Origin of the sequence: Mesorhizobium sp. J428 (assembly GCF_024699925.1) — a bacterium.
Lineage (GTDB): Bacteria > Pseudomonadota > Alphaproteobacteria > Rhizobiales > Rhizobiaceae > Mesorhizobium_A.
On sequence record NZ_JAJOMX010000001.1, the window covers coordinates 1,395,582 to 1,842,663 of the forward strand.

Below are 447,082 nucleotides of genomic sequence, written 5' to 3' on the forward strand. Positions count from 1 at the left end.
CTCAGCGCCTCGATGCCGTTGGAGGCGAACACCGCAGCGGCGATCACGGAGACTGTCAGGAAATCGCCGCGCTGGACGGTGAGCACGTTGCGCACCTCCTTGGCGATCGGTTCGGCGATCTGCGGCGGCCAGGTGTCGAAGACGAGATGCACCGCCGTGTCGGCGAAGGCGTCCGCGCCGAGAAAGCTCGCAAGCGCGGTAGCGAAGATCAGGAACGGAAACAGCGCCATCAGCGCGGAAATCGCCAGATGGCTGGACATCGACCAGCCGTCGTCCGTGTTGAAGTGACCCATCGCGTCGGACAGAATCCGTTTCGCGGCGACGATGTTTCGCATGGCTCTCCGCCGATTGTCTCCCAAGGTTGAATATGGGAAGGGTTTTCTGGAAACAACCCGCGTGGGGCCTTCCCGTCGCCGCCTTTGCACCCGAAATGTGCTTTCACGGGGCGCGGCAAGCGCCACGCGACGTGCGCCGGCACGTGCCGGCAAGAGGAAAGAGCAATGTCCACGGTCTTCAACATCTTCGCGATCGTCGCCATGGTCGCGGTCGTCATCGTGCTTCTGCGCGGGCTCTGGAACATGATGAAGGGCGGCGACGCGAACACGTCGAACAAGCTGATGCAGGCGCGCGTCTTCCTTCAGTTCGTCGCGCTGTGTCTAGTTCTGCTCGCGGTCTACTTCACGCGCAAATGAGCGGCTTCCCGGGGGGATCATGGTCAAGCTGAACAAGATCTACACACGCACCGGCGACGACGGCACCACGGGACTGGCCGCCGGCGGCCGGCGGCTCAAATACGACCGGCGCGTCGAGGCCTACGGCACGGTAGACGAGGCGAATTCGACGATCGGCATGGCGCGGCTGCACACCGCCGAACAGCATCCCGAGATCGACGCCATGCTGTTCCGGATGCAGAACGACCTCTTCGACCTTGGCGCCGACCTCGCCACGCCCGAGACGGACAAGCCGCTAGGCTACGAGCCGCTGCGCATCGTGGCGGCGCAGGTGGTGCGCGTCGAAGGCGATATCGATACGCTCAACGTTCGCCTGCAGCCGCTCCGCTCTTTCGTGCTGCCGGGCGGCTCGCCGGCTTCCGCGCATCTCCACCTCGCCCGCACGGTCGTGCGCCGCGCCGAGAGGATCGCCGTCGAACTCGCACGGATGCCGGGCGAAAGCGTCAATCCGGAGGTCGTGAGATATCTCAATCGCGCTTCGGATTTCCTGTTCGTCGCCGCCCGCGTGGTCAATGACAACGGCGCGTCCGACGTGTTATGGGTGCCCGGACAGAACCGGTGACGGTGGGGGCCGTGGGGGCGCACTGAATGTTCATTCCGCTGCACGACGCCAACAGCCTGAAATACATCAAGATGCAATATGTGACGATCGGGCTGATCGTCGCCAATGTTGTTGTCTGGCTGATGACGACCTTTTCCAGCGAGAATTTCGCGCAGGCGGCGGCGATCGGGCTAGGCTACATCCCCTCGACCATCTACGACCTCGCCGAGCGCGGTCCGGACCAGATCATCGTTCCCGACATCCTCACCTACATCACTTACGCCTTCCTGCACGGCGACTTCATGCATCTTGCCGGCAACATGCTGTTCCTGTGGGTGTTCGGTGACAATGTCGAGGATGCGCTCGGCCATGTCCGCTTCCTGATCTTCTACCTGCTCTGCGCCATCGCCGGCGCCTGGCTGCACGGCATCGTCGACGTGAATTCGCAGGTGCCGCTGATCGGCGCGTCGGGCGCGATCGCAGGTGTGGTCTCAGCCTATCTCCTGCTGCATCCGCGGGTGAAGGTCTGGGTGCTTGTGCTGATGCGCCTGCCGCTGCGCATTCCCGCCTGGATCCCGATCGTGCTCTGGATTGCCTTCCAGTTCCTCATGTTCGCAGCTGCCGGCAAGGAGCAGGTATCGTGGGCCGCGCATATCGGCGGCATCATTGCCGGCGCGGTGCTGATCGTGTTCATGCGGCGCAAGGGCGTGCCGCTCCTCGACAGGGACATCGTCACGCCGCGCGGCGCCGAAGTCGCCCTGCCGCCGCCGGCCACCGCGCCGGTTTCCCCGAGCGGCCCCTGGGGCCGGCAGTAGGACCATTGTCCAGCGGCCGTCGACCCGCGACGCGCACATGCGCTGTGTCGAACAGCACCGGGCTGACGTCGCCCGATCTTCGACAGGGCGCCGGGACCCTACCGGCCCCCAGGCAGCCCGCGGGATCGGCGACGCCGACACAGCCGCTTCGCGGCCATCGTTTGCTTATTGACGCGACTGGCCCCCACGACTAGAGCAACAAGCGTTTTTCGGGTCTTTGAGGCCCGATGTCCGTTTTCTAGTGCCGCCACGTCGGCAATTGGCAAGCCGGCAAGCCATCTGCGTGATAGCAGCGCCGGATACGCATCAGAGAGGAAATCGACGCATGAAAGTACTTGTGCCTGTGAAGCGGGTTGTGGACGCGAATGTGAAGATCCGCGTTAAAGGCGACGGGTCCGGTGTCGAGCTTGCCAATGTGAAGATGGCAATGAACCCGTTCGACGAGATCAGCGTCGAGGAAGCGATCCGCCTCAAGGAAGCCGGTAAGGTCGAGGAGATCGTGGTCGTGTCGGTCGGCCCGGCGCAGGCACAGGAGACGATCCGCACGGCGCTCGCAATGGGTGCTGACCGCGGCATCCTGGTCAAGGTCGACGAGACGGTCGAACCGCTGACGGTTGCCAAGATCCTGAAGGGCATCGCGGACGCCGAGAAGCCGGAACTGATCATCCTTGGCAAGCAGGCGATCGACGACGACGCCAACCAGACCGGCCAGATGCTGGCTGCACTGCTGGGCTGGTCGCAGGCAACGTTCGCCTCGAAGGTCGAGCTTGCCGACGGCAAGGCCAAGGTGACGCGCGAGGTCGACGGCGGCCTGCAGGTGATCGAGGTGAAGCTGCCTGCGATCGTGACGACCGACCTGCGCCTCAACCAGCCGCGCTATGCCTCGCTGCCGAACATCATGAAGGCGAAGAAGAAGCCGCTGGACGAAAAGACGGCCGGCGACTTCGGCGTCGAAGTGAAGGCGCGGCTGAAAGTGCTGAAGACCGAAGAGCCGGGCGGCCGCAAGGCGGGCGTGAAGGTCAAGACCGTCCAAGAACTCGTGTCGGCCCTCAAGGGCGCCGGCGTTATCTGAGGCGATCAGGAAAGGATCAGAACAATGGCAATTCTCCTCGTCGCCGAACATGACAACGCCTCGCTGTCGGACCAGACATCGAAGGCCCTCTCCGCTGCGCTGAAGATTGGCTCGGACGTCCACATCCTCGTCGCCGGCAAGGGCGCCAAGGCGGCCGCCGACGCGGCCTCCAAGCTCAAGGGCGCAACCAAGGTGCTGCTCGTCGAGAGCGACGCGCTGGCCGAGCGCCTGGCCGAACCGGTCGCTGCCACCGTGGTGGCGCTCGCGGGCGGCTACGACACGATCATCGCGCCGGCGACCACCATGGGTAAGAACGTGCTGCCGCGCGTCGCCGCCCTGCTCGACGTGATGCAGATCTCCGAGATCATCGAGGTCGTCTCGGCCGACACCTTCAAGCGCCCGATCTATGCCGGCAACGCCATCCAGACGGTGCAGTCGACCGATCCGAAGAAAGTGATCACCGTGCGCACCGCCTCGTTCCAGGCGGCGGGCGAAGGCGGCTCGGCTCCGGTCGAGAGCGTCAACGCGGCGGCCGATCCGGGCCTGTCCTCCTTCGTGGAGAACCGGCTGTCCGAGAGCGACCGTCCGGAGCTGACCTCGGCCAAGATCATCATCTCGGGCGGCCGCGCACTCGGTTCCTCGGAGAAGTTCCAGGAGGTCATCCTGCCGGTGGCCGACAAGCTGGGTGCCGCCGTGGGTGCCTCGCGCGCCGCGGTCGACGCGGGCTACGCGCCGAACGACTGGCAGGTCGGCCAGACCGGCAAGGTCGTCGCCCCGCAGCTCTACATCGCGGTCGGCATCTCCGGCGCGATCCAGCACCTCGCAGGCATGAAGGACTCGAAGGTCATCGTCGCCATCAACAAGGACGAGGAGGCCCCGATCTTCCAGGTCGCCGACTACGGCCTCGTCGGCGATCTCTTCACCATCCTGCCGGAGCTTGAAAAGGCTCTTTGACAGCCGGCCTGCAAAGGTATGAAATCTCCGGGGCGGGGTAGACGAAGTCTCCCCGCCCTTTTAGTTTGCACTGCACAAAGACCTGGGGCACTCGGGTCCGGGTGGAGACAGGGCGAGGAACATGGGCAAGATCGGAACCGTCGGCATCATTGGTGCCGGGCAGATGGGCGGCGGCATCGCCCATGTCGCGGCACTCGCCGGCTACGACGTCCTCCTCTACGACATCTCCAAAGACCGTATCGAGAAAGGCATCGCCACCGTCAGCGGCAACATGGCCCGCCAGGTTGCCTCCGGGAAGATGCCTGAACAGGCCCGCAACGCCGCCGTCGGCCGCATCCGCCCGGCCGAGACGATGCAGGATCTCGCTGGCGCCGACCTCGTGATCGAGGCAGCGACGGAGGACGAGACGGTCAAGCGTAAGATCTTCCAGCAGCTTTGCCCGGTGCTGAATCCGGAGGCGCTCATCGCCACCAACACCTCGTCGATCTCGATCACCCGCATGGCGGCGAGCACGGATCGGCCCGAGCGTTTCATCGGCATCCACTTCATGAACCCCGTGCCGGTGATGAAGCTGGTGGAACTGGTGCGCGGCATCGCCACTGTCGACCAGACCTTCGAGGCAGCGAAGGCCTTTGTCCATTCGCTTGACAAGACGATTACGGTGGCCGAGGACTTCCCGGCCTTCATCGTCAACCGCATCCTCCTGCCGATGATCAACGAGGCGATCTACGTGCTTTATGAGGGCGTCGGCACGGTGGAGGGCATCGACACGGCGATGAAGCTCGGCGCCAACCATCCGATGGGACCGCTGCAGCTCGCCGACTTCATCGGTCTCGACACCTGCCTGTCGATCATGCAGGTGCTGCATGACGGCCTGTCGGATACGAAATACCGTCCCTGCCCGCTCTTGGTAAAATATGTCGAGGCCGGCTGGCTCGGCCGCAAGACCGGCCGCGGCTTTTACGACTATCGCGGCGAAACGCCCATCCCGACGCGGTAGGGCATTTCTAGAACACGTCCTTACGCTTCCTGATTTCGGCGAAGATCGCCTCGTCGGACGCCGTTTCCATGCCGAGGTTCCTGCGGATCACCGGGTCGTGCCAGCGCAGGAAAGGGTTGGTCGACATCTCGGCCATCAGCGTGGTCGGCAGCGTCGGCTTGTCGGCGGCGCGCAGCGCCTCGATCTCCTTCGCACGCTCCTTCAGCGCCGAGTTGGTCGGGTCGACCGACAGCGCAAAGCGGGCGTTGGACAGGGTGTATTCGTGGCCGCAATAGACGACCGTCTCCAGCGGCAGTTCGGCGAGCTTCTTCAGCGACCGATACATGTCGGTCGGCCCGCGCTCGAACAGCCGCCCGCAGCCGAGCGCGAAGAGCGTGTCGCCGGCAAAGAGCAGTCCGTCCTTCGGCAGGTGGTAGCAGACGTGGCCGGCCGTGTGTCCGGGCGTTTCGATGACATGGACCGGATGGCCGGAGAAGTCGAAGCTCTCGCCGTCGACCACCGTCCTGTCGATCCCGGGAATCTTCGCGGCCTCCGCCTTCGGCCCGATGATCGTCAGGCCGAAGCGTTCCTTCAGCGCGAGATTGGCCTCGACATGGTCGGGATGGTGGTGCGTGGTCAGGATGACCGTCGGCCGCCAGCCAGTGCGCTCCACCGCCTCAAGGATCGGCCGCTCCTCGGGCGCGTCGATCACTGCCGTCTGCCCGGTCGAGGCGTCGTGCAGCAGGACGCCGAAATTGTCGCTTCGGCACATGAATTGTTCGACCATCAGGGGCATGAGCGGCTTCTCCGGGAGATGGCCGGAAGATAGGGCGGCCATCGGCCGATGTCATCCCGCGTTCCTTGAACAATTACCAACACATGGGTACGGTCGAGGCCATGTATGCCGACATTGTCGATCTTCGCGCCTTCTATTCGTCCCTGCTCGGCAGGCTGGCGGAGAAGTCGATCGCGGCCGCGATGGAGCCTGTATGGGCTGCCGTCCCCAACGAACGGCTGGTCGGCCTCGGCTACGCCCTGCCCTGGCTGGAGCGGTTCGGCACCGATGCCGAGCGTGTCTTCGCCTTCATGCCCGCGACGCAAGGGGCCGTGAACTGGCCGCCGCAGGGGCCGTCCGCCACCGCTCTTGTGTTCGACGAGGAGCTGCCACTGCCCGATTCCTCGATCGACCGGATATTGATGGTGCATGCGCTCGAGCACTCCGAGGACCCGCACGAGACGCTGAAGGAGATGTGGCGGGTGCTGGCCCCGAACGGACGCCTGGTCGTGGTCGTGCCGAACCGCCGCGGAGTCTGGGCCCGCCTCGAACACACGCCCTTCGGCACAGGCCGGCCCTATTCGCGCGGCCAGCTCATCAAGACGCTGCGCGAATCAAACTTCACCCCCGGTCCCTTCTCGGAGGCGCTGTTCTTTCCGCCGAGCCATCGCCGGGCGGTCCTGCGTCTGCATCACTATCTCGAGCGGGCCGGACGGCGCTTTTGGCCGATGTTTTCCGGCGTGATCGTCGTCGAGGCGCAGAAGCGGCTCTATCAGGGCATCCCCGTCAGCCGGCGCGCCTCGCGCCGTGTTTTCGTGCCGGTGCTCAGTCCGCAGGGCGCCGGACGCAGTTCGTTAACCGATCGGTAACCATCTTGTCGCAGCATTCTCCCGGGCAAATCGGGGAATAGCATGCAGATCACCCGCTTCGACGACCGGCGCGTCATAGGTGCCATCATCGCACAGCTTTCGGAGCTGGGCTGGGAGCTCGACGACCTCGACATGCATCTGAGCCTTCACGGCCCGGTCGATCTCGACTTGCTGCAGGAATGCATCCGGGAAGCCAACGAGGCTCGGACGGATGCATCGCTGCCCTTCGCCCGGGCCGCCTGATTGGATCCTGCGTTCTGCTTCCGCGCGACGGTTGTCGCACGGAGGCAAAAGTTACGCCGTCACGAGCGCCGGGCGCTGACCGATCTTGTCCAGCTCGAACGATGTCGTCTGGTAGACCTGGTTGATCCAGTTGCCGAACAGAAGATGGGCGTGCGAACGCCAGCGGTTGAGCGGCGGCCGGCTCGGATCGTCGTCCGGATAGTATTCGTGCGGTATCGCGATCGGCGTGCCCGCGGCGACGTCACGATCATATTCTTCCTTCAGCGACGTCGAGTCGTATTCGATGTGGTTGAACATATAGAGCCGGTTGCCGGTCCGTTCGGCAACGAGGCATGGGCCGGTCGCATCTGATTCCATCAGCAGTTCCAGGCTCGGCGCGGCGGACACGTCGGCACTCTTCACCTCCGTCCAGCGCGAGACCGGAATGGCGAAATCGTCCGAGAAGCCGGCGAGGTAAGGCGACGCCGGGGCGTTGTTGGTGTGCCTGAAGACCCCGAAGGCCTTCTGGTCCAGCGGATATTTCGGGACGCGATGGAAGTGCCAGGCGGCCGCCATGGCGCCCCAGCAGATGAAGAAGGACGAGTGCACGTTCGACTTCGTCCAGTCGAGAATACGGGTCAGTTCGTTCCAGTAGGACACCTGTTCGAACGGCAGCAACTCGATGGGCGCCCCAGTGATGATGAAGCCATCGAACTTGCGCTCCGCGACCTCCTCCCAGGTCTGGTAGAAGGAAATCAGGTGCTCCTCGGACGTGTTACGAGCCTTGTGGCCGCCGATGCGCACGAGCGACAGCTCGACCTGCAGCGGAGACGCTCCGATCAGGCGCGCGAACTGTGTTTCGGTGCGGATCTTGTTGGGCATCAGGTTCAGGAGCCCGATCTGCAGCGGACGGATGTCCTGGCGCAGCGCCGTCCGCTCGTCCATCACGGACACACCCTCACGGACGAGGATTTCCCGGGCGGGAAGCTGATCGGGTATCTTGATCGGCATCGCAAACTCCAAACAAAAACCGGCCTGCGGGTCGCGCAAAGCCGGTTGCAATCTGCGACGGCCCTTTAGCGACTTGTTTAACGTGGCTGCAAGCCGACCGGCCAAATCACCACGGGTTCACGCACCACATAGTCCCGCCCGGAGCGGGCGTCAATGGGACGGCGAACCGGCACAGCCGGCCCGCCGCGTCCCATCTCATGCATCGATGTCGACGTTCCTCGTCTCCTTGCCGACCAGCAACGCGCCCAGGGTGATGAGCGCCATGACCGACAGGTAGACGCCCACCCAGAAGGGACTGCCCCCGCCCGCGCTCCAGAGCGCCACCGCCACGAAGGGAGCGACGGCAGCACCCAGGATGGAGGAGACGTTGTAGGAGACGCCCGAGCCCGTATAGCGCACATTGGCCGGGAACAGCTCCGGCAGCAGCGCGCCCATCGGACCGAAGGTCATGCCCATCAGCGTGAAGCCGAGGATCAGCCAGGCCAGCACGCCGGGCGTGCCGAGCGAAAGGAGCGGCACCCAGCACAGGCCGAACAGGGCGATGCCCGTCGTGACCCAGATGAGTGTCTTGCGGCGGCCCCAGCGATCGGCCCAGGGGCCGGACACCAGCGTGAAGATGCCGAAGAAGACGACGCCCACGATCATCATCAGCACGAAGGTCCGGTAGTCGTAGCCGAGGCCCGGCACCGCCGCTGTAGTGGCCGCGCGACCGTAGCTGAGCGAGAAAGTCGTCATCAGGTAGAACAGCACGTAGGTCGCAAGCATGTAGAGCGTGCCGAGGATCAGCTCCTTCCAATGGTCGCGGAACGCGGCCGCGAGCGGCAGCTTCTGCACCTTGCCCTTCTTCACGGTGTTCTCGAAGGCCGAGCTCTCGACGAGGTTGAGCCGCACCCACAGGCCCACGGCGACCATAACGATCGAGAACAGGAAGGGAATACGCCAACCCCAGTTTAGGAAGGCTTCGGAAGGCCGCGAGGGATCGTCCGACGGCATCAGCGCCGCGATAATCAGGAACAGCCCATTGGCGATGATGAAGCCGATCGGCGCGCCGAGCTGCGGGAAGGTACCGAACACCGCCCGCTTGCCGGCCGGCGCGTTCTCGGTTGCAACCAGCGCTGCGCCGCTCCACTCGCCGCCGAGCGCGAAGCCCTGTGCGAGGCGCATGATCACCAGCAGCGCGGTGGCAAGCCACCCGGCGGTCTCGTAGGTCGGCAGCGCTCCGATCAGGAAGGTGGCGATGCCCATGGTGAGCAGCGCGCCGACAAGCGTGATCTTGCGGCCGCGCCGATCGCCGAGATGGCCAAAGAAGATCGCCCCAAGCGGGCGCGCCACCATGGCGGCGCCGAACACCGCGAAGGAGGCGAGCAGCGCAGTCGTCTCGTTGCCCGCCGGGAAGAAGAGGTGCGGGAACACGAGCACGGCGGCCGTGGCGTAGACGTAGAAATCGTAGAACTCGATCGTCGTGCCGACCAGGCTTGCGAGAATGACGCGCGAGCGCGGATTGGCTGGCGCTGCGTGTCCGGCATTGGCCGTCGCGATGGTCGACATGGATATGCTCCTTGGGAGGTCGGCAGAATCTGGCCTGGAGCGCCGCTTGCGCTCCGCTGCTGCCGCACGTCATGGTCCGGGATTGCGGCTGCGCTATCAAAATGACGGCCTCTCTTGAAGGTCCGATCCTGCATAGCCGCCATGCATGGTCGCCCGGGCGCGACAGGCGCATCCGCCGAAGAAGGCGGCCTCTGCAACAAGATTTCCCTCAAGAGGGAAGTCCGACACACGCGCCGTTCAAAATCGGTTGTCTGATTTTGACATACACCCTTGTGGGGAGGCAGGGGATGACACGCAGGTATGGAGCTAAGCGGCGTTATGTCGTCCTGCCCGGCGCGGGCGTGACGAGCGAAACCATGCCGTCCTCGGTGGCCGGCATGCGGGCGGGGATCGTCAAAGTCGCTGCGGACAACATCGGCCGCTACGGGCATTTCAGCGCCAACGCCATGGTGGCGGCCGCCCGCTCGGTCAGCGACGAGCTCGGCGAGGCAGTCGGCAGCAACGACTTCGAAGTCGTGTCGCAGCGATTTCCCGACGGCCCCGCCGTGGTCGCGATGACGCATGCGGGCAGACTCGCGCTGGAGGCGGCCAATCCCGACCTTCGCGTGCTGCCGATCACCAAATACTACCTGCCAGGCCGCAAGCCGCGGCGCGTGCGGCCGGCGCCATGCCGAGCGGCATCAGCGCTGTCGACGGTACTGGCACGATCTTTTCCGCCGACGCCAAGCAGCATTTCCTGGCTGGAGAGGTCAACGGGCACCAGAACGGCAAGGGCGTGACCGTGGGCATTGTCCATCGCCATAGGCCCGCAGGGAGGCGAAGGAGCGTCCGATCGCCCCGCCCGGTCGCGCCCCCCCTTCCCCCACCCCACCAAAATCCGCTAAAGGCACGCGTCTTCTCGAACAGGAACCGCCCGCCATGTCCGCAACCCTTCGTCCCGAGCCCAAACCCGGCGTGATGGACATCGCGGCCTACGTACCGGGCAAAAGCGCGGCCCCTGCCGGCGTGAAGCTTCACAAGCTCTCCTCCAACGAAAACCCGCTCGGCGCTTCGCCCGCTGCCAAGGAGGCGGTGAAGGCGCTGGCTGAAAAAATGGAGTTCTATCCCGACGGCGCCGCGACGAAGCTGCGCGAGGCAATCGGCGAGGTACACGGGCTGAACCCTGCCAACATCGTCTGCTCGAACGGATCGGACGAGATACTCGGCCTGCTGGCGCAGACCTATCTCACGGCGGGCGACGAGGCGATCATCACCGAGCACGGCTTCCTCGTCTACAAGATCTACACCCAAGCCGCGGGCGCTGTGCCCGTGACCGTCCGGGAGAAGGACGCGACCACCGACGTCGACGCGATCCTCGCCGCCGTGACGGACCGAACCCGCATCGTCTTCCTCGCCAATCCGAACAACCCGACCGGCACCTATATCCCATTCGACGAGGTGCGCCGCCTGCATGCCGCCCTGCCGAAGAACGTGCTGCTGGTGCTGGACGCGGCCTATGCCGAATTCGTGCGCCGTAACGACTATGAGTCCGGCATCGAGCTGGTCTCCTCGACCGAGAACGTCGTGATGACCCGGACCTTCTCCAAGGTGCACGGGCTGGGCGGCATCCGCCTCGGCTGGGCCTACTGTCCGGCCCACATCGCCGATGCGATGAACCGCATGCGCGGCCCCTTCAACGTCAACGCCGCCGCGATCGAGGCCGGCATCGCCGCGATCCGCGACCGTTCGCACGTCGAGCGTTCTGTCGCGCACAACGAGCAGTGGCTGGCCTGGACGACGGAAGAACTGACGAAGCTCGGCCTGACGGTGACGCCGTCGGTCGGCAACTTCATCCTGATCCACTTCCCGGCCGGCGAGGCGCATTCGGCCGCGAAGGCCGACGATTATCTCACCGCCCGCGGCTATGTGCTGCGCCGGGTCGCGGCCTACGGCTTCCCCAATGCGTTGCGCATGACGATCGGCACCGAGGAGGCCAACCGCGGCGTCGTCGCGGCGCTGAAGGACTTCCTCAAATGACCGAGCCGCAGTTCGAGAAGATCGCGCTGGTCGGCATCGGCCTGATCGGCTCGTCGCTGGCGCGCGTCATCCGCCGCGAGGGGCTGGCGAAGCATATCGCCATCTCCACGCGCAGCGCCGCGACGCTGAGGCGCGCGGAGGAGCTCGGCCTCGGCGACAGCTATTCGACCGATGCGAAGGAAGCGGTGCGCGACGCGGACTTGGTCATCGTCTCGGTTCCCGTCGGCTCGTCGGGCGCGGTGGCCGAGGAGATCGCGCCGGCCCTGAGGCAGGGCGCGATCCTGACGGACGTCGGCTCGACCAAGGGCTCTGTCATCGCACAGATGGCGCCGCACGTGCCGGCCGGCGTCCACTTCATCCCGGGGCATCCGCTGGCGGGCACGGAGAAGTCGGGACCGGACGCGGGATTTGCCGACCTGTTCGAGAACCGCTGGTGCATCTTCACGCCTCTGCCCGGCACCGACCCGGCAGCGCTGGAGAAGCTGTCCTTCTTCTGGCGCGCCTGCGGATCGAATGTCGACGTGATGGACGCCGAGCACCACGACCGCGTGCTGGCGATCGTCTCGCACCTGCCACATATCATCGCCTACAACATCGTCGGCACGGCGAGCGATCTCGAAGAGGTGGCGGAAGGCGAAGTGATCAAATACGCCGCCTCCGGCTTCCGCGACTTTACCCGCCTCGCCGCGTCCGACCCGACCATGTGGCGGGACGTGTGCCTGCACAACAGGGACGCGATCCTCGAAATGCTGGCGCGCTTCTCCGAAGACCTTGCCTATCTGCAGAAGGCGGTGCGATGGGGCGACGGGGAGAAACTGTTCGACCTATTCACCCGCACGCGTGCCGTCCGGCGTTCGATCATCGAAGCCGGCCAGGAAGTGGACGTGCCCGACTTCGGCCGCCAGGTCGTGGCGCATCCGCCGAAATCCTAGTGCCCCTCTGCCCTTCGCGCGAGAAGGGCAGAGCTAAGCTCTCATCTTCTCCAGCCAATCCTTTCCACATCCGCGATCGTGGATAATCGCCAGCGGGTCCTGGTGGTCGAGGCGGGAGCAGAGCCGGTAGACCTCCAGTGTCTCGGCGTTCATCAGTCCGCGCTTGTAGAGGGCCATCGCTGCCGCATAGCGCGCCCGGCCGGACCACGTCTCGCCGAGCGGCGTGCGGACCAGCGCCCAGTTCTCCGCGAGTTCGGCATCGTCGTCCGACATCAGAAATCACCTGGCGGCGTCAGCGTGCGTCGCGCGAGCTTGACGAAGGGGCGTTCGACGATCTTCGCGCGCTTCATCAGCTTCTGGTAGCGCAGCTCGCGCATGGCGTAGATCTCGACCCAGAGATCGTCGACGATCTTCGTGCCGTAGGGCCGTTCCAGACTGGCAATCGCAATATTGCGCTTGCCCGTCGGCGACCAGACGCCGGCCGTGACGATCCCCGCCTCCTTCGTCTTCCGATGATAGACGATCACGTGTTCGGCCGGGACATTGCCCTCGATCTCCAGGCCGACCAGCACATGCTTCAGCGTACCATCGCGCCGCGCGCGCTCAATGGCGCGACGGCCATTGAAATGCGGCTTGTCGAAATCGACCATCCAGTCGAGCCCGATCTCATCGGGCATCCTGACGCGGTCGGCGCGGACGGCGTGCTCGGCCGTGGTGAAATCGGTATTGGCGACGATGAATCCGGTCTCGATGCGGGCGCGGTTGAGCGCGGTGTAGCCAATGGCGCGGATGCCGCGCAGCTTTCCCGCGACGAACAGGTGATCCCACAGTGGCAGCGCAAGATTCGCGTCGACAAAGAGCTCGTAACCGAGATCACCGGTGAAGCCGGTGCGTGAGATGGTCACCTCGCCTGCGGGGAAGTGAAAGACGCGGATGTCGAACGGCTTCATCGTCTCGATACCGACGAAGCCCGCATCCTTGAGCGCCGCGCACGACATCGGCCCCTGCACCGCAAGCCCTGCGATTTCCTCGGTCTCCTCGCGCACGCTCACATCGAAGCCGATAGCGCTATCGAGCAGCCATGGCAGGTGGCGCTCCTGGCAGCAGAGGCGGAAGCGGGTGGCGGAGAGGCGGAACAGTGTGCCGTCGTCGAGGACGTGGCCCTCGTCGTCGCACCAGGCGGTACTGCACCTTGCCGGGCTTGAGCTTTGTCACATTGCGCAGTGTAAGCCGGTTGCAGAACACCTCCGCATCCGGCCCCTCGATGCGGTATTTCACCATCGGCGAGATGTCGAACACCGCCGTCTGCGAGCGGATGGCGAAATACTCCATCTCCTCGTCCCACAACGAATGCGGCGCCTTGTAGCCGGCCCAGGAATACCAGTCGTTCTGCTGCGACAGGGCGGCGAGGCGGGGATGGAACGGGGATTCGAGGCGCAGGTTCTCGATGTGGGATTGCGCGGCGCGGCGAGTGGCGAGAGCGTTCGTCATGGCGATGTAGAGCTCCTTCGCGCTGATGACGCCCCCTCCACCACTTCGTGGTCCCCCTCCCCCGTAAACGGGGGAGGATCCAGGTCACACCGGCGGTGCTGCCGCGGATCCTCCCCTGCGAAGCGGGGGAGGGGGACCGCCGAAGGCGGTGGAGGGGGCGCGAGGTCGACCTGTTGAAACACGGCCATCACCCCCTCCCCTTCAGCAAAGCCCGCGCCGCATTCAGCCCCGGCACGCCCGAAATGCCGCCGCCCGGATGCGAACCCGCAGACGCCAGCCATAGCCCGTCAACCGGCGCCGCATAACGCTCCGCCCCATAGAAGGGGCGGTTGACTAGCATCTGGTCGACCTGGAGTTCGCCGTGGTGCCAGTGACCGCCGGGCATGCGGTAGCGGGCCTCGATGTCGGCGGGGGTGAGCAGTTCTGCATGCTCGACCAGCCCGCCGATGCCCGGCGCATGGCGCTCCAGCACCGCCATGATCGCGGCAAGGAATGCCGGCCTTCCGGCCTCCCAGCCGCCCTTGAGCGCGTAGGGGGCGAACTGGACGTTGGCCGAGAGCACGCAGCCGCCGGAGGGCGCGAGCGACGGGTCAGACAGGCTCGGCAGCACGATCTCCATCACCGGCTCGGGCGACAGCTCGCCGTATTTTGCCGGGTTGAAGGCACGTTCCACCGACTGCGACGACGGCGCGATCACCAGCCGGCCTGCCAGCGCCTCGCGTGGCGCGCGGAAAGCTGGGATGCCGGACAGTGCAAGGTGGAGCTTCGCGACGTTGCCCTTCATGCGGATAGCCTGCGCCTTGCGCACCACCCCCGTGTCGAGTTCGGCCGGGCCGACCAGATCGACCAGCGTCGTGCGCGGGTTGATCGCCGAGACGACCGCGCCCGCGCGGATTTCCTCGCCGCCTTCGAGGCGAATGCCAACCACGCGACCTTTCTCTACTAGGATGCGCGAGACGGGTGCACCGCAACGGATGGTCACGCCCGCAGCCTCCGCTGCTTTGCGCATGGCCGCGACCACCGCGCCCATGCCGCCCCTCGGCATCACCTGCCCGCCCGCCTCGCCTGCAGTCTCCCCGGTCAGGCGATAGTAGAGGCCGAGCATCGAGGTCGGCGAGCGTGGGCCGAGATGGCTGCCGAGCACGGCCTCGAAGCCCACAAAGCCTTTCAGCCGGTCATCCGAAAGATGCTCGTCGGCGACGTCGTGGACATTCATCAGCATCATGCGCAGGAAATCGCGCATGTCCTCCTTGCCGAGTCGCTTCAGCGCAAGCGCGGCACCACCGTAGCCGAGGGCTTCGGTAAGCGGCATGCCGTGGAGGGAGGGCGGGAGTTTGGTGAGGAACGGTTTGAGGATGGCGGCGTAGCGCACGAGTTGTGCACGCATGGCGAGCCAGGCCTGCCTTTCGGAGACAGACACGTCGCCGCCGATTGTTTCACCCCAGCCGCCGGAGAGGAGGATGGGGTCGCGGTCGGGGGATATGAGCGCTGTCGGCGCAAGGCTGGGACGGGCGAAGGCGAGACCCTGCCCGGCAAGATCGAGTTCTTTGATCACCTCTGGATGCAGGCGGTTGAGGAGATGCGCGGTCGAGGCACGGTAGCCGGGGAAAAACTCTTCCGTCCGCGCCGGCCCGCCCAGTTCCGTATCGGCTTCCACCAGCAGCACCTTGCGCTCGGCCTTTCCCAGCACGGCCGCCGCCACCAGCCCGTTGTGGCCGCCGCCGACGACGATGACGTCCCAGCTTTTCTCAGATGACGTCATGGGCGTCGCTCATCTGGCGGTTGGGGCGCTTGAGGTCGCGCAGGATCTCGGCCGCGGCATTCCTGCCCGGCGCACCCATGACGCCGCCGCCGGGGTGGGTGGACGAGCCGCACATGTATAGGCCGCCGACCGGCGAGCGGTATTGCGCATAGCCCGGCACCGGGCGGTTGAAGAGGAGTTGGTCGAAGGTCAGCTCACCCTGGAAGATGTTGCCCTCGGTGAGGCCGACCTCGGCCTCGATCTCGCGCGGCGTGCGCACCTCCATGTGGACGATGCGGTCGCGGAAGCCGGGCGAATAATCGGCGATCTGGGAGATCACCGTCTCGGCGAAGGCGTCGCGGTCGGCGTCGGTCCAGTCGCGTCCGTCGATCTTCGGCGGTGCGTATTGCACGAAGCAGGACATGAAGTGCTTGCCGGCGGACGCCATCGTCGGGTCAAGCGTGGTGGGCAGCACCATGTCGAGGAAGGGGTCGCGCGAGAAGCGGCCCTCCTTCCAGTCGTCGTAGCCGCGCTCCATCCGCTCCACCGTGTCGGTAAAGTGCATGTCGCCCTTGAGGCAGGGCGAATCCTTCGGCAGCGCCGGGAACTCCGGCATCGAGTCGAGCGCGATGTTCACCTTGCCGGACGAACCGCGGATCTTGAAGTTCTTGACCCGCCGCAGGAACAGCTCGGGCAGTTCCTTCTCCTCGACCAGCTTGAGAAAGGTGCGCTTCACGTCGGCGTTGGAGATAACGATTTTTGCGCTCACCTCCTCACCGTTCGCCAGCACCACGCCGGTGGTGCGGCCGCTGCGCACGAGGACGTGGTCGACGCCGGCGCCGGTGCGGATGGTGCCGCCCGAGGCCTTGAAGGAGTCCGCCAGCGCTTTCGTCACTGCGCCCATGCCGCCCCGCGCGTAGCCCCAGGCGCCGATGGAACCGTCGACCTCACCCATATAGTGGTGGAGGAGCACATAGGCGGTGCCGGGCGACATCGGCCCGAGCGCGGTGCCGATGATGCCGGACAGCGCGAGATTGGCCTTGATCACCGGCGTCTCGAAATACTCGTCGAGAAAGTCGGAGATCGACATCGTCCAGAATCGCAGCGTCAGCGCCATCTCGGCCGGTGTCAGCCCGCCGAACTTCTTGCCGAGATAGAGCAACTCGCCGAGGTCGCGGGGCCGCAGACTCGTCGGGTCGGGCGCGGTGCGCATCAAGAGCGGCTGGATGAAGCGGCACTGCCGCGTCACGTCGCGGGCATAGCGGTCATAGGCTTCCGCATCGCGCGGCGACCAGCGGGCGAACTCGCGGCGGTGCGCGTCGTGGTCGCGGTAGGAGGCGAGATAATCGCCGTCCTGCGTGAACACCGCGCCACCCTCATAGGGGATGACCTGCAGGCCGAAGCGCGGCAGCTCGAGGTCACGCATGATCTCAGGCCGGAACAGCGAGCAGACATAGGAGCAGTTGGAATAGAGCCAGCCGGGCGTGAGTTCACGACTGGTGGCGGCACCGCCAACCCAGTCGTTCTTCTCGACCACCAGCACGTCGAGGCCGGCCCGCTGCAAGTAGCAGGCGTTGACGAGGCCGTTGTGGCCCGCGCCGATCACGATGGCGTCCCAGGTCTTCAAGCCGTCTCCCCTCGCGGTCTTTCGCAAGGCTGCCACGGAAAATCCCCACCTGTCCAGCCATATTGAATGAACGTTCAACAAGAGTGCTTGCGATTTCCTCCAACTGCGCTAGGGTTTCACGACTGTCGACCTATCCGCGCGGGAGAGCTGCGGGCCATGCACGACCAGCCCGAATATGACGACACCGCGATCCGCTTCCTCGAAGCGCTGTGGGGCGACGGCTGGCTGTCGCCGGGCGGGCCGGAAGAGGTCGACCGGGTGCTCGACGGCGTCGACGTCAAGGGTAAGCGGGTGCTCGACATCGGCTGCGGCTCGGGCGGCATCGCGGTCCACATCTTCAGGAACCACGGCGCGGCCCACGTCACCGGCTTCGACATCGAGGAGCCGGTGATCCGCCACGCCATCGACCGCGCCGCGACGTGCGGGCTCGCCAACGTCGTCGAGTTCGTGCAGGCCCCGCCGGGTGCCCTGCCCTTTGCCAACGAGAGCTTCGACGTCGTCTTCTCCAAGGACGCGCTGCTGCACGTGCCGGACAAGGACGCGATATTCGCCGAGATCTTCCGCGTGCTGAAGCCCGGCGGCACAATCGCCGCGTCCAACTGGATGATCAGCCACGACGGCGAGCCGTCGGACGACATGAAGGCCTATATCGCGGCGGAGGGGCTGAGCTTCGCGATGGCCTCGCCGGCGCGCTACGCCAAAGCGATGGAGCGCGCCGGCTTCCGCGATGTCGTGATGGTCGACCGCAATCCCTGGTACCGCGAGGTCGCGCGCGGCGAGTTGGAGAAGCTCAAAGGCCCGATGTTCGAGAAGGCCTCGAACGCGGTCGGCGAGGACTACGTGCGCAAGAACATCAGGACGTGGGAAGCGATGCAGAAGGTGCTTGACTCCGGTGAGCACCGGCCCACCCATCTGCGCGGACAGAAGCCGGAATAATCAGACAGATGCTCAAGACCGCCGAACGTCCGAAATCGGAACAGCCCAAGGAGCCGGAGGCGGAACGCAAGGGCCGCAAGGCCTCGAAGGAGACGCGGCGGCTGCAGCTGATCGAGGCGACGATCGATTCGCTGGCGAAGCGCGGCTATTCCGAGACGACGATGGCCGACGTGGCCGATGGCGCCGGCCTTTCGCGCGGCATCGTCAACTTCCATTTCGAATCCAAGGAAAAGCTGCTGGTGGCGACCCTCCAGCACATGTCCGAGGAATATGCCGCCCACTGGCGCGGCGCGCTGGACAAGGCGGGCGACGATCCGGCGAAGCGGTTGGCGGCGGTCGTCGCGGCCGACTTCGACCGCGCGGTCTGTTCGCGCCGCAAGCTCGCCGCCTGGTGCGCCTTCTGGGGTGAGGCGAAGTCGCGGCCGACCTACCAGGCGCTGTGCGGATCGCGCGACCTCGCCTACCAGAACACGATGGTGGAGCTGTGCGCGGCGCTTGCGAAGGACGGCGGCTACGCCTTCGATCCGGAGAAGGTCGCGCTTGGCCTCGCGGCGATGCTGGAAGGCGTGTGGCTGCGGCTGATGATGGGCGGCGAGGAGATCAACCGCGAAAAGGCGCATGAGGCGGCACTCGAACATCTGGCGGTGGTGTTTCCGAAGCACTTCGCGCAGGCCGGCGCGCGCCGGGCGTAGTCCGGGAAAAGGGGCGCCCAGATCAAGCATACGGGAACGAAAACGGGACAGGAGAACCCCATCATGACAGCATTCGGCAGACGGACATTGCTCACCGCATCCCTTGCCGCCGCGCTCGCCGCGTCGGTGTCGACCGTGTCGCTCGCGGAGGACAGCGAACTCACCGTGTTCGACTGGTCGGGCTACGAGGACCCGGCCTTCCATCCGAAATATGTCGAGAAATACGGCGACTCGCCGACCTTCACCTTCTTCGGCGACGAGGACGAGGCCTTTGAGAAGATCCGCGCCGGCTTCAAGACCGACCTCGCACACCCCTGCTCGCAGAGCGTGGTGAAGTGGCGCGAGGCGGGCATCCTGCAGCCGCTCGACACGTCGAAGATCCGCGGCTGGAACGACCTGAACCCCGGCATCATGGCGATGAAGAACCTCGCCACGGACGCCGAGGGCAAGGCCTGGTTCATGCCCTGGGACTGGGGCAACACGGCGCTGACCTACAACACCGAGAAGATCAAGGCGGAGGAGGTGACCTCGCTGAAAGCCTTCGCCGACCCGAAGTTCAAGGGCCGCGTCTCGATCGGCGACAATGTCGACGACGCCTATGCGCTGGCGAGCCTCGTCATCGGGCTGAAGGACTGGACGGCGATGACTGACGAGCAGTTCAAGCAGGCGTCCGATTTCCTGCGCGAGGTGCACAAGAACGTGCGGCTCTACTGGACCGATTCCACCGAGATCGTGCAGGCGCTGGGCGGCGGCGAGGTCGATCTCGCCTGGGCGTGGAACGACGCCGGCACGCAGCTCGCCAACGAAGGCAAGCCCTTCGCCATCAACCGCGACACGGCCGAGGGCCTGACCACCTGGGTCTGCGGCTACGTGATGCTGAAGGACGCGCCCGGCAACACGGACAAGGCCTACGAATTCCTGTCCGACGTCAACGACGACCCGGAGGTCGCCAAATACATCGTGAACGACTGGGGCTACGGCCACGCCAACGCCAAGGCGATGGAGGCGGTCGATCCCGAAGTGCTGAAGGCCAAGGGCTATGCCGACGTGGCGAAATTCGTCGACAAGACGCTGTTCCAGTCGCCCGTGCCGGCCGAGCTCAAGGGCAAGATGATCGCCGAGTTCGAGAAGATCAAATCGGGGTATTGAAGGGCGGTTGAGCGGCGGCGCGGCCCTTTCCTTCTCCCCGTTCACGGGGAGAAGGTGCCCGAAGGGCGGATGAGGGGCATGGTGACAGCTTTCGGGAGTTGACGCCGCCCCTCACTGTCCTGCCGGACATCTCTCCCCGTGAACGGGGAGAGAGACGCTGCTCTTCGGCCGCGCGAAGTCGCCGACCGCAGCGCATTTTTCGCGGAAGCAAGCAGAATCGGTCTGGAGCACTCACCTGTCCTGCAAGGGTGCAGAACAAGTGCCTCTCAGGACGTGTCGTGCAGCTCGACCGGGATGGAGGCGGCTATGGCAAGTCTCTCGATGAAGGCGTCGAGGCCGTGGATCGCGTTGCCCTCGTTGCCGGCCTCGTCGGAGGCCTGCCCTTGGTGCAGGAACGACAGGCGGCAGAGCTGTGCCGCGATGGCCTGCATGTAGAGCCCGAATGCTCTGAGCAGAATCGGCAATGTCCTCCGCATCGAAGGGATTGCTGCCGAAGCCGGCCGGCATCAGGACGGGCGTCCAGGGCCTGCGGGCGGAACTGCGCAGCGTGCCCTCGACATAGGCGCTAAGCAGCGCATTGGCCTGCCAGGCGGCCCACAGCACGCACCAGCGGACCCAGAACGAGCGGCTGGCGGCCTGTTCGGCCATGTCGGCGATCGAGAACAGGCGCATGACGATCCTCGCCTTTAACGCCTGTTCCCTCCCCGCCTTCGCCCTCCAGCCCATCGCCGGCTCCCGTTTGACCGGGCACAAGTGTGGTGCCTTCTCGAAGGGCGGGGATAGAAAAAGTTGGCGGTTGTGAGAATCTCGAAGCCGGGCAAGAGGTTGGCGACGGAAGGGGCGGAAATCGATCAACGGGGTGCAGGCAACCGCGCTCAATCTCTCCCCTTGAGGGAGAGAAAGCGATTTCAAGACCTTAGCCGCAGGCTAAGTCTTAGAAATCGCAAGTGAGGGGGTTACCGCCACGCTGGCAACTGCCCCCTCTCTTGCAAATTCCAAGGACTTGGCTTCGCCAAGCCCAGGAATTTGCTTTCTCCCCCTCCAGGGGGGAGATAGCCTGAGCCGCCGGGCCGATCCTCTGTATTCTGGGTTCAGCTGCGCGCCAGGAGTGACGACCGCACCGGACGAGCGATACAAGTATCTCGTCCCGGCGAGGAGCATGCGCGGCATGGGGGAGGGCAGCGCGAGAGGGCGCTGAGAGATGCCCGCCATCCCCACTCTCGCCCGCACCTCCGAACCGGTGTAGACGGACGGCGAGGGACGATCTTCAATGCATGATGTCATCATCATCGGCGCCGGCTTCACCGGTCTTTCCGCGGCGCTCGAGCTCGCGCGGCAGGGCAAGGATGTCGTTGTGCTGGAGGCGCGGGACAGGGTGGGCGGGCGGGTTGAATCGCAGGTGAATGCGCTTGGCGAGCGTGTCGACACCGGCGGGCAGTTCGCCTGCGACGACATGGTGAACGTGATGGCGCTGCTGCGTGAGCACGGGCACAGACTGGTCAGCCCCGCCTTCGAGGGACGGGACGTGTCGGTGCCGCCGCTGCCGTCAGACAGCCTCGACCGGGCGCGACAGGGCGCGATGGAGCTGCGTGACCGCTACGTCGCAATGGACCCGGACGATCCCGCGATCGCCGGCCTCACCGTCGCCGCCTGGCTGGCGCGCCAACCGGAGGATGCGAACCAGAAGGCCGCCTTCCGCTCGATGCTGGAGGGCCTGTGGTGCCAGCCGATCGACGACGTGCCGCTGTGGTACATGATCGACAACGACCGGCGCATCACCAACGAAGAGTTCGAGCTGCAGCATTTTCCCGCGCGCACGATGCATGCGCTGGCGGAGGATCTCGCGGCGGAGCTCGGCGATCGCGTGCGGCTCTCGACGCCAGCGCGCGGGATCGTCTGGAGCGAAGGCGACGTGAGCGTCGCCACGCCCTCCGGAACGATCGAGGCCCTCGCGGCGATCGTGGCCCTGCCGCCCTCGATGGCCGCGCGAATCGACTACGCCCCTGCCCTGCCGGCACCTCTGGCGCATGCGCTGTCGGTGTGGCGCAGCGGTTTCGTGATCAAGCTGTTCATCCGCTACAGCCGCGCCTTCTGGCTCGACAAAGGGCTGTCGGGCGTCGTGATGTTCCGCGAACCCGCTGGACTGTTCGCCTGCGACACCGGCACGCCCGAGAGGCCGGCGCTGACCGGCTTCATCGGCGGGCCGAGCGCGCTCGCATGGCGAGAGCGGGGAGAAAGCGGCATCCGCGAGGATTTCCTCGCTTTTCTCACCGACGCGCTGGGACCCGAAGCCGCCGCGCCGCTGGATATGCTGGTGCGCGACTGGTCCTACGACCAATGGTCGGGCGGCGCCTACAGCGACCTGATCATGGACATGAATGCCCGGGACGCGGAGGCGGTGATCAGCGCCGGCATCGGGCCGCTGCATTTCGCCTGCTCGGAGATTTCGCCAGAGTATCCGGGATATGTGGAGGGGGCGATCGTGGCGGGGCGGCGGGCGGCGGGTGCCGCCCGAGACATAGGCTGATTTTCCGCTGACGCCGTATCGACAGCCTCAAGGCGGGAACTGCCCTCGCAGGGCTTATCGGCTCTTGTGAATATATATGCAACCTATCATTGCAATATTTCCTCAATTCTGCAATTCTCGATAGCAAGACGGACGCAACCGGCGGAGGAGACGATGACCACGGAAAAAGTGCTTGGTACTGCTGAATACAGGGCGGTTCGCTCGCCGCTCGAGGGGACGGTCACGTTAACCGCTGCCGGAATTCTTCCCTGCATGAACTATTCCGCGCAGCTGGAGATGAGGCCGGAGCGGATCATGCCGCCGATGTGGGACATGGTGTTCTTCGTCCAGCCACTCTGTCTCACGGCTATGAAGCCGTTCGAGATTTCGGTGGTGATCGCGGGCAACGCCGCCAAGTTCGACGTCATCCGCGTAATGGATGCGACGGGGTGGGTCGAGGTTCCCGTGGTCGACCCGTTCGTTCCGGTCAATTTCGCGGAAGCCCAGGCGGAAGCGGCCAGGTTCCTGGTCTACGCCCGGCTACCCTTCCCGCCCGGGTCCACCCACAGCGGCTGCATCGTGGTTCCCGAAGGGACCCTTGTGCCGGCGATCTACTATCGCGCATTCGGCCCCGCCTCGCGGCAGGAATGCGACGCTTGGCTGTTGAAGAACTGCGGCGCGTTCAAGGCCGCGCCGGCCGGGACGCCGGGGGGTGACGTTCCCTGGCCGCGGGCGCCGCAGCCTGCCGAGTGATCGGCAGGGGCGGATTGGAGTCTCAAACAGGCTTCAATCCGCCAGCGCCACCAGCGCGTCTGGATCATATCCCAGCCTGATCTTCGCCCCCAGCGGCAGGTCGTCGGCGCCGAAATCGTTGGTCTCGGTGACGGAGAGCGGCTTCTCCATGCCCGGGACGTCGACGACGAGATGGGTGATCTCGCCGAAATAGTGCCGCTCGACCACCGTGCCGGCGATCTCGTGCTTCGCGGTTGCGTCGTCCCACAGGACGCGCAGGCGCTCGGGGCGGATGCCGAGGGTGGCCTCGCGGCCGGTGGCGACGAAGGCGCGCGGCTTGTCCGTCTTGACCCGGCCGAAGGCTGCGGTGTCGACGACGATGCTGTCGCCGGTCTCCTCGACCAACTCGGCCCGGATAAAATTCATGCCGCCGAGGAAGTCGGCGACCTGGCGGTTGACGGGTTTCTGGTAGATTTCCTTCGGCGTCGAGACCTGGGCGATGCGGCCGCCGAACATGACGGCGATGCGGTCGGACATGGCGAGCGCCTCGTACTGGTCGTGCGTGACCAGGATGAAGGTGATGCCGACGGCCTGCTGCAGCTTGCGCAGCTCAACCTGCATCTGCTCGCGCAGCTTCTTGTCGAGGGCCGACAGCGGCTCGTCGAGCAAGAGCACCTTCGGCCGCATGACCAGCGCACGCGCCAGCGCCACGCGCTGGCGCTGGCCGCCCGAAAGCTCGGTCGCGCCGCGGTTCTGCAGACCGGCGAGCGAGACCATGGCGAGCGCCTCGTCCACCCGGCGCTTCTCCTCCGCCGCACCAAGCTTCATCTTCTTCAGGCCGTAGGCAACGTTCTCGCCCACCTTGAGATGCGGGAAGATGGCGTAGGACTGGAACACCATGTTGGTCGGCCGCGCATTTGCCGGGATGCCGGCCATCGGCTGGCCGTCGATAGCGATCGTGCCGGAAGTCGGCTGGTCGAAGCCGGCGATGAGCCGGAGCAGCGTGGTCTTGCCGCAGCCGGAGGGGCCGAGCAGCGAGAAGAACTCGCCCTCGCGGATGGTCAGCGTCGCGCGGTCGAGGGCGTGAAAGTCGGCATAGCTGCGCGTCACCGTATCGATCTGGATCATTGGGCGTGTCGCGCGTTCAGGCAAGCAGGCCTCCGGTCGTCTGGGTGCGCTCCTGCGCGCGGCGGCGCATGAGTTCGGCGATGGTGAGAAGAAGGATGGACGCGACCAGCAGCAGCGTGCCGAGCGCCAGCACGCCCGGCAGCCGCGCGGCGAAGCGAAGCTGGCCCCAGATGTAGACCGGCAGCGTCACGTCGTTGCCGCCGAGGAAGAAGGCCATCATGAAATCGTCGAGCGAGATGGTGAAGCCGACCAGCAGGCTGGAGATGATCGCCGGCGTCATCATCGGCAGGGTCACGCGTCGGAACGTGCCGAACGCGGTCTCGCCGAGATCGGCCGAGGCCTCCTCCAGGCTGCGATCGAAGCCCTCGAAGCCGGAGATCAGCACCGAGATCGAATAGGGCAGGCAGACGAGCACGTGGCCGAGCGTGACGGTGAAGAGCGTCAGCGGCATGCCGAGCGCGAGCACGATGATCAGGATCGACACGGCGACGATGATCTCGGGCATGACCAGCGGCGCCATGATCAGCCCCTGCATGGCGCGCTGGCCGCGGAAGCGGTAGCGGGTGAGCGCACGCGCGGCGCAGATGCCAAGCACCGTGGAGAGAAGGGCGGCCGCCACGCCGACCAGAAGGCTGTTCCAGGCGGCGTCGAGGAGTGCCGGGGTTCGCGGCAGGCCGGCATACCATTTGAGCGTGAAGCCGGAGAGCGGAAACTGCGGCGACGGCGAAGCGTTGAGCGAGAAGACCGGCAGCAGCAGCACGGGCAGGTAGAGGAACAGGATGAACAGCACCGCATAGGCCGGCAGCCAGCTTCCGGCGAAACGGCGCAACGGGTTCATCGCATCGCCCTCACCGCCGCGCGCAGCGCCAGCACCGCGCCGCCGGCCATCAGGCAGACGGCGATCATGGTGGTGACCGAGAGCGCCGCGCCGAGCGGCTTGTTCATCGCCCGGCCGAACTGGGCCTGGATGGCGTTGGCGATCATCACCCCGTCGGTGCCGCCGACCATCTTCGGCGTGACATAGTCGCCGACGGTCGGGATCATGACGATCAGCAGCGCCGAGATGACGCCCGGCAGCGACAGCGGCAGCGTGACGCGCAGGAAGGAGCGGATCGGTCCGTCGCCGAGATCGGTCGCCGCCTCGATCAGGGTGCGGTCGACCTTCTCCAGCGAGACGAAGATCGGCAGGATGGCGAAGGCCACCCAGGCATGGGTGAGCGTGATCAGCACGGCGGTCGAATTGTAGAGGAAGGCGTCTGACGGTTCAGCCGTGATGCCGAGACCCATCAGCGCGGAGTTGATGACGCCGTTGTAGCCGAGCACGACCTTCCAGGCCATGACGCGCAAAAGATAGCTAGTCCAGAACGGCACGGTGATGACGAACAGCCAGATGTTCTTGTGCCTGCCGCCGTGGAACGAGATGAAATAGGCCACCGGATAGGCGAGCGCGACGGTGAGCACGCTGACGGTGAGCGAGATCCAGAGCGAGCGGAACAGGAGGTCCTGGTAGATCGGCTCGAAGATCGCCTGCCGGTAGTTCTCCAGCGTGAAGGTGCGGTCGACGGTGAGATAGGTCTGCGTCCAGAAGGAATGCGCGATGACGACGACCACCGGCAGACCGAGCATGGCCAGCGCATAGAGGAACGGCGCGGAGATGAGCGTGTAGCCCTTGGCTTCGTCGGACTGCAGATAGGATCCGGTTCGCGTGCGCGGCGCAGGCCCTGCCGAAACCCCTTCCGCAGCCGCAGCCATCATCTGGCTCCGTACCTACTGATGGGTCGCAAGAGGGGCGTGGGTGCCATTCGCTCTTCCCGACGCGGATCGGTTCCGCGTGCGTATCAACCGGCTTTCCGGCATCATGCGCAAGTCCCAATTGAAATCAAGCGCTATTTCTGCGATATTGACTGAACGGATATTCAAAACAGGACGAATTTCCTTTTGATTTCCGTTGTTTTGGCTTTCATATGCCGTGACTGACGGCATCGATCGGTGGGAGCAGCAGATGGCCGCACTCGAAAAGCTCGACGCCATGGACGGGGCCGGTGACCGGACCACGGAGCGTGCGGCGCGGCATCTCGTCCAGCCCTGGCCGACGGCGGGCCAGATCGGTGCGGAGGCGCGCACCTATATCGCCTCGGGCGACGGCATCTACATCACCGGCGCGGACGGCGAGCGGCTGATCGACGGCCCGGCCGGCATGTGGTGCGTCAATGTCGGGCACCGCCGCGCCGAACTGGCCGACGTGATGCGCGACCAGGCGATGGAGCTGTCCTACAACACGCCCTGGTACACGATGAACGAGCCGTCTGTGGCGCTGTCCGAGCGGCTGGCCGCACATGCTCCCGGCGACCTCAACCACGTCTTTTACACGACCGGCGGCTCGTCGGCGGTGGAGACGGCGCTGCGCTTCATGCAGTTCTACAACAATGTGCGCGGCCGGCCGGAGAAGAAGATGGTCCTGTCGCGCCAGGGCGCCTATCACGGCTCGACCTATCTCTCCGGCTCGCTCAACGGTCGCCCGCGCGACCGCGACTGGATGGACGGCGCCGACGGCATGGTGGTCAAGCTCTCCTCGCCCAATCCGTTCCGGCGGCCGGCGGGCACGAGCGTCGCGGCGTTTTCGGACTTTCTCGTCGAGGAGTTCCGCGAGACGGTCGCGCGCATTGGCGCGGAGCGGATCGGCGCATTTATCGCCGAGCCGATCCAGGCCTCGGGCGGCGTGATCGTGCCGCCGGACGACTACCTGCCGCGCATCGCGCAAATCTGCCGCGACAACGACATCCTCTACATCTCGGACGAAGTGGTGACGGCGTTCGGACGCGTCGGCGAAGTGTTCGCCTCGCAGGACGTGTTCGGCGTCGAGCCGGACATGATCACCTTCGCTAAGGGCGTGACCTCAGGCTACTTCCCGCTCGGCGGCGTGATGATGTCGGACCGGCTGTTCGAGACGCTGCGTCGCTCGAACCATCCCGACGCGATGTTCGCGCACGGGCTGACCTATTCCAGCCATCCGGTCGGCTGCGCCGTGGCGCTGAAGAACCTCGACCTGCTGGAAGGCGGCATTCTCGATCATGCGCGTGAGGTCGGACCCTACTTCCAGCAGCGGCTGAAGACGCTGGAGGAGCTGCCGCTGGTGGGCGAGGTGCGCGGGCTCGGCCTGATGGCCTGCATCGAATGCGTCGCGGACCGCGACAGCATGAACCCGCTGAAGCTCGACAACGAGGTCGGCAAGCGCATCGACCGGCACTGCCAGGAGCTCGGCCTGCTGGTGCGGCCGCTGATCAACATGTGCGTGATGTCGCCGCCGCTGGTGATCAGCCGGGAGCAGATCGACGACATGGTCGTGATCCTGCGCGAAGGCATCTCGCGCACCATGGACGACCTGCGCCGCGAAGGGCTATGGAAGGGGTGAGAACCCTTCACCTGCGCGATTGCCGCACCGTCAGTCCGCCGACAATCACGATAACTTGACTGACGAACTCTAGAAATCTAAGAGCGGGCTGTTTGGAAGCCAGCCTCCCGCATAGCCACCGAACAGCAGAGTCACAGTTCGGGGGCGTGCATGCTGTCAGAAAAGTCGTTCATCCGCATCGCAATCCTGAGCACGGCGCTCGTTCCGGCGGCCGTGCAGCAGGCGAATGCGCAGGCTACCCAACTCGAGAGGCTGGAGCTGGAAGCCGAAAGCGACGACATCCTCGTCCAGGACGGGTACGTCGCCAAGCAGGATCGCATCGGCACGAAGGTCGACACGCCGATCTCCGAGATACCGCAGGCGATCTCGGTCGTCACACAGGACCAGATCGAGGACCAGAAGCCACGCACGCTCAACGAGACGCTCGGCTATACGGCGAGCGCCAATCCGAACAGTTTCGGTTTCGATGCACGCTATGACGCCTTCTACCTGCGCGGCTTTCCGGCCTTTTACACCGGCTTCTTCCGTGACGGCCTGAGGCAGTACAACGGCCCGTCGGCCTGGTTCAAGACGGAGCCCTACGGCATCGAAGGCCTGACGGTCCTGAAGGGGCCGGCTTCGTCGCTATATGGCATCAGCGGCCCCGGCGGCATGGTGAATCTTGTCACCAAGCGGCCCAAGGACGAAACCTATCGCGAGGTCGAGGTGCTGGGCGGCACGCATGACCGCGTTCAGGCGGCATTCGATCTGTCGGGCCCAGCCAATGAGGACGGCACGCTGCTCTACCGTATGACGGGCCTCGGCCGCATCGCCGATACCGAATTGCCCGGCTTCCCGGACGACAAGTTCTATTTCGCTCCCGCCGTCACCTACAAGCCGGACGAGGACACCAAGCTGACCGTGCTGGCCGAGGTCTCGCGCGCGGTCAACGGTGGGACAGCCTTCTTCTACAATCCGTCCTACGGCGAAGTGTCGGACATCTACAGCGGCGACCCCGACTGGAACGACTTTGTCAGCCTGCAGGGCCGCATCGGCTACGAGTTCGAGCACCGGTTCAGCGATCTCCTGACCGTTCGCCAAAACGTGCGGCTGAACGGCGTGGACGCCGACCTGCAGTACAGCGGCCTCTACAACACTGGTGCACCGGATCTCGCCCGCTACTGGGGCCACTACACCGAGACGATGAAGAGCTTCGTCGCCGACAACATGGCGCAGTTCGAGTTCGACACGGGCCCGGTCAAACATGTCGCGGTTGCCGGCGTCGACTACGGCTGGACCGACTACGACGCCTACAACGCGACCTCCTACGTCTCGATCGAGGACATCGCCGGCATGACGCCGTCCTTCTCCGGCAGCCAGCAGATGCATCAGGTCGGCGCCTATATCCATGACCAGATGCAGTGGAACGGCTTCACGCTGTTTGCGAGCGGGCGGCACGACTGGGTGTCGAGCCGCAGCAAGGACTACACCTCGACGGAAACCAGCCAGGACGACCAAGCCTTCTCCGGGCGGATCGGCCTCTCCTACCGCACGGATTGGGGGATTATCCCCTACGCGAACTATTCGACATCCTTCGCACCCAATCTCGGCTTCGTCTACGACTACGGCACGAACACGCGCCGCGTCGCGCGCCCGACCAAGGGCGAACAGGTCGAAGTCGGCGTCAAATACGAAGTTCCCGACCGGAACATCACCCTGGGCGCGGCCTTCTTCAACATCGATCAGACCGACGGCGTGGTCTATGACGGCACGTTCGACGACGCCGGCAACCAGATTCAGCGACAGCTCGATCTCAATTCCCGCGGGCTCGAACTGGAGGCGGCCGCCTCCTTCGACAACGGCTTCGACCTGCTCGCCTCCTACACCTACATGCGCATGGAAATCGTCAAGGGCGTGGCCGGCACCGAGGGCAACGAACTCTCTTCGTCGCCAAATCACGTCTTCTCGATCTGGGGCAACTACACGTTCAACTCCGGCGCCTTGCAAGGGCTGGGGCTCGGCGCGGGCTTGCGCTATGTCGGCGAGAGCTTCGGCGACGACGCCAACACGTTCAAGAACGACGACCGCGCCTTTGTCGATCTCGCAATGTCCTACGATTTCGGCGCTCGCAGCCCGAAGCTCGACGGAGTGAAGTTCCAGGTCAACGTCAAGAACCTCTTCGACGAGCGCAAGCCGGTCTGCACCGCCGCCAACTGCTACTGGGACGAGGGCCGCTCGATCATGGGCAGCCTGCGCCGCAGGTTCTGATGACTGCCGAGGCGAGGGCCGAAACGCTGCCGACCCACCGCGTCGTGCTCGCGGTGGGCGGGCTCTATGTCGCCCAGAGCGTGATTGGCGGCATCACCTGGACCGGCCTGCCGGCCGTGATGCGCGATCAAGGCGTGTCGCTGGAACATGTCGGCCTGCTGTCCCTCATCGCCCTGCCCTGGGCGCTCAAGTTCCTCTGGTCCCCGTGGATCGAGCGCTACCGTCTGCCTTTGTCCGGCGGAAACCGGTCCGCCTCGCTTGCAGTCGCGGGCAGTCTCGTCTGCCTTGCCGGCCTCGCGGCTGTTGCCGTCGCCGGCGTGCAATCGTTGCCCTTCGTTCTTGCCTGCCTGACATTGGTGGCCTTCGCCGCTTCGACTGTCGACATCGTCTGCGACGGTTATGCCGTGGAGAGCTTCGCTCCTAAGGAGCAGGGCTGGGGCAATGCCGCCCAGGTCGGCGGCGCCTATCTCGGATCGGCGATCGGCGGCGGAATCTTCCTCGTCATCGTCGCGATGACGGGCTGGAGCATCGGCGTCTGGTCGATGATCGCGCTTCTGGTCGCGCTCGGCCTGCCCTTCGCCTTCATTGCCTCCTCGACCCGCCGTGGCGCGGAACGCACACATGTTCCCTCGCTCCGTTCCGCCCTGGCGCGGCCCGAGCTTCGCCGCGGCCTGCTCGTCGCGGCCCTCTATGTCGTGGCGCAGAAGATGGGGCTTGCGATGCTCGCTCCCTTCCTCGTCGACGCCGGCATGGACCTCGGCACGATCGGACTTGTGAACGGCGCCGGCAGCCTTCTTATCGGCTTCGCGGCGGCGATCGCGGGTGGCGCCCTCGTCAGGCGTTACGGCACAACAACGGTGATGATCGCAGCGGTGGTGCTCCAGGCCGGCGCACTCGCCTTCTTCGCGGCCAGCCACTATCTCCCGCCGGTGCCGATGCCGCTGCTGGCCGCGGTAGCGATCGCCAGTTCCTCCGGCATCCTCGCGCTCGGCTTCGTCGCGCTCTACGCGCAGTTCATGCGCTGGTCGGACCCGCGCCAGGGGGGCGTCGACTTCACCCTGTTCCAGTCGATGGACGCACTGGTGAGCATCATCGGCGGCGTGGTCGCAGGCCAGGTGGCCGGCAAGCTCGGCTATGGCATCTTCTTCGGGGCCGCTGCGCTCATTGCCGTGGCGACGATCCCGGCGATCATCGCGACGGTCGAAAAGCGAAGCCCCGCCATGCGCGCAGCCAGCCCCACCCGCCAGGAGGCCTGACATGCCGATCGCCGATACCGTCATACGCCTGCAGTCGCCGCAGACGGTCATGGCCGCGCTGCTCGACCATCTCGGCGAACATGGTTCCGTCACGGGCAGCGAGGCAGCATGGTCGGTGGCCTTCGAGATCGGCACGGCGTCCGCCCGTCTCCTCGACGGATCCATCGCCTTCCGTGTCGAGGCGCCCGACGACACGTCTCTGTCCTTCCTTCAGTGGGGCGTGGTCGAGCATGTGCACGAGTTCGCGCCGGCAGAGCGCCCCGAAGTCTCATGGCGCGGCGGGTTGGCGGCAGGAACGCGCCCACCCTATTTCCGCGAGATGCAGGTGGTATCGGCGCGGAACATCACGCCGCGCATGAGGCGGCTGACGCTCGCGGGCGACAATCTCGAACGTTTCGCGCAGCACGGCATACATATCCGCCTGCTGCTGCGTCCGCGGCACGACGCTCCGGTCGTGTGGCCGGTGATGGCCGCCGACGGACGCCAGGCATGGCCGGAGGGCGAACGCCCCGTGATGCGTATCTATACAATCCGCAGCATCGATGTTGCGGCCGGCACGATGGATGTCGATTTCGTCCTGCACGAGGGCGACGACATGCCTGGCGCGCGATTCGGCGCAGAGGCGAAACCGGGGGACCTTGTCGGCATGACAGGACCGGGCGGCGGCACCCTGAAGGTCGCGCCGAGCTACCTCTTCCTCGGCGACGAGACCGCCTTGCCGGCGATCGGGCGGCTGCTCGAGGAACTGCCGGACGACGCGAAGGCCAAGGCGTATGTGGAGATCGCGGACGACGCCGAGCGGCAGGACATCGCCGTGAAGCCGGGGGTGGATCTCGTATGGCTATCCCGTGGCGGCAAGCCCGCCGGCAGCACCGATGGTCTTTTGCAGGCGCTGCGCGACGTCCCGGGCGCGTTCTGGGGGGACGACCCCTATGTCTGGGCGGGATGCGAGCAGAGCACCGCACGAGCGATCAAGGCCCATCTGGCGGACACTGTCCGGCTCAAGAAGGGCCGCAGCGTCGTCGGCAGCTACTGGAAGCTGGGTGCGGCTGGCGAGGTGGACGAGTAGCGAGGCGGGTTGGCGTTTGGCAGCGTCACAGTCACAGACAGGCCGCCGAGGTCCGAGCGGCCGAGGCTGACCGAGCCGCCATAGGCTTCGGCTATATCGCGGACGATCGCGAGGCCAAGGCCGGTGCCGCCGCTGCGGTCCAGCCTGCCGCCGCGCGCGAGCGCGACCGCGCGTTCGTCTTCCGCAAGGCCCGGGCCGTCGTCCTCGACCAGCAGCGAGACCGTCCCGGCAGCACTCTCCCATCCGACCCGGATGCGGGAGCGCGCATGGCGCGCGGCATTGTCGAGCAGGTTGCCGAGCATCTCGTTGAGATCATCGCCGTCGACGGGAAAGACGATGTTGTCCGGGACGTCCACCGCGATGGCCTTGCCCTCCGCCGCCGGAATGCGCTCGACCACGCGCGCGATGCGTCGCGCTGCGTCCGCAAGCGGCGTCGCGGCACGGCTGGTGCCGTGGCGCAGCCGGGTGCGGGCGAGCTCGCGGTCGACATGCCGGCGCATCGAATCGGCCAGCGCTTCGAGATTGTCCGCGATCTCGCGGTCGCCGCGCTCTCGCAGCCTGCGTATGTCGGCGGCGATCGCGGTAAGCGGCGTCTTGAGGCCGTGCGCGAGATCCGCGGCGCGATCGCGCGCGCGGACGAGCTCGCGCTCCTGCGTATCGAGAAGCGAGTTCATCTCGGTGACCAGCGGCTCGACCTCGCGCGGCACCTGGGTCGAGAGCCTGCGCACCCTGCCGGCGCGCACCTCGCCGACGGCTTCAGCGACGGCGGCGAGCGGCCGCAGGCCCGAAACGATCTGGATCCATATCCCGGCGGCGAGCACCAGTCCGAGGGCGGCCAGCACATAACCGGTATCGCGTGCAAAGCCGCTCCGCAGCTCGGCAAGCTGGGACCGGTCGATGCCGACCGTCACGCGCAGGCGATGGTCGACGCCGCCGACCGACACGACCAGGCTGCGCTCGTGCAGAAGCAGGACGGCATCCTGCGGACCCGCCGCGTCGCGGGTCAGCTCCGCACCTGGAGCGATCTCCGCCCCGCGGGGGATGACGAAATCCCAGAGCGAACGCGAGGCGAGCCGCTCCGCGGACGTCTCGTCCTCGACCTGCCAGTAGAACCCGCCGAACGGGCGCGAGAAACGGGGATCGGCAGGCTCGCGGGCGAGGCTGAGCGTGCCTGCCGGATCGATCCGGAGCGTGCCGGCGATCGACTGGAGATGGGTGTCGAGCTCCTGCCCGACGCGGCGGTCGAGGTGACGCGAGAACAGGGCGGACAGGCCGATGCCCGTGACGACGAGCGCGACCGCCAGCAGGCCGAGGCCGAGCGCGAAGAAGCGCAGCCGGAGCGAACGGGCCGACGTCACTATGGCACCGCCTCGTCCCGAACGAGGTAGCCGAAGCCGCGACGGGTCTCGATCATTGCCGCCGGCAGCTTGCGCCGCACGCGCCCGACCAGCACCTCGACGGCGTTGGATTCGCGCTCGAAATGCTGCGCCTGCAGATGCTCCGCGAGCTCCTGCTGCGGCACGACCCGCCCGCGGTTGAGCATCAGATAGGCGACCAGCCGATACTCCTGCGGCGACAGCGCGACGGGCACGCCGCGCACCGTCAGCCGCATCTGGCGCGTGTCGAGTTCGGCCTCGCCGATGCGGATGAGCGCGGAGGAATGGCCGGCGGAGCGGCGGATAATCGCCCTCAGCCGCGCGAGAAGCTCCTCCATGCGGAAGGGCTTGGGCAGGTAGTCGTCGGCGCCGGCATCGATGCCCTCGACGCGCTCGCTCCAGGTTCCGCGCGCGGTCAGCACCAGCACGGGAAAGTCACGGCCGGCCTCGCGCCATCGCTTGAGGATGGCAAGCCCGTCCATGCCCGGCAGGCCGAGGTCGAGGACACAGGCGCCGTAGGATTCGGTGTCGCCCTGGAACCAGCCGTCCTCGCCATCAGCCACCGCGTCGACGACGAAGCCGCTGGCCTCCAACGCGGCGGCGACGTCTTCACGGATGCGCCGGTCGTCTTCGATGAGCAGCACGCGCATCTCAGTCCTCGTCCACGGACAGGATCCGCCCGGTTGCAGGATCCACCGTGAGCTCCCGGCGCCGGCCGTCGGAGCCGAGCACGTAGATCTCGTAGACGAAGCCCTCGTCTTCGTCCTCGAGCTCCACCTCCAGGACGTCGCCCGCGACGCCCTGCGCACGCAGCAGCTCGAGGATGCGCGCAAGCGGCAGGACCTCCCCGCGCTCGCGGGCGCGTTCGAGCGTTCGGCGGTCGTCGTGATCCTCCCGCCCGCCCTTGTCGGCGGATGCGGGCGCCGCGGCGGCAAGCAGGGCCGCAAGGAGGACGGGAACGAGGGCGCGCATCGTTTTCTCCTAGCACATCCGAAGATGACAATTCGCTGACATCTCCACTCAGCGGCCTGTCATGCGGAACCTGCGAAGACCGCTCCGTCCAAGGGCGACAGCCCGAACCAGAAGGAGACAGACATGAACCGCATCGCATTCATCCTCACCCTCGCCGCAGCTCCGTTCGTCGCCTCCGCCGCGATGGCCTCGCCGTCGTGCGGAAACCAGCCGCAGTCGAGCTGGAAAAGCCTCGCCGAGATCGAGGCGAAGGCGACCGAGATGGGCTACAAGGTGCGCGAGATCGACATCGAGGACGGCTGCTACGAGATCTATGCGATCGACAAGGACGGCAAGCGCGTCGAGGCCTATCTCAATCCGGTGACCGCCGAGGTCGTCGAAGCCAAGATCGACGACTGATGAGCGCGGAACCGGTCAGACCGGATGCCGGCGGCGCGATGCCGCCGGCCACGGTCAAGGTGTGGGACCCGTTCGTGCGGGTCTTCCACTGGTCTCTGGTCGCCCTGTTCGTCTTCGCCTTCCTGACCGGAGACGAGTGGCAGGGCCCACACGAAATCGCCGGCTACGTCATTGCCGGCCTCGTCGCCGCGCGCGTGATCTGGGGGCTTGTCGGCAGCCGCAATGCCCGGTTCGCCAGCTTCGTGCGCAGCCCCGCGGAGGTGATCCGCTTCCTCGGCAAGACGGCCCGCTTCTCGGCGCCGCGCCATCTCGGCCATAACCCGGCCGGCGGGGCAATGATCCTGGTGCTGCTGGTCGCGATCGGCGCCATTGCGACGACCGGATACATGATGACGACCGACGCCTATTGGGGCGTGCGGTGGGTCAAGGAAGCGCATGAGGCGGTGGTCTATTCGACGCTCGGCCTCGTGGCGCTGCACGTCGCGGGCGTGGTGCTGGCGAGCGTCGAGCATCGCGAGAACCTCGTGCGGGCGATGTTCACCGGGCGCAAGCGGGCTCCGGGACCCGACGATCTGGCCTGACGAGGGCGGTTGTGCCGGCGGGCGAACTGCGACCGCCGGTGCTCACCGGCAGTGGGTCGCGGATGGCGTGGTCCCTGGAGCGGGGCGTCTCCCCGTCACGTCACGCTCAGTCCGGTCGTCACAACCATCGGTGCGCGCTCCGGCACGCGGTCGTAGAGGTCGATGATATCCTGGTGCATCAGCCGCACGCATCCCGACGACACGGACTTGCCGATCGACGCCCATTCCGGCGAGCCGTGCAGACGGTAGAGCGTGTCCTCACCATTCTGGAAGATGTAAAGCGCGCGCGCCCCGAGCGGGTTGCTGACGCCCGCCTCCATGCCGCCTTCCCACTCATTCGTGCCCGGAATCTGCCGGGCACGGTATTTCTCCAGCTCTGGCTGGCGGGCGATCATCTCCTCAGGCGGAAACCAGCGCGGCCATTTCTGCTTCCACTCGATCACCCCACGGCCCGACCACTCGAAGCCCTGGCGGCCGAGACCGACGCCGTAGCGAAGCGCTGCGCCGCTGTGGACGACGAGATAGAGGAAGTGGTTCGCCGTATCGACGACGACGGTGCCCGGCGCCTCGCCTGTCGGATCCGGAACGATCTGGCGGTAGAATCTCGGATCAATCTTCTCGATCGGAACGGCCGGGATAGCATGGCCTTCATCGAAGGCGGCAGCATACATCACGCGAGGGTCGCCGACGGCCGGAGTGGGCATCGGGAGGGGGAGCGGTTCGGGCACAGCGGCGGCCGCCCCCGCCGCTCGCTCACGGCCGCCTGCGCAGGCCGACAGGCCGGCTGATGCGACGCTCGCGGCGGCCCCTGCAAGGAGCCCACGGCGGCTGAGTTTCGACATCGGACTCCGAATCAGTTCCACACGGGCTCCCAACACGCGGAGAGCCTGCGCGTTCCTCCTGTATCTGCCGGGCCGCGTGCCTGCAACCCATGAACAAACAGGCCGTTCATCGGGATGATCGCTCCGTCTTGTCGCGATGCGCATCCAAAGGCCCTGCGCAGTGTGTGCGGCACGATTTACTTGCGGCTCGCCAGCGCCTCGTTCAGGCCGGCGACGTCCTTCTCCTCGGGCGCGGATTCGAGGTTGACCACCGGCAGCACAGCACGGATGTGGTCGTGATGCGTGCGCACGCCGTATTCGAGGTCTGAGAGGTAGAAACCTTCGAAGCCGTTCGACGTCATCGACTCGTTCGACCACTCGGACAGCTGCACGTCCTCCGCCATCGTGTCGCGGTCGATGCGGAAGGCGAGATAGCGCGCGGCGGCCTGCTCGCGGCTCTCGTCGGCATAGCGATAGATCGCGCCGCGCAGCAGCGTCTGGCCGGTGGAGAGAGGAAATTCCTGGTAGAACTGGACCGTCTCCGGCGTCATCGCGATCACCGCATTCGGGAACAGCCCGTAATAGATCCAGGCACGACGAAGCGGTTGCGGCAGGCGCTCCGGCTGCGGCGCGATTTTGACGTAGTTGCGCACGCTCCAGCGCCGGCCGGCATGCGGGTTGTAGGTGGCGAAGGAACGCGAGACGCCGTTGACGAAGGGCTCGTCGTAATAGGTCGAGCCATAGAGATCCTGCAGCGCAGGGTGCGCCATCGCGACGTGGTAGCCTTCGTTGTCGACGTCACGCACCGACTTCCAGTTGACATTCGACACGCTCGACCAGATGCCCCAGGAAGGCACCATCTCCTCGATGCGGTAGGGCGCGATCTCGGCCTCGTGCGGCTGCATCAGCTCGGCCACGGAGGGCTGCGGACCGGGGCGGAAGCGGATGAAGATGAACCCCATCCAGATTTCGAGGTCGAGCTGCTTCAGGCCGAACTCGACCTTGTCGAGATCCGGAAACGAGCGCGGCCGCGCGGCCCCGCGCAGCGTGCCGTCGAGATTGTAGACCCAGCCGTGGAACGGGCAGACCAGCGCATTGCGGCAATTGCCCTGGTTGTCGGCGACAACGCGCGAGCCCCGATGGCGGCACATGTTGAGGAAGGCGCGCACGACGCCATCCTTGCCGCGCACGGCGAGCGCCCGCTCGCCCACCACGTCCATCGCCAGGTAGTCGCCCGGATTCGGCACGTCGGACACGTGGCCGACGATCTGCCAGTGGGTGCGGAACAGGTGCTCCTTCTCCAGTTCGAGGAGCGCCGGACTGTGATAGGTCCAGCCCGGAAGGCCACTGCGATCCCAGTCGTTCGGAATAGCCACATTGCCCGCGCGGCGGTTCATGAAAGCCCCCGTTCTTATTGAATGTTCATTCAATAAAATCACATTTATCATTATAATGCAATGGTTTGCTGGATTAAGGCTAAATTCTGCCTTTCGAAGGCGCCTAGTTTTCGAACAGATCGGAGAGCTGCGCCGCCGGATTTCCTTCGAGAAAACGGGACGTTAATCGCGGATAGCCCGTACGCACCCGCAACGCCTGCTGGGGGCTGTTGAAAAGCCTGGAAACCGGTGAGGGATTTGACCGCCGGCCGTGCGGCTGATGCCAGCCTATTCGACTGATTTCACACGCAGGCGCATGATGCGGTTCCTCTCGCGCTTCAGCACCACGAAGCGCTTGCCGTGGAACGTGAAGGCCTGCTTCTCGTCGGGGATGGTCTGCGCCTCGTGGATAACGAGGCCGGCGATCGTCACCGCCTCGTCGTCCGGCAAGGCCCAGTCGAGCGCGCGGTTCAGGTCGCGGATCGGCACCGAGCCGTCGACCAGCACCGAGCCGTCCGCCTGCTGGCGCACGCCCTGGATGTCGATGTCGTGCTCGTCAGCGATGTCGCCGACGATCTCCTCGATGATGTCTTCCAGCGTGACGAGGCCCTCGACCTCGCCGTACTCGTCCACGACGATCGCGATATGCGCCTTGCGGCGCAGGAAGGCGTTGAGCTGGTCGCGCAGGCTGGTCGTGTCGGGCACGAACCAGGGCCTGGAGGCGACCTGGGCGATGTCGACCTTGGAAGGATCGTTGCCCGCCTCGTTGAGCGCGCGCAGCAAGTCCTTGGCGTGGATGACGCCGACGATGTTGTCGGTCGTTCCGCGCCAGACCGGCATGCGGGTGTAGGGGCTCTGGAGGATGTCGCGCACCACCGCCTCCGGCGCGCCGCCGGCGTCGACCATGCGCATGGCGGTGCGGTGGACCATGATGTCGGAGACTTCGAGGTCGGCGAGGTCGAGCAGGCCGCCGACCCGGTCGCCGTCGGCCTTGACCAGATCGCCCTGGCGCCGCAGCGCCTCCAGCGTCTCGCGCAGCTCCTCCTCCGGGCTTCTCTGAGGGACGATCCGCGAGACGGTGAAGCCGAACAGGCCGAGGATGCGCTGGCCGAAGATCGCCGCGACGACGCCGGCCGCAAGCAGCGTCGCAAGCGCGACCAGGGGCCAGGGCGCGGTCGTCATCCCGGGTGGTTCTCGCGCAAAAAGGCCAGCACTTCCGAGGCCGGCACGTCTTTGGCGATGAAGGACTGGCCGATGCCGCGCGTGAGGATGAAGGTGAGCGCGCCGCGCGACACCTTCTTGTCCTGCGAGATGTATTCGAGCAGCCGCTCGGCGCCGGGCAGCTCGCCTGGGATGTCCGACATGCGCCACGGCAGGCCGACGTCGCGCAGGTGCCGCTCGACGCGCTCGGCGTCGTCGGGGCTGGCGAGGTTCATCCGCGCGGAAAAGCGGTGCGCCAGCGCCATGCCGATCGCGACGCCTTCGCCATGGACGAGCCGGGCGGAATCGTAGGCGGTGGCGGCTTCGAGCGCGTGGCCGAAGGTGTGGCCGAGATTGAGGAGCGCCCGATCGCCGGTCTCGAACTCGTCGCGGGCGACCACGTCGGCCTTGGCCTGGCAGGACACGGCGATCGCGCGGGTGCGGGCGGGTCCGCCGGAGAAGACTTCCTGCCAATTGGCCTCCAGCCAGGCAAAGAAGTCGGGCCGGTCGATCAGGCCGTATTTCGCCACCTCGGCATAGCCGGCGCGGAACTCGCGCGCGGAGAGCGTGTCAAGCGTGCCCGTGTCGGCGATCACCAGCTTCGGCTGCATGAACACGCCGACGAGGTTCTTGCCGCGCGGCGTGTTGATGCCGGTCTTGCCGCCGACGGAGGAATCGACCTGCGCCAGAAGCGAGGTCGGCACCTGGACGAAATTCATGCCGCGGCGGACGATGCCTGCCGCGAAGCCGGTGAGGTCGCCGATCACGCCGCCGCCCAGCGCGATAACCGCGTCGCGCCGCTCGAGCCTGGCGCCGAGCACGCCGTCGACCACCTGTTCGAGATGGTCGAAGCTCTTGGTCTTTTCGCCCGGGGGAAGCGTGATCGCCACCGTCTCGATGCCGGCCTTCGACAGGCTGTCAGTCAGCGCAGGAAGCCAGGCGGCGGCGACGTTGCCGTCCGTGACGATGGCCGCCCTGACGCCGGGCAGCCGCGCCGCGATCTCGGCGCCAGCGCGCTCGATCAGGCCGCTGCCGATGAGGATGTGGTAGCTGCGCTCGCCGAGGCCGACGGTGACGACCTCGGGCGCGCCGGTCGCGCCCATCGCATTCATGCAGCACCCTCCTTCGACCGCTCCTCGCGGTCCAGCCAGGACGACAGGGCTTCGAGCACTTCGGCCATGATCTCCTCGCGCCGCACGTCGCGGGTGGTGACCGTGATGTCGGCGAGCCCGTAGACGGGATAGCGCTCGGCCATCAGCTTCTCCATCACCGCGCGCGGGTCGGATGCCTTGAGCAGCGGCCGGTTGGGCTTCTTGGCGACGCGGGTCATCAGCGTATCGAGATCGGCCTTGAGCCAGATGGAAATGCCGTCGCGGGCGATCGCCTCGCGGGTATGTGCGTTCATGAAGGCGCCGCCGCCGGTCGAAACCACCTGCGGGCCGTCCTTGACGAGGCGGCCGACGACGCGCTCCTCCAGCGCGCGGAACTCCGGCTCGCCGTAGCGCTCGAACAGTTCCGGGATCGTCATGCGCGACACGGTCTCGATCTCATGGTCGCTGTCGACGAAGGCAAGGCCGAGCGCCTGCGCCAGCTTGCGCCCGATCGCCGTCTTGCCGGCGCCCATCAGCCCGACGAAGACGACCGAGCGTCCGCCGAGCCTGTCCTTCAGCCCGGCATGCGCGGGATCCACCGTCTCCATTTCCTGAATCATCGGATTTCCGGGCGATTGCCAGTGTCGGGGCGTATCGACATCAAAAGGCCTATCGCGTCAAGCATGGCCGGTCCTGCGCCGGCGTCTTGAATTGACACAGGCGCCGCCCCATAACGGACGGGGGCGGGCGACAGGACAATCAAGGCAGATCGGGGTAATGCCGACACTCTTCAGGCTTCTGACGATCATCGCGGTCATCGTCGGGATCGTCTACGGCGCGATGCATGCCCTGGTCTTCTTCGTCAGGCCGAACAAGGGCGAGATGACCGAGCGCGTGCCGGTCGAGCGCCTGATGCGCGACAAATGACGGGCGAAAGCGGATGAACAGCGCATCGCTGGTCGAGTCCTTCCTGGAAATGATGAGCGCCGAGCGCGGCGCGGCCGAGAACACGCTCGCCTCCTACCGCCGCGACCTCGACGACGCGCGCGAGCAGCTGTCGGGCGAGCCAGGCGGTCTGGCCGGCGCTTCGTCGGCGGCGATCCGCGGCTATCTCGACAGCATCGCGCAACGTGGCTTCGCGGCGTCGAGCCAGGCGCGCAAGCTGTCGACGCTGCGGCAGTTCTACAAGTTCCTCTATTCGGAAGGGCTGCGGGCCGACGATCCCTCGGGCCCCGTGGACAGTCCGCGCAAGGCACGCCCGCTGCCGAAGGTGCTGAACGAGGCGGAGACGGGGCGGCTGCTCGACCGGGCGGCGGAGGCGGCCGCGACGCGCGAGACCGGCGCCGTGCGCATGCTGGCACTGGTGGAGGTGCTCTACGCCACCGGGCTTCGCGTCTCCGAGCTCGTCTCGCTGCCGGTCGGCGTCGCCACGCGCGACGAGCGCTTCTTCATCATCCGTGGCAAGGGCGGCAAGGAGCGCATGGTGCCGCTGTCGCCGAAGGCGCGCGCGGCGATGCGCGACTGGCTGGCGCTACGCAACGCCGAGCCGAAATTCGCCGACAGCCCCTGGCTCTTCCCGTCCCATTCCGAGCAGGGTTACCTGCCCCGGCAGGTCTTCGCCCGCGACCTGAAAACCCTCGCGGCCGGCGCGGGGATCGGCGCCAACCGCGTCTCGCCGCATGTCATCCGCCATGCCTTCGCCAGCCACCTGCTGCAGAACGGCGCCGATCTGCGCGCGGTGCAGGAATTGCTCGGCCATTCAGACATATCCACGACGCAAATCTATACGCATGTGCTGGAGGAAAGGCTCGTGCGTCTCGTCCACGACCATCACCCGCTTGCCGATTAGCATGCGTGACGGTATGTGGAGGCTCGATTTCGCGCGCCGCAGACCCCATCTGGGGGCGATGCGCCGCCTATCCTACCTGTTACCGGCGCGTGGTTCGCGAACGTATGTTTAATTACCTCGATTTCGAAAAGCAGCTTGCCGACATCGAAGCGAAGATCGCCGAGTTGCGTAAGCTTTCCGCCGACGGCAGCGTCGACTTCGCCGACGAGATCGCCCGGCTGGAGAAGCGGTCGCAGGATCTGCTGCGCGATCTCTATAAGGCGCTGACGCCCTGGCAGAAGGCGCAGGTCGCCCGCCATCCCGACCGGCCGCACTGCCTGGACTATGTGCGCGCGCTGTTCACCGATTTCACGCCGCTGGCCGGCGACCGCAGCTTCGGCGACGACCACGCCATCATCGGTGGCTTCGCCCGCTTCCGCGGCGAGCCGGTCGCGATCCTCGGCCAGGAGAAGGGCGCCGACACCAAGTCGCGCCTGAAGCACAATTTCGGCATGGCCCGGCCCGAGGGCTACCGCAAGGCCGTGCGCATCATGGAACTCGCCGACCGGTTCAAGGTGCCGGTGGTGACGCTGGTCGACACGGCCGGCGCCTATCCCGGCATCAACGCGGAGGAGCGCGGCCAGGCCGAGGCGATTGCGCGCTCGACCGCCGCCTGCCTGAACCTGCGCAGCCCGAGCGTCTCGATCGTCATCGGCGAAGGCGGGTCGGGCGGGGCGATCGCGATCGCCACCGCCAACCGCGTCTACATGCTGGAGCACTCGATCTATTCGGTCATCTCGCCTGAGGGCGCGGCCTCTATCCTGTGGCACGATTCGACCCGGGCGAAGGATGCTGCGACCAACATGAAGATCACCGCCCAGGACCTCCTGGAGATGAAGGTGATCGACGGCATCATCGCCGAGCCGCTGGGCGGCGCACATCGCGCACCTGAGGCGGTGATCAACGCCACGGGCGAGCGGATCGAGACCGCTCTTGCCGAACTGCGGCAATCCAACGCGGACTACCGCGAACAGCGCCGCGAGAAGTTTCTGGCGATCGGCCGCAATCTCTGACGGCGGTTTCAGTCGGCGCGCGCCACAAATTCGCCGCTCGGTTGCGCTGAATGAACTCTGCGTGACTTAAGGGGTCACGGGGACGCGCAACCCTTGCGGTAATGATTTTTCAAGGTTAACCGGACTAGCGTCAGGGTGATCCGACAGAAGACATCCGCAAGCCGGTCGTCGTCGGGGATGATCAGCGGGACGAAAGACAGCGCCGAGTGATGAGTTCTAGCCTATTCCGCGCAGGTGCGCTCATTGCCTTGCTCGCAGTGGCGGGTTGCAACGGTTCGCTCGAGGAGATCGCGCCGAAATCCGAGCGCGCCCTCTCTGCGAAGATGACCGAACTCGTCCGGTCAAAGGGCATGCAGAAGAACTCGCCGATCATGGTGCGGATCTTCAAGGAAGAGAACGTCCTCGAGGTCTGGAAGCAGAAGTCGAACGGCCGCTACGACCTCGTCACCAGCTATAATATCTGCAAATGGTCCGGAAAGCTCGGCCCGAAGTTCACCGAAGGCGACCGCCAGGCGCCGGAGGGCTTCTATGCCGTCGGTCCGGGGCAGATGAACCCGAATTCCAATTATTACCTCGCCTTCAACACCGGCTATCCGAACGCCTATGACCGCGCGCAGGGCCGCACCGGCACGCACCTGATGGTGCATGGCGCCTGCTCGTCGTCGGGCTGCTACTCGCTGACCGATGCGCAGATGCAGGAGGTCTATGCCTTCGCCCGCGACGCCTTCGCCGGCGGCCAGACGGCGTTCCAGCTCCAGGCGTTTCCCTTCCGCATGACGGGCGCCAACATGGCCCGCTACAAGGACGACCCGAACTTCGCATTCTGGAAGATGCTGAAGGAAGGCTACGACCACTTCGAGATCACCAAGGTGCCGCCGAAGGTCGACGTCTGCGAAAAGCGCTATGTCTTCAACCGCGCCACCGACGGGCAGACGCCCTTCTCGCCCACCGGCGCGTGCCCGGCTGCAACCATGCCCGACACGCTGGCGACGGCGTTCCAGTCGCACCAGTCGAAGGAGACGGCCGCGTTCTCGGCAGCGCTCAGCAAGTCCGCGCCGCCGCCGAAGGCCTCCATCCTGGGCATCAAGGAGGCGAGCCTTGTCGCCGACTGGAGCAAGAAGCGGTCGCGCGGCGAGCGCGTGCCGATGGAGCCGCCGTCGATGCAGAAGGATGGCAGCGTCGTAGCATCCTCGACCATGGGTCGCATCGATTCGCCGCTCGGCCGCAAGATGGCGGCAATCGAGGCGGCCGAAGCCGCCAAGAAACGCGCCGAGGAAGAAAAGAAGCTTGCCGCCGAACGCGCCAAGGCGGACGCCGAAGCCAAGCGCATTGCGCTGGAAGAGGCCAGGAAGGCGCCGAAGCCGGAAACAACCGCCGAAGCCAAGGTCGAGCAGGCCGCGGCCGAGCCGGAGAGCAGCGTCACCGCGGTTCGCAAGCGCATCCGGAACCTGTTCGGCGGTTGATGAGCCGTCCGATCGCGGTCTATGACCTCAGGGGGCTGAACTGCCCCCTCCCCGTGCTCAAGGCCCGCAAGCGGCTGTCGAAGATGCGCCCCGGCGCGCGCATCTGGCTGGAGACCACCGACCCGCTGGCCGCGATCGACATCCCGGCCTTCTGCAACGAAACGGGCCACGAGCTGATCGAGACGCAGAAGGCGGACTACGGGCACCGTTTCCTGGTGAGCCGGCGACCGGCTCGCCCGGTCAGGCCTTGAAGCCCGCGATCGCCAGCGGATTATCCTCGATCGCCGCGCGGTCGGGCACGCCGACGGCGACCTGGCCGGTGATGGCCGTGAACAGCCGCCGGACATAGTCTTCCGGCAGGCCGTCGCCGATGACAACGAGACGCACGCCGCGCGGACCTTCCGGCCAGAAAGGCAGCCTCGCCGGCGGATGCAGCATCGACTGCACGCCGTGGATGACCAGCGGGCGCGACGGGTCCTCCGCCAGCTCGATCACGCCCTTCATGCGCAGCAGGCGCTCGCCCTGGGTGGAGCGGAGCAGGTCGAGGAAGGTCTCGATGGCAGAGTAAGGCACCGGCCGGTCGTGGACGAGCGAAAAGCTGCGGATATGGTCGTGGCGGTGGTGATCGTGATCATGGTGATGATCGTGGTCGTGGTCGTGATGCTCGGCCTGGTGGATTGCCTCGTCGCGCAGCCAACGGCCGACATCGGCGGTCTTGGTGGCGGGATCGTAGAGACCGCAGTTGAACAGGTCCGACACGCTTGCCGTCGCCGCCGACGGCACGATCGGCGCGCCGGGGTTGAGGCGCCTGATCGTCGCGAGCAGGTCGGCCGGAGGCTCGGCCATGTCCGTCTTGGTCAGCACGATGCGGTCGGCCACGGCGATCTGGCGGGCGGCCTCGGCATGGCGGTCGATCGTGGCAAGGCCGTTGACGGCATCGACCGTGGCGATCACGCCGTCGAGCCGGAACGCCTGCATGAGCGCCGGATGCCCCATCAGCGAGAGCAGCACTGGGACCGGGTCGGCGAGCCCTGTGGTCTCGATGATCACGCGCTTGAGCGAGGGCGTGCGCCCGGTCTGGATGCTGTCGACGATGCCCGCCAGCGTGTCGACTAGGTCGCCGCGCACCGTGCAGCAGATACAGCCGCCGGAGAGCTCGATCACCCCGTCGCTCGAGCTCTCGACCAGGAGATGGTCGATCGCCACCTCGCCGAACTCGTTGACGATGACGGCGGTATCGGAGAGTGCCGGATCCTTGAGAAGCCGGTTGAGCAGGGTCGTCTTGCCGGATCCGAGGAAGCCGGTGAGCACGGAAACGGGGAGTGGCAGGTTCATATGCGCTCTACTGCGTCACGCCGTTGGACGGCGCCTGCGCGCTTTCCTCGACCGGGGGCGTGTAGTCCGGGCGCGGCAGCGGCACCGGGATGTTGCCGACCATCGCCGGGCGCTCGAACTTCGGCATGAAGGGCGAGGCGGGGCCGGTCGCGTTGCCGATCGAGATGGCGGTGACCCGCGGCGTCGGCAGCTCGCCGCCGGTCAGATGCGCGGAATGGAAGACGAGCTGGCCCTTCTCGTCCAGCGCGTCGAGGCGCTCCTTCGCAGCGGCCTTGGTGCAGACCGTGTCGCGCATGTTGATCGCCGGAGCGGTCTCCTCGCCTGGATTGGCCTTCACCTCCCAGAGCTTCGGGCTCCGGGCCGCGGGCAGCGAGAAGCCCTTGGCGAGAAGGTCGGCGGCCTTGTCGGCGCGGGTGGCAACGGAAGTGGCGCCGATTACCACCGCGAGCATCGTGCGGCCATTGCGCGTCGCCGAGGCGACGAGGTTGTAGCCAGCCGGGCAGGTGTAGCCCGTCTTCATGCCGTCGGCCCCGGTGAAGCGGCCGATCAGCGTATTGTGGTTCTCGATCACGTCCTTGCCCGAGCCCAGCGCCTCGATGGTGAAGTAGGAGGCGTATTGCGGGAACTGGGCGCGTAGCGCGAGCGCGAGCACGGCGAGGTCGTGCGCCGTGGTGTACTGGCGGTCGTCGTGCAGGCCGTGCGGATTGACGAAATTGGAGTTCGTCATGCCGAGCCGCTTCGCCTCGCTGTTCATGCGCGCGGCGAACGCCTCCTGCGAGCCACCGAGGCTCTCGCCAATCGCGGTGGCGACGTCGTTGGCCGACTTGACCATGATGATCTTGAGCGCGGCATCGAGGGTGAGGACCGTGCCGGCGGGGTAGCCCATCTTGCTGGGCGGCTCCTTGGTCGCCCTCTCGCTGATTCGTACCGGCGATTCGAGCGTCACCTCGCCGAGCTGGATCGCGCGGAACGCCACATAGGCGGTCATCAGCTTGGTCAGCGATGCGGGATACCAGTGCTGGAACGCCTGCTCGCTGTCGAGCACGGCGCCGGTGTTCGCGTCGAGCAGCAGCGAGGGACCGGCGGCGGCCGGCATTGCAGCGCCGAAAACGATCGACGCCACTGTCGCTGCCCACAGGAATCCGTTCGGTCTTCTCATTCGCGGAACTCGCCCCTTGCAGGTTCTTACCTGGTGTCCTTAAGCTTTGGCGGCAATGGGACGCGCCGCCCGGATCAGGGTGTCAGTGCGGACTAGTTAGCCTATGTGACGCCAAGATGGCAAAGGGCCGCCTGGCCGCAGCGATGTCAATCGCTTGCGCCAGGACGCCATGCCGCCGGAGACGAAGTCGATATGCCGATCCTCAACCGTGCCGCCGAACTCCAGGATGAGGTCGCCGCCTGGCGGCAGGAGATCCATCGAAACCCTGAACTGCAATTCGACGTCTTCAAGACGGCGGCATTCGTGAAGCAGAGGCTGGAGGAATTCGGCTGCGACGAGATCGTGACCGGGCTTGGCAAGACGGGCGTCGTGGGCATCATTCAGGGCCGGCTCGGCCCGGGCGAGACGATCGGGCTGCGCGCCGACATGGACGCCCTGCCGCTCAACGAGATCACCGGCAAGCCCTATGCCTCGACCACGCCGGGCAAGATGCACGCCTGCGGCCATGACGGCCACACCGCTATGCTGCTGGGCGCGGCGAAATATCTCGCCGAGACGCGCAATTTCGCCGGGCGGGTCGCTGTCATCTTCCAGCCGGCCGAGGAAGGCGGCGGCGGCGGCAACGAGATGGTCAAGGAAGGGATGATGGATCGTTTCGGCATCTCCCGCGTCTTCGGCATGCACAACATGCCCGGCATGCCGGTGGGCAGGTTCGCGATCCGGCCGGGCCCGATCATGGCCGCGACGGCCGAGTTCACCATCACGGTGTCGGGACGCGGCGGACATGCGGCGATGCCGCACGTCTCGGTCGACCCGATCGTGGCCGGGGCGGCGATGGTCGGCGCGCTGCAGACCATCGTCTCGCGCACCGCCGATCCGATCGAGGCGCTGGTCGTTTCGGTGACCAAGTTCCACGCCGGCGACGCCTACAACATCATCCCGGAAAAGGTCGAGATCGCCGGCACGGTGCGGACGCTGAAGAAGGAGATGGCGGCGATTGCCGAACGGCGCATTCGCGAGATCTGCGAGGGCGTGGCGGCCGCGCACGGGGCGAAGGTCCACATCGACTACGATTCCAACTATCCCGTCACCGTCAACGATCCGCAGCAGGCCGCCTTCGCAACCGAAGTGGCACGCGAGGTTGCCGGCGAACCGAACGTCGAGGCGGCGACGCCGCCGGTGATGGGCGGCGAGGATTTCTCCTACATGCTGGAAGCCCGGCCGGGCGCCTTCATCTTCATCGGCAACGGCAACTCCGCCGGCCTGCACCATCCGGCCTACGACTTCAACGACGAAGCCATCCCGCATGGCATCAGCTACTGGGTGCGGCTGACCGAGCAGGCGCTGGCGCGCTGAGGCGCAGATCCGGACGACGGGTCAGAGATTGAAATTTCCCTGATCGACTTCACATCCAATGAACCCCGTGGCGAAATTCGACGCGACGTTGTCGACGCAGATATGGGAAACCCCGTTTGCGAAGATGCCGGCGTCACCTGGGCTCGAGTTGCCGATCGCATTGTCCTGAAGGATGACATCCGGTGAGGTCTGGACGCTTATTCCGAACGAGGAATTGGCGGAGATGTCGTGAACCTGATTGCCTCGGACGATCGCTCCAGGCGCGGTGGAGAGGAGGATACCCGCCGCCTCGCCGGTCTCGGTCACCCCGGACACGACGTTTCCGGTGACCGTATGTCCCGGGCCGGATTGGACAAAGATGCCGCGCGCAATCGCGAACGATCCGTTCCCTGTATCGAACACGAAATTGTTCCTGACGATCGAGTGCCGTCCCTCGATGTGGATGCCGTGGCTTCGCGCCGCTTCGATGCGCATGTCCTCGACGATATGCCCCTTGCTTGCGCCGCTGCTTCCGTCGCCCGTTGCATCGAGGTAGACGTTTTCGCCGAACCCGCGCACCGAGCCGTTGCGGACCGTGATGTTCTGACGGTCCAGGGTATAGATCCCGATGGCTGTCGTCGCGGTCCCTCCGGCCAATCCCCCCAGCTTGTAACCGTTCATCTCGATGATGACGTTGTGCGCGTTGATGGTGATCGCATTGCCGGTCGTGATGTTGGTCGACAGGTCCTTCTTGAAGCAATGGACCCCCTGCTGGGTGATGACGGTCGGGACCGCGACGATCTCGATGCAGTCCTGCACCTCGGCGCGGGCGGCCGAAGATAGAAGCGCGCAGGCGAGGCCTGCGAAAGCGAGCATGCACTTCATGACGTTCCCCCACGATGAATTGACGCAAGGGAAAGGAGAACACCGGCTTTTGCCCGCTGTCCATGAAATTCGTCACACGCGACCGGACAATGCCGCCGACTCCGACGCGGCGCCTGGACCGCGGACGTTTCGGCGAGCGCTTGTCCCCGCGAGGCAAACATGCCGTCGCGGACCTTGGCGCACGCGTCGGAAGCGGCTATGTGTCTCTCCGCGTGGTCCCGTAGCTCAGTAGGATAGAGCATCAGATTCCTAATCTGAGGGTCACAGGTTCGAATCCTGTCGGGATCACCATATCGCCGTTGCGAGACAAGACCGGGGGAATGATCGATGCCGCGGTATCTGGCCGGTGCCCTCGCCCTCCTCGCGCTGACGATTCTGCCCGGCGCATCCGGCGCGCAGACGGGTCCGGGAGAGACGAGGCCCGACCTGCCGCCCAAGGTGGTGAAGTCCGCGCCTGTCAACCTCGTCTTCCACCGAGAATCCGGCGCCTACGAGCTTTCCTACAGCATGGTTCCGCGCGAGCAGGTGTTCGGCCGCGTCTTCACCGAGGCCGGCGTCTCGGTCGAGTGGCGCGACCGCTCGGCCGCAGCGGAAGTGATCTCCGGCAGGCACAGGGGTTCGCTCGATGCCATCGCCGGCGAACTGCTCTCCGGCCGTAACTTCGTGGCGACCTACCAGCCGGCGAATCCGGTTCCGCGCATGGAGCATCTCGTCGTGCTGGGACGCTCCGGCGCGGGCGGCCAGGCGACCGAGGTGGGCGTCGGCGCGGCCGCGCCGATCACCGCCGAGGAACCGGGAAAACAACAGCCCGCCGCACGGCAGGACAGTTGCCAGCCGCCCGCGGCGACGTCGGAAGACATGCCCGAGCCTTTCATCTCCGCCGCGGCCGCGTCCGGGGCCAGCGGCGCCGGCCTGAGCGAGCGCGGGCAGATCGTGCTGAAAGACAACAGGATCCTGCTCGCCGGCGGGTTCGACGATTGCACCGGCCGTCCGTCCGACCAGGCCGACCTCCTCGACCAAGCCACGGGCAAGATCACGCCAACCGGACGCATGCGCACCGCGCGCGCCGGCGCATCGCTTCAGCTGCTGCCGTCGGGCGACGTGCTGGCCATCGGCGGAGACACGGGCGGCGGCATGGCCGGCGCGACCGACAAGATCGAACGCTACGAGGTGGCGAGCGGCCAATGGAAGGCGGCGGGCCTCTTGTCGATGCGCAAGGACGGCATCGTGACCTGCGGGCTGAAGGACGGCTCCGTGCTGATCGTCGGGGGAAAGCCCGTCGCCGGAAACCCGGACCTTGCGCGCCAGGCGGAAATCTACGACCCGGCAGCCCAGAAGGCACAATCGCTGCCGGCCAAGGCAACCCATGCGCACAGCGCCGGCGCAAAGACGCTCACGCTGGAAGACGGCCGGTGCCTGATCGCCAGCGACGGGCCGGGGGCCAATCTGGAAATCTACGATCCCGCTCAGCGGGCGTTCACGTCCGTCACGGTGCCGGCGGAGATCGCGGAAAACCTCGTCGGCGCCGTTCAGCTGGGATTGCTGCCGGACGCGACTGTCCTGCTCGTCTCCGACCGGTCCTACGTCTTCAATCCGAAGACCGGGCGCTTCAGATCGATCCCCTGAACGCTCAGTGCAGTGACGGCCAAATCCCGTAGAGGGATACGCAAACCCGCATCGTCAGGTAGGGATCCTGAGCTTCAACGGGAAGGCTGTTGCCGGTCAGTCCGAGCATCCCTGATTTCATCAGCTTGTTGGCCGCACTCTCGCTGTATCGGTATTGACCAGTGTTGCCGGAAGCCAGGATTTTGCCGCCGGGGCCGCCCATGCCACCTAAAGTGTTGGTTGCCAGCACTTGGTGATTGTGAGGCGGAAGATTGCCGATGGTGAGGGTGAACGATTCGGCCCCGCCGGTCTGGCCCACCAGCTTGTTCTGCAATCCCGGTCCTGCGCCCGCGTGGATAGGCAGTCGCCCCCGAAAATCTGGGAGGCCAAAGGTGTTCTCGCCATCGCCGCCGAATGTCGTGCCGCATAAGGTGAACAGCGCCTCGTTCTCACTGATCGACCGCAAGGCGCCATTCGCCTCCGCCCAGCCCAACGGACAGAAATTGTAAGGAACAATGATCACTTCCCCGATGTAAGGGCTGCCATCTGCAAAAGCCTGTCGCGGAGCGGCCATCAAAGCGAATGCTCCTACTGCAAGCGCCGAAACGGCGGCCCCGAAGAAACGAAATCCCGACATCTCAACCCCCTACCGATCGCGAGCCCCCCATCCATAGATGGCAGCTGAACGCCAACCAAACCATCAATCGCGCGGCGGATAAATGCCCAGGAGCGCGATGCACCATGTCATTGTGAGATAGGGCCCACGATGACCGACCGGCTGCCCGCTGCCGGTCATTCCAATCATGGCGGAGTTCATGGTGCGGTTGGGAGCCGCGTCGGAATACGGTCTGAGCTCGCTGGCCGCCAGGAGCTTGTCGCCTGGGCCGCCCTTGTCCGCAATGACGTTCGTCGCATTCACGACGTGATTGTGCGCAGGCATCTGGGCCGTGGTGAGCGTGAAGCTCTCCTGCCCGCCCGTCTGACCGAGAAAGTAGTTCGAGAGCCCCGGCCCCTGACCCTGGCCGATGGGAGCACGGCCCCTCAGATCGGGAAGAGCAAACGTCGTCTGGCCGTTGCCGCCGAACGTTGTTCCAAGAAGCGAGAAAAGCGCGGTATTCTGCGCGATTGGAAGGAGTTGGCCGTTCGCTTGGGCGAAAGAGCGCGGACAGAAGTTGTAGCCTGTCAGCATCAACTCGCCGATGAACGGCTCGGACCCCGCATGGGCCGGCGCGGCGGCGCCGACGGCGGTTCCGGCAATGCCGGCAGCGGCTGCAATGCGCACCAGGCGCGATGAAACGGACATTCTGGACCCCACCTTTGAAATGCCAACCAAAAGACTGACGTTACGTTACCTTAGTGGCTCGCTCCACTTTCGAGAAGCAATTTTTTCTATCGGTGGAGAACCTCCGACACAATCCCGTGTTCAGTCGACCGCCCCGGCAAATCCAGGATCGCTCACCATCTGGGACGCTGGGCCATTCTCTGACCCGGCCGGCGCCTCACAGCGTCCGCAGCGCGGCGACCAGAGCCTGCATGTCGGCGGGCAGCGGCGCCTCGAACTCCATCACCTCGCCGCTGACCGGATGGGCGAAAGCAAGCAGGCCGGCATGCAGGGCCTGGCGCGGAAAGGCGTCGACCACCTGGCGGACGACATCGGGGAGGCGATTGGATTTTGTCCGGAAGCCCGCGCCGTAGTCGCGATCGCCGACCAGCGGATGGCCGATATGGGCCATATGCACGCGGATCTGGTGGGTGCGCCCCGTCTCCAGCCGGCACTCCACCAGGCTCGCGACCGGACCGTCGGGCCGCTTCGCGCCGAATGTCTCCAGGACCTCGAAATGGGTGATTGCGTGGCGCGCATCGGGCCGCCTCTCCGGCACGACGGCCTGGCGGGTGCGATCCTTGGTCGAGCGGCCGAGATGCGCGTCGATCATGCCCGACTTGCGCGGCGGCGCGCCCCAGACGACGGCGAGGTAGGCCCGCTCGAGCTCGCCCTCGTGTCCGTGGTCGGCAAAGGCCTCCGACAGTTCGCGGTGCGCGAGATCGGTCTTGGCGGCGACCATCACGCCGCTGGTGTCCTTGTCGAGACGGTGCACGATGCCTGGCCGCGCCACCCCGCCGATGCCCGACAGCGAGGCGCCGCAATGATGGATCAGCGCGTTGACCAGCGTACCGGTCCAGTTGCCTGCGCCCTGGTGGACAACGAGACCGGCCGGCTTGTCGATGACGATGAGCTGGTCGTCTTCAAAGAGGATGTCGAGGGCGATGTCCTCGCCCTGCGGCTCGGCCGGCGCGGGTGCGGGCATGTCGATCACGACGTCCTCGCCGCCGGCCAGCTTGTGCTTCGGTTCGCCGACGGCAGCGCCCGAGACGGTGACGGCGCCGGCCTTGATCAGCGCCTGGACGCGGCTACGCGACAGGTCAGGCCCGGCGACGCCGGCCAGCCACTGGTCGAGCCGCTGGCCCGCGGCGTCCGGCCCGGCGTGATACGCTTTCCTTGCCGGGCCGCCTTCGCTATCAGGGGCGTTCATCATCGACGGGACCAGGCTGGGCAGGACATGGCGGGACGCAATACCGATCTAGAGCAGGACGAGAAGCCGCTCGACCCGGCCGCCGAGCGCGTGCGGCAAAAGCTCGTGCGCTTCATGGCGATCAATCTCGGCATCCTGTTCTTCGCGGTTATGGTGGTGATCGCCGCCGTTGTCTACAGAAACTGGACCACCACCGAAACGCCGGCGGAAGCGTCGGCCCCGCCGATCGGCGAGACGACCAAGGCGCCGCTGGTCATTCCGGCGGGCGCCCGCGTCATCTCGCAAAGCCTCTCGGCAGGCCGCCTGTCGCTCCATGTCGCGCTCGACCCGCAGGGCGAGGCGATCCTGATCTACGACCTGCCCGCCGGCCGGCTGATCGGCCAATACGACATCGTGCGGCCATGAGCGGCAGGCGGATCGGCGCGGTTACTTTCCTCGTCCGCGACTATGACGAGGCGATCGCATGGTTCCGCGACGCGCTCAGCTTCCGGTTGTCCGAAGACACGCCGCTCGGCGACGGCAAGCGCTGGGTGCTGGTCGCGCCCGGCGCGGATGCGACCCCTCTCCTCCTGGCGGAGGCCTCGACGGATGAGCAACGGGCGCGGATCGGCGACCAGACCGGCGGCCGCGTCGGCTTCTTCCTGCATACAGACGACTTCGCCCGCGACCATGCGCGGATGACCGCCGCTGGCGTGCGTTTCCACGAAGAGCCGCGCCATGAGGCCTACGGGACGGTGGCGGTCTTCGAGGATCTCTACGGCAATCTCTGGGATTTGATCGAGCAGAAGGCTAGTTCGTGACAATCGTGCGTCAGTTTTGTCTGCTGCAAAACTTGACGCTCCCGCGAAATGCCACTATGGGAACGCCGACTTTCCAAGAGGCCGCCTGACATCGACCGCGCGCCGCCCCGATTTGGTGCGCTCATGTCGATATGGCCCGGATGAAGAACAAGGGTAAGAACGATGTCCCGCGAATGCGAACTCACCGGCAAGGGCGTGCAGTACGGCAATAATGTCAGCCACGCCAACAACAAGACCAAGCGCCGCTTCCTGCCGAACCTGGTGCGCGTGTCGCTGATCTCCGAGGCGCTGAACCAGACCGTTCGCCTGCGCATCTCGGCGAATGCGCTGCGCTCGGTCGAGCACCGCGGCGGCCTCGACGCCTTCCTGGTCAAGTCGTCTGCGGACGATCTGTCGCAGCGCGCGCGCCTGTTGAAGAAGCAGGTTGCCAAGAAGCTCGCGGAGCAGGCCTCCGAAGCGGCCTGATTTCCGCTTTACCGGGCCGCTTTCGGGCGGCCTTTTCGCTGGTGCCATCACCCAGGATAAAAAAATGGTTCCGTTCTCAAGATACCTGCCTTTCGTGGCCGCGATGGCGATCGTCGTCGTAGCATCCAACGTGCTCGTCCAGTTTCCCGTCCAGGGACATCTCGGCCCGGTCTCGCTCGCCGACATCCTGACCTGGGGCGCGTTCACCTATCCCTTCGCCTTCCTGGTCACCGATCTCGCCAACCGCCGCTATGGACCGGCGATGGCGCGGCGCGTCGTCTTCTTCGGCTTCGTGGTCGCCGTGACCTGCTCGATCATCTTTCCGCCGCTGCTGTTCCGCTGGGGCCTGATCGAATTCGAGACGGCCGCCGACCGGCTGGTGCGGATCGCGACGGCCTCCGGCCTCGCCTTCCTTGCCGCGCAGCTGCTGGACGTCACGGTGTTCAACTGGCTGCGCCGCCAGTCCTGGTGGCGGGCGCCGATCATCGGCACGCTCGCCGGCTCGATCGTCGACACGGCGGTGTTCTTCTCGGTCGCCTTCGCAAGCGTCTTTGCCTTCATCGGCCCGGACGACGGCTTCGCGCTCGAGGCAGCCCCCCTGCTCGGCGTCGGCAGCATGGAAGTCGCCCGCTGGATGTCCTGGGCGCTCGGCGACCTGTCGGTGAAGCTGCTGATCGCCGTCTTCGCGCTGATCCCTTACCGGATGATCGCGTGGCGCTGGGCCCAGCCGGCAGCCGCCTGAACGCAACGTCTTCGCAAGCACAAGCGTTGGGCAATCCGAACGCACTGCTGAAGCTTTCGGCAGAGCGCCTAAATCATATGCAAAATCAACGTATTGGTTTATTTAGAACTTTATGAGACCGTGCCGCTCGGATTTAAGAGGCAGATAGCCTATCCGGGGCATCGGGCGGCAGATGGACACAAGGCAAGACAGGCTCGGCGGCGGTCTGGGAGCAGCCGTAGACGACGATTTCCGCACGCTCTTCGTCACCCATCCCACACCCATGTGGGTCTACGATCCCGAGACACTGCGTTTCCTGACCGTCAACGAATCGGCGATACGGCTCTACGGCTATAGCCGCGAAGACTATGCCCGCATGACGGTGCTCGACATCCGTCCCGAAAGCGAGCGGGAGCGGATGCGCGCCGCGGTAAAGTCGCGCTCGGATCTCGGCAGGCCGGAACGCTGGCAGCACCTCAAGGCGAGCGGCGAGGTAATGGAGGTGCTGACCTACGGCCGCCACGTCCGTTTCGAGGGGCGCGACGCGATCCTCGCCATCGTCACCGACCGCACCGAGGTCAACCGCGCCTACAGACAGGCCAGCGATACGCGATCCCTGCTCGACAGCATCGTGTCCAGCCTGCCCATCGGCGTGTTCGTGAAGGACATGGAGGATGGCGGCCGCTACATCCTCTATAACGCGGCCTGCGGCGAGATCGTCGGCTTCGACCCGGCCTTCATCGTCGGCAAGAGCGACGAATATGTCTTCGCGCCCGAGCAGGCGGAGGTGTTCCGCAACCAGGACCATCGGGCCATGGAAACCGGAGGCGTCTATGCCTTCGAGGAAGCGGTCGAGCGCTCCGACCTGACGAGGCGCACCATCCGGACGGTGAAGCGGGCCATACCCACCATAGACGGCAGCCCCTCGCGCTATCTCGTCGGCATCTCACAGGACATCACCGAGCGCCGTACTATGAGGAACGCATCGCCCACATCGCGATGCACGACGCCCTGACCGGCCTGCCGAACCGCAGCTATTTCACGCAGCACATCACCCTGCTGCTCTCCGATCCGCATGTCGCGCGTCCGTTTGCGCTGATGTATATCGACATCGACCACTTCAAGCACGTCAACGACAGCATGGGCCATCCGGCCGGCGACGCGCTGCTGGTGGAGGTGGCCAAGCGGCTGAAGCTCATCCTGCGGCCATGCGACATGGTCGCCCGGCTCGGGGGCGACGAATTCGCGCTGATCCTCATGCTGGACGAGGTCGGGCGGGCGGACCTTTCGAAGCTTGCCGGCGACGTGATGCAGGCATTCTCGGACCCGTTCCATCTCGAAGGCGTGCAGGAGCATGTCGATTGCAGCGTCGGCATCGCTCTTGCGCCGCACGACGGCGACGACGTCAACACCCTGCTGCGCAATGCCGACCTCGCGCTCTACGCCGCCAAGGGCGACGGGCGCTCGACCTTCCGGTTCTACGAGAGCGCCATGCGGCTGCATGCCGAGCGCCGGCACGACCTGACGCTTGAACTGCGCCAAGGGCTGGCGGCCGACGAATTCGAGCTGCATTTCCAGCCGCTGCTCTCGCTGACGGACGATCGCATCTCCGGCTTCGAGGCTCTGGTTCGGTGGCGCCATCCGCAGCGCGGCCTGCTCGGCCCGGCCGAGTTCATCCCCGTCGCGGAGGAGACCGGACTGATCGGCGCGCTTGGCGAGTGGGTGCTGCGCGAAGCCTGCCGCATCGCCGCCGGCTGGCCGAGCGAGATCAAGGTCGCGGTCAACCTGTCGCCGTGCCAGTTCCGGCAGGTGGGCCTGCTGGCGACGGTGGTCGCCGCCCTCGACGATGCGGGGCTGCATCCGAGCAGGCTGGAGCTCGAGATCACCGAGTCTGTGCTGCTCGCCGAGAGCGGCCAGAACCTGCAATTGCTGCATGCGCTGCGGAATCTCGGCGTGCGCATCGCCATGGACGATTTCGGCACCGGCTATTCCTCGCTCAGCTACCTGCGCTCCTTCCCCTTCGACAAGATCAAGATGGACCGCAGCTTCGTCTCGGGCATAGGCACCGACCCGGGCAGCCTCGCCATCGTCAAGGCCGTCACCGGCCTCGGCTCCGGCTTCAACCTGACCACGACGGCCGAAGGGGTCGAGACGCCCGAGCAGCTCGCACGGCTGCGCCGGGAAGGGTTCGGCGAGATCCAAGGATATCTGTTCGCCAAGCCGATGCCGGCCGACGAGGCGCTCGCCTTCATCGAAATCCATCAGCGCGACGACGATGCGAGGCCGCTGGCGAAGGCGTCGTAGCCGCAGCCGCTGCGCCTCACTCCCCGCGCAGGACGAATTCCAAGTAGACGTTGCGCTGCAGGATCGAGTGGTTGTCGTCGGACATCAGCGACACGATCAGCGCGCCGTCGTCGCGCCGCCAGACGTCGATGCCTTCCATATTGTCGATCTGGTAGCTCATGTCGGCTTCCAGGAGCACCGGCCCGTCGGCGAGCGCGCCCTTGCGCACCGACTCACCATAGATGCGCCGCAGGCGCATGGCGACGCCGCGCGCGATCGAGAACGAACGCTCCAGCAGGAGGAGATCGCCATTGGGCAGGAACGCGCCGTCGGTGACGTCGAACTCTCCGTTGCGCTTGACCTTGAAGATGCCCTTGTCCGGTCCCTCGATGATCGCAGCGAAGATGTTGCCGTCCTTGTCGAGGCTCTTTTCCGAGACCACCACGCGCCCGCCCTCATGGATGCCGTGCGGATGGGCATGCGCGATCGTCTCCATGCCGCGGTTCTGGCGCAGTTCCTGGGACGGGATCACGAAATCGAGGTCGCGCAGCGCGACGCGCATATTATCCGGATCGATGCGGAACTCGGAGACGCGGTGGCCGCGCTCGAAGCTGACGGTCGCGATGTCGCCCTTGATGGCGAGGCCCTCGGCATCGGTGTGCCACTTCTCGCGGATCGGCTTGCCGTCGGCATCGACCATCTCGATCATGCGGAAATCGGAGACGCCCGACGGCCGCCCTTCGCCGTCATGCTCCATCCGTCCGAAGAACCAGAAACCGGTATCGGCGACGCCGATGAAATCGGAACCGGGCTTGCGGAAGCGGAACGCCGACATCGACCCGAAATTGCGGCCGCGCGAGGTCATCTCCAGCCCGCCGACGAACTCTAGCGCGCCGAAGCGCCTTTCCGACGCCCCGATGCGGAACTGGGTGATCTGCCGCGTGCGGATCTCCATCCGCTCGACATTGGCGTCGGCGCCGAGAGAAGATGGCGCGAGCAGCGTCGCCAGCGTCAACGCCAGCGCCGAGGCGAGCCGTGCGATCGGGCGCAAGCCGTTCACGCGGCGCGACCGCGCCGGTGCGGCGCGCCCGGCATGCGGCGGACCTCGCGGACCGTCTCTTCGGAGAACAGCGAGGCGAGCTGCTCTGTCATCGCACCCGCGAGCTCCTCGGCATCGACGATGGTCACGGCGCGGCGATAATAGCGGGTCACGTCATGGCCGATGCCGATGGCGAGCAGCTCGACCGGCGAGCGCGTCTCGATCAGGTCGATGACGGCGCGCAGGTGGCGCTCCAGGTAATTGCCCGGATTGACGGACAGCGTCGAGTCGTCGACCGGCGCGCCGTCCGAGATCATCATCAGGATCTTGCGCTGCTCGGGCCGGCCGATCAGCCGCTGATGCGCCCACAGCAGCGCTTCGCCGTCGATGTTCTCCTTGAGCAGGCCCTCGCGCATCATCAGGCCGAGATTGCGCCGCGCGCGCCGCCAGGGCGCGTCCGCCGACTTGTAGACGATGTGGCGCAGGTCGTTGAGGCGGCCGGGCGACGGCGGCTTGCCGTCCTTCAGCCACTTCTCGCGCGCCTGGCCGCCCTTCCATGCCTTGGTGGTGAAACCGAGGATTTCGACCGAGACGCCGCAGCGCTCCAGCGTGCGCGCAAGAATGTCGGCGCAGGTGGCGGCGACCGTGATCGGCCGGCCGCGCATCGAGCCGGAATTGTCGAGCAGCAGCGTGACGACCGTGTCGCGGAACTTGGTGTCGCGCTCCTGCTTGAAGGAGAGCGGCTGCATCGGATCGATGACGACGCGCACGAGCCGCGCCGGATCGAGATAGCCCTCTTCCAGGTCAAAGTCCCAGGAGCGGTTCTGCTGCGCCATCAGGCGGCGCTGCAGCCGGTTGGCGAGGCGGCCGACGACGCCGGACAGGTTTGCGAGCTGCTTGTCGAGGAAGGCGCGCAACCGGTCGAGCTCCTCCTCGTCACAGAGGTCTTCCGCGCCGACGGTCTCGTCGAACTGCGTGGTGAAGACCTTGTAGTCGAAGTCGGGTGGCAGATTGGTGAGCGAAGGATCAGGCCGGCGCGATTCGCCCGGCGTTTCCGATTCGGTGTCGTCGTCGGATTGATCCTCTGAGGTCGCGTCGGCGGCCTCCATCTCGCCGGCTTCCTGTTCCTCGCCGGAGGATTCGGTCTCTTCGCTCTGCGACTGCTCGCCGCCGGAATCGTCCTCGCCGCCTTCCTCGCTCTGGTCCTCGCCCTCGGGCTGGTCCTCGTCGTCCTGGCTGTCCTCGGACTGCTGGTCCTCTCCCAGCTCGTCGGCCATCTCCATGGAGACGAGCATGTCGCGCACGACACGGGCGAAGGCGTTCTGGTCCTCCAGCGCCGCTTCCAGCCCCTCGAAATCCGCACCCGCCTTCTCGGTGATCCAGTCGCGCCACAGCGAGACGACCTTCTCGCCGCTGTTCGGGACCGGCCGGCCGGTGAGCCGCTCGCGCACCATGAGCGCGATGGCGTCCTCCAGCGGCGCGTCGGCGCGGTCGGTGACGCCGGCGAGATTGGCCTTCAGGAACCGGTCCTCGAGCATATAGGCAAGGTTGTCGCCGACGCCGGTCATGGCGCGGGCGCCGATCGCCTCGACGCGCGCCTGCTCGACCGCGTCGAACACCGCGCGAGCCTGCTTGCCGTCGGGCGCGAGCCGCGCATGCATCGCAGTGTCGTGGCAGGCGCGGCGCAGCGCCATCGAATCGCCGAGGCCGCGCGTGACCGCGATGTCGGCCCTGGACGGCTTCTTGCCGATCTCCGGGAGTCTCGCCCGGTTCGCCGCCAGCGCCGGCTTGTCCTTGGCGAAGCTGACTTCCAGCGTCGGGTCGCCGGAGATCGCGCGCATGCATACCGAGATGGCGCGCTTCATCACCTCGCCGTCATTGGCGGCCTTGGGTTTGCCCCTCGTATTGTCGCCGGGTCCGGCCATGTCGCTCCGTCAGCCCAGCACCACGTTGACCGCGCTTTCCTTCAGCTCCTCGCCGAAGGCGCGCTGGTAGAACTCGGCGACCACGGTGCGCTCCAATTCGTCGCACTTGTTGAGGAAGGTGAGCCTGAACGCCATGCCGACATTGCCGAAGATCTCGGCATTTTCCGCCCAGGTGATGACCGTGCGGGGGCTCATCACGGTCGACAGGTCGCCGTTGATGAAGGCCTGACGCGTCATGTCGGCGACGCGGACCATCTTGTTGACGGTGTCGCGGCCCTTGTCGGTGCGGAAGTGCTTCGCCTTGGCGAGCACGATAGCAACCTCGTTGTCGTGCGGCAGGTAGTTAAGCGTCGTGACGATCGACCAGCGGTCCATCTGGGCCTGGTTGATCTGCTGCGTGCCGTGGTAGAGGCCGGTCGTGTCGCCGAGGCCGACCGTGTTGGCGGTGGCGAACAGGCGGAAGGCCGGATGCGGGCGGATGACCCTCGACTGGTCGAGCAGCGTCAGGCGGCCTGAGGATTCAAGCACGCGCTGGATGACGAACATCACGTCCGGACGTCCGGCATCGTATTCGTCGAAGACGAGCGCGACATTGTGCTGGTAGGCCCAGGGCAGGATGCCGTCGCGGAATTCGGTGACTTGCATGCCTTCCTTGACCACGATCGCGTCCTTGCCGACGAGATCGATACGGCTGACATGGCTGTCGAGGTTGACGCGCACGCAGGGCCAGTTGAGACGGGCGGCGACCTGCTCGATGTGAGTCGACTTGCCGGTGCCGTGATAGCCGGAGACCATGACGCGGCGGTTGAAGGCGAAGCCGGCGAGGATGGCCAGCGTCGTCGCCTCGTCGAAGATGTAGTCGGGATCGACGTCCGGCACGTGCTCGGTGGCGATCGAGTAGGCCGGCACGACCATCTTGGAATCGAAGCCGAATGTCTGTTGGACCGGCACCGTTGTGTCCGGCAGGTTGGCAATGTCGCGATCGACCCTGTTCATCATGCCTCCAGCGCGAGCGGCGAGACGCCCCGCGCAGCCTTTTAAACCGAATTTTCGGGCTGTCTTTAGACCAAATCGGGACCCGGTGGAAACACCGGAGTCCAAAATGTTGCCCGGCTTCGGAACAGGCAATCCGTGGTCAGCAGAAGCCCGACTGTTTCAAGAGCCGATATGCCTGGATCACGTCCCGAAATCGATCTTCAGAACCCCGGTTGCCGCCATTGGCGTCCGGATGGTGCTGCTTCACAAGCTGTTTATATCGCGCCTTTATGGCTTCGCCAGTCGCATTTGCGGCAAGTCCAAGCGTTTCAAGCGCCTTGGCCTCAAGCGGGCGCGCCTTGCGCGAGCGCTCGGGCGGCTGATATCCGCCGGTGCCGCCGAACAGATTGAAGGGATCGCGCATCCGGTTGTAGTAGCCGGCACGGCCGGACCGCTTCGCCGCGAACTCCGGGACCGACCGAGCGCTCGCATTGACGCCCATCGTCCAGGTCGGCCTGTGGCCCGTCAGCGCCTCCTTCTGGAAGCGCGCGATGTCGGTGTCGCGCAGGCCGGAGAAGTAGTTGTAGCCCTTGTTGTATTCCCGCACGTGATCGATGCAGAAGCGGAAATACTCGCCCTCGCGCATTCGCCCGACCGGCGCCTTGTGCGTGCCCGCCTCGCTGCACCCGTCCCACTGGCACGTCGGCGCATGGGTAGCCGTCTCCGCCCCGTCCTTGGAGTCGGGTCGGACCTTGATGCGTTCGAAATATTTCGAATAGGCGGTCATTCGCGGATTATGGGTGCTTCGCGGATGGATACAAGAATTGACTTTCGCGCGGCGTTGGACCTATCGCGTGAATCGGACCTTAATGTCGGGGCTTCGCTCCCTATATGGTCCCGGAGGTGCGAGATGTCCATGCAGAAGACGATCGAAACGAAGCTCAACGCAGCCTTTGCGCCGGAGCGGCTGTCCGTCCTCAACGAGAGCCACCTGCACGCGGGCCATCACCACACAGCCTCGGGCCACCACGAGACCTTCGACGGGACCGGCGAGACCCATTTCCGCGTCCGGATCGTCGCCCCGGCCTTCGCGACGATGAGCCGGGTCGAACGCCATCGTGCGGTCAACACGCTCCTGGCGGACGAGCTGGCGGGTAGCGTGCACGCGCTGGCGATCGAGCCCGCCGCGCCGGGCGAAAAGACGCGGTGGTGACACCTCCCGCTCGCGGAAACCGGCGTCCGGTTACGTCATTGTTCACTTGTGTGTGACAGTGAGTAGGTTTCTAAAAGAGACCATGTATTTGCCTTGATCGTTCCTATATAAGGGTGACGTCCGCAGGGCGCGTTTTGGCTCGCGGAGGGAGCGCCTGCCTAGATCAGGGGGCGCCATTCTTAGAGAGGGAGGGCGCTACATGGCCCAGACACTACCAAGCATCGTTTCCGGCGAAGGCGGTCTTTCGCGGTATCTCGAGGAGATCCGCCGCTTTCCGATGCTGCTGCCGGAAGAAGAATATATGCTCGCCAAGCGCTATGCCGAGCACGGCGACACCAACGCCGCGCACAAGCTGGTGACGAGCCACCTGCGTCTCGTCGCGAAGATCGCGATGGGCTATCGCGGCTATGGTCTGCCGATCGGCGAAGTGATCTCGGAAGGCAATGTCGGCCTGATGCAGGCCGTAAAGAAATTCGAGCCGGAACGCGGCTTCCGCCTGGCGACCTACGCCATGTGGTGGATCAAGGCGTCGATCCAGGAATATATTCTGCGCTCGTGGAGCCTCGTGAAGATGGGCACCACCGCGAACCAGAAACGGCTGTTCTTCAACCTGCGCAAGGTGAAGAGCAAGATCCAGGCTCTGGACGACGGTGACCTCAATCCCGAGCAGGTCCAGGAGATCGCCACCCGCCTCAACGTGTCCCAGGAAGAGGTGGTGTCGATGAACCGCCGCCTCTCCGGCGACGCGTCGCTCAACGCGCCGATCCGGGCTTCGGAAGGCGAATCGGGCGAATGGCAGGACTGGCTGGTCGACGACCATGCCAACCAGGAAGAGATGCTGGTCGAGCAGGACGAGCTGGACAATCGCCGGTCGATGCTGGCGGGAGCCCTGTCGGTTCTCAACGACCGCGAGCGCCGTATCTTCGAGGCGCGCCGCCTTGCCGACGAGCCGATGACTCTCGAGGAGCTGTCGGCCGAGTTCGACATCAGCCGCGAGCGCGTTCGCCAGATCGAAGTGCGCGCCTTCGAGAAGGTGCAGGATGCGGTCAAGGCCGCCGCCAAGCGGCAGATGCAGGCGCTGCGCACCGTCGAGGCGGCTCCCGCGCACTGACGGGACGATGTTTTGAAAAGCAAACGGCGCGGAGTTTCCACTCCGCGCCGTTTTTCCATCCGGATTACTGCGGGGATCAGCCGTTCGGCTGGCTCCACGCCTTAAGCGCCTCCTCGAAGACCTTGTCGCCCGGCACGCCGCGCTCCAGCGTCATCAGCGCCCGGCGGCCCGAACGGTAGACGATCGGGATGTCGACCCACTTCATGCGGCGGAAGAGCTGCATGTTCGCGTCAGTCTCCGCCTTGCCGTCCGACAGCGCGATCAGGAAGAAGCCGTCGCCGATCTTCGCCGGCACGCCGAGCAGCGGATTGCCGGTCGCCTCCTCGGTCTCCTTCATCGTCATGCGCAGGAGATTGTCGATCGTCCCGCCCTCGAAATTGTCCGGGGTGAGGAAGATCAGCTCGACGATATGGCTGGCTGGCAACGTCTTGTCGCCGTTGCGGCGGATCGTCAGCCGAAGCTGGACGTCCTTGCCGGGGATCGTCGCATCGGCGCGGATCGCGGGCTCGGCGGGCAGACCGTCGCCCGGAGACTCCTGCACGAGCGACCAGACCGTGTTTCCGGCCTCGGCCGAGCCGCCGCTTGCGCTGGTGCGCTCTTCATAGAAGATCGCGCGCTGGCCGACGGGAACGGCGGCAGGCTGCTCTGCCTGCGGCGCCTCGGCCGGCGGCGGGGTCGTCGCCTGCGCGGTCTCGGCGCCGGCAGGCGTCTCGGGAGCCGCGGGGGTCTGATCGGCCGCGGGCGGCGCGGCAGGCACCGTGGCCGGGGGCTGGACGGTGAGCGCCGCGACCGACGTGCCCTCGCCCACACCCGGCGCGCCGCCAGCGGGGCCCTGGTCAGTCTCGGTCCCATCCGCATTCAGCTTCTGGGTGAATTTCTGGACGGCAGGCTGCTCCGCCGCAGGCGCCGGCGCTTCCGGCTCAGCCTTGGCAACGTCCTGCGCGGGCTCCGGCGTGGCGGGGGTGGTAGGCGCTGACGCCTCGCCCTGCGGAGCAGGTTGCGACGCCGGCGTTGCAAGGCCCAGCATCTGCGAGACCTCGGTGCGGTTGAGCCAGACGGCATATCCGGCAGCACCTGCGAAGACGAGCACGATCAGCCCGGCGACTGCCAGGCCCAGCCGGCCGCGCGACGCCTTGCGCGGCGGCATGCCGGCAAGCGGCTCCGACGCCAGGCGATCCTCGGCGCGTGAAGGCGATGCCGACGCGATCTCGTCCTCGGCGTCCGGAGCCGGCGCTGCCACCGAAGCGGACGCCAGAGGGCTCGCCTTCGGCGGCTCCCGGGAGACGGCCGGCGCAGCGGGCTGCGGCTTCGAGGGCGGAGGAGGCGCGACCTTGACCGTCGCTTCGAGGGTCTTCATGACCTCGTCGAGATCGTCCACGGGCGGCGGAGGAGGAGCGGCATATTCCGCCTCCACGGTCTTGATGGCCTGTTCGAGAGCTGCCTTCTGCCGCTCGACGACCGTGGGCGCAGGCGGCGGCGTGATGGCGGCAAGCTTCGCGGAAATCGTCGCACGGGCCTTGTCGTAGACACGCGCGCGCATCTCCGGGCTGTTGTCACCCAGGCCGTCGAGCGTCTTCTTCAGAACCGCGACGAAATCTGCCATTCAGGATACTTCCACTTTGCCGAGCGTGGCCCCTCTGGCCCCTCTTTTTGTCCAGATGATGGTGCGCACGGCGATGATTGTCACAAATGCTCTAATCTTCAAACGGATCTGTCACAAGAATTGTGTCGTCACGTTCCGGACTTGTTGACAGCAAGGCGACCGGCGCGCCGATCAGTTCTTCGATCCGGCGAACATACTTGATCGCCTGAGCCGGCAGTTCGGACCACGTCCGCGCGCCGGCCGTGGTCTCGGCCCATCCCTCGAACGTCTCATAGATCGGGGTGACCGCGGCCTGCGCGCGCATGGATGCGGGCAGATAATCGACTCTGCGCCCGTCGAGCTCGTAGGCGACGCAAATCTTGATCTCCTTGAGGCCGTCCAGCACATCGAGCTTCGTCAGCGCGATGCCCGTGATGCCCGACGTCTTGACGGTCTGGCGCACCAGCACGGCGTCGAACCAGCCGCAGCGGCGTGGCCGCCCGGTGTTGACGCCGACCTCGCGACCGACAGTCGCCAGATGGCGGCCCACTTCGTCGTCGAGCTCGCACGGGAACGGCCCCTCGCCGACGCGCGTCGTGTAGGCCTTGGTGATGCCGAGGACATAGCCGATCGCCGTCGGCCCGAGCCCCGAACCAGCAGCGGCCTGCCCCGCAACCGTGTTCGACGAGGTGACAAAGGGATAGGTGCCGTGGTCGTTGTCGAGCAGGGCACCCTGCGCACCTTCGAACAGGATGCGGGCGCCGGCGCGGCGCTTTTCGTCCAGAACACGCCAGACCTGGTCCATGTAGGGCAGGATCTCGCCTGCGATAGAGGTCAGCTCCTCGTGGATCGCGTCGGCGGAAATCTCCTCCAGGCCCATGCCGCGACGCAATGCGTTGTGGTGGGTCAGCAGGCGCTCGATCTTGAGCATGAGCGTCTCGGGCTCCGCCAGATCGACCAGACGGATCGACCTGCGGCCGACCTTGTCCTCGTAGGCGGGGCCGATGCCGCGCCGCGTCGTGCCGATCTTGAGGCCGGAATTGGAATCTTCGCGGATGCCGTCGAGTTCGCGGTGCAGCGACAGGATCAGCGGGGCATTGTCGGCAATGCGCAGGATCTCGGGCGTGATCGCCACGCCCTGGGCGCGGAGCTTCTCCACCTCCTGGACGAAGTGATGCGGGTCGACCACGACGCCATTGCCGATGACCGACAGCTTGCCCTGGACGAGGCCGGACGGCAGCAGCGCCAGCTTGTAGCTGACACCGTCGATCACCAGAGTGTGGCCGGCATTGTGACCGCCGTGAAAGCGCACGACCACATCCGCCCTGTCCGCGAGCCAGTCGACGATCTTGCCCTTGCCCTCGTCGCCCCACTGAGAGCCGACGACCACCACGTTTGCCATGTTGCCTTCCCCGGATGCACTCGCCTGACGAGGCGTTTTTCGTCGCCTCTATAACGACAAGTCCGCCGTCGCGCGACCCTTGATTGCGAGATTACTGGCCCAAGCACGAGACCGCGCTTGCGATTGCCGGACAGGGCCCGGGCGTCGTAACCCCGTCCGTCGCATCCTTCCGACGCGACGGGCCGCACTACGAGACGCAAGCATGCAAAGACAGGCCTATCTCCTGCTGATCCTGACCGCGCTTTTCTGGGCCGGCAACGCCATCGGCGGCAAGCTCGCCGTCGGCCATGTCTCCCCGATGCTCCTGTCGGCGCTGCGCTGGCTGATCGCCTGCGCGATTTTGCTTGCCGTCGGGCACCGGCACGTCCGCGCGGACTGGCTCGTCATACGCCGCAACGCCATGCTGCTGACCTTCCTCGGCTTCTTCGGCTTCACCCTGTTCAGCGTCGCCCTCTATTCGGCGCTGATGTTCACGACGGCGATCAACGCCTCGGTGCTGCAGGCCGGAATGCCGGCGATCATCTTCGTCGCGAATTTCTGGCTGTTTCGCCTGCGCACGACCACCGGCCAGGTGTTCGGCTTCCTGCTCTCGCTGGTCGGCGTGGCGATCGCCGCGACGCAGGGCGAGCCGTCACGGCTGCTGGCGCTCGACGTCAATATCGGCGACGCGCTGGTCCTCGTCGCAGCGATCGTCTACGCGCTCTACACGACGGTGCTGAGACGCAAGCCGGACATGCACTGGATCAGCTTCATGGTGGCGCTGACCGCGGCGGGATTCGTCACGTCCGTGCCCTTCGCACTCGCCGAATATGCGCACGGCACCATGATCGCGCCCGACGCGACGGGTTGGGCGATCATCGCCTACACGGCGCTGTTCCCTTCGACGCTGGCGCAGGCGTTCTACATCAGGGGCGTCAACCTGATCGGCGGCAACCGCGCCGGGCTATTCATTAATCTCGTGCCGATCTTCGGGACACTGCTGTCGATCGCACTGCTCGGCGAGGAGGTGCACGTCTACCACGCCGCCGCACTCGCCCTCGTGCTGGGCGGCATCGCTATTGCGGAGTGGAGTGGTCGGAATGCCGGCGGATAGACCGCCGACATTCCAGTCTTTAGCGATTGTCTGATCGGCCTTCAGGCAGCCGCGACGTCGAACTTGAGCGGCTTGGCCGAGGCGATCTTGGGGTTGGCCCTGAGTTCTGCCAGCACCTTCTCGGGGAAAGGCGCGTCGAGATAGAGCAGCGCGATCGCGTCGCCGCCCGGCTTGTTGCGGCCGAGCTGGAAGTTGGCGATGTTGACGCCATTCTGGCCGCAGATCGTGCCGAGCAGGCCGATGATGCCGGGCGCATCCGGATTGGTGGTGTAGAGCATGTGCTGCCCCACCTCGGCGTCGAGATTGATGCCCTTGATCTGGATGAAGCGCGGCTTGCCGTCCGAGAAGACGGTGCCGGCGATGGAGCGGGTCTGCTTCTCCGTCTTCACCGTCAGCTTGATGTAGCCGTCGAACACGCCCGACTTGTCGCGCTTGACCTCGGAGAGCACGATGCCGCGCTCCTTCACCATGATCGGCGCCGACACCATGTTGACGTCGGACACCTGCGGCCGGATGAGGCCGGCGAGCGCGGCGGAGATCAGCGCGCGGGTATTCATCGAGGCGGTGACGCCGTCGAACAGGATCTCGACCTCCTTGATCGGCTCCTCGGTCACCTGGCCGACGAAGGCGCCGAGCACTTCCGCCAGCTTGACGAACGGCTTCAGCTTCGGCGCTTCCTCGGCCGTGATCGACGGCATGTTGATGGCATTCGAGACCGCGCCCTTGATCAGGTAGTCCGACATCTGCTCGGCGACCTGCAGCGCGACGTTCTCCTGCGCCTCGCTGGTGGACGCGCCGAGATGCGGCGTGGCGATGACGTTCTCCAGGCCGAAGAACGGGCTCTCGGTGGCCGGCTCGACCTCGAACACGTCGAGCGCGGCACCCGCGACCTTGCCACTCTTCAGGCCTTCGAGCAGGTCCTGCTCCACGATGAGGCCGCCGCGGGCGCAGTTGATGATGCGCACGCCCTTCTTCATCTTGGCGATCGCCTCTGCGTTGATCATGCCCCTGGTCTTGTCGGTCATCGGCGTATGCAGCGTGATGAAATCGGCCCGGGCGAGCAGTTCGTCGAGTTCCACCTTCTCCACGCCGAGCTCCTGGGCGCGGCTGTCGGAGAGGAACGGATCGAAGGCGATGACATGCATCTTGAGGCCGACGCCGCGCGTGGCGACGATGGAGCCGATGTTGCCGCAACCGACGACGCCGAGCGTCTTGCCGGTGATCTCGACGCCCATGAAGCGGTTCTTCTCCCACTTGCCGGCCTTGGTCGAGGCGCTGGCCTCCGGCAGCTCGCGGGCGAGCGCGAACATCATCGCGATGGCGTGCTCGGCCGTCGTGATCGAATTGCCGAAGGGCGTGTTCATCACGATGATGCCCTTGCGGCTCGCAGCCGGGATGTCGACATTGTCGACGCCGATGCCGGCGCGGCCGATGACCTTCAGATTGGTCGCGGCGTTGATCAGCTTCTCGGTGACCTTGGTGGCCGAGCGGATGGCGAGGCCGTCATACTGGCCGATCACCTCGAGCAGCTTGTCCTTGTCCTTGCCGAGATCGGGCAGGTAGTCGACCTCGACGCCGCGATCCTTGAAGATCTGCACGGCTGTGGGGGAGAGTTTGTCGGAAACGAGAACGCGGGGCATGAAAGTGCCTCCTGGATAGGGTCGATCGGGATGGGGATGAGCGGCGCAGCGAACTGCGCCGCGAAACGGATCAGGCCGCGGCCTTCAGCGCCGCTTTCTGCTGCGCGAACGCCCAGTCGAGCCAAGGCATCAGCGCTTCAAGATCGGGGGTCTCGACGGTGGCACCGCACCAGATGCGGAAGCCGACCGGCGCGTCGCGGTAGTGGCCGATGTCGTAGGCGACGCCCGCCTTGTCGAGCGAAGACACGATCGCCTTGGCGAAGGCCTCCTGTGCCTTGGCGTCGAGCGCGGTGACGTCGGGATCGGTGATCGTCAGGCAGACCGAGGTGTTGGAGCGGCTCGCCGGATCGGTCGCGAGGTGGCCGAGCCAGGGAGACGACTGGACGAAGCGGTCGATGACCGCCGCGTTGGCGTCGGCGCGTGCAACCAGCGCGTCGAGCCCGCCGATGCCCTTCGCCCAGGCAAGCGCATCAAGATAGTCCTCGACGCAGAGCATGGACGGCGTGTTGATCGTCTCGCCCTTGAAGACGCCCTCGATCAGCTTGCCGCCCGAGGTGAGGCGGAAGATCTTCGGCAGCGGCCAGGCCGGCTTGTAGCTTTCCAGACGCTCGACGGCGCGCGGGCTGAGGATCAGCATGCCGTGTGCGCCCTCGCCGCCCAGAACCTTCTGCCAGGAGAAGGTGACGACATCGAGCTTGGCGAAGTCGAGGCGCTGCGCGAAGGCGGCCGAGGTGGCGTCGCAGATGGTCAGGCCCTGGCGGTCGGCCGGGATGAAGTCACCGTTCGGCACCCGCACGCCCGAGGTCGTGCCGTTCCAGGTGAAGACCACGTCGCGGTCGAAATCGATCTGCGTGAGGTCGGGCAGCTTGCCATAGCCGGCCTCGATGGTGCGCACGTCGGCGAGCTTGAGCTGCTTGACCACGTCGGTGACCCAGCCCGAACCGAAGCTCTCCCAGGCGACCATGTCGACGCCGCGCTGGCCGAGAAGCGACCAGAGCGCCATCTCGACCGCGCCGGTGTCGGAGGCGGGAACGATGCCGATGCGGTAGTCGGCGGGAACCTGCAGGACTTCGCGGGTGAGCTCGATCGCGAGCGCCAGCTTGTCCTTGCCTATCTTGGCGCGGTGCGAACGGCCGAGCGCGGCGTTCACAAGCGCTTCGAGCGACCAGCCGGGTCGCTTCGCACAGGGTCCGGAGGAGAAATTGGGGTTTGCCGGGCGCACTGCCGGCGTGGGGACGGTCGTCGTCATCGTGGTCTATCCTTCCAGATAGTAAGCCCGCTCGTTGGGGAGGGGTGGCCCGCTGCGGCGAATACGCCAACGTCGGGAAAACCGCAAGCCCCTCGGAAACTTATGATGCAGGTGCCTGCTCGATCGTGCAGAACGAAGTTCGAACGCACGTGGAGAAGTGGCACAAATCTGACACGCGCTGTTCCGCGTTGGTTCCTGCGCCCATCCAGAGTGCGGCTGACTGGCTGACTGCCAATCGGGGCATTGAGGAGAAAGGATTTGGTCGCCCGCGAGTGAGAAAACTCAGCCGTCTTCCCCGCACCCCCTATGGGAGGCGCTGAGATGAATTCGCCAGATCGACCCATCGACGGCAATCCGCGCATCGATATGAATTGGAAGATTGCGCTCGTCGCAGAGGCGCGACAGATCTTCGGGAGACAGGCAGCGAAGCGTCTATGGGTCTCACTCGGCTTGCCGTCCACGGCAGGGCTGGCGCGCGCCGCGCGGGTCTCGAAGAGCCTGGCCGATAGTGATGTCGATCGCTTTTTGAGAGATTGTTGTGTGAGAGATCGGCATGCGAAGGTCGCTTCTCACCAGCTCTATGAGGCATACATCCAATGGTCATTGGCGGCCGATGCAGAAACGTTGACCTTGAACACCTTCGGGAAGCGGATGGCGCAGTCTGATGTTGTGCGTCGGAAGATCGGCACCACATATTTCGTCGGTATTCGGCTGAAGGGGGTCGGTATTGCCGCCCCCCCTTTGCGACCGATGACATCGGTAGTGCCGAGGTCTTCTCGCCGATTGCCCAACGGGGTCGGTAGTGCCGAACCCGTTCGAAAAGGGGTGGGTGCGCTATACCCACCCCTCGCGGAGAACAGCGTGTTTGGGTCGCAGATCGCCCCATCCCGGTTTTCCGTCCCAAGCGCAGACGTTGCATTTCCAACATGTCTAGCCGGTAGGGAGGATAGGGAGGATAGCTGCGGGGTAACGCATGCGCGCGTGCTAAGAAGGGGATAGGGGCCGTCACCTTCTCTATACGTAGCGCGGGATTACCCTCCCTATCCTCCCTACGCTTCCAAGCTTTCTCTGTATGCCAGCGAAAACAAAGACTTAGAAGAAACAGAATTGGGAATGAAAACTCAAAGTTGGGACGGAAACCTCAAAGTTGGGTCGATGTCCTCGGTTTGAGGCGGAGAGGGGGGGGGTGGTCTAAGACTTCCGCCCCTTACTGGGGACCGGCGTGGGGAGGTTCGTGCTGGATATTTCTCAATTGAGAGTTTTTTGTTTCATATCAATCACTTACGCATAACCGCAGCTTGCTCCCGCGCCTAAAAAGATAATAAAATCAATAGGCCGGCATGTCCTCAATGTCCTCAGTTGTCCAATTTTCGCGAACGCGGCCTGCAGGCATAAACTTGGCATGCGCTTCCGCTGGCCTTTCCTTCGCACAGAGACCAAGTCACTTTCCTCGCCGACCGACGAGGAGCTGCTGATCTTTACGGGCGCGGTGCCGAGCGCCGGGCTGATCAGCCGCACCGAGGCCATGACGGTGCCCGCCATCCAGCGCGCCATCGCCCTGATCTCAGGCTCAATTGCCAGCTTCGACGTGCTGGTCGAGAAGCTCGACGGCGCGACCTGGTCGCGGGACACGGATCATCCGACCGCGAAGCTCCTGGCCGGCGCGCCGAACGACTGGCAGTCGACACACGAGTTGCTTCGCGACCTCATCGCAACCGCGCTGACCGTCGACCGCGGCGGAATCGCCTTGGCGAACCGTGTCGACGGCAAGGTGGTCGAGCTGATCCGCTATGAGCCGACGCACACGGCGGTCGACTACTCGACGGATGGCCGGCTGGAGCCCAGCTTCAAGATCAACAACAGTCCGATCTCCGCCGACGACATCGTTCATCTGCGCGGCCCGTTCTCGCGCTGCCCACTATCTCTGGCGCTGGAGAGCGCCACGCTCCTCAAGGCCTTGGAGACGCAGTCACGCAACCTGATGCGGCGCGGTGCGCGACCGGGGGGAGTTATCTCGACACAGAAGTCGGTGGGCGACACGGGCGCCGGCAAGATGCTCGCCGGCTGGCGCGCAGCGCACGAGGGACCGGACGCCGCAGGCCGCACGGCAATCTTGTGGGACGGCGCGACATGGTCGCAACTCTCGCTCTCCGCCGTCGATGCGCAGTTCATCGAGACCTGGAAATTCGCCATCCTGGAGGTCGCCCGGCACTTCGGCGTGCCGCCGCAGATGCTGTTCGACTTCGACCGGGCGACTTGGTCGAACGCGGAGCAGGCCGGCAAGGAATGGCTGGCCTCGCTCGAGCTGTGGATGCGCCCGCTCGAAGCATCGCTCCGGCGGGCGCTGTTCAGTGACGAGGATCGCGCCACCTATCGCATCCGCTTCGATCGCGACGACTTTACCGCCGTCGACCTGACCGCGCGCGCCACCGCGATCTCCTCCCTGATCTCCTCCCGCGTCCTCAACCCGAACGAAGGCCGGGACTGGCTCGGCATGCCGCCGCGCACCGGGGGCGAGGTGTTCGCCAACCCGAATACCGGCAGCAACCAACCCGGCACAGCGCCGCCGAAGAGCGATGACGAGGACCCGACCGATGACGCTTGACGAGATTCTGTCCAACGTCGCGGATCAGGACCGCGGCGCAATTCTGGAGCTGGTTGATCCGGTCAGCCGCGTGCCGACGGGAATCAAGCTCTGGGTGGTCGGGCCGGACAGCGACACGGCGCACCGCGCCCGCATCGCGCTCGCCGACGAGCTCGCCGAGATGGCGGACATCGACGGCCACGTGACCGCTGAGCAGCGCGAGAAAGCACGGCTCAACTGCCTCGCCCGCCACGTGCTGCGCTGGGAAATCGTCGAGGACGGCCAGCCCGTGCCGTTCAACACGAAGAACCTACTTCGGCTCCTTCGCGTCCAGTGGGTCGAGGCACAGGTCGACGCCTTCGCCGCCGATCGCCGCGTGCACCGTGGGGGTGCGTGATGGAACGGCTCTTCCTCGAAACCAAGATCCTCGCCGACGATGCCGGCACGATCTCAGGTATCGCCTGGAAATATGACGTTGCCGACCGTGTCGGCGATATGATCGAGCCCGGCGCCTTCGCCAAGGCCGCATTCCCGCTTCCCATGCTGTTCGGCCACGACGGCAACGATCCGGTCGGGACATGGACCGAGGGCACGGACAAGGCGGGCGCCTGGCACCTGAAAGGCCGCCTCCTGGTCGAAGACGTGTCACGTGCCCGCGAGGTGTCCGCGCTGGTCAAGTCCGGAGCGGTGCGCGGCCTGTCGATCGGATTCCGCACCGTGAAGTCCGCGACCCGTGCCGGCGGCGGCAGGATCATCAAGGCGCTGGAGATGTTCGAAGTCTCACTCGTCACCATCCCAATGCATCCCGGCGCGCGCGTCACCAGCGCGAAGTCGGCTGTCCAGGCGCTCGCAATCGCGGACGTCATCAACCGGGCCGCGGCCCAGATCGCAGCGAGGTAATCATGCGACATGTCACTCAGGCGCTGCTTGCCGGCGCTGGAATTCTGGAAACCAAGGGCGATGACGACGATCCCGTTGCCGTCGTCACCAAGGCGCTCGGCGACCTGACGAAGTCGGTCGGCGATCAGACCAAGTCGCTCGACGACCGGCTGAAGGCGATCGAGACCAAGGCGGCTGACGACGGCAAGAAGCTGACCGACCGTCTCGACAAGATCGAGGCCAAGGCCAAGCGCCCCGGTGGCAGCGACAAGCAGGACGATCCCGACGCCGAGGTCGTGCGCAAGTCGTTCGGCACCTACCTCCGCCTCGGCAACCAGACGCCTGTCGAGGACATCAAGGCGCTGACCGTCTCCAGCGATCCGCAGGCCGGCTATCTGGCGCCGGCGGAGATGAGCACCGAGTTCATCAAGGATCTGGTCGAGTTCTCGCCGATCCGCTCCTACGCATCGGTGCGCACCACGGGCGCCACGTCGGTCAAGTATCCGAAGCGCACCGGTATCACCAATGCGCAATGGGAAGGCGAGCTGGAGGAGAGCGAGGAGAGCGATATCTCCTTCGGCCTGACTGAGGTCGAGATTCACAAACTGACGACCTTCGTCGACATCTCGAACGAGCTGCTCGCCGACAGTGCCGGCCAGGCCGAGCAGGAAGTGCGTCTCGCGCTCGCCGAGGACTTCGGCCAGAAAGAGGCCGTCGCCTTCGTCAACGGCTCCGGCGTGAAGCAGCCCGCCGGCCTGATGTCCGACACAGGCATCCTGCACACCGTGAACGGGCATGCCACGAACCTCAGTGCCGACAAGCTGATCGACCTGATGTATGCGCTGCCGGCCGCGTATCGCAATGCATCGGGTGCGGCCTGGGCCTTGAACGGCACCACGCTCGCCGCGGTGCGCAAGTTGAAGGACGGCCAGAACAACTATCTGTGGCAGCCGTCCTATCAAGTCGGCCAGCCCGAAACGATCCTCGGCAAGCCGGTGATCGAGATGGTCGACATGCCGGACATCGCCGACGGCGCGTTCCCGATCATCTATGGCGACTTCTCTGCCTACCGCATCGTCGACCGGCTGGCCCTGTCGGTCCTCTCCGATCCCTACACCCAGGCTCGCAAGGGCGTGACCCGTATCCATGCGACCCGCCGCACCGGCGGCCGTGTGCTCCAGACCGCGCGCTTCCGCAAGCTGAAAACCGCAACCTCCTAGGCCCGGCGCAGAAAGGAACCATCACAATGATGCGCGACCTCTACAGCAACATCAGCGCCGTCCAGGCCATCACCCCTGCGGTGAAGGCGGCGGCGGCCGATGGCATCACCATCGACCTCGCGGGATCGAAGGCGGTGGCGTTTATCGTCAACACCGGGGCAATCGTTTCGTCGGGCGACTTCGGCGTCGCCATTCAGGAGAGCGATGCATCGGGGTTCGGCTTTGCCGCACCCGATGCCGCCTTCGTCGACAGCAACGCTCCGGCGACGCTGGCGGCGGACAGCACCTATCGCCTCGGCTATCGCGGCGCCAAGCGCTACGTCCGCCTTTCTCTGACCAAGGCCGGCGGCACGTCGATCGCGCTTGGCGCCGTGGCGGTGCTCGACCCGTTCGACAAGCCGGTGGCCTGACCATGCCGACCCGTGCTCCCCGCGCATGCGGCCTCTGCGGTGGTGTTCACCAGTCCGGTGAGCGCTGCCCGGTGTCCGCTGCGCGGGACCGGGAACGCAAGGCCAGGGCCGACGCCAAGCGCCCCAACGCCAGGGCACGCGGATACGACAGGGAATGGGAGCAGGCCCGTTCCGACTATCTCGCCGCCTATCCGTCGTGCCAGCGCTGCGGCGCCCGCGCCACGCTGGTCGACCACAAAACCAGCATCCGTAAAGCACCTCACCGCCGGCTCGACCGGACCAACTTCATGGCGCTCTGCACCCCATGCCATTCGAGCTGGAAGCAGGCGCAGGAAAGGAACTGATCATGTCCAAGCTCTTCGCAACGGCCGGCGCCAAGCTTCATATCGGTGCCATCAAAACCTTCGCCGGAACCGACTTCGTCGCGACCGATTTCACGACCGGCTCGCCCACCTGGACCGAGATCGGCGGCACGACCAATCTTGGCTCGGTTGGCGACGTGTCCGAACTGATCACGTCGAACCAGATCGGTGCGGCACGCACTCGCAAGGCCAAGGGCACCCGCAACGGCGGTAGCATGCAGGTCGTGTGCGATCTCGACTATGCTGATGCAGGCCAGCTCGCCGTGGTCGCGGCCGAGAAAACCCACGACAGCTATGCGTTCCGTCTCACCTTCAACGATGCACCGGCAGGCGGCACGCCTTCGATCCGCTATTTCACCGCGTTCGTGATGTCGGCCGCCGAGCAGTTCGACGAGGCCAACAGCGTGATGAAGCTCAACTCCACCCTCGAGGTTGACAGCAATATCGTCCGTGTCGCCGCCGCCGAAGCGTAACGATCATCCGCCCGCGCTTGTCGCGGGAACTATCGTATGTCCGGAGATCCCGAATGGCACTCGACCTGGCCGGCATGAAGGCCCACTGCAACGTCACCGGCACGACCGATGACGCCGTGCTCACGCGGCTGCTGGCGGCGGCGCAGAAGCACGTCGAGCGGTTGCTGGGCTATGCCCTAAGCGACACGGTCGCGTTGCCGGGCGGGGCACCGGAAGACCTGGAGCATGCCATCTACATGCTCGCAGCCGACTGGTATTCGAACCGGGAGGCCACGTTGGTCGGCGTCACGGCTCAGCCGATCCCGTTCGGCGTCGCGTCGATCGTCGCCGAGCACCGCCGCTACACCTTCGGCCTGACCGACGAGGTGGCCGACAATGGCTGATGACGGCGGTATCGGGCGGCTGACGAAGCGGCTGAACAACCTCCCCAACGTGGTGAAGGCGGCTGTGCGGCCAACGCTGTTAAAGCAGGCGAACGAGATGGCGAGCACCATGCGCCAACTCGTGGCGGTCGACAGCGGAGATCTGCGCGACAGTATCGAGATCACCGGGCCGGACCAGAGCACGCCACCCTATTCGCAGCCCGGTGGCTCGATGGTCGTGCCTGCTCTGTCGGCAGCGGTCACGGCTGGCAATGAGGATGTCCGCTACGCCCACCTGGTCGAATACGGGCACAAGGCCAGCGGCTTCAGCTCGCACGACGTGCCGGCACAACCGTTCTTCTGGCCCGCCGTCCGACTGCACAACAAGAAGGCGAGGAAGGCCATAAAGGCGGCCGTGGGGCGCGCGGTGCGGAAGAACTGGGGGAAAGGCTCATGAGCGCCTCCCTCGCCGTCCAGACCGCTATCCGCACCCGCCTAGTTGCCACCTCGGCAGTCACTGCCCTCGTGCCGGCCGATAGCATTGTCGACAGCCATGCCGAGCGCCCCGACCCGTGTATCGTCCTCGGCGAAGATCAGGAGGTCGACGAAGGCCGCATCGCGCGCGACGTGGTGACGGTCTACTCCACCCTGCACCTGTGGAAAGAGGAGCCGTCGCTGGAGGGCGTGAAGGCCATCGCAGGGGCGATCCGCACCGCGATCAACGCCGGCCGTCTGGCTGTCACGGGATGGCACTTTGGCGGCGCGCATGTGTCCTCGACCCGCTACCTGCGCGATCCCGATGGCGTGACCAGCCATGGCGTGCTGACGATCGAGACCATCGTGAGCGAGGTGCCCTGATGCGCGCCGGCCAGCTCGATCGCGAGATCACCATCCAGGCGCAGACCCGCACCGGCACGACGCCTGCCGGCACGCCGCAATTCGCATGGACGACGTTCGCCACGGTGCGGGCGCAGATCGTCCAGGCCAGCACACAGGAGTATCTCAGGGGCTACGGCGAGACCGACAATCTCGGCGTTGTGTTCCGCATCTGGTGGCTCGACGGCGTCACCACCGAGCACCGCGTCCATTACGCCGGAAAGACCCTGAACATCCGCGAGACGAAGGAAATCGACCGGCGCAAGGGCTTGGAGCTGCGCTGCGAAGAGGTGCGGACATGAAGGGGCGCAAGGCCGAACTCAGGGTGATCGAGGGCGGGCTGGATCATGTTCCGGACGTGCCGGCACATATCCCGGCCGCCGTGGTCGAAGAGTGGCGCGGCATCATCATAGAGCTGACCGAACGCAAGGTGCTGACGGATGCGATGCGCGGCAGCGTCGACGCCTATGTGATGGCGCTGCACAATGCACGCGAGGCACAGAAGGCAATCGAGACGCACGGCCTTCTCGTGGCCTCCGGCAAGGACGGCGTGCTGAAGCAGAATCCGGCAGTCAGCCTGCTCGGCAAAGCCACTCAGACAATCATGCGATTGGCAGTCGAGCTGGGCCTGACTCCTGTTGCCAGGTCCAAAGCGGTGTTTCGTCCGCCTGCAGGGGAGGAAGATGACCTCTTCAGCAAGCTCCTATCCTGAGTGGATCTTCGACGGGTCGACTATCGACGATCCGTTTGGCTATGGCCAGCGTGCGATCGACTTCCTCGGGCTGCTGCGTCATCCCAAGTCGCGGTTGCCCGGTCAAGCATTTGAAGTGCCGGACTGGCACGAACGCATCGTCCGCAGGATCTACGGTCCCTGCCATCCTGACGGCCGGCGCATCGTCCGCACTGTCGTGATCTTGCTGCCACGTGGCAACCGAAAGACCTCGCTCGGCGCCGCCTTGGGTCTCCTCCACACGATTGGACCGGAGAAGCAACCGGGAAGCGAGGCGATCTTCGCAGCGTCGGATCGGAAGCAGGCACGTATCGCCTATGACGAAGCGATGGGCATCGTGCAGGCGCATCCCAAGATTGAGGAGCTCATGCGGCTCGTCGATTCGAAGAACAGGTTCGTTCACAAGAAATCCGGTGCCTTCATGGAGGCGATCTCAGCGGATGCGGGCACTCAGCACGGACGCACGCCCATCTTCGCTCTGATCGACGAGTTGCATGCCTGGAAGAAGCGCGACCTTTACGACGTGATCTCGACCGGCATGGTGAAGGTGCCGGGCTCGCTGAAGATCATCATCACGACGGCGGGTCGCGGACAGGAGAACGTGGCCTACGAGATCGTCGACTATGCGCGCAAGGTCGCCCGCGGCGAGATCAACGACCCGACCTTGCTGCCGATCCTGTTCGAGACCTCGGCGAATGCCGACTGGCGCGATGAGGAGGTGTGGCGCAGGGTCAATCCCGGACTTGCCAACGGCTTCCCGGACATCGAGGGGCTTCGCGCCCTGGCGCGTGAAGCCGAGCATCGGCCAGGCGATCGCGAGGCCTTCAGACAGCTCCATCTCAACATATGGCTCGACCATTCATCTGATCCGTTCGTCGATATGTCGGTTTACGACGAAGGGGCGGGCATGGTCGACGTGGATGATCTAGAGCAGGAACCTTGCTGGCTTGCCGTCGACCTATCCACGGTGAACGATCTGACGGTGATCGTCGCCGCCTGGCGCTGGGGCGAAGACGGCTACATCGTGCATCCGTGGTTCTTCTGCCCTGCCGACAACCTGCGCGGCCGGGCCGACCGCGACGGGGTGCCCTATCCGCAGTGGGCGGAGGAAGGGAATATCACCGCCACGCCCGGCAACGTGGTCGATTATCGCTCCGTCGAAGACCAGATCCGGGAGCTGTGCGCCCGCTTCGACGTGCGCGAGATCGCCTTCGACCCGCACATGGCCCGCAACATGATCGCCAACCTGGCCGACGATGGCCTGCCGGTCGTGGAGATGCGGCAGGGATGGGTAACCATGGCGCCTGCGATCCGCGAGCTGGAGCGTGCGATCGTTGGCCGGCGCTTCCGCCACGGCGGACATCCGGTGTTGCGCTGGAACTTCCAGAACATCGCCGTCGAAACCGATAAGGCCGGCAACAAGAGCTTTCACAAGGGCAAGTCGACCGACCGTATTGACGGCGCGGTTGCCGCCGCCATGGCAGTAGCGCGCTGCGCCGCTGGCGACAATGGCCGGTCGAGCTACGACAGCGCGCCGGAAAACGTGGACGAATGGGCATTCGCATAGGAGGGACATATGGCCGGTGAAGCAGACGCGGAACGTCTTGTCGTTCTCCTCGAGGCACGGCTGACCGATTTCGAGCGCAACATGCTCAAGGCGTCCGGCATCTCGCAGAAGAACTTCAACGCTATCCGGAAGGCCAGCAAGAGCGCCACGCGTGACATGGAGCAGGACATGATCCGCTCCACGTCGCGCATCAACCAGGCGCTCGCCACATCGGCGGCAAAGGTCGGCTCCTACGGCAAGGCGTTCGTGGGCGGCTTCGTCGGTGGCATCGTGGGCGGCGGCCTCGCCGGCATCGTGGCACAGGTCGGCAAGATCGCCGAGGGCGTCGCCGAGGTCGGACGCCAAGCCAAGATGGCGGGTGTCGGCGTGAAGTCCTTCTCGGAACTCAGCTTCGTCGTGGAGCAGGCGCGCATCCCGGTCGACACGCTCGCCGACGGGCTGAAGGAACTCAACCTTCGCGCCGACGAGTTCATCACCACCGGAAAGGGCAGTGCTGCCGAGGCGTTCGGCCGGCTGGGCTACAGCGCCGAGGATCTGGCGAAGAAGCTGGAAGACCCGACCGAGCTGTTCACCGAGATCATCGGCAAGCTGCAGCAGTTCGATAAGGCGGCGCAGATCCGCATCAGCGACGAGCTGTTCGGCGGTCAGGCCGGCGAGCGCTTCGTTGAGCTGATCGACCTGGGCGCGGACGGCATCCGCAAGCAGATCAGCTTCGCCCGCGAGATGGGCCTTGTCATGGACAAGGAGATGGTCGCCAAGGCCGCGGAGGTCGACCGCAAGTTCAACCTCATCGCCAAGACCATCGGCACTGCGGTCAAATCGGCGATCGTCGACGCAGTGTCGGCATGGTTCGAGTTCCTGGACAGCTACCGCGACTTCCAGAACCAGGGCGACCAGACGCTGGTCAACAGGGCGAAGGATCTCGACGCGCAGCGGTTGGAGATCGAGAACCGCATCCTGGAGGCGCAGAACCGCAGCGGCATGACCGACCGCGCCCGCGCCAAGACGCTGAACACCCTTCGCATCGAACTGGAGAAGATCGACGCACAGCGGGCACAGGTCGAGGCTGAGCTACAGCGCCGGGCGCCAGAGACGCCGTCGGCCGCGCCGCAGACCATCGCGCCGCGCGACAACTCTGCCGACTACATCGCGGCCTATCGCAAGGAACTGGAGCTGACGAACCGCGAACGCGCAATCGCTGCCGAGCAGGAGCGCATCCTTGCCGATGCGGTGGGGCGTGGCATCACCGTGACACAGGATCAGGCCCGGGCGCTGGCCGAGGAGAAGGTCGCCCGCGACGAGGCGGAGCAGGCCGCGAGCAAGGCCGCTGCGAACCAGGAACGGGCACAGGAGACCACCGATCGGGAACGCGCCGCGGTTCGGGAACTCATCGCCGAGCTGGAGCAGGAATTGCAACTGGTCGGCGCATCTGAGGAGACGAAGCGGGCGGCGAACGCGCTGCGCATGGCAGGGGCGGCCGCAACTGAGGAAGAGCGGAATCGCATCGTCGCCTTGAACGAGGAACTGTATCGGTCGCAGGAGCAGCACGAGCGGCTTGCCGAAGCTTCCGAGTTCTTCAATGACACGCTCGGCGATGCCATGATGGATCTGATCCCTCAGATCGAGACCGGTAACGCAGCGCTCGACCGGTTCCTCAATACGCTGCTGGAGGCTGTGGCGCAGGCGGTGTTGCTCGGCAAGGGGCCACTGGCCGGCCTGTTCGGCGATCTGTTCGGCGGAGGCAAGGGAGGATCATCGGGCAAGGGTGGTGGCTTCCTGTCCTCGATATCCTCTGCCAGCGACAAGGCTCCGTCCGTGGCCCCAGCCTCCGATGTCATGCAGAGCTATCGCGACGCCATCGCCTCGATCGAGAGCGCCGGCAGCGGCGATTACAATGCTCTCGGTCCGTGGACCAAGGGAGACCGCGCCTACGGCCGATACCAGGTCATGGGGCAGAACGTTCCGTCGTGGACCAAGGATGCGCTCGGCCGAGAGATGACGCCGGCACAGTTCCTTGCCGATCCCTCGGCACAGGATGCCGTGTTCGATCACCGGTTCGGCTCCTACCTCACCAAATACGGCAACCCGCAGGACGCCGCGTCGGCATGGTTCACCGGCGGCCCGTTGAAGAACGGCGCCGGCGCGTCGGATGTTCTCGGCACGACCGGCTCTGCCTATGTCGAAAAGTTCAACACGCAACTTAAGCTGCTCGGCGACACGGCGGCCAGCTCTGTTGACGGTCTCAAGACCTTCGATACCAGTCTCGTCGACATGGCCGGGAAGCTAACGAGCAAGGATGGTCCGCTCGGCGGGCTGTTCGGCACCGGTCTCGACAACTTCGGCAACTTCATGGACGGCCGTAACGGCGGCCTCGGCGCGCTGCTGGGCTATGGCGGCGGATCTGGCGGCGGCGGTGGCGGCCTATTCGGCATGCTGTTAAGCTTCCTGCCCAAGCTTTTGGGCTTCGCCAACGGGACACACTCTGCGCCCGGTGGCCTGTCCCGCATCAACGAACGTGGCGGAGAGATCATCGACCTGCCGAAGGGTTCCCGCGTCATCCCGCATGATGTGTCGATGCGCATGGCGGACCAAGCTCGGAGCCAGCCCGGCAAGGTTGATCTGAACGTCAACATCACCGGTGCCAGCGGCGACGACCATGTCCGCAAGCTCGCTGCACAGGGAGCCCGACAGGCGATCTGGGAATACAACGAGGGCCTGGCGAATGGCGGCTTCGGGGACGTCCAGCGCCGATACATTTCTCAGAAGGCGTAAACCGATGCGCTGGTCCCGCTTCACCGATCTGATGGTCTCGCAGGTCAAGGCGAACCTGTCCGGCAACCGCCCGCGCCTGCCGGAGGGCGGCGTCCTGCTCTGGCAGTGGTTCGGGGAACTGTGCGAGAGCCGGACCTATCACCCCGGCGGCCCGAACGCGCTCCAGCCCACCGAGATCGAGGCATGGGCCAGGCTTCGCCGCCACCCGCTCCAGCCCCGCCACGTCGATGCGCTCCTAGCCATGGACCGGGCATGGCTCGACCATTCCTACGGCGCAATCAAGCAGGCCAGGGGCATCGCAAGTGGCGCTCCCACCGGCAGGGAGGCGGCCGTCAGCCCGGCGGCATTCGACGCGGTGTTCGGATAATGGCCAAGGGCAGAGGCAACAAGAAGTTCAAGCATGGTCAGTTCGCCGGCTGGGACGAATATCGCTACGGCTCCGGAAAGTCTGTCACTGTTGCCCCTATTTTTCGAGGCGAGAAGCGAACGCATGTGATCGGCCTCGTGATGGACGCGATGCGCGATTGGCGTCAAACCCCGTTCGAGAGTGAAGGTCCGGTGCGTGCCGCCATCCGATCCTCGCTCTGTCTCAAAGGCTACGGCTGGGCACGCTCAGACGCACAATCTGCCGAAGTCGTGACCACTGCCTTGCATCTGCTCGGCGCCGAGCGACCCGGCTGGGAGGAGGGGCAGCGGCACTATGCCGAGCCTCGCGAGAATTGCCGTTGGTGCTATGTTCTTCTGAGCCTTGAAGACCAGCGATACGGCTTCTGTTCAAGGGAACATGCTCGCTTCGCACTCGAGCGGTGGGCGTTCGAGGAACGCTCTCGCGACAATGAGAGCTATACCAGCGTGCACCGTGCTATGGCGGGACTGAGGCAAGATCCCCGCATCTGCGCGAACCCGGCATGCGCAGTGACCTTCCGTCCACGCGAAATGAATGGAAGATTCTGCAGCGAGGCATGCCAGCGACAGGCCAAGCGCAAGTATCAGCCGCGGAAATGCGCCAGGGAAGGTTGCGGACGCACGTTCTATCCGAAGTCTCGATCCTCGAAGGACAGAGAGACGAGGGGCCTATATTGCTCGATGGTCTGCCACCGCGCCGATCGCTGGGAAAATACGCGCGGCAATGTCGAGGCAGTATGCAAATTTTGCGGATGCAGATTTGCAGCTAGCACCTCAAGAGCACTTTATTGCAGCAACGCCCATTCGATCATCGCGCGGCGGATAGACACGGGAGTGAACGCGCCGCAGCGCATTTCGCCGCCTGTGTTCGACTATGTGTTCAGTATCGCAGCCTAAGCCCCGGCAAGCCCACGGCTCTCATAGATTGATGGCTGCAGGGCTTCTTCATCAGCGATCGCCTTGTCGATTGCTTCGATGATGATCTGTATCTCCCGAACCTTGGCGCCCCAAAGGCCGCCTTCACCGTTCGTCTTTCTCAACTCCAACGCGGTCCGGACCTCGCGCCGTCGTTCTTCGACGTAAATATCTCTAAATGTTCGAAGGTTCGTCAGGGGGTTCGAAAAATCCGTCATCCTCTACTCCTGCGCCTCAGTGTGGCAGCTCCGCTAAAGTCCCATGCCGCGAACGACGCGGCGTCGCGGCTTCGTTTGCGGCTTCTGATCTGCCTCCTGAGGAGGATCAGTGATCGACTTAAACGGGATGGTTAGTTTCACGCCTTTTCCGTTCTCGGCAACGTTACGGCCGTCATATGTCCAGATCTCGATGATGAGATTCTCGGTCGATCGAAGCCTGACGCCAGCCAAGCTTTCCTGAAGCTCAAAGAGCATCTCTCTGATGGTTTGCATGTGGCCCTCCCTACCTGCCGAACCATCATGTCTTTCAACGCGGGCGCCTGCAAGATCCTGCATTTTCCCGACGTAGCCTTTTCGGGCGCTAGTGAGCGGGCCTAGCACGCTGTGGAAAGCGGGGACTTCGATCGGACGTTCATTGGCGTGTCCGCGAACGGCCGCTTTGATAGGCGGATGTCGCATCGCAACCACATGCAGGGCGCGAGAGCCTCGCAGAGACTGCGCGAGCGGATGGCGCGCACTGGCAACACCGCGGCAGGGCAGCCGCTCTGGACCGACGACGAGTTGAATGTCTGCCGGGAGCTCTTTCCGGACAGGAAGGCGATCTACGCGCGCCTGCAGCGGCGCAGCCCAAAAGCCATTCAGCATAAATGCGAGGAACTGGGGCTTGCCGCGAAGCGCGTCCCGTGGATGGCCGCAGATATAGTCCGTCTGCGAAAGCTGTTCCGGTCTGCAAGCTGGGATGAACTGCTGGCGGCCTTTCCCGGCCGCACGGAGTTGGCCATCCGCCTGGCGGCGGGCAGGCGAGGAATCAGACGGGCGAAAAAGCCGTATAAATTGACGGGCTATGCGCTTCTCGACCAGCTGCGCGCCCACTGTTTCGAGAAAGGCATCAGCATGCCGGATCTCGACTTGTTCGCCCGGTCGGGAACATACTTCCAAAAATCAGGGTGGCATCATTGTTGGTATAGCGTGCGGTTCGTGACTCGCGCGGTCGAGCAGCTCGACGGCATCATCAAGGCCGAGTGGCGCGATGCCCCGTGAAGGGGAAGCTTGACGAATTCGGCAAATCAGCGGAACTTAAGCGCGGGTGTGACAACCTGACCGCGATAAGCAGGAACCTCGATTGGCGTCGAAGGTGCTGCTGAGGCTGCGGAGCCTTGGCGGGCTCCTAGGGCCATCGGACACGCCTTAGCGGGCGTTCCAACTCGGCTTTTATGGCCGGGGGCGAACGCTATGTCCAGAGGGGAGACCCTTAAAATCGTTCGACCTGTCTCGCGGCAGGTGTCACCCCCCGGCTTCGGGCCGATCCCGAATGACGCGATTGCGTCACCGGCTGTGACGGCCGGCTTCAAACCGCGAGTAAGACGATGAATATCACCCGGCGTTTGGCCCTTGGCGGCATGGCCGCCTTGCCGGCTACGATTGCAATACCTGCCTCGGCGAGGCCGCAGCACCCGCTGGAGCGCCTGCGCGCACTCCACGACGAAGCCTCAGCCCTGATGGCCGACTACGACGCCCACATGGATGGGAGATGGGAGCTCAACATCCGGGCGCCGAGCGACCCGGTTCCCGTGCGATATACCAGCCTCTGTCTCTCGCCCCAGTGCCGCGTCGCCATGGCGCAGGCCGAGCTGATCGCCGCGACCAAGGCGCTGCACACCCACATTCGAAATTGGAGGGTCATACGCCCGGAAGACGTCGACGGGGACGGCTCCGATATCGTCGGCATGTTCATGATCTGCGGCCATCCGGATCGGGGGTGGGCATGAACACGAGCGTCGCCGCTATACTGTTAAGCGAACTGGATGATGTCGCCGGTGAGGCGCATGAGATGCTGTGCATGGCGCATCTTCTGTCCGACACAGCAAATGCCTTGCTTGCAAGAGCAACTGCCGAAGTGAATACGGTTACGATCACGAGCATGGATCGAGAAGTTACTATGTTCGGCATCGGCGAGTTGATCGCTCGCTCGGCGCGACTCAGTGCCAAAGCCGACAAGGCGCTCGCCGCAGTGCAGGCATCTATCTGACGCGTCGCATTGCCGCCCGCAGCCTAATAGCTGCGGGCGTTTCTCATGAAACCCCTGTGAAACATACATCTTTTTATCATCTGTTATTTTCACGATTGACACCCATACATGCTCATGTATCTTCCGTAAAAATCACGTATGGAAGGTGATCATGCGCTCAACCGCATTTCAGATGCACTTGGCGGAACTTCTCGATCGCCAACCGGGAGAAGTCGATCAGCGTTGCAGAAAGCTCCGCGAGACCGGCATTGTTTACGCTGGCGGCCGAGGTAACTCCGCGCCCCATCTGACGATTGAGGAGGGGGCGTCCCAGATCCTTGCCATGGTGTCGCGTAGAGCAACCGATGCGTATGAGGTCGCAGCGCGCCTGATTTTCGACTGCGCGTTGGCGGACCCGACCGACACTATGCTGCACACCATGTTGTTTGGCTACCCAAACACAGCTGATCTACTGCTTTGCGACAGTCTTCCGGAAATCACCGTTGGTATGCTGGTCGCGGTGCTGATGAATCCGCTGCCATCGCCTGGACATGTCGACATCAACAAGAAATTCTTCCGCCTTGAGATCGACCATCGCGGCGTGCGAGCCAAGCTTAACATCATGGATAGGCGTCTCGCCGAAAATGGCGAAGAGGGCGGGTCGTGGGGTGTGGACTTCGTGACACCGGACCTGCTGACAGATTTTCCGATCAACCTAAACAACGTTGAGGCCGGTTCGACTTCCAGACCACGCACCGATTTTATGGAGATCGGGCACAAGTTCGTGGTTACCGGAGACCGGCTCGCCCACTTGGGGGCGATGATCAAGCCTGATGCGCCGGACCGCCACGGACCACTGGTCAGAAGTGTTCCAGGTGGCGGGCCGCTACGCTTGTCCAAGCGTGCCACGCCGGCCGATGGAGGTCGCGATGGCGAGTAACCGCGTGCTGCAGACGAAGCAGATCGCAGATGCGATCGGATGCTCGACGAAGACCGTGCGACGCTATTACCATGCTGGCAAGCTGCCCGGCGCGACTAAATTCGGCCAGAGCACCTCGCCGATCAAGATTCACGAAAAGGATCTCCAGAAGCTGCTGCGGAAGAAGCGGAGGTGAGCATGTCGGGCGTTCCCCTGCCGCGGTTCACCACACCCGAGGAATTGGCGCAGCACCTCGGTGTTCCGGAACGCACGCTGCGCGAGTTGGCGCGCTCGATCGGAGCCTGCTTCATTATCGGCAAGCGCATGTTCCACACAGAGAGCGACGTGCAGCTCATCACGGAGGCGACCAGGCCATGCCCCTCAAGCTCTACAGGCGCGGCGAAATCTGGCACTATCGCGGCACGGTTGCCGGAAGGCGGCTACGAGGCACTACTGAAACATCGGACAAAGGAAGAGCGCAACGCATCGCAGCCGAAGCGGAAGCGCGCGCCTGGCAACGTCGTCTCGATGGACCGGGCTCGACGCTGACCTTTGCGGACGGCGCCCTCTCCTACCGGCAGTCGGGCAAGTCGACACGCTTTCTGAACAAGGTAGAGGATCACTGGAAGAACACGTTGATTGCCGACATCAAGGGCACTGACGTGCTTAAGGCGGCCATCAAGGTATACCCAACGGCAGGCCCTTCAACCCGCAATCGGCAGTTCGTCGTGCCGACGCAGGCCATCATCAACCATTGCGCCGGCCTCGATTTGTGTCCCTACCTGAAGGTCAAGCGGTTCAAGGTTCAAACGAAGATCAAGGAACCGGCAACGCTGGAGTGGTGCGAGGCTTTCGCAGCGAATGCGTCCCCTCACCTCGGCGCGCTCTGCTTGTTCATGTTCGGCACCGGCGCCCGGATCGGCGAAGCGGTGGCGCTGGTGTGGGGCGATGTCGACCTGACGCGGCGCACGGCCAAGATCAGGCAGACGAAGGTCGGCGACGAGCGGATCGCGCACCTTCCTCCTCGGCTCGTGGCGGCAATCGCCAACATCCCGTCGAACCGCAACCCGCAGGACCAGGTGTTCCGCTACGTCGACCGCGAGAGCGTGCGGCAGGTGTGGGACGGCGCAATCAAGCGGGCGAAGATCAAGAAGTTGTCGCCTCACTCGTGCCGCCACGGCTTCGCGACGACGATGCTGCACAACAAGATCGACGTGAAGACGGTGGCGAAACTCGGCGGCTGGAAGGACGTGGCGACCCTCGTCCGCACCTATGCCCACGCGATGGGCGATCCGACCGTCACGGACGTGGTTTTTGGCACAAATCTGGCACAGGACGCCAAGGACGAGGCGTCAACAGCTTGAAAAGAAAGGGAAATATTATGTCTCGCACCAACTCTCGTTGGGGAGGGGTGGCCCACGCGTGGCGATATTGGGATCGCCTCCCGCCGTCAAGACGAAAATATCGCCCTGCCGACTTTTCCTGTCCTCGCTGCGCCATCCGCGCCACATGAGGCGCAAACGCAAAGGGCGGGCCGAAGCCCGCCCTGTTCCATGAAAACCCTGCCGTCGCCTACCAGAGGTCGTAGCGCAGGCCGAGCTTGATCTGGTGATAGTCGATGCCGCTGTTGATCGCATAGGTGGTGGGGGTCACCATCGTCACATATTCAGCGCTCGGCGCCGAGAAATACTCGTATCCCACGTCGACCGAGAGATTCCTCGTCAACTTGTAGTTGACACCAGCGCCAAGCGAATAAGCGAAGACATATTGAAGCGAGTTGTCGGCGTAGGCGACGTCGACGATCGCCCCATCGACGAAATTTTCCGAGAAGCCGTAGTTGCGCTTTGTGGCAGCAACGCCGACGCCAGCGCCGATATAGGGCGTGAACCCGACGAATGTGCCAAGGTCGGCATAGGCATTGACCATGCCGGTCCATATCTCATTCTCGGTCGAGACGTTCACGCTCGAGACGACGGTGCCCATCCCGTCCGCCGTGAGGTAGTTCAGGCTCGACGAATCGGTGGTCAGGAGACCGACATTAGCCTCCATGCGAAGGAAGTCGGTGAAACGGTAACCGAAGCCGATGCTGCCGGTGAGTGGCAGCTTGCTCTCTTCATACGAAAAGATCGGGCTCGGACCGAACACGGAGTCCCGATAGGGCGTGTTGAACTTGTAGCCGATGTCGCCGCGCAGGTACCATCCATTGCCCACCTCGACCGGCACATATTCCTCCGGCGTGTCGATCACCATCGGCGGGTCGTAGTCCGCGGCCAGCGCGGCAGGGAAAGGGGCCAATCCGACGAGCACGATCGGCAAGGCGGCGCGCAGGAACAGTCGCATGGGATCCAACTCCGGGATTCAGGCCGATCCGTCACGGCCTTCTGTGTTGGCCCACTGTTAACCATCTTGGTTAAATGCCGGTTAACCATGGACATAAACCAATCGGGCGACGCGGCCGGGACAAAAGAACCGCCCGGAGTGACCCGGGCGGCGCGAGGACGGAGTGGAGGAGGCTTACTTGTAGACCGGCGGTTCCACCGGCGGCTCGTAGGCGACCGGCTCGGGCTCGTAGCAGGAGCTGCGGCCGCCGAACTGGTAGCGCAGGCCCACGCGGCCCTCGTGGATATGGAAGCCCTTGTCGAAGCCGGGGGCGACGCCGCCGGCATATTCGAACATGCGGCCGCCGCCGATATTGGCGTAGCGATAGCCGACGTCGAGCTTGAGGTCGTTGGTCAGGCAGTAGGACGCGCCGGCCATGAGCGCCCATGCGAAGCGCCAGTTGGCTGACCCATCGTGTTCGGTGGTGATGCCGCCGGCCGTGTTGCGCAGCGTATCCCACTTCACATAGGCGCCACCGATACCGGCGCCGACATACGGCGTGATGCCGTGCCAGGTGCCGAATTCCGCGTAGGCATTGGCGAGAAGCAGGAGCGCACTGTAGGACGAGGTGTCGACCGACACGCAGGGCACGTCGCCGCAGACGCCCGAGGTCTGGCCGTTGAAGTCGGCCTTGCCCATCCAGTCGAGGGTGAGGTCGGTGCGCAGATATCTGTTCACCTGATAGCCGACGCCGCCGCCGACGGACCAGGAAGAATCGATGTCGCCGAAGTCGAACGCGCCAGTGCCGGGAGGCGGGCCGTAGGTGATGTAGTTGCCGCCGCGGAACTTCGTGGCGTGATAGTCGAGGTCGCCGCGGATATACCAGCCGCCGTAGTCGACCGGCTCGGGTTCGGGCTGCGTGTAGACTGGCTCCGGCGTGTAGACCGGAGGCTCATAGATATCGGCTGCCAATGCCGGCACGACGCCAGCCGCCATGACCGCGGCGCCGAACAGCGTCTTCTTCACCTGTGTGAGCATAACCTTCACCCTCTCGATCCAAGGCGCGACGCCAGCGGATAGACCTAGTCCCGGGTTTGGATAATGAAGTGGAAAGGTTAAGGGCGGATTAACCCTGCGGCTTAACCATGATTCCGGACGCGATGATTACGGAATCGAGCAAGCAAGACGCCCGCGCGAAGGGCACGGGCGTCCAAAACTTTCGACGTCGTGAGGAAAATCAGGCGGCGGTGCGGATTGACGAGATCGCCCCGACGATGTCGTTGACCACCGTCTCGACCAGGCCCCGGTCGTCCGCCTCCGCCATGACGCGGATCAGCGGCTCGGTGCCGGACGGACGGATCACGAGGCGGCCGGACTTGCCGAGGCGCACGCGCGCGTCCTCGATCATCGCCTTGACCGGGTCGCTTTCGAGCGGCTTGCCGCCGTTGAAGCGGACATTCTTCAAGACCTGCGGCACCGGCTCGAACTTGCGGCAGACCTCGCTTGCCGGCTTGCCGGCGCGCTTGATGCAGGCGAGCACCTGGAGGGCGGAGACGAGGCCGTCGCCGGTGGTGGCGAAGTCGGAGAGCACGATGTGGCCCGACTGCTCGCCGCCGACATTGAAGCCGTGCGCGCGCATGTGCTCGACCACGTAGCGGTCGCCAACCTTGGTGCGATGGAGCGAAAGACCGAGGTCGCCGAGATAACGCTCCAGCCCGAGATTGGACATGACGGTGGCGACCACGCCGCCGCCGGCCAGCCGCCCACTCTGGTGCCAGGCCTCGGCAATCAGCGCCATGATCTGGTCGCCGTCGATCAGCGTGCCGTTCTCGTCGACGATGACCATCCGGTCGGCGTCGCCGTCGAGCGCGATGCCGATGTCGGCGCGCACCTCGTGCACCTTCTTCGACAGGCCCATCGGATGGGTCGAGCCGCATTCGTGGTTGATGTTCATGCCGTTCGGCTCGGCATTGATGGTGACGACTTCCGCGCCGAGCTCCCACAGGGCAGCCGGCGCGACCTTGTAAGCGGCGCCGTTGGCGCAGTCGATCACGACGCGCATACCGGCCAGCGACATGGAACGCGGCAGGGTGCGCTTGGCGAACTCGATGTAGCGGTCGTGCACGCCGTCGATGCGCTTGGCGCGGCCAATCGTGTCGGAATCGGCGAGCGAGGCGGTAAGGTCCGTCTCGATGAGGGACTCGATGCGAAGCTCGATCTCGTCCGACAGCTTGTAACCGTCCGGGCCGAACAGCTTGATGCCGTTGTCGTGGTAAGCGTTGTGCGAGGCCGAGATCATGACGCCGAGATCAGCGCGCAGCGAGCGTGACAGCATGGCGACAGCCGGGGTCGGCACGGGCCCGAGCAGGAAAACGTCCATGCCGGCGGCGCAGAAGCCAGCGACCATCGCGTTCTCGAGCATGTAGCCGGACAGCCGCGTGTCCTTCCCGATCACGACGCGATGGCGATGCGATCCTCGCTGGAACGACGTGCCTGCCGCCATCCCGACCTTCATGGCGACTTCCGCCGTCATCGGAAAACTATTGGCCCGTCCCCGGATCCCGTCCGTCCCGAAATACCGCCTGGTCATGCTCGTCGACTACCCCGCCGCGATTCCCGCTTTTGACATCGTTGTGCCATACATGGGTCTTTCCCTGGCATCACATTGTGTGAGCCCGTGTTACGCTTTCATGACGCGGAAAGCGCAACCCCGGCAGCCTAGCAGCCAGGAGTTAACGCATTTCTTCGATCCATTTGCGTAGGAGCGCGACGGCCTCCGGATCCGTTTGGGTGCGCCCGAGTTCCGGCATCATCACGCCGGCCTCGGTGCTTTCGACCCGGTAGAGCAGGATCGAATTGTCGGGATGGCCGGGATCGATGTCGAAGGCGCGGTCGCCGCTGCCGCGCCCGGCCGCCACCGGCCGCTTGCGCACCCCCAACGCCACGCGATCCGACTCGCCCCAGGTGAGATAGAGACCGGAATTCGAGGCCGGCCCCTCGCGGCGGTGGCAGTGGGCGCAATTGGTGTCGAGCCAGGCGCGGGCGCGGGCCTCGGTCGGGGCAGCCGCATCTCCCCAGACGGGAACCGACGGCACATCGGCGGGCGCCGGCGCGCCCGACAGGATGCCGGCGGATGTCCAGTGCGCGAGCTGGTTTTCGGCGCCGGATGCATAGGGGTGCTCGACGTTGAGGTTGCGCGCCTTGGGGCCGAGCGGCGCGACTTCGCCATTCAAGGCATGACAGCCTTTGCACTGGTTCTTGTTGGGCACGGCATAGGTGAAGGACAGAGGCGCGCCGTCCCTGTCCGTGACTGCGATATCCACCTTCGCCCCGGCGATCTTGAGCTCGGCTTCGGTCTGCTCGGCGTTCCAGACATAGGCCCAGGCTTGCCATCCGCCCTCCTGCCGCACCAGCACGCGCGTTTCGATCAGCCGCACGTCCTTGTCGGGCGCGCGCAGGTCCGCGGGAAAGGCGAAGGTCTTGATCAGCGCCGCGCCCACCGGGAAGTCGAACGCCTCGTCTGGATTGTAGGTCGCCGACTGACCCGCGGGCACGTGGACGAAGCGATACTTCTCGGCGAAGTCGGAAAAAAGTGGCGTGGCGAGATGAAAGGGGATCACGCCTTCCGCAGGCACCTGTTTCGCGCCGTCGGCAAAGAAGCCGAATTCGGAGAGCAGCTTCGGTGGCTTGGCGGCGAGGATGGCGTCGGGGGAGAAGGCGCGGGCGGAGGTCGCGGCGAAGAGATGAAGCAGCGTGAGAAACGCGATCAGTGTGGCTTGAAAGACCCCCCTCTGCCCTGCCGGGCATCTCCCCCTCAAGGGGGGAGATTGGCTATCAGAACGGCTTTCGCGGAACATGGCTGCAGCGGAATGATCGGCGTCGCCGAAGCTGCCAATCTCCCCCTTGAGGGGGAGATGCCCGGCAGGGCAGAGGGGGTGTGACAGAACGCAAGCCGATAGCCTAGTCTCTTACGACCCGCTGTCCTGCGGCAGCTTTACCGGCGCGGGCTCCGGGAGCGAGCCCTTGTAGCCGGCGATGTCGGTGTCGGGCGAGGTGCTCCACGGCAGCAGCATCTGCGAGATCATCTTGAGATTGGCGAAGGTCGTGCCCTCGGCCTCGTCGATATAGATCTGGTCCTCCGCGTTCACCCAGGAGAAATATTCCGGGATGCGGGTCACGCCGTCCCAGACGATGTCGGGAACCGGCGTGCCGGAGACATCGGTGATGATTTTGCCGACCTCGCCGTCCGGCGCGAAGCCGCCCTCGCCATAGGTATTGCCGTGGACGAACACCCCGCGCGGCACGAACATGTAATTGTCGTCGTCATATTCGTTCGGATAGGCGGCGATAAGCACGTGCGTCGTGCCGTTCTTGTCGAAGCGGTTGCCGAAGACGTGCACGTTGCGGTTGGCCATCACCATCACGCCCATGCCCTTCGGCACGATGCCGACGATGTTGCCCTTGGGGGCGAAGTTCGGCGTGTCGTTCTCGACCACGTCGTTGTCGAAGACCCGCACGTCCTGCCCGCCCTGAACGGGAAGGTTCGGCAGGTCGAAGACGAGGATACCGCCGGTGTTGTGGGTGACGGTGTTCTTGAACACGTCGGCGCGCTTGGAGTTCTCGATCTCGATGCCGGCGACATTGTATTCGGCGCGGCTGTTGCGGACGATGATGTCCTCGCTCTGGCCGACATAGATGCCGGCGTCGGACGCGCCGGACACGAACACGCCGTCGATCAGCACGTTCTTGGAGGAGACGGGGTAGACGCCGTAGGCGCCGTTCTCGGCCTTCGGCCCGCCGGTCCAGACGACGGAGATATTGCGGAAGGTGATCTGATCGGAGCCCTTGGACTTCACGCCGTCGCCCTTGGTGTCCTCGACGGCGAAGTCTTCCAGCACCACGCGGTCGGAGGTGACGAGCAGGCCCTCGCCGGCGCCGGTCTGGCCCTTGAAGGACAGGACCGTCTGTCCGGCTCCGGCGCCCTGCACCTTCACATCGTCCACGTCGAGCGAGAGCCCCTCCGTCAGCTCGAACATGCCGGGCCCGATCTTCACCACGTCGCCCGGCTGGGCCGAGATCAGCGCCTCGATCAGGCGCTCGTTGGCGCCTTCGCCGGCTTCGACGACGATGTCGGCGGCGATCGCGGTCGAGGCGGAAAGCGCGAGGGCAAAAGAGGCAAGTGTAAGAAGGCGTTGCATGACAATCACTCCCGGCAATGCGGGAACGATGCGCCAGAGGCGCGCCGGGTGTCAATCGACGGACGAAAGCGCCGAAAACCCGCCGCTTGCCTTGACTCACGCGGTACCTTCGGGTAACCGACCCCCGCATCCGGCGTGGGGGCTTCCCGCGCCGGTTGGCTTTTGGACCCCGCAGACTGACAAAAAGACGGACCGGGCGTTAGCGCTCGAGAGCCGACCGAACAAGCGAAAGGCATCAAAATGTTCGCAGTCATCAAAACGGGCGGCAAGCAGTATCGCGTCGCCGCCAATGATGTGTTGAAGATCGAGAAGGTCGCCGGCGAAGTCGGCGACATCGTTGAAATCGGCTTCGTGCTGGCGCACGGCGAAGGCGAAAACGTGACGATCGGCGCTCCCTTCGTGGACGGCGCTGTCGTGGCGGCCGAGGTCCTGGAGCAGGGCCACGCCAAGACCGTCATCGCGTTCAAGAAGCGCCGCCGCCAGAACTCGCGCCGCAAGCACGGCCATCGCCAGCTGCTGACCACGGTCAAGATCACCGAGATCCTGACGGGTGGCGCGAAGCCGGCGAAGAAGGCCGCAGCGAAGGCCGAGACCAAGGCGGAAGCCGCTGCTCCGGTCGCGACTTTGTTCACCGCGCCGAAGGGCAAGGCGGACGACCTGACTGTGATCGTTGGCATCGGCCCGGTGGCTGCCGGCCAGCTCAACGAGCAGGGCATCACGACCTTCAAGCAGATCGCGAAGCTGAGCGACGCCGACATCGAGAAGATCGATGCGAACATGCCGTTCTCGGCCGACCAGATCCGCGATTGGCGCGATCAGGCGAAGGAACTGGCGAAGTAAGCCAAATCAATGTATGAGGGGCGCAACGAAGCCCCTCCAAGGGTTTGAGACGTCCTTCGGGACGCTAAGGAGACTAAGATGGCACACAAGAAAGCTGGCGGTTCGTCGCGCAACGGTCGCGACTCCGAATCGAAGCGTCTGGGCGTGAAGAAGTTCGGCGGCGAGGCAGTTCTCGCCGGCAACATCATCGTTCGTCAGCGCGGCACCAAGATGCACCCCGGCGTCAACGTCGGCATGGGCACGGACCATACCCTGTTTGCTACGCAAGCCGGCGCCGTCGCCTTCCAGAAAAAAGCCAATGGCCGAACCTACGTGTCGGTAAACCCGATTCAGGACGCAGCGGAGTAGCCGGTTCCGCGACACACCACACCGGCGACCCCTCCCGGGGACCGGTGTCTGGATAGTCCAGAAGCGAGAACAGGGGAGATGGGTCGCCATCTCCCCTTTTTCTTTGCCTGGAGATCCATCATGCACATCCTCGTCACCAAGCGCCTGACGCTCCGCAAGCCGACCATGCTCGACGCCGAGCAGATCGCCGCCGGCCTGTCGAACTGGAACGTGGCCCGCATGCTGACCCAGGTGCCCTACCCCTACTTCGTCAAAGACGCCGAGGAATGGATCGAGCACGTGTCGGCGGCCTCCGAAAGCCACGTCTACACGATCCATCGCGAGCAACTCGTCGGCGTCGTCGCGATCGAGGGCGGCGGGCCGCAGCCGCGGCTTGGCTACTGGCTCGCCGAACACGCACACGGCCACGGCTACATGACCGAGGCCGCGGGCGCGTTGATCGCGCACGCCTTCGACACGACGCCGATCTGGGCGATCGAGTCGGCGGTGCTGACCGACAACCCGGCCTCGCTGCGCGTGCAAGAGAAGCTCGGCTTCGCCGTGTCCGGCCTGAGGGACGTCTATTCGCGTTCCAGGGGCGATGGCGCCCAGGTCGTGACCACCCGCCTGTCGGCCGCCTCCTGGCGTGCCGGCCTTGGCCGGGTCGAGAAGAGCGCGGCCTGAGCCGGCATCGGATGGAGAGGGAACGATGGTCATGGAACTTACCGGAGAAGAACCGGAAACGCCGATAGACTGTCCGGTGCTCGTCACGGAGCGGCTGGTCATGCGCCCGCCGCACGTCGACGACGTGCCGGACCTGGCAGGCCTCGCCAACAATCGCAGGGTCGCGGAGATGCTCGCCCGCATGCCGCACCCCTATGGCGAGGCGGAGGCCCGCGCCTTCATCGCGGCCGCAGCCGAGCGCCGCTTCGGCTGCGTCCATGCGCTGACGCTCGCCGACAATGGCGCCTTCGTCGGCTGCGCCGGGCTCAACCCCACCGACAGGGGATTGGAACTCGGCTACTGGATCGGCGAGCCCTTCTGGGGGCGCGGCTACGCCACCGAGGCCGCGCAGGCGCTGGTGGACCTCGCCTTCCGGACGACGGTCATCGACGCGCTCAACGTCTCCTGCCGCGTGATCAATCCGGCCTCGCGCCGGGTGATTCACAAATGTGGCTTCCAGTATGCCGGCCAGGGCATGCTGAACTCGATCGTCGCCGGCCAGGTGCCGGTGGAGCGCTACCGGCTCGACCGGCGCACATGGATCGGGCTGAGGGCCTGGAGCCCCGGAACGACGCGCCTGATGAGCGCCTGAGGGAGCCGCATGGTTCCCTTTACCGACGAAACCAACTAGGAGAGGCGCAACCGCGCCTTTCCCGACAGATTGAAGCAAGATGAAGTTCCTCGACCAGGCGAAAGTCTACATAAGATCCGGCGACGGTGGCGCCGGATCGGTGTCGTTCCGTCGCGAGAAGTTCATCGAGTTCGGCGGGCCGGACGGCGGCGACGGCGGCCGGGGCGGCGACGTCTGGATCGAGGCCGTCGACGGGCTCAATACGCTGATCGACTACCGCTACCAGCAGCATTTCCGTGCCAAGACCGGCATGCACGGCATGGGCCGCAACATGGCCGGCGGCAAGGGCGCCGACGTGATCCTCAAGGTGCCCGCGGGAACGCAGGTCTATGAAGAGGACAACGAGACGCTGATCGCCGACCTGACCGAGGTCGGCCAGCGCTTCAAGATCGCCGAAGGCGGCAATGGCGGCTTCGGCAATACGCATTTCAAGACCTCGACCAACCAGGCGCCGCGCCGCGCCAATCCCGGCCTGCCCGGCCAGGAGATGACGATCTGGCTGCGCCTGAAGCTGATCGCTGACGCAGGCATCGTCGGCCTGCCGAACGCCGGCAAGTCGACCTTCCTCGCCTCGGTGACGGCTGCGAAGCCCAAGATCGCGGACTATCCCTTCACGACGCTGCATCCCGGCCTCGGCGTGGCGCGGGTCGATGCGCGCGAATTCGTCATCGCCGACATTCCGGGCCTCATCGAAGGCGCGCATGAAGGCGTGGGCATCGGCGACCGTTTCCTCGGCCATGTCGAGCGCACCCGCGTTCTCCTCCACCTCGTCTCCGCGCAGGAGGAAAGCCCCGCCAAGGCCTACAAGACCGTCCGCGGCGAGCTGGAGGCCTATGGCCACGGGCTCGACGAGAAGCCGGAGGTCGTGGTGCTGTCGCAGGTCGACACGCTGGACGCCGATGCGCGCAAGAAGAAGGTGGCGAGCCTGAAGCGCGCCATCGGGCATGCGCCCCTGCTGATGTCCGCCGTCACCCGGGAGGGTGTCGAAGAGGTGCTGCGGGCGCTGATGGTGCATGTCGAGGATGCAAGGCGGGCGGAGGAGCCACCGGCGCCGGACGACCGCTGGTCGCTCTGACCGCTCCACGCTTCCGACACTGCTTCATCTTCCGGCCGCTTCCATGATCCGCCCCCTCGCCTCGCACCGCCGCATCACCGTCAAGATCGGCTCCGCCCTGCTTGTCGACCGGTCGAAGGGCCTGAAGGCCGATTGGCTGGCTTCGCTGGTCGCCGACATCGCCGGCCTATGGGCGCAGGGAACGGAGGTGCTGGTCGTCTCGTCCGGCGCGATCGCGCTCGGCCGCACGATCCTGGGACTCGGCAAGCGAGTGCTGAAGCTGGAGGAGAGCCAGGCGGCGGCGGCCGTCGGCCAGATCGCGCTGGCGCGGGCTTGGTCGGAGGAACTCGCCCGGCGCGGACTGAAGTCCGGCCAGGTGCTGGTGACGCTCGGCGACACCGAGGAGCGCCGGCGCTATCTCAATGCACGTGCCACCATCGGCACGCTGCTGAAGCTCAAGGCGGTGCCTGTGATCAACGAGAACGACACGGTCGCAACGAGCGAGATCCGCTACGGCGACAACGATCGCCTCGCCGCGCGCGTCGCCACGATGATGGGCGGTGACTTGCTTGTGCTGCTCTCCGACATCGACGGGCTCTACACCGCCCCGCCGGCCCTCAATCCGGACGCGAAGCATATCCCGCTCGTTGAGAGGATAACGCCGGAGATCGACGCGATGGCCGGGGGCGCAGCCTCGGAACTGTCGCGCGGGGGCATGCGCACGAAAATCGATGCCGGCAAGATCGCGACCGGCGCCGGCACCGCGATGATCATCACGCAGGGCGACCGCATGAACCCGCTTTCGGCGATCGATCGTGGCGAGACATGCACCTGGTTCGCGCCGTCCCAGAACCCGGTGCGCGGCTACAAGAGCTGGATCGCCGGGCAGCTCGAACCGGCCGGCCGGCTGACTGTCGACGCGGGCGCGATCACGGCACTTCTGTCGGGCAAGTCGCTGCTGCCGGCTGGTGTGAAGCTCGTCTCCGGCGACTTCGCGCGCGGCGACACGGTAGCGATCCTGGACCCCGAGGGCCACGAGGTTGCGCGCGGACTTGTTGCCTATGACGCGGCGGATGCCGTAAGGATCGCCGGGCTGAAGACGGCGGAGATCGCCGACGCGCTCGGCTACGAACCGCGCTCGGCGATGGTACACCGCGACGACCTTGTCGTCTCCCGCACGGTCGCCCAGAAGATGGAGGGCTGAATGCTGACGAAAGCAGAGACGTCCGGACAGGACATCGCCCGGCTCATGGCCCAGATCGGCCGCGACGCCCTCGCCGCCGCGCGGCCGCTGGCCATCGCCAGCACCGAACGAAAGAACGCAGCACTCCGCGCCATGGCTGATGCCATCGTGGCGAACGAGAAGACGATCCTCGAGGCGAACGCGATCGACCTGGCGAACGGCGTGGAATCGAAGCTGTCGCCTGCGATGATGGACCGGCTCAAGCTCGATCCGGCGCGCATCGCCGCGATCGTCACGGGCATCCGCGAGATCGCCGAATTGAAGGATCCCGTCGGCGAGGTCATCGCCGCCTGGGACCGCCCGAACGGGCTGAAGATCGAGCGCGTGCGCACGCCGCTCGGCGTCGTTGGCGTCATCTTCGAGAGCCGGCCGAACGTGACGGCGGATGCCGGCGCGCTGTGCTTCAAGGCGGGCAATCCGGTGATCCTGCGCGCTGGCTCGGATTCGGCGAATTCTTCCGCTGCGATCCACGCCTGCCTGGTCGAGGGGCTGAAAGCACAAGACCTGCCCGAGGCGGCGATCCAGCTTGTGCCGGTGACGGACCGCGCCGCGGTGGGCGAGATGCTGAAGGGCCTCGACGGCAATCTCGACGTGATCGTGCCGCGCGGGGGGAAGAGCCTGGTCGCACGCGTCCAGAGTGAGGCGCGCGTGCCGGTCTTCGCGCATCTCGAAGGTATCTGCCATCTCTACATCGACAAGTCGGCCGATCTCGACATGGCGGTGAAGATCGCCGTCAACGCCAAGATGCGGCGCACCGGGATCTGCGGCTCGGCCGAGACGCTGCTGGTCGACCGCGCCGCGGCGAAGACGCATGTCGTGCCGATCCTGGACGCCCTCGCCAAGGCCGGCTGCGCCATCCGCGCCAGCGCCGAGGTGTTGGCGCTTTACCCTGACGCGGAGGCGGCGACCGACGCCGACTGGACGACGGAATATCTCGACGCGATCATCTCCGTGACGCTGGTCGACGGCGTCGGCGGCGCGATCGACCATATCGAGACCTATTCCTCGCACCATACCGAGGCGATCGTCGCGGAGGACCCGGCGGCGGTGGAGCGGTTCTTCAACGAAATCGATTCCGCCATCCTGCTGCACAACGCCTCGACGCAGTTCGCCGACGGCGGCGAGTTCGGCATGGGGGCGGAGATCGGCATCGCCACGGGCAAGATGCACGCGCGCGGCCCTGTCGGCGTCGAGCAGCTCACCTCGTTCAAATACCGCGTCCGCGGCTCGGGCCAGGTGCGGGCGTGACATCGGACTGGGCCGTCCCAGCCCGCTATCTTCGCATGCCGCATGTCGAGAAGGGCATGGCGGTGGGGCTGTTCGGCGGGTCGTTCAACCCGCCGCATGCCGGGCATGTCCTGGTCGCCGAGATCGCCATGCGGCGGCTGGAGCTGGACCAGCTCTGGTGGATCGTGACTCCCGGCAACCCGCTCAAGAACGGACGCGAGTTGAAGCCGCTCGACGAACGCATCGAGCTTTCCGAGAAGATCACCGACGATCCGAAGATCAAGGTCACCGCCTTCGAGGCGAGCTACCACGTGCGCTATACGGCGGACACGCTCGCACTGGTGAAGGCGCGCAATCCCGGCGTGAACTTCGTCTGGATCATGGGCGCGGATTCACTGCGCGACTTCCACCGCTGGCAGCGCTGGCAGGCGATCGCGATGACCTTCCCGATCGCGGTCATCGACCGGCCGGGCGCCACGCTCGCCTTCCTGTCGTCGAAGATGGCGAAGACCTTCGACTACGCCCGCCGCGACGAGGACGATGCGCCGCTGCTCGCCCGTACGCCGGCGCCGGCCTGGACCTTCATCCACGGCCCGCGCTCCACCCTTTCCTCCACCGCGATCCGCGACGGCCTTGTGAAGGCTTGAACCAGGGCGGAACTTCCGCCGGTCCAGCCGCGCGCCACCGGACGATGTCGTTTTTGGCGCGGCGCAGGCGCGGGCCAGCCGCCAGAGTGTCGCCATGAACACGCGCGCCGACATCGACGTAAGGGCCGGCACGCCCGTCGCCGGGGTGGCCGGCGTGATCCTTGCCATGGCGCTCGCTGCCATCGGCAACGGGCTGATGTTCGCCTACATCCCGGTCCGGCTCGGCGCGGAGGGATATGCGCCGACATGGGCCGGCCTGATCCTCACCGGCCTCTCGGCCGGCGGCATCGCCGGCTGCCTGCTGACGGCATGGCTGGTGAGGCGGGTCGGCCATGCGCGCGCCTATATGGTGTTCTCGGCGCTGATCGTGCTGTCCAACGCGCTGGTCGGCATGGCGGTCGACCCGGTCGTCTGGATTGTCGCCCGCGCCCTCTACGGCTTTGCCATCTGCGGCATGTTCGTCGTTGCGCAGAGCTGGCTCAACGACGCGGTCGGCAATACGATCCGTGGCCGCGTGATGGCGATCTTCTACGTCTGCTATATCGTCGGCCTCGGCGTCGGCTCCTACCTGATGGGGTTCCTCGACATCACGACGCCGATGGCGCCGATCGCCGGCATCGCCTTCACGGCCGCGTCGATCCTGCCGGTCGGCCTGACACAGTTGCGCCAGCCGCCCCCGCCGCAGGGCGCGGCGGTGGCCGTGCGGGAAGCCTGGCGCATCTCGCCGGTCGGCGTCGCCGGCATGCTGGCAGTCGGCGGCCTGTCGATGATGATCGCCGGCTTCGCGCCGATCCACGCCACGGCCAGCGGCTACTCACAACAGCAGGTGGCGGCGCTGATGTTCGCGATGCCGCTCGGTACGCTCGTGTTCCAGATCCCGTTCGGCTGGATCTCCGACCGCACCGACCGGCGCTACGTGCTGATCGCCGCCGCCGCCCTCGTCGTCGTTGCGGGTCTCGCGGCGAGCCGGTTCGATGGCGGCTCGCTCGGCCTGATGATCGCGATCTATCTGATCTGGAGCGGCGCCAGCGAGTCGATCTATTCGCTCTCCTCGGCCCATGCCAACGACCGTGCCTCGAAGGAGGAGCTGGTCCGGCTGTCGGGCACGATGCTGTTCCTCTGGTCGGTGTCGGGTTTCATCGTGCCGGGCCTCGGCACGGCGCTGACGGCCGCGTTCGGCACGGCCTCGTTCATGATCGTCGCGATCGTCGTCGCAGCCCTGTTCTGCGCCTTCACGATATGGCGGGTGATCCGCTCGCCGCGCGTTCCGGCCGACGAGACCGGCGCGTTCACACCGCTTTCCGCCCAGACGCCTTTGCCGGTGCCTCCGACGAAGGATTAGCGTCGGGCTCATCGGGTGCATCCTGCCGCTGGAAGGCTTCCTTGGCGGCGCGGCGCAGCGATGTCTCAGCGCCCTGCACATCCCTGTCCGACGTCCAGTAGCGCAGCGTGAGAGTCACCGAATCCTCGCCCAGCGCCGAGACGAAGGCTTCGGGCGCCGGGTTCTCGAGTACCCGCCGATCCCGGCGTGCCAGGTCGACCAGCGTCTTCTGCGCCAGGGCAATGTCCTGGCCGTCGCCTATGCTGACCTCGATGTCGCGCCGGCGCACCTTGTTGCGGTTGTAGTTGCGGATCGGCTTGTTCCAGAGCGTCGAGTTCGGCGCCAGGATGTAGACACCGTCCGGCGCGCGCAGCCGCGAGGCGAAGAGCCCTATCTCCTCGACCGTGCCTGCGATCGTGTCGACCTCGACAAATTCGCCGATGCGCAGCGGTCGCAGCACGAGAAGCATGACACCCGCGGCTATGTTCTGCAGCGTGCCCTGCAGGGCAAGACCTATGGCAAGGCCGATCGCGCCCATCGCCGCGATGATCGAGGCGGTCTGAACGCCGAACTGGCCGAGCACCATGACCAGGACGAGCCCGAGGATCGCGTAGCGGGCGATCTTGGAGAAGAACGTGATGAGTGTCTGGTCCATGCCCCGGATTCCGCCGAGCGCGGCCGCGAGGGATCGTTCCGCCAGCCCCGCCGCAAGATAGCCGGCGACAAGCAGGATGACCGCGCCGATGGCCGACAGGGAATAAGACACGACGAGCGCGGAAAGTGCTGCGAACCCCGCCTGCATCGTGCTGACGGCTCCGGCGGCGTCGAATTGCATGATCTTGCTCCCTTGTTCTGGACAGACGAGGGCCGAATGCCCGGAAGCCGGCATGGTTCCCTGCCGCTTTCGAGGCCCCGTCTTGAAACCGTCAAGGGACTCTGCCTATCTTCATGATGTTCGCGCGGGACGAACGCTGATTTGCAATCCCGCTGGGAAAGGAACGAAACTGAGAACAGAACTGCGGAAGAAGGCTGAGACATTGCCTTCGACGGTCGGGAACAGCGGCTCCATCGCCTCCCCGGCCTTGCGGACAGTCCTTGACAGTCTCGATGACTCCAAGGCCGAAAACATCGTCTCCATCGACATCCAAGGCAAGTCCAGTCTGGGCGATTACATGGTGATCGCGTCCGGCCGGTCGAACCGTCATGTCGCGGCTGTCGCCGACCACCTCCTGAAAGCATTGAAGGAAGGCGGGTTCGGCACTGCGCGCGTCGAGGGACTGCCGGGCGCCGACTGGGTGCTGATCGATGCGGGCGACATCATCGTCCACGTCTTCAGGCCCGAGGTGCGCGAGTTCTACAACCTCGAAAAGATGTGGATGGCGCCGGACCTGGAGGAAGAGACGGTTCACTGAACCGTAGCTTCGGCTGTCCATGCGGATTGGAGTTCATGCCGTCGGCCGCATGAAGGCGGGCCCGGAGCGGGATCTCGCCGCCCGCTATTTCGACCGATTCGCAAAGACAGGGCCGGCCATCGGGCTCGAATGGGCCGGCGTCGCCGAGATCGCGGAAAGCCGCGCCCAGACCGCGGCGCTGCGCAAGGAGGAAGAAGCCCGCGCGCTCGGCGCGGCATCCCAGGGCTCGGCCCTGATCCTCCTGGACGAAACCGGAAAATCGATCGGCTCCGAAGCCTTTGCGACCCGCATCGGCGAAATGCGCGACGGTGGCGCGCGATCGCTGCTCTTCGCGATCGGCGGAGCCGACGGGCACGATCCGGATCTCAGGAAGACCGCTGCCCTCGTCCTCTCCTTCGGCGCCATGACCTGGCCGCATCAGATCGTGCGCGTCATGCTCGCCGAACAGCTTTATCGCGCAGCGACCATCCTGTCGGGACATCCCTACCACCGCGCCTGAGCGCGGGTCAGAGCCTCCTCAGCCGCGCGGCGAAGAAGCCGTCGAGGCCGGAGAGCTGCGGCGTCTCCATCCGCAGTCCTGCTGGCGTGGTGCGCAGGACGCCGTCGGGCGTCACGAAGGCGGCGATGCCGGGGATCTCGTCGGGCCGGATCGGGTCGAGCGACATGCCGGGCGTCTCGGCGAGGAAGCCGCGCACAAGCTGCTCGCCCTCCAGCGGATCGAGCGAACAGTTGGAGAAGACGAGAGTGCCCCCGTGCTTCAAGAGACGCGCGGCATGGCCGAGCAGGGTGCGCTGGACGTCGGCGAGCTTAGCGACGTCGGCTTCCGTCTTGGTCCACAGCACATCCGGATGACGCCTGACCGTGCCGGTCGAGGAGCATGGCGCGTCGAGCAGGATCGCATCGAACTGTTCCGCCGGTTCGAAGGTGGTGAGGTCGGCCGACACGAGCTCGGCTTCGAGCCCCAGGCGGGCGAGATTCGTTGCCAGTCGCTTCAGTCGGTTGGCCGAGATCTCCACCGCCGTGACCTTCGCGCCCGCGGCCGCGAGCTGCGCCGTCTTGCCGCCAGGCGCGGCGCAGAGGTCGGCGACGCGCTTGCCGGCGACGTTGCCCATCAGCTGCGCCGGCAGGGCCGCGGCGGCGTCCTGCACCCACCAGGCGCCGTCGGCATAGCCCGGCAGGTCCGAGACGGCGCGGTCGAGCGTGGCGAGACGGACAGAGCCCGTGGGCAGGACGATGCCGCCGAACCGCTCAGCCCAGCCGGCGGCGTCATCTTTCACCGTGAAGTCGATTGGCGGTTCGAGACGGTGCGCGGCGAGGATCGCGTCGGTCTCGGCAGCACCGTAGGCAGCCTCCATCCGTCTTACGAACCAGTCGGGCGCGTCGCGCGTGGCGGCCAGCAGACGCGGCAGCGCGCGTTCCTTGTCGCGCCCGATGCCGCGCAGGACGGCGTTGACCAGCGAGGCGAAGCGCTGCGTGCGCGGATCGGCCTTGGCCTGCTCCACCGCGAGATCGACCGCGGCGCTGTCGGGCACGTCGAGGAACAGCATCTGCGCCAAAGCGACGTGCAGGATGTGCGAGAGCGTATGTGCGTTGGCCGGCAGCGGCCGGTCCAGGCGCTCGGCGATCATCGCCTCGATCGTGTTGCGGTGGCGTAGCGCCGAGACGAGAATCGCCCGCACCAGCCCGCGATCGCGCTCGTCGAGCGCGCGGTACTGCGGGTGGCCGTGCTGGCCGTCCGTCATGCCGTCGAGCGGCGTCCTGGCCTCGACCACGGCGGCCAGAAGCCGCGTCGCGGCCTGGCGCGCGGCAAGGCCGGGAGCGGATGCCGGCGGTATCGCCCTGCCCGGCTTCGAAGGGGCCTTTCGCTTCGCCCGCGCGGGCGACGTCACGACCAGGGGCCCTTGCGCGGCCCGGTCGGGTTGCGGCCCCAGGGATTCGACTTCGGCGCTTCAGGCGGCGTCTGCGCCTCGGGCTGCTTCGGCTCCTGCTGCGAGGGCGCTCCCCACGGGCCGGACGTGGGACGGGCAGCCTTCGGTTCCTCGGCCGTCGGCGGGTCGGCAGGCGCCCGGCTGGTCGGCGCGGGCCGCCCGGCGCGCGCCTGAGGCTGCGGCGCCGGCTGGGCCTCGAACTCGGCCGCCATCTGCCGGAGCGCTGCGATGCGATTCTCCGTATTCGGATGGGTGGAGAAGAGACTGTCCATCCGCTCGCCCGACAGCGGATTGATGATGAACATATGCGCGGTCGCCGGCGCACGCTCGGCGTCGGGATTGTGGATGCGCTGCGCGGCACCCGCGATCTTCCCGAGCGCCGAGGCAAGCCACAGCGGATGCTCGCAAATCTCCGCGCCGCGCCGGTCAGCGGAATATTCCCGCGTACGGCTGATCGCCATCTGCACGACGGCCGCAGCCAGCGGTGCCACGATCATCGCGATGAGCACGCCGATGCCACCGAGCGGGTTGTTGTTGTCGCGGTTGCCGCCAAAGAAGAAGGCGAAATTGCCGAGCATCGAAATCGCGCCGGCGAGCGTCGCGGTGATGGTCATGGTCAGCGTGTCGCGGTTCTGGATATGCGCCAGCTCGTGCGCCATCACGCCCGCAACCTCCTCGTAGGAAAGGCGCTGCAGCAGGCCGGTCGTGGCCGCCACCGCCGCGTTCTGCGGGTTGCGTCCGGTAGCGAAGGCGTTGGGTTGGTCGTTCTGGATAAGATAGACCTTCGGCATCGGCAGGCCGGCATTCTGTGACAGGCCGCGCACGATCTCGAACAGTTCCGGCGCGCTGCGCTCGTCGATCTCGACGGCATGGTGCATCCTGAGCACCATCTTGTCCGAGTTCCAGTAGCTGAACAGGTTCATGCCGGCCGCGATCAGGAAGGCGATCATCATGCCGCCCGAGCCGCCAATCATGTAGCCGACGCCCATGAAGAGCGCGGTCATTGCGGCGAGCAGCATCGCGGTGCGGATTACGTTCATCAAGGTCTCCGGTGGCCGGCGACGACACTGTCTCCGGCGCTGATAACGCTATATATGATGGTGGAGGCACTGAGCCACTTCAATATCGGGAGCACAGGATGGCCGACGAAGCCGAGACACCGTCGACCCAGCCGCGCGAGCTTTCGCCCGCGGCCCAGCGCGCGCTGGCCGAGGCGGAGGCGCGCAGGAAGGCCGCGCGCCGCAAGCCTGCGCCGCCGAAGGAAATCGGCGGCCGCGGCGGCGAGGAGCCGGTGCGCTACGGCGACTGGGAAGTGAAGGGCATCGCCACCGACTTCTAAACCGGCGCCGGAACCGATTCCGGGGTCGGGCGTTGACGAACACCCAGTTCCTTCTAGACATCGGTGCCGCCAATGCTCATTCGTCTCGGCTACGAACTAGCCCTCGATCTGCCGCAGGACACGCCTGTCGTGACTGCGCTGGAAATTCACTCGGATCGCAGGCAGGACATCCGCTGGGAGTCCGGCTTCCTGCCCACGCCGATGGTCAAAACGCAGACCTATGTCGACGCCTATGGCAATCGCTGTCGCAGGTTCGTCGCGCCCGCCGGCCGATTCACAATGCGATACGACGCGGTCGTCGAGGACAGTGGCCTTCTGGATCCCGTGGCGCCGAAGGCGCAGGAAACGCCGGTGGCCGAGCTTCCGACCGAATGCATCGGCTACCTGCTCGGCAGCCGTTATTGCGAGACCGACCATCTCTCGACGCTGGCGTGGAACCTGTTCGGCCAGACCAGGCCCGGCTGGGAACGCGTGCAGGCGATCATGGATTATGTGCACGACCGGCTGTCCTTCGGCTACGGCTATGCCCGCTCGACCCGCACGGCCGCCCAGGCGCATGAGGAGCGCGTGGGCGTGTGCCGCGACTTCGCCCATCTGGCGATCGCCTTCTGCCGCGCGATGAATATCCCGGCCCGCTACGTCAACGGCTATCTCGGCGACATCAACGTGCCGGCGGACCCCGCTCCGATGGACTTCAGCGCCTGGGTAGAGGCCTATGTCGGCGGCCGGTGGTATACGTTCGACCCTCGCCACAACAAGCCGCGCACGGGCCGGGTGGTCGTCGCGCGCGGCCGCGACGCGACCGATGTGCCGCTCGTCCACACTTTCGGCGCGCACGTGCTCAGCAAGTTCGAGGTCTGGACCTATGAGGAGACATCCCAACCCGCCGCCGGCCGCAAAGCCGACGGAGACGAAGGGAACGGCTTTCGCATAAGCGCCGCCGCCTGAACTCGGTCCGCTCAACGCAAAAGAAAAGGCCTCCCGCGAGGGAGGCCTTTCCGTGTTTCGTCCGCGGGCGCGACCCTGGCGGTGACACCGTCACCGGCCGCGCATCATGCGCCAGTTCAGGAAGGCTGCTTCCCGAAAGGGCAATCCGCCGAGGCCACGCGCTTGGAAACGACAACACTCGACATCGGATCACCTCCTTCCAGTTCGTTGAACACGCCGCCAATGTGGGGCCATCGCATTCGTCGTGCAAGTAAAATTCACCCGCCTATCTGGCCAGGTGACGGAACGCCGACACGACCTGTTCGTAGATCGCCCGCTTGAACGGGACAATCAGGTCGGGAAGCTCCTCCATCGGCTTCCATTCCCAGCGGTCGAATTCGGCCGTGTGGCCGCCCGGCGGCGGATCGATCTCGATCTCGCTTTCGTCGCCCTCAAAGCGGAAGGCGAACCATTTCTGCGTCTGGCCGCGATACTTGCCCTTGAGCGCGATGCCGAGGACCTCGCGCGGCAGGTCGTAGTTGAACCAGCCTGGCGCCTCGCCCAGCAGCGAGACCGACTTCATGCCGGTCTCCTCGTAGAGCTCCCGGATCGCGGCCGGCAGCGGATCCTCGCCCTTGTCGATGCCGCCCTGCGGCATCTGCCAGAGCTTGACCGCGCCCGACATCTCGCTGTCCGGCTCGGCGATGCGCCGCCCCGCCCAGACCAGGCCCTCCCGGTTCAGCACCATGATGCCCACGCAGGGCCGGGTACGGCAGCGTTTCCGGATCGATCTTCTTCGCCATCTCAGCGTCCACCTTCGGGATCGTTCGCCAGCGCCGAGACCGGGACGATCTCGATGCCCCGTTTCCTCGCCTCGGCCACCCAGGTCGTGACCGCCTCGACCGTCACGTCGAAGGCGGAGCCGATGCCGATCGCCGACCCTTTCGCTCGCGCCGTCGCCTCGAGCTGGTCGAGCTTCTTCAGGATGTCACCGCGCGCGCGCACGCCGTCGATCGTCGCATCGCCGGCCGCGAACGGCACGCCGCTGCCGAGCGCGAGCTCGGGCGCAACGCTGCGGGCGCTGGAGCCGTCGTCGAGATACATCAGCCCGCGCTTGCCGAGTTCCTGGATGACAGGCGACATTGCCTCGCGCTCGGTGACGAAACGCCCGCCCATGTAGTTCATGATGCCGGTGTAGTTCGTGGTGCGCGACAGGGCACGGTGGAGGTGATCGATGTTCTCCTCCGGATCGGCGTCGACGGTGAGCGGATCACGCCCCGGATCGACCGACGGATAGTCGAACGGCTCCATCGGCACCTGCATGACGATCTCGTGGCCGCGCTGCCGCGCCGTTTGCATCCAGCGCGAGAGGCTGTTGCCGGCCGAGGCGAAACCGAGCGTGACCTCGGGAGGCAAGGCGTTGATCGCCGCCTGCGTTCCCGTCTGCGACAGGCCCATGCCGCCGATGACGATCGCCACTTTGGCGCCCCGCGATCCGGACCAGGCTCCGGCATAGACGTCGAAGGGCCGCCGCCCGTCGATCGCACGGACTGGCAGAGGGCCGGTCGGGCTCTCCTCGATCAGGTCGCGGTCGGGCAGGTGCGCCGTGCGCAGATTGCGTTCGAGCGCGGCCGGATCGCGGATGACGATCGTTCCGCCCGAAGGGGAGGCCTCCGGCTGGACCTTGATGATCGCCGGGCCGTCGGTCCGTGGCTTCGGTGGGGGCGTCGTCTTTGCCGGCGCCGGCTCGACGGGCGCCACGGCAACCTCCGGCACGGATACCGTCTCGTGCACGGGCATCCTGAGCCCGCTGCCCTGCATCGCGATGAAGGTGGAGGCTGCCAGCGCGGCGACGCCGAGCGTCAGTGCCCCGAGCGGCAGGCGGCGAGCGCCGAATCCGCCCTTGCGGGCCGGACCGGTCTGGCCAAGCGGCTGCTCGATGCTGCTGTTCAGGGGACGCTCCAGCGGATGTCTCGATGATATGCCGAGAAACGCCGGCGACACGCAGTGAAAGGCCGGCCGGCGGATCGCTCCGCCGGCCGGACCGTATTACTGGTTCATCACCGCCTTGGCGGGATTGGCCGGGAAGGCCGCGTCGGTCTTGGTGCCGCGGATCAGGTCCAGCGCGTAGTTGAGCTGGATGTCGTCCTTCGGATCCGGAGGGACATAGGCGGCTGAGCCCGAACCTTCCTCGCCCTCCTGGTTGCCCTTGATGTGGCCGGGCAGGTCCGATTCGCCGCGGGACAGATCCTTGCCCTGCAGTTCCTCGGGCAGAGGCTGCTCGACCTTCACGTCGGGCGTGATGCCCTTGCCCTGGATCGAGGATCCGGACGGCGTGTAGTAGAGCGCCGTCGTGAGCTTCAGCGCGCCGTTCTCGGGCAGCGGGATGACGCTCTGCACGGAGCCCTTGCCGAAGGTCTGGGTGCCGAGGATGGTCGCGCGGCGATGATCCTGCAGCGCGCCGGCGACGATCTCGGAGGCCGAGGCCGATCCGCCGTTCACCAGCACGATCAGCGGCTTGCCGTCGATCAGGTCGCCCGGCCGGCTGTCGTAGCGCTCGGTCTTCTCCGGGTCGCGACCGCGCGTCGAGACGATCTCGCCCTTGTCGAGGAAGGCGTCCGACACGCTGATCGCCTGGTCGAGCAGGCCGCCCGGATTGAGGCGCAGGTCGAGCACATAGCCCTTCACGCCGGCGGACGGAGCCTTCTCCCGGATCGACTGGATCGCGGCCTGGAGGTCGCCGAAGGTCTTCTCGGTGAAGGAATTGATCTTGATGTAGCCGACGTCGTTCTCGACACGGTAGCGCACCGCGCGGACCTTGATCGTCTCGCGGATGATCGTGACCTTGATCGGCTCTGTAGCGCCCTCGCGTACGATCGTCAGATCGATCGGTGTGTTGACCTGGCCGCGCATCTTGTCGACCGCTTCCTCAAGCGTCAGGCCGCGGACTTCCTGGCCGTCGATCTGCGAGATCAGGTCGCCCGACAGCACGCCAGCGCGCGCGGCCGGCGTGTCCTCGATCGGCGAGATGACCTTCACCAGCTCGTTCTCCATCGTGACCTCGATGCCGAGGCCGCCGAACTCGCCGCGCGTCTGGACGCGCATGTCCTTGGCGGCGTCCGGATTGAGGTAGGACGAATGCGGATCGAGCGAGGAGAGCATGCCATTGATGGCGCTCTCGACCAGCTTCTTCTCCTCGGGCGGCGTCACATACTGCGCGCGCACCCGCTCGAAGATGTCGCCGAAGATGGCGAGCTGGCGATAGGTCTCGGAGGAACCGGCGGCATTCGCGCTGGAGCCGGGTGCGCCATAGACCAGGCTCATGGCGGACGCGCCCATCAGCGCACCCGCGAACAGAAGCGACACCTTACGAATCATTGCCTGCCCTTCCAGATCATCTGCGAGCCTGCCACCACGGGGCGGGATCGACGGGTTTTTGGTCCTTGCGGAACTCAATATAGAGTTCCGGCTGCGCATTCACACTGCCTTCCGCGGACATGCTTGCGACCCGCGTCTCGCCCATTGCGCCCACAGGCTCTCCCGCCAGTACCGGTTGACCCTGCGAAACGCTGATTCTGCCCAGCCCCGCCAGAACGACATGATAGCCGCCGCCGGCATCGAGGATCAAGAGTTGGCCATAGGAACGGAACGGACCGGCATACAGAACCGTGGCGTCGGACGGCGCAGTGACGATTGCGCCCGATTGTGTCCTTACCGTGTCGCCGAATGCGGTGACTCCAGCCTCGTCGACATGCCCGAAGGTCCGGATCTTCTTGCCGGCGACCGGCAGGGCGAGCGTGCCCTGCAAGGCAGGGAATGGTGCCGCCTCCACCAGGCGATTCCGCTCGGGAACGCGGCGTTCGGCGTCTCTCGCCTCTTCGCGCGCCCTCTTTTCCTCCGCAAGCCTCGCCTCTTCCTCGGCCTTGCGGGCGGCTTCGATGCCCGCCTCCAGCGAGGCGATCAGGTCCTTCAGGTTGCCGGCCTTGGCCGCGAGATCGGCGGCGCGAAGCTGCTCGTTCCGAAGCGTCTGCTCCGAGCCCTCCTGCAGCTTCCGCTTCTCTTCAAGCAAAAGTGACAGCCGCGTGCGACTCTCGGCCTGCTCCGCAATGGTCGCGACGAGGCGCTCGCGCTCGGTGGCGACGGTCTCGCCGAGCCGCGCCAGCTCGGTGAGATCGGCGAGAAGCGCGGTCGTCTGCTCGCGCAGTTCCGGCACCACCGCGCCGAGAAGGATCGAGCTACGCACGGAGGACAGCGCGTCCTCCGGGCGGACGAGGATTGCGGGCGGCGGGTTCAGCCCCATCCGCTGCAAGGCGCCCAGCACCTCGGCCAGCACCTCGCGGCGCTCGGACAGCGAGGCGCGGATCGCGGCCTGCTGGTCCTTCAGCTCGCCCAGCCTGTCTTCCATCGCCGCCACGTCTTCGGAGAGCTTCTTTTCCGTCTTGGCGGCCTGGATCAGGGCGGAGGTGATCGAGGCGTTGTCTTTCCGCAGCCGCGCGATCTCGTCCGACAACGTCTTCTGCCGGCTGTCGGAAAGGCTGAGTTCGCTGGTGATGCGCTCGTATTCGCCGCGCGTCTGCGCCTGCCGCACCTCGAGTTCCGCCGGCGCCTCGGCCTGCGCCGCAAGCGGGCCGGCGGCCGACAGCGCGGCAAGAACGGCAATGAGGATCGGGCGTTTCACACTATGCTCGCACCGGTGAACCAACAGGATAAGGCAGCCTATCGCCTTGATCCTTAAGGAACCATCAACCATAAGACCCGGCCGCCAGCCGTGCTGGCACGATGCAACTTCTGCTACCGAGCCGGGTTGTCCATCGCTTTTTGAGCGTTACGGCTCGCACAAAGTATTGAATCAGGTATTTTCGCCCAGCGGGACGGTGAGGAAGGCATACATATTGGCGCTCGAAAGGGGACAGAGTCCGGCCCTTTGGGCTTACGTCGCCCGTGCGTACTGGCGGCGATTCGGTCGGAGGCTCGCTGCGGGGCCGGCCTATCGCTGGCGTTTTTCCGGCCGCACGCCCGAGCGTATCCTCGTCGCGCCGCCCGACCTGCGCCTCCCCGACCCGCAGATCGCCGACGACATCTATCACGGCCGCTACCCGCTTGCCGGGCAGATGATCGAAACGGGCGGCGCCTCGCCGTTCCAGGTCGTCGGCGCCTCGCGCGAGTGGCAGCGGTCACTGCACGGCTTCCGCTGGCTGCGCCACATGCGCGAGGCGGGCACCGAGCTCGCCTCCGCGAATGCGCGCGCGCTCGTCGCCGACTGGATCGCCATGCATGGCGGCCGCATCACAGAGCCGGCCTGGGACCCGGCGGTGACGGCCCGGCGAATCATCTCATGGCTGCAGCATTCGACGGTCGTGCTGGAAGGGGCGGAATTCGCCTTCTACCGCTCTTATCTCAAGTCGCTCGCCGTTCAGGTGCGCTATCTGAGATTCGTCGCCCGCTACATGGCAGACGGCGAGGAGCTGCTGCGCGCCCGCATCGCGCTCACTTTCGCCGCCCTGTCCCTGCCGGTTCCGGGCTCCGTGCTGCGCAGCGCGACCCGCCACCTGGCGGAAGAGCTCGACCGGCAGATCCTGCCGGACGGCGGGCATATCTCACGCAATCCGATGGCGCTGCTCGAACTGCTCGCGGACCTTCTGCCACTGCGCCAGACCTATGCCAATCAGGCCGAGGCCCCGCCGGCGGCGCTGATGGGCGCGATCGACCGCATGCTGCCGGCGCTGCGTTTCTTCCGACACAGCGACGGCGGGCTGGCCCGCTTCAACGGCATGGGACCGACCATCGCCGACAGGCTGGCTGCGATCCTGCGCCACGACGACACGGCGGGCGCGCCACTGCTGCATGCCCCCTATTCCGGCTACGAGCGGCTTACGATGGGCGGAACGACCGTCATCGCCGACACCGGCATCGCGCCCCCCTTCGAGGTCTCGCACCTGGCGCATGCCGGCTGCCTGTCGTTCGAACTGTCGTCGGCGCGGCAGCAATACATCGTCAATTCCGGCGTCGACGCCTACGGCCCCGACGACTACCGGCCGCTGGCACGCGCAACGGCGGCCCACTCGACCGCCACCATCAACGACACCTCCTCGGCGCGCTTCAGTTTCCCGCCGGAGGTCCACCGCCAGATCGGCACGCCGCTGATCGGCGGGCCGACCAAGGTGCCGTGCGAGCGGCGCGACACGGCGGAGGCCCAGGCCTTCGTCGCAAGCCACAACGGCTACGTCACCCGCTTCGGCATCCTCCACGAGCGCGAGCTCCAGCTGTCGCGCAGCGGCTCCGTCCTCGACGGCACGGACCGTTTCTTCCGGCAGGGGGGACGCCGGTGCGCGGCGACCGCGACACGGTCGCGATCCGCTTCCATATCCATCCGGACACGGAACTCTACCGCGACTCGGCGGACCGCTTCGTGCTGGGCGGGGAACGATCGGACTTCTGGGTCTTCTCCTGCGAGGAGGTCGTGCCGACGGTCGAGGAATCGCTGTTCTTCGCCGGCATCGCCGGACCGCGCCGTTCGCGCCAGATCGTGCTGACCTTCAAGCCGTCGGAATTCGGCCTCGTCCGCTGGCGGTTCACCCGGACCCAACTCGCCAGCAACGCCTGATCAGCGCTCCGTCAGCTTCAGCTCGATGCGCCGGTTGCGGTCGCGCGCTTCCTGGGTGTCGGCGGCGTCGAGCGGCTGGAACTCGCCGAAGCCGGCCGCCACGAGCCGGTTCGCCGGCACGCCGTTGGCGATCAGATATTTGACGACGGAGGTCGCACGCGCGCTCGACAGTTCCCAGTTGTCGCGGAAGCGGCCGGTACCTGAGAGCTGGACGTTGTCGGTATGCCCATCGACCCTGAGCACCCAGTTGATCTCAGGGGGGATCTCGCGCTGCAGCTCGATGATTGCATCGGCGAGCTTCTTCATCTCGTCCTGCCCCGCCGGATTGATCACGTCAGAACCCGACGCGAAGAGCACTTCCGACTGGAAGACGAAGCGGTCGCCGACGATGCGGATGTTCTCGCGGTCGGACAGAATCTCGCGCAGGCGCCCGAAGAAATCCGAGCGATAGCGATTGAGCTCCTTGACGCGCTGCGCCAGCGCAACATTCAGGCGGCGGCCGAGATCGGCGATCTTGGTGTTGGATTCGCGGTCGCGCTGCTCCGACACGTCAAGCGCGGCTTCAAGCGCCCCGATCTGCTTGCGCAGCGCTGCGATCTGCTGGTTGAGCAGCTCGACCTGCGACAGCGCCCGCTGGCTCATCTGCTTCTCGCTTTCCAGCTGCCCCGACAGTTCGTCGATCTTCTGGTCGGCCACCGCGCCCGCTCCGGCGCCGCGGTCGAGCAGTTGCTGCAACCGGTCGCGCTCGCTCTCGACGCTTTCGAGCGAAGCGCGCAGCCCCGCGAGCGAATCCTCCGCGTCCTGCGTGTTCGAGCGTTCGAGCGCCAGGAGCTGGGTCAGTTCGTTGATCTGCGAATTGAGCCGGTCGAGCACCTCGTCCTTGCCGCTGATCTCTCGGCTGAGCAGGAACTGCGCCAGCACGAAGACCGACAGCAGGAACATGATCGCGAGCAGCAGCGTCGAGAGCGCGTCGACGAAGCCCGGCCAGTAGTCGATCGTCCGCCGCTCGCGGCGGCCGCGCGCCAGCGCCATCTCAGTTGACTTTCTGCTTGTCGAGTCCGGCGGCGACGCGCTCCAGCGTCTCGCGCAGGCGCTTCTGCTCGTCGGACTGGGCTTCGATCCAGTCGCGCATCATCTGCTGCTCGTTGCGCATGTTCTTGACGAGGCCGGAGATGCCCTCGGCGAGGCTCGCCATGGCGGTTGCCACACGCTGGTTCGACCCGCCGGATTCCTGAATCATCCGCAGCCGTTCGGACAGCGCCTTGATCTCGTCCGACGTGCCGGCCTTGGACGGATCGATGGCGAAGTCGGAGCCGAGGTCGGTGACCGTGGAGAGCCAGTTCTCGAGTTCGGTGTAGAAACGTGTCTGCGCGCGGCCGGCCTGCAGGTCGAGGAAACCCAGCACGAGCGAGCCGGCGAGGCCGAACAGCGAGGACGAGAAGGCGGTGCCCATGCCCGACAGCGGCGCCGACAGCCCCGACTTCAGCGAATTGAGCACGTCGTTGGCATCGCCCGAGCCCGGGTCCAGCGACTGGATCGTCTGGCTGATCGAGCCGATCGTGCCGAGCAGGCCCCAGAACGTGCCGAGCAGGCCGAGGAACACCAGGAGGCCGATCAGGTAGCGCGAGATGTCGCGGCTCTCGTCGAGCCGGGTCGCGATGGAATCGAGGATCGAGCGCATCGAGTTGGTGGTGAGCGTCATCGCCGACGAGCGGCTCAGGAGCGCCTTCATCGGCGCCAGCAGCACCGGCTCGGTGGTCTCGCTGCCGGCGCGGAACGAATTCACCCACTTCACTTCGCGGAACAGCCGACCGACTTGCACGAAGGCGAGCAGGATGCCGACGGTCAGCACGCCGAGGATGAGGCCGTTCAGGCCGGGATTGGTGACGAAGGCGGCCGAGATCTGCCGGTAGAGGATCGCGGCGACGAAACCGGCGATCGCCAGGAACACCAGCATCGACAAGAGGAAGACCTGGGGAGAGGAAAGTTTCTGGGGATCGTATGCACTGCCCAAACCGTCAATATCGGCAGATTTGAACAATGCCATCGCCGCGCCTCTGCGTTTCCCGAGATCCGATCATGATCACGAATCTAACCGGAATTGTGACAGAATTGAAAGGCGGGGAACGCCGGCGTGAATGTCCAGGGCCAGGTTTTCCCGCTTTCAGACCCGCGTCACCACCATGAAATCAGTCATCGCGGCCAGATGCAGCGTGGCGCCGGTGACGACGAAGGCATGCCAGACAGCGCTCTGGAAGCGCAGGTTACGCCAGACGAAGAAGATGACGCCGCAGGAATAGGCGGCACCCCCGGCGGCGATCAGCCAGATCGTGGTCGTCGGCAAAATGTCGGCCAGCGAGCGCAGCATGATCGCGCCGCTCCAGCCGATGGCGAGGTAGAAGACGATCGCGAGCCCGTCGAATCGACCCGGCAGGAAAAGCTTGACCGCAATGCCGATCGCGGCCCCTCCCCAGACGATTCCCATCATCGTGCCCGACACGAGCGGATCGGAGACGTTCATCAGGAAGGGCGTGTAGGTTCCGGCGATCAGGAGGTAGATCCCCGCATGGTCCGCGCGCCGCAGAACCCATTTCACCGGCGAGTGCGGCCAGAGATTGTAGGCGCAGGAGACGCCGAGCATGGTGAGCAGCGAGGCGAGATAGAAGATCAGCGAGACGTATTCGCCCGTTCCCGTGCGGCCGGCGGAGAGCGCAAGCAGCGCCGCCCCGACCGCGATCGCGATCAGAATACCGACGGCATGGACGACGCCGTCCGCGATCAGTTCGGCCCTCGAAGGAACCCTGAAATTCATGAAATGCGGGCGCGAGAGATCACTCATGCTATCAAGCATGGCATGCCAACATGACGGATTGGTTGCAGGATCCGCCGGTGCGCCGATGTGAAGCAGGTCAGATCGAGCGCGGCAGCGGCTTGCGGATCGTCTGCAGCAGCGCCTTGTGGATGACCTCGTTGCCGGCGACAATCGAGCCCCTGCCCAGCATGTCGGTGCCGCCGTCGCCGTCGGAGACGAAGCCGCCGGCCTCGCGGATCATCAGGATGCCGGCCGCCATGTCCCACGGCTGCAGGCCCGTCTCCCAGAAGCCGTCGAGCCGGCCGGCCGCCACATAGGCAAGGTCGAGCGCCGCAGCGCCCATCCGCCGCACGCCCGCGACCTCGCCCATCACGTGGCGCATCTCAATCAGGAAATTGCCGTGATGGCCGCGGCCGAGATGCGGGATGCCGGTGCCGATGACACTGTCGGCAAGCTTGCGCCGCGCGCCGACGCGCAGGCGCCGGTCATTCAGGAATGCGCCGCCGCCGCGCTCGGCGGTGTAGAGCTCGTCCATCGCGGGATTGTAGATCACGCCGGCGACGATCTGGCCCTGCCGTTCAAGCCCGATCGAGACGGCGAAGATCGGGATGCCATGCAGGAAGTTGGTGGTGCCGTCGAGCGGATCGATGATGAAGCGGTGCTGGCTGTCGGAGCCGACGACCTCGCCGCTCTCCTCCATCAGGAACGAATAGTCAGGGCGCGAGCGCGACAGCTCGGTGTGGATGATCTCCTCGGCGCGCTTGTCGGCCTGGCTGACGAAGTCGCCCGGTCCCTTCAGCGAGACCTGCAGGTTCTGCACCTCGCCGAAATCGCGCGAAAGCGAGCGGCCGGCCTTCGTGGCGGCCTGAACCATGACGTTGATGATCGCCGAACGCGGCATAGTCTGCTCCGTTGTCCGCCGTCCCGCGCAAGGCGGAAGGCTGGCCCGACGCTAGTCGGCCCTGCGCATGTAGCTGATTTCGTTGGTGTCGACGAGTATCCGTTCGCCCGCCTCGATGAAGGGCGGAACGAGCACGCGGATGCCGTTCTCCAGCACCGCGGGCTTGTAGGACGAGGCGGCCGTCTGGCCCCGCACCACCGGATCGGCCTCGGTGACCGTCAGCGTCACGTGGTCGGGCAGCGCGATGCCGATCGGCCTCTCCTCGTAGAGCTGCACCGTCACCATCATCCCGTCCTGCAGGAAGGCGGCGCGATCGCCGACGAAATCCTTGGCGAGTTCGAGCTGCTCGTAGGACTCGGTGTCCATGAACACCAGCGCGTCGCCCTCTTCGTAGAGGAAGGAGAAGTCCTTCAGTTCGAGCTGCACCTGCTCGACAGTCTCGGCCGAGCGGAAGCGCTCGTTGAGCTTGGTGCCGTTGATGAGGTTCTTGAGCTCGACCTGGTTGTAGGCGCCACCCTTGCCGGGCTTGACGGTGTTGGACTTGACCGCGGCCCAGAGCCCGCCGTCGTGCTCGATCACCGTGCCTGGACGGATTTCGCTGCCGCTGATCTTGGCCATGAAAAGTGTTCCGGATGTTCGGGAAGGGCGGGAACCGCCTGTTTCGGCGCCCCAAGACCACAAATCGGCACGACAGGCAAGCTATCTGAGGCGGTTCGCCCGCTCGATCGCCTTCTTCTGCTCCTCGTCGGTCAGGCCGTTCATCACGTCGTCCATGTAATAATCGGAGAGGCCGGCGCGGCGGGCACGGATATACCAGGCGGTTCCTTCGATGATGTCCGGCGCGACGCCGAGGCCTTCGACATAGAGCTTGGCGAGCCGGTTCTGCGCCGCGACGTTGCCGCCTTGGGCCGCGCGGTGCATCCAGCCGAAGCCGGCTTTCATGTCGCGCGCACCGCCCTTGCCCTCGACCAGCCAGGTCGCGAGATCCACCTGCGCGGTGTCGAAGCCCTGCCGTGCGGCAAGTATCAGCCACCTGCGCGCTTCCGGCAGGTCCTGTGTGATGCCGCCGGCGCCGTTGGCGTAGATCTGTGCGACGGCATATTGCGCGTCGGCCAGCCCCGCCTCGGCCGCCTTCATGTAATATTCCACGGCCTTGAGTTGGCCTGCCGGGCCGGGCTCGCGGTCGATGATGATCTGCGCCAGGTTGAACTGCGCCAACCGGTTGCCGTCGTCGGCCGCCGCCTGCATCAGTTCCCGTGCCCGCGGCACGTCGCGCTTGACCAGCCTCCCGTCGAGCAGGATCAGCGCATACTGGAACTTCGCCTCGGATACGCCCGCGTGCGCCGCCTTCTCATACCACTCGACCGCCTTCTTCTCATCCTTCGGCACGCCGAGCCCGCGCGCATAGATCTCGGCGACCAGCGTCATGGCCGCCGGATCGCCGGCCTGCGCGCGCGGCAGCGCCAGGTTGAAAGCGGTGATGTACTCGCCGCGCTGGAACGCCCCGAACACATTGTCCGGCAGCCGCTCGCCGAAACGGTTCGGATCGATACCAGGCCCCGCGGCTTCCGACGGCGCGGAGGGAGCAGGCTGGGGTAACGCCTGAGGCGACGGCTCCGTCGGCTCGGGCGTCGGCGTGACCGGCGCCACCGGCGCGACGGCATTCGCGGCCAGCGCGGGCTCGTCCGGCTTGGCGGGCGCGGTGATTGCGCCGGTGGGCTCCTGCGACGGTTTCGGCTCCTGGGCGGCCGCCGACAGCGGCGACGCGATCAGCGCGGCAAGAAGCAGGGCGGGCGTCGTTAGTCTCATTCGTCCTCGAACCTCGGAGCGGTGCGGTCGAGCAGTTCGTTCACCGCGGCGACCGCCTCAGAGGGCTTCATCGTTCCGTTGAAGATCGCCGACGACAGGGCGACGAACTCCGCACCGGTCGCAGCCACGGCCTCGGCGGAGGCGATCTCAGATCCGCCCTGCGCGATGCACGGCACGTTGACGATCTCGGCCCACCACCGCGCCAGATCGAGATTGCGCGGATGCGGCGCGGGATCGGCGTCGAAGCCGAAGCGGCCGAAGAAAATGTAGTCCGGCTGGGCCTCGCCGAGCTCCAGCGCGTCGTGGCGGGTCTTGGCACCGCCTGCGCCGACAATCAGCCGGCCGTCATGCTTGCGCACCGCGGCGTCGATGTCCGCCTTGCCGGTCTCCAGGTGGATGCCGTCGGCGCCGACGCGGCCGACGATGCGGCTGTCGCCGGAAATCACCACGGCCACTCCCCTCGCCTGCGCATCGGGAACGATCGCCTCGCAATATTTCTGGAACTCCGCATCCTCGACGGCTCCGCCGACCAGGATCAACGAGGCGACATCGCCGCCGGACAGCGCGTCGAGAACGCGCGGTGCCTCCATCGCGCCGCCTTTCTTCGGGTCGGCGACAAGCACGAGGCGGCAGCGGTTTGGCAGTTCGTCGTTCATGCGGGCTCCGGATGTGCGCCCGCTATGGGCGGCGATCATGTTTGGATTTTGGCATAGACGAGAGCGCGCGCGTTGGACAGCATCTCTCGCCAAAGGCCGCGCCCATGGTTATTGCGGGACTCTGACCCGGACCGCACGATGATTCCCCTGATCTCCGACCCGATCTTCTACGCCGTCGCCATCCCGGCCGTCATCCTCGTCGGGCTGTCCAAGGGCGGCCTGGGCGGCGCGGCCGGCTTCATCGGCGTGCCGATGATGGCGCTGGCGACGTCGCCGGTCCAGGCGGCGGCGATACTGCTGCCGATCCTCCTCCTGATGGACGCCGTGTCGCTCTGGACCTGGCGCGGCGGCTACGACCGGACGATCCTCGCCCAGACCATTCCCGGCTCGCTGGTGGGCATCGGGCTCGGCTGGCTGACGGCCGCGATCGTCTCCGCCGGCATCGTGCGTCTCATGCTCGGTATCGTCGCGATCGTCTTCGTCGGCCGCTGGCTCTACACGCTGGTGCGCCGCACCGGGCACATCCGTCAGCAGCCGAACGCGGCGAAGGCCGCATTCTGGAGCGTCGTCTCCGGCTATACGAGCTTCGTGGCGCATGCGGGTGGGCCGCCCTTCCAGGTCTACACGCTGCCGCTTCGGCTCGACCCGCGCGTCTTCACCAGCACCGGCGTCTACTTCTTCGCCTTCATGAACGTCGTGAAGCTCGTGCCCTATTTCGCGCTCGGCCAGTTCGACCGGACCAACCTCGCGACCTCGCTGCTGCTGATGCCGCTGGCGCCGCTCGCGACGCTGGCGGGAGCCTGGGTCGTGCGCCGGATGCGGCCGGACGTGTTCTATCCCTTCACCTACGGCGTGATGGCGCTGATCGCGGCCAAGCTCGTATGGGACGGCGTATCGGCAATTCTACCATGATGACGGCCGGCGGACTTTGTGCTTTAGCCTGAGCAAAGACTGCGGGAGGATAACATGGCGAACCCCTACGAGCAGGGCCTCGATCGCAACCAGGCGAACCATCAGCCGCTGACGCCCCTGACCTATCTGGAACGCGCGGCGCGAACCTATCCCGACCACGTCGCTATCATCCACGGCGGCGCCCGCACGACCTATCTCGACTTCTGGCGGCGCTCGCTGAAGCTGGCGGACGCGCTTGCGAGACGAGGCATCGGCAAGGGCGACACGGTGACGGTGATGCTGTCCAACACGCCGCCGATGCTCGAATGCCATTTCGGCGTGCCGATGGTGAAGGCGGTGCTGCACTCGCTCAACACCCGCCTCGACGCCGCGATCGTCGCCTTCCAGCTCGACCACGCCGAGACGAAGATCCTGATTGTCGACCGCGAATTCTCTGGAATCGTCGCCGAGGCGCTAAAGCTCGCCAAGGTGAAGCCGCTGGTCATCGATTACGACGACCCCGAATACGCGGCGGATGCCCCCTACCCGAAGGGCGACCGGATCGGGTCGATCGACTACGAAGACTTCGTAGCCGAAGGCAGCGAGGATTTCGCCTGGTCGATGCCTGACGACGAATGGGACGCGATCGCGCTCAACTATACGTCGGGAACGACCGGCAACCCGAAAGGCGTCTGTACCATCACCGCGGCGCGGCGCTGATGGCCTATGCGAACACAATCCATGCCGCGATGGCCAGGCACTGCGTCTATCTCTGGACGCTGCCGATGTTCCACTGCAACGGCTGGTGCTTTCCCTGGACGCTGGCGGTGACGGCCGGAACGCATGTGTGCCTGCGCTGGGTGCGCGCCAAGGCAATGTACGACGCCATCGCCGATCATGGCGTGACGCATCTGTGCGGTGCGCCGATCGTCATGTCGACGCTGATCAACGCGCCCGAAGACCAGAAGCGCTCCTTCCCGCAGACCGTCACCTTCAACACGGCCGCGGCTCCGCCGCCGGAGGCCGTGCTGGCGGGCATGGCGGACGCCGGCTTCGCGGTGACGCATCTCTACGGCCTGACCGAGACCTACGGCCCAGCGGTGGTAAACGAATGGCATTCGGAATGGGACGCGCTCGACAAGAACGGCCGCGCGGCGAAGAAGGCCCGCCAGGCGCATGCGTTATGCCGCGCTCGAAGGCCTGACCGTGCTCGACCCCGAGACCATGCAGCCGACGCCCGCCGACGGCGAGACGATCGGCGAGGTGATGTTCCGCGGCAACATCGTCATGAAGGGCTATCTCAAGAACAGGCCGGCAACGGACGAGGCCTTCGCCGGCGGTTGGTTCCACTCCGGTGACCTCGGCGTCATGCATCCGGACGGCTACATCCAGCTCAAGGACCGCTCAAAGGACATCATAATCTCCGGCGGCGAGAACATCTCCTCGATCGAGGTCGAGGACGCGCTCTACAAGCACCCGGCCGTCGCCTCCTGCGGCGTCGTGGCCCGCCACGACGACAAGTGGGGCGAGGTGCCGGTGGCCTATGTCGAGCTGAAGCCGGGCAGGACGGCCACGGAGGCCGAGATCATCGAGCACTGCCGCGGCCTGCTCGCCCGTTTCAAGGTGCCGAAGGCGGTGATCTTCTCGGAGATCCCCAAGACGTCGACCGGCAAGATCCAGAAGTTCCGCCTGCGCGACATGGCGAAGGCGGGGTGACGCCGGCCCGCACGGGCCGGCGCCGGACGATCGATCAGGCTTCCGACGGCGCTGTCTCGCTCCGGGCGACGAAGGCGACCGCCGCCCCCGCCAGCAGCACGGCGGCCATGGCCGTCAGCAGGACCGTGTCGCCGAAGGTCGGCTTCAGCACCATATCGGCGACCACCACGATCATGACCGCATAGTCGAACCGCGCGACCCTGAGCATTGCCTTGCCGTCGGCCAGCGCGGCGGGCGTGATGCCGTCGCGCTCGACCATCGCCGCGACGCGCTCCGATGTCGGCTTGAAGTAGAACAGCCCGATGAGGAAGGTCGCAGCGTAGCCGGCAAGGCCGATAACGATCCACAGGTCGGTGAAGCCGACCCAGAACCAGCACAGGACCAGGCCGAAGACGAGGGTCAGCATCGAGGCCGGAACCATGAGCCGGCCGCCAAGGTCCGATGACAGGCGGATGGCGCTCATGGTGCCCTCCGCATCCCCTGCCCTAACGGCGAACACGCCGTTGAGCATCATCGCGAAGCCGCCGCCGACCCAGATAAGCGCGCAGATCACATGTCCCAATTTGACGATCGAATACCAGTCCATCTCATTACCTCGAGAAACGTTGCATGGTCCGTCGCCGGTCATTGCCGGCGCTCCGGAGCGGCGGCGACCTACCACCGGGCAGGTATCGGCCGCTTGTCGGCGCCGCGACGCGCGCGGTTACACGGGTGATACTTCAGGATGCAGGCGCGAACGTTTCGCGCAGAAATGCGGCGCGTTAACCGTCCATTAGGCTTTACGGATGTTTACTATGTTCATCCAGTGATCTGGATTCTTGCCGGGTGGTTGGAGCCACCCTGTTTGACGCCTCCCTGTTAACTCCTGAGAGCCGCCTTACCGCGGCTCTTTTTTTGCCGTCCGACCACGCGTTAACCGTTTGTTAAACATGCGCTTGCGTTCGCGGCGCGGCCGGAGCATCTTCCGCGCCGGTGCCGTATAGGGGTGGGTACGCGGATCCTGTCGTCGAGTCGCCGGGTCCCGTCAGGGTGTGCAGGGGTGCGTGACTATGAATGACGCTGGCGCGGAGGGAGCCAAGACCATCAGGCTCGCGGAGCGCAGGATTTTCTCGCCATCCTTCAAGCCGCTCTACAATGAAGGCATGGGGCTGGTCGAACAGGCGGCCGAGTATCTCGACGGCCAGGGCCGGGTCGAGGCGAAGCGCCTGTCGCGCATCGCCGCGACGCTCTATGCCGCCGAGTCGATGCGGCTCACCACGCGGCTGATGCAGATCGCCTCCTGGCTGCTGCTGCAGCGGGCAGCCAATTCCGGCGAGATGACGCGCGACCAGGTCGCCTCCGAAAAATCCAAGGTGCGCCTGGACACGGCCTCCGCTCAGGACAATGCGCCGGGTTGGCCAGAGCTTCCTGACGCCTTCGTGGCGCTCGTCCATCGCTCGCTGAAGCTCCAGTCACTCATCCGCCGCATGGACGAGGAAATCTACGGCGGCACCGCGGCCGTGATCGCCCAGCCGCCGCGCACGTCGAACCCGGTTTCCGACCAGATCATGCTGCTGAACACCGCCTTCGCGCGCGGCTGAACGCTCAAAGTCCGGCAGCCGACGCAATATCCGACCAGGGCAGCGCGAGGAGCGCCGAGAGGACCACGAGCGACAGCGTGATCTGCCTGTAGTGCGCATCGCTCGTGCGGCCGTGCGCGGCCCAGCCGGCAAGCAGCCCGACGAAATAGACCGGCGTTGCCGCCAGCGCGATGGCGACAACGGGGGCCTCGAACAGGCCGGATGTCCAGGCAGTCGCCAAGGACATCAGCTCCGAGATGAAGAAAAGCGACAGCAGGTTGGCGCGAATGATCGCCGACGGCAAAGGCGACGCCAGCCAGTAGACCAGCACCGGCGGACCCGGAATCTGGGCGACCCCGGACAGCACGCCGGCCATCGCGCCGACACCGAAAGACTTCGGCGGCGTGCGCTCGCCCTGATAGCGCCAGCCGCGCCACAACGCCGCGGCGCACAGGAGGATTGCGACGCAGATGAACCAACGCAAGGCAACCGGGTCGGCGATGGTGAGGATGTAGACACCCACCGGGATGAACAGCATCAGCCCCACGACCGCCGGCAGGACGTCGCGCCAGACGGCGATCCGCAGCGCGGGGATCGTGACCGGGATCGTCGGCAGAGAATCGATGATGACGAGAATTACGAAGGCTGCCTTCGGCCCGTAAAGAGCCCCCGCAACCGGCGCGACGATGAGACCCGTGCCGAAGCCTGACAGGCCGCGAGCGAAGCCGGCGACGAGCACCGTCACGGCAAGGATCAGAAACAGGCCGTCAAACGATGGCAATTGCATGGGCGCCTCTGTTGCCGGCAACCTGTAGACGGCGCGGGCGCGAGACGCACGCGCCACCTCGCCGAAGTCCTTTGACACAGGATGGATGTTTCCCGTTTGTTCACTTTCCGCTGGCATGACGCCGCTGCAGCGGTAAGGATGGATACATGGCAGAGGCGATTCGCATCATCGGGCTGGACCCCGGGCTTCGGCGCACAGGCTGGGGCGTCGTCGAGAGCCAGGGCAATGCGCTGCGGTTCGTCGCCTCCGGCACCGTCACGTCCGACGACAGGGAAGACCTCGCGGCCCGGCTGTGCCAGCTCCATGACGGCATCTACGCGATCATCGGCCAGTATGCGCCCGAGGAAGCCGCGGTCGAGCAGACCTTCGTCAACGCCAATCCTTCCTCGACGCTGAAGCTCGGCCAGGCGCGGGGCATCGCCATGCTGGTGCCGGCGCGCGCCGGGTTGCGGGTGGCCGAATACGCGCCGAACGCGGTCAAGAAATCGGTGATCGGCGTCGGCCACGGCGACAAGGCGCAGATTCGCATGATGGTGCGCGTGCTCCTGCCGAAGGCAACCTTCGAGAGCGACGACGCCGCCGACGCGCTGGCCATCGCGATCTGCCACGCGCATCACCGCCAGAGCGTCGCCTATCGCATGGCGGCCTTGACCTGAGACGACGTCAGTCCGGCGACCGCTTGACCGGAACCGCCTGACGCCGGTTCACCACCCAGACGACCACACCGCTGGTTATGTAGGCGATCAACCCGTAGGCAGCGGGCGGTATGGCCATCTCCGGATTGTCGAGCATCTGCTCCGAAAGGGCGATCGCGATCACCAGCGCGGCATTGTGCACGCCGATCGACATGGCCAGCGCGATTGCCTGGCGATACTCGATCCGGAACAGCCGCGGGACAAGATAGCCGACTGCCAGGCTCATCAGATTGAAAGGCAGGACCACCGTGAGGATCGTGACACCCCAGGTCGCGACAAGGCCCCACTGGCTGACCAGCGCAAAGATGACGATGACTGCGAGGAACAGCGTCGCAAGCAATTTGACCGGGCGATCGAGGCGCTGTGCAAGGACCGGATAGCGGCTCTGGACAAGCACGCCGATCATGGCCGGAACCACCGCGATGACGAAGATCTGCGCCACCAGGCTCAGTTCCAGGTACACCGCCGACGCTTCGCCATAGAACCGGGCGAGCGCGAAGTTGGCAATGAACGGCACCGTGACGATGGACAGGACGGATGTCAGGGCAGTCAATGTGATGCTGAGCGCCACGTCGCCTCGCGCAAGATGCGTATAGAGCGTCGCGGACGTGCCGCCGGGACTGGCGGCCAGCAGCATCATTCCCACCGCGATCGCCGGCGGAAGTCCGGATGCGGAGGTCAGGCCGTAGCAGATGATCGGCAGAATGACGATCTGGCAGAACAGTCCGATCAGCACCGCCTGCGGCCGCTGCAGGACGCGGCGGAAATCGTCGAGCTTCAGCGAAAGCCCCAGGCCCAGCATGACGATGCACAGGACCACCGGCAACCCAATGCTCAACGCCGCGCTTGATTGCATGTCCAGTCCTCGAGAATCTGCAGCACAATAGCGTCGACTCGTTGAGAAACCCTCTCTCGAACAAGCGGCCTTCGATCACCTGCGTTCTTGACTTGTTCCAGACCTCGTGCAAGGCGATGGGGCCTCCGCCGGCGGCGGGAATCGTCCATGCGTGAAACGGGAGCACCTGACGTGATCGGCAAGCTCAAGGGCGTGGTGGACGAGATCGGCGAAGACCACTGCATCGTCGACGTGCACGGCGTCGGCTACGTCGCCTACTGCTCGACGCGCACGCTGGCCACGCTCCCCTCGCCGGGAGAAGCCGTCACGCTGCACATCGAGACCTATGTGCGCGAGGACATGATCCGGCTTTACGGTTTCGGTTCGGCGCTGGAACGCGAATGGTTCCTGTTGCTGCTCAACAACGTGCAGGGCGTCGGCGCCAAGGTGGCGCTGGCGATCCTGTCGACGCTCTCGCCGTCTGACCTCGCCAATGCGATCGCGCTGAAGGACATCGCGATGGTCTCGCGCGCGCCGGGCGTGGGGAAAAAGGTCGCCGAGCGCATCGTCATCGAACTGAAGAACAAGGCGCCCGCCTTCTCCGGCGCGCCCAGCGGCACGATCGGCCTGATGCAGGAACTCGGCGAAGGCGTTGCAGCGGCACCCGTCGCCGACGCCGTGTCCGCGCTGGTCAACCTCGGCTACTCGCGCGACGTGGCCGCGACGGCCGTGGCGAACGCGGTCAAGTCGGCCGGCGAGGGAGCGGATTCGGCCAAGCTGATCCGGCTGGGGCTGAAGGAGCTGGCGCGATGATCATTGCTTCCGAATGATTTCCTTACTATCTTGGCTTTGTAAGGAGAAATTTCTTATGGCTGCTAAATCCTGCGAGTCCCGGATAACCGCCAAAGGGCAGACGACGATTCCGACCGAGGTCCGCGAGAGGCTTGGCATCGGCCCGGGGGACGTAATTCAGTATGCTGATCGATGGGCACTACGAGATCATTCCTCGCAACAGACCTGCCGAGAGCCTGTTCGGACTCCTGAAGGACTATGCAATTCCAGACACCAGCGTGGAGGATTATCGCGACGCGGTGGAGGAGCATTTCGCCAAGAAAGACGATAGATCTGGGAGCAAGGATGAAGCGGCGTGATGCGCATCGGCGTGGATGCGAACATACTCCTGCGCGTGCTGCTGAACGATGATCTGCAGCAGTCCGTGCAGGCACGTGACCTGCTTGCCTCTCTTCGTGAGGAGCGTCGCGGTTACATCGGGATTTCGGCTGTCCTCGAAATCTTCTGGGTGCTTCGCAGCCGTTACAGGGTTCCCAAGCAGACCCTCTATGAGATGATGCGACAACTTCTCTCCATAAGGCACGTCGATGTCGAAAGCTCCGAAGCTGTTGCGCAGGCGCTCTCTGCCTATCGGCAGGGGCGAGCCGAATTCGCGGACGCGCTCCTTGCCGGACGGAACGTCGAAGCCGGCTGCAGCCTCACCTACACATTTGACCGGGACGCCGTGAAAGGCGTCGAATCGATGAAAGACCTGGGGGCGGCTTCATCGCTTTCCGGCAGTGGACCAAGCGCATGACCCTTTCCCCCCGCCTCGTGTCCGGCGACAAGCGCGGTGAGGACGCGGATGGGACGCTGCGGCCGCAGACGCTGGACGAGTTCGTCGGCCAGGCCGCGGCGCGCGCCAATCTCAAGGTGTTCGTGGAGGCCGCCAAGGGCCGTGGCGAGGCGCTGGACCATGTGCTCTTCGTCGGCCCGCCGGGGCTCGGCAAGACGACGCTGGCGCAGATCATGGCGCGCGAGATGGGCGTCAACTTCCGCTCGACCTCCGGCCCGGTGATCGCCAAGGCGGGCGATCTCGCGGCGCTGCTCACCAATCTGGAAGACCGCGACGTCCTGTTCATCGACGAGATCCACCGGCTGAACCCGGCGGTGGAGGAGATCCTCTATCCGGCGATGGAGGACTACCAGCTCGACCTGATCATCGGCGAAGGCCCGGCGGCGCGCTCGGTGAAGATCGACCTGGCGAAGTTCACGCTGGTCGCAGCGACCACCCGCCTCGGCCTGATCACCAACCCGTTGCGCGACAGGTTCGGCATCCCGGTCAGGCTCAATTTCTATACGGTCGAGGAACTGGAGCTGATCGTGCGGCGCGGGGCGCGCATCCTGGGGCTGCCGATGAGCGACGACGGCGCGCTGGAGATCGCCCGCCGCGCCCGCGGCACGCCGCGCATCGCCGGCCGGCTGCTGAGGCGCGTGCGCGACTTCGCCACCGTGGCGGGCGCCGGCGAGGTGACGCGGCGGATCGCCGACGAGGCGCTGACCCGGCTCGAAGTGGACAGCCTCGGCCTCGACGCGCTCGACCGGCGCTACCTCAGCATGATCGCCCGCAATTTCGGCGGCGGGCCGGTCGGCGTCGAGACGATCGCGGCGGGCCTCTCCGAGCCGCGCGATGCGATCGAGGACATCATCGAGCCGACCTCATCCAGCAGGGCTTCCTGCAGCGCACGCCGCGCGGGCGGGTGCTGACCGCGATCGCCTGGCGGCATCTGGGGCTGGAGGCGCCGCGGGAGACGTTTGTCCAGTCGACGCTGTTCGAGGACGAGTGATGGGGTTTCGACGGATCCTGTTGCTGAGCGCAACCGGACTTGCGATCGCCGTCCTATCAGCAGTTATCTGGATGACCGCCCGTCCGGAGCTTCTCGCAAACTCTCTCACTCGGCGGATAATTTCTCAGTCGACCGTCTGGGGAACGCCAGTGCCGTTGACGCCCGAGCCGCTTCAGAACAACGCCGATCGACAGAGCGTCGAACGTTCGATTATGAAGGCCGGATTCGAGCGGGCGACAGAGACAACTGCCTGGCGCTATCGCAGCGAGCTCGAGCTCGGAAAGGACGTCTACGTTCGCGAAGCCGATCGCTTTCCCTGCCAGATCAAGCACTACGTCGTCGTAGCCTTCGACTCCGCTGACACCTTGTCGGAAGCAACCGGCTTCGAGCACGAGCACGGCTGCCTGTAGCGGTATATGTCCTCGCTGCTGCCAGTCAAACTTGAACCAGGAACAGACCGCCTCAGCCGCCGCGGCCGAGGCCGCGGATCATGTCCATCACGTCCGGCTCGGCCTTGCGGCCGTCGAATTCCTCGACGATGCCGAAGGCGCCGCCGTAGCCCCACATCGACCAGGCGTAGCCGCGCTTCTCGGCCAGCGAGATCATGTCGTGCAGGTAGGCCGCGCGGTAGCGGGCAGGCATGATGGTCTGGGTGCCGTATTCCTGACGGATCATGCCGAACTCGCCGAGGATGATTTCGGCGGGCGGCACGCCGTTCTTCGCGGCCCATCGCTCGACAAGGTCGAAGGGCTGCGCAAGCGCGGCCGCGAGCTTGTCCGGCGTGTCGAGGGCGGCGATCTGCTCGTCGAGATAGGCGAGCATGCCGGGCCGGCGCGCCCAGGGCGCGTCGCGGCGGATGGCGGCGCGGACATTTTCGATCGCCGCGTCGAGATCGGCCTTCGGCACGGCGTCGAGCGGATAGGGAAGCCCGGTGACGTGGGGGATGAAGTCGCCCGCCCAGGTCGCGCCCTGATGCGTCAGGAGAAACGGCGCGTAGGAGTGGAAGCTCCAGATCACATTGGCGTCGGGCACGATCTTCGGGTCGAGCGCGGAAAGGCCCTCGGCCGTGCCCCAGCAGCTTCCCGACAGGACGAGCGTCAGGCGGGTGGCCGACGCCCGCGCGGCGGCGAAGATGCGCGTCAGCCGGTCCTCCCAGTCCCGCTGCTCCGCGCCCTGGCAGGCAAGCGTCGGCTCGTTCATCAGCTCGAAGGCAAGACGCGACGGGTCTTCCTTCGCCAGCAGGCGGCCCATCTGGCGGACCAGCTCGACATAGCGGTCGAACAGGGCCGGATCCTGCATTACCTGGCCCATGCCGATGGAGCGGTTGGAGCCGGCCGGCATCAGGTGCAGGTCGACGATCACCTTGAGGCCGGCGGCGTTGGCCATGCGGGCAGAAGAGAGCACCGAGGCGAACAGGTCGTCCCGCAGCCCCTCCGTCTCAGGCGACAGGAACGGCGAGGGATCGACCGGCATGCGCACGAAGTCGAGGCCCGCCGCCTTCAGCGCCGCGAGGTCGGCCTCGGTGACGGACTTGCGCCATTCCGGAAAGGGCAGGATCGCGTCGCGCTCGCTCCAGCGGCTCTCGTCGGGCCAGGTCGTCCAGATGTCGAGGTTGATGCCGCGATGGGCCTCGAAGGTGGCAGCGGCGGCGGGCACGGCAAATGCCAGCGCCACGGCCGCCGCCGTCAGCGCCCGCTTGATCGTCCGAACGAGAAATGGCATCCGGTCCGCCTCCGGTTCGCTCCGTCTTTGTCAGGCGGCGCAGGGAAAGGAAAGTCGAATGGCCGATCATGGTGAATCGGGCGCGCCCGACGCAATCCCCCTCGCAGGGGTGCTGACGTCCACGGGCCACCGCCACGTGGTGCGGGTCTATTATGCCGACACGGATTTCTCCGGCGTGGTCTACCATGCGCGCTATCTCGAATTCTTCGAGCGCGGCCGCTCCGATTTCCTGCGGCTGGCCGGCGTGCACCACACCGAGCTCGCCGACGGCAAGCACGGCGAGAAGCTGGTCTGGGTGGTGCGCCGCATGGAGATCGACTTCAAGGGCTCGGCCAGGATCGACGACGTGCTGACGATCGACACGATCACCGAAAACGTCTCCGGCGCGCGCATCTTCATGGCGCAGAAACTGTCGCGCGACGGCCAGGTGCTGGTCGAGGCCAAGGTCGAGGCGGCGATCGTCTCGGAGAGCGGCCGGCCGCGGCGGTTTCCGAAGGAATGGGTCGAGGCGTTCATGCCGCAGGGCTGAGGGCCTGCGTTCGGGCGTGCGAAGGCGTCGCCCGTGCAGGGTTTGCGCGGGCGGAAACAGGGCAGGCTACGCTGGAGTTGCTCAGGACGTGTCGCGCAGCTCGACCGGCACGGCGGCGGCGAGTGCAAGCCTCTCGATGAATGCGTCGAGGCCGTGGATCGCGTTGCCCTCATTGCCAGCCTCGTCGGAGGCCAGCCCACGGTGCAGGAACGACAGGCGGCACAGATGTGCCGCGACGGCCTGCATGTAGTGCCCGAATGCCCTGAGTGAATCGGCAATGTCCTCGGCATCGAAGGGATTGCTGCCGAAGCCGGCCGGCATTGGGACGGGCGTCCAGGTCCCGCGTGCGGAGTTCCGGAGCGTGCCTTCGACATAGGCCCTGAGTAGCTCATTCGCCTGCCAGGCGGCCCACAGCACGCACCAGCGGACCCAGAACGACCGGCCGGCGGCCTGTTCGGCCATGTCGGCGATCGAGAAGAGGCGCATGACGATCCTCGCCTTTAACGCCTGTTCCCTCCCCGCCTTCGCCCTCCAGCCCATCGCCGGCTCCCCGTTTCACCGGCCGTAGTGTGGGGCATGTTTGGAAGGCGTGGATGAAAAGATTTCGGACGCTAACGGGAACAAGGGGTTAGGTGAGAACGGGCGGAAATCGATGCATCGCGGAGAGGCGCTGTGCCGCTCGCGGGGGAGGTAGACGCAGGATGACAGGGATGGGGTGGATTGCGGAAGGTCCGCTTCTGGGAGCGTAGTCGCGCAAGCGGCCGTTCAGACAGCCGCCGCGCTTCGGCAGCGGACGGCACGTATCTCCTTCCCTCGCGCCAGGGCGATCCTCGAAGCAGGCACTAGGCCATCTCGGACTTGGCCTCCTTTAATCGCCAGACCAGCGGATTGCGCTCCTGCCGGGCGAGCTCCTCGATACCCAGTAGGGACGCCGCATCCTTGATGTCACGTTGCCTCTTGATGTCTCGATACTCGCCGAGGAAGGCCCCTACCAAGCCAGCCATTTTTGCATCGATTCGGCCAAACAGTGCATCATCGTTACAGAAGCGGTAGTGCTTGCCCCACCCGCGAATTATGCTGTCTGTCCGATTGAGGGTCGCTACGAGTGAATGTTTTCGCGGGATGGCCTCACCTCTTTTTGTCTCCCGCATACCCTTAGCGCTTTCGTTGAAGCGCTTCTTTACATTCAACTCCAGTTTCGAAATCGCCTTCGATGAGGGACGGATAAAGCCATTATTAAACTCGATTCCAAGCCAGTCGAACTTGTTCGAAACTCTAAGTGGTGCCGTCGAAGACTTTTCCTCGGAGAGGGTCATCCCGAACTCGGCTAGGATGGTGATGGCCAGCCGCATACGAGCTTTGGCGGCCGCTCCTGAAGGCGCGAGAATGATAAAGTCGTCGATATACCGAACGCACACGCAGTCGCCTTCGTTCATGCGACGATCAAAGTCGTGAAGCAGGATGTTGCCCAGCAGAGGCGACAAAGAATTGCCCTGGGCGACCCCAATAGCCTCTATGGGGAAGGCCTGTGCTTTCTCCTTAAGCTCGGCCATATTTGATAGTTCGAGCCTAATTGCATCCTTAAACAGCGCCACGAACGTTGGATCTTCTGTGACTTTCGCAATAATGTCTGTCACGAGAGGTTTAGGTATCTTGGTGAAGAAGGCGCGTATGTCGGCAAACGCTACGTGGGTGCCGCCATTGCCGATTGCTGTGAGCACAGCTTGGACAGCGGCGGGGACCGCTGCAAGCCCATTCTTCTGCTTCTTGATACCGCCGAAGCTGTTGGGATTGTGAAAATACGGCTTGAGTCCGGGAACCGTCTCCAGCGCCTCAAGTACCGCGCGCTGGACGATACGCGAACGTAGCGGGGCCAGCACGAGCGGACGGAACTTGGCGCTTTTGCTACCGTCTGCGTTCTTCTTGGCTACTGGAATTCCCTTGGCTTCGGGAAATCGGAAGCTGCCGGCAGACAGCTGACCACTTAGAACGTTGATGTTCTTCTGTGGATCGGCCGCGAACTCATCAACCTCAGCGCGGACGTCGAGCGAAGTGGAGGTCTGCGCATTCTCTTGGATGACGCGCCATGCTTTGTGCAGCGTTGCCTTGCTCTGCACCAATTTCATGAGAGGCGATGGCGATCTCAAAAGTCCTTAGGGTCCTGTTTGTGAGCCCTACCCGTCCGACAGGCGCTGACCACTGCAGAGGTACGTTGCCGCCCATTCTGCGCGGATGAGACCGTGACCTGCGCCACCGCCTCGCCGCCGCACTCCACCTCGAACGCCCTGGATAATCCAGCCGCCGACATGAAGGCGAATGCCAACCCGATGAACCAGCGCGTCAGGCGACGCGGACGGCTCCCGGCCCGTGCTGACTTGGCACGTTTTTGCTTGCAGCGCGCATAAGTTGCACCTCCTACCTGACCTTAGCCTTTTTGGGACTTGGGGCAAGGGCGCCGCTCGCTCGCGCGGCGGGACCGCCCGGCCCGTGAAATAAATGGGTCCAGCCGCCAAACAGGAACCTGAAACAGAGAGGGTTACGGCTAGCTTCATCTCATCGGAACGGTCGGGTCTGACCACTGCAGAGGTACGTTGCCGCCCATTCTGCGCGGATGAGACCGTGACCTGCGCCACCGCCTCGCCGCCGCACTCCACCTCGAACGCCCTGGATATTCCAGCCGCCGACATGAAGGCGAATGTTCAGATGCAAATTATGCACAAGCCGCAGATGTTCTTCAAGTGTTCTCTCGAAGACATCAGCCATTATTCACACCCAGAAGCTAACTCAGCCTGGACACGCTACTTGGCGTTTCACTCGGGGACCCCACGCCCTCTGCGCCTTTGTCGTCCCAGCACGGTTGACCCGCTTGGGGGCGCCAACGACCCTCGGTATGACAGGTAAGCGGTCGTTCCTGGACGTTGGCTCTCTCTACGTTAGCCGAACATTTCTCAGCAGCGGGGTTGGGAGATAGGCCATTCAGTTAGCCGCTGCACCCCGCGGGTCAAAGCTCATCAAGGGAGGTTAGGAGCCGTGTACCATAAGTCTTGCCGAGCCGGGCCTGTAGGGCAAGATTGACGAACGTCTTCTCCCCGATGACGATATCGGCGAGCGGCAAGACTGTGGCAAAGGCCGACATGTCGCGTAGGTCGTTCTCCGCGATCGGCCTTATCTGATCCTCGAGTCTGACAGCGAGTTCCCTCTCCGTAGCGAGGATCGGTACGTCAGCAGGGATACTACGGACCAACGAAGGTTCAATGTCGCGTACATCATTCCAGTTCAGCCCAAGCCGTCGGCCAGTTGCAAGAATGAAGTCAAGCTCATCGACAATCAAGCGCGCGGCGTAAGCGCGTTTGCGCAACGCCAACGTTTCGGAGGCGACGATAGCCCGGCGTGCTTCGATCCCGGCGACGAGATCGGCCGAGCCAGCACTGAATCGCCTAACACCTTCGCGCCTCACATCCTCATCACTGGCGGTTAGATAGTCGAAAAGCGCCCTTGCGGGGTCTGAGCGCATGTATTCGAGGACCGCGTCTGATAGCGCGATGCCGAACACCCCGGGCGAATAATCGGCGGCCGCTTCGAACCATAGATTGGACAGGAACCAGTGCGACTCTGGCGATGCTCGCCTGATCGCAAATTTGTCGGCCAGATATGCTGCGAGCGTCTCATCCAATATACGACGGCGGCCGCGAAAGACCCGGCCCCCGCTGATCGTCACTTGGACTCGCGCCATATTGGCCCGGCGGACCGGGTCATTAATCTTCAAGGTTTCGTAAATATTTGCGAAGCTTAGTGGGACGATAAAGCGCTGCTGCTGAAGCGCTTCGACCACTTTTACCAGCCTTACGTGATCCTGCGGATAGCTGGTCTTGTCCCAAGCGCCACGTGCCATCGACACCCATGCATTTTGATCGAGATATAGAATTTTTTCCACGGTTTCAGAAGTATCGCTAGCAATAGGCTTCGGCAACAATGGCGTCGCTTCCTGTCGGAGACTTTCATGCTGTAACGGACCTGCTTCAGGCGGACAGTCTGCTGCTTCGCCGGTGCATCACTCGTCCCTCCGCTCTACGGTTGTAGTGTTCCTCGCACCACGCGGGTCGGGCACCTCCATCTCACTTCCACACCCTGCCGATGATCCACCGGATCATCGGCTCGCCGCTCGCGGCGACCGGGCGTTCACGCCTCCTTAACCATAACGGTCCATTAAGAACCAAAGGGAAATCGTAGTGAATCCACTGCGCCTTCCTTTGACCAAAATTGCTCACGAAAAGGCGCCATCTGGCGCATTCGGGGCATTTCCGGCGGTCGGGGGACGAAAGACCCGGCAACCGGTGCGGAACGATTTGGGACGGTGCGCGTGGGCTAGCCGCTGCAAGGCCCGTCTTTCTGGGACAGTCACTTCATGGAAACTTTGCCTCTCGCAACCACCGGCGGCGAACTCTCGATCTGGGAACTCTTCTGGCAGGCCGGCTGGGTCGTCAAACTGGTGATGATCGGCCTGCTCGCCGCCTCGATCTGGACCTGGGCCATCATCATCGACAAGACCATCGCCTACGGCCGCATGCGCGCGGCGCTGAACCGCTTCGAGCAGGTGTTCTGGTCGGGTCAGTCGCTGGAGGAGCTCTACCGCACCCTCTCCGACCGCAAGACGACCGGCATGGGCTCGATCTTCGTCGCCGCGATGCGCGAGTGGAAGAAGAGCTTCGAGAAGGGCGCGCGCACGCCGATGGGCCTGCAGATGCGCATCGACAAGGCGATGGACCTGGCGCTGTCGCGCGAGATGGAGCGGCTGGAAAGCCGCCTCGGCTTCCTCGCCTCGGTCGGCTCGGCCGGCCCGTTCATCGGCCTGTTCGGCACGGTCGTCGGCATCATGACCTCGTTCCAGGCGATCGCCGGCTCGAAGTCGACCTCGCTCGCGGTCGTCGCGCCCGGCATCGCCGAGGCGCTTCTGGCCACCGCCATCGGCCTGCTGGCCGCCATTCCGGCCGTCATCGCCTACAACAAGCTGACGGCCGACGCCGGCAAGATCGGCGCGCGCATGGAAGGGTTCGCGGACGAGTTCTCCGCCATACTCTCGCGACAGATCGATGAGAAGGTCGGCCAGAAGGCGGCCTGACGCAACGGCTGACAGGAGACGACCATGGGAATGTCAGCTGGAGCCGCGAACGGCGGAGGCGGTAGACGCGGGGGACGCAGGCGCGGTTCGCGCGCGCCGGTGTCGGAAATCAACGTCACGCCGCTGGTGGACGTCATGCTGGTGCTGCTGATCATCTTCATGGTCGCGGCGCCGATGATGACCGTCGGCGTGCCGATCGACCTGCCGGAGACGCAGGCCAAGCCGCTGAACGCGGAGACGCAGCCGATCACGGTCTCCGTCAACGACAAGGGCCAGATCTACCTGCAGGAGACCGAGATCCCGATCGAGGAAGTCGTGCCGAAGCTCGAGGCGATCTCGAAGACCGGCTACGAGGAGCGCATCTACGTGCGCGCCGACAAGGCCTCGCAATACGGCACCGTGATGCAGGTGATGGCCCGCATCTCCGCGGCCGGGTTCAAGAACCTCGGCCTGATCACCCTCCAGGAACAGGAATAGTCCCCACCGATGAAGGCAGGGCTGTCCACATCGCTGGTCATGCATGCGGCGCTGATCGCATTCGGCCTCGTCACGCTGTCGGCCCCGCCGGCACATGACGTCGGCGACGTGCAGGCCGTGCCGGTGGACCTGATTCCGATGGAGGAGCTGACCCAGCTCCAGCAGGGCGACAAGACCGCGAAACAGGCCGAGAAGCCGGCGCCGAAGCAGACCGAGCGTCCGCACACCGTGCCGGACGCCAAGACGATCGGCAACAACGACATCGACCTCGACGACGTGCCGAAGCCCGAGGCCTCGCCGCGCAAGATCGACACGGCCTCCGCGCCCAAGCCGGAACCGGCCCCGAAGCCCGAGCCGAAGCCTGTCGAAGCGAAGCCCGAGCCGAAGCCAGAGCCCAAGCCCGCCGAGGCGAAGCCGGAACCGAAGCCCGCGCCGCAGCCTGTCGAGGCAAAGCCGGAGCCCAAGCCTGCGCCGCAGCCGGAGAAGGTCGCGGAACTGCCGCAGCCGAAGCCCGAACCGACGCCGACGCCCGCTCCGGCACCCGAGACGACCGCCTCCACCGAGACGGCCCCGGCCATGGAGTTTCCCGACCAGCTGCCGCGGCCGGAGGCCCGTCCGCAGCCGCTGGCGCGCGAAGTCGCGAAGGCGGAAGAGAAGAAGCCGACCAAGCCGACACAGGACAAGACCGCCTCCACCGACCAGGACCTGGAATCGATCCTCGACCAGGCAAAGGCGCTGGTGACCAAGGAAAAGCCCGCCGGCGGCGGCGCGAAGCGCTCGGAACAGACCGCGTCCCTCGGCGCCGACCGGCCGAGCAGCGCGCAGAAGCTGTCGGCGAGCGAGATGGACGCGCTGCGCCAGCGCCTCGCCAGCTGCTGGAGCATCCCGGCCGGCGTCGACGACGCCGAGCTGTTGAAGGTGTCGGTGCGCTTCCGCCTCGACCGGGCGGGCGAGCTCGAGGCGCGTCCGGAAGTCATCCGCGGCGGCGCCTCCTCGGGTCCGGGCCGGACCGCCGCCGAATCCGCCGTGCGCGCCGTCTCCAAATGCGCGCCCTTCAACCTCCCCGCCGACAAATACGAGACGTGGGCCGAAGTCGTCGTGAACTTCGATCCCAGCGACATGTTCTGATCGGACAGCAGAAGCGAGAGAAGATGAACTCTATCCTCAAGCCACTGATCGTTGCGATGGCGCTTGCCGCCGCCACCCTGCCCGCCATGGTGACGGGCGCCAGCGCGCAGCTCGAGATCGACGTCAACAAGGGCACGATCGAGCCGCTGCCGATCGCAGTGACGGACTTCCTGTCCGCGGACGCGCTCGGCGCCGAGATCTCCGGCATCGTCGCCGCCGACCTGCGGCGTTCGGGCCTGTTCGCGCCGATCGACAAGGCCGCCTTCATCGAGAAGATCTCCAACCCGGACGCGGCCCCGCGCTTCGAGGACTGGAAGGTGATCAACGCCCAGGCGCTGGTGACCGGCCGCGTCACCGAGGAGGCGGACGGGCGCCTGCGCGCCGAGTTCCGGCTGTGGGACACGTTCGGCGGCCAGCAGCTCGCCGGCGAGCAGTTCTTCGCCACCAAGAGCAATTCGCGCCGCGTGGCGCACATCATCGCCGACGCGATCTACGAGCGGCTGACCGGCGAAAAGGGCTATTTCGACACCCGCGTTGTGTTCGTCGACGAGTCCGGCCCGCGCAATGCGCGCAAGAAGCGGCTGGCGATCATGGACCAGGACGGCGCCAACCTGCGCTACCTGTCCGACGGCCGCGAGATCGAGCTGACGCCGCGCTTCTCGCCGATCCGGCAGGAAATCACCTACATGTCCTATCCGAACTCAGGAGCGCAGCCGAGCGTCTACCTGCTGCAGATCGAGACGGGGCAGCGCGAGGCGCTGGGCGGCTCGAACGGGATGAGCTTCTCGCCGCGCTTCTCGCCCGACGGCCAGCGCGTGATCCTGAGCCTCGAGATGAACGGCGTGTCGAACCTGTTCACCATGGACCTGCGCAACCGCCAGATGACGCGGCTGACGACCTCGAACGCGATCGACACCTCGCCGTCCTATTCGCCCGACGGATCGCAGATCGTCTTCACCTCCGACCGCGCGGGCTCCGAGCAGCTCTACGTGATGGGCTCCGACGGCTCGAACCCGAACCGCATCTCCTTCGGCGGCGGCAAGTATTCGACCCCGGTCTGGTCGCCGCGCGGCGACCTGATCGCCTTCACCAAGCAGACCGGCGGCGAGTTCCAGATCGGCGTGATGCGCCCCGACGGCTCGGGCGAGCGCATCCTGTCGAGCGGCAACCTGCAGGAAGGCCCGACCTGGGCGCCGAACGGCCGCGTCGTGATGTTCTTCCGCCAGGCGGCGGGCTCAGGCGGGCCGAAGCTCTTCTCCGTCGACCTGACCGGCCGCAACGAACAGCAGATCCCGACGCCGAACTTCGCCTCGGATCCCGCCTGGTCGCCGCTGCGCGAGTAGCGGCAAGGCTGAAAAGCCGCGGTTTCGCCGCATTGCGGCCACCGCGGCGCGCCAATCCCGTCATACCAGCATCGAGCCGATCGAGGGGGCCGGGTGACGTTTCATTAACCATGTTCGTTGAGCGGCGGTTAACCCAGATGTGGTTACTCAGGGATCAACGAAAACAGTAAAATTGCGAAGGAGCCGCGCGGATGCGCCGTATCGCAGCACTCACCACGAACCCCGTCGCCATCGCGCTGATCGCGGCTCTCGCCGTTACCGGCTGCGCCTCGAAGAAGGCGCCGAACTCTGCCGCCGACCTCGGCCTCAACGCCGGCAACAATGCCGCTCCCGGCTCCTCGCAGGACTTCACGCTGAACGTCGGCGACCGCATCTTCTTCGACACCGATTCCTCGGTGATCCGCGCCGACGCGCAGCAGACGCTGGCCAAGCAGGCGCAGTGGCTGAACCGCTACTCCAACTACAAGATCACGGTCGAAGGCCATGCCGACGAGCGCGGCACGCGCGAATACAACATCGCGCTCGGCGCCCGCCGCGCCGCCGCCACCCGCGACTACCTCGCGGCCCAGGGCGTGTCGGCGAGCCGCATGCGCACCATCTCCTACGGCAAGGAAAAGCCGGTGGCGCTGTGCGACGACGCCTCGTGCCAGACGCAGAACCGCCGCGCCGTGACCGTTCTGGGCGGCCAGGGAAGCTGACTTCCGCGCAACACCGGCGCAAATTCCCGACTGGCGGCCCTCGTGGCCGCTTTTCGCATTCAAGCGGGCACTGTAAACAAAATTTGGCCGAACTCTGCCGGCCATTTATCCGCCGAACGAAGGGGAGCGCTCGCGTTCTCCTTCACAAGTCCAGACACGCCCAGGTCAGACCGCCCATGAGATTGCTTTCCCTTGTCCTTGGCGCGCTTGCGCTGCCGCTTGCGGCCCTGACGCCGGCCGATGCGGCCGACGACGACGCAACCGCCACCGAGATCGTCGACGATTCGCCCTTCGATGTGTTCCCGGCCGCCGTCAGCAGCCTCCTGCCGCTGCGCTCCAGCGAGACGCCTGCCGAGCCGGTCTACCAGCTCGCCCAGGCGAGCGACCCGCGCGTGGTCGGCCTCGAGGAGCAGATCCGCCAGCTCAACGGCCGGGTCGAGGAGATGAACTTCCAGATCCTCCAGATGCAGGAGCAGATGCGCAAGATGCAGGAGGACGTCGACTTCCGCCTGCAGGAGCTGGAGCAGAAGAAGTCCGACGCCGGCAATACGGCCCCGTCAGCCGAGCCGCGCAAGAGTGTCGCCGAGGTCCAGGAAGGCGCCCTGCCGCCGCCGTCACAGCCGTCGCCTTCGATCACGCAGGCGCCCGCCGCCGGCCCCGGCGCGCCGGAGAAGCCGCTCGGCTCGATCGTCTTCGACAAGGACGGCAATGTGGTCGGCGGCACGCTCGACCCGGACGCGGTAAACGAGGCGCAGGCCAACACCGACGGCGCCACCGTCGCCGCCGTCTCGCCCTCCTCCAGCGATCCTCAGGAGCTCTACCGCAACTCCTACGAGGCGATCCTGTCCGGCGACTACGGCACGGCGGAAGCGGGCTTCCGCCAGCACATCGAAAGGTTCCCTTCCGACTCGCAGACCGCCGACGCCCGCTACTGGCTGGGCGAGTCCCTGCTCGGCCAGCAGCGCTACCGCGACGCGGCCGAGGTGTTCGTCGACGCCAACCGCTCCTTCCCCAATGCCCGCAAGTCGCCCGACATGCTGCTCAAACTCGGCGTATCGCTTTCCGCGCTCAACCAGCGCGACGTCGCCTGCGCCACCTTCACCAAGATCAACCAGCGCTATCCGAACAGCTCGAGCTCCTTCAAGGAGCGGGTGAAGCAGGAACGCGCGCTCGCCGGGTGCTGACCGCCGCTTCCGGACAAGATCCGGCCGGCCTCGCCCCGGACCGCCTGTTCGCAGGCATCGACTTCACAACATCGCCAGCCGTCGTGGTCGCCGTTTCCGGCGGCGGGGATTCGATTGCGCTGCTGCATCTCCTGTCGCGGCATCTCGTCCGCACGCGCATCGTCGCGGTGACCGTCGACCATGCGTTGCGGCCAGATTCGGCGCGGGAGGCCGAGGATGTCGGCGCGTTCTGCGCGACGCTCGGCGTAAGCCACCTGATCCGCGCATGGCACGGCGACAAGCCCGCCACCGGCCTGTCGGCAGCGGCAAGGGACGCGCGCTACCGCCTGCTGGCGGAGGCGGCGGACGATGTCGGCGCGACGCTGCTTCTCACCGGCCACACCGAGGACGACCAGGCCGAGACGGTGGCGATGCGCGCCGAGCGCGGCGAGGGCCGCGGGCTCGCCGGCATGGCGCCCGACACACTGCTCGACGGCCGGCTGTGGCTGGTGCGGCCGCTGCTGGCGACGCGCCGGGCAGCACTCAGGGACTATCTGCGCGCCGAGGGCATCGGCTGGGTCGACGACCCGACCAACGAGGATGCGGCCTATGAGCGCGTGCGCGCACGGCGCAGGCTTGCAGACCCGGCCGCGTTCGCGCGGGCGATCGAGACGGCGCGAGAGGGCGCGCGGGAACGCGAGCGGCTGGGCGAAGCGGCCGCGGCGCTGATCGCGACCTGCGCCCTCCCCGCCCCCGGCCTGGTCCGCCTCGCGGCCAATGTTTTCCGCGCCGCGCCGCGTGACGCGGCGACCTATGCGCTCAGGCTGCTGCTGGCGACGGCCGGCGGCGGCGGGCATCTGCCGGACGACCCCAGGACGGCCGCCCTGCTCGACCGCTTCGGCGAACCTGCCTTCCGCGCCTCGCTGGCGCGCGCGACGGTCGAGCGGCGGGGCGACGCGATTTTCCTCTATCGCGAGGCGCGCGGCCTGCCGGAACCAGGGCCCGCCCTCAACGGACAGATCTGGGACGGACGGTTCCGGCTCGGCAATGTCGAGGGCGAGACGATCGGACCGGCCGGACGCTTCGGCGGCGGGCGCGCGGACGAGGCGTCAGGCGTGCCGCCGGCGCTGGCCCGCGCCGCGGCGGCGGCCCGCCCGGCCCTCTTCCGCAGCGCGGAATGCCTCGGACCGCTCGACGGGCGATCGGATGCGGATTCATCCCCCTTACCCACCCAGCCGTTCGCGGTGCCGCTGGCAGCCCCCTTCGCGCGTATCCTGCCCGCCTTCGACCTCGCGCCCGCGCGGGCGCTGATGAAGCTCGTCGGCGGCGAATTGCCGCCCCCGCCGCCTTATGCCGGCCACACTGCACCGGAAGCTTAACCCAATGGTAGCGGCGTGCTTGGCAAGGTGTGCGGGTCTACCTATGTTAGGCAGCAACACCCACTCTGACGGGCGTCGGCCTCTGCGACGCCAGCGGGACAAGAGATGAATCCGAATTATCGCAACCTCGCGCTCTGGGCGATCATCGCCGTGCTCCTGATCGCGCTGTTCAACCTGTTCCAGCAGAACCCACAGCAGCGCGGCGTTTCGCGCGAGGTGGCCTATTCCGAATTCCTCCAGGACGTCGATTCGGGCCGCGTGAAATCGGTGACGATCGCGGGCGACCGCATCAGCGGCACCTATTCCGACAGCTCCACCGGCTTCCAGACCTATTCCCCCGGCGACACGACGCTGGTCTCGCGCCTTGAAGGCAAGAACGTCACCATCAATGCGCGTCCCGAGAACGACGGCTCCGGCTCGATCTTCTCGATGCTGATCGGCTGGCTGCCGATGCTGCTCATCCTCGGCGTCTGGATCTTCTTCATGCGCCAGATGCAGTCCGGCTCCGGCCGCGCCATGGGCTTCGGCAAGTCCAAGGCCAAGCTTCTGACCGAGGCGCATGGCCGCGTCACCTTCCAGGACGTCGCCGGCGTGGACGAGGCCAAGCAGGACCTCGAGGAGATCGTCGAGTTCCTGCGCGACCCGCAGAAGTTCCAGCGCCTGGGCGGCAAGATCCCGCGCGGCGTGCTGCTCGTCGGCCCTCCCGGCACGGGTAAGACGCTCATCGCCCGCGCCGTCGCCGGCGAGGCGAACGTGCCCTTCTTCACCATTTCGGGCTCCGACTTCGTCGAGATGTTCGTCGGCGTCGGCGCAAGCCGCGTGCGCGACATGTTCGAGCAGGCGAAGAAGAACGCGCCCTGCATCATCTTCATCGACGAGATCGACGCGGTCGGCCGCCATCGCGGCGCCGGCCTCGGCGGCGGCAACGACGAGCGCGAGCAGACGCTGAACCAGCTGCTGGTCGAGATGGACGGCTTCGAGGCGAACGAGGGCATCATCCTCATCGCCGCCACCAACCGCCCCGACGTCCTGGACCCCGCGCTGCTGCGCCCGGGCCGCTTCGACCGCCAGGTCGTGGTGCCGAACCCGGACATCATCGGCCGCGAGAAGATCCTCAAGGTTCACGTCCGCAACGTGCCGCTGGCGCCGAATGTCGACCTCAAGGTGCTCGCCCGCGGCACGCCCGGCTTCTCCGGCGCCGACCTGATGAACCTCGTCAACGAGGCCGCCCTGATGGCCGCCCGCCGCAACAAGCGGCTGGTTACCATGGCCGAGTTCGAGGACGCCAAGGACAAGATCATGATGGGCGCGGAGCGCCGCTCCAACGCCATGACGCAGGCCGAGAAGGAGCTGACCGCCTATCACGAGGCCGGCCACGCCATCACCGCGCTGCACGTGCCGGTGGCCGACCCGCTGCACAAGGCGACCATCATCCCGCGCGGCCGCGCGCTCGGCATGGTCATGCAGCTGCCCGAGGGCGACCGCTACTCGATGAGCTACAAGTGGATGATCTCGCGCCTCGTCATCATGATGGGCGGCCGCGTCGCCGAGGAGATCAAGTTCGGCAAGGAGAACATCACCTCGGGCGCCTCGTCCGACATCGAGCAGGCGACCAAGCTGGCGCGCGCCATGGTCACCCGCTGGGGCTTCTCCGACAAGCTCGGCCACGTCGCCTATGGCGAGAACCAGGAAGAGGTCTTCCTCGGCCATTCGGTGGCGCGCACGCAGAACGTCTCGGAGGAGACGGCGCAGATCATCGACGCCGAGGTGCGCCGCCTGATCGACGACGCCTATGTCGAGGCCAAGCGCATCCTGACCAAGCACAAGAAGGAATGGATCGCGATCGCCGAGGGCCTGCTCGAATACGAGACGCTATCGGGCGACGAGATCCGCCAGCTGATCAAGGGCGAGAAGCCGGCGCGCGACCTCGGCGACGACACCCCGCCCTCGCGCGGCTCTGCCGTGCCCAAGGCCGGTGCGACCGGCGGCGGCCGCCGCAAGAAGGGCCCCGAGCCCGAAGGCGGCATGGAGCCGCAGCCGCAGTAGAGGCTGCGGAACAGACATCGAAAGGGCGCCCACCGGCGCCCTTTCCTGTTTTGTCACCGGCTGCGAGCCGCAGCCGGGCCGCCGCGCCGATCCTGCGCCGGCGCGGCCGTTCGCCTCGCCAGCCGCGTGCAGGGCCTTCCGGCGCGAGAGCAAGGACGCCCCGCTCCCCCGTGCTCGCCGCCAGGCAGCGGTGGCCGCTCGGCGGCCCGCACAGCGCTCCCACAGCCTCCCGCCCTGCGACCAGCGCTTGCTTAACGGCCCTGCGGCCACCCCTGCGGCGGCCGGGGTCCATCGACCTCGGCGCACGTTGCGAAAATGCGCGATTTGCGTCTTGTTTCGGCGGCGCTGCTTAGCTATGTGTCTGCCGCGCCTTCTGGCGCGACCACGCGATCCGGAGAGGTGGCAGAGTGGTCGAATGCACCGCACTCGAAATGCGGCATGGGTGCAAGCCCATCGGGGGTTCGAATCCCTCCCTCTCCGCCATTCGCCGCCGATTGCCGCGCACTCCAGGAAATAGCTTCACCGGCGCTATATTGCCGGCAATCGAAGCGGGTGTAGGTGGCCTTCGCGTGGGGCGATCCGGGGCGGACAGGGGTGATCGTGGAGCGCGAAGGGTGGACGGCCGCCTAGACGTTCTGGCTACAGCTGAAGAACCAGAGGACAGTGATCCGAGACTTCCGGGTCGTGAATGACGTCGAACGACTTCACGGCCTCTTCGCGATTCACGAGCATATAGTCCGCGAACCGACCCGGCTTCCCGTATTGGGCGCTTCGGGTGGTTTCGATGCCGCGCCCTGTCACCAGTTCGTACAGTCCGGCATTGGCGAGGATCGCGAGCGTTTCGCTGCCTGGTTCGACGTTGAAGTCACCGCAGACCACCACCACGTCACCCGGCTCTGAAATCTGCCGGGAAAGATCGAGCAACCTTCGTGCCTGCGCAGCACGTTCGGGGGTGTCCAACTTGCCGTTCAGATCGCGCAGTCCGTGCATATGCGTGATGCTGACGGCCCGCTCGGCAGCGTAGTCATAGACCCTGACGCCATGGGCGCTGCGGGATCGCGGATGATCGCCGTAGCCAACCGGCGAAAAGCCCTTGTGAACAAAGCCCTGAATCTGGCCGACGATGGGGAAGGATCGCCGCACGAACGTGGCCAGCCCCCATTGCGACGGGACCGGTTGGTCCCCGTCCCAGAGAACGCCCTGCGCCGCAGGACAGAAGATTGCGACGTGACCGGGCAAGGCATTCGATACATCGCGAAAGAAGTTGGCGCGCTGGGGCAGCACGTGATCGCCATCACGATAGGTCAGCCAGTCCTTCTCGGACTCAGGGCTGTGAATGACTTCCTGAAGGCACAGGACGTCGGGATCGCTGATTTCGACATAGGGCAACAGCTTTCCGTGCAGCTTTCCACCCCAGCCGTTCAGGCACATTATTTTCACGGATCTGTCCCTCGGAGTCTCGCGAACCCGACTTTCACGGCATTGGAGAACGCCCGCAAGTCGTTCGGACCCTTGCTGCAAATCTCGGGAATGTCCGGCTTTTCAATGGCGGTGAGAGAGCATGCCCCTGGATCCGATCAAGCGTTTCGAGGCCTACCGACCATGCATCCGCCTTGTCGGCTCGGCAATACTTAGCAAAGCGGCAAACTTTTCCTTGTGCGTCGGATGCCGCGATGTTAGTTAGCAACATGACTAAGCATCAGCCGGAACTTTCGCTGCTCTTCCATGCTCTGGCCGATCCCACCCGCCGGTCGATCCTGACCCGGCTGGGCGAAAGGCCGGCGCGGGTCACGGACCTGTCCGGACCGACGGGCCTGCGCCTGCCTACCGTGATGCGGCACCTTTCGGTGCTGGAGGAGGCGGGGCTGATCGCCACGTCCAAGGACGGGCGGGTGCGCACCTGCGCCATCGTGCCGGAGGCGCTGAATCCGGTGCGGACATGGCTCGACGAGCAGCGGGCGATCTGGGAAGGCCGGCTCGACCGGCTGGAAGCACTTGCGATCAAGGCAATGAAGGAGCGCACGGAATGACATCGAAACCGAACCCGCAGCGCATGCCTGCGGCCCGCGACCAGGCGGACGGCCGCTTTGCGACGCTGACCTTCGAGCGGGACGTGGCCGCGCCCTTGTCGGCGCTGTGGCAGGTCTGGACGGCGCCAGCCGCGCGGGCGGTCTGGTCCTCTCCCTCGCCTTCGGTCGTGGTGGAGTTCCTCGAGGCCGACACCAGGGTGGGCGGGCGCGAAGTCTCGCTCTGCAAGGTCGCAGGCGAGCCCGACACGCGCTGCGAATGCGGCTGGCTCGCCTTGCAGCCGGCACGGCGCAGCGTGAACTACGAGGTGATCTCCTCAGAAGGCGTGACGCAATCGGCGGCGCTGGTGACGGCGGATTTCTCCGGCACCGACGAGCGCAGCCGGGTGGTCGTGACGGTGCAGCTTTCCTCGCTGGCCCAGGATATGGAGGCCGGCTACCGGCAGGGATTCGACGCGGGGCTGGACAATCTCGGCGGCGTCGCCGAGCGCACCATGGTGCTCCAGCGCGTCATACGGGCGCCGCGCTCGATCGTTTGGAACACCTGGGTGAACGCCAAGACGCTGCCGCAATGGTGGGGTCCGGACGGGTTTTCCTGCCGGACGAAGCGGATCGACCTGCGCACGGGCGGCGAATGGGTGTTCGACATGATCGGGCCCGACGGCACGGTGTTCCCGAACCACCACCGCTACATCGAAATCCGCCCCGAGGAGAGGCTCGCCTACACGCTGCTGTGGGGCGAGAACGGACCGAAGCATGCCGATGCATGGGCCTCGTTCGAGACCGAGGGCGAAGCGACGAAGGTGACGCTGGGCATGGTGATGAGCACGAAGGCCGAGTTCGAGGCGGCAAAGGGTTTCGGCGCGATCGAACTGGGCCTGCAGACGCTGGGCAAGCTGGAGCGTCTCGTCACATCGCAATAGACGCCGCAGCTCGGCAACCGATCTCCAACGCGGTTATGAGGCCGCGTTGGCTGAGCAGTCGGGCTACTTGCTGCTGAACGCCAGGCGGCAGGGGCCGATCGCCGTGTCGACCGAAGCCAGCCATCGGCGCGCGGCGGGGATGTTCCTGACGTGGGCGTCGAGGAAGGCGAGGGTGAGCTGGCGCAGGGCCGCCTGCTGGGCGGGGACCTGGGGCTGGACGCCGTTGTCGGCGAAGCCGCCGAGGTAATGGTCGGCCTCGTCCAGGACGGCGAGGTATTTGTCGCCAGCGGGGGCGAGGTCGTAGGGTTCCGACTTCCAGTGCCAGTCGCCGCCCTTGGCGCCGCGGTCGAGCGTGCCGGTGACGGTGAGGACGGGACCGTCCATGCGGTCCCACGAGCCGTCGCGCAGACCCTGCTGGTCGCGTCCCTGGCCGCTGAGCAGCATGGCCGCGGCGAAGCGGTCGTCTCGGAAGCGGCGCGCCTGGCCGTCCGGCAGGTCGATCTCCGCGCCGGCAAGGAGTTGCGCGGTGTAGGCGCCGAAGGAATGGCCGGCGATGGCGCCACGGACCGGCCGGTCCGGCCGGCCGCTCGTGACCTCGAACACGCTGTCGAGACTGTCCATCACGCGACCGGCGACGGCCGCCCTGTCCAGCCAGCGCTCCGGTGCGTGCAGGATCTCGTGCATACGCGACCGGATGTCGGTCATCTGCCACCAGCGGGAGAGATCGGCGTCCGGGTCGAGGCCGAGCGCCGGCTCGGCGCGCGCCACGCGCCCGATCGCATCGGAAAAGGTCGGCTGGATCACCAGATAGCCGTGGCGGGCCCAGTGGTGCGCGAGAGCGGCATATTCGCGGCCGTTCGAGCCAAGGCCGTGGCAGAACAGGACGAAGCCCAGCGGCGCGCGGCCGGACGGCCAGCGGCAGGTGAGGCCCGGCCCAATGCCGGGCGCGCCGGCGATCACATCGTCGGCCTCGCGAACGTCTCCCGCGGGGATGTCGCTGACGTAGACGCCGCTCATGCCGGCATGCCCTGGCTTGCGGTGGTGCCTGGCATCGCGGAGCGGTCGAGAAGGAAGCAGGCCGCCGTGCCGCCGCCGTCGACAGGATAGGCCGGCGGCATATCCTCGGCGCAGCGCGGCATCACGAAGGGACATCGGTTGCGGTAGGGACAGCCCTGCGTCGCCACGCGCGGAGCCTCCTTCACCGGCGCTGCCCGGCGCGTCGCCCTTCGCCTGCGCTGGGCCTCGGGATCGAGCAGCGGCACCGCGTCGAGCAGCGCCTTTGTGTAGGGGTGGGCGGGAGAGCGGTAGACCCGGTCCGACGGACCTTCCTCGACGATGTGCCCGAGATACATCACCGCGATCCGGTCCGAGATGTGGTGGACCAGCGCCAGATCGTGGGCGATCAGCAGATAGGCGATGCCGAGCGCATCGCGGCGCTCGTAGAGCAGGTTGATGATCTGGTTCTGGGTGGAGACATCCAGCGCGCTGACCGGCTCGTCGAGCACGATGAGCTTCGGCGTCAGCGCCAGCGCGGAGGCGATGGCGATGCGCTGGCGCTGACCGCCGGAGAACTGGTGCGGATGGCGCTCGAGATGCTCCTCGGACAGCGACACCAGCCTGAGCAACTCGATGGCGCGGGCCCGCCGCTCGGCCCTGCTCATCGTCGTGTGGACGCGCAGCGGCTCGGTGACGATATCCTCGACGGTCATCGACGGGTTGAGCGAGGAATAGGGATCCTGGAACACCGCCTGGATCTGCCCGCGCACGGCGGGCGGATAGCGCGTTTTCATCGAGGTGAGCTCGACGTCGCCGAAGCGGATCGATCCGCCATTGGCCGGAACGAGGCCGAGCACCGTATTGGCGATGGAGGACTTGCCGGAGCCGGACTCGCCGACGAGGCCGAGAGTCTCGCCGGCGCGGATCGACAGGTTCGCGCCCTTGACGGCCTGGAACGCCCTGCCCTTGAACCCGAGCAGGGAACGCCGCCAATAGGTGACGTCGAGGTCGCGGATTTCCAGCAGCGCTTCCTCGCTCACGACGCGGCCTCCAGGACGAGCTCCTCGGCGCGGATGCAGCGGACCAGCCGGTCGGCGCCCGTAAGCGGGATATGCCGGTCGCAGGCGGCGATCCTGAAGTCGCACCGGTTTGAGAAGCGGCAGCCCACCGGCCAGGCGCCGGGGCGCGGCACGCTGCCGCGAATGGTGGGCAGCGGCGGATTGCGGTCGGAGGCGTGCGGCATCGCCGTCAGGAGGCCGCGCGTATAGGGGTGGCGCGGCCTGGCGAACAGCCGGCCGACCTCGGCCATCTCGACCATCTCGCCGGCATACATGACGCTGATGCGGTCGCAGATGTCGGCGGCGACGGCGAGGTCGTGCGTGACGAAGAGGATCGCCATGCCGAACTCCTCCTGCAGGTCGCGGAAGAGATCGAGGATTTCCTGCTGCACGGTTACGTCGAGCGCGGTGGTGGGCTCGTCGGCGATCAGCAGCGAGGGGTTGCAGCTCAGCGCCCGGGCGATCGCGATGCGCTGCGCCATGCCGCCGGAAAGCTCGTGCGGGAAGGCGCGTGCACGCTCCTGCGGCCGCGGGATGCCGACGCGGTGGATCAGCGCGACCGTCTGCTCCCACGCCTCCTTCTGCGACAGTCCCTTCTTGGCGCGCAGTACCTCGGCGATTTGGCTGCCGACAGTGAAGGCCGGGTTGAGGCTGGTCGTCGGGTCCTGGAACACCATCGCGACCTCGTTGCCGCGGACCTCCTCCATCTGGCGCGGCGGCAGCGCGCGCAGGTCCCTGCCGTTCAGGACGATCGAGCCGCGCGTCGTGCGCAGCGCAACGCTCGTCAGCCCGAGGATGGCCAGCCCGGTCAGGGTCTTGCCGCTGCCGGATTCGCCGACGAGTCCCAGCGTCTCGCCCTTCGCGATGGAGAGGGAGAGGTTGGAGATGAGCGGCAGCCCCTCTCCGTCGGCCGAAGACAGCGCCACCTGAAGACCCTCGACACGCAGCACCTCGTTGGCGCGCGGGGGCGGAAGCGGACTGTCCGGCACGGAGGCGGCGACCGCCGCCTCGACGCGCGGCGACGCGGCCCGGGGCTTCGCCGCCACCGCGACGCCGCGGCCGATCGAATCACGGATCACGTCGCCGATCAGGTTGACCGACAGCACCGTCGCGATGATGGCGATGCCGGGCGGAATGGCGAGGAACCAGTGCAGGTCCATGTACGCGGCGGCGGTGCTGAGCATCGTGCCCCAGCTCGCGTCCGGCGGCTGCACGCCGAGCCCGATGAAGGAGAGCCCGGCCTCGGCCAGCAGCACGGCGCCGACGGTCAGCGTGATCTGCACGATCAGCGGCGGGGCGATGTTCGGGAAGATGTGACGCAGAAGGATGCGGCCGTCCGATGCGCCGATGACGCGCGCCGAGCGTACATAGACCTCTTCGCGCTCGGCCAGCACCACGCCGCGCGCGAGCCGCAGGAAGGACGTCGAGAACAGGATGCCGAGCGCCACCATCGCCTTGTGCAGCCCCGTGCCGAGGAGGGCGAGGATGACGATCGCGACCATGATGCCGGGGATCGAGACGATCGCCTCGACGATGCGCATGACGATCCAGTCCCACCAGCCGCCGCGGTAGCCGATGAAGAGGCCGAGCGGCACGCCGATGAGCACGGCGATCGAGGTGCCCTCGGCGGCGGCGATGACCGCGATCCGGCAGCCATAGATGAGGCGCGACAAGACATCGCGACCGAGGTCGTCCGTGCCGAGCCAGTGCTGCGCCGAGGGGCCCTGCAACGACTGGATCAGGTTCTGCTTGAGCGGATCGTAAGGGACGATCACATCGGCGAAGATCGCAAGGAACACGAGCAAGGCGAGGATCGCGCCCGCGACTGCGATGATGGCAAAGGAGCCGCCAGCCAGCCGTCGCGACCGCCGCGGACGCGTCGCCGGGGTTTGGGTGGACAGGGTGCTCAAGACGGACGGGCCTTGGGATTGAGGAAGCCGTAGACGATGTCAGTGGCGAGCTGAACCAGCACGACGAGGCCGACCATGACCAGGACGAGCCCCTGGATCATCGGGATGTCCTGCTGGCGCACCGCCGTGATGGCGAGCGTGCCGAGGCCGTTGATGGCGAAGACCTGCTCCACGATCAGCGCGCCGCCGAGCAGCACGGTGATCTGGAAGGACAGAATGGCGACGACCGGCACCATGGCATTGGTGAGCGCGTGCCGCAGGATCACCCGCCGCGACGACAGGCCCTGTGCGCGGGCCGCGCGGATGTAGTCCTGCTGCAGCACGCCGACCATCGCCGAACGGACCTGGCGCGCGATGGCCGCGCTGGACGACAGACCCAGCGCCAGCGCCGGCAGGGTCACGCTGCGCAGCCATTCCCAGGGCGAGGTTGAGATCGGCGTGAAGCCCGTCGCAGGAAAGAGGCGCAGGTTCACCGCGAAGATCGCGACGAGCAGGAGGCCGAACCAGAAGTTCGGGATCGCCTGTCCGATGGTCGCCCCGACCGTGGCCAGCCTGTCGACCCACGAGCGGGGCCTCAGTGCCGCGGCCACCCCCGCCGCGATGCCGACCATGACGGCGATCAGGGCGGAGACGGCGGTCAGCGAGAGCGTCACGGGAAGCCGCTGCATCACGGCCGACGAGACGCTGACGCTGTTGAAGAAGGAGGTGCCCAGGTCGCCCTGGACGGCGCGGCCCAGCCACTGGAAATAGCGCACGACCACGGGCTCGTTGAGCCCGAGCCGCTCGCGCACCATCTCATACTGCTCCTGGGTGCCGGTGTCGCCGATGATCAGATCCACCGGATCGCTCGGCAGCATGGACGTGAACGAGAACGTCAGCACCGAGACGATGAACAGGAGCGGCACCAGCGCAGCCAGCCGCTGTAGAACGAGTCTGAACACGAAGCCTCTTTGTCAGTTGGCTTTGAGGCCGCGCAGATTGATCGAATCCTCGCCGTAGCGATAGACCACTGTCGGATTGCTCGCGGTCTTTTCGCTGACGCCGATCAGGATCGGCGCATTGGTGACGAAGATCAGGAAGGCCTCCTCCGCGAGCTGCTGCGCCATCTTCCGGTAGACCGGCGCCCGCACGTCGGTCTCGACGGAGCTCAGCCCTTCCTTGGCGAGCGTCAGCAGCGTGTCGCTGGGCTTGGCCTTGAACGGGTTGTAGGCCGCATCCTCGTAGATGTAGCGCAACGCGAGGAACTTCGGATCGGTGATCGTGTTCCAGACGAGGTTGGTGGCCGGGAAGTTCGTCGTCCGGCTGACGCGGGCGAGCGTGCCCGGCTCCTGCGGCACGATGTTCATCGTGATGCCGATTTCCTTGAAGAAGCCGGCCAGCGCCTCGAGCCGCGACTGGTAGATCGGGATGGACGGCATGTCGAAGGTGAACCCGTCGGGGAACTTCGACTGCGCCATCAGCTCCTTGGCCTTCTCGACATTGTAATCATAGACCCCTTCCAGCGAAGGCTCGTAGGCCCAGTCGCCCTTGCCATAGGGCTGGAACGACTTCGCCGCGAGGCCGAACTGGATCGCCTTGTTGAAGCCCTCGCGGTCGATCGCCAGCGCCATCGCCTTGCGCACCAGCGGATCGGCAAAGGCCGGAACGACCGTGCCTTCGCGGTCGGAGATGATGACATGGTAGTTCAGGCCGCCATTGTTGCGGATGAGCTTCAGGTCGGGCGTGCGGTCGATGATCGCCGCCTGCGGGTTGGACAGCCAGTTGCCGGCGTCGATCTGGCCGGTCTTCAGCGCGTTGAGGCGCGCGGTGTCGTCCGGAATCTCCCAGACCTCGTAGCGCGCAAGGCCGATCTTGTCCTTGTCCCAGTAGGTCGGGTTCGGCAGGTAGATGCGCACTTCGCCTTCGCGCGATTCTTCCTTCTTGTAGACGTAGGGACCGGTGCCGACCGGATTGCGGTCGAGGGCCGGATCGGCGATCGCGGCCGGCGCGATCATCATGCCGCCCGTGTAGCAGAGACTGTCGATGATGGCCGGATCGAACTCCTTGAGCCTGATCTTCAGCGTATGCTCGTCGGCCGCTGAGGCGGCCTCGACGGTCTTGAGACCTTCGATGATGCCGAGCTTCACACCCCGGTTTATGTTTGCCGCAGCGGCTTCGGCGTTGAACGGCTCGCCGTTCGAGAACGTGACGCCTTCGCGGAGCGTGATCGTGACGTCGAGTCCGTCTACCTTGTAGCCAGTGGCCAGAAGCGGCTGGACCTCGCCTTTGGGGCCCTTTTCGAACAGGGATTCATAGACGGGCCGCAGGAAGGGCACGCCGCTGCCGCTCTGCTGCTGCGGGTCCATGGTGATGAGCTTCACCTGCTCCGCATATTTGAATATACCACTGCCCTGTGCCCAGGCCGGCGTTCCGGCGAGCCCCAGCGCGACTGCGGCGACAAGCGCCGACCCTGCGATCCACTTCCTCATCCTGGCCCTCCCAGCCTGCAAGGCGCCACGCCTGGCGGCGCCCGTTTCAAAGCCTAGGCCCGACTTCACATTAGGGGCACTTATTTCTTCTAAACCGATCCTTAATCCTGGCTTAAGGCGGGTTGGGTAACCCGCGCCCATTCCGCCTCCATCCGGCGCAGTTCCTGAAGGAAGTAATCGTAGAGCTGTTGGGCCGGCCGCGAGAGCGGCCGCTGCGCCGGCACGATCATCGCCACATCCACCTGCATCTCCGGAGAAGCGATCGGATTGACGGTGACGCGCCCTCGCCCCAGCTCCTGCAGGCCGATCCAGAACGGCAGGATGGACGACCAGTCGGTCTGGCTGACGAATTCGAACCCTGCCGACATGCTGTCGATGGATATCTTCCGCTCGACGACGATCTGGCCGCTGATGATGGCGTCTTCGATCTTCGGGCGCAGGCTGTTGGCCGCCGACGGGACGAAGAGCTTCAGCGGCGCGAGATTGTCGAGGCGGACCGGGCGCATCGACGTCAGTCCGCGGCGGACGCCGGAGATCAGCGACACGGGGAAACGGCCTATGTGCGTCGCGGCCAGACCGAGCTGCTTGCGGGCGAACTGCCCGACATAGAAATCGAGCCCGCCGGCCGAGGTTTCCGACAGCAGCAGGTCCGCCGTTCCGCTGGCGATGTCGATGTCGATGCGGGGGAACTCGCGTGTGAAGCGCGCCAGCGCCTGCGGCAGGATCGAGCGGGCAATGCCCGGCGCGAAGCCCGCGGAGACCGAGCCGCTCAGGCCGGCCTTGAAATCCTGCAGCTCGATCTCAGCTTCGGAAACGGCCTTCAGCACCGCCAGGCACCTGTCGTAGAAGCGGCTGCCCGCCGCCGTCGGCCTGACGCCGCGCGAGGTCCGCTCGAACAGGCGCGTGCCCAGGCGCGCCTCGAGCGCGCTCATCTGCTGGCTCACGCCCGGCGCAGTGCAGTTCAGCCGCTCGGCGGCGCCGCTGAGCGAACCCGTCTCGCAGGCGGCGACGAAATAGCGGATCTGCCTCAGGTCCATCGCTGCATCCGGTATTAGTAAAACATAACGCTACCGTCAGCATATTTAACTACTGCTGACAGCGCCAGCCGCCTTATGTTCCGACGGCGTGACGCGCCAGGATAGCGCGACAGACGCGGAGAGCGACACGTCCGAGGTCCACGGCAGCATGATCCCACAGCAACGTCAGATCCTCGCCGGCCACCGGAGATCGATGCGCGCGGACGGATACTCGGCCTGCGCACGCCTCGTGCCACGGGGCAGGACCGCCCGCAGGACATGCCCGATCGCATCGGGAAACGTGCATGAAAGCCGGGGAGAAGACGATGCTGCCGCTTGAAGGATATCGGGTGATCGACCTGACCCATGTGCTGGCCGGCCCGTGCGCGACGCATCACCTGCGCTGCCTCGGCGCCGAGGTCATCAAGGTGGAGCGTCCGGGCAGCGGCGACGCCATGCGCGCGCTCGCCCTGCAGCCGGAGCTCGACGGGCTCCCGCCCGGCTTCCGCGCGCTCAATGCCGGCAAGAAGTCGGTGGCGGTCGACCTGGCCGACCCGGCCGGACGCCGGGCGATCCTCGATCTCGCCAGAAGCGGGGACATCTTCGTCGAGAATTTCCGCCCCGGCGTCGCGAAGCGGCTCGGCCTCGGCCCGGAGGACATCAGGAAGGTGCGGCCGGACGTCATCTACTGCTCCATCTCGGGCTGGGGCCAGACCGGCGAGAACGCCAGCCGGGGCGCCTACGACCATGTCGTCCAGGCCGCCACCGGGATGATGATGATGCAGGGCGGCGGGGAGGACCTGGAGCCGATGAAGGTCGGCTTCCCTGTGATCGACATCGCCACCGGGATCAGCGCCGCGGAGGCAATCCTGGCCGCGGTCGTGCGTCGGCTGCGCGGCGACAACGGCCCGATCACCATCGACGTCTCGATGATCGATTCGGCGCTCTCGCTGATGTCCGGCCCCGCCGCCCAGGTTCTGGCCAGCGGCCTGCCGCCGGGCCGGGTGGGCAATCGCGGCTTTGTCGGCAGCCCGGGCGCCGAGACCTTCGCCACCTCGGACGGGCATATCTCGGTCGCCGCCAACACGATGGGTCAGTTCGAGGCGCTGTGCCGGCTGCTCGGTCGTCCAGAACTCGCCGGCCCGCCCTACATACCCGCGGGCCTCGCCAGCGCAGCCTTCCTGGCGAATGCGGCGACCGACGAACTGCGCGGCGAACTGCGCGCCGCCTTCGCTGTCGCCAGCGCGGCGGAGCTGGAAACCCGGCTCAACGCGGCGAACGTTCCGGCCGCGCGCGTGCGCGACCTGCAGGAATTCCTGCGCGACCTCTATCCGAGGACGCCGGGCATCCCGGTCGACGGCGAGCCGCTCGCCTTCGGCCCCGCCTTCCGCCAGGAAGGAGCGGAGCGCCCGTCGCTGCCGCCCGCGCCGCGGCTGGGACAGGATGCGGACATGCTGACCGCATCCGCCAGATCTCAGGCGAGGTCGCCGGGCGACATCTCCCGGACCTGAAACACCGGACGCGCCCGCTCTCTGTTGAATATCCGTGCTGAGGTGCTGGTGCGCTCCGGCTGAAACGCCGGTTCGTTCCGACCTGGATGACGGCTCGCGTTGGACTTAGTCCGGGCGCAATGTGACCCTGTTCAGGACCGGCGGGCCATCCTATCTCGACATCCTCACCAGCCGCCTTTCGCGGCTGGAAAAGGAAACCGGCCGGCCTTAAAGCTTCGGGCCGTCGCGGCACACAACACGCAGGATTGAGAGATGATCGAAAAGCGCCAGTTCTACATCGACGGACAATGGATCGACTCGAGCGGCGGGACGGCGCTGGACGTCATCGATCCTTCGACCGAGGAGGCTTGCGCCACGATCGTGCTCGGAACCACCGCCGACACCGACAAGGCCGTCGCCGCCGCCAAGGCGGCATTTGCGTCGTGGAGCGCGACCGAGCCGTCCGAGCGGCTGGCGCTGGTGAAGCGCATCCTCGAGATCTATCAGCGCCGCGCGGACGACATGGCGGCCGCGATCAGCCTGGAAATGGGCGCGCCGATCGACCTGGCGCGGACCGAGCAGGTTGGAGCCGGCACCTGGCATATCCAGAACTTCATCGACGCCTTCGAGGAGTTCGAGTTCCTGCGTCCGGCCGGCAACCGTTCGCCGCAGTCGATGGTGGCCTATGAGCCGGTTGGCGTCGCAGCGCTCATCACGCCGTGGAACTGGCCGATGAACCAGGTCGCGCTGAAGGTGATCCCGGCGTTGCTCGCGGGCTGCACCATGGTGCTGAAGCCCTCCGAGATCGCACCGCTGTCGTCGATGCTGTTCGCTGAGATCGTTGACGAGGCAGGCGCCCCGGCAGGCGTGTTCAACCTGGTCAACGGCGACGGCGCGGGCGTGGGAACGCGGCTGTCGACGCATCCGGATGTCGACATGGTCTCCTTCACCGGCTCGACCCGTGCGGGCATCGCCATCACCAAGGCGGCTGCGGACAGCCTGAAGAAGGTCTGCCTCGAACTCGGCGGCAAGGGCGCGAACCTCGTCTTCGCCGATGCCGGCGCCAAGGCGGTCGAGCGCGGCGTGAAGCGCTGCTTCAACAATTCCGGCCAGTCCTGCAACGCACCGACCCGCATGCTGGTCGAGCGTCCGTTCTACGACGAGGCGGTGGAGATCGCCCGCAGGATGGCCGACGCGACGCAGGTGGCCTCCGCGCACCAGGCCGGCCCGCACATCGGCCCGGTCGTCTCCGCGACGCAGTTCGAGAAAATCCAGGAGCTGATTGCCGCCGGCATCGACGAAGGCGCGCGTCTCGTCTCGGGCGGTCTCGGCCGCCCGAGCGACCTGAACCGCGGCTATTTCGTGCGGCCGACGGTCTTCGCCGACGTGGTTCCGGGCATGCGGATCGAGAAGGAAGAGATCTTCGGGCCTGTGCTGTCGATCCTGCCGTTCGACAGCGAGGAAGAAGCCGTCTCGATCGCCAACGACACGCAGTATGGCCTGACCAACTACGTGCAGACCGGCGACAACGACCGCGCCAACCGCCTCGCGCGACGCCTGCGCGCCGGCATGGTCGAGATGAACGGCATGTCGCGCGGCCCGCAAGCCTTCTTCGGCGGCGTCAAGGCATCGGGCCGGGCGCGCGAAGGCGGCCACTGGGGCATCGAGGAGTTCCTCGACTCCAAGGCTGTCTCCGGCTGGAACGCCTGATCCAGGCGTGAACCCTCTCCGCGCCGGCTCGTCCGGCGCGGAACCTCAACGACATCCGACAAGCGCAGATAGAGCGGACCGTTTGCCGCTCGGCTAGAAATCCCGCTTCAGCGGACAGCGCTTGCGCCGCCGCCCCCCGCGCATTTGGCGGCCGCGGTGACCAGGCAGTCCGCGCCAGCGCCGCCGTGTAGGGCGCGCCGTTCCCCATGGCCTCATCTCGCCGCAACTACGGGAGTAGCCTCACCGATAGTGTCCGGGCTTGCGAAAGCCATGGCTTGTCCTTAGGTTTCCGGGAGCGCTCCGCGTGCACCGTAATTCTACTGTATTGAACGGGCGGGAGGGCCAAATAGTCTGACGACGCCGGCCAACGGCCAAGGGCGAATGCCTCGGGAGGAGACATGTCGGATTTTATGGGCGCTCGGCGTCCGCGAGCGCTATTGTATCGGCCAATGGGCGTGTCGTATCGATGAGCGGGGACACAATCCTCGAGGCGTCCGGCCTGACCAAGGAATTCAAGGGCTTCGTCGCCGTCAACAATGTCGATCTGAAGGTGAGGCGCGGCTCGATCCATGCGCTGATCGGACCGAACGGCGCCGGTAAGACGACCTGTTTCAACCTGCTGACGAAGTTCCTGCAGCCGACCCGCGGCTCGATCCACTATAACGGCCAGGACATCACCGCCATGCAGCCGGCCGACATCGCGCGGCTGGGGCTCGTCCGCTCCTTCCAGATCTCGGCGGTCTTCCCCAAGATGACTGCGCTGGAGAACGTGCGCATCGCCCTGCAGCGGCGGCGCGGCGACAGTTTCGACTTCTGGCGCTCGGAAAAGGCGCTGACGGAGTTCGACGACGAGGCGCTCGCGCTGCTGGCCGATGTCGGCCTGACCGACTTCTCCGGGACGCTTGCGGGCGAACTCCCCTATGGGCGCAAGCGGGCGCTCGAGATCGCCACCACGCTGGCGCTCAATCCGGAAATGCTGCTGCTCGACGAGCCGATGGCCGGCATGACACAGGAAGACATCGACCGGATTTCCGCACTCATCCGCCGGATCGCGGCGAACCGCACCATCTTCATGGTCGAGCACAATCTGTCGGTGGTGGCCTCCCTGTCGGACCGCATCACCGTTTTGGCGCGCGGCGAGGTCCTGGCAGAGGGCGACTACGCCACCGTGTCCAAGGACCAGCGAGTCATCGAGGCCTATATCGGAGCGGGACATGCCTGAAGCAGTGCTCGCCAGCAAACCGTCGTCCGTCGCGCCAGCCAGGCCGCTGCTGAAGGTGCATGGACTGCAAGGCTGGTATTCCGAAAGCCACATCCTGCACGGCATCGATTTCGAAGTGGGCGAAGGCGAGGTGGTGACCCTGCTCGGTCGCAACGGCGCCGGGAAGACGACCACGCTCAAGGCCGTCATGGGCATTCTCGCCAAGCGGTCGGGCTCGGTGATGTTCGACGGCCACGAGACGATCAAGCTGCCGGCGCGCGCGATCGCGCGGCTTGGCATCGCGCTCTGCCCCGAGGAGCGCGCCATCTTCTCGTCGCTGTCCGTCGAGGAGAACCTGATGCTGCCACCGCAGGTGCGGCCGGGCGGACTGACCGTCGAGCAGGTCTTCGAACTGTTTCCCAACATCAAGGAGCGGCTGTCGAGCCAGGGCACGAAACTGTCCGGCGGCGAGCAGCAGATGCTGGCGATCGGCCGCATACTGCGCACCGGCGCAAAGCTGCTGCTCCTCGACGAGCCGACGGAAGGGCTGGCGCCCGTCATCGTCCAGCAGATCGGCCACACGATCGCCCGGCTGAAGCAGCAGGGGTTCACAATCGTCCTGGTCGAACAGAATTTCCGCTTCGCCGCATCGGTTGCAGACCGGCACTACGTGGTGGAACAGGGGCGCGTGATCGACACGATCCCCAACGACGAACTCGACGCCAACATCGACAAGCTGCACCGATATCTCGGCGTCTGAGCGGGAGAAGTTACCGGCACGACCTGCCGAAACAGGAGGAGAAGACGAAATGAAGAAGACAGGATTCATTCTGGCATCGCTTGCAGGCCTGCTCATGGCCGGCACCGCGTATGCGCAGACCAAGATCAAGATCGGCGTCATGAACGACCGCTCGGGCATCTACGCCGACATCACCGGCGAAGGCTCGGCGGTCGCCGCGCAGATGGCGGCCGACGATTTCGGCACTGACAAGGGCATCACCGTCGAGGTCATTTCGGCCGATCACCAGAACAAGCCGGATGTCGGCTCCAACATCGCCCGCCAATGGTACGACACCGAAGGCGTCGACGTGATCGCCGACGTGCCGACCTCCTCGGTGGCACTCGCCATCAACGACATCACCAAGGAAAAGAACAAAATCTTCCTGAATTCGGGTGCTGCGTCGTCCGACCTCACCGGCTCGAAATGCTCGCCGAACACCGTTCATTGGACGTACGACACCTGGGCGCTCGCCAACGGCACCGGCGGCGCGATGGTGGCGGCCGGCGGCAAGACCTGGTTCTTCGTCACCGCCGACTACGCCTTCGGCCACGCGCTCGAACGCGACACATCGGCGGTGGTCAAGGCCAATGGCGGTGAGGTGATCGGCGCCGTTCGCACGCCGTTCCCCGGCACCGACTTCTCGTCCTTTCTGCTCCAGGCACAGACGTCGGGGGCTCAGGTCATCGGTCTGGCCAATGCCGGCGGCGACACGATCAACTCGATCAAGCAGGCGTCGGAATTCGGCATCACCCAGGGCGGCCAGGCGCTTGCCGGCCTGCTGATGTTCGTCAACGACGTGCATGCGCTCGGCCTCGATGTGGCACAGGGACTGGTGCTGACCGAGAGTTTCTACTGGGATCTGAACGACCAGACCCGCGAATGGTCGGCCAAGTTCGAGGAGAAGACCGGCAAAAAGCCGTCGATGATCCAGGCCGGCGTCTACGGCGCCGTGTTGCATTATCTCAAGGCCGTTGAGGCCGCCGGTTCGAAGGATCCGGCAGCGGTCATGGCCAAGATGAAGGAGATGCCCACCGACGATCCGCTGTTCGGCAAGGGCGTGGTGCGCGCCGATGGCCGCAAGGTCCACGACATGTACCTCTTCCGCGTCAAGAAGCCGGAAGATTCGAAGGGCGAATGGGATCTCTATGAGACCGTCGCGACCATTCCCGCGGACAAGGCGTTCCGGCCGCTCGCCGACGGCGGCTGCCCGCTCGTCAAGTAGCTGAATGATCAACCGGGCGCGCCGAGCGATCGGGGCGCCCGGCATACGTCGCAACGGGGTCGACCGCATGTTCGAACTGCTCGGTATTCCGCCGCAGGCCTTGTTCGGCCAGCTTCTGCTCGGCCTGATCAACGGCTCTTTCTACGCGTTGCTCAGCCTCGGGCTCGCAATCATCTTCGGCCTTCTCAACATCATCAATTTCACCCATGGCGCCCAGACATGATGGGCGCCTTCGTCGCCTGGATGCTCTTGAACTATCTCGGCATCCCCTACTGGGCAGCCCTGCTGTTCGTGCCGATCCTCGTCGGCGCTTTCGGCGTCGTGCTCGAGCGCGTGCTGATCTCGCGGCTCTACCATCTCGATCATCTCTACGGCCTGCTGCTGACCTTCGGCCTGGCATTGATCATCACCGGCATCTTCCGCAACCAGTACGGCATTTCCGGATTGCCCTACGCCATGCCGAAACAGCTTTCAGGCGGCCAGAATCTCGGGTTCATGTTCCTGCCCAACTATCGAGGCTGGGTCATCCTCGTGTCGCTGGTGGTGTGCCTCGCCACCTGGTTCGTGATCGAGAAGACGCGGCTCGGCGGCTATCTGAGGGCTGCCACAGAGAACCCCACCATGGTCGGCGCCTTCGGCATCAACGTGCCGCGCCTGATCACTTTGACCTACGGCTTCGGCGTCGGGCTTGCCGCGCTCGCCGGCGTGCTCGCCGCGCCGATCTACTCCGTCAATCCGAACATGGGGGCGGACGTGATCATCGTCGTCTTCGCCGTGGTCGTCATCGGCGGCATGGGCTCGATCCTCGGCTCGATCCTCACCGGCTTCGGCCTCGGCCTGATCGAAGGCCTGACCCGCGTCTTCTACCCGGAAGGCTCGGCCGTCGTCATCTTCGTCATCATGGCCATCGTGTTGCTGGTGAAGCCGGCCGGTCTTTTCGGAAGGGAAGCCTGATGGCTACGGACAGTCAGATGATCGATGTCGCGCAGGTCGGCCGGCCCGGCGCGATCGGCATGCCGGCGCTGCACAAGGCGATCTTCGTCGGGCTGCTGATCCTGGGGCTCGCCGCGCCGCACGTGCTCTATCCTGTCTTCGTTATGAAGGTGCTGTGCTTCGCGCTGTTCGCCTGCGCCTTCAACCTGCTGCTGGGGTTCGGCGGGCTGCTCTCGTTCGGCCATGCCGCCTATTTCGGCAGCGCCAGCTACATATCCGCCCATGCCGCCAAGGTCTGGGGCCTGACGCCGGAACTCGCGATCCTGTCCGGCACGCTGGCCGCAGCCGTGCTCGGCCTTGCCATAGGCTCGCTCGCCATCCGCCGGCAGGGAATCTATTTCGCCATGGTCACGCTGGCCTTCGCCCAGATGGTCTTCTTCTTCTCCGCACAGGCTCCCTTCACCGGCGGCGAGGATGGCATCCAGTCCGTGCCGCGAGGCCACCTGCTCGGGATGATTTCGATGGCTCCCGACCGCAACCTCTATTTCTTCGTGCTCGGCGTTGTCTTCGTCGGGTTGCTCATCATCTATCGCATCATCCATTCGCCCTTCGGCCAGGTGCTGAAGGGGATCCGGGACAACGAGCCGCGCATGATCTCGCTCGGCTACCGCACAAGCCGCTACAAGCTGGCGGTATTCGTTCTGTCCGCCGCACTCGCCGGCACGGCAGGCGCGACCAAGGCGATCGTGTTCCAGCTCGCTTCGCTGACGGACGTCTACTGGACAATGTCGGGCGAGGTCGTGCTGATGACCCTTCTCGGCGGCATGGGGACGGTGTTCGGTCCGATCCTGGGCGCCGCAATTATCGTCACCATGCAGAACTACCTCGCCACCTTCGGCGACTGGGTGACGATCGGCCAGGGCATCATCTTCGTCGTCGCAGTCATGCTGTTCCGCGAAGGCATCGTCGGCGTGATTGCCAAGCTGATCCGCCGGCCCCTCTAGGGACACACTCCCGCGATTTCGTCTTGGCGGCAACGCCGCGGCGCGCAAGTATCGGTCCGTGGAGGCGAGCCGATGACGAGATTCAGGGTCGGGCTGGCGCTGGGCGGCGGGGCGGCGCGCGGCTGGTCGCATATCGGGGTGCTGGAGACATTGGTCGGGGCCGGCATCGAGCCGACGGTCATCGCCGGGACCTCGATCGGGGCGCTGGTGGGCGCGGCCCATGCCTGCGGACGTCTCGGCGAGCTGAAGGCATGGGCGCAGGCGGTGGACTGGCGCACGATCGCGAGCCTGCTCGACGTCAAGGTCGCCAATGGCGGGCTGATCGACGGCGCGCGGGTGCAGCGCCTGCTGCGCGACCTCGGCATCGACACACCCATCGAGGACCTGCCGGTGAAATATGCCGCGGTGGCGACGGATCTCGCCGACGGGCGCGAGATCTGGCTCGAGACCGGCCCGGTCGACGCGGCGATCCGCGCCTCGATCGGGCTGCCGGGCATCTTCAGCCCGACGCTGGCCGACGGCAAATGGCTGGTCGACGGCGGCCTGGTCAATCAGGTGCCGGTGTCGACCGCGCGGGCGCTCGGCGCCGACTTCATCATCGCCGTGGGGCTGAGCGACGGCATGCTCGCCAAGCGCGCGGCGGGACTCTCGCCGGCCGCCGCGGAAGAGGCCTCGGCGGCGCAGCGCGGCCGGCTGATGGAAATGGTCGCGCAGATGCCCGGCCCGTTCCGCGAGCAGGCAGTGCGGATATTGCCGCAGCTTCTGGCGAGCGGGCCGAAATCGCCCGGTTATTTCGACGTGCTGGCGAACGCGCTGAACATCATGCAGGACCGCATCACCCGCTCGCGGCTGGCGGGCGAGCCGCCGCATGCGATGATCTCGCCGCAGGTCGCCCATATCAGGCTGATGGACTTCCACCGCGCCGGCGAAGCGATCGAGGCCGGCCGCATCGCGGCGGAGAAGGCGCTGGACGGGCTGAAGGCGCAGCTGGGCGGCTGACGGCGGCCGGGGCCGATCAGCCTTCCTCGATCGCAGCGCGCACAAGCGCGGCCGCCGCCCAGCGGACGACATCCTCCGTGGAGCCGGCATCCAGGCCCCACATGTCCTTGAGCACCACCAGCGCCTCGACGCCGAAGATCAGCGACAGCGCCTGCGCCAGCCGCTCGACCTTCGCCGCCGGCAGGCTGCCGCGCAGCGGAACGAGCGCCTCGCGCAACAGATCCACGCGATGGCCGCGCCGGAACGGCGGTTCGCTCGGCGCCGCACCCGCCTTGCGCTGCGCCCACTCGTCGAGCGCCAGTTTCAGCGCCGCGCGGAACGTCGCCTCGAAGGCGTCGATGCGCGGCAGCGACGTGCCGAACAGGTCGGCGACGCGCGCCTGCGGATCGGTCGAGCCGGACTGCCAGGCGAGGATCGGCCCGAGCGCCTCGTCGACCACCGCCTCGACGAGCGCGGCCTGGCTGGGGAAATAGCGATAGGCCGTCGCCCGCGACACCTCGGCCGCCTCCGCAACCTCGCTGACCGAGGGCGTGACACCGGCCTGCATCAGCCGGGTCGCGGTTTCCAGCATGAGGCGACGGGTCCGCGCGCGCGGCCCGCGCTCGGCTTCTTCCACAAGTTCGGTCGATTGACGTGAGACGTTCATGTCAATATGATACTCGCGTCTCACATTTCTGCAATGGCATGTAACAACGGCGCGACAGAATAGGCCGGACAGGCGGAACGGAGAAGTCCGCGGGGAGGAAAATTGAAACGCGTCCATGTCGTCGGCACATACGATACGAAAGGCGAGGAGCTTGCCTATCTGGCGGGCCTGATCCGCGCGCAGGGACTTGCCGTGACCGAGGTCGACGTCGGCACGAGGGAACCAGCGGCGGGTGTCGACGTGACAGCTGCCGAGGTGGCGGCCTTCCATCCCCAGGGCGCGGCGGCCGTGCTCGGCCTCGGCGACCGCGGCACGGCGGTGGCGGCGATGGGCGAGGCCTTCGCGCGTTTCCTGGCTTCGCGTGACGATGTGGCTGCGGTGATCGGGCTTGGCGGCGGCGGCGGCACCTCGATCGTCACCGCCGGCATGCGCGCCCTGCCCTACGGCGTGCCGAAACTGATGGTCTCGACGCTCGCCTCCGGCGACGTGTCGCCCTATGTCGACGTGTCGGACATCGCCTTCATGCCGTCGGTGACGGACATGGCGGGGCTGAACGGCCTTTCGCGCGTCATCCTGCACAATGCCGCGCAGGCGATCGCCGGCATGGCCCGCATGCCGGCCGTCGCAGGCGAAGGCAAGCCGTCGCTCGGGCTCACCATGTTCGGCGTCACCACGACCTGCGTCATGGCGATCGTGGACAGGCTGAAGGCCGACTACGACTGCATGGTGTTCCACGCCACCGGCACCGGCGGGCGGACGATGGAGAAGCTGGCCGACTCCGGCCTGCTGGCCGGCGTGCTCGACATCACGACGACAGAAGTCTGCGACCTGCTGTTCGGCGGCGTGCTGCCCGCGACGCAGGACCGCTTCGGCGCGATCGCGCGCACCCGATTGCCCTATGTCGGCTCCGTCGGCGCGCTCGACATGGTGAACTTCTGGGCCGTCGACACGGTACCCCAGGCCTTCAAGGGGCGGAACCTTTACAAGCACAATCCCAACGTCACGCTGATGCGGACCACCGCCGAGGAATGCCGCCAGATCGGCGAATGGATCGGCGGACGGCTCAACGCCTGCGAGGGCGAGGTGCGCTTCCTGATCCCGGAGAAGGGCGTGTCGGCGCTGGACATCGAAGGCGGCGCATTCTTCGATCCGCAGGCAGACGCGGCGCTGTTCGACGCGATCGAGCGGACGGTGGTGCAGACCGAGCAGCGCCGGATCATCCGCCTGCCGCTGCACATCAACGACCCCGCCTTTGCGCAGGCCGCCGCAGAGACGTTCCTGTCCATTTCCAACTGACGAGACAACGATGCCCGCCATTCCCCGCAAGACGATCCTTGAAAAGTTCAGGACGATGATCGCGCAAGGCCGGCCGATCGTCGGCGGCGGCGCGGGCACGGGCCTGTCGGCCAAGGCCGAGGAGGCCGGCGGGATCGACCTGATCATCATCTACAATTCCGGCCGCTACCGCATGGCCGGCCGCGGCTCGGCCGCCGGGCTGCTCGCCTACGGCAACGCCAACGAGATCGTGAAGGAGATGGCGGTCGAGGTTCTGCCCGTGGTGAAGCAGACCCCGGTGCTGGCCGGCGTCAACGGCACCGATCCGTTCATCCTGATGCCGCGGTTCCTGGCGGAGCTGAAGGCGATGGGCTTCTCGGGCGTGCAGAACTTCCCGACCATCGGCCTGTTCGACGGCTCGATGCGACAGAGCTTCGAGGAGACCGGCATGGGCTACGGCCTCGAGGTCGACATGATCGCGGCGGCGCATGAACTCGACCTTCTGACGACGCCCTATGTGTTCAATCAGGACGAGGCGGTGGCGATGACCAAGGCCGGCGCAGACATCGTCGTGGCGCATATGGGCGTGACCACCGGCGGTTCGATCGGCGCGTCGTCGGCGAAGACGCTCGACCAGTGCGTGACGGAGATCGACGCCATCGCGGCGGCGGCGCGCGGCGTGCGCAGGGACGTGATCGTGCTCTGCCACGGCGGGCCGATCTCGATGCCGGACGATGCGCGCTACATCCTCGACCATTGCGAGGAGATCCACGGCTTCTACGGCGCGAGCTCGATGGAGCGGCTGCCGGCGGAGATTGCCATCCGCAACCAGACGGCCGAATTCAAGACGTTGCCGCTGAGGCGGCGCGCATAGACCATGCATTCAGGGAGGAGTTCAGGATGCTGAAGGGTGCGGACGGATATTTCGTCTATCCGAAGGATGTCGACGCCTTCGGCTTCGACTGGGGCAGGCTGGCGCTGACGGTGGCGCCGGAGGTGAACGGCGCGCAGCGCTTCTCGGGCGGCGTCGTCGACCTGCCAAGCGGCCAGGGCCATTCGCGCCACAACCACCCCGGGGCCGAGGAGATCATCTTCGTGATCTCGGGCACCGGCGAGCAAATGGTCGAGGACGAGAACGGCAATCCGGTGACGCGCAAGGTCGGGCCGGGCTGCACGGTCTACGTGCCGGAGAGCCGGTTCCACTCGACGCTCAACACCGGCGACGGGCCGATGCAGCTGTTCGTGGTCTATTCGCCGGCCGGTCCGGAGCTCGGGCTGCGCGAGCTGCCGGATTTCAGGGTCATCAAGGCGGGGACGTAGGGCGGACGGAACACCCCCTCACCCGGCCTCCGCTGCGCTCGGCCACCCTCTCCCCAAGGGGAGAGGAGGTTCGCCAGCGCCTTCGCCATCTGGAGGGAGAGTGGCCACGACGGCCACAGACCTCCTCTCCCCTTCGGGGAGAGGGTGGACTGCGCGAAGCGCAGGACGGGTGAGGGGGACTGGCGCCAGCGCGCCTACCGCCACCCCAGCGCCGGCGCGACGTGTTTCAGGATCGCGTCGATGACGTGGGCGTTGTAGTCGACGCCGAGCTGGTTCGGCACGGTGAGAAGCAGCGTGTCGGCTTCGGCGATCGCCTCGTCCTCCACGAGCAGCTTCACCAGTTTCTCGGGCTCGCCCGTGTATCCCCGGCCGAACACAGCGCGCGTATCGGCCTCGATATAGCCGAACTGGTCCTGCTCGGGCCGGCCGCTGCCGAAATAGGCGCGGTCCATGTCGTTGACCAGCGCGAAGATCGAGCGGCTGACGGAGACGCGCGGCTCGCGCGTGTGGCCCGCCTCCTTCCAGGCCTCGCGATAGGCGCGGATCTGCGCCGCCTGCTGGACGTGGAACGGCTCGCCGGTCTCGTCGAACTTGAGCGTCGAGCTCTGCAGGTTCATGCCGAGCTTCGCCGCCCAGACGGCGGTGGCGTTGGTCGCCGCACCCCACCAGATCCGGTCGAGAAGACCTTCGGAGTGCGGCTCAAGGCGCAGCAGGCCGGGAGGGTTGGGGAACATCGGGCTGGGATTGGGCTGCGCGAAGCCTTTACCCTGCAGGACGTTCAGCAGCACCTCGGTGTGCTGGCGCGCCATGTCGGCATCGCTCTGCCCTTCGGCCGGCCCGTAGCCGAAATAGCGCCAGCCGTCGATGACCTGCTCCGGCGAGCCGCGGCTGATGCCGAGCTGGAGGCGGCCGCCGGCGATGAGGTCGGCGGCACCAGCGTCCTCGGCCATGTAAAGCGGGTTCTCGTAGCGCATGTCGATGACGGCGGTGCCGAGCTCGATGCGGCTCGTCTTGGCGCCGGCGGCCGCGAGCAACGGAAAGGGCGAGGCGAGCTGGCGGGCAAAATGGTGGACGCGGAAATAGGCGCCGTCCGCGCCAAGCTCTTCCGCCGCGACCGCTAGGTCGATCGACTGCAGAAGCGCGTCGGATGCCGAGCGGGTTCCGGACTGAGGCGAAGGCGACCAGTGGCCGAAGGAAAGGAAGCCGATCTTCTTCACGTGAATCTCCTGCTGATGCGTCGCGCGCGGGCGCTTCAATGGAGAAGGTGAACCCGGTCGGCGAGGAATCTGTGTGTCGCCCGCCCATGTCGGTCGTCTCGCCGCCACGCGCAAGGGGGCACGCGTCCACCCTGCGACGACGGTGTGTCGCTCAGCCGGCCTCGTCCATCATGCTGACATGGGCGGCGGCGACCCGCCAGCCGTCGGGGGTGCGGATCCAGGTCTGCATCTGGCGGCCGACCTGGCCGGGAAAATCGGGACGGCGAAACAGCGTCGAGGCGATCGCGGTGTCGCGGCCATAGGTGGTGATCAGCGTGCGCGACAGGGTGCGCTCGAAGGGCTGCTGGACCGAGCGGAAGGCGCGCACCTCGTCGATGCCGCATTGCACCTCGGCGACGCCGTAGCGCACCGTCGCGCAGGTGTGCAGGAACATGGCGTCGAGCGTGGCGGTGTCGTTGGCGAGCAGCGCTGCCTCATAGGCATGGAAGACCGCGCTGATCTCGGCCAGCGTGTCGGGATCGTCGACGATCATGGTCAGCCGGCCCTGGACGAGACCATGCGCGCGACGGCCCCGGCTGTGCTGCGCCAAGAGCGGAACCTCTGCTCAGCCATCGACCAGCGCCCCCTCGAAGGCGGCTTCCAGCGCAGAGAGCGGCGTCACCCAGCCGACGATGCCGCCCTGGGCGACGATCATCTCGATCGCTCCCGCCTTGAACTGCGGGAAATAGCTCTCGGTCGCGTCCTCGATCAGCAGGCACTCATAGCCGCGGTCGTTCGCCTCGCGCATCGAGGTCTGGACGCAGACCTCGGTCGTCACCCCGGCGAAGACGAGTTGGGTGATGCCCTTTTCCGTCAGCGTCTCGTGCAGGCCGGTCGCCCAGAACATGCCCTTGCCCGGCTTGTCGACGGCGATCTCGCCCGGCAGCGGTGCGAGTTCCGGCAGGATCTGGTTGCCCGGCTCGCCGGCGATCAGGATCCGCCCCATCGCGCCCTCGTCGCCGATCCTCAGCCCCGGCTTGCCACGTAGCCGCTTGGCGGGCGGGCAATCGGACAGGTCCGGCTTGTGCGCCTCGCGGGTGTGGACGATCGGCAGCCGGTGCTTGCGGAACAGGCCGATCAGCACAGCGACGGTGGGCACGATCGCGGTCAGCCGCGCCACGTCGTTGCCGAGCGTATCGCCGAAGCCGCCCGGCTCGATGAAGTCGCGCTGCATGTCGATCACGACGAGCGCGACCCTGGTGGGGTCGAGGGTGAAATCGTAAGGGCGGGAGGGGACAGTGAACGCCATCTCAGTGCCCCGCCATGTGCTGGCCGATGGTGTTGCGGTCGGTCTCGCCGATCGGCGCGACGTAGCCGATGGTGCCGCCCGACATCACCGCGACGCGGTCGGAGAGTTCGAGGATCTCGTCGAGGTCCTCGCTGACCAGCAGCACCGCGGCACCCCGGTTGCGTTGCTCCATGATCTGGCCGCGGATTTCGGCCACGGAGGCGAAGTCGAGGCCGAAGCAGGGATTGGCGACGATCAGCACGTCGACGTCGCCGGAGAGCTCGCGCGCCAGCACTGCGCGCTGGACGTTGCCGCCGGACAGCGCTTCGATCGGCGAGTCAGGCGAGGTCGTCTTGACGCGGTATTTGGCGATCAGGTCCTCCGCCTTCTTCTTCATCGGCCCGGGCGACAGCCACCAGCCGAGGCTGGCGATCGGCGGCTTGTCGAAGGAGCGGAAGGCGATGTTCTCCGCCACGCTCATCCGCGGCGCGGTCGCGTTCTTCAGCGGCTCCTCCGGCAGGCCGAACACCTTGAAGCGGTCGAAATCCTTGCGCTTCGGCTCGAACGGCTTGCCGTTGATGAAGATGCCGCCATCGACCAGTTCCTTCTGGCCGGCGAGCACCTCGACCAGAGCGCTCTGGCCGTTGCCGGACACGCCGGCGACGCCGACGATCTCGCCGGCATTGACCTTGAGGTTCAGTGCGTTGACGACGCGCCTGCCCTCGACGTCCTCGGCGACGAGGCCAGCGAGGTCGAGCACGGTGTGCGTGTCATTGCGCGACGCCCGCTGGGCGCGCTCGCGCACCTCGGTGTCGCCGATCATCATCCGGCTCATCTCGGCGACGGTCGCGGCCTGCGCATCGCCCGTGCCGGTGAGCTTGCCGCGGCGCAGGACCGAGAAGGAATCACAGAACGCCTTCACCTCGCGGAACTTGTGACTGATCATCAGGACGGTCACTTCGCCCCGACGTGCCATCTCGCCGAGCAGCCCCAGCACCTCGTCCGCCTCGCCGGGTGTCAGCACCGAGGTCGGCTCGTCGAGAATCATGAAGCGCTGTTCGAGATAGAGCAGCTTCAGGATCTCCAGCTTCTGCTTCTCGCCGGCCGACAGCGAGGAGACCTGCTCGTTGAGGCGCACGCGGAAGGGCATGCGGTCCATGAACTCCTCCAGCCGCGGTTTTTCCTTCTTCCAGTCGAAGATGGCGGGCGCGTCGGCGCGGGAAATGACGAGGTTCTCGGCCGCGGTGAGGCAGGGAACCAGCGTGAATTGCTGGTAGACCATGCCGATGCCGAGGTCGCGCGCGTCGCGCGGGCTCCTGATCGACTTTTCCTGACCGTCGAGCAGAACCGAGCCGCGCGTGGCGTTGTAGAAGCCCATGATGCACTTCACCAGCGTCGACTTGCCGGCGCCGTTCTCGCCGAGCAGCGCGTGGAAGGAGCCGGCCTTGACGTCGATCGAAACGTCATCGAGCGCGGTGAAGGCACCGAACACCTTGGTCATGCCGATCGTCTGCAGCGCCGGGCCGGCCTGCAGCGGTATCGCACCGGCGATCGTGGCGGGTGCGTTCATGGCAGCGCCTCCAGGAAGGCGGCCGAGGTCGCCACCGCACCGAAGACGCCGCCCTGCATCTTGATCATGTCGATGGCTGCGAGATGGTTCGACACCTTCGTCGCCGCGCAGCAGTCCTCGAGCAGCAGGCACTCGTAGCCGCGATCGTTGGCGTCGCGCATTGTGGTGTGGACGCAGACGTCGGTGGTGACGCCGGTGAAGACGATGTTGCGGATGTTCTTCATCCGCAGCACCAGTTCGAAATCGGTGGCGATGAAGGTGCCCTTGCCGGGCTTGTCGATGATCATCTCGCCGGGTTCGGGCGCGAGTTCGGGGATGATCTCCCAGCCCGGCTCGCCGCGCACGAGGATGCGCCCGCACGGCCCCTGGTCGCCGATGCCGGCGCCGATGCGCTGCGAGCGCCAGCGCTTGTTGGCGGGCAGGTCGGAGAGATCCGGCTTGTGGCCCTCGCGGGTGTGGATGATCGGATAGCCCTTGGCCCGCATCGCCTTCAGCACCGACTGGATCGGCTTGATGGGCGCGCGGGTGAGCGAGATGTCGTAGCCCATCACGTCGACATAGCCGCCAGGCGCGCAGAAATCGGTCTGCATGTCGATGACGACCAGCGCCGTGTTGTGCGGGCCGAGGTCGCCGTCGAACGGCCAGGGATAGGGGTCGGACGCGACCGTGACGGCATTCGGTACGCGGGCGGCTTCGATGCGTTCGTCGACAAGGCTCATCTGGTCCTCACTTGGCGAGAGACAGTTCGCCCGGCACCTCGCGCGCCGCGCTCTTCGACCGCGCGGAGGCGATCATGATGAAAAGGGTCAGGATGTAGGGGGCCGCATTGAAGAAGTAATAGCCCTGGCTGATGCCGATCGACTGCAAGGCCGGGCCGAGCGCACCGGCGGCGCCGAAGAGCAGCGCGGCGTAGACGCAGCGGATCGGGTCCCAGCGGGCGAAGATGACCAGCGCCACCGCCATCAGGCCCTGGCCGGAGGACAGGCCCTCGTTCCAGCTGCCCGGATAATAGAGCGACAGGAACGCGCCGCCGACGCCGGCGAGGAAACCGCCGGCAGCCGTGGCGAGCAGGCGGACCAGATCGATCGACACGCCCATGGCGCGCGCCGAGGCGGCGCTGTCGCCGGTCATGCGCACGATCAGGCCCCAGCGCGTGTTGGCGAGCGCCCACCACATGAAGACGGCGAGCGCGATGCCGACGAAGAACAGCGGATTGACCTGCAGCGCCTGCGCGATCGACGGGTTGGACGACCACCAGCCGAGCGGGATCGCCTCCAGCCGCGGCGCAGTGGGCTGGATGTACGGCTTGCCGAAGAAGAAGGCGAGGCCGGTGCCGAAGGACATGAAGGCGATGCCGACGGCGATGTCGTTCACCTTGGGCAGTTTGCAGATGTAGCCGTGCATGGCGCCAAGCACGAGGCCGGCGAGCCCCGCGAACAGCACGCCGAGCCACGGGCTGCCGGTGGTGTAGGACCCGGCATAGGCGACCATCGCGCCAAGCACGAGATTGCCTTCGAGGCCGAGATTGATGCGGCCGGACTTCTCGGTGAGGCACTCGCCGAGCGCCACGAACATGAACGGCGTCGAGACGCGGATCGCGCCGCCGATCATGGCGATGAGGACGATGAACAGGCCCGAGTCGCTCATGTGCGGTCTCCGGTTTTCCTGGGCTGGAGGAAGGGGATGCGACCGTAGAAGGTCTCCGAGACGAGCAGCACGACGAAGATCATGCCCTGGAGGACGAGCACGGTGGCATCGGGCATCGCCATACGGCGCTGCACGAGGCCGCCTGCGGCATCAAGCGCGCCGAACATGATCGCGACCGGCACGATGGCGAGCGGGTTCTGCCGCGCGAGGAAGGCGACGAGGATGCCGGTGAAGCCGTAGCCGGCGACGAGCGAGGCATTGGCCTGACCGTGGATGGCGGCGACCTCGTAAAAGCCGGCGAGACCGGCGCAGGCGCCCGCGATGGCGCAGCAGGCAACGACGAGGAAGCCGACCGGGAGGCCTTGCGCCTGTGCCGCCCGCACATTGCCGCCGGTCATGCGGGCGGCGAAGCCGAACGTGGTGCGGCTCATCAGGATGTAGAGGATGATAGCGAGGATCAGGCCGGCAGCGAGGCCCCAGTGGACGGAGGTGCCGGGAATGGAGCCGATCCGGTAGGCGTCGCCAATCGGCATCGTGGACGGCTTGTTGGCCGAGGCCGGATCGCGCAGCAGGCCCTCGACGAAGAAGTTCATGATCGCGATCGCGATGTAGCCGAGCAGCAGCGAGGAGATCGTCTCGTTGACGCCGCGATAGTGGCGCAGCCATCCGGCGAGGCCGATCCACACACCGCCGACCGCCATGGCGGCGAGCGCCATGATCGGCAGGCCGATGAAGGCCGGCCATCCGAAGGTGACGAGCGGGATCGCGATCGCGGCGGATGCAAAACCGCCGAGCACCAGCGCCCCCTCCGCACCGAGCAGCGTGAGCCCGATGCGCGCGGGGATGGCGAAGGCAAGACCTGTGAGGATGAGCGGCGCGGCGCGCTGCAGCGAATTCTGGATCGAGAAGGCGGAACCGAAGCCGCCGGTCCAGACGAGCGAGAAGAAGGTGACCGGGCTCTTTCCGAGCGCGACGAGGAACAGCGAGAACAGGATCGCGGAGACGACCAGTGCGCCGACCGGGATCAGGATCGCCTCGATCGAGGCGATGGCGCGTGGCGAGAGACCGGCGGATGCAACGGGTGCGGGAGAGACGACGGCGGTCATGGGAGGGCTCCGGGCGCGGGGGGCTGGCTGCTGGGTTGTCGCTCAAGAAGCCCCCTCACCGCCTCGCTTCGCTCGGCGCCTCTCTCCCACTGCGTGGGGGCGAGGAGACGCAGCTTCGGCGATCGGCGACTCCTCTCCCCCGGGCAGGGGGAGAGGTGGCCCGTAGGGCCGGTGAGGGGGTGCTTGGACAACGCCACCCAGTTGATCACGTCGTGGAACCCACGACGCCCTCCAGCAGGTAGCTCATGCCGTCGAGTTCGGGATCATAGTTGTCCTTGGTGCCTTCGATGACCACCTTGCCGGTGTTGTCCTTGAGCGGGCCGACATAGATCGGCTTCTGCGCCTTCAGGCCTTCGATGGCCGCGTCCGCCGCCTTGATCGCCTCGGGCGTCGCGCCGGCACCGAAGGCGGTGTTGCGGATCATGTCGTTGTGGTAGCCGCCGACCGTGAAGTTGGGCGGCGTCTCGCCCTTCGCCAGCGCGTCGGCGTAGAGCTTGTAGATCGTCTCCCACTTGTATTCGGCGCCGGTGATGAAGCCCTTCGGCGCGAGCGGCGCCTGGCTGGCATTGTGGCCGCAGCTCTTCACGCCGCGCCCCTCGGCCGTCTCGATCACCACCTTCGGGCCGTCGACGTGGCAGGTGATGACGTCGCAGCCGGCATCGATGAGAGCGTTGGCGGCTTCTGCCTCGCGCACGGGCAGCGACCATTCACCGGTGAAGATCACCTGCACGGTGGCGTTGGGATTGACGCTTTTCGCGCCAAGCAGCACCGAGTTGACGTTGGAGAGAACCGACGGGATCGGCTTGGCGGCGACGAAGCCGATCTTGTTGGACTTGGTGGAAAGGCCCGCGGCGACGCCGTCGACGTAATGCGCCTGGTTGAGATAGCAGAAGTAGGAACCGGCGTTGGCCGGATCGGTGTCCTTGTTCCAGAGCGGCGCCGCGTGGCGGAACTGGACGTTGGGATATTTCTTGGCGGCCTCGACCACGAACGGCTTGTAATAGCCGAAGGAGGTGGCGAGGATCAGGTTCGCGCCGTCGAGATTGATCATGGATTCCATGGACTTGGAGACGGCGTCGGTCTCCGGGACGTTCTCCTCCTCGACGACGGTGACGCCCGGCACCTGCTTGAGGATGTCCATGGCGACCGCATGGGCCTGGTTCCAGCCGAAGTCGTCGCGCGGGCCGACATAGACGGCACCGAGGATGACGGGGGCCTGGGCGCGGGCGAGGCCGAAGGGAAGCGCGGAGGCGGCAAGACCGGCGGCGCCGGCCTTGAGCAGGGAACGACGATTGAGCGAGAAACTGTTCATGCGAGGCTCCAGCGGCTAGGGGTTGAGTGCGGCCGCCGGCGGCGGCCCTTCTGTCTAAGGAAAGAAGGCAAAGCCCGTGCCATCTTCCGGATGGTGGATCGGCCGGTCGCCGTCATGCGGCGGCCTCCGTGTTCGAGGATGCCGGCCGGGCGAGATAGGCTCGCCAGCCGCCGAATTCAGTGATGTCCGCAGCACCCGCGAGACCTGCGGCTTCGCAGAGGAAGCCCTTGACCGTCGTGCCGTCTTCCAGCTCGACCGTGCCGATGCCGAGCGGGGCCGGAATGCCGGCGATGAAATCGCCGAAGCGCTCTTGCGGCAGCGCCCAGACCTCTAACTTGATCGCGGCTCCCCGCGCCTGACGCACCAGGCCGGGGCGAAAGGGAGGGCCGCCGGCAAGGGCGTGCAGACGATAGGCTGGCGCGGTGCTGCAGGCGCGGATGAAGCGCCCTCCCCGCTCGGTCAGCTCGCGGTTGAGCGGCAAGCCTGACATGTGCGCGCCGCAGACGGCGAGCGCGATCTCGCCGGTCGCAGGCGCTGGGACGAGCGGCGGCGGAGCGGGACGCACCCAGTCGGTCGCGCCCATCGCGCCCGCTTCTATGGAAGTCGCGATCGAGGCGCAGAGGGCGTCGCGGCCGGCCGCAGCGAGGAGGGTGACGCTGCCGGGCCGGCCGTCCGCCCGCGCCCCCACGGGAACCGCGATGCCGCACATGTCGAGCAGGTTGACGAAATTGGTGTAGGTGCCGAGCCGTGCGTTCGGACCGATCGGATCGGCCGCGATCTCGTCCAGCGTGACGAAGCTCGGGATGGTCGGCACGCAGAGCGCATCGACGCCTGCCAGCACCGCCTCGCAGTCGCGACGCAGCGCCTTCAGCCGGTAGAAGCCCTCGAAGGCATCGACAGCGGAGAGCTTCAGGCCCGGTTCGAGGATCGCGCGGGTGGTCGGATGCAGCGTCTCCGGCGTTTCGGTCAGCCGTGGCCCGACCGCTGCCACGCGCTCGGCAAGCCAGGCGCCTTCGTAGAGCATCCGGGCGACGTCGTAGAACGGCGTGAAGTCGAGTTCCCGGATGGTGGCTCCGTTCGTCCGCAGGCGCTCCACCGTGGCGCGGAAGCTGGCCGCCTGTGCGACATCGCCGAACGTTTCGAGCGACGCCTCGTCCGGCACGCCGATACGAAAGGCCGAAGCGTCGAACAGGCCGCCCGCCGGAATGGCGCGTGACCAGGCATCCGCCGGATCGTGCCCAGAGGCGACCGTGTGGATCTCCCACGCATCGGCGACCGTGAGCGCGAAGACGGAGATGGTGTCGAGCGTGCGACACGCCGGCACGACCCCCGTTGCCGAATATGCACCGAGCGTCGGCTTGAGCCCGACGATGGAATTGAGAGCCGCCGGCACGCGGCCGGACCCGGCCGTGTCGGTGCCGAGCGAGAAGCAGGCGATGCCGCGCGCCACCGCGACCGCCGAGCCGGAGGAGGAACCGCCCGGCACGATGGCCGGATCGATGGCGTTGCGCGGCACGGGATAAGGCGTGCGCACGCCGACGAGTCCGGTAGCGAATTGGTCGAGGTTCGTCTTGCCGAGAACGATTGCGCCTGCCTCGCGCAGGCGGGCCACCACGAACGCATCCCGATCGGCAAGATAGGCGAAATCGGGACAGGCAGCCGTGGTCGGCATGCCGGCCACGTCGATATTGTCCTTCACGACGAAGGGAATTCCCCAGAGCGGCCGCCCGTCGGGCGCGCCGAGCGCATCGGCCGCGGCCAGCGCGCTGTCGCGGGCCTCGTGGATGAAGATGCCGGGATCGGTGGCTATCGCGAGCCGCCAGAACGCCTCGGTGACAACGTCGCGGGGCTTTAGGCCCTCCGCGTAGGCTCGCCGCAACGCATCAAGCGTGAAAGGCAGCTCATCGATCATCGATCGTTCTTGACGCCCCGTGGAGGCATCGTCCCGCGCCCCCTTGCCCGCCAAGAATGCAGTTTTTTGCGTTGGCGAAAAATGCTATGAATTCACCATCGCGGTGCAAAAAATGCACCACCCTCCTTTGGAACCACGATATGCGTCATCTGCAGAATTTCCGGCTGATCGAGGCGGTCGCCCGCGCCGGCTCCATGCGCCGTGCCGCCGAGGACATGAACATCACCGCTTCGGCTCTGGTGCGCCGCATCAACGGCTTCGAGCAGGAGTTCGGCACGGAGCTGTTCGAGCGGCTGCCGGGCGGTGTGCGGCTGAACCCGGCGGGAGAACTGGTGCTGCACCACTATCGCGCGACCCTGTCCGACCTGTCACGCGTGCAGGGCCAGGTCGCGGACCTGACCGGCGAGCGGCGCGGTCATGTCTCCATCGCCTGCTCGCAGGCGCTGCTGCCCTATTTCCTGCCGCAGCAGATCGCGCGCTACCGCGGCGAGCACCCGGGCGTGACCTTCTCGGTGAACATCCGCGACCGCGCCCAGGCGGAACAGGAGCTGGCCTCCTATTCGAGCGACCTCGCACTGGTGTTCGAGCCGGTCTACCTGGTCGACTTCCAGGTGATCGAGACGATCCCGCAGGCGGTCAACGTCGTGATGCGCGCCGACCACCCGCTGGCGGAGAAATCCGAGATCAGGCTGCGCGACTGCCTCGACACGCCGCATATCGCGCCCTCGGCAAAATACGGCGTGCGGCACCTGCTCGATTTCGCCGCGCGGCGCGGCTCGCGCCGGGTCGATCCGCTGGTCGAGACGGAGAGCTTCGAACTGATACGCCACTATGTGCTGCAGGAGCGGGTGATCGGCTTCCAGATCCCGATCGGCCTCACCGGCTTCGGCGACCCGCAGCTGGTGTTCCGGCCGATCTCCGAACGCGACCTGCCGCCCGGCAACCTGATCCTCGGGCAGATGCGCGGGCGCACCTTGCCGGTCGCCTCGGCGCGCTTCGCCATGCAGGTGGCGACCGCGCTCAAGACCTACAGCGGCGAGGAGACGCGCTGACGCCGGTCAGCGGGCGTGTTCGGGAAAGAGTTCGGCAAGCCCCTCGGCCGAGGCCTTTGTCACGCCTCGTTCGGTGATGAGCCCAGTGACGAGCCGCGCGGGCGTCACGTCGAAGGCCGGATTGGCAGCGGGCGTCGCTTCCGGGGAAATGCGCACGGAGCGGACCGAGCCATCCTCGGCGCGGCCGGTGACGAGCGAAACCTCGTCGGGCGAACGCTCCTCGATCGGGATCTCCTTGACGCCGTCGTTTACGGTCCAGTCGATGGTGGGCGACGGCAGCGCGACGTAGAACGGCACGCCGTTGTCCTTCGCCGCCAGCGCCTTGAGATAGGTGCCCGATCTTGTTGCAGACATCGCCCTGCGCCGTCGGACGATCGGTGCCGACGATCACCATGTCGACCTCGCCATGTTGCATCAGGTGGCCGCCGGCATTGTCGACGATCAGCGTGTGCGGCACGCCGTGGCCGGCGAGTTCCCAGGCGGTGAGGAAGGCGCCCTGGTTGCGCGGACGCGTTTCGTCCACGTAGACGTGGACCGGGATGCCGGCCTCGGCGGCGAGGTAGATCGGCGCGGTGGCGGTGCCGTAGTCGACGGTGGCGAGCCAGCCGGCATTGCAGTGGGTGAGGATGTTGACCTTCTCCCCCGGCTTCTTGCGCGCCGCGATCTCGCGGATGATCTCCAGCCCGTTGCGGCCGATGGCGCGGTTGAGCTCGACGTCCTCGTCGGCGATCTCAGCCGCCTTCGCATAGGCCGCGTCGGCGCGCTCCGCCGCCGGCAGCGGCTTCAGATAGGCCCGCATCGCGTCCAGCGCCCAGCGCAGGTTGATCGCGGTCGGCCGCGTCTCGTTGAGCCGCTCCCAGGCCTCGTCGAGCGAGGCATCGGACGGATCGGCGCGCATCTGGAGTGCGACGCCATAGGCGGCCGCGACGCCGATCAGCGGCGCGCCGCGCACCCACATGTCGCGGATCGCCACCGCGATGTCGGTCATCGACTGCGCGTTCACCACGACGAATTCGTGCGGCAGCTTGCGCTGGTCGATCAGGTCGACCGACCAGCCATCCTCGTTGAGCCAGATCGTCCGGTAATGGCGTTCGCCGACTTTCACGCAACTGCTCCTTCGTCGAGGCGGACCGCCAGCTCGTTGATTTCCGCCAGCGAGCGGATGCTGCGGCGGTTGACCGCCAGATGCCGACCGAGCTTCAGCGCGCGCGTCTCGCACTCGCCGCGAAGGCCCTGGTCGGCGATCTCCTCGAAATCGGCATTGTGGGCGAGGCCGAGGATACGCCTGTGCATCTCGACGCCGGCGAAGCCCAGCATGTCGGTGAAGACATCACCCAGAACGCGCTGCAAGGCCTGTTCGGCCCCGAGCGGATCGCCCCGGTCCTCGAAGACCGAGGAGGCATAAAGCATGCCCTTGCGCTCGGTGCGCCACAGCCGGGAGAACTCGGTATGGAAGACCTGCCACGTCTCGGTGATGACGGTGAGCAGCCACGCCCGCATCCCGTCGCGCGGCTTGTCGCCCTCGTGGCCGCGGGCGGCGAAGAAGGCCATCCAGTAGTTGGCCAGCAGCATGCCAACGTCGAAGGCGATCGGTCCGTAGAAGGCGAATTCGGGGTCGATGACGCGGGTGTCGGCATCGGTGACCATGACCGAGCCGGAGTGCAGGTCGCCGTGCAGCAGGGTCTCGGCCCTGGCGGCGAAGAGGTGCTTCAGCGCCTGCGCCTCGACCTTGAGGTCGCGGTCGGCGCGCAGCTCCGCCACGATGCCGTCGAGCTCGGGGCTGGTGTGGCGGTTGAGGGGCGCCTCGAAATACGGATCGGTGAAGACGAGGTTCTCGGTGATGTCGCACAGCTCGACATTGTCGGCGAACAGCGCGAGGTCGGCCTTGCGCTCGCGGGCGGTCATGGAGAAATCGGAGCCGCGGAACAGCGTGCGGGCCATGAACAGGCCGAGGTCCTCGGCGATGCGCGGCGGCATGCGGCCCTCGATCAGGGCGCGGCGCAGGATGACGTGGGGGCTGAGGAACTCCATGACGATGAGCGCCTGTGTCTCGTCGTAGTGGAAGACCTCCGGAACGGCGCCCTTGCCGGCCCGGGCCTCCTGCCTGGTCAGCGCATGATATTCGAAGAAGGAGCGCTTGAGCGGCAGCGGCCAGCTCTCGCCGACGAGGCGGACATAGGGCAGCGCCTGCTTGACGATGATCGAGCCGCGCTCGCCGTCGACGATGAAGACGAGATTGAGATTGCCGTCGCCGACCTCGCGCGAGCGCCACGACGCGGGCGGCCCGATGCGGCTGGTCAAGGCGTCGATGCCGCCGAGGCGGGTCGGCAGCGTGTCTATCGTCAACGCCTGATAGGGCGCATCCGTCATGATCCGTCTCCCCTGATCCTCCCATATGGAGGAGAGCGGGGGCGACGCTAGGAGCCAGACTGGCAATTGTCAATCCAGTTGACATTTGACGGCATGGTTCGTAGCGTCATGATCCGGGAGGATCAATTGCAGGGCACACCGGTCTTTGTCGTCAAAGGCTTGATGAAGTCGTTCGGCCCCAACAGGGTGCTGAAGGGCGTCGACCTTGTCTTGCATCCGGGCGAGGTGACCGTGCTGATGGGCGCCAACGGCGCCGGCAAGTCGACGCTGGTCAAGATCGTCAGCGGCATCCATGCCTCCGGCGGCGGCACGATGGAGCTGGCGGGCACGCCCTTTGCCCCTTCCACACCGGCCGAGGCCATGCGCGCCGGGGTCGTAACCGTGCACCAGGCGATCAATGACGGCGTGGTGCCGGCGCTCGACGTCGCCTCCAACCTCACCCTCGACCGGCTGAGCGGCAAGGGCGCGCCGCTGCTCCTGAACCCGCGCCGCATCCGCCGCGAGGCGCAGGCCGTAGCCGACCGCATGGGCCTGTCGATTGATCTGACGAAAGAGGTCGCGGACCTGACGCTGGCCGACCGCCAGCTCGTCGCGATCGCCCGCGCCATGGCGCACCAGCCGAAGGTTCTGATCCTCGACGAGCCGACCTCGTCGCTGTCGTCGAGCGAGGCCGACCGGCTGTTCGCGCTGCTCGACCGGCTGCGCGCCGACGGCGTCGCCATCCTCTACATCTCGCACCGCATGTCCGACATCCGCCGCCTCGCCGACCGCATCGTCAGCCTGCGCGACGGCGCGATCGCCGGCCGGTTCGAGGACAAGCCGCTCGACTACTCCGGCGCGGTGGACGCCATGCTCGGCCGCAAGGCCGGCCACGGCACGATCGAGGCGCGGCAGGCCGGAACGCCGGTGCTCCGTGCCGAGGACCTGCGCATCGCTCCCGCCTCCCAGCCGTTCCGGCTGGAGCTCGGCGAGGGCGAGATCGTCGCCATCACCGGCCTCGTCGGCGTCGGCAAGACCGTGCTGGCCGAGACGCTGTTCGGCCTGCGCCAGCCGCTCGCCGGTCGAATGGAGCTCGACGGCAAGCCCTACGCGCCGGCCAGGCCGCTGGAGGCGATCTCCCGCGGCGTGTTCCTGGTGGCGAAGGACCGCGCCGACAGCGGCATCGTGCCGGACTTCAACCTCGCCAGGAACGTCAGCCTGCCCTTCCTCGCCCGGCTGTCCAGCTTGTCGATCGTGCGGCGCGGCGAGGAGCGGCGGCGCGCCCAGGACCAGATTTCGCAGCTCGGCATCGTCTGCCGCAGCGAAAAGGACGAGATGTCCGCGCTCTCCGGCGGCAATCAGCAGAAGGCGATGGTGGCCCGCTGGCTCGCCGAGCCGTCGCGCCTGCTCGTGCTGGACGAGCCGTTCCAGGGCGTCGACATCGCGGCCCGCCACGACATCGCCTCGAAGCTGCGCGCGACGGCGCACAACCGCGCCACGGTCCTCTTCGTCACCGAGCTGGACGAGGCACTGGAGACGGCGGACCGTATCCTGGTCATGTCGGAACACACGATCGTCGGCGAGCACATGAACCATGGCGTCGACATGGACCGGCTCCTCGCAGAGGTCGCCGGGCGCGGCCTGCGCGGAGCCGCCTGATGAAGATATCGGAGACTGCCCCTTGACCCTGCGCGACCTCGCCATCCGGGTACGGCTTCCTGGCGCTGCTGGCCGGGCTGGTGATCTTCTTCTCGTTCTCGACGAGCGGCTTCACCTCGCCGCAGGCGGCCGTCTTCATCCTGCAGTCCGTGTCGCTGACCGGCATCCTGGCGCTCGGCGTGACCGCGACGCTGGTCGTCGGCGGCTTCGATCTCTCGATCGGCTCGATCGCCACCAGCGCGATGATGGCGGCGGCCTATGTCATGGTGGTGCTGGAGCAGAACGCGCTGGTGGCCGTGCTCGTCTGCCTCGCCATCGGCGCGCTGGTCGGGCTGATCAACGGCATCATCATCTGCTACCTGCGCGTGCCCGACCTCCTGGCAACGCTGGGCATGATGTTCCTGCTGATTGGCCTGCAGCGCATCCCGACCGAAGGCCGCTCGATCGCGGCCGGGATGACGATGCCGGACGGCTCCACGGCGACCGGCCAGTTCGACCCGGCCTTCCTAGCGCTCGGCCGCCACCGCTTCGACTTCATCCTGCCGAACCTGGTGCCGGCGTCGGTCGTGGTGCTGATCGTGCTTGCGGTGCTGATCTGGTTCTTCCTCGAATACACCCGCTTTGGCCGGCTGATGTATGCGGTGGGATCCAACGCACGCGCCGCGGAGTTCGCCGGCGCCCCGGTGAAGGCCTACAAGATCTGGGCCTACATCATCTCCGGCGTCTTCGCTTCCATCGGCGGAATCCTGCTCGCAGCGCGGCTGGGACGCGGCGATATCGCCTCGGGGAACAATCTTCTCCTCGACGCGGTGGCGGCGGCACTGATCGGCTACGCGGTGCTCGGAGCTTCGAAGCCGAATGCTTTCGGCACGGCCGTCGGGGCGCTATTCGTCGGCGTGCTGCTGCAGGGCCTCACCATGATGAACGTGCCCTACTACACGCAGGATTTCATCAAGGGCGCGGTGCTGGTCGTCGCGCTCGTATTCACCTTCTCGCTGTCGGGTCGGACCGCCCGGTAGCCGTCGTTCAAACCAGGTCTCAGGTGGAGGAAACATAATGATCACCCGCAGGACATTCTCCAAGTTCGGACTGGCGCTCGCCGCCGGCTCGGCCCTTCTCGGCATGCCCGCGTTTGCGCAGGACAGGCCGGCACCCTTCGACAAGCCCGGCGACGTGAAGATCGCGCTGGTGCGGTACTTTCGACCGGCGACTTCTTCCAGGCCTATCTCGCCGGCGTCGAGTCCCAGGCCAAGGCACTTGGCGTGCAGCTGCAAGTGTTCGACAGCCGCCAGGACGCCGCCCTCCAGGCGGACATGGTCGACCAGGCGATCGCGCTCGGCGTGCAGGGCATCATCATCCAGCACGGACTGACGGAATCGATGAAGGAAGCCGCCCAGCGCGCGGTCGACGCCGGCATCAAGGTCGTCGCCTTCGACGTCAACGTCGAGAACGAGAAGATCCCGCAGATCGAGCAGTCGGACCGCGACCTCGCCCGCCTGGCGCTGGAGCAGGCGATCAAGGACAATGGCGAAAGCTGGAAGGCGGGCTATGTCTACGTCGCCGGCATCGCGCCTCTCGACCGCCGCAACGAGACCTGGGTCGAGTTCAAGAAGAAGTATCCGGGCATCAACGAGGTGGCCATGTTCGGCACGCTCGACAACCCGATCGCCAACTCCGTCGCCAACCAGGCCCGCTCGGTCGTCTCGGCCAATCCGGACATCACCGTCATGTTCGCCCCCTATGACGAGTTCGCCAAGGGCGTGAAGATCGCGGTCGACGAGGCCGGCCTGTCCTCCTCGGTGAAGATCTACTCGGCCGACATCTCGACCGCCGACATTTCGGCGATGCGCGAAGCCGGCAGCGCCTGGGCCGCGACCGCGGCGACCAACCCGGCCGTAGTCGGCCAAGTCTCGGTGCGCGCGCTGGCGCAGCTTCTGGCGGGCGAGGACCCGGGCAAGAGCGTGATCGTCCCGCCGACCCTGATCACCCAGAAGGACCTGAACGACAACGACATCAAGAACATGGAAGAGCTGTCGGCCAAGCTGCCGCAGTTCGCCCATGCCGACGTCGCCATGCCGGCCTGGATGCCGAACCCGAACGCGAAGTGATCGGTCTGCACTGCTGATCAGGGACCTGGCAGCGATGCCAGGTCCTTTTCTTTTGCGTGACTGACGTCACAGTCGCGCACGAGGGCGTGGGATAATACCGCCGGACCGGTCACACGCGTCCGGCGCCGAAGGCTGGAATGTCGATGCCCATGACTGACGACCTTTCAGATATCATCGACCGGATCTACGACGTTGCCGTCGATCCGATCCGGTTCGAGGAAATGCTGGACAGCTGGGAGCCGCGGCTGTCGCGCCAACGGCGGATTGCGGAAAGACGGGGCTGGGCGGTCGTCGTCGACGAAGTCGAGCAACATATCCGGCGCGCCGACACGCTGCTGAACCAGTTCATCCGCGACGATCCAAGCCGCCGGGGACCGCTCGACACGCAGGTGAGCGCCTTTCTCGTCGGCCCCGACATGACGATCGTCGATGCCAACAGCATCGCCGCGACTGCGCTGTCTGCCTCGCCGGCCGAAAGGCTGGATTGCCTGCCGCTCGACGCCGCCGATACGGAGCGGCTTCGGAGCGTGGTGCGACGTACCCTGCGCGACGGCGAGGCCAAGCCGTCCCTGCTGCGCTTCAACCTGACGGGACACGAGCGTTCGATCGTCTTTCACGTCTCGCCCCGTGCGACTCCCGACGGTCTGCTGGCGTTGATCAGGGCGACTGAGCTCGGTTGGCCGGAGCATCTGACTCATGCAATGCGCGAGGCATTCGCACTCTCGGCCGCCGAGATCGAGATCGTGCGCGCGCTGGCGGAAGGCCGGTCGCTGAAGGTCATTGCGGACCTGCGCGGGAGGTCGCTGGCTACCGTTCGCACCCAGGTCGCGGCGATCCTTGCGAAGACCGACACGCATTCGCAGACCGAACTGGTGCGGATCACGCTGGGGCTGATGGATGTGATCGGCCCGCCGACGACGGAGACGAAGGGCGGGGAGCCGCCGCAGCTCGCGGAAATACCGTTCCACACGATGAACATGCCGGATGGGCGGCGGTATGACTGGATCGAGTTCGGCGCACCCGGCGGTCGCCCTCTCCTCTTCCTGCCCCTCGACTATGGCTTCATCCGCTGGCCGGCGAGTGCCGAGGCGGCTGCCGCCGAGCGCAACATCCGCGTCGTCGTTCCAGTGCGCGCCGGGTATGGCCGCTCCGCGCCGCAGCCGAAAGTCGCCAATTACACAGACGCCACCGCCGCCGACCTGGAGCGCCTCCTGAAACAGGTCAACATCCGCCAATGCACCGTGCTCGCGCTCGGCTCAGACATCCGCTTCGCCGTGGCGCTCGCCAATGCCGCGCCAGGACTTGTCCGAGGAATTTTCGGATGCTCGGCTGACCTGCCGGTGACCGACATCAAGCAATATGAGCGGATGCACAAGTGGCATCGCTTCACCCAGGCCAATGCCCGCTATGCCCCCAGGCTGATGCATTTCATCCTGAAGGCAGGTTTTGCCCTGGCGCGAAGAATGGGCAAGGACGCATTCTTCCGCCGCATCAATGCCGGGTCCCCGGCCGATCTCGCGGCCTTCGACGATCCAGAGATCCGTGAGGCGATCCTGGTCGGATCGACGGTATCCCTGAGTCCGGATCATTCGGCACACGAGGCCGTGGCGCGCGAATGTATCGACAGCGAGATCGACTGGTCGGATCGCCTTCGCACCTGCACGGTCCCGATCCGCCTGCTTCAAGGCGCGGACGATCCCCAGGCCCATCCAGACACAGTGCGCGAGTGGCAACAGTCTTTTCCTAACCTCGACATCGAGATCGTCGAGGACGCCGGCCAGCTTCTGTTCTTCCAGCATTGGCGCCGGGTTCTGGCAGAGCTCGAGTGCTACCTGCCCCATTGATCGTCAAACGAACGTCATCGAGACAGCCATGACGATCAGGATCGCCCCCGTAACGACCTCGATCTGACGCGACGACCGACCTACCAGCGAAAGCACTGCCGGGCGGGACAAGAGCACGGCCAGGAGCCCGAACCAGGACAGCGCCATCAGGAAGACGCTGGCCGGCAGGAAGGATGGCATCGTGCCGCCATCCATGGCCCCGCGTGCCGTCAGCGCGACGCTGGAGAAGAACGCAAAGGTCAGGGGATTGGTAACTGCTGTCACCAGCCCGATCAGGAAGTGGCGACCGCAGGGCTCCGATGCCGTGATTTTGTCTATGCGAGGCAGGAGAGCCTTTCGCAGCGCTCTGAACCCGACAGTCAGAAGGACGAGCGTGCAGACAACACGTCCGACTTCGGCGACGAAGTCGGACTGCGGCAGCAGTTCGCTTGCCTGCAATGCGAGAAACAGGAGAAGTGCGGCACCGCTTGCCACGCCGATAGAGCTGAGGATGCCTGCGCTGCGCGAACCGGTGAGGCTGGCGCTCAGAACGACCGCGAAACTTGGCCCAGTACTGCCAGCATCGCCGCGTAACTCAGCCCGAATTCGGAAAGTCCAGCCGGAAGCCAGCCAGCCAATGTCGACATGTCTTGTCCTCGCCGCATCATTCGACGGACGAACATGTCGGGCACTCCGCGCCGCTGCATCATGCAATTGATGTATCGGCCACTAAGGCAATCCGGGCGCCGCTTGGCGGCTCGCTGCCCGGACTGCATTATCCTTCATGCACGTCGCAACCGTCTATTGACGCGCCGTAAGCGCATGAACTGTGAAGTATCTAACGCAGCGTCGCGGCGATATTCCCCCCATCGACCGTCGTCACGTCCGCCGTCGTCCGCTCCGCCAGCGCGTGGTGCAGGAAGGCCTGCGCCACGTGGTCGGCGGTCACTTCCTGGCCGAGCAGGTTGCCGGACATGTAGTCCTTCTCCGACAGGCCGCGGGCGGTGGAGCGGCTGGCGATCATCGCGTCGGTGAGCAGGCCCGAGCGGATGCGGTCGGCGTTGACGGCGTTGGAACGCACGCCAATCGAGCCGTAGTCCAGCGCATACTGGCGCGACAGGAACAACGTCGCCGCCTTGGGCAGGCCATAGGCGCCGAACTTCGGGCCGGGATTGATCGCCTGCTTGGACGTGTTGAAGAGCAGGCAGCCACCCGTGCCCTGCTGCTTGAAGATGCGCACCGCGTTCTGCGCCACGGACTGGTGGGCGAAGAAGTTGAGCTCGAAGCTCTTGCGCAACAGCGCGTCGTCGATGTCGCCGATCGCGCCCTCGAAGGCGGCACCCGCATTGGAGACGATGATGTCGACGCCGCCATAGGTGGCGACCGCCTTGTCGAAGGCGGCGCGGACCTCGGCCGGCTTGGTCACATCCGCGCCGACGCCGATGGAAGCATTGCCGGCAGCCTTGGCGACCTCCTTGGCCTTTGCTTCGTCGAGGTCCACCACGACCACATGTGCGCCATTGGCCGCGAAGAGCTTTGCGGTCGCCGCGCCGATCGCGCCGGCCCCACCGGTGACCAGCATCACTTGCCCCGTCAGCGGTTTCGGCTTGTTGCCGGCCAGCTTGGCCTGTTCCAGCGACCAGTATTCGAGCTCGAACAGGTCGGACTTGGCGAGCGGACGGAAATCGCCGATCGCCTCCGCGCCGCGCACCGCGTCCATCCACGCCTCGGCGACATCCGAAGCGATCTTCGCATCCTTCAGCGTGCGGCCGTGGCCGAAGATGCCGACGCCCGGAACGAGGCTGAGGCGAGGCATCGGATCGAGCATGGTGCGCTTGACGTCGTCGCGGGCATCGTTGGTGCGGAAGTAGTCGGTGTATTCGGCGACATAGGCCGCCACCTTCTCGCGGATCGCCTTCGGATAATTCGCGTCGCCGGCGGCGGGCGGCGGCAGCACCATCGGGCCGGTCTTGATGCGGATAGAGAGGTCGGGGGTCGACACGCCGCGATCAGCCAACCGCTGCAGATCGGCATTGGCGAGGAAGTCGAGGATCGCCGGCGAGGTGCGGAAGTCCGAGATCATGCGGTCGAAGCGCCCTTCGCCGAGATCGACGGCGACCGCGCCGCGCAGCGAGGAGGCGATGTCCGCCGCGGAAGCGAGCGAGGCCGGCAGTGCGGCTCTCTTCGCGGGCGGCTTGCCGTTCCTGGCAACATAGTCCTCGGCGACCGTGACCCAGTGGATCATCCGGTCATAGGCCTCCTTCGCGGTCTCGGCGAAGGTGAAGATGCCGTGCTTGTCGAGGATCAGGCCTTCGACGGAGGTGTCTTTCTCGAACACCTCGGCCGCCGCCTTGGCGAGGTCGAAGCCCGGCTTGATGTAGGGTACGTAGCCCATTTTCGCGCCGAAGACCTTGGCGATCGTCTCGACGCTGTCGGTGCCCTGGTCGACGATGGCGAGCACGGCGGTCGAATGGGTGTGGTCGACGAATTTGTGCGGCAGGAAGGCATGCAGCAGCGTTTCGACAGAAGGATTAGGAGAGGACGGGTCGATCAGGTTGGCGCGCTGCAGCGCGACCATGTCCTCGTCGGACAGCACGTCCTTCGCACGCGCCTTGAGCAGGGGCGCCATCTTCACTGCCGGCAGGCCGGCCGGCTCGATGACCGCCATGTCCCAGCCGGAGCCCTTGACGTGCAGCACGTCGTAGGTGTCGCCCACCAGATCGGTCGCGGTGGCCTTCACCGACGTGTTGCCGCCGCCGTGGAGCACCAGCTTCGGCTCGCCGCCGAGCAGCCGGGTCGTGTAGACACGCAGCGCCAGATCGCGCCCGACGCCCTTGGCGGCATATTCGCCGACGAGACGCTCGGCTTCCTGGTCGTTCCAGAGGTTCTTCATTGCAGTCTTCCGTATTGCGATGAGTGATGACCGGTCAGCCGTCCGCAAGCAGGCCTCGCGCTATCGCCGCGGTCGCGACGAGGTGGGTGCAGAAGCCGCCGGCGAGCGCTGCGCGCAGCGGCGCGAGCTTGCTTTCCTCCTGCACGACCGTCAGCCTGCGGGGAATCTTCTTGAGGCTTTCGAGATCGGCGGAGATGACGCGGCGGTTGTAGTCGCAGTCGAGCAGGCGGCCGGACCGGTCGATGATCTGGCCGGCGATTACCCCCTCCCCGCCCTGCGTCCGCAGCCGCGCCAGCTCGTTCGCCGTCAACGCGCCGCACTTCACGACATGGCTGTCCTCGTCGAGCGTGCCGACCGAATAGAGCGACAGGTCGCAGCCGGCGACGCTGTCGAGCTGCTCGCGGATCACCGGCTCGCTGCGTAGCGCGTCGGCGAGCTCGGGCGTGGAGAGCACCAGGGGGGCATAGAAATTGAGGCCGCGCGCATTAAGCCGCCGCGCGATCTCCATCGTGCACTGGTCGGGCCGGTAGGAATAGGGCGCGCCGAGATTGCCGCAGAGCTGGACGACGGTGACGCCTTCGAGATCGGCGAAGGACATGACGTCGGCAATCGCATAAACGGTGCGGCCCCAGGCGATGCCGACACGCTGGCCGCGCCCTACCATTTCGAGGAAGACGCTCGCCGCAAGCGAAGGGATCTCGGCCTCGGCTTCCCGGGCGGCCAGATCCTCGCCGGCGATCCAAACGGCTTCCAGGCCGAACCTGTCCTCGACCTCGCGGGCGAGCTGCTCGCCGCGGAAGAGATGCGTGGCGGTGGAGATGTTGACGATGCCCGTCTCGCGGGCGCGACGGAGATAAAGCGCCACGGAGGCGCGCGAGATGTTCAGCCGCTGCGCCACCTCGTCCTGGCGCAGGCCATGCGTATAGTAGAGCCAGGCCGCCTTGTGCACGATCCTGTCAGCTTGCGCCTTCGCCATTGCTCCTCACCATGCTCCAACGCATGGCGACATATTTCACACGGATTGGCAATTGTCAAAGAAATGGCGTGACCAAGCCTACGGCAAAGGTGAGTGCATAGCCTAGTCGAGGTCGAGCGACGCCAGCATCAGGCCGGGCTCCTGCGGATGATGCTCGACATGGAAGCCGACCTCGCGGCACATCGACAGCATGCGCGTGTTGTCGGCGAGGATGATGCCTTCGATCCGCCGGATGCCGTCGGCACGGGCGTAGTCGATCAGGTGCCGAAGCAGCGCCCAGCCGAGCCCGTGTCCCTGCAGGTCGGTCCGCACGAGAAGCGCGTATTCTGCCTTCACATGATCCGGATCGGCGGACAGGCGGCCGATGGCCGCGAGTTCGCCGGTCTCCTGCAAGGCCACGAAGGCGATCTCGCGGTCGTAGTCGAGCTGCGTCAGCCGCTTCAGCATCTCGTCCGGAAACGCCTTGCGCTGCGCGAGGAAGCGGAAACGGATGTCGTCGGCGGACACTTTCGCCAGGAAATCGGGATAGAGCCGGACGTCGGCCGGCTTGATCGGGCGGACGTGGAAATCGGCCCTGTCGCTCGAGACGGTCGTTTCCCAGCCGGCCGGATAGGGGCGGATCACGAGCGAACGCTCCGGCCCCTCCTCCTCGACGCGCGCCGGATCGATCTCGACGCGGGCGTCGAGCGCGATGGCGCCGTCGGCATTGGCGAGCAGCGGGTTGATGTCGACGCCGTCGATGCAGGGGAAATCGATGATGAGCTGCGACAGGCCGTTGAGCGCCGCCACGATCGCCGCGCGATCGGCCGGCTTGCGGTCGCGGTAGCCGGCAAGCAGGCGGCCGATGCGGGTGCGGTCGATCAGGTCGCCCGCCAGCACGTCGTCCATCGGCGGCAGGCCGACCGCCGTGTCCTCCATGACCTCGACGGCAACGCCGCCGGCGCCGAACAGGATCACCGGTCCGAAGATCGGATCGCGGCTCATGCCGAGGATCAGCTCGTGCGCCTGCTTGCGCACGACCATCGGCTGCACCGCGAAGCCGTCGATGGAAGCGCCCGGCTTCACCTTCGCCACGCGCTTCTCGATGGTGCGGGCGGCCTCCGCAGCCGCCTCCGCCGTGTCGAGCGACAGCACCACGCCGCCGACGTCGGACTTGTGGGTGATCTCCTTTGACAAAAGCTTCACCGCCACCTGGCCGCCTCCGGCGAGCAGCCGCTCCGCGGTGGCCTGCACCTCGGCCGAGGTCCGGACGACCAACACTTCCGGCGCGTCGATGCCGTAGGCGCGGATGACGCTCTTCGCCTCCGGCTCGGTCAGCATGCGCCGGCCCTCCCGCGTGGCCTCGCGCAGGATGCCGCGCACCAGCTTGCGGTTGCCGTCCACGTCCTCGCTGCCGGCCGACGGCACGCGGCCAAGCGCCGTCTGCGCCTTCGACCAGTCCGCCAGATAGGCGGCCGCCCGCGCAGTGTCGGCCGGCGTCTCGAAGCTCGCGAGGCCGGCGTCCTGAAGTGCGCGCCGGCCGATGCGCGCCGTGTGCTCGCCGAGCCAGCAGGTCAGCACCGGCTTGCCGCCGATATGGCCCTTGTCGGCCAGCTCGGCGACGGCGGTGGCCGCCTCGATCGGCGAGGCGAGACCGGTCGGGCAGTTGAACACCATCACCGCGTCGACACCGGGATCCGCCGCTACGGCCGAGACGGCGGTGCGGTAGCGTTCCGGCGGGGCATCGCCGATAATGTCGACCGGGTTGCCCTTCGACCAGGTCGGCGGCAGCGCTGCATCGAGCGCCTTAATGGTTTCGGGAGAAAGCTCGGCAAGCTCGATGCGGCAGTTCACCAGTTCATCCACGGCGAGCACGCCGGCGCCGCCGCCATTGGTGACGATGCCGATGCGGGCACGGTCCAGCGGCGGGAACCGGGAGGTGATCTCGGCCGCGTCGATCAGCTCGGCGAGGCCGTCGACCCGAAGGATGCCGGCGCGCCGCAGTGCCGCGTCCACCACGCGGTCGGCGCCCGACAGCGCGCCGGTATGGGTGGCGGCCGCCTTGGCCGCGGCGGCATGGCGGCCCGACTTGATGGCGATCACCGGCTTGATGCGGGCGGCGGCACGCGCGGCCGACATGAACTTGCGCGGGTTGGTGACCGATTCGAGATACATCACGATGGCCTTGGTGGCCGGATCGCCGGCGAGCAGATCCAGCCAGTCGCCGACATCGACGTCAGCCATGTCGCCAAGCGAGACGATGTGGGAGAAGCCGACATTGTTCTCCGCCGCCCAGTCGATCAGCGAGGTGGCGATCGCGCCCGACTGCGACAGGAGCGCGATGTTGCCGGGCCGCGCCGCCATATGGGCGAAGCCGGCATTCAGCTTGAAGGGCGGGATCATCAGGCCGACCGTGTTGGGACCGATGATGCGGAAGAGATGAGGCCGCGCGGCATCGAGCATGGCCTGGCGCAGCCCGTTCTCGCGCGTCAGCCCCGCCGTGATGACGACGGCGGCGCGGCATCCCCTCTCGCCGAGCTCGGAGATGACGCCGGGCACCGTCTCGGCCGGCGTGACGATGACGGCGAGATCGGGGGCTGCCGGCAGGGCAGCGGCGTTGCGGAAGGCAGGAAGACCGCGGATCTCGCGGTATTTCGGATTGATCGGCCAGATCGGCCCCTCGAAACCGCCGGAGACGATGTTGTCCAGCACGACCCGCCCGACCGATCCCACGCGCTCGGAAGCGCCGACGACCGCCACGGAGCGCGGACGCGCGGCGAATTCCAGGTTCCTGGTGGTCATGCGTCACCCTCTTTTCCGCCGACGACCTATCGCGGAGGAGACGGCATCGTCATTGTCACGGATCAAAGACGCATCTGCCGGCGCACCGATCGGACCCGCGGCCCGGATGCTACAACCGCCGGAAGGCCGACGACATCCAGTCGGTGGGACGAGCGTCCCTCTCGGCTTCCTCTTCGGGGCGAACGAGCGTGAGTGCCGGGATGCGCTGCATCAGGCTGGGGTCGCGGTGCAGCACATATTCCAGATTGCGCCTCGCCAGCCGGGCATGCTCGCGGGCGATCGCCTCGGCGCGCGCGCCTTCACGCTTCTCGATCGCCTCGACGATGGCGCGATGCTGTTCCTGTGCGCCGACGAGCGAGCGGCGGAACACCGGAACATCCTCCTGCTTCTCGAGGAAAGCGCTGGGCGATGCGAAGGGCAGCCGCACGGCACGCTCGATCTCGCGCCGGATCGTCTCGCTGCCGGCAAGTCCCGCCAGGAGCCGGTGGAACTCGTCATTGCCCTGCACATAGGCTTCGAAATCCATCTCCGCCGGACCCGGCTCGATGGCGCGCCCGATCGCGTCGACCACATACAGGATGTCGGAAAGCTTGCGCGGGTCGGCTCCCCGCTCGGCGGCGAGCCGCGCTGCGGTGCCTTCGAGCACGCCGCGAAGCTCGAGCGCGTCCATAACCTCCTCGATGGTGAAGGCGCGCGCAAAATAGCTGCCTGAGTGGCTCTTTTCGAGAAGGCCTTCCTGCTCCAGCCGCGCCAGCGCGGCGCGCACCGGCGTGCGTGAAATCCCGAGTTGCTCGGCGAGGGGAATTTCGGACAATCGCTCTCCGGCCGCAATCCGCCCGCTCATGATGAGATCGCGAATTCCGAGCAGCGCCTTGAGCGATTGCGAAGCTTCCTTGTCACCCATCGCGTCCTCCCAGGCGATCCGACCGGCCCCTCCGGGCCGATCGGGAGCTTCCCTGTACTATCTGTGCCTCAGGCCGCGCGAGTGCGCCAGCTTTCGACGTAGTTTTCGCGCGCTTCGCGTGCGTAGGGCGCCGCCGACACGCGCACCCGGATCTCGGCCTGGCGGTGCTTTTCCGTCGCGGTCTTGTCCGTCCCGCCGTCCGGCTCGCCCCAGACGAGCGTCAGGACGTCGCCGATCTCGACGTCGTCGTCGACGACGCCGAGCGACAGCATGCAGCGTTCGTTGAAGCTGTAGCCCGAGAACATCGACAGCCCGACCATCCGGTCGCCACGCATGATCCTGTCGAACGACGAGGAGGCATAGTTTGCCACCGGGAAGTCGATCCACTTGTAGGGGAGCTCATCGCGTTGGAAGCCCGACGCGATGACCTTGGTCACGTCGTCGCCGTTCCATTCGAACGTCACCTTCTTGCGGTGCCTGCGACCCTGCATCTTCTCCAGGGCCGCGCGCCCGACGAAGTCGTGATCGTTCTTGATGTAGAAGCCGTAGCCGAGCTCCCAAGGGGTCGAATAATAGTCGCGGATATCGTCCGACACGAACGATCCGCCGATCGAGCCGGTTGCCTCGTAACCGTCGGCCGGCAGCCACTCGCGATAGGCTTTCATCTCCTCGCCGGTGTAGACGGCCGGCAGCGGCGACGGGATCCAGCCGGATTCGAGCGTGTTGGTCGAATAGGCCCGGCTGCCGACCTGATAGAGATCGAATTCCTTGCCCGCCTCAAGGATCGCGGCGCGGATCTCGTCCTTTTCGGCATACGGCCCGAAGACCTCCAGCCCCGGCGCGCCGGCCATGCCGTGGCGCAGCGCCCTGACCTTGCGGCCGGCGATGTTGATCCGATCCATGTGGAAGAACTTGATGTCCGGCACCGGCCCGCCATTGAGCTTCTCGAGGATCTGCGGCGCGTTCGGCCCCTGGATTTGGAAACGGTAATGGCGTCGCTCGACCTTATTTCCGTCTGGTCGGGACGGCGAGCGGTCGTCGCGGATCGTCTTGACCGAATGACCGCCCTTCCTGGCGTTGTATTCAACCCAGTTCACGGTCGGGGCGCGGCCGACCAGGACATACTGGTCCTCTTCGAGGTGGAAGCAGATCACATCGCCGATGACGTAGCCTTCGGGGCTCACCGGCACGTAATGCTTGGCGCGGTCGACCGGGAAGTTCTTGAAACTGTTGATCGACAGGCTTTCGAGGAAACGGCCCGCGTCCGGCCCGTCGACGGTCAGCTCCGCCATGTGGTGCGACTGGTCGAACAGTACCGCGGAATCGCGCCAGGCGCGCTGTTCGTCACGCCAGTTGGCGAACTCGGCCGCGACAACTGGATACACATAACTTCCAATGCGCGAATTTCTCAGCGTGTCGACGATATTTCTTCCCGATTTCGTGACGTCTTCCAAGCTAGATAATGCCATTTTCGATCCTCCCTGATCATTGGCGATGTATGCAGATGAGAGATGTATACAATCAGAAGATATCGAACCGTTCAATCGCCATTCCGCGACCTTCGCCTACGGCGCGGCGGTTGGATCCAGCCGCTCCCGGATCCACCCGCGTCGCCCCTCCATGTGAATCACCTCACAGACGCGCGCCGCGAATTCGAAGACCTTCCGCGTACGGCAAGGCCGAATCGAGCCTTGAGCCCAATGAAAAGGAGCGGGCCCAGCGACCCGCATGTTCCCAAATGCCGAAGGACTTTTCATTGTCGTCGTCTGCGCGGGCGGTTCCTCCCGCCGTCCGTGCAGACGACCCGCCGCGCTCCGCGACGCCCTTCCTGCCGCCCCGCCCCGCGCCGCGGCTGCTGGGAGCGCGTTTCGAGCGATCCTGTCCTTCATTCGAGTGAGCAACGCCATGCTTTCCACCCTGATCGAGCTGTCGTACAAAGACACCGGACGCCGCGAACGGAGCATTCCGATGACGGGCAGCACACATGATGCGGGCGGCGGAGCCCTTCCGGTGCGCATCGGAAGCGGCCTGTTCGACCTGCTGTTCAAGGGATGCCGCATCGAGCGCTATCCGGCCGGCCAGCACCTGTTCGTGCAGGAGGACGACGCCGACCGGATCTACGGCGTCCTTTCCGGCACCGTCGAGATCTCCCTTTTCTCGCCCGGCGGGCAGAAGCTGGTTGCCAATATCGAGCTGCACCATAGCCTCGTCGGCGAGATCGGCGCGCTCGACGGCGGCACGAGGACGGCGACCGCGATCTGCCTGACCGCCTGCGAACTCGTCTCGCTCAGCCGCGCGCAGCTTTTCGAGCGGATGCAGGCCCACCCGGAACTCGCCCGCGCGATGATCGAGCTTCTGTGCGCGCGGCTGCGCTGGATAAGCGGGGAGATGGGCGACCTGGCCTTTTTTGCCATCGAGGCCCGGCTGGCCAAGCGGCTCGGGCTCCTGTCCGGCATCAGCGCGGATAAGGACGGCTGGATCGAGCTCTCGCAGGCGGAGCTTGCCGAATTCCTCGGCGCCACCCGCGAATCCGTCAACAAGACGCTGAACGACTGGCGCTCGCGTGGCGTGATCGAACTGCGCCGCGGCGGCGTGCGGGTCGTCAGCGCGGCGAAGCTGCGCGGCATCGCCAGCGAGGACGATTGAGCCCCCGCCGCAAGGCCGCGACTTGCCCTACAGCCGCGAGATCATGAAGCGCAGCGCCGCCCGGCTCGGCATGAAGAAATAGCCGCCGCCGCGCGTCGTCACGAAGCTCGGCATCTCCCTCAGCACGACATTGCCTTCCCATTTCGGGATCGAGAAGCGGCCCTTGCCCTCGTTCGCGCCGATCGTCGGGTCCTTCTCGCCCGCCAGACCGTGGAACGAGCGGGCCGACACCCAGGTCTGCTGCATGAACTCTGCATGCCGCTCGATGTCGGCGTTGAGGCACATGAACAGCAGGCCCTTCTCGGTCTCCCCCTTCTTGGCCGCGGGCACCTCGTAGGTGCGGCCGACGCGCAGGATGCGGTGCCGCTTGCCGATGCTGATCTGCGTGGCGTGGTCGTCGCCCAGCGAGTCACGCGGGTTGGAGCGGCGGATATGCGCCCCGAACGGGCAGCGCAGCCCCTGCGGGTCCTCGGCACCGTAGGAGAAGGCGTTGTCGACCGGCCGGTCCGGCCGCCCCTCCGGATTGCGCACCAGAGACGAGCCATCCTTCCAGCGGCCCATCATCTTGGCCGCGATCCACTCCGGCGTGATCGACGGGTCGTCGTGCTCCCTGGCCTTGGTCTTCGCGGCGAAGACGCAGTAGTCGTCGAAGGCGTCGACGTGCTGCTCGAACTGGCGCACGACGATGAAGGAGCCGTTGCGGCCGAAATCGTGCAACGCGTCGGTCGTGCCGTCCGCGCCACGCCGGAAGCGCAGCGAGGACAGGATGCCGGACGGATCATGGTGCGCCTTGACGGCCGGCGACACCGGATAGAAGCCGTGCTCGTCGCGATAGCCGAACAGGAATTCGCCCGCGGCGACCACATTGGCCTCCGGCGCGCCGCCATTGGCGCGCGCCGTGCCACGCACCGCCGGCTGCGAGATGCCGTCGGCGAAGCCGAAATGCTCGATCGCCCGGCCGTTGCGGCGCACGGTCTCCGCCCGTTCGTGGCTGGCCGCCGCGGCGCGATCGTAGAGCTTGGTCTCGAGCGGCGCCTGGCGCCTGGTCTCGAGCGGCAGTTCGAACCCCGGCCACAGGCCGGCAGCCTTCGCGCGCTTCTTCACCTCGGCGACTTTCTTCGCCAGCAGCGACGGGTCCCTGGCGTAGCAGAGGACGATCATGTCGACCGGTTTTTCGGGCGAGCCCCAGCGCCATTTCCCGGGCTGGCTCTCGCCGATGTCGTCGAGGATGCGGCTGCGCTCGGGATGGCCCATGCCCTGCATGAACGCGTTGGGGAAACGCTTGAGCGCCTCCTCGTCGGCGCCGCCGTCGAGGCCCAGCCGGCTCAGGCCGCGCGGGCCGAAGGCGATGGTCATCGCGCTGTCGCGCGGAATGGGATCGCCGAAGCTGGTCTGCGCGGTCAGGAACTCCAGCCACGCCCGCCGCGCGTCGCGGCGCAGGCCGCCCGGCACTTCGAACGCGGTCAGATGGCCGTAGTCCAGCGCGCCGAAGGCGTTGAAGAAGATCGACTGGATCTCGCCGGACTCCAGCGGCTCGGGCGGTTGCGGCGCCGCGGGCTTCGCGGCCGTCTGCACTGCCTCCTGCGAGACGCGCGGCCGCGGCCGCGATCCGAACAGGCTGAGCCAGTCGCGCGCCTCGCCGTCGGTGGCACGGCAGATGCCGCGCCGGATACGCGAATTGGTGCGGATGCGCTGCGTGTTGACCTCGGGATAGGCCGAATACCAGAACAGCGTCGGCACCTGCTGCCGCCTGGCCCAGCGCTTGAAGCGGTCGCCGTCCCTGGCGCCATCCCCGAAGAGGTCTTTTGCACGGGGGAAGCCGACCGTGTTGCTCCAAATGCCCGTCAGACCCGCCGCAGCCTTGGTGATGAAGTCCTCCAGATAGCTTTCCCAGCTCCCCCCGTAGTTGGAGAAGAACACCAGCCGGTCTGTCCCCGGCAGCAGTACTCCAGCGGGCGAAATGGATCGTGTTGATGTTCGCCAGATAGCCCGGCCGGAACACCTTCTGGGCCGAGATAGAGATGAGGTAGAAACTGAGCCGCAGCGCAAGCCGCCGCAGCGTGCCCGGCTTCATCACGGAAATCGCGGTGAGATGGTTCTGCACCCCGTGGTCTTCCCGCTTCTGGATCTGCTCCAGCTCCGCGAGCGGGACCGACTCGACGCTGCGTTTGTCGGTCCTCTCAAGCCGGTCGAGCGCGAAGCGTGCGAGAAAGAAAAGGATCGCGGCGATGAAGGCGAGGCCGATCAAGGCCAGAACCAGCGACGTGCCGCCGACGAGCAGGTTGCGCATGATGCCAGGCGCCGGCCCGAAGACGTACCAGTAGATGATCCACGCGCAGGCCGCGATCAGGGCGACCAGCACGGCCGTGAAGCCGACGGAGCCCAGCGTCGCCTGGATTGCCCGGCGGACGTTGCCCGGCGGACGCTCAAGAAGGCTCTCGGCGGAGCGGAAGGCCCAGTCGAAGCCGCCGTCGGCCTTGAGCTTCTCGCGCACCTCGGCGAGCACGCCGGCGGCGCCGCGTGCATCACCCGGATGCGGCGTCTCGGCGATGCGTTCCGCGAACGCCGCGAGCTTCGCCTCGGCCCTGATGCGCTGGACGGAATGGCCGGGGGTGCCGGCGAAGACCAGCCCGGCCGTGCTGCCGAAGGAGGGAGAGATGTCGATGCTGTTCTTGGCGAAGAGCTCTTCGAGGTCGCCGCCGGCGGGAATGTCGCAGGCCCGCTCCAGGATCGGCCGCACGATCGGGCCGGCATGATGCGCGAGCGCGGCGATGACCTGCCGGCTGTCGCCGTCGCCCGAAAACTCCAGCACCACCATGCCGAGCGGCCTGCCGGTGGCCGGATCCACCTTGCCGGTGTCGGCGACCGCGATGCTGGCGAAATGGATGATCCCGGCGGCATCCAGCGCCGCGCGCATCTCGTCGCCCGCCGGATTGCCGAGCTTGTCGACGCTGTCGCGGACCTCGCGAAGGTCGACGCCGGGCCGGGTCGGCAGCGCCACCGTGACCAGCGACTGCGGCGTGATCCTGTCGAGGTCCTCGCGCTCGAAATCGATGCGCAGATGTTCGGGGAACGCGCCGAGGCGCGTCATCTTGCCCGCGCGGCCCGGCATGCGGCGCACGCCCTTTTTCGCGAAGATCGCCCGCAGGCATTCGCCGATCTGGACGCGCGCCACCTCGATGCCGATGCAGACATGGATGCCGTGGCCGTAGACCATGTAGGTCTTCTTCGGACGCTCCGGATCGAACTCGTCCGGCCGCTCGACCACGTCGGGGTCGAACATGGCCGACAGCGTCGCCGGCATCACCGTCGATTTGTGCGGGATGACCTTCTCGCGCGGCGTGCCTTCGGCGATGCGCAGGTCAGCCGACGCATAGCGCCAGGGGCCGATCCAGATCGGCTTGAAGCGCATCGCCTCCAGCACCGCCTTGTCCAGCGCCTTGATGTCGCCAGCGCCGACCGCGACACGGACCGCTGTCTGCGCCTCCGGCTTCGACAGGATGACATCGAGGCAGTTGCCGCCGGCGAGCAGGTTGGTGGGTGCGAAGCCGGAGATCATGCCCAGCATGACCGAGTGGACCTCCTCCAGCTTGAGGACGCCCTGGTCGATCATCGCCACCATGCGCGAGAGCGGCGTGTCGGGCAGCGCGGTGCCTTCACGGACGGCGGCGATGGAGCGGTCGACGGCCCTGATCATCCGGTCGGCGGCGACAACGGCCAGCTCGCGCGTCACCTTGCTCGCCGTCGGGTCGGAGAAGAAGATCGACGAGAGTGCGATCGACCAGTCGGCGAACTCGTCCTCATCGTCGACGATCATGCCGAAATATTCGCGGCAGATCTTCACCGGCACGATCTTCATCAGCCCGGCGATCGCATCGAAGCCGGGCGTGGCGCGGTCCACGATCTCGCGCGCATGCCGGGCGGCTATGGGGCGCACGCGCGCATCCACCTCGGCCGGCGGAAAGGCGCTGAGCAGCGGCTTCTTCAGCTTGCGGTAGTCGGGCCCGTCCTGCATGCCGAGGATGAAGTTGGAGCCGCCGGCCATCTCGGTCATCTCGAGGCCGTAGGGCGTGATGAACTCGCTCTCGCGCTCCAGGATCTCGCGCACGTCGGCGTCGCGGGTCACGAGAACGAACTTGCCGACGCGCACCGTCGGCCACCAGCGCCGAACGATCTTCAGCCACCAACGGGGGTCGTCGAAGATCAGGCCCTTGAACCACTCGCCGATGCCGCCCTTCGATCGGAGCCGGCCGAGATCGAACGGCGGCATGTCGGAGACGGGTCCCTGTTCGGCCTGCGCCTTGAGCACCCCGTCGAAATATTTCGTCTTGATCATGGTTCGAAGCGCCCCCGCCTCAAGGATCGAAGTCCCGCATGCGCCCGGCCGTGCCGCACGAGAGGCCGGAAGGCTCCGGCCGCCGCTGACAAGGTTCGGAATGAAAGCCGGCAGCGCTTAGACTTACGAGGTTCCACTCGACATTGTCCTCGGATCGTCCGGCACGCCCAGCGTGCACGCCACTATCGATGCAAGTGAGGGCCAGTGTCTAGATGTGCCGGCCGTTTCGTCTGTGATCGATTTCATAGATCGCCGACGCAAGCAGCCGGATGGTCGGTCAACCGGGCCTCGCCATCTCGAAACCGGCGATCAGGAAGTCGTTTGCCGCCCGGTCGACGAATGGAATCCACCGGACGCGCTGCACGGTGAAGTCCGGATGGCGCGTGTCGAAGATCGCGCGCTCGCGCGCGGCCTCCTCCATGCGGCCGCTGCGCGTCAGCGCGCCGATCTTCAGGAAGCGCGCATAGAAATAGCCCGGCGAGAGCGCCAGCGACCGTTCCGCCGTTTCGATCACGGCCGGCCACTGCTCCATGAGGCTGTAGGCGGCGGCGAGCTCGCCGAGGTTGTGGAAGCTGTAGATGTCGAACGGGCTGAGCCGCTCCGCGTCGCGGAACAGCGGGATGGCCGCCGCCGGCTCGTTGAGCAGCAGCCGCGCGCTGCCCATGGCCGAGCGCGCGAAGGCAAAGCTCGGATTGATGTGCAGCGCGACCTCGAGGTGCTCGACGGCCCGGGCCGGCCGGCCGCGCATGATCTCCATCGCACCGAGATTGGCATGCGGGCGTGCATCCTGGCTGTCCATCAGCAGCGCCTTGTGGGCGAACTGCGCGACGCGCTCGAGATCCTCGCTGTCGCCGAAGCGCAGCCAGGCCCGCCAGAACCACCACCAGGCGAGCTCGTTCAGCACCGCGCTGGAATTCGGGTCCTGGCTGTAGGCCTTGGTGAAAAGCTCCAGGGCGAGCTCGGTGTCCTGGCCGGTGCGCCGCGCCATGTGCCAGCGTCCGCGCAGCACGAGCTGCCAGGTCTCCAGCGTTTCCCACGGCACCTGGAAGGTGCGCGCCTGCTCGACGCGGTCGACCTCTTTCTCCAGGATGGCCACGATCTCGCTGCCGATCTCGTTCTGCAGCGCGAAGACGTCGTCGAGCGCCCGGTTGAAGCGGCGCGACCAGACGAGGCGCCCATTCGAGGCATCGACCAGGGCGACGGAGATGCGGATCTCGGCCGCGTTGCGGGCGAGCGTGCCGCGCACGACATAGCGCGCGCCGAGCGCATTGCCGACGAGGCGGATGTCGAGCGCGTCGTCGCGGAACTGCGCCGAGGAGCCGGTCGAGATGACCGAGATCCAGCGCACATTGGACAGGCCGCGGCCGATCTCGTCGGCGATGCCGTCGGCGAGATAGGCAAGTTCGCGCTCTCCGTCGTGGCGGAAGGGCAGCATGGCGATCGCGGGCGGCCCCTGCGGTGTCGACAGATGCTTAAGCAGCCCGAGCGGCAGCTGGGCGGGCGCAACGTCGTCGCCCGACGCATTCACCCGGCCGGCCGCGAAGACGCGCACCGGCAGCGTGATGTTCTTGAGCGACAGCACGCCGAGATCGGTGAACTCCGCGGCCGCCTTGTCCTTGACGTGATGCCACGTCGTCTCGGAGATCGTCAGCCCGCCATGCGGCGCGAATTCCTGGATGCGCGCGGCGATGTTGACGTCGTCGCCGTAGAGCCGGCCTTCATGCGCGATCACGTCGCCTGTGTTGATGCCGGCGCGGAACGGCATGCGCCGGCTCGGCGGGGCGGCCTCGTTCAGCGCCGATATCCGCTCCTGGAAGTCGAATGCCGCCAGCAGCGCTTCCACCGGATTGCCGAACTCGGCCATGATCGAGTCGCCGGCGTCGCCGAAGGTGCGGCCGCCATGCACGCCGCAGCGCTCGACGATGATGTCGCGCCTTTCCTCGAAGGCGGACAGCGCCGCCTCGTCATCCATGCCCATCAGCCGCGAGAATCCCGCCGCATCGATCGACATGATCGTTGCGAGCTGTCGGATATATCGCCGAGCAGCCATGCTAGCAGACTTGTCCTTCTCGCCCGCGCTCGCCGGCCTGATGGCCGGCCCGGCAGCATGTTGCTTAACCCCTCGCCGCGGCACACGTGACGATGCTTCGGCCCCCTCGCCGGGTTTCAGGCTAACAGGACGTAACGTAAACCTCCACAGCCGAGACGTTGCATCGCGGTGGAAATGGCGCCTGACCGCGTCCAAAAAGTTATCCGGACGTTAAGAACGCCCCTCCGATGGCCTCTCGGCGGCCGGCAATGCGATCGTCTGGAGCTCGCATACGTCCTTGCCGGCGATGGCGCCCATGACGGCCCTGGCGAGCTCGCGGCCGGCGAGACGGAAGTCTTCGTGGACAAGCTGCAGCCCGGGACGGAACCAGCGCAGCAGCCTCGACGACTGCTTGCTGACCACGTCGACCTCGCGGCCGAGCGCGAGCCCGGCGGCCTCGAGCCCCGCGACAAGCGCGAACGCCGCGCCGCCGCTGGCACAGACATATCCGTCCGGCGCGCCGGAGGTGGCCGAGATGGCGGCGACCCGGTCGCGGATCGTGTCGATGGAATCGTCGATCGACAGGTCGCCAAGCGAGGTCTCCTGCAGCCCCGCCTCCGCGAGCGCCTCCGCGAAGCCCTTGCGGGTGTGGCGATGATAGGTGAGCGCCGGCGGCGGCGGCAGAAGGGCCAGCCGGCGGCGGCCCTTGGCGACCAGGGCCTCGACCGCCATCCGACCGTAAGCCTCGTTGTCGAAATCGTGGAAGGGATGCGCCGCGCCGATATTGGTGCGGCCGTGCGCGGCGAACGGGAAGCCGTGCTCCATGAGATAGAGCACGCGCGGGTCGTTCGGCGTGGTGCGCGAGATGATGATGCCGTCCGCGGACTCGGTCTCGACCACATAGCGGATGGGGTCCATCGGATCGCGGCGGCGCGAATAGGGCGTCACGACGAGGTGATAGGACGTGTCGGCGATGCCGTCGGAAATGCCGTAGATGATGTCGGAGACGAATCCGGTGAGATCATCCTCGGTGTCGAGTACGAGACTGATGACGTTGGTCTTGCCGGTGCGCAGACGCACGCCGGCGCGGTTCGGTCGGTAGCCGACCTGGCGCGCCACGAGCTGGACGCGGCGGCGCGTCTCCTCGCCGATCTCGGGCGCGTCCTTCAGCGCGCGCGAGACGGTCGTCACACCGAGCCCCATCATGAAGGCGATCGATTTCAGCGTCGCACGTCCGTCGGGCGGCTGCGCCGTTTCTGCAATGACCTTCGCCCGCCGCCCCATCGAATGCTCCCGCCGGTCACCGGATTCATCATATGACCGCGCAAATTAACTGTAACGATACAGATATTCGCTTTCAACAAGGATATTGCGTATCGGCTTCGTGGTTCGGATTCAATCGCTTACCGCACTGCAACCAGCAATATTATGCATCGCAGCACAAGATTATGGCTCCTGACAAGGACTGACGTCTTGCTAGAGCGAATTAATTCGCCTACCGTAAAAATCTGTAACGTTACAGATTTGGGAGGATCCTTATGCGTTATGCCATGCTCGCCGCAGCCCTTGCGGCATCCGTCGCCTTGCCCCACGTCGCCCAGGCGACCGACCTCGAAGTGACGCACTGGTGGACGTCGGGCGGCGAAGCCGCGGCCGTCGCCGAACTCGCGAAAGCCTTCGACGCCACCGGCAACAAATGGGTGGACGGCGCGATCGCCGGTTCCGGCGGCACCGCGCGGCCGATCATGATCAGCCGCATCACCGGCGGCGACCCGATGGGCGCGACGCAGTTCAACCACGGCCGCCAGGCGGAAGAGCTGGTGGCCGCCGGCCTGATGCGCGACCTGACGCCGATCGCCGAGAAGGAAGGCTGGAAGAATTTCATCAAGCCAACCTCGCTGCTCGATTCCTGCACCGTCGACGGCAAGATCTACTGCGTGCCGATCAATATCCACTCGCAGCAGTGGCTCTGGCTGTCGAACAAGGCATTCGAAAAGGCCGGAGTCGCGGTGCCGAAGAACTGGGATGAGTATGTCGCCGCAGCCCCCGCCCTGGAGAAGGCCGGCATTATCCCGCTCGCGATGGGCCAGCAGCCCTGGCAGACCTCGCTCGCCTTCCAGGTTCTGGTCGTGGCGCTCGCGGGTCCCGACGGCTTCAACAAGATCTACAAGGACAAGGACGCCGAATTCGCCGCCGGAGCGGAAATGGCCAAGGTCTTCGACGCGGCCGACAAGGCGCGCGCCATGGCCGCCAAGTCGAACGTGCAGGACTGGAACCAGGCGACCAACATGGTCATCAGCGGCCAGGCCGCCGGGCAGATCATGGGCGACTGGGCGCAGGGCGAATTCCAGGTGGCCGGCCAGGTCGCCGGAAAGGACTACACCTGCCTGCCCGGCCTCGGCGTCAACGAGGTGATCCAGACGGCCGGTGATGCCTTCTACTTCCCCGTGCTGAAGGACGAGGCGAAGTCGGCCGCCCAGGACGTGCTGGCCTCGACCATGCTGTCGCCGACCACCCAGGTCGCCTTCAACCTCAAGAAGGGCTCGCTGCCGGTGCGCGGCGACGTCGACCTCGCAGCCGCCAACGACTGCATGAAGAAGGGCCTCGAGATCCTTGCCAAGGGCAACATCATCCAGTCGCCCGACCAGCTGTTCTCGGCGGACTCGCTGACGCAGGTGAACGACCTGTTCGTCGAGTTCTTCAAGGATCCGAAGATCACGGCGGCCGACGCTCAGAAGCGCTTCGCCGAGATCGTCGCTGCCGCCGACTGAGGCAGCCATCCTCCGCCGCGCGCCGTGGCCGAAGGGCCGCGGTGCAGCGAAGCCGTCCCTGAGCGAGAGAACGCGCCATGGCAGACGCAGCCGCACGCCGGCCGAACCAGCTCTTCCGCAACCTCAACGCCAAGATCGCGTCGATTCCGATGATCCTGACCGCGCTGGTGGTCTTCGTCGGCGGCTCGATCTGGACAGTCGTCTATTCCTTTACCAATTCGCGGCTCCTGCCGCGGCTCAACTTCGTCGGGCTCGACCAGTACGAGCGGCTCTGGTCGTCCAACAAATGGCAGATCGCCATCGAGAACCTGTTCATCTACGGCGTCTGCACGCTCATCCTGTCGATGGTGATCGGCTTCGTGCTCGCCGCCCTGCTCGACCAGAAAATCCGCTTCGAGGACACGTTCCGGACGATCTTCCTCTATCCCTTCGCGCTCTCCTTCATCGTCACCGGCCTTGTCTGGCAGTGGATCCTGAATCCCGATTTCGGCGTCCAGGGCTTCGTCCGCGGCCTGGGCTGGGAGAGCTTCACCTTCGACCCGCTCTACAACCAGGACATCGTCATCTACGGCATCCTGATCGCCGGCATCTGGCAGGGCACCGGGCTGGTCATGTGCCTGATGCTGGCCGGCCTGCGCGGCATCGACGAGGACATCTGGAAGGCCGCGCGCGTCGACGGCATCCCGATGTGGAAGACCTACCTCTTCATCGTCATCCCGATGATGCGGCCGGTCTTCGTCACCACGCTGGTGATCGTCGCCTCCGGCATCGTGCGCGTCTACGACCTCGTCGTGGCGCAGACGAGCGGCGGGCCGGGCATCGCTTCGGAAGTGCCGGCCAAATACGTCTATGACGCGATGTTCCTGTCGCAGAACCTCGGCCAAGGCTTCGCGGCCTCGACGATGATGCTGCTCGCGGTGATGACCGTCATCGTGCCGTGGGCCTATTTCGAGTTCGGCAGGAGGCGGCGCAATGGCTGACGTTCGCACCGCAACGGCCGGGCAGTTCGAGCCCGCCATCGCCTCCCGCGCAGAGCCCTACGGGCCTCGGCCGCGCCGCGCCATCTCGCGCCGCAACATCCTGATCTACGGCACGCTGGCGCTCGTCTCGCTCTACTACCTGCTGCCGCTCTGGGTGATGGTGGTGACCTCGGTGAAGGGCATGCCGGAGATCCGCACCGGCAACATCTTCGCGCCGCCGCTGGAGATCACCTTCGAGCCCTGGGTGAAGGCGTGGTCGACCGCCTGCACGGGGCTGAACTGTGACGGGCTCTCGCGAGGCTTCTGGAACTCGGTGCGCATCACCGTGCCGAGCGTCATCATCTCGATCCTGATCGCCTCGGTGAACGGCTATGCCCTCGCCAACTGGCGCTTCAAAGGATCGGAGGTGTTCTTCACGATCCTGATCGTGGGCGCCTTCATCCCCTACCAGGTGATGCTCTACCCGATCGTCATCATCCTGCGCGAGATGGGCATCTACGGCACGCTGACGGGGCTGGTGATCGTCCACACCATCTTCGGCATGCCGATCAACACGCTGCTCTTCCGCAACTATTTCGCCTCGGTGCCCGAGGAACTGTTCAAGGCCGCCCGCGTCGACGGCGCCGGCTTCTGGGGCATCTACTTCCGCATCATGCTGCCGATGTCGCTGCCGATCTTCGTGGTGGCGATGATCATCCAGGTGACGGGCATCTGGAACGACTTCCTGTTCGGCGTCGTCTACACCAAGCCCGACGTCTACCCCATGACCGTGCAGCTCAACAACATCGTCAACTCCGTGCAGGGCGTGAAGGAGTACAACGTCAACATGGCCGCCACGCTGCTGACCGGGCTCGTGCCGCTGATCATCTACTTCATTTCCGGAAAACTGTTCGTGCGCGGCATCGCCGCCGGCGCGGTGAAAGGGTGAGCGGATGACAAGCGTTCTCGTCAAGGATGTCTCGCTCGCCTTCGGCGCCGTCGAGGTATTGAAACAGCTGAACCTCGACGTGCAGCAGGGCGAGTTCATCGTGCTGCTCGGCCCCTCCGGCTGCGGCAAGTCCACGCTGCTCAACTGCATTGCCGGCCTGCTCGACGTGTCGGCCGGGCAGATCTTCATCAACGGCAAGAACGTCACCTGGGAGGAGCCGAAGGACCGCGGCATCGGCATGGTGTTCCAGTCCTACGCGCTCTACCCGCAGATGACGGTGGAGGGAAATCTCTCCTTCGGCTTGAAGAACGCGCGCCTGCCGAAGGACGAGATCGCCAAGCGGATCGCCCGCGCGGCCGAGATCCTGCAGATCGAGCCGCTGCTGCAGCGCAAGCCGGCCGCACTCTCCGGCGGCCAGCGCCAGCGCGTCGCGATCGGCCGCGCGCTGGTGCGCGACGTCGACGTCTTCCTGTTCGACGAACCGCTGTCCAACCTCGACGCCAAACTGCGCGCCGAGCTGCGGGTCGAGATCAAGCGGCTACACCAGCAGCTCGCCAACACGATGATCTACGTCACCCACGACCAGATCGAGGCCATGACGCTGGCCGACCGGATCGCGGTGATGCGCGGCGGCCTGATCCAGCAGTTCGCTTCGCCGAAGGAGATCTACAATCGCCCGGTCAACCGCTTCGTCGCCGGCTTCATCGGCTCGCCGGGCATGAACTTCCTCGAGGGAGAGGTTGCCGACGGGAACTTCGTCGCGGACGGCGTGCATATCCCGCTTGCACGCTACGAGGCCGCCGCGCAGCCTGCGCAGGGCGCAAAAGTGGCGTTCGGCATAAGGCCGGAGCATGTCGCGCTGAACAGCGGCGCCGATTGGCCCTTTGCGCAGAAGGTGAAGGTGGACGTGGTCGAGCCGATGGGCTCCGACGCGCTGGTCTGGACGAAGCTCGGCCGGCAGAACCTCGCCGTGCGCGTGCCGGCGGAACGGACGCCCGCCACCGGCGACACGGTCGAGATCGGCTTCGACCCGATGCGCGCCTCCCTCTTCGACGCCGCCGAGGGGCGGCGGGTCTGACGACATCACAGGACAAACGCAGGACATTCACATGAACTGGTCTTTCCAGCTTTACAGCGCCCGTAACTTCAAGCCCTGGAGCGACGTGCTGAAGCTCGTCTCCGGGCTGGGCTACAAGGAGGTCGAGGGTTTCGGCGGGGTCTATGACGACCCGAAGGCCTTTCGCGCCGACATGGACCGCAATGGTCTCGCGATGCCGTCCGGCCATTTCTCGATCGACGCGCTGGAGGGCGATTTCGACGGCGTGCGGCGCATCGCCGACACGCTTGGCGTGACGCTGATCGTCTGTCCCTACCTGATGCCCGACAAACGCCCGGCCGACACCGCCGGCTGGAAGGCCTTCGGCGAGCGGCTCGCTGCCGTCGGCGACAAGGCGAAGAAGGCCGGATACGGTTTTGCCTGGCACAACCACGACTTTGAATTCAAGGCGCTGCCCGACGGCTCGCTGCCGCAGAAGCTGACCCTCGACGCCGCTCCCTCGATCGGACTGGAACTCGACGTCGCCTGGGTCGACGCGGCGGCGCCGATCCGGCGACGTGGATCGCCGATTACGCCGACCGTATCCTCGCCGTCCACGTGAAGGACATTGCGCCGGCCGGGCAGAACGCGAACGAGGACGGCTGGGCCGATGTCGGCCACGGCACCATCGCGTGGAAGCCGCTGATGGCCGCGCTGCGCACGAAGACGCCGGCGAAAGTCTACGTAATGGAACACGACAACCCGTCCGACCTCGAACGCTTTGCGAAGCGGTCGATCGAAGCGGTAAAGTCATACTGAGAGATCGCGGACATGGTTGCGAAGAAGAAACTGCGCGTCGGCGTCGTCGGCTGCGGCAACATCTCGACCGCCTATTTCCGCCTGGCGCCGCTGTTCAAGGGCGTGCGCATGGTCGCCTGCGCCGACCTGAAGCCGGAGCTCGCCGAGACGCAGGCCAAGGCCTTCGGCCTGCGCGCCATGACGGTCGACGGACTGCTTGCCGACAAGGACATCGATATCGTCGTGAACCTGACTGTGCCGGCGGCGCACTATCCCATCTCCAAGGCGGCGCTCGACGCCGGCAAGCATGTCTATTCCGAAAAGCCCTTCGTGCTGTCGCTGAAGGAAGGGCTCGACCTGAAGAAGCGGGCGGAGAAGAAGGGCCTCCGCATCGGCTCGGCGCCGGACACCTTCCTCGGCGGCGCGCACCAGCAGGCCCGCGCGCTGGTCGATGCCGGCAAGATCGGCAAGGTCACGTCGGGCGTCTGCCACGTGATGAACCACGGCATGGAGCACTGGCACCCGAATCCCGACTTCTTCTATGCACCGGGCGGCGGACCGATCCTCGATCTGGGGCCGTACTACGTCTCCAGCCTCGTGCAGTTGATAGGGCCGGTGGCCAAGGTCGCCGCGGTGACCTCGATCCCGCAGGCCAGGCGCACGATCTCGAACGGGCCGCGCACCGGCGAAAGCGTGCCGGTCGGCACACCGACGACGATCCACGCGCTGCTGCATTTCGCCAACGGCGCGGTGGTGACCCTCAACGCCTCATGGGACGTGTGGTCCCACGGGCATGCGCCGATCGAGCTCTACGGCGAGGAAGGGACGATGCTGGTGCCCGATCCGAACTTCTTCGGCGGCACGGTGGGTCTCACGCGCCAGGACAAGCCGGTGAAGAAGCTGCCGGCCTGGAACCATCCGCTCGGCGTGCCCAACCAGCAGTCGCCGCGCGGCCCGCTGGCGAACTACCGCACGATCGGGCTCGCCGACATGGCGCTGGGCATACTGGAAGACCGGCCGCACCGCTGTTCGCTCGACTTTGCGCTGCACGCGATCGACATCATGACCGCGATCCTGCAATCGGGCGAGACGGGCAAATTCGTCACGCTGACGACCAACTGCGAACGGCCGGCCGCGCTTGACCCGGCCACGGCGCGCAGGATGATGGCCTGAGCCGCAGACAATTCGGGCGGCCCCTCCGTCGAGGGCCGCCCTGCAAGGCATCAGCGATCAACAGACGTCCGGGCCGGGCCGGACGCACCGCGAAGCAGCGTTCAGTGCTTCTTGGCCTGCTCGGTCTCGCGGATGGCTTCGTCGTGATACCAGCCGTTTACGTCCATGACAGGCGCCTGAAGCGCAGGCGCGGGCTGCTCGCGACGCGCGAGATAGCCGGCGCGACCGCCGACGGGAAACTGGATGATGGTGGCGCTTTGGCCGCTCTGGTTGTTGGTCATCATGTCTACTCCGCTGATGCCGAACATCAGTATAACCCAGATGGGTGCTGCACTCAATTTAATCAAGATGCCTTTTTTGTAGTCATTTTTTGAGCACCCGTCGCAGCGAAGCGCTTTCTGCATCCTAATGCGGCAATTGGTATCGGGTTCCGGCTCCTAATGCCTGCCGTTGTCGAAACCGCAGGCAAACGCGGAAAATGCTGCATTTTTCGCCGGTTGCGCGAAGGCTGCTCTGATTCGGCCTTTCGCCGAGAGCGAGGTGCCCTTTCGTAAGCGAAATGTTAACCGCAACTGGCACGCCTGTTGCATTGCGTCATTCGGCATGCGCACGGCGAAACGGCTGCGCGCTTCACAGTCCGACGTAACTTCGTAAGAGAGGCGAAATGACCAAGTACAAGTTGGAGTATATCTGGCTCGACGGCTATACCCCTGTTCCGAACCTCCGCGGAAAGACGCAGATCAAGGAATTCGACACCTTCCCGTCGCTCGATGAACTGCCTCTGTGGGGCTTCGACGGTTCTTCGACGATGCAGGCCGAGGGCCACAGCTCCGACTGCGTGCTGAAGCCGGTTGCCGTCTATCCGGATCCGGCGCGCAAGAACGGCGTGCTCGTCATGTGCGAAGTCATGATGCCCGACGGCGTCACCCCGCATTCGACGAACAGCCGCGCGACCATCCTCGACGACGAGGGTGCATGGTTCGGCTTCGAGCAGGAATACTTCTTCTACAAGGACGGCCGCCCTCTCGGTTTCCCGGAGCATGGCTATCCCTCGCCGCAGGGCCCGTACTACACCGGCGTCGGCTACAAGAATGTCGGCGACGTTGCCCGCACGATCGTCGAAGAGCATCTCGAGCTCTGCCTCGAGGCCGGCATCAACCATGAAGGCATCAACGCCGAGGTGGCCAAGGGCCAGTGGGAGTTCCAGATTTTCGGCAAGGGCTCGAAGAAGGCCGCGGACCAGATCTGGATGGCGCGCTACCTGCTGCTGCGCCTGTGCGAGAAATACTGTATCGACGTCGAATTCCACTGCAAGCCGCTGGGCGACACGGACTGGAACGGTTCGGGCATGCACTGCAACTTCTCGACCACCTTCATGCGCGAAGTCGGCGGCAAGGCCTATTTCGAGGCGCTGATGGCTGCCTTCGACAAGAACCTGATGGACCACATCGCCGTCTACGGCCCGGACAACGACAAGCGCCTGACCGGCAAGCACGAGACCGCGCCGTGGAACAAGTTCTCCTACGGCATCGCCGACCGCGGCGCGTCCATCCGCGTTCCGCACTCGTTCGTCAAGAACGACTACAAGGGCTATCTTGAGGATCGCCGCCCGAATTCGCAGGGCGACCCCTACCAGATCGCGTCCATCGTCCTGAAGACGATCTCGGAAGTTCCGACCGAGGCCTACAAGAAGGCGGCGGCCTGATCCAGGCTCCGGCGTTCGCGCCGGAAGGCAATGTTTCGACGGCCCGGCTGGCAACAGCCGGGCCGTTTCCGTTTCGGCGTCCGGGCGTGCTGGCAGGGGCTTCCCCCTCTGCTAGCCTGCCGCCACATCGGAGCCGATCCCCATGCCGCAGCAGAACCAGGACAACTTGTCGGCCGCGTTCGACAGGCAGAAGGCTGCATTCGCCCGCGATCCCTTCCCTGGCATCGACGTGCGCCGCGACAGGCTGCGCCGGCTGCTGGCGCTGACCGAGGACCACGAGACGGAGTTTTGTGCCGCGATCGACGCCGACTTCGGCGGCCGCTCCGCGCACGAGACGCGTCTGGCCGAGATCATCGTCGTGCGTGCCGGCATCCGCCACGCGCTGTCGCACCTGTCGTCGTGGATGGCGGAGAAGCGCGTGCTCACCACGATGCCTTTCTGGCCCTCGCGCAACAGGCTCGTGCCGCAGCCGCTCGGCGTGGCCGGCATCGTCTCGCCGTGGAACTACCCTTTCCAGCTCGCGCTGGCGCCGGCGACGGCAGCGCTCGCGGCCGGCAACCGCGTGCTGATCAAGCCGTCCGAACTGACGCCGCGCTTTTCGGACCTGCTGGCCTCACTGGCGGCGCAGCATTTCGCCCTGGACGAGCTGGACGTGATCATTGGCGGCCCGGATGTCGGCAAGGCTTTCGTCGCCCTGCCCTTCGACCACCTGCTCTTCACCGGCTCGACGACGGTCGGCCGACAGGTGGCGATCGCCGCCGCCGCCAATCTGACGCCGGTGACGCTGGAGCTTGGCGGCAAGTCGCCGGCGATCTTCGATCCGAGCTGCGACCTCGACAAGGCAATCGCCAGCGTCGCCTACGGCAAGCTGCTCAATGCCGGCCAGACCTGCATCGCGCCCGACTACCTGATGGTGCCGAGGGGCCAGGGTGCCGCGATCGCCGGCAAGCTCGCGGGCGCGATGGCGAAGCTCTATCCGCGCATCGCGGACAATCCCGACTACACCGCGATTATCTCGGACCGGCATCACGCGCGGCTGACATCGATGGTGGAGGAGGTCCGCGCGCGGGGCGCCGAGGTGATGGAGGTCAATCCCGCGGGCGAGAGCTTCGGCAACACGCGCAAGCTCGCCCCCGCGATCGTGCGCAACGCCGCGCCCGATACGCGGCTGATGCAGGAGGAGATCTTCGGCCCGGTCCTGCCTATCGTCGAATATGGCGATGTTGGCGAGGCGATCGGGCACGTCAACGACCGCGGCCGGCCGCTGGCGCTCTACTGGTTCGGCAAGAACAAGGCCGCGCGGCGCAGGGTGCTCAGGGAAACGGTCTCGGGCGGCGTGACCGTCAACGACTGCCTGATGCACATCGCCCAGGAGAACCAGCCCTTCGGCGGCGTCGGACCGAGCGGCATGGGCGCCTATCACGGCGAATGGGGCTTCCGCACCTTCAGCAAGGAGAAGCCGGTCTTCGTGCAGTCGCCGCTGAGCGCCGGCGGCATGCTGCGCCCGCCCTATGGCGCGACCTTCGAGCGCACGCTCCGCCTCTTCCGGCTGATGACCTGAGGCGTCGCCGGCGTTTGCGCTCGATCAATGTACATGGCTCTCGTCCACCCTAGACAGTTGCCACGGCTGAGGCCGGCAATCGAAACAGGTGTCATCATGAAAAGAACATTCGCAATGGCCGCCGCGCTCGCGGCGCTGCTGGCGACGGGCGCGGCGCAGGCCGCCGACCATCAGGTGCAGATGCTCAACAAGGGCGAAAAGGGAACGATGGTCTTCCAGCCCGACCTCATCATCGCCCAGCCGGGCGACACGGTCACGTTCGTCCCGACCGACAAGTCGCACGACGTACAGAGCATCAAGGACATGATCCCGGAAGGGGCGACCCCTTTCAAGGGCAAGCCGAACGAGCAGGTCACCATCACGGTCGACAAGGAAGGCGTCTACGGCGTCAAGTGCCTGCCGCACTATCCGATGGGAATGGTGGCGCTGATCGTGGTCGGCAAGCCGGTCAATCTCGAACAGGCCAAGGCCGTGAAGCAGACGGGCATGGCGAAGAAGCGCTTCGAGGCCCTGTTCGCGGAAGTGCCGGCGAACTGATAGCAGGCGCGGCGGGCAGGCGCTACGTCCCCGCCGCGAACCGCTCGCGCAAGGTGCGGCGCAGCACCTTGCCGTAGGCGTTCTTCGGCAGCTCTTCGAGGAAGAAGACGTGCTTCGGTTTCTTGAAGCGCGCGAGGTGGTCGCGGCAGAAATCGAGCACGGCCGCCTCGGTCATGCCCGCTTCCGTCACCAGAGCGACGGCGACCGACTCGCCCCATTCACTGTCGGGCAGGCCGAAGGCGATGACCTCGCGCACGGCCGGATGCGCGGCCAGCACGTCCTCGACCTCCTTGGGATAGATGTTCGTGCCGCCGGAGATGATCGTGTCGTGGCGCCGGTCGAGCACGCGCAGACGGCCGCCTGAATCGAAATGGCCGACGTCGCCGGTGTGCAGCCAGCCGCCCTTCAGCGCCTTCGCGGTCGCGTCCGAATTGCGCCAGTAACCCTTCATCACGACGTCGCCGCGCACGCAGATTTCGCCGTCGCCGCCGGGCGGGACATCGCGGTCGTTCTCGTCGAGAATGCGCACCTCCACGCCGCTGCGGACATAGCCGGCGGACACCAGCGTCTCGTCGTCGGCGCCGAGATGCGCGGCGCCCGGCAGGTAGGCAATCGTCATCGGCGACTCCCCCTGCCCGTAGAGCTGGTGGAAGATCGGGCCGAAGCGCGCGACGGCCGCGCGGATATGTTCGAGATGGATCGTCGCGCCGCCATAGATGACGCCGCGCAGGGAGCCGATGTCATTGCGCGGCGCGGCCTCCAGGAAACGCACGATCATGGTCGGCGCGACGAAGGCGATGGCGGTGATCCCTTCCCGCGCGATCGTGTCGAACACTTCGTCCGGGCGGAAGTTGGCCCGGTCGTATACGATGTTGAGCGCGCCGCGCGCCAGCGACGGGATGAGATAGAGGCCGCTGCCATGCGACAGCGGCGCGACATGCAGCACGCGGTCGCTCTCGACGAAGGCGAAGACATCGGCGAGGCAATTGACCGAGGCGGCGACGAGGTTGCGGTGCGAGAGCGTCGCGCCCTTCGGTTTGCCCGTCGTGCCGGACGTGTAGAAGATCCAGGCCGCCTCGTCGGGATCGACCTCGGCGGGGGCCGAGGCCAGGGCGGCTGGCCGCGGCATTGAAAAGTCCTCGATCGCGACGATCCGGGGCTTTTCCTCTCCCTCGAGAGCTGCGTCGAGGGCATCGACATGTTCCAGATGCGTGAAGATCAGCTTCGGCCCGGCATCGCCCGCGATCCAGGCGACCTCGCGGGGATGCAGCTTCGCATTGGTGGGCACGACGACGAGCCCCGCCCGCATGATCGCCATCAGCAGGACGGGGAACTCGAAGCCGTTCTTCAGGAAGACGAGCACGCGGTCGCCGCGCACACAACCCTGTGTCGCCAGCCAGTCGCCGAACGCGGCGCAGGTGAGGTCGAACTCGCCATATGTAAGCTTTTCCTTACCATAGGATATGGCAGTCTCGTCCTTTCGGCGACGAATGGCGTCGGCGAGCATCGAATAGACGTTCATGTGACTTCACCTCTCCTCCCAGGCGACCGCCGCGCGGGGTCGCTCCGCGCGAGGCAGCCTGACTATTCCTCGCGAAGGGCGGATGCGCAACGTGCGGGATCGGCAGCCGTGGGGCGGCGAGCAGGCCACGGAGCCCACCCGCCTTCCGAGCGTCAGCTCTGCCGTGTCAGCACGCGGTTGCGCAGGATGCCGATGCCCTCGACCTCCAGTTCCACCACGTCGCCGTGCTTAAGGAACTTCATGTGCTCGAGGCCGCAGCCGTTGCCGACCGTGCCCGAGCCGAAGAACTCTCCGGGATAGATCGTCTCCGAGCGCGAGATATGCGCGATCAGGTCCTCGAACTTCCAGTGCATGGTGGACGTGCTGCCGCGGCCCCATTCCTCGCCGTTGACGCGGCAGATCATGGTGAGGTTGTACGGGTCCTTCAGTTCGTCGGCGGTGACGAGGCAGGGGCCCATGGCATTGCCGTAGTCGAAGTCCTTGCCTTTGGCCGGGCCGAGCTGGCCGCCCATCTCCTGCGTCTGCGCGTCGCGGGCGGAGAAGTCGTTGAAGATCGTGTAGCCGTAGATGTGCTCGCGCGCCTTGTCCCTGGGGATGTCGACGCCCTTTGTGCTGACGTAGAAGCCGAACTCCAACTCGAAATCCATCAGCGTGGAATAGCTCGGCCAGAGCACGTCCTGCTCCGTGCCGATGACCGAGAAGCGGTTGGCCTTGTAGTAGATCGGCTGCTCGTAGAAGGTCTTGGGGATCGCGAAGATGCCCTTTTCCTCGAACTCCTTCATCGCCGCCTCGGGGTCCGGCGTTGCGTTGGCGCGGACGCGGCGAACCGCGTTGAACGACTGCTTGAGATGCGTCTCGAAGCAGAGGCAGTCGCGCATCTGGATCGGGTACCGGCACGGGCGCGAGCAGCCGCATGTCCTTGCGGGCGAAGGCGCCGCTCTTGCCGGCCTTCTTCACCGTCTTTTTCGCCAGGTCGAGGCCTTCCTCGCCGGCCTCGATGAGGGCCTGCACCGAGGCAAAGGCCGGGTAGCTCCTGCCGAACGCCTCCTTGTGTGCGTCGGCGAGATCGACGATCTGGCGATCGCCGTCAACGAGCGCGCCGGCACGCGGCTTGCCCTTCCTTTGATATGTCACGAGCTTCATCGGTCTCCTCCCGTTGGTCGTCGTGCCGGGTTTTGTGCGCCGGCTATGTCTGCGGTTTGGGAACGCGGCTGTAGAGCAGCGCCGCCTTCATCAGCGCGACGAGATGCGTCGCGGTGGTCAGCTCGTCCTCCGGGTCGCAGCGTCCGCCCGACAGCCGGCTAATGCGCCCGGTGTCGGCCATGGTGTAGACCATGACCCCGAGCATGGCCTGGTAGCCCCAGTTGATCTCCTCGATCGTGCGGTCGGGCATCGCCTGCTGCAGCGCCTCGATCACCTTGTAGGCGATCGGGTCGAAGAACTCGGCGACGACCTTGCGGTGGTGCGACTTGGGGTCGGAAACTTCCCGCGCCAGGATGCGGGCGTAGCTGGAATTCTTCTCCGTGCTGCGCATGTGCAGGTTCGGCACGAGCACGGCCTTGACGATCATCTCGACCTTGCGGTCCTGCTCCGGTTCCATCTCGGCAAGCCGGAGGCCGGCGATACGCTGGTCGATGATCATCGGCGCGCGCATTTCGAAGATGGCGCGGTAGAGGCCTTCCTTGCTGCCGAAATGGTAGTTGATCAGCGCGACGGGCACATCGGCGTGCAGCGCGATCTGGCGCACCGAGACGCCGTCGAACCCGTGATCGGCGAACTCCGCCTCGGCAGCATGCAGGATCCGCATGCGCGTCGACGCAGAGTTCCGCTGGGTTGCCTCGACGGCGACAACCTTCTGTTCCGGCTCTGTTTTCTGCGACTTCGACATAGCTTTCCGCACGGCTTTCGGCCGCCCCTCCACGTGTTATTGAACGAGATATCAAAGTTCTTGTCAACTTGTTCAAATGCCGATACGGTTTCCCAATCGAGCAGACGGCGGGGAGAGAGCCGTCCGCTCCGAACAGGGAGGATTTGCATGTATCGCACCATACTGACGGGCGGCGTGGCCGCCATCGCGCTCGCCGTCGCCTCGGCGCCCGCCTTCTCGCAGGAAACGATCAACCTCACCGCAGCGACGGGGCACCCCGAAGTGTTCCTGTGGGTGAAGCACATCAAGGAAACCTTCATTCCCACCGTCAATGCCGAGCTCGCCAAGACCGGCAAGGTGAAGATCAACTGGACCGAGGGCTATGGCGGCACGATCGTCAAGCTCGGCTCCGAGGTCGAGGCCTTCCAGCAGGGCATCATCGACGTCGGCCAGATGAGCGGCGTGTTCAATCCGGCCACGATGGGCCTGCTGAACCTGACCTACGCGATGCCCTTCGGCCCGCCCGACGCGCGCGGCGTCACCGCCGCCGTCGAGAAGGCGCTGATGGAGACCGAAGGCGCGCTGCAGAAACTGGAGGAGGCGACCGGCGTCGTCTACATCGGCGGCGGCATCGCCATCGACGACTACAACATCGCCTCCACCAAGGCGCTGACCAAGATCGCCGACATGAACGGCGTCAAGCTCGGCGGTGCCGGCCCGAACCTCGCCTGGCTCGCCGGCACCGGGGCGGTCGGCGTGCAGGGCAGCTACGTCACCTTCTACAACGACATCAAGACCGGCGTACGACGGCAATATCGGCTGGATGACGGCCAATGTGCCGGCCAAGCTCTACGAGGTCGCGCCCAACTGGAACCAAACCCATTTCGGCGCGATGTATATCGGCGGCATGGGCGTGTCGAAGATGCAATGGGACACGTTCTCGGACGAGACCAAGGCCGCGTTCCGCACCGCCGCCATCGCCTACACGAAAGCTTATTTCGACGAACAGGAAGCCCGATACGAGGCGGCCAAGAAGACCCTGGTCGACGCGGGCGGCAAGATCGTCGAGTTCGACGCCGCCGAGCGCAGCAGCTGGATCAAGGGATTGCCGAACCCGACGGCTGCCTGGGCAAAGGCAGCGGAGGCGCGCGGCGAGCCGGCGAAGAAGGTGCTCGAGGCCTACCGCGACAACCTGAAGGCGGCGGGCTTCACCTTCGAGCGCGACTACCTCGCCGAATGACGTAACCGCCCGGCCCCAGGCGGGCCGGGCGTTTCACCAGAGGAACATCGAGATGGCTGACGAGGCCGCAATTCCGCGCGACGACGCGCCACCTCCTCGCATGCCCGGCGGGCCGTTCGCCCGCGTAATCGGCGTCATGAACGCCGTGGGCACGCTCTGGATTATCCTGCTGATGGTCCTGATCAATTCCGACATCGTCGGGCGCAGCTTCTTCCATCATCCGATCGCCGGAGTGCCGGAGCTCGTGGCCTTCTCGATCGTCGGCATCGTGTTCCTGCAGCTCGCCCACACATTGCGCTCCGGCGCCATGACGCGCTCCGACGTTCTGCTGAACGTCCTGGAACACCGCGCCCCGCGCGCCCGCCTCACGCTCCTGTCGATCTTCCATCTCGTCGGCGGGCTGCTGATGCTGATGATCGCCTGGAAATACTGGCCGAGCGTGGTCGCGGCGTGGCTACACCCCGAACGCAACTTCATGGGCAATCCGGGGTTCTTCACCATCCCGCAATGGCCCCTCTTCGTCCTCGTCTTCCTCGGCATTGCGGCGACCGCCATCCAGTTCCTGCTCCTGTCCTGGAATGACCTCCGTTCCGCCCGGGAGATTGCGCCATGAGCGGCGTCGGCATCGCCTTCCTCTCCATCGCCGCCATGCTGGTCCTGATCTATTCAGGCATGCATGTCGCCATCGCGCTGATCCTGCTCTCCTTCTGCGGCGTGTGGATCCTGCGCGGCAATTTCGACATCGCCTCCAACATGCTGGTCCTCGCCTTCAAGGACTCGATCAGCGACTATCTCTTCGGCGTCGTGCCGCTGTTCGTCCTGATGGGCCTGCTCGTCGCCGTCGCCGGCATCGGCCGCGATACGTTCGAGGTCGCGGCGCAGGTCTTCCGCCGCGTTCTCGGCGGGCTCGGCATCGCGACGGTCGCGGCGAACGCGGTCTTCGCCGCGATCACCGGCATCTCCATTGCGTCCGCCGCCGTGTTCACCAAGGTCGCGGTGCCGGAGATGATCCGCCACGGCTACACGGCGCGTTTCGCGGTCGGGGTGGTGGCGGGCTCCTCGGTGCTCGGCATGCTGATCCCGCCGAGCCTGCTCTTCATCCTCTACGGCGTGCTCACCGAGCAGTCGGTCGGCTCGCTGTTCATCGCCGGCGTCATCCCAGGCGTCCTGCTGTCGCTGATCTACTGCGCCGGCATCTTCGCGATGGGCCGCTGGTGGCCCTCCTTCATCGGCGGGCGCAAAGCCGACAGCTACGACACCGCGAACGACATGAGCCTCGGCGAGATGGCCAACAAGCTGGCGCCGATCGTGATCCTGGTCGCCCTGGTGCTCGGCGGCATCTACGGCGGCTTCTTCACGCCGACCGAGGCGGGGGCCGCCGGCGCGCTGGGCGCGCTGCTGATCTCGCTCGCCAAGCGGCGGCTCACCTGGGCGAGCTTCTGGCAGGTGCTGGTGCAGACCGGGCACACGACCTCGTCGATCTGCTTCCTGATCGTCGGCGCGAGTCTCTATTCGCGCATGCTGGCAATGTCGGGGATGCCGGGCTGGCTCGGCTCGTGGGTGGTCGATTCCGGCATGGGCGTCACCGGCATCATCATCGCGCTGATGGTGGTGATCATCCTGCTCGGCACGATCCTCGACTCCGCCTCGATCATGCTCCTGACGCTGCCGATCGCCATCCCGATCCTGACCGGGATGCAGGTCGACCTGGTCTGGCTCGGCGTCCTCGTCGTGCTCGCCGTCGAGATCGGCCTGCTCACGCCGCCCTTCGGCATCGCCGTCTTCGTCGTGAAGGCGACATTGGGACCCGACTGCCAGGTCACGCTCAACGACATCTTCGCGGGCGCCTTCCCCTTTGCGGTGATGATGTTCCTCGTCCTGCTGCTCGTCTTCCTGTTCCCGTGGCTCGCCACGGCCCTCATCTAGGAGAAAAAACAATGGCCAAATGGCAGTTCACCAAAGGCATGCACGACCTCGGCGGCGGGTGCTACGCCTACCTCCTCCCGGACGGCAGCTGGGGCTGGTCGAATGCCGGCCTGATCGTGGACGGCGATGCAACGCTAATGGTCGACACGCTGTTCGACCTAAAGCTCACCGCCGAGATGCTGGAGACATATCGCGCCTCGATTCCGGCCGCGAAATCAATCGACGTGCTGGTCAATACGCATGCCGACGGCGACCATACCTTCGGCAACCAGCTGGTCGAAGGCGCGCGCATCATCGGCACGCAGGGGACGGTCAGCGACTTCGCCCGCTTTGACCCCGCCATCGTGCAGAACATCTGCCTCAACGCGGAGCAATTCGGCAGCGCCGGCGTCTTCATGCGCGAATGCTTTCGGCCGTTCGACTTTTCCGGGATCACGCTCACGCCGCCGACGGAAACCTTCTCCGGCACGCTCGACCTCATGGTCGGCTCCAAGAAGGTCCAGCTCATCGAGGTCGGGCCGTCGCATTCGCTGGGCGACGCGCTGATCTACGTGCCGGACGACAAGGTGCTCTACACCGGCGATATCCTATTCACCGGAGGCACGCCGATCGCGTGGTACGGGCCGGTCAATCGCTGGATCGACGTCTGCGACCGGGTGCTGGACATGGATGTCGAAACGATCGTGGCCGGCCATGGCCCGATCTCGACCAAGGACGACGTCCGCGAGATGCGGGACTACCTGCAGCATGTGAGCGATGAGGCGCGGCCGCTCTGGGAACAGGGCATGGACTATCTCGAAGCGTCGCGACAAGATCGACCTCGGCAAATACAGGGACCGGGAGGACGCCGAGCGGGTGGTGGTCACCGTGCAGACGCTGTTCGACGACTTTACCGCTGCGCCGGAACGGCCGGTGCGAGCGCCCATCCCCTATTTCGCGGAGATGAAGGGCTTCCGGCACCATCTCGGCCGCGGCCCGGTGCATGAGGCCTACTGCAAGGCCTGCGGCATCGAACAGGGCTTCCGCGCACGCGAGGCGAAATAGCCCTGCGGAAGCTCAGCCGCGCGGGAACGCGTGGGTGCGCAGGACGGCGATGCGGCCGTGGTCGCCCTTCGCCACCTTCGTTTCCGGCGGCACGTCGAGCTCCACCAGGGAGCCGTCGGACAGGGCTGCCAGGAGACGCCGGCCGTCGGGCCGGTCGATGACGCGCGAGACCACGGCCGGGATCGAGCCGGCCGTATTCCATTCCAGGTCGGCGGGACGGACGAAGATCTCGACCGATCCGTCCTGGACGCCGGGAAGCTCGATGACGCCTCCGGCCACCTGGGCCCTTCCATCCGACGCGACGGCTTCGAGCCGGTGCGCATCGCCGAGGAAGCGCGTGACGAAGGGCGAGTTGGGCTGCCGGCAGACCTCTTCCGGCGTGCCCTGCTGGACGATCTTTCCCTGGTCGAGGATGACGACGCGGTCGGCAAGGTCGAGCGCCTCTTCCTGGTCGTGCGTGACGAAGAGCGTGGTGATGCCGAGCTCGTCGTGGATCTCGCGCAGCCAGCGGCGCAGGTCGCGCCGCACATTGGCGTCGAGCGCGCCGAACGGCTCGTCGAGCAGCAGCACCTTCGGATCGACGGCGAGCGCACGCGCAAGCGCCACGCGCTGGCGCTGGCCGCCGGAAATCTGCGACGGGAACCGGTTGCCGAGGCCGGAAAGCTTCACGAGAACCAGGAGGTCGTTCACGCGGGCCTCGATCTCGGCGGCGCTGCGCTTGCGCTTCGAGACCTTCATGCCGAAGGCAATGTTCTCGGCCACGGTCATGTGCGGGAAGAGAGCGTAGTGCTGGAACACGAAGCCGACGCCGCGATCGCGCACCGGTATGTCGGTGGCGTCCTGCTCGCCGAACAGGATGCGGCCGCCATCGGCATATTCGAGGCCGGCGACCATGCGCAGGATCGTCGTCTTGCCCGAGCCGGACGGGCCGAGCAGCGCGACCAGTTCGCCGCTGCCGATCTCGAGTGAGACGCCGTGCACGGCACGAAACGTGTCGAAGGTCTTCACCACATTGTCGAGCGTGATCTTCATGCCTTCGCTCCCTGTTCGGCGGCGACGGGACCGGCCAGCGCAGGGCGCCCGACCCGGCCGGCGCCCCGGCGTTCGAGAATGACCTTGGCCACGATCGTGACGAGCGCGAGCGCGGTCAGGATGGACGCTGCCGCAAACGCGCCCGCCGTCTGGTAGTCGTGATAAAGCAGCTCGATATGCAGCGGCAGCGTGTTGGTCTGGCCGCGGATGTTGCCGGAGACGACCGAGACCGCGCCGAACTCGCCCATGACACGGGCATTGCACAGCACCACGCCGTAGAGCAGCGCCCAGCGGATATTGGGCAGCGTCACGGAGAAGAAGGTGCGCCAGCCCGACGCGCCGAGCGACGTGGCGGCCTCCTCGAGGTCGCGCCCCTGCGCCTGCATGAGCGGGATGAGCTCGCGCGCGACGAAGGGCGCGGTGACGAACATCGAGGCAAGCACGATGCCCGGCAGAGCGAACAGGATCTTGACGTCGGCCGCCTCCAGCGCCGGGCCGAACAGGCCCTGCAGACCATAGACGAAGAGATAGGCGACGCCGGCCACGATGGGCGAAATCGAGAAGGGGATCTCGATGATGACGATCAGAAGTCGCTTGCCGGGGAAGTCGAACTTGGTGATCGCCCACGCGGCCGCGACGCCGAAGGCCGTGTTGACCGGAACCGCGATCAGCGCCGTTACGACCGTGAGCATGATCGCATGCTGCGTGTCGGGATGCGTGATGGTGGCCGCGTAAGCCGACCAGCCGGCGGAGAAGGCCTGGACGAAGATCACCACCAGTGGGGCCAGCACCAGAAACGCACCGACCACCAGCACGAAGCCGATCAGGCCGCGGCGGACGGCGGGGCTGTCGCCGATGCGCGGCGGCTTCCTTCGGGAGGTCACGGCGCTCACGTCACGACCTCTGCGTATAGCGCAGGGCGCGCGACTGGAGGAAATTGGTCACGGCGAGCATGACGAAGGCGGCGATGAGCATGACCGACGCGATCGCGGCGGCCGCCTGGTAGTCGTATTCCTCCAGCCGGATGAAGGCGAGCAGCGCGGTGATCTCGGTCTCGAACGGCTGGTTGCCGGCGATGAAGATGATGGCGCCGAACTCGCCGAGGCTGCGGGCGAAGGCGAGCGACACGCCCGCAAGCAGCGCGGGTGTCAGCAGCGGCAGGATCACCCGCCGGAAGATCTCGCCATCCGTTCCGCCGAGCGACTGCGCCGCTTCCTCCAGCGCCGGATCGAGATCCTCGAGCACCGGCTGCACCGTGCGCACGATGAAAGGGAGGCTGGTAAACGCCATCGCGATCATGATGCCCAGCGGCGTGTAGGCGACCTGCACGCCGATGCGGTCGAAGACGAAGCCGAACCAGCCGCCGGGCGCGAACAGAGTGGTGAGCGCGATGCCGGCGACCGCCGTCGGCAGTGCGAAGGGCAGGTCGACGATCGCGTCGACGAGCCGCTTGCCGGGAAAGGAGTAACGGACCAGCACCCAGGCAAGCGCGACGCCGAAGACGACGTTGAAGGCGGTGGCGGCGGCGGCCGACAGCACCGTCACGCGGTAGCTCGCCACGGCGCGGCCGGAGGAGATGATGCGCCAGTAGTCCTCAAACCCGAGGCTGCCCGCCTTCACGACCAGCGCGCCGAGCGGCAGCAGCACGATCAGTCCCACATAGAAGAGGGTGATGCCGAGCGACAGGTGGAACCCGGGCAGAACGCTTCGTCTCAAACCAGATATCCTGAACAGGAAAAGGGCCGGCGGAGATGTAGCCGCCGGCCCGCAATTGCGAAACCTATAATTCAGCGTTCGCCGTAGATCTGGTCGAGCAGGCCGCCGGAGGCGAAATGCTCTTCCTGAACCTTGGCCCAGCCGCCGAAAACGTCGTCTACCGTCACAAGCCGGATTTCGGGGAACTGATCCTTGAACTTGCCGGCGACGGCCTCGTCGTTGACGCGGTGCCCCCTCTCGGCGGCGATCGTCTGTCCCTCCGGTGAATAGAGGAAGTCCAGATAGGTCTTCGCGAGGTCGCGGGTGCCGTGCTTGTCGACAACCCTGTCGACGATGGCGACTGGGAACTCCGCCAGCAGGCTGACCGAAGGAACGACCAGGTCGAACTTGTCCTCGCCGAATTCCTTGGCGATGCCGCGGGTCTCCGCCTCGAAGGTGATCAGCACGTCGCCGATATTGCGCTCGACAAAGGTCGTGGTCGCGGCGCGGCCACCGGTGTCGAACACCGGGACGTTGGCGAAGATCTTCTTGACGAAATCGGTGACCTGAGCCTGATCGTTGCCGAACTTCTCCTTCGCGTAGGCCGTCGCGGCGAGATAGGTATAGCGCGCATTGCCGGAGGTCTTCGGATTGGGGAAGATGACCTTCACGTCGTCGCGGACGAGGTCGCCCCAGTCCTTGATCCCCTTGGGATTGCCTTCACGCACGAGGAAGGACGGCATCGAATAGAAGGGGGAGGACTGGTTGGGGAAATCGGCCTGCCAGTCGTCGGACACGAAGCCGTTCTTCACCAGGAAATCGATGTCGGTCACCTGGTTGAAGGTGACGACGTCGGCTTCCAGACCTTCGACGATCGCACGGGCCTGCTTCGACGTTCCGGCGTGCGACTGGTCGATCGTCACTCCAGGATGTTTGGCGACGAAAGCCTCGTTCACCTGCGCGAAGAGCTCACGCGCGATGTCGTAGGACGCGTTGAGGAGCTTGTTGGGCTCCTGCGCGGCCGCGGGAGAAAGCAGAAGCGCGAGCGCGGCGCCGACAAGGAGAAGTCTTTTCATCTGTTGCCATCCGACTGAGAGAGTGTGGCCGGAAAATAGCCGAGCCGCGCGAGAAGCCGGAGAGACACCACGCTAAGTTATATTCGACGGCAGAACATTCTTCCTCAAAACAGGGATGTAATGAGATTTGTTTTTCAAAATCCCAAGCCGCCGTGGCCGGGATGGAAAGACATGCCATCGAACGGCGCATTCGCGATACGTTATGCTCACTACATGGCGGCGCGATAATACGCCTTACGCCCTCTTGCCCCAGCCGCCGCCATTGGCGGTGTGGATCAGGATCTCGTCGCCCGGCATGATCACGCAGCCGCTGACGAAGGAGTAGTCCTCGCGACCGCCGTCCCTGCGGACCACGGAGATGCCGTTGGTGTCGCCATCGGCGCCGCCGGCCGAGCCCCAGACAGGAATGCGATGCCGGCTGTAGCCGGCCGACAGCACCGCCGGCGCACGTGGCTGCAGCGACGCCGACAGGCCGCGCCCTCCCTTGTGCAGGCTGGTTTCGTCGGTGATCTCGTTCAGCCTGCGATAGCCGACGTCGATCCCATACCGCGCCTCACAGATTTCGACCGGACAGTTGAACGTGTCGCCATGGCCGGTCGAATACATCGCATCGAGCCCGTCACGCGTTGCCGTCGCGCCCCAGCCGCCCATCTGCGGCTCGACCATTGTGTAGCGGCGGCCGGTGTCGGGATGGAGACCCGCCAGCACGGTTCCGCAGATCGAGGCGAAATGGCCGGCCGGCAGCTTGTCGGGCTGCAGTTCCGCCATGCGACGGCAGAGCATGTCGTAGAGCCGCATCCGCGTCTCGAAATAGTAGCCATGCGGCGCCGTTCCGCGGACATCGAAGATCATCCGGGCTCGGTGATGACTTCAAGCGGGCGGAACGAGCCCGAATTGGCGAACAGCGTCGGGTCGGTCAGCCCCTTGAACAGCGTCTGGCAGACGATCACCGCGCCATCGCGCGCGGTGTTGTAGGGCGCGGCGCGCTGCTCCGGATTGCCCCGCAGATCGACCGTGAACGTCTCGTCGGTAATCGTGACCGTCGCGTGCCAGACCGCACCGTCATCCTGCTCTTCCTCGACGGTGAACGTCCCCTTCGGCAAGGCTTTCAGCCCGGCCCGTGCACGCCGCTCGCCTTCGACGAACAGCGCCTCAATCGCCCCGTGGTAGGCATCGGCGCCATAGGTCTCGATCAGTTGCTTGATGCGCTGCTCCGCCTTGCGGCCAGCGGCAACCTGCGACCAGAGATCACCTTCGACGAACTCCGGCAGGCGGGAATTGACCATGATTATGTCGAACACCGAGCGGATCGGCTGACCGTTCTCGAACAGCTTTACCGCGGGCAGGCGCAGGCCTTCCTGGAACACTTCGGTGACGTCGACTGCCATCGATCCCGGCGTCTTGCCGCCGACGTCGTTCCAGTGCCCGACCGAAGCGGCCCAGGCCACGCAGATGCCGTCGGCGAACACGGGCTGAGCCACGATGACATCGTTGAGATGGGTCACCCCGCCATAGGCCGGGTCGTTGGTGATGTAGCAGTCGCCGTCGCGGATGTTGTCGAGCCCGTACAGCTCGATGATCCGGTAGACCGCCTTGTCGAGCATGCCGATGAAGCTCGGTATGCCGGCGCCCGAACTGACCAGGTGGCCGTGGCGATCCATCACCCCGGTGCCCACGTCGAGCACCTCATAGATGATCGGGCTCATCGCGGTCTTCTTCAGGACCGCGAACATCTCGTCGGCGGCCGCAACCAGGCCGGACTGGATGACCGATGTGGTGATCGGGTCGACGACTGGGAGAGTTGCCATGGTCTTCAGTCCTTCACAGGCCGGTTTCGATGACGACCTTGCCGTGCGCGGTGCGTGGCTGGCTGAGATAGTCGAACGCCTCGATGTATTTCTCCATCGGATAGACCCGGTCGATCGACGGCTTCAGTCGCCCGGCCGCCAGCATCTCGTAGACGAAGGCTTTGCCGCGCTCGCACATCAGTGGATCCTCGACATAGTTGAACAGCGAATAGGGATGGAAGACCGCGTTCTTCTGGAACATGTCGACGAAGGGCAGCGGCGGCCAGACGGTGTCCAGCGTGCCGTAGAAGTAGATGCGCGCGTTCTTCGCCAGCGCGGGCGCATATTGGGCGATCAGGCCGCCGCCGACCGGATCGAAGGCCATGTTCACGCCCTTGCCGCCGGTGATGTCGCGGATGCGCGCGGCGAGGTCTTCCTTGCCGGTGACGATGACATGGCCTGCGCCCATCGAGCGCAGGGTACTCCTCGTTTTCGGCGAAGCGAGTGGTGCCGATCATCGTCGCGCCGAGCAGGCGGCCGATCTCCAGCGAGGCCGCACCCGCCGTGCTGGTCGCCGCGGTCACGAGCACATGGCTGCCCGGCCCGACCGGCGTGACCTTCGCGAGCGGATAGTAGGCGGTGAGATACTGCATCCAGATCGAGGCGCACTCGACCGCCGACAGGTTCGGCGGCGCCTTGGCGACGTAGCGCGCATCGATCACCATCGATTCCGTGCTGGCGCCGCGGTTGTTGTAGAAATAGGGCAGCGTGGATACCCGTTCGCCGATCGACAAGCCTTCCACGCCCGGCCCGATGGCATCAATGATGCCCGCCGCCTCGATGCCGACGCGCGCGGGGAAACGCGGGAAGCTGAAGGAATAGTTGTCCTTCATCAGGTCCATGTCGCCCCAGTTCAGCGCGAAGGCTTCGACCTTTAGCCGGACTTCGCCCGCGCCGGGTTCCTCGAACGGCTCCTCGCCGAGGCGAAGACCCCGATAACCGGAATAGCCGTGGATGTGCCAGGCACGGGGCATCGGGTGTCCTTCCGCAAAGTCCGCTCAGACCTGCACGACGTGAAGGTCGCGCGGCAGGTCGGACAGGATCTCGGGGCCGTCGGCGCGCAGGATGACGATCTCCTCAAGCCGGATGCCGAAGCGGCCGGGGAGATAGATGCCGGGCTCGATGGAGAATACCATGCCCTCCTCCAGCACCGCCTCCGAGGTGGCCGTGATGTAGGGCGGCTCGTGGCCGTCGATGCCCAACCCATGGCCGGTGCGGTGGACGAAGAACTCGCCATAGCCGGCATCCGCGATCACGTTGCGCGCCGCCGCGTCGACCTCCTTGGCGAGCACGCCGGGCTTCGCCGCCTTCAGCGCCGCCTGCACGGCCTTCTCGACGATGCCGTGGATCTGGCCATAGCCTTCCGGCGGCTGGCCGATGACCGCCATGCGAGTGATGTCGCTCGGGAAGCCGCCCTTGCGGCCGCCGATGTCGATGACGATCGCGTCGCCCTCGGCAAGCTTGCGCTCGCCCGTCTGGTGGTGCGGGAAGGCGCCGTTGGGCCCGCCGCCGACGATCCAGAAGGCGGGCGTCGCCCCCTCCGAGGCAAAGTGGTCGCGGATGATCGCGGCGAGTTCCTTCTCCGTGATGCCCGGCTTGACGGAGGAGAACGCCTTCTGCATCGCGCGGTCGGCGATCAAGGCGTTCATCTTCAGCGCCTTGTATTCGGTGGCGTCCTTGCGCATGCGCAGCGCTCCGATTGTTTCGGGCGTGAAGGCATGCGCCGCATCCGGCAGCGCGCCGAGCAGCAGCAGCGCGAAGTCGGCGCGCATCGTCTCGTCGAGCGCGACCTTCTTCGCCGAAGCGGCCCCCACATCGGCAAGCGCGGCGGTCAGTGCCGCGTCAGGACCTTCGGCGTCGGCCCAGGTGTGGAACGCGATGTCGGTGGATTCGCGCGTTCCCTCGGCATTGAGCACAGGCATGAGGAACGCCTCGCGCTCCGGGCCGACCAGAAGCAGGCAGGGCCGCTCGTCGGGATGGGGATGGAAGCCGAGCAGCCAGTCCATGTGCGAGCCCGGGGCCACGGCGACAAGGTCCGTGCCGGTTGCCTTCATCCGCCCGCGCAAGGCGGCGAGCCTCCCCTTGGTGTCGACGGTCATGGGTGAATGTCTCCTTGGATTCTAGTTCTCATGGCTTGCGCCCCCTCCACCGCCTTCGGCGGTTCCCCTCCCCCGCATCGCAGGGGAGGATTTGCGGTGCCGCTTGCACGCCCTGATCCTCCCCCGTTCACGGGGGGAGGGGACCACGCGAAGCGTGGTGGAGGGGGCGCTAAACAAACCTCACGCCGCCCTGCGCGCCGGCTGCAGCGGCTCCGCCGGAACGACGATGCGGTTGCCGAAGATCTCGCCGTCGTCGAAGCCGCCGAAGCGCGCGATTTCTTCCTCGGGCGGGGCCTCGGACGACCAGCGCCGGCTCGGCTTCCAGCCGCAATCGTGCTTCAGCACCGCGGCATATTCCGCCCGCTTGAGCGCTGCGATGGACGGGTCGATCACCGGCACGCCGAGCGCCTTCTCGACGTCACGGTAGAAGCCGACCTCCAGCGTGCAACCGAGGATGAGCGCCTCGGCGAACTCCTCCTCCACCGCCTTGCGCCCTGCCGCGATCAGCCGGCGCTCCGTCTCGGCGTGGTCCTTCTGGAAGTCGTCGACGCCGAGCTCGACATGATAGAAGCCGGACAGGCGGTGCTCGTGGCCGTGCTCACGCACGGTCGAATGCATCTGGTGCACCCATTTGCGCCGGCCGACGATGACGCCGAAGCGGTTCGACAGGCTTGCCGCGATCTCGCAGGAGGCGACGCAGGGCGCGGTCACGACCATGTCGCCCGAAACCTCGCGCGCATCGTGCAGCGCCGTGTCGTAGAAGCAGCCGATCGCAAGGGCGTCGAAACCCTCCTTCGCCGCCGCGCGGGCGGCGCGGACGATGCCGCGCGTGACGATCGCCTCATAAGAGCGGAACTCGATATGGGTGAAGCCACCGGTCGATGGCGGCAGCGAGGCGATGTGCACCTCGGTCTGCGGCAGCTTGTGCTGCCGCGCCATTTCGGCGAACACATGGTCGTAGCCGGACGTTCCGACCGGGTTGAGATACATGATCTTGAGCGGTCTGTCGGTCATGATGAAGTCTCCTCTTCTTCGAAACGCTGCAAACGCCCCCTCGCCCGCCCGGACTCCCCGCCCGGGCAGCAGACATGTCCTGGTCAGGCCTCGTAGCCGTAGACCTCCCGCGCCCGCTCGGGCGTGATCAGGCCGTTCTTCAGGTCTTCCGCGACCAGCTTGCGGTCGCGCTCCTTCGGATTGCCGATGCCGCCGCCATTGCCGGTGACGACGCGGATCACGTCGTCGGTATGCGTGGTCAGACCCGACACGAAGGCGTAGCGCTGGTCCGTTCCGTCCTTGCCGAGGTAGCGGACATAATTGCCCGTGCCCTCATTGCCGCCGTCGAGCGCCCAGGCGGGGAACTTCGAACGGGTGTAGCCCACGGTTAGGAAGCCGTTGTCGCCGCGGATGCGATAGTCCATGACGATGCCGCGCCCGCCGCGATACTTGCCCTCGCCGCCCGGCTCCATGTTGAGCTCCATGCGGTCGACATAGAGGCCGTTGCGCGCCTCGTTGATCTCGGCCGGGCAGTTGTAGGTCTCGCCATGGAAGCCGCAGAAGATGGCGCTGTTGCCGTCGCCGGTGCGGCTGCCGCCCCAGCCGCCGATCTGCGGCTCGATGATGGTGTATTGCCGGCCCGTGTCCGGATGGATGCCGCCGATGAAGGTTCCGCAGACGGAGGCGAAGTGGCCCGCTGCGAGCCGGTCCGGCATGTGTTGCGCCAGGCAGCGCCACATGATGTCACACGCGCAACTCGATCTCGTAATAGAAGCCGATCGGCGCCGGCTCCTTCGCCTCGAATACCGACCCCGGCCGCGTCAGCAGGCGGATCGGGCGGAACGAGCCTTCGTTCGCCGCCGAATAGGGATCGGTCAGCGACTTGAAGATCATCTGCGCCGACACCATCACGCCGTCGCGACTCGTGTTGACCGGATTCTTCGACTGGTCGGGATTGTCGCGCAGGTCGACGACGAACTCGGTGTCGGAGATGGTGATCTTGACGTTGAAGATGCGGCCGTCGTCCTGCTCCTCGGAGAGCTCGAACGTGCCCTTGGGCAGTTTCTCCAGCTCCTTGAGCGACACCTGCTCGCCGAAGTCCATGAAGGAGGTCATGGCGTTCTCGAAGGTCTCGACCCCGTATTTCTCGGCGATCTCGACCAGCCGCTTCGCGCCGATGCGCACCGAGGCGATCGCCGCCCAGACGTCGCCTTCCAGCACGTCGGGCATGCGGGAATTGACCGTGATGATGTCCATCACCGAACGGATTGCTTCGCCCTTCGAGATGATCTTGATGGCCGGCAGGCGCAGGCCTTCCTGGAAGATCTCGGTGGCTTCGCCGGTGAGCGAGCCGGGCGCCATGCCGCCGACATCGGAATTGTGCGCGATGTTGGCGGTCCAGGCGATGATGCGCCCGCCGGCGAACACCGGCATCATGACAATGATGTCGTTCAGATGCGTGACGCCGCCGTAGTACGGATCGTTGGTGGCGAAGACGTCGCCCGGCTCGATGTCGCCTGGCTTGTCGAACTTCGCCACGACCACCTTCACCGCCTTGTCGAGCACGCCGACGAAGGCCGGGATGCCGGCACCGGAGGATGCGAGCGCGCCCTTGGCATCGGTTATGCCGGTACCCATGTCGAGCACCTCGTAGATGATCGAGCTCATCGCTGTCTTCTTCATGACGGCGAACATCTCGTCGGCGGTCGCCTGCAGCGAGTTCTGGATGATCTCCAGCGTGATTGGGTCGTTGACCTTGGTCGTCATCTTGGCCTCCTCACGCCAGCTTGATGTGGATGTTGCCGTAGCCGTCGATCTCGACGGCATTTTCCGGATGGATAACGACGGTGGTGCCCGGATCCTCCACGATCGCCGGGCCGGCGAAGGTCATGCCCGGCTCGAGCTTCGTGCCGTCGTAGATGGCCGCCCTCTTCACGCCCTCCAGCGCGTAGTCGACGTCGCGGTGGCCCTTCAGCGCGACGTCCGCCTTGGCGCCGGTCGGCTCGCGCTTCTTCATGGTGAGCTTGCCGACCTCCGCCGAGGCGACCAGATGGATGCCGACCATCTCGACCGGCGCGTCGAGACGGTAGGTGTATTCGCGCTCGTAGGTCTCGTGGAACGCCTTCTCGATGTCCGACAGGCCACCATCGGTGATCCTGCCGCCCTCGATGAGGACCTCGGTCGTGTGCTCCTGGTTCTGGTAGCGGAACTTGCCGTAGCGCAGGAACCGGATCTTGGAAGGGTCGACGCCCTCGGCCGCGAACTGGGCGCGCGCCCGGTCCTCGCTCTCGGCGAACACCGCCTCGATGCTCTCGGCAGCACCTTTCTTCAGGTCAGCGAGCTTGGTGACGAAGTAGTCGCGGCGCAGGTCCGACATCATCATGCCCCAGGCCGAGAAGACCGAGGCGCCGGCCGGCACCACGACCTTCTTGACGCCGAGTTCCATGCCGAGCGCCACGCCATGCATCGCCCCGCCGCCGCCGAACACAACGAGGGTGAAGTCGCGCGGGTCGTGGCCACGGTTGAGCGAGACCAGCTTCAGCGCATTGACCATATTGTTGTTGGCGATGCGGATGATGCCGCGCGCCGCCTCGTCCACGGACACGCCGAGCCGGCCGGCGACCTCTGCGAGCGCCGCTTCCGTCGCCTTCATGTCGGCGATCACCTCGCCGCCGCAGAAATAGTCGCGGTTGATACGGCCGAGCCAGAGATTGGCATCCGTCGTCGTCGCCTTGGTGCCGCCACGCCCGTAGGCTGCGGGTCCAGGCATCGCGCCGGCCGACTGCGGGCCGACGTGCAGCTTGCCGAAATCGTCCACCCACGCGATCGAGCCGCCGCCATTGCCGATCTCGACCAGGTCGACCACCGGGACCATGATCGGATAGCCGGCCGACGTGCGGTCGCGCTCGATCCAATAGTCGGTCTTGATCTTGACCTCGCCATCCTCGATCAGCGAGCACTTGGCCGTCGTGCCGCCGATGTCGAGCGCCAGCACGTTGGGCTCGCCGATCAGCTTGCCGAGCTCCGCCGCACCCCAGAAGCCGGAAGCGGGGCCGGACTCGACCATCGTGATCGGGATCTTCGAGACCGACTCCAGCGAGTCCACGCCGCAGTTGGACTGCATGATGTAGGGGCTGCCCTTGAGCCCCTGTTCCTTGAGACCGCCGGCGAGGCGGGACAGGTAGCGCTCCGCCGTCGGCTGGACATAGGCAGAGAGCATACGGCGGTGTTGGAACGCTCGTATTCGCGCCATTCGCGGGTGATCTGGTGCGAGGCGACGACCGAGACCTCCGGCCAAAGCTTCTTCACCGCATCGATCGCGGCTTGCTCGTGGGACACGTTGGCGTAGGAATGCAGGAAGCAGATCGCGATCGCCTGCACGCCCTCGGCCTTGAAGTCGTCGAGGATCGCCTGCAGGCCGGACAGGTCGAGCGGCTTCAGCTCCTCGCCCTTGTAGGACATGCGCCCCGGCAGCTCACGACGCAGGTAGCGCGGCACGAAGGGCTTCGGCTTCTCATAGTGGAGGTTGAAGAAGTCGGGGCGGTTGCCGCGGGCGATCTCCAGCGTGTCGCGGAAGCCTTCGGTGGTGATCAGCCCGACCTTGACGCCCTTGCGCTCGGTCAGCGCGTTGATGACCACCGTCGTGCCGTGGGCGAGGAAGTCGACCTCCTTCGGATCGACGCCGCCCTTGGCGAGCACGTTGAGCACGCCCTGCTCGAAATTGGGCGGCGTGGTGTCGGATTTGGCGGTGACGATGCGCGACTCGCCGGTCTTGTGGTTCGTCTCGAAGCAGACGAGGTCGGTGAAGGTGCCGCCGACATCAGTCGCGACCCGGATCGTGGTTTCGGCCATCACTCGGCTCCCTTGGCATCGAGTTCGTTGAGCAGCAGGCAGACCGCGCCGGGCAGCTTCAGCGCCTCGGCGGCCTGGACGCGCTCCGGCGTGTAGAAGCCCGCCTCGTGCAGGCAGTTGATCGTGCCCTTCACCTCGCCGGCGACGATGATCGGCACGTTGATGACGCTTTCGCAGCCAAGCGACTTGATCAGCTCGTGGTCGTAGAAGACGTTCGCGATGTCCTCGATCGTGTTGGCGACGAAGGTGCGCTTTTCCTTGATCACCTGCCGCGACCAGTCGGTCTCGTTGGCAGGCTTGGTGCCTGAGACCGGATAGGCATCCGGCATGTTGGAGTAGATGCGCCCGGCCATGCCAGTGCGGGAATCGTGCGTCATCACGGTGAAGAGCTTCACGCCAACCACGTCGCGGGTGAGCTCGCACAGGGCGTCGAAGGCCTCCGTCGGCCCGTGTCCCTTGGCCAGCGCGGTCGTGAAGGCCGAGTAGTCAGGCATTTCCATTGGTGTCCTCCATGATTTTTTGGCGCAGGGCCGCCTCGGCCGCCGTGACGACAGGAACCGCGGCGATCAGCCGGCGCGTATAGGGATGCGAGGGAGCCTCGAAGATCGAGGTGGTGGTGCCGATCTCGACGAGTCGGCCCTTTTCGAACACGGCGACGCGATCGGCGATGTTGCGCACCACCGAGAGGTCGTGGGTGATGAAGAGATAGGTCAGGCCGCGGCTCTGCCTGAGTTCCGATAGGAGTTTCAGCACGCGCGCCTGCACCAGCACGTCGAGTGCCGAGGTCGGCTCGTCCAGCACGACCAGTTCCGACTGGCAGGCGAGCGCGCGCGCAATCGCCACGCGCTGGCGCTGGCCGCCGGAGAGGGCCGCCGGCGAGCGCATGCGAAAATCGGCGGGCAACCCGACCTCTTCCAGCAGCTGGCCGGTGCGCTCTGCGCGGGCTGCACGTTCGCCGATGCCGTGCACGTCGAGCGCCAGCCTCAGCGAGGCGCCGATCGTGCGTCGCGGATTGAGCGAGGAAAGCGGGTTCTGCTGCACGAGCTGGATGGCACGGCGATGCGCGAGGTCGCGCCGAGCGGGAAGCGCGGCACCCTTGAAGGCGATCTCGCCCAGCGTCTGCGGATAGATGCCGAGGATCATGTTGGCGATGGTCGACTTGCCCGACCCGCTCTCGCCGACCACGGCGAGGCATTCGCCCTGCGCGACGTCGAAGGAGACATCGTCCACGGCCTTCACCTCGCGGCCGGCGACGTGGAAGGTCTTGGAGACGGAGCGCAGCGACAGGAGAGGCTGGGTCATGATGCGCCCTCCGGCTCGCCATATCCCTCATGCACCACGGTCGGCGCGAAATATGCGTCCGACGCGTCGTCGATCTCCGGGATGCCCTCGCCGGTGATACGCGGCACCGCGGCGAGCAGTGCCTGGGTGTAGGGATGGCGAGGGTCCTCGAACAAAGCGGCGGCCGATCCCTGCTCGGCGATGCGGCCCTTGTAGATGACGTAGACGCGGTCGGCGAACTCGCGCACCACGCCGAGATTGTGCGAGATGAACAGCACCGAGGTGCCGTGCCGCTCGACCTGCTCGCGCATCAGCTTCAGCGTCTGCGCCTGCACGGTGACGTCGAGCGCCGTGCCCGGCTCGTCGGCGATCAGCAGCGACGGTTCGTTGGCCAGCGCCATCGCAATCATGACGCGCTGGTTCATGCCGCCCGAGAGCTGGAACGGATAGGATTCCAGAACGCGGGCCGGGTCCGGGATGGACACGTCGGCGAGCGCCTTTTCGGCGCGCATCTGCGCCTCCGCGACGGTGATCGCGGGGTTGGCCCGCCGCAGCACCTCGTGGAACTGGGTGAAGACGGGATAGACCGGATTGAGCGAGGAGGTCGGGTCCTGGAAGATCATCGACATCCGCGTGCCGCGCAGCGCATGGCGCTCGGCTTCGGAGAGCTTCGAGAGGTCGCGCCCCTCGAACTCGACCAGGCCGGAAAGGCGCGCCGACCGCAGCGACTGCAAGAGGCCGAGCACGATGCGGGCCGTGACCGACTTGCCGGAACCGCTCTCGCCGACGAGCGCGACGCGTTCGCCCTTGTTGATGTGCAGCGAGATGCCGTGCAGCACCTCGACCGTGCCGGACCAGCTCTTGAAGCCGAGCTTGAGATCGCGGATGCGCAGGGTGGGGGCGCTCATTGCTCGGCCCCCAGGATCTCGCGCAGCGCGTCGCCGATGAGATTGAAGCCGAACACCGCGACCAGGATCGCCAGGCCCGGGAACACGGTCAGCCACCAGGAGTCGGGCAGGTATTTCGCGCCTTCCGCGACCATCGAGCCGAGGTCGGGCGTGGGCGGCTGGACACCAAGGCCGAGGAAGGAGAGCGACGAGGCGATGAGGATGACGAAGCCGAAGTCGAGCGTCATCTTGGTCAGGATCGACGGCACGCAGTTCGGCAGGATCTCGCGGAACATCACATGCAGCTTCGACGCGCCGATGATCTCGGCGGCGAGCACATAGCCCTCTTCCTTCTCGGAGCGCGCGAGGTTGTAGACCAGCCGCGTGTACCAGGGCCACCACATGGCGGTGACCGCGATCATGCCGTTGGTGAGCGTCGGCTCCAGCAGGCCCATCATCGACATGGCCAGCACCAGCGGCGGGATCGACAGGAAGACGTCGGTGATGCGCATCAGGACGTATTCGGTCCAGCCGCCGAGATAGCCGGCGAAGAGGCCGATCGCGACGCCGATGGGAACCGCGATGGCGAGCACCACCACGCCGAGGATCAGCGAGATGCGGTAGGCGTAGAGGATGCGCGAGAACAGGTCGCGGCCGACGAGATCGGTGCCGAAGATGTAGGGCCACTCCGGCGGCTTGTTGAAGTTGGCGAAGTCGACCACCGCGCCACGGTGCAACGGAAACGGCGCGATGAAATCCGCGAACACCGCCGACAGCACGACCAACGCCACGAGGATCAGGCCGAGCAGCGACAGCGGGTTGCGCAGCAGGACGGCGAGGGTGCGCTTCATGGGCGACCCTCCACGGCTGAGCTGGAGACGCCGGCGCCACGCCGGATGACCGCGACACGCCCCCTCCACCGCCTTCGGCGGTCCCCCTCCCCCGTAAACGGGGGAGGATCGGAGCGCGGCCGCGACGCCGCCATATCCTCCCCTGCGAAGCGGGGGAGGGGACCATGCGAAGCATGGTGGAGGGGGCGCCAACGATTCCCACCTTCATGACGCCCTCTGCGAATAACGGATGCGCGGATTGATGAAGGCAATCAGCAGGTCGACGATCACGTTGACGATCAGGAACATTGCCGAGATGATCAGCACCGTTCCGACGATGGCGTTGAGGTCCTTGCGCAGGATCACCGCCACGCCGTAGCGCGACAGGCCCGGCCACGCGAACACCGCCTCGACCAGGAAGGCGTTGCCGAGCATCGCCGCGAAGTCGAGTCCGATGATCGTCATCGACGGGATGAGCGAGGGCTTGAACGCGTAGCGCCAGGCGATGCGCTTCTCCGGGAAGCCGTAGGATTTCGCCATCTCGATATAGGGCCGCTCGTAGGTCTCCACCATGTTGGAGCGCGTCAGCCGGGCGGCCTGCGCGATGCCCGACAAGGCGAGCGCGAAGGCGGGCAGGATGATGTGCCAGGCGGCATTGCCGAACGCCCTGACATTGCCGGCGAGCAGCGTGTCGATGAGCAGGAAGCCGGTCACCGGCGGCACGACGAAAGAATCCGCAATCCGGCCCGCGATCGGGAAGAGCGGAATGAAGAAGGCGAAGAGCAGCATGAAGATCACCGCCCAGACGAAGCTGGGGGCAGACACGCCGAGCAGCGTGACGATGCGCACCGAATGGTCGATCCACGACCCGCGATAGCGCGCCGACAGCACGCCGAGCGGCAGGCCGAATGCAACCATCATCAGGCCTGCGACGAAGACCAGCTCCAAAGTGGCCGGCAGGAATTCGGCGATGTCCCGCGTCACCGGGCGGTTGGTGTAGAGCGAGATGCCCAGGTCGCCGCGGGCGAGATCGGCGAGGAAGTAACCGTATTGCAGCACGAACGGATCATCGAGATGCAGCCGGTCGCGCAGCGCCGCGACGGCCTCCGCCGTGGCGTTGGGTCCGAGCGCGATGCGCGCAGGATCGCCGGGGATCACCCGAGCAATGGCGAAGATCAGGAGGGAGACGCCGACCAGCACGATCAACGATGTTCCCAGCCGCTTCGCGAGGAGGCGGAGGACAGGCGGCATGGCAGATCCGCTCGGTTGGAGGAAATCCCCGGCCGACGGCGCTTGCCGCCGGCCGGATGGGAAAGCGGCCCAGACCGCTATTCGGTCATCTCCATCAGCCGGAAGGTGAACCCGAAGCCCGACAGGTTGAACGCCTTGGCGGGATCGGTCAGCGCCGGCACGCTCACCCGCTTCGACGCCGCGAACACGGCCACCTGATCATAGGCGTAGATCGACGGGGCAACCTCGACCAGCCGCTTGTTCAGCGCCGAATAGGCGGCGACGCGGCCTGCTTCGTCGGATGTGGCGCGGCCTTCGTCGAGATACTTGTCCACCTCTGCGTCCTGCAGATACTCCGGCGACTGCCAAGTGCCCTTGGCGCTCGAGTGATACATGCCGTAGAGCAGCGTATCGGGATCGCCGGTGATCGACGCCACGAAGAGCTGCGAGATGTTCGGCGTGTTCTCGGGCTTCGACACCTGTTCGGAGAACAGCGCCCAGGGCAGCTTCTTGATCTCGGACTTGATGCCGATCTCGGCGAAGTTCGCCTGCATCAGCAGCGCGAAGCGCTCCTCGAGCGGCACCTCGCCGATCCACGACAGTTCGAGATTGATGTCCTCGGGCTTGTACTTGCACTTGGCAAGATGCGCCTTGGCGGCTTCAAGGTCGCGCTTGTTGGCCATCTCGGCGGGATTGGCGCCGAGCATGCCGACGAGGATCGCGCCGGTAGACGGCTTGCCCTGCGAGACGGTGTCGTTGATCGCAACCATCTTGATGCCGGCGTCGTAGTCGAAGGCATTGGCCAGCGCGAGGCGGCACTCGACGTCGTCGAGCGGCGCCTTGGTCGTGTTCATCTTGATGTAGAAGCCCGACGTGCCCGACTCCGTGAGGAGCTGGGCGCCGCTGGAGGCGAGCGACTTCAGCACTTCCGGCGGCAGCCACTGCGAGGAGATGTCGTGCTCGCCCTGCGCGATCAGGGTGCGCACGGTCGCGGCTTCAAGGCCGTAGCGCAGACGCACAGTGTCCGGCGCCTTGGCCGGAACGCCGAGGAAGTAGTCGGCGTTCTTCGCCATCACCGTTTCCTGCTGCGGATTGTGCGCGGTGACCTTGTAGGCGCCGGAGCCGGCGTCGTTGGTGGACAGGAAGGCCTGGCCCCAGTCCTTCATCTCGCCGTCGCCCGCGCCGAGATTGGCCAGAACCAGCTTCTTGTCGACGATCGGCAGCTTCACAAGCGAGGCCACGAAGGGCGAATAGGGCCGGCTGAGCGTGAACTTCACCGTGCTTTCATCGACTGCCTCGACCTTCTCGACGACGTCGAAGAGATAGGTGAGGCCCTGGCCGAGCGCCTTGGTGCGCTCCAGCGAGAAGACTACGTCCTCCGCCGTGAACGGATTGCCGCTGTGGAACTTCACGCCGGGCCGAAGCTTGAACGTGTAGGCATTGCCGTCGACCGTCCAGCTCTCCGCGAGGTGCCCCTGGTGCCCCGGCGCGCCCTGGTTCGGGATGACCAGCGTGTCGTAGATGTTGAACATCAGGATCGAGTCGGCGTAGTCCGAGGCCTTGCCGGGATCGAGTTCGCCGACGGCGACCTCGTCCAGCCTCAGCACGGTTTCGGCCGACGCCATGGTGGCCGTGGCTGCCGTCACCGCCGTCAATGCGCTGGCGGCAACAAGCGCCGCAGCGAGTGTCTTCAGTATCTTCTTCATGATGACTTCCCCTTTTTTGCTTTGCTTGTTGTCTTGGACTTGGGAGGCTGAGCGGACGCGGTCACCGCGCCCAGGTTGGACGAGCCGTTCGCCTCGCTGTCGCGAAAGACGTCCATCGTGCAGGTGTGCAAGATGGTCGACGGCGTGCCCGTGTGGTTCCAGGACGAATGAACCCGCCTGGACGGAAAGTGGATCAGAATCCCCGACGCCGAGCACATGCGTCTCGCCGTCGACCTCGACAGTGATCCCGCCTTCGAGCACGTAGAAAATCTCCTCGCCCTCATGGGCGATCGGCTCGGAGCGGTAGCCGGGCGGCTCGTGGATGATGACGCTGTTGATGACGTTGCCCGGGAACGAGGTCGACAGCCTCTCGTAGACGAGGGAGTTGGAGCCGATCGCGTAATGGGGCCGCTGGTCGTGCCGGGTGGTGGGTGCCAGCACCCGCGGCTGCGACAGGAATTCGGACACCTGGAAGCCGAGCACGCGCGAGACGCTGACGAGGGAAGACAGCGACGGCGTGGTGATGCCGCGCTCGATCTGCGAGATGAAGCCCACCGACAGGCCCGCGCCGTCAGCGACTTCCTTCAACGTCAGTCCGAGCTCGCGACGGCGCGTGCGGAGTCGTTCCCCGAACGCATCGTGGTCCAAGCCGCGGACGCCGCCTTCTGCAGACTGGCTGTCCAACGTCCAATTCCCCAGTTTTAGTATTGCTAAAAATCTAGGGTCAGGATCGGCACAGCGTCAAGCGAAAATTTTAGCCAGACTAAAAAAGGGCCGGCGAATTTCTTCGCCGGCCCGAGATTGTTCAGGATTCGGTCCGAAGGCCGCCGCTTTCGGGAAATGCGCGGCGCCGCGGCATCTCAGATCCGCTGCCGGACCCGCATCTTGATGTGCTTGGATTCACGATAGGCCTCGATGCCCTCGCGGCCGAGCTCGCGGCCGATGCCGCTCATCTTCCAGCCGCCGAAAGGCGCCTGCAGCTCGCTGGTGTCGTTGACGTTGACGCCGACGGCACCCGCCTCGATCTGCTCCGCCATCGACCATGCACGCTCCAGATCGCCGGAATAGACATAGGATGCGAGGCCATAGGGCAGCGAGTTGGCAATCGCCAGCGCCTCGCGATCGTCGGCAACCGAGCGGATCGCGGCGAGCGGGCCGAAGGTCTCCTCGGTGACGGCAAGCGCGCCGTCCGGCACCTCGTCCACCAGTGCCGGCTCGAAGAAGAAGCCGCGATCGTAAAGGCCTCCCTTCGGAGCGCTGCCGCCGGTGACGAGCTTCGCCCCACGCCGCACGGCGTCGTCGAGATGCCGGGTGGTGCGGGCGCGCACGCTTTCGTTCAGCACCGGTCCGTAGAGCACGCCGGGCTCGACGCCGTGGCCGAGCTCGATCTTGCGCGTCTCCGCGGCCAGCGCCTCCACGAAGCGGGAATGGATCGGCTTCGAAACGAGGATGCGGTTCACCGCGATGCAGATCTGGCCCATGTTGGAGAAGGAGCGCCGCGCCGCGGCGGCGGCCGCCTCCTCGACGTCGGCGTCGTCCAGCACGATGAACGGGCTGTGGCCGCCGAGCTCCAGCGACATGCGCTTGAGCGTCGCCGCTCCTGCCCGCATGATCGACTGGCCGGCCGGGACCGACGCTGTCGCCGAAATCATGGCGATGCCGGGATGTTCGGCGAGTGCCGCGCCGACCTCCGGACCTGTGCCCGGGATGTCGTTGAGCACGCCGGCGGGCAGGCCCGCATCGGCGAAGCACTGCACGACCTGGCCGATCGCCAGCGGCGTCTCATGCGGCGGCTTCACCACCAGCGTGCAGCCGGCGGCAAGCGAGGGCGCCACCTTCCACGCATAGAGGTCGACCGGATAGTTCCACGGCACGATGCCGCCGACGACGCCGACGGGCGCGGTGGTGACGAGGCTGCGGATGTCGGATCGCGAGGCCGGGCGGATCGACCCGCCGAGCCGCCTGCCCTCTTCCGCGTAATAGCGGATGACCGTGACGCCGAAGAGGATCTCCTTCTTCGCATCCGGGATCGGCTTGCCCTGCTCGCGCGTCAGCGTGTCGGCGATCGCCTCGACGCGCGCCTCGATCAGGTCCGCGGCGCGGTGAAGGATGCGCGCGCGCTCATCCGCATGGATGCCCCCCCATGCGGAGAGAGCGCGCGCGGCGGCCAGAACGGCGCGGTCAACATCCGCCCTTGCCGCGATGGAGCTCGTGCCGACGAGATCGCCGGTGGCCGGGTCCTTGATGTCGGCGCGCGTGCCCGCGCTCGCGTCGACCCAGGCGCCGTCGATGAACAGGTTGCGGTCCATGACGCTCACCGTGCCTTGAGCCGGGCCCAGAGCTGCTCGTAGTTCTCGTCGTTCTGCCTGTTGGCCTTTTCCTTCTCGGTGGTGTTGGGGCTCACCATCACGTGCGGATGGACGCCCTGCTGCACGAGCTTCTCGGCGGTCGAGGACACGATGGCGTGCGCGACGGCGATGGTGACCGAGGTGGAGCTGGCGCCCACCGGCGATTCCAGCCCGTCGATGTAGAGATTGGCGTCGGCGCGCGGGATGCCGGTGTCGATGACGACGTCGGCGACCTCGAACAGGCGCTTGCCGGACGAGTGGCGTGACGGCGTCGAGGTCGAATGCGGCAGCGAGGTCACGCCGATCAGCGTGATGCCGCGCTCCTTGCACTCCATGGCAATGTCCATGATCACGGCGTTGATGCCGGAATGCGAGAACAGGATCATCGTGTCGGCCGGATCGATCTGGTGCGAGCGCAGGATCGCCTTGCCGTAGCCTTCCTGGGCATGGATGAAGCGATACTGCCTGGCACCCATGTCGCCCCAGACGTGGTGGAACGAGATCATCGTGCTTTCGACGATCGGCCGGAAGCCGACGATGGTTCCGGTGCGCGGGAAGCTCTCGAGTGCAGGCAGTGCGCCGTGGCCGGTCCCGAATGTGAAGGCGAGCTTGCCGGCGGCGATGGACTTGGCGCAGGCCGCGGCGGCCTTCTCGATGGCCGGTCCCTGGGTGGAGCGCACCGTCTCCAGCCGCTCCGAAAGCGTCTGGAAATAGCGGTCGATCAGCGTGGTCATGGTCTTTCCTTTCTTATGTCCTTGGCCGGCGACGCGCAGCGTCAGGCCGGCAGCGATGTCATCGCGTCAAGCGCGACATCGAAGAGTTCGGCCTCGGCGACATCCATCGCGGCGTCGTCGATCTTGGCCTGGCTGTGGGCGTCCACCGTGGCGACGCACAGCGTCGAGCAGCGGGCGCCGAGGATGCGGGCGGCGGTCAGCAGCGCGGAGGTCTCCATGTCGGTGCCGATCAGGCCCATCCGCTCGATGTCCTGCTTCAGCTTGCCGATCATCTCGCGGCGCGCCCCGGACAGGCCGAACATCTCGGTATAGAAGCCGTCATAGGTGCCGTAGATGCCGGCATGCCAGGCGCGCTTCGAGGCGGCCAGCTTCGCGCGCAGCACCGTGTTCAGCGTGAAGTCCGCGATGGCCGGGAAGCCCAGGGGAGCGTAGGAGTTCGACGTGCCGTCAGCGCGCAGCGCGCCGTCCGCCAGCACGAAATCGCCGATCTTCGCCGGCGGGATCGCCATCGCGGTGCCGATACGCAGGAAGTTGCGGATGCCGAGCGCGAACAGCTCGTGCAACACGATGGTCGCGATCGGCGCACCCATGCCGAAGGCCGAGACGGTGACGCGCTTGCCGGCATAGGTGCCGGTGACCGTCTTCAGCCCCCGGTTCTCCTTGACCGAATGGACGTTCGTCATCTTCGCGGCGAGACGCGGCACGCGCGCAGGGTCGCCGACCAGGATGGCCGCCTCTCCCACTTCGTCCCGGCTTGCACCGATATACCAGGCGCTCGTGGCTTGTTCTTCGCTCATGTCATGCACTTTCATTCTGGTTTGCGACGCGCCCTGACAGCAGGGCATGCGCCGCCTTATGGCCGGATTTGACGACCGCGACCGGATCGGTTTCGCCGCTGGCAAGCGCCGCGAGGGCACCGCCCGCAAATGTATCTCCAGCGCCCGTAGGATCCGTGACGACGAGCGGTTCGGAAGGCACGAACGTCGTCACGCCTGCGTACGTGACCTGCGCCCCGGCACCGCCGCGCGTCTCGATCAGCATCAAATCGGGCTTCGGTACTGTGCCGGCCTCGAAGGCGCGCCGCACGAAGGCGGCCTCGGCCGCGCTGCAGCAGATGAGGTCGGCGCGCGCGGCAAGCTCGGCCGCGAGGTCGGGCGTGACGGCACGCGGATCGTCCTTGACCACCCAGCAGAGCTTTGCGGCGGGCGAGAGCAGGCCGACCGCCTCGCGGGTCGCCGCCTTCGGCCCGACGGTAACACAGAGCCAGTCGGCGCCGGCGATGACGTCTCGTTGATTGTCCGTCAGGACGAGGTGACCGGCGGAGGCAGGATGGTAGAGGCAGAGACATCCGCCCTGCGGTTCGTAGGCGAGGATCGCCATCGGCGTGCGCTCGCCTTCGATCGCCGACACGCCGTCCGTCCGGATGCCGCGGCGCCTCAATTGTGCGCGATAGTCCTCGCCGGCCAGGTCGTCGCCGATCCAGGTCACGGGCGTTGCACCGTCGATGCCGCCTGAGGCAAGCGCGGCCGCGACATAGGCGGGGCTGCCGCCAAGGCGCGGCCATGCGTCCTCGGGCCTGGTCAGGATCGTCGTGGTGCGGCCGGGCGTCGGGATCCCGTCCAGCGTCATCACGTGATCGAGGCTGGCATAGCCGGAAATCGCGATGCGGGTCACGACAGCATCCCGATCGCTTCGTCCACGGACACGACGCGCCCCATGTAGCGGTCGATGTCCTCCAGCGAGGCCTCGGCCAGATGCGGCCGGTTGGAATTCGTCGCCTCGCGCGGCACCACCGGCTCGAAACCGTTGGCGAAGGCATCCTGCGCGGTGGCGCGGATGCAGACATTGGTCTTCACGCCGACGATGATCACCCGCTCCACCTTCTGTTCGGTCAGGAACAGGGCGAGATCGGTCGCGAAGAAGGCGCTGAAGCGGCGCTTGAGCACGAGTGTCTCGTTGTCTCCCTGCGGCCTGAACTCGCCGAAGAACTCGGCGTCGAAGGCCTGTTCAAGATGATGCAGCGGCAGCTTGCGCCACTCGAAATCGTCGAAGCCGGGCCGATGGCGCTCCACGGCGTGCACCACCACGGCACCGGACGCATTCGCCGCAGCCCGCAGCCGTCGGATCGGCTCAAGAACGTCCTCGACGCCCTTGTAGTAGTTCGGCTGCGACGGATCGAAAAAGGAGTTGATCACGTCGACGAGGATGAGGGCGGTCTTTTTCGTGTCGGTCATGGGTCAGGCTTTCAGGGCGCGGGCGCGGCGCGTGGCGATCGCCATAAAGGTCAGCACCACGATCACCATTGCATAAGGTAGTGTCTGGATCAGTTCGGCCGGGATGCCGCGTCCCTGGAGGCGGATCTGCAAGGCGTCGAAGAAGCCGAACAGCAGCGCGCACAGTGCGGTCGGCCATGGCCGGTTGCGGCCGAAATAGAAGGCGGCCAGCGCGATGAAGCCGCGGCCGGCGGTGATGCCCTCGTTGAAGATGCCGACGACACCGATCGACAGATAGGCGCCGGCGAGGCCTGCCAGCAGGCCGGCGAAGACCGTCGAGGCATCGCGCAGCCTCAGCGGCGACAGGCCCAGCGCGCGCGAGGCCTGCGGGGCAGCGCCCGCCGCGCGGAGGCGCAGGCCGAGGCGCGTGCGGCGCAGGAACCAGACCGTCACCGGAACAAGGATCCAGGCGGCCCAGGTGAGTGGGTCATGGCCGGACAGGATGGCACCGAGATAGGGAATGTCGGCAATGACCGGGATCTCGATGCGGGGAAGCCGGGCAACGTCGGGCAGGCGCAGCGTGCCCGAGCTGCCATAGGCGGTCTTGAGGAAGAAGCGGACGAGACCGGCGACGAGGATGTTGAACCCGAGCCCAACGATGATCTCGTCGGCCTTGAGCCGCGTGACGCAGAGCGACATCAGGAGGCCGAGCAGCGCGCCGACGCCGGCCGCGCCCACCAGCGCGACGCCCCAGCTGCCAGTCTGCGAGGCGAGGATGATCGCGATGAGGGCGCCGCCCAGCATCATGGAATCGAGTCCGATGTTGACGATGCCGCCGATGCGGTTGACCAGCCCGCCGATCGCGGCGAGCAGCACCGGCGTCGTCATGACGATCGCCGAATGGAGGACGTTCTCAATCATGCCGCGCCCCTCTTCTTCGACATGATCCAGCCGAAGCGGGCGACGGCGAAGATCATGACCATGCCCTGCAGCACGTTGACGATCTCGATCGGCACATCGCTGAAGAGCTGGATGGTCGCACCCGACGCGGCGAGCGCCCCGAACAGGATCGCCGCCAGGAAGATGCCGATCGCCGAGCCGCGTCCGAGCAGGGCGACGGCGATGCCGGCAAATCCATAGCCGGGCGAGAAGCCGGAGACGAAGCGGCCGACATTGCCGAGCGCATGCACCGCGCCGGCGAGGCCGCCAATGGCGCCCGACAGGAGCATCATCTTGATGATGAGGCCGGGAACGTCGATGCCGGAGGCGGTGGCGAAGCGCGGATTGAGACCAGCCAGCCGCGTCTCGAAGCCGAGCGCGGTGCGCTTGCCCCAAAGCCAGTAGAGCAACAGCAGCGCCACCGCGATGAGGAAGCCGGCATTGAGCGTCGAGGGCGGCATCAGGCGCGGCAGGCGGGCGGCGGCATCGACCATCGGCGTCGCCGAATTGGCGGAACCGGGCGCCAGAAGCGGTCCGTTGACCAGGTAGGCGGTGAGGCTGATGGCGATGAAGTTGAGCATCAGCGTGGTGACGACCTCGTCCACGTCGAGGCGCGCCTTGAGAACGCCCGGCACCAGCATCCAGAGCGAGCCGACGACAAGGCCGGTGGCGAGCGCCAGCGGCAGGAGGATTGCGGCGGGAAGCCCGACGAAGGTGAAACCGATATAGGCGGCGGCCAAACCGCCGACATAGACGCAACCCTCGACGCCGACATTGAAGGCCCCGGCGCGGAAGGCGATCGCCGTGGCGAGGCCGGTCAGCATCAGCGGCGTCGCGGCAGACAGAGTGGCGGCGATACGGCGCGTTCCGCCGAAGGATTCGACGATCAGCAGGCGGTAGACCTCGACCGGGTTGTGGCCGGCCAGCCCAAGCAGGACAGCCGTGCCCGCAAAGGCGAGCACCAGCGGCAGGGCAATCGCCAGCGCGGCCTGCAGGCGGGAGGAGGATTGTTCGGCGGCAACGGCGCTCATGCGTCGAGCCCTCCGAGCATCAAGCGGCCGATCTCGTCGATGCGCGCCGAGCCGCGCGACACTTCACCGGTCGCCTTGCCACCATAGAGGACGACGATGCGGTCCGAGAGCGTGATGAGCTCGTCGAGTTCCTCCGAGATTAACAGCACAGCGCCGCCCCTGTCGCGGAAGTCGAGCAGGCACTGGTGGATGAAGGCGATGCCGCGGATATCGACGCCGCGGGTCGGCTGGCAGGCGAGCAGCACCTTCGGATTTCCGTCGAGCTCGCGCCCGACCGCGACGCGCTGCTGGTTGCCGCCGGACAGGCTGGAGGCGGGAAGCTGGGAGGACGAGCGCTTGACGCCGAAGCGGTCGAGCATCGTCTCGACATGGGTTGCGATCGCACCACGCTTGAGAAATCCGGACGACGAGAATTCCGGCCGGCGGTGATGCCCGGCGATCGCGTTCTCGGCGATCGGCGCGACGAGGCACAGGCCCTCATGCGCGCGGTCGGGACTGAGATAGGCGAGGCCCGCGAGACGCCGGGCGCTGAGCGGCAGCGACGAGATGTCGAGCCCGTCGATCCTGATTGCGCCGGCACTTGCCTGACGCAGGCCGGTGACGATGCCGGCGAGCTCGTCCTGGCCGTTGCCCGCGACGCCGGCGATGCCGACGATCTCGCCGGCACGCACGGTGAGGTCCAGCGCGTCGAGGCCGGCGGTGCCGCGGCCCGGACGGGCCGAGATGCCGGAGAGTTCGAGAACCGGCTTGCCGGCGGCGCTCTCCCGCGCGGAAGGCCGCGCCAGGATCTCGCCGATCATCAGTTCGGCCAGCTTGGCCTTGTCGGCCTCCGAGGCAGGCAGGCTTGCGACGACCTTGCCGGTACGGATCACCGTGATGTCGTCGGCGAGCGCCAGCACCTCGTCCAGCTTGTGGCTGATGAACAGGATGGTCCGCCCTTCCTCACGCAGCTTCTTCAGCAGCGCGATGAGCTCGCGCACCTGGGCAGGGGCGAGCACGGCCGTCGGCTCGTCGAGGATCAGCACATCCGCGCCGCGATAGAGCAAACGCAGGATCTCGACGATCTGGCGCAGGTGAACCGGCGCCTCTTCCTCCGGCACGTCCCAGTCCACCGTGACGCCCGCGAGTTTCTCCAGACGGCGCGCCTCGGCAAGGGCCGTGTCGCGGTCGATCCGGCCGAGGCCGCCGACCGGCTCCTTGGCGAGGATCAGGTTCTCGAGCAGGGAGAGCCCCGGCACCAGCATGAATTCCTGGTGCACCATGCCGATGCCGTGGTCGAACGCATCAGCCGGACCCGCGAAGGACACCGGCTCGCCGTTGACGACGACGGTGCCCTCGCTCGGATGGTCCATGCCCTGCAGGATGCGCATGAGCGTCGACTTTCCGGCGCCGTTGCCGCCGACGATCGCGTGGATCGTCCCGCGGCGCGCCGAGAAGTCGATCGCGTCGTTGGCCACGAGGCGCCCGAACCGCCTGGTCACGCCGCGCGCGCCCAGGCGGATGTCGGAGGCCGGGGCCTTGTCCTGCGCGGTCATGGAGCGTCCGTCCCGCTTACTTCAGCCAATCCGGATAGCCCTGGGTGACGACGTTCCAAACCTGGACCTTGCCGGACAGGATGTCCTGCTTCGCCGTCTCTACCTTTTCGAGGATCGGAGCCGGGATCAGCTCCTTGGTGTGCTTCATTTCGGACAGGCCGACACCGCCCTCCTTAAGGCCGAAGGCAGCCGTCTTGCCCGCCGGGAACGTGTCCGCGGCATAGTCCTTGAGCATAGCCTCGACGGCGACGTCGGTGCGCTTGATCATGCTGGTGAGCACCGAGCCGGGAGCAAGCCCGTCCTGGTCGGTGTCGACGCCGATGGCGTAGTGCCCGGCTTCCTTGGCCGCCTGGATGACGCCCATGCCGGTGCCGCCGGCGATCTGGTAGACGATGTCGGCGCCCTGCTCGAACATGGCCTTGGTCATCTGCAGGCCGATCGCCGGATCGGCGAAGTTGTTCGAATAGGCGACCAGCACCTTGACGTCCGGATTGGCGGCCTTGGCGCCTTCCATGTAGCCGGCGATGAACTTGTCGATGCCGGCCGACTTGGTGCCGCCGATCACGCCGATCACCGGCTCGGCATTGATGCCCTTGATCGAGGTGTCGGTCGTGACCAGTGCGGCGAGCGTGCCGGCAAGGTAGGAGCCTTCCTGCTCCTGGAACAGGACGGAGGCGACATTGGCGCCCTCGCGCACCTGGTTCAGGATCACGTATTTGGTGTCGGGATAGTCCTTGGCGACCTCGGTCAGCGCGTCGCCATGGGCATATTCGAGGTCGACCACGAGGCCGAAATTGGCGTCGGACGCGCGGCGCAGGATGTCGACCGCCTGGGCGACGACCTCCTTCGATTCGATCGGACGGCCTTCGAGCTTGGTGGCCTCCAGGCCGCGCTTGAAGCCTTCATAGGCGAGGTCGTTGTAGGACTGGTCGCCGAGGCCGCTCTGCGAGATGATCAGAGCAGCGGGTCGATCGTCAGCTTTCGCCGCCGAGAGTCCAAGGGCCGAGACGAGGGCCAGCATGGCGGTCCCGAGCATCAGTTTGCGGTGCATTGTCGTTCTCCTGACTTGTTAGGGTGTTCCCGGGCCGATGCCGCCGCACGAGGCGAGCCTCGTAGGAATAGCGACGGGCATCGTAGATCGCGCTGACGCAGTCCAGGACGGCTCCGTCAGCAGCAAAGGAGTGGCGGTTGACCGCGACGACGACGCCGTTTCGCGGCAATCCGAGCAGCTTGCGGTCTTCCGCTTCGGCTGGACGCGCCAAAAGGCTCTCCGTCGCCGAATGGACGGAAAGGCCGTGGTCGTCGAGATGCCGATAGAGCGAGAATGACGGATCGGCTGCCCGGTCCTCGGTCAGGCCGATACTGTCGACGAGCCGGCGCGACAGCACCGACCGGTGCCGCGCGATCGGCATGCCGTCGACCAGACGCAGGCGATCCAGCAGGACGAGAGCCTCGTCGCGATCATAGGGAAGACCGCGTTCCCATACCGCCGGACCGTAGGCGAGCAGCCGGTGCGCGGCCGAATGTCCGGTCGCCGCGACGGCTTCTGTGAAGGAAAGCAGATAGCCGGGCGAGCGCCGCAGCGGCGCTTCCGCCACGAATGTCCCGCTGCCCTGCCGGCGCGTGATCAGCCCTTCTTCGAGAAGCTGCTCGACAGCCCGCGTGACGGTGAAGCGGCTGACACCAAACTCCTTCGCCAATTGCGGTTCGCTGGAGAGACGGGCGCCCGGATCGAGCGACGCGATGCGGACCTTCAGCTCGTCGGCGATCTGAAGGTAGCGCGGCGCATGAAGGAGGCGGTCTGCGGACATCTCTTCCTCAACTTGTCCAGTCAACTGATCAGATTTTGAAAGCCGGCGCAAGAGGTCTGGCACGGTTTGCCGACAGAAGGAGCACGCTCGCCCGGCGGCGAACGAGCAGAGGCGAGAACGGACATAGGAGGTTCGGACGCGATAACGTTGCGTTCAGCGTCGCGAGAGCGAGCGAATGAGAGAATTGCGAATGCGGCGACGAACGCGCCGATATGTCAGGCCAAGCTGCCCGTCGCCGCAGGCTGCTGGCGCGCGATGGCCGACCAGCACATCTCTGCGATCTGCCGCCGTTCCGGTTCGGTCAAGGAAGAGCCATCGGCGCGACGCCATTTCAGCGTATTGCGGATGCCGCCGCCGACATAGGCGCCCATGACGTTCGGGTCGAAGTCGCGCAGCACACCTGCGGCATGGGCCTCGGTAAACACCTTGGCGGTGAAGTCCGTCACCGGCGCGAAGAGCTGCCTCAATTCGCCGGGCTGCAGAAGGGGGATGTTGGACAGGTATTCGAACAGGATCGCCTGCTCGGGATCGGCCCATATCAGGCGGATATAGTCGTCGATGTAGCGCCGGACCCGCGTTTCGTGCGGAACCTCGGGTCCATGCTCGATGATGAGGGAGGCGCCCACTTTCGCGGTCAGCCTTTGATACACCCCGCGGACCATCTCCTCCTTCGAGGCGAAATAGAGGTAAAGCGTGCCCGTGGCGACCCCGGCCACCTGGGCGATCTCCGCCATCGAGCATTGAAGCCCGTTCTTCACGATCAGCTCGGATGCGGCGCTGAGTATGCGCTCACGCTTGTCGACAACAGGTGCGTCCAACCGATTCCTCCAGCCTGTGAATGAATGTTCATTCACCTGTCACATAGCATGGCTACTCCTGCCCCCGTCAAGCATGAGCGCCGGGTTATCGCCTGGCCGCACAGGAGTTTTCAATGGCCGACGCCCTCACCTTCGTTCACCTGACGGACCTTCACATCGGCAATCCGGCCGTTCAGGACGATCACCTCTATTCCGACACGGCGACGACGCTCCGCGCCATCCTCGCGGACGTGAAGCGGCTGGTGCCGCAGCCCCGCTTCATCATCGCCAGCGGTGACCTGACCAATACCGGCGACCAGGAAAGCTACGAGCAGCTGAAGGCGATCGTCGCCGAGGCCGAGCTCGACATGCCGATCCTCTATACGCTCGGCAACCACGACAAGCGCTCGGGCTTCTATCCCGCCATGCTCGGCCAGGCCGAGAACATCGACAAGCCCTACGACCACTCGGCCGTCGTCGACGGCATCCACATCATCCTCGTCGACACCAGCATGCCCTTCAAGATCGGCGGCCATTTCGAGACCGGCCAGGTCGAGTGGCTGGAAAGCGAGCTGGACCGGCATCCCGAACTGCCGAAGCTGATCGTCATGCATCACGCGCCTGCGCTCGATTTCCACGCCACGGAACTCGAATGGGAGTCGCTCTCCTTCGAAGGCACCGAGGCCCTGCGCCGCGTGCTCGAGGGCCGCAGCGGCATCCTCGGCATCCTGTCCGGCCACATCCACTACGACCGCGTGAGTCACTGGTGCGGGATTCCGGTCGTGGTCGGCATCGGCCAGCACGCGGCGACAGACGTGCTCTACCTGCATGAGGGCCTGCGCATGGTCGCCGGGGCGTCCTTCGCACTCGGCACGGTCCGCGACTCGGGTCTCAGCATCTCCTTCGTGCCGCAGCCGGCCGACCGCCGCGAGCTCAAGGTGCACACCTTCGCGGGTATGTCCGAGCTGATCAAGCACTACGAAACCGACGCGGCCGCCGCCGCGGTGGCAGCACAGTAAACCCAGGAGTCCTCCCATGAACCGCAAGACATTCCTGGCCGGCGCGACCGCGCTGGTCATGGCGGGCCTTTGCGCGCCCGCATTCACCCAGTCGATCCCCGCGACCGTCGATCAGCCGGTGACGATCAGCTACTACAACTACAACCTCGCCTCGGCCGGCAACGGCGCGGAGGCGACCAAGAAGATGATCGCCGACTTCGAGAAGGCGAATCCGAACATCAAGGTCGAGGGCGTCGGCGCGAGCTCGGCGGACATCACCAGCCGCATCCAGGCCGACGTGGCCGCCGGACGCATCCCCGACGTCGTCCAGATGGTCTTCTCGGACCTGAACTTCACCGTCGACAATCTCGGCGCCGTAGCACTCGAGGACATCGTGCCGGCGGACGAGCTGAAGAAGCACTTCGAGGGCATCACGCCCAACGGGCTGCAGCTCGGCGTGATCAACGGCAAGACCTACGGGCTGGCCTACACCTTCTCGACGCCCGTGCTGTTCTACAATGCGGACCTCTTCCGTCAGGCCGGGCTCGACCCGGAGAACCCGCCCAAGACCTGGGCCGAGGTGAAGGCTGCCGCGCTCGCGATCGTCGACAAGACGGACGCCGAGGGTATCGCCACCGGCATCTTCGGACCGAGCGCGGGCGACTGGCTGTTCCAAGGCGTGCTGCGCTCCAACAATGGCGGCATCATCTCGGCCGACCGCAAGCAGCTCGCCTTCGCGGATCCGGCCTCGGTCGAGGCGGTGGCGATGCTGCGCGACCTCTATGACAGCGGCGCCTACACCAATGTCGAGATCCAGGCCGCCATGGAAGGCATGGCCTCCGGCAAGATCGGCATGTATCTGCAAACCTCGGCCATCCAGGGCTTCCTGGTGAAGGGCGCGGAAGGCAAGTTCGATCTGCGCGCCAGTACCATGCCGCGCTTCGGCGACAAGCCGCAGCGGCCGAACAATTCCGGCAGCGCGCTGGTGATCCTGAGCAAGGACCCGGTCAAGCAGCGGGCCGCGTGGGAGCTGATGAAGGCGATGACCTCGAAGGAGGCCTACACCGTCATCACCTCGCAGATCGGCTACCTGCCGCTGCGCACCGACATCGTCGATGACCCGAACTATCTCGGCGAATGGGTGAAGAAGCACCCGCTGATCAAGCCGAACCTCGAACAGCTCGCGATCCTAGAGCGCTGGGAATCCTTCCCCGGCCCGAACTACCGCCAGATCCAGAAGACCATGATGGAAGGCGCAGAGCTCGCCGTGTTCGGCGGCGTCGACCCGGCCGAGGCCATGCAGGCCGCGCAGGACAACGCCCAGGCCCTGATGCCGAAGTGACGACGCAAGGCGGCTGGTCCTCAGCGGCCGGCCGCCCCTTTCCCGACCAGCGGAGACGGCCATGACCGCCATCCCCCTCGACAGACCGGCCAAGGTCGCACCGAAACGCGCTGCGAGCCCATGGCGCATCGCCCCCTGGCTCTACCTCACGCCTGCCGCCGCGACGCTGGTCCTGTGGATCTACTGGCCGCTGCTCGACGCGCTGAGACTGAGCTTCTACGAATGGAACATGCTGCCGGACTCGCCGATGACCTTCGTCGGCTGGCAGAACTACGTGAACATCTTCGCGCTGCCGAAATTCTGGCAGGCGCTGCGCAATACGGTGACCTACGTCATCGGCCTCCTGCCGCTCGCCGTGCTGATCCCGCTCGCGATCGCCATCTACACCCACGACCTGCCGGCGCGCTCGCGCAACATCTACCGCGCCATCATCTTCGTGCCGATGATCATCGCCCCCGTCGTGGCCGCCGCCGTATGGCGCTGGCTGCTCGATCCGGGCCACGGCATGATCAACGAGACGATCGGCCTGTTTGGCTTTCGTCCGGTCCGTTTCCTCCAGGACCCGAAGATCGCCATCTGGACGATCATCGTGCTCACCGGCTGGAAGCTCATCGGCTTCTCGACGCTCATCCTTTCGGCGGCCAACGCCAACATCAATCCGTCGCTGGTCGAGGCGGCGCGGATGGACGGCGCCTCGCGCTGGGAGATCATCCGCGACATCCGCCTGCCGCTGCTGCGGTCCACCATCCTGTTCCTGTCGCTGATGACGATCCTGCTCGGCGCGCAGTGGAGCTTCTCCTACATCCACGTGCTCACAGGCGGCGGGCCGCTCGGCGCCACGACCAACATCTTCTACATCCTGTGGGACTTCGGCTTCTCCACCCTCTCAGTCGGCTGGAGTTCGGCGGCGGCGATCATCCTCTTCCTCGGCTTCGGCGCGCTGGCCTTTGTCCTGTTCCGCCTGATGGACAGGTATTCGTTCCATGACAACTGACGTCTCCCTCTCTCCGGCGCTGCCCGGCGTCGCCCGCTCTCGCACCCGCCGCCGCGCCCAGTCGGCATCGCGGCTGAACACCGCGGCGGGCCATGCCGTGATGGTTCTCCTGTCGATCTTCTGCCTGTTCCCGGTCTACTGGATGATTATCTCGTCGCTGCGGCCCGCCAATGCGATCTTCGAGACGAGCCTCTGGCCGACGGCGGCCTCGCTGGAAAACTACGCCTATGCACTGAACGCGATCCCGATCGGGGCGATGCTGGTGAACACGCTGGTGGTCTCCGTCCTCGTGACGGTGGCGCAGCTCTTCACCGGCCTGCTCGCGGCCTATGCCTTCGCCCGCTGGCGCTTTCCCTTCGACAAGCTGATCTACACGATGATCGCCCTCACCTGGCTGGTTCCCTTCCAGGTGGTGATGATCCCGAACTATCTGTTGGTGGCCAATCTCGGCCTGCTCGACAGCCTGGCGGCGCTGATCCTGCCGCACTTCGCCGGCGCGCTCGCCGTCCTGTTGCTGGCGCAGGCGATGCGATCCTTCCCCGCCGAGGTGATCGAGGCGGCGCGCATGGACGGCGCCAAGAGCTGGCGCGTGCTGTGGGAAGTCATCACGCCCAACCTGCGCGGCACCATCGCCTCGCTCGCGATCCTCATCTTCATCTCGACCTGGAATGAGTATTTCTGGCCGCTGCTGCTTTCCCGCACGCCGGAGAACAGCGTCATCCAGATCGGCATCCAGATGTTCATGACCTCGGAGGGCACCGCCTGGGGACCGCTGATGGCGGCGTCGACACTGGCAAGCCTGCCAATCCTGGCGATCTACATCGTCCTCCAGCAGCAGGTCATCCAGTCCTTCATGAAATCGGGAATACGCTGATGCACGCGCCGATCGAACGCCACCTGGCCATTGCCGGAACATTCAACGTCCGCGACCTGGGCGGCTACCCCGTCCCCGGCGGCGCGACGCAATGGCGCCGCATCCTGCGTGCGGACGGCCTCCACCGTCTCGACGGCAACGGCATCGCCGAACTGAAAGGCCTCGGCGTGGCAACCGTCATCGACCTGCGGCGCGACGAGGAACTCGAAACCCACCCCAATCCGCTGCGCCTGGAGCCGGGCATTGGCTACCGGCAGATCTCGCTGTTCGAGGAGCTGGCGCCCTCGGCCATGACTGCCGCCGACGTGCTGCACGACCTCTACCTGCAGGCGCTCTCGAGCCGCCGCGACCGGATCATCGAGGTCCTGTCGGCGATCGCCGACGCGCCGGACGGGATCGTCCTCTTCCACTGCACCGCGGGCAAGGACCGGACCGGCCTCATCGCCGCCCTGCTGCTCGCCCTTGCAGGCGTCGAGAACGACGTCATCGTGGCCGACTATGCCCTGACGAAGGAGCGCCTCGCGCCAGCGATCGAGGGCTTCGTCGCCGATGCGGTCGCGCGCGGCGTCGATGTCGAGGCCTTGCGGCCGCTGCTCGCCTGCGAGCCGGAAACCATGGCGGCGACGCTCGCTCACCTCGCCGACCGCTACGGATCGGTCGAAACCTACCTTCTGGATTCGGGCCTCGATCCGGCGACCATCGGCCGCCTCAGAGCCCGCCTGTCGGAGATCGCATGATGTCCCATCTGTCCATTCAAGCCCTGAAGAAGCGCTACGACGGCAAACAGGTGCTGCACGGCGTCGATGTCGAGATCGAGCACGGCCAGTTCGTGGTCATCGTCGGCCCGTCCGGCTGCGGCAAGTCGACCCTGCTGCGCATGATCGCCGGGCTGGAAAGCATCACCGAGGGCGTCATCTCGATCGACGGCGAGGAGATCAACGATCTCGACCCGGCCGACCGCGGCTGCGCGATGGTGTTCCAGAACTACGCGCTCTATCCGCACATGACGGTGCGCGAGAACATGGCCTATCCGTTGAAGATCGCACGGATGGCGAAGGAGGAGCGGGAGAAGCGCGTCGCCGAGGCGGCCGCGATGCTGGACCTGACCGCCCTGCTCGACCGCCGCCCCGCCCAGCTGTCGGGCGGCCAGCGCCAGCGTGTAGCGATGGGGCGGGCTCTGGTGCGCGAGCCGCGCGTCTTCCTGTTCGACGAACCGTTGTCCAACCTGGATGCGAAACTGCGCGTGACCATGCGCATCGAGATCAAGCGCTTGCACCGGCGCCTGAAGGCGACGTCGATCTTCGTCACGCACGACCAGACCGAGGCGATGACGCTCGCCGACACAATGATCGTCATGAACGGCGGCAATGTCGAGCAGGTCGGCACGCCGCTGTCGATCTACCGCGAACCGGCCTCGACTTTCGTCGCGAGCTTCCTCGGGGCGCCGGCGATGAACCTGATGCCGGCGCGGGCGAACGACCGCGGTGTCGTACTGCAGCATCTGCCGCAATTCGCCGTCGCGCTCGACAGCCAGTCGGTGGCCGATGGCGACGCGGTGACCTTCGGTATCAGGCCGGAGGACATCGTCGTCTCCCCGCCCGGGCCGACGGGCCATCCGGCGCGGATCGACCTGATCGAGGAACTCGGCGGCAGTCGGATCGCCTACTGCTCGCTCGGCAACCAGGAAGTCGCCGTCATGCTGCCGAAGGGCGGCGACCACCGGGAGGGCGAGACAGTCCACCTGAGCTTCCCGGCGCGCTCAGTGCATCTGTTCGACATCAAGACCGGCCTGCGCCTGGTCCAGGGTTCGACCGAACCGGCCCGCGCAAGCCTCTCCCTCGTGCCGGCCTGATTCGAGGCCCGCCCTCTCCGAGGCCGGGCGACCGATCCACATCTTTTGACAGAGCCATCCCGAGAATCGGACAGATTCTCGGGATGGCTTCGTTACGGGAATGGTGGATTTGAGGGGCTTGCCCGCACAGGCGTCCCGCCTTTCTGCGCGGACTGTAGAACTTTCTCCAAAATTGACAAACGCCAGCCATTTTGTAAGCTCTTCGTCATCGGGAGAGGAGCTTGAAGAGCGGTGTCGATACGGGAAGAGCTGGCGCACACGCAGTTGGCCCTCACTGCGGCGGAAAGGAAGATCGTTCAGGTGCTCCTGGCGGACTACCCGAAGTCTGGACTTGGCACGGCGACCCGCCTCGCGCGGCTGGCCGGCGTGAGCGATCCGACCGTCATGCGCCTGATGATCAAGCTCGGTTACGGCAAGTTCTCCGACTTCCAGACGAAGCTTCTGGAAGAAGTGGAATCCCGGCTGCATTCGCCCCTCCTGATGATGGAGGCGAAGCGGCCCGCCAATGCCAGCGAGGGCACCGCGCTCGGCTATTTCAACTCGGTCATCCAGAGCCTTGAGCGCACGCGCACGCAGACGTCGTCCCAGGCCTATACCCGCGCCGTGTCGATGCTGCTCGAGACCAGGGGCAAGGTCTTGCTGCTCGGTGGCCGTTTCAGCCGCAACGTCGCCTCGATCCTGGCCAGTTACCTGGCGCAGTTGCGCGTGGGCGTGCACGACATGGAGAAGCTGTCCGCCTCCGATTTCGACGTGCTGATCGACATGGGCAAGAAGGATCTTCTCGTCGTGTTCGACTACCGCCGCTACCAGGCGGACGTGGTGAGCTTCGCTCGCCAGGCGCATGAGCGCGGCGTCGGCATCCTCCTCTTCACCGACCCCTGGCTGTCGCCGATCGCGGAGATCGCCGACCAGACGATGGTGGCGGCGATCGACTCGGATTCGCCGTTCGACACCTCGGCGTCCTGCGTCGCGCAGATCGAGGCCGTGGTCGCGCATGCGCTGGCCGTACGCGGCCCCTCGGTGCGCGGCCGCATCGAGGACATCGAGGCGATCCGCGACGCCAACGGCGTCACGCTCGACGCCGGCAACGACCCCGAACGGGGCAAGAATCCCGGCAGCCGCATCCAGTCGGCCGCAACGAAATCATGACCTTGTCGGAGACCATATGACCACCTCGCTTCCGCGCCGCGACCAGCCCTTTGCCAAGGGAGCGACGGCCCTCCTTCTCGTCGACATGCAGCGGATATGGCTGGAGCCGGGACTCGACCCGGGCCACGCCGACTGGGGGCCGGATCACTACTTCTTCCGGCAGACCCGCGAGGTGACCATCCCGAACCAGATCGCACTGTTGAAGGCGGCGCGCGAGAACGGCGTCGAGGTGCTGCACACCATCATCCAGAGCCTGACCGAGGACGGCCGCGACCGCTCGCTCGATCACAAGATGACGCCGATCCACATCCCGCCAAGCCTCAAGGAAGGCCTGCCGCCGAAGGAACTGGCGCCCGTCGGCGACGAGATCATGCTTCCCAAGACGTCGTCGGGCGTCTTCAACTCCACCAACATCGACTACGTGCTGAAGAACCTCGGCATCCGCAATCTCGTAGTCTGCGGCGTGCTCACCGACCAGTGCGTCGACATGACGGTGCGCGACGGGGCGGACCGGGGCTATCTGGTCACCTGTGTGGCCGACGCCTGCGCAGCCCCCACACCGGAGCGCCACAACGGTGCGCTGAAGGCCTTCGGCGGCTATTGCTGGGTGACCGACACGCAGACGGTCGCCGGCCGCTTCGAAACTCTCGGACGCGAGGTCGCGGCATGAGCGGCGCCCTGACACCCCTTGCCCATGTCGTGACGACGGACCTGGCCGCCGTGACGCGCGGCCGGCCCGTCACGGAGGAGCGGCTTCGCAAGGCGCAGACCACCGGCCTCGGCTGGGTGCCGGCCAATCTCTGCCTGACGCCGTTCAACTCGATCGGCGAGAATCCGTGGGGCTCGTCCGGCGACCTGCGCCTCGTCCCCGATCTCTCGGCGCGCCACACAACCTCCGCGACCGGTGCCGCGACGCCGCTCGACCTCGTGATGGCGGACATCGTGGAGCTCGACGGCTCCCCCTGGGACGGCTGCCCGCGAACGCAATTGAAGAAGGCGCTCGCGGCGCTGAAAGAGGCGACCGGACTGTCGGTGATCTCCACGTTCGAGCAGGAATTCCTGCTGCTGCCGACAGCCTCGGACCCATCGCGGATCGCCGACCACGCCTTTTCGGTCGCGGCGTTCCGGGGCGCAGGCGACTTCGGGCCTATGCTCGCAAGCTGCTTGGAGGAGGCCGGGGTCGAGCCCGAGATGGTCCTGCCGGAATACGGCAACGACCAGTTCGAGATCACGCACGCGCCGACCGACGCGCTCGCAGCCGCGGACCGCGCAGTCGTCATCCGCGAGGTGACGCGGGAGGTCGCGCGCACGCTCGGCCGCCGCGCCTGCTTCGCGCCGAAGCCGGTCCTCGACGCGGTCGGCAACGGCGTGCACATCCATTTCAGCCTCGTCGACGCGGACGGGCGGCCGGCGACCTACGCGGCCGACGGTCCGGGCAAACTCTCGGAGGCAGCGGCCTCCTTCTGCGCAGGCGTCCTGAAGCATCTCCCGGCGCTCGTCGCGCTCACGGCATCGAGCCCGCCGTCCTACTACCGGCTGGCGCCGCACAACTGGAGCTCGTCCTACACCTGGCTCGGCGAACGGGACCGCGAGGCGACGCTGCGCATCTGCCCGTTCGTGACGATGGGAGGCGGTGATCCGGCGCGGCAGTTCAATATCGAATATCGCGCCGCCGACGCGACGGCCAACCCGTACCTGGCGCTGGCCGGCATCGTCCACGCTGGGCTTGCCGGCATCGAGGCGAAGCTGCCCGCGCCGCCGATCGTGACCGGCGACCCGACGCTGATGACGCAGGACGAACTCGATGCAAAGGGTCTGCGCCGCCTGCCCGAAACGCTGGAGGCCGCGCTCGATGCACTCGCCGCGGACAGCGTCGTCCGCAGCTGGTTCCCGGAACGGCTGGTCGACAGCTTCTTCGCGGTCAAGCGCACCGAACTCGCCGCGATGGAGGGCAAGGAGAAGACCGAGATCTGCGCAGCCTACGGGGAACGATATTGAGCACTGCAGCAAGCAGGGCAGTGTTTCCCGACTGGCCGGAGCCTGTCGAGATTCTGAACCCTGCCTCCACCTCGCCGCTGGTGCTGATCTGCGACCATGCATCGAATCATTTGCCGGCGAGCTATCGCGGCCTGGGACTGGATGCCGCCGACCTGAAGCGGCACATCGCCTACGACATCGGTGCCGCCGACGTGACCTGCGCGCTTGCCGCGCAGCTCGGCGCACCGGCCTTCCTCGGCACCTATTCGCGATTGCTGGTGGATCTCAACCGGCCCTTCGGTTCTCCGACCAGCATGCCGGCGCTCTCCGAAGCGACACGGATTCCCGGCAACGAGGCTCCAAGCGAAGCCGAGAAGGCGCTCAGGCGCAGCCGCGTCTTCGATCCTTTCCACGCCGCGATCTCGGATTTCCTCGACCGGCGACATGCGCCGAGCCTCATCGTTGCGATCCACTCCTTTACGCCGGTGTTCCTCGGGGTCGAACGCCCCTGGCATATCGGCGTCCTGCACGAGAACAGGCCCGACCTCGCCGAGGCATTCCTGGCGCCGTTGCGGGCGGAGCCCGGCCTGAACGTCGGCGAGAACGTGCCTTACGTGATCGAGCGCGACAGCGACTATGCCATCCCGATCCACGGCACGGATCGCGGCAATCCCGCGCTGCTGGTCGAGATCCGCAACGACCTGATCGCCACGCCGCGGGGCGTCGCCGAGTGGACCGGCCGCCTTGCGCCGATCCTCGACCATCTCGCCGCTACCTACGCCACCCCCAATTGACCGCAACTGAGAGGATGCCATGTCGGATACGGAAGCCACGATCAAAGCCGTCCAGGATTTCATCGAGAAGGACCGCGATTTCGTCATCAACCTGACGCGCGACATCGTCCGCATCCCCTCGGTCAATCCGAAGTTCGAGACCGGCGACGGCCTCAACCGCGAGGGCGATGTCCAGGCCCTTTTGGAAAAGGCCATCAAGGACGAGGGCTTTGCGACCGAACAGTTCGACGCCCTGCCCGCCCGCCCGAACCTGATCGGCGAGAAGCCCGGCTCGGAAGAGAAGAGCCTGATCCTGTGCGGTCATATCGACGTGGTGCCGACCGGCGCTCTGAAGGACTGGACGGTCGATCCGTTCGGTGGCGAGATCCGCGACGGCAAGCTGTACGGACGCGGCGCGATCGACATGAAGGGCGGCGTGGCGGCCTGCGTCGCTGCCATGCGCGCGCTTAATCGGACGGGCGTGACGCTGGACGGGCGGCTCGCCTTCCACTCGGTCGTCGATGAGGAGGCCGGCGGCGGCGGCGCGATCGACAATGTCAGGCGCGGCAAGCTGGCCAAGGCGATCCTCGTCGCCGAACCGAGCTGGGGCGACGTGCATCCGGCCGAGGGCGGCCTCGAATGGGCGCGCGTCACCATCCGCGGCCGTAACGGCCATTCCGCCTTCCGTTTCAACGAGATCTATCCACAGCAGCACACGCCCGACCGGATCGTGCCCGCGGTCAACGCCATCGACATCGCGGCACGCTTCATCCAGGCCGTTCACCTGTTCGAGCAGAACCGCGTCCGCGCCAAGGCGCATCCCCTGCTGCCGGCCGGCATGAACACGATCAATATCGGCGTGATGTGGGGCGGCACGGCGCTGGGCGAGAACGGCCTGCCGACGGTGATGACCAATCCGGCGATCATTCCGGACGCGGTGGTGCTCGACCTCGACATGAAGTTCCTGCCGGACGAAACCTCGAAACAGTACCGCAAGGACTTCGAGGATTTCGTCGCGCATTTCTGTGCGATGGACGACTGGCTCAAGGCCAACCCGATCAAGATCGACTGGGAATTGGGCGGCCTGTTCTTCGCACCGATGAACACCTCGCCGGACCACCCGCTCGTCGCCTCCCTGATGAAACGGCAGGCTGAGATCGGCAAAGCGCCGACTATGAAGGGTTTCATAGCCGTCTGCGACGCCGCTCATTACTCTGGCGCAGGTGTCGATGGCGTCATCTTCGGACCAGGCGGCGACGGCTTCCACGGCGTAGACGAGTACGTCGATGTCGAGTCGCTGGTGAGCAGTGCCAAGGTGATCGCAGCCGCGGTCGTCGACTGGTGCGGCGTCAAGGCTTGACCGGAACGACGGCCAATCGAAGGAGGCACTCATGACGCGGACAATCCCGCTGGACAACAGCCTGATCGACGAGGCGACCGAGTGGCGGCGCTATCTCCATGCCCATCCCGAGACGGCCTTCGACGAGCATCGCACCGCCGATTTCGTCGCCGCCAAGCTGGAGGAATTCGGCATCGAGGTTCATCGGGGCCTCGGCGGAACGGGCGTGGTCGGAACGCTGAAGCGGGGCACCAGCCCCGCGGCCGTGGGCCTGCGCGCAGACATGGATGCTCTCTTCATCCATGAGGAAAACGATGTCGACTACCGTTCGACCGTGGACGGCAAGATGCATGCCTGCGGCCATGACGGGCACATGGCGATGCTGCTCGGCGCGGCCAGGCACCTTGCCCGCAACGGCGACTTCGACGGCACGGTGCGCTTCATCTTCCAGCCGGCCGAGGAGACGGGGGACGAGCGTTGCGGCGGCAACGAAATGGTGAAGGACGGGTTGTTCGAGAAGTTTCCCGTGCAGGCGATGTTCGGCATGCACAATTTTCCCGGCGCGCCACTCGGCACATTCATGATGCGTACCGGTCCGATGCTGGCCTCGATCGACACGTTCGAGTTCCACATCGGAAGCGAACTGTCCCATCCGCATTCGCAGTTCTATGTCGCGGACCCGCTGCTCATCGCCGCCAGCCTCGTCCAGGACATGCACGCCTTCAAGGCGCGCTACGTCAATCCGGCGGAGCCTGTGGTGCTCTCCATCACCCAGTTCCAGAGCGGCAATCCGGCCGACCGGCAGAGTGTCCACGTGACGCCGGACAAGGCTGTCGTGCGCGGCACGCTCTATACGCTGAACGACACCATTCGCGGGCAGTTCGAGGCGGGACTGGAGAAGCTGGTGCGCAATGCCGCCGAGGCCAGCGGCGCGACCCACAAGTTCGTCTTCGAGCGGGGCTATCCGGTGCTGCGCAACACGCAGGAGGAAACCGAATTCGCCACATCGGTGGCGGAGGAGGTCGCAGGCGCGGACAAGGTGAGCGCGGCGATGCAACCGGTGATGGGCGCCGAGGACTTCGCCTTCATGCTCGGCAAGGTGCCCGGCTGCTATGTCTTCCTCGGTTCGGCACGGGAAGGCGAGGCGACGCCGCGCCAGCTGCACAATCCGGCCTACGACTTCAACGATGAAGCTCTGCCGGTCGGCATCCGTTACTGGGCGACGCTGGCGGAGCGCTACCTCAGTCAGGCATCCGCCCAGCAGTAACGCAGAGGAGGCGTCCGGCCTTGCCGGGCGCCTATTTCCGGCCTGATCCGCGACGGTTGAACAGGACGTCGCCGGCGCTTTTCAGCATGCCCATGATGCCGCCCGGATAGGCAAGCATCACGACGAGGATGAGGATGGCGGTGATCATCGGCCGCCAGGCGCCAAAATCCGCCATCGCTTCCGAGAACACCGTCAGCACGAAGGAGGCGATGATCGCGCCGTAGATTGTACCGGTGCCGCCGAGCAGCACCATCGACAGGATGATCGTGGCAAGGCTCATGCCGAAGACCTCGACCGACGCATTGCGCTGGTAGGCGGCATAGAAGGCGCCGACGACGCCGGTGAAAAACGCGCTGGCGGCCAGCGTGATCAGCCGCTGCCGAACCAGCGATATGCCGCGGCTGACCGCGTATTCCTCGTTGTCGCGGAGCGCCACGATGCTGATGCCCATGCGCGAGCGCACGAAGATGCGCAGGAAGACGGTGCTGAGCGCCAGCAGTCCGAGAGCGATGTAGAAATAGGCGAACTTCGCGTCGCGGACCATGTTGTGGTCGAACCAGTAGAGGGCGGGGATGCGTACCAGACCCTGCGTGCCGCCCGTGTAGTCGGACTGGCTGAGAATGATCTGCATCACCAGCTGCGCGAAGCCGAAGGTCACGAGAATGATGTAGATGCCCTTGAGCCGCAGGATCGGGATCGTCACCAGCACCGCGGCGAGCATTGCGACGATGCCGCTGGCGACCATCGCGATCCAGGGATCCATTTCGGCGAGTTTCGTCAGCAGGCTGTAGGCGTAGACGCCGATGCCGAAGAGCGCGATGTGGCCGAAGTTGAAGACGCCTCCATAGCCGAGGCTGAGATCCCAGTTGGACGCGACGACGGCGTAGATGAACACCATGATGAGGACATGGCGGCTGTAGCTGTCGGTGAACACGAAGGGTGCCAGCGCCAGGAGCACGAAGCCGATCGCAAGCGCGATCGCCTCGCGCTGCCAGGACACGCGGCCCGGCGCCTTCGGCACGATCGCGGAAGATGCGGCAGGTTGGGTCATCGTCTCGGCGGAACTGGCGCTGGTCATGCGAGCCCCCTGCCGCTGCCGGTGGAGAAGAGCCCTTCGGGCCGGACCATGAGGGTCAGGATGAGCGCGGCGAAGAGCAGCGCCGGCGTCCAGTAGAGGCCGAAATAGTAACTGCAGATCGCCTCGAAGAAGCCGATCACATAGGCCGCGAAGATCGGGCCCGAAATGCTCGATATGCCGCCGAAGACGACGACGATGAGCGCCTTCAGCAACGGATCGGCGCCCATGACCGGGGTCATGAAGCGATAACCGCCGAGGAAGATGCCGGCGAGCGCCGCAAGTGCTGCCGCTATGCCGAAGGCAAGCGCGTAGAGCGCCGTGACGTTGAGGCCGACCAAGCGGCTGGCATCCTCGTTCTGTGCGACGGCGCGCAGCGCAAGTCCCAGGCGCGTGCGGCTGAGGAACAGCCAGAGCGCCCCGAGGATGAGCGGCGTGATGACGATGATCGCGATCTGGTGCATCGACACGCCGATGCCGCCGATCATGGCATTGCCCTCGAGCAGCGGCGGAACCTGCTTGGACCGGGGTCCCCAGGTGACGAGCACGCCGTTCTCGATCAGCGAGCCTGCGGCGAGCGTGGTGATGACGACGACCAGGACCAGATTGGCGCGGCCGATCAGCGGCCTGACCACCGTCGCCTGCAGCAGCCAGCCGACGCCCGCCATCAGCGCCACAGCGAGGGGGAAGGCCGCGAACGGCGGCAAGCCCCACGCGCCGAGCTGCCAGGCGACATAGGCGCCGAGCATCATCAGCACGCCGTGGCTGAAGTTGAACACGCCGATCGTGGTCCACACCAGCGCGAGGCCGACCGCCATCATGGCGTAGAGCGAGCCCTGGAACAGGCCGCCGAACAGGATATCCGCCACCGTGTTCATGGATCAGTGCCCGAAATACATGGCCATGATGTCGGAGTGGGCCAGGCTTTCGCCCGGCTTGATCTCCGTTTCTACCTGGCCGTGATTGATGAAATAGAGGTGGTTCGTGAGTTCGAGCAGGAACTCGACGTCCTGCTCGACCACGATCAGCGGCACGCCGCTCTTCGAGATATCGAAGACCGCCTTGCACAGCTCGTCCTTGATCTTCGGCGCAAGGCCGAGCGTCGGCTCGTCGAGGATCAAAAGCTTCGGATGGCTCATCAGCGCGGTGCCGATCGACACCATCTGCCGTTCGCCGCCGGACAAGGTGCGCACGCGCTGCCGCCAGCGGGCGCGCAGCTTCGGAAAGAGCGCCAGCACCTTTTCCCGGTTCGCCTCCTCGGCGGCGCGGGCGCGCGGCGTATAGGCGCCGAGCGCCAGGCAGTCGGCGATGGTCAGGTCCGGGAACAGCGTGTTGCCCTGCGGGACGTGGATCAGCCCCCTGTCCACGATGGCCCTGGGGCTCATCCCGGTGATGTTCTCGCCTTCGAACTCGACCGCCCCGCCGCGCGGCTTGAGCAGTCCCGATATGGCGCGCAGCAGCGTGGTCTTGCCGTGGCCGTTGGGGCCGAACAGGCCGACATTGCCATTCGCGCCCGCGGCGACGGAAATCCCGTCGAGCACCGTCACCCGGCCATAGCCGGCGGAGAGGCGGGCGACGTTGAGCATGGGAGCGCTCATGCGACCTTCCTGCTGCCGAGATAGGCTTCCACGACGCGCTGGTCCGCCACCACCGTGCGCGGATCGCCAAGCGCCAGCACCGAGCCTTCGTTGAGCACGAGCAGGTGCTGCGACAGGCTCATCAGCAGCGTCAGTACATGCTCGATGAGAAGAATGGTGATGCCGCGCGCGGCCGTGCGGCGGATGAGCTCGATCGAACTGTCGATCTCGGGCTTGGTCAGGCTGGACGCCGGCTCGTCGAGCAGCAGCATCTTCGGCTTCATCGCAATCGCCGTCGCGAGCATGAGGCACTTGCGCTGGAATACCGACAGTTCGCCCGCCGGCCGGCCGAAGTCCTGCGCCGAAAAGCCGACGAATTCGAGCGCTTCGGCGGCCGAGGCCGCCGCCTCCACCGTCTGCTGGTCGCCAAAGGCCGAGCCCATCAGCGCATTCTCGAACACGGTCAGACCGTCGAAGGCGGTCTCGCGCTGGAAGGTGCGGGCAAGACCGAGCCGCGCGATCCGGTGGCCGCGCAGCTTCTGGATCTCCACGCCGTCGAAACGGATCGTGCCGTGGTCCGGTCCGAAGGGAATGCCGGTGATGGTGTTGAACAGCGTGCTCTTGCCGCTGCCGTTCGGGCCGGCGATCCCGAAGATTTCGCCAGCCTCGACCTTAAAGGAGACGTTGTCGACGGCCTTCAGCGAGCCGAAGGCCTTCGAGACGCCGTCCAGTTCCAGCAACGCCATTGCGTCACTTCATCCAGGGCTGGAGCTGGAATTCCCCGGTCGCATACTGCTCCGGCGAGATCAGGGTCCGCTTGCCGTCCCAGATCTGGAAGAAGGTGATCGGGATGAAGTCGTCGCCCTGCGTGGCGAGATGCGTCGCCTGGTCGAACTTCAGGCGGCCGGCGGAGATCTGCTTGTCGGTCTCGCCGAGCGCCTTCATGACGGCGGCATGGTCGGAGGCATCGCCCGCCTTCTTGAGCGCATCGAGATAGAGGTAGATGGTCTCGTAGAGCGCGACGCCGTAGGTACCGCTCTCGGTGCCGTATTTCGCCTTGTATTTCGCAGCCACCTCGTCCGCACGCGGGTTCTTCGGCGTCGTCAGCGGACCTCCGAGCAGGTTGTAGATGATACCGGTCGAGTTCGCCTTCGTCAGCTCCACGAACTCAGGCACGCTCGGCGCATACTGCAGGAAGACGAGGCTCTTGGTCGGCTGCTCCATGAACTGGTTCAGGAACGACGCCGAGTTGCCCGGCAGGTAGTCGGTGTTGATGACCACGTCCGGAACGTCGCTGCGCACCTTGGTCAGGATGGCGCGCCAGTCGGTGACCTCGCCGAACGGCACGAGCTCGTCGACCGTGATCGTCCAGCCCTGTTCGGTGAAGGTCTTCTTCATGCCTTCCGAGATGGTCTTCGAATAGGCATTGTCGGAGGAGATGATGGCCACCTTCTTGGTCGGCAGCTGGATCTTTCCGTCCTTGGCGAGCTTCTCGACGAAATAGGTCACGTCGGTGTTGTAGGCATCGAAGGACGGCGTCAGCGACCAGCAGCAGGTATACTTGGCCGGATCGGGCGCGATGATGTCGCGCGTCTGCTGCGACGTTGCGGAGAGCACGTAAGGCATCTCCGCCTCGGCCATGTTCTCGATCTCGAAATTGGTCAGGCTGGCGTAGCCCGTGGTCATGAAATGCACGTCGGGATCGCCGAGCAGGCGCTCCACCGCGCTGGTGACGTTGCCGGCCGACTGATCCTTCACGTCGCCGACGACGAGCTCGAAGGTGTTGCCGTTGAAGCCTCCGGCTGCATTGATCTCGTCGATGGCGAGCTGTGCGCCGCGCTGGAACTCCTGGCCGTCTGCCGCGGCCGGTCCGGTCTGCGGCGCAAGCAGTCCGATCTTGATCGTGTCGGCCCACGCAGCCCCGCCGGCCGTGGTGGCCATTGCTGCGAGCGAAGCCCCCAGGAGAAGGCGGCGGACACGAGAACCGACGCTATTCGACATCATATTACGACCCCTCTGGAACCCTTGTTGGCAGGTTGAATAATTGACAATCTATGCACATGCGGTCCAATCTGAAAAGACATTTTCACACTCCGGCGCGATCTTTTGCCTATTCACTGGACTCGCCGACATGGGTGATGAATTGATGTGCAGGCAGTGAATATCGCGAAAACGGAGGCCCCGGTGGCAACGAAGAAGTCCAAGATCGAGACAAGTCATGGCACGCTTGCGGTCCGGGAGACGGACAGTTCCGGCATGCCGTTGCTGATGATCCATGGCAATTCGTCAAGCAGCGAAGTCTTCCGCAACCAGTTCGAGGGACAGATCGGCAGGGATTATCATTTGATCGCGTTCGACCTGCCCGGACACGGCGAGTCCGCCGACGCGGTCGATCCGGACCGCACCTACAACATGCCCGGTTATGCCGACGCCTTCACCGAAGCGATGCTCAAGCTCGGCTACGATCGCGCGGCGATCTTCGGCTGGTCGCTCGGGGGTCATATCGGCCTCGAAATGATCGGCCTCTACAAGGGAATGCTCGGCCTGATGATCACCGGCACGCCACCCGTATCGGCGGCCGACCTCGGCAACGGATTCCTGCCGAGCCCGCATATGGGCCTGGCAGGAAAGCAGGACTTCACCGAGGAGGACGTCGACGCGTATGCGCGCAGCACCTGCGGCGAGCCGTTCGACCAAGTGCTCTACGATGCGGTCAAGCGCACCGATGGGCGAGCCCGGGCGATGATGCTCGGGAAGTTCGCCCAGGGCGTCGGCCGCGACCAGGCGCAGATCGTGCTCGGCGACACGCCGCCGATCGCCGTGGTCAACGGCGCCGACGAGCCCTTCGTCAACGTCGCCTTCGTCGACACGATCCCCTTCTCCAACCTGTGGGAAGGCAAGAAGTTCGTCATCGAAAAATCCGGGCACGCGCCGTTCTGGGACTCGCCGGACCGTTTCGACCCGATCCTCGACCGGTTCCTCAAGAGCCTGGAACCCGCCTGGCGCAAATAGACCACGACGGCGCGGTGGCGGGCGAGATTACTCGGCCGCCTCCGCGAACGGCGTCGGGATATAGTTCAGGATCGGCCCGAGCCAGCGCTCGACCTCCTCGACAGCCATACCCTTCCGCACCGCATAGTCCTCGACCTGGTCGCGCTCCACCTTGGCGACGCCGAAATAGTAGCTGTCGGGGTGCGACAGGTAGAGGCCTGAGACCGACGAGCCCGGCCACATCGCCATGCTCTCCGTCAATGCGACGCCGGCATTCTTCTCGGCATCGAGCAGGCGGAACAGCGTGACCTTCTCGGTATGGTCCGGCTGGGCCGGATAGCCCGGCGCAGGGCGGATGCCCTGGTAGCTCTCCAGGATCAGATCGTCCGGCGTCGCGGCCTCGTCCGGCGCATAGCCCCAGAACTCGGTGCGCACCTTCTCGTGCATCCGCTCGGCAAAGGCTTCGGCGAAGCGGTCGGCCAGGGCCTTGACCATGATCGAGTTGTAGTCGTCGTTGGCGCGCTCGAAGCGCTCGGCGATCGCCACCTCCTCGATGCCTGCGGTGACGACGAAGCCGCCGACATAGTCGGCCTTGCCGCTGTCGGCGGGAGCGACGAAGTCGGAGAGCGCGACGTTCGCCTTGCCGTCGCGCTTGGCGAGCTGCTGGCGCAAGGTGAAGAAGGCCGCCAGCTCCTCCGTTCTGGTTTCGTCCGTGAAGAGACGGATGTCGTCGCCGACGGTGTTGGCGGGCCAGAAGCCGATCACGCCCTTTGGCGCGAACCATTTCTCCTCGATGATCTGCTTCAGCATCGCCTGCGCGTCGTCGAAGAGCTGGCGGGCCGCCGGCCCCTGCTTCTCGTCTTCCAGGATCTTCGGATAGCGGCCCTTGAGTTCCCAGGTCTGGAAGAAGGGCGTCCAGTCGATATAGCGGGCGAGTTCGGCGAGATCCCAGTTTTCGAACACCCGCGTGCCGAGGAAGGTCGGCTTGGGCGGCGTGTAGTCCGCCCAGTCGATCCTGTGCGCATTCGCCCGAGCGCGTGCGAGCGGAAGGCGCTGCTTCTCGCGCTCCGAGCGCTCATGCGCCTCCGTCACCTTCTTGTATTCGGCTCGCAGCGTCTCGACGTAGCCGGGCTTCATCTCCGGCGACAGAAGGCTCGACACGACGCCGACCGCGCGGCTGGCGTCGGTGACGTAGACTGCCTGCCCGCGATCGTAGCGCGGGTGGATCTTCACCGCCGTGTGGACGCGGCTGGTCGTCGCGCCGCCGATCAGCAGCGGAATGTCGAAGCCTTCGCGTTCCATCTCGGATGCGACATGAACCATCTCGTCGAGCGAGGGGGTGATCAGGCCGCTGAGCCCGATCACGTCGACCTTCTCGTCCCGCGCCGTCTGCAGGATCTTGGTCGCAGGCACCATCACGCCGAGGTCGATGATCTCGTAATTGTTGCAGGCGAGCACGACGCCGACGATGTTCTTGCCGATGTCGTGCACATCGCCCTTGACGGTCGCCATCAGGATCTTGCCGGCCGTCTGGCGCTCGCCATTGTCGATGCCGTTGGCGGCATTGGCGAGCTTCTCGGCTTCCATGTGGGGCAACAGGCCTGCGACTGCCTGCTTCATGACGCGCGCCGACTTGACCACCTGCGGCAGGAACATCTTGCCTGCGCCGAACAGGTCGCCGACGACGTTCATGCCGGCCATCAGCGGCCCTTCGATGACATGCAGCGGCCGCTCGGCCTTCAGCCGCGCCTCGTCTGTGTCGGCATCGATGAATTCGGTGATGCCGTTGACCAGCGCATGGCTGATGCGCTGTTCGACAGGCCATTCGCGCCAGGCGAGGTCCTTTTCCTTGGCTTCCTTGCCCGCGGTTCCCTTGAACCGCTCGGCAATCTCCAGCATCCGCTCGGTCGCGGTGCCGCCCGCCTTCGGCACGCGGTTGAGCACGACGTCCTCGCAGGCCTCGCGCAGCTCCGGCTCGATCGTGTCATAGACCGCGAGCTGCCCGGCATTGACGATGCCCATGTCCATGCCGCGCTGGATCGCGTGATAGAGGAACACGGCATGCATCGCCTCACGCACCGGCTCGTTGCCGCGGAACGAGAAGGACAGGTTCGACACGCCGCCGGAAATATGGACATGCGGGAGCGTGGCGGTGATTTCACCGGTGGCCTCGATGAAATCGACGCCGTAATTGTCGTGCTCCTCGATACCGGTGGCGACCGCGAACACGTTCGGATCGAAGATGATGTCCTCCGGCGCGAAGCCGGCCTGTTCCGTCAGAAGCTTGTAGGCGCGCGTGCAGATCTCGACCTTGCGCGCCTTGGTGTCCGCCTGGCCGACCTCGTCGAAGGCCATGACAACGACCGCCGCTCCATACATGCGGCACAGCTTCGCGTGATGCAGGAAGGCTTCCTCGCCTTCCTTCATCGAGATTGAATTGACGATCGGCTTGCCCTGCACGCATTTCAGGCCGGCCTCGATCACCTCCCATTTGGAGGAGTCGATCATGACTGGCACCTTGGCGATGTCCGGCTCAGCGGCGATGAGGTTCAGGTATTCGACCATCGCCTTCTTCGAGTCGATCAGGCCTTCGTCCATGTTGATGTCGATCACCTGCGCACCGTTGGCGACCTGGTCGCGCGCGACGTCGAGGGCGGCGGCATAATCGCCCGCCGTGATCAGCTTCCTGAATTTCGCCGAGCCGGTGACATTGGTGCGCTCGCCTACATTCACGAACGGAATGTCCTTGGTCAGCGTGAACGGTTCCAAGCCCGACAGCCGCATCAGCGCCGAGCGCTGGGGCACGCCGCGCGGCGCATGGCGCGACACGGCTTCGCTGATCGCGGCGATATGTTCCGGCGTCGAGCCGCAGCAGCCGCCGACCACGTTGACTAGCCCCTCCCGCGCGAACTCCTCCACCTGGGAGGCCATGAATTCCGGGCTCTCGTCATACTGGCCAAACGCGTTGGGCAGGCCGGCATTGGGATAGGCGCAGGTGAACGTGTCGGCGACCGACGACAGTTCCGCGAGATGCGGACGCATCGCCGCCGCGCCGAGCGCGCAGTTGAGGCCGATGGTGAAGGGCGCGGCATGGCGGATCGAGTGCCAGAAGGCGGTCGGCGTCTGGCCGGACAGCGTGCGGCCGGAGAGGTCCGTGATGGTGCCGGAGATCATCACCGGGAGGCGGATGCCCTTCTCGACGAACACCTCTTCGGTCGCGAAGATCGCGGCCTTGGCGTTGAGCGTGTCGAAAATCGTCTCGATCAGCACGATGTCGGCGCCGCCGTCGATCAACCCACGCAACTGCTCCGCATAGGCGAGGCGCAGGTCGTCGAAGGTCACCGCGCGGTAGCCGGGATTGTTGACGTCGGGAGAAATCGACGCGGTGCGGTTGGTCGGGCCGAGCGCGCCGGCGACGAAGCGGCGCCTGCCGTCCTCCTGCTCCGCCCGCCGGATCGCCCGCTTCACCAGCCGGGCGCCGTCGCGGTTCAGTTCGTAGACCATGCCCTCCATGCCGTAATCGGCCTGCGCGATCGAGGTGGAGGAGAAGGTGTTCGTCTCGATGATGTCTGCGCCCGCCTTGGCATAGGCGTAGTGGATGTCCTCGATCGCCTTGGGCTGGGTGAGAATCAGAAGATCGTTGTTGCCCTGCTGGTGGCAGGCGCAGCCTAGGAACCGGTCGCCGCGGAAATGATCCTCGCCGAAGCCGAGCCCCTGGATCTGCGTGCCCATCGCGCCGTCGAGGACAAGGATCCGCTCGCGCGCGGCCGCCTGCAAAGCAGCAAGGATCTCCGCGCCATCCGGCTGCGGAGCCGTCGCGCCGAACAGCGCATCCGAGACACTTTTTTGCGACATGACCTGTCCTTTATGCGACGAGATCTTCGTCACATAAAGACATCTTTATGTCAACATGCGGCAGGTTGCGGAACGAATTTGCTACTCGCCCTGCAACTCCTCGATCAACTCGCCGAAAAGACGTTTCAGCGTCCGCACGGCCGCCTCGTCCCGGTGGACGGCCAGCCGCTCCATCTGCGCCCGGGCGCCGGCGACGATGTCCGCCTCCGGGGGCTGCGCGACAAGCCAGCACAGGAACACCTGTTCCGGCGACGGCAAGGGCCGCATCAGTCCCATGCGAGCGCCCCGCCGTTCTGGTATTCGATGACGCGGGTCTCGAAGAAGTTCTTCTCCTTCTTGAGATCCATCGCCTCCGACATCCACGGGAACGGGTTCTCCGCCTCCGCGAACACCGGAACGAGACCGAGCTGCGCGCAGCGGCGGTTGGCGATGAAGTGCATGTACTGCTCGCACAGCGCCGCGTTCAGCCCGAGGAAACCGCGCGGGATGGTGTCCCGGCCGTAGGCTGCCTCCAGCTGCGCTGCATTGGATATCATCCCGCGCACCTCGTCCTGAAACGCCTTCGTCCACAGATGCGGGTTCTCCAGCTTGATCTGGTTGATGACGTCGATGCCGAAGTTGAGGTGGATGGATTCGTCGCGCAGGATGTATGCTGATACTGCTCGGCGATGCCGACCATCTTGTTGCGCCGCCCGAGTGACAGGATCTGGGCGAAGCCGGTGTAGAACCACATGCCCTCGAAGATCACGTAGAAGGCGACGAGGTCGCGCAGGAAGGACTGGTCGGCCTCCGGCGTGCCGGTCCGGAAGTCCGGGTTGTCGAGGTTCTGCGTGTGCTTCAGCGCCCAGGCCGCCTTGTCGGTGATCGACGGCACCTCGCGATACATGTTGAACAGCTCGCCCTCGTCGAGGCTGAGGCTTTCCACGATATACTGGAAGGTGTGGGTGTGGATCGCCTCCTCGAAGGCCTGCCGGAGCAGATACTGCCGGCACTCGGGATTGGTCAGGTGACGGTAGATGGCGAGCACGATGTTGTTCGCCACCAGGCTTTCGGAGGCGGCGAAGAAGCCGAGGTTGCGCTTGATCATGCGCCGCTCGTCGTCGGTCAGGCCCTCGCGCGACTTCCAGAGCGCGATGTCGGCCTGCATCGACACTTCGGTCGGCATCCAGTGATTGTTGCAGCCGGAAAGATACTTCTCCCACGCCCAGCGATACTTCAGCGGCAGCAGCTGGTTCACGTCGGCCCGCGCATTGATCATGCGCTTGTCGTCCACCGACACGCGCGCACCGCCGCGCTCGATCTCGCCAAGGCCGGTGGCGTCGACGGCGGGAGCATTGGGAATGAGATTCGCCGCGGTGGCTTTCGGTTCGGACCAGTCGAGCATTTTCTTGTTCTCCTTGAAATTCCTTGAGCGCTCGGCGCCGCCTCTCATCCGGCCCTTCGGGCCATCCTCTCCGTGAACGGGGAGGGTATGCCGTCAGGCAGGTGAGGGTCGGCGCCGGATTGCTCGATTGCAATCAGTCTTACTGGCAAGCCTCGCAGTCGGGATCATCGATGGCGCAGGCCTTGCCCCACGCGGCGTCCGGATTGACGATGATCTGCTGGGACACGGGTGCCGCGGCGACCACGGCCGACACCGCATTCAGCTTGCCGTCCGTGCCCTTCAGCGTCGACTTCTCGACATGGGTCGCCGAGCGCGAGCGCAGGTAGTAGGTCGTCTTCAACCCCTTCCTCCACGCCAGGCGATACAGCTCGTCCAGCTTCTTGCCCGACGGATTGGCGATGTAGAGGTTGAGCGACTGCGCCTGGTCGATCCATTTCTGCCGGCGCGAGGCTGCCTCGATCAGCCATGCGGTGTCGATCTCGAACGCGGTCGCATAGAGCGCCTTCAGGTCGTCCGGCACACGGTCGATCTGGCCGACGGACCCGTCGAAATATTTCAGGTCCAACACCATCACCTCGTCCCACAGGCCGCGCGTCTTCAGGTCGTGGACGAGCTGCGCGTTCACGACGGTGAAGTCGCCCGACATGTTCGATTTGACGAACAGGTTCTGGTAGCCCGGCTCGATCGACTGCGACACGCCGCAGATGTTCGAGATCGTCGCGGTGGGCGCGATCGCCATCGTGTTGGAGTTGCGCATGCCGGTGGTCTTCACCCGCCTGCGCAGCGTCTCCCAGTCGAGCGTCGAGGTTGCATCCATCTCGACGCCGGGCCGCGCCTCCTCCAGCAGGCGGATGGAATCGATCGGCAGGATGCCCTTCGACCAGAGCGAACCCTCGAAGCTCGGATAGCGCCCGCGTTCGGCGGCAAGATCCACCGAGGCGGAGATCGCATTGTAGCTGATCGCCTCCATTGAGCGATCCGCGAACTCCACCGCGGCGTCCGACGCATAGGGGATGCGCAGGACCTGCAGCGCATCCTGGAAGCCCATCAGGCCGAGACCGACGGGACGGTGCCTGAGGTTCGAGCGCCGTGCTTCCGGGATCGTGTAGAAATTGATGTCGACGACATTGTCGAGCATGCGCATCGCCGTGCCGACTGTCCTCGCCAGGCGGTCGAGGTCGAGACCCTTTTCGGTGACGTGGTTGGCAAGGTTGACGGAGCCGAGATTGCACACCGCCACCTCGTCCCTCGACGTGTTCAGCGTGATCTCGGTGCACAGGTTGGAGGAGTGCACGACGCCGACATGGCCCTGCGGCGAGCGGATGTTGCAGGGATCCTTGAACGTGATCCAGGGATGCCCTGTCTCGAACAGCATGGTGAGCATCCTGCGCCACAGGTCCACGGCGCGGACCTTGCGGAACACCTTCAAGCCGCCGGCTGCCGCCTTCGCCTCATAGGCTTCGTAGGCCGCGCGGAACGTCTTGCCGTAGAGGTCGTGCAGATCCGGCACCTCGTCGGGCGAGAACAGCGTCCATTCGGCATCGGCCTCGACGCGCTCCATGAACAGGTCGGGCACCCAATTGGCCGTGTTCATGTCGTGCGTGCGGCGGCGGTCGTCGCCGGTGTTCTTGCGCAGGTCGAGGAACTCCTCGATGTCGACATGCCACGTCTCGAGATAGGCACAGACCGCGCCCTTGCGCTTGCCGCCCTGGTTGACCGCGATCGCGGTGTCGTTGGCGACCTTCAGGAACGGCACTACGCCCTGGCTCTCGCCATTCGTGCCTTTGATGTGAGCACCGAGCCCGCGCACCGGCGTCCAGTCGTTTCCGAGACCGCCGGAATATTTGGCGAGCAGCGCATTGTCCTTGATGCCCTTGAAGATCGCGTCGAGGTCGTCGCCGATCGTGGTCAGGAAGCAGGAGGAGAGCTGCGGCCGGGTCGTGCCCGAATTGAACAGCGTCGGCGTCGAGGCCATGAAGTCGAACGAGGAGAGCAGGTCGTAGAACTCGATCGCCCTCGCCTCGCGGTCGATCTCGCGGATCGCCAGCCCCATCGCGACCCGCATGAAGAAGGCCTGCGGCAGCTCGAACCGCTTGCCCTTCGTGTGCAGGAAGTAACGGTCGTAGAGGGTCTGGAGGCCGAGATACTGGAAGTTCAGGTCGCGTTCCGGCTTCAGGGCCGCGCCCAGCCTGGCGAGGTCGAAGCGGCCGAGCTCCGGATCGATCAGTTCGGCTTCGATGCCCGTCTTCACGAAATCAGGGAAATAGCTCGCATAGCGCGTGGCCATGTCGGCCTGCGTCGCCAGTTCCGTCCGGCCGGAGACGAAGGACAGCGCCTCCCGCCGCAGCCGGTCGAGCAGCAGGCGGGCGGAGACGAAGGCATAGTTCGGCTCCTGCTCGACCAGCGTGCGCGCGGCGAGGATCGGGGCGAGCGACAGTTCGTCGAGCGTGATGCCGTCGTAAAGATTGCGCCGTGCCTCGGCGAGGATCGGCTGGGCCGAGACCGCATCGAGACCGTCGCAGGCCTCTTCGACGATCCGCGCCAGCCGCGCCTCGTCCAGCGGCAGGAGCACGCCGTCCTCGGCCTTGACGTGCAGCGACGGCGCCGCCTGTTCGACGGCCGCGGCCTTCTCGGCGGCGCGCTCGCGCGCCCGTTCCTCGCGGTAGAGCACATAGGCGCGCGCTACCTTGTGATGCTCGCCGCGCATCAAGGCGAGCTCGACCTGGTCCTGCACGTCCTCGATATGGAAGATGCGACCCTCGCCCGCGCGCCTTGTCAGCGCGGAAACGACCTGCTCGGTCAGGCCTTCCACAGCATCATGGACGCGCCGCGAACCGGCCGCCGTCGAGCCCTCCACCGCCAGGAAGGCCTTGGTGAGCGCCACGGTGATCTTCGTGGGATCGAACGGCGTCAGGCCGCCGTTGCGCCGGATGACCCGGTAGCCGGGCTCGGCGTCGCGCCGCGCACCGGTGTCGAGGGAGGGTGGAACCGGTGAGGTTCCCTTGGTGTCGAGTGTCGCAGTCGCCGGCATCTTTTCCCCGTAGGCGTTGTGGACGGGGATGGCGTGGAACGCATGCCGGACGCGGGCTCCTCAAGCCGCACGCAGACACAGCGCACCGCCGGGACACCCCGCCCGTGGTTCGTTCAGATCCGTCACGGCAGGTCTCCTGGCTCGCAGGTCGCCGCTTTTGTCGGCCTTCCCGGCGCCGTCGGGCACCAGTGGCAAAACTCGACGCAAGCTCACTGCTTACAGTTGCGGGGGCAGCGCCGGCATTGTGAACACGCACCGGCTTCCCTCTTAGCTTCCGAGCTGGAACGACTCGGAAGAACCATGACCACAACATCTAGAAGGAAAGGCCCTCGGACTGTCAACAGGTCGCTTCAACTGTTGTGTGAAAGTCCGTGTCGGTTATGTTTCGCCACCGAGCCTTGGGAGAAGTGGACGTGACGAAGACACGCATTGCGATTGTCGGCCTCGGCATGGCGGTGACACCGCATGCGCGCGGACTGACGGGTTTGGCCGATACGGTCGAGGTCGCGCATGCCTATGCGCGCAGCGAAGAACGACGACAGGCTTTCGGCGCGAAATTTCCTTTTCCGCTCTGCGACAGCCTCGACACGATCCTGAACGACGACAGCGTCGAAGCGGTGGCGGTTCTCTCGCCGGCCAACACGCATCGCGACATCGCGATGCGTTGCGCGGAGGCCGGCAAGCATGTGCTGATGGAGAAGCCGCTGGAGATCACCACCGCGCGCGCCGAGGAACTTGTGGCCGCCTGCCGCAAGGCGGGGGTCAGGCTCGGTGTCGTGCTGCAGCATCGGTTCCGGCCGGCCGGGGTTAAGCTGGCGGAGATGCTGCGCGCGGGCGAACTGGGCGCCATCGTCGGCTGTTCCACGATCATCCGGCTGTGGCGTCCCCAGTCCTACTACGACGAGCCGGGTCGCGGCACTCTGGCCCGCGACGGTGGCGGCGTGCTGATCTCGCAGGGCATCCACACGCTCGACCTGATGCTAAGCCTCGCCGGCCCGGTCGAGGAGGTGACCGGGTTCACGACGACCACGCCGGTTCACCGCATGGAGGCGGAAGACATGGTCTGTGCGGCCGCGCGGTTCGCCAATGGTGCGATCGGCACGATCGACGCGACGACGGCCGCCTATCCCGGCTTCCCCGAGGAGATTATCCTCACCTGCGAGAAGGGCACCGCGCTGCTGCGCGGCACCGAACTCCTCGTGCAGTTTCAGGACGGCCGGAAGATCGCCATGGAACCCGACCGCTCGGCGGGAGGCACCGGAGCCGACCCGATGGCCTTCCCGCACGACTATCACCGAGCCGTCATGGCCGATTTCGTCGAGGCGATCCGCACCGGCCGCGACCCGAAGGTGACCGGCGAGGAAGCTCTCAAGGTCCACCGCCTGATCGACGCGCTGATCGAGACCGGCCGCGCAGGCCGGCCCGTCCGCTGCGAGGCGAGCTGACGGTAATCGCCTGCAGCAGGCCGCTTACTTCCGGGTCGAGAAGCGGATCATTCTCATCCCCCCACACAGTTCTGGATGGTGCTTGCTCATCAGGAACGCAGCAGCCGCTTCTTCCGCCAAGGCGCGTTGGCCTCCCAGTCGCCGGCCATGATGCAGCCATAGGGCAGCACTTCGTCGACGATCTCGGCAAGGCCATAGTCCTCGATCTGCCGACGGACGGCGGACGCGCTCTTGTAGGCGCTCGGCAGTTCCGAGATGTCGGTGACACCCGAAAAGAACCGCGCGTCGATGCCCTTCGTTTCCTCGGCGAAGATCTCCTCGACGCTCCGGTGGCCCTGAAGCCGCTTGTGCTGGGTGCGCGAGAAGTTGCGCCCCGCGCCGTGCGGCGAGAAGCCCAATCCATGCGCTGCATCCTTTCCGCGCGCGATCAGCACCGGCTCCGCCATATTGAGCGGGATGAGCGTCAGGTCGGTCGCGTCGTCCGCCCAGTTATCGAAGGCGGGCGTCGCTCCCTTGCCGTGGTAGAACAGGCCGTCCGTGCGCCGGAAGACGAAATTGTGCTCGTTCCAGAACCGGTCGCCGACCTTGGCGGAAAGACGCTCCGCCGCGAGGTCGTGGATCAGTTCGTGGTTCGCCTTCGTCCAGGCGCGGATCGTCTGCAGCGCGTCCCAGTAGCTCTCGCCTTCCTGCGTGTCGGCGGGAATCCAGGCGTTCTGGGGCAGGGTCGCCGGCGACAGCCGCCTGCGGAAGTCCTCTGCGATCTTCATGCCGCGGGAATAGAGCCGTGCGCCCGGCGCCCGCGAACCGTGATGGGTCACAAGCGCCGTCTCGCCGGTCGACTTCAGCGTGCCGACGAAGGCGAAGTGGTTGCCGTCGCCCTGCGTACCGAAATGCTCGATCGCCACGCTCATGTTGTCGCGCAGATAAGGATTGGCGTCGATTCGCGCGGCAAGCTCCGCCGGCGGCCGAATCTGCTGGCCGCGCGGCCGCCCGCCGGGTCCGAAATGCGTCACCGCATGGACCGCGTCGAGCAGGGCGGCAGGCGACACGCCCGGAAAGATCGAGATCGCCATCGAGCAGCAGATGTCGGCCGAGTGCATGCCGGGATGAATGGCCTCGGAGACCACCACGCCTCCGACCGGAATCGTCCCAAGAGGGCCCGCCGGGCAGGCGTCGGGCATGATCGCGCCGGCGCGCACCACCGGCGTGCGCATCAGCACGCGCATGGAGTTGCTCACAGCCGCGACGTTCGCCGCCTCGTGGTCGTTCTCGGCCGCGATGTTGACGTGGAACGACACCGCGTCCTGCGCATGCAGCGGGATCGCCGGCGGCGGCTCGAAAGCTCGCGCAGCCGCGATCGCCTCGGCATGGGAGCCGCCGCGCGCGAGCACCTCGTTGCCGGCCGCCAGCGCGTCACGGAACCACTTGCCCTGCGCCAGTCCGGCGTCGATCAGATCCTGTCCACTCAGCACGTCAACCATCTCATCCATCCACATTCATCCGTTCATTCAGTCCAGCGACGGCAAGGGTTGCGAGACGATTTTCCGCCACTTCGCCAGGAACGAAGGGAGGTCTCGATCCTCCACGCCTTTCGGCCACCCCGTGAGGGGCTGCGTCTACCTGTAGTCCCGCCGGCATCCGGCGCTGGTATCGATGGTCGGACGACAAGAGGCTGCAGGACTCTCGACAGGCCTTTCGGCCCGTCGGGCGGATTCGAACCGCCATTACCGATGTAGTCCTGCACGCATTCGTCCTTCCGGGTTGGCGACAAGAAACGTCACGACGGTTTCTGAGCTACTTCGCACCTATACGGATGCGAGGGGCGACTTGAACGCCCGACCTCCCGGCCGAAGCAGGGTGCTCTATCCTGTAGTCCTGACTGCATTCGCCCTTCCATGCCTGGCGGCAAGGATCGGCAGGACCGATCTGCTGCGCTACCGCGGTTGCCTGCGGGGGTGAATCGAACACCCGACCTCCCGCTCGAAAGCGGGCGCGCTACCTGTAGTCCTGCCTGCATCCGCCAATGCATTTAGTGAGCGGCGACAAGGATGACGAAACTCCGGGAACCCCGCTCATGCCAGAGAGCGCCTGCGAGGTGGGGAGTCGAACCCCACGGGCAGTCCCGCCTTCGATGCTGTAGTTCCGTCTGCATTCGCCGCGATAGGAGGCGTGACGACAAGGTGTCGCGGAACGTTGCTATCCAATCAGCTACGACGTCTCTCGACCTCGGCGGGAATCGAACCCGCATACATGTAGTTCCGCGTTCATTCGTCACGCAGTGATATTGTCTCCTTTTTCCAGTCTCTTTGGCAATCCCGATACGCGATGACGACAAGGGTGATGAAACGTCGCCCGCCTTTCGGCGAACACCTGCTCTATCCGCTGAGCTACGGGCCCGCAGTGGTGGACCCGGCGGGATTCGAACCCGCGACCTGGAGGGTAACAGCCTGTAGTACCATCGGCATTCGTCATGCGCTTTCGGGTGCTCCCGGCGGACGCGCCGCCGGAAGCCTGGTCAGAGTTTGGTCGCCTCGATGGCGCGGACCCAGTGATCCGGGTCGTTACCGCTCGACACGAAGCCCGCGACCACGTCGAACACACGGTCCGAGAAGCCGCCGACGTTCAGCACGTCGCCGGAGCCCTTCGCCTGCGTCGTCGCATAAGGCTGGATGTCGATGCAGACCAGCTTGGCCTTCGGGTTCATCGCCTTCAGCTTTCGCCATTCCTGCATCGTCCCCGTCCCCTGGTGCGGATGCGCCGTAGCGTCGACCCAGGACTGGTTGTCCGAGACGAACAGCACCAGGTCGACTTTTGCACGCTCGCTCACCAGCCGCGCCAGCGGAGCCGAACAGTTCGTTCCGCCACCGCCGATCGCCGCGAGCTTCGCCGCATTGGTCATCACCGTGTCGCGAACGTTGAGACGGATGTCCACCACATCGTTCTCGAACGGCAGGACCCGCGCCGTCGGGTTGCGCCGCAGGACGGACGCCGCCACCAGGGCAGCGACATCGATGCAGCGGACCGTCGAAGTGGATCCCTTGCGGAATCCCGTCACGGATGACCCCATCGACCCCGACACGTCCGGGCAGACGACCACGTTTCCGCCGAACGACGGAACGTTGGCGAGTGCCACGTCCATGGCGTCCTGCAACGCGTCCCGGACGACCTGTGGCACGGCCGGATCGACGTTCATGAACGCGACCATCAGCTGGTAGGGGAAGACGCGCGAGCGCTTCACCTCACCGGCGTCGGCCAGCCGACGGGCAAGCCGCTCGGCAAACCCCTCCACCTCGAACACGCCGTGGCGTGCGAAGGTGTTGAGGTTCTGCCGCAGCATCTGCCAGCCGGCCGTCGCGGCGATCCCCACCCAGTGCTCCTTCGTCAGGGGCAGCGCGGTGAGCATCTGGAACGGCACGTTCGGCACCGGCAGCGACGGGTCGCGCTTGAACGCCTCGAACGCCTGCACAAGGCCGGGCAAAGCGTTCACATCGTGCGGCTTGCCGATCAGATAGCCGTAGAGCGCTTCACGCGAGGCCGAGGCCGGCTTCGGGTGAACCATCTTCACGATATCCGCCAGCGACGGGTCGTTGCCGACCGCGGCGCGCATGATCTCGACGTCCGTGGCCCTCTCCAGCCACGAAAGCACCAGCCGCTTGGGACGCGTTCCGAGCGACTTGCGCCCGGTCGCACCCGACCGCATGACCTGCACGAAGGTGCGCAGCATCTTGCCGTTCTTCACGATCCGGCCGAACGCGCGCTCGAACTGGTCGCCTTGCATCTGCGACAGGACAGCCAGCAGGAACGCCGGCATGTCCTTCATGTAGCCCTGCTCGAAGGCATGCACGGCGGTCTTGGCCAGGAACTCCGGCTCGACCTGCCATGCCAGCTTCGTGACCTCGTCCAGCTGCTCCCGCGCATCCGCGTAGAAGGTCGCGTTGAACGTTCCCGTCGCAGCGAGCTGCGCGAGAGCCTGATGCAGCGTCAAGCCGTAGGCCGGCGCGCCCTCATGGTTCGTCGCGTCGGTGCGCGGGAGCAGCTTTCCCCTGATCGCCGCAAACACGGATTTGTTTGCCATCGTTCTCATCCTTCTCATTCACGGCATACTCAGATCAAAAGGCGTGCCAGTTTGAGGAGAAAACAGGTGGAGTTGGCGTCGAATTAAGATAAGCGTCTGATAATAAAAGTAAAAAATTTTAGAGCGGGGGCGGTCCGAATGATCATTGACGGAGGTGCCCTGCAAGTGAAATGATCTGACAGGATAGAAGATTATCCAGCAGGATAAGAATGAAGCGCCGTGTCGTGATCAGCATCCTCGGTACCACGCTCGACGCCGGCGGCCGCGACGACCGCTGGAAGCGCTGGCGGCCAACGGTCTCCCTCTGCATGCAACCCAGCCTCTTCATCGACCGGCTTGAGCTCATCCACGGTCCGGGATCCGGGAGGCTGGCGAGACAGATCGTCGGCGACATTGAGCAGGTCTCCCCCGGAACGGAGGTACGCGAGCATCTGATGAGCCTGCGCGACCACTGGGATTTCAGCGAGGTCTACACGAACCTGCGCGACTTTGCCCGCGCCTATATCTTTGACACCGAGCGGGAGGACTACCTCGTCAACATCACCACCGGCACGCATGTCGCACAGATCTGCTGGTTCCTGCTCACGGAGGCGCGCTTCATCCCCGCCCGGCTGCTGCAACTGTCGCCGCCGCCACGCCGAACCTCACCCGAGGATCCCGTCGAGATTGTCGGCAGCCATTCGATCATCGATCTCGACCTGTCGCGCTATGATGCCATCGCGACGCGCTTCGCCGCCGAGCGCGACGAGGCGACGTCCTTTCTCAAATCCGGCATCGCGACGCGCAGCCCCGCTTTCAACCAGATGATCGACCAGATCGAGAAGGTCGCGATCCGCTCGCGCGCGCCGGTGCTGCTGACCGGTCCCACCGGCGCCGGGAAGTCGCAACTCGCCAAGCGGATATATGAGCTTAAGAAGGCGCAGCGTCAGGTTTCGGGCGATTTCATCGAGGTCAACTGCGCGACGCTGCGCGGCGACCAGGCAATGTCGACGCTGTTCGGCCATGTGAAGGGCGCCTTCACCGGCGCGCAGGCCGAACGGGCGGGGCTGATGAAGTCCGCCGACAAGGGCGTGCTGTTCCTCGACGAGATCGGCGAGCTCGGACTGGATGAGCAGGCAATGTGCCTGCGGGCCATCGAGGAGAAGCGGTTCCTGCCTGTCGGCGCCGATCGCGACACGACGTCGGACTTCCAGCTCCTGGCTGGCACCAATCGCGACCTCTCCGTCAGTGTCAGGGAGGGCCGGTTCCGCGAGGACCTGTTCGCCCGGCTTAATCTTTGGACCTTCAGCCTGCCGGCGCTGAAGGACCGCAAGGAAGACATCGAGCCGAACCTGGAGTTCGAGTTGCGGCGATACAGTGAGCGCGAAGGCCAGAACGTCACCTTCAACAGGGAGGCGCGCGAGGCCTATCTCCGGTTTGCCGCGGCACCGGAAGCCACGTGGCGCGCCAACTTCCGGGACCTGTCCGCCTCGGTGACGCGCATGGCGACTTTGGCGCCGCAAGGCCGCATCAACGAGGAGACCGTCCGCGACGAGATCGCGCGCCTCCGCCTCCTGTGGTCCACGGGAGCCAACACTCCCGGGAGTGAAGATGTGCTTGTTGAGCTTCTTGGATCCGATCGCGCCGAGGCTATCGACCTGTTCGAAAGCGCGCAGCTGGCAACCGTGATCTCCGCGTGCCGGGAGACTGGCTCACTCAGTGCTGCCGGACGACGGCTGTTCGCGGTCTCCCGCTTGGAAAAGACAAGCAGCAACGACGCTGACCGCCTGCGAAAATACCTGGCTCGGTTTGGATTGAGCTTCGACATGGTCGTTCGGCCATGAAGTGATTGACCGACGGCTTTTGGGAACAGGCAAAGACGTAGATCGAGACTACGGACCCCAACGAATCGGCATGCCTGTGGCCAGCTATCCACTTACTCGCATTTAGCGAAGCTCATTGTCAGCGTGACGCTCCATCGGATTCGCGATTACTCCGTCCTCCGCGGAACGGCTTTCGGGGCTTCATGCAGACCGAATATTGTCCAAGACTTCGGCGCTTTCGATGTCGACGCCGGCGACCTCAAGCGCGGCCAAGATGCCGATCATCGTGGAATCGAGCACGGGGATGCCGATCCTGCCTTCCATTTCCCGCGCCAGCGCGAAGCCCGGCAGGTTGGTGCTCCAGATCAGAACGGCGTCCAGCCGCCCGTTCGCGGCCAGCTGTTCCGTCAGACCTGTGATCTGCTCCCTCGAGACCCGGGATGCCTCGAAATTATCCGAGATACCGAGATGGTACGCCGCGGCAACGTGGATACCTCTTCGGGCGAGATTGCCGACCAGCTTTTGGCCCTCCTCGGAGTTTCCCTGAGCGATGAGCCCGATGTGGGTCAGCTTCCTGGATGTCAGCAGGTCGAGCGTGGCCAGCGCGGTCGTGGTGACGGGAATACCGGTGCGGTGTTCCAACAGATCGCAAAGCCGTCTGTCCGGCTCGAAACCGAGCAACGCACCACGCGTCGCGTTCCAGCAGATCACGTCGACACGCGCTTCCGCCAGCATCGCGGCGCCGGTCTCGAAGCAAGCGGTGTCGTAGCCGTCGGCCGGGTGGCCGCCATACGGAACCCGTGCGAAGCAGGCGTCCATGCCGGGCACGCGTTCAAGGATCCTCCGTGTCGCACGCTCGACGATGCGGTTGGAAGAGGGCACGATAAAGCCGATGGCGGGGCTGGCTGCCGACGTCGTTTCCCTGTTCATTGCTCGCGCATCACCAACGTGCGCTCCGGCGACCAGGAGGCCGTCCAAGTCTCGCCGGGCTGCGGATTGACGGCGCCGGTCGCTTCGATCGGCAGCGAGACGGCGAACTCCATGCCCGAGGGCAAACCGATCCAGACGGACAGGGTCTGTCCCTTGAACACCGTCCTCAGCACGACGCCGCAAACCGTGTTGACCATGCCGGCGTCAGCCGGGTTGCCGAGTGCAAGCGTCACGCTTTCGGGCCGGATGGCCACGATCGCCCGGCTGCCCGCAGCCATCGACGGCGCGACGGTGCTTTGGAAGGTGCGGTTGTTTTCGCCTTCGAGTCGCATGCCATCGCCGCTCTGGCTGACGACGGTCGCGGGGAGAAAATTCGACGTGCCGATGAAACCGGCCACGAAATGCGACGCCGGCCGCTCATAGACCGAGCGCGCGGAGGCCGCCTGCTCGATACGCCCGTCGCGCATCACCGCGATCTGGTCGGCTAGAACCAGGGCCTCCTCCTGGTCGTGGGTGACGAGGATGGTGGTCAGGCCGAGGTCGTTGCAGAGCTGGCGCAGCTCGATCTGCATTTCCTCGCGCAGCTTCCTGTCGAGCGCACCGAAGGGTTCGTCGAGCAGCAGCACCCGCGGACGGTAGACGATGGCGCGCGCCATGGCGACGCGCTGCTGTTGCCCTCCGGAAAGGGCTGCCGGCATGCGGTCCTCGAAGCCGGCGAGCCGCACGAGCCGCAGCGCCTCCTTCGCCTTGCCGGCGATCTCCTGCTTCGGAACTCCGCGCATCTGCAGGCCGAAGGCGACATTCTCCAGGACCGTGAGGTGAGGAAACAGCGCATAGTTCTGGAACAGCATGCCGAGATTGCGCCTGTGCACCGGCAGGCCGGTGATGGGCTTGCCGTCGATCGTGATGTCGCCGGACGTCGGTTCGACGAGACCCGCGATCATCCGCAGCGTCGTGGTCTTGCCGCATCCGGACGGGCCGAGCAGAGCGAGGATTTCCCCGCCGGAGGCAGTCAGATCGACGTCGCGGACGACGTGATTGTCGCCGTAGCTCCGGCACAGTCCTGTGAGCCGGACCTCCGCGCCGCGCGACTCTGGTGCAGATGCTGCGAACATGGCGCTTTCCCTTTTCGATGCGAAGCTGCCAGCCGGCGGCTGGCAGCCATTCGGCCAGCGATCAGACGGCGAAGATGCCGTTCAGCTTTTCGGTCCACCCGGAACGCTTCGCGTTGATGAATTCCCAGTCCGGTGTGAACAGGCCGCGGCTGTCCATCTCCTCGACGGGATAGGCGATGTATTTCAGCGTCTCTTCCGAGAACTCGATGCCGGAGACCGGCGGGGCGGTCAGCGCATATTCGGAGAAAGCCTTCTGTACCGCCGGTTCCAGCATCCGGTTCATGAAGGCAACGGCGAGGTCCTGGTTCGGCCCACCCTTGACGAGCACCTGGCAGTTGTTGCCGGCGAAGCTGCCTTCCTTCGGGAAGCTCATCGTCACCGGCGCGCCCTTGGCGGTGTAGGGATAGATGTATTTCGACAGTTCCAGCAGCCCGATGTCGGCCTGCCCCTGCGCGACCTCGTTCGCGGCCTGCGGCCCGTTGTCGAACAGGTTCATGATGTTGGGCTTCAGCTCGGCCACCTTGTCGAAGGCGTCGTCGATTTCGTATTGCGCCTCGGCCAGCGGCTTGCCGCTCTTTACCGCCGAGGCGACGATCAGGAAGAACACCGAGGGCGTGTTCTTGGGGCTGACCAGCTTCAGCTTGCCGGCATATTTCGGATCCCACAGCTCGGCATAGGTTTCCGGCGGGGTCACGCTCGTGTTGTGGAACAGGCTCGCCACCGAGATGGCAAGCGCCGTGCCCCATCCGTCGAAGCCGAAGCGCGGATAGAGCTTTTCCAGTGCCGGCATGTCCGCCTTGGGCAATTCGGCGATCAGCCCCTCCTGCTTGCAGATCGGGATCGCCACGTCGTCGATGAACATCACCGAGAATTTCGGGTTGTCCTTGGTCGCGCGCATCTTGCCGACATTGGCAAGGGTGAAGCCCTCTTCGGCAATAACAGTGCAGTCGAAGTCGCTCTGGAAGGCGGGGATGATCTCCTTCTTGACGAACTCGCCCTGCGAGCCGCCCCAGATACCGATGCTGATTTCCTTGCCGGCAGCCCAGCCGTTTCGCATGAAGCCCATCGGTGCGGCGAGCGCGGCGGTGCCGAGCGCGAGCTTGCCGAAGGTTCTTCTGCTCATTCGTGTCATTGAACTGCTCCTTTTCCTGGGGCGATATTTGGGGAGGATGAACGGTACGCGGCCGGCATCAGGTGGCGAGCCTCGCCAGGCTGATGCCGAAGACTTTCTCGATGACGAGCACGAGAAGAAGGGCGAAGAAGATCATCAGCGACGCGATCGCGGCGATCGAGGGGTCGAAGGAGCGCTCGATCACCGTGAAGAGATAGAGAGGGATCGGGAAATTGTTGCCGTCGGCCAGCCACATCGAGATCGGATAGTCGTCGAAGGAGACGATGAAGGAGAACACCGCGCCGGCGAGGATGCCGGGCCGCACCTGCGGCCAGATCACCCGCGTGGCAACGACATGCGGCGGCGCCCCGAGTACGGCGGCCGCGTCCTCCAGGTTGCGGTTGACCAGCACGAAGCTCGCCGAGACCGCGCGGATGACATAGGGCAGGCAGACCACCGTGTGGCCGATGACGAGCTGCATGAAGGTTGCCCGCGATCCCAGCATGGAGAAGAGCTGGAGCAACGCAACGCCGGTGACGATCAGCGGCACGATCAGCGGCGACAGGATCAGCCCCAGCACCGCCTCCTGTCCGGGAAGGCGGTAGCGCGTCAGTCCCGCCGCGCAGGGCACGCCCAGGGCGAGCGCGATGAGCGTGACCGCGGCGGCGAGCCTGAGCGAGAACAGGAAGCTGCCCCGCGCTTCGGGATTGGCCAGCACCTCGCCGTACCAATGCAGGGTGAAGCCCTGCGGCGGAAAGACGATAAAGGGCGTGTCGGAGATCGACATCAGGATCGGCACGACCAGCGGCGCGACGACGAGTGCGAGGATGATCGCGACGACGATCTTGATGAAGGGGCCGAGTTCTTCGTTCATCGCGCGCCTGCCGTCCAGCGCGCGAAGCGCCGGTTTGCCAGTCTGAGGAAAACGAGGTTCATCGCCAGGACCATGGCGATGAGCAGCGTCGAGATCGCCGCGCCGAACGGCCAGTCGTTGAGGGTCAGAATCTGCTGCTCGATCAGCGTCCCCAAGAGCGGCGAGAAGTTGCCGCCGAGGATCTGAGGCGTGACATAGGCGGCGGCGCTCAGCGAGAAGACGAGCGACACGCCGACCGCCAGTCCCGGCAGGCTGAGCGGGAATATGATGCGGAGGAAAACCGCCAGGCGCGGTGCGCCGGCGACGCGGGCGGCTTCGGCGACCGTGCGGTCGATGCGGCCGATGGCGGTGGCGAGCGGCATCACCATGAACGGCAGGTAGACGTGCACGCAGGCAATCAGCACCGCCCATTCGGTGTAGAGCAGCATCGGTGGGTTCTCGATGCCGAAGAGCTTCAGCACCCAGGCGAGCGCGCCGGTCTTGTTGAGGATTGCCTGCCATCCGTAGGAGCGCACCACGACGTTGACCAGCAGCGGCGCCAGGATCGTGATCGTCACCAGCCTGGCGAGCGAGGGGCCACCGCGCGCGATCGCGATCGCCAGCGGATAAGCGAGGATCGCGGCGATCAGACTCGTCATCACCGCGATGCGGATCGTGCGCAGCAGGATCCGGAAATAGAGATCGGTCGAGAAAAGCCGGAGGTAGTTCTCCAGCGTGAAACCGTCGACCATAGCGCCGTCTACATTGCGCGATGAGACGCTGAGAGCCACCATCGAAAGCACCGGCCACAGGAACCAGATCGCCAGGAAGAGCACCGTCGGCGCGACCAGCAGGTAGCCGGCGAGGCGATTGCCGGCCACCCGGTAGAGATGCCTCGCGAAATCCCCGGCGATCCCCCTTCCGTCCGTCGGCGGCGAGCCGGTGACGGAACGGCTGATGCCAGCGATCGGCTTTGCGCTGTCCAGACCGTTCATCCGAGTTCCCCTTGTCCGAACCTCAGATGTGATTGCGGACGATGGCCTTTTGACCTTGGAGCGAATGATCCGGGAAAAGTGCATTGCCGTCCAGCGCAGCTTGGGCAACAATGAGTTCGAAATTTTAGAATGGAAACCCTGCATGCGCGGCTCGCTCGTTCCCGCCTCGTTGCGCTACGTCGATCAGGTTGCCCGGTCCGGCTCTATCCAGCGGGCGGCGAAGGAGCTCAACGTCGCGGCGTCGGCGATAGACCGGCAGATATTGCTGCTCGAACAGGATCTTGAGGTCGCCCTGTTCGAGCGGGTTCCGCGCGGAATGCGGCTCACCGCGGCCGGTGACGCGCTGGTCACCCTGGCCCGCCGCTGGCGCGCGGATGAGCGGCGCACCGCAACCGAGGTCCGGCAGCTGCAGGGCATCAGCCAGGGCCATGTCCGTCTTGTCGCCATGGACAGCCACGTCAACGGGTTCCTCCCGCAGTTCATCGCGCGGCTGGCGAGCGAGCACCCGCGAATCTCGCTCGAGGTGGAGGTCGCCAGCCCGGACGATGCGTTGACGGAGCTTCTTTCCGGAAATGCCGACCTTGTCGCCGCCTTCAACCTGTCGCCGCGCCGCGACGTGCATATCCTCTGGGGAGCGGACCTGCCCTTCGGCTGCGTGACGGCGCCGGGCCACCAGCTGTCGGGCGCTGGGACGATCAGTCTCCAGGAAGCCGTCGCCTTTCCCATCGCCCTGCAAAGCAAGGCGCTCCCGATCCGCCGCTATCTGGATGCCCGCTACGGCTGGCTCTTCTCCGATACAGGGAAGACGCTGGTCACCAACTCGCTGCAGCTCGTCAAGACGCTCGCCAGAAGCGGCCGCTACATCGCCTTCACGTCGGAGCTCGATGCCGCGCCCGAACTGGCCGAAGGATCGCTGGTGTTCCTGCCGGTGCGCGACAAGGGTGCGGAGCCTCAGACCGTCAGCGTCGCCATCGACGCTCGCAAACCGCTGTCACGTATCGGCCGCATCGTTGCGGAGGCTCTCACCGACTGTATCCGGGACTGTCTGGACAAGGCGCGCTCTGCCGGACGCACGGTCGGACTGAGTGATGGGTAAACGGCGCCAAGCTCGTCGTGGCGCCGGCCTATGGTCTGACGGTGAATGTTGTCACAATCGGGCGTCGCTGCGACCGATCCGGCTTAGCCCCTTCGACACCTCGCCTCTTTCTCCCGCCATCCGGCGCCGGCAAGCTGAGATATTTGCCGGGCTTTGACCGAGGCTGGAGGCCATTCTCAGCCGCCGACCGCGACGGTCATCTCTCCGATCCCCTCGATCCACGCATGCATGCGGTCGCCTGGCACGACCGGGGCCACGCCCTCGGGCGTGCCGGTCATGAACACGTCGCCGGGATAGAGCGTATAGGCCCTGGACGCGTAGGCGATCAGCTTCTGGACGTTCCAGATCAGGAGGCCGGTGTTCGATTTCTGGCGGGTCTCGCCGTTCACCCTGATCTCGAAGTCGAGACTGTTCGGATCGCCGATCTCGTCCGCCGTGACCATGTGCGGACCGAACACGGTGAAGGTGTCGAGCGACTTGCGGAACGATCGGTCCTCGGTGCCGCGGATGGTCATGTCGAGGCCTATCATGTAGCCCGCGACATGCGAGAGCGCGTCCTCTTCCGCGATGCGAAAGCCCTGCTTGCCGATGACAAAGGCGAGCTCGATCTCGTGGTCGATGCGCCGCTCCGGCCAGTCGGCCACAACGACGTCGCCGGCGCCGATCATCGAGCTCGTCGCCTTCAGGAAGACGCCGTAGTCGTCGATCGTCTTGACCTGCGTGCCGAAATTGATTTGCGTGTCGGCCCGGGACTCGTCGAGGTGAAGCTTGTAGTTCACCGGCGCGGCGACGATCTTGCCGGGGTTCGCCACCGGCGAGAGCAGCTTGACCTCCGAGACAGGCCTGCCCGGCACGGTCTTCGCCATCGCCTCGATCCTCGGCCGAAGCCGGTCGAGATGGTTGAAGAAGTGGTCGCCCCGCGGCAGCGGCCATTTCAGCGCGGGCAGTTCGTCGGCGACGGCGGTCACGTCGTGGACCAGTCCGTTGGAGACGACACCCAGGCGGTCGTCGTCGAAGCGGCAGATACGCATGCTGATTTTCCTGCAGTTCGGTTGCCGACTAGGAGCGCTGCTTGCGCCACAGGCCGAGCTTCTCCTGCGCGACGCGGTCGGAGAAGCAGAAAATGAAGCTGTCCTGTGACGCCTTGAAGCTTCTCCAGGTCCATCCGGGCGAGACGGCCACGTCCTTTTCCGCCATGTCGAAGGTCTTGTCGCCGATGCGGGCGGTCATCGCGCCTTCTCCCAGGGCCATGACGATGCCGTCGGTCGAGCGGATGGGTTTCGTCTCGAAGCCCCTGGGGACGAAGGTCATCCATGCGGCCATCGTGGGCATCGCCCAGCCGCCGTCGATCGGATTGGAATAGCGCAGCGTCACTGCCTCGTGCGGATCGGGACCGTCGCCTTCGGCCGCGGCGACGAGAGCGGCCCGGGTCCGCTCGTAGGGATAGTTGAAGATCGGCGTGGTCATGCCGTAGCGGCTGGTGGCGTTGAGCGGCAGCATGTTGGAGCCGAACCGCGCCAGCGCGTCGCCTTCCGGCCGCACGATCGACTGGCGCTCGTCGTTGTAGTGCTCGTTGAACCCAGCCTCGAAGAATGCGACCAGCGGCAGGTCGAGACCGTCCAGCCAGGCGCACGGCTCGGTGCCTTCGTTGCCGTGGTCGTGGAACGCCCAGGACGGCGTGATGATGAAGTCGCCGCGTCTCATCGTCGTCCGCTCGCCGCCCACGGCGGTGAAGGCGCCCTCGCCCTCCAGCATGAACCTGAGGGCGGACGGTGTATGGCGGTGGGCGGGCGCAGTCTCGCCCGGCATGATGAGCTGGATACCGGCATACATGGTCGAGGTTGCGCGCGACATGCCGGGAAGGGCGGGGTTCTCGAGCACCAGAACGCGCCGTTCCGCCTCTTGCGCGGTCAGCAGCTTGCCCGACTCCATCACCAGCGGTCGCACGTCCGAGTAGCGCCAGCGATGCGGCGCGGCCTTGGATTTCGGCTCGTCCGGCAGCAGCCCCTTCAGCTTCTCCCACAGCGGAGCGAGGTTCTGCGGCTCGAGACGATCGTAGAAGGCCTGCCGCTGTTCGGGGCTCGACGATGGCGCGTTCATGTCTGGTCCTTTCCTGGTCTAACGACTACTCGGCGGCGACTTCATGATGGGTCGCGGCCGCCTTCCTGCCGAAGTAGTTTGCGGCCAGCGCCGCCACACAGAGGGCGAGGCCGGCAACGTTGAGATAGCCGGCGATGGAGAACATCTCGATGGGGATCATCAGCAGTCCGCCACCGATGACAAAGGCGACCCGCAGCTGGGCGGAGAGACGACCGAGGGCGTATCCGATCATGCCGGCGGAGACGAACCACACCCCCAGCATCGCGGTGGAGATGGAGAGGGCCGTTTCCGTCCACGAACCGCTCTGCAGGAGCAAGCTGGGCGAGAAAACGAACAGGAAGGGCACGATGTAGGCCGTCCACGAGAAGCGCATCGCGGCCCAGCCGGTCCTGAACGGGTCGGCCTTCGCCAGGTTCGCGGCGAAGAAGGCCGCGATCGCCACCGGCGGCGTCACGAAGGACATCATTCCGAGGTAGATGATGAACATGTGCGCGGCGAGCGGCGGGATGCCCGTCTCGACCAGCGCCGGCACGATCAGCACCGCGAGCAGGACGTAGACGCCCAGCGTCGGCATTCCCATCCCGAGCACGATGCAGAGGACCGCCGCGATGATGAGCAGCAGGTAGACGTTCCCGGCGCCGAGATCGACCAGATACAGCGTCAGCGCGAAGCTCAGCCCCGTGAGCTGGAGGATGCCCATGATGAAGCCGGCCGCGGCCGAGATCATGATGATGTCGGCCGACGATACGCCGGTCCGGACCACGCAGTTCCAGACTTCCTTCGGCGTCAGCCGATGCGTTCCGTAGCCGAAGGAAAACCCGATCGCCATCACGGCGATGCAGGCGAAGATCGCCGCGTTCTCGGGTTCCCGGTTCTGCCAGAACAGCGCGTAGATCAGGACGGCGAAGGGCAGAAGGAACAGCCAGCCCTTCATGAGCACGCCGACTATTCGGGGTATCTCGCTGGCGGGCACCGGGAGGATCTTGCCCTTGGCCGCTTCGAGGTCGGCCTGGATGAACAGCGCGCAATAGTAGAGCACCGACGGCACGAGTGCCGCGACGGCCACCTCGGCGTAGCTGATCTGGAGGAAGTCGGCCATTAGGAACGCGACCGCGCCCATCACCGGCGGCATGAGCTGACCACCGTTCGAGGCGCTGGCCTCGATGGCCGCCGCATGTTCCGGCTTGAAGCCCGACTTCTTCATCATCGGGATGGTGACTACGCCTGTCGCCAGGATGTTGGAAACGACGATGCCGTTGATGGAGCCGAACAGAGAGGAAGCGAGAATCGCGATTTTGGCCGCGCCGCCACGGAAGCGGCCCATCAGGACGAGCGAGACGTCGTTGAAGAAGCTCGCGCCGCCGGACGAGGAGAGAAGCTGGCCGAAGAAGACGAATGGAATGACCACGGTCACGCCGATGAGGAGGACCAGTCCGAACAGGCCGCTTGTGTCGAGTGCAAGGTAGACGACCATTCCAGTCGCCTCGACCTCACGCGTCTGTAACGCGCCGCCAACGCGATGGCCGACGAGGGCGTAGAGGAAGAAGCACATGACGGTGACAACGAGCGGCCAGCCGGAGGCGCGGCGCAGCGCCTCCATCACGAGCACGAACAGCAGCCACGCGACGATCAGCACGTCGGGCGGCGAATTGAAGAACTCCCCCAGCATGCGGGGATAGTTCCATGCCATGTAGGTGCCGATCCCGAGCGACAGGACCACGAGGCACCAGTCGTACCACGGCGCCGTCGTCCTGATGCCCACCCCGCCGCGAAACGGGCGGACCAGGAAGACGATCGACATGGCCAGACCGAGGATCACCGCGAGGAACTGCTCGGCCAGGAAGTTCAAGCCGAACTGGCGGTACAGGTCCGCCCCCCACGCAATGCCCGCCAGGGCGATGACGGATCCGAGGATCGTGGTGGCGTAGCCGACCGGGCCATACGTGGGCGCGGTCAATTCCACTTCTGTATCAACGCTCATGGGTCGTGTCCGGATCCGTCTCGCTGGTTCGATCAGGCGAAGTCGAGGGTCACTCTCCCTTCCAGATTCCGATCTCCTTGTAGTAGCGGACGGCACCCGGGTGATATTTCACGTCGGGCTGGAGAACCGAGATATTGTCCGGGTTCATCGCGTTGAAAGAGGGATGCGCTGCCACGAGGGCGTCCTTGTTCTCGTGGAGCGCCTTGACGACCTTGTAGACGGTCTCCTCGTCCACGTCGGAGCTGGCGGCGACCGTCATCGCATACTGCATCAGATTGGTCTCGCCGATGACGCCGTTGAGGTGCGGCAGAGGCGTCTGCGGTGCGACGGTGTATTCGGGGCGGATCGCCGCCATGGCGGCCTTGGCCTGATCGGCATCGTCGAGGCTCAGGAAGCGGATCTTCACCGAAGCGTCGATCTCGGCCATCTTGGGAGCGCCGACTGCGAACACCGTCGCGTCCAGCCGCCCGGCCTTGAAGTCGTCCGCCGCGCGCAGCAGGTTCACGGTCGGAACGCCGTCGGTATCCGCGAGCGAGAGCCCGGCGGTTGCGAGGATCGCGTTCGAGAGGGCGATGCCCTGCGGGAAGCCCTGCCAGCCGGTCGGGAAGCGCTTGCCCTTCAGGTCCGCCACGGTCTTGATGTCGGAATCGTCGCGCACCAGCACGCCAACCTTGAACGGAAACACCGTCGCGGCAAGCTGGAGCTTGTCCAGCGGCTTGCCGGCGTGCTCATCCTTGCCGCGCACCGCGATGCCGACCTCGTCGTTCGACATGAAGGTGAAGCCGGCTTCGCCCGCCTGCACCGCGCCCATGCTCGCCGCAGGCGAGTTGAAGGTGATGACACGCATCTGGATGCCTGCCTTCTCCTGCACGACTTTCGCGATGGCCTGGGTCTGGACGTTGTTGATAGATCCAGGCGGCAGCGTCGATATGCTGACCGTCTGGGCCTGGGCGGACAGCGTCCAGGACGAGGCGAGCGCGACGGCGCCCGCCAAAGCGGCTTTCGAGAACAGATTCATGTTTTTCCTCCTTTGCCCCGTCTTTCACAGGGCTGGTTTCGCCGGCGCCGGTTCTCCTCCCCGACGCCGGTATCTGGTCTGCGCCCTCAGGCGCCGGAAGCCGACGCCCTTTGGTAGCGCATCTCGTCTTCCGTCACGGCGTGTTGAATGGCAGCGAAACGGACGACCTGGGTGGCCACCGTCTCAAGCTGCAGTTCCACTTCACGGTTGGCGGGCAACCCGCTTTCGAACGGCTTGTTCTGCGAATTCAGCGCCGCGCCGAACGGCGTCGGCCAGCCGCGCAGCGCATGCACGATAGAGCGGACGCCAACCAGCGTGGTGCCGAGAGCCTGCGCTCCGAACGCCGTGACGATTACGCCCACGGCCCGCCCGTCGAAATAGGGCCGGGCGTCCCCGCGCATGTCCTCGACATAGTCGAGCGCGTTCTTGATCACGCCCGACAGCGCCCCGTGGTAGCTCGGCGTCGAGATGATCACTCCGTCAGCACGGCGCAGCGACTGCACCAGGCGGCGCGCCGAGGGGCTGCGATGGTCGTCCGAAGGATCGTACATCGGCAGGTCGAGCAGCGGCCCGACGATCATCTCCGTCGACGCGCCCAGCCGCTCGGCCGCAGCGAGCGTAAAGCGGAGTGCCGTTTCCGACGATGATCCGATCCTCGTGGTTCCGCCGATGCCGACGACATGCGGCCGATGACCCCCGCGACCGGGCGGAACACCGAAGGAGCTGGTCTTGTCGAGCATATCCGAACTCCGTCCTATTCAGCGGCCTGGGCGAGGAGCCCGCCCGCCCGTACGCGCCGCGTCGAAGCCCGCGCGAATCCGCTCGTGCCGCGCCTCCAGCCAATGCTGCGTCTCGGGATGCGTGAAGATGTAGAACTCGTTCAGCTCGATGGCCGCGGCGACCTGCTCGCCGATGTCCTCGGGCCTGGCGCTGTCCTTGATGAGGTCGCCCATGAAATGGTTTTCCGGACGAACATAGGCGCCGCCGAGACGATCCGGACGGCTCCTTTCGGACAGATGGATGCCCGTGTCGACCGCTGCCGGAGCGAGAACCGACACGCCCACATTCGTGCCTGCGAGCTCGTTCTGCATCCCTTCGCTGAGTGCGACGACGGCATATTTCGTCATGGAATAGGCGCTGGTGAGGAAGTTCGGATTGACCTGGAAGCCGCCGATCGAGGCGGTGTTCACGACATGCGCCGGCTTTCCGGCTGCGAGCATGCGGGGGCATGAACACATTCATTCCGTGGATCACGCCGACGTACGTTGACGCCGATCACCCAGTCCCAGTCGGCCTGCTTGATCTCGTGAAGCGGCACCCCGTGCATCGCGATCCCGGCATTGTTGCAGAGGATCGACACCGCTCCGAAAGCGGCGGACACGGCATCGGCCGCCTCTTCGACGGACTCGCGAACGGAGACGTCGGCCTTGACCGCGAGCGCCTTCCCACCCGCCGCCTTGATCAGGGAAGCGGTTTTCTCGGCATCGTCCAGCCGGATGTCGCAGACCCCGACGCTCACGCCACGATGGGCAAGCGCCAGTGCAATCCCGCGGCCGATTCCCGATCCTGCGCCGGTGACGAACGCAGCCATTCCGGGCTCAATCTTCATCTCGCTCCCCTGTGGCGCCTGGCGACGCCAGCTCGTATGATTGGATTATCGTATACAAAACGCCCGTTCGGTCAACTGATTATGCGGCAATATGCGTCACCGATCCCAATATCGTATACCTCGTTGAATACCTTGCAGGCGCCGACACCCTGTGCGATTGGTCCAAATCCGATCGACCCGCATGGCTTCGCTCATGGACAGCAAAAACTCCGGCACAGTGCCGTCGAAAGACGCTTCCGATGCGAACGGGGCAGTTGAGATCGCCTACCGCCATATTCGCGCAGCGATCATTTCCGGTGACCTTCGCTCCGGCGAAACCCTGCAGGAGGCCAAGCTCGCGGAGAGGATCGGCGTCAGCCGCACGCCCATCCGCGAGGCGCTGAGCCGGCTCGGCAACGAAGGCCTCGTCGTCCTCGAACGCTACAGGCGCGGCCAGGTCGCGAGCTTCTCGATGGCGGATGTCGCGGAGATCTTCCGCCTCCGCGCCAAACTCGAGGGCCACGGCGCCAGGCGCGCCGCGCTGCGGATCACCCCGGCGCAGATCGCCCACCTGGAGGCGATCGAATCCGAGATGGAAGCTGTCTTCGCCGATCTCGGCTGGCACAGGCACCTTTCCCGTTTCGACGAGCTCAACAACGAGTTCCATGCCACCATAGCGCGGGCTGCGGACAGCCCCCGGCTGGAGAAGATCCTGGCGTCTTCCCTCGAGCTTCCCGCCTCGATCTTCAACCAGTACAGCGAGCCTGTGGACGAGCGGACCAAACGCACCCACCGGCAGCACAACGAGATCATCGCCGCCCTGAAGACGCGCAACCCCGACTGGGCGGAAGCGGCGATGAGCGGCCATCTGTTCTCGATCCTCCACGATCCGAAGCCCGACCCCGAAAGCTGAGGTCAGCAGCGCCGACCGGCCGTCACTCCGCGGCTTCCGCGACCTTGGCGGCCGCATTGGCGCGCAGATACGGGATCACCTCCGTCGCATAGAGCTCCATGCTCTTGCGCGTGAGCTCGGCCGGCAACGTGCCGAACTGCAGCAGCGACAGCAGGTGGCCGAAGCCGATCTCCCCGTGATATTCGGATAGCTTCTGGCGCACCGTCTCGGGGCTGCCGCAGATGAACATGCCCTTTTCCATCACGGTATCGATCGTCTGCTGCCCGCCGATCGCCGACTTCGCCTGCATCACGCCCAGCATCGACTTGAGCGACAGATAGCCGGGCGGCAGGAGCATCTCTTTCGGCATGCGCAGGAACTTGTTGAGGAAGTTCTCGATGTGCGGCTTGGCCTCGCGGCGCGCGATCTCGTCCGACTCGGCGACATAGATCGGAACCGACCAGCCGAGCTGATCCTCGGTTGCCTCATAGCCGTGGCCCTTTGCCATGTCCTTGTACATCTTCATGTATTTGGCGAGCATGGAGACCGGCGTGAAGGTCTGCAGGTAGGTGTAGCGGCGATCCGGATGCGAGGCCCATTCGATCGTCTCGCTCGACCCCTGCGACGGGATCCAGATCGGCGGACGCGGAGTCTGGTAGGGGCGCGGCCACAGGTTCACATATTCGAAGTGATAGTGCTTGCCCTCGAAAGAGAACGGACCGGTCTCGGTCCAGGCGCGCAGGATCAGGTCATGCGCTTCGTGGAAGCGATCGTGCGAATCCGCCGGGTTGGAGCTCCAGGCGTGATACTCCGCGCCGATGCCGCGCACGAAGCCGGCGATGAACCGGCCCTCGGTGATGTTGTCCACCATCGCGAACTCCTCCGCGACCGTGACCGGATTGTTGAGCAGCGGCAGGGCGCGGCCGAGGATCGCGATCTTGACCTTCTTGGTGCGCCGCGCGAGCGCGCCGGCCATTACGCCGGGCTGCGGCATCAGCCCATAGGCGTTCTGGTGGTGTTCGTTGACGCAGACGCCGTCGAAGCCGAGCTGATCGGCATATTCCAGTTCGTCGAGGTAGCGATTGTAGAGCTTCGCGCCCTTCTTCGGGTCGTAATAGCTGTTGGGCAGCGTGATCCAGGCCGAGTTGTACGTCTTGTCGTAGTCGAGATCGAGATCCGCATACGGCATCAGATGCATCATGTAGAATTTCATCACGCGGCTCCCTGGATGAAGTTGACCACCTTGGAGGTGAACTCCTGGGCCTTTTCCACATGCGGCAGGTGTCCGCATTCGGAGATGATCTCGAGCTCGGAGTTCGGGATGAGGTCGCGGTAGGCCGGACCGTATCCGGCCGGGATCAGCTTGTCGTCGTCACCCCAGACAATCAGCGTCGGGACATCGACGCGGTGCAGCCACTTGCGCAGGTGCGGATTGTAGAAGCGCGGCTGCCAACCCAGTTTGGCCGTCATCAGCCGGTTCTTCAAAACGACCATCAGTTCCTCGTCATTGCCCGGCTGAGGCATCGCCTTGGCGATTTCCTGGTTGTGGAAGAGGTTCTGCGCCAGTTCCTCCGGCGACCACATGAACATGTCGCCCTTCTTGAGCCCCTTCACATGGATGCCCGCCGGCGCCACCAGAGTGAGCGTCTTGATCTTCTCGCAGGAACGGGTGGCAAGCTCCGCGGCGATCCAGCCGCCGATCGACGTGCCGACGAGGTGGACGCCGTCCAGCCCGAGATGGTCGATCACGTCCAGGTAGAAATAAGCGAGGTCGCCGACCGTATCGAGCCATTCGGGCGTGTCGGAACCGCCGAAGCCGGGATGCTCGGGGACGATGACGTCGTAGCGCTCCGACAGCATCTCCATGAAGGGGAGCCAGCGGCCTGCGCCCGACGCACCATGCAGGAAGAGCAACGGTTCGCCCTTGCCCTTGCGCATCACGCGGATGCTGCAATCCGCGACCGTTTCGATCGTTTCCGTATGCGCCATTGCGCCAACCTCCCTGCGTGTCGTCTCGCCGCTCCGGGCGCTCCATCCGGGTCGATCTACACCGGAAAAATACAATTCCGTCAAGAAGCGCTCTCATGTAAGCGAACCACGCCAAGCGGTGAATCATACCAAGCAATTGATATTATTATTATAATTTTTCAGTTCCATTTTCGCTTGCCAATCGATCGGAAATCCGTTTGGCATACAAAATCGAATTTCAGGGAGGCTGAACGGTGACTGGGCGCTTTTCGATGGCCGGCAAGGTGGCCATGGTGACGGGGGCGGCGAGCGGACTGGGTCTGGCAATCGCCGAGGTCCTCGCAGAGGCTGGCGCGCACGTGGCGCTGGCGGATATCGACCGCGAAGGACTGGACCGGGCGGTGGGGGCGATCGCGGCAGCCGGTGGAAGGGCGGAGCCGGTTCAGCTTGACGTCTCCGACCGCGGAGCCATCCGGCAGGCGACCGACGATCTCGTCGCCCGGCGGGGGAGGCTGGACGCGATGGTGGCCAACGCCGGCGTGACCGCCGGTCCGGGCTATCTCACCGAACTGGGACAGATCAACGCGGTCGACGACGGCCAGTGGGACCGGGTGCTGCAGATCAACCTAACCGGCGTCTTCGCAACCATCCAGGCGGCGGCCAAGCACATGAAGGCGCAGAAGAGCGGCCGTATCATCGCGGTCGCCTCCGTGGCCGGGCTGAAATCCGAAGTCATGTGCGGCTACGCCTACACTGCGACGAAATCGGCGGTGGTGAACCTCGTCCGCCAGTCGGCGATGGAACTCGCAGCCTATGACGTCATGGTCAACGGCATCGCGCCCGGCCCGTTCAGGACGAACATCGCCGGCGGCCGCATCCGCCAACCGGACGTGGCGCAGCAGTTCGCCTCGATGGTACCGCTGGGACGGATCGCGGATCCGGATGAGATCAAGGGTCTTGCCCTTCTGCTTGCCTCGCCCGCATCGAGCTTCATGACGGGAGTGACGATCCCGATCGATGGCGGCATCATGGCGAGGTGAGACCGAAATGAGCAAGTTCGACATCGCTCCGGCCGCAGGCCGGCTGATCCAGACGGCCTTCATCACGAAGGACATCCACGCCTCGATGCGGGAGATGACGCGCACGATGGGCGTCGGCCCCTGGTTCCTGCGCGAGCGCGGCGTTTTTCCCCGGCAGATCTATCGCGGTCAGCCTTCTTCCACCGCGCTCGCCATCGCAATGGGCTATGCCGGCGACATGCAGTTCGAGATCATCCAGCAACTCGACGACTCGCCGTCGGTCTATCGCGAGGTCGCCGAGCGCAGCGGATACGGGCTGCATCATTTCGGCGTCGCCGCCGATGACTACGACGCGGCGATCGCCCACTATGGAAGCGAAGGCTACACGCTCGCCTACGAGGCGGAAGTGGCTCACGGCGCGCGCGTCGGATATTTCGATACACACGGCGCCCTGCCGGCCATGATCGAGGTGATTGAGTTCAGGCCGGCGACACGCGCCATGTTCGACGGTTTTCGCGATGCCGCGCGCGGCTGGGATGGACAGGATCCCGTCCGCATCAGAGCACCGATCTGACTCCGTCGCAGCCTTTCCAGCAGATACTCCAGCAGGAACCATCGATGTCCAGACGCCTCTTCAGCTCGCCCGACTACCCGACGATACCCACCTCCGGGGGCGGTCTCTACCCGGTTCACCGCATCTTCTGCGTGGGACGCAACTATGTGGAACACGCCAGGGAAATGGGCGTCGAAGTCGACCGGGAAGCGCCGTTCTACTTCCTCAAGGACGCGCAGGCGATCGTGCCGAGCGGTTCGGCCATTCCCTATCCGCCCGGCACGGACAACTTCCATTACGAGATGGAATTGGTGATTGCGGTCGGGACACCGGTCTTCCGCGCATCCGAGAGTCAGGCAGCGGCGGCCATCTGGGGCTACGGCTGCGGCCTCGACATGACGCGCCGCGATCTCCAGCTTGCCGCCCGCGCCAAGCAGAGGCCGTGGGACCTCGGAAAGAACTTCGAGAAATCGGCGGTGATGGCCGCGCTCACTCCCGCCGCGGTTGTCGGAACCGTCGGGCCGCAGCGGATCACGCTGAAGGTCAACGAGACGATCCGGCAGGACGCGCATCTCTCAGACCTCGTCTGGTCGCCGGTCGAGATCGTGGTCCATCTCTCCCAGTACTATCACCTCGCGCCGGGCGACCTGATCTACACCGGAACGCCGGCCGGCGTTGGCCCGGTCGTCGCGGGCGACCGCATCCATGGCGAGATCGACGGACTGGCGCCGGTCGATCTCACGGTGGGAGGCGCGGCGTGAAATACTACGGCTACTTCCGCTCGTCGGCTGCGTACCGCCTGCGCGTCGGCTTCGGTCTCAAGGGTCTCGCACCCGACCTGATCCCCGTCCATCTCACGAAGGACGGTGGTCAGCAGAAGAGCGATGTCTATCGCGCGGTGAACCCTCAGGCTCTGGTTCCGTCCGTCGTGACAGACGATGGCGACGTCCTGACCCAATCGCTCGCGATCCTGGAATGGCTCGAAGAAACATTTCCGCAACCGCCGCTCCTGCCGCGCGACCCGATCGAGAGGGCCCATGTGCGCGCCTTCGCGAACGTCATCTGCTGCGACATCCATCCACTGCAGAACCTGCGCGTCCTGCAATATCTGCGACGGGATGCGGCAAGGACCAGGGGGAGATCGATGCCTGGTGCCGCCGCTGGCTCGGAGACGGACTGGCCGCCTGCGAGGCGCTGGTCGCCCGTCACGGGGAACACGACTTCTGCTTCGGCGATACGCCCGGTCTGGCGGATGTATGCCTTGTGCCGCAACTGTTCTCGGCCGATCGGTTCGGCGTAGACTTGGCGCCCATGCCACGCCTTCGCAGGATACGGGCACTGTGCGAGGCCCTGCCTGCTTTCGTGGACGCACATCCGTCGCGGCAGCTCGACTGGAGCGAAAACTAGGGACCCTCCGGCCATTTGTAGCAGCTAGTGCAGCATAGTGTCCGGGGTACCTGGCGAGCAGGATCAGGTGGGAGTGCTCGGGGTTGCGCGTCCCGATCACCGCCACGGGAACCTTCACCGGTGTTCCGCTATGTATCTGCACCACCTCGGAGCCTCTGACGGTTCGACCGCTTCGCATTCATCGTCGATACGGAACAGCCGCTCCCAGCGGCGCGAAACAGGATCGACCGTGACCTCGCACCGATCGATCAGCAGACTCTCGCCCGGGTGCCGGAATATCATCATGGCGAGCGCAAACCGGGGCGCTCTTCAACGCCCCGAATAGGCCGCAGCCCAGGCCTCGTCCCGATACCGCTTGATCGCCTCGCGCAGCCTTGCAACGCTCGGCCCCTGCGCCAGGATCCCGCGCGACACCGATGGCAGCGTTCTCCGTACGGCGTCACCGAACTTCTCCCTGACGTCGGAAATCCCGGCGCCCTGAGCGCCGACACCTGGCGCCAGCACGAGCGAGAGGGGCAAGCGATCGAGCACCGCATTGTCCGCCGTATCGATCGTCGCTCCGATCACTGCACCGACATGTCCGATGCCGTCCCCTGTCTCGCGATTGATCGCCGTGATGGAATCCGCGAGCGCGTCCGAGACGGTCCGGCCATCGTCATGCACCGCCCTCTGCAGGAAATGTCCGTCGGCGTTCGACGAGCGCACCACGACGAAGACGGCCGCGCCGCAGGCAGCCGCCCTGTCGATCACCGGTCGGAGCGCGTCCAGTCCGAGATAGGCCGTGACGGTCATCGCGTCGCCTCCGAACCCGCTGTCGGCTCCGAGCATTGCCTGGGCATACCCCGTCATCGTCCTGGAGAAGTCGCCCCGCTTGCAGTCGATGAGCGCGAGCGAACCCTGACTCTTGGCCTGTGCGACCACCTTCGCCATGACCTGCATCCCGCCGGGGCCCAGACGCTCGAAGAAGCCGCATTGCGGCTTTACAACCGCGATCTGGTCATCCGCCGCTTCGAGGACCGTTTGGCAGAAGCGATGCATTCCCTCGACCGTGTCGTCCAGCCCCCATAGGCGGATGAGATCCTCCGAGGGATCCAGCCCCAGACACAGTGGCGAGCGCGCCTTGGCCAGATCGACAAACCGCTCGGCGAAGCGCCGCGTCGCGGGCCTGTTTGCATTTCCGGGCTCGGGTCGATGTGTCGCTGCTGACATGCTCTGCTCCCGCTAGAAGATCAGGTTCGGTAGGAAGGTCGACAACCAGGGCACATAGCTGACAAGCGCCAGGACCAGCAGGTTGACGGCGATGAAGGGCATGATGCCGGCCACGACCTGCTCGACCGGTCGTCCAAGCGTTGCGGAGGTCACCGCGAGGTCCAGCCCGACCGGCGGCGTTATCATGCCGGTGCAGACGTTCAGCGTCACGATCATGCCGAAATGGACCGGGTCTATCCCGAGCGCCGTCGAGACCGGGAAGAGCGTGGGCAGGAAAATCACCATGATCGAGTTCGGATCGAGGAACATGCCGCAGATCAGAAACAGCACGTTCACGCACAGCATGAACACGATCCAGTTCACGTTGTTGTCCTGGATGATCCCCAGCAGCGTGCGATCGAAGCCGGCAAGGGTGATGAAGTAGGCAAGCAGCGCGCCCATCGACAGCAGAATGAAGATAACCCCGGTGGAGACGGCGCTGTCGCGCGCGATGGCAAAGACTTCGCGCAACGACAGGGAGCGGAAGATGAACACCTCCACGATCACGGCATAGACGGCCGAGACCGCGGCCGCTTCCGTTGCCGTGAAGACGCCGCTGAAAATTCCGGCCAGGATGATGACCTGCATCAATAGCGCCCAGAAGGCGTCGACAAAGGCCGACCATCTGCCCCGCCAAGGTACGCGCTCGATCCCTGGGATGCCTTCCCTCCAGGCAGTGAACGCAACCAGCGCCATGAAACCGAGGCCGAGAACGATGCCCACCATCATGCCGGCCGCGAAGAGCGCGGCGATCGAGGTTCCCGTCAGCCAGCTGTAAACGACGAACGTGATCGACGGCGGGATGAGGAGTGCGCATTCCGCACTTGAGGCGATCAGGCCGAGGCTGAAGCGCTCGCTGAAGCCGGAGCGCCTGAGCTCGGGGAAAGCGACACGCCCCATGGCCGCCACCGTGGCGGGAGCGGACCCTGCCGCGGCACCGAACACCATGCAGGTCACGACGGTCGAATGGCCAAGTCCTCCCTGTCGATGGCCGACCAAAGCGCGGAACAGACCGGCAAGCTGTCCTGCCATCCTGCCCCGGGCCATCAGGTCCGCCGCGAAAATGAAGAAGGGGATGGCGAGCAGCGTTACAACCTCGACCCCGCCGACCAGACGCTGTCCGATGATCAGGTCGGGCATCGTCGGATACATGAGGTACTTGGTCAGGACCGCCGGAACGCCGAGGACCAGGAATATTTCCGCGGCGAGCGCCAGAAGGACGGCCGCGAGAACGAAGAGCAAGGCAACCATGTGACCGCTACAGATGGTGCATGGGATCGATTTCGCGCGCGAAGCGGTCCGACCATCCTAGCAATTCAACCAGATATTGCGCCGCAAGCAGGAGGAATCCGACGGGCATGACCCAATAGAGCCACGCGACGGAGAAGCCGAGCGTCGGGCTCGCCTGCCCGCTGCGCGCCACGAAGGCCGTGATCTCCCAGCCAACCTTCACCATGTAGAGGCTGAAGACCAGGCCGAGGAGATTGATGACGATCTTCACCGCACGCCGGGCCGGCGGCGGCATGCGGTCGAGCAGCATTCGCATGCTGATATGGCGCCCGCTTTCCAGCGCCAGACCGATCGCCAGGAAAACGATCCACACCAGCCCGAACAGCGCGACCTCGTCGATCCACGCCAGCCTGGGCGCAAATGAGGGCACGACTTCGCGAACCAGGACATTGGTCGCGTAGCCGAAGGTCATCGCAAGCATGAGCAGGCCGAGCAGGAAACCCTGCACGGCCTGCACGCGCCCAAGCGCGGCGACGAACCGCGCGCCCATCAGCCGGCGAGCTTCTTGTACTCGGCGTCGTAAGTCTTGAGCATGTCCTCGCCCTCGGCGCCCGCCAGCGTCACATAGGCTTCGCGGGCCTTCGGCGCTGTCGCGTCGCGCAGCTTCGCGCGCTCTGCTTCATCCGCGACCCTCACATTGACGCCTGAGGCCTTGATGATTTCCAGCGCTGCGCTGGCCGATGCTTCCTTCATCTTTTCGACTTCGGGTCTCACCTCGTCGAAAGCCTTCGCGATGATATCCCTGTGTCCGTCCGGCAGCGCTTGCCACCAGGTCGGGTTGAACAGGACAAAGTCTTCCATGGCACCATGCTCGGTCACGACGAGGTTCTTCTGCACCTCGTGGAACTTCATGGTGGTGATGGTGTCGAGCGGGTTCTCCTGGCCGTCGACCAGGCCCGTCTGGAGCGAGGTGTAGAGTTCGCCGAAATTGATCGCGACCGCAGTAGCGCCGACCGCGGCGAACTGATCGATCAGGATCTTGGAGTCCATGACGCGGAACTTTTGTCCCGCAAGCTCGACCAGATTGTCGAGCGATTTGTTCGAGGTCAGGCTTTTGCGGCCATTCGGCCATTCTGTCAGCGCATGCAGACCGCGCTTCTCGAAGCTTTCGAGCAAAGCCTTGCCGAATGGCCCCTCGCGCAATTGCTGTGACAGCGCGCGATCGGTCGGCAGGAGGTAGGGAACGTCGAGAACCGACACCACCGGATTGAAGCCGCCGAGGAAGGCGGCCGGCTGCACCGTACATTCGATGGCGCCAAACTGTGTGCCCTCGATCATCTGGCGCGCATTGCCAAGCTGGGAGAGCGGGTAGAGGGTGAACTCGACTTCGCCGCCTGTCCGCTCCTTCACCAGCGAGCCGACTTTCTCAAGTCCCTTGTGGCGCGGCTGCGCCGGAGATTCGAGATGCGCGACTTTCACCGGATATTTCGCGGCCTGGCCGAACGCGACCCTCGGCATCATCGCCGCGGCCGCCGTCAATGCTCCCGATGTCAGGACTGTCCTTCTGGATACCATCTTGTTCACCCTCTTTTTCGGATTGTCTCATTTTTGAGAATTGATCCATATTTTGAGTATCGAGTCAACGCCCGCACGACGCGAAAGTGCCTCCGGATCAGGAGGAGACAGACAAGTCGGCAAGCCCGACCCGATTGGTGAGGGCGATTAGGCCCTCGACATCACCCGGCGGCAGTCCGCTTGCTTCGCGTACGAGGGCATTGAGTTGGCTCAGCGCTTGACTGGCGGTGGACAGGTCGAGGGGCTCGCCATCGAATTCGTCTGCGAAGCAACCCGACAGATCGGCCAACAGCCTGAGCAGGCCAGCCTGACGGCCGTGCGAAGCGCGAAGCGCCAGAGACCTTCGCTGGAACTCATAGAAGGTTGCCACGCCGCCCTTCTGCATTTCCAGCCATTGCAGGAGTCCTGGAAGCCCCTCCTGTGTCTGCGTTTCCAGATTGATGCTTGCGGAACGTTCGCCACTCATCTTGATCTTCCTTCCAACTGCGGATCACGGTCGCTTTCTTCGTCGATGGACCTGGCCAGCCGTTCACCCCCACGAGACATCGCCGCCTCCTGGATCGCGGCATGCATCACATCTATCCCCGCGATCAGATCCGACAGGTCCATTGTCTCGCGCGGATTGTGTGAACCGTGCCGGTTGCGCACGAAGACCATGGCGCTCGGCACGCCGGCATTTGCGAACACCGCCGCGTCGTGCCCGGCGCCACTGGCGATCGTCTCGAAGGGCAGGTTCAGCCGACCGGCTGCGGCGGTCAGTCGCTCGATCCACGTCTTGTCCATAGTGGCGCCGGCAGCCTCCACCTTCTCATCGAACCGAAAGGACACGCCGCGTTCCCTGGCGACCGAGGCGCATTCAGACAGGAAGAGTTGGTAGACGGCGTCGAGCGTGGCCCTACTTTGACTGCGAATTTCGAAGGCAAAACGCACGAGTTCGGGAATGCGGGCGATTGCATTGACCTTCGGATCGGTCGCGACAATGCCCGAGGTGAGCACCAGATCGTGACCCCGCTCGAGCAGCGTCCTCCAGTGCGCATCGAGATGGGTGATCAGTTCGCACATCCCGAAAACGGCGTCGTGGCGCAGCCATCTCGGCACTGCCCCCGAATGGCCGGCCTGGCCGACACATTCGACCGCGCGGTGCCTGATGTTGCCGCGGATTCCCGAGACGATCCCTATCGGCAGGTTGCGCGCAGTGAGCACCGGGCCCTGCTCGATATGGAGTTCCACCCAGGCTGCCACCGACGTCGGCTCAAGCAATACCTCTCGCGCTGCGATGCGGTCGACCGCGACACCGACGCTGCGCATGCAGTCGCCCATCGAGCGACCGTCGTCCTCAGCCTTGGTCTCCAGATCGGACGGCGTCAGCTTGCCAAAGAGACAGCTTGATCCGAGATAGGGTTTACCAAATCGCGCGCTCTCTTCGCCGCGCAACGCGAACAGCTTGACGGTGCGCTTCAGTGGTCTTTCCAGCGCCTTCAAACGGCGCATGACGGCGAGTGCCGCGACGACGCCGGCCGCTCCGTCGAAATTTCCGCCTTGCGGCACCGAATCGATATGCGAGCCACAGGCGATGAAGGGAAGGTCCCCATCCGATCCGGGCAGCGTTGCGACGAGGTTGGCGGCGGCGTCCCTTTCGGTGGTCAGACCGACGCGCCGAGCCTCAACCTCGATCATCTCAAGAGCCTGGCTCTCCGCCTCGCTATAGGCGAGGCGGCTGATCCCCACGCCATCGAATGCCGCGTTCCGAAGTGCATCGAACAGCGTCGAGAGTTCGTCGTGTTCTCTGTGCGCGTGTCCGGGAGTGCGCGCGACCGACGCCATCATTGCGCCGGCTCCGTCCACGCCATGTCGGGTTCGTCGCTTTCCTCGATGACGAGCGCACCGGACAGGTCAGCGATCTTCGCTATGTCCCGGTGCATACAGAATTGCGCGAGGCCGTCGATGATCCGGAGCAGCGCATCCGGCTGAACAAAGGAGGCGGTGCCGATCTGCACGGCCGTCGCTCCCGCGAGCAGGAATTCCACCACGTCCTCGGCGGTGGAAATACCACCGCATCCGATGATCGGGACGCTCGCCGCGCGCGCACACTGGTAGACCTGCCGCAGGATGATCGGCTTGACCGCCGGCCCGGACAGTCCACCCATGATATTGCCCAGGGAGGGCCTGAACGTCTTCAGGTCCACGGCCATTGCCAGGATCGTATTGGCGACGACAAGGGCGTCCGCACCTGCGTCCTCGCTGGCGCGCGCGACCGCCGCGATGTCCCCGGTGTTTGGCGTCAGCTTCGCCCACAGGGGAAGAGTTGTCGCCCGGCGCAGTGCAGCGGTCACGCGCGCCGCCGACCTGGGGCTCATCGCGAAGGCCTTGCCGTCTTCCTCGATGTTGGGACAGGAGATATTGGCCTCGATCGCGGCAACGCCCGGCACGGAGACGGCTTCGGCGAGATAGGCAAATCCCTCCACGGTCGGCGCCGAGATACTCACCACGAGAGGTGTCGAATAATCGGCGTAGAGCGGCAACGTCTCGTCTATGAAGTGGTCGATGCCCTTTGACGGGATTCCGATCGAATTGATCATGCTGTCGGGTTGTTCCACGACGCGCGGCAGGGGGTTGCCGGCCCGCAGTTCGCGCGTGATCGTTTTGGTGACCAGCGCGCCAAGCCGGTTGAAGTCGATGACGCGATCGAGACCCTCGGCGAAGGTTCCGGAGGCAGGCATGACGGGATTGCGCAGACTCAGCGACCCGACCTTGACGGCGAGATCGACGCTCATGGCATCGCCTCCGCCAGGTCGAACACGGGACCGTCCCAGCACACGCGCCGGCTGATGATCTCGCCATCGACGTTGAAGTCGCGAACACAGCAGTAGCAAAGGCCGATGCCGCAGGCCATTTGCTGCTCGAGCGCGATCTGGCCGGGTATGCCGAACTCATGCGCCAGGCGCTGCTGCACGCGCATCAGCCGGGCCGAGCCGCAGGTGAACAAGGCGTCGCAATTGTCCTGTGCGATCAGGGCGCGCAGAATCTTCTCGACATTGGCGGGACCGCTGGTGGCTTCGGCGTCGGTCACGCCGATCACGTCTGCGCCATAGGTCTGGAAAAGGTCGACGGAGACCAGAAGGTCGGGACGGCGCGCGCTCAGGATCGCCGTGACGCGAATGTTCATCCCGGCCGCCGCGCGAGCCAACGGCGCAAGGGTCGCCAGGCCTGCGCCACGCCCGACGACCACGATGTGGCGCCAACGTGGATCGAGCGTGAAGCCAACGCCGAGTGGCCCAAAGACATCGATGGCATCGCCGGCCTGAAGGGTCGCCAGGCCTCGCGTGCCGGCACCTGTCACCTGTACAGAAACTCGATCCGACGGGGATCTGCCTGCGTCGCATAGATGCTCATCGGACGTCGCAGGAACGGCTTTTCGCCAGCTGGCTGCGGGCAGAGGAGCTGAAAGAACTGGCCAGGACGTGCGCTCGCGGCGAGCGCGCCGCAAGAGAGAACGAGGTGCCTGTAGTCGCTCGCGATGGGCCGATTGGAGACAACAGTCGCGATCTCGGCCATCGCCTTCGGCTGCCACGCCGCACCTGATCCTGAACCGACTTGCTGTCCTGACGTCTGAAGCATGCTGCAGTCACCGGCTAAAAAGAAAGCCTGCCACAGGCAAATCTCAATTGCAACGCTTTGTCTCTTTTTTGCGACAAACAAGGCATTGGTATCGATATTCGAATTTCGTCGTATTTTTCAAATTCGACGTTGACGAGCCGCCGCCTGGAGGCCAGAAGAGGCCGTTTATGTACCCAGCAAGCGCCCGCCTCAGACAACACCGCGCCGGTGAACGCCGGCGCGCAGCCATGGAGAACGACCCATGCCCAGCCTCTACACGCCCGTCGACAGGGAGACGATCGCCAAGGAAGCAGCGAAGATGCTGCTCGAGATCAAAGCCGTTCATTTCTACGACGAGAAGCCGTTTTTCTTCACGTCGGGTTGGGCAAGTCCCGTCTACATCGACTGCCGCAAGATCATCTCATATCCACGGCTGCGCTCATCGCTCATCGACTTCGCGGCGGCGACGATCGTGCGCGATATCGGCTACGAGTCGATCGACTGCGTCGCCGGCGGCGAGACCGCCGGTATCCCGTTCGCAGCATGGATTTCCGACCGGCTGATGCTGCCGATGCAATATGTGCGCAAGAAGGCCAAGGGCTTTGGACGCAACGCCCAGATCGAGGGGGAGATCGCTTCGGGCGCCCGCACGATCCTGGTCGAAGACCTGGCGACCGACGGACGAAGCAAGGTCAATTTCTGCCAGGCGCTGCGCGAGGCCGGAGCGCATGTCGATCATTGCTTCGTGCTGTTCTACTACGACATCTTCCCGAAGAGCCGCGAACTGATGGAGGAGTTGGGCGTTCGCCTGCACCATCTGACGACATGGTGGCATGTTCTGAATGTCGCCAAGGCAAGCGGCCATTTCGAGCCGAAGGTCCTGGGCGAGGTCGAGCGATTCCTGAATGACCCGGCAACGTGGTCAGCGGCTCACGGCGGAATCTCGGACTTCGGCAAGGCCAGCTGAGGCGCCCATCAAAAGTTCAGGCCGGCGTCGCGATGCGACGGCGGCCTGGCACACCGATCGCCGACCGCGACAGCACCGTGCGCAAAAGATCGGCGGCTTCCCTGCCCTTACGCGCCCGCTTCCAGAGATCGTCGACAAGCCGTTCATAGAGCTGCACCGGCTCGAGATCAGCCGTCACGGTTGCAACCCCGGACCGGATGTTGGGCAGATCTCCTCCGAGCCGAAACGGACTGACGCAGAGATAAGTCTTCTCGGCAGTGCGGAACAGCTGGAAGGCGGTGTTCGGCAAAACCTCTTCCAGAAGACCGATCTGGATACCCATCGGCTCGCTTTCGATCAGCGTGATGAGGTGCTCGACCTCGTCACGCGCTGCCCGTCGCCGCTCGGCCAGTTCGGGACCGGACATGTCGAAGCGGCCGACAATGCCGAGCTTCAGCCAACGCTCGATTTCCAGCAGATTGACGAAATTGACGACGCTCAAGCGCCGCTGCTGACTCGACTGCTTGCGCTCGTCGAGGATGGAGATGATCAGGTCGACGTCGCTTTCCGCGGCCTTCTCGTGAACGTGCGGCGGCGTCTCGAGCAATGAGCGTTTCAGATAGGCCGGGAAGGCGTCGGAGGTCAGCAGATAGGACAGCGGCGGGAAGTGGGCGACAACCTGGTCTGCATCCGCCTCGATCTGGCGCATGCGCTCGAAATAACTGATCGGGCTGGCGTAATATTCCACGCCTGCGCCGAGCAGCGAAGCGACCGTCGTGCCGAGAACGACAGCCAGCTTTTCAAGAGTTTCGATCTTCACGACGTCGCCGGTCTCGATCCGATAGACGGCGGCGCGCGATATTCCCAGGTCGTCGGCGATGGCATCGGCGGTGAGGCCCTTGCCCATCCGGTAGGCCTTCAATCGCCGGCCAATCTCCTCGAACTGGCTCGCCATGGCCCCTCCCAAATCGCTTGTCTCATTATTTAGACGCACTTATCGTAAATACAACCTGCTGCAAAGCTCATCCGCCTTCCAACGCCAAACGTTCCCGAGCGTCGGCATTTCGTGCCACCTGAGCATTCGCCGTTCGACATGATCCACGGCCATGAACAGGGCATAGCCCAAAAGTGACAGCAGGGTAACGCTGATCAAGACCAGGCCGATGTCGGAGGTCTCCTGGCCGAGACTCAAGAGATAACCCAATCCCGCACGGGCGCCCATGAGTTCGCCGATCACCGCTGCGGTGACGGCCAGCGTGATGCCGACCTTCATCCCTGTGAACAGGAGCGGCAGGGCCTGCGGCAGCTCGATCCGCCACAGGCGACTCCAGGCGCTCATGCGCAGGATCCTTGCCAATGCGAGGAGATTCGGGTCGATCGTCCGCAGCGCGCTGATCATGTTGGACAGGACCGGAAAGAAGACGACTATCGCCACCAGCACGACCTTTGGCGTTGCCCCCAGCCCCAGCCACAGCAGCAGCAGCGGCGCGATGGCGATCTTCGGCGCCGTCTGTACGAAAATGATCACGGGGTTCATGACGATCTCGAGCAGGGGAACGCGTACGAACAGCACGGCGAGGCCAATGCCGAGCGCCGTGCCGATGACGAAGCCCAGCACGATTTCCATCAGGGTGACGGGAACATGGCTGAACAGCCCGGCCTGCGTCGCCAGGAACCAGAATTTCGCCGCCAGCGTGGGCGGCGACGGCACGAGGTAGTCGGGAACGCCGAACACCCAGACCGCGCCCCACCAAACGGCGACGAACACCAAGAGCGAAAAGACTGCTCGCAAATCAGGTCTCCCGGCGCTCCAGCCCCAACCGGAGCGCCGCCTTGCGCTAGAGATTGGATGGCTTCTCGACGACGAGATCGGCGGCCGGGAAGGCCTCCGGTATCGCCTTGTATTCGGCAGCGACGTCGATCGTCTTCTGCCAGCCGGCGATGTTGCCATAGCCGAAGCCGTTCGCATTCGTGTCTTCGCTCTGCCACAGGGTCTTGATGAAGACCTCCTTGATGATTTCGGTGACGATCTTTTCCTGCGGGGCGAAAGTCGGCGCATAGTCGGCGATCGCCATCTTGACCTCCTTTTCGACGTCACCCTCGACGATGTGCTTGAGAGCCTTGTCGAGCGCGGCGATGAAGCCCTTCACCTGCTGCGGATTGGACGCGAGATAGCTGTCCGAGGTCACAAGCACGTTGCCGTGGCTGGGCAGGAAATCGTCCGAAGCGATCATGCCGACATCCACGCCTTCGGCCTTGAGCGCGTAGTAGCGCAGCATGGAGAAGACGATCGCATCGACCTGGTCCGACTTCAATGCGTCGAGGATCGCGCCGGTGCCGACGATCTCGACCTTGACGTCGTCGATGGACTTGCCGGCCTGGCTCATCATGACCTGAAGCTGAATGTAGTTCGGGCTGCCATAGCTTGTCACGGCAACCTTCTTGCCAACGAGGTCGGCCGGGGACTTGATGCCGCTCGCATTCTTGAACAGCACCGCGCCGATGCCGCGCTGATAGGTCGAATGGACAACCTTGACCGGAATGCCGTTTGCACGGGCGGAGATCACGGCGTCACCGTTCGGAAAGCCGAACTGAACATTACCGGCGGCGACGTTGTTCAGGATGTCCGCGGCATTGGCATAGAGGAACTCGACCTCGAGACCCTGTTCCTTGAAGTATCCTTCCTTCTGCGCGACGTACAGCGGAAGATAGTAGGGCACCGCCGCGCCATCGATCTGGATCGTCACCTTCTCATCGGCTCTGGCGACGAGCGTTGCGGCCGTCAGCGCCAGCAGCGCAAGCGGAATTGCCAGTGCGGCCGCCCTTAGGATTGCGTGCAGTCTCATGAGATTCTCCTCTGTCGGTTATTGTGGCTTGAAGGTTTCGATCATGGTCGCCGCCGCCTCAGCGCCGATGCGCAGCAGGTTGCGCTGGGTCGCCTCGTAGTCTTCGAGCCAACCATCGCTGCGCCGATGAGCGTGCACGGCCAGAACGGCGCCGGCGCGCACATTGCATGCGGACGCCACCGCCAGGATCACTTCGGCTTCCATTTCGACGACATCGGCACCGGCCGCCGCGAAGCGATCGAGCAGGCCGGCATCTCCCTGGCCATTGGCGGTGTTCGGCCGGCCCTGGGCGCGGTAATATCCATCGGCGGTCAGGCATATTCCGGGACGGGCCGTCAATCGAAGCGATCTGCAGGCGTCAAGCAGCGCCGAGCTGACAGAGGCATCCGCGCCGACCGCGATCGCGGGGTCCGGCTGATAGATCGCGGCGACGCCGCTGTTGCGGACAGCCTCCTGCACGATCAGGAAATCGCCAAGCGACAGATCGTCGGCAAGCGCGCCGCAGCCGCCCGTTCGGATGAGGATGGTCGCGCCCATCGCGGCAAGTTCCACCGTCGCGATCTCGGCGGATGCGCCGCCGATACCGGTCGAACACACCCCGATCAGCGCCTCTCCAAGATAGCCGCACCCCAGCCGGAACTCCCGGTTCTGGCCGACGATGACAAAGTCGCGGAGCACGGATGCCGCGAAGTCGACGCGGGCGGGGTCGCCCGGCAACAGGAAGGCTTTCGGCATCTGTGTGGGACGCGGCAGATGAGGTGGGGTATCGCCCCGCCAGGGCCAAGCTGCCGAACGGTTGTTCATCGCCATGAGAGCAGCCATTTTTCGAGGCCGGCGAGCGACTGGTAGATCAGGATGCCGAGCAGTGAGGTGACCAGCACCATCGCAAACAGCATCGGCGTCTTGTATGTGGTTCCGGCAAAGACCATAAGGTAGCCCAATCCCTGCCCGCCGGAGAGCCATTCGGCCAGGATCGCTCCGATGGTGGCCTGCACCGCGCCCACCTTGAGGCCGGCAAATATTTCGGGGACCGCCGACGGAAGTTCGATGCGGACGAGGCGGTCCCTTCGCGTGAGGCGCAGGACGTCCGCCAGGAAGCCGAAATTCGACGGAACCGAGCGTAGCCCGAGGATCGTGCCCGCCATCACCGGGAAGAAGACCAGGGAGACCGCCAGCACGATCTGGGAGGTCAGTCCGAGCCCGAACCAGAGGATGAACAGCGGCGCCAGCGCGATCTTGGGCGCGGTCTGGAAAAAGAAGAGATAGGGGCCGATGGTCCGCTCGGTTCGCGGGCTCTTGGCCAGGATGAAGCCAAGCACAAAACCCAGCGCCGATCCGATTCCGAAACCCGCGACGATGATGCCGAGCGTATGCGCCAGATGCGGCCAGATTGTCCCGTCCCGGAAGAGCGCAACGAGAGCCGATCCCACGGCGGCCGGCGGCGGCAGCACAAAACGCGGGACATTGAAGATCCGCACATAGGCCCACCAGACCGCGATCAGCGCGAGCGGCGTCACGACCATGAAGACCGCTTGGAGGACGCGGCTGTTCATTTCAGTTCCCGACGCAGCAATGAGAGCCAGCGATGGAAATCGGGCGTGTCCTTGAGGGCCTCGTCGCGATCCTTGCCGAGGTCGAGCACATGGACGGCACTGATCCGTCCCGGTCGGGGCGACATGACCGCGACGCGATCCGACAGATAGGCAGCCTCGTCGATGGAATGGGTCACGAAGACGATCGTGGCGGCCGTCTCTGCCTTGATGCGCAGAAGTTCGTCGTTCATGCGATCCCGGGTCAGGAGATCGAGCGCGCCGAACGGTTCATCCATCAGGACGAGTCGCGGTCGATAGACGAGCGCCCGGGCGATGGAAGCGCGCTGCCGCATGCCGCCCGACAGTTCCTTGGGCAGGGCCCTGCCGAAATCCTTGAGTCCGACCAGGGCCAGCATGGCGGCCGCCCGTTCGTCTGCCTCCTGCCGTGCGACACCGAACACGTCGAGCGGAAATCGCACATTGTCCTGTATGCTGAGCCAGGGCAGCAGAACCGGCTCCTGGAAGACGAAGCCGATATCGGTTCCGCGGCTCGGTGCCCCGTCCTGCCAGCGGATCATGCCACCTGACGCTTGCTCCAGCCCGGCCAACAGGCGCAAAAGAGTCGACTTACCGCACCCTGATGGTCCAATAAGGCTCAGCAGTTCGCCACGGTAGACGTCCAGCGTCACAGGCGAGAGGGCTTCGACGTTCGAACCCTCTCTGGTCTTGTATGTCTTCGTCAGCGCTTCCACGCCGACAAGCACCGAAGGATCTGCCGCCTGCCGCAATTTTTTCGACTACCAAGCCTGTTGTCTCAATATTGAGACGAGCGTTGCAAGGAACTCAGGCTTTGTCAAACTGAAAACGCTGGCTCGAACCTCACAACAGGGTCAGCCGACGAAAATATCAGCGATCAGCGTTTTCGGGCCAAGCGCGTGTCTCGCGCCAAGTTTTCGCCCCGAGCGCATCACCATTCGTTGCCCGCGCACTCGTCCCGAGTTCAGCCTGGAGGATCTAGCGATTTTGAAGATGGTCCCTGCCTCACTCATACGGGCTGAGCTTTAACTATCCGCCGTTGGTGGAGCTGAGGGGGATCGAACCCCTGACCTCGTCATTGCGAACGACGCGCTCTCCCAGCTGAGCTACAGCCCCGTCCGACGGATGGGCGGCATTTATGGGTCGGGCCCGGGTCCTGTCAAGCGCGTTGCGCGGCGGAATTCCCGCTGCCCTTGCCGCTTCCGCCTGCAATGGCTACATCTGCCCGACGATCACGGAGACGTTTATGCTGGCCCTTATCCAGACCATCATCCTGGCGCTCGATATCTACTGGTGGCTGATCATCCTGTCGGCGATCTTCTCCTGGCTCTACGCCTTCAACGTGATCAATTCGCGCAACCAGTTCGTCGGCATGGTGGGCGAGTTCCTCTACAGGGTCACCGAGCCGGCGCTCCGGCCGATCCGGCGCTTCCTGCCGGACCTCGGCGGCATCGACATCTCGCCGATCATCCTGCTGCTCATCCTGTTCTTCGTCCGCCAGCTGATCCTGCAGACGGTCGCCCCGGCGCTGCTGTCCTGAGATGGAGCGCGTGGTCCGGCTTTCGGCCGGACGCATCGACATCCGCGTGCGCCTGACGCCGAAATCCTCGGCCGACCGGATCGAAGGTGTCGCGGCGGCCTCCGACGGTTCGACCCATCTTGCCGCCCGCGTCCGCGCGGTGCCTGAAAAGGGCGCGGCGAATGCCGCGCTGGAGCGGTTGGTGGCCGAGTGGCTCGGCGTGCCCGGCCGCACGGTGTCCGTGACGGGCGGAGCCACGTCGCGGATCAAGACCGTCAGCGTCGCGGGCGACGCGGCGCTGCTGTCGAAACGCGTGGAGGAGCGGCTCGCGGGCGGCTGACGCCCGGACGGCCTACTTGGCCGCCTTGGCCCGCTCGATGCCCTCGACGATCATCTTCTTGGCATAGTCGGCGTCGTGCCAGCCGCCGATCTTCACCCACTTGCCGGGCTCGAGATCCTTGTAGTGCTCGAAGAAATGCGCCACCTGCTGCAGCGTGATCTCCGGCAGGTCGGTGTAGTTGAGCACCTTGTCGTAGCGCCGCGTCAGCTTCGGCGTGGGCACGGCGATGACCTTCTCGTCCTGGCCGGCATTGTCCTCCATGATCAGCACGCCGATCGGACGGACATTGATGTAGCAGCCGGGCATCAGCTCACGCGTGTTGCAGACGAGCACGTCCACCGGGTCGCCGTCGCCCGACAGCGTGTGCGGCACGAAGCCGTAATTTCCGGGATAGGCCATCGGCGTGTAGAGGAACCGGTCGACGAACAGCGTGCCCGCCTCCTTGTTCATCTCGTACTTGATCGGCTGTCCGCCGATCGGCACCTCGATGATGACGTTCACGTCGTCGGGCGGGTTGTTTCCGATCGGAATGGCGTCGATGCGCATCAAAGAACTCCAGCAATTTTGCGCAGCGGTATCGCTTTGTGCGATGCAGCGCAAGCGGCCGAATTGACGCCAGGGCGGACGAGGCGGAAGATGCGGCGTCCACCGGAGGAATAGCGATGCGCATGGTTGCCGGCTTGATGCTCCTGGCGTCCTCGGCGGGCGCCTATGCCGCCGAAAGCGCCTACCAGAAGGTCGATTTCGAGAAGGATTGCCGCGAGGTGCAGTCCGACGAAACCGGCGGGTCGTGGACCTGCAAGGGCCACGGCGACTACGGCATCAGCTTCGCGGAGGGCGACCTCAGGCAGTCCGCCTTCTATGGCCATCTGGGGCCATGGTTCGAAAAGGGCGCGTTCGAGACCTTCTCGGGCTTCAATCATGCCGGCGACACGATCGAATGGCGGCTCGACGGCGCCACGCCCTTCGCGACGATCCGGCGCTGGTTCGTCTCGCCCGGCACCGACGACAAGGGCGATCCGTTGCCGGAAGTCCAGGTGCTGGTGATCGCGAAGGTCGGGCAGAAGGATGCGGGAGACGCCTGCGTCGTCGGCTATGTCGAGGCCACGGCCAACAAGGATGCCAATGCGCTGGCGCGCAAGGTCGCCGACGAGGAGGCGCGCGATTTCGCCTGCCGCCACGCCGAGGCGATGTGGCACGGCGAACGGCGCGCAACGGCAATAGAGGCGTCCAGCTATTTCGAGGACAAGGCCGGCGTCGAATAGGCCGGCCAGACCGGTTCAGGCCGGCCTTACTTCCAGACGAAGGCGATCTTGCGCAGCGCCTTCTGGTCGAAGATCTCGACGCCCTCGGCGACGTCGCGGCCGCCGATGCCGTGGTAGAACGAGGTCGCATTGGCGTTGTCTTCCAGCGCCCAGATGACGAGCCCCTTCAGCCCGTGCCCGCTGAGGCGCTCCCGCGCGGCCTGGAAAAGCCGCGTGCCGAGGCCAATGCCCTGATATTCCGGCCTGACATACAGCTCGTAGATCTCGCCTTCCTGCTTGAGGTCGCGCGACCTGTTGCGGCCGATCGTTGCATAGCCGACGACCTTGCCGCCCACCTCGACCACCAGCACGGAAGCCGCTCGCTTGATCGCGCTCGCCCACCAGCTCTGGCCGCGGCGATTGATCATCGCCGTGAGTGCGCGATGGGGAATGATGCCCGCATAGGCGCCCTGCCACGCTGCCTGATGAATAGACGCGATCGCGGCCGCGTCGTCTTCCTCGGCTCTGCGTATGCCTACGGTCAGGGTTTTCATAATGGCTTAACCATAGCCGGGTGCGAAGAGTTGGCGCAAGCGGCGAGCTGCGCCTGCCGGTGCATTTTCCACTCAGATTTCGACCAGCCTGTCGTCGAGCTCGTTGCGGTCGTGCGTCCCGCGCGGCACATGCACGGCAAGCAGCGAGCCGGCCGCGGCGACCGCACCTTCGAAACCCTCGGTCAGCCGCTTGCCGGACGCGGCGACGACGAGATCCGCGACGATCCGGTTCCATTCCGCCTGCGGCACCTTCTCGCTGATGCCGGTATCGGCCACCACTTCCGCATAGCGTTCCGCCAGCGAAACGAAGATCAGCACCCCGGTCCGCTCGCTCGTCGTATGCACGTTCCGCGACAGGAACTGCCGCATGGCGTTGGCATGCGCCTTGGCATAGCGCACGCGCTTCGGCACCAGCCGGATGCGCAGCGACGGAACGGCCTTCAGCAGGATCACACCTGCCGCGAATGCCAGGCATTGCGCCAGCACGAAGGTCGACGCGTCGACATGGCGCCAGCCCCATTCGAGCCAGAGCGCGACGAGCAGGCTGAGGACCATGATGGCGCCGGCCAGCACCGCGGCCGCGACGTGGAAATAGCCGTCACTGGCGCGCGCGAGTACGCAGAAGATCTCGCCGGACGTCGACTTCTCGGCCTCCCTGATGGCGGCCGAGACGCGTGAATGATCGACCTCGCCGGTCATGCCGCCTCTCCTACCATCCGCCCGAGGCTCCGCCGCCGCCCGACGAGCCGCCCCCGCCGGAGAAGCCGCCGCCCGAACTGCCGGAAGACCAGCCGGACGAGCCGCCCGAATAGCTTCCGCCCGACGACGATCCGCCGCCGATGGTGATGTCCATGCCGAGCCAGCGGTAGCGGTTCGGTCCGAGCTTCTTGCCGTAGATCGGCGCCAGGAAGGAGATCAGGAAGCCGCCGACGAACAGCGTCACCCACAGCGTGACGAACAGGACGACGAACCAGTCGATGTCCGCCGGCGCGTCCTGGTTGCGCTCGGCGCGGGCTTCGAGTTCGGCGGCATTGCCTTCCAGCACCATGATGATGTCGTCGACCGCCCGCGAGATGCCGCCGGAGAAGTCACCGGCGCGGAAGGCGGGCACCATCGTGTTCTCGATGATGAGCTTCGAGTGCAGATCGGTCAGCGTGCCTTCCAGCCCGTAGCCGACCTCGATCCGCATCTTGCGGTCGTCCTTCGCCACAAGCAGCAGGATGCCGTTGTTCTCGCCCGCCTGGCCGAGCCCCCAGGCACGGAACTGCCGGTTGGCGAAATCCTCGATGCTTTCGCCGTCCAGGCTGTCCATCGTCGCGACGACGATCTGGTCGGAGGATTTCTGCTCGAAGGCGGCCAGCTTCGCCGTCAGCTCAGCCTCGGTCGCCGCGTCGATCATGCCCGCCTGGTCGACCACGCGACCCGTCAGCGGCAGAAGCTCCGCCGTGAATGCCGGCAGCAGCGAAAGCGCGAGAAGGACAACGGCCGCGAGGAGCCGAGCGCCGACGCTCATGCCCTCGCGGAGTGCGCACTGCATGGCGGTTTAAGCCTCAGCCGCCCTGCTTCGTACCGAAGTCGACCTTCGGCACTTCCATCTTGTCCTCGGCCACCGTGAAGTTCTGGAACGGCTCGTTCGAGGTGAACCAGAGCTTGGCCCAGATCAGCGACGGGAAGGTGCGCAGCGTCGTGTTGTAGACCCGCACGGCCTCGATATAGTCGCGTCGGGCGACCGCGATCCGGTTCTCCATGCCTTCGAGCTGCGCCTGCAACGCCAGGAAGTTCTGGTTGGACTTGAGGTCCGGATAGTTCTCGACGACGGCCAGCAGGCGGGACAGCGCGCTGGTCAGTCCGGCCTGGCTGTCCTGGAACGCCTTGAACGCCGCCGGGTCGGACAGCTGCTCGGGCGTCACCTGGATCTGCGGCTGGGTCGCCTTGGCGCGGGCCTCGACGACCGATTCAAGCACGTCCTTTTCCTGGGCCGCGTAGCCCTTCACGGTCTCGACGAGGTTGGGGATGAGGTCGGCGCGCCGCTGGTACTGGTTGAGCACCTCGCTCCACGCCGCCTTCGCCCTCTCCTCTTCGGTGGGGATCGTGTTGAAGCCGCAGCCCGAAAGCAGCGGGGCGAGCAGAAGGAGCAGGAGTGTGCCGAGGCGCGGCAGGCGAACAGCCGGAGCTTGGATTGAAGCAGTCATGATCTCCCCTCGTCGATCCATGCGGATCAAGAACGGTGCGCACATTACTCCGCCGGCACACGGAAGGAAACGGCGGCGACGGCATCCCCTGTGCAGGACCGAATGCGCCGGTTAGAGTGGCGCCATGGCAGACAGGAAGGACAACCCGGAGGCGGAGTCGCGCCGCATCCTCGACCGCGTGGCGAAGGAATCGTCCGCGGACGGCGCCTCCTTCGTCGGGCGCGGGGTCGATCGGCTCAAGGGCCACCTCCATGCCGACGATGTCGACCAGGCCGACAGTATCGAGGTCTGGGGCACTCGCGTCGGCCGCGCCATCGGCTTCCTCATCACGCTGGCGATCCTGGGCTGGCTCCTTTTCTATATCCTCGGCGGCTGAACCGGCATGCAAACCCACACAACCGATACGCCGCGCGCCGTCATCGTCATTTCAAGCCACGTCGCGCGCGGCTCCGTCGGTAACCGCGCCGCCGTCTTCGCCCTCGAATCGCTCGGCTTTCCCGTCTGGGCCGTTCCGACCGTGATCCTGCCCTGGCATCCGGGCCATGGCCGCGCGACGCGCATCGTGCCGCCGGCGGCCGATTTCGCCGCGCTGATGAAGGATCTCGAAGGTGCCCGCTGGCTGGGCGAGGTCGGCGCGGTCCTGTCCGGATATCTCGGCGATCCGGCGCAGGCCGAGGCGATTGCATCGCTGGTGGCGGCCGTGAAGGCCCGCAACCCGCGCTCACTCTATGTCTGCGACCCGGTCATGGGCGACAAGGGCGGGCTCTATGTCCCCGAGGCGACGGCCGTGGCGATCCGCGACCTGCTGGTGCCGGCCGCGGACGTGGCGACGCCAAACCGCTACGAGCTCGCCTGGATGACGGGCGCGCGCCTCGACGACATCTCCAGCCTGCTTCAGGCGGCGCAGGACGCTCCACCGCCGACCATGCTGGTCACGTCGGCCCCGGCGATGATGAACGGCTCGATCGGCAACCTGCTGCTGACGCCCTCGCAGGCGCTGCTCGCGGAACATCGCATGATCGACAGGCCGCCGAACGGGCTCGGCGACCTCACGGCGGCGGTCTACCTTGCCCGTGTCCTGTCGGGACAGTCGCCGGACAAGGCGCTCCAGTCGACCACGGCCGCCGTGTTCGAGATCCTCGCCCGCACGGCCAAGCGCGGCGGCGACGAGCTGCAGATCGAAACCGACGCCCAGAGCCTGTCGCATCCGATGGCGATGGTCCAGACGCGCCATCTCTCCGTGCCGGGCAGGAACAGGCGCGCGTGAACACCGTCCTCGCCGGGGTCGACGGCTGCAAGGCCGGCTGGGTGGCAGCCGTGAGACGCCCCGGATCTGATGACGAGATCGTCGTCGTCGAGCGTTTCTCAACCCTGGTCGATGCCTTGCCAGACGACGCGGTGATCGCGGTGGACATGCCGATCGGATTGCCCGACGTCACCCGCAGGGGCGGTCGCGGTCCGGAGATGGCCGTCAGGCCCCTGCTCGGCCAGCGGCAGTCGAGCGTGTTCTCGATCCCCTCGCGCGCGGCCGTCTATGCCGAGCCCGCCGGCTTCACCACGCTCGATGCGTGGTGAAGCGCATCGACGCTCCAGCGCCGTTGCCCGTGCCACCTCGGATCCGCCGCGGTCCATCTCCATCCAGGCATTCGGCATCTTCTCGAAGATTCGCGAGATCGACGGCCTGCTGCGCGATCGCCCGGAACTGCGCTGCCGTATCCGCGAATCCCATCCCGAAGTCGCATTCTGGCGACTGAACGGCATGCAGGCCATGTCCCTGCCCAAGAAGGTCAAGGGCCGCGTGTCTGCTCCGGGCATGGAGGAGCGGCGCTCTCTCCTCGCGCGATGCGGGCTCGAACGGGCGTTTCTCGACCGTCCCTCCCCGCGCGGCGCCGGCGATGACGACGTGCTCGACGCCTGCGCGATGCTGCTGGTCGCGGCGCGCATCGGCCGGAGCGAGGCGAGGCCGTATCCGGACCCGCCACTGGTGGATTCCTGCGGGCTGCCGATCGCGATCTGGGTTTGATCCGCTGTGCATCGTTCGCAATTGCGAATGAAACGGATTCCCGCTAATCGCACTGTATGAGCGCTTTTCCGGAACAGCTTCTCAACGGCTATCGGTCCTTCATGAGCGGCCGTTACGCGCACGAAACGAATCGCTATCGGGAGCTCGCACGAAGCGGCCAGTCGCCGGAGACGCTGATCGTGGCCTGCTGCGATTCCCGCGCCGCGCCCGAGACAATCTTCGACTCCGGGCCGGGCGAGCTCTTCGTCGTCCGAAACGTCGCCAATCTCGTGCCGCCCTATGCGCCGGACGGCGAATACCATTCGACGTCCGCCGCGCTCGAATTCGCGGTCCAGAGCCTGAAGGTCAAGAACATCGTGGTGATGGGCCACGGCCGCTGCGGCGGTATTCGCGCGGCACTTTCGCCGGTGACGGAGCCCCTGTCGCCGGGCGACTTCATCGGCAAATGGATGAGCCTCGTCGCACCGGCGGCGGAAGACGTGTCGAAAAACACGATGCTCACCGCCGCCGAGCGCCAGACCGCGCTGGAGCGCATCTCGATCCGCTTTTCCATCGCCAATCTGCGCACCTTTCCATGCGTGAGCATCCTCGAGAAGAAGGAACGGCTCACATTGCACGGCGCCTGGTTCGACATCTCGACCGGCGAACTCTGGATCATGAATCCCGAAACCGGCGACTTCGAACGGCCGGAACTGGAGATCAGTTGACAGTGATGTCGTTGGGCGGCCGGGCGATCCGCGTGGTGTCGGGCAGCTTCCTGTACCCCAGCCAGCAGAGAACAGCGATCACGCCCATCGCGGGAATCACGGTGGCGATCGCGAGAACAGGCTCCCCGATCAACACCGCGACCGAGCTGCCGAGAAGACCCCCGCCCATCTGCATGAAGCCCGACAGCGACGAGGCCGCCCCGGCCATGTGCGGGAAGGGCGCGAGCGCCGCCGTGGTCAGGGCCGGGGTCGCGAAGGCGATGCCCACCGCATAGGACGCGATCGGCAGCATCACCGTGTAGAAGCTCGGGCCGAACAGCAGCGGCAGCGCGCAGATCGCAATGCCGCCGAGGACCACGAAGCCCAGGCCGATCGGGACGAGCGCATTCGAGCCGAGCTTCGGCATGATGAACCGCACGGCGAGCGACCCGAAGAAATAGGACCCGGACTGCATCAGCATCGACAGGCCGAACTGTGTCGCCGTCAGGCCGACACGCTCGATCAGGACGAAGGGAAGCATGGTCGCAAGGGTGTAGAGCGCGCCCACCGTGCCGCCGAGCATCAGGCTCGGATACATGAACGAACGGCTGCCGAGCAGCGACTTGTAGGACCGCAGGATCGCCATCGGCCGGATGCGGCTGAGGTCGCGCGTCACCGTCTCCCGTAGGGAGAACGTCGCAATCAGGATGATCGCCACGCCGAAGGCCACCATCAGGATGAAGATCGCGTGCCAGCCGAACAACTCCATCGTCACGCCGCCGATGACGGGAGAGAAGGCAGGCCCGATCGCCAGGATGATGCCGATCAGATTCATGATCCTGGCAGACGACTCATTGGTGAAGAGATCGCGCACGATGGCGCGCGAGATCGCTATCCCCGCGGCCGCGCCCACGCCTTGCAGGAAGCGCGCGGCGATCAGCACATGGACGTTCGGGGAGAACAGCGCCAGCGTGCTCGCGACGAGATAGATCCCCATGAATGCCACGGTAACGGGACGCCGGCCGAACCCGTCCGACAGCGGCCCGCAGAAGAGTTGCGCCACGGCGAAGCCGGCGAAATACATCGAAAGCGTCAGCTTGACCGCGGCCTCCGTCGTGCCGAAGGCGCGCACGATCTCGGGCATCGCCGGCGTATAGAGCGCCATCGACACCGGCCCGAGCGCGACCAGCAGCGCGCCGATGATGGCGACGCGCCGCTCCGACATCAGCGGCGGCACCGCCACCGGAGCCTGCATCATGTTCATGCGGCGTCGCTCTCCCGCCTGCTTGCCTCGAGGCGAAGCTGGTTGAGGCTGTCGCGGGCATGCCGCAGGGCCGAGTTGAGCTGCTCCCATTCCGACGGGCTGATTCTCGCGGCGACATCGACCCGCACGCTGGCGCCGATGGCCTGGATCCGCTCCAGCACCACATGCGCCTCGTCCGTGAGGTGGATGAGCTTCGCACGCCTGTCGGTCGGATCGGGCCGGCGCTCGACGAGGCCGCGCGCTTCGAGCCGGTCGAGATAGGTGCTCAGCGTCATCGCCTCGACCCCCATCCGCTCGGCGAGCACCGTCTGGCGCACCACGCCGACGCGAAACGCATAGGAGAGAGCGCGTGCCTCGCCCGGCGTCACGCCGATGCCCGCCCCGCCGATGCGCCGGTCGAACTCCGCGCGCATCAGCCGCGAAACGTCGGCGATCAGGAAGCCGAATGAATCCGGATTCTGGAGAAGAGCCATCTGGGTCGGAATTAGTAAGCCTTGCTGATAATAAGTGGGCCATAGAGCGTCCGCCGTTCCGCGTCAAGCAGTTGTCCCGCGACGCCGCAGCGACTACATGCCCGGCAGCATGTCCCTCCCGGAGCATCTTCCATGACCGCCAACCCGCTTGATCTCGCTTCTCATCCCCTCACGCGCTGGAAGGGCGAGATCGGCCTGCCGGAGCTCGAACGGATCGACGACGGCGACTACGCGCCCGCCTTCGAGGCTGCCCTGTCGGCCCACGGCGCGGAGATAGACGCGATCGCCAGCAATGCCGAGGAGCCGACGATCGAGAACACGCTTGCAGCAGTTGAGCTCGCGGGGGACCCGTTGGGCCGCGTCTCCGCCCTGTTCTGGGCCCGCGCGGGCGCGCACACCAACGAGACCATCCAGGCGCTGGAACGCGAGATCGCGCCGAAGATGTCGCGGCACTTCTCGGCGATCTACATGAACGACCGGCTCTTTTCCCGCATCGATTCGCTTTATGCGCGGCGCAACGAGCTTGGACTCGATCCAGAGACGCTGCGTGTGCTTGAAAAGACCTGGAAGCGCTTCGTGCGCGCCGGCGCCAAGCTGGGTGCCGACGACAAGGCGCGCCTCGCCGCGATCGGCGAGGAGCTTGCCTCGCTCGGCGCGGCATTCAGCCAGAACCTGCTCGCCGACGAGAAGGGCTGGGCCATGATCCTCCAGGCGGAAGACGTCGACGACCTGCCCGAGTTTCTGCGCTCCTCCATGGCGGAAGCCGCCCGGGCGCGCGGCGAGGAAGGCCGCTTCGCCGTCACGCTGTCGCGCTCGATCTACGAGCCCTTCATGTCCTTCTCCGGCCGCCGCGACCTGCGCGAGAAGGCGTTCCGCGCCTTCGCCGGCCGGGGCGAGAACCCGGGCCCGACCGACAACCGCGACCTCGTCCGCCGCACGCTCCAACTGCGCGCGGAGAAGGCGAAGCTCCTCGGCTACGAGAACTTCGCCGCACTCAAACTGGACGACACGATGGCCAAGACTCCGCCGGCGGTGATGGGCCTGCTTGAACCGGTCTGGGAGAAGGCGCTGGAAAAGGCCGCCGCCGACCAGGCCGAGCTTGCCCGGATCGCTGCCGCCGAAGGCCGCAACCATGCGATCGCGCCGTGGGACTGGCGCTATTATGCCGAGAAGCTGCGTGCCGAGAAGTTCGCCTTCGACGAGGCCGAGCTGAAGCCCTATCTCCAGCTCGAGCGCGTGATCGACGCCGCCTTCGATGTCGCCTCGCGGCTGTTCGGCGTCTCCTTCGTCGAGCGGCCGGACATAACCGCCTGGCATCCGGACGTGCGCGTGTTCGAGGTGCGCAGCCGAGAGGGCGACCGCATCGCCACTTTCCTCGCCGACTATTTCGCCCGCCCGACCAAGCGCTCCGGCGCGTGGATGAGCAGCCTCGAATCCGGCTACACGCTGGGCGCGGGCTCGCTGCCGATCGTCTACAACGTCATGAACTTCGCCAAGCCCGCGCCCGGCGAGCCGGCGCTGCTGTCGCTGGACGAGGCGCGCACGCTGTTCCACGAGTTCGGCCATGGGCTGCACGGCATGCTGACGGAGGTCCGCTGGCCGTCGATCTCGGGCACATCGGTGTCGCGCGACTTCGTCGAGCTTCCGTCGCAGCTTTACGAGCACTGGCTGACGGTTCCGGCGGTTCTGGCGCGCCATGCGCTGCACTACAGGACTGGCAAGCCGATGCCGGAGGAGCTGATCGCCAAGATGGAGGCCGCGCGCAACTTCAACGCCGGCTTCAACACGGTCGAGTTCACCTCCTCCGCGCTGGTCGACATGGCCTATCACGCCCGTCCCGACGCGCCGGCCGACCCGATGGCCTTCGAGGCCGAGACGCTGGCGCGGCTCAACATGCCGGACGCGATCGTGATGCGCCACCGCACGCCGCACTTTCAGCATGTCTTCGCCGGCGACGGATACTCAGCCGGCTACTATTCCTACATGTGGTCGGAAGCTACTCGACGCCGATGCCTTCGCAGCCTTCGAGGAGACGAACGATCCCTTCAACCCGGACCTCGCCGCCAAGCTGAAACGGCATATCTACGCCGCCGGCGGCTCGGCCGATCCGGAAGAGCTCTACACTGCCTTCCGCGGCCGCATGCCCTCGCCGCAGGCGATGATGGCGAAGCGCGGGCTGGCGTAGCCCGCTCAGTGCGACATCAGCACCGGCAGGCGCACGTCCTCCAGGATCGTGCGCGTCGCGCCGCCGAGCACGAATTCGCGCAGTCGCGAATGGCCGTAGGCGCCCATCGCCAGCAGGCCGGCGCCGTCCTGGATCGCAAAGTCCTGCAAGGTCGCTCCGATCGGCTGGTCCTCCAGTTCGACCGCCAGCGCACGTGCCGGCACGCCACGCTTGATCAGCTGCGCCGCAAGCCTGTCGCCGAGGTCGTCGGCGTGCAGCGGCTTCTCGTTGAGGACGGAGACAATCGTCACCTGATCCATCCCGCCGAACAGCGAGAGCATGTCGTTGACCGCGCGCGCTGCGACGCGAGAGCCGTCCCACGCCACCACGGCCCGGCGAAGGCCGCGCACCACCAGGGCTTCGGGCAGCAGGATCGTCGGCCGGCCTGATCCGAACACGATGGCCTCGGCGATCGCCCGGCCCTGTTCGCCGACCTTCGGCATCGGAACCACGGTAAGATCGAAATAGCGTGCCTCTTCCGCAGCCGCGTCGCCTACAAGCTCCTGCGCCGAACGGCGGCGTCCGGCTTCGCTCTCGACGCCATGTTGCGCAGCGAGCGCGGCGACAGCCTTTAGCAACCCCTCACCGCCCATCCGGCTCTGGGCCTCGGCCCTTCGGATCATCTCGGGCACATCGAGCAGAAGGCGCGACAGTGCATTGGCGACGTCGGGAAAATCCGCCTCCAGCGAAAGCGCAAACAGGTCGAAGCCCGCCTTGGCGGCGAACTCCACCGTCGCAGCGAGCGCCTCGCCCGGAAGCGGCTCGGGATAGGTGACGAGTGGAAGGAGAGCTGTCTTTTTCATGGCTTCACCTTACGACATTGCAGGAGATCGGTATTGACCTCCGTCAAATCGGCCTAGCCAGCGGCGATTTCCGCCTGCAGTGCGTTCATGTGCTGCTCGGCCGCCGCTGTGGCGGCCTGCTCGATGATGCGGAAGCGGCTGACCACCGCACGCCCGACGGCCGTGAGCTCCGCGCCGCCGCCGCGCCTGCCGCCGGTCTGTGCCGCCACGACCGGCTTGCCGAAGATCCTGTTCATCTCCTCGACCAGGTCCCAGGCATGCTTGTAGGACATGTTCATCTGCCGCGCGCCGGCCGAGATCGAGCCGAAGGCGGCGATCTGCTCCAGAAGCTCGATCTTGCCTGGTCCGATACGTCCGTCCGGATCGAGATTGATGCGCAGGCTGAGCGACGGCATGGACGGTTCCGATCGTTATTCCATCCAGTATATATCGATGGCCAACGGCCGCAACGCGCTGGCCGGCAATCCCGTCAGCGGCGGCCGGCCGCGGCGCTGTCCAGCGAGACCGACTTGACGATGGCGAAGACCGGCTTGCCGGGCTCGAGCCCAAGCTGTTGCACCGACCTGCCGGTAACGCGCGCCGACAGGCGGTCCGACCCGGACAGGATCGTCACGAGCGACTCGCTGTCGCCGACTTTTTCAACCCCGGCGATCGTTCCCTCCAGCACATTGAGGGCGCTGACGCCTGCCGGCCGCTCGGTTGCGATCATCACGTCCCTTGCCCTGACGTGCACCGTGAGATGCGCCCCCTCCTCCGCGGCGACACGGGGCAGTCGCCACTCACCGCCCGAGGAGCGCATCAGCGACAGGCCGAAGCCGTCGTCCGGCTTCACCACTTCGAGCCGCACCAGCGCGCCGGCCTCGCCGCGCTCGGAATCCGGCAGAAGGTCGAAACGCGGCAGGATGTCGTTGACGGGTCCCGCCGCCGTCACCTTGCCGTCGGACAGCAGCACCACGTCGCTGGCGAGCCGCGCGATCTCGGCGACGGAATGGCTGACATAGACGATGGGAATCTGCGTTTCGTCGCGCAGCCGCTCGATATAGGGCAGGATTTCGGCCTTGCGCGCATCGTCCAGCGCGGCCAGCGGCTCGTCCATCAGCAAAAGCCTCGGGCTCGCGATCAGCGCCCGGCCGATCGCCACGCGTTGCCTTTCGCCGCCTGAAAGGCCGGAGGGGCGCCGGTCCAGCAGATGGCCGATGCCGAGCAGCTCGACCACCTTCGTGACATCGGCATACCGCTCCGCCGCCGGCGTGAAGAAGCGCCCGTAGCGCAGGTTCTGCGACACGGTGAGATGTGGAAACAGCCGCGCGTCCTGGAAGACGTAGCCGATCCGCCGGCGGTGCGGCGGCAGGAAGATGCGCCGCCCGGCGTCGAAGAGAACACGTCCGTCCACCGCGACCTTGCCGCCCTCCGGCCGCGTCAGGCCGGCGATGGCGTTGACGATCGAGGTCTTGCCGGAACCGGACGGGCCGAACAGGGCGGTGAGCCGCCCGGCGCTCGCAAAGGCCACGTCGAGCGCGAAGGCGCCGAGCCTCTGCCGGATCTCGACCTCGACCGCCATCAGGCGCCGATCCGCCGGCTGATCCGCCGCGCCAGGATCTCCGAGGCGATGAGGGCGATCATTGCGATGGCAATCGACACCAGCGTCAGGCGCAGCGCGCCGAGCTCCCCGCCCGGCACCTGCGTGAAGGTGTAAATCGCCGACGGCAGCGTCTGCGTCTCACCGGGAATGTTGGAGACGAAAGTGATCGTTGCGCCGAACTCGCCCATCGCCTTGGCGAAGGCGAGGATGGCACCGGCCACGATGCCGGGCAGGATGAGCGGCAGGGTCACGGTCATGAAGACCATCATCGGGCTTGCACCCAGCGTACCCGCCGCCGCCTCCAGCTTGCGGTCGACCGCCTCGATCGAGAGCCGGATCGCGCGCACCATCAGCGGAAACGCCATCACCCCACAGGCGAGCGCGGCACCCGTCCACCGGAACGAGAACACCAGCCCGCAGCAGGATTCCAGCAGCGAGCCGACCGGCCCCCTGCGCCCAAAACTAAGCAGCAGGAGATAGCCGGTGACCACCGGCGGCAGGATCAGCGGCAGGTGCACCAGACCGTTCAGCACCGATTTGCCGACGAACTCGCGCCGGGCGAGGATGTGGGCGACGACGATGCCGACCGGCAGGCTGACGATCGTCGCCCAGATCGAGACTTTGAGGGAGAGGCTGACGGCGACCCATTCCTCCGGACTGAGCGCCAGCCACTCCATTGTTCAGTCGGTCTCCGTCAGTTCGATGCGACGGGGCTCAATACCGTGAAACCCTGCTCCTCGAAAAGCGCCTTCGCCCTGGCGGACTGCATGCATTTCAGGAACGCGGCCGCTTGGTCGTCCTCGGACTCGGCGGTGATCGCCGCCGGATAGACGATCGGCGCATGCGATCCCTCGGGGAAGGTGCCGACGATCTTCACCTTCCTGTCGGCGGCGGCGTCGGTCTTGTAGACGATGCCGAGCGGCGCCTCGCCGGTCGAGACCAGCGCGAGTGCCGCGCGCACGTTCTCCGCCTGTGCGACCTTGCCCTCGACCGAACCCCAGACGCCGAGCTTCTCCAGCGCTGCCTTGCCGTATTTGCCGGCCGGCACCGAGTCCACGTTAGCCATGGCGAGCCTGCCGTCCCCGAGGAGGCCGGCGAGGTCGAAATTCTCCTTGATGTCGGTCGCGGCCGCGGAAGCCGCCGGCGCAACGAGGACGATGCGGTTGCCGAGCAGCTTCACCTCGGTGTCCTTCTTCGTCAGGTTCTTCTCCGAAAGCGTACGCCATCCAGTCGAGATCCGCAGACACGAAGATATCGGCCGGCGCGCCGCCTTCGATCTGCTTGGCCAGCGCCGAGCTGGCGGCATAGGAGATCGTCGCGGCCTCGCCGACCTCCGCCTCGCAGGCCGTGTTGACCGCGTCCAGTGCGTTCTTGAGGCTGGCAGCAGCAAACACCGTCACCCTGTCCTGCGCGAACGAAGCCGTCGATGCGAGAACCGACGCTGCGAGTGCGGCGGCGCCCGCCAGGAACGAAAAGCGCGAAGCCATGGATGTTCCCCGGTGATCTGCCTGAGCGATATATTCAGTCAAACATAACACTCGGCGCGTGTCCATCACCCGAGGAAAGGATTTTGCGCGAGACGGAGGCGCGCCTGCGGCGCCTTAAGTTCAGGCGACGCAGGCGTCGGATTCGCGGACTTCCATGCGGCGGTAGAAGTCCGCCAGCGTCTTGCCGCGCTCGTGGCGGAAGGTGCGGCCGGCGGGCGTCACGCCGGCGACCCGGTCGATGCGGAAGGCGCGGAAATCGTCGCGCAGTTCGCACCAGGCGACGAGCGTCCACACCTTGCCCCAGAACCAGAGCCCGAGCGGCCGCACGTCGCGCTGGGTCGGGCGTCCCTGCTCGTCGCGATAGTCGAGCGAAAGCACCTGCCGCTCTTCGACTGCGCGTTCGGCGAGATCTACCGCGGCGCGCACGGCGTTGCTCATCACATAGTCGGGCATGTGGATTTCGGTGCGGCGGATGCGATCCTTTTCGCCGGCCGGCAGGACCGCGCCGATCTTGATCAGCGATTCCGCCGCCGCGCGGGCCATGGCGGCGCCGCCGAAAGCCTGCACCATCCGCGCGCCGGCCACGAGCGCGACGATCTCGTCGCGAGTGAACATCAGCGGCGGCAGGTCGTAGCCTTCGCGCATGATGTAGCCCACGCCGGCCTCGCCATCGATCGGCACGCCGGTCGACTGCAGGTCGGCGATGTCGCGATAGATCGTCCGCTCCGAGACTTCCAGTCGCTCGCCCAGCATCTGCGCCGTGACCAGGCGGCCACCGCGCAGGTGCGTACGATCTGGAAAAGGCGGTCCGCGCGTCGCATCAGGCCGAGAACACGCCGATGGAGTTGCCATCCGGGTCGAGGCAGTAGGCGAAGCGACCGGCGGGGATCGAGATCACCGGCGAGACGACCGTGCCGCCATTGGCGGTGACGCGACCCATCGCTGCTTCGACATCGTCGACGGCGAGATGGATGGTCGGGCCGGTGCCGGCCGCCGCGGGCTTGCCGGGATAGATGTGACCGGCAACGGAGCTGTCGCCGGCAGCGGCGAAGCGCGCCATCGGGTTCGGGCCGCCCTCCTCGTCGACGAGCGGATTGCCGATGACGGCGGAATAGAATGCCTTGGCCCGCTCCTGGTTCGCGACCGGTATTTCGAACCAGACAACGGCGTGCTGGGGAACCTGGGGTGCCATGATGAGATCCTCTCGTTTCGACATCTCACCATCGCACGACCCTCCTGACAACATTTTGTCAGGAGGGTCTCGTTCTCTCCCGACATCTCTTGTCAGCGGCGGGTGCGGCGCGGCCCGTTCCACAGGTCCGGCCAGCCGACATCCTTGCGCAGATGCGTGGGCAGCGCGCCGAGGATGCGCTCGGTGCGGACGGCGGCGCGGATCTCGCGCCGATGGGCGACGAAGCGTGTGAGCGACGTGCGAAAATTGGAAGCGAAGGACATGATTCTCTCCTCTCTCGGTTGGGAGGAGAGAATGACAGGATGCTCCCGACAGCCTTGCGTCAGGAGGCAGGCGGCTTCGCGGTCATTTCTTGTCGGCGACGGGAACCGTGTAGTTGAGCGGCAGCCGGCCGCCGTCGGCGTAGATCGTCTGGCCGGTGATGTAGGACGCGTCGTCGGACGCGAGAAAGGCGGCGATTGCCGCGATCTCCGACGGCTGGCCGACACGGCCCAGCGGCGTGCGCGACAGGATGCGGTTCTTCGCCGCCGGGTCCGTGTTCACCGTGGCGAGCATCTCGGTCATGATCGAGCCAGGCCCGATCGCGTTGACGCGTATGCCGTAGGGCGCGAGCGACAGCGCCATCACCCGCGTAAGCTGGTTCACCGCGCCCTTCGAGACGGAATAGGGAACCTGGTCGGCGATGGCCACCACGGAGTTGATCGACGACATGTTGACGATCGCCCCGGGCGCGCCGCCGGCCTTGACCTTTTCGACCATCACCCGCGCCACCGCCTGGCCGACAAGGAACGCGCCCTTGAGGTTGACGCGCAGGACGCGGTCGAAATCCTCTTCCCTGAGATCGAGGAAATCGGCGCTGTGCACGATGCCGGCATTGTTGACCAGCACGTCGATGTCGCCATAGGCCTCGAGCGTCGCGGCGACGAGATTGTGCGCGTCGAGCCGGTTGCCGACATCCGCGCGGATGAAGCGGACCTCGCCGAGCTGGCCGAGATCCTGTGCCGCCTTCTCGCCCTTCTCGACATCCACGTCGGCGATCACCACGCTCGCCTTACCACGCAGGAAGCGCTCCGCAATGGCATAGCCTATGCCGCCGGCGGCTCCGGTGATGACGGCTATCTTGCGTTCAAGCGACATGGAAGGGCTCCGGATCGGGACGTGGCGAGGTTATAGACCCTGCCCGGATGGGGAGCCAGCGTTTGGACTAAACGTCCGGCCTTCAATTCGTCCAACTTGTCACCGCTTTCTGAATGAAACGGGATAAAGCCATGACCAACGCTGCCAACGCACGCACACTGCGCAACCACGTCGCCTCTCTGGAGACAATGACGCGCTTCGTGCTGGCAACGCTGGCGCTGGCATCCGGTGTCTACACCTATCTCGGCGTGCGGTCGCTGCTCGACGGGTCGGCGACGATGGTGTTCTTCGCCGCCGTCATCTACTCGGTCTCGGTTTCGGTTGGCATGTATGGGTTCTGGACCTACATGATCCGCTTCCTGCCGGAGCTGCGCGAGGGCGCGTCGCGGCTGTGGATGCTGGTGATGATGGCGATCGGGTCGCTGATGATCATCGCCATGTCGTCCTGGCTGAACGCGGCGGCGCTCGCCGGCTCGGCTGCGGTGGAACAGCACCTGGCGGTCACGCTGCAGGGCTACACCGAGGATCTCGACCAGGCGAATTCCAACGCGATCGGCGCGCTGTCGCTGGTGCCCGACATTCAGCGGGCGGCGGAACGGTTCAACCGGCTGGCCGAGGACGAACGCACGTCGGGCGCGCTGACGGGCACCACCGGCTCAGGAAGCGTGGTGCAGCTCCTGAGCCAGATGTCGGCGCAGATGCGTGAGCTGGAGGCGACGATCTCGGCTTCGCGCGAGAGCGTGCAGACCCTATTCGAGCAGGGACAGACGAGCCTGGCGACGATGCGCGGGCTCGTGTCGGCTCCGGGCTCGATCGCGGAGCGGTCCGATGCCTTCGCCAAGGAGTCCGTCGTGCTCGCCGGGGTCATCGCCTCGCTGGAGCGCACCTCGATCGCGCCGTCGGTGGCGCGCGCGGCGGCGGACCTTTCGGCGGGCTTCATCGCGCCGGTGGCGGACGGGTCTTCGACCGATCTGGTCGGCCGACAGGACGCGGTGATCGCCACGGTGCGCGCCTCGGTGGCACAGCAGTCGACCGCGCTGGCAACGGCCGCGCAGGAGATCATGGCGCAGCCCAAGGTCGAGGAGCGGCGCTACGTGCCGCTGACCTCGGCGGAGGCAGTGATCCGCTATTGGGACCAGTTCATCCCGAGCTGGGCCGGCGCGATCTCGATCGACCTCCTGCCGGCCGCACTGGTCGGCGTGATGGCCGTGGTCTATGGGGCGATCCGGCGCAGCGAGGAGACGATGACCGACGTCGACCGGCTGTCGGCTGGCGACGTGCTCAGGGCGCTTGAGATCCAGGACACGCTGCTGGCCAAGGCACGCGCCAGGGGCGAAGCGGCAACCGCAGAGTCCGCTGCCAAAGCCGAACCTGTCGCCGAACCGGAGGCGCGGCCGGCGCCGCCTGAGAACGTGACGCCGCTGACCCTCGGCGACAGGAAGCGCGGCGAGACATGAACGGCGATCCGGCGACGCCCGTAAGGGGCAGGCAAACAGTCGGCGGCCTCGTCTGGCGCTATCTGTCGCGCTTCGAAGAGGGCGAGGTGATCCGCTGGGCGTTCCGCGGCATGTTGATCGGCACGATCGGCGTACTGGCGCTGGATCTGTCGGAGCTGGTGGAGCGCAATGGCGGGCTGTTTCCGCAGCAGGCGATCGCGCCGTCGCCCGACCAGCCGATCCTGCCGCCGGCGGTGGAGACGACCGAGCCGACCGAAACAGGCGTCGACCCGCGCCAGTTCCTCACCGTCGACGAGGACAGCCTGAAAGACCCGATGCGCTTCACGCTTGGCGTGGGAGGGGTGCTTACCGCAGAAGGGACGATCGACCCCGGCGCGGCAACCCGCTTCTCCGACGAGATCGCGGCCCGCGGCGAGTATGTGAAGATCGTGTCTCTGAACTCACCGGGCGGGTCGCTGGACGATGCGATGGCGATGGCGCGGCTGATCCGCGAGAAGAAGCTCGCCACCGAGGTGGCCGATGGCGCGCTCTGTGCCTCGTCCTGTCCGCTGATCCTCTCGGGCGGTGCGGAACGGCATGCGGGGACGAAGGCCGCGATCGGGGTCCACCAGTTCTACGCAGCGGGCAAGGTCGACGGCATCGGCGCCGCGCAGGCGATGTCGGACGCGCAGGCGACCACCGCGCGGATCACCCGCCTCCTGGCCGAACTCGACGTCGACCCGGCGATGTGGCTGCATGCGCTCGATACGCCGCCGCGGCAGCTCTACTATTTTTCTCCCGAGCAACTCGAAAGCTACCGGATCGTCACGGGTTCGGCTCCGGTGGCGGCAAAGAAGTAAGGATCGGGCCGACGTGGCGCGCTTCAACATACTATGGCGCATCGTCGTCGAGGCGGTGGACGTCGAAGAGGCGCAGGCGACAGCCGACGAGGTCGCCCGCCTCGCCGGGATCGAAGGGATGCCGCCCGTCGCGCGCTACGAGGAGCCGCCGCAGTGGATGACGGACGTCGTCATGAGCGAGGAGGCGGAGGAGACGGCGTGCCTGTTCGGCAAATGCCTCGCCCGCGCCGGTCGCCTTGGCAACGAATGGCTGGCCGCGGCTCTGTCCGACCTCGCCGAGGGCGGTGAATGCTATGCCACCTTCAACGCGAGCGAGCGCAACCGGCCGAAAGTGGCCGGCCTCAAATGGGCGCTCGTCGAGGTCTGGGCCGCCAGTCACGACATGTGAGACGACCCGGAGCCGGGCGCAGCTGGGATCGTGGTGACAGGACGGGGTTTGGAGCCGGAGCAAGCGGGGCGTGCAGCCTTGCGCCAGATCAAGTAGGGCGCAGCTGTTTGTGATATCGTTCCGGCAAATAATCCCCCAGGACGATCCATCGTGAGCCGACTGCACGCCGAAAACCATCTCGTCTCGCGGATCGGATGGCTGCGGGCGGCCGTGCTGGGCGCCAATGACGGCATCGTCTCGACGGCGAGCCTCATCGTCGGCGTCGCGTCTGCCTCGGCCGGCACGTCCGAGGTGCTGGTGGCGGGCGTCGCAGGTCTGGTGGCGGGCGCCATGTCGATGGCTGCCGGAGAATATGTGTCGGTCAGCTCGCAGTCGGATACGGAGCGGGCCGATCTCGATCGCGAGAGGGCGGAACTCAAGACACAACCGGAGTTCGAACGGCAGGAGCTCGCGGACCTCTACGTCAAGCGAGGGGTCGCACCGGAGCTCGCGCTACGAGTGGCGGACCAGCTGATGGCCAGGGACGCGCTCGGCGCCCATGCCCATGACGAGCTCGGCATTTCAGATATGACGACGGCGCGGCCAATCCAGGCGGCGCTGACCTCGGCCGCGACCTTCGCGGTCGGAGCGGCGCTACCGCTGCTTATGGTCGTCGTCGCGCCGGCTTCGCTGTTGGTCGCGACGGTGTCCGGAGCATCACTGCTCTTCCTCGCGCTTCTCGGTGCGCTCGGGGCTGGGGCCGGCGGCGCGGACGTGCTGCGCGCCACCGTCCGCGTCACCTTCTGGGGCGCCTTCGCGATGGCGCTGACCGCAGGCATCGGCGCGGTGGTGGGTACGGCGGTTTGACGCCTACAGGATCGTCTTGCCCTTCAGCGCTTCACCGATCTCGCCGAGGATGGCGGGGTCATCGATCGTCGCCGGCATGTTCCAGGCCTCTCCGTCGGCGATCTTCTGCATCGTGCCGCGCAGGATCTTGCCCGAGCGGGTCTTGGGCAGGCGCTTGACGGCGACCGCGGTGCGGAAGGCCGCGACCGGGCCGATGCGGTCGCGCACCAGCGCCACGATCTCCTTCTCGATCTCGTGAGGATCGCGCTTCACGCCGGCCGAGAGCACCACGAAGCCGAGCGGCAGCTGGCCTTTCATCTCGTCGGCGACGCCGATGACGGCGCATTCGGCGACGTCGGGATGCGAGGCCACGACCTCTTCCATCGCGCCGGTCGACAGGCGGTGGCCGGCGACGTTGATGATGTCGTCGGTGCGGGCCATGATGAACAGATAACCGTCCGCGTCGAGATAGCCGGCGTCGGCGGTCTTGTAGTAGCCGGGGAACTCCGCGAGATAGGCGTTGAAGAAGCGCTCGTCGGCGTTCCACAGCGTCGGCAGGCAGCCCGGAGGCAGCGGCAGCTTGACCAGCACGTTGCCGAGCGTGCCCGCCGGAACGGCGTGGCCGGCATCGTCCAGCACTTCCATCTTGTAGCCCGGCATTGCCACGCCCGGCGAACCGAGCTTGACCGGCAGCATGCCGAGCCCGACCGGGTTCTGGCTGATCGGCGAGCCGGTCTCGGTCTGCCACCAGTGGTCGATGACCGGCACGCCGAGATGTGCCTGCGCCCACTCGATCGTCGGCGGATCGCCGCGCTCGCCGGCGAGGAAGAGGGTGCGGAACTTCGACAGGTCATACTTGCCGATGAACTCGCCGTTCGGGTCCTGGCCCTTGATGGCGCGGAAGGCGGTGGGCGCGGTGAACAGCGAGACGACGCCATGCTCCGCAATCACCCGCCAGAAGGTGCCGGCGTCGGGCGTGCCGACCGGCTTGCCCTCGAACAGGATGGTCGTGCAGCCGTGCAGCAGCGGCGCGTAGACGATGTAGGAGTGGCCGACGACCCAGCCGACGTCCGAGGCCGCCCAGAACACCTCGCCCGGCTTGACGCCGAACTCGTTCCACATCGACCATTCGAGCGCGACCATGTGGCCGCCGGTGTCGCGCACCACGCCCTTGGGCTGGCCGGTCGTTCCGGAGGTGTAGAGGATGTAGAGCGAATCGGTGGCGAGCATCGGCTCGCAGGGCACGGCGCGGCCGCGGGCGGCGGAGACGAGCGTGGCATAGTCGTGGTCGCGGCCCTCGATCATCGCAGCCGCGAGCTGCGGCCGCTGCAGCACAAGGCAGAAGTCCGGCTTGTGCGCGGCCATGTCGATTGCGCCGTCGAGCAGCGGCTTGTAGGCGACAGTGCGGCCGGGCTCGAGGCCGCAGGAGGCGGCGATGATCGCCTTCGGCGTGCAGTCGTCGATGCGGGTGGCGAGCTCCTTGGCCGCGAAGCCGCCGAACACGACCGAGTGGATCGCGCCCAGACGGGCGCAGGCGAGCATGGCGAAGGCGGCTTCCGGCACCATCGGCATGTAGATGATGACGCGGTCGCCCTTGCCGATGCCCTTGTCCTTCAGCACGGCAGCGAGCGCGGTGACCTCGCTCAGCAGCTCGGCATAGGTGAAGGAGGCCTTGGTGCCGGTGATCGCGCTGTCGTGGACCAGAGCCAACTGGTCTGCGCGGCCGGAGGCGACATGCCGGTCCACCGCGTTGTGGCACATATTGCCGACCGCGTCCGGAAACCAGCGGCCGTAGACGCCGGCCTTCGGGTCGAAGATGCGCTGCGGCGGCGAGACCCAGTCGATCGCCTCGGCAGCCTCGGCCCAGAACCCTTCCGGATCCTTCTCCCAGCGCGCATAGACCTCGCGATATGTCGACGCCATCGATGCCTCCCTCAGATGCGTGGCAGCGTTCTAGACCCTCGAAGCGCGGCTCGTCCACCTGACCATCGTATAGACTCGGGCGTGCGGGGCTGTTCAAAAGGTGCAAATCGCCGCACAACGGTTTCGCATTGTCCAAAGTCCTCGCCCTTCTGATCCTCGCCATGATGGCGCTGCATCTGATCCGTCCGCTCGGCCTGCCGGGGCTGCGGCTGCGGCGCGACGTCTGGAAGATCGCGGTGGCGGCACTGCTCGCGATCGGCGCGACGGTGCTGCTGAGCCACACGGGGCAGTAGGGGTAGGCAGTAGGTGCATGTGGCCAGCGCCTGTAAGCCGATCCGGGCTGCCATTCGTGTTTTCGATCGGGAAACCGGAGCCAAATCCGTCCACGCTATCCTTGTCATGGCAGATGCGATATCCTGTCATGACAGATCGAAAGGACGACGCGGTGAACCTTCAGATCCGTGACAAGCGCGCTCATGAACTCGCCAGGCGTCTCGCCGAGCGGGACAAGACGACCATGACCGAGGCGGTGATATCGGCGCTGGAGAACGAGCTAGGGCGTAAGGCGGAAGCTCCGTTGGCAAGCCAGTTCGAAGAGCTCGCGCAAAAGCTTCGGGATATGTCGCCGGGGCCCGGTCGGGTGATGACGAAGGATGAGATCGATCAGATGTGGGGTCACGATTGATCTTCATCGATACGTCGGTCGTCATCGCGATTCTCACGTCGGAGGGAGACGCGGCCGAATTGTCCGAGGCGATGGAGGCCGTTCAATATAGGGCGACATCCACCTTGGTCATATTGGAAGCGACGATGCGGCTGTCGACGCTACTCTCGCTTGAACCAGCACAGGTCACTGAAATCATCGATGCATTTCTCAGCCGCGGCATGATCGAGATCGTGCCGATTGAGGCGGCTGACAGAAGCTTCGCTGTGAACGCCTTCGCTCAGTACGGCAAAGGCAGGCGACACCCTGCGCGGCTGAACCTCGCTGATTGCCTGTCCTACGCCTGCGCGAAGCGTCGGGGACTGAAGCTGCTGTACAAGGGCGGCGATTTCGCGCTGACCGATCTCGCCTGAGCTACGACCTCACCCCTCTCCAAGCACCATCGGCAGCAAATGCTCCGCCCAGGCGGCATAGCCGGCGGCGGAGGCATGGAAGCCGTCGATGGAGAAGCCTGCGGCGGGGTCGAGGATCGGCAGGCGTGTCGCCGGGATCGCACCGCGTTCGTAGCACAGCGCCTCGCCTCTGGCGTTGATGACGCCGGCGCGGATTTCGAGGATCTTTCCGAGCATCGGCGGCAGCGCCGGCACGCGCGTCATCTCGACCACCGGCGACCAGATCACGCGGGCCTCGGGCCATTTGGCGCGCAGTGCATAGAGCAGGCCGCCGAACTCGCGCTTGAAGCGCGACGCGGTATGGAAGTTCTTGGCGTCGTTGGTGCCGATGGAGAGCACGATATGGGTCCAAGGCTCCGGCGCGAGATTGGGCAGGACATGGTCACGGATCTGGCCTGACGTCGCCGAATTGAAGCCCGCCGCGCGCCAGACGACGGCGCGGCCGGTGCGGGCGGAGAGCAGGCGCGCGAGCTCAGCGGCAATGCCCTGTTCCGAGCTTTCGATGCCGACCGAGGCGGCGGAGGAATCGCCGAGCACCAGGAGCCGGATCTCCGGCTCACTGCCTTCGATGCGATGGCGCACCGGCCCGGATGCCGGCAGCATGCGCGGCGTGCGCCGACGCACACCCAAGCCCTGCCAGACATAGACGGGAAAGGCGAGCCAGGAGAGGAACGCGGCAAAGCGGGACATGATGCTTGCGATAACGCGACGACGGCTGGGACGGAAGGAGATTCCGGCAGGCTGCGGCTCAGGGCCGCCCTTTCGTCGAGGCAAGCGCCAGCCAAAGCGGCCAGATCTCGTCCACAAGACGATGCAGGCGGGCGATGGCCTCGGGCGCGGCGGTATCCCTTCCCCCGCCGCGATAGCGCCGCTCCGGGTGCGGAAGGATGACGACCGGTGGGGCGCCGAACTGATCGGCGGTGATGTCGATGATCCGGCCTTCCGCCTCGACCCAGCTGTGCGCCCGCCACGACGCGCCATCGAAGAAGCCCAGCTCCAGGCCGTCCTGCGGCACACCGCGGCAGACGCTGGCATCAATACCGCCGTCGCGCAGCGCCCGTTCCAGAAAGAGGCTGGAGCGGCCGCAGGTGTTGAGCGAGGGGATCGGTGGAACCGTGCCGGAATCCAGCAGGTGCCAGCGGCACCAGATGGGCTCCAGGATCGCCCGCGCCATGCGGGCGATACGTTCGATCTCGTTGGGTGTTGGCAGCATGTTCGTCGGCGATGACAGCGGAGGCCGTCGGGCCTCCGTTCGCCACCGCTCCCAGATCGATCAGAACGCCGGAAGCGTCGGGCGCCTGGCAAGCGCGTCGGTGATGATCTTCTCCGCGGCGGCGCGGCGCTCGCCCGACAGCGGCAGGCGCGGCATGCGCACGCGGTCGTTGGTGCCGATGGCGTGGACTTCGGCCAGCTTGATGTTCTGGACGAGATAGGTCGAAACATCGAGGTCGAGCAGCGGGCGGAACCAGCGGTAGATCGACAGCGCCTCGTCGCGTCGGCCCTGCTTCATCAGCTGGTAGATCGCGACCGTCTCGCGCGGGAACGCGGTAACGAGACCGGCCACCCAGCCGATGGCGCCGACCGACAGCGCCTCGAAGGCAAGGTTGTCGACGCCGGTGAACAGGTCGAAGCGATCGCCGAAGGCGTTGATGATGTCGGTCGAGCGGCGGATGTCGTCGGAGCTTTCCTTGACCGCGACGAAGCGAGCGTCGGCGGCGAGTTCTTCCATGATCGGAAGAGTCACGTCGGCGCGGTAAGCAAGCCGGTTGGAGTAGATCATGACCGGCAGGTCGCCGGCCGCGGCCACGGCCTTGAGCGCGGCGACTGTCTCTTCCGGATTGGTGTGATAGATCGGCGACGGCACGACCATCAGCCCGTCGGCGCCGGCCTGCGCAGCGCGCTTGGCCAGCGAAGCCGCCTCGCGGGTGGCCGCCTCGTTGATGGTCAGCAGCACCGGCTTCTTGCCGGCCACCTTGCGGGCGGTGCGGAACACGTCGAGCTTCTCGTCATGGCTGAGCATCGGGCCTTCGCCGAGCGATCCGCAGACGATGATGCCGTCGCAGCCGGCATCCATCTGCAGGCCGAAGCAGCGTTCCATTTCGGCATGGTCGAGACGGTCATCAGGGGTGAACTTGGTCGTGACAGCTGGGAAAACACCGGCCCACATGATTGATCTCCTTGTGATATATCACTGATATATGAGATGGGGAGGCAGGTTGTCAATCGCTTTCCGAAGCTGATATATCAAAAATATATCTAACGGAGTCCGCAGATATATGACCGAGGCGACTCAGGAGAGCGCCACCAGGCGCGCCTACAGGGCGCTCGAGCGGATGATCGTCACGCTCGAACTGTCCCCCGGCAGCGTGACCACGGAGGGCGCCCTGATCGAGCGGATCGGGCTCGGCCGCACGCCGGTGCGCGAGGCGATCCAGCGGCTGGCCTGGGAGGGGTTGCTGGAGGTGCGGGCGCGGGCGGGACTGGCGGTCAAGCCGCTGCACGCGTCCGACTGGGTGAAGATCATCGATGCCCGGCGCGGCGTCGAGGCGGTGCTGGCGCGCGCCGCCGCACGGCACGCGACACGCGAGACGGCGCAACGCTTTCACGACGCGTTGCTCTCCATGCGCAAAGCCGTGGTCGCCGGCAATGTGCTCGCCTTCCTCCAGGCGGACAAGGCGCTCGACGAAGCGATGGCTGACGCCTCCGACAATCCCTATGCCGCCATGGTTGCGGAGCCTTTGCAAATTCACAGCCGCCGCTTCTGGTATCGCTACCAGGCGGAAAGCGGCCTGTCGGCCGCGGCGGACAGGCACATGACCCTGATCAAGGCCGTGCTCGAGGGAAATGGCGACGAGGCGGAGGCGGAGTCCGACCGGCTGATGGCCTTGCTACGTTCCTACGCTGAAGAAGCTGCGCGATAGCGCGGACCTGCTCCAGGATCAGGTATCATCGCCCACGGGGGTGGTGACCGCGCCGTCCCAGCCCTCGCCGCTGGCGAGGATGCAGCTGTTGCCGTCGGTACCGCTGGCGAGGATGGTGAAGGTGCCGGCGTCGGAGACGAACACTTCCACCACGGCCGTCCGATCGATCATGCCCATGCCGCTCGGCGCCTCTTGGAAGACGGTACCGAGCTGGGCGACGATCTCGTCGCGCGGGCCGCAATTGGAAATCTCAGCCGACTCGGGCGGCACGGCTACATCGGGAATGACTTGGACCGTCGGACCTGAAGGCCCCTGGGAGGCGACATGCTGCGCCGGGGTCTGTGCCACGGCCGCGAAACTGCAGGTAAGCGCGAGAGCGCCGATCAAGGGGGCGAGGCGGGACATAACCGAACTCCTCATTCGCCGATTTCTGGTTCCGTGAATTCAAGCAGGCGGACGTTTCCACGTTCCATCACGAAAGCCTGCGGAACGTAACAAAACGAGAGGAAAGGAGGACGAGATGAGGTGGCGGCGCGGCAGAGGAATGGACCCAACTTCCAACGTCGCTCACGTCGTTTGGCGACTCCTGATTGTTCGTTGGCTTTGGATAGCAGCTACCAAGTGGTCTATCGCTGCACGTTCGGTTTCGGGGTTAAAATCTCCGGTCGGGCCGATCTGTGCAATCGGCTTGCCGTAGCGCGTGACGACAAACGAGTGCCCTTCCCTCGTGCAACGGTAAATCTTTCCGAGGTTTCTTTTCGCTTCGGTGATCGAAAGCCGAACGATCATTGGAAGTGCCCGCCAACACGCCCAGATTAGCGGATCTTCCGCTCATTCCAAGCGGTGTGCGAAAAAGAGGCGGCGCATCGCTGCACCGCCTCAGTCGAGATCGCCTTTGGGAGGAGATCAATTCATCGTCGGGATGACGAACTCGGCGCCGTCCTTGATGCCGCTCGGCCAGCGCGAGGTGATCGTCTTGGTCTTGGTGTAGAAGCGGAAGGCGTCCGGGCCGTGCTGGTTGAGGTCGCCGAAGGACGAGGCCTTCCAGCCGCCGAAGGTGTAGTAGGCGATCGGCACCGGGATCGGCACGTTGACGCCGACCATGCCGACCTGCACGCGGGAGGCGAAGTCGCGGGCCGCATCGCCGTCGCGGGTGAAGATCGCGACGCCGTTGCCGTACTCATGGTCGTTGGCGAGCTTGATCGCGTCCTCGTAGCGGTTGGCGCGCACCACGGAGAGCACCGGCCCGAAGATCTCTTCCTTGTAGATCTTCATGTCGGCGGTCACGTGATCGAACAGGCAGCCACCCATGTAGAAGCCGTTCTCGTAGCCCTGCATCTTGAAGCCGCGGCCGTCGACCAGCAGCTTGGCGCCTTCCTGAACGCCGGCGTCGACATAGCCCTTGACGCGCTCCAGCGCCTGCTTCGTCACCAGCGGTCCGAAATCGGCCGAATTGTCGGTCGACGGGCCGACCTTCAAGCTCTCGACGCGCGGGATCAGCTTCTCGACCAGGCGGTCGGCGGTCTCCTTGCCGACGGGCACGGCGACCGAAATCGCCATGCAGCGCTCGCCGGCCGAGCCGTAGCCGGCGCCGATCAGAGCGTCGACGGTCTGGTCCATGTCGGCGTCGGGCATGATGATCATGTGGTTCTTGGCGCCGCCGAAGCACTGCGCGCGCTTGCCGTTCGCAGTCGCGCGCGAATAGATATACTGCGCGATCGGGGTCGAGCCGACGAAGCCGACCGCCTTGATGTCCGGATCGTCGAGGATCGCGTCGACCACTTCCTTGTCGCCGTTGACGACGTTGAGCACGCCTGCGGGCAGGCCGGCCTCGAGGAACAGCTCGGCGATGCGCATCGGCACGCCCGGATCGCGCTCGGACGGCTTGAGGATGAAGGCGTTGCCGGCGGCGAGCGCCGGGCCGATCTTCCACAGCGGGATCATGGCCGGGAAGTTGAACGGGGTGATGCCGGCGACCACACCGAGTGGCTGGCGCATCGAGTAGACGTCGATGCCGGGGCCTGCGCCGTCGGTGTATTCGCCCTTCATCAGGTGTGGCGCACCGATGCAGACCTCAATGACTTCGAGGCCGCGCTGGATGTCGCCCTTGGCATCGGCGATGGTCTTGCCGTGCTCGCGGGCGAGCAGTTCGGCCAGCGCGTCGTTCTCGCGCGCCATCAGTTCGAGGAACTTCATCAGCACGCGCACGCGGCGCTGCGGATTGGTCGCGGCCCAGCCGAGTTGGGCGGCCTTGGCGTTCTCGACCGCGCTGCGCAGCTCGGCGGCCGAGCCGAGCGCGACCTGGCCGCGCACCGAGCCGTCCATCGGCTGCAGCACGTCCGCGACGCGTCCGCTGGTGGAGGCGACATGCTTGCCGCCGATGAAATGACCGAGGATCGCCACTGCTTCACTCCCTGGAGGATTTTTCTGGCTGCCATCATCGGCGCAGCGGAGCCGGATTGCAACGCGAGCAAGGTCGAAACCGTTGTGCACCGTCTCAATAGCGACTATGGTTGGTCTATATTCTTTGCATATCGGGAGGGGATATGAACTGGGATGACGTGCGCATCTTTCTCGCCGTGGCCCGCGCGGGACAGATCCTCGGCGCGGCCAAGCGGCTCGGTCTCAACCATGCGACCGTCTCGCGCCGCGTCGCAGCCCTTGAGGAAAGCCTCAACGCCCGTCTGTTTCGCCGGCTGACGACAGGCAGCGAGCTGACGCCCGCCGGCGAGCATTTCCTGGCGGTGGCCGAGCGGATGGAAGGCGACATGATCGCCGCCCGCGCCGAGATCGCTGGCGAGGGCAACGATGTCTCCGGCACCGTCAGGATCGGCGCGCCGGACGGCTTCGGCGTTGCCTATCTCGCGCCGCGGCTCGGCGAACTGACGCAGAAGCACCCGACGCTTTCGGTCCAACTCGTGCCGGTGCCGCGCTCCTTCTCGCTGTCGCGCCGCGAGGCCGACATCGCGATCACCGTCGAGCGTCCGACGGAGGGCCGGCTGGTGGCGGCCAAGCTCGTCGACTACACGCTCGGCCTCTATGCCTCGAAGGCCTATCTCGACGCGCAGGGCGTGCCGGCAACGATCGACGACCTCGGCAAGCACCGGCTGGTCGGCTATGTCGGCGATCTGGTGATCAGTCCAAGCCTGGACTACGCCACCGAGATCTCGCCGCGCTGGAACGCCGGCTTCCAGGTCTCGTCGGCGCTGGGCCAGACGGCGGCGGTGCGTTCAGGCGCCGGGATCGGCATCCTGCACAGCTTCATCGCAAAGTCGTTCGACGACCTCGTTCCGCTGTCGATCGCGCCGCCGATCCGGCGCGCCTACTGGCTAGTTTACCACGAGAGCGTCAGGCCGCTGCGGCGCGTCCAGGCAGTGTCGGCCTTCATCGCCGGCCTGGTCGAGAAGGACCGCGCCAGCTTCGCGTGAGCGCGGTCAGGGCAGCACGAAAGGCGGCTCCGGGAGAGCTCCCGGCTATTCCTCGTCCTCGTCAACGTCCTGGCGCTTGAGCGAGGAAAGCTTGGCGAAGACCTTGGAGGCGTCGAGCTCCTCGTCCTCCTCTTTCGGCGCCTGCTGCAGCGGCATGCGCTCGGTGAGCGCGGCGGGCAGCAGCGTATCGCCGACGGGGGCGGCCGGCGCGCGGCCCGAGGAAGCGCGCTGCACTTCGAGGTCGAGGTCGATCTGCGAGCAGAGGCCCAGCGTCACCGGGTCCATCGGTGCCAAGCTGGCGGAGTTCCAGTGCGTGCGGTTGCGGATCTGCTCGATGGTCGACTTTGTCGTGCCGACGAGGCGCGAGATCTGCGCGTCCTTCAGCTCGGGATGGTTGCGCACCAGCCACAGGATCGCGTTCGGCCGGTCCTGGCGCTTCGAGAGCGGCGTATAGCGACCGCCGCGGCGCTTGGCCTCGGGCACGCGCACCTTCGGCTCATTGAGCTTGAGGCGATAGTTCGGATCGGCCTCGCCGCGCTTGATCTCGTCGCGGGTCAGCTGGCCGTTCATGATCGGGTCCATGCCCTTGATCCCCTGTGCGGCCTCGCCATCGGCGATGGCACGGACTTCGAGCGGATGGAGATGGCAGAAGAAGGCGATCTGGTCGAAGGAAAGCGCCGTGTTATCGACCAGCCAGACGGCGGTCGCCTTGGGCATGAGCAGCGTGTTGGCCATGGGTAAAATCCTCTCGTTCGCCCGCGTCCCTAGCGCGGGCGGTGGGCAAACCACCGAAGAATGGGAAATCGCGGCCGATATAGACCGAAAGCGGGATTGAGGCAAGAGAAAGGGCTGAATACGCGCGGGAACCCGGCCACGTGAGGTAGACGCCACCAAACTAACTATAGCGGCGTCGAATTGGGGCTGAACCAGAAATGGCGATCTATCTATCGCCCCTTCAGCAATCGCGAAATGCCACGCAACGGCGCCGTCAGGCGCCAGGACGTGCTGCTGGCGACGGCCTGTTTGAAGGCCTCCAGCTCAGCCGCCTTATGGTCAAACGCCCTGCGTGCCTCTTCGGTCTTCTTCTCCAGAGGCTTCAGATTGTAGCGTTCGGTCCTGAGCGCGGAGATTTCCCTCGTCACCGCCTCCAAGGCCGCAGACTGCACAAAACGAAAACCGTGCCGCTTTTGTCGTGAACCTGCTCGTATTCTGGAGTTCTCGGCTCGTCCAGTTCACCCGACATCCAGCACGATCTTGCCGATGTGCTCGCCGTCCTGCATCCGCTCATGCGCGCGCCAGGCCTCGCGCAGCGGGAAGATCATGTCCAGCACGGGCGCGATCCTGCGTTCCGACAGGAGAGGCCAGGCCTGACGCTCCAGTTCGGCCGCGATTTCTCCCTTGAACTCCACCGAGCGCGGGCGCAGCGTCGAACCGGTATGGGTCAGGCGCTTGATCATCAGCTTCGAGAAATCGGCCGTCGCCTTGGCCCCCTGCAGGAAAGCAATCTGGACGATCCGCCCGTCGACCGCCGCGCAGTCGTAGTTCCGGCCGATGTAGTCGCCGCCCACCATGTCGAGGATGACGTCGGCCCCCTTGCCGCCCGTCACCTCCTTCACCACCGCGACGAAGTCCTCGCTCCGGTAGTTCACCGCGCGGTCGGCCCCCAGCTTCGTACAGGCTTCACATTTCTCGGCCGAACCCGCCGTCGCGATGACCCGCGCGCCGAACGCCTTGGCGAGCTGGATCGCGGCGGTGCCGATGCCCGACGAGCCGCCATGCACGAGGAAGGTCTCGCCCGCCTTCAGCCCGCCCCGTTGGAAGACGTTGTGCCACACCGTGAAGAAGGTTTCGGGAATGGCGGCGGCCTCGGTGAAGGTGAAGCCGTGCGGCACCGGCAGCGCATTGGTCTCGTGCACCAGGCAGAATTCGGCATATCCGCCGCCCGGCGTGAGCGCCGTGACGCTGTCGCCGACCTTCCACCGCTTCACGCCTTCGCCCGCCGCGGCCACTTCGCCCGCCACCTCGAGGCCTGGCAGGTCTGATGCGCCCGGCGGCGGCGGATAGGCGCCCTGCCGCTGCAGGACATCGGGCCGGTTCACGCCCGCGGCCTTGACCCTGACCAGGATCTCGCCCGGGCCAGGCTGCGGCAGTGGCCGCTTCTCGGGCTTCAGCACCCGTGGACCGCCCGGCTCGGTGATCGCTATGGCCGTCATCGTGTCGGGCAATCTGGCCGGTTGCTTCATCTTGGTTCTCCGCTGCCGTCCGGGGTTGTTCGCCCCATTCATCCGGCTCTATGTATCCTCTGTCCGCAAAGAGGCAAACCGGAGGACGATATGGCCCTGTTCGAAGAGGAGCCGAGGAAGAAGAAGCTGGCTCACGAGATCGGCCAGGACCTGTCGGCGCTGTCGGTCGGAGAACTCGAGGAGCGGATAGGCCTGCTGCGCGAGGAAATCCTGCGCCTGGAGGCGGAGAAGACGGCCAAGGGCGCGACACGCAACGCCGCCGACGCACTGTTCAAGCGCTAGGAAAATCCGCCCGGGCGGAACGAAGACGATTTCCCGTCCTTGAAAGGACACAAAGCGGGTATCCTCAGCCGAGCCGAATCCCAGAGCGGAAGCTTCTCATGTTCGCATCCTTCGGTCCGATCCTAGCCCTTCTGCGCGGCACGGCTTTCCTGCTGGCCGCGTCGGGCCTGCACGGGCTGCTCCTGCCGCTGCGCGGCCAGGCCGAGGGCTTCTCGACCTCCTCGCTCGGCCTGCTGGGCACCGCGTGGGCGGCCGGCTTCGTTGCCGGCTGCCTGCTTGCGCCGCGCCTCGTGCGCCGGGTCGGCCACGTGCGCGCCTTTGGCGCGTTCGCCGCGTCTGGCGCCATCATCGCGCTGATGACGGGCCTGCTGATCCATCCGATGATCTGGATCGTGCTCCGCGCCTTCACCGGCTTCGTCATGGCCGGCGCCTTCATGGTCATCGAGAGCTGGCTCAACGAGCGTGCGACCAACGAGAACCGCGGCACGGTCTTCGGCCTCTACATGATGGTCACCTATGCCTCGATCATGGCCGGCCAGATGCTGGTCGCATTCGGCGACGTGACCACCGACAAGCTGTTCATGGTGGCGGGCATCTTCTTCTGCCTGTCGCTCATCCCGACCGCGGTCTCCACTGCCGTGACGCCCAAGCCGCTGCAGGAAGTCTCGCTGGACATCAGGGGCCTCTACGCCAACTCGCCCGTCTCGGTGATCGGCTGCCTGCTCGTCGGCGTCGCCAACGGTGCCTGGGGCACGCTTGGCGCGGTGTACGGCGCGCAGATCGGCGTCTCGACGGCCACGATCGCGCTGATGATGAGCCTGACCGTGGTGGCCGGCGCGGCGATGCAGATGCCCGTCGGACGCATTTCCGACATGACGGACCGCCGCAACGTGCTGGCGGGCGCGGCCTTCATCACCGCCGTGATCGGCATCGCGACCTATTTCCTCCAGCCGAGGTCCGACGTCTTCGTGCTTGTCATGACGGCGGCCTACGGCGCGCTCGCCTACACGCTCTATTCGATCGCGGTGGCGCATGCGAACGACCACGCGGATGCGGCGAACTTCGTCAAGGTGTCCGGCGGCCTGCTGCTGCTCTACGGCTTCGGCACGATGATCGGGCCGGTCCTGGGCGCGGTGCTGATGGAGCGGTTGCGGCCGGACGCCATCTTCCTCGCGACCGCGCTCGCCCACCTCGGGCTGGCCGGCTACACGCTGGTGCGCATCCGGGCCCGCGCGCCCGTGCCGATCGCCGAGCGCGAGACGTTCCAGACGCTGCCGTCCGAGCGGGCGGTCACGCCGGAATCGCTGCGTCTCGATCCGCGCAGCGGAGAATCGACATAGAGCGTCCTCTGCAGACCGCATTGACCCGTTGAATTGGGCCGCATGCTCTCTTACGCTGGGGTATGGCGATCGAAGATGCGTTCCTTGCAATATCCGATCCGAACCGGCGGACGATCCTCGAGGAGCTCCGTCGGCAGCCCCGCACCGTGAACGAGCTCGCCGCCGGTCTGCCGGTGTCGCGGCCGGCCGTATCTCAGCACCTCAAGGTGCTTCTCGACGCCGGCCTCGTCTCGGTTCGCGCCGAGGGGACGCGACGGATCTACGCGGTCGAGAACGGCGGTTTCCTGCGCCTCAACCTGTGGCTCGACCAGTTCTGGGCGGAATGAGGCATTCCTGAACTGGAACGACCCGCCGGGAGCACCGGCGAGCCGTTGAAAAAGCTGCAGACGCGCCGCGAGGGCGCGAAGAGATCAGTGTCGGGTCTGCGTATCGTCCTTCTCGGCATGGAGCCGCTGGATCTGGTCCTTGAGAGCCAGCTTCCGGCGCTTCATCGCGACGATCTCCACGTCGTCTGTCGACGGGCTCGCTTGCGCCTCGACGATTCGCTGTTCGATCTCGCTGTGGCGCTTCTGAAGTTCCGCAAGATGGGACGCTAATGACATCTGTCGTTCTCCCTTCGCTGGTTTCCTCGTTTTCCGCCAGGGAGGCCGCCCCGCCGGACGGCGTTCATGACGGACGGATGACACTGTGCCACCCCTCCTCGCGAATGTCGAACACCTCAGAGTAGCATTTCGTTTCGCGGCGAAATGTGATATGGCGACTCGCCGGTCGCGGCCCGTATTCGGGCTCTCCGACATTCCTGCGCGACCGCGCTATATTTATCGAGACGGAACCTAGATGTCCGACCAGGACCAGGCAGAAATCAAGCTTGAATACGCACGTCTCAAGCAGGAACATGCCGACTTCGACGCTGCGATCAACGCGATGATCGCCACCGGCTGCGATCCCCTGCAGATCCAGCGCATGAAGAAGAAGAAGCTGCATCTGAAGGACAAGCTGATACAGCTTTCCGACAAGGTGATTCCCGACATCATCGCCTGAAGCGGCGGCGGGCCGCTGCTTGCGCCGCCCCGCCGATTCCGCTAGGTCCGCCGCCTGACGAGGGACACCGATATGGCCGGCAGCGACGTTGCGATCATCATGGGCAGCCAGTCCGACTGGGCGACCATGCGCCACGCCGCCGAGACGCTGGAAAGCCTCGGCATCGGCCACGACAGCCTGATCGTCTCCGCCCATCGCACGCCCGAACGCCTTTACGAATTCGCCCGCGGCGCCAAGGCCAGGGGCTACAAGGTTGTGATCGCCGGCGCGGGGGTGCTGCGCACCTGCCGGGCATGACCGCCTCGCTCACCCCTCTGCCGGTGTTCGGCGTGCCGGTGGAATCCAAGGCGCTGTCGGGCCAGGATTCGCTGCTGTCGATCGTCCAGATGCCCGCCGGTATCCCGGTCGGCACGCTCGCCATCGGCCGTGCCGGAGCGGTCAACGCAGCCCTTCTGGCGGCGGCCGTGCTGGCGCTTCACGATGACGCACTGGCGGCGCGTCTCGACGCTTATCGCAAGGCGCAGAGCGACAAGGTGGCGCTGGTGCCATCGGACGGCGCGGAATGAAGGCGCCGCTGCCGCCGGGCTCGACCATCGGCATTATCGGCGGCGGCCAGCTCGGCCGCATGCTGGCCATGGCCGCCGCGCGGCTGGGCTACCGCACGATCATCCTCGAACCGCAGGCCGACTGCCCAGCCGCGCAGGTCGCCAACCGGCAGATCGTTGCTGCCTATGACGATCCTGCGGCGCTCGCGGAACTGGCCGAGAGCTGCGACGTCGTGACCTACGAATTCGAGAACGTGCCGGTGCAGGCGGCCGCCGCGCTCGCAGGCCGGGTGGAGGTCTCGCCGCCGCCGATGGCCCTCGACGTGTCGCAGGACCGGCTGGTCGAAAAGAGCTTCATCAACGCGGCCGGCATCCCGACGGCGAACTTCCGCGCGGTCGATTCCGACGAAGACCTGATAGCCGCCTGCGTCGCGTTCGGTGGCTCCGGCGTGCTCAAGACCCGCCGCCTCGGCTATGACGGGAAGGGACAGCGCCTGCTGCGCGATGAGACCCCAGCCGATCTCGCCGGCGTCTACGCAGCCATGGGCGGCGTGCCCCTGATCCTCGAAAGCCTGGTTCCCTTCGAGCGCGAGATCTCGATCATCGCCGCGCGCGGCCGCGACGGGACGGTGCGCTGCTGCGATCCGGCCGAGAACGTCCACCGCGACGGCATCCTGCACACCTCGACCGTTCCGGCGCGCATCCAGGAGCGGACGGCGGAGGCGGCGCGCAAGGCCGCGACGGCGATCCTTGAGGCGCTCGACTATGTCGGCGTCATCGGCGTCGAGTTCTTCGTGCTCGGCGAGGGCAACCTGCTGGTGAACGAGATCGCGCCGCGCGTGCACAATTCCGGCCACTGGACCGAGGCCGCCTGCGCTATCTCGCAGTTCGAGCAGCACATCCGCGCCGTCGCCGGCCTGCCGCTCGGCGATCCGAAGCGCCATTCGGACTGCGTGATGGAGAACCTGATCGGCGACGACGTCAACCGCCTCGCCGACCTCGCCGCCGAGCCTGACACCGTCATCCATCTCTACGGCAAGGCCGAAGCGCGGCCCGGACGCAAGATGGGGCATTTCACACGGTTGACGAGGATTTCTCGATAGCATTTCTGCTATGTTTTGCATCGTGTGCTGATTGAGCAAAGCAGGTGATGCGATGACTAAACTCACGGATCTGAAGCAGAAACTCTCGAAGAATCCGGAATTCGTGGCCGAGTATGTCAAGGCTGACGAGGAATATGCGGTGATCGAGGCGCTGATCGCCGCCCGCACCTCTGCGAGCCTTTCGCAAGCGGAATTGGCAATCCGGCTCGGAACGACCCAATCCGCCATCGCGCGCCTGGAAAGCGGTCGCATCTCGCCGTCGCTGTCGACGCTTCGTCGCTATGCCGAAGCGACGGGAACCCGATTGAACGTGTCGCTGGTGGCGAGATAGACGCTGCGCCTTGACAGCCTGCTGCCGCGCCGGTATGGACCCGCATCGTTTTTGGCGCGCCCCATCGGCGCGTCTTTCGTTTTGGCCCGAACGGGCCTCACCGACGGGCTAAGACAATGAAGATCAAGAACTCGCTCAAGGCTCTCAAGGGCCGTCACCGTGACAACCGCCTGGTTCGTCGCAAGGGCCGCATCTACATCATCAACAAGACGGCTCCGCGCTACAAGGCGCGCCAGGGCTGAGCGCCCGCTTCACGCGAATTTCAGTTTGACGCCGCGCGAGATCGGGACTAGGTTCCCGATATGCGCGGTGTTTTGCTTTTGCTCCTTGGACTGGGCGTCCTCGCCCCGGCACTCCCCTCATACGCTCAATCCAGCGCCGCACCCGTCGCGCCGGCCATGACGCAGGCGGAACGGACCGCCGCGCTCGACGCGCTGTTCGTGGAACTGAAGCGGGAGCGCAAGGAGAAGGCGGCCGAGCGCATCGCGTCGCGCATCCGCGACAGCTGGCTCCACTCCGGCAGCGCGTCGATCGACGCGATGATGCAGTGGTCGGAAGACGCGGTGAAGGCCAAGAAATACGGCGCGGCGCTGGATTTCCTCGACCGGGTCACCGTGCTCGAGCCCGATTACGCCGAAGGCTGGAACCAGCGCGCCACCGTCCATTTCCTGATGAACAACTACCGCAAGTCGATGGCCGACATCGACAAGACACTGAGGCTGGAGCCACGCCATTTCGGCGCGCTGTCCGGCATGGGCGCGATCCTGAAGCAGTCGGGCCGCAAGGAGCTTGCGCTGAACGCCTATGAACGCGCGCTGGCGATCTATCCGATGATGCGCGGCGCGCAGAAGGAAGTGGCGGAACTGGCCGAAGAACTGGCCGGCGAGGGAATCTGAGCCTTCCCTCCGGCGCGCCAGCGTTTATTCTCCCTTATCTCCGAATCCCTGCTCCCGCCGGCTCATGAACCTCGTCTACGCGCTGATCCTGTTCGTCGCCGCCCTCTCGCTCACGCTCGCCGGCGTCACCCGCGTCGGAACCTGGCTGATCGAGCGGCGCAATCCGCCCGTCGGATCGTTTGCGACGGTCAACGGCACGCGCATGCACTTCGTCCATGTCGCCGGCCCATCCACTACCGACCTTCCGCCGGTCGTCTTCGTCCATGGCGCGAGCGGCAATCTGAAGGACCAGATGCTGCCCTTCCGGCAGGCGCTTGAGGGCCGCGCGGAGATGCTGTTCTTCGACCGGCCGGGCCACGGCTGGTCCGCCCGCGGCCCGGCGAACGAGGACCCGCACGGGCAGGCGAAGACGATCGCCGCGCTAATGGACCATGCCGGGATCAATCGCGCGGTCGTCGTCGGCCATTCCTTCGGCGGCGCGATCGCGGCCACCTTCGCGCTCGACTTTCCCGGCCGCACGGCGGGCCTCGTCTTCCTCGCGCCGGCGAGCCATCCGTGGCCGGGCGGCGCGACCTCCTGGTACTACACGCTGACGACAAGGCCCGTGGTCGGGCGGCTCTTTTCCGAGACCTTGTCCTATCTCGGCGGGATCCTGCGGATCGGCGCGGCGAGCGAATGCGTCTTCTCGCCCAACAAGGCGCCCGACACCTATGTGCGCGACGCCTCGATCGCGCTGGTGCTGCGGCCGGCGGCGTTCCGGGCCAATGCGACGGACGTGGAGGGCCTCTACCGCCACGCGCTGGCGACCGCGCCACAGTACCGCGAGATCACGGCACCCACGGTGGTGATCTCGGGCGACAGCGACACGGTGGTCTACGAGGAGATCCACTCCGCCGGCCTCGGGCGCGACATTCCGGGCGCGGAGCTGGTCTGGGTGCACAATCTCGGCCACAAGCCGGACTGGATCGCGACGGACCTGGCCGTCGCGGCGATCGGCAAGGTCGCGGGCCGCCCGGCTGATCTCCAGGCGCTCGCCAAAACCGTCGAGGCCCGCATCGCCGACGACCGCCACGGCGTCGGCATCTGCGTCGACGAGACGGCGCCCTATCGCGCGCCCGAGCTGAAGCCGGCGGAATAGGCCGTGATCACCCGGATTTTCCGGGGTTCATGCGGACACATCGAACTGCGCCGCGAAGGGGCTTCGGGAGGAGATCTGTTCCCCGGCGAACGCGATCAGAACCCGCCCAATCCGTCCGAGCCGATATAGGCGATGCGCAGCATGTTGGTGGCGCCCGGCGTGCCCAGCGGCACGCCCGCGGTGACGATGATCCGGTCGCCCGACTTGCCGAAGCCTTCGTCGAAGGCGATGCGGCAGGCGCGCTCCACCATGTCGTCGAGGTCGTTGGCGTCAGGCGTCACCACGCAATGCTGGCCCCAGACGAGCGACAGTCGCCGCGCCGTGGCGAGCACGGGCGAAAGCGATATGATTGGCAGCTGCGGCCGTTCCCGCGAAGCGCGCAGGCCGGTCGTGCCGGAGGACGTGTAGGTGACGATGGCGGAGAGCTTGAGCGTCTCGCCGATCTGCCGCGCAGCAGCCGAGATGGCGTCGGCGCCGGTCGCCTCGGGCTCCGAGCGCTGCGCGTTGATGATGCCCGGATAGACCGGGTCCTGCTCCACCTTCTCGGCGATCTTGTTCATCATCGCCACCGACTCGATCGGATACTGGCCGGCGGCGGATTCGGCAGACAGCATGATCGCATCCGCGCCCTCGAACACAGCAATCGACACGTCGGACACTTCCGCGCGCGTCGGCACCGGGGCCGAGATCATAGACTCCAACATCTGGGTCGCCACGACGACCGGCTTGCCGGCGCGGCGGGCGGCGCGCGTGATCTGCTTCTGGATGCCGGGGACGGCTTCCAGCGGCATCTCGACGCCAAGGTCGCCGCGCGCCACCATCAGCGCGTCGGAGAGCTCGATGATTTCCGCCAGGCGCGCGACCGCCTGCGGCTTCTCGATCTTCGACATCAGCGCCGCGCGGCCCTTGGCGATCTTGCGCGCCTCGGCCAGATCCTCCGGGCGCTGGATGAAGGACAGCGCCACCCAGTCGACGCCCGTCTCCAGCACCGCGTCGAGGTCCTTGCGATCCTTGTCCGTAAGCGCCCCGACCGGCAGCTCGGTGTCGGGCAGGCTGACGCCCTTCTTGTTCGAGATGTTCGTGCCGGAAACGACCTTGCAGACGATCGACTTTCCGTCGGCCGACTCGGCGACCAGCGCAAGCCGCCCGTCGTCGATGAGCAGGCGGTCCCCCGGCTTCACCGAGGCGAGGATCTCCGGATGCGGCAGGTGCACCCGCGTCGCGTCGCCCGGCGTGGGATCGGCGTCCAGCGTGAAGGTCTGGCCCGGCGTCAGCGTCTCCTTGCCGTTGGCAAACAGGCCGACGCGCAGCTTCGGGCCCTGCAGGTCGGCGAGGATGCCGATAGGCCGGCCGACCTTCGTCTCCACCGCGCGGATGCGGCCGACAAGCTCCCGCATCAGGGGATGGTCGGTATGGCTCATATTGATGCGGAACACGTCCGCACCGGCCTCGAACAGCTTCTGGATCATCGCCTCGTCGGACGATGCGGGTCCGAGCGTGGCGAGGATCTTGACCTTGCGGCTGCGTCTCATTGAGTGCCTGTCGGGCTGGGAGGGGTCGGGCCGCCGGGCGGCAGTTCGTCGGTCAGTTCGACCATCCAGCTCGACTGTTCGCGCGTGTCGTATTCCTGGAAGCCGGCGCGCTGGAAGCCGCGCCGCACGCAATCGTTCACGGCGGTGATCTTGAACTCTTTTTCGGCCACGCACATGTTGGTCGGGCCGTCCCAACGCCCGCCGCGCTCGGCGTCCTCGGCATAGAGATAGTAGTAGCGCGAGGCGAGAGGGCCTTCGATCAGCGTCTTGCAGGTCGACGCCTCGATGTGCCACCAGCCCTCGGTGATCCAGCCGGCAGCGGCGCGATAGCCGATCGCCACGCCGACGAGGCTCTGCGTCGCGTTGCAGACGCGGAAATCGGCCAGTGCCGGCGTGGAAAAGGCGACGGTTCCCATTGTCGCCATCGCGAAAAGCGCCGGCAGGGTGATGGCATGGCGCGTGCGTGCGGCCTTGGCGACCTGCATTCTCGAACTCTTCGGCTGACGAAGCAATGTAAGGCTCTTTTCGGAAAACTCGCGCGATCTGTCAACGAAACTCGGCTGCACTGCGGCAGAAGCCGGTGAAATCCGCAGTTTCACTGCATCTATATCGATACGGCATTGCGCGAGGCTGCACGAGGTGGAAGAAGAGCCGAATCCGGACCACGAGCGGAATCCAGAATCGATATGGCCAGGACGGCCCTCTTCTCCCCATTCGAGATCATCGAAGGCAACCGCGCCGGCGGCATGCTGATCGTTGCCGACCATGCCAAGCGGGACATGCCGGACGAATATGGCGATCTCGGCCTTCCTCCGGCGGAATTCGACCGCCACATCGCTTATGACATCGGCGTGGAGATGGTCACGCGCCGGCTGGCCGGGATCACCGGCGCGCCGGCGGTCATGTGCGGCTTTTCGCGGCTGCTGATCGATCCGAACCGCGGCGAGGACGACCCGACGCTGATCCGGCAGGTCTATGACGGCACGGTGATTTCTGGCAACTATCCGATGTCGGAGGAAGAGCGGCAGCGCCGGTTCGACCACTTCTATCGCCCCTATGACGACGCCGTGGGCGCGCTGATGTCCTCCGTCGCGGAAGCGTCCGGCCGGTCGCCGTTCATCGTCTCGATGCACTCCTTCACGCCCGTCATGCAGGGCCGCCCGCGCCCCTGGCACGTCGGCATCCTGTGGGACAGCGACCCGCGCGCGCCGCTGCCGCTGATCGAGGCGCTGGCGGCGGACGGCACCCTCGTCGTCGGCGACAACGAGCCCTATGACGGGGCGCTGCGCGGCGACACGATGTTCCGCCATGCCATCGTCAACGGCTTTGCCCACGCGCTGATCGAGATCCGGCAGGACCTGATCGGAACGCAGGCGGGCGCCGACGAATGGGCGGCTCGCCTCGCACCCGTCCTTGACGCGATCAATCGACAGCCCGATATCCATGAGGCGAAGCAGTTCGGGTCCCGCACGGGGCCGATCTGAGGAGGCTCCCATGACCGACCTGACCGAGACCGAGCAGCGCGACTTCGAGGCCGCCGCCTTCCGCCGCCTCCTGCAGCACCTGCGCGAGCGCACCGACGTGCAGAACATCGACATGATGAACCTCGCCGGCTTCTGCCGGAACTGCCTGTCGAACTGGTATCGCGACGCCGCCAACGCGGCCGGGCACGACATGTCGAAGGACGAGTCGCGCGAGATCGTCTACGGCATGCCCTATGCCGAGTGGCAGGCGAAGCACCAGAGCGAGGCGTCCGACGCCAAGAAGGCCGCCTTCGAGCAGAACCGCCCTAAGGACCACTGACAGCAGCGCGCCGGTGTGACCCGTTTGCGCCTTGACCCTGCCGGGACGGTGGGGCATCGCAGGCCTTCCGGGCGGCGTGCGAGTCGCCCCGCAACGACCAGATTGAGGAGCATACCTTGGCCGACGAGATCACAGAAACCTCGCAGACTGTCGCTGCCGGCCAGCTGAAGGCCTTCATCGAGCGCGTCGAGCGGCTCGAGGAGGAGAAGAAGACGATCTCCGACGACATCAAGGACGTCTACGCCGAGATGAAGGGCACGGGCTTCGACACGAAGGCCGTGCGGACCATCATCCGGCTGCGCAAGAAGGACCAGGCCGAGCGCCAGGAGGAAGAGGCGATCCTCGACCTCTACAAGGCCGCGCTCGGCATGGAGTAGGGACGAATTGCCCTCTAGCGAAGTCCACGTCATCGAGCCTGTGGGAATCCCTGTGGCGCTGCGTCGCGCCGGCTGACAGCGGATGCTAAGGACGGTGCCGGAAGGGGGTACGGATGAAGGTCAACATCGACATGGGCGCCGCGGCTCGCGGCGCCGTGGCGGAGATGGATCTGGAAGAGCTGCTGGCGACCCGCCTGCTGGTGCAGGGCAATTCCGGGTCCGGCAAGTCGCATCTGCTGCGCCGCCTGCTGGAGCAGAGCGCGCCGTGGGTGCAGCAATGCATCATCGACCCCGAGGGTGATTTCGTCACGCTGGCGGAGAAGTTCGGCCATCAGGTGGTCGACGCCGCCCGCACCGAAGCGGAGCTGACACGGATCGCCGGCCGCGTGCGCCAGCACCGCGTCTCCGTGGTGCTCAATCTCGAAGGGCTCGACGTCGAGCAGCAGATGCGTGCGGCCGCCGCCTTCCTAGGCGGTATGTTCGACGCCGAGCGCGAGCACTGGTATCCGGTGCTCGTCGTGGTCGACGAGGCGCAGCTTTTCGCACCCGCCGCCGCCGGCGAGGTCGCGGACGAGGCCCGGAAACTCTCGCTCGCCGCCATGACCAACCTGATGTGCCGCGGCCGCAAGCGCGGTCTGGCCGGCGTCATTGCCACCCAGCGGCTCGCCAAGCTGGCGAAGAACGTCGCCGCGGAAGCGTCCAACTTCCTGATGGGGCGCACATTCCTCGACATTGACATGGCGCGCGCGGCAGACCTGCTCGGCATGGATCGCCGCCAGGCCGAGATGTTCCGCGACCTAGCGCGGGGAAATTTCGTCGCGCTGGGGCCAGCCCTGTCGCGCCGTCCGCTGCCGATCACCATCGGCAGCGTCGAGACCTCCGCGCGCTCGAGCAGCCCGAAGCTGATGCCGCTGCCGGAAGCGCCCCAGGATGCCGGCGACCTGATCTTCACGCCCGCGCCCGACGAGGCACGGCTGGTGGTGCGCAAGCCGCCACCGACGCCGATCCCGACCGCCGACCTGCTGGCGCAGCTGTCGCGGCCCAAGCCCGCGCCTGCGCCGCCGGCCGAACCGGTCTTCGCCATCATCGACGAGGCGGAGCGTGACGCCGGCATCGACACCGTACTGCGCGAGATTCTCGACGATCCCGATGCGGCTTTCCGCACCGATGCCGTCCTCTATCAGGACTTTCTGGTCCGCAGCCGCATCCGCCGCGTACCAGGCGAGCCCCTGTCGCTGTCGGGCTTCCGCCGGCGACTGGCGGTCGCCCGCGCCGGCGTCGACGAACATTCCGGCGGCGAAGTCTGGGCGAAGGCGCTGTCGCTCTCGGAAACCCTGCCCGACGACCTCCAGGGCGTGTTCCTGATGGTCGCACGCGCCGCAACGCTCAACGCCCCGGCCCCGTCCGACGCCACGCTCGCCCGCGCCTATGGCAGCCACTCGCCACGCCGCGCCCGGCGCCTGCTCGCCTATTTCGAGGAGCGCGGCCTGCTGGTCGTACGCACCGATTTCCACCAGCGCCGCGTTCTCGCCTTCCCCGACCTCGGCTGCGAAACCGCCCCCGGCCACCCCGAAGCACCCGACGAACCGCAGCGCGACGCGGCGGAATAAGGCACGGCCTGCCGCGCGCGGTAGGCAATCTGTCTCGCAAAGACCGACCGGCGGCAGATCGTTCTGCCGCCGGACTTTGTCTTCAGCCCTTGGCCGGCACGGCGTCCGGCGCCTCGAGCGCCCGGTTCGGGTGGCGCTTCGTCCACCAGTCGCCGAGGAAGAGCAGGATCGGCGCGGCGATGAAGATCGATGACGTCGTCGCCACAATCACGCCGGCCACCATCGGCACGGCGAAGTTTTCGGTCGCCTTGCCGCCCCAGATCGCCATCGGCACGATCGACAGCAGGATCGCGATCGAGGTGTAGACGCAGCGCGCGAACACCTGATTGATCGACATGTCGATGACGTTGCGCAGCGGCATCTTCTTGTAGGCTCTCAGGTTCTCGCGCATGCGGTCGTAGACCACCACCTTGTCGTTGACCGAATAGCCGATGATGGTCAGCAGTGCCGCGATCGCCGTCAAGTTGAAGTCGAGGCCGAGCAAAGCGAAGAAGCCCACCATCTTGGTCGTATCGAGCACCAGCGTCGCGATCGCGCCGATGGCGAAGTTCCACTCGAAGCGCCACCAGATGTAGCAGAGCATCGCGGCCGCCGCGAGGACCACCGCCAGCACGCCCGATTGGGCGAGCTCGCCGGAGACCTTCGGCCCGACGACCTCGGTCTTCTCGAACTTCACGCCCGGATCGAGCTTCTGCACCGTGTCCTTGACCTTCTCGACGGCCGCCGTCTGAGCAGCCTCGCCGCCGTCCTGCCGTTGCACGCGGATCAGGACGTGGTCGGCGTCGCCGACGTTCTGCAGCGCGATTTCACCCAAGCCCAGATCCGAGAGCGAGCTTCTCAACTGGCCGAGATCGGCCGGCTGGGACGAGGTGATCTCCACCTGGATGCCGCCCTTGAAGTCGATGCCGTAGTTGAGGCCGGGCTTCATGAACAGGCCGATCGAGGCCAGCGACAGGAGGATCGACACGCCGATGCCGAGGAAGCGGCCCTTCATGAAGGAGATCGACGTCTTTTCCGGGAAGAACCGGAACAGCGGCTCGATGCGCAACACCTTCAGCTTCCGCCGGCGCACCACCTCCTGCATGATGACGCGGGTGACGGCGACGGCGGTGAACATCGACAGCAGCGTGCCGAGCACCATCGTCACCGCGAAGCCGCGCACCGGGCCCGCGCCGAACATGAACAGCAGGCTGGACACGATCAGCGAGGTGGCGTTGGCGTCGACGATGGTCGAATAGGCGCGCTTGAAGCCCTGGTCGAGCGCCGCGAAGGCTCCGAGCCCGCGCTTGGTCTCCTCGCGAATGCGCTCATTGATCAGGATGTTGGCGTCCACGCCGAGGCCGATGCCGAGGATGATGCCGGCGATGCCGGGCAGCGTCAGCGTAGCGCCGAGCATGGCGAGCGCGCCGAAGGTCAACAGCACGTGCAGCAGCAGCGCGAAGTTGGCGATCATGCCCCATGCGCCGTAGAGCGCGACCATGAACAGCACGACGGCGACGAAGCCGGCAATGCCGGTGTAGACGCCCATCTTGATGACGTCGCCGCCGAGGTCGGGGCCGACGGTGCGTTCCTCGATCACGGTCAGGGGTGCCGGCAGCGAGCCGGAGCGTAGCAGCGCCGACAGCGTCACCGTCTCGTCGACGGTGAAGTTGCCGCTGATCTGACCCGAACCGCCGACGATCGCCTCGCGGATGACGGGCGCAGTCAGCACCTTGCCGTCGAGCACGATGGCAAAGGGCCGGCCGACGTTCTGGCCGGTGATCTCGGCGAACTGACGCGCGCCGAGACTGTCGAAGCGGAAGGAGACGATCGGCTCCTTGGTGCGCTGGTCGAAGCCGGCGCGGGCATCCGTGAGGCGCTCGCCGTCAACGGCGACGCGGTCCTCGACCGGCACCTGGCCGCCGCCCTTGGCATCCGGCAGCATGGTCACGCCGCGCGGCAGCGGCTCGCCCTGGCCGACATTGGCGACCATGTGGAAGGTCATCTTGGCGGTGCTGCCCAGCAGCTGGCGCAGCCGGGTCGGGTCCTGCAGGCCGGGAAGCTGGACGAGGATACGGTCGGCGCCGACGCGCTGGATGGTCGGCTCCGCGACGCCGACCTGGTCGACGCGCTGGCGCACGATCTCGAGGCTCTGCTCGACGGCACGGTCGACGCGGTCCTTCAGGCCCGCCTCGGTGAGCGTCACCTTGATCGGCGCGTTCGCGTCGGAGCCATCGACCGCGAGATCCGACGAACCGGCGGAGAAGCCGATCGCCGATACAGGCGTGGACAGCGCCTTCAGGCTATCGATCGCCTTGGTGCGGGCTGCCGGATCGGCGACCGCGACCATCACCGTGTCACCCGCCAGGCGGATGGAGTCGGTGCGGACGCCGTCCTTGCGCAGCGCCGTGCGGGCGTCGTTGAGCAGCGATTGCAGCCTGTCCTGCTTGAGGGCGGCGGAATCGACCTCGAGCACGAGGTGCGAGCCGCCCTGGAGATCGAGGCCGAGGGTGATCTGGTGCTTGGGCACCCAGTTGGGGAGCGCGGCGAGCTGCTGCGCGGTGAAGAGACTTGGAAGTGCGGCGAGAACGCCGACGAGGATGATGAGGGCGTAGCCCCACATCACGCTCTTGGAAGTGCGCATGATCTGATCCTTCGAAAGACGCAGTCGCGGCGCGGGGCCGCAAGCGTCGAAAAGCCTGAACGGTTCCGCCCCGTCGGGCGGCGAAAGGTCAGGAAAGGATCGGCGGTGCGCGGGCGCGGAAGCCCGAAGACCTCGGCGAAAGATCGAAGGATGCGAGCGACACCGCGCCGTGCGCGGCACGCAGCGTCGGCAGGTCGAAGCGGACATCCGGCACGACGGCCGGTTCCGGACCGTCAAAGCCGGCGGCCGAGACGGCTTCCAGAGCGCGCTCGGTGAGCAGAACCATCCGCATCTGCGCGCTGGGCGCAGTCGAACGCTGGACGGGAAGATCGCCGGATCGGGCAGCGCCTGTCGACGCCGCGCCGGTCTGGCCGGGGTCGAGCGGGACGACCTGCTGGACGCCCGCGCCGAGTGTCAGGATCGCGACAAGCCACAGCATGGCCGCCGACAGAAGATGTGTCGGTCCGTGCATTGCCTTATGTGGCTGCGGCTTCATCGCGGGTCGCTATACGCCTCTTCGCCGCGCCGCACCAGAGCGGCCGCGCGTCGCGGATCAATCCGCGGCCTTGGCATAGGAGGCAAGTGCGGCGACAAGGAGGAGGAGCACCGCCACGCCGAGGAAAACCGGCGCAAAGCCGAAATGGCCGCCGACGAAGCCGAGGCCCGAGGGCGCGACCAGGATGCCGGAATATCCGATCGTCGTGACGACGCTCATGCCCGCGCCCGGCGGCAGGCCGGGATGGTTGCCGCCGGCCGAGAACGCGATCGGCACGGTGTTGGCGATGCCGAGCCCAGCAAGGGAAAAAGCGGCGATCGCCAGCCACGTATCCGGCGCCAGGCCGGCGCCGAGCATGCCTACCGCGGAAATCAGGGCCGAGATGCGCAGCGTCTTGACCGCGCCGAACCTGTCGCGCACCCGGTCGCCGAGGAAGCGCATCGTGGCCATGGCTGCCGAGAACGCCGCGAAGGCGAAGCCGGCGCTGGCGATCGAGGCGCCGAGTTCCTCCTTGAGATAAAGGGCGGCCCAGTCGAGCACCGCGCCTTCCGGCACCATGCAGAACAGCGCAATGAGGCCGACGAGATAGAGCGAGGGGTCGCGCGGCAGGGCGAGCGGCTGGCGCTCGTGCGGTTCGGGCCGGTCGTCGCCGCCGAGCTGCGACACCACGAGGGCGACGACTGCGAGCGCGACGACGGTCACGGCACCGGCATGGGCGAGCGCGCCGAAGCGCTCAATGACGAGACCGCCGGCCGCGCCGCCGGCAAAGCCGCCGAGGCTCCAGAAACCGTGCGAGGACGACATGATGGCGCGGCCAAGCGCGCGCTCGACGGCCACCGCATTGGCGTTCATCGACACGTCCATGCCGCCCACCAGCCCGCCGAACAGCACCATGGCGAGCGCCGCGGTCCAGACGCTCGGTGCGGCGACGACCACGATCAGGCCGAAGGCGGCCGCGAAGGCGAACCAGGTGAGCGTGACGCGCGAGCCCTGCCGGCCGATGACGTAGCCAGCGGCGGGCATCGCGATCAGCGCGCCGAGGCCGAAGCCGAGGATGAGCAGGCCCAGCGTGAACTCGGTGATGCCGAGCCGCGCGAGGAACAGCGGGATCTGCGGTGCCCAGCTGCCGATGATGAATCCGTTCACCGCAAACAGCGCGGCGACGGCCCAGCGGGCGCGGAGAATGACGGGATTTGCAGCGGCGAGGCTCGACATCGGAGCTTCTTAAATCGATTTAGAAACTCCGGCAAGCTACTCGCTGTCCGAGCGATTGGGCCAGCAGGGCATGGAGGTAGGACTATCGCAAGTGGCGTTCACCCCCACGCCTACCCCCTCCCCACAAGGGGAAGGGGACGCTAACGCCTTACTTCACCGAACAATGCGAGATGTGGTGCTGCCGCCAAGTTCCCCCTCCCCCTTATGGGGAGGGGGTAGGGGCGGGGGTAATTCGACATGCGATCGCCCGAGACTCTCGTCGGCTTCAGGCCGCCCGTGCCAGCACCACGGCGTCGGGACCTGCCGGGAAATGCAGCTGGCCCGTCATGTCGTTGGCCGCCTGCCACACCGCTTGCGCGACGTCGGTTTCCTTCGTCACCAGTGCAGGCGACGCGAACTCAGCGAAGATCGGCTGCGCGAAGGCCGCATAGGCCGGCGGGATCAGGTCCTCGACACGCAGTTCCGTGTTCTGCGAGAAGCGCGTGCTCGGAGCATAGCCGGGCTCGACCAGCTTGACCCGCACGTCGAAAGCCCCGAGTTCATGCGCCAGCGAGCCGGTGAAGCCGGTGATCGCCAGCTTGCTGGCGGTGTAAGCGGCGGCAAGCGGCATCGAGGCGAGCGTCACGCTGGAGGTGACGTTGACCACCACGCCGGAGCGACGCTCGCGGAACTGCGGGATGACCGCCTGCGTCATCGCCATCACGCCGAACGTGTTGGTCTCGAACACCTTGCGCACATGCGACATCGGGGTCGCCTCGAAGGCGCCGACGACGCCGATGCCGGCATTGTTGACCAGCGCGTCGATCGGCCCCGCCGCTTCGATCACAGCTGCGATGCTCGCAGCGTCGGTCACGTCGAGCGGCAGCAAGCGGATACGCTCGGACCGGGGGAGGATCTCTTCGCGGGGCGTGCGCATCGTCGCGATGACGTTCCATCCGCGCGAGTGGAAGTGGCGGGCCGTCTCGAGGCCGTAACCCGAAGAGGAGCCGGTGATCAGAACGGTTTTCATGATGATGTTTCCTTGTTGCTGTTGACGCGACAGGAATAACCGAGGCATTCTGGACCATCATCAATTCCTAGTCCGTATTTAATCAGCGAAAGTCCGGAAATGGCCGATCCACTCGCTCAAGTCATCGAACTGCTCCGACCGCGGACGGTGTTCTCCAAGGGCATCAGCGGCGCCGGCCGCTGGGGCGTGCGCTACTCGACATTCGGCGAGCCCGGCTTCTGCGCCGTTCTGGAAGGGAGCTGCCGGCTCGCCGTGGATGGCGTGGAGCCAGTCACGCTCGAGGAAGGCGATTTCGTTCTGCTGCCGGCAACGCCCGCCTTCACCATGTCGAGCTTCGAGCCAGCGACGCCGCGCTACATCGACCCCAAGGTGACGCCCGCGCCGACCGAGGAGGTCCGCCACGGCCGCCAGGACGGGCCTGCGGACGTGCGGCTGCTCGGGGGCTACTTCGTGTTCGATTCGCCCGACGCAGCACTCCTGGTGTCGCTTCTCCCGGCGATGATCCATGTGCGCGGCGTAGCGCGCCTTTCCCAGCTGGTGCGCCTCGTCGGCGAGGAGGCCGGCCAGCAGAACGTGGGCCGCGACTTCGTGCTCGCGCGCCTGGTGGAGATCCTGCTCATCGAGGCACTGCGCGCGAGCCAGGGCAAGGATGCGCCGCCGGGACTGCTGCGCGGGCTTGCCGATGCGCGGGTCGCCGGAGCGATGCGGCAGATGCATGGCGATCCCGAACGCGCCTGGACGGTGGCCGAGCTCGCGCAGGAGGCGGCCATGTCGAGGTCCGCCTTCTTCGACCGATTCACCCGCTGCGTCGGGCTACGGCCAATGGAATACTTGCTGGCCTGGCGGATGGCCGTGGCAAAGGACCTGCTGCGCGACGGCGACATCGCGCTCGACGAGGTCGCCCGGCGCGTCGGCTACGGCTCCGCGAGCACGTTCAGCACGGCGTTCAGCCGCCACGTCGGACAGCCGCCGGGCCAATATGCACGCAGCGGCCGGCGCGAAGGCAGACCCGGCGCCCGCATGCAGCTCCCGCCGCAGGCCGGGCAGGCGGTGTGACGGGAAGAGAGGGCGAGTAGGGCGAAATGCCCCCTCACCCCGCCTCCGCTTCGCTCGGCGGACCTCTCCCCGAGGGGAGAGGAGGCGGTGAACGCCGGCTCCCTCTTCTCCCCTCGGGGGTCCGAAGGACGGGCGAGACCGTCGGCTCGCCCCGGCCCATGTGGCCGCGAAGCGGCCGGATGAGGGGGCATTCGCAGTATGCGATCGCCCGCGCTCTGACGCGCCTCCCACCCTACCCGAATACCACCAGAAGATCCTTGGCGTCGATCTGCTCGCCGGGCCGCACCAGCACTTCGGTGATCGTGCCGTCGCGCTCGGCGTGAAGGGCGGTTTCCATCTTCATCGCCTCGATCGAGACGAGGATGTCGCCGGCCTTGACCACCTGTCCGGCCGCCACCGCCACGCCGGAGATGACGCCCGGCATCGGCGCGCCGACATGGGCCTCGTTGCCGGGCTCTGCCTTGCGGCGCGCCTTGCCGTTCGCCGCACCATGGACGCGGTCGGGAACCTTGACGCGGCGCGGCTGGCCGTTGAGCTCGAAGAACACGGTTACCATGCCCTTTTCGTCCACCTCGCCGATGGCGAGGCAGCGCACCACCAGCGTCTTGCCCTTCTCGATGTCGAGGAAGATCTCGTCCTCCGCCTTCATGCCGTAGAAGTAGGTCGGCGTCGGCAGCACCGAGACCGGGCCGTAATTGTCCTGTGCGGCGACGAAGTCGGTGAACACCTTCGGATACATCAGGTAGGAGGCAAACTCGAATTCGGAGAGCTTGCGCCCCGCCTTCTCCTCGGCCTCCTTGCGCGCCTTGCCGAGGTCGGCGTCCTTGAGCAGCGAGCCCGGCCGCACGGTGATCGGCGTCTCGCCCTTCAGCGCCTTCTTCTGCAGGCCGGCCGGCCATCCGCCCGGAGGCTGGCCGAGATCGCCCTTGAGCATCGAGACGACCGAATCCGGGAAGGCAATGTCCTTGGCCGGGTTCTCGACATCGGCGACGGTCAGGTCCTGGGAGACCATCATCAGCGCCATGTCGCCGACGACCTTGGACGATGGCGTCACCTTCACGATGTCGCCGAACATCAGGTTGACGTCGTGATAAGCCTGCGCCACCTCGTGCCAGCGAGTCTCCAGCCCCAGCGAGCGTGCCTGCTCCTTCAGATTGGTGAACTGCCCGCCCGGCATCTCGTGCAGGTAGACCTCGGAGGCAGGCCCCTTCAGGTCGCTCTCGAACGCCGTACTGGTTGCGCACCGCTTCCCAGTAGAACGACAGCTTGCGGATCCAGCCGGTGTCGAGCCCGGGATCGCGCTCGGTGCCTTTCAAGGCCTCGACGATCGAGCCGAGGCAGGGCTGAGACGTGTTGCCGGACAGCGCGTCCATCGCCGCGTCGACCGCGTCGACTCCCGCCTCGACGGCGGCCAGCACCGTCGCCGCCGCAATGCCCGACGTGTCGTGCGTGTGGAAGTGGATCGGCAGGTCGGTCGCCTCGCGCAGCGCCTTGAACAGCACTTTCGCCGCGGCGGGCTTGAGCAGCCCGGCCATGTCCTTGACCGCGATGATGTGCGCGCCGGCCGCTTCCAGCTCCTTGGCCAGCGCGACATAGTAATTGAGATCGTATTTCGCCCGCGCCGGATCGAGGATATCGCCCGTGTAGCAGATCGCCGCCTCGATCAGCTTGCCCTCGGCCCCCACCGCGTCCATCGCCACGCGCATGTTCTCGACCCAGTTCAGGCAGTCGAAGACGCGGAACAGGTCGATGCCGCCGGCAGCAGCCTGGGCGACGAAGTGCTTCACCACATTGTCGGGATAGTTGGTGTAGCCGACGCCGTTCGCCCCGCGCAGCAGCATCTGGAGCAGCAGGTTCGGCGCGCCCTTGCGCACGAGGTCGAGCCGCTCCCACGGGTCCTCGGTGAGGAAGCGCATGGCGACGTCGAAGGTCGCCCCGCCCCAGCATTCGAGCGACAAGAGCTGCGGCAGGCCACGCGCATAGGCCCCCGCCACCTGCGCGATGTCGAAGGTGCGCATGCGGGTCGCGAGCAGCGACTGGTGGCCGTCGCGCATCGTCGTGTCGGTGACCAGCACCTGCGGCTGCGCCCGCATCCATTTGGCGAAGCCGGCCGGGCCAAGCTCGTCGAGCTTCTGCTTCGTGCCGTCCGGGATGTTTCCGCCGACGAAGGGCACCACCGGTGCCGCCGCATCTGCCTTCGGCTTCGGCCGGCCGCGCGCTTCGGGATGGCCGTTGACGGTCACGTCTGCGAGGTAGTTGAGCAGCTTCGTCGCGCGGTCCTGGCGCTTCACCTGCGCGAACAGTTCCGGCGTCGTGTCGATGAACTTGGTCGTGTAGGAATTGTCCTTGAAGGACGGGTGCGTGATGATCGCCTCGAGGAACGTCAGGTTCGTTGCCACGCCGCGGATGCGGAACTCGCGCAGCGCCCGGTCCATACGGGCGATCGCCTCCAGCGGCGTCGGCGCCCAGGCGGTCACCTTCTCCAGCAGCGGATCGTAGAACCGGGTGATGACCGCGCCGGAATAGGCCGTGCCGCCGTCGAGGCGGATGCCGAAGCCCGTCGCGCCGCGATAGGCGGTGATGCGGCCGTAGTCCGGGATGAAGTTCTGTTCCGGATCCTCGGTGGTGATGCGGCACTGGAGCGCATGGCCGTTGAGGCGGATGTCCTTCTGTGCCGGCACGCCGCTCTCGGGGGTGCCGATCGCAGCCCCTTCGAGGATGTGGATCTGCGCCTTGACGATGTCGATCCCGGTGACTTGTTCCGTCACCGTGTGCTCGACCTGGATGCGCGGATTGACCTCGATGAAGTAGAACTTGCCCGTCGAGGCGTCCTGCAGGAACTCCACCGTGCCGGCGCCGATATAGTCGGTCGCATGCGCGATCTTGAGCGCGTAGCCGCACAGCTCCTGCCTGAGCTCGTCGGAGAGATAGGGCGCCGGGGCGCGCTCGACGACCTTCTGGTTGCGGCGCTGGATCGAGCAGTCGCGCTCGAACAGGTGCACCGCGTTGCCATGCGTGTCGCCCAGCACCTGCACCTCGACATGCCGGGCGCGCTCGATCAGCTTTTCGAGATAGACCTCGTCCTTGCCGAAGGCGGCCTTGGCCTCGCGCTTGCCCTCGGTGACCTCCTTGGCGAGCTCCCCCTCGGAACGGATGACGCGCATGCCGCGGCCGCCGCCGCCCCACGAGGCCTTCAGCATCAGTGGGTAGCCAACCTCAGCCGCGAGCGTCTTCACCGCATCCATGTCGTCCGGCAGCGGATCGGTGGCGGGAATGACCGGCACCGAAATCTCGACCGCGAGGTTGCGCGCCGCGACCTTGTTGCCGAGCCGGCGCATCGTCTCGGGCTTCGGGCCGATGAAGGTGATGCCGTTTTCCGCGCAGGCATCGGCGAATTCGGGGCTTTCGGAGAGCAGGCCGTAACCGGGATGGATCGCATCCGCGCCCGACAGCTTCGCTACCCGGATCACCTCGTCGATCGACAGATAGCTCTCGATCGGCCCGAGATCGCGCTCCAGATGCGGTCCGCGGCCGATCTGGTAGCTCTCGTCGGCCTTGAAGCGGTGCAGCGCGTATTTGTCCTCCTCCGCCCAGATCGCCACGGTCTTTATGCCGAGCTCGTTGGCGGCACGGAAGACGCGGATGGCGATTTCGGAGCGGTTGGCGACGAGGATCTTCTTGATCTGCAAGGAGGCACTCCGGCAGGGAAGGAACGTTACGGAAGATGTTTATCCGGAAAATGCTGCACTGCAAACAGAATCGGCAATGTGCATCGATGCCTGCGCAACAGGCAAAGAAAATGCCCGGCGCGAGGGTCGCGCCGGGCACTTTTTGGCAGATGCGAGAGCTTACTCGTTCTCGAAGTAGCTGTACTTGCCGTCGTCGCCCTTCTTCCAGGTGTACATCACGTAGTCCGGACGGGTGATGTCGCCCTTGGCGTCGAAGCCGATTTCGCCGATCGCGGTCGCGAACGGACCCTTGGCCTTGGCAGCTTCCGCGACCTTCTGCGGGTCGAGGTCGCCCGCGGCCTTTGCGGCGCCGGCAATGATCTGAACGGCGGCGTAGGAGTAGAGCGTGTAGGCTTCCGGCTCGAAGCCCGCGGCGCGGAACTTCTCGACGATCTCCTTCGCGGCCGGGTTCTTGCGCGGATCCGGAGCGAAGGTCATCAGCGTGCCGTCGACCGCGTCGCCGGCGATCGAGGCGAGCTCGTTCGAGACGATGCCGTCACCCGACATGAAGGTGGCCTTCAGGCCCTGGTCGGCGAACTGGCGCATCAGCAGGCCGGCTTCGGTGTGCAGGCCACCGTAGTAGACGACCGAGACGCCGGCTTCCTTCAGCTTGGCGATGAGGGCCGAGAAGTCCTTGTCGCCGATGTTGATGCCTTCGTAGAGAGCCTCGGTCACGCCGGCCGCGTTGGCAGCCTTCTTGGTCTCGTCGGCGAGGCCCTGGCCGTAAGGCGTCTTGTCGTGGATGATCGCGACCTTGGCGTCCTTGAAGTTTGCCGCGAGGTAGGCGCCCGCCACGGCACCCTGCTGGTCGTCACGGCCGCAGGTGCGGAACGTGTTCCAGAGGCCGCGCTCGGTGAACTTCGGGTTGGTCGACGCCGGCGTGATCTGCATGATGCCGTTCTCGGCATAGACTTCCGAAGCCGGGATCGAGACGCCCGAGTTGAAGTGGCCGACGACGAACTTCACGCCGTCCGCGACGAACTTGTTGGCAACCGACACGCCCTGCGTCGGGTCGGAGACGTCGTCGCCGATGACGACCTTGATCTGCTCGCCATTGATGCCGCCGGCAGCATTGATATCAGCCGCAGCCTGCTCCGCACCCTTCTGGAGCTGGGCGCCGAAAGCGGCGTTCGGGCCGGTGATCGGACCGGCCACGCCGATCAGGATTTCAGCCCACGCGCTGCCGCTGAACGCGAGGACCGCGGTCATGGCTACGGCAGACAAGAGAGACTTTTTCATATGCACACTCCCGTTAAACGGGTGGGCCTGGATGATTGCTTTCATGCGATGCCCACCCAACTCGCAGAAAGGAAACTTTGCCCATTTTCAGGGACTTGTCACGCCGATTCCTGCCGGATCCGGCGTTAATCATGAATGTCAGCGTTTGTCCTTGAAGCTGAGCAGTGAATCCCGCTCGTAGAGCCAGTGATACTGCGTGACCATCTGGTTGACCCGCGTGTAACGGTAGCCGAGATAGCCGATCACCAGCAGGATGATCGTGTCGACGATGTAATACTGCGCGGTGAACATCGTGCCGTCGAACAGCGCATGATGGATGAAGCGCACAGCGATCCCCAGCAGCAGCAGGAATGCGACGAGGCTGGAGACCGGCCGCCAGGTCTGCGCGCAGGCGCGGCCCGTCATCCATGCCGCCCCGCCGCCCAGCACCAGCGTGACGAAGAAGAACTGCCAGATATTGGCTTCCTCGTAGAGAATGCCGTGCATCAGAATATCCTCCTCAGTGCCGCCCGCCTTCGAGATAGGCGGCGCGGACTTCCGGATTGGCGAGCAGGTCCTGGCCGGTCCCGCTCATGGTGATGTTGCCGTTGACCATGACGTAGCCGCGCGTGGCCAGGCGCAACGCGCCGAAGGCGTTCTGCTCGACGAGGAACACGGTCAACCCCTCTTGCTCGTTGAGCACCCGGATCGCGTCGAAGATCTGCTTCACGATCAGCGGCGCAAGCCCCAGTGAAGGCTCGTCCAAGAGCAGCAGCTTCGGGCGCGCCATCAGAGCGCGGCCGATGGAGAGCATCTGCTGCTCGCCGCCCGACAGCGTGCCGCCGCGCTGCTGGATGCGCTCCTTGAGGCGCGGGAAAAGCGTGAAAACCTTTTCCGAATCCTCGGCGAAATGCGCGAGGTTATCGAGGCTCGCCCCCATCTGCAGGTTTTCCAGCACCGTCATGCGCGGGAAGATACGCCGCCCTTCCGGCGACTGCGCGATGCGCAGCCTGGCGATCTCATGGGTGGGCAACTGGGTGATGTCGGTGCCGTTGAAGACGATCCTGCCGGTGCGTGCACGCGGCGCGCCGAAGATCGTCATCATCAGCGTCGACTTGCCGGCGCCGTTGGCGCCGATCAGCGCGACGATCTCCCCCTGGTTGACCTCCATCGTCACGCCGTTGAGCGCGCGGATGTTGCCGTAATAGGTCTCGACGCCGTCGACGGAGAGAATCGGTTGCGTCGCCATCAGCCGCGTCCTCCGGTCTTACCGGCTTTCGCCGGTTTCGCGCCCCTGGCGAAACGCCTGGCCTGGCCGACCCAGTTCTCGCGGGCGATGCGCCCGTCGAATTCGAGATAGGCCTCCGCCGCGACGACATCCGCCTTCTTCCACGCGGCGATCTGGGCGAAGGTGGTGACGCCGTGCTCGGCGAGCTTGCGCGCGTTGACCGGCCCGATGCCCTTGATCAGCGTCAGGTCGTCGGCAACGGCCGGAACCGCGCTTGCGGAAGCAGGCTTCGGCCGGGCAGGTTTCGCGGCGGCAGGCGATTTGGCCGGAGCCGTTGCCTTGGCCGCCGCCGGCTTCACCGCCGGGGCAGACATCAGCGATACGGGCGCCTGATCGGAGGGCTTCGCGCGGGGTCGCGTGGGCTTCGGTGCCACCGGCTGCGTTACAGCGGCGCCGGCCGCTGCCTCGGATTTGGCCTTTGAAGGTTTGGGCGTCGCCTCAGCCTTCGCCGGCTTGGCGGCCGGCTTCGCCTTCGCCGCCGGCTTGGGCTTTGCAGAAGGAGCCTTGGCGCTTTCGGCAGGCTTCACGCGATCGGCCTTTGACGCGCCGGGCGCGACCTTGACCAGCCCTTCGCTGTGGTCTGCATGCTCGATCGTGTCGAACACGGGTCCGGCCATCATCGACGACGACGGCGAGGGCCCCTGCTCCGGATCCGGCGTGCCGTCGAGCTGCTCGATGACATGCTCGTCGCCCACCTCGACCAGCACCGTCTCGACCTCCTGGTCGTCGATGCCGAGATAGGCGGCGATGACCTTGGGGTCGCTCTTCACGAAGGACGGGTCGCCGTCGGAGATCTTGCGTCCGTATTCGAGCACGACGACGTGGTCGGAGATCTGCATGACCACCGACATGTCGTGCTCGATCAGCAGGATCGAGGTGCCGGTATTGTCCTTGATGTCGTTGAGCAGCGTGTTGAGCGCCAGCGACTCCTTGGGATTGAGGCCGGCTGCCGGCTCGTCAAGACAGAGCAGTTCCGGCCCGGTGCACATGGCGCGTGCGATCTCGAGGCGACGCTGCGCGCCGTAGGGCAGGTCGCCGGCCGGGTCGTCGGCGCGGTCGATGAGGTCGGCCTTCTCCAGCCAGAAGGCGGCGAGTTCGCGTGATTCCGCCGAGGCCCGGCGATAGGCCGGAAAGCCGACTAGGCCAAGGATGGTGTAGCCCGACGCCTTCATCAGCTTGTTGTGTTGGGCGACCAGCAGGTTCTCCAGCACCGTCATGCCCGAGAAGAGGCGGATGTTCTGGAACGTGCGCGCGACCTTCGCCTTCGCCGGGATCTGGAAGTCCGGCAGGCGTTCGAGCAGATAGGCCGTGCCGTCGCGCCGCGTCAGCGTGATCATGCCCTCGGACGGCTTGTAAAAGCCGGTGATGCAGTTGAACACCGTCGTCTTGCCGGCACCGTTCGGGCCAATGAGAGCGGTGATCTCCCCGCGCCGCGCCTCGAAGGACAGGTCGCCCACGGCGACCAGTCCGCCGAACTTCATCGACAGGTGCTCTACCTTGAGAATGGGATCGGAAGCCACGATCGACATCAGCCGTGTCCCTCGCGCGTGAATGACCCGGACACGGATTTCCTCTCCTTCAGGAACGCCGTCGGCTCGCGGCTGCCGACGAAGCCGCGCGGCTTCCAGACCATCACGATGACCATGGCCATGCCGAACAGCAGCATGCGGTAGAGCTCGGGAGTGAAATTCGGCCCGAACGCCAGCTTCAGGAACTGCATCTCGCGCAGCGCCTCCATGCCGCCGATCATGACCAGCGCGGCGACCGCGATGCCGACCAGCGAGCCCATGCCGCCGAGCACCACGATCGCCAGGATGATCGCCGACTGCAGGAAGACGAAGGATTCTGGATTGATGAAGCCCTGGCGCGCCGCGAAGAAGGACCCGGCGAAGCCGCCGAACATCGCCCCGATGGCGAAAGCCGTCAGCTTCGTGTTCGTCGTGTTGATGCCGAGCGAGCGGCAGGCGATCTCGTCCTCGCGCAGCGCCTCCCAGGCGCGGCCGACCGGCATGCGCCTGAGCCGGATCGTCACGAAGGCCGTGATCAGCGCCAGGATGAGGATGAGATAGTAGAGAAAGATCTTGTAGTAGACGCCCGAGGTCGGCAGCTCGAACACCTTGCCGATGTAATCGGGTGACGAGACGTCGAAATCGAACCAGCCGAAGAAGGTGATCTTCGGAATGCCGGAGATACCGGCCGAACCATTCGTCACCTCGCGCCAGTTGATCAGGACCAGGCGGATGATCTCGCCGAAGGCGAGCGTGACGATGGCGAGATAGTCGCCGCGCAGGCGCAGCACCGGGAAGCCCAGCAGCACGCCCCATAGGGCCGCCATCGCACCGGCGGCCGGCAGCAGGATCCAGAACGACAGGCCGTATTCTGTGCCGAGCAGCGCGTAGGTGTAGGCGCCGACGGCATAGAAGGCGACGTAGCCGAGGTCGAGCAGGCCGGCCAGCCCGATGACGATGTTCAGGCCCCAGGCCAGCATCACGTAGATCAGCACCTGGATGCCGAAATTGTCGATCCACTTCAGCGAGCCCTGCAGGCCGCTGGTCCACACGGCAATGGCCGGAAACAGGAACAGGAACAGGATGCCGATCCAGGTGAAGTTGCGGCGCAGGAAGCTAGGTTCGGCGGCGACGGCCGCCTTCTTGCCGGCGGCGCGGCGGCGCTCGACCTCCGGCCAGACGAAGGCCGAGAAGGCGAAGCGCCCGACCGTGACGATCGCGACCACGATGGCGAGCAGGCCCCAGCGCGGCACGACGATCAGTTCGTTGCGGATATTCTGGGTCGTCTCGAGGCCGATGATCAGCACGAACATGCCAAGGGCGATCAGGCCGGCGTAAAACGCCTCCCTGAGCGCATCCTGGATCACGTTGGGCTGTGCGCCGGTCGCCCGGCTCGCGGCGGCGGTTGCAGTCGTCTGCGATGTCGCCATGGCGCTAGACTTTCTCCACTTCCGGGCGGCCCATCAGGCCGGAGGGCAGGAAGATCAGCACGATCGCCAGGATCGAGAAGGCGGCGACGTCCTTGTAGTCGATCGAGAAATAGGCCGACCACAGCGACTCGATCGTGCCGATGAGCAGGCCGCCGAGCACCGCTCCGGGCAGCGAGCCGATGCCGCCGAGCACGGCCGCCGTGAATGCCTTCACGCCCGGCACGAAGCCGTCGGAGAAGGCGACGACGCCGTAATACATCAGGAACAGCGTGCCGGCGACGGCGGCGAGCGCAGCCCCCATGATGAAGGTGATCGAGATCGTCTTGTCGACGTCGACGCCGAGAAGTGCAGCCATCTTGCGGTCCTGCTCGCAGGCGCGCTGGGCGCGCCCGAGCGGCGTCTTGTTGACGATGTACCAGAAGATCGCGAGCAGCACGATCGTGACCACCGCGATGACGATCTGCTTCAGCGAGATCGAGATGCCGGCGACGTTGTAGACCGAGGAGATCATCGGCGGGATCGGCTTGTTGCGCGGGCCCTGCGTGACCTGGACGAAGTTGGAGATGAAGATCGACATGCCGATCGCGGTGATCAGCGGCGCCAGCCGGAACGATCCGCGCAGCGGCCGGTAGGCGGCGCGCTCGATCGTCCAGTTCCACAGCGACGTCGTCAGCATGGCGACGATCATCATCACCAGCAGGAAGAACACCACGTGGATGGTGGTGAACATCGCCACAAGGATCAGGAAGACGATCATCGCGATGAACGCGCCGAGCATGAAGATGTCGCCATGGGCGAAATTGATCATGCCGATAATGCCGTAGACCATCGTGTAGCCGATCGCGATCAGCCCGTAGATAGATCCCAGCGTCAGCCCATTGATGAGCTGCTGGATGAAGTATTCCATCGTTTGTCGGCTCCCCTGGAATGTCGCCACCCCTGGCGCATTCCTTATGTGGTTCCCTTAAGTCGTAGCCGTTCGATATCGGATTGCAATGTCAAAATGCGACATGCAGCCTGCCCGAACGGCACTGCCTAAAATCGCGACATGAACGATCAACGGCCTGGACCAAGCCGAACGCTAGCATTGGCCTACCGCGAAGTCTTCGACTTTCGGCGAAGGCGGCGTCAGCCTTTCGTAGAATCCGTTACGGAAGCCCGGAAATCCGCTCTTTCCGGCGAGATCGCAGTGCTTTGCGGGAGGCCTATTTCACCACGAAGCCGTGCGCGTAGGGATCGCGGTCGTCGATGAAGATGGTGTTGTAGCCCGTGGTGCGGGCCCAGCCGCCGATTGACGGCACGATCGCTTTGCGGTTTGCGACGGTGGTCTCCTTCTCCACCCGGCCCTTGAACAGCGAGCCGATGATGGATTCGTGGATGAACGCGTTGCCCTCCTTGAGCAGGCCCTTGGCATGGCGCTGCGCCATGCGCGCGGAGGTGCCGGTGCCGCACGGGCTGCGGTCGATCGCCTTGTCGCCGTAGAACACAGCGTTGCGGGCATCGGCCCCATCCTGCGTCGGCGCGCCGGTCCAAAGGATGTGCGACAGCCGGTTGATGCCGGGGTTCTCCGGATGCTCAAACGTGTATTTGTCGTTCAGAGCCTTGCGCAACAGCGGGCTCCAGCCCACCAGCTCGCCGGCTGTATGATCGGCGATGTCGCGGAAATTCTTCTGCGGCTCGACGATCGCGTAGAAGTTACCGCCATAGGCGACGTCGACCACGATTTCGCCCAACCCGGGCACCTCCGCAGTCAGCCCCTCGGCATAGAGGAAGGACGGCACGTTGGTGATGCGCACTTCCTCGACATATTCGCCCTCCTGCCGGTATTCGGCGAGGACGAGGCCGGCCGGCGTGTCGAGGCGCAGCAGGCCCGGCGTCTTCGGCTTCACCAGTCCGTGCTCGATCGCCATCGTCACCGTGCCGATCGTGCCGTGGCCGCACATCGGCAGGCAGCCGGAGGTCTCGATGAACAGGATCGCGATGTCGCAATCGGGACGGGTCGGCGGATAGAGGATCGAGCCTGACATCATGTCATGCCCGCGCGGCTCGAACATCAGCCCGGTGCGGATCCAGTCATATTCCGCCAGGAAATGCGCGCGCCGCTCCATCATGGTCGCCCCGTCGAGCAGCGGCCCGCCCCCCGCGACGAGGCGGACCGGATTGCCGCAGGTGTGGCCGTCGATGATGTGGAAGGAATGGCGGGACATCATGCGGCTCCTGTGGGGATGGCTAGGGAGGCTGGCGATCCTTCGCGCCCCCCTCTGTCCTGCCGGACATCTTCCCCACGCGGGGGGAGATTGGCTGGAACAGGCGGCTTCGCCAATCTCGAACGTTGCAAGGGGAAAGCGGACAGAGGCAACAGTCGATCTCCCCCCTTGAGGGGGAGATGGCCGGCAGGCCAGAGGGGGGTCCTCAAATGCGCTGCCATTATCAAAACCTCTGCGGCGAAAACGGCGCCAAGTCTATCGCCGGTGCATCGCCGGTGACCAGATCGCGCACCAGCCGGCCGGTGGCGGCGGCCTGGGTCTTGCCCAGATGGCCATGGCCGAAGGCGTAGAACACATTCGGCGCGGCCCGCGCGCGGCCGATGACGGGCAGCGAATCCGGCATGGACGGGCGATAGCCCATCCACTCGCGCCCGCCCTCGGTCTTCAGGCCCGGCAGGAAGCGCCTGGCTTTCTCCAGCATCGCCTTGGAGCGCGCATAGTTGGGCGGCAGCGTCAGCCCGCCGAGCTCGACCGCGCCGCCGACGCGCAGGCCGGTCGACAACGGCGTGATGACGAAGCCGTGGCCGGAGAAGATCAGCTGCCGCTTCACGTCGAAAGCATCGGCGGGAAGCGTCGTGTTGTAGCCGCGCTCGGTTTCGAGCGGCACGCGGTCGCCGAAGCGCCGGGTCCAAATATGCGACCAGGCGCCCGCCGCGATAAGCAGTTTAGGCGCTACGACCTTGCGCCCGTCGGCGAGGTCGAGAGCGACCTCATGCGACGAACCCGACACGTCCACCACCGTCGCATGCATGAACCGCGCGCCCTTCGTCTCCGCATAGGCCCAGACCGCCTTGCCGAGCAGCATCGGATCGTCGGCTGTCTTCCAGCCGGGCACGAAGGTGCCCTTGACGAACTGTCGCGACAGGCCGGGCTGCAGCGAGGCGAGTTCCTCGCCCTCGACATGGCGGAAGCCGATGCCGAATCTTTGCCGCGCGGCCCAGCCGGGCAGCGCGCCGCGAAACTCGGCCTCGCTCTCGTAGAGCTCCAGCGACCCGTCCTCGCGCAGCATCGGCCGCGTGCCGGAGCGGTCGAGCAGTCCCATCCACTCCGTCTCCGCCAGGCGCATCAGCCCCGCCTGCGCCGCCAGCGCTGCCTCGTAGCCCGTTCGCCCCGCCCGCCAGAAACGCAGGAGCCATGGCAGGAGCTGAGGCAGGTAGGAGGGGCGGATCGCCAGCGGCCCGAGCGGATCGGTGAGCCATTTCGGCAGGTTCTTCATCATGCCCTTGTGGGCGAGCGGCAGCACGTCCGAGAAGGCGAAGGCGCTGGCATTGCCCGAGCTCGTCTCCTCGCAGATGCCGGTGCGGTCGACGACCAGCACCCGCTTGCCCGCCTCGGCGAGGAATGCCGCCGCGCAGATGCCGACGATGCCAGCGCCGATCACGACGATGTCGGCGTCAGGGTCGGCGGGGTGGGCGGTGGGCATAGGTAGGGATCTATGAAGCAGTAAGGGGGCCGCGCGGCCCCCTTAGCATTGTTCGCCGATACAAGGCGACGGGAAAATCAGCTGTAAGACGCGCGTCAGCGCGCCCGCGAAGCTTCGAAGATGCTGTCGATCGCCGATGCCAGCATGGCGTTGAACTCGGCATCGCTCTGCTTCGCCGACAGGCCCTCGGTCAGGGCGCGCGAGAAGGAAGCGATCACGCCGTCGTTCTCCATGAGCTTCTTGTTGGCCTCGTCGCGCGAATATCCGCCCGACAGCGCCACCACGCGCATGACCTTCGGATGGTCGACCAGCGGCTTGTAGAGGTTTGCCTTCGTGGGCAGCGTCAGCTTGAGCATGACCTGCTGGCCGGCGGGAACCTTGTCGAGCTGCTTGAGGATCTCGGCGAGCAGGATATTCTCCGCCTCCGCCTTGTCGGCGATCGAGATCGTCACCTCCGGCTCGATGATCGGCACCAGCCCGTGCGACAGGACCTGCGCGCCGACCTCGAACTGCTGCGCGACGATGGCCGCGATGCCCTTCGGGTTGGCGGCGTCGACGACCGAGCGTTCCTTGGTGCCGAAGATGCCCTTGGCGACGGCGCGCTTGAGCAGCGCGTCGAGGTCCGGCATCGGCTTCATCAGCTGGACGCCGTCGGCTGCCGGGGCGAGCCCCTTGTCGATCTTCAGGAACGGCACCACGCCGCGCTTCTCCCACAGATACTGCGCCGTCGGCGTGCCGTCGATGTCGCGGTCCATGGTCTGCTCGAACAGGATCGCGCCCATCACCTTGTCGCCGGTGAAGGCGGGCGACTTGATGATGCGCGCGCGCATCTGGTGGATCAGGTCGAACATCTCCGCCTCGTTCGACCAGGAACCTTCCTCGATGCCGTAGAGCCTGAGCGCCTTGGGCGTGGATCCGCCCGACTGGTCGAGCGCCGCGATGAAACCATCCTTGTTCGCGGCCTGCGCGGCCATTTTCTCGTTCATGCCATTCTCCCTGTGTCGACCGATTTCCGTGTGTTTGCGCGCGCTTAGCAGGTATTCATACAAGACGGAATGGTGCGCAAACGGTCTCAATCGATTGAAAGTCGCGCGCACTGCGAAGATGGTTGACGATCCCGCGTCCGGAGGCAGGCAGGCCGGCGCGACCTCGCCGGCCAAGCGGAATTCCTTGGGCCAAGGCCAATTTCACGTTTCTGAATCAGCCCTCGGCGGGCAATGTTCTTTTGCCGCCTCCCGGATCGGCCGATAGAGACGACGGACCGAAAATCGATCTGGGAGGAATTGATGAAGGGTCTCAAGCTCTTTTTCGCGCTCGTATCGCTCGCTTTGACGACGAGCCTCGCAAAGGCGGAAGACTGGCCGACGCGGCCGGTCACGTTCGTCGTGCCGTTCGCGGCCGGCGGCATCACCGACACCGTCGCGCGCCGCATGGCAACCGTGATGACGGAGAAGCTCGGCCAGCCGGTGGTGGTAGAGAACCGTCCCGGCGCTGGCGGCATCGTCGGCACCGAAAGCGTCGCCAACGCCAAGCCGGACGGCTACACGATCATCTATTCGTCGGGCGGGCCGATGTCGATCCTGCCGCAGTTGCAGAAGGGCAAGCTGTCCTACGACCCGATCAAGGCCTTCATCCACATCCGCGGCGTCTCGTCGTCGAGCCAGATGATCGTCGCCAATCCGGCGACGCCCTACGGCAACATCTCCGAGCTGGTCGAATACGCCAAGGCCAACCCGGGCAAGGTCACCTTCGGCTCGCCCGGCATCGGCACCGCCCAGCACCTCGTCGGCGAACTGCTGAAGTCGGCCGCCGGCATCGACATGCTGCACATTCCCTACAAGGCCGGCTCGGCGCAGATGACCGACCTGATGGCGGGCGTCATCGACCTGTCCTTCGACTACGTCTCGGTGGTGAAGCCCTATGTCGACTCGGGCAAGATGAAGGTCATCGGCACGACCGCACCCGAGCGCAACGTCGCCTATCCCGACGCGCAGACGGTGGTCGAGGCCGGCTTCCCCGGCGGCGTCAACGTCGCGTCGAGCTGGGTCTCGGCGCCAGCCGGCATCGACCAGGCGATCGTCGACAAGCTGTCGTCCGTCGTCGAGGAGACGATGAAGGATCCCGGCATCGTCGAATTCTTCAAGACGACGGGCCTGACGATCATCGGCGAGAAGGGTCCCGACGTGATGACCCAGTTCGTGATCGACGAGAACACCAAATACGGCAAGGTGATCGAAGAGGCCAAGATCGTCGCCCAGTAGCCACGACCAGGGGTCGGGCACGACATTGGTCGGCGTCCCGAAAGGGATGCCGACCTTCGCTTTTGAGAGCGGAGGAAACAACATGCACATCCGCAATCGGCGCGCCTTCGTCTCCGGCGCGCTCTTCCTGATCGTTGCAATCGCCTACCTCTCCATAGGTTGGGACTACGATCCCGGCTCCGCGGCGCGCATGGGACCGGGCTATTTCCCGCGCATGTTGGGCAGCCTGCTCGCCCTTCTGGGCCTCGCCATCATGATCGGTGCCATCCGCCCCGGCGCGACGGAGGAAGGTCTCGACCGCTGGGACTTGAAGTCGCTCGCCTGGATCACCGGTTCCATTGTGCTCTTCGCCTTCCTGCTCAATGCGGCAGGGCTGGTCGTGGCGCTTGTCGGCCTGCTGTTCGTGGCGAGCCTTGCCAGCCGCGAATTCACCTGGCGCGGCGCGATCGTCACCGTGATCGTGCTGACCGCGCTGGCGGTCGCAGCCTTCTATTACGGGCTCGGATTGCAGTTCGACCTCCTCCCCTCATTCGTCTAGGAGGCCGTGATGGAGCTTCTATCCAATCTCGCGCTCGGCTTCTCCCACGCGCTGACCCTGACCAATCTCTCCTACGCCTTCATCGGCTGCCTGCTCGGCACCCTGATCGGCGCATTGCCGGGCCTCGGGCCGCTGGCGACGATCTCAATGCTCCTGCCGCTCACCTATGTCCTGCCGCCGGATTCGGCGCTGATCATGCTGGCCGGCATCTACTACGGCGCGCAATACGGCGGCTCGACGACGGCGATCGTCGTCAACCTGCCCGGAGAATCCTCGTCGGTCGTGACCGCGATCGACGGCCACCAGCTCGCCCGCCAGGGTCGCGCCGGCGTGGCCTTGTCGACGGCGGCCATTGGCTCGTTCTTCGCCGGCTGCGTCGCGACGCTGGCCATCGCCATGTTCGCCCCGATGCTGGCCGAGGTCGCCTTCGAGTTCGGTCCGAAGGAATATTTCGCGCTGATGGTGCTGGGCCTCCTGCTCGCCACCGTGCTGTCCGACGGGCCGCTGCTCGAAAGCATCGCCATGGTGGTGCTCGGCGCCATGATCAGCCTGATCGGCACCGACGTGAACACCGGCGAACAGCGCTTCACCTTCGGCATCTCGCAGCTGTTCGATGGCATCGACTTCGTGCCGCTGGCGATGGGCATCTTCGGCTTCGCCGAGATCGTGCGCAACCTGCAGCCCAACGCCGAGGCGCGCTCGGTGCTGGCTTCCAAGATCACCAGCCTGTTCCCGACCAGGGACGACTTCCGCAAGATGGCGGCGCCCATCCTGCGCGGCTCCGCGCTCGGCACCATCCTCGGCGTCCTCCCGGGCGGCGGGGCCGCGCTTGCCTCCTTCGCCTCCTATTCGCTGGAAAAGAAGGTGTCGCGCGAGCCGGAGACGTTCGGCAAAGGCGCGATCGCCGGCGTCGCCGGCCCGGAATCGGCCAACAATGCCGCCGCCCAGACCTCGTTCATCCCGCTGTTGACGCTCGGCCTGCCGTCCAATGCCGTGATGGCGCTGATCATCGCCGCAATGATGATCCACGACATCCAGCCGGGTCCGCGCGTGATGACGGCGGATCCCGGCCTGTTCTGGGGTCTGATCGCCTCGATGTGGGTCGGCAACCTGATGCTCGTCCTGCTCAACCTGCCGCTCGTCGGGCTGTGGGTGAAGCTGCTAACGATCCCCTACCGCTTCCTCTACCCGGCGATCCTGATGTTCTGCTGCATCGGCATCTATTCGCTGAAGAACGACACGTTCGAGATCTACCAGGCCGCGCTCTTCTGCGTCGTCGGCTATGCCATCCTGCAGCTGAAGCTGCCGCCGGCGCCACTGCTGATGGGCCTCGTGCTTGGGCCGCAGGTCGAGGAGAACTTCCGCCGCGCCATGCTTCTGGCGCGCGGCGACGCGACGGTGTTCTTCACCTCGCCGCTGTCGGCGAGCCTGCTCGGCATCGCCGTGGTGATGCTGGTGTTCATGGCGCTTCCCGCGATCCGCGCGCGGCGCAAGGAAGCGCTGAGGGAATAACCTACTTCTTCAGCGCCTCGACGCCCGGCAGGGCCTTGCCCTCCATCCATTCGAGGAAGGCGCCGCCAGCGGTGGAGATATAGGTGAAGTCGTCGGCCACGCCGGCATGGTTGAGCGCAGCCACCGTGTCGCCGCCCCCCCGCGACGGAGACCAGCTTGCCGGCCTTGGTGCGCGCCGCCGCATGCCTCGCCGCGGCCACCGTCGCCGTGTCGAAGGGCTCGATCTCGAAGGCGCCGAGCGGGCCGTTCCAGACCAGCGTCGCGGCGCGGTCGATCCAGTCGGTCACCGCCTTCACGGTCTTCGGGCCCACGTCGAGGATCATCGCGTCGGACGGCACCGCCGTGACGTCGACCGTCTCGTTGGCCGCGCCCGCCTTGAACTCGCGCGCGACCACGCCGTCGGTCGGTAGCACGATGGCGCAGCCGGCGGTGGCGGCCTCGATCATGATCTGCTTGGCGGTGGCCGCGAGGTCGTGCTCGCACAGCGACTTGCCGACATCCTCGCCGCGCGCGGCGAGGAAGGTGTTGGCCATGCCGCCGCCGATCACCAGCGCGTCGACCTTGGTCACGAGGTTCATCAGGAGGTCGATCTTGGTCGACACCTTGGCGCCGCCGACGATGGCGACGACCGGGCGCACCGGAGTGCCGAGCCCCTTCTCCAGCGCCGATAGCTCCTCCTCCATCGTGCGGCCGGCGAAGGCCGGCAGGATCTTGGCGATGCCCTCGGTCGAGGCATGCGCGCGGTGCGCGGCCGAGAAGGCATCGTTGACGTAGAGGTCGCCGTTTTCCGCCAGCTTCGCCGCGAAGTCCGGGTCGTTCTTCTCTTCGCCCTTGTGGAAGCGGGTGTTCTCCAGCAGCAGGATGCCGCCGTCGGGCAGCGCCGCGATGGCGTTCGCCGCGGCCGGCCCGATGCAATCGTCGGCGAAGGCGACGGCCCGGCCGAGGACCCCAGCGGTCGCGGTCGCGATCGGCGCGAGCGACTGCGCCGGATCGGGCGCCCCCTTCGGACGGCCGAAATGCGCCAGCAGCACCACCTTGGCGCCCTTGTCGGAGAGTTCGAGAATGGTCGGCGCGACGCGCTCGATGCGGGTGGCGTCGCTCACCGCCCCGTCCTGCACCGGCACGTTGAGATCGACCCGCACCAGCACGCGCTTGCCCTTCGCCGCGCCGATGTCGTCGAGAGTCCTGAAATCGGCCATGCCGTCCTCCATTGCCCGCCGGTCTCCACGCCGGCCAAATCGCGCCGGACCATACAGACGGCGAAGCCAAGCGCAAGAGAGTGGCGACTGTTGGGAGCATGTTCGAGCCGCAAGGCGGCCCTATCTCGTGATGGATCAGTCTCGCCAGGGGAGAAGGGGTTGGCGCCGACGTCCGCGACCCCCGCTCCCCTCGGGGAGAGGGTCGCGAGGCGAAGCCGAGCCGGGTGAGGGGGGCGCCCTCGGCAAGCTGGCACCACCCGAGCTACCCTCGGCCCAGCAAAAACTCCGCCACCTCGTCAGAAAACCTCTTGCGCCCGCCGTCGATCACCACGTCCCCAGACCCCTCCGGGTCCGGTTCGCCGCGTGGCATGCCGTGGGCGACGAGGGCCTCGGCACAGCCGAGCCAGTCGCCGTCCGGCTCGGGCTCGTTGATGGAGCCCCAGGAGAGCGTGCCGCAGACATTGTCGCCGAAGCCGTGTTCCCCGCGCCAGTCCGCCCCCTTTTCCAGCAGGAAACGCGCGAGCCCGGCGTCGCCGCGGAAGACGGCGTGGTTCAGCGCCGAGGCGTTCCAGTCGCCGCCGCGGGTCTCAATCGGCCAGCCGAGGCCGACCATCAGCTCAATGGCCTCGCGACGGCCGAGCGCGGCGAGCTCCGGCAGCATCTTCAGCCGCTCCGGCGGCAGCGACGCCGGAAGGTCCGGCCGGCGCGACTGAAGGACCCGCGCTGCGGCCTCGTCGGCGGCGGCGCACGCCGCGACGAACTGCTCCTCCTCCGTCATGTCCTCGCCGCCCGCAGCCTCGCGCAGCAGCGCGGCGACGTCCGGCAGCCCGAAGCGCAGCGCGAGGCGGTAGGCGCTCGTCCCGTCGCGCGAACGCACGCACGGATCCGCGCCCGCATCGAGCAGCGCCTGGACATGCGCCGCGGACCGTCCGCGCCGGATCGCCCAGAGCAGCGGCCGGCCCCAGTCGGTCGTCGGCGCGCTGCCGGCCTTCTCGTTCGGATCGCCGCCCGCGCCCAGCAGCAGCTTGAGCGATTCGAGATTGTCGAGGTCCAGCACGCGGTATTGCGCATTGGTGCCCTCGATCCGCGCCCCCGCCGCCAGCAGCAGCCGGGTGACGTCGGGGTTCTCCAGCGAATGGTAGAGCGACTCGTTGTCGTTCGGATCGGCCCCGGCATCGAGCAGCAGCCGCGTCATCTCCGGATCGCGGTTCTGGCCGGCCGCGCCATAGAGCGCGGAGAGGCGATATTCCGTCGACGGCTCTGCCAGCGACGCCGGCGGCCAGCGGCTCCACACCGACTGGTCGGGGTCTGCCCCGGCGTCGAGCAGCAGCTTCGCGGCGGCATGCAGCCGGTCGCGGTACGCCGGCAGCCGCGCGAGGCCGGAATGCGTGACCGCGACCAGCGGCGGCAGGCTCAGCGGACCACCGGGCCGGTCGACCCAGCCCGGGTCCCGTTCCACTGCTGCGGCAAGGACGGCCGTGTCGCCGATCGCGCAGGCGAGCCAGGGATCGCCCGCCGTCAGGTCCGGCCGGTCCTCCAGCAGGCGGGCGGCGGCGGCGGGGCTGGCGCGGTTGGTGCCGCCGGCGATGTCGCCAGGATAGACGAGCCGCAGCCAGTTGAGCACCAGCGTGCCGCGGTCGGCGGAGAAGGCGCGACGGGCTGCGACATAGGCGCCGAGCTCCGCCCATGAGGCGAAGCCGTATTCGCGCGCAAGGCAGGACTGCGCATCGTGCAGACGCAGGCCGAGGGCGGCGATGGCCGCGTCGTCCTTGCCGGCGGCAAGCGGCAGCGCGTCACGGAAGCGCGCAAGCGCGTCGGGATCATTGCGCCGGTAGCCGGAGAGCAGATCCTTCGCCTGCTTCTTCAGCTGGTCGAGATTGGGATGGTCGGGAAGACGTTTCATGGAACCTCCGTGCATGGAACGCCGACGACCCGCAAATCCGGCTGCACAAAGGTCTGGAAAGACATCTCAGCAATGCAAGTGGGTTCAACCCTTCCCGCGGGCCCGGGCGCGGCTTGCACCGCGACGGCGACCTTAGGGCGACAGCCGCGCCGGGGTCAATGCCGCGGCTCCGCGTTGACGCAGGCTGCACTGCCGGACTGGCGTCACGGCACCGGCTCTCCCGGCGTCTTCGCGCTGCGGCGGCGCAGGAAGGCGGCGAGCCGGTCGCGAATCTCGCCGGCAGTGAGCAGCAGCGGCATGGAGGGCGCCAGCTCCTGCGGTTCGAGCGCCAGGCCAACCGAATCGATCGCGCCCTTGTCGTCGGTGTCGCGCACGATCAGCTCGATCGGACCGAGCGAGACGCGGTCGGCATATTCCGCGTGGCCGCCGAGTCGCGCCAGCATCAGCTGAGCGATGGTGAGCTCGGCCTCCCCCTCACGCAGTTCCGCGCCATAAGCGGCGCTGATCTCGCGCGCGAGGTGATCCGGTTCGACGGTGAACGCGCCGAAGAACTCCTCGTCGTCCGCTGCCAGCGATACCCTGGTAGCGAACAGCCGGTCGAGCAGGCGCGGATAACGATCGGAGACGAAGATGTAGACGAGGTCGTCGACCATGAGGCGGCCGGCGTCCTGCGGCTTGAGCGAACGGCCCTCGCGGATCACCAGCGACGGGCGGGCCCAGCGCGGGATGCGCCCGCCGCGTGCGACGGGGCTGCCGGGCGCCACGCGATAGGCCAGAAGTTCGTGATGCGCCGAACCTGGCAGTTCCAGTTCGACCTTGTCGAGCGGACCGCTGCGCGGCGGGATGATCAGCCCGAGCCGTCGCGCAACCGGACCGATCGTCCAGCCCTGGACCAGCAGCGATACGAGCACGATGATGAAGGCGATGTTGAACAGCGCCCGGCCGTTGTCGAGATTGGCGATGATCGGCGTCAGCGCGAGTAGAATGGACACTGCCCCGCGCAGGCCGACCCACGAGATGAACGCCGTCTCAGCGCGCGCGAAGCGAAAAGGCAGCAGGCAGAGCGACACCGCGACGGGGCGCGCGACGAAGATAAGGAACAGCGACAGCACGACAGCCACCGGTATGATGGCGAGGAACTGCGACGGCGTGGCGAAGAGGCCGAGCACCAGGAACATGATGATCTGCGCCAGCCACGAGATGCCATCCTGGAAGCGCTTGAGCGTGGCCGTCGAACGCATGCCGGAATTGCCGGCCACCAGGCCGGCGATATAGACCGCCACGAAGCCCGAGCCGTGCACCGCGCCCGTGACGCCAAACAGCATCAGCGCCAGAGTGATGACAAAGATCGGCAACAGCCCCGGATCGAGCTTCAGCCGGTCGACGAACATCACGATCAGGCGTCCGCCGAGCAGCCCGGCGAGCGCGCCGATGCCCATTTCCCGCAGGAAGCCGACCACGACGTTCAGGGCAAGCTCGCCCGCGCGCAAGGCCTCACCTGCGCCGATCATCTCGACAAAGGCGAGAGTCAGGAAGATGGCGATCGGATCGTTGGAGCCCGACTCGATTTCGAGCGTGTTGCGCACCCGCTCGCGGATGTTGAGATTGCCGGCACGCAGCAGGAAGAACACCGCCGCCGCATCGGTCGAGGCGATGATTGATCCGAGCAGGAAGGATTCCAGCCAGTCGAAATCGGTGAAGGCGACCGTGAAGACACCGAACAGGCCGGCGGTCAGGATAACGCCGACCGTGGCGAGCGAGACGGCCGGTGGCGCAGCCATGCGCAGCGAGGACAGCGGCGTGCCGAAGCCGGAATCGAACAGGATGACGGCAAGTGCTATCGCGCCGATGAAGTAGGAGGCCGACGCGTTGTCGAACGGGATGCCGAGTCCGTCCTGTCCGGCGAGAAGCCCGATGCCGAGGAAGAGCAACAACAGCGGGGCGCCGAAGCGGAAGGCGATCAGGCTCGAGAACGCCGCCGCGAGCACCATCGCGGTGCCGATGAGCGTGACGAGATAGACCCCTTCGAACATCCCCGATCCCTTTCCCTCTCCTCCTCATGGGATAGTGCGGCGAAGAGAAGGCGCGGCGGAAACAATTGCATGGTGGGGGTTGATATTTTCTCCTGAACCGGTGTCCGGAACGAAAATGCCCGGCCGGAGCCGGGCATCTGGAAATGAGACGGAACTGAGTGTCAGCCGATGAGCTTGCCCAGCGCCACTGCCGTGTCGCCCATGCGGTTCGAGAAGCCCCACTCGTTGTCGTACCAGGACAGCACCGAAACGAAGTTGCCGTCCATGACCTTGGTCTGGTCGAGTGCAACCGTCGAGGAATGCGGGTCGTGATTGAAGTCGATCGAAACGTTCGGGTGACGCGTCACGCCGAGGATGCCCTTGAGCCTGCCTTCGGAAGCGGCGATCAGCGCGTTGTTGACCTCCTCCACCGAGGTGGCCTTCTTGGCGACGAACTTGAGGTCGACCAGCGAGACGTTCGGGGTCGGCACACGCACCGAGATGCCGTCCAGCTTGCCCTTGAGCTCCGGCAGCACCAGGCCGACGGCCTTGGCAGCGCCCGTCGAGGTCGGGATCTGCGACAGCGCGGCGGCGCGGGCGCGGTAGAGGTCCTTGTGCATTGTGTCGAGCGTCGGCTGGTCGCCGGTGTAGGAATGGATGGTGGTCATCATTCCCTTCTCGATGCCGATCGCGTCGTTCAGCACCTGGGCCACCGGTGCCAGGCAGTTGGTGGTGCACGACGCGTTGGAGATGACCATGTGGTCCTTCGACAGCTTGTCGTGATTGACGCCGTAGACGACGGTCAGGTCGGCGCCGTCCGACGGCGCCGAGACGATGACGCGCTTGGCGCCGGCGGTCAGGTGCGCGGCAGCCTTGTCACGGGCGGTGAAGATGCCGGTGCATTCGAGAGCGATGTCGATGCCGAGTTCCTTCCAGGGAAGCTGCGACGGGTCCTTGATCGCGGTGACCTTGAAGGAATCGGTGCCGATCGAGATGACGTCGCCTTTGACCGAGACTTCACCCGGGAAGCGGCCGTGGACGCTGTCGAAGCGGAGCAGGTGCGCATTGGTCTCAACCGGGCCGAGGTCGTTGACGGCCACCACGTCGATGTCCTTGCGGCCGGATTCATAGATGGCGCGGACGATGTTGCGGCCGATCCGGCCAAATCCGTTGACTGCTACCCTGACGGTCATGTTCGATCTCCGAAGTGCGGAAGGAAAGGCGGGCGCGGGGCGTCCGCCGGATTACTTGGTGGGATGAAGCAGCTTCTCGGCGGCAGCGGCGGCGGCGTCCGCCGTGATGCCGAAATGCTCGTAGAGCTTCTCGTAGCGGGCCGCTCGCGCCGAAGCCGTGCATGCCGATGAAGACGCCGTCGCGGCCGATGAAGCGGTCCCAGCCCTGGCGGATGCCGGCCTCGATGGCGATGTTCACCTTCGAATTGCCGATGATCGCGGCCTGGTAGTCCTTGCTCTGCTGCTCGAACAGCTCGAAGCAGGGCACCGAGACGACGCGGGTCGGATGGCCGTGCGCCTGCAGCTTGTCGCGGGCGGCGAGCGCGATCTCGACCTCGGAGCCGGTGGCGAAGATCGTCACCACCGCGTCGTCGGACGCCTGCGCCAGCTCATAGGCGCCACGGGCCGACAGGTTCTCCTCGGAATATTCCTTGCGCACCGCCGGCAGGTTCTGGCGGGTCAGCGCGATCGTGGAGGGCGCGGTGCGCGAATTGAGCGCGATCTCCCAGCATTCCGCCGTCTCCATCGCGTCCGCCGGGCGGAAGACGAGATGGTTCGGGATGGCGCGCAGGGCCGCAACCTGCTCCACCGGCTGGTGCGTCGGGCCGTCTTCGCCGAGGCCGATGGAATCGTGCGTCATCACGAAGACGACGCGCTGGTGCATCAGCGAGGCCAGTCGCATCGCCGGCCGCGCGTAGTCGGAGAACACCAGGAACGTGCCCGAATAGGGAATCAGCCCGCCATGCAGCGCCATGCCGTTCATGGCCGCCGCCATGCCGTGCTCGCGGATGCCGTAATAGACGTAGCGGCCGGAATAGTCGGCCGGGGTGACCGGCTTGGTCTGGCTGGTCTTGGTGTTGTTGGAGCCGGTGAGGTCCGCCGAGCCGCCGATCGTCTCGGGCACGGCGCCGTTCAGCACCTCCAGCGCCATCTCCGACGACTTGCGGGTGGCGACCTTCGGCTTGTCGGCCGCGAGCTTCTGCTTGTAGGCGGCCATCGCCGGCTCGAATCCGCCCGGCAGGTCGCCGCGCATGCGACGCTCGAACTCGGAGCGCTTGTCGGCGTCGGTCGCGGCAAGGCGGGTCTCCCACTCCTTGCGCTTCTTGACCGAGCGCAGGCCTGCGAGCCGCCAGGCGTCGAGGATGTCGGACGGCACCTCGAAGGGAGCAGCCGTCCAGCCGAGCGCCTTGCGGGTGGCCTCGATCTCTTCCTTGCCGAGCGGCGAGCCGTGCACCTTGTTGGTGCCGGCCTTGTTCGGCGCACCGAAGCCGATCGTCGTCTTGCAGGCGATCAGGCTGGGGCGAGGATCATGCCGCGCGGTCTCGATCGCCTGGGCGATCGCGTCCGGGTCGTGGCCGTCGCAGGCGATGGTGTGCCAGCCCGACGCCTCGAACCGCTCCAGCTGATCGGTCGAATCCGACAGCGACACCGGGCCGTCGATCGAGATGTTGTTGTTGTCCCAGAACACGACCAGCTTGCCGAGCTTGAGATGCCCGGCGAGTGCGATTGCCTCCTGGCTGATGCCCTCCATCAGGCAGCCGTCGCCGGCAAGCACATATGTCCAGTGGTCGACGAGGTCGTTGCCGAAGGAGGCGTTGAGGATGCGCTCGGCGAGCGCGAAGCCGACCGAGTTGGCGAGGCCCTGGCCGAGCGGGCCCGTCGTCGTCTCGATGCCGGCGGCGTGGCCGTATTCGGGATGGCCGGCGGTCTTCGAGCCGAGCTGGCGGAAGTTCTTGATCTCGTCGATCGTGATGTCCTCATAGCCGGTCAGGTAGAGGAGGGAGTAGAGCAGCATCGAGCCGTGGCCGGCCGAGAGGATGAAGCGGTCGCGGTCGGGCCAGTGCGGGTTGGCCGGGTCGAAGGTCAGATACTTGGTGAACAGCACGGTGGCGATGTCGGCCGCCCCCATAGGCAGGCCGGGATGGCCGGAGTTGGCTTTTTCGACCGCATCCATCGACAGGAAGCGGATCGCGTTCGCCATCCGGTCGTGCTTTTCACGTGACGTCATCTTGTACCTCGAGCCCTTGAAGGCCCGGGGCGGACGCGCATCAGCCGCATCCCCCCGGAAAATGCGAGGGACACATAGCAGGTGCCGGACACCTGTCAACGCGCGGAGCGCTCGGATAGCAGGGGAAAGCCGGCGCGCTTTGTTGACGCCCGCTTCGCCCGACGCCTAAGCTTGACAGGATAATTCGTTCGAATAATGCGCGATTCGCGCGTCGGGACGGCTGGAACGCTCAACAATGACCGGCGATGTCACCCTGAAGGAAGTCATCAACCGGCTCGGCAAGGCGATCGCCACGCTGGAGGATGCGGTGGCTGCGCGGCTGGAACGGGACCAGGATTATGCCGAGGCAGAGGCCGAGGTGCAGCGCATGAACACCGACCGCGCCCGCCTCGCCCAGGAGCTCGACGCCTCCGAGGCGCGGGCGGAGCGGCTGGAAGGCGCCAACAAGGAAGTCTCGCGCCGGCTCGTGACGGCGATGGAGACGATCCGCGCCGTGCTGGACAGGTAGCGGGAGGCTCGGATGGCACAAGTCACCGTAACCATCGACGGCAAGCAGTATCGGATGGCCTGCGACGAGGGCCAGGAAGAGCACCTGATCGACCTCGCGAACAGGTTCGACCGCTATGTCGGCCACCTCAAGGGCTCGTTCGGCGAGATCGGCGACCACCGGCTAACCGTCATGGCCGGCATCATGGTGATGGACGAATTCTCCGAACTGCAGCGCCGCGTGAAGGGCATGGAGACCGAGATCGAGACGCTGCGCAAGACCCGCGACGACGCGTTGATCAAGGCCGACAAGAACGACGCCGCCCTCACCGGCGCGCTCGCGGGGCTGGCGGAGCGGATGGAAGTACTGGCGGAGCGGATCAAGGGGTGAGACGCCTCACCGCTTCAGCACATCGTCCCAGTCCGGCGCGTGGCGCGTGATCTCGTCGGCCACGAACCAGCAGGTCGGCGTGATCTTCCAGCCGTTGGCCCGCGCATCGGCGATCAGGCGTTCGACCAGCGCTTCGGCGATGCCGTCGCCGCGATAGGGCACCGGCACGAAGGTGTGGTCGGCGATGATGTGGTCGTCAGACACCTTGACGAAGGTCAGCCGCGAATCCTCGCCGTTGGGCATCGGGACGAAGTAGCGGCCACCCTTCGGCGTGGTCTCGAACCGGATGGAAGCGTCGTGGTCCATACTGCGGGCTCCGTTCATCTCATCCGGGTCAATGCACAAGCGGCGTCAATGTTTCAGCACGTCGGCCCATTCCGGATGCCGGCGGAACTGCGCCGCGGCGAAGGGGCAGAGCGGGATGATCGTCTTGCCCGCCTTGCGGATGTCCTCCACCGCGCGGGTGACGAGCTTGAGCCCGGCGCCTTGCCCGCGGAAGGCGTCCGGCACCTCGGTGTGGTCGATGATGACCTGGTGCTCGCCGATCTTCGTATAGGTCATCTCGGCCGTCTCGCCGGTGGCGAGACGGATGAAATAGCGGCCCTTGGAGCCGGTCTCCTCGACCTTGATTTCGGGAAGTTCGGACATGATCAGGCTCCGACTGGCTGGAGGAAACGGCGCGCGGCCTCGACTTCGTTCGGACGCACCTCATGCGCGCCGTCGTGCCATTCGAGGATGACATCCGCGCCAGCGTCGCGCAACCAGGCCTCCAGCCGGCTTGTATAGACCGGCGGGCAGATCGGGTCGCGGCGGCCGGCGGTGATGAGAACCCGCCTGCCCTTGAGGTCGCCGTCGATGCGCGGCTCGAACGGGATCAGCGGATGCATCAGCACCACGGCATCGAACAGGCCCGGCGCGGCGAAGAGCGTCGAGGCGAGGATGTTCGCACCGTTGGAATAGCCGAGGCCGTAGACGGCCGACGGCTTTGCCGCAGCGACATGCGCCTCCGCATAGGCCTTCATCTTCGCCGTCGCCCGCGCAAGGTCGTCCATGTCATAGACGCCCTCGCCCGTGCGGCGAAAGAAGCGTGCCGCACCGTATTCCGAGACATCGCCGCGCGGCGACACGATCGTCGCATCGGCCAGCAGGTCCCGCCCGAAGGCGGGAAACTGGTTTTCGTCGCCGCCGGTGCCGTGGAAGGTGAAGAGGAGCGGTCCGCCCGGTTTCCCGGGCAGGACCTTCTCGATGTAGCTCTGGGTCATGGTCAGTCCTCGATCGGCTGCAGGTGGCCTTCGAGCATCGCCCGCAGGTGCTCGTGCTGCCTCGGCAGCTTGAGCGCCTCGCCGAGGTGCTTGGTGTCCTCGTCGCGGTCGAAACCCGGCTCGTTGGTGGCGACCTCGAACAGCACGCCGCCCGGCGTGCGGAAATAGATCGCCCAGAAATAGTCGCGGTCGATCACCGGGGTCACCTGATAGCCCGTATCCATCAGCGCCTTGCGCACCTCGAGCTGCTTGGCCCGGTTCTCCACCGCGAACGCGATATGGTGCACCGAGCCCGCGCCCTGCCGCGCAAACGGCGTGACCGGCAACGCCTCGATGTCGATGACGTCCGCGCCCATGCCCTCCGGCACGGCGAAACGGGTGATGTTCTTCGACTGGTCGACTTGGCTGTAGCCCATGAACTTCAGAAGCTCGCTCGTCGCCCCGCCGTCCCGCAGCCGCATCGAGGCCGAGTGGAAGCCGCGGATGGCATAGTCGTCCGGCACGCCGCCCTGCGTCCACGGAGCCCGCGTGTCGCCGGTGTGCTCGACCAGCGCGAAGCCGTCATTGTCGGGCCCCTTGAAGAGAAGGCGCTTCTCGCCGAAGGACTCGCCCGGCTCCAGGCCGGCCACGTTCTCCTTCGCGAGGTGCTCCTGCCACCACCCGAGCGAACCCTCGGGCACGGAGAAGACGGTCGTGCCGACCTCGCCGACGCCGGGCTGGCCCTTGGCGATGTGCGGGAAGGGGAAATAGGTCATCACCGAGCCGGGCGTGCCGACCTCGTCGCCATAGTAGAGGTGATAGACGTCGGGCGCGTCGAAATTGACGGTCTTCTTGACCCGGCGCAGGCCGAGCGTCTTGGTGAAAAAGTGGTTGTTCTCGTTGGCGTTCGCCGCCATCGACGTAACGTGGTGCAGTCCCTTGATCTGATCGAGCATCGTCTTGCTCCCTTGTGTTCGGCGGCCCGCGCCGCCCGTCGCGTCCATATGTCGGTCGCGAGGGAGAGAAGGAAAGCCACCGGTCACAGCAAGGACTGTGCTATGTTTGTGAACGATCAGATAAAGTCGTTCACCGTTCTGCCACCCACAGGCGCCGCTACTGGGCGCAGTCCGGCTCGCCGGGCACCGCCTTGAACTTGCGTGGCCCGACAAGACCCGGCTGGGTGGGAAGATCGTCGATGCGCACGTCGAGCACGCAGGTCTCCGTCTGGACGCGGTAGAGGTCGATGTCGAGCCGCTGGACGCTCTCGATGGGGCGTATCCCGAGCACCCCAGCAGCCGCATCGACCACCGCGGTCAGTTCCTTCGCCCGCTGGAACTGCGGCGGCAGCGCGGCTTGGGCCGCCGTCGCCCATGCAATGCCCGCTATGCCCAGCACAAGTGTCCGCCGTCCGATGCCCATGTTCTTTCCCCCGTTGGATGAGGCTGCTAGCAGAGCATGGCAAGGCCCGGTTGGGAAGGAGCGCAGCGTGAAGAACGAGACGAAGCAGACGGCGCGGCCGAACGTGCTGTTCATCACCTGCGACCAGTGGCGCGGCGACAGCCTGTCGGCCGCCGGCCATTCGGTCGTGCGCACGCCGAATGTCGACCGGCTGGCAAAGGAGGGCTGCTGTTCTCGCGCCACTATGCGGGTGCGGCGCCATGCTCCCCCGCCCGGGCGTGCATCTATACCGGCCTCTACCAGATGAACAACCGCGTCTGTCGCAACGGGACGCCGCTGGACGCGCGCCACGACACGATCGGGCTCGCCGCCCGCCGCGCCGGCTACACGCCCACCCTGTTCGGCTACACCGACACCTCGCCCGACCCGCGCGGTCTCGATCCGTCAGACCCGGCGCTGCGGACATATGAGGGTATCCTGCCCGGTTTCGTGCCGCGCGTGCTGTTGCCCGAGCACCAGAAGCCGTGGCTGTCCTGGCTCGCCGCGCGCGGCGTCAAGACCGACGCCGGCTTCCCGGAGATCCATAAGCCGGCGAAACGGTCCCCCGAAGTGTCGCCCGCCCCGCCGGTCTACTCGAAGGACGAGACCCCCGCCGCCTTCATCGCCGGCGAATTCATCCGCTGGCTCGGCGAGCAGGAAGAGCCCTGGTTCGCGCACCTCTCCTTCATCAGCCCGCACCCGCCATTCATCGTGCCGGAGCCGTTCAACACCATGTACGATCCGTCGGATGGGCCGGCGCTGCAGCGCGCGAAGGATACTGAGGCGGAGGCCGCCATCCATCCCTTCGCCGCCTGGGCGATGGAGCGGCTCAAGAAGACGAAGTTCATTCCGGGCGCGAAGGGCAAGGTGCGCGACTGGAGCGAGGACGATATCCGGCAGATCCGCGCGCTCTACTGGGGGATGATCTCCGAGGTCGACGGCCAGCTCGGCCGCATCTTCGATGCGATCGCCGCAAGCGGCGCCTGGGACGACACAATTGTCGTCTTCATGTCCGACCATGCCGAGATGATGGGCGACCACTTCTCGATGGGAAAGGGCGGCTTCTTCGACCAGAGCTACCACGTGCCGCTGGTGATCCGCGATCCGCGGCGCGGCAAGACGCACGGCCGCCGGGTCGACGCCTTCACAGAGGCGGTCGACATCATGCCGACGCTGCTTGACCTGATCGGCGCGCCGGTTCCTGCCCACCTCGACGGCCGGTCGCTGGCGCCCTTCCTCGACGGGACGCCGCCGAAGACCTGGCGCGACGCCGCGCATTGGGAGTTCGACTTCCGCTCGGTCGGCACTGGCAAGGCGGAAAGGCAGTTCGGCCTCTCCTCGCGCCAGTGCAATCTGGCGGTCGTGCGCGGCGAGCGCTGGAAATATGTCCATTTCGGCGGCGGGCTGCCGCCGGTCCTGTTCGATCTGGACAACGATCCCGGCGAGACCCGCAACCTCGCGGCCGACCCGGCCTACGCTTTCGCCCGCCTCGAAATGGCCGAGCGCCTGCTTGAGTGGCGGGCGGCGCATCTCGACCAGTCGCTGGCCCTGCTGGAACTGACCGAGGGTGGCGTAGCCGGCAAACGGTATCTCTGACGAAAAACGGCCCGCCGGTTTCCCGGCGGGCCGCAAAGGCAGTGATGGGGGCCTTAGTTGGGCACGACGCGCATTTCGTCACGCTTGGCCGCATAGTTGGCCTCGTCGTAGGTCGGCGCCGCGTCCAGCTGCTCCTTGGTGAAGGTCGTGTAGAGGTAATGGTCGCCATCCTCGTCGACCATGAAGGTCAGGTTGTCCATGCCGACGGCCACTTCCTTCTCGCCCATGCCGAGGAAGCCGCCGACGTCGATGATCACGGCATCCACCTTTTCGCCCTGCAGGACGACATCGCCGATCTCGCCGATGTTCTCGTCATTGGCGCCATAGACGGTGGTGCCCACCAGATCCTCGGAGCGGATCTCAGCCGTATTCACTTCCTTCAGTGTCGAACGGTCGATCGCGGCGGTCTCGGTCTTGTCGGTCGCAGCCGGCGCCTGCGCGTCGGGTGCCTTAGTCATAGCGTCCTGCCCGGCGGGCTTCGTAGCGTCGTTCTGGGTCATGTCGGTCGACGGCGCAGTGGTCGCCGGCGGGGTCGTTGCCGGAGGAGCTGCCGTGTCGTTGGAGGCAACGGCGGCCGGCGCATAGGCGCTCCGGTCGAAGGCCGGCAGCTCCTTCAGCTGGTCGGCCGTAGCCTCGATCACGATCCAGCGGTCGCCGTCGCGCTCGGCCCAGTCGATCGTCTTGTAGTCGATCGCGACGTCCTTCTCGCCGATACCGAGGAAGCCGCCGACGCCGATCACGATGGCTTCGACCATGCCGTCCTTCGAGATCACGAGGTCGTTGACGTCGCCGACCGTCTGAGCGTCTTCGGCGGTGCTGTTATAGACGGTTTCGCCAATGAGGTTTGAAGCGATCTGCCCGTCGGGCGAGACCTGGGACTGGTCGACGGCAACGCCCGGCGCCAGCGGCGCGGCCGGTGCAGCGTCGGTAGCCGCCGGCGGGGTTGCGGGCGCGGGCTCGGTGCTCGATTGGGCAAATGCGCCGGTCGAAACGATCGTGAGAATGGCGGTAGTCGCCAAGAGCTTACGGATCATGATACTCTCTCCTTCGTGCAGGGGTTTCTTTGCACGGCCGCGCCGTTACCGATCGTCGCTGTGAGGGCCGGCGCGGCCTCTACAGTCCGGTAACGCGGGCTTGCTGATCCGGTTCCCATATAGGTGCACCACGCAGACGGAAGCGGCGGCAGCCTTGAGCATTGATTTTACTGGAGAAAGCGCGGAACTTTTCGGTCATTGGCGCGTTTTCCCGCGCGCCCCCGCTATACTACCCCCTCTCAACACGTCCGGAGCCTAGACCATGCGGTTCATCGCCGTGCTGAACAGGGGCGGAGGAACGTTGCGCACGATGGACCTCGACGCATTCGAGGCCCGAATGCGCGATCACCTCGGCGAGGCCGGGCACACCGTGGACGTGCGGATCGTCGAAGGCCGCGATCTCATGGCTGCCCTCGGCGAGGCTGTGGCCGCCTCTGACGTGGATGTGGTGCTGGCCGGCGGAGGAGACGGCACGATCTCGGCTGCGGCGTCGGTTGTCATGGATACCGGCAAGGCGCTCGCGGTTCTGCCGGCCGGCACGATGAACCTGTTCGCCCGTTCGCTCGGCATGCCGCTCGACCTCGATTCCGCGCTCGCGGCCTTCTCGACCGGCGAGATCCGCGAAGTCGACGTCGCGACCGCCAATGGCAGGCCGTTCGTGCACCAGTATTCCGTCGGCCTGCACGCCAAGCTGGTGAAGATCCGCGACCAGATGAAGTTCTCCTCGCGCCTCGGCAAGATGCGCGCCTCGGTCAGGGCAGCCTTCGCCACGCTGATCCGGCCGCCGTCCATGCTGGTCTCGATCGACATCGACGGCGCAGAGATCATCGTCCGCGCCTCCGGCATCGGCGTCACCAACAATCTGTTCGGCGAGGGGCACCTGCCCTATGCGGACCATCCTGACGGCGGGACGCTCGGCGTCTACGTCACGACGGCGCGACGCCTGCCTCAGCTCCTGTCGGCGCTTTTCCACATGCTTGTCGGGCGCTGGAACCGCAACGCGCATGTCGAGATCCATACCGGCAAGCAGGTGGTGCTGAAGTTCACCCGCCTGCACAGGCGCCATCGCTGCGTCATCGACGGAGAGCTTTCACCGATCGAGCACGAGACGACCATTCGCATCCATCCGAAGTCGCTGCGGGTGCTCGTGCCCCGCATGTAAGGTCAGCCTCCCGACGGCGCAGGGGGCGCGCCGGTCGCCGGCTGGGTCGCCTCGGTTTGCGGCGTCTGGATCGACGTTCCGTACATCTCGACGACGAACCAGACCGCGCAGGCCAGTGCCAGCGAGACCAGCAGGATCACGAGGACAGGGTAGCCCGGCTTGCCCTGGCGGGCGTCGCGGGCTGAAAACAATCTACGCATGACATGCTCCACAATCGTCGCATGCCAATGCGTACCGCCCCGGATCGGTTCCGGAATCAGCCGGTAGTCGAACAATCAGAGAGGGTTAGGTGTCGGGATCCTCGTCCCGCGCCCGCTCGCTGTTTTCCTTGTAGATCGCGTAGGCGGCCATGGCGGCCACCGGCGTCAGCAGCGACAGGAGCCCGCCCCGCCCCTTGAGAAGCGCAGGAAGAATCGCGAAAGCGGTGGCCCCCGCAAGCGCCTGGAGTTGGGCGGCCCGAGCTTCTTCAGCGCGGCGCTTTGCCTGGATGCCGGAAAGGATGCGGTGCACGATCAGCGCCACGCCGGCCAGCGCAATAAAGCCAAGTCCGAACCCGACCGCCGTGTAGAGCGGGCCATACCGCTCGGCGACGAAGATGTAGGCGGCCGCGATCAGGAAGCCGATGCCGATCGCGAGGCAGATCCCCGCGATCATATAATCGATCATGGCGCGCCGGACACGCTTCGCCGCTCGCGACGTCTCTCCGGAAACGAAAGATTGGATCAGCGCCGCGAGCATGGACGTTCCGGGATAGGCCAAGGCGTCAGCGGCGTGTGAGCAATGCGAAGAGGAAGCCGACGCCGGCGGCGATGGCGAGAGAGGTGACGGGCTTCTCGCGCACCCGGGCGACGATCTCGCCCTCGATGTCGCCGGCCTCGCTCTTCAGCCCCTGCATCGCAGCCTCGCCCTTGGCCCGCACCTGGGTGACGCCTTCCTGCGCGATGGACTTCAGCGCCTCGAGCGACTTCTCGCCCGAACTCTGCACCTGCGCCGTCAGCTTTGCGATCTCCGCCTTCAGGGTTTCGATCTGCGCCTCCATCTCCGTGACGGACGGCTGCGGAGCTTCGGTCCTGGAACCGTTGGCGGGCTTTTCAGTTTTCGCTGTGGAAGATGGCATGGCGGGCTCCTTTGCGTTTGCGTGGTTCCAAACGCGGGACCGGCGGCGAAGTTCCTCCGGCCTGCCGGCATCAAAATGCCTTTCACGACGCGAGTCCAGCGGGATTCCTCACATCAACGGGCGGCGCTGGTCGCCGAGCCCTTCCCAGCGCGCGATGCCGCAGAGCGTTTCTTCGTTGAGCACCTCGCAGCCGCCATCGAACCAACGGATCGCTTGTCGGTCGATCAGTTTCCTCAGCGTCTTGTTGGTATGGACGATGGAAAGGCCGAGCGTGTCGGCCACGTGCTGCTGCGTAATGGGGATTTCCGCCTTTCCAGTGCCGTAAACCTGCACCGACCGCGCCCGCTGGTGAAGGAAGGCAATGAGATACGCCGCGCGCTCCAGCGCGCTGCGGCGGCCGACGCTGAGCAGGTTCTCGTCCAGCATCTGCTCCTCGCGCGCGGCGAGCCAGGTGAGATCGTAGGCGAGGCCCGGATGGTTGCGATAGAGCGAGAAGAGCTGGTCGCGCTCGAAGACGCACAGCATCATCGACGACAGCGCCTCGACGGAGTGCTGCATCTCGCCGGTGAGGCTGCCTTGCAGTCCGATCAGGTCGCCGGGCACGACATAGTTGAGGATCTGGCGTCGCCCGTCCGGAAGAAGCTTGTAGCGAAATCCCCAGCCGGACAGGGCGGTATAGAGATGCGCGCTGTGATTGCCTTCGACGAGCACCGTGGCCCCGCGATCGACCGTCAGTTCACCGGTCTTGAACTTGCTGATGAAGGCCAGTTCGGCGGGCTTGAAATCCCGAAAGACTCCCAGCGGCCGCAGCGGGCATCTTTCGCACGGATATTTCTTGGCCGAGCTGGCCGGCGCAGGCGTCATGGACCCATCTTCCTTTCGCTCCGCAAGGCTCGCCGACATGTCAAAGTTAAATGACGCGGGGGGAATTTTTCTGCGATCAGTACAGAAATGCCATTTCGGAGAAAGCCATTTTGACCAAGCTGCCGCTCGACGGCCTTAGGGTTCTCGTCCTCGAGGACGAGTTTCTCATTGCGATGGAGGTCGAGCAGGCCTGTCGCGACAGCGGCGCGGCCGATGTCAGGATCTGCCGCACCCTCGAGGAGGTCGGTTCGACGGCGTCGGGAACATTTGACTTCGACGTGGCCGTGATCGACCTGAAGCTGGGCCTCATATCGTCGCTCGATTTCGCGCGGGGCCTGCATGAAGCGGGGGTGCCGTTCATCTTCGCGACCGGCTATGCCGACTCGCAGGAGATGTCGGAGAACTTTCCCGGCGTTCGCGTCGTCACCAAGCCTTATTTGGGCAATGAAGTGGTCGACGCTCTCGCGGATACGCTGCACCGTGTCCCCCAACGGCTCGACTTCGACTGAGACTGGATGCCGGCGGGTCACACCGCAGTGCTGAGGATCTGGACGGTAATCGAGTCCGGACCGAACTCGCCCTCTCCGGAAATCCCGAGCTGCTCCTGCAGGCGGGCGCGGGCGCGGCTCACCCGGCTCTTGATCGTGCCCACCGCGCAGCCGCAGATCTCCGCCGCCTCCTCGTAAGAGAACCCCGAGGCGCCGATCAGGATGATCGCCTCTCGCTGGTCCTCCGGCAGCATTTCGAGCGCGCCGCGGAAATCCTCCAGGTCGAGCGCGCCCTGCTGGCTCGGATGCACCGCGAGGCGGCCGGTCATGATCCCGTCGGAATCCTGCACCTCGCGGCCGCGCTTGCGCATCTGCGAATAGAACTCGTTGCGCAGGATGGTGAAGAGCCACGCCTTGAGGTTGGTTCCCGGCTGGAAGCTTTCGTGCTTGTCCCAGGCCTTTACCAGTGTTTCCTGCACCAGATCGTCCGCCCGGTCTGTGTTGTGCGTCAGCGACACCGCGAAGGCACGCAGGTTGGGGATCGATGCAAGCAGTCCGGACTTGAAGTCCGCTGACACAGCCATCGGGCTCACTCCGACTTTCCGGCAGTTTCTGCCTTGTCGAGTTGCTGCAGCAGCTGTGCGAACCGGTCGGGAACCTCTTCCGACACGAGACCGTCATAATACTGACGCAGCTTGCGTCCGATTTCGGAATTGGTGCCGAGGACGTCCGCGCTCCCAAGCAGGCCCGTCTGCCGCTCGGAGGTGTTTTTCTTGTTGGTCATTCCTTGAACTCGCCCTTTGTCTTTACCGGCAGCGCCCACCGTCCCTGATGGCGTATGCCGGCATTGCGGCCCGCCGACAGCAATGTCCGGGCTGAAATGCACCGACGCGAAAAAAGTTCCCTCGCCCGGAACTTTTTTTGCCGACGCCCGTTTAAGCGACACATGCGCCCCTATTCTTTGCGGCGCAGCTCGTCATTGAGGGAGACGTCATAAATGAGCCTTTCTGCAAGCATCGCCCCGCATCTGCCGTTCCTGCGCCGCTTCGCGCGCGCCGTGTCCGGTTCGCAGTCGAGCGGCGATGCCCATGTCGCCGCCGCGCTGGAGGCGATCATTGCCGATGTAAGCATTTTCCCGAAAGCCTCCAGCGACCGGGTCGCGCTCTACAAGGTGTTTGCCAAGCTGTTTTCCTCCGTTGCATCCCACATGCCGGCCGAGCAGCCGGCCCAGGCCTGGGAACGGCGTGCCGCCGCCAATCTCGGCTCGCTTGCGCCGCTGCCGCGTCAGGCCTTCGTGCTTGTAGCCGTCGAAGGCTTCAGCGACGAACAGGCGGCCGAGATTCTCGACGTGAGCGAGGAAGAGTTCACCGACCTGATCGCCGAGGCCTCGCGCGAGATTTCGAAGCAGGTAGCGACCGACATCCTCATCATCGAGGACGAGCCGCTGATCGCCATGGACATCGAGGAGATGGTGGAAAGCCTCGGCCACCGCGTCGTGGGCACCGCGCGCACCCACAAGGAGGCCGTCGGCCTCTTCCAGAAGACGCAGCCCAAGATGGTGCTCGCCGACATCCAGCTCGCCGATGGCAGCTCGGGCATCGACGCCGTCAACGAGATCCTGTCCTCGACCGCCGTGCCGGTGATCTTCATCACCGCCTTTCCCGAGCGGCTGTTGACCGGTGAGCGTCCGGAGCCGGCTTTCCTGGTCACCAAGCCGTTCAACCCGGAGATGGTGAAGGCCCTGATCAGCCAGGCCTTGTTCTTCGACCGCCAGGCGAAAGCCGCTGCGTGACGGAACAAAACGCGCGGTCGCGCGTTGTTTTATCGTCGCCGGGCTGATCGGCCACAATTTTGCCAGAACACGGGAGATGCGCTCCCGTGGAGCCATCGGCCTGCAGATTTCAGGAGAGTAGGATGCTGTACTGGACCGTCGTTTTCCTCGTCGTCGCCATCATCGCTGGTGCGTTGGGCTTTGGGGGGATCGCGGGGGCATCTGCGGGCGTCGCGCAGATCCTGTTCTTTGTCTTCCTTGCATTCCTTGCGATCTCGCTCATCGCCGGCTTGGTGCGCCGCGCGAGCTAGGGCGCGACTACCGCAAGGCGACCCGTTCCGGGAGCCAATAAATCCCCCTCAGCGGCTTCCCGGAGCCGAAGCCGGATCGCGGGCCCTCGGGGTCGCGGTCCGGCGGCTTTTTGGCTGTCTCTCGAGCGCACACGCCGTTCCAGCGGCGGAGCCAGGGAACTTTGCGCGCGGTGAACAGTTTTCCCAGACGGAACCAGCAGGGCGGCGGCACAATGAGTGAAGCGGGGAAGAGCGGGCGTTCATCGCCGACTTCGCACGCCCCTCCCAATCAAGCCGACCAGGCGAGCCTCATCCGCGCACTCGCCAACGCCAATGTCGCGATCCTCGCGCAGGACACCTCGCTTGCCTATCTCTGGAGCGAGAACGCACCCGCCAAGTGGGGAGCGGGCAAGCTTGCCGGCCGCAGGGACGCCGACATCTTCTCCGACGCGGTCGCCGAGGAGCTGACCGGCCTCAAGAGGGAGGTGCTGGCCGGAAGCGAGCGGCGCCACACCGAGATCGGAGTCTCCGGCCCGGAGGGGCTGAGCTGGTTCGAGATATGGCTCGATCCACTGAGGAATAATGAGGGCACCGTGGTCGGCGTGGTGACGACCGCGACGGAAATCACCGAGCAGCGGCAGCGCGAGCAGACACTGCGCATCCTTTTGCGGGAAGTAAGCCACCGCTCGAAGAACCTGCTCGCCATCATCCAGAGCATCGCGGCACAGACCGGCCGCTATACCGATACCATCGAGCAGTTTCTGACCCGCTTCCGCGGGCGGCTGCAGTCGCTCTCGTCCTCGCAGGACCTCGTGACCTCGTCCAACTGGCGCGGGGCTGACCTTCTGCAGCTCGTGGCCGGCCAGGTCGCGCGCTATTGCGCCGAGCCGTCGCGCAATCTGGTGGTCACCGGCGAGAATCCGTATCTCAACCCGAACGCAGCGCTTCATGTCGGGCTGGCATTGCACGAGCTCGCCGTCAACTCGGTAAGCTACGGCGCGCTTTCCTCGCCCGAAGGCCGGGTGAAGATCGAGGTGCGCCTCCTGCCGGACGGAGAGATGGAGCTTCTCTGGAGCGAGCCGCTCAGCCGGCCCGACGCCGGCCTGGAGCGTAAGCGCTTCGGCACAGTGGCGCTGGAGCGGGTGGTGCCCTCCTCGCTCAACAGTACAGCCAGCCTGTCGACGGGCGCAGGCCAGCTCGTCTACCGGCTGGTGCTCCCGGCCGACAGTTTCCACCTCGACTAGAATGTGAGCCGACATCTTAATCGCGCCTCAACCAGAATGTGCGATGGTTCGCTTCGGGAATCGGGAACCGGCTGGGGAGGAGGCCGTTTACGCTGGCGAATTCGGTTCGAGAGGAGCAGGGCGTGAACACGAGGATACACCATCTGGAGGATGCCGCGCGTCTCGCGATGGGTAGCTTCCTCGTCGAGGAACGTCCGCCGGTCTCCAGGGCGCCCTATGCGGTGCGCCGTGTCGCGATCATAGCGGCCGCCGCCGCGGTCGCCGCCATTCTTGCGCTTGCCTACCTGGCATAGCGCCTGCTTGCCGGGGAAGGACCAATGGCCCTCGAACCGGACTCTTCGCAATTCCGCCAGAAATGGAACCAAATAAAACGGAAGAACGTTCCAGGGCCGAAAGGATTCGGCCATGGAACACATTGCTGCGCTGTTGCTGATCGTCGGGTGTTCGCAGGATATGAAGCAGTGCGAGGAACTGCCGTCGCCGGTCACCGTCTACGAGACGTCGGTGGAATGCGATACGGAGCTGCCGGCAGTCCTCGGGCGGCTCGAACATCTGCGGCCGCGGGTGATGGGAACCTGTGTATTCGTTGATCCGGCCCTCGAGGAGGGAGACGCCGAACTGGTTTGGGACGTGACTCCCGACGGCGCCTTGCGCGCCTCGGTCGAGGCCGTCTCCATGAACGTGGCATCCGTGAAGGGGAAGACCCTTCACGAATGATCAACCGAGATTGGATCGGGGCGAGGCGAAACTGAACTGTTACGTTTCAATGCATATTCCTCCCGGTCTAGATATTCCGGCAGTCCGCCGGATTTTTGCTCGCATCGCGTGTAGGAAACATTCGGGCGGGTCGTTTCTGAAGGAGAGAGCGCAATGAAGAAGATCATCATCGCCCTAGTGGCGGCAGGGGCGATCGCCGGCTGCACCACGGCCGAGCAGGATGCGGCCGGCGGCGCCGTTGTCGGCGCGGCTGTCGGCGGCCTCGCGACAGGCCGCGCCGGAGGCGCGCTGGCAGGTGCTGTCATTGGTGGCGCGGCAGGCGTTCTGCTGGGCCAGGCCACACGCCGCGGCGAGTGCCGTTACCGCGACCGTCGCGGCCGCATCTACATCGCCGCCTGCCCGGCCGGCTACTACTGATCTGCGACGCAGAAGCGAAGGGGCCGCGGCAGCGCGGCCCCTTCTCCATGTACGGGCGCCTCAGCGCTTGAGCGGGATGAAGATCTCGATGTCGATCCCGTCGTCGGGATAGCTTCGTTCGATCGAGCCGCCGAGCTCACGCCGATGTTGGCGTCGATCAGCCGCGTGCCGAAGCCCTTGCGCTCGGGCGGCTCCACCTTGCCACCGCCGCGCTCGCGCCAGAACAGGCGCAAACCGTCCCTTGTCAGGCTCCACGTCACCGCCACTGTGCCCTTGCCGGTGCCGGCCGCGCCGTATTTGAGCGCGTTGGTGGCCAGCTCGTGGAACGTCAGGCCGAGCGCCTGGGTGGTCGCCTCGTCGATCTCGACCTGCGGGCCAGTCAGCCGGTCGGCATCCATGCCGTTGCCCAGCACCTGCTCCACCTCGGTAAGCAGGAGTTCGCGCAGGTCCGCCTTTTGCCAGCGCGAGCGGGTCAGCATGTCCTGCGAGGCCGACATCGCCTGCAGGCGCGCGCTGAACGAGGCGGAAAATTCGTCGACCGTCTTCGCACCCGACGCCGTCTGGCGGGCGATCGCAAGCACGCGGGCGAGCGAGTTCTTGATCCGGTGCTTCATCTCCTGCAGCAGCAGATCCTTCTCCTGCAGCGCCTTCTCGCCCGCCTCGTTGAGCGCGCGCACCGCATCGAAGGCCTTCTCGCCGGAGCGCACGACATAGGCGAGCGCGGTGGCAAGCGCCAGGCCAAAGAGGCCGAGCGCAATGGCGGCCGTGCGCGAGGACGGCCAGACGAAGGCGGATGTCGGCTCGAACCGGAGCAGCCATTTGCGGCCGGCAAACTCGATCTGCCGGCTTGTCCGGAATGTGCCCATCGAGCGGTCCGGGGGAGTCTGGGACCGGTAGATCAGCGTCTCAGTCTTGGGCTCGCCCTCATAGACTTCGATTGCGAGCGGCAGGAGCGGGGTTTTTGCCAGCGCCACGCTGAACAGTTCTCCAGCGCGGAACGGGGCATAGACGAAGCCGGCGGTGGCAGCGGCGCGCTGCCCAACGCTTGCCGTGTCAGGCACGCCGAGAACGAGCGGGAGGTAGACCAGGAAGCCGGCCTGCTTCGAACTCCCCTCGTCCTGAATGAGCGAGACAGGCCCCGTCACGCGCGCCTCGCCAGTTTCCATCGCCCGTGTCATCGCCGCGCGGCGCTTCGGCTCGCTCATCATGTCGAATCCGAGCACCTTACGATTGCCTTCGTCCAGCGGTTCCAGAAGGGTCACGATTGCGCGCTGGCCGCCGCCCTCTAGGGGCCAGACCTGCATCTCTCTGCCGTAGTTGCGGGCGAGATCATCCTCTGCCGCCCGTTCGGCCCCTCCGCGCAGAAGCCGCACGTAGCCAAGCCCCCGAATACCTGCATAGCGGTCCTTGATGTCGAGAGCTGAAACGAACGATCGAAGTGCATCGCGACTGACGGAGCCGTTTCCCGTCTTGTAAAGGGCGAGTGTCGCCCTGAGCAGCGACAGATGCAGCTCGAGCCGCGTCTCGATGCGGCTGACTGCGTCGTCGGCCGTGCCTTCGAACTTGATGTGCGCCGCATCGGTCGCCGCGACATAGGCATAGCCTGCCATGGCGAGGCTTGCAGTCGCGACCGACACGAACACGACCGCCGGGAATATCCGTTTCACTCGCTCCACCAGAATCCCGCAAATCGCGGACGACTCTTATCGGATGGATCACGCAATGCAATCGGTGGCCCGCCGCCCAGAACGGACGCAACGTTAGCCCAGACCGGTCAGGCGGCGTGCGCCGCCTCGCGCATCGCCCCCGGTCCCGGAATGGCGCCTGGCGGACATTTGCCGAGGATGATCATGCCGAGCACCTCGTCCTTGGTCACGTCCTGCGTGCGCGCGGTGCCGACAACCTGGCCGTTCTTCATCACGCAGACCCGGTCGGCGAGGTCGAACACGTCGTGGATGTCGTGGCTGATCAGGAAGATGCCGATGCCGTCGGCCTTGAGCTGCTTGACCAGCTCGCCGACCTGCGCCGTTTCCTGCGGGCCGAGAGCCGCCGTCGGCTCGTCCATGATCAGGATGCGGGCGTTGAACAGGATGGCGCGGGCAATCGCCACCGACTGGCGCTGGCCGCCTGAAAGCTTGATCACCGGCTCCTTGAAGCGCTGGAAGCGCGGGTTGAGCCGGCCCATCACCTTGCGCGCCTCGGCCTCCATCGCGACGTCGTCGAGCGTACCGTATTTCGTCATCAGCTCGCGGCCGAGGAAGAGGTTCGCGGCCGCGTCGACATTGTCGGCGAGCGCCAGCGTCTGGTAGATCGTCTCGATGCCGTATTTCTTGGCGTCGCGCGGATTGTTGATCGTCGCTTCCTCGCCATTGACGAAGATCTGGCCGGCGTCGCGCTTGTAGGCGCCCGACAGGATCTTGATCAGCGTCGACTTGCCGGCGCCGTTGTGGCCGAGCAGCGCCACGACCTCGCCCGGGTAGAGGTCGCAGGATGCATCGTCCACGGCGCGGATGCCGCCGAAGGCGATCGAGATGTTGCGCAGGTCGACGAGAGGGGATGCGGGTCTCGGCCATCGTCGTTCTCCTAGATCCGCTTGCGATAGAGGGTGTCGAGCCAGACGGCGAGCACCAGCACCGCGCCAACGACGATATTCTGCAATGGCGTGTCGATGCCGAGCAGCACCATGCCCGACTGCAGCGACTGCATCAGCAGCGCGCCGAGCATCGCGCCCGCGATGGTGCCGGCGCCGCCGGCGAGCGAAGTGCCGCCGATGACGGCGGCGGCGATGGTGAGCAGCTCGTCGAGCGTGCCCTGCGCATTGGTCGCCGCGTTGAGGCGCGCGGTCGAGATCGCCGACGCGATCGCCACCAGCGCGCCCATCAGCATGAAGATCTTCAGCGTCACCCAGCGGGTGTTGATGCCGGCGAGCTCGGCCGCCTCCGGATTGCCGCCGATCGCGAAGACGTAGCGGCCGAAGCGAGTGCGGGTGGCAAGGAAGGTCATCGCGATGCCGACGCCGATGGCGATGAGCACCGGAATGGCGATGCCGTGCGCGATGAAGGCGCCCTCCGGCACCGGCAGGCCCTGCGCCTCGTAGTAGCGGCGCACGATGCCGACCGGCCAGGGATAGGAATTGGCGATCCACACCGCGCCGAGGATCGCCCCGCAGGTGACGACGCCGAGGAAGACTTCCGCCCAGACCGGCCGCAGCGGAAACTTGAAGCGCTTGCGCTGCGTGCGGCCGTTGAGAAGCATCAGCACCACCGCGATGCAGGCCACGATCGCGACGATCCAGCTCCAGGTCGCGCCGATCGAGCCGTCCGGCCCGCCGCCCATCAGGCGGAAGGTGGCGTCCATCGGCGCCACCGTGCGGCCGCTGGTCACCCACCACGCCGCTCCGCGCCAGACGAGCAGGCCGCCGAGCGTGACGATGAAGGCCGGAACACCGAGATAGGCGATGATATAGCCCTGGAACGCGCCGATCGCCGCGCCGACCACGAGGCCGGCGAGGAGCGAAATGATCCAGATCGACGGGTCGCCGAGCGAGAAGCCGAAGCTACGGACCAGGATCTCCGCCTGCAGCACGCCCATCACCATGCCGACGAAGCCGAGGATCGAGCCGACGGACAGGTCGATGTTGCGCGTGACGATGACCAGCACCATGCCCGTCGCCATCACCGCGACGGAGGCCGACTGCACCGACAGGTTCCACAGGTTGCGCGGCGTGAGGAACAGGCCGCCGGAGAGGAAATGCAGGCCAAGCCAGATGACGACCAGCGCCCCGACCATCCCGAGCATGCGTGTGTCGAGCTCCGTGGCCTTCAGGAAGCGCTCGACCGCGTTGAGTTCCGCGGCGCGTGCCCGGTCCGGAGCCGAATTCGAGGTAGCGTCGGTCATGACAGTCCTCCCGTGCCGCAGTCTCAAGCTGCTTTTCGGCGTATCTACCTTAGTGAAACGCCGCGGTTTTCGTCAAACCGCGGCGTTCCGATGAGCTGGCTTGCGCCGCGATCAGTTGCAGGCCGCGACGGAACCCGCCGCCACGCCCTGGCAGACCACATCCTTGGTCACCCAGCCGGCGTCGATAACGACGTTGAGGTTGTCCTTGGTGATCGCGATCGGGGTCAGGAAGACCGAGTTGGTCTCGTTGCCGCCCGGCGTCGTGAACTTCACGACGTTCGGGATGTCGGTCATCGCCTTGCCGTCGGCGAGCTGCGAGGCGATCTCGGCCGCGTTCTTGCCGAGCTCGCGCGCGTCCTTCCACACCGACACGGTCTGCGTGCCGAGCGCGACGCGGTTCAGCGCAGCGTGGTCGCCGTCCTGGCCGGACACCGGCACGGAGCCCGCGAGGCCCTGTGCGGCGAGCGCCGCGATCGCGCCGCCGGCCGTGCCGTCATTGGAGGCCACGACCGCGTCGACCTTGTTGTCGTTGGTTGTCAGGATCTGCTCCATGTTCTTCTGGGCGTTCGCCGGCAGCCAGCCGTCCGTATAGGCCTCGCCGACATTCTTCACCTTGCCGGAATCGATCGCTTCCTTCAGCACTTCCATCTGGCCGGAGAACAGGAAGTCGGCGTTCGGATCGGCCGACGAGCCCTTGATGAAGGCATAGTTGCCCTCAGGCTTGACCTTGAACACCTCGCGGGCCTGCAGGCGGCCCACTTCCTTGTTGTCGAAAGTCAGGTAGAAGACGTCCTTGTTCTCGATCAGACGATCATAGCCCACCACCGGAATGCCTTCCGACAGAGCCTTCTCGACAGCCGGCCCGATGGCCGATGCGTCCTGCGACAGGATGATGAGCGCGTTCGCGCCCTGCGCGATCAGGGCTTCGACGTCGGTGAGCTGCTTGGCGGCGGAGGACTGCGCGTCGGCCGAGATGTATTTGTCGCCGGCGGCCTCGATCGCGGCCTTCATCGCGGCTTCGTCCGTCTTCCAGCGCTCTTCCTGGAAGTTGGACCATGAAACGCCGATGATCTTGTCCTTCGCCTCTGCGACGGCGGCGAGCGACATCGACATGGCGACGCCCGCCAGCATGGCGGTTGCAAATTTCTTCATGAAGTCCTCCCTGGGCGCCTCGGGGGCGCGTGACGTTGGCAATGCGCCAAGTTGCGAAGCTCTTTTTTCGAGCCTCGAAAAAATTAATGACTCATGCCCTCCGCTCTGTCAATATCCCTTCGCGCGCCGAGAGGAGGTCGCCGACGAGGCCGGCACGGCGCAGGGGAGGATGGCGAACATGACGGTCGGAATCCGTCACGACGACCTGCGCCGCCGCAACCGCGCGATGGTGATCGGGGCGGTGCGCCGGGCCGGACAGCCGTCGCGGACCGAGATCGCCGCAACGACGGCGCTCAGCCCCTCGACCATCTCGGCCATCACCGCCGACCTCATCGCCGAGGGCATCCTCGTCGAGAGCCGCTCTGGCGATACGACCGCGGCGCGGCGGGGGCGGCCGCAGGTGGCGGTGCGGCTCAGCCCGGCGGCGGCGACCATCGTCACCATGGTCCTGTCGATGAACCAGCTGTCGGCGTCGCTGATCGACTATGCGGGGGAGACCGTGGCCGAGGAGAGGCGCAAGCTGCCGACCCTCGACCTGTCGCGCGAGGCGCTCGTCAGCGAGGTGGTCGGCATCCTGCGCGATCTCATCGGCCGAATGCCGCAAGGGCGGCGGCCGATCCTGCGCATCGTGTTCGCCATCCAGGGCATCACCGATTCCGGCGAGCGCAAGCTGTTGTGGTCGCCGATCACGCCGCATGCCGACATCGATTTCGCCTCCATCCTGGAGAAGGAATTCGGCATACCGGTCACGGTCGAGAACGACTGCAACATGATCGCGGTCGGCCTGCGCTGGCGCAATCCCGAACGCTACGCGCGCGATTTCATCGCCGTGCTTCTGTCGCACGGCATCGGCATGGGCATGGTGCTGCGCGGTGAGCTGTTCACAGGCACGCAGTCGTCCGGCGGCGAGTTCGGCCACATGATCCATCGGCCGGACGGGGCGCTGTGCCGCTGCGGCCGGCGCGGCTGCATCGAGGCCTATGCCGGCAACTACGCGATCTGGCGCAGCGCCAGGGGTCTGCCGGAGACCGAGGCCGTGGCCCGGGACGTGACCGATGACGATATCCGCGCATTGGCCGAGGTTGCGCGAAGGCAGCCCGGTCCCGAGCGCGAGGCGTTCCGCGTCGCCGGCGAGGCGATCGGCTTCGGCCTCGGCAGCCTGTTCGCCCTGATCGACCCCGCGCCCGTGGCGATCGTCGGCCACGGGGCGACCGCCTTCGACCTTATGGAGAAACCGATGCTGAACGCGATCGCGCGCACCGCCGGCGGCGTGCATTCGGGCGCCATCTCCTTCGACACTGAGCCGGACGAGATGCCGCTGATCCGCGAGGGATGCGCCATGCGGGCGCTGACCTTCATCGACCAGGAAGTCTTCTCGCCCGGCCAGGCGCCAGCCGCGGGCCGGAACGTCGCCTGATCAGCCGGCGGGACGCCATTTGCGCGGCGGCTGCCCGCGAATGAGGTCGTAGAAGCCGTTCGCCTCCACTGCCTGCCAGTCGCCCTCGCTTCCGTCGGGCCACAGCACGCGCACCTCGGCCTTCGCCTCGCCGCCGAGGCCGAAATGGATCCAGCCGAGCTGGCCGCCTGCATGGCCGCCGCCGACGGTGATCTCACGGCGGAGGGTGCGCGCACCGCAGCGCACCTCCACCCAGGCGCCGATCGCGCCGACATTGGGCGGCGGCTGGCCCAGCGCGAACGCCGCCCAGTTGCCCGCCACGCCGCCATTGCGCCACAGCCGCGCCTTGCTGTTGCGGTTGACGACGACGAGATCGACCTGGCCGTCGAGGTTGAAATCGGCAAGCGCTGCTCCCCTGCCCGTATCGAAGCTCGCGATGCCCGCGGCCTCGCCCGCCTCCTCGAAGGTGCCGTCGGGCTTCTGAAGGAGAAGATTATCCGGATCCTTCATCGCGAAATCGGGCATCTCCGAGACGTTCCCCTTGGCGACGAAGAGATCGGCGAGACCGTCATTGTTCACGTCCTCGAACTGGGCGTGCCAGGCGGTCGACGGCTTCACCTCGCCGCCCGTATAGGGCCGGTGCGCCGTGACGCCCTTCGCGAAGGCGATGTCGGCGAAACTCGCCTTCGGAGCGCCGCCCTCGGGCCTGGGGGCGAGCGTCTGGAGCTTGTTGTCGGCCATGGAGGTGAGGAAGTATTCGGGGTAGCCGTCGCCGTCGAGGTCGGTGCTGGCGATGCCCATGCCCCAGATCTTGAGCGGCTTCCAGCCGTCGGCCGGGCCATAGAGCGCGGGCGGCTGGCCGGGATCGATCCGCCACATCTGCTCTTGCCCGCCCTTGTAGTATTCGCGGTCGTTGGAGACGCGCAGCGACGGCGCGCCCGACCGGTTCCAGTCGGTGAAGAGCATGGACAGGGCGCAGTAGCTGGGCTTGAGCGGCAGGGGCGGAGCGAACCTGCGTTCCTCGCCCGCCGGGCGGTGCAGCCAGTTGTCGGTGCAGGAGCCCCAAGGGAACGCGTCCTGCGTCCGGTCGATGTAGTTGCCGACGGCAATGGTGGGGAACCGCGCGCCCTTCTCCCACGTCGCGGCCAGCGCCGTCGACCAGGCGTCGCCGCCGTCGAAGCCGAAGGCCTCGTTGGCGCGCTCGAAGCGGCAGGCTCCCAGTCCTCTCATCACCACGTTCTCGCCGACCCGCAGGAGGACGAGGTCCCGATTGCCGTCGCCGTCGATGTCGAGCGGATAGGCGCCCGACACCATGTCGAGTTCCAGGCTGCTCTCCTGCGCAGCGAAGGAGAGCGGGCCGCCGACCGTGCCCGTGTTGCGGTAGAACGTCGCCGGCGCGGCTCCGCCTGCGAGCAGCATGTCCGGCATCCGGTCGCCGTTGCAGTCGAATACGGCCGCGCCGCCGCCGACCATGAACTCCCACTCGCCGGTGAAGACGTGGTCGATCCCGGCCGAAGCCGTCTCGTCGGTGAATGTCGGGACGGCGCTTTCGAACGCCTCCGACGCGGCAGGGCCGATGGCAAGGAGCGCGGCCAGCAGGGCGGGGATCAGGCGCATGGCGTCAGTTCCTCGTCCTGAGCGCGTTGGCATAGGCGCCGACGCAGCGCCCCTGGTCGAGCCCGCGCTCGATCGCCGAGCGGAAGTGGATCCCGCCATAGAGCCGCGAGATGCCGGCCTCTTCCGCCGCCGCCCAGAAGCTCGCGAAGCGGCGCGCCGGAAGGCCGTCATCGGAATGCGTGCCGTCCTCGAAAGCATAGGCCGGCCCGAACATGTCGGTCAGCACCGTCGCGGCCGCCCCGGACTGGGTCGAATGCCCGCTCGGATATTCCGGAAAGGGCGGCGTGTTGAGGATCGCCTCCCACTTCGGATCGATGACGCGACGGATATAGGTGAGCGGGCGGACGAGGTCGTATTCGAACTTGGAATGCCAGCAGCCGATGAAGGCATCCGCCAGCGTGACGCCCAGCCGCACCAGCGTCTCGGCGCTGGTGACGAGATCGGCGTCCTCCTTCTCCAGGATGCCGATCGCAATGGAAATCCAGTGGCCGGGCGGCGTGGGCGACAGCATCGGATCGTCGGACCAGAAGCGCGCGATCGCCCGCTGCTCGTCGGTGAGGCCGTTGACCGTGTCCCGCACCTCGCTGGCCTCGATGTAGAACTGCGAGCCGGGTGCCTCGCTGTAGGCCGGCGGCGGCGGCAGCCCGCAGGATGCGCCGTCCGGCATGGCGAAGGTGCGCGTCCTGCCCCAGTCGGGCAGGAGCGGAAACTGCTGCTGGCGGACGAGGTTGGTCGGCACCCAGTGCGCCGGTCCCTCGGTCAGCTTGTAGTCCAGCGGAAAGCCCATGTTCTCGATCGTTGCGCCGCCGTCCGTCGCCGCCCAGGCGAGGATGTGGCGCGCCACCGCGCGGCCATAGTCCTCGCTGCGGCGCACGACCTCCTCCGGCACGCCGAGCGCGGCGTCGGCGGCCGCCTTCCTCGCCATCGCGGCCATCGCGCGCTGGCCCGTCGGGCCGGTATTCTCGAACAGCGCCGCCGCGGCATGCGCCATCGCCGCCTGCACGACGACGGCGCCGTCGTAGGACTGTCCGGCCTCGCGCGGCGGGACCGGCGTCAGCTCGTTCAACTGGCCTGCGAGCGAATGCAGCCCGTCGGAGCCGGTCGCAAGCGCCTCGAAGGCGGTCACGCCGAGATAGGCGAAGGCGCGGCTTGCGACAGGCGGCGAATAGGTCGCCGTATGGCGGACGAGCTCCAGCACGAGGCGGTGCCAGACGAGCAGCGCGTGACGCGAGCGTGCCGGCTCGGAGACGGGTTGCTGCGCGGCGGCAATGGTCGCGCCGCAAAGCAGGACCGCCACAACGACCCACAATGTCCGCACGATGCGCATGCGCAGCCCTCCCTTGCCTCCGTCGGGCGAGAGAAGCACGCACACGGCCGTCGCGGCAAGCGGCCGGAGAGATCGGCTGCTTCGCCTAATCCTCGCGGATGGCGTAGCCCGAGCCGCGGATGGTGCGGATGACGTCGGTCTGGCGGCCGTTGTTGACCGCCTTGCGCAGGCGGCCGACATGGACGTCGACGGTGCGCTCGTCGATGTAGTTGGTGTCACCCCAGACATTGTCGAGCAGCTGGCCGCGCGTGTAGACGCGGCCGGGATGCTGCATCAGGAACTCCAGCAGCCGGAACTCGGTCGGCCCGAGGCGGATCTCGTTTTTCTTGCGGTAGACGCGGTGGGATTCGCGGTCGAGCACGATGTCGCCAACCTTGAGCACGCTGGACAGCACCTCGGGCTTGGCCCGGCGCAACAGCGCCCTCACCCGCGCCATGAACTCCGGCGTCGAGAACGGCTTGACCAGATAGTCGTCGGCGCCGGTCGACAGGCCGCGCACGCGGTCGCTCTCCTCGCCGCGCGCAGTCAGCATGATGATGGGCAGACGCTCGGTCTCGGAGCGCATCCTGAGCCGCCGGCAGAGCTCGATGCCGGAGACGGCGGGCACCATCCAGTCGAGCACCAGGAGATCGGGCACGTTTTCCTGCAGCCTGAGCTCCGCCTCGTCGCCACGAGTGACGATCTCGACCTGGTAGCCTTCCGCCTCGAGGTTGTAGCGCAGGAGGACGCCGAGCGGCTCCTCGTCCTCCACGACCATGATCTTCGGGGCAATCATTCCGTTCTGTTCCTCAGGCGGCGGACATTGCCGCCGTCTCGTCCACCTTCGGACGGTTGGCCGGCAGAAGCGTTCCCGTCATGACGTAATACGCGTTCTCCGCGATGTTGGTCACATGGTCGCCGATGCGCTCGAGGTTCTTGGCGCAGAACAGGAGATGGGTGCAGGCCGTGATGTTGCGCGGATCCTCCATCATATACGTCAGGAGTTCGCGGAAGACGGCGGTATACTGGATGTCGATCTTCTCGTCGTCGGCCCGCAGCGTCTTCAGCGCCTCGGTGTCGCGGGCCACGTAGTGGCTGATCACCTTCTCGACCTGCTCGAGAACCAGCGAGGCCATCGTGTCGATCGAATGCGACAGGTTGCGCGGGGTCGAGGTCTGCCCGACGGCGCCGACGCGCTTGGCGATGTTCTTGGCCAGGTCGCCCACCCGTTCGAGATCGGCCGCCATGCGGATCGCGCCGACCACGGCGCGCAGGTCCTGCGCCATCGGCTGGCGCTTGGCGATCAGCGTGACGGAGGAGTCGTCCAGCTCGCGCTGCTTGGCGTCCATGATCGCGTCGTCCGAGACGACGCGCTGCGCCAGCGCATTGTCGGACGTCAGAAGCGCCCGGGTGGAGCCCGAGACCATCGATCCCGCCAGACCCCCCATGTCGCGGATCAGCCGGTCGATGTGCTCGAGTTCCTCGTCGAAGGAGGTGACGGTATGCTCGCCCATTGTTCTGTCCTCGTGGCTCGATCGTGCCGTCAGCCGAAGCGGCCGGTGATGTAGTCCTGGGTGCGCTTGTCGTCGGGGCTGGTGAACATCTTGTCCGTCGCCCCTTCCTCGACCAGATAACCGAGGTGGAACATCGCCGTGCGCTGCGACACGCGGGCCGCCTGCTGCATGGAGTGGGTCACGATCACGATCGTGTAGTTCTGCCTCAGTTCGTCGATCAGCTCCTCGACCTTTGCAGTCGCGATCGGGTCGAGCGCCGAGCAGGGCTCGTCCATCAGGATCACCTCCGGAGACACGGCGATGGCGCGCGCGATGCACAGGCGCTGCTGCTGGCCGCCGGACAGGCCGGTGCCCGGCTCGTGCAGGCGGTCCTTCACCTCGTTCCAGAGCGCCGCCTTCTTCAGGCTCGACTCCACGACGGTGTCGAGCTCGGCCTTGGACTTCGTCAGCCCGTGGATGCGCGGGCCGTAGGCGACGTTTTCGTAGATCGACTTCGGGAACGGGTTCGGCTTCTGGAACACCATGCCGACGCGTGCGCGCAGTTCCACGACGTCGATCTTGGGATCGTAGATGTCCTCGCCGTCCAGCGTGATCTCGCCGCCGACGCGGGCGATGTCGATCGTGTCGTTCATCCGGTTCAGGCAGCGCAGGAAGGTCGACTTGCCGCAGCCCGAAGGACCGATCAGCGCCGTCACCTGCTTCTCGCGCACGTCGAGGTCGACCCCGAACAGCGCCTGTTTCTCGCCATAGTGGACGGTGACCTGCTTGCCACGCATCTTTACGACAGGTTGTTGCGTCATCGGATTCAGCTTCTGTTCGATCGCGGCTTCGTTGAATACGTTCATCTCTTTCTACTCCATCACCAGCGACGTTCGAAGCGCTTGCGCAGGATCACGGCGATTGCGTTCATGAGGATCAGGAACCCGAGAAGGACCATGATCGCCGCCGACGTCTTCTGCTGGAACGCGGGCTCGGGGAAATCGGCCCACATGAAGATCTGGACCGGAAGAATGGTGGCCGGCTCGGTGAAGCCGCCCGGAATGTCGACGATGAACGCGACCATGCCGATCATCAGCAGCGGCGCGGTCTCGCCGAGCGCATGTGCCATGCCGAGGATCGTGCCGGTCATGATACCGGGCATCGCCAGCGGCAGAACGTGGTGGAAGACCATCTGGACCTTGGACGCGCCGATTCCCAGCGCCGCTTCCCGGATCGACGGCGGAACCGCTCGCAGGGAGGCGCGTCCCGCGATGATGATGATCGGCAAGGTCATCAGGGCAAGGACGAGACCGCCGACGACGGGCGCGGATCGCGGCATGCCGAAGAAATTGAGAAACACCGCCAGGCCGAGCAGACCGAAGACGATCGACGGCACCGCCGCGAGATTGTTGATGTTGACCTCGATCAGGCTCGTGAACCGGTTCTTCGGCGCGAATTCCTCGAGATAGATGGCCGCGGCCACGCCGATCGGAAACGCCACTGCGATCGTGACGATCAAGGTCAGGAACGAGCCGACGACCGCGCCCCACACGCCGGCGAGCTCCGCCTCGCGGCTGGCGCCCGACGTGAAGAAAATCGTGTTCCAGGTGTTGGTGACCGCCCCGTCGGCCTTCAGACGGTCGAGCCACACGATTTCCCTGTCGGTGATCTTGCGGCTGGCCTCCGGCGTCGTGATGGTGCGCAGCACAGCGGGCGATGCGGTCGACACGGCAGCGTCGAGTGCTTCGTAGACGATGCCCTTGGCTGTGCCCGGGCCGACTTCTGTCAGCTTGACCGTTCCGCCGCCGGCGTCCAGCAGGAGCGACGCGGCACCGCTGGTCAGACGCAGGACACCGCCCTCGGCTTCGATGGCGCCCGCCCCACGGGCAAGACGCGTGATCGTGTCGTCGGCGAAGGTCACTGCGACGTCGCCGCTCGTGCCGGACACAGTCACGCCGGGCAGCTGTTGCGGAGCGGCGCTCTCGGCGAGAAGCCCCTTTAGATAGAGATCCGCGAAGTCGTCGAGAGGCACCTGGACATCGACCGTCTTGCCGGCAAGCGAGGGATCTTTCTCGACCTGCTGACGAAGGATGACCCCAGCTCCGGTGGAGACGATGCCGCGCAGAAGGCGGCGCTCCTGGCGGCCGGTCACGTCCGGAAACTTGGCGGCGAGCGCTTCGTTGACGGGGCCGGCATAGTCAAATCCCGTACGCGCCGCGGGATCGGCCGGAACCGCCGAGAGATCGATTGGCAGCGTAAGATAGTTCATGCGAAACGCCGGGAGCCCCTGCGTCACGATCGTCGAGATAAGAAGCAGCAGGAAGAATGCTGCCAGGGCCACGGCGCCCGCACCCAGCCATTTGAAGCGCAGTTCCGCACCGTAGCGTGATTTCAGTCGAGCCTTGGCGGCGTCATCCGTGTGGATGCTCGGCGCGCCGCGTGGCGAAAGCGGAGTGGCGACGATATCAGTCATACTGTTCCCGATACTTCTTGACCACGCGAAGGGCGATGACGTTGAGAGCAAGGGTCGCGCAGAACAGCACGAGTCCGAGTGCAAACGCCGCGCGGGTTTTGGCGCTGTCGAATTCCTGGTCGCCGACCAGAAGGGTTGCGATCTGGACCGTTATCGTGGTCACCGCCTCGAGCGGATTGATGGTCAGGTTGGCAGCCAGTCCGGCCGCCATGACGACGATCATGGTTTCGCCGATGGCCCGGCTGACGGCAAGCAGCATCGCCGAGACGATGCCCGGAAGCGCCGCCGGCAGGACGACTTTGCGGATGGTTTCCGATTTCGTGGCGCCCAGCCCCGCCGATCCGTCGCGCAGCGACTGCGGCACGGCGTTGATGACGTCGTCGGAAAGAGACGAAACGAAGGGAATGATCATGATTCCCATCACCACGCCCGCCGCGAGCGCGGATTCCGACGCCACGCTGAGGCCGACCGACTGGCCGAGATCGCGGAAGAATGGAGCGACTGTCAGCGCCGCAAAGAAGCCGTAGACCACCGTCGGAATGCCCGCGAGGATCTCCAGGACCGGCTTTGCCACGGCGCGAATGCTCCTGGTCGCATAGTCGGACAGATAGATCGCCGACATCAGACCGACGGGCGCGGCCACCAGCATCGCGATGAAGGTGATCAGCAGCGTCCCAACGAACAGCGGAACGGCACCGAAAATGTCCTCGTTGACCTCGCCGGCCGCCGTTCCCGCACCCGTGAAGGCGCTCTGGGGCGACCAATGCAGCCCAAACAGGAATTTGAAGAACGGAATCTCGCCGAAGAACAGCAGCGACTCGAAGATGAGCGAAAGCACGATGCCGATCGTCGTCAGCACCGCGACGACCGAGCAGGCTATGAGAAACACCCGCACGACCCGCTCGACCACGTGCCGCGCCCGGAACCGGGCGGAGATGTTCCGATAGGAATAGAGAAAGCCACCGACGGCGAGCAGGGCACAGACGATCCCGATGATCGTGAGGCTGGTGTTGTGAAGCGACCGATACGTCGCAGCGGCAGCCTCTTTGGTCGAATCGGTGAACCCGACCAGGCCGCCGAACGCGATCGCCTTTGCGTCGCGAATAAACGCCTCGATCTGCGGGATGCCTTGCCCGGCGAGTTCCGCGGCAAAGCGCGACTTGATGATCGAGGTCTCGATGCCGGGCGACGCCAGCCCCCAGGCGATCAGGGCGAGGAGCGCCGGCAGTACCGCAAACAGGGCGACATAGCTTCCATGCTGGGACGGCAGGGAATGCAGCTTGTGCACTTCGCCACCGACGACTGAGATCGCTCTGGAGCGGCCGGCGAAGTAACCCGCGGCACCAACAGCGGCGAGCAGAACCAGAATATAGAAGACCATGAATCCGTGCCCCGAGAAACTATGGCGCTAGGCGACGCTCGGCGTCGCGGCCGGGCCATGCGGCAGGGAAACGGCCCGGGCGATTGCGCGCCCGGGCCGGATATTATCCTATCAGGAGCCGAACGGCTTCAGCGCCTTCGCCTCTTCGGCGACCTTGGCGCGATCCGCATCCGGAAGCGGGATCAGACCCTTGTCGGCGAGATAACCTTCCGGGCCCCAGGCCGCGTCATTGGTGTATTCCGCGATGAACTCGGCCATGCCGGGGATGACGCCGACATGCTCCTTCTTCGCGTAGATGAAGAGCGAGCGCGACACGCCGTAGTCGCCCGAGGCGATGTTCTCGAAGGTCGGCTCGACGCCGTCCACCTTGTGACCCTGCAGCTTGTCGGCGTTCTGGTCGAGGAAGGAGAAGCCGAAGATGCCGAACGCCTTGGTGTTGGCTTCGAGCTTCTGGACGATCAGGTTGTCGTTCTCGCCAGCTTCGATAAAGGCGCCATCTTCGCGGATCTCGCCGCAGCCCTTTTCATTCGCGGCCTTGACCTCTTCCTGGCAGGCAGCGTCCATGACGAGCTCGACGAAGGCGTCACGGGGTACCGGATGTCGGCGGCGGGCCGAGCACTTCGATCTTCTGCGCCGGCAGAGAGGCGTCGATGTCGGACCAGTTCACGTAGGGGTTCGCGACGACCTTGCCGTCGACCGCGACGTTCTTGGCGAGCGCCTTGAAGATCTGCTCCTTGGTCAGGTCGACCATTGTGCCGGCCTTGGAGTTGGCGAGCACGATGCCGTCGAAGCCGACCTTGATCTCGACCGGGGTAACGCCGGCGGCCTTGCAGGTCTCGAGTTCCTTTTCCTTCATGGCGCGCGAGGCGTTGGTAAAGTCGGGGGTGTTCTCGCCGACGCCGGCGCAGAACAGCTTCATGCCGCCGCCCGTGCCGGTCGATTCGACCACCGGCGTCTTGAACTGACCGCCCTGGCCCAACTTCTCGGCCACCGCGGTGGTGAACGGAAACACGGTCGACGAGCCGACGATCTGGATCTGGTCGCGCGCCGCGGCGACACCCATTGAAGCGGCGAGGGCGAGCGATGCCGCCGAAGCCGCTAGGAGAAATTTCTTCATTTTGCCTACTCCCGTTCGGAATTCGGATGGAATTCTGTCGACGCCCTGAAGGCGACACCGGTGGCATTAACGGCGCTGTGTTACAGTTGGATGACAGTTTTGTGTCCGGAATAATTCCCTTCCCGGACCGCCCCGCGCGAGGCGAGAGGCGGCATCAGCCGGCGACGGTACGCGAGGCCCTGTCGTCCATCCAGAGCTCGACCTTGGCAAGCAGCGCGTTCGGGCTGATCGGCTTGGAGAGATAGTCGTCCATTCCCGCTTCCAGGCAGCGTTCGCGGTCACCCTTGAGCGCATGCGCCGTGACGCCGACGATCGGGACGCGCCCGCCGCCGCCGGCCTCGCGCTCGCGGATCGCGGCCGTGGCCTCCAGCCCGTTCATCATCGGCATCGAGATGTCCATCAGGATCATCCGTGGCTGCAGCGCCTCGAACGCCTCGAGCGCGCGCCGGCCGTTGTCGACGATCTCGAACGTATGGCCGGTCTCGCCCAGGATCTGCGTGAACACCAGCTGGTTCACCTCATTGTCCTCGGCGACCAGGATGTCGACCCGGTGCCGCCCTTCCGCGCGGGCGGGAACCGGCTTCGGAACCTGCGGCTCCAGCCTCGATACGGCTGGCCTTTCGACCGGCGCCGCTGCGAGGACCGGCGGCGCGCGATGGCGCTGTATCGTGGTCACCAGCGCGTCGAGCAGCACCGACGAGCGGGCCGGCTTGATCAGGTGGGCATCGATATCCAGGTCGCGGTAGCTCTTGTTCGACAGCGACTGGTCCACCGAGGTCAGCAGGATCAGCGGCGTGTCCGCGAGCGCGGGATTGGCGCGCACCGCCCTCGCCACGTCGGCCCCCGTCATTCCCGGCATCTGGTAGTCCAGGATCACGCAATCGACCTTGAGCCCGAGCCGCGAGGTGGTGTCGAGCACCAGCAGGCCTTCCGGCCCGCTCTGCGCCGCGCAGGCGTCGAACGCCCAGGACCGCATTTGCTCCATCAGGATGGCGCGGTTGACCGGATTGTCGTCGACCACCAGGATGCGCGCCCCCGTCACGTCGAGCGGCGCAACGCGGCGCGGCTTCTGGTCGGCGGCCACTGGAAGCTCCAGGCTGACCGTGAAGGTCGATCCCTCGCCCTCGGCGCTCCGCACCTCAACGCTGCCGTTCATCATCTCGACCAGCCTCGACGTGATCGCGAGGCCGAGGCCCGTGCCCTCGTGGCGGCGGGTCGAGGAGCCGTCCACCTGGCTGAATTTCTCGAAGACCAGCTTGAGCTTGTCGGCCGGGATGCCGATGCCCGTGTCGGTGACCGCAATGGTGAGCCGGGTCACGGACCCGTCCATCTCGCCGTTGACGTCGACCAGCACATGGCCCGAATCCGTGAACTTGACGGCGTTGCCGAGCAGGTTGGTGATGATCTGGCGGATGCGGCCGACATCGCCGACGAACAGCGCCGGCAGGTCCGGTTGGACGCGCACGATCAGCTCCAGGTCCTTCTCCTTGGCCCGGGTCGAGACCAGCGTCGCCACGTCCTCGATCGCCTCGGCGAGGTTGAAGGGGGCGGGATCGAGCACGAGCTGGCCGGCGTCGATCTTCGAGAAATCGAGGATGTCGTTGATGATCTTGAGCAGCGCATTGCCCGACTTGAGGATGATGTCGGTGAAGGTGCGCTGCTTGGCATCTAGGCTCGACTTGGAGAGCAGTTCCGCCATGCCGAGCACGCCGTTCATCGGCGTGCGGATCTCGTGGCTCATATTGGCCAGGAATTCGGACTTGGCGCGGTCGGCGAGCACGGCCCGGCGCTGCGCCTGCTCCAGTTCGATCTCGCGCTGCTTCAACTCGGTCACGTCCGTGCTGGAGCCGATGAGGTGAACCGTCCCGTCGTCGAGCGACAGGCGGCTCTTGCGGGCGATCAGTTGCCTGGCCGACCCGTCGCGATGGGTCAGTGTCTCCTCGGTCTCGTTGACGATGCCGGTGGAAAGGACGGCGAGGTCGCGATGCGCAAAGTCCTCGCCCTGGACGCCGAACAGGTCGAGGTCGCTGCGGCCGGCGGCCTCGTCCTTGCCAATGCCGGTCAGCGCGCACCAGGCCTTGTTGACGAAGCGGATCGAGAGGTCGTCGTCCTTGACATAGGCCGCGACCGGTAGCTCGTCGAGCACATGCCGGAACAGGTCGATCTGGCGCGTGAAGTCGCGCAGGGCAGCCTCTCGTTCCCTGATCTCGGAAATGTCGAAGATGAAGCCGGCGACATAGTCGTTGCCGCTGCCGGTGCGGATGCGGTTCTTGCGCACGATGCGCGACTTGCCGACGCCGTCGACCTCGAAGTCTTCCTCGACCTCGTAGGCTTCGCCGGTCTCCAGCACCCGGCGTTCCGTCATCTCGAACTGCGCCACGTCTGCCGACGTGATGAAATCGCCGCCGCGCCTGCCCGTCATCTGCGCCGGCGTCACGCCGAACATGCTTGCGAACGCCTCGTTGACGTAGACGAAGCGAAGCTGGCTGTCCTTGACGAACACAGGGTTGTTGATGCCGTCGATCACCGCGTCGGCGAGGCCGGCCCGCTCGAGCGCCTCCGCGAGCTCCGCCTCGCGCTGCTTCAGGTCGGAAATGTCGAAATAGGTCACCAGGCGCTTGCCGCCTGACAGTTCCGTGACCTCGTAGACCATGGTGTAGCCGTCCGCCCGGCGGAACTCCTTCGGCGGCACGCTGCCGGCGGAGATCTCGCGCAGCCGGGTGGCCACGTAGTCCTCCCATCTGTCGTCGGCAACGTCGTAGACGCCGTTGTGGCGGTTGATGTCCATCAGCGCCCGGAACGGGCTGCCGACCGAGACGTCCCGCGGCGTCACTTTCCAGATGTCGTAGAAGGCGCGGTTGATGACCTCCGCGCGCAGGTCGGCGTCCAGCACCACGACGCCCATGCGCATGGCGTCGACGGTCCGCTGCAGGTCTTCCAGCAATTCGCTCGTCCGACGGTCGACCGCAACGCCGGGCAGGCGCATGTATTCGTCGCCGGCCTTCGCGGATTCGCCGGGCATGTCGCTCGACGCCTCGCCCAAGGTCAAAATTCCGTCCCCTTTGCACGCCCCTCGATTAACCATACGAGGGCAACGCTTAACGATCCGCTAAGCATGAATCCGGCTGGACGCGTGCTTCGGATCCTCGCCGGCGCGGCGCGCATGCTCGGCGCAGACGCGCAGGATGACGACGGCGCCCTTGAGCAGCTCGTCGCGGCTCAGCGTGAACAGGCGGCTGGCGCGGGCTGGATCGACCGCGGACAGCTGGTCGTCGAGGAACGGCACGTGGACGAAGCCCGATATCTTCGGACCGAACCGCGAGATCGTGCCGGAGCGCGACAGGTAGAAGACATGGTTGCACAGATAGGCGCCGGCATTGGACGAGAGCTGCACCGGCAGGCCCTCGGCTTCGAGTGCCGCCGCGATGTCGGGCAGCGGCAGCGTCGAGCGCAAGGTCGCAGGCCCCTCGCAGACGCGCGCCTGCGCCGGCAGCAGCCCCGCCGCATCGACGGCGAGCGTCGACGAGCGGTTGCGCGCCGTGGATTCGAGGCGGAAGCCGCGTGCCGTGTCGGCGAGGCCGAAAAGCACCGCCACGTCCGCCGCGAACGCCGCCCCGATCTCGCCGAGCGCCTGCGGCGCGCGTGCATATTCGACGGGCAGCACCAGCGTGCGCAGCTCGACGGCCGGCCCGAGATCGGGAGCAGCCTTCTCGAGCAGCTCCATCAGTACCTCGGTCGGATTGACCGGCGCACGCGGGAAGGCGGAGAAGCCCGTGGTGAGAATGCGAAGTGGGGTCATGTCGGTCCTTGCAGCCTATTCCTTGGCCTCCCGTTCGAGATAGCGGCCATACATGGCGCTGGCGAGGCGCGCGGCCACGGCAGCCTGTCTGCGCAGCACGATATCGGGGTCGGCGCGTCGCCGCTGAGCCTCCCGAGCGATCGCCTCCTCGACGGCGTCCCGCGTCACGATCCGCCTCGGCCGGAAATACTCCTCGGCCAGCCCGTATTCCAGGCAGAAGGCGCGGTTGGACGCCTGAAAGCGGGTGTCGACGAAATCCTTCAGCACATCGAGGAAATCATCCTGTTCGGGCTGCTCGGCAGGAAGACGGAAGCCGCTGTTCCCGTCGAAGAAGGCGGCATGCTGATGCGGCCCCGGAGCCGGCAGACCGAGCTCGACAGCGAGATGGACGGCCTCGACCAGATCGGGGTCGAACTGCGCGTTCGCCGGCGTCTCGTCCATGTCGGCCAGCGCTGGCGAGGAAAGCCCGCATCGCTTGTAGAAGTCGGCGAGCAGGGAGAACCGATATCCTTCGCGCGGGATGAAGCCGGCCGAAACCTTGACGCCGAAAGGCGCCAGCATGCGGGCGATCTCGCCATAGACCGCGTGCCAGTCGAGGATGAAGTCGTTCGAGAGCTGGCGCGCCGAACGCATGTCGGTCTTCACGGCCGCGATGAAGCAGGCCTCCAGCCCGGTAAAATGCAGCGGCTCAAGGCCCGCCGCGCGCAAGGCGGCTCCCACCTCGCTCGTCCGCTCGGGCGAGCGGAACAGCCACTGGCTGTAGGCGGACTGGATGAAGCCGGACTGCCGCCGCGAATAGCCGACCACCGTGACGTCCTCCACCACCGGGCGCAGCAGCGCCACGATGTTGCGCAGTGCCACGGGACGCTGGAACATCGCTTCATGGCTGATGACCACTTGGTCGCCACACGCGAACAGGCCGGACGCGATGTCGAGGAGCCTGGCGGCCGCGTCGGGGACAACCGTCTCCTCGATGAGCTGTTGCAGTAGCGCCAGCGGCAACATGACCGAATGCCCATGGAACGGGCTCCCCTCCCGGGCGATCTCCCTCTGGATCGACGACGAGCCGCATTTCGCGGGACCGACGTGCAGGATCAGCGACTTGGCCAAAACGGTCCTCGGCATGGTTGGCTCCGCGATCCGTCCTCGTCCGGACACGGCGCCCGTTCCGTCGGAAGGCGAACCACGGCGGTATTGCCTCTCATTCTTCGCAGAGTGTGTGGCCGTCTTTCAAGGCCGTCCGCCGGGCCTTTGCCACCGCGTCAGCGTCACCCCGTTATCCGGGTCGATCGCCTGCCTCTCGAAGGGTGCAAGCCCGGTCGCGGCAAGCACCGCGCGCGGATGACCGGCGCCGAAACAGGATATGCCGCCCGGAAGGACGAACGGCTCGACCTCCGCCAGCATGAACTCGTCGTAGAGCGGCAGGAAATGGTCGAACACCCGCTGGCCGCCGGTGACCGCGACCACGCCCTCCGGCACGTCCAGCCGCGCGAGCAGCTCACCGACCGGCAGGCCGGCCGGATTGTAGAACGTCGCCAGCGGATCGGCCGCATCAGGCGCCAACTGCTCCACCGAACTGGTGAAGACGAGCCTGCGCCGCCCCGGATTGGGATGCCGCCCGTGGCCGAGGCTGCCGAGGACGACGAGGCTCGACCGGTCGAGCGCCGCCTGGAAGATCGCCCAGTCGGCATCGTTCCTCAGCGGCGCAGGCATCAGCCCCTGCGCGTCGGCAATCATGCCGTCGGCCGAAACGATGGCATGGCCGACGACGCGATAGGACGTTCCATGGCTGGAGAGTATCGGCAGGATGCTGTTCCTCGAATTCGCACGGGCCGTCGTGACCCGCGAGCCTTCGGTATCGGCAGGCCAGCGCGGCGGCAAGCCTCGGAAATACCAGCGGTCCTATGTGGCCGAGGTCGCGCCGGAATGAGGTCGCCAAGATCGCTAAGTTGGATGAGGCCGAAAACTACGTGACAATGGCCTATCGCGGTGTCGCCAAGTCGGCGGAAGCGATGCGTGACCTTCCCGTCGAAGAGCGCGGCGAGGCAGGCCACAAGGCTGCGAAAGAGGCCGAAGCGGCGCTGGGGCTGGCGTTGAGCGACCTCGCGCCTATCCGAACAAATTGATACCCGCGAAGGTTTCAAGTACAGACTTTGCGCCCGAAACGACTAAGCTTGAAATAACAGCGCCAATGAATACACGGTGTGTCCAGGCGCGATCTTTATTCTCTTCAAGAACATTGACAGGGAATGCCCATTTTATATAACCCGCAAAAGTCCGATAAAGCAAAATTGATATACCAAGGCTATAGATGTAAAAAGGAATTCGAAAAGACACGTTCGGTCCGTCGCTAGGAAAGAAGCGGTCCATAAAATGGGTAATCCAATACAGTGAATAGGGTAGAGCTATGAGCCAAAGTCCAATGTCATATGCGAATTTGGCATGAATAAATGAATACCATTTCATCGCCGTGGTTAATTTTTTGGAGGCGATATTTCGGCAAGCGCGGAAGAAGACAATATCTTCGGATTTGATATAGACTTGACTGTCATTTCTGGTAGGCTCAGAAACAAGCGGGTTTGGATCAAATACAGGCGGCTTACTAAACGTGATTGTCACTGCGAATCTATTTGGCGGCAACGTATCTGGCGACTCAGCTTGCCAAGCAGTAGTGTTGGTGAAGAATATACGTTCAATGTTCGAGGGTAAATTCTTTGCAGTGAAGATGTCTTCATTGCTGCCATAGCTAGTCTGTCCGTCGTATCCGATGATTGATACGGTCACTCGAAAAGCTCGTTTTCGTATTCTCTCATTTCTTTGAAACGAACTCTTCGTCATTCATATCGGATGGTTTTACAAGTTTCGATATGATCCGGTCGCCTTCAGCCCTTACTAGAGCTTCATATTCGCGGAAGGCCGACTTGATCTGCAGCAGATTTAAGTGAACGCCGCGCAATTCGATGGCATCTTCATACCATTGCTCGTCTATCTCCGCTTCCTGCGCGAGAACTTCATTTGCCATTTGGCTTCGCCTGATCAGATGAGATTCACCTAAACGTCTTACTACCATACAACCAAAAGCCGTGGGATAGAGACTTCGGCGCTCCCACACCTATTCTCTGTGCAGGGCGCGCGCTAGCCCCCCGGCGCACCCGATAGCCTGTTCGACGTTCCTCGCGCGCTCTATCCCGACTTGTCCGTGTTAGATTCGGAACGCTCCAAGTCTTGCTGGTCAAACATTTCGTCCAAACGTGCTCGCTCCTGAGCCCGATCTACGCGATCATATCCGTCAACGCGCATTCTTTTGCTCCCTTGAGCGATCCTTCGCCAATCGTTTCGAAGGTTCTTGAGGTCTTTCGCCATCGCATAAAGGGGATGTCCACCGTTTAACATGATGACTGAGTCATAGTCGCCGATGTCGAAAACATACTTGTTAGACTCACGTGCCCCCATCGGCTTCCGTCGCCACGATGTTGTAACAGTGAATGATTTCCCATCTAGAAAGGCATAGTTCCCGAGGTATCCGTGAAGCTCTTGGCCAGGCCGCAGAACACTGATCTTCCGCAAAGGAGTTCCTCTCCGATGCTTCTCAGGATCGGTAGGAAGAGGCGGAACAAAGTCCACGCTGACATCATAGGCTACCGCAGCGCCTGTATTGGCAACCCGAACATCGAAATGGATTATCGACCACGCATTCGGCTCGACCGTTGCCACAATATGCGGACTTGATGCATTGTCCGCCATCTGCTTCGTATAACGCGCTAGCACAATAGTTGCCCATACAAGAGCAGCCGTCGCGGCAGCCGTGACAACTGTGGCGGCAACACTCCAGTCGATGGCTTCGAAGAGTGGTTGCATGATTCAATCACCCGTTCCGACTCACTCGGTATAATACTGGAAGAGCGCAAGAACACAGAGACCGATATTTGTTCCGATATGTGGTCCACCGATCGAAACCGGGACCATCCGGAAAAAAATCTATAGCGATTTTAAGAGATTGTCAGTTGGGTACGCCCAAGGGGAATCGAACCCCTGTTTGCGCCGTGAGAGGGCGCCGTCCTAACCGCTAGACGATGGGCGCATACCGAACTGGGCGGGATATATTCTGCCTCCGCGCGAAATGCAACCGTCCGGCGGGAAATCCTGGCGCGCGAAAGACGTTGCATGTTTCGCGGCTGCGGCGGCCATGTTTGGAGGTGTGCAGCCTGCAAGATTCCATGCTGCACACATGCCTCATCGCCCTGCGACAGGGCCGGTCGCGGTGCGTCGAGCCCGCGTCGCTCTAGCGTCGGGGCCTTCCGTCGATGGCCTGCTTCATATTAATGTCCAATTCCATGGAGTAGGATCAAACGGTCCCGTGCGGCGTCGCCCGCGGGAGCGAAGCCGGAATTGCCGCCCATGATCGCTCGAATGCTTGCCGTGCTGGCGTTTGCCGGCCTGACATCCACCTCCGTTGCGGCGGAGGGACCTAAATCGTTCCGTGTCGACTATTCCGTGTCGATCCTCGGGCTGAACATCGCGCGCTCGAGCTTCGAGAGCACGATCGAGCCGCGAACCTTCTCCGTTTCCGGCACCGTGGCCTCCAGCGGCATCGCGCGCATCTTCGACCAGACCGAGGGCACCGCCGAGGTGCGGGGCAATTTCGGCGACGACGGCGCGCAGGGCAACCGCTTCCTGCTCAACTACACCTCCGGCAAGAAGAAGAAGAGCACCGAGATCGCCTTCTCCAAGGGCACCGTCACCCGCGCCCTCAACACGCCCGCCCGCAAGCCCGACCCCAAGGCCTGGGTACCGGTGAAGAAGGCCGACCTCGTCTCGGTCGCCGACCCGCTGTCGGCCTCGCTGGTCAAGGCTTCCGGCCTGCGCGATGTCTGCGACCGGACGATCAAGGTGTTCGACGGAGAGATGCGTATGGACCTGAGGCTCTCCTATGTCGACACCGGCACCGCCGAGACGCGGGGCTATTCCGGCCAGACGGTCACCTGCCGCGCCCGCTTCGTGCCCATCGGCGGCTACAAGGGCGGCCACAGGTCGATCGAGTTCCTCAAGAACAAGAGCAAGATCCTGATCTCCTTCGCCCCGCTCGGCACCACTGGCGTTTACGCCCCGATCAAGGTATCGGCGACCACGGAGATCGGAACGCTGGTCGTCAACGCGCGGCGGTTCGAAGCAGTCAGCCAGTAGACCGTCCCCCGCGGACGGCGGGGAGCGGAAGTGGGCCGCGCGACACTCATCGGGTTTTCGGCCGTCGCCATGTGGGCGCTGCTGGCGCTGCTCACCAGCGCGTCCGGCGCCGTGCCGCCCTTCCTGCTCTCCGCGCTCGCCTTCTCGATCGGTGCGGCGATCGGCTTTGCCGCCCGCCTCGCCGGCCTGTCGCCGCCGGCGACCGAGCCCGTGCCCGTCGCCGTCTGGGTGATCGGCATCGCCGGCCTGTTCGGCTACCACTTCTTCTATTTCACCGCGCTGCGCGCCGCCCCGGCGGTCGAGGCGAGCCTGATCGCCTATCTCTGGCCGCTCTTCATCGTGGTCGGCTCGGCGCTGATGCCGGGCGAGCGGCTGCGCTGGTTTCACGTCGCGGGCGCGCTGCTCGGTCTCGCCGGCACGGCGCTGATCGTGACCAAGGGCGGTGCGGTCGCCTTCGAGGCGCGCTACGGCTTCGGCTATGCGATGGCGCTGGTCTGCGCCTTCGTCTGGGCGATCTATTCGCTCGCCTCGCGTCGCTTTCCGCAGGTGCCGACGTCCATCGTCACCTGGTTCTGCCTCGCCACCGCCATCCTGTCGGCGCTCTGCCACCTGGCGCTGGAAGAGACCGTCTGGCCGCAGGGCGTCGGCCAGTGGCTCGCCGTCGCCGGCCTCGGCCTGATGCCGGTGGGGGCCGCGTTCTATGCCTGGGACTACGGCGTCAAGCACGGCAACATCCAGGTACTGGGTGCCGCGAGCTACGCAGCACCCTTGCTCTCGACGCTGGTGCTGATCGCCGGCGGCGCGGCAAGGGCCGAGCCCGCGATCCTCGCCGCCTGCGTGCTAATCACGGCGGGCGCGGTGCTGGCGGCGAAGAACATGCTGTTTCCGACCAGGGGAAAAGCCGAGGAAACGAAGGCATGATGCCCTTTCCCGGCGGCGTGGAGAACATCGCGAACGGCACGCTGATCTTCAGCGTCCTGCTCGCCGTCTTCTACGGCATGATCGTGCACCGCGCTCCCTCGCTCAGGCGCACGATCGTCAAGACCGGCTCGGTCGCGCTCCTCGTCCTGCTCGCCTGGCTGCAGGGCGGGCCGCCGCTTTTGATCGCGGCACTCGCGCTCAGCGCCGTCGGCGACGCCTGCCTGGCGCAGGAGGGCGAGACGCCGTTCCTGGCCGGGCTGGCGAGCTTCCTGTGCGCCCACGTCGCCTATGTCGCGCTGTTCTGGGCCAAGGGCGGCGGCATCGCCGAAATCCTGTCCGAGCCGTCGCGCATCGTCATCGCCATGGCCCTGGTCGCGGCGGTGGCGCTGATCCTGTCGCGGCTGTGGCCCGCGCTCGAGGCGGCCATGCGCCTGCCCGTGCTGCTCTACTGCGTCGCGATCCTGGCGATGGGCATCTCGTCGCTGTCGGAACTCGGCGCCACGGTGGTGCTCGGCGCGGTGCTGTTCATGGCGTCGGATGCGATCCTGGCCGCCGGGCGCTTCCTCGTGCCGGCGGACGATCCGCGCCATGCCTGGATGCAGCCGCTGGTCTGGGTGCTCTACTACGCGGCGCAGCTGCTGCTGACGCTGAGCTTCATCGTCGCCTGATCAGACCTCGCCATAGGCGGCCGCCACAGTGTCGTAGCCGGCGCTCGCCTCGCCGCGCGGTGGCTGCGTCAGGGCGATGACGGCGGCGGCATCGGCGCGGGTGATGTTGGAGAGGAAGAGCCTGAGCTGCTCGGCATCGGCCTCCTGGCCGCGCCGCCCGGCATGCGGCTGGACCGGCCCCGTCGCCGCCTGCGCGGATTGCGGCTGCGCGCCGACGCGCGCCATCGGCACGCCGACGGCGTCCGACCTTACGTTTCCAAGCATGTGAGCCCCCTCAACGCTGGCTATGCCGCAGAGATAGCAGGCCGCGTTTGAGGTTGCGTTGCAGCATGCCGGGGAAATCGACTCAAACTTTAGCGGTCGGCGACTACGAGCCGGTCGCCGTCCGCACCAGCGCCTTGGCGTCGTCGCTCGCCCATTCGGCCGGACCGTTCATGTTGGCGATCAGGCAGCCGTCGCGGTCGACGAGCAGCGTCACCGGCAGGCCGAGCGCCAGGCCGCGCTTCTTCAGCTCGTTGAACAGCGCCAGCGTGTTCTCCCGGTAGTAGCCGAGGTTCGACACGCCGGTTTCGGCGAGGAACTTCTTTGGCTTCGTATCGTCGCCGGTATCGACATTGACGGCCACGACCTCGAAGCCGTCAGACCCCATCTCCTTCTGCAGCGCGTCGAGCGCCGGCATCTCAGCGCGGCAGGGCGCGCACCAGGTGGCCCAGAGATTGACCAGCAGCACCTTGCCCGACATCGATCCGAATGTGGTCTTCGCGCCCGACGGATCGTTGAGCGAGAGGCCGGCCAGCGACTGCGGCGGGTTTGCCGCCAGCATCGCCGCGACCTCGCCTTTGGCGGCCGCCGCGACGGTGTTGGCGCGATCGGATTTCTGTGCGCACTGGGCGATGTCCGCCTCTGCGCCGGCGGGGCGCGCGAGCCCGGCCGGTTCCTCGGGCAGATTGTTGCCAGAGGGCACCCCGCTCACGTATACCGCCACCGCGCCGGTCGCCAGACCAGCCACCGCCGCAAGGAGGACCGGGCGAAGCCCCGGAAATCCGCTCTTTCTGTCCGCCATCCGTTCTCGTCTCCGGAGCGCCGTAAACACCATGTCCGAGAAAAAGGCCAGCAATGAGATGTGGGGCGGGCGTTTCGCCTCAGGTCCGGCCGCGATCATGGAGGCGATCAACGCCTCGATCGGCTTCGACAAAAAGCTCTACGCCGAAGACATCGCCGGCTCGCTGGCGCACTCGAAAATGCTGGCGGAACAAGGCATCATCGCAAAAGCCGATCAAGAAAAGATCGCTCACGGGCTGAACACGATCCTGTCAGAGATCGAGGCCGGCACCTTCGTCTTCTCGACCAAGCTCGAAGACATCCACATGAACGTGGAATCGCGGCTTGCCGAGCTGATCGGCCCGGCGGCCGGCCGGCTGCACACCGCCCGCTCGCGCAACGACCAGGTGGCGGTGGATTTCCGCCTCTGGACGAAGAAGGAGCTGACCCGCACCGCCGAAGCCCTGAAGGGCCTGATCGCAGCCTTCCTCGACAAGGCCGAGACGCACGCCGCCACCGTCATGCCCGGCTTCACCCATCTCCAGACCGCGCAGCCGGTGACCTTCGGCCACCACTGCATGGCCTATGTCGAGATGTTCGGCCGCGACCTTTCCCGCGTGCGCGACGCGATCGAGCGGCTGGACGAGAGCCCGCTGGGCGCGGCAGCCCTTGCCGGCACCGGCTTCCCGATCGACCGCCACATGACGGCGTCGGCCCTCGGTTTCCGCGAGCCGACCCGCAATTCGATCGACAGCGTGTCCGACCGCGACTACGCGCTGGAGTTCCTGTCGGTCGCCGCCATCTGCGCAACTCATCTGTCGCGGCTGGCGGAGGAGATCGTCATCTGGTCGACGCCGCAATTCGCCTTCGTGCGCCTGTCGGACCAGTTCTCCACCGGCTCCTCGATCATGCCGCAGAAGAAGAACCCGGATGCGGCCGAGCTGGTGCGCGCCAAGACCGGCCGCATCAACGGCCACCTGATCGGCCTCTTGACCGTGATGAAGGGCCTGCCGCTCGCCTATTCGAAGGACATGCAGGAGGACAAGGAGGCCGTCTTCGACGCCGCCGAGACGCTCGACCTGATGATCTCGGCGATGACCGGCATGGTCGGCGACATGACGATCAACACCGAGGCGATGAAGCGCGCCGCCGGCTCCGGCTTCTCCACTGCCACCGACCTCGCCGACTGGCTGGTGCGCGAAGCGGGCCTGCCGTTCCGCGAGGCGCACCACGTCACCGGCCGCGCCGTCGCCATGGCCGAGGCCCAGAAGAAGGGCCTCGAAAAATTGTCGATCGAGGACCTCCGCTCGCTGAACCCCGCCATCACCGAGGACGTCTATTCCGTCCTGTCGGTGAACAACTCGGTGAAGAGCCGCAAGTCCTTCGGCGGCACCGCGCCCGCCGAAGTGAAGCGCCAGATCAGATACTGGAGGAAGCGGCTGGCGAAGGCTTAGTACCCGACGGCCATAAGATCGGCCGCCGGCGCTGCCCCTCATCGCCCTGCCGGGCACTTCTCCCCGTGAACAACGGGGAGAAGGACGCAGTTCGAACGTCGAGCGCCACCCTCCGCGATCCCCTCTCCCCGTTGTTCACGGGGAGAGGGTAAGGGTGAGGGGCAACGCGGACAGCGCAAGAGCGACGCCATCAGCCAGCCTCACGCTGCCTCGCTCACCCTCACTTCCCCGCCATTCAAAAACACCGCCTTGTCGAACAGCCCGAGATCCAGCGGGTTCGGCAGGCGCACGTCGGTCCAGTCCGGCACCGGCTTGCGCGCCGGGTCGTAGGCCCGGTCGATCTGCGAGATGAAGACGAGGACGACGCCGCGACCGGTTGCGAACGCTTTCAGCCGGCGCACCTGCGTCGCGAGGTCGGGATTGTCCCGCTTTTGGTCGAGCAGCTGCAGGTAGTCGATCACGGCGAGCGTGCCGCGCGGCGCCTCGGCAAGCGCCTTCATCACGTGATCCGCGCTGATTGCGTCCGACAGGTCGACCTCGAAGCGCCCCTCCAGGCCAGACGGCTCCGCGCCGATCGCCCGCAGCCGGTCGAGCACGTCTCTCATCGTATATTCGAGCGTGAAGAACACGCTCCTGTGCCCCGCCTTCGCCGCTTCGACGGCAAGTTCCAGGCTGAACAGCGTCTTGCCTTGGCCCGGCCGGGCGCCGACCAGCACGAGATCGCCGGGACTGAGCCGCGCATGCAGATCGCGGGCCGACGTCGACCCTGCGTGCCGCGCGGCGAGCAGGCTCCAGCTTGTGAAGCCTTCCTCGCGGGCGACGCCGTCGAGCGCGGCGTGCAGCGGCACCCTGGCCGAGCGGGCGGCGAGCTTCGCCTTGCGCTTGAGATGGGGAATGGATGCGGTGAGTTTCATCGAATGCCTCCTGATGCGGGCGGTCTTCGCAATCCCTCCTCATGCGTAGCGCCCGAACAGCAGGTTCGACGATCAGATATGCCCCGCATGAAAATGCTTCCCCGTCGGAGGGAGGAGGCTCGGGCCGAGCCGAATCGGATGATAGGCGAATTGCCGCCGGCATGAAACATCGACGGCATGTGCACATGAGGGTGCAATTAACTGCAATCTCGGTTATGAGCATTTCACATCTCGTTCGGACCCGCTCCATGACCACATCCCGCCTGATCCTCTCCACGGTGCTGATCCTCGCCGTCGTCGGCGTGTCGGCCTGCGGCCGTCGCGCGCCGCTCGACCGGCCGGTCGACGTCCGGCACGAGCAGGAGAAGGAAGCGGCGCGGAAGGCGGGCCGCCCGGAGCCGCAGAAACCGTCGACCGAGACGCCCGAGCGGCCGTTCATCCTCGACGGCCTGATCGACTGACCCTTTCGCCGGGACCATTTCCGTGAACCATTTCGAGTATCGCGACGGCGTCCTCCACGCCGAGGACGTGCCTCTGCCCGAGATCGCGGCAGCCGTCGGCACGCCGTTCTACTGCTATTCCACCGCCACGCTGACCCGGCATTTCCGCGTCTTCAGCCAAGCCTTCGCCAGCCTCGACGCGCTGGTCTGCTACGCGATGAAGGCCAACTCCAACCAGGCGGTGCTGAAGACGCTGGCCAAGCTCGGCTCCGGCGCCGATGTCGTGTCGGAAGGCGAGCTGCGCCGCGCGCTTGCCGCCGGCATCCCGGCCTCGAAGATCATGTTCTCCGGCGTCGGCAAGACCGCCCGCGAGATGGACTTTGCCCTTTCCGCCGGCATCCACTGCTTCAACGTCGAATCCGAGCCCGAGCTGGAGCTGCTCTCCGCGCGCGCGGTCGCCGCCGGCAAGGTGGCGCCCGTCTCGGTGCGCATCAATCCCGACGTGGATGCCAAGACGCATCGCAAGATCGCGACCGGCAAGGCCGAGAACAAGTTCGGCATTCCGTGGCAGCGCGCCCGCGAGGTCTACGCCCGCGTCCGCGACCTGCCCGGCGTGCGCGCCGCCGGCATCGACATGCATATCGGCTCGCAGATCACCGAGCTGAAGCCCTTCGACGACGCCTTCGCGCTGCTGGCCGAGCTCGTCGGCACGCTCCGCGCGGACGGCCACGACATCGCCCATGTCGATCTCGGCGGCGGGCTGGGCGTACCCTACCGCTTCGACAACGACCCCCCGCCGCTGCCCGACGCCTATGCCGACATCGTGCGCAAGCATGTAACCAAGCTTGGCGTGAAGGTGATCTTCGAGCCCGGCCGGCTCATCGTCGCCAATGCCGGCATCCTCGTCTCCGAGGTGATCTACCTCAAGGAAGGCGACGCGAAGAACTTCCTCATCGTCGACGCCGCGATGAACGACCTCATCCGCCCGACACTCTACGATGCCTACCACGACATCCGCCCGGTGGTGGAGCAGCCGGCCGAAGCGCCGCGGCTCACCGTCGATGTCGTCGGCCCGGTCTGCGAGACGGGCGATTATCTCGGCCACGACCGCAACCTGCCGCGCCTTGCAGCCGGAGACCTCATCGCCGTGGGCACGGCGGGCGCCTATGGTGCGGTACAGGCGAGCACCTACAACACCCGCCTGCTCGTGCCCGAAGTGCTGGTCGACGGCGACCGCTTCCACATCGTGCGCCCGCGCCAGACCTACGAGGACCTGATCGGCCAGGACAGCTTGCCGGACTGGCTCTGACCCGGACGGCCCGCATTCACGTTTTGGTGGGCTGCCTCGCCTTTGCCGCGTTTGCTGTTATCTTCATACATGAGTCTGCGCGGCTGACGCGCCGGGCTTCCTGGAGATGATGCGGCCGATGGCGGGCAGCAAGGCGCGAGACGATCGACCCGAAGCGAATGCCGGCATGCTCGGCCGCCTCGCCCGCACGCGCATGTGGACGACGGCGTCGATGGCGCTCGAGCGCTTCTGGCCGCTGGTCCTGCCGCTCCTCGTCGTCGCCAGCCTGTTCCTGAGCCTGTCCTGGTTCGGCGTCTTCCGCCTGATGCCGGACTGGCTACGGATCGGCACGGCGGCCGTCTTCGGTCTCGCCGCGCTGGCCGCCCTCTATCCGCTGCGCTTCTTCCGCTGGCCGGAGCGCGCCTCGGTCGACCGCCGCATCGAGCGCGCCAACGAGCTGGAGCATACGCCCGTCCTCGTCCAGGCCGACAGGCTGACCGGCTCGTCCGACGGCTTCGCCGAGGCGCTGTGGCGCGAGCACCAGAAGCGCATGGCCGCGAAGCTCGGCCATCTGTCGAGCGACCTGCCCCGCACCGGCGTGCCGGAGCGCGATCCATGGGGCCTGCGCGCCGTCGCACTGCTTCTCCTGGTGACGGCCTTCGCCTTCTCGGCCGGCCCGTTCGGCGGCCGGATCTCGGACGCCTTCCATGCCGCGCCCGGCGCACCGCCGGTCCCGCCGCGCATCGATGCCTGGGTGACGCCGCCGCCCTATACCGGCAAGCCGCCGATCTTCCTCACCGCCGACGCCAACCGCCAGACGGACCTGTTCGAGGCGCCGGAAGGCAGCGACCTCACGTTGCGCGTGACCGGCGGCAGCGGCGAGGAGACCTTGAGCTACTCGCCGCTCGACGGCGACACGCTCGACATCGCCCCGCAGGGCGAGGCGGCGTCGCCGCAGGCGCAGCGGGCCGGCGTGCGGCAGTTCGCCGGCAAGCTGACGACGGACGGCCTGCTGATGCTGAAGTCCGGCGACACCGAGATCGGCAGCTGGGCGTTCCAGATCAAGCCGGACACAGCGCCGGCCATCTCCTTCATCGGCGAGCCCAAGCGGGCGCTGAACGGCACGCTGGAGCTCGCCTACCAGATCCAGGACGACTACGGCGCGGTGTCCGGCAAGGCCGGCTTCGAAATGCTGGAGCCGCAGGCGCCCGACGCCCGGCCGCTCTACGGCGAGCCGGAGATGCCGCTCGCCTTGCCCCGCAAGGGCGCGAAGGACGGCGCCGCCAAGACATCCCGCGACCTCACCGAACATGTCTGGGCAGGCGTCCCGGTGCGGGTGAAGCTCACCGCCACCGACGCCTCCGGACAGGTCGCGATGAGCGAGGAGAAGGAGTTCCGCATGCCGGAGCGCCCCTTCACCAATCCGCTCGCCCGGGCGCTGGTGGAGCAGCGGCGCGTGCTCGCGCTCGACGCCAACCGCAGGGACCGCGTTCTCGACCTGATGGAGGGCGTGATGCTGCGCCCGGACGAGACGATCACCAACCCGTCCCACTGGCTCGCCCTGAACAGCGTCTTCTCCCGCCTGAAGCAGGCAAGGACCGACGACGACCTGCGTGGCGTCGCCGACTATCTCTGGCAGATCGCGCTCGCGGTCGAGGACGGCGACCTGTCCGCCGCCGAGCGCCGGCTGCGCCAGGCGCAGGAGGCGCTGAAGAACGCGCTGGAGAACAATGCCAGCGACGAGGAGATCGAGAAGCTGATGAACGAACTGCGCGCGGCGATGCAGGACTTCCTGCGCGAATTCGCCGAGCGCGCCCAGCGCGACCCGAACATGGCGCAGCAGATGCCGCAGAACGGCCAGGAGCTGCGCCAGAGCGACCTCGAGAAGCTGATGGACCAGATCGAGGAACTCGCCAAATCAGGCGCGAAGGATCAGGCGCGAGATCTCCTGTCGCAGCTGCAGGACATGATGAACAACCTGCAGGCCGGCCGCCAGCAAAGGCAGCAGGGTCAGGGCCAGCAGAGCGAGATGCGCCAGCAGATGGACAAGCTCGGCGAGCTGATGCGGCGCCAGCAGGAAATGATGAACGAGACCCACCGCCTCGACCAGATGCAGCGCGGCCAGCGCCAGCGCGGTCAGGATCGCGGCGAGCAGCAGGGCCAGGAAGGTCAGCAGGGCGAACAGCAGCAGGGCCAGGGCGGCCAGATGTCGCCCGAGGAGCTGGCCGAGGCGCTGCGGCAGATGCAACAGGGCCAAGGCCAGCTGCGCGGCGATCTCGGCGAAATCCTCAAGGGCCTCGAAGGCATGGGCATCCAGCCCGGCGAAGGCTTCGGCGAGGCCGGCGAGGCGATGGACGGCGCCGGCCAGGCGCTGGGCGAGGCGCAAGGCGAGCAGGCCGTGGGCGAACAGGGCCGCGCGCTGGAGGCGCTGCGCAAGGGCGCGCAGGACATGATGCAGCAGATGCAGCAGGCCATGCAGGGCGAACAGGGCGGCAGCGAGGAAGGCGGCCGCCAGCAAAGCTCGGACCGCGACCCGCTCGGCCGGCCGCGCGCCACCACCGGCCCGGATTTCGGCGATACGGTGAAGGTGCCCGACGAGATCGACGTGCAGCGCGCCCGCGAGATCCTCGACGCCATCCGCAAGCGGCTGGGCAACGCCCTCAGCCCCGAGATCGAGCGCGACTACCTCGAGCGCCTGCTGCAGATGCGGTAGAAATCAGGCCCTGACCCGCGCCAGGTTCTTTGCCACCACGTCGCGGATCGAGGCGAGCGTGAACGGCTTGAGCAGCACGTCCACCACCACGCCTTCCAGCTCCGCCGCGCGCTCGCGCTGGTCGGCATAGCCGGTCACCAGCATGATCTTGATGTCGGGGAAGCGCGCCGCGGCTTTGTGCGACATTTCGATCCCGTCCAGCACCGGCATGCGGATGTCCGACACGACGAGGTCGTAGTCGCCGCCCGCCTGGACGATCCTCGCCAGCCCCTCCTCGCCGTCGCAGGCCACCTCGACCTGATGGCCTTCGCGCTGCAGGGCGCGGGCCGCCAGCTGGCGCACCGATTCGTCGTCTTCCACCACCAGAAGCCGTGCCATCAGGCCTCTCCCTTGACGATGCCGACAAAGGGCAGTTCGCGGAAGGCGTGCGCCACGTCCATGCCGTAGCCCACCACGAAATGATCGGGGCAATCGAAGCCGACATAATCCGCGTCGAGCTTGATCTGCCGGCGCATCCGCTTGTCCAGCAATACGGCGATCGAGCAGCTCTTCGCGCCGCGCTCGAGCATCAGCTTGCGGGCGAACGACAGCGTCTTGCCTGATTCGAGGATGTCGTCGATCAAAAGCACGTCGCGGCCAGACACGTCGTTGTCGATGTCGCGCAGCACGCGCACCTCGCCGCTGGTGGTGCCGGCGCCGTAGCTGGAGATGAAGATGAACTCGACCTCGGGCGCCAGGCCGACATCGTGCATGGCGCGGATCAGGTCGGCCGCGAAGATGAAGGAGCCCTTGAGTACGGAAATGACCAGCAGGTCCTGATACTCATGGGCAGCGATGTCCTTGGCGAGCTCCAGATTGCGCCGGGCGATCGCCGATGCGCTGAACAGGACTTCGATCTCCTTGCCGCGAACGATTGGCATCAGTTCAGTCCTTCCTTGTCGAGCGTCACGGTCACCGAGCGCACGCCCGCTTCCGGCGCGTCGAGGCGGCTGGAAAAGCGCCGCGATTCGCCGGACGCCATCCGGCCGGCGCCGGTGGTCAACCTGTAACGCGTGACCAGCCCGTCCTGCGCGGTCACGTTGATCATGAGGTCCGGCGAAACGACGCCGTCGACCGCTGTATTGCGCACTTCGCCGTCGATGAACAGACGTGGGCCGGTCGCGGTGTCGGCAACGCGCGAGGTGAGGCCGGCGATCCGGACCGTCTCCGCCTCGCCGCGCATCAGCGGCAGGTGACGTGACAGCGTATGCCCGCCGGACATCCAGAAGGCGGCCGCCGCCGCGACGCAGCCGGTGGCCCAGAAGCCAATCCCGGCCCGGCGCGAGCCACCCCCTGCGTGGCCTTCGCCGTCAGCACATCCATGCCGGCGGGCGGCTGGATCGGGCGGACGGTCGGAGTATCGGGCGCGGCGAATGCCGAGACAGCAGGACTGCGCGGAATGGTCACGAACTCGGCGTCCAC

428 protein-coding genes, 4 tRNA genes, 27 pseudogenes and 2 riboswitches (2 of these 461 only partly in view) are annotated in these 447,082 nt (G+C 65.9%); of the genes and pseudogenes, 207 read left to right on the forward strand and 252 right to left on the reverse strand.

Features of this window, described 5'->3' with window-relative positions; translation table 11 throughout:
- Positions 1–335 carry the 5' portion of a YihY/virulence factor BrkB family protein gene (locus tag LRS09_RS06930; protein ID WP_257805053.1) on the reverse strand. The gene continues 517 nt to the left of window position 1, outside the view, so the window shows 335 of its 852 coding nt (coding positions 1–335); its start codon is at positions 333–335; its stop codon lies off the left edge, out of view.
- A 165-nt stretch (positions 336–500) separates the two neighbouring features.
- Here LRS09_RS06930 and LRS09_RS06935 point away from each other — a divergent pair, with 165 nt between their 5' ends.
- From LRS09_RS06935 to LRS09_RS06960, 6 genes are all read left to right on the forward strand, one after another.
- Positions 501–692, forward strand: coding sequence for a twin transmembrane helix small protein (locus LRS09_RS06935; RefSeq protein WP_085466871.1), 192 nt, complete (start codon positions 501–503; stop codon positions 690–692).
- A 19-nt stretch (positions 693–711) separates the two neighbouring features.
- Entirely contained in the window at positions 712–1,293 is a 582-nt protein-coding gene (locus tag LRS09_RS06940; RefSeq protein WP_257805054.1) for a cob(I)yrinic acid a,c-diamide adenosyltransferase, read from the forward strand.
- Positions 1,294–1,319: 26 nt separating this feature from the next.
- Positions 1,320–2,087, forward strand: a complete 768-nt coding sequence (locus tag LRS09_RS06945) for a rhomboid family intramembrane serine protease (protein WP_257805055.1) — start codon at positions 1,320–1,322, stop codon at positions 2,085–2,087.
- A 325-nt stretch (positions 2,088–2,412) separates the two neighbouring features.
- Positions 2,413–3,159: an electron transfer flavoprotein subunit beta/FixA family protein gene (locus LRS09_RS06950; protein WP_257805056.1), complete on the forward strand. Its 747-nt coding sequence runs from the start codon at positions 2,413–2,415 to the stop codon at positions 3,157–3,159.
- A gap of 24 nt (positions 3,160–3,183) precedes the next feature.
- The gene (locus tag LRS09_RS06955) at positions 3,184–4,113 is read left to right on the forward strand and encodes an electron transfer flavoprotein subunit alpha/FixB family protein (RefSeq protein WP_257805057.1); all 930 of its coding nucleotides are present in this window, start codon (positions 3,184–3,186) and stop codon (positions 4,111–4,113) included.
- 121 nt (positions 4,114–4,234) lie between these two features.
- Positions 4,235–5,113, forward strand: a complete 879-nt coding sequence (locus LRS09_RS06960; RefSeq protein WP_257805058.1) for a 3-hydroxybutyryl-CoA dehydrogenase — start codon at positions 4,235–4,237, stop codon at positions 5,111–5,113.
- Between the two features lie 7 nt (positions 5,114–5,120).
- On the opposite strand, the gene gloB is transcribed toward LRS09_RS06960, so the two are convergent.
- A complete protein-coding gene (gene gloB / locus LRS09_RS06965; RefSeq protein WP_257805059.1) occupies positions 5,121–5,888 on the reverse strand; it encodes a hydroxyacylglutathione hydrolase in 768 nt (255 codons plus the stop codon).
- A gap of 101 nt (positions 5,889–5,989) precedes the next feature.
- Here gloB and LRS09_RS06970 point away from each other — a divergent pair, with 101 nt between their 5' ends.
- Both LRS09_RS06970 and LRS09_RS06975 read left to right on the forward strand, forming a co-directional pair.
- On the forward strand, positions 5,990–6,736 hold the full coding sequence (locus tag LRS09_RS06970) for a class I SAM-dependent methyltransferase (protein WP_257810144.1): 747 nt from the start codon (positions 5,990–5,992) through the stop codon (positions 6,734–6,736).
- A 42-nt stretch (positions 6,737–6,778) separates the two neighbouring features.
- On the forward strand, positions 6,779–6,979 hold the full coding sequence (locus LRS09_RS06975) for a hypothetical protein (protein ID WP_257805060.1): 201 nt from the start codon (positions 6,779–6,781) through the stop codon (positions 6,977–6,979).
- A 51-nt stretch (positions 6,980–7,030) separates the two neighbouring features.
- Here the strand turns inward: LRS09_RS06975 and metA are convergent, their stop codons facing one another.
- Together metA and LRS09_RS06985 are read right to left on the reverse strand one after the other, a co-directional pair.
- Entirely contained in the window at positions 7,031–7,969 is a 939-nt protein-coding gene (gene metA / locus LRS09_RS06980; protein WP_257805061.1) for a homoserine O-succinyltransferase, read from the reverse strand.
- Positions 7,970–8,014: 45 nt separating this feature from the next.
- Positions 8,015–8,092, reverse strand: a riboswitch (SAM riboswitch).
- Positions 8,093–8,164: 72 nt separating this feature from the next.
- Positions 8,165–9,517: an MFS transporter gene (locus LRS09_RS06985; protein WP_257805062.1), complete on the reverse strand. Its 1,353-nt coding sequence runs from the start codon at positions 9,515–9,517 to the stop codon at positions 8,165–8,167.
- Between the two features lie 287 nt (positions 9,518–9,804).
- Between LRS09_RS06985 and LRS09_RS06990 the strand changes: the two genes are divergently transcribed.
- The 3 genes from LRS09_RS06990 to LRS09_RS07000 all read left to right on the forward strand — a co-directional run bounded on the left by LRS09_RS06990 (position 9,805) and on the right by LRS09_RS07000 (position 12,465).
- Positions 9,805–10,296: a hypothetical protein gene (locus LRS09_RS06990; protein WP_257805063.1), complete on the forward strand. Its 492-nt coding sequence runs from the start codon at positions 9,805–9,807 to the stop codon at positions 10,294–10,296.
- 139 nt (positions 10,297–10,435) lie between these two features.
- On the forward strand, positions 10,436–11,533 hold the full coding sequence (hisC, locus tag LRS09_RS06995) for a histidinol-phosphate transaminase (protein ID WP_257805064.1): 1,098 nt from the start codon (positions 10,436–10,438) through the stop codon (positions 11,531–11,533).
- On the forward strand, positions 11,530–12,465 hold the full coding sequence (locus LRS09_RS07000) for a prephenate/arogenate dehydrogenase family protein (protein WP_257805065.1): 936 nt from the start codon (positions 11,530–11,532) through the stop codon (positions 12,463–12,465). Before hisC ends, LRS09_RS07000 begins: the two co-directional genes overlap by 4 nt.
- A 33-nt stretch (positions 12,466–12,498) precedes the next feature.
- On the opposite strand, the gene LRS09_RS07005 is transcribed toward LRS09_RS07000, so the two are convergent.
- From LRS09_RS07005 to LRS09_RS07020, 4 genes and pseudogenes are all read right to left on the reverse strand, one after another.
- On the reverse strand, positions 12,499–12,738 hold the full coding sequence (locus tag LRS09_RS07005) for a hypothetical protein (protein ID WP_257805066.1): 240 nt from the start codon (positions 12,736–12,738) through the stop codon (positions 12,499–12,501).
- Positions 12,738–13,956: pseudogene (locus LRS09_RS07010) on the reverse strand (aminomethyltransferase family protein). The gene LRS09_RS07005 and the pseudogene LRS09_RS07010 overlap by 1 nt, the downstream one beginning before the upstream one ends.
- Before the next feature lie 187 nt (positions 13,957–14,143).
- Positions 14,144–15,718, reverse strand: coding sequence for an NAD(P)/FAD-dependent oxidoreductase (locus LRS09_RS07015; RefSeq protein WP_257805067.1), 1,575 nt, complete (start codon positions 15,716–15,718; stop codon positions 14,144–14,146).
- Positions 15,705–17,324: an NAD(P)/FAD-dependent oxidoreductase gene (locus tag LRS09_RS07020; RefSeq protein WP_257805068.1), complete on the reverse strand. Its 1,620-nt coding sequence runs from the start codon at positions 17,322–17,324 to the stop codon at positions 15,705–15,707. The genes LRS09_RS07015 and LRS09_RS07020 overlap by 14 nt, the downstream gene beginning before the upstream one ends.
- Before the next feature lie 156 nt (positions 17,325–17,480).
- Here LRS09_RS07020 and LRS09_RS07025 point away from each other — a divergent pair, with 156 nt between their 5' ends.
- From LRS09_RS07025 to LRS09_RS07035, 3 genes are all read left to right on the forward strand, one after another.
- Positions 17,481–18,260, forward strand: coding sequence for a methyltransferase domain-containing protein (locus LRS09_RS07025; RefSeq protein ID WP_257805069.1), 780 nt, complete (start codon positions 17,481–17,483; stop codon positions 18,258–18,260).
- An 8-nt stretch (positions 18,261–18,268) separates the two neighbouring features.
- Positions 18,269–18,952 carry a transcriptional regulator BetI gene (gene betI / locus LRS09_RS07030; RefSeq protein ID WP_257805070.1) on the forward strand — a complete coding sequence of 228 codons (684 nt, stop codon included), beginning with the start codon at positions 18,269–18,271 and terminating at the stop codon, positions 18,950–18,952.
- A 63-nt stretch (positions 18,953–19,015) separates the two neighbouring features.
- Positions 19,016–20,101 (forward strand): ABC transporter substrate-binding protein, encoded by a 1,086-nt coding sequence (locus LRS09_RS07035; protein WP_257805071.1) that lies wholly within the window; start codon positions 19,016–19,018, stop codon positions 20,099–20,101.
- 266 nt (positions 20,102–20,367) lie between these two features.
- Here the strand turns inward: LRS09_RS07035 and LRS09_RS07040 are convergent, their stop codons facing one another.
- Positions 20,368–20,565, reverse strand: coding sequence for a hypothetical protein (locus tag LRS09_RS07040; RefSeq protein ID WP_257805072.1), 198 nt, complete (start codon positions 20,563–20,565; stop codon positions 20,368–20,370).
- An 806-nt stretch (positions 20,566–21,371) separates the two neighbouring features.
- On the opposite strand from LRS09_RS07040, the gene LRS09_RS07045 reads away from it, so the two are divergent.
- The gene (locus LRS09_RS07045; protein ID WP_257805073.1) at positions 21,372–22,628 is read left to right on the forward strand and encodes an FAD-dependent oxidoreductase; all 1,257 of its coding nucleotides are present in this window, start codon (positions 21,372–21,374) and stop codon (positions 22,626–22,628) included.
- A 153-nt stretch (positions 22,629–22,781) separates the two neighbouring features.
- Positions 22,782–23,360 carry a hypothetical protein gene (locus tag LRS09_RS07050; protein ID WP_257805074.1) on the forward strand — a complete coding sequence of 193 codons (579 nt, stop codon included), beginning with the start codon at positions 22,782–22,784 and terminating at the stop codon, positions 23,358–23,360.
- Between the two features lie 33 nt (positions 23,361–23,393).
- On the opposite strand, the gene LRS09_RS07055 is transcribed toward LRS09_RS07050, so the two are convergent.
- The 3 genes from LRS09_RS07055 to LRS09_RS07065 are packed head-to-tail and all read right to left on the reverse strand — an operon-like array spanning position 23,394 to position 26,219.
- Positions 23,394–24,467 (reverse strand): ABC transporter ATP-binding protein, encoded by a 1,074-nt coding sequence (locus LRS09_RS07055; protein ID WP_257805075.1) that lies wholly within the window; start codon positions 24,465–24,467, stop codon positions 23,394–23,396.
- A gap of 16 nt (positions 24,468–24,483) precedes the next feature.
- Complete coding sequence (locus LRS09_RS07060) at positions 24,484–25,305, reverse strand: ABC transporter permease (RefSeq protein WP_257805076.1); 822 nt, start codon at positions 25,303–25,305, stop codon at positions 24,484–24,486.
- Positions 25,302–26,219 (reverse strand): ABC transporter permease, encoded by a 918-nt coding sequence (locus tag LRS09_RS07065; RefSeq protein ID WP_257805077.1) that lies wholly within the window; start codon positions 26,217–26,219, stop codon positions 25,302–25,304. The genes LRS09_RS07060 and LRS09_RS07065 overlap by 4 nt, the downstream gene beginning before the upstream one ends.
- Positions 26,220–26,469: 250 nt before the next feature.
- Between LRS09_RS07065 and LRS09_RS07070 the strand changes: the two genes are divergently transcribed.
- From LRS09_RS07070 to LRS09_RS07085, 4 genes are all read left to right on the forward strand, one after another.
- Positions 26,470–27,879 (forward strand): aminotransferase, encoded by a 1,410-nt coding sequence (locus tag LRS09_RS07070; protein ID WP_257805078.1) that lies wholly within the window; start codon positions 26,470–26,472, stop codon positions 27,877–27,879.
- A 150-nt stretch (positions 27,880–28,029) separates the two neighbouring features.
- Positions 28,030–30,126 (forward strand): TonB-dependent siderophore receptor, encoded by a 2,097-nt coding sequence (locus LRS09_RS07075; RefSeq protein WP_257805079.1) that lies wholly within the window; start codon positions 28,030–28,032, stop codon positions 30,124–30,126.
- Positions 30,126–31,382 (forward strand): MFS transporter, encoded by a 1,257-nt coding sequence (locus LRS09_RS07080; RefSeq protein WP_257805080.1) that lies wholly within the window; start codon positions 30,126–30,128, stop codon positions 31,380–31,382. The genes LRS09_RS07075 and LRS09_RS07080 overlap by 1 nt, the downstream gene beginning before the upstream one ends.
- Position 31,383: 1 nt before the next feature.
- A complete protein-coding gene (locus LRS09_RS07085; protein WP_257805081.1) occupies positions 31,384–32,451 on the forward strand; it encodes a siderophore-interacting protein in 1,068 nt (355 codons plus the stop codon).
- On the opposite strand, the gene LRS09_RS07090 is transcribed toward LRS09_RS07085, so the two are convergent.
- The 3 genes from LRS09_RS07090 to LRS09_RS07100 are packed head-to-tail and all read right to left on the reverse strand — an operon-like array spanning position 32,412 to position 34,799.
- On the reverse strand, positions 32,412–33,809 hold the full coding sequence (locus LRS09_RS07090; protein WP_257805082.1) for a HAMP domain-containing sensor histidine kinase: 1,398 nt from the start codon (positions 33,807–33,809) through the stop codon (positions 32,412–32,414). The genes LRS09_RS07085 and LRS09_RS07090 overlap by 40 nt on opposite strands.
- Positions 33,809–34,477, reverse strand: coding sequence for a response regulator transcription factor (locus tag LRS09_RS07095; protein WP_257805083.1), 669 nt, complete (start codon positions 34,475–34,477; stop codon positions 33,809–33,811). The genes LRS09_RS07090 and LRS09_RS07095 overlap by 1 nt, the downstream gene beginning before the upstream one ends.
- A gap of 1 nt (position 34,478) precedes the next feature.
- Positions 34,479–34,799, reverse strand: coding sequence for a PepSY domain-containing protein (locus LRS09_RS07100; RefSeq protein WP_257805084.1), 321 nt, complete (start codon positions 34,797–34,799; stop codon positions 34,479–34,481).
- A 123-nt stretch (positions 34,800–34,922) separates the two neighbouring features.
- On the opposite strand from LRS09_RS07100, the gene LRS09_RS07105 reads away from it, so the two are divergent.
- On the forward strand, positions 34,923–35,198 hold the full coding sequence (locus tag LRS09_RS07105) for a PepSY domain-containing protein (protein ID WP_257805085.1): 276 nt from the start codon (positions 34,923–34,925) through the stop codon (positions 35,196–35,198).
- Positions 35,198–35,779: a cytochrome b/b6 domain-containing protein gene (locus LRS09_RS07110; RefSeq protein ID WP_257805086.1), complete on the forward strand. Its 582-nt coding sequence runs from the start codon at positions 35,198–35,200 to the stop codon at positions 35,777–35,779. Before LRS09_RS07105 ends, LRS09_RS07110 begins: the two co-directional genes overlap by 1 nt.
- A 95-nt stretch (positions 35,780–35,874) precedes the next feature.
- Here LRS09_RS07110 and LRS09_RS07115 read toward each other — a convergent pair whose 3' ends face one another.
- The 5 genes from LRS09_RS07115 to LRS09_RS07135 form a co-directional block, all read right to left on the reverse strand.
- Complete coding sequence (locus tag LRS09_RS07115; RefSeq protein WP_257805087.1) at positions 35,875–36,621, reverse strand: L,D-transpeptidase; 747 nt, start codon at positions 36,619–36,621, stop codon at positions 35,875–35,877.
- Positions 36,622–36,797: 176 nt separating this feature from the next.
- On the reverse strand, positions 36,798–37,997 hold the full coding sequence (locus tag LRS09_RS07120; protein ID WP_257805088.1) for an aromatic ring-hydroxylating dioxygenase subunit alpha: 1,200 nt from the start codon (positions 37,995–37,997) through the stop codon (positions 36,798–36,800).
- Positions 37,998–38,264: 267 nt separating this feature from the next.
- Positions 38,265–39,158 (reverse strand): HlyC/CorC family transporter, encoded by an 894-nt coding sequence (locus LRS09_RS07125; protein ID WP_257805089.1) that lies wholly within the window; start codon positions 39,156–39,158, stop codon positions 38,265–38,267.
- On the reverse strand, positions 39,155–40,288 hold the full coding sequence (aroB, locus tag LRS09_RS07130; RefSeq protein ID WP_257805090.1) for a 3-dehydroquinate synthase: 1,134 nt from the start codon (positions 40,286–40,288) through the stop codon (positions 39,155–39,157). The genes LRS09_RS07125 and aroB overlap by 4 nt, the downstream gene beginning before the upstream one ends.
- Complete coding sequence (locus LRS09_RS07135; RefSeq protein ID WP_257805091.1) at positions 40,285–40,887, reverse strand: shikimate kinase; 603 nt, start codon at positions 40,885–40,887, stop codon at positions 40,285–40,287. The genes aroB and LRS09_RS07135 overlap by 4 nt, the downstream gene beginning before the upstream one ends.
- Positions 40,888–41,044: 157 nt before the next feature.
- Here LRS09_RS07135 and LRS09_RS07140 point away from each other — a divergent pair, with 157 nt between their 5' ends.
- The 5 genes from LRS09_RS07140 to LRS09_RS07160 all read left to right on the forward strand — a co-directional run bounded on the left by LRS09_RS07140 (position 41,045) and on the right by LRS09_RS07160 (position 44,882).
- Positions 41,045–41,194, forward strand: a complete 150-nt coding sequence (locus LRS09_RS07140) for a histidine kinase (protein ID WP_257805092.1) — start codon at positions 41,045–41,047, stop codon at positions 41,192–41,194.
- 13 nt (positions 41,195–41,207) lie between these two features.
- Positions 41,208–42,116: a site-specific tyrosine recombinase XerD gene (locus tag LRS09_RS07145; RefSeq protein ID WP_257805093.1), complete on the forward strand. Its 909-nt coding sequence runs from the start codon at positions 41,208–41,210 to the stop codon at positions 42,114–42,116.
- A 104-nt stretch (positions 42,117–42,220) separates the two neighbouring features.
- On the forward strand, positions 42,221–43,168 hold the full coding sequence (locus LRS09_RS07150; protein ID WP_257805094.1) for an acetyl-CoA carboxylase carboxyltransferase subunit alpha: 948 nt from the start codon (positions 42,221–42,223) through the stop codon (positions 43,166–43,168).
- Positions 43,169–43,377: 209 nt separating this feature from the next.
- Positions 43,378–44,631 (forward strand): murein L,D-transpeptidase family protein, encoded by a 1,254-nt coding sequence (locus LRS09_RS07155; protein WP_257805095.1) that lies wholly within the window; start codon positions 43,378–43,380, stop codon positions 44,629–44,631.
- Entirely contained in the window at positions 44,631–44,882 is a 252-nt protein-coding gene (locus tag LRS09_RS07160; RefSeq protein ID WP_257805096.1) for a sulfurtransferase TusA family protein, read from the forward strand. The genes LRS09_RS07155 and LRS09_RS07160 overlap by 1 nt, the downstream gene beginning before the upstream one ends.
- On the opposite strand, the gene LRS09_RS07165 is transcribed toward LRS09_RS07160, so the two are convergent.
- The gene (locus LRS09_RS07165; protein WP_257805097.1) at positions 44,872–45,966 is read right to left on the reverse strand and encodes a GTP-binding protein; all 1,095 of its coding nucleotides are present in this window, start codon (positions 45,964–45,966) and stop codon (positions 44,872–44,874) included. The two genes, LRS09_RS07160 and LRS09_RS07165, sit on opposite strands and share 11 nt — an antisense overlap.
- 7 nt (positions 45,967–45,973) lie before the next feature.
- Positions 45,974–47,125, reverse strand: coding sequence for a D-alanyl-D-alanine carboxypeptidase family protein (locus LRS09_RS07170; RefSeq protein WP_257805098.1), 1,152 nt, complete (start codon positions 47,123–47,125; stop codon positions 45,974–45,976).
- Positions 47,126–47,317: 192 nt separating this feature from the next.
- Between LRS09_RS07170 and LRS09_RS07175 the strand changes: the two genes are divergently transcribed.
- Entirely contained in the window at positions 47,318–48,481 is a 1,164-nt protein-coding gene (locus LRS09_RS07175; protein ID WP_257805099.1) for a M20 aminoacylase family protein, read from the forward strand.
- A gap of 21 nt (positions 48,482–48,502) precedes the next feature.
- Here the strand turns inward: LRS09_RS07175 and LRS09_RS07180 are convergent, their stop codons facing one another.
- Positions 48,503–49,345, reverse strand: a complete 843-nt coding sequence (locus LRS09_RS07180) for a NosD domain-containing protein (RefSeq protein WP_257805100.1) — start codon at positions 49,343–49,345, stop codon at positions 48,503–48,505.
- A gap of 214 nt (positions 49,346–49,559) precedes the next feature.
- Here LRS09_RS07180 and LRS09_RS07185 point away from each other — a divergent pair.
- A tRNA-Arg gene (locus LRS09_RS07185) sits at positions 49,560–49,636 on the forward strand.
- Between the two features lie 36 nt (positions 49,637–49,672).
- Positions 49,673–50,971 carry a kelch repeat-containing protein gene (locus LRS09_RS07190; protein ID WP_257805101.1) on the forward strand — a complete coding sequence of 433 codons (1,299 nt, stop codon included), beginning with the start codon at positions 49,673–49,675 and terminating at the stop codon, positions 50,969–50,971.
- Positions 50,972–50,975: 4 nt separating this feature from the next.
- On the opposite strand, the gene LRS09_RS07195 is transcribed toward LRS09_RS07190, so the two are convergent.
- The 3 genes from LRS09_RS07195 to LRS09_RS07205 all read right to left on the reverse strand — a co-directional run bounded on the left by LRS09_RS07195 (position 50,976) and on the right by LRS09_RS07205 (position 53,481).
- On the reverse strand, positions 50,976–51,587 hold the full coding sequence (locus tag LRS09_RS07195) for a phage tail protein (protein ID WP_257805102.1): 612 nt from the start codon (positions 51,585–51,587) through the stop codon (positions 50,976–50,978).
- A 63-nt stretch (positions 51,588–51,650) separates the two neighbouring features.
- Positions 51,651–52,232, reverse strand: coding sequence for a phage tail protein (locus LRS09_RS07200; RefSeq protein ID WP_257805103.1), 582 nt, complete (start codon positions 52,230–52,232; stop codon positions 51,651–51,653).
- A gap of 217 nt (positions 52,233–52,449) precedes the next feature.
- Positions 52,450–53,481 (reverse strand): RluA family pseudouridine synthase, encoded by a 1,032-nt coding sequence (locus LRS09_RS07205; protein WP_257805104.1) that lies wholly within the window; start codon positions 53,479–53,481, stop codon positions 52,450–52,452.
- A gap of 27 nt (positions 53,482–53,508) precedes the next feature.
- On the opposite strand from LRS09_RS07205, the gene LRS09_RS07210 reads away from it, so the two are divergent.
- The 5 genes and pseudogenes from LRS09_RS07210 (at position 53,509) to LRS09_RS07230 (ending at position 57,771) form a co-directional block, all read left to right on the forward strand.
- Positions 53,509–53,886, forward strand: coding sequence for a fimbrial protein (locus LRS09_RS07210; protein WP_257805105.1), 378 nt, complete (start codon positions 53,509–53,511; stop codon positions 53,884–53,886).
- The gene (locus LRS09_RS07215) at positions 53,883–54,281 is read left to right on the forward strand and encodes a VOC family protein (protein ID WP_257805106.1); all 399 of its coding nucleotides are present in this window, start codon (positions 53,883–53,885) and stop codon (positions 54,279–54,281) included. Before LRS09_RS07210 ends, LRS09_RS07215 begins: the two co-directional genes overlap by 4 nt.
- A gap of 162 nt (positions 54,282–54,443) precedes the next feature.
- On the forward strand, positions 54,444–54,746 hold the full coding sequence (gene rpmB, locus LRS09_RS07220) for a 50S ribosomal protein L28 (protein WP_085466923.1): 303 nt from the start codon (positions 54,444–54,446) through the stop codon (positions 54,744–54,746).
- A 64-nt stretch (positions 54,747–54,810) separates the two neighbouring features.
- A complete protein-coding gene (locus LRS09_RS07225) occupies positions 54,811–55,488 on the forward strand; it encodes a queuosine precursor transporter (RefSeq protein WP_257805107.1) in 678 nt (225 codons plus the stop codon).
- A gap of 172 nt (positions 55,489–55,660) precedes the next feature.
- A pseudogene (locus tag LRS09_RS07230) lies at positions 55,661–57,771 on the forward strand (putative bifunctional diguanylate cyclase/phosphodiesterase).
- A gap of 16 nt (positions 57,772–57,787) precedes the next feature.
- Here the strand turns inward: LRS09_RS07230 and LRS09_RS07235 are convergent.
- The 4 genes from LRS09_RS07235 to LRS09_RS07250 all read right to left on the reverse strand — a co-directional run bounded on the left by LRS09_RS07235 (position 57,788) and on the right by LRS09_RS07250 (position 62,476).
- The gene (locus tag LRS09_RS07235) at positions 57,788–58,810 is read right to left on the reverse strand and encodes an esterase-like activity of phytase family protein (protein ID WP_374684818.1); all 1,023 of its coding nucleotides are present in this window, start codon (positions 58,808–58,810) and stop codon (positions 57,788–57,790) included.
- Positions 58,807–60,714, reverse strand: a complete 1,908-nt coding sequence (cobT, locus tag LRS09_RS07240; RefSeq protein ID WP_257805108.1) for a cobaltochelatase subunit CobT — start codon at positions 60,712–60,714, stop codon at positions 58,807–58,809. Before cobT ends, LRS09_RS07235 begins: the two co-directional genes overlap by 4 nt.
- Positions 60,715–60,723: 9 nt before the next feature.
- Positions 60,724–61,710: a cobaltochelatase subunit CobS gene (gene cobS, locus LRS09_RS07245; protein WP_085466928.1), complete on the reverse strand. Its 987-nt coding sequence runs from the start codon at positions 61,708–61,710 to the stop codon at positions 60,724–60,726.
- A gap of 139 nt (positions 61,711–61,849) precedes the next feature.
- Positions 61,850–62,476 carry a J domain-containing protein gene (locus tag LRS09_RS07250; protein WP_257805109.1) on the reverse strand — a complete coding sequence of 209 codons (627 nt, stop codon included), beginning with the start codon at positions 62,474–62,476 and terminating at the stop codon, positions 61,850–61,852.
- Positions 62,477–62,599: 123 nt separating this feature from the next.
- On the opposite strand from LRS09_RS07250, the gene LRS09_RS07255 reads away from it, so the two are divergent.
- Together LRS09_RS07255 and rpoH are read left to right on the forward strand one after the other, a co-directional pair.
- Entirely contained in the window at positions 62,600–62,902 is a 303-nt protein-coding gene (locus LRS09_RS07255; protein WP_257805110.1) for a BolA family transcriptional regulator, read from the forward strand.
- A 199-nt stretch (positions 62,903–63,101) separates the two neighbouring features.
- Positions 63,102–64,013 (forward strand): RNA polymerase sigma factor RpoH, encoded by a 912-nt coding sequence (rpoH, locus tag LRS09_RS07260; RefSeq protein ID WP_085466931.1) that lies wholly within the window; start codon positions 63,102–63,104, stop codon positions 64,011–64,013.
- A gap of 76 nt (positions 64,014–64,089) precedes the next feature.
- On the opposite strand, the gene LRS09_RS07265 is transcribed toward rpoH, so the two are convergent.
- A complete protein-coding gene (locus tag LRS09_RS07265) occupies positions 64,090–65,616 on the reverse strand; it encodes a hypothetical protein (RefSeq protein ID WP_257805111.1) in 1,527 nt (508 codons plus the stop codon).
- A 91-nt stretch (positions 65,617–65,707) separates the two neighbouring features.
- The gene (locus LRS09_RS07270) at positions 65,708–66,997 is read right to left on the reverse strand and encodes an adenylosuccinate synthase (protein WP_257805112.1); all 1,290 of its coding nucleotides are present in this window, start codon (positions 66,995–66,997) and stop codon (positions 65,708–65,710) included.
- Positions 66,998–67,199: 202 nt separating this feature from the next.
- On the opposite strand from LRS09_RS07270, the gene LRS09_RS07275 reads away from it, so the two are divergent.
- Positions 67,200–68,090 carry a DMT family transporter gene (locus LRS09_RS07275; protein WP_257805113.1) on the forward strand — a complete coding sequence of 297 codons (891 nt, stop codon included), beginning with the start codon at positions 67,200–67,202 and terminating at the stop codon, positions 68,088–68,090.
- Between the two features lie 41 nt (positions 68,091–68,131).
- Here the strand turns inward: LRS09_RS07275 and serA are convergent, their stop codons facing one another.
- Together serA and LRS09_RS07285 are read right to left on the reverse strand one after the other, a co-directional pair.
- A complete protein-coding gene (gene serA, locus LRS09_RS07280; protein ID WP_257805114.1) occupies positions 68,132–69,730 on the reverse strand; it encodes a phosphoglycerate dehydrogenase in 1,599 nt (532 codons plus the stop codon).
- A 70-nt stretch (positions 69,731–69,800) separates the two neighbouring features.
- Positions 69,801–70,979 (reverse strand): phosphoserine transaminase, encoded by a 1,179-nt coding sequence (locus LRS09_RS07285; protein ID WP_257805115.1) that lies wholly within the window; start codon positions 70,977–70,979, stop codon positions 69,801–69,803.
- Between the two features lie 366 nt (positions 70,980–71,345).
- Here LRS09_RS07285 and LRS09_RS30225 point away from each other — a divergent pair, with 366 nt between their 5' ends.
- The 17 genes from LRS09_RS30225 (at position 71,346) to LRS09_RS07365 (ending at position 84,516) form a co-directional block, all read left to right on the forward strand.
- Entirely contained in the window at positions 71,346–71,978 is a 633-nt protein-coding gene (locus LRS09_RS30225) for a primase-like DNA-binding domain-containing protein (RefSeq protein WP_374684900.1), read from the forward strand.
- 403 nt (positions 71,979–72,381) lie between these two features.
- Positions 72,382–73,584, forward strand: coding sequence for a phage portal protein (locus LRS09_RS07290; RefSeq protein WP_257805116.1), 1,203 nt, complete (start codon positions 72,382–72,384; stop codon positions 73,582–73,584).
- A complete protein-coding gene (locus tag LRS09_RS07295; protein ID WP_257805117.1) occupies positions 73,574–73,960 on the forward strand; it encodes a hypothetical protein in 387 nt (128 codons plus the stop codon). The genes LRS09_RS07290 and LRS09_RS07295 overlap by 11 nt, the downstream gene beginning before the upstream one ends.
- Positions 73,960–74,463: an HK97 family phage prohead protease gene (locus tag LRS09_RS07300; RefSeq protein WP_257805118.1), complete on the forward strand. Its 504-nt coding sequence runs from the start codon at positions 73,960–73,962 to the stop codon at positions 74,461–74,463. The genes LRS09_RS07295 and LRS09_RS07300 overlap by 1 nt, the downstream gene beginning before the upstream one ends.
- Before the next feature lie 2 nt (positions 74,464–74,465).
- A complete protein-coding gene (locus tag LRS09_RS07305) occupies positions 74,466–75,662 on the forward strand; it encodes a phage major capsid protein (RefSeq protein ID WP_257805119.1) in 1,197 nt (398 codons plus the stop codon).
- 26 nt (positions 75,663–75,688) lie between these two features.
- The gene (locus LRS09_RS07310) at positions 75,689–76,072 is read left to right on the forward strand and encodes a hypothetical protein (RefSeq protein WP_257805120.1); all 384 of its coding nucleotides are present in this window, start codon (positions 75,689–75,691) and stop codon (positions 76,070–76,072) included.
- 71 nt (positions 76,073–76,143) lie between these two features.
- The gene (locus LRS09_RS07315; protein WP_257805121.1) at positions 76,144–76,416 is read left to right on the forward strand and encodes an HNH endonuclease; all 273 of its coding nucleotides are present in this window, start codon (positions 76,144–76,146) and stop codon (positions 76,414–76,416) included.
- 2 nt (positions 76,417–76,418) lie between these two features.
- Positions 76,419–76,907, forward strand: coding sequence for a hypothetical protein (locus tag LRS09_RS07320; protein WP_257805122.1), 489 nt, complete (start codon positions 76,419–76,421; stop codon positions 76,905–76,907).
- Between the two features lie 53 nt (positions 76,908–76,960).
- The gene (locus LRS09_RS07325) at positions 76,961–77,290 is read left to right on the forward strand and encodes a head-tail connector protein (RefSeq protein ID WP_257805123.1); all 330 of its coding nucleotides are present in this window, start codon (positions 76,961–76,963) and stop codon (positions 77,288–77,290) included.
- Entirely contained in the window at positions 77,283–77,726 is a 444-nt protein-coding gene (locus LRS09_RS07330) for an HK97 gp10 family phage protein (RefSeq protein WP_257805124.1), read from the forward strand. The genes LRS09_RS07325 and LRS09_RS07330 overlap by 8 nt, the downstream gene beginning before the upstream one ends.
- Positions 77,723–78,127: a DUF3168 domain-containing protein gene (locus tag LRS09_RS07335; RefSeq protein WP_257805125.1), complete on the forward strand. Its 405-nt coding sequence runs from the start codon at positions 77,723–77,725 to the stop codon at positions 78,125–78,127. Before LRS09_RS07330 ends, LRS09_RS07335 begins: the two co-directional genes overlap by 4 nt.
- Positions 78,127–78,447: a phage head closure protein gene (locus LRS09_RS07340; RefSeq protein ID WP_257805126.1), complete on the forward strand. Its 321-nt coding sequence runs from the start codon at positions 78,127–78,129 to the stop codon at positions 78,445–78,447. Before LRS09_RS07335 ends, LRS09_RS07340 begins: the two co-directional genes overlap by 1 nt.
- On the forward strand, positions 78,444–78,857 hold the full coding sequence (locus tag LRS09_RS07345) for a phage terminase small subunit P27 family (protein WP_257805128.1): 414 nt from the start codon (positions 78,444–78,446) through the stop codon (positions 78,855–78,857). Before LRS09_RS07340 ends, LRS09_RS07345 begins: the two co-directional genes overlap by 4 nt.
- Positions 78,829–80,442 (forward strand): terminase large subunit, encoded by a 1,614-nt coding sequence (locus LRS09_RS07350; RefSeq protein ID WP_257805129.1) that lies wholly within the window; start codon positions 78,829–78,831, stop codon positions 80,440–80,442. The genes LRS09_RS07345 and LRS09_RS07350 overlap by 29 nt, the downstream gene beginning before the upstream one ends.
- A gap of 9 nt (positions 80,443–80,451) precedes the next feature.
- Positions 80,452–83,214, forward strand: a complete 2,763-nt coding sequence (locus tag LRS09_RS07355) for a phage tail tape measure protein (RefSeq protein WP_257805130.1) — start codon at positions 80,452–80,454, stop codon at positions 83,212–83,214.
- 4 nt (positions 83,215–83,218) lie between these two features.
- Positions 83,219–83,581, forward strand: a complete 363-nt coding sequence (locus tag LRS09_RS07360; protein WP_257805131.1) for a hypothetical protein — start codon at positions 83,219–83,221, stop codon at positions 83,579–83,581.
- Positions 83,581–84,516 (forward strand): hypothetical protein, encoded by a 936-nt coding sequence (locus tag LRS09_RS07365; protein WP_257805132.1) that lies wholly within the window; start codon positions 83,581–83,583, stop codon positions 84,514–84,516. The genes LRS09_RS07360 and LRS09_RS07365 overlap by 1 nt, the downstream gene beginning before the upstream one ends.
- Here the strand turns inward: LRS09_RS07365 and LRS09_RS07370 are convergent.
- Positions 84,513–84,752: a hypothetical protein gene (locus LRS09_RS07370; RefSeq protein WP_257805133.1), complete on the reverse strand. Its 240-nt coding sequence runs from the start codon at positions 84,750–84,752 to the stop codon at positions 84,513–84,515. The two genes, LRS09_RS07365 and LRS09_RS07370, sit on opposite strands and share 4 nt — an antisense overlap.
- A 33-nt stretch (positions 84,753–84,785) precedes the next feature.
- Positions 84,786–85,025, reverse strand: a complete 240-nt coding sequence (locus LRS09_RS07375) for a hypothetical protein (protein WP_257805134.1) — start codon at positions 85,023–85,025, stop codon at positions 84,786–84,788.
- A 177-nt stretch (positions 85,026–85,202) separates the two neighbouring features.
- Between LRS09_RS07375 and LRS09_RS07380 the strand changes: the two genes are divergently transcribed.
- From LRS09_RS07380 to LRS09_RS07405, 6 genes are all read left to right on the forward strand, one after another.
- The gene (locus tag LRS09_RS07380) at positions 85,203–85,793 is read left to right on the forward strand and encodes a hypothetical protein (protein ID WP_257805135.1); all 591 of its coding nucleotides are present in this window, start codon (positions 85,203–85,205) and stop codon (positions 85,791–85,793) included.
- Positions 85,794–86,119: 326 nt separating this feature from the next.
- On the forward strand, positions 86,120–86,521 hold the full coding sequence (locus tag LRS09_RS07385) for a hypothetical protein (RefSeq protein ID WP_257805136.1): 402 nt from the start codon (positions 86,120–86,122) through the stop codon (positions 86,519–86,521).
- Entirely contained in the window at positions 86,518–86,781 is a 264-nt protein-coding gene (locus LRS09_RS07390) for a hypothetical protein (protein ID WP_257805137.1), read from the forward strand. The genes LRS09_RS07385 and LRS09_RS07390 overlap by 4 nt, the downstream gene beginning before the upstream one ends.
- A 151-nt stretch (positions 86,782–86,932) precedes the next feature.
- Positions 86,933–87,700 (forward strand): hypothetical protein, encoded by a 768-nt coding sequence (locus tag LRS09_RS07395; protein ID WP_257805138.1) that lies wholly within the window; start codon positions 86,933–86,935, stop codon positions 87,698–87,700.
- Positions 87,690–87,875: a helix-turn-helix domain-containing protein gene (locus tag LRS09_RS07400; RefSeq protein ID WP_257805139.1), complete on the forward strand. Its 186-nt coding sequence runs from the start codon at positions 87,690–87,692 to the stop codon at positions 87,873–87,875. Before LRS09_RS07395 ends, LRS09_RS07400 begins: the two co-directional genes overlap by 11 nt.
- Before the next feature lie 178 nt (positions 87,876–88,053).
- A complete protein-coding gene (locus LRS09_RS07405) occupies positions 88,054–89,043 on the forward strand; it encodes a site-specific integrase (protein WP_257805140.1) in 990 nt (329 codons plus the stop codon).
- 208 nt (positions 89,044–89,251) lie between these two features.
- On the opposite strand, the gene LRS09_RS07410 is transcribed toward LRS09_RS07405, so the two are convergent.
- The 5 genes from LRS09_RS07410 to LRS09_RS07430 form a co-directional block, all read right to left on the reverse strand.
- A complete protein-coding gene (locus tag LRS09_RS07410; protein ID WP_257805141.1) occupies positions 89,252–90,019 on the reverse strand; it encodes an outer membrane protein in 768 nt (255 codons plus the stop codon).
- A 174-nt stretch (positions 90,020–90,193) separates the two neighbouring features.
- Entirely contained in the window at positions 90,194–91,036 is an 843-nt protein-coding gene (locus LRS09_RS07415) for an outer membrane protein (protein WP_257810146.1), read from the reverse strand.
- A 199-nt stretch (positions 91,037–91,235) separates the two neighbouring features.
- The gene (gene glmM / locus LRS09_RS07420) at positions 91,236–92,588 is read right to left on the reverse strand and encodes a phosphoglucosamine mutase (RefSeq protein WP_085466941.1); all 1,353 of its coding nucleotides are present in this window, start codon (positions 92,586–92,588) and stop codon (positions 91,236–91,238) included.
- Between the two features lie 142 nt (positions 92,589–92,730).
- On the reverse strand, positions 92,731–93,816 hold the full coding sequence (locus LRS09_RS07425) for an SO2930 family diheme c-type cytochrome (RefSeq protein ID WP_257805142.1): 1,086 nt from the start codon (positions 93,814–93,816) through the stop codon (positions 92,731–92,733).
- Positions 93,817–93,966: 150 nt separating this feature from the next.
- A complete protein-coding gene (locus LRS09_RS07430; protein WP_257805143.1) occupies positions 93,967–95,196 on the reverse strand; it encodes a parallel beta-helix domain-containing protein in 1,230 nt (409 codons plus the stop codon).
- A 240-nt stretch (positions 95,197–95,436) separates the two neighbouring features.
- On the opposite strand from LRS09_RS07430, the gene rplU reads away from it, so the two are divergent.
- The 9 genes from rplU to LRS09_RS07475 all read left to right on the forward strand — a co-directional run bounded on the left by rplU (position 95,437) and on the right by LRS09_RS07475 (position 103,230).
- Entirely contained in the window at positions 95,437–96,036 is a 600-nt protein-coding gene (rplU, locus tag LRS09_RS07435; RefSeq protein ID WP_257805144.1) for a 50S ribosomal protein L21, read from the forward strand.
- 78 nt (positions 96,037–96,114) lie between these two features.
- Positions 96,115–96,384 carry a 50S ribosomal protein L27 gene (gene rpmA / locus LRS09_RS07440; RefSeq protein ID WP_085466945.1) on the forward strand — a complete coding sequence of 90 codons (270 nt, stop codon included), beginning with the start codon at positions 96,115–96,117 and terminating at the stop codon, positions 96,382–96,384.
- Positions 96,385–96,504: 120 nt separating this feature from the next.
- Complete coding sequence (locus LRS09_RS07445) at positions 96,505–97,047, forward strand: GNAT family N-acetyltransferase (protein WP_257805145.1); 543 nt, start codon at positions 96,505–96,507, stop codon at positions 97,045–97,047.
- Between the two features lie 25 nt (positions 97,048–97,072).
- Entirely contained in the window at positions 97,073–97,678 is a 606-nt protein-coding gene (locus tag LRS09_RS07450) for a GNAT family N-acetyltransferase (protein WP_374684819.1), read from the forward strand.
- 79 nt (positions 97,679–97,757) lie between these two features.
- Entirely contained in the window at positions 97,758–98,792 is a 1,035-nt protein-coding gene (gene obgE, locus LRS09_RS07455) for a GTPase ObgE (RefSeq protein ID WP_257805147.1), read from the forward strand.
- Between the two features lie 43 nt (positions 98,793–98,835).
- Positions 98,836–99,975: a glutamate 5-kinase gene (proB, locus tag LRS09_RS07460; RefSeq protein WP_374684820.1), complete on the forward strand. Its 1,140-nt coding sequence runs from the start codon at positions 98,836–98,838 to the stop codon at positions 99,973–99,975.
- The gene (locus LRS09_RS07465) at positions 99,976–101,262 is read left to right on the forward strand and encodes a glutamate-5-semialdehyde dehydrogenase (RefSeq protein WP_257805148.1); all 1,287 of its coding nucleotides are present in this window, start codon (positions 99,976–99,978) and stop codon (positions 101,260–101,262) included.
- A 35-nt stretch (positions 101,263–101,297) separates the two neighbouring features.
- A complete protein-coding gene (locus tag LRS09_RS07470) occupies positions 101,298–101,888 on the forward strand; it encodes a nicotinate-nucleotide adenylyltransferase (protein ID WP_257810148.1) in 591 nt (196 codons plus the stop codon).
- Between the two features lie 94 nt (positions 101,889–101,982).
- Positions 101,983–103,230, forward strand: coding sequence for an MFS transporter (locus LRS09_RS07475; protein ID WP_257805149.1), 1,248 nt, complete (start codon positions 101,983–101,985; stop codon positions 103,228–103,230).
- Here LRS09_RS07475 and LRS09_RS07480 read toward each other — a convergent pair.
- Entirely contained in the window at positions 103,178–104,044 is an 867-nt protein-coding gene (locus tag LRS09_RS07480; RefSeq protein WP_257805150.1) for a mechanosensitive ion channel family protein, read from the reverse strand. The genes LRS09_RS07475 and LRS09_RS07480 overlap by 53 nt on opposite strands.
- Before the next feature lie 202 nt (positions 104,045–104,246).
- Here LRS09_RS07480 and rsfS point away from each other — a divergent pair, with 202 nt between their 5' ends.
- Both rsfS and rlmH read left to right on the forward strand, forming a co-directional pair.
- On the forward strand, positions 104,247–104,621 hold the full coding sequence (gene rsfS, locus LRS09_RS07485; RefSeq protein WP_257805151.1) for a ribosome silencing factor: 375 nt from the start codon (positions 104,247–104,249) through the stop codon (positions 104,619–104,621).
- A 19-nt stretch (positions 104,622–104,640) separates the two neighbouring features.
- Positions 104,641–105,120, forward strand: coding sequence for a 23S rRNA (pseudouridine(1915)-N(3))-methyltransferase RlmH (gene rlmH / locus LRS09_RS07490; protein WP_257805153.1), 480 nt, complete (start codon positions 104,641–104,643; stop codon positions 105,118–105,120).
- 7 nt (positions 105,121–105,127) lie between these two features.
- On the opposite strand, the gene rsmB is transcribed toward rlmH, so the two are convergent.
- Together rsmB and htpX are read right to left on the reverse strand one after the other, a co-directional pair.
- On the reverse strand, positions 105,128–106,516 hold the full coding sequence (gene rsmB, locus LRS09_RS07495) for a 16S rRNA (cytosine(967)-C(5))-methyltransferase RsmB (RefSeq protein WP_374684901.1): 1,389 nt from the start codon (positions 106,514–106,516) through the stop codon (positions 105,128–105,130).
- Positions 106,507–107,589, reverse strand: coding sequence for a zinc metalloprotease HtpX (gene htpX / locus LRS09_RS07500; protein ID WP_257805154.1), 1,083 nt, complete (start codon positions 107,587–107,589; stop codon positions 106,507–106,509). Before htpX ends, rsmB begins: the two co-directional genes overlap by 10 nt.
- Before the next feature lie 98 nt (positions 107,590–107,687).
- Between htpX and LRS09_RS07505 the strand changes: the two genes are divergently transcribed.
- Positions 107,688–107,888: a DUF1674 domain-containing protein gene (locus tag LRS09_RS07505; RefSeq protein ID WP_257805155.1), complete on the forward strand. Its 201-nt coding sequence runs from the start codon at positions 107,688–107,690 to the stop codon at positions 107,886–107,888.
- A 72-nt stretch (positions 107,889–107,960) separates the two neighbouring features.
- Positions 107,961–108,836 carry a transglutaminase family protein gene (locus LRS09_RS07510; protein WP_257805156.1) on the forward strand — a complete coding sequence of 292 codons (876 nt, stop codon included), beginning with the start codon at positions 107,961–107,963 and terminating at the stop codon, positions 108,834–108,836.
- 265 nt (positions 108,837–109,101) lie between these two features.
- Here LRS09_RS07510 and LRS09_RS07515 read toward each other — a convergent pair.
- The 4 genes and pseudogenes from LRS09_RS07515 to LRS09_RS07530 form a co-directional block, all read right to left on the reverse strand.
- Positions 109,102–109,618: pseudogene (locus LRS09_RS07515) on the reverse strand (RNA pyrophosphohydrolase).
- A gap of 1 nt (position 109,619) precedes the next feature.
- Positions 109,620–110,819 carry a divergent polysaccharide deacetylase family protein gene (locus LRS09_RS07520; RefSeq protein ID WP_257805157.1) on the reverse strand — a complete coding sequence of 400 codons (1,200 nt, stop codon included), beginning with the start codon at positions 110,817–110,819 and terminating at the stop codon, positions 109,620–109,622.
- 45 nt (positions 110,820–110,864) lie between these two features.
- Entirely contained in the window at positions 110,865–112,193 is a 1,329-nt protein-coding gene (locus LRS09_RS07525) for a S41 family peptidase (protein ID WP_257805158.1), read from the reverse strand.
- A gap of 16 nt (positions 112,194–112,209) precedes the next feature.
- Entirely contained in the window at positions 112,210–113,493 is a 1,284-nt protein-coding gene (locus LRS09_RS07530; RefSeq protein ID WP_257805159.1) for a murein hydrolase activator EnvC, read from the reverse strand.
- Positions 113,494–113,707: 214 nt separating this feature from the next.
- Between LRS09_RS07530 and LRS09_RS07535 the strand changes: the two are divergent.
- A pseudogene (locus LRS09_RS07535) lies at positions 113,708–115,419 on the forward strand (heparinase II/III family protein).
- On the opposite strand, the gene LRS09_RS07540 reads toward LRS09_RS07535, so the two are convergent.
- The 7 genes from LRS09_RS07540 to LRS09_RS07570 form a co-directional block, all read right to left on the reverse strand.
- Entirely contained in the window at positions 115,420–116,451 is a 1,032-nt protein-coding gene (locus LRS09_RS07540; protein WP_257805160.1) for a peptidoglycan -binding protein, read from the reverse strand. It lies immediately after the preceding pseudogene.
- Between the two features lies 1 nt (position 116,452).
- Positions 116,453–117,466, reverse strand: coding sequence for a MotA/TolQ/ExbB proton channel family protein (locus tag LRS09_RS07545; RefSeq protein ID WP_257805161.1), 1,014 nt, complete (start codon positions 117,464–117,466; stop codon positions 116,453–116,455).
- A 117-nt stretch (positions 117,467–117,583) separates the two neighbouring features.
- Entirely contained in the window at positions 117,584–118,258 is a 675-nt protein-coding gene (locus LRS09_RS07550) for a hemolysin III family protein (protein ID WP_257805162.1), read from the reverse strand.
- Positions 118,259–118,328: 70 nt separating this feature from the next.
- Positions 118,329–119,132, reverse strand: coding sequence for an inositol monophosphatase family protein (locus LRS09_RS07555; protein WP_257805163.1), 804 nt, complete (start codon positions 119,130–119,132; stop codon positions 118,329–118,331).
- Between the two features lie 51 nt (positions 119,133–119,183).
- The gene (efp, locus tag LRS09_RS07560) at positions 119,184–119,750 is read right to left on the reverse strand and encodes an elongation factor P (RefSeq protein ID WP_257805164.1); all 567 of its coding nucleotides are present in this window, start codon (positions 119,748–119,750) and stop codon (positions 119,184–119,186) included.
- An 81-nt stretch (positions 119,751–119,831) separates the two neighbouring features.
- Positions 119,832–120,941 (reverse strand): tetratricopeptide repeat protein, encoded by a 1,110-nt coding sequence (locus LRS09_RS07565; RefSeq protein WP_257805165.1) that lies wholly within the window; start codon positions 120,939–120,941, stop codon positions 119,832–119,834.
- Positions 120,938–121,597 (reverse strand): thiamine phosphate synthase, encoded by a 660-nt coding sequence (locus tag LRS09_RS07570; protein ID WP_257805166.1) that lies wholly within the window; start codon positions 121,595–121,597, stop codon positions 120,938–120,940. The genes LRS09_RS07565 and LRS09_RS07570 overlap by 4 nt, the downstream gene beginning before the upstream one ends.
- Positions 121,598–121,735: 138 nt before the next feature.
- Between LRS09_RS07570 and LRS09_RS07575 the strand changes: the two genes are divergently transcribed.
- Both LRS09_RS07575 and LRS09_RS07580 read left to right on the forward strand, forming a co-directional pair.
- A complete protein-coding gene (locus LRS09_RS07575) occupies positions 121,736–122,509 on the forward strand; it encodes a sulfite exporter TauE/SafE family protein (RefSeq protein WP_257805167.1) in 774 nt (257 codons plus the stop codon).
- 54 nt (positions 122,510–122,563) lie between these two features.
- Positions 122,564–124,204 (forward strand): annotated as a pseudogene (locus LRS09_RS07580) (acyl-CoA synthetase).
- Between the two features lie 34 nt (positions 124,205–124,238).
- Here LRS09_RS07580 and LRS09_RS07585 read toward each other — a convergent pair.
- Entirely contained in the window at positions 124,239–124,790 is a 552-nt protein-coding gene (locus LRS09_RS07585) for a DUF2269 family protein (RefSeq protein WP_257805168.1), read from the reverse strand.
- Between the two features lie 463 nt (positions 124,791–125,253).
- Between LRS09_RS07585 and LRS09_RS07590 the strand changes: the two genes are divergently transcribed.
- Positions 125,254–125,784, forward strand: a complete 531-nt coding sequence (locus LRS09_RS07590; protein WP_257805169.1) for a DUF1465 family protein — start codon at positions 125,254–125,256, stop codon at positions 125,782–125,784.
- Positions 125,785–125,788: 4 nt separating this feature from the next.
- Here the strand turns inward: LRS09_RS07590 and LRS09_RS07595 are convergent, their stop codons facing one another.
- A complete protein-coding gene (locus LRS09_RS07595) occupies positions 125,789–126,550 on the reverse strand; it encodes a sulfite exporter TauE/SafE family protein (RefSeq protein ID WP_257805170.1) in 762 nt (253 codons plus the stop codon).
- A gap of 146 nt (positions 126,551–126,696) precedes the next feature.
- On the opposite strand from LRS09_RS07595, the gene ruvC reads away from it, so the two are divergent.
- Positions 126,697–127,206 carry a crossover junction endodeoxyribonuclease RuvC gene (gene ruvC, locus LRS09_RS07600; RefSeq protein ID WP_257805171.1) on the forward strand — a complete coding sequence of 170 codons (510 nt, stop codon included), beginning with the start codon at positions 126,697–126,699 and terminating at the stop codon, positions 127,204–127,206.
- Between the two features lie 7 nt (positions 127,207–127,213).
- Here ruvC and LRS09_RS07605 read toward each other — a convergent pair whose 3' ends face one another.
- Positions 127,214–128,101 carry a bile acid:sodium symporter family protein gene (locus LRS09_RS07605; RefSeq protein WP_257805172.1) on the reverse strand — a complete coding sequence of 296 codons (888 nt, stop codon included), beginning with the start codon at positions 128,099–128,101 and terminating at the stop codon, positions 127,214–127,216.
- 171 nt (positions 128,102–128,272) lie between these two features.
- Between LRS09_RS07605 and ruvA the strand changes: the two genes are divergently transcribed.
- The 6 genes and pseudogenes from ruvA to LRS09_RS07630 all read left to right on the forward strand — a co-directional run bounded on the left by ruvA (position 128,273) and on the right by LRS09_RS07630 (position 131,108).
- Entirely contained in the window at positions 128,273–128,893 is a 621-nt protein-coding gene (gene ruvA / locus LRS09_RS07610; protein ID WP_257810150.1) for a Holliday junction branch migration protein RuvA, read from the forward strand.
- A 55-nt stretch (positions 128,894–128,948) separates the two neighbouring features.
- A pseudogene (locus LRS09_RS30230) lies at positions 128,949–129,035 on the forward strand (hypothetical protein); the annotation flags it as partial.
- Between the two features lie 19 nt (positions 129,036–129,054).
- Positions 129,055–129,231 carry a hypothetical protein gene (locus tag LRS09_RS07615; protein WP_257805173.1) on the forward strand — a complete coding sequence of 59 codons (177 nt, stop codon included), beginning with the start codon at positions 129,055–129,057 and terminating at the stop codon, positions 129,229–129,231.
- Positions 129,231–129,668 carry a PIN domain-containing protein gene (locus tag LRS09_RS07620; RefSeq protein WP_257810151.1) on the forward strand — a complete coding sequence of 146 codons (438 nt, stop codon included), beginning with the start codon at positions 129,231–129,233 and terminating at the stop codon, positions 129,666–129,668. The genes LRS09_RS07615 and LRS09_RS07620 overlap by 1 nt, the downstream gene beginning before the upstream one ends.
- Positions 129,665–130,698: pseudogene (gene ruvB, locus LRS09_RS07625) on the forward strand (Holliday junction branch migration DNA helicase RuvB). The gene LRS09_RS07620 and the pseudogene ruvB overlap by 4 nt, the downstream one beginning before the upstream one ends.
- A 149-nt stretch (positions 130,699–130,847) precedes the next feature.
- Complete coding sequence (locus tag LRS09_RS07630) at positions 130,848–131,108, forward strand: hypothetical protein (protein ID WP_257805174.1); 261 nt, start codon at positions 130,848–130,850, stop codon at positions 131,106–131,108.
- 52 nt (positions 131,109–131,160) lie between these two features.
- Here the strand turns inward: LRS09_RS07630 and LRS09_RS07635 are convergent, their stop codons facing one another.
- Positions 131,161–132,420: a glycoside hydrolase family 5 protein gene (locus LRS09_RS07635; protein ID WP_257805175.1), complete on the reverse strand. Its 1,260-nt coding sequence runs from the start codon at positions 132,418–132,420 to the stop codon at positions 131,161–131,163.
- A gap of 58 nt (positions 132,421–132,478) precedes the next feature.
- Between LRS09_RS07635 and ybgC the strand changes: the two genes are divergently transcribed.
- The gene (gene ybgC, locus LRS09_RS07640) at positions 132,479–132,949 is read left to right on the forward strand and encodes a tol-pal system-associated acyl-CoA thioesterase (protein WP_257805176.1); all 471 of its coding nucleotides are present in this window, start codon (positions 132,479–132,481) and stop codon (positions 132,947–132,949) included.
- An 81-nt stretch (positions 132,950–133,030) separates the two neighbouring features.
- Here the strand turns inward: ybgC and LRS09_RS07645 are convergent, their stop codons facing one another.
- From LRS09_RS07645 to LRS09_RS07655, 3 genes are all read right to left on the reverse strand, one after another.
- Positions 133,031–133,489, reverse strand: a complete 459-nt coding sequence (locus LRS09_RS07645) for a hypothetical protein (protein ID WP_257805177.1) — start codon at positions 133,487–133,489, stop codon at positions 133,031–133,033.
- Between the two features lie 302 nt (positions 133,490–133,791).
- Positions 133,792–135,075: a reverse transcriptase domain-containing protein gene (locus LRS09_RS07650; protein WP_257805178.1), complete on the reverse strand. Its 1,284-nt coding sequence runs from the start codon at positions 135,073–135,075 to the stop codon at positions 133,792–133,794.
- Positions 135,076–135,950: 875 nt separating this feature from the next.
- Entirely contained in the window at positions 135,951–136,919 is a 969-nt protein-coding gene (locus LRS09_RS07655; protein WP_257805179.1) for a hypothetical protein, read from the reverse strand.
- A gap of 435 nt (positions 136,920–137,354) precedes the next feature.
- Between LRS09_RS07655 and tolQ the strand changes: the two genes are divergently transcribed.
- The 9 genes from tolQ (at position 137,355) to LRS09_RS07700 (ending at position 146,785) form a co-directional block, all read left to right on the forward strand.
- Positions 137,355–138,068, forward strand: coding sequence for a protein TolQ (gene tolQ / locus LRS09_RS07660; RefSeq protein WP_257805180.1), 714 nt, complete (start codon positions 137,355–137,357; stop codon positions 138,066–138,068).
- A gap of 24 nt (positions 138,069–138,092) precedes the next feature.
- Entirely contained in the window at positions 138,093–138,545 is a 453-nt protein-coding gene (gene tolR, locus LRS09_RS07665) for a protein TolR (protein ID WP_257805181.1), read from the forward strand.
- A 9-nt stretch (positions 138,546–138,554) separates the two neighbouring features.
- Positions 138,555–139,673, forward strand: coding sequence for a hypothetical protein (locus LRS09_RS07670; RefSeq protein ID WP_257805182.1), 1,119 nt, complete (start codon positions 138,555–138,557; stop codon positions 139,671–139,673).
- A gap of 56 nt (positions 139,674–139,729) precedes the next feature.
- A complete protein-coding gene (gene tolB, locus LRS09_RS07675) occupies positions 139,730–141,016 on the forward strand; it encodes a Tol-Pal system beta propeller repeat protein TolB (RefSeq protein ID WP_257810152.1) in 1,287 nt (428 codons plus the stop codon).
- Between the two features lie 191 nt (positions 141,017–141,207).
- Entirely contained in the window at positions 141,208–141,714 is a 507-nt protein-coding gene (gene pal, locus LRS09_RS07680; protein WP_257805184.1) for a peptidoglycan-associated lipoprotein Pal, read from the forward strand.
- Positions 141,715–141,890: 176 nt separating this feature from the next.
- Entirely contained in the window at positions 141,891–142,898 is a 1,008-nt protein-coding gene (gene ybgF / locus LRS09_RS07685) for a tol-pal system protein YbgF (RefSeq protein ID WP_257805185.1), read from the forward strand.
- On the forward strand, positions 142,892–144,256 hold the full coding sequence (tilS, locus tag LRS09_RS07690; protein ID WP_257805186.1) for a tRNA lysidine(34) synthetase TilS: 1,365 nt from the start codon (positions 142,892–142,894) through the stop codon (positions 144,254–144,256). The genes ybgF and tilS overlap by 7 nt, the downstream gene beginning before the upstream one ends.
- A gap of 105 nt (positions 144,257–144,361) precedes the next feature.
- A complete protein-coding gene (ftsH, locus tag LRS09_RS07695) occupies positions 144,362–146,302 on the forward strand; it encodes an ATP-dependent zinc metalloprotease FtsH (RefSeq protein ID WP_257805187.1) in 1,941 nt (646 codons plus the stop codon).
- Positions 146,303–146,695: 393 nt separating this feature from the next.
- Positions 146,696–146,785 (forward strand) — tRNA-Ser (locus tag LRS09_RS07700).
- Positions 146,786–146,941: 156 nt separating this feature from the next.
- Here LRS09_RS07700 and LRS09_RS07705 read toward each other — a convergent pair.
- Positions 146,942–147,742, reverse strand: coding sequence for an endonuclease/exonuclease/phosphatase family protein (locus tag LRS09_RS07705; protein ID WP_257805188.1), 801 nt, complete (start codon positions 147,740–147,742; stop codon positions 146,942–146,944).
- A 248-nt stretch (positions 147,743–147,990) separates the two neighbouring features.
- On the opposite strand from LRS09_RS07705, the gene LRS09_RS07710 reads away from it, so the two are divergent.
- A complete protein-coding gene (locus tag LRS09_RS07710; protein ID WP_257805189.1) occupies positions 147,991–148,332 on the forward strand; it encodes a helix-turn-helix transcriptional regulator in 342 nt (113 codons plus the stop codon).
- On the forward strand, positions 148,329–149,252 hold the full coding sequence (locus tag LRS09_RS07715) for an SRPBCC family protein (protein WP_257805190.1): 924 nt from the start codon (positions 148,329–148,331) through the stop codon (positions 149,250–149,252). Before LRS09_RS07710 ends, LRS09_RS07715 begins: the two co-directional genes overlap by 4 nt.
- A gap of 63 nt (positions 149,253–149,315) precedes the next feature.
- Here LRS09_RS07715 and LRS09_RS07720 read toward each other — a convergent pair whose 3' ends face one another.
- The 6 genes from LRS09_RS07720 to LRS09_RS07745 form a co-directional block, all read right to left on the reverse strand.
- Positions 149,316–150,269 (reverse strand): hypothetical protein, encoded by a 954-nt coding sequence (locus LRS09_RS07720; RefSeq protein ID WP_257805191.1) that lies wholly within the window; start codon positions 150,267–150,269, stop codon positions 149,316–149,318.
- Entirely contained in the window at positions 150,266–151,288 is a 1,023-nt protein-coding gene (locus LRS09_RS07725; protein ID WP_257805192.1) for an ABC transporter ATP-binding protein, read from the reverse strand. The genes LRS09_RS07720 and LRS09_RS07725 overlap by 4 nt, the downstream gene beginning before the upstream one ends.
- A complete protein-coding gene (locus LRS09_RS07730) occupies positions 151,285–153,216 on the reverse strand; it encodes a dipeptide/oligopeptide/nickel ABC transporter permease/ATP-binding protein (protein WP_257805193.1) in 1,932 nt (643 codons plus the stop codon). Before LRS09_RS07730 ends, LRS09_RS07725 begins: the two co-directional genes overlap by 4 nt.
- On the reverse strand, positions 153,213–154,157 hold the full coding sequence (locus LRS09_RS07735) for an ABC transporter permease (protein WP_257805194.1): 945 nt from the start codon (positions 154,155–154,157) through the stop codon (positions 153,213–153,215). The genes LRS09_RS07730 and LRS09_RS07735 overlap by 4 nt, the downstream gene beginning before the upstream one ends.
- A 12-nt stretch (positions 154,158–154,169) precedes the next feature.
- Entirely contained in the window at positions 154,170–155,684 is a 1,515-nt protein-coding gene (locus tag LRS09_RS07740) for an ABC transporter substrate-binding protein (protein ID WP_257805195.1), read from the reverse strand.
- A gap of 101 nt (positions 155,685–155,785) precedes the next feature.
- The gene (locus LRS09_RS07745) at positions 155,786–156,721 is read right to left on the reverse strand and encodes a LysR family transcriptional regulator (protein WP_257805196.1); all 936 of its coding nucleotides are present in this window, start codon (positions 156,719–156,721) and stop codon (positions 155,786–155,788) included.
- Positions 156,722–157,005: 284 nt separating this feature from the next.
- On the opposite strand from LRS09_RS07745, the gene LRS09_RS07750 reads away from it, so the two are divergent.
- The 8 genes and pseudogenes from LRS09_RS07750 (at position 157,006) to LRS09_RS07785 (ending at position 166,040) form a co-directional block, all read left to right on the forward strand.
- The gene (locus LRS09_RS07750) at positions 157,006–158,211 is read left to right on the forward strand and encodes a CaiB/BaiF CoA-transferase family protein (protein ID WP_257805197.1); all 1,206 of its coding nucleotides are present in this window, start codon (positions 157,006–157,008) and stop codon (positions 158,209–158,211) included.
- Positions 158,212–158,463: 252 nt separating this feature from the next.
- Positions 158,464–159,900 carry an aldehyde dehydrogenase family protein gene (locus LRS09_RS07755; protein WP_257805198.1) on the forward strand — a complete coding sequence of 479 codons (1,437 nt, stop codon included), beginning with the start codon at positions 158,464–158,466 and terminating at the stop codon, positions 159,898–159,900.
- A gap of 466 nt (positions 159,901–160,366) precedes the next feature.
- Positions 160,367–161,122 carry an ABC transporter ATP-binding protein gene (locus LRS09_RS07760; RefSeq protein WP_257805199.1) on the forward strand — a complete coding sequence of 252 codons (756 nt, stop codon included), beginning with the start codon at positions 160,367–160,369 and terminating at the stop codon, positions 161,120–161,122.
- On the forward strand, positions 161,115–161,861 hold the full coding sequence (locus tag LRS09_RS07765) for an ABC transporter ATP-binding protein (protein ID WP_257805200.1): 747 nt from the start codon (positions 161,115–161,117) through the stop codon (positions 161,859–161,861). The genes LRS09_RS07760 and LRS09_RS07765 overlap by 8 nt, the downstream gene beginning before the upstream one ends.
- Positions 161,862–161,910: 49 nt before the next feature.
- Positions 161,911–163,104, forward strand: coding sequence for an ABC transporter substrate-binding protein (locus LRS09_RS07770; RefSeq protein ID WP_257805201.1), 1,194 nt, complete (start codon positions 161,911–161,913; stop codon positions 163,102–163,104).
- Positions 163,105–163,171: 67 nt separating this feature from the next.
- A pseudogene (locus tag LRS09_RS07775) lies at positions 163,172–164,058 on the forward strand (branched-chain amino acid ABC transporter permease).
- A gap of 59 nt (positions 164,059–164,117) precedes the next feature.
- The gene (locus tag LRS09_RS07780; RefSeq protein ID WP_257810153.1) at positions 164,118–165,041 is read left to right on the forward strand and encodes a branched-chain amino acid ABC transporter permease; all 924 of its coding nucleotides are present in this window, start codon (positions 164,118–164,120) and stop codon (positions 165,039–165,041) included.
- Between the two features lie 72 nt (positions 165,042–165,113).
- A complete protein-coding gene (locus LRS09_RS07785; RefSeq protein ID WP_257805202.1) occupies positions 165,114–166,040 on the forward strand; it encodes a patatin-like phospholipase family protein in 927 nt (308 codons plus the stop codon).
- A gap of 16 nt (positions 166,041–166,056) precedes the next feature.
- Here the strand turns inward: LRS09_RS07785 and LRS09_RS07790 are convergent, their stop codons facing one another.
- Entirely contained in the window at positions 166,057–166,686 is a 630-nt protein-coding gene (locus LRS09_RS07790; protein ID WP_257805203.1) for a TetR/AcrR family transcriptional regulator, read from the reverse strand.
- A gap of 102 nt (positions 166,687–166,788) precedes the next feature.
- Here LRS09_RS07790 and LRS09_RS07795 point away from each other — a divergent pair, with 102 nt between their 5' ends.
- The 3 genes from LRS09_RS07795 to LRS09_RS07805 are packed head-to-tail and all read left to right on the forward strand — an operon-like array spanning position 166,789 to position 169,281.
- Positions 166,789–167,982, forward strand: coding sequence for a Tm-1-like ATP-binding domain-containing protein (locus LRS09_RS07795; protein ID WP_257805204.1), 1,194 nt, complete (start codon positions 166,789–166,791; stop codon positions 167,980–167,982).
- A gap of 10 nt (positions 167,983–167,992) precedes the next feature.
- Positions 167,993–168,835: a phosphoenolpyruvate hydrolase family protein gene (locus LRS09_RS07800; protein WP_257805205.1), complete on the forward strand. Its 843-nt coding sequence runs from the start codon at positions 167,993–167,995 to the stop codon at positions 168,833–168,835.
- A gap of 26 nt (positions 168,836–168,861) precedes the next feature.
- Positions 168,862–169,281 (forward strand): cupin domain-containing protein, encoded by a 420-nt coding sequence (locus LRS09_RS07805; protein ID WP_257805206.1) that lies wholly within the window; start codon positions 168,862–168,864, stop codon positions 169,279–169,281.
- A 194-nt stretch (positions 169,282–169,475) separates the two neighbouring features.
- Here LRS09_RS07805 and LRS09_RS07810 read toward each other — a convergent pair whose 3' ends face one another.
- The 9 genes from LRS09_RS07810 to atzF all read right to left on the reverse strand — a co-directional run bounded on the left by LRS09_RS07810 (position 169,476) and on the right by atzF (position 179,312).
- Positions 169,476–170,498 carry an LLM class flavin-dependent oxidoreductase gene (locus LRS09_RS07810; RefSeq protein ID WP_257805208.1) on the reverse strand — a complete coding sequence of 341 codons (1,023 nt, stop codon included), beginning with the start codon at positions 170,496–170,498 and terminating at the stop codon, positions 169,476–169,478.
- Positions 170,499–170,649: 151 nt separating this feature from the next.
- Entirely contained in the window at positions 170,650–171,030 is a 381-nt protein-coding gene (gene hpxZ / locus LRS09_RS07815; protein WP_257810154.1) for an oxalurate catabolism protein HpxZ, read from the reverse strand.
- A 72-nt stretch (positions 171,031–171,102) separates the two neighbouring features.
- Positions 171,103–171,786, reverse strand: coding sequence for a cysteine hydrolase family protein (locus tag LRS09_RS07820; RefSeq protein ID WP_257805209.1), 684 nt, complete (start codon positions 171,784–171,786; stop codon positions 171,103–171,105).
- A 1-nt stretch (position 171,787) separates the two neighbouring features.
- The gene (locus tag LRS09_RS07825) at positions 171,788–173,335 is read right to left on the reverse strand and encodes an ABC transporter ATP-binding protein (RefSeq protein ID WP_374684821.1); all 1,548 of its coding nucleotides are present in this window, start codon (positions 173,333–173,335) and stop codon (positions 171,788–171,790) included.
- Positions 173,332–174,054, reverse strand: a complete 723-nt coding sequence (locus tag LRS09_RS07830) for a cysteine hydrolase family protein (protein ID WP_085467017.1) — start codon at positions 174,052–174,054, stop codon at positions 173,332–173,334. The genes LRS09_RS07825 and LRS09_RS07830 overlap by 4 nt, the downstream gene beginning before the upstream one ends.
- Before the next feature lie 7 nt (positions 174,055–174,061).
- The gene (locus LRS09_RS07835; RefSeq protein WP_257805210.1) at positions 174,062–174,982 is read right to left on the reverse strand and encodes an ABC transporter permease; all 921 of its coding nucleotides are present in this window, start codon (positions 174,980–174,982) and stop codon (positions 174,062–174,064) included.
- On the reverse strand, positions 174,979–176,088 hold the full coding sequence (locus LRS09_RS07840) for an ABC transporter permease (protein WP_257805211.1): 1,110 nt from the start codon (positions 176,086–176,088) through the stop codon (positions 174,979–174,981). Before LRS09_RS07840 ends, LRS09_RS07835 begins: the two co-directional genes overlap by 4 nt.
- Positions 176,089–176,293: 205 nt before the next feature.
- Positions 176,294–177,400 (reverse strand): BMP family ABC transporter substrate-binding protein, encoded by a 1,107-nt coding sequence (locus tag LRS09_RS07845; RefSeq protein ID WP_257805212.1) that lies wholly within the window; start codon positions 177,398–177,400, stop codon positions 176,294–176,296.
- Positions 177,401–177,512: 112 nt separating this feature from the next.
- Complete coding sequence (gene atzF / locus LRS09_RS07850) at positions 177,513–179,312, reverse strand: allophanate hydrolase (RefSeq protein WP_257805213.1); 1,800 nt, start codon at positions 179,310–179,312, stop codon at positions 177,513–177,515.
- Positions 179,313–179,452: 140 nt separating this feature from the next.
- Here atzF and LRS09_RS07855 point away from each other — a divergent pair, with 140 nt between their 5' ends.
- Complete coding sequence (locus LRS09_RS07855; protein WP_257805214.1) at positions 179,453–180,364, forward strand: LysR family transcriptional regulator; 912 nt, start codon at positions 179,453–179,455, stop codon at positions 180,362–180,364.
- Between the two features lie 6 nt (positions 180,365–180,370).
- On the opposite strand, the pseudogene mtnA reads toward LRS09_RS07855, so the two are convergent.
- Positions 180,371–181,469, reverse strand: a pseudogene (gene mtnA, locus LRS09_RS07860) (S-methyl-5-thioribose-1-phosphate isomerase).
- Complete coding sequence (gene mtnK, locus LRS09_RS07865; RefSeq protein WP_257805215.1) at positions 181,466–182,734, reverse strand: S-methyl-5-thioribose kinase; 1,269 nt, start codon at positions 182,732–182,734, stop codon at positions 181,466–181,468. Before mtnK ends, mtnA begins: the two are co-directional and overlap by 4 nt.
- Positions 182,735–182,860: 126 nt before the next feature.
- Here mtnK and LRS09_RS07870 point away from each other — a divergent pair, with 126 nt between their 5' ends.
- The 4 genes and pseudogenes from LRS09_RS07870 to LRS09_RS07885 all read left to right on the forward strand — a co-directional run bounded on the left by LRS09_RS07870 (position 182,861) and on the right by LRS09_RS07885 (position 188,324).
- A complete protein-coding gene (locus LRS09_RS07870) occupies positions 182,861–184,372 on the forward strand; it encodes a sugar ABC transporter ATP-binding protein (protein ID WP_257805216.1) in 1,512 nt (503 codons plus the stop codon).
- A 22-nt stretch (positions 184,373–184,394) separates the two neighbouring features.
- Positions 184,395–185,391 (forward strand): annotated as a pseudogene (locus LRS09_RS07875) (ABC transporter permease).
- Positions 185,392–185,425: 34 nt separating this feature from the next.
- A pseudogene (locus LRS09_RS07880) lies at positions 185,426–186,480 on the forward strand (substrate-binding domain-containing protein).
- A gap of 143 nt (positions 186,481–186,623) precedes the next feature.
- Positions 186,624–188,324 carry an alpha/beta fold hydrolase gene (locus LRS09_RS07885; protein ID WP_257805217.1) on the forward strand — a complete coding sequence of 567 codons (1,701 nt, stop codon included), beginning with the start codon at positions 186,624–186,626 and terminating at the stop codon, positions 188,322–188,324.
- Positions 188,325–188,327: 3 nt separating this feature from the next.
- Here LRS09_RS07885 and LRS09_RS07890 read toward each other — a convergent pair whose 3' ends face one another.
- From LRS09_RS07890 to LRS09_RS07915, 6 genes are all read right to left on the reverse strand, one after another.
- On the reverse strand, positions 188,328–189,017 hold the full coding sequence (locus LRS09_RS07890) for a LysE family translocator (RefSeq protein WP_257805218.1): 690 nt from the start codon (positions 189,015–189,017) through the stop codon (positions 188,328–188,330).
- A 124-nt stretch (positions 189,018–189,141) separates the two neighbouring features.
- Positions 189,142–191,196 carry a bifunctional aldolase/short-chain dehydrogenase gene (locus LRS09_RS07895; RefSeq protein ID WP_257805219.1) on the reverse strand — a complete coding sequence of 685 codons (2,055 nt, stop codon included), beginning with the start codon at positions 191,194–191,196 and terminating at the stop codon, positions 189,142–189,144.
- Positions 191,197–191,230: 34 nt separating this feature from the next.
- Positions 191,231–192,172 (reverse strand): sugar-binding transcriptional regulator, encoded by a 942-nt coding sequence (locus LRS09_RS07900; RefSeq protein WP_257805220.1) that lies wholly within the window; start codon positions 192,170–192,172, stop codon positions 191,231–191,233.
- A gap of 102 nt (positions 192,173–192,274) precedes the next feature.
- Complete coding sequence (locus tag LRS09_RS07905) at positions 192,275–194,953, reverse strand: bifunctional acetate--CoA ligase family protein/GNAT family N-acetyltransferase (RefSeq protein ID WP_257805221.1); 2,679 nt, start codon at positions 194,951–194,953, stop codon at positions 192,275–192,277.
- Positions 194,954–195,062: 109 nt separating this feature from the next.
- A complete protein-coding gene (locus LRS09_RS07910) occupies positions 195,063–195,857 on the reverse strand; it encodes a GntR family transcriptional regulator (protein WP_257805222.1) in 795 nt (264 codons plus the stop codon).
- Between the two features lie 68 nt (positions 195,858–195,925).
- Complete coding sequence (locus LRS09_RS07915; protein WP_257805223.1) at positions 195,926–197,326, reverse strand: aminomethyl transferase family protein; 1,401 nt, start codon at positions 197,324–197,326, stop codon at positions 195,926–195,928.
- 499 nt (positions 197,327–197,825) lie between these two features.
- On the opposite strand from LRS09_RS07915, the gene LRS09_RS07920 reads away from it, so the two are divergent.
- Entirely contained in the window at positions 197,826–198,503 is a 678-nt protein-coding gene (locus tag LRS09_RS07920; protein ID WP_257805224.1) for a Crp/Fnr family transcriptional regulator, read from the forward strand.
- A 778-nt stretch (positions 198,504–199,281) separates the two neighbouring features.
- Here the strand turns inward: LRS09_RS07920 and LRS09_RS07925 are convergent.
- From LRS09_RS07925 to LRS09_RS07935, 3 genes are all read right to left on the reverse strand, one after another.
- Positions 199,282–202,839, reverse strand: a complete 3,558-nt coding sequence (locus tag LRS09_RS07925) for a cytochrome P450 (RefSeq protein WP_257805225.1) — start codon at positions 202,837–202,839, stop codon at positions 199,282–199,284.
- A gap of 277 nt (positions 202,840–203,116) precedes the next feature.
- Positions 203,117–204,889 (reverse strand): adenylate/guanylate cyclase domain-containing protein, encoded by a 1,773-nt coding sequence (locus LRS09_RS07930; RefSeq protein WP_257805226.1) that lies wholly within the window; start codon positions 204,887–204,889, stop codon positions 203,117–203,119.
- Positions 204,890–205,099: 210 nt separating this feature from the next.
- Positions 205,100–206,152, reverse strand: coding sequence for a LacI family transcriptional regulator (locus tag LRS09_RS07935; RefSeq protein ID WP_257805227.1), 1,053 nt, complete (start codon positions 206,150–206,152; stop codon positions 205,100–205,102).
- A 254-nt stretch (positions 206,153–206,406) separates the two neighbouring features.
- Here LRS09_RS07935 and LRS09_RS07940 point away from each other — a divergent pair, with 254 nt between their 5' ends.
- The 6 genes and pseudogenes from LRS09_RS07940 to LRS09_RS07965 all read left to right on the forward strand — a co-directional run bounded on the left by LRS09_RS07940 (position 206,407) and on the right by LRS09_RS07965 (position 212,554).
- On the forward strand, positions 206,407–207,639 hold the full coding sequence (locus LRS09_RS07940) for an ABC transporter substrate-binding protein (RefSeq protein ID WP_257805228.1): 1,233 nt from the start codon (positions 206,407–206,409) through the stop codon (positions 207,637–207,639).
- A gap of 77 nt (positions 207,640–207,716) precedes the next feature.
- Positions 207,717–208,619: a carbohydrate ABC transporter permease gene (locus tag LRS09_RS07945; protein ID WP_257805229.1), complete on the forward strand. Its 903-nt coding sequence runs from the start codon at positions 207,717–207,719 to the stop codon at positions 208,617–208,619.
- Positions 208,612–209,547, forward strand: coding sequence for a carbohydrate ABC transporter permease (locus tag LRS09_RS07950; RefSeq protein ID WP_257805230.1), 936 nt, complete (start codon positions 208,612–208,614; stop codon positions 209,545–209,547). Before LRS09_RS07945 ends, LRS09_RS07950 begins: the two co-directional genes overlap by 8 nt.
- Positions 209,548–209,551: 4 nt before the next feature.
- Positions 209,552–210,625 (forward strand): ABC transporter ATP-binding protein, encoded by a 1,074-nt coding sequence (locus tag LRS09_RS07955; protein ID WP_257805231.1) that lies wholly within the window; start codon positions 209,552–209,554, stop codon positions 210,623–210,625.
- 31 nt (positions 210,626–210,656) lie between these two features.
- Positions 210,657–211,402: pseudogene (locus LRS09_RS07960) on the forward strand (sugar phosphate isomerase/epimerase family protein).
- A gap of 12 nt (positions 211,403–211,414) precedes the next feature.
- The gene (locus tag LRS09_RS07965; protein WP_257805232.1) at positions 211,415–212,554 is read left to right on the forward strand and encodes a Gfo/Idh/MocA family protein; all 1,140 of its coding nucleotides are present in this window, start codon (positions 211,415–211,417) and stop codon (positions 212,552–212,554) included.
- A gap of 101 nt (positions 212,555–212,655) precedes the next feature.
- Here LRS09_RS07965 and LRS09_RS07970 read toward each other — a convergent pair whose 3' ends face one another.
- Entirely contained in the window at positions 212,656–212,862 is a 207-nt protein-coding gene (locus tag LRS09_RS07970) for a DUF2735 domain-containing protein (RefSeq protein ID WP_257805233.1), read from the reverse strand.
- Positions 212,863–213,218: 356 nt separating this feature from the next.
- Between LRS09_RS07970 and LRS09_RS07975 the strand changes: the two genes are divergently transcribed.
- The 3 genes from LRS09_RS07975 to LRS09_RS07985 all read left to right on the forward strand — a co-directional run bounded on the left by LRS09_RS07975 (position 213,219) and on the right by LRS09_RS07985 (position 216,357).
- On the forward strand, positions 213,219–214,259 hold the full coding sequence (locus LRS09_RS07975) for a glutamine synthetase beta-grasp domain-containing protein (RefSeq protein WP_257805234.1): 1,041 nt from the start codon (positions 213,219–213,221) through the stop codon (positions 214,257–214,259).
- A 142-nt stretch (positions 214,260–214,401) separates the two neighbouring features.
- Positions 214,402–215,820 (forward strand): coniferyl aldehyde dehydrogenase, encoded by a 1,419-nt coding sequence (locus tag LRS09_RS07980; protein ID WP_257805235.1) that lies wholly within the window; start codon positions 214,402–214,404, stop codon positions 215,818–215,820.
- Positions 215,821–215,916: 96 nt separating this feature from the next.
- Positions 215,917–216,357, forward strand: a complete 441-nt coding sequence (locus LRS09_RS07985; RefSeq protein WP_257805236.1) for a pseudoazurin — start codon at positions 215,917–215,919, stop codon at positions 216,355–216,357.
- 22 nt (positions 216,358–216,379) lie between these two features.
- On the opposite strand, the gene LRS09_RS07990 is transcribed toward LRS09_RS07985, so the two are convergent.
- The 4 genes from LRS09_RS07990 to LRS09_RS30235 all read right to left on the reverse strand — a co-directional run bounded on the left by LRS09_RS07990 (position 216,380) and on the right by LRS09_RS30235 (position 220,580).
- Positions 216,380–217,879, reverse strand: a complete 1,500-nt coding sequence (locus LRS09_RS07990; RefSeq protein WP_257805237.1) for a class I adenylate-forming enzyme family protein — start codon at positions 217,877–217,879, stop codon at positions 216,380–216,382.
- Between the two features lie 152 nt (positions 217,880–218,031).
- Positions 218,032–218,757, reverse strand: a complete 726-nt coding sequence (locus LRS09_RS07995) for a fumarylacetoacetate hydrolase family protein (RefSeq protein WP_257805238.1) — start codon at positions 218,755–218,757, stop codon at positions 218,032–218,034.
- Positions 218,758–219,065: 308 nt separating this feature from the next.
- Positions 219,066–219,767 (reverse strand): TetR/AcrR family transcriptional regulator, encoded by a 702-nt coding sequence (locus LRS09_RS08000; RefSeq protein WP_257805239.1) that lies wholly within the window; start codon positions 219,765–219,767, stop codon positions 219,066–219,068.
- 72 nt (positions 219,768–219,839) lie between these two features.
- Entirely contained in the window at positions 219,840–220,580 is a 741-nt protein-coding gene (locus LRS09_RS30235; RefSeq protein WP_374684822.1) for a hypothetical protein, read from the reverse strand.
- On the opposite strand from LRS09_RS30235, the gene LRS09_RS30240 reads away from it, so the two are divergent.
- From LRS09_RS30240 to LRS09_RS08020, 4 genes are read left to right on the forward strand one after another with little or no spacing between them, the layout of a single operon-like run.
- Positions 220,570–220,986: a hypothetical protein gene (locus LRS09_RS30240; RefSeq protein WP_374684823.1), complete on the forward strand. Its 417-nt coding sequence runs from the start codon at positions 220,570–220,572 to the stop codon at positions 220,984–220,986. The genes LRS09_RS30235 and LRS09_RS30240 overlap by 11 nt on opposite strands.
- Positions 220,987–221,038: 52 nt before the next feature.
- Entirely contained in the window at positions 221,039–221,599 is a 561-nt protein-coding gene (locus LRS09_RS08010; RefSeq protein WP_257805241.1) for a TRAP transporter small permease subunit, read from the forward strand.
- Positions 221,596–222,912: a TRAP transporter large permease gene (locus LRS09_RS08015; protein ID WP_257805242.1), complete on the forward strand. Its 1,317-nt coding sequence runs from the start codon at positions 221,596–221,598 to the stop codon at positions 222,910–222,912. The genes LRS09_RS08010 and LRS09_RS08015 overlap by 4 nt, the downstream gene beginning before the upstream one ends.
- Positions 222,913–222,923: 11 nt before the next feature.
- A complete protein-coding gene (locus LRS09_RS08020) occupies positions 222,924–223,898 on the forward strand; it encodes an MBL fold metallo-hydrolase (RefSeq protein WP_257805243.1) in 975 nt (324 codons plus the stop codon).
- Positions 223,899–223,968: 70 nt separating this feature from the next.
- Here LRS09_RS08020 and LRS09_RS08025 read toward each other — a convergent pair whose 3' ends face one another.
- From LRS09_RS08025 to LRS09_RS08055, 7 genes and pseudogenes are all read right to left on the reverse strand, one after another.
- Positions 223,969–224,988 (reverse strand): sulfate/molybdate ABC transporter ATP-binding protein, encoded by a 1,020-nt coding sequence (locus tag LRS09_RS08025; RefSeq protein WP_257805244.1) that lies wholly within the window; start codon positions 224,986–224,988, stop codon positions 223,969–223,971.
- Positions 224,985–225,881, reverse strand: coding sequence for a sulfate ABC transporter permease subunit CysW (cysW, locus tag LRS09_RS08030; protein WP_257805245.1), 897 nt, complete (start codon positions 225,879–225,881; stop codon positions 224,985–224,987). The genes LRS09_RS08025 and cysW overlap by 4 nt, the downstream gene beginning before the upstream one ends.
- A gap of 1 nt (position 225,882) precedes the next feature.
- Positions 225,883–226,704 (reverse strand): sulfate ABC transporter permease subunit CysT, encoded by an 822-nt coding sequence (gene cysT / locus LRS09_RS08035; protein ID WP_257805246.1) that lies wholly within the window; start codon positions 226,702–226,704, stop codon positions 225,883–225,885.
- 71 nt (positions 226,705–226,775) lie between these two features.
- The gene (locus LRS09_RS08040; protein WP_257805247.1) at positions 226,776–227,759 is read right to left on the reverse strand and encodes a sulfate ABC transporter substrate-binding protein; all 984 of its coding nucleotides are present in this window, start codon (positions 227,757–227,759) and stop codon (positions 226,776–226,778) included.
- Between the two features lie 234 nt (positions 227,760–227,993).
- Positions 227,994–228,611 carry a hydantoinase B/oxoprolinase family protein gene (locus LRS09_RS08045; RefSeq protein ID WP_257805248.1) on the reverse strand — a complete coding sequence of 206 codons (618 nt, stop codon included), beginning with the start codon at positions 228,609–228,611 and terminating at the stop codon, positions 227,994–227,996.
- Positions 228,608–229,567, reverse strand: a complete 960-nt coding sequence (locus tag LRS09_RS08050) for a hydantoinase B/oxoprolinase family protein (protein ID WP_257805249.1) — start codon at positions 229,565–229,567, stop codon at positions 228,608–228,610. Before LRS09_RS08050 ends, LRS09_RS08045 begins: the two co-directional genes overlap by 4 nt.
- A 13-nt stretch (positions 229,568–229,580) precedes the next feature.
- Positions 229,581–230,033: pseudogene (locus tag LRS09_RS08055) on the reverse strand (zinc-binding dehydrogenase); the annotation flags it as partial.
- Between the two features lie 20 nt (positions 230,034–230,053).
- Between LRS09_RS08055 and LRS09_RS08060 the strand changes: the two are divergent.
- Entirely contained in the window at positions 230,054–230,179 is a 126-nt protein-coding gene (locus LRS09_RS08060) for a hypothetical protein (protein ID WP_257805250.1), read from the forward strand.
- A gap of 68 nt (positions 230,180–230,247) precedes the next feature.
- On the opposite strand, the pseudogene LRS09_RS30245 reads toward LRS09_RS08060, so the two are convergent.
- The 24 genes and pseudogenes from LRS09_RS30245 to LRS09_RS08175 all read right to left on the reverse strand — a co-directional run.
- Positions 230,248–230,580: pseudogene (locus LRS09_RS30245) on the reverse strand (alcohol dehydrogenase catalytic domain-containing protein); the annotation flags it as partial.
- A 24-nt stretch (positions 230,581–230,604) separates the two neighbouring features.
- Positions 230,605–231,705, reverse strand: a complete 1,101-nt coding sequence (locus LRS09_RS08065; protein WP_257805251.1) for a Xaa-Pro peptidase family protein — start codon at positions 231,703–231,705, stop codon at positions 230,605–230,607.
- A gap of 180 nt (positions 231,706–231,885) precedes the next feature.
- Positions 231,886–232,719, reverse strand: a complete 834-nt coding sequence (locus tag LRS09_RS08070; protein WP_257805252.1) for an aspartate/glutamate racemase family protein — start codon at positions 232,717–232,719, stop codon at positions 231,886–231,888.
- An 83-nt stretch (positions 232,720–232,802) separates the two neighbouring features.
- Positions 232,803–233,414, reverse strand: a complete 612-nt coding sequence (locus LRS09_RS08075) for a hydantoinase B/oxoprolinase family protein (protein ID WP_257805253.1) — start codon at positions 233,412–233,414, stop codon at positions 232,803–232,805.
- 28 nt (positions 233,415–233,442) lie between these two features.
- Positions 233,443–234,465, reverse strand: a complete 1,023-nt coding sequence (locus tag LRS09_RS08080) for a hydantoinase B/oxoprolinase family protein (protein ID WP_257805254.1) — start codon at positions 234,463–234,465, stop codon at positions 233,443–233,445.
- A 10-nt stretch (positions 234,466–234,475) separates the two neighbouring features.
- Positions 234,476–235,918, reverse strand: coding sequence for a hydantoinase/oxoprolinase family protein (locus tag LRS09_RS08085; protein ID WP_257805255.1), 1,443 nt, complete (start codon positions 235,916–235,918; stop codon positions 234,476–234,478).
- Positions 235,919–236,058: 140 nt separating this feature from the next.
- A pseudogene (locus tag LRS09_RS08090) lies at positions 236,059–236,550 on the reverse strand (hydantoinase/oxoprolinase N-terminal domain-containing protein); the annotation flags it as partial.
- Positions 236,550–237,044, reverse strand: coding sequence for a GAF domain-containing protein (locus LRS09_RS08095; protein WP_085467887.1), 495 nt, complete (start codon positions 237,042–237,044; stop codon positions 236,550–236,552). The gene LRS09_RS08095 and the pseudogene LRS09_RS08090, both read right to left, overlap by 1 nt.
- The gene (locus LRS09_RS08100; protein WP_257805256.1) at positions 237,037–237,852 is read right to left on the reverse strand and encodes an ATP-binding cassette domain-containing protein; all 816 of its coding nucleotides are present in this window, start codon (positions 237,850–237,852) and stop codon (positions 237,037–237,039) included. Before LRS09_RS08100 ends, LRS09_RS08095 begins: the two co-directional genes overlap by 8 nt.
- The gene (locus tag LRS09_RS08105; protein WP_257805257.1) at positions 237,849–238,739 is read right to left on the reverse strand and encodes an ABC transporter ATP-binding protein; all 891 of its coding nucleotides are present in this window, start codon (positions 238,737–238,739) and stop codon (positions 237,849–237,851) included. Before LRS09_RS08105 ends, LRS09_RS08100 begins: the two co-directional genes overlap by 4 nt.
- Positions 238,736–239,569 (reverse strand): ABC transporter permease, encoded by an 834-nt coding sequence (locus LRS09_RS08110; protein WP_257805258.1) that lies wholly within the window; start codon positions 239,567–239,569, stop codon positions 238,736–238,738. Before LRS09_RS08110 ends, LRS09_RS08105 begins: the two co-directional genes overlap by 4 nt.
- Before the next feature lie 204 nt (positions 239,570–239,773).
- Positions 239,774–240,799 (reverse strand): ABC transporter permease, encoded by a 1,026-nt coding sequence (locus LRS09_RS08115; RefSeq protein ID WP_257805259.1) that lies wholly within the window; start codon positions 240,797–240,799, stop codon positions 239,774–239,776.
- A gap of 77 nt (positions 240,800–240,876) precedes the next feature.
- Positions 240,877–243,168 (reverse strand): ABC transporter substrate-binding protein, encoded by a 2,292-nt coding sequence (locus tag LRS09_RS08120; protein WP_308240288.1) that lies wholly within the window; start codon positions 243,166–243,168, stop codon positions 240,877–240,879.
- Between the two features lie 176 nt (positions 243,169–243,344).
- Complete coding sequence (locus tag LRS09_RS08125) at positions 243,345–244,793, reverse strand: aldehyde dehydrogenase (protein ID WP_257805261.1); 1,449 nt, start codon at positions 244,791–244,793, stop codon at positions 243,345–243,347.
- A 5-nt stretch (positions 244,794–244,798) separates the two neighbouring features.
- Complete coding sequence (locus LRS09_RS08130) at positions 244,799–245,566, reverse strand: SIS domain-containing protein (RefSeq protein WP_257805262.1); 768 nt, start codon at positions 245,564–245,566, stop codon at positions 244,799–244,801.
- A gap of 41 nt (positions 245,567–245,607) precedes the next feature.
- A complete protein-coding gene (locus LRS09_RS08135; protein ID WP_257805263.1) occupies positions 245,608–246,363 on the reverse strand; it encodes a nucleoside phosphorylase in 756 nt (251 codons plus the stop codon).
- A 1-nt stretch (position 246,364) separates the two neighbouring features.
- On the reverse strand, positions 246,365–247,240 hold the full coding sequence (locus tag LRS09_RS08140) for a carbohydrate kinase family protein (RefSeq protein ID WP_257805264.1): 876 nt from the start codon (positions 247,238–247,240) through the stop codon (positions 246,365–246,367).
- On the reverse strand, positions 247,237–247,800 hold the full coding sequence (locus tag LRS09_RS08145; protein ID WP_257805265.1) for a cysteine hydrolase family protein: 564 nt from the start codon (positions 247,798–247,800) through the stop codon (positions 247,237–247,239). Before LRS09_RS08145 ends, LRS09_RS08140 begins: the two co-directional genes overlap by 4 nt.
- 3 nt (positions 247,801–247,803) lie before the next feature.
- Positions 247,804–248,700 (reverse strand): ABC transporter permease, encoded by an 897-nt coding sequence (locus tag LRS09_RS08150; protein WP_257805266.1) that lies wholly within the window; start codon positions 248,698–248,700, stop codon positions 247,804–247,806.
- On the reverse strand, positions 248,697–249,749 hold the full coding sequence (locus tag LRS09_RS08155) for an ABC transporter permease (protein ID WP_257805267.1): 1,053 nt from the start codon (positions 249,747–249,749) through the stop codon (positions 248,697–248,699). Before LRS09_RS08155 ends, LRS09_RS08150 begins: the two co-directional genes overlap by 4 nt.
- Positions 249,746–251,284, reverse strand: coding sequence for an ABC transporter ATP-binding protein (locus LRS09_RS08160; protein WP_257805268.1), 1,539 nt, complete (start codon positions 251,282–251,284; stop codon positions 249,746–249,748). The genes LRS09_RS08155 and LRS09_RS08160 overlap by 4 nt, the downstream gene beginning before the upstream one ends.
- A 16-nt stretch (positions 251,285–251,300) precedes the next feature.
- The gene (locus LRS09_RS08165; protein ID WP_257805269.1) at positions 251,301–252,335 is read right to left on the reverse strand and encodes a BMP family protein; all 1,035 of its coding nucleotides are present in this window, start codon (positions 252,333–252,335) and stop codon (positions 251,301–251,303) included.
- Positions 252,259–253,095, reverse strand: a complete 837-nt coding sequence (locus LRS09_RS08170) for a GntR family transcriptional regulator (RefSeq protein WP_257805270.1) — start codon at positions 253,093–253,095, stop codon at positions 252,259–252,261. The genes LRS09_RS08165 and LRS09_RS08170 overlap by 77 nt, the downstream gene beginning before the upstream one ends.
- Positions 253,096–253,310: 215 nt before the next feature.
- The gene (locus LRS09_RS08175; RefSeq protein ID WP_257805271.1) at positions 253,311–253,913 is read right to left on the reverse strand and encodes a TetR/AcrR family transcriptional regulator; all 603 of its coding nucleotides are present in this window, start codon (positions 253,911–253,913) and stop codon (positions 253,311–253,313) included.
- Between the two features lie 113 nt (positions 253,914–254,026).
- On the opposite strand from LRS09_RS08175, the gene LRS09_RS08180 reads away from it, so the two are divergent.
- The 12 genes from LRS09_RS08180 (at position 254,027) to LRS09_RS08235 (ending at position 266,457) form a co-directional block, all read left to right on the forward strand.
- Positions 254,027–254,911, forward strand: a complete 885-nt coding sequence (locus LRS09_RS08180; RefSeq protein ID WP_257805272.1) for a metallophosphoesterase — start codon at positions 254,027–254,029, stop codon at positions 254,909–254,911.
- Positions 254,912–254,927: 16 nt separating this feature from the next.
- Entirely contained in the window at positions 254,928–256,232 is a 1,305-nt protein-coding gene (locus LRS09_RS08185; RefSeq protein WP_257805273.1) for an ABC transporter substrate-binding protein, read from the forward strand.
- A 61-nt stretch (positions 256,233–256,293) separates the two neighbouring features.
- Entirely contained in the window at positions 256,294–257,226 is a 933-nt protein-coding gene (locus tag LRS09_RS08190) for a carbohydrate ABC transporter permease (protein ID WP_257805274.1), read from the forward strand.
- Positions 257,216–258,100, forward strand: coding sequence for a carbohydrate ABC transporter permease (locus tag LRS09_RS08195; protein WP_257805275.1), 885 nt, complete (start codon positions 257,216–257,218; stop codon positions 258,098–258,100). The genes LRS09_RS08190 and LRS09_RS08195 overlap by 11 nt, the downstream gene beginning before the upstream one ends.
- Positions 258,100–258,837, forward strand: coding sequence for a tyrosine-protein phosphatase (locus LRS09_RS08200; RefSeq protein WP_257805276.1), 738 nt, complete (start codon positions 258,100–258,102; stop codon positions 258,835–258,837). Before LRS09_RS08195 ends, LRS09_RS08200 begins: the two co-directional genes overlap by 1 nt.
- Entirely contained in the window at positions 258,837–259,952 is a 1,116-nt protein-coding gene (locus LRS09_RS08205; protein WP_257805277.1) for an ABC transporter ATP-binding protein, read from the forward strand. The genes LRS09_RS08200 and LRS09_RS08205 overlap by 1 nt, the downstream gene beginning before the upstream one ends.
- A gap of 231 nt (positions 259,953–260,183) precedes the next feature.
- The gene (locus tag LRS09_RS08210) at positions 260,184–261,101 is read left to right on the forward strand and encodes a MurR/RpiR family transcriptional regulator (protein ID WP_257805278.1); all 918 of its coding nucleotides are present in this window, start codon (positions 260,184–260,186) and stop codon (positions 261,099–261,101) included.
- A gap of 16 nt (positions 261,102–261,117) precedes the next feature.
- Positions 261,118–261,771, forward strand: a complete 654-nt coding sequence (locus LRS09_RS08215) for a cysteine hydrolase family protein (protein WP_257805279.1) — start codon at positions 261,118–261,120, stop codon at positions 261,769–261,771.
- Positions 261,768–263,099 (forward strand): glutamine synthetase family protein, encoded by a 1,332-nt coding sequence (locus tag LRS09_RS08220; protein WP_257805280.1) that lies wholly within the window; start codon positions 261,768–261,770, stop codon positions 263,097–263,099. Before LRS09_RS08215 ends, LRS09_RS08220 begins: the two co-directional genes overlap by 4 nt.
- A complete protein-coding gene (locus LRS09_RS08225; protein WP_257805281.1) occupies positions 263,096–263,872 on the forward strand; it encodes an N-formylglutamate amidohydrolase in 777 nt (258 codons plus the stop codon). The genes LRS09_RS08220 and LRS09_RS08225 overlap by 4 nt, the downstream gene beginning before the upstream one ends.
- A gap of 19 nt (positions 263,873–263,891) precedes the next feature.
- Positions 263,892–265,211 carry a M20 family metallopeptidase gene (locus LRS09_RS08230; protein WP_257805282.1) on the forward strand — a complete coding sequence of 440 codons (1,320 nt, stop codon included), beginning with the start codon at positions 263,892–263,894 and terminating at the stop codon, positions 265,209–265,211.
- 31 nt (positions 265,212–265,242) lie between these two features.
- Entirely contained in the window at positions 265,243–266,457 is a 1,215-nt protein-coding gene (locus tag LRS09_RS08235) for an amidohydrolase (RefSeq protein WP_257805283.1), read from the forward strand.
- A 31-nt stretch (positions 266,458–266,488) separates the two neighbouring features.
- Here LRS09_RS08235 and LRS09_RS08240 read toward each other — a convergent pair whose 3' ends face one another.
- The 5 genes from LRS09_RS08240 to LRS09_RS08260 are packed head-to-tail and all read right to left on the reverse strand — an operon-like array spanning position 266,489 to position 271,050.
- Positions 266,489–267,535: a branched-chain amino acid ABC transporter permease gene (locus tag LRS09_RS08240; protein ID WP_257805284.1), complete on the reverse strand. Its 1,047-nt coding sequence runs from the start codon at positions 267,533–267,535 to the stop codon at positions 266,489–266,491.
- On the reverse strand, positions 267,532–268,410 hold the full coding sequence (locus tag LRS09_RS08245; protein WP_257805285.1) for a branched-chain amino acid ABC transporter permease: 879 nt from the start codon (positions 268,408–268,410) through the stop codon (positions 267,532–267,534). The genes LRS09_RS08240 and LRS09_RS08245 overlap by 4 nt, the downstream gene beginning before the upstream one ends.
- 3 nt (positions 268,411–268,413) lie before the next feature.
- Entirely contained in the window at positions 268,414–269,130 is a 717-nt protein-coding gene (locus tag LRS09_RS08250) for an ABC transporter ATP-binding protein (RefSeq protein WP_257805286.1), read from the reverse strand.
- On the reverse strand, positions 269,127–269,855 hold the full coding sequence (locus LRS09_RS08255) for an ABC transporter ATP-binding protein (protein ID WP_257805287.1): 729 nt from the start codon (positions 269,853–269,855) through the stop codon (positions 269,127–269,129). The genes LRS09_RS08250 and LRS09_RS08255 overlap by 4 nt, the downstream gene beginning before the upstream one ends.
- A 4-nt stretch (positions 269,856–269,859) precedes the next feature.
- On the reverse strand, positions 269,860–271,050 hold the full coding sequence (locus tag LRS09_RS08260; protein WP_257805288.1) for an ABC transporter substrate-binding protein: 1,191 nt from the start codon (positions 271,048–271,050) through the stop codon (positions 269,860–269,862).
- 243 nt (positions 271,051–271,293) lie between these two features.
- On the opposite strand from LRS09_RS08260, the gene LRS09_RS08265 reads away from it, so the two are divergent.
- A complete protein-coding gene (locus tag LRS09_RS08265) occupies positions 271,294–272,121 on the forward strand; it encodes an alpha/beta fold hydrolase (protein ID WP_257805289.1) in 828 nt (275 codons plus the stop codon).
- A 27-nt stretch (positions 272,122–272,148) separates the two neighbouring features.
- Here the strand turns inward: LRS09_RS08265 and metH are convergent, their stop codons facing one another.
- From metH to LRS09_RS08285, 4 genes and pseudogenes are all read right to left on the reverse strand, one after another.
- Complete coding sequence (metH, locus tag LRS09_RS08270; protein WP_257805290.1) at positions 272,149–275,955, reverse strand: methionine synthase; 3,807 nt, start codon at positions 275,953–275,955, stop codon at positions 272,149–272,151.
- Positions 275,956–276,036: 81 nt separating this feature from the next.
- Entirely contained in the window at positions 276,037–276,231 is a 195-nt protein-coding gene (locus LRS09_RS08275) for a hypothetical protein (protein WP_257805291.1), read from the reverse strand.
- A pseudogene (locus LRS09_RS08280) lies at positions 276,222–277,339 on the reverse strand (ribonucleotide-diphosphate reductase subunit beta). Before LRS09_RS08280 ends, LRS09_RS08275 begins: the two are co-directional and overlap by 10 nt.
- Positions 277,340–277,478: 139 nt before the next feature.
- Positions 277,479–280,370, reverse strand: a complete 2,892-nt coding sequence (locus LRS09_RS08285; protein WP_257805292.1) for a ribonucleoside-diphosphate reductase subunit alpha — start codon at positions 280,368–280,370, stop codon at positions 277,479–277,481.
- A 108-nt stretch (positions 280,371–280,478) separates the two neighbouring features.
- Positions 280,479–280,688: riboswitch (cobalamin riboswitch) on the reverse strand.
- Positions 280,689–280,783: 95 nt separating this feature from the next.
- Between LRS09_RS08285 and LRS09_RS08290 the strand changes: the two genes are divergently transcribed.
- The gene (locus tag LRS09_RS08290; protein WP_257805293.1) at positions 280,784–281,815 is read left to right on the forward strand and encodes a Gfo/Idh/MocA family protein; all 1,032 of its coding nucleotides are present in this window, start codon (positions 280,784–280,786) and stop codon (positions 281,813–281,815) included.
- Between the two features lie 89 nt (positions 281,816–281,904).
- Here the strand turns inward: LRS09_RS08290 and LRS09_RS08295 are convergent, their stop codons facing one another.
- Both LRS09_RS08295 and LRS09_RS08300 read right to left on the reverse strand, forming a co-directional pair.
- Positions 281,905–283,296 carry an RtcB family protein gene (locus LRS09_RS08295; RefSeq protein WP_257810156.1) on the reverse strand — a complete coding sequence of 464 codons (1,392 nt, stop codon included), beginning with the start codon at positions 283,294–283,296 and terminating at the stop codon, positions 281,905–281,907.
- Between the two features lie 1,034 nt (positions 283,297–284,330).
- The gene (locus LRS09_RS08300) at positions 284,331–285,890 is read right to left on the reverse strand and encodes a TROVE domain-containing protein (RefSeq protein WP_257805294.1); all 1,560 of its coding nucleotides are present in this window, start codon (positions 285,888–285,890) and stop codon (positions 284,331–284,333) included.
- 209 nt (positions 285,891–286,099) lie between these two features.
- Between LRS09_RS08300 and rtcR the strand changes: the two genes are divergently transcribed.
- The gene (gene rtcR, locus LRS09_RS08305; protein ID WP_257805295.1) at positions 286,100–287,713 is read left to right on the forward strand and encodes an RNA repair transcriptional activator RtcR; all 1,614 of its coding nucleotides are present in this window, start codon (positions 286,100–286,102) and stop codon (positions 287,711–287,713) included.
- Positions 287,714–287,893: 180 nt separating this feature from the next.
- Here rtcR and LRS09_RS08310 read toward each other — a convergent pair whose 3' ends face one another.
- From LRS09_RS08310 to LRS09_RS08330, 5 genes are all read right to left on the reverse strand, one after another.
- Positions 287,894–288,670: an aspartate/glutamate racemase family protein gene (locus LRS09_RS08310; RefSeq protein WP_257805296.1), complete on the reverse strand. Its 777-nt coding sequence runs from the start codon at positions 288,668–288,670 to the stop codon at positions 287,894–287,896.
- Positions 288,619–289,737: an ABC transporter ATP-binding protein gene (locus LRS09_RS08315; protein WP_257805297.1), complete on the reverse strand. Its 1,119-nt coding sequence runs from the start codon at positions 289,735–289,737 to the stop codon at positions 288,619–288,621. The genes LRS09_RS08310 and LRS09_RS08315 overlap by 52 nt, the downstream gene beginning before the upstream one ends.
- Before the next feature lie 61 nt (positions 289,738–289,798).
- The gene (locus LRS09_RS08320) at positions 289,799–290,869 is read right to left on the reverse strand and encodes an extracellular solute-binding protein (protein ID WP_257805298.1); all 1,071 of its coding nucleotides are present in this window, start codon (positions 290,867–290,869) and stop codon (positions 289,799–289,801) included.
- 58 nt (positions 290,870–290,927) lie between these two features.
- Positions 290,928–291,722, reverse strand: coding sequence for an ABC transporter permease (locus tag LRS09_RS08325; RefSeq protein ID WP_257805299.1), 795 nt, complete (start codon positions 291,720–291,722; stop codon positions 290,928–290,930).
- Entirely contained in the window at positions 291,719–292,696 is a 978-nt protein-coding gene (locus tag LRS09_RS08330) for an ABC transporter permease (protein WP_257805300.1), read from the reverse strand. The genes LRS09_RS08325 and LRS09_RS08330 overlap by 4 nt, the downstream gene beginning before the upstream one ends.
- Here LRS09_RS08330 and LRS09_RS08335 point away from each other — a divergent pair.
- Entirely contained in the window at positions 292,659–293,792 is a 1,134-nt protein-coding gene (locus LRS09_RS08335; RefSeq protein WP_257805301.1) for a LysR family transcriptional regulator, read from the forward strand. The two genes, LRS09_RS08330 and LRS09_RS08335, sit on opposite strands and share 38 nt — an antisense overlap.
- 176 nt (positions 293,793–293,968) lie before the next feature.
- Here LRS09_RS08335 and LRS09_RS08340 read toward each other — a convergent pair whose 3' ends face one another.
- The 7 genes from LRS09_RS08340 to LRS09_RS08370 all read right to left on the reverse strand — a co-directional run bounded on the left by LRS09_RS08340 (position 293,969) and on the right by LRS09_RS08370 (position 300,482).
- Complete coding sequence (locus tag LRS09_RS08340) at positions 293,969–294,823, reverse strand: fumarylacetoacetate hydrolase family protein (RefSeq protein WP_257805302.1); 855 nt, start codon at positions 294,821–294,823, stop codon at positions 293,969–293,971.
- A gap of 28 nt (positions 294,824–294,851) precedes the next feature.
- Entirely contained in the window at positions 294,852–295,892 is a 1,041-nt protein-coding gene (gtdA, locus tag LRS09_RS08345; protein WP_257805303.1) for a gentisate 1,2-dioxygenase, read from the reverse strand.
- A gap of 25 nt (positions 295,893–295,917) precedes the next feature.
- Positions 295,918–297,873 carry a TRAP transporter fused permease subunit gene (locus LRS09_RS08350; RefSeq protein WP_257805304.1) on the reverse strand — a complete coding sequence of 652 codons (1,956 nt, stop codon included), beginning with the start codon at positions 297,871–297,873 and terminating at the stop codon, positions 295,918–295,920.
- A 49-nt stretch (positions 297,874–297,922) separates the two neighbouring features.
- Positions 297,923–298,891, reverse strand: a complete 969-nt coding sequence (locus LRS09_RS08355; RefSeq protein WP_257805305.1) for a TAXI family TRAP transporter solute-binding subunit — start codon at positions 298,889–298,891, stop codon at positions 297,923–297,925.
- An 86-nt stretch (positions 298,892–298,977) separates the two neighbouring features.
- Complete coding sequence (locus tag LRS09_RS08360; protein WP_257805306.1) at positions 298,978–299,631, reverse strand: NADPH-dependent FMN reductase; 654 nt, start codon at positions 299,629–299,631, stop codon at positions 298,978–298,980.
- 18 nt (positions 299,632–299,649) lie between these two features.
- The gene (locus LRS09_RS08365) at positions 299,650–300,081 is read right to left on the reverse strand and encodes an SDR family NAD(P)-dependent oxidoreductase (protein WP_257805307.1); all 432 of its coding nucleotides are present in this window, start codon (positions 300,079–300,081) and stop codon (positions 299,650–299,652) included.
- Positions 300,078–300,482 carry an SDR family NAD(P)-dependent oxidoreductase gene (locus LRS09_RS08370; protein WP_257805308.1) on the reverse strand — a complete coding sequence of 135 codons (405 nt, stop codon included), beginning with the start codon at positions 300,480–300,482 and terminating at the stop codon, positions 300,078–300,080. The genes LRS09_RS08365 and LRS09_RS08370 overlap by 4 nt, the downstream gene beginning before the upstream one ends.
- 211 nt (positions 300,483–300,693) lie before the next feature.
- On the opposite strand from LRS09_RS08370, the gene LRS09_RS08375 reads away from it, so the two are divergent.
- A complete protein-coding gene (locus LRS09_RS08375; protein WP_257805309.1) occupies positions 300,694–301,392 on the forward strand; it encodes a GntR family transcriptional regulator in 699 nt (232 codons plus the stop codon).
- A gap of 22 nt (positions 301,393–301,414) precedes the next feature.
- On the opposite strand, the gene LRS09_RS08380 is transcribed toward LRS09_RS08375, so the two are convergent.
- Both LRS09_RS08380 and LRS09_RS08385 read right to left on the reverse strand, forming a co-directional pair.
- Complete coding sequence (locus tag LRS09_RS08380) at positions 301,415–302,584, reverse strand: LLM class flavin-dependent oxidoreductase (RefSeq protein WP_257805310.1); 1,170 nt, start codon at positions 302,582–302,584, stop codon at positions 301,415–301,417.
- Complete coding sequence (locus LRS09_RS08385; protein WP_257805311.1) at positions 302,584–303,360, reverse strand: alpha/beta fold hydrolase; 777 nt, start codon at positions 303,358–303,360, stop codon at positions 302,584–302,586. Before LRS09_RS08385 ends, LRS09_RS08380 begins: the two co-directional genes overlap by 1 nt.
- Before the next feature lie 233 nt (positions 303,361–303,593).
- Here LRS09_RS08385 and LRS09_RS08390 point away from each other — a divergent pair, with 233 nt between their 5' ends.
- The 4 genes and pseudogenes from LRS09_RS08390 (at position 303,594) to maiA (ending at position 306,318) form a co-directional block, all read left to right on the forward strand.
- On the forward strand, positions 303,594–304,379 hold the full coding sequence (locus tag LRS09_RS08390; protein ID WP_257805312.1) for an SDR family NAD(P)-dependent oxidoreductase: 786 nt from the start codon (positions 303,594–303,596) through the stop codon (positions 304,377–304,379).
- A 7-nt stretch (positions 304,380–304,386) separates the two neighbouring features.
- The gene (locus LRS09_RS08395) at positions 304,387–304,932 is read left to right on the forward strand and encodes a VOC family protein (protein WP_257805313.1); all 546 of its coding nucleotides are present in this window, start codon (positions 304,387–304,389) and stop codon (positions 304,930–304,932) included.
- 44 nt (positions 304,933–304,976) lie between these two features.
- The gene (locus tag LRS09_RS08400; protein WP_257805314.1) at positions 304,977–305,672 is read left to right on the forward strand and encodes a fumarylacetoacetate hydrolase family protein; all 696 of its coding nucleotides are present in this window, start codon (positions 304,977–304,979) and stop codon (positions 305,670–305,672) included.
- Positions 305,669–306,318 (forward strand): annotated as a pseudogene (gene maiA, locus LRS09_RS08405) (maleylacetoacetate isomerase). Before LRS09_RS08400 ends, maiA begins: the two are co-directional and overlap by 4 nt.
- Positions 306,319–306,627: 309 nt before the next feature.
- Here maiA and pyrF read toward each other — a convergent pair.
- The 8 genes from pyrF to LRS09_RS08445 form a co-directional block, all read right to left on the reverse strand.
- A complete protein-coding gene (gene pyrF / locus LRS09_RS08410) occupies positions 306,628–307,527 on the reverse strand; it encodes an orotidine-5'-phosphate decarboxylase (protein ID WP_257805315.1) in 900 nt (299 codons plus the stop codon).
- A gap of 12 nt (positions 307,528–307,539) precedes the next feature.
- Positions 307,540–308,817, reverse strand: a complete 1,278-nt coding sequence (locus tag LRS09_RS08415; protein WP_257805316.1) for a TRAP transporter large permease — start codon at positions 308,815–308,817, stop codon at positions 307,540–307,542.
- Between the two features lie 7 nt (positions 308,818–308,824).
- A complete protein-coding gene (locus LRS09_RS08420; protein WP_257805317.1) occupies positions 308,825–309,346 on the reverse strand; it encodes a TRAP transporter small permease in 522 nt (173 codons plus the stop codon).
- Positions 309,346–310,317: a TRAP transporter substrate-binding protein gene (locus LRS09_RS08425; protein ID WP_257805318.1), complete on the reverse strand. Its 972-nt coding sequence runs from the start codon at positions 310,315–310,317 to the stop codon at positions 309,346–309,348. The genes LRS09_RS08420 and LRS09_RS08425 overlap by 1 nt, the downstream gene beginning before the upstream one ends.
- A gap of 151 nt (positions 310,318–310,468) precedes the next feature.
- Positions 310,469–310,837, reverse strand: coding sequence for a hypothetical protein (locus LRS09_RS08430; RefSeq protein WP_257805319.1), 369 nt, complete (start codon positions 310,835–310,837; stop codon positions 310,469–310,471).
- Positions 310,834–312,198, reverse strand: a complete 1,365-nt coding sequence (locus tag LRS09_RS08435; RefSeq protein ID WP_257805320.1) for a Zn-dependent hydrolase — start codon at positions 312,196–312,198, stop codon at positions 310,834–310,836. Before LRS09_RS08435 ends, LRS09_RS08430 begins: the two co-directional genes overlap by 4 nt.
- A complete protein-coding gene (locus LRS09_RS08440; RefSeq protein ID WP_257805321.1) occupies positions 312,195–313,145 on the reverse strand; it encodes a dihydroorotate dehydrogenase in 951 nt (316 codons plus the stop codon). The genes LRS09_RS08435 and LRS09_RS08440 overlap by 4 nt, the downstream gene beginning before the upstream one ends.
- Positions 313,142–313,711, reverse strand: a complete 570-nt coding sequence (locus LRS09_RS08445) for a hypothetical protein (RefSeq protein WP_257805322.1) — start codon at positions 313,709–313,711, stop codon at positions 313,142–313,144. The genes LRS09_RS08440 and LRS09_RS08445 overlap by 4 nt, the downstream gene beginning before the upstream one ends.
- A 519-nt stretch (positions 313,712–314,230) precedes the next feature.
- Between LRS09_RS08445 and LRS09_RS08450 the strand changes: the two genes are divergently transcribed.
- Positions 314,231–314,935: an orotate phosphoribosyltransferase gene (locus LRS09_RS08450; RefSeq protein WP_257805323.1), complete on the forward strand. Its 705-nt coding sequence runs from the start codon at positions 314,231–314,233 to the stop codon at positions 314,933–314,935.
- Between the two features lie 16 nt (positions 314,936–314,951).
- Here the strand turns inward: LRS09_RS08450 and LRS09_RS08455 are convergent, their stop codons facing one another.
- From LRS09_RS08455 to LRS09_RS08485, 7 genes are all read right to left on the reverse strand, one after another.
- Positions 314,952–315,869, reverse strand: a complete 918-nt coding sequence (locus LRS09_RS08455; protein WP_257805324.1) for a helix-turn-helix domain-containing protein — start codon at positions 315,867–315,869, stop codon at positions 314,952–314,954.
- Between the two features lie 39 nt (positions 315,870–315,908).
- Positions 315,909–316,682, reverse strand: a complete 774-nt coding sequence (locus tag LRS09_RS08460; RefSeq protein ID WP_257810157.1) for an ABC transporter permease — start codon at positions 316,680–316,682, stop codon at positions 315,909–315,911.
- Between the two features lie 70 nt (positions 316,683–316,752).
- Positions 316,753–317,760: an ABC transporter substrate-binding protein gene (locus tag LRS09_RS08465; protein ID WP_257805325.1), complete on the reverse strand. Its 1,008-nt coding sequence runs from the start codon at positions 317,758–317,760 to the stop codon at positions 316,753–316,755.
- An 18-nt stretch (positions 317,761–317,778) separates the two neighbouring features.
- Entirely contained in the window at positions 317,779–318,495 is a 717-nt protein-coding gene (locus LRS09_RS08470; protein WP_257805326.1) for a nucleoside phosphorylase, read from the reverse strand.
- A 65-nt stretch (positions 318,496–318,560) separates the two neighbouring features.
- Positions 318,561–319,313 (reverse strand): ABC transporter permease, encoded by a 753-nt coding sequence (locus LRS09_RS08475; protein ID WP_257805327.1) that lies wholly within the window; start codon positions 319,311–319,313, stop codon positions 318,561–318,563.
- Positions 319,310–320,056 (reverse strand): ABC transporter ATP-binding protein, encoded by a 747-nt coding sequence (locus LRS09_RS08480; protein WP_257805328.1) that lies wholly within the window; start codon positions 320,054–320,056, stop codon positions 319,310–319,312. Before LRS09_RS08480 ends, LRS09_RS08475 begins: the two co-directional genes overlap by 4 nt.
- 312 nt (positions 320,057–320,368) lie before the next feature.
- A tRNA-Ala gene (locus LRS09_RS08485) sits at positions 320,369–320,444 on the reverse strand.
- Between the two features lie 130 nt (positions 320,445–320,574).
- Between LRS09_RS08485 and LRS09_RS08490 the strand changes: the two genes are divergently transcribed.
- Positions 320,575–320,868 carry a YggT family protein gene (locus LRS09_RS08490; protein WP_257805329.1) on the forward strand — a complete coding sequence of 98 codons (294 nt, stop codon included), beginning with the start codon at positions 320,575–320,577 and terminating at the stop codon, positions 320,866–320,868.
- Position 320,869: 1 nt separating this feature from the next.
- Positions 320,870–321,187, forward strand: coding sequence for a DUF167 family protein (locus LRS09_RS08495; RefSeq protein WP_374684824.1), 318 nt, complete (start codon positions 320,870–320,872; stop codon positions 321,185–321,187).
- A 12-nt stretch (positions 321,188–321,199) separates the two neighbouring features.
- Here the strand turns inward: LRS09_RS08495 and ppa are convergent, their stop codons facing one another.
- Positions 321,200–321,733, reverse strand: a complete 534-nt coding sequence (gene ppa, locus LRS09_RS08500) for an inorganic diphosphatase (protein WP_085467143.1) — start codon at positions 321,731–321,733, stop codon at positions 321,200–321,202.
- Positions 321,734–321,849: 116 nt separating this feature from the next.
- Between ppa and LRS09_RS08505 the strand changes: the two genes are divergently transcribed.
- The gene (locus tag LRS09_RS08505) at positions 321,850–322,452 is read left to right on the forward strand and encodes a hypothetical protein (protein WP_257805331.1); all 603 of its coding nucleotides are present in this window, start codon (positions 321,850–321,852) and stop codon (positions 322,450–322,452) included.
- Between the two features lie 26 nt (positions 322,453–322,478).
- On the opposite strand, the gene LRS09_RS08510 is transcribed toward LRS09_RS08505, so the two are convergent.
- From LRS09_RS08510 to LRS09_RS08525, 4 genes are all read right to left on the reverse strand, one after another.
- Complete coding sequence (locus LRS09_RS08510; protein WP_085467145.1) at positions 322,479–322,985, reverse strand: N-acetyltransferase; 507 nt, start codon at positions 322,983–322,985, stop codon at positions 322,479–322,481.
- Between the two features lie 72 nt (positions 322,986–323,057).
- Positions 323,058–323,684 (reverse strand): TPM domain-containing protein, encoded by a 627-nt coding sequence (locus tag LRS09_RS08515; RefSeq protein WP_257805332.1) that lies wholly within the window; start codon positions 323,682–323,684, stop codon positions 323,058–323,060.
- Between the two features lie 10 nt (positions 323,685–323,694).
- Positions 323,695–324,522 (reverse strand): YgcG family protein, encoded by an 828-nt coding sequence (locus LRS09_RS08520; RefSeq protein ID WP_257805333.1) that lies wholly within the window; start codon positions 324,520–324,522, stop codon positions 323,695–323,697.
- A 13-nt stretch (positions 324,523–324,535) separates the two neighbouring features.
- Entirely contained in the window at positions 324,536–325,177 is a 642-nt protein-coding gene (locus LRS09_RS08525; protein ID WP_257805334.1) for a LemA family protein, read from the reverse strand.
- 124 nt (positions 325,178–325,301) lie between these two features.
- On the opposite strand from LRS09_RS08525, the gene LRS09_RS08530 reads away from it, so the two are divergent.
- The 5 genes and pseudogenes from LRS09_RS08530 (at position 325,302) to LRS09_RS08550 (ending at position 327,907) form a co-directional block, all read left to right on the forward strand.
- Positions 325,302–325,553, forward strand: coding sequence for a hypothetical protein (locus LRS09_RS08530; RefSeq protein ID WP_257805335.1), 252 nt, complete (start codon positions 325,302–325,304; stop codon positions 325,551–325,553).
- Positions 325,554–325,559: 6 nt separating this feature from the next.
- Complete coding sequence (pdxY, locus tag LRS09_RS08535) at positions 325,560–326,444, forward strand: pyridoxal kinase PdxY (RefSeq protein WP_257805336.1); 885 nt, start codon at positions 325,560–325,562, stop codon at positions 326,442–326,444.
- 50 nt (positions 326,445–326,494) lie between these two features.
- Positions 326,495–326,752 carry a DUF429 domain-containing protein gene (locus LRS09_RS08540; protein WP_257810158.1) on the forward strand — a complete coding sequence of 86 codons (258 nt, stop codon included), beginning with the start codon at positions 326,495–326,497 and terminating at the stop codon, positions 326,750–326,752.
- A pseudogene (locus LRS09_RS08545) lies at positions 326,709–327,200 on the forward strand (DUF429 domain-containing protein); the annotation flags it as partial. The gene LRS09_RS08540 and the pseudogene LRS09_RS08545, both read left to right, overlap by 44 nt.
- Positions 327,201–327,256: 56 nt before the next feature.
- Complete coding sequence (locus LRS09_RS08550; protein ID WP_257805337.1) at positions 327,257–327,907, forward strand: carbonic anhydrase; 651 nt, start codon at positions 327,257–327,259, stop codon at positions 327,905–327,907.
- Here LRS09_RS08550 and LRS09_RS08555 read toward each other — a convergent pair.
- The gene (locus tag LRS09_RS08555) at positions 327,900–329,150 is read right to left on the reverse strand and encodes a multidrug effflux MFS transporter (protein ID WP_257805338.1); all 1,251 of its coding nucleotides are present in this window, start codon (positions 329,148–329,150) and stop codon (positions 327,900–327,902) included. The two genes, LRS09_RS08550 and LRS09_RS08555, sit on opposite strands and share 8 nt — an antisense overlap.
- Complete coding sequence (locus LRS09_RS08560) at positions 329,147–329,623, reverse strand: MarR family winged helix-turn-helix transcriptional regulator (RefSeq protein WP_257805339.1); 477 nt, start codon at positions 329,621–329,623, stop codon at positions 329,147–329,149. Before LRS09_RS08560 ends, LRS09_RS08555 begins: the two co-directional genes overlap by 4 nt.
- A 132-nt stretch (positions 329,624–329,755) precedes the next feature.
- On the opposite strand from LRS09_RS08560, the pseudogene LRS09_RS08565 reads away from it, so the two are divergent.
- Positions 329,756–331,808: pseudogene (locus LRS09_RS08565) on the forward strand (M3 family metallopeptidase).
- Positions 331,809–331,813: 5 nt separating this feature from the next.
- Here LRS09_RS08565 and LRS09_RS29995 read toward each other — a convergent pair.
- From LRS09_RS29995 to LRS09_RS08610, 9 genes and pseudogenes are all read right to left on the reverse strand, one after another.
- On the reverse strand, positions 331,814–332,650 hold the full coding sequence (locus LRS09_RS29995; protein WP_308240289.1) for a universal stress protein: 837 nt from the start codon (positions 332,648–332,650) through the stop codon (positions 331,814–331,816).
- A 53-nt stretch (positions 332,651–332,703) separates the two neighbouring features.
- Positions 332,704–333,045, reverse strand: a complete 342-nt coding sequence (locus LRS09_RS08575) for a winged helix-turn-helix domain-containing protein (protein WP_257805340.1) — start codon at positions 333,043–333,045, stop codon at positions 332,704–332,706.
- Between the two features lie 74 nt (positions 333,046–333,119).
- Positions 333,120–334,211: a molybdenum ABC transporter ATP-binding protein gene (gene modC, locus LRS09_RS08580; protein WP_257805341.1), complete on the reverse strand. Its 1,092-nt coding sequence runs from the start codon at positions 334,209–334,211 to the stop codon at positions 333,120–333,122.
- Positions 334,211–334,909 (reverse strand): molybdate ABC transporter permease subunit, encoded by a 699-nt coding sequence (gene modB, locus LRS09_RS08585; protein ID WP_257805342.1) that lies wholly within the window; start codon positions 334,907–334,909, stop codon positions 334,211–334,213. Before modB ends, modC begins: the two co-directional genes overlap by 1 nt.
- Positions 334,910–334,926: 17 nt before the next feature.
- Positions 334,927–335,719: pseudogene (gene modA / locus LRS09_RS08590) on the reverse strand (molybdate ABC transporter substrate-binding protein).
- 120 nt (positions 335,720–335,839) lie between these two features.
- A pseudogene (locus LRS09_RS08595) lies at positions 335,840–336,540 on the reverse strand (helix-turn-helix transcriptional regulator).
- Complete coding sequence (locus LRS09_RS08600) at positions 336,540–336,911, reverse strand: VOC family protein (RefSeq protein ID WP_257805343.1); 372 nt, start codon at positions 336,909–336,911, stop codon at positions 336,540–336,542. Before LRS09_RS08600 ends, LRS09_RS08595 begins: the two are co-directional and overlap by 1 nt.
- A gap of 92 nt (positions 336,912–337,003) precedes the next feature.
- Positions 337,004–337,174 (reverse strand): hypothetical protein, encoded by a 171-nt coding sequence (locus LRS09_RS08605; protein ID WP_257805344.1) that lies wholly within the window; start codon positions 337,172–337,174, stop codon positions 337,004–337,006.
- 82 nt (positions 337,175–337,256) lie between these two features.
- Positions 337,257–338,048, reverse strand: a complete 792-nt coding sequence (locus tag LRS09_RS08610) for an SDR family NAD(P)-dependent oxidoreductase (protein WP_257805345.1) — start codon at positions 338,046–338,048, stop codon at positions 337,257–337,259.
- A 131-nt stretch (positions 338,049–338,179) separates the two neighbouring features.
- On the opposite strand from LRS09_RS08610, the gene LRS09_RS08615 reads away from it, so the two are divergent.
- From LRS09_RS08615 to LRS09_RS08630, 4 genes are all read left to right on the forward strand, one after another.
- The gene (locus tag LRS09_RS08615) at positions 338,180–339,505 is read left to right on the forward strand and encodes a hypothetical protein (protein WP_257805346.1); all 1,326 of its coding nucleotides are present in this window, start codon (positions 338,180–338,182) and stop codon (positions 339,503–339,505) included.
- Complete coding sequence (locus LRS09_RS08620) at positions 339,502–340,344, forward strand: hypothetical protein (protein WP_257805347.1); 843 nt, start codon at positions 339,502–339,504, stop codon at positions 340,342–340,344. Before LRS09_RS08615 ends, LRS09_RS08620 begins: the two co-directional genes overlap by 4 nt.
- A gap of 13 nt (positions 340,345–340,357) precedes the next feature.
- A complete protein-coding gene (locus tag LRS09_RS08625) occupies positions 340,358–340,732 on the forward strand; it encodes a hypothetical protein (protein ID WP_257805348.1) in 375 nt (124 codons plus the stop codon).
- A gap of 150 nt (positions 340,733–340,882) precedes the next feature.
- Positions 340,883–341,578: a VIT family protein gene (locus LRS09_RS08630; RefSeq protein WP_257805349.1), complete on the forward strand. Its 696-nt coding sequence runs from the start codon at positions 340,883–340,885 to the stop codon at positions 341,576–341,578.
- A 3-nt stretch (positions 341,579–341,581) separates the two neighbouring features.
- On the opposite strand, the gene LRS09_RS08635 is transcribed toward LRS09_RS08630, so the two are convergent.
- Entirely contained in the window at positions 341,582–343,480 is a 1,899-nt protein-coding gene (locus tag LRS09_RS08635; protein WP_257805350.1) for a propionyl-CoA synthetase, read from the reverse strand.
- 128 nt (positions 343,481–343,608) lie between these two features.
- On the opposite strand from LRS09_RS08635, the gene LRS09_RS08640 reads away from it, so the two are divergent.
- The 3 genes from LRS09_RS08640 (at position 343,609) to LRS09_RS08650 (ending at position 344,557) form a co-directional block, all read left to right on the forward strand.
- Positions 343,609–343,773 (forward strand): hypothetical protein, encoded by a 165-nt coding sequence (locus LRS09_RS08640; RefSeq protein WP_257805351.1) that lies wholly within the window; start codon positions 343,609–343,611, stop codon positions 343,771–343,773.
- Positions 343,774–343,925: 152 nt separating this feature from the next.
- Positions 343,926–344,165 carry a type II toxin-antitoxin system VapB family antitoxin gene (locus LRS09_RS08645; RefSeq protein ID WP_257805352.1) on the forward strand — a complete coding sequence of 80 codons (240 nt, stop codon included), beginning with the start codon at positions 343,926–343,928 and terminating at the stop codon, positions 344,163–344,165.
- Entirely contained in the window at positions 344,162–344,557 is a 396-nt protein-coding gene (locus tag LRS09_RS08650; protein WP_257805353.1) for a type II toxin-antitoxin system VapC family toxin, read from the forward strand. Before LRS09_RS08645 ends, LRS09_RS08650 begins: the two co-directional genes overlap by 4 nt.
- A gap of 9 nt (positions 344,558–344,566) precedes the next feature.
- On the opposite strand, the gene LRS09_RS08655 is transcribed toward LRS09_RS08650, so the two are convergent.
- Genes LRS09_RS08655 through LRS09_RS08665 form a run of 3 tightly spaced genes read right to left on the reverse strand, consistent with a single transcriptional unit; the run spans position 344,567 to position 346,763 of the window.
- Positions 344,567–345,286 (reverse strand): SGNH/GDSL hydrolase family protein, encoded by a 720-nt coding sequence (locus tag LRS09_RS08655; RefSeq protein WP_257805354.1) that lies wholly within the window; start codon positions 345,284–345,286, stop codon positions 344,567–344,569.
- A gap of 58 nt (positions 345,287–345,344) precedes the next feature.
- Entirely contained in the window at positions 345,345–345,809 is a 465-nt protein-coding gene (locus LRS09_RS08660) for a lasso peptide biosynthesis protein (protein WP_257805355.1), read from the reverse strand.
- A 60-nt stretch (positions 345,810–345,869) separates the two neighbouring features.
- Positions 345,870–346,763: a dihydrodipicolinate synthase family protein gene (locus LRS09_RS08665; protein ID WP_257805356.1), complete on the reverse strand. Its 894-nt coding sequence runs from the start codon at positions 346,761–346,763 to the stop codon at positions 345,870–345,872.
- Between the two features lie 109 nt (positions 346,764–346,872).
- Here LRS09_RS08665 and LRS09_RS08670 point away from each other — a divergent pair, with 109 nt between their 5' ends.
- Positions 346,873–347,517 carry a GntR family transcriptional regulator gene (locus LRS09_RS08670; RefSeq protein ID WP_257805357.1) on the forward strand — a complete coding sequence of 215 codons (645 nt, stop codon included), beginning with the start codon at positions 346,873–346,875 and terminating at the stop codon, positions 347,515–347,517.
- A gap of 18 nt (positions 347,518–347,535) precedes the next feature.
- On the opposite strand, the gene LRS09_RS08675 is transcribed toward LRS09_RS08670, so the two are convergent.
- Positions 347,536–347,922, reverse strand: coding sequence for a hypothetical protein (locus LRS09_RS08675; RefSeq protein WP_257805358.1), 387 nt, complete (start codon positions 347,920–347,922; stop codon positions 347,536–347,538).
- A gap of 501 nt (positions 347,923–348,423) precedes the next feature.
- The gene (locus LRS09_RS08680) at positions 348,424–349,920 is read right to left on the reverse strand and encodes a CoA-acylating methylmalonate-semialdehyde dehydrogenase (RefSeq protein ID WP_257805359.1); all 1,497 of its coding nucleotides are present in this window, start codon (positions 349,918–349,920) and stop codon (positions 348,424–348,426) included.
- 143 nt (positions 349,921–350,063) lie between these two features.
- Between LRS09_RS08680 and LRS09_RS08685 the strand changes: the two genes are divergently transcribed.
- The gene (locus LRS09_RS08685) at positions 350,064–350,945 is read left to right on the forward strand and encodes a LysR family transcriptional regulator (protein ID WP_257805360.1); all 882 of its coding nucleotides are present in this window, start codon (positions 350,064–350,066) and stop codon (positions 350,943–350,945) included.
- A 45-nt stretch (positions 350,946–350,990) separates the two neighbouring features.
- Here the strand turns inward: LRS09_RS08685 and LRS09_RS08690 are convergent, their stop codons facing one another.
- The 3 genes from LRS09_RS08690 to LRS09_RS08700 all read right to left on the reverse strand — a co-directional run bounded on the left by LRS09_RS08690 (position 350,991) and on the right by LRS09_RS08700 (position 353,188).
- A complete protein-coding gene (locus LRS09_RS08690) occupies positions 350,991–351,680 on the reverse strand; it encodes a DUF1013 domain-containing protein (RefSeq protein ID WP_257805361.1) in 690 nt (229 codons plus the stop codon).
- 209 nt (positions 351,681–351,889) lie between these two features.
- Positions 351,890–352,096: a hypothetical protein gene (locus LRS09_RS08695; RefSeq protein ID WP_257805362.1), complete on the reverse strand. Its 207-nt coding sequence runs from the start codon at positions 352,094–352,096 to the stop codon at positions 351,890–351,892.
- A gap of 81 nt (positions 352,097–352,177) precedes the next feature.
- A complete protein-coding gene (locus LRS09_RS08700) occupies positions 352,178–353,188 on the reverse strand; it encodes an NAD(P)H-quinone oxidoreductase (RefSeq protein ID WP_257805363.1) in 1,011 nt (336 codons plus the stop codon).
- A 90-nt stretch (positions 353,189–353,278) separates the two neighbouring features.
- On the opposite strand from LRS09_RS08700, the gene LRS09_RS08705 reads away from it, so the two are divergent.
- The 3 genes from LRS09_RS08705 to LRS09_RS08715 all read left to right on the forward strand — a co-directional run bounded on the left by LRS09_RS08705 (position 353,279) and on the right by LRS09_RS08715 (position 355,136).
- The gene (locus LRS09_RS08705) at positions 353,279–353,470 is read left to right on the forward strand and encodes a DUF1192 domain-containing protein (protein ID WP_257805364.1); all 192 of its coding nucleotides are present in this window, start codon (positions 353,279–353,281) and stop codon (positions 353,468–353,470) included.
- 98 nt (positions 353,471–353,568) lie between these two features.
- Positions 353,569–354,810, forward strand: a complete 1,242-nt coding sequence (locus LRS09_RS08710) for an MFS transporter (protein WP_257805365.1) — start codon at positions 353,569–353,571, stop codon at positions 354,808–354,810.
- A gap of 62 nt (positions 354,811–354,872) precedes the next feature.
- Positions 354,873–355,136, forward strand: a complete 264-nt coding sequence (locus tag LRS09_RS08715; RefSeq protein ID WP_085467187.1) for a helix-turn-helix transcriptional regulator — start codon at positions 354,873–354,875, stop codon at positions 355,134–355,136.
- Between the two features lie 84 nt (positions 355,137–355,220).
- On the opposite strand, the gene LRS09_RS08720 is transcribed toward LRS09_RS08715, so the two are convergent.
- Complete coding sequence (locus LRS09_RS08720; RefSeq protein WP_257805366.1) at positions 355,221–355,412, reverse strand: YdcH family protein; 192 nt, start codon at positions 355,410–355,412, stop codon at positions 355,221–355,223.
- A 235-nt stretch (positions 355,413–355,647) separates the two neighbouring features.
- Between LRS09_RS08720 and LRS09_RS08725 the strand changes: the two genes are divergently transcribed.
- The 7 genes and pseudogenes from LRS09_RS08725 (at position 355,648) to LRS09_RS08755 (ending at position 359,864) form a co-directional block, all read left to right on the forward strand.
- Positions 355,648–355,851, forward strand: coding sequence for a YdcH family protein (locus LRS09_RS08725; RefSeq protein WP_085467189.1), 204 nt, complete (start codon positions 355,648–355,650; stop codon positions 355,849–355,851).
- 72 nt (positions 355,852–355,923) lie between these two features.
- Positions 355,924–356,417: pseudogene (gene purE, locus LRS09_RS08730) on the forward strand (5-(carboxyamino)imidazole ribonucleotide mutase).
- Positions 356,414–357,499 (forward strand): 5-(carboxyamino)imidazole ribonucleotide synthase, encoded by a 1,086-nt coding sequence (locus LRS09_RS08735; protein WP_257805367.1) that lies wholly within the window; start codon positions 356,414–356,416, stop codon positions 357,497–357,499. Before purE ends, LRS09_RS08735 begins: the two are co-directional and overlap by 4 nt.
- Positions 357,500–357,551: 52 nt before the next feature.
- A complete protein-coding gene (locus tag LRS09_RS08740) occupies positions 357,552–357,830 on the forward strand; it encodes a helix-turn-helix domain-containing protein (protein ID WP_257805368.1) in 279 nt (92 codons plus the stop codon).
- 116 nt (positions 357,831–357,946) lie between these two features.
- Positions 357,947–358,072: a type B 50S ribosomal protein L36 gene (gene ykgO / locus LRS09_RS08745; RefSeq protein WP_085467193.1), complete on the forward strand. Its 126-nt coding sequence runs from the start codon at positions 357,947–357,949 to the stop codon at positions 358,070–358,072.
- A gap of 60 nt (positions 358,073–358,132) precedes the next feature.
- On the forward strand, positions 358,133–358,726 hold the full coding sequence (locus LRS09_RS08750; protein ID WP_374684825.1) for a hypothetical protein: 594 nt from the start codon (positions 358,133–358,135) through the stop codon (positions 358,724–358,726).
- 64 nt (positions 358,727–358,790) lie between these two features.
- On the forward strand, positions 358,791–359,864 hold the full coding sequence (locus LRS09_RS08755) for an alpha/beta fold hydrolase (RefSeq protein WP_257805370.1): 1,074 nt from the start codon (positions 358,791–358,793) through the stop codon (positions 359,862–359,864).
- Between the two features lie 95 nt (positions 359,865–359,959).
- On the opposite strand, the gene pyk is transcribed toward LRS09_RS08755, so the two are convergent.
- Both pyk and LRS09_RS08765 read right to left on the reverse strand, forming a co-directional pair.
- On the reverse strand, positions 359,960–361,396 hold the full coding sequence (pyk, locus tag LRS09_RS08760; RefSeq protein WP_257805371.1) for a pyruvate kinase: 1,437 nt from the start codon (positions 361,394–361,396) through the stop codon (positions 359,960–359,962).
- On the reverse strand, positions 361,393–361,821 hold the full coding sequence (locus LRS09_RS08765) for a DUF1036 domain-containing protein (RefSeq protein WP_374684902.1): 429 nt from the start codon (positions 361,819–361,821) through the stop codon (positions 361,393–361,395). The genes pyk and LRS09_RS08765 overlap by 4 nt, the downstream gene beginning before the upstream one ends.
- A gap of 261 nt (positions 361,822–362,082) precedes the next feature.
- On the opposite strand from LRS09_RS08765, the gene LRS09_RS08770 reads away from it, so the two are divergent.
- From LRS09_RS08770 to LRS09_RS08785, 4 genes are all read left to right on the forward strand, one after another.
- On the forward strand, positions 362,083–362,880 hold the full coding sequence (locus tag LRS09_RS08770) for an N-formylglutamate amidohydrolase (protein ID WP_257805372.1): 798 nt from the start codon (positions 362,083–362,085) through the stop codon (positions 362,878–362,880).
- A 10-nt stretch (positions 362,881–362,890) separates the two neighbouring features.
- Entirely contained in the window at positions 362,891–363,199 is a 309-nt protein-coding gene (locus tag LRS09_RS08775; protein WP_257805373.1) for a DUF1244 domain-containing protein, read from the forward strand.
- 116 nt (positions 363,200–363,315) lie between these two features.
- The gene (locus LRS09_RS08780) at positions 363,316–363,576 is read left to right on the forward strand and encodes a DUF2312 domain-containing protein (RefSeq protein WP_257805374.1); all 261 of its coding nucleotides are present in this window, start codon (positions 363,316–363,318) and stop codon (positions 363,574–363,576) included.
- Between the two features lie 113 nt (positions 363,577–363,689).
- Positions 363,690–365,186 carry an ATP-binding protein gene (locus LRS09_RS08785; RefSeq protein WP_257805375.1) on the forward strand — a complete coding sequence of 499 codons (1,497 nt, stop codon included), beginning with the start codon at positions 363,690–363,692 and terminating at the stop codon, positions 365,184–365,186.
- 82 nt (positions 365,187–365,268) lie between these two features.
- Here LRS09_RS08785 and secD read toward each other — a convergent pair whose 3' ends face one another.
- The 4 genes from secD to LRS09_RS08805 all read right to left on the reverse strand — a co-directional run bounded on the left by secD (position 365,269) and on the right by LRS09_RS08805 (position 370,529).
- Complete coding sequence (gene secD / locus LRS09_RS08790; protein WP_257805376.1) at positions 365,269–367,809, reverse strand: protein translocase subunit SecD; 2,541 nt, start codon at positions 367,807–367,809, stop codon at positions 365,269–365,271.
- Positions 367,810–367,897: 88 nt separating this feature from the next.
- Positions 367,898–368,281 carry a hypothetical protein gene (locus tag LRS09_RS08795; RefSeq protein ID WP_257805377.1) on the reverse strand — a complete coding sequence of 128 codons (384 nt, stop codon included), beginning with the start codon at positions 368,279–368,281 and terminating at the stop codon, positions 367,898–367,900.
- Between the two features lie 81 nt (positions 368,282–368,362).
- Positions 368,363–369,520, reverse strand: a complete 1,158-nt coding sequence (locus tag LRS09_RS08800; protein WP_257805378.1) for an MFS transporter — start codon at positions 369,518–369,520, stop codon at positions 368,363–368,365.
- Between the two features lie 265 nt (positions 369,521–369,785).
- Positions 369,786–370,529, reverse strand: a complete 744-nt coding sequence (locus LRS09_RS08805; RefSeq protein ID WP_257805379.1) for an SDR family oxidoreductase — start codon at positions 370,527–370,529, stop codon at positions 369,786–369,788.
- A 99-nt stretch (positions 370,530–370,628) separates the two neighbouring features.
- Between LRS09_RS08805 and LRS09_RS08810 the strand changes: the two genes are divergently transcribed.
- A complete protein-coding gene (locus LRS09_RS08810; protein ID WP_257805380.1) occupies positions 370,629–371,585 on the forward strand; it encodes an AraC family transcriptional regulator in 957 nt (318 codons plus the stop codon).
- Between the two features lie 232 nt (positions 371,586–371,817).
- On the opposite strand, the pseudogene pyc reads toward LRS09_RS08810, so the two are convergent.
- From pyc to LRS09_RS08860, 10 genes and pseudogenes are all read right to left on the reverse strand, one after another.
- Positions 371,818–375,274 (reverse strand): annotated as a pseudogene (gene pyc / locus LRS09_RS08815) (pyruvate carboxylase).
- Positions 375,275–375,433: 159 nt separating this feature from the next.
- Positions 375,434–376,552 carry a branched-chain amino acid ABC transporter substrate-binding protein gene (locus LRS09_RS08820; protein WP_257805381.1) on the reverse strand — a complete coding sequence of 373 codons (1,119 nt, stop codon included), beginning with the start codon at positions 376,550–376,552 and terminating at the stop codon, positions 375,434–375,436.
- A 138-nt stretch (positions 376,553–376,690) separates the two neighbouring features.
- Positions 376,691–377,038: a DUF6867 family protein gene (locus LRS09_RS08825; RefSeq protein ID WP_257805382.1), complete on the reverse strand. Its 348-nt coding sequence runs from the start codon at positions 377,036–377,038 to the stop codon at positions 376,691–376,693.
- A gap of 13 nt (positions 377,039–377,051) precedes the next feature.
- A complete protein-coding gene (locus LRS09_RS08830) occupies positions 377,052–377,780 on the reverse strand; it encodes an ABC transporter ATP-binding protein (protein ID WP_257805383.1) in 729 nt (242 codons plus the stop codon).
- Complete coding sequence (locus tag LRS09_RS08835; protein ID WP_257805384.1) at positions 377,780–379,348, reverse strand: ATP-binding cassette domain-containing protein; 1,569 nt, start codon at positions 379,346–379,348, stop codon at positions 377,780–377,782. Before LRS09_RS08835 ends, LRS09_RS08830 begins: the two co-directional genes overlap by 1 nt.
- Positions 379,348–380,757: a high-affinity branched-chain amino acid ABC transporter permease LivM gene (livM, locus tag LRS09_RS08840; protein WP_257805385.1), complete on the reverse strand. Its 1,410-nt coding sequence runs from the start codon at positions 380,755–380,757 to the stop codon at positions 379,348–379,350. Before livM ends, LRS09_RS08835 begins: the two co-directional genes overlap by 1 nt.
- A gap of 4 nt (positions 380,758–380,761) precedes the next feature.
- A complete protein-coding gene (locus tag LRS09_RS08845) occupies positions 380,762–381,664 on the reverse strand; it encodes a branched-chain amino acid ABC transporter permease (RefSeq protein ID WP_257805386.1) in 903 nt (300 codons plus the stop codon).
- A gap of 298 nt (positions 381,665–381,962) precedes the next feature.
- Positions 381,963–382,964 carry a 4-hydroxyproline epimerase gene (locus tag LRS09_RS08850; RefSeq protein ID WP_257805387.1) on the reverse strand — a complete coding sequence of 334 codons (1,002 nt, stop codon included), beginning with the start codon at positions 382,962–382,964 and terminating at the stop codon, positions 381,963–381,965.
- A 223-nt stretch (positions 382,965–383,187) separates the two neighbouring features.
- On the reverse strand, positions 383,188–384,447 hold the full coding sequence (locus tag LRS09_RS08855) for an FAD-binding oxidoreductase (RefSeq protein ID WP_257805388.1): 1,260 nt from the start codon (positions 384,445–384,447) through the stop codon (positions 383,188–383,190).
- 95 nt (positions 384,448–384,542) lie between these two features.
- Positions 384,543–385,433 carry a fructose bisphosphate aldolase gene (locus tag LRS09_RS08860; protein WP_257805389.1) on the reverse strand — a complete coding sequence of 297 codons (891 nt, stop codon included), beginning with the start codon at positions 385,431–385,433 and terminating at the stop codon, positions 384,543–384,545.
- Between the two features lie 300 nt (positions 385,434–385,733).
- On the opposite strand from LRS09_RS08860, the gene LRS09_RS08865 reads away from it, so the two are divergent.
- The 3 genes from LRS09_RS08865 to LRS09_RS08875 all read left to right on the forward strand — a co-directional run bounded on the left by LRS09_RS08865 (position 385,734) and on the right by LRS09_RS08875 (position 388,758).
- Complete coding sequence (locus LRS09_RS08865; RefSeq protein ID WP_257805390.1) at positions 385,734–386,708, forward strand: tripartite tricarboxylate transporter substrate binding protein; 975 nt, start codon at positions 385,734–385,736, stop codon at positions 386,706–386,708.
- Positions 386,709–386,790: 82 nt separating this feature from the next.
- Positions 386,791–387,246, forward strand: a complete 456-nt coding sequence (locus tag LRS09_RS08870; RefSeq protein WP_257805391.1) for a tripartite tricarboxylate transporter TctB family protein — start codon at positions 386,791–386,793, stop codon at positions 387,244–387,246.
- 9 nt (positions 387,247–387,255) lie between these two features.
- Positions 387,256–388,758: a tripartite tricarboxylate transporter permease gene (locus LRS09_RS08875; RefSeq protein WP_257805392.1), complete on the forward strand. Its 1,503-nt coding sequence runs from the start codon at positions 387,256–387,258 to the stop codon at positions 388,756–388,758.
- Between the two features lies 1 nt (position 388,759).
- Here LRS09_RS08875 and pgk read toward each other — a convergent pair.
- From pgk to tkt, 5 genes and pseudogenes are all read right to left on the reverse strand, one after another.
- Positions 388,760–389,957, reverse strand: a pseudogene (gene pgk / locus LRS09_RS08880) (phosphoglycerate kinase).
- Between the two features lie 262 nt (positions 389,958–390,219).
- Positions 390,220–391,860 (reverse strand): ankyrin repeat domain-containing protein, encoded by a 1,641-nt coding sequence (locus tag LRS09_RS08885; RefSeq protein WP_257805393.1) that lies wholly within the window; start codon positions 391,858–391,860, stop codon positions 390,220–390,222.
- A gap of 203 nt (positions 391,861–392,063) precedes the next feature.
- A complete protein-coding gene (locus LRS09_RS08890; protein WP_257805394.1) occupies positions 392,064–393,893 on the reverse strand; it encodes a potassium/proton antiporter in 1,830 nt (609 codons plus the stop codon).
- Between the two features lie 161 nt (positions 393,894–394,054).
- The gene (gap, locus tag LRS09_RS08895) at positions 394,055–395,065 is read right to left on the reverse strand and encodes a type I glyceraldehyde-3-phosphate dehydrogenase (RefSeq protein ID WP_257805395.1); all 1,011 of its coding nucleotides are present in this window, start codon (positions 395,063–395,065) and stop codon (positions 394,055–394,057) included.
- 51 nt (positions 395,066–395,116) lie between these two features.
- Positions 395,117–397,112, reverse strand: a pseudogene (gene tkt / locus LRS09_RS08900) (transketolase).
- 235 nt (positions 397,113–397,347) lie between these two features.
- Between tkt and LRS09_RS08905 the strand changes: the two are divergent.
- Both LRS09_RS08905 and LRS09_RS08910 read left to right on the forward strand, forming a co-directional pair.
- A complete protein-coding gene (locus tag LRS09_RS08905; protein ID WP_257805396.1) occupies positions 397,348–397,620 on the forward strand; it encodes a DUF4164 domain-containing protein in 273 nt (90 codons plus the stop codon).
- A gap of 12 nt (positions 397,621–397,632) precedes the next feature.
- Positions 397,633–397,989 carry a cell division protein ZapA gene (locus LRS09_RS08910; RefSeq protein ID WP_257805397.1) on the forward strand — a complete coding sequence of 119 codons (357 nt, stop codon included), beginning with the start codon at positions 397,633–397,635 and terminating at the stop codon, positions 397,987–397,989.
- Between the two features lie 6 nt (positions 397,990–397,995).
- Here the strand turns inward: LRS09_RS08910 and LRS09_RS08915 are convergent, their stop codons facing one another.
- From LRS09_RS08915 to LRS09_RS08935, 5 genes are all read right to left on the reverse strand, one after another.
- Positions 397,996–398,295 carry a GNAT family N-acetyltransferase gene (locus LRS09_RS08915; RefSeq protein ID WP_257805398.1) on the reverse strand — a complete coding sequence of 100 codons (300 nt, stop codon included), beginning with the start codon at positions 398,293–398,295 and terminating at the stop codon, positions 397,996–397,998.
- Between the two features lie 45 nt (positions 398,296–398,340).
- Positions 398,341–398,640 (reverse strand): GNAT family N-acetyltransferase, encoded by a 300-nt coding sequence (locus tag LRS09_RS08920; protein ID WP_257810160.1) that lies wholly within the window; start codon positions 398,638–398,640, stop codon positions 398,341–398,343.
- Entirely contained in the window at positions 398,640–399,251 is a 612-nt protein-coding gene (locus LRS09_RS08925; RefSeq protein WP_257805399.1) for an alpha/beta hydrolase, read from the reverse strand. Before LRS09_RS08925 ends, LRS09_RS08920 begins: the two co-directional genes overlap by 1 nt.
- Before the next feature lie 2 nt (positions 399,252–399,253).
- Complete coding sequence (locus tag LRS09_RS08930) at positions 399,254–400,186, reverse strand: VOC family protein (RefSeq protein ID WP_257805400.1); 933 nt, start codon at positions 400,184–400,186, stop codon at positions 399,254–399,256.
- Positions 400,187–400,343: 157 nt separating this feature from the next.
- Positions 400,344–400,649: a hypothetical protein gene (locus LRS09_RS08935; RefSeq protein ID WP_257805401.1), complete on the reverse strand. Its 306-nt coding sequence runs from the start codon at positions 400,647–400,649 to the stop codon at positions 400,344–400,346.
- A 67-nt stretch (positions 400,650–400,716) separates the two neighbouring features.
- On the opposite strand from LRS09_RS08935, the pseudogene LRS09_RS08940 reads away from it, so the two are divergent.
- Positions 400,717–402,263, forward strand: a pseudogene (locus tag LRS09_RS08940) (alkaline phosphatase family protein).
- Positions 402,264–402,316: 53 nt separating this feature from the next.
- Here the strand turns inward: LRS09_RS08940 and LRS09_RS08945 are convergent.
- Positions 402,317–403,297 (reverse strand): PRC-barrel domain-containing protein, encoded by a 981-nt coding sequence (locus tag LRS09_RS08945; RefSeq protein WP_257805402.1) that lies wholly within the window; start codon positions 403,295–403,297, stop codon positions 402,317–402,319.
- Positions 403,298–403,559: 262 nt separating this feature from the next.
- Here LRS09_RS08945 and LRS09_RS08950 point away from each other — a divergent pair, with 262 nt between their 5' ends.
- Complete coding sequence (locus LRS09_RS08950) at positions 403,560–404,459, forward strand: diacylglycerol kinase family protein (protein WP_257805403.1); 900 nt, start codon at positions 403,560–403,562, stop codon at positions 404,457–404,459.
- A gap of 2 nt (positions 404,460–404,461) precedes the next feature.
- On the opposite strand, the gene LRS09_RS08955 is transcribed toward LRS09_RS08950, so the two are convergent.
- The 4 genes from LRS09_RS08955 to LRS09_RS08970 all read right to left on the reverse strand — a co-directional run bounded on the left by LRS09_RS08955 (position 404,462) and on the right by LRS09_RS08970 (position 406,440).
- Positions 404,462–404,659 carry a hypothetical protein gene (locus tag LRS09_RS08955; RefSeq protein WP_257805404.1) on the reverse strand — a complete coding sequence of 66 codons (198 nt, stop codon included), beginning with the start codon at positions 404,657–404,659 and terminating at the stop codon, positions 404,462–404,464.
- A gap of 85 nt (positions 404,660–404,744) precedes the next feature.
- Positions 404,745–405,125 (reverse strand): hypothetical protein, encoded by a 381-nt coding sequence (locus LRS09_RS08960; protein WP_257805405.1) that lies wholly within the window; start codon positions 405,123–405,125, stop codon positions 404,745–404,747.
- 97 nt (positions 405,126–405,222) lie between these two features.
- Positions 405,223–405,576, reverse strand: a complete 354-nt coding sequence (locus LRS09_RS08965) for a YqjD family protein (RefSeq protein ID WP_257805406.1) — start codon at positions 405,574–405,576, stop codon at positions 405,223–405,225.
- A gap of 108 nt (positions 405,577–405,684) precedes the next feature.
- Complete coding sequence (locus LRS09_RS08970; protein WP_257805407.1) at positions 405,685–406,440, reverse strand: Crp/Fnr family transcriptional regulator; 756 nt, start codon at positions 406,438–406,440, stop codon at positions 405,685–405,687.
- A gap of 110 nt (positions 406,441–406,550) precedes the next feature.
- On the opposite strand from LRS09_RS08970, the gene LRS09_RS08975 reads away from it, so the two are divergent.
- Positions 406,551–406,949 carry a response regulator gene (locus LRS09_RS08975; protein ID WP_257805408.1) on the forward strand — a complete coding sequence of 133 codons (399 nt, stop codon included), beginning with the start codon at positions 406,551–406,553 and terminating at the stop codon, positions 406,947–406,949.
- Between the two features lie 17 nt (positions 406,950–406,966).
- On the opposite strand, the gene LRS09_RS08980 is transcribed toward LRS09_RS08975, so the two are convergent.
- Both LRS09_RS08980 and LRS09_RS08985 read right to left on the reverse strand, forming a co-directional pair.
- Positions 406,967–407,512 carry a sigma-70 family RNA polymerase sigma factor gene (locus LRS09_RS08980; protein WP_085467241.1) on the reverse strand — a complete coding sequence of 182 codons (546 nt, stop codon included), beginning with the start codon at positions 407,510–407,512 and terminating at the stop codon, positions 406,967–406,969.
- A gap of 5 nt (positions 407,513–407,517) precedes the next feature.
- Complete coding sequence (locus LRS09_RS08985) at positions 407,518–407,712, reverse strand: NepR family anti-sigma factor (RefSeq protein WP_257805409.1); 195 nt, start codon at positions 407,710–407,712, stop codon at positions 407,518–407,520.
- A gap of 213 nt (positions 407,713–407,925) precedes the next feature.
- Between LRS09_RS08985 and LRS09_RS08990 the strand changes: the two genes are divergently transcribed.
- The 6 genes from LRS09_RS08990 (at position 407,926) to LRS09_RS09015 (ending at position 411,367) form a co-directional block, all read left to right on the forward strand.
- Positions 407,926–408,720, forward strand: coding sequence for a response regulator (locus LRS09_RS08990; protein ID WP_257805410.1), 795 nt, complete (start codon positions 407,926–407,928; stop codon positions 408,718–408,720).
- Positions 408,721–408,842: 122 nt separating this feature from the next.
- The gene (locus LRS09_RS08995) at positions 408,843–409,010 is read left to right on the forward strand and encodes a DUF1328 domain-containing protein (protein ID WP_257805411.1); all 168 of its coding nucleotides are present in this window, start codon (positions 408,843–408,845) and stop codon (positions 409,008–409,010) included.
- 212 nt (positions 409,011–409,222) lie between these two features.
- Positions 409,223–410,233 (forward strand): sensor histidine kinase, encoded by a 1,011-nt coding sequence (locus tag LRS09_RS09000; RefSeq protein ID WP_257805412.1) that lies wholly within the window; start codon positions 409,223–409,225, stop codon positions 410,231–410,233.
- Positions 410,234–410,355: 122 nt separating this feature from the next.
- Positions 410,356–410,526, forward strand: a complete 171-nt coding sequence (locus tag LRS09_RS09005) for a hypothetical protein (protein ID WP_257805413.1) — start codon at positions 410,356–410,358, stop codon at positions 410,524–410,526.
- Between the two features lie 112 nt (positions 410,527–410,638).
- On the forward strand, positions 410,639–410,950 hold the full coding sequence (locus tag LRS09_RS09010; protein ID WP_257805414.1) for a hypothetical protein: 312 nt from the start codon (positions 410,639–410,641) through the stop codon (positions 410,948–410,950).
- A 153-nt stretch (positions 410,951–411,103) separates the two neighbouring features.
- Entirely contained in the window at positions 411,104–411,367 is a 264-nt protein-coding gene (locus LRS09_RS09015) for a glycine zipper domain-containing protein (protein WP_257805415.1), read from the forward strand.
- On the opposite strand, the gene LRS09_RS09020 is transcribed toward LRS09_RS09015, so the two are convergent.
- The 4 genes from LRS09_RS09020 to xylF all read right to left on the reverse strand — a co-directional run bounded on the left by LRS09_RS09020 (position 411,361) and on the right by xylF (position 416,416).
- Positions 411,361–413,034, reverse strand: coding sequence for a CHASE domain-containing protein (locus tag LRS09_RS09020; protein ID WP_308240290.1), 1,674 nt, complete (start codon positions 413,032–413,034; stop codon positions 411,361–411,363). The genes LRS09_RS09015 and LRS09_RS09020 overlap by 7 nt on opposite strands.
- Positions 413,035–413,141: 107 nt before the next feature.
- Positions 413,142–413,870, reverse strand: coding sequence for an ATP-binding cassette domain-containing protein (locus LRS09_RS09025; protein ID WP_257805416.1), 729 nt, complete (start codon positions 413,868–413,870; stop codon positions 413,142–413,144).
- 80 nt (positions 413,871–413,950) lie between these two features.
- On the reverse strand, positions 413,951–415,264 hold the full coding sequence (locus LRS09_RS09030) for a sugar ABC transporter permease (protein ID WP_257805417.1): 1,314 nt from the start codon (positions 415,262–415,264) through the stop codon (positions 413,951–413,953).
- Positions 415,265–415,375: 111 nt separating this feature from the next.
- Positions 415,376–416,416 carry a D-xylose ABC transporter substrate-binding protein gene (xylF, locus tag LRS09_RS09035; RefSeq protein ID WP_257805418.1) on the reverse strand — a complete coding sequence of 347 codons (1,041 nt, stop codon included), beginning with the start codon at positions 416,414–416,416 and terminating at the stop codon, positions 415,376–415,378.
- A gap of 178 nt (positions 416,417–416,594) precedes the next feature.
- Here xylF and LRS09_RS09040 point away from each other — a divergent pair, with 178 nt between their 5' ends.
- A complete protein-coding gene (locus LRS09_RS09040; protein ID WP_257805419.1) occupies positions 416,595–417,833 on the forward strand; it encodes an ROK family protein in 1,239 nt (412 codons plus the stop codon).
- Here the strand turns inward: LRS09_RS09040 and LRS09_RS09045 are convergent, their stop codons facing one another.
- From LRS09_RS09045 to LRS09_RS09100, 12 genes and pseudogenes are all read right to left on the reverse strand, one after another.
- Complete coding sequence (locus tag LRS09_RS09045; RefSeq protein ID WP_257805420.1) at positions 417,834–419,429, reverse strand: CRTAC1 family protein; 1,596 nt, start codon at positions 419,427–419,429, stop codon at positions 417,834–417,836.
- A 4-nt stretch (positions 419,430–419,433) separates the two neighbouring features.
- Positions 419,434–420,756, reverse strand: coding sequence for a vanadium-dependent haloperoxidase (locus LRS09_RS09050; protein WP_257805421.1), 1,323 nt, complete (start codon positions 420,754–420,756; stop codon positions 419,434–419,436).
- 85 nt (positions 420,757–420,841) lie between these two features.
- Positions 420,842–421,531, reverse strand: a complete 690-nt coding sequence (gene phoB, locus LRS09_RS09055) for a phosphate regulon transcriptional regulator PhoB (RefSeq protein ID WP_257805422.1) — start codon at positions 421,529–421,531, stop codon at positions 420,842–420,844.
- Between the two features lie 13 nt (positions 421,532–421,544).
- The gene (gene phoU / locus LRS09_RS09060; RefSeq protein ID WP_257805423.1) at positions 421,545–422,249 is read right to left on the reverse strand and encodes a phosphate signaling complex protein PhoU; all 705 of its coding nucleotides are present in this window, start codon (positions 422,247–422,249) and stop codon (positions 421,545–421,547) included.
- A 29-nt stretch (positions 422,250–422,278) separates the two neighbouring features.
- On the reverse strand, positions 422,279–423,094 hold the full coding sequence (gene pstB, locus LRS09_RS09065; RefSeq protein ID WP_257805424.1) for a phosphate ABC transporter ATP-binding protein PstB: 816 nt from the start codon (positions 423,092–423,094) through the stop codon (positions 422,279–422,281).
- A gap of 14 nt (positions 423,095–423,108) precedes the next feature.
- Entirely contained in the window at positions 423,109–424,701 is a 1,593-nt protein-coding gene (gene pstA / locus LRS09_RS09070) for a phosphate ABC transporter permease PstA (protein ID WP_257805425.1), read from the reverse strand.
- Positions 424,694–426,082, reverse strand: a complete 1,389-nt coding sequence (gene pstC / locus LRS09_RS09075; RefSeq protein WP_257805426.1) for a phosphate ABC transporter permease subunit PstC — start codon at positions 426,080–426,082, stop codon at positions 424,694–424,696. The genes pstA and pstC overlap by 8 nt, the downstream gene beginning before the upstream one ends.
- 111 nt (positions 426,083–426,193) lie before the next feature.
- A pseudogene (locus LRS09_RS09080) lies at positions 426,194–427,199 on the reverse strand (PstS family phosphate ABC transporter substrate-binding protein).
- Positions 427,200–427,353: 154 nt separating this feature from the next.
- Positions 427,354–430,221 (reverse strand): response regulator, encoded by a 2,868-nt coding sequence (locus LRS09_RS09085; protein ID WP_257805427.1) that lies wholly within the window; start codon positions 430,219–430,221, stop codon positions 427,354–427,356.
- Positions 430,222–430,308: 87 nt separating this feature from the next.
- The gene (locus tag LRS09_RS09090; protein WP_257805428.1) at positions 430,309–430,998 is read right to left on the reverse strand and encodes a pyroglutamyl-peptidase I; all 690 of its coding nucleotides are present in this window, start codon (positions 430,996–430,998) and stop codon (positions 430,309–430,311) included.
- A 15-nt stretch (positions 430,999–431,013) separates the two neighbouring features.
- On the reverse strand, positions 431,014–432,123 hold the full coding sequence (locus LRS09_RS09095; RefSeq protein ID WP_257805429.1) for a hypothetical protein: 1,110 nt from the start codon (positions 432,121–432,123) through the stop codon (positions 431,014–431,016).
- Positions 432,124–432,228: 105 nt separating this feature from the next.
- The gene (locus tag LRS09_RS09100; RefSeq protein WP_257805430.1) at positions 432,229–432,735 is read right to left on the reverse strand and encodes a dihydrofolate reductase; all 507 of its coding nucleotides are present in this window, start codon (positions 432,733–432,735) and stop codon (positions 432,229–432,231) included.
- Between the two features lie 70 nt (positions 432,736–432,805).
- Between LRS09_RS09100 and LRS09_RS09105 the strand changes: the two genes are divergently transcribed.
- Both LRS09_RS09105 and LRS09_RS09110 read left to right on the forward strand, forming a co-directional pair.
- Complete coding sequence (locus tag LRS09_RS09105; RefSeq protein WP_257805431.1) at positions 432,806–432,928, forward strand: hypothetical protein; 123 nt, start codon at positions 432,806–432,808, stop codon at positions 432,926–432,928.
- 19 nt (positions 432,929–432,947) lie between these two features.
- Complete coding sequence (locus LRS09_RS09110) at positions 432,948–433,124, forward strand: hypothetical protein (protein ID WP_257805432.1); 177 nt, start codon at positions 432,948–432,950, stop codon at positions 433,122–433,124.
- Here the strand turns inward: LRS09_RS09110 and LRS09_RS09115 are convergent.
- From LRS09_RS09115 to LRS09_RS09130, 4 genes are all read right to left on the reverse strand, one after another.
- Positions 433,108–433,782 carry a hypothetical protein gene (locus LRS09_RS09115; protein WP_257805433.1) on the reverse strand — a complete coding sequence of 225 codons (675 nt, stop codon included), beginning with the start codon at positions 433,780–433,782 and terminating at the stop codon, positions 433,108–433,110. The two genes, LRS09_RS09110 and LRS09_RS09115, sit on opposite strands and share 17 nt — an antisense overlap.
- A 25-nt stretch (positions 433,783–433,807) precedes the next feature.
- On the reverse strand, positions 433,808–434,020 hold the full coding sequence (locus LRS09_RS09120) for a hypothetical protein (RefSeq protein WP_257805434.1): 213 nt from the start codon (positions 434,018–434,020) through the stop codon (positions 433,808–433,810).
- A gap of 161 nt (positions 434,021–434,181) precedes the next feature.
- Positions 434,182–434,856 (reverse strand): hypothetical protein, encoded by a 675-nt coding sequence (locus tag LRS09_RS09125; RefSeq protein ID WP_257805435.1) that lies wholly within the window; start codon positions 434,854–434,856, stop codon positions 434,182–434,184.
- 151 nt (positions 434,857–435,007) lie between these two features.
- Positions 435,008–435,079: transfer RNA gene (locus tag LRS09_RS09130), tRNA-Glu, on the reverse strand.
- 317 nt (positions 435,080–435,396) lie between these two features.
- Here LRS09_RS09130 and LRS09_RS09135 point away from each other — a divergent pair.
- The 3 genes from LRS09_RS09135 to LRS09_RS09145 are packed head-to-tail and all read left to right on the forward strand — an operon-like array spanning position 435,397 to position 437,771.
- Complete coding sequence (locus LRS09_RS09135; protein ID WP_257805436.1) at positions 435,397–436,182, forward strand: DUF3108 domain-containing protein; 786 nt, start codon at positions 435,397–435,399, stop codon at positions 436,180–436,182.
- Between the two features lie 30 nt (positions 436,183–436,212).
- Positions 436,213–437,103 carry a DMT family transporter gene (locus LRS09_RS09140; RefSeq protein ID WP_257805437.1) on the forward strand — a complete coding sequence of 297 codons (891 nt, stop codon included), beginning with the start codon at positions 436,213–436,215 and terminating at the stop codon, positions 437,101–437,103.
- Entirely contained in the window at positions 437,100–437,771 is a 672-nt protein-coding gene (locus LRS09_RS09145; RefSeq protein ID WP_257805438.1) for a lysoplasmalogenase, read from the forward strand. The genes LRS09_RS09140 and LRS09_RS09145 overlap by 4 nt, the downstream gene beginning before the upstream one ends.
- Here the strand turns inward: LRS09_RS09145 and LRS09_RS09150 are convergent, their stop codons facing one another.
- On the reverse strand, positions 437,772–438,035 hold the full coding sequence (locus tag LRS09_RS09150; RefSeq protein WP_257805439.1) for a hypothetical protein: 264 nt from the start codon (positions 438,033–438,035) through the stop codon (positions 437,772–437,774).
- A gap of 103 nt (positions 438,036–438,138) precedes the next feature.
- Positions 438,139–438,834: a TlpA disulfide reductase family protein gene (locus LRS09_RS09155; protein ID WP_257805440.1), complete on the reverse strand. Its 696-nt coding sequence runs from the start codon at positions 438,832–438,834 to the stop codon at positions 438,139–438,141.
- Positions 438,835–438,865: 31 nt separating this feature from the next.
- On the opposite strand from LRS09_RS09155, the gene argH reads away from it, so the two are divergent.
- Positions 438,866–440,266, forward strand: a complete 1,401-nt coding sequence (gene argH / locus LRS09_RS09160) for an argininosuccinate lyase (RefSeq protein ID WP_257805441.1) — start codon at positions 438,866–438,868, stop codon at positions 440,264–440,266.
- 200 nt (positions 440,267–440,466) lie between these two features.
- Here the strand turns inward: argH and LRS09_RS09165 are convergent, their stop codons facing one another.
- Complete coding sequence (locus LRS09_RS09165) at positions 440,467–441,180, reverse strand: DNA helicase (RefSeq protein ID WP_257805442.1); 714 nt, start codon at positions 441,178–441,180, stop codon at positions 440,467–440,469.
- A 248-nt stretch (positions 441,181–441,428) separates the two neighbouring features.
- Here LRS09_RS09165 and LRS09_RS09170 point away from each other — a divergent pair, with 248 nt between their 5' ends.
- The 3 genes from LRS09_RS09170 to LRS09_RS09180 all read left to right on the forward strand — a co-directional run bounded on the left by LRS09_RS09170 (position 441,429) and on the right by LRS09_RS09180 (position 445,621).
- Positions 441,429–441,641 carry a lipoprotein gene (locus LRS09_RS09170; protein WP_257805443.1) on the forward strand — a complete coding sequence of 71 codons (213 nt, stop codon included), beginning with the start codon at positions 441,429–441,431 and terminating at the stop codon, positions 441,639–441,641.
- A gap of 22 nt (positions 441,642–441,663) precedes the next feature.
- Positions 441,664–442,929: a diaminopimelate decarboxylase gene (gene lysA / locus LRS09_RS09175; RefSeq protein ID WP_257805444.1), complete on the forward strand. Its 1,266-nt coding sequence runs from the start codon at positions 441,664–441,666 to the stop codon at positions 442,927–442,929.
- Positions 442,930–443,047: 118 nt separating this feature from the next.
- Entirely contained in the window at positions 443,048–445,621 is a 2,574-nt protein-coding gene (locus LRS09_RS09180) for a TIGR02302 family protein (protein ID WP_257805445.1), read from the forward strand.
- Positions 445,622–445,624: 3 nt separating this feature from the next.
- Here the strand turns inward: LRS09_RS09180 and LRS09_RS09185 are convergent, their stop codons facing one another.
- The 4 genes in view from LRS09_RS09185 to LRS09_RS09200 are tightly spaced (each overlapping or abutting the next) and all read right to left on the reverse strand, a layout consistent with a single transcriptional unit that may run on beyond the window.
- A complete protein-coding gene (locus LRS09_RS09185) occupies positions 445,625–445,999 on the reverse strand; it encodes a response regulator (RefSeq protein WP_257805446.1) in 375 nt (124 codons plus the stop codon).
- The gene (gene hpt, locus LRS09_RS09190) at positions 445,999–446,541 is read right to left on the reverse strand and encodes a hypoxanthine phosphoribosyltransferase (RefSeq protein ID WP_257805447.1); all 543 of its coding nucleotides are present in this window, start codon (positions 446,539–446,541) and stop codon (positions 445,999–446,001) included. Before hpt ends, LRS09_RS09185 begins: the two co-directional genes overlap by 1 nt.
- Positions 446,541–446,882, reverse strand: a complete 342-nt coding sequence (locus tag LRS09_RS09195; RefSeq protein ID WP_257805448.1) for a hypothetical protein — start codon at positions 446,880–446,882, stop codon at positions 446,541–446,543. The genes hpt and LRS09_RS09195 overlap by 1 nt, the downstream gene beginning before the upstream one ends.
- A protein-coding gene (locus LRS09_RS09200; RefSeq protein ID WP_257805449.1) for a hypothetical protein crosses the window boundary here: on the reverse strand, positions 446,843–447,082 show its 3' portion. Its footprint extends 99 nt past the window's final position; 240 of the gene's 339 nt are visible here — the last part of the coding sequence; its start codon lies beyond the right edge, outside the window — the gene reads right to left on this strand; its stop codon occupies positions 446,843–446,845. The genes LRS09_RS09195 and LRS09_RS09200 overlap by 40 nt, the downstream gene beginning before the upstream one ends.

Excerpts from the sequence above, each read along its gene's own strand:
- LRS09_RS06935 (WP_085466871.1), top strand. The coding sequence starts at position 501 with ATGTCCACGGTCTTCAACATCTTCGCGATCGTCGCCATGGTCGCGGTC.
- LRS09_RS06940 (WP_257805054.1), top strand. The coding sequence starts at position 712 with ATGGTCAAGCTGAACAAGATCTACACACGCACCGGCGACGACGGCACC.
- LRS09_RS06945 (WP_257805055.1), top strand. The coding sequence starts at position 1,320 with ATGTTCATTCCGCTGCACGACGCCAACAGCCTGAAATACATCAAGATG.
- LRS09_RS06950 (WP_257805056.1), top strand. The coding sequence starts at position 2,413 with ATGAAAGTACTTGTGCCTGTGAAGCGGGTTGTGGACGCGAATGTGAAG.
- LRS09_RS06955 (WP_257805057.1), top strand. The coding sequence starts at position 3,184 with ATGGCAATTCTCCTCGTCGCCGAACATGACAACGCCTCGCTGTCGGAC.
- LRS09_RS06960 (WP_257805058.1), top strand. The coding sequence starts at position 4,235 with ATGGGCAAGATCGGAACCGTCGGCATCATTGGTGCCGGGCAGATGGGC.
- gloB (WP_257805059.1), bottom strand. The coding sequence starts at position 5,888 with ATGCCCCTGATGGTCGAACAATTCATGTGCCGAAGCGACAATTTCGGC.
- LRS09_RS06970 (WP_257810144.1), top strand. The coding sequence starts at position 5,990 with ATGTATGCCGACATTGTCGATCTTCGCGCCTTCTATTCGTCCCTGCTC.
- LRS09_RS06975 (WP_257805060.1), top strand. The coding sequence starts at position 6,779 with ATGCAGATCACCCGCTTCGACGACCGGCGCGTCATAGGTGCCATCATC.
- metA (WP_257805061.1), bottom strand. The coding sequence starts at position 7,969 with ATGCCGATCAAGATACCCGATCAGCTTCCCGCCCGGGAAATCCTCGTC.
- LRS09_RS06985 (WP_257805062.1), bottom strand. The coding sequence starts at position 9,517 with ATGTCGACCATCGCGACGGCCAATGCCGGACACGCAGCGCCAGCCAAT.
- LRS09_RS06990 (WP_257805063.1), top strand. The coding sequence starts at position 9,805 with ATGACACGCAGGTATGGAGCTAAGCGGCGTTATGTCGTCCTGCCCGGC.
- hisC (WP_257805064.1), top strand. The coding sequence starts at position 10,436 with ATGTCCGCAACCCTTCGTCCCGAGCCCAAACCCGGCGTGATGGACATC.
- LRS09_RS07000 (WP_257805065.1), top strand. The coding sequence starts at position 11,530 with ATGACCGAGCCGCAGTTCGAGAAGATCGCGCTGGTCGGCATCGGCCTG.
- LRS09_RS07005 (WP_257805066.1), bottom strand. The coding sequence starts at position 12,738 with ATGTCGGACGACGATGCCGAACTCGCGGAGAACTGGGCGCTGGTCCGC.
- LRS09_RS07015 (WP_257805067.1), bottom strand. The coding sequence starts at position 15,718 with ATGACGTCATCTGAGAAAAGCTGGGACGTCATCGTCGTCGGCGGCGGC.
- LRS09_RS07025 (WP_257805069.1), top strand. The coding sequence starts at position 17,481 with ATGCACGACCAGCCCGAATATGACGACACCGCGATCCGCTTCCTCGAA.
- betI (WP_257805070.1), top strand. The coding sequence starts at position 18,269 with ATGCTCAAGACCGCCGAACGTCCGAAATCGGAACAGCCCAAGGAGCCG.
- LRS09_RS07035 (WP_257805071.1), top strand. The coding sequence starts at position 19,016 with ATGACAGCATTCGGCAGACGGACATTGCTCACCGCATCCCTTGCCGCC.
- LRS09_RS07045 (WP_257805073.1), top strand. The coding sequence starts at position 21,372 with ATGCATGATGTCATCATCATCGGCGCCGGCTTCACCGGTCTTTCCGCG.
- LRS09_RS07050 (WP_257805074.1), top strand. The coding sequence starts at position 22,782 with ATGACCACGGAAAAAGTGCTTGGTACTGCTGAATACAGGGCGGTTCGC.
- LRS09_RS07055 (WP_257805075.1), bottom strand. The coding sequence starts at position 24,467 with ATGATCCAGATCGATACGGTGACGCGCAGCTATGCCGACTTTCACGCC.
- LRS09_RS07060 (WP_257805076.1), bottom strand. The coding sequence starts at position 25,305 with ATGAACCCGTTGCGCCGTTTCGCCGGAAGCTGGCTGCCGGCCTATGCG.
- LRS09_RS07065 (WP_257805077.1), bottom strand. The coding sequence starts at position 26,219 with ATGGCTGCGGCTGCGGAAGGGGTTTCGGCAGGGCCTGCGCCGCGCACG.
- LRS09_RS07070 (WP_257805078.1), top strand. The coding sequence starts at position 26,470 with ATGGCCGCACTCGAAAAGCTCGACGCCATGGACGGGGCCGGTGACCGG.
- LRS09_RS07075 (WP_257805079.1), top strand. The coding sequence starts at position 28,030 with ATGCTGTCAGAAAAGTCGTTCATCCGCATCGCAATCCTGAGCACGGCG.
- LRS09_RS07080 (WP_257805080.1), top strand. The coding sequence starts at position 30,126 with ATGACTGCCGAGGCGAGGGCCGAAACGCTGCCGACCCACCGCGTCGTG.
- LRS09_RS07085 (WP_257805081.1), top strand. The coding sequence starts at position 31,384 with ATGCCGATCGCCGATACCGTCATACGCCTGCAGTCGCCGCAGACGGTC.
- LRS09_RS07095 (WP_257805083.1), bottom strand. The coding sequence starts at position 34,477 with ATGCGCGTGCTGCTCATCGAAGACGACCGGCGCATCCGTGAAGACGTC.
- LRS09_RS07100 (WP_257805084.1), bottom strand. The coding sequence starts at position 34,799 with ATGCGCGCCCTCGTTCCCGTCCTCCTTGCGGCCCTGCTTGCCGCCGCG.
- LRS09_RS07105 (WP_257805085.1), top strand. The coding sequence starts at position 34,923 with ATGAACCGCATCGCATTCATCCTCACCCTCGCCGCAGCTCCGTTCGTC.
- LRS09_RS07110 (WP_257805086.1), top strand. The coding sequence starts at position 35,198 with ATGAGCGCGGAACCGGTCAGACCGGATGCCGGCGGCGCGATGCCGCCG.
- LRS09_RS07115 (WP_257805087.1), bottom strand. The coding sequence starts at position 36,621 with ATGTCGAAACTCAGCCGCCGTGGGCTCCTTGCAGGGGCCGCCGCGAGC.
- LRS09_RS07120 (WP_257805088.1), bottom strand. The coding sequence starts at position 37,997 with ATGAACCGCCGCGCGGGCAATGTGGCTATTCCGAACGACTGGGATCGC.
- LRS09_RS07125 (WP_257805089.1), bottom strand. The coding sequence starts at position 39,158 with ATGACGACCGCGCCCTGGCCCCTGGTCGCGCTTGCGACGCTGCTTGCG.
- aroB (WP_257805090.1), bottom strand. The coding sequence starts at position 40,288 with ATGAATGCGATGGGCGCGACCGGCGCGCCCGAGGTCGTCACCGTCGGC.
- LRS09_RS07135 (WP_257805091.1), bottom strand. The coding sequence starts at position 40,887 with ATGATTCAGGAAATGGAGACGGTGGATCCCGCGCATGCCGGGCTGAAG.
- LRS09_RS07140 (WP_257805092.1), top strand. The coding sequence starts at position 41,045 with ATGCCGACACTCTTCAGGCTTCTGACGATCATCGCGGTCATCGTCGGG.
- LRS09_RS07145 (WP_257805093.1), top strand. The coding sequence starts at position 41,208 with ATGAACAGCGCATCGCTGGTCGAGTCCTTCCTGGAAATGATGAGCGCC.
- LRS09_RS07150 (WP_257805094.1), top strand. The coding sequence starts at position 42,221 with ATGTTTAATTACCTCGATTTCGAAAAGCAGCTTGCCGACATCGAAGCG.
- LRS09_RS07155 (WP_257805095.1), top strand. The coding sequence starts at position 43,378 with ATGAGTTCTAGCCTATTCCGCGCAGGTGCGCTCATTGCCTTGCTCGCA.
- LRS09_RS07160 (WP_257805096.1), top strand. The coding sequence starts at position 44,631 with ATGAGCCGTCCGATCGCGGTCTATGACCTCAGGGGGCTGAACTGCCCC.
- LRS09_RS07165 (WP_257805097.1), bottom strand. The coding sequence starts at position 45,966 with ATGAACCTGCCACTCCCCGTTTCCGTGCTCACCGGCTTCCTCGGATCC.
- LRS09_RS07170 (WP_257805098.1), bottom strand. The coding sequence starts at position 47,125 with ATGAGAAGACCGAACGGATTCCTGTGGGCAGCGACAGTGGCGTCGATC.
- LRS09_RS07175 (WP_257805099.1), top strand. The coding sequence starts at position 47,318 with ATGCCGATCCTCAACCGTGCCGCCGAACTCCAGGATGAGGTCGCCGCC.
- LRS09_RS07180 (WP_257805100.1), bottom strand. The coding sequence starts at position 49,345 with ATGAAGTGCATGCTCGCTTTCGCAGGCCTCGCCTGCGCGCTTCTATCT.
- LRS09_RS07190 (WP_257805101.1), top strand. The coding sequence starts at position 49,673 with ATGCCGCGGTATCTGGCCGGTGCCCTCGCCCTCCTCGCGCTGACGATT.
- LRS09_RS07195 (WP_257805102.1), bottom strand. The coding sequence starts at position 51,587 with ATGTCGGGATTTCGTTTCTTCGGGGCCGCCGTTTCGGCGCTTGCAGTA.
- LRS09_RS07205 (WP_257805104.1), bottom strand. The coding sequence starts at position 53,481 with ATGAACGCCCCTGATAGCGAAGGCGGCCCGGCAAGGAAAGCGTATCAC.
- LRS09_RS07210 (WP_257805105.1), top strand. The coding sequence starts at position 53,509 with ATGGCGGGACGCAATACCGATCTAGAGCAGGACGAGAAGCCGCTCGAC.
- LRS09_RS07215 (WP_257805106.1), top strand. The coding sequence starts at position 53,883 with ATGAGCGGCAGGCGGATCGGCGCGGTTACTTTCCTCGTCCGCGACTAT.
- rpmB (WP_085466923.1), top strand. The coding sequence starts at position 54,444 with ATGTCCCGCGAATGCGAACTCACCGGCAAGGGCGTGCAGTACGGCAAT.
- LRS09_RS07225 (WP_257805107.1), top strand. The coding sequence starts at position 54,811 with ATGGTTCCGTTCTCAAGATACCTGCCTTTCGTGGCCGCGATGGCGATC.
- cobT (WP_257805108.1), bottom strand. The coding sequence starts at position 60,714 with ATGGCCGGACCCGGCGACAATACGAGGGGCAAACCCAAGGCCGCCAAT.
- cobS (WP_085466928.1), bottom strand. The coding sequence starts at position 61,710 with ATGAACAGGGTCGATCGCGACATTGCCAACCTGCCGGACACAACGGTG.
- LRS09_RS07250 (WP_257805109.1), bottom strand. The coding sequence starts at position 62,476 with ATGACCGCCTATTCGAAATATTTCGAACGCATCAAGGTCCGACCCGAC.
- LRS09_RS07255 (WP_257805110.1), top strand. The coding sequence starts at position 62,600 with ATGTCCATGCAGAAGACGATCGAAACGAAGCTCAACGCAGCCTTTGCG.
- rpoH (WP_085466931.1), top strand. The coding sequence starts at position 63,102 with ATGGCCCAGACACTACCAAGCATCGTTTCCGGCGAAGGCGGTCTTTCG.
- LRS09_RS07265 (WP_257805111.1), bottom strand. The coding sequence starts at position 65,616 with ATGGCAGATTTCGTCGCGGTTCTGAAGAAGACGCTCGACGGCCTGGGT.
- LRS09_RS07270 (WP_257805112.1), bottom strand. The coding sequence starts at position 66,997 with ATGGCAAACGTGGTGGTCGTCGGCTCTCAGTGGGGCGACGAGGGCAAG.
- LRS09_RS07275 (WP_257805113.1), top strand. The coding sequence starts at position 67,200 with ATGCAAAGACAGGCCTATCTCCTGCTGATCCTGACCGCGCTTTTCTGG.
- serA (WP_257805114.1), bottom strand. The coding sequence starts at position 69,730 with ATGCCCCGCGTTCTCGTTTCCGACAAACTCTCCCCCACAGCCGTGCAG.
- LRS09_RS07285 (WP_257805115.1), bottom strand. The coding sequence starts at position 70,979 with ATGACGACGACCGTCCCCACGCCGGCAGTGCGCCCGGCAAACCCCAAT.
- LRS09_RS30225 (WP_374684900.1), top strand. The coding sequence starts at position 71,346 with ATGAATTGGAAGATTGCGCTCGTCGCAGAGGCGCGACAGATCTTCGGG.
- LRS09_RS07290 (WP_257805116.1), top strand. The coding sequence starts at position 72,382 with ATGCGCTTCCGCTGGCCTTTCCTTCGCACAGAGACCAAGTCACTTTCC.
- LRS09_RS07295 (WP_257805117.1), top strand. The coding sequence starts at position 73,574 with ATGACGCTTGACGAGATTCTGTCCAACGTCGCGGATCAGGACCGCGGC.
- LRS09_RS07300 (WP_257805118.1), top strand. The coding sequence starts at position 73,960 with ATGGAACGGCTCTTCCTCGAAACCAAGATCCTCGCCGACGATGCCGGC.
- LRS09_RS07305 (WP_257805119.1), top strand. The coding sequence starts at position 74,466 with ATGCGACATGTCACTCAGGCGCTGCTTGCCGGCGCTGGAATTCTGGAA.
- LRS09_RS07310 (WP_257805120.1), top strand. The coding sequence starts at position 75,689 with ATGATGCGCGACCTCTACAGCAACATCAGCGCCGTCCAGGCCATCACC.
- LRS09_RS07320 (WP_257805122.1), top strand. The coding sequence starts at position 76,419 with ATGTCCAAGCTCTTCGCAACGGCCGGCGCCAAGCTTCATATCGGTGCC.
- LRS09_RS07325 (WP_257805123.1), top strand. The coding sequence starts at position 76,961 with ATGGCACTCGACCTGGCCGGCATGAAGGCCCACTGCAACGTCACCGGC.
- LRS09_RS07330 (WP_257805124.1), top strand. The coding sequence starts at position 77,283 with ATGGCTGATGACGGCGGTATCGGGCGGCTGACGAAGCGGCTGAACAAC.
- LRS09_RS07335 (WP_257805125.1), top strand. The coding sequence starts at position 77,723 with ATGAGCGCCTCCCTCGCCGTCCAGACCGCTATCCGCACCCGCCTAGTT.
- LRS09_RS07340 (WP_257805126.1), top strand. The coding sequence starts at position 78,127 with ATGCGCGCCGGCCAGCTCGATCGCGAGATCACCATCCAGGCGCAGACC.
- LRS09_RS07345 (WP_257805128.1), top strand. The coding sequence starts at position 78,444 with ATGAAGGGGCGCAAGGCCGAACTCAGGGTGATCGAGGGCGGGCTGGAT.
- LRS09_RS07350 (WP_257805129.1), top strand. The coding sequence starts at position 78,829 with ATGACCTCTTCAGCAAGCTCCTATCCTGAGTGGATCTTCGACGGGTCG.
- LRS09_RS07355 (WP_257805130.1), top strand. The coding sequence starts at position 80,452 with ATGGCCGGTGAAGCAGACGCGGAACGTCTTGTCGTTCTCCTCGAGGCA.
- LRS09_RS07360 (WP_257805131.1), top strand. The coding sequence starts at position 83,219 with ATGCGCTGGTCCCGCTTCACCGATCTGATGGTCTCGCAGGTCAAGGCG.
- LRS09_RS07365 (WP_257805132.1), top strand. The coding sequence starts at position 83,581 with ATGGCCAAGGGCAGAGGCAACAAGAAGTTCAAGCATGGTCAGTTCGCC.
- LRS09_RS07370 (WP_257805133.1), bottom strand. The coding sequence starts at position 84,752 with ATGACGGATTTTTCGAACCCCCTGACGAACCTTCGAACATTTAGAGAT.
- LRS09_RS07375 (WP_257805134.1), bottom strand. The coding sequence starts at position 85,025 with ATGCAAACCATCAGAGAGATGCTCTTTGAGCTTCAGGAAAGCTTGGCT.
- LRS09_RS07380 (WP_257805135.1), top strand. The coding sequence starts at position 85,203 with ATGTCGCATCGCAACCACATGCAGGGCGCGAGAGCCTCGCAGAGACTG.
- LRS09_RS07385 (WP_257805136.1), top strand. The coding sequence starts at position 86,120 with ATGAATATCACCCGGCGTTTGGCCCTTGGCGGCATGGCCGCCTTGCCG.
- LRS09_RS07390 (WP_257805137.1), top strand. The coding sequence starts at position 86,518 with ATGAACACGAGCGTCGCCGCTATACTGTTAAGCGAACTGGATGATGTC.
- LRS09_RS07395 (WP_257805138.1), top strand. The coding sequence starts at position 86,933 with ATGCGCTCAACCGCATTTCAGATGCACTTGGCGGAACTTCTCGATCGC.
- LRS09_RS07400 (WP_257805139.1), top strand. The coding sequence starts at position 87,690 with ATGGCGAGTAACCGCGTGCTGCAGACGAAGCAGATCGCAGATGCGATC.
- LRS09_RS07405 (WP_257805140.1), top strand. The coding sequence starts at position 88,054 with ATGCCCCTCAAGCTCTACAGGCGCGGCGAAATCTGGCACTATCGCGGC.
- LRS09_RS07410 (WP_257805141.1), bottom strand. The coding sequence starts at position 90,019 with ATGCGACTGTTCCTGCGCGCCGCCTTGCCGATCGTGCTCGTCGGATTG.
- LRS09_RS07415 (WP_257810146.1), bottom strand. The coding sequence starts at position 91,036 with ATGCTCACACAGGTGAAGAAGACGCTGTTCGGCGCCGCGGTCATGGCG.
- glmM (WP_085466941.1), bottom strand. The coding sequence starts at position 92,588 with ATGACCAGGCGGTATTTCGGGACGGACGGGATCCGGGGACGGGCCAAT.
- LRS09_RS07430 (WP_257805143.1), bottom strand. The coding sequence starts at position 95,196 with ATGCAACGCCTTCTTACACTTGCCTCTTTTGCCCTCGCGCTTTCCGCC.
- rplU (WP_257805144.1), top strand. The coding sequence starts at position 95,437 with ATGTTCGCAGTCATCAAAACGGGCGGCAAGCAGTATCGCGTCGCCGCC.
- rpmA (WP_085466945.1), top strand. The coding sequence starts at position 96,115 with ATGGCACACAAGAAAGCTGGCGGTTCGTCGCGCAACGGTCGCGACTCC.
- LRS09_RS07445 (WP_257805145.1), top strand. The coding sequence starts at position 96,505 with ATGCACATCCTCGTCACCAAGCGCCTGACGCTCCGCAAGCCGACCATG.
- LRS09_RS07450 (WP_374684819.1), top strand. The coding sequence starts at position 97,073 with ATGGTCATGGAACTTACCGGAGAAGAACCGGAAACGCCGATAGACTGT.
- obgE (WP_257805147.1), top strand. The coding sequence starts at position 97,758 with ATGAAGTTCCTCGACCAGGCGAAAGTCTACATAAGATCCGGCGACGGT.
- proB (WP_374684820.1), top strand. The coding sequence starts at position 98,836 with ATGATCCGCCCCCTCGCCTCGCACCGCCGCATCACCGTCAAGATCGGC.
- LRS09_RS07465 (WP_257805148.1), top strand. The coding sequence starts at position 99,976 with ATGCTGACGAAAGCAGAGACGTCCGGACAGGACATCGCCCGGCTCATG.
- LRS09_RS07470 (WP_257810148.1), top strand. The coding sequence starts at position 101,298 with ATGCCGCATGTCGAGAAGGGCATGGCGGTGGGGCTGTTCGGCGGGTCG.
- LRS09_RS07475 (WP_257805149.1), top strand. The coding sequence starts at position 101,983 with ATGAACACGCGCGCCGACATCGACGTAAGGGCCGGCACGCCCGTCGCC.
- LRS09_RS07480 (WP_257805150.1), bottom strand. The coding sequence starts at position 104,044 with ATGCAATTCGACGCCGCCGGAGCCGTCAGCACGATGCAGGCGGGGTTC.
- rlmH (WP_257805153.1), top strand. The coding sequence starts at position 104,641 with ATGCGGATTGGAGTTCATGCCGTCGGCCGCATGAAGGCGGGCCCGGAG.
- htpX (WP_257805154.1), bottom strand. The coding sequence starts at position 107,589 with ATGAACGTAATCCGCACCGCGATGCTGCTCGCCGCAATGACCGCGCTC.
- LRS09_RS07505 (WP_257805155.1), top strand. The coding sequence starts at position 107,688 with ATGGCCGACGAAGCCGAGACACCGTCGACCCAGCCGCGCGAGCTTTCG.
- LRS09_RS07510 (WP_257805156.1), top strand. The coding sequence starts at position 107,961 with ATGCTCATTCGTCTCGGCTACGAACTAGCCCTCGATCTGCCGCAGGAC.
- LRS09_RS07525 (WP_257805158.1), bottom strand. The coding sequence starts at position 112,193 with ATGATTCGTAAGGTGTCGCTTCTGTTCGCGGGTGCGCTGATGGGCGCG.
- LRS09_RS07540 (WP_257805160.1), bottom strand. The coding sequence starts at position 116,451 with ATGGCGCTGGCGCGCGGCCGCCGCGAGCGGCGGACGATCGACTACTGG.
- LRS09_RS07545 (WP_257805161.1), bottom strand. The coding sequence starts at position 117,466 with ATGGCATTGTTCAAATCTGCCGATATTGACGGTTTGGGCAGTGCATAC.
- LRS09_RS07550 (WP_257805162.1), bottom strand. The coding sequence starts at position 118,258 with ATGAGTGATCTCTCGCGCCCGCATTTCATGAATTTCAGGGTTCCTTCG.
- LRS09_RS07555 (WP_257805163.1), bottom strand. The coding sequence starts at position 119,132 with ATGCCGCGTTCGGCGATCATCAACGTCATGGTTCAGGCCGCCACGAAG.
- efp (WP_257805164.1), bottom strand. The coding sequence starts at position 119,750 with ATGGCCAAGATCAGCGGCAGCGAAATCCGTCCAGGCACGGTGATCGAG.
- LRS09_RS07565 (WP_257805165.1), bottom strand. The coding sequence starts at position 120,941 with ATGAGACTAACGACGCCCGCCCTGCTTCTTGCCGCGCTGATCGCGTCG.
- LRS09_RS07570 (WP_257805166.1), bottom strand. The coding sequence starts at position 121,597 with ATGAACGACGAACTGCCAAACCGCTGCCGCCTCGTGCTTGTCGCCGAC.
- LRS09_RS07575 (WP_257805167.1), top strand. The coding sequence starts at position 121,736 with ATGATTCCCCTGATCTCCGACCCGATCTTCTACGCCGTCGCCATCCCG.
- LRS09_RS07585 (WP_257805168.1), bottom strand. The coding sequence starts at position 124,790 with ATGGACTGGTATTCGATCGTCAAATTGGGACATGTGATCTGCGCGCTT.
- LRS09_RS07590 (WP_257805169.1), top strand. The coding sequence starts at position 125,254 with ATGAATGACGCTGGCGCGGAGGGAGCCAAGACCATCAGGCTCGCGGAG.
- LRS09_RS07595 (WP_257805170.1), bottom strand. The coding sequence starts at position 126,550 with ATGCAATTGCCATCGTTTGACGGCCTGTTTCTGATCCTTGCCGTGACG.
- ruvC (WP_257805171.1), top strand. The coding sequence starts at position 126,697 with ATGGCAGAGGCGATTCGCATCATCGGGCTGGACCCCGGGCTTCGGCGC.
- LRS09_RS07605 (WP_257805172.1), bottom strand. The coding sequence starts at position 128,101 with ATGCAATCAAGCGCGGCGTTGAGCATTGGGTTGCCGGTGGTCCTGTGC.
- LRS09_RS07615 (WP_257805173.1), top strand. The coding sequence starts at position 129,055 with ATGCTGATCGATGGGCACTACGAGATCATTCCTCGCAACAGACCTGCC.
- LRS09_RS07620 (WP_257810151.1), top strand. The coding sequence starts at position 129,231 with ATGCGCATCGGCGTGGATGCGAACATACTCCTGCGCGTGCTGCTGAAC.
- LRS09_RS07635 (WP_257805175.1), bottom strand. The coding sequence starts at position 132,420 with ATGCCATTTCTCGTTCGGACGATCAAGCGGGCGCTGACGGCGGCGGCC.
- ybgC (WP_257805176.1), top strand. The coding sequence starts at position 132,479 with ATGGCCGATCATGGTGAATCGGGCGCGCCCGACGCAATCCCCCTCGCA.
- LRS09_RS07645 (WP_257805177.1), bottom strand. The coding sequence starts at position 133,489 with ATGGGCTGGAGGGCGAAGGCGGGGAGGGAACAGGCGTTAAAGGCGAGG.
- LRS09_RS07650 (WP_257805178.1), bottom strand. The coding sequence starts at position 135,075 with ATGAAATTGGTGCAGAGCAAGGCAACGCTGCACAAAGCATGGCGCGTC.
- tolQ (WP_257805180.1), top strand. The coding sequence starts at position 137,355 with ATGGAAACTTTGCCTCTCGCAACCACCGGCGGCGAACTCTCGATCTGG.
- tolR (WP_257805181.1), top strand. The coding sequence starts at position 138,093 with ATGGGAATGTCAGCTGGAGCCGCGAACGGCGGAGGCGGTAGACGCGGG.
- LRS09_RS07670 (WP_257805182.1), top strand. The coding sequence starts at position 138,555 with ATGAAGGCAGGGCTGTCCACATCGCTGGTCATGCATGCGGCGCTGATC.
- tolB (WP_257810152.1), top strand. The coding sequence starts at position 139,730 with ATGGCGCTTGCCGCCGCCACCCTGCCCGCCATGGTGACGGGCGCCAGC.
- pal (WP_257805184.1), top strand. The coding sequence starts at position 141,208 with ATGCGCCGTATCGCAGCACTCACCACGAACCCCGTCGCCATCGCGCTG.
- ybgF (WP_257805185.1), top strand. The coding sequence starts at position 141,891 with ATGAGATTGCTTTCCCTTGTCCTTGGCGCGCTTGCGCTGCCGCTTGCG.
- ftsH (WP_257805187.1), top strand. The coding sequence starts at position 144,362 with ATGAATCCGAATTATCGCAACCTCGCGCTCTGGGCGATCATCGCCGTG.
- LRS09_RS07710 (WP_257805189.1), top strand. The coding sequence starts at position 147,991 with ATGACTAAGCATCAGCCGGAACTTTCGCTGCTCTTCCATGCTCTGGCC.
- LRS09_RS07715 (WP_257805190.1), top strand. The coding sequence starts at position 148,329 with ATGACATCGAAACCGAACCCGCAGCGCATGCCTGCGGCCCGCGACCAG.
- LRS09_RS07720 (WP_257805191.1), bottom strand. The coding sequence starts at position 150,269 with ATGAGCGGCGTCTACGTCAGCGACATCCCCGCGGGAGACGTTCGCGAG.
- LRS09_RS07740 (WP_257805195.1), bottom strand. The coding sequence starts at position 155,684 with ATGAGGAAGTGGATCGCAGGGTCGGCGCTTGTCGCCGCAGTCGCGCTG.
- LRS09_RS07745 (WP_257805196.1), bottom strand. The coding sequence starts at position 156,721 with ATGGACCTGAGGCAGATCCGCTATTTCGTCGCCGCCTGCGAGACGGGT.
- LRS09_RS07750 (WP_257805197.1), top strand. The coding sequence starts at position 157,006 with ATGAAAGCCGGGGAGAAGACGATGCTGCCGCTTGAAGGATATCGGGTG.
- LRS09_RS07755 (WP_257805198.1), top strand. The coding sequence starts at position 158,464 with ATGATCGAAAAGCGCCAGTTCTACATCGACGGACAATGGATCGACTCG.
- LRS09_RS07760 (WP_257805199.1), top strand. The coding sequence starts at position 160,367 with ATGAGCGGGGACACAATCCTCGAGGCGTCCGGCCTGACCAAGGAATTC.
- LRS09_RS07765 (WP_257805200.1), top strand. The coding sequence starts at position 161,115 with ATGCCTGAAGCAGTGCTCGCCAGCAAACCGTCGTCCGTCGCGCCAGCC.
- LRS09_RS07770 (WP_257805201.1), top strand. The coding sequence starts at position 161,911 with ATGAAGAAGACAGGATTCATTCTGGCATCGCTTGCAGGCCTGCTCATG.
- LRS09_RS07780 (WP_257810153.1), top strand. The coding sequence starts at position 164,118 with ATGCCGGCGCTGCACAAGGCGATCTTCGTCGGGCTGCTGATCCTGGGG.
- LRS09_RS07785 (WP_257805202.1), top strand. The coding sequence starts at position 165,114 with ATGACGAGATTCAGGGTCGGGCTGGCGCTGGGCGGCGGGGCGGCGCGC.
- LRS09_RS07790 (WP_257805203.1), bottom strand. The coding sequence starts at position 166,686 with ATGAACGTCTCACGTCAATCGACCGAACTTGTGGAAGAAGCCGAGCGC.
- LRS09_RS07800 (WP_257805205.1), top strand. The coding sequence starts at position 167,993 with ATGCCCGCCATTCCCCGCAAGACGATCCTTGAAAAGTTCAGGACGATG.
- LRS09_RS07805 (WP_257805206.1), top strand. The coding sequence starts at position 168,862 with ATGCTGAAGGGTGCGGACGGATATTTCGTCTATCCGAAGGATGTCGAC.
- hpxZ (WP_257810154.1), bottom strand. The coding sequence starts at position 171,030 with ATGATCGTCGACGATCCCGACACGCTGGCCGAGATCAGCGCGGTCTTC.
- LRS09_RS07820 (WP_257805209.1), bottom strand. The coding sequence starts at position 171,786 with ATGGCGTTCACTGTCCCCTCCCGCCCTTACGATTTCACCCTCGACCCC.
- LRS09_RS07825 (WP_374684821.1), bottom strand. The coding sequence starts at position 173,335 with ATGAACGCACCCGCCACGATCGCCGGTGCGATACCGCTGCAGGCCGGC.
- LRS09_RS07830 (WP_085467017.1), bottom strand. The coding sequence starts at position 174,054 with ATGAGCCTTGTCGACGAACGCATCGAAGCCGCCCGCGTACCGAATGCC.
- LRS09_RS07835 (WP_257805210.1), bottom strand. The coding sequence starts at position 174,982 with ATGAGCGACTCGGGCCTGTTCATCGTCCTCATCGCCATGATCGGCGGC.
- LRS09_RS07840 (WP_257805211.1), bottom strand. The coding sequence starts at position 176,088 with ATGACCGCCGTCGTCTCTCCCGCACCCGTTGCATCCGCCGGTCTCTCG.
- LRS09_RS07845 (WP_257805212.1), bottom strand. The coding sequence starts at position 177,400 with ATGAACAGTTTCTCGCTCAATCGTCGTTCCCTGCTCAAGGCCGGCGCC.
- atzF (WP_257805213.1), bottom strand. The coding sequence starts at position 179,312 with ATGATCGATGAGCTGCCTTTCACGCTTGATGCGTTGCGGCGAGCCTAC.
- LRS09_RS07855 (WP_257805214.1), top strand. The coding sequence starts at position 179,453 with ATGCGTCATCTGCAGAATTTCCGGCTGATCGAGGCGGTCGCCCGCGCC.
- mtnK (WP_257805215.1), bottom strand. The coding sequence starts at position 182,734 with ATGACGGATGCGCCCTATCAGGCGTTGACGATAGACACGCTGCCGACC.
- LRS09_RS07885 (WP_257805217.1), top strand. The coding sequence starts at position 186,624 with ATGCCCATGACTGACGACCTTTCAGATATCATCGACCGGATCTACGAC.
- LRS09_RS07895 (WP_257805219.1), bottom strand. The coding sequence starts at position 191,196 with ATGAAGAACCTCTGGAACGACCAGGAAGCCGAGCGTCTCGTCGGCGAA.
- LRS09_RS07900 (WP_257805220.1), bottom strand. The coding sequence starts at position 192,172 with ATGGCGAAGGCGCAAGCTGACAGGATCGTGCACAAGGCGGCCTGGCTC.
- LRS09_RS07905 (WP_257805221.1), bottom strand. The coding sequence starts at position 194,953 with ATGACCACCAGGAACCTGGAATTCGCCGCGCGTCCGCGCTCCGTGGCG.
- LRS09_RS07910 (WP_257805222.1), bottom strand. The coding sequence starts at position 195,857 with ATGGGTGACAAGGAAGCTTCGCAATCGCTCAAGGCGCTGCTCGGAATT.
- LRS09_RS07915 (WP_257805223.1), bottom strand. The coding sequence starts at position 197,326 with ATGGCATTATCTAGCTTGGAAGACGTCACGAAATCGGGAAGAAATATC.
- LRS09_RS07920 (WP_257805224.1), top strand. The coding sequence starts at position 197,826 with ATGACGGGCAGCACACATGATGCGGGCGGCGGAGCCCTTCCGGTGCGC.
- LRS09_RS07925 (WP_257805225.1), bottom strand. The coding sequence starts at position 202,839 with ATGATCAAGACGAAATATTTCGACGGGGTGCTCAAGGCGCAGGCCGAA.
- LRS09_RS07930 (WP_257805226.1), bottom strand. The coding sequence starts at position 204,889 with ATGGCTGCTCGGCGATATATCCGACAGCTCGCAACGATCATGTCGATC.
- LRS09_RS07935 (WP_257805227.1), bottom strand. The coding sequence starts at position 206,152 with ATGGGGCGGCGGGCGAAGGTCATTGCAGAAACGGCGCAGCCGCCCGAC.
- LRS09_RS07940 (WP_257805228.1), top strand. The coding sequence starts at position 206,407 with ATGCGTTATGCCATGCTCGCCGCAGCCCTTGCGGCATCCGTCGCCTTG.
- LRS09_RS07945 (WP_257805229.1), top strand. The coding sequence starts at position 207,717 with ATGGCAGACGCAGCCGCACGCCGGCCGAACCAGCTCTTCCGCAACCTC.
- LRS09_RS07950 (WP_257805230.1), top strand. The coding sequence starts at position 208,612 with ATGGCTGACGTTCGCACCGCAACGGCCGGGCAGTTCGAGCCCGCCATC.
- LRS09_RS07955 (WP_257805231.1), top strand. The coding sequence starts at position 209,552 with ATGACAAGCGTTCTCGTCAAGGATGTCTCGCTCGCCTTCGGCGCCGTC.
- LRS09_RS07965 (WP_257805232.1), top strand. The coding sequence starts at position 211,415 with ATGGTTGCGAAGAAGAAACTGCGCGTCGGCGTCGTCGGCTGCGGCAAC.
- LRS09_RS07970 (WP_257805233.1), bottom strand. The coding sequence starts at position 212,862 with ATGTTCGGCATCAGCGGAGTAGACATGATGACCAACAACCAGAGCGGC.
- LRS09_RS07975 (WP_257805234.1), top strand. The coding sequence starts at position 213,219 with ATGACCAAGTACAAGTTGGAGTATATCTGGCTCGACGGCTATACCCCT.
- LRS09_RS07980 (WP_257805235.1), top strand. The coding sequence starts at position 214,402 with ATGCCGCAGCAGAACCAGGACAACTTGTCGGCCGCGTTCGACAGGCAG.
- LRS09_RS07985 (WP_257805236.1), top strand. The coding sequence starts at position 215,917 with ATGAAAAGAACATTCGCAATGGCCGCCGCGCTCGCGGCGCTGCTGGCG.
- LRS09_RS07990 (WP_257805237.1), bottom strand. The coding sequence starts at position 217,879 with ATGAACGTCTATTCGATGCTCGCCGACGCCATTCGTCGCCGAAAGGAC.
- LRS09_RS07995 (WP_257805238.1), bottom strand. The coding sequence starts at position 218,757 with ATGCGCGACTGCCTCTGCTTCGAGACGCATCTCAAGCAGTCGTTCAAC.
- LRS09_RS08000 (WP_257805239.1), bottom strand. The coding sequence starts at position 219,767 with ATGTCGAAGTCGCAGAAAACAGAGCCGGAACAGAAGGTTGTCGCCGTC.
- LRS09_RS30240 (WP_374684823.1), top strand. The coding sequence starts at position 220,570 with ATGACGGCCAATGTGCCGGCCAAGCTCTACGAGGTCGCGCCCAACTGG.
- LRS09_RS08010 (WP_257805241.1), top strand. The coding sequence starts at position 221,039 with ATGGCTGACGAGGCCGCAATTCCGCGCGACGACGCGCCACCTCCTCGC.
- LRS09_RS08015 (WP_257805242.1), top strand. The coding sequence starts at position 221,596 with ATGAGCGGCGTCGGCATCGCCTTCCTCTCCATCGCCGCCATGCTGGTC.
- LRS09_RS08020 (WP_257805243.1), top strand. The coding sequence starts at position 222,924 with ATGGCCAAATGGCAGTTCACCAAAGGCATGCACGACCTCGGCGGCGGG.
- LRS09_RS08025 (WP_257805244.1), bottom strand. The coding sequence starts at position 224,988 with ATGAAGATCACGCTCGACAATGTGGTGAAGACCTTCGACACGTTTCGT.
- LRS09_RS08040 (WP_257805247.1), bottom strand. The coding sequence starts at position 227,759 with ATGAAAAGACTTCTCCTTGTCGGCGCCGCGCTCGCGCTTCTGCTTTCT.
- LRS09_RS08045 (WP_257805248.1), bottom strand. The coding sequence starts at position 228,611 with ATGATCTTCGATGTCCGCGGAACGGCGCCGCATGGCTACTATTTCGAG.
- LRS09_RS08050 (WP_257805249.1), bottom strand. The coding sequence starts at position 229,567 with ATGGCAACTCTCCCAGTCGTCGACCCGATCACCACATCGGTCATCCAG.
- LRS09_RS08065 (WP_257805251.1), bottom strand. The coding sequence starts at position 231,705 with ATGACCGTCGACACCAAGGGGAGGCTCGCCGCCTTGCGCGGGCGGATG.
- LRS09_RS08070 (WP_257805252.1), bottom strand. The coding sequence starts at position 232,719 with ATGACCGACAGACCGCTCAAGATCATGTATCTCAACCCGGTCGGAACG.
- LRS09_RS08075 (WP_257805253.1), bottom strand. The coding sequence starts at position 233,414 with ATGCCGGACCGGCTCGCAGCGGGCCACTTCGCCTCCGTCTGCGGAACC.
- LRS09_RS08080 (WP_257805254.1), bottom strand. The coding sequence starts at position 234,465 with ATGACGACCAAGGTCAACGACCCAATCACGCTGGAGATCATCCAGAAC.
- LRS09_RS08085 (WP_257805255.1), bottom strand. The coding sequence starts at position 235,918 with ATGCTCTCTGCCTATGTCCAGCCGACGGCGGAGCGCTACCTGTCCCGC.
- LRS09_RS08095 (WP_085467887.1), bottom strand. The coding sequence starts at position 237,044 with ATGCCTGACTACTCGGCCTTCACGACCGCGCTGGCCAAGGGACACGGG.
- LRS09_RS08100 (WP_257805256.1), bottom strand. The coding sequence starts at position 237,852 with ATGACCCAGCCTCTCCTGTCGCTGCGCTCCGTCTCCAAGACCTTCCAC.
- LRS09_RS08105 (WP_257805257.1), bottom strand. The coding sequence starts at position 238,739 with ATGAGCGCCCCCACCCTGCGCATCCGCGATCTCAAGCTCGGCTTCAAG.
- LRS09_RS08110 (WP_257805258.1), bottom strand. The coding sequence starts at position 239,569 with ATGAAGCGCACCCTCGCCGTCCTGCTGCGCAACCCGCTGTCGCTGCTC.
- LRS09_RS08115 (WP_257805259.1), bottom strand. The coding sequence starts at position 240,799 with ATGCCGCCTGTCCTCCGCCTCCTCGCGAAGCGGCTGGGAACATCGTTG.
- LRS09_RS08125 (WP_257805261.1), bottom strand. The coding sequence starts at position 244,793 with ATGGACCGCAACCTGTTCATCGACGGCGCCTGGGTCGACGCGAGCGCG.
- LRS09_RS08130 (WP_257805262.1), bottom strand. The coding sequence starts at position 245,566 with ATGACCACGCTGATCGACCGCTATTTCCAGACGCTTTCGGAGCGGCTG.
- LRS09_RS08135 (WP_257805263.1), bottom strand. The coding sequence starts at position 246,363 with ATGAGCGAAGAACAAGCCACGAGCGCCTGGTATATCGGTGCAAGCCGG.
- LRS09_RS08145 (WP_257805265.1), bottom strand. The coding sequence starts at position 247,800 with ATGACCGACACGAAAAAGACCGCCCTCATCCTCGTCGACGTGATCAAC.
- LRS09_RS08150 (WP_257805266.1), bottom strand. The coding sequence starts at position 248,700 with ATGATTGAGAACGTCCTCCATTCGGCGATCGTCATGACGACGCCGGTG.
- LRS09_RS08155 (WP_257805267.1), bottom strand. The coding sequence starts at position 249,749 with ATGAGCGCCGTTGCCGCCGAACAATCCTCCTCCCGCCTGCAGGCCGCG.
- LRS09_RS08160 (WP_257805268.1), bottom strand. The coding sequence starts at position 251,284 with ATGACCGCGCAGGACAAGGCCCCGGCCTCCGACATCCGCCTGGGCGCG.
- LRS09_RS08165 (WP_257805269.1), bottom strand. The coding sequence starts at position 252,335 with ATGCACCGCAAACTGATGCTCGGGACCGCCATGCTGGCCCTCGTCTCG.
- LRS09_RS08170 (WP_257805270.1), bottom strand. The coding sequence starts at position 253,095 with ATGTCCGCAGACCGCCTCCTTCATGCGCCGCGCTACCTTCAGATCGCC.
- LRS09_RS08180 (WP_257805272.1), top strand. The coding sequence starts at position 254,027 with ATGGCCGACGCCCTCACCTTCGTTCACCTGACGGACCTTCACATCGGC.
- LRS09_RS08185 (WP_257805273.1), top strand. The coding sequence starts at position 254,928 with ATGAACCGCAAGACATTCCTGGCCGGCGCGACCGCGCTGGTCATGGCG.
- LRS09_RS08190 (WP_257805274.1), top strand. The coding sequence starts at position 256,294 with ATGACCGCCATCCCCCTCGACAGACCGGCCAAGGTCGCACCGAAACGC.
- LRS09_RS08195 (WP_257805275.1), top strand. The coding sequence starts at position 257,216 with ATGACAACTGACGTCTCCCTCTCTCCGGCGCTGCCCGGCGTCGCCCGC.
- LRS09_RS08200 (WP_257805276.1), top strand. The coding sequence starts at position 258,100 with ATGCACGCGCCGATCGAACGCCACCTGGCCATTGCCGGAACATTCAAC.
- LRS09_RS08205 (WP_257805277.1), top strand. The coding sequence starts at position 258,837 with ATGTCCCATCTGTCCATTCAAGCCCTGAAGAAGCGCTACGACGGCAAA.
- LRS09_RS08215 (WP_257805279.1), top strand. The coding sequence starts at position 261,118 with ATGACCACCTCGCTTCCGCGCCGCGACCAGCCCTTTGCCAAGGGAGCG.
- LRS09_RS08220 (WP_257805280.1), top strand. The coding sequence starts at position 261,768 with ATGAGCGGCGCCCTGACACCCCTTGCCCATGTCGTGACGACGGACCTG.
- LRS09_RS08230 (WP_257805282.1), top strand. The coding sequence starts at position 263,892 with ATGTCGGATACGGAAGCCACGATCAAAGCCGTCCAGGATTTCATCGAG.
- LRS09_RS08235 (WP_257805283.1), top strand. The coding sequence starts at position 265,243 with ATGACGCGGACAATCCCGCTGGACAACAGCCTGATCGACGAGGCGACC.
- LRS09_RS08240 (WP_257805284.1), bottom strand. The coding sequence starts at position 267,535 with ATGACCAGCGCCAGTTCCGCCGAGACGATGACCCAACCTGCCGCATCT.
- LRS09_RS08245 (WP_257805285.1), bottom strand. The coding sequence starts at position 268,410 with ATGAACACGGTGGCGGATATCCTGTTCGGCGGCCTGTTCCAGGGCTCG.
- LRS09_RS08250 (WP_257805286.1), bottom strand. The coding sequence starts at position 269,130 with ATGAGCGCTCCCATGCTCAACGTCGCCCGCCTCTCCGCCGGCTATGGC.
- LRS09_RS08255 (WP_257805287.1), bottom strand. The coding sequence starts at position 269,855 with ATGGCGTTGCTGGAACTGGACGGCGTCTCGAAGGCCTTCGGCTCGCTG.
- LRS09_RS08260 (WP_257805288.1), bottom strand. The coding sequence starts at position 271,050 with ATGGCCACCACGGCCGGCGGGGCTGCGTGGGCCGACACGATCAAGATC.
- metH (WP_257805290.1), bottom strand. The coding sequence starts at position 275,955 with ATGTCGCAAAAAAGTGTCTCGGATGCGCTGTTCGGCGCGACGGCTCCG.
- LRS09_RS08275 (WP_257805291.1), bottom strand. The coding sequence starts at position 276,231 with ATGGGACTGATGCGGCCCTTGCCGTCGCCGGAACAGGTGTTCCTGTGC.
- LRS09_RS08285 (WP_257805292.1), bottom strand. The coding sequence starts at position 280,370 with ATGCCGGCGACTGCGACACTCGACACCAAGGGAACCTCACCGGTTCCA.
- LRS09_RS08295 (WP_257810156.1), bottom strand. The coding sequence starts at position 283,296 with ATGGTTGACGTGCTGAGTGGACAGGATCTGATCGACGCCGGACTGGCG.
- LRS09_RS08300 (WP_257805294.1), bottom strand. The coding sequence starts at position 285,890 with ATGGCAAACAAATCCGTGTTTGCGGCGATCAGGGGAAAGCTGCTCCCG.
- rtcR (WP_257805295.1), top strand. The coding sequence starts at position 286,100 with ATGAAGCGCCGTGTCGTGATCAGCATCCTCGGTACCACGCTCGACGCC.
- LRS09_RS08315 (WP_257805297.1), bottom strand. The coding sequence starts at position 289,737 with ATGTTCGCAGCATCTGCACCAGAGTCGCGCGGCGCGGAGGTCCGGCTC.
- LRS09_RS08320 (WP_257805298.1), bottom strand. The coding sequence starts at position 290,869 with ATGACACGAATGAGCAGAAGAACCTTCGGCAAGCTCGCGCTCGGCACC.
- LRS09_RS08325 (WP_257805299.1), bottom strand. The coding sequence starts at position 291,722 with ATGAACGAAGAACTCGGCCCCTTCATCAAGATCGTCGTCGCGATCATC.
- LRS09_RS08335 (WP_257805301.1), top strand. The coding sequence starts at position 292,659 with ATGCCAGCGATCGGCTTTGCGCTGTCCAGACCGTTCATCCGAGTTCCC.
- LRS09_RS08330 (WP_257805300.1), bottom strand. The coding sequence starts at position 292,696 with ATGAACGGTCTGGACAGCGCAAAGCCGATCGCTGGCATCAGCCGTTCC.
- LRS09_RS08340 (WP_257805302.1), bottom strand. The coding sequence starts at position 294,823 with ATGCGTATCTGCCGCTTCGACGACGACCGCCTGGGTGTCGTCTCCAAC.
- gtdA (WP_257805303.1), bottom strand. The coding sequence starts at position 295,892 with ATGAACGCGCCATCGTCGAGCCCCGAACAGCGGCAGGCCTTCTACGAT.
- LRS09_RS08350 (WP_257805304.1), bottom strand. The coding sequence starts at position 297,873 with ATGAGCGTTGATACAGAAGTGGAATTGACCGCGCCCACGTATGGCCCG.
- LRS09_RS08355 (WP_257805305.1), bottom strand. The coding sequence starts at position 298,891 with ATGAATCTGTTCTCGAAAGCCGCTTTGGCGGGCGCCGTCGCGCTCGCC.
- LRS09_RS08360 (WP_257805306.1), bottom strand. The coding sequence starts at position 299,631 with ATGCTCGACAAGACCAGCTCCTTCGGTGTTCCGCCCGGTCGCGGGGGT.
- LRS09_RS08370 (WP_257805308.1), bottom strand. The coding sequence starts at position 300,482 with ATGGCTGCGTTCGTCACCGGCGCAGGATCGGGAATCGGCCGCGGGATT.
- LRS09_RS08375 (WP_257805309.1), top strand. The coding sequence starts at position 300,694 with ATGGACAGCAAAAACTCCGGCACAGTGCCGTCGAAAGACGCTTCCGAT.
- LRS09_RS08380 (WP_257805310.1), bottom strand. The coding sequence starts at position 302,584 with ATGAAATTCTACATGATGCATCTGATGCCGTATGCGGATCTCGATCTC.
- LRS09_RS08385 (WP_257805311.1), bottom strand. The coding sequence starts at position 303,360 with ATGGCGCATACGGAAACGATCGAAACGGTCGCGGATTGCAGCATCCGC.
- LRS09_RS08395 (WP_257805313.1), top strand. The coding sequence starts at position 304,387 with ATGAGCAAGTTCGACATCGCTCCGGCCGCAGGCCGGCTGATCCAGACG.
- LRS09_RS08400 (WP_257805314.1), top strand. The coding sequence starts at position 304,977 with ATGTCCAGACGCCTCTTCAGCTCGCCCGACTACCCGACGATACCCACC.
- pyrF (WP_257805315.1), bottom strand. The coding sequence starts at position 307,527 with ATGTCAGCAGCGACACATCGACCCGAGCCCGGAAATGCAAACAGGCCC.
- LRS09_RS08415 (WP_257805316.1), bottom strand. The coding sequence starts at position 308,817 with ATGGTTGCCTTGCTCTTCGTTCTCGCGGCCGTCCTTCTGGCGCTCGCC.
- LRS09_RS08420 (WP_257805317.1), bottom strand. The coding sequence starts at position 309,346 with ATGGGCGCGCGGTTCGTCGCCGCGCTTGGGCGCGTGCAGGCCGTGCAG.
- LRS09_RS08425 (WP_257805318.1), bottom strand. The coding sequence starts at position 310,317 with ATGATGCCGAGGGTCGCGTTCGGCCAGGCCGCGAAATATCCGGTGAAA.
- LRS09_RS08430 (WP_257805319.1), bottom strand. The coding sequence starts at position 310,837 with ATGAGTGGCGAACGTTCCGCAAGCATCAATCTGGAAACGCAGACACAG.
- LRS09_RS08435 (WP_257805320.1), bottom strand. The coding sequence starts at position 312,198 with ATGATGGCGTCGGTCGCGCGCACTCCCGGACACGCGCACAGAGAACAC.
- LRS09_RS08440 (WP_257805321.1), bottom strand. The coding sequence starts at position 313,145 with ATGAGCGTCGATCTCGCCGTCAAGGTCGGGTCGCTGAGTCTGCGCAAT.
- LRS09_RS08450 (WP_257805323.1), top strand. The coding sequence starts at position 314,231 with ATGCCCAGCCTCTACACGCCCGTCGACAGGGAGACGATCGCCAAGGAA.
- LRS09_RS08455 (WP_257805324.1), bottom strand. The coding sequence starts at position 315,869 with ATGGCGAGCCAGTTCGAGGAGATTGGCCGGCGATTGAAGGCCTACCGG.
- LRS09_RS08465 (WP_257805325.1), bottom strand. The coding sequence starts at position 317,760 with ATGAGACTGCACGCAATCCTAAGGGCGGCCGCACTGGCAATTCCGCTT.
- LRS09_RS08470 (WP_257805326.1), bottom strand. The coding sequence starts at position 318,495 with ATGCCGAAAGCCTTCCTGTTGCCGGGCGACCCCGCCCGCGTCGACTTC.
- LRS09_RS08475 (WP_257805327.1), bottom strand. The coding sequence starts at position 319,313 with ATGAACAGCCGCGTCCTCCAAGCGGTCTTCATGGTCGTGACGCCGCTC.
- LRS09_RS08490 (WP_257805329.1), top strand. The coding sequence starts at position 320,575 with ATGCTGGCCCTTATCCAGACCATCATCCTGGCGCTCGATATCTACTGG.
- LRS09_RS08495 (WP_374684824.1), top strand. The coding sequence starts at position 320,870 with ATGGAGCGCGTGGTCCGGCTTTCGGCCGGACGCATCGACATCCGCGTG.
- ppa (WP_085467143.1), bottom strand. The coding sequence starts at position 321,733 with ATGCGCATCGACGCCATTCCGATCGGAAACAACCCGCCCGACGACGTG.
- LRS09_RS08505 (WP_257805331.1), top strand. The coding sequence starts at position 321,850 with ATGCGCATGGTTGCCGGCTTGATGCTCCTGGCGTCCTCGGCGGGCGCC.
- LRS09_RS08510 (WP_085467145.1), bottom strand. The coding sequence starts at position 322,985 with ATGAAAACCCTGACCGTAGGCATACGCAGAGCCGAGGAAGACGACGCG.
- LRS09_RS08515 (WP_257805332.1), bottom strand. The coding sequence starts at position 323,684 with ATGACCGGCGAGGTCGATCATTCACGCGTCTCGGCCGCCATCAGGGAG.
- LRS09_RS08520 (WP_257805333.1), bottom strand. The coding sequence starts at position 324,522 with ATGCAGTGCGCACTCCGCGAGGGCATGAGCGTCGGCGCTCGGCTCCTC.
- LRS09_RS08525 (WP_257805334.1), bottom strand. The coding sequence starts at position 325,177 with ATGACTGCTTCAATCCAAGCTCCGGCTGTTCGCCTGCCGCGCCTCGGC.
- LRS09_RS08530 (WP_257805335.1), top strand. The coding sequence starts at position 325,302 with ATGGCAGACAGGAAGGACAACCCGGAGGCGGAGTCGCGCCGCATCCTC.
- pdxY (WP_257805336.1), top strand. The coding sequence starts at position 325,560 with ATGCAAACCCACACAACCGATACGCCGCGCGCCGTCATCGTCATTTCA.
- LRS09_RS08550 (WP_257805337.1), top strand. The coding sequence starts at position 327,257 with ATGAGCGCTTTTCCGGAACAGCTTCTCAACGGCTATCGGTCCTTCATG.
- LRS09_RS08555 (WP_257805338.1), bottom strand. The coding sequence starts at position 329,150 with ATGAACATGATGCAGGCTCCGGTGGCGGTGCCGCCGCTGATGTCGGAG.
- LRS09_RS08560 (WP_257805339.1), bottom strand. The coding sequence starts at position 329,623 with ATGGCTCTTCTCCAGAATCCGGATTCATTCGGCTTCCTGATCGCCGAC.
- LRS09_RS29995 (WP_308240289.1), bottom strand. The coding sequence starts at position 332,650 with ATGAAAAAGACAGCTCTCCTTCCACTCGTCACCTATCCCGAGCCGCTT.
- LRS09_RS08575 (WP_257805340.1), bottom strand. The coding sequence starts at position 333,045 with ATGCCGTCGCTCAGCCTGCGCATCAATCTCGATCCGGACGGACGTATC.
- modC (WP_257805341.1), bottom strand. The coding sequence starts at position 334,211 with ATGGCGGTCGAGGTCGAGATCCGGCAGAGGCTCGGCGCCTTCGCGCTC.
- modB (WP_257805342.1), bottom strand. The coding sequence starts at position 334,909 with ATGGAGTGGCTGGCGCTCAGTCCGGAGGAATGGGTCGCCGTCAGCCTC.
- LRS09_RS08600 (WP_257805343.1), bottom strand. The coding sequence starts at position 336,911 with ATGGCACCCCAGGTTCCCCAGCACGCCGTTGTCTGGTTCGAAATACCG.
- LRS09_RS08605 (WP_257805344.1), bottom strand. The coding sequence starts at position 337,174 with ATGTCCTTCGCTTCCAATTTTCGCACGTCGCTCACACGCTTCGTCGCC.
- LRS09_RS08610 (WP_257805345.1), bottom strand. The coding sequence starts at position 338,048 with ATGTCGCTTGAACGCAAGATAGCCGTCATCACCGGAGCCGCCGGCGGC.
- LRS09_RS08615 (WP_257805346.1), top strand. The coding sequence starts at position 338,180 with ATGACCAACGCTGCCAACGCACGCACACTGCGCAACCACGTCGCCTCT.
- LRS09_RS08620 (WP_257805347.1), top strand. The coding sequence starts at position 339,502 with ATGAACGGCGATCCGGCGACGCCCGTAAGGGGCAGGCAAACAGTCGGC.
- LRS09_RS08635 (WP_257805350.1), bottom strand. The coding sequence starts at position 343,480 with ATGGCGTCGACATATCGCGAGGTCTATGCGCGCTGGGAGAAGGATCCG.
- LRS09_RS08655 (WP_257805354.1), bottom strand. The coding sequence starts at position 345,286 with ATGTCCCGCTTTGCCGCGTTCCTCTCCTGGCTCGCCTTTCCCGTCTAT.
- LRS09_RS08660 (WP_257805355.1), bottom strand. The coding sequence starts at position 345,809 with ATGCTGCCAACACCCAACGAGATCGAACGTATCGCCCGCATGGCGCGG.
- LRS09_RS08665 (WP_257805356.1), bottom strand. The coding sequence starts at position 346,763 with ATGTGGGCCGGTGTTTTCCCAGCTGTCACGACCAAGTTCACCCCTGAT.
- LRS09_RS08670 (WP_257805357.1), top strand. The coding sequence starts at position 346,873 with ATGACCGAGGCGACTCAGGAGAGCGCCACCAGGCGCGCCTACAGGGCG.
- LRS09_RS08675 (WP_257805358.1), bottom strand. The coding sequence starts at position 347,922 with ATGTCCCGCCTCGCCCCCTTGATCGGCGCTCTCGCGCTTACCTGCAGT.
- LRS09_RS08685 (WP_257805360.1), top strand. The coding sequence starts at position 350,064 with ATGAACTGGGATGACGTGCGCATCTTTCTCGCCGTGGCCCGCGCGGGA.
- LRS09_RS08690 (WP_257805361.1), bottom strand. The coding sequence starts at position 351,680 with ATGGCCAACACGCTGCTCATGCCCAAGGCGACCGCCGTCTGGCTGGTC.
- LRS09_RS08700 (WP_257805363.1), bottom strand. The coding sequence starts at position 353,188 with ATGAAGCAACCGGCCAGATTGCCCGACACGATGACGGCCATAGCGATC.
- LRS09_RS08705 (WP_257805364.1), top strand. The coding sequence starts at position 353,279 with ATGGCCCTGTTCGAAGAGGAGCCGAGGAAGAAGAAGCTGGCTCACGAG.
- LRS09_RS08710 (WP_257805365.1), top strand. The coding sequence starts at position 353,569 with ATGTTCGCATCCTTCGGTCCGATCCTAGCCCTTCTGCGCGGCACGGCT.
- LRS09_RS08715 (WP_085467187.1), top strand. The coding sequence starts at position 354,873 with ATGGCGATCGAAGATGCGTTCCTTGCAATATCCGATCCGAACCGGCGG.
- LRS09_RS08720 (WP_257805366.1), bottom strand. The coding sequence starts at position 355,412 with ATGTCATTAGCGTCCCATCTTGCGGAACTTCAGAAGCGCCACAGCGAG.
- LRS09_RS08725 (WP_085467189.1), top strand. The coding sequence starts at position 355,648 with ATGTCCGACCAGGACCAGGCAGAAATCAAGCTTGAATACGCACGTCTC.
- LRS09_RS08735 (WP_257805367.1), top strand. The coding sequence starts at position 356,414 with ATGAAGGCGCCGCTGCCGCCGGGCTCGACCATCGGCATTATCGGCGGC.
- LRS09_RS08740 (WP_257805368.1), top strand. The coding sequence starts at position 357,552 with ATGACTAAACTCACGGATCTGAAGCAGAAACTCTCGAAGAATCCGGAA.
- ykgO (WP_085467193.1), top strand. The coding sequence starts at position 357,947 with ATGAAGATCAAGAACTCGCTCAAGGCTCTCAAGGGCCGTCACCGTGAC.
- LRS09_RS08750 (WP_374684825.1), top strand. The coding sequence starts at position 358,133 with ATGCGCGGTGTTTTGCTTTTGCTCCTTGGACTGGGCGTCCTCGCCCCG.
- LRS09_RS08755 (WP_257805370.1), top strand. The coding sequence starts at position 358,791 with ATGAACCTCGTCTACGCGCTGATCCTGTTCGTCGCCGCCCTCTCGCTC.
- pyk (WP_257805371.1), bottom strand. The coding sequence starts at position 361,396 with ATGAGACGCAGCCGCAAGGTCAAGATCCTCGCCACGCTCGGACCCGCA.
- LRS09_RS08765 (WP_374684902.1), bottom strand. The coding sequence starts at position 361,821 with ATGGCGACAATGGGAACCGTCGCCTTTTCCACGCCGGCACTGGCCGAT.
- LRS09_RS08770 (WP_257805372.1), top strand. The coding sequence starts at position 362,083 with ATGGCCAGGACGGCCCTCTTCTCCCCATTCGAGATCATCGAAGGCAAC.
- LRS09_RS08775 (WP_257805373.1), top strand. The coding sequence starts at position 362,891 with ATGACCGACCTGACCGAGACCGAGCAGCGCGACTTCGAGGCCGCCGCC.
- LRS09_RS08785 (WP_257805375.1), top strand. The coding sequence starts at position 363,690 with ATGAAGGTCAACATCGACATGGGCGCCGCGGCTCGCGGCGCCGTGGCG.
- secD (WP_257805376.1), bottom strand. The coding sequence starts at position 367,809 with ATGCGCACTTCCAAGAGCGTGATGTGGGGCTACGCCCTCATCATCCTC.
- LRS09_RS08795 (WP_257805377.1), bottom strand. The coding sequence starts at position 368,281 with ATGCACGGACCGACACATCTTCTGTCGGCGGCCATGCTGTGGCTTGTC.
- LRS09_RS08800 (WP_257805378.1), bottom strand. The coding sequence starts at position 369,520 with ATGTCGAGCCTCGCCGCTGCAAATCCCGTCATTCTCCGCGCCCGCTGG.
- LRS09_RS08805 (WP_257805379.1), bottom strand. The coding sequence starts at position 370,529 with ATGAAAACCGTTCTGATCACCGGCTCCTCTTCGGGTTACGGCCTCGAG.
- LRS09_RS08810 (WP_257805380.1), top strand. The coding sequence starts at position 370,629 with ATGGCCGATCCACTCGCTCAAGTCATCGAACTGCTCCGACCGCGGACG.
- LRS09_RS08820 (WP_257805381.1), bottom strand. The coding sequence starts at position 376,552 with ATGAAAAAGTCTCTCTTGTCTGCCGTAGCCATGACCGCGGTCCTCGCG.
- LRS09_RS08825 (WP_257805382.1), bottom strand. The coding sequence starts at position 377,038 with ATGCACGGCATTCTCTACGAGGAAGCCAATATCTGGCAGTTCTTCTTC.
- LRS09_RS08830 (WP_257805383.1), bottom strand. The coding sequence starts at position 377,780 with ATGGCGACGCAACCGATTCTCTCCGTCGACGGCGTCGAGACCTATTAC.
- LRS09_RS08835 (WP_257805384.1), bottom strand. The coding sequence starts at position 379,348 with ATGTCGATCGTGGCTTCCGATCCCATTCTCAAGGTAGAGCACCTGTCG.
- livM (WP_257805385.1), bottom strand. The coding sequence starts at position 380,757 with ATGGCGACATCGCAGACGACTGCAACCGCCGCCGCGAGCCGGGCGACC.
- LRS09_RS08845 (WP_257805386.1), bottom strand. The coding sequence starts at position 381,664 with ATGGAATACTTCATCCAGCAGCTCATCAATGGGCTGACGCTGGGATCT.
- LRS09_RS08850 (WP_257805387.1), bottom strand. The coding sequence starts at position 382,964 with ATGTCCCGCCATTCCTTCCACATCATCGACGGCCACACCTGCGGCAAT.
- LRS09_RS08855 (WP_257805388.1), bottom strand. The coding sequence starts at position 384,447 with ATGCCCACCGCCCACCCCGCCGACCCTGACGCCGACATCGTCGTGATC.
- LRS09_RS08860 (WP_257805389.1), bottom strand. The coding sequence starts at position 385,433 with ATGAACGAGAAAATGGCCGCGCAGGCCGCGAACAAGGATGGTTTCATC.
- LRS09_RS08865 (WP_257805390.1), top strand. The coding sequence starts at position 385,734 with ATGAAGGGTCTCAAGCTCTTTTTCGCGCTCGTATCGCTCGCTTTGACG.
- LRS09_RS08870 (WP_257805391.1), top strand. The coding sequence starts at position 386,791 with ATGCACATCCGCAATCGGCGCGCCTTCGTCTCCGGCGCGCTCTTCCTG.
- LRS09_RS08875 (WP_257805392.1), top strand. The coding sequence starts at position 387,256 with ATGGAGCTTCTATCCAATCTCGCGCTCGGCTTCTCCCACGCGCTGACC.
- LRS09_RS08885 (WP_257805393.1), bottom strand. The coding sequence starts at position 391,860 with ATGAAACGTCTTCCCGACCATCCCAATCTCGACCAGCTGAAGAAGCAG.
- LRS09_RS08890 (WP_257805394.1), bottom strand. The coding sequence starts at position 393,893 with ATGTTCGAAGGGGTCTATCTCGTCACGCTCATCGGCACCGCGATGGTG.
- gap (WP_257805395.1), bottom strand. The coding sequence starts at position 395,065 with ATGACCGTCAGGGTAGCAGTCAACGGATTTGGCCGGATCGGCCGCAAC.
- LRS09_RS08905 (WP_257805396.1), top strand. The coding sequence starts at position 397,348 with ATGACCGGCGATGTCACCCTGAAGGAAGTCATCAACCGGCTCGGCAAG.
- LRS09_RS08910 (WP_257805397.1), top strand. The coding sequence starts at position 397,633 with ATGGCACAAGTCACCGTAACCATCGACGGCAAGCAGTATCGGATGGCC.
- LRS09_RS08915 (WP_257805398.1), bottom strand. The coding sequence starts at position 398,295 with ATGGACCACGACGCTTCCATCCGGTTCGAGACCACGCCGAAGGGTGGC.
- LRS09_RS08925 (WP_257805399.1), bottom strand. The coding sequence starts at position 399,251 with ATGACCCAGAGCTACATCGAGAAGGTCCTGCCCGGGAAACCGGGCGGA.
- LRS09_RS08930 (WP_257805400.1), bottom strand. The coding sequence starts at position 400,186 with ATGCTCGATCAGATCAAGGGACTGCACCACGTTACGTCGATGGCGGCG.
- LRS09_RS08935 (WP_257805401.1), bottom strand. The coding sequence starts at position 400,649 with ATGGGCATCGGACGGCGGACACTTGTGCTGGGCATAGCGGGCATTGCA.
- LRS09_RS08945 (WP_257805402.1), bottom strand. The coding sequence starts at position 403,297 with ATGATCCGTAAGCTCTTGGCGACTACCGCCATTCTCACGATCGTTTCG.
- LRS09_RS08950 (WP_257805403.1), top strand. The coding sequence starts at position 403,560 with ATGCGGTTCATCGCCGTGCTGAACAGGGGCGGAGGAACGTTGCGCACG.
- LRS09_RS08955 (WP_257805404.1), bottom strand. The coding sequence starts at position 404,659 with ATGCGTAGATTGTTTTCAGCCCGCGACGCCCGCCAGGGCAAGCCGGGC.
- LRS09_RS08960 (WP_257805405.1), bottom strand. The coding sequence starts at position 405,125 with ATGATCGATTATATGATCGCGGGGATCTGCCTCGCGATCGGCATCGGC.
- LRS09_RS08965 (WP_257805406.1), bottom strand. The coding sequence starts at position 405,576 with ATGCCATCTTCCACAGCGAAAACTGAAAAGCCCGCCAACGGTTCCAGG.
- LRS09_RS08970 (WP_257805407.1), bottom strand. The coding sequence starts at position 406,440 with ATGACGCCTGCGCCGGCCAGCTCGGCCAAGAAATATCCGTGCGAAAGA.
- LRS09_RS08980 (WP_085467241.1), bottom strand. The coding sequence starts at position 407,512 with ATGGCTGTGTCAGCGGACTTCAAGTCCGGACTGCTTGCATCGATCCCC.
- LRS09_RS08985 (WP_257805409.1), bottom strand. The coding sequence starts at position 407,712 with ATGACCAACAAGAAAAACACCTCCGAGCGGCAGACGGGCCTGCTTGGG.
- LRS09_RS08990 (WP_257805410.1), top strand. The coding sequence starts at position 407,926 with ATGAGCCTTTCTGCAAGCATCGCCCCGCATCTGCCGTTCCTGCGCCGC.
- LRS09_RS08995 (WP_257805411.1), top strand. The coding sequence starts at position 408,843 with ATGCTGTACTGGACCGTCGTTTTCCTCGTCGTCGCCATCATCGCTGGT.
- LRS09_RS09000 (WP_257805412.1), top strand. The coding sequence starts at position 409,223 with ATGAGTGAAGCGGGGAAGAGCGGGCGTTCATCGCCGACTTCGCACGCC.
- LRS09_RS09010 (WP_257805414.1), top strand. The coding sequence starts at position 410,639 with ATGGAACACATTGCTGCGCTGTTGCTGATCGTCGGGTGTTCGCAGGAT.
- LRS09_RS09015 (WP_257805415.1), top strand. The coding sequence starts at position 411,104 with ATGAAGAAGATCATCATCGCCCTAGTGGCGGCAGGGGCGATCGCCGGC.
- LRS09_RS09030 (WP_257805417.1), bottom strand. The coding sequence starts at position 415,264 with ATGACCGACGCTACCTCGAATTCGGCTCCGGACCGGGCACGCGCCGCG.
- xylF (WP_257805418.1), bottom strand. The coding sequence starts at position 416,416 with ATGAAGAAATTTGCAACCGCCATGCTGGCGGGCGTCGCCATGTCGATG.
- LRS09_RS09040 (WP_257805419.1), top strand. The coding sequence starts at position 416,595 with ATGACGGTCGGAATCCGTCACGACGACCTGCGCCGCCGCAACCGCGCG.
- LRS09_RS09045 (WP_257805420.1), bottom strand. The coding sequence starts at position 419,429 with ATGCGCCTGATCCCCGCCCTGCTGGCCGCGCTCCTTGCCATCGGCCCT.
- LRS09_RS09050 (WP_257805421.1), bottom strand. The coding sequence starts at position 420,756 with ATGCGCATCGTGCGGACATTGTGGGTCGTTGTGGCGGTCCTGCTTTGC.
- phoB (WP_257805422.1), bottom strand. The coding sequence starts at position 421,531 with ATGATTGCCCCGAAGATCATGGTCGTGGAGGACGAGGAGCCGCTCGGC.
- phoU (WP_257805423.1), bottom strand. The coding sequence starts at position 422,249 with ATGGGCGAGCATACCGTCACCTCCTTCGACGAGGAACTCGAGCACATC.
- pstB (WP_257805424.1), bottom strand. The coding sequence starts at position 423,094 with ATGAACGTATTCAACGAAGCCGCGATCGAACAGAAGCTGAATCCGATG.
- pstA (WP_257805425.1), bottom strand. The coding sequence starts at position 424,701 with ATGACTGATATCGTCGCCACTCCGCTTTCGCCACGCGGCGCGCCGAGC.
- pstC (WP_257805426.1), bottom strand. The coding sequence starts at position 426,082 with ATGGTCTTCTATATTCTGGTTCTGCTCGCCGCTGTTGGTGCCGCGGGT.
- LRS09_RS09085 (WP_257805427.1), bottom strand. The coding sequence starts at position 430,221 with ATGCCCGGCGAATCCGCGAAGGCCGGCGACGAATACATGCGCCTGCCC.
- LRS09_RS09090 (WP_257805428.1), bottom strand. The coding sequence starts at position 430,998 with ATGACCCCACTTCGCATTCTCACCACGGGCTTCTCCGCCTTCCCGCGT.
- LRS09_RS09095 (WP_257805429.1), bottom strand. The coding sequence starts at position 432,123 with ATGCCGAGGACCGTTTTGGCCAAGTCGCTGATCCTGCACGTCGGTCCC.
- LRS09_RS09100 (WP_257805430.1), bottom strand. The coding sequence starts at position 432,735 with ATGATTGCCGACGCGCAGGGGCTGATGCCTGCGCCGCTGAGGAACGAT.
- LRS09_RS09105 (WP_257805431.1), top strand. The coding sequence starts at position 432,806 with ATGCTGTTCCTCGAATTCGCACGGGCCGTCGTGACCCGCGAGCCTTCG.
- LRS09_RS09120 (WP_257805434.1), bottom strand. The coding sequence starts at position 434,020 with ATGGCAAATGAAGTTCTCGCGCAGGAAGCGGAGATAGACGAGCAATGG.
- LRS09_RS09125 (WP_257805435.1), bottom strand. The coding sequence starts at position 434,856 with ATGCAACCACTCTTCGAAGCCATCGACTGGAGTGTTGCCGCCACAGTT.
- LRS09_RS09135 (WP_257805436.1), top strand. The coding sequence starts at position 435,397 with ATGATCGCTCGAATGCTTGCCGTGCTGGCGTTTGCCGGCCTGACATCC.
- LRS09_RS09145 (WP_257805438.1), top strand. The coding sequence starts at position 437,100 with ATGATGCCCTTTCCCGGCGGCGTGGAGAACATCGCGAACGGCACGCTG.
- LRS09_RS09150 (WP_257805439.1), bottom strand. The coding sequence starts at position 438,035 with ATGCTTGGAAACGTAAGGTCGGACGCCGTCGGCGTGCCGATGGCGCGC.
- LRS09_RS09155 (WP_257805440.1), bottom strand. The coding sequence starts at position 438,834 with ATGGCGGACAGAAAGAGCGGATTTCCGGGGCTTCGCCCGGTCCTCCTT.
- argH (WP_257805441.1), top strand. The coding sequence starts at position 438,866 with ATGTCCGAGAAAAAGGCCAGCAATGAGATGTGGGGCGGGCGTTTCGCC.
- LRS09_RS09165 (WP_257805442.1), bottom strand. The coding sequence starts at position 441,180 with ATGAAACTCACCGCATCCATTCCCCATCTCAAGCGCAAGGCGAAGCTC.
- LRS09_RS09170 (WP_257805443.1), top strand. The coding sequence starts at position 441,429 with ATGACCACATCCCGCCTGATCCTCTCCACGGTGCTGATCCTCGCCGTC.
- LRS09_RS09180 (WP_257805445.1), top strand. The coding sequence starts at position 443,048 with ATGGCGGGCAGCAAGGCGCGAGACGATCGACCCGAAGCGAATGCCGGC.
- LRS09_RS09185 (WP_257805446.1), bottom strand. The coding sequence starts at position 445,999 with ATGGCACGGCTTCTGGTGGTGGAAGACGACGAATCGGTGCGCCAGCTG.
- hpt (WP_257805447.1), bottom strand. The coding sequence starts at position 446,541 with ATGCCAATCGTTCGCGGCAAGGAGATCGAAGTCCTGTTCAGCGCATCG.
- LRS09_RS09195 (WP_257805448.1), bottom strand. The coding sequence starts at position 446,882 with ATGTCCGGCGGGCATACGCTGTCACGTCACCTGCCGCTGATGCGCGGC.